Genomic DNA, 454,064 nt, shown 5'->3' on the forward strand with positions numbered 1-454,064 from the left:
GCTTGCACAGGCTCCGGTAGGTTGATCGGTGTCGCGCCCAGAACCCTTTGAGGGCGGCATGGTAATCGTCTGGCCAGGCTGCGTTGCTGATCCAGGTGAATACCTCGGATCCCGACAGCGGAGCATCGTCTGTGAGCGGTATATCGACGATTGTGCAGCGCTGCAGCCCGCTCAAGCGCCATGGGTCGAAGCACAGCTGCGCCACGTCGGTAAGCGAGAGCCGCAGATCGTAACGCTCGGTTCCGTCCTCATCCACCGACGGGTGATCCAGCGTAGTGAAGGTCAGGTGCAGCTGGTCCGGATCAAGCCTGGCCGGGTCCAGCGTTCGGCCGGACCGCTGTTGAAGCAGAATCGCAAGGCGTTCCCGGATGAAATCCCGTCGGCTGGGCGGAAGGTCCATATCCAGCTGGCAGGCCTTGAGCAGCAGCACCGATTCGGCGATCAGCGTGAAACCGGGACCGTTGCGCAGCGACCTGAGCCTGCGCTCGGTCTCAGGGTCAGGCTCAAATGGCTGCGAAGGTTCGTCGGCCAATGGAGGGAGACGTTCTTCGCCGCTTGAGTGTTCAAAGGGCGACCGCGAGAAACGCGCCGGCGGACTCAAAGTGTCCGTTTTCTCGTTCTGAGGCACTGGCGAAAGCAGGACAGAAGGCATTTCCAGTAAAACGGAGGACGGGGCAGGCACGCTGTCCCGAGGGAACGGGCTCCAGGTCTGATTCATGACGGTCTTTCGATATGAAGGGTCGGCCCACTATGTCGTAACGCGCCATTGCAAAAGACATAACTATGTATGTCTCGTCTGGCGGTTCCGCCAGACGCCCCCATGGCCGCAGCGAATGCAATGTTTTGTAGCATTTTCGTTCGCCGAGCGACGCGCCCCGCAAAGGCTCGGCCTAGCGGTCTCGCAGGCTTTTCCACGTTGGGATGCTGGAGCGTCTGGCGACGGACAGCTGGCACTGAAAAGGCGTTTTCCTGTCTTATCAATCGTCCGCAGCCGTTTTGCGGACGCCGACCAGCGTCGCTGGTTGCGCCCAATCGCGGTCCAGGAGGCCGCCATGTATAGAAAACCTTCGCTTATCCTTTTGCTGGCCCTTTTCCTCTCGGGTTGCTACGGCGGCTCGAGGTACTACGAATCCGAGGTCTATACGCAGCCAGCGGCTGTTGTCGGGGGCGGGTATGTCCATGAGAGCGCCTATCGCGGACCCTACTATCAGGAACAACGCATCTACGTTGCGCCTCAGCCGCGGTATTACAGTCAATCGCGCTACTACGGTCAGCCGCGTTATTACTCGCCACCGGCGCGCTATTACTCACCGCCGCCTGTGCCACGTTATTACCAACCGGGCCGTCCGCCCGGCCAGGCGTGGGGATCGCCCGGATTGCGCAACAGCGACGGCTACCGCCACCGTTCCAATTTCCGCGGCGATTATCGTGGCGATTATCGTGGCGGGCATTCATGGCGTGACCATCGCCACGATCGCGGCGGCCGGGATCGTGGAGGCTGGCAGCGAGGCGGCGGCGACTATCGCCGGGGTGGGAATCGCTAGCTGATCAGACGGACAGGCGGAGCGCCGCATGAGGCGCTCCTGCCGGTCATCGCAATCACGAGGTGAGTTCCAGGTCAGCCAGCGGATGGCGACCTTCCCAGGCCTTGGCAAAATGTGCTTCAACCACGGCCGCCGGGATTGAAGCCACGTCCGGCCAGTGCCAGCGTGGTTTGTGGTCCTTGTCGATGAGTCGCGCACGCACACCTTCACTCAGGTCCGGATGACGGCAGCAGTTGAGGCTCATCGCATATTCCAGTTGAAATACCTGGGCCAGCGACATGTGCCGGGCCCGTGCGATCTGTTCCCATACCAGCCAGGCCGTCATCGGGCAGCCAGCGGCGAGGTTTTTTGCAGCTGCTGCCAGCAGCGTGTCCTGATGGTGCTGCAATTGCGTGATGGCATTCCACGCGGCGGGCAGGTCACCCACATCCAGCAACTGATCGATCTGAACGCGCCGTGGCAACCACTGCGCAGCCGGGAGTTGTTCGACGGCCTCCTGCTGCAACGCCTTGAGCAGACTGTTTAGCTGCGCCGGAACGCGTTCCTGCCAGTTGAGCTGGAGCAGGCCTTCGATCAGATCGTCCTGTTGCTCGTCGCGCAGAAAACGGTCGGCCAGATTGAGATCAAGCGCATCGCGTCCGTTGATAGGCGACCCCGTCAGCCCCAGAAACAGTCCCAGCTTGCCTGGCAGGCGAGACAGGAACCAGCTGGCGCCAACATCCGGATAAAGACCGATACCGATCTCGGGCATTGCCAGTCGGCTGCTCGGCGTGACGATGCGAATGCTCGCGCCTTGCAGCAGCCCCATGCCACCGCCCAGCACATGACCGTGGCCCCAGCAGATCAGCGGCTTGGGATAGGTGTGCAGGCAATAATCCAGGCGGTATTCCGCTTCGAAGAAATGCGCCGCCAGCGCAGGCACGGTACCGGGCTGAGTGCGGCAGGCCTCGACCAGTGCGCGAACGTCGCCGCCCGCGCAAAAGGCCTTGGCACCGTTGCCGCGCAACAGCACGCAAACGATCTGGGAATTGCCTGCCCACGCGTCGAGCTGGTCTTGCAGCGCCAGAATCATCGGCAGCGACAGAGCGTTGAGAGATGCCTGGGCGTCCAGGCTGGCGATGCCAATGCGGGCGCCGTCCGGAGCGTGCAGCTCTTCGAAATGCAGGTTCATCGTGACCCCCTTCGAGTAAAGGCAGATAAAGTTGGTCTGCTCAGGGCAGAACTGACTCAGCCAGAGCAAGCTGTACCTGAGTGTAGGAAATCACCGGTTTTATGCGGGGCATTTGACATTGCCCTTGGGCTTTCCTAACGTCCGCCCATTGTTTTCACAGGTATAACCATGACAAGCGAAGACCGCATCAAGCTGGAACCGAGCTGGAAGGCCGCGTTGCGCGACGAGTTCGAGCAACCTTACATGCATCAGTTGCGCGAGTTTCTGCGTCAGGAGCACGAGGCGGGCAAAGAGATCTATCCCCCAGGTCCGCTGATCTTCAATGCGCTTAACTCGACGCCGCTGGACAACGTGAAAGTGGTGATTCTGGGTCAGGACCCTTACCACGGACCCGGCCAGGCCCATGGCCTGTGCTTCTCGGTGCAGCCAGGCGTCCCGGCGCCGCCGTCGCTGGTCAATATCTTCAAAGAGCTCAAACGGGACCTGAATATCGATATTCCCAACCATGGCTGCCTGCAGTCCTGGGCCGACCAGGGAGTACTGCTGCTCAACACGACCCTGACCGTCGAACGCGCCAACGCCGCCTCGCACGCAGGCAAGGGCTGGCAGCATTTCACAGACCGGATCATTCAAGTGGTAAGCGAGCATCAGCCACATCTGGTGTTTCTGCTCTGGGGCGCCCACGCGCAAAGCAAACAGAAGCTGGTGGACGCCACCAAGCATCTGGTGCTGACTTCCGTGCACCCGTCCCCGTTGTCGGCTTACAAGGGCTTTCTCGGCAACGGACATTTCGGACGTGCCAACAAGTACCTGGAACAGAACGGCATCGCACCTATCGACTGGCGCCTGCCGAATATCTGATAAACGCAGGGTCCGTCAGCTGGAAACCGGCCGGTTCCAGCGCCGGAACAGCGGCTCGGCCAGAAACAGCACGAACAGCAGGCGCATGACCTGCATCGCTGTCACCAGCGGCACTGACAATTGCAGCACCTCGGCGGTCAGGCTCATTTCCGCGATGCCACCGGGCATCATGCCCAGTGTCAGCGAGCGCAGGTCCAGATGCGTGAGCGCACTCAGTGCCCAGGCGGCGAGCGCAGCGATCATCATGGTGAGCGCCGTGCCCAGAAGGGTACGCGCCAGAAATGACGGCGCGCGTCTAAAGAATTCTCGATTGAAATGGCAGCCCAGACCGCTGCCAATCAATAATTGACCCAGTTCGCTGCCGCCCGACGGCAGGCCGATTCGCAGATTCCAGATCACGCTGACCACCGCGCTGAGCAACAACGGCCCGAACAACCATGGATTGGGCTGTTTCAGGCGTTGCCAGAGCCAGGCGAGGGCAGCGCCGGATGGCAGCAGAAACAGCAGCCACATCCAATCCACCTGCGTGGCATGCACCGCCGGTGTGCCATCGCCCAACAGGTATTTGAAGACAGCCGGCACGCAAAGCACCACGGCCAGAACGCGCAGGCTTTGCGCCGCGGCGACGCTGCTCAGGGTGGCGCCGTTGCGGGCCCCCAGGTTGACCATCTCGCCCGAGCCGCCCGGCATGCTGGAGAAGAACGCAGTGGGCCGGTCTTCGCCGGTGCGCAGCATCAGCCAGACTCCGACCATGCAAGACAGACTGGTTACCAGCGCACCAAATAAAATCAGGCCGAAATGCGCCAGCACCTGTTCAATGACCACCGGGCTGAAGTGCAACCCGATGCCGACGCCGATGATCAACTGGCCACCTTTGCGTCCGCCCGGTATCCGCGTCAGCTGCCAGCGCGTCAGACAACGCACCAGAATGATCGCCAGCAACGAGCCGACCATCCACGGCAACGGCCAGCCAACCTGGCTGGCGAGATACCCGCCAGCCAGACCGACCAGCGGCGTGCCCCACCAGCCACGCCAGCCGCTATCAGACATCGCCGAGTGCGGCACGTTGCCTTGCGCGCTTGCGCCAGATGCGGATCAGCGGGAACAGCAACATGAAAATGGTCAGCACCCAGATCCCCGAGGTGATAGAGCTGGACCAGAGAATGCCCAGTTCGCCGTTGGAGATCGACAGCGCGCGGCGCAGATTCTGTTCCATCAGGCCGCCCAGAATGAAGCCCAGCAGGATCGGCGACAGCGGGAAGTCCAGCTTGCGCAGGATATAACCGAAGATGCCGATGCCGACCATCAGGAACAGGTCGAAGGTCGTGGCATGCACGGCGTAGACGCCGATCCCGGTAATGATTGCGATAACCGGCACCAGTGCCCAGTTAGGCACGGCAAGGATGCGGGTGAAGACGCGGATCATCGGGATGTTCAGGACCACCAACATGATGTTGGCGATGAACAGCGAGGCGATCAGACCCCAGACAATGTCCGGCTGTTGCTGGAACAGCATCGGGCCGGGCGTGATGTTGTACAGCGACAGCGCGCCGATCATCACCGCCGTGGTGCCCGAGCCTGGAACCCCCAGAGTCAACATGGGCACTAGCGCTCCGCAGGCCGCCGCGCCGATTGCGGTTTCCGGCGCGGCCAGACCACGGGCGTCGCCTTTGCCGAATTGGCCTGTCGCTCCTGCGATGCGTTTCTCGGTCATGTAGGCCACAGCGCTGGCAAGCGTCGCCCCGGCGCCGGGAAGCACGCCCATGACGAAGCCCAACACGCCGCAGCGCAGGTTGACCAGGAACACCGAAGCCGCTTCCTTGACGTTGAACATCATGCGCCCGGTAGCCTTGACCGCTTCCTGGCCGTGGTGGGTTTTTTCCAGCAGCAACAGGATCTCGCTGATGGAAAACAGCCCGAGTACCAGCACCACGAATTGAATGCCGTCGGCCAGGTGGATGTTGTCGCCGGTGAAACGGTACACCCCGCTGTTGGCATCGATACCGACCGCCGACAGAAACAGTCCGATAAGCGCCGCGATGAACGTCTTGAGCGGCTTGTCCCCGGCCATGCCACCCAGACAGACGATGGCGAATACCATGAGTACGAAATACTCCGCAGGCCCGAAGGCGATTGCCCACTTGGCAAGCAAGGGCGCGAACAACACCATGCCGCACGTGGCGATCAGCGCGCCGATGAACGAGCTCCAGGCCGACAGCGACAGCGCAACCCCGGCCAGACCCTTACGGGCCATGGGGTAACCGTCGAGGGTAGTCATGACGGTCGAAGCTTCGCCTGGAATGTTCAGCAGGATCGAGCTGATACGGCCGCCGTATTCACAGCCCAGATACACCGCCGCCAACAGGATCAGCGCCGATTCCGGCGGCAGACCGAGGGCAAAGGCAATCGGGATCAGCAGCGCCACGCCGTTGATCGGCCCGAGCCCCGGCAACAGCCCGACGACCGTGCCGATCAGGGTGCCGGACAGTGCAGTGACAAGGTTGTAAGGAGTCAGGGCCACGCCGAAGCCCTGGCCCAGATAGCTGAATGTATCCACGTTAATTCTCCAGAACGCTGAGCAGACCCAGGGGCAACGGAACGTCCATGGCTTTATCGAACAGCAGGTAAAGGCCGACGCTCATGGCAGTCACAACCACGATGCTGGGCATCCAGCGGCCGCCATACAGGCGAGCCATGGGGATGCCGATCAGGATGCTGCTGAGGATGAAGCCCAGCGGTTCGAACAGGCCGGCGAACACCAGCAACAGCGCAATGCAGGTGCCGATCTTGATCAGCGTTTCGCGATCCAGCGGCGGCTCGTCTTCGCTGTGTACGATGGGCGTCGGACGAATCAGCAGATAAAGCAGGGCGATAGCCATCAGCCCGAGCAGCAGCAATGGAAAGGCCCTGGGCCCTACAGGCTCGTAGGAAAACGGCGCCTGATAAGGCCAGGCCATCAGGGTCAGGCCTGCGCATACCAGCAAGAGCACGGCAGCGAAAATACGTTGTATGACCATGGAAAGCTCCCAGGCCGCGCCCGTCTGACAGGCGCGGCCGATCAGTCAGTGGGGTTCGATCACTGAATCAGGCCGAATTCCTTGGCCAGCAACTTGTAGTCGGCGACCTGTTTCTTGACGTACGCATCAAGCTCCGCGCCGGTCATGGCAAACGGGAACAGCTCGCGCTGGTCACGCAGCTTGGCGAAGTCTTCCGAGGCCAGGACCTTGTCGAACGCGGCTTTCCACCAGTTGTAATCTTCATCGCTGACCTTCGGCCCCAGATAGAAGCCGCGAACCACCGGCCAGACGATGTCATAGCCTTGCTCTTTGGCGGTCGGGATGTTCTTCATTTCAGGCTCGTCGATGCGTTTGTCGGCGAAGACCGCCAGCAGGCGCATGTCACCGCTGAGGATGTGCGGCATGGAGTCGGAAATGTCGGTACTGCCGACCTGGATGTGGCCGCCCAGCAACGCAGTAGCGATTTCGCCGCCGCCTTCCAGCGCCACGTAGCGCAGAGCGCGCGGGTTGATGCCCGCCGCCTTGGCGATCAGCGCGGTTTGCATCCAGTCCTGGCTGCCGACGGTGCCGCCTGAGCCGATCACGACTTTGCTCGGGTCGGTCTTGAGGGCCTGCACCAGGTCATCGAGGTTCTTGTACGGCGAGTCGCTTTTCACCGCGATCGCGCCGTAGCTGGTGCCGACTGCTGCCAGCCAGCGCACCGCGTTCTCGTCGAACCGGCCGAACTTGCCTTGCGCAAGGTTCAGCAGCGAACCGCTGGACCAGGCCACGAGTGTTCCTGCGTCGGCAGGGCGCTGTGCAACCACTGCGTTATAGGCGACGGCGCCAACACCACCGGGCATGTAGGTCACGCGCATCGGAGAGGTCAGAATCTTTTCGTTGATCAGCGCGCTCTGTACCAGTTTGCAGGTCAGGTCGAAGCCGCCACCCGGTGACGCCGGGGCGATGCATTCAGGACGCTTGGGTTCGGCGGCGAACAATTGCGTGGCAACCAGCATGCAGCCGGCGGTCAGGGCCATATGACGCAGGGAAAGTCTCATTTTCAGTCTCCAGGGCATTCTTGTTTTTGGATGAGAGAAGCTGTCGAGCGGGTTTTCAGATGGGCGCGGACGGGCGATCCAGCGGACGCAAGGCGTGCTGGCCGGCAAAGGTCAGAATCGGGGAAGACGCAACGGACGGTCGAGCCACAAGGGGCATGGGCATGATTGACTCCGGTTTTTGTTTTTATTGTTCAGACGCATAGTGGCGTCTTGATCGTACCCGTTCTTGCGGGACGTACCGCGATGCTAAACGGTGAACCTTTCACAAAGCTTTCAATTTGTTTTCAGGTGGGCGCAATCTGGCATCCAGGTGTTTCGGTGCTTCACAGCCTGCCGCAGCTCTGTAAACTCCGGCTCCGCTGGCCTTGATAACTCACAAAGCAGGAGACGACGATGCGTGTTCTTCTCGTCGAAGACCATCTGCAACTGGCTGAAAGCGTCGCGCAAGCGCTCAAGGGCGCGGGCTTGAACGTGGACGTGCTGCACGATGGCGTTGCCGCCGATCTGGCCCTGAGCAGCGAAGAGTATGCCGTCGCCATCCTGGACGTCGGGCTGCCGCGCATGGACGGCTTTGAAGTGCTGGCGCGGCTGCGCGCGCGCAGCAAGAACCTGCCGGTGCTGATGCTGACCGCGCGCAGCGACGTCAAGGATCGGGTGCATGGCCTGAACCTGGGCGCCGACGATTATCTGGCCAAACCTTTCGAGCTCTCGGAGCTGGAAGCGCGGGTCAAGGCGCTGTTGCGCCGCAGCGTGCTGGGTGGCGAGCGACAGCAGCGCTGCGGTGTGCTCGCCTATGATCTGGACACTCGGCGCTTCACACTCGGCGGCGAACTGCTGGCGCTGACCTCACGTGAGCAGGCGGTTCTCGAAGCGCTGATTGCGCGGCCGGGCAGGGTGATGAGCAAGGAGCAGCTTGCGGCACAGGTGTTCGGCCTTGATGAAGAGGCCAGTCCCGACGCCATCGAGATCTACATCCATCGGCTGCGCAAAAAGCTCGACGGGCATTCGGTAGCCATCGTTACCTTTCGTGGCCTGGGTTACCTGCTGGAAAGCCGCGATGAATAACGACAGCCTGCGCTGGCGGCTGTTATGGAACCTTGCACTGCTGCTGGTCGTGCTGATGCTGGCCAGCGGCATGAGCGCCTACTGGAACGGGCGGGAAGTGGCGGATACGGCCTACGACCGTACCCTGCTGGCGTCCGCGCGCACCATCGCCGCCGGTCTCACGCAGCGTGACGGAACGTTGAGCGCCGACATTCCATATGTGGCGCTCGACACCTTCGCCTACGACAGCGAAGGGCGGATCTACTACCAGGTCAACGATATCAACAAGAAACTGATTTCCGGTTTCGAGAATCTGCCGTCACCGCCGCCTGGCACGTTGCGAACCGATGATTACCCGGCGCTCGCCAGTTTCTATAACGGCCGTTATCTGGGTCAGGATGTACGAGTGGTCAGCCTGCTCAAGCCAGTGAGCGAGCCGGGCATGAACGGGATCGCCGAAATTCGCGTCGCCGAAACGCAGGAAGCGCGCGTCGGCATGGCGCGCAGTCTGATGGCCGATACCCTGTTGCGGCTTGGCATGCTGGGTGGCGGTGCCTTGCTGTTGGTCTGGTTCACGGTCAGTGCCGCATTGCGGCCGCTGGAGCGCTTGCGCACTGCGGTGGAAGAGCGCCAGCCCGATGACTTGCGCGCATTGCCCATGGTGGAGGTCCAGCATGAACTGCGTCCGCTGGTGGGTGCGCTCAATCATTTCACCGAACGTTTGCGCGTGCAGTTCGAGCGTCAGGCACAGTTCATTGCCGACGCTGCCCACGAACTGCGCACGCCGCTGGCGGCATTGAAGGCGCGGGTCGAACTCGGGCTGCGTGAGCGGGACCCGACGCAATGGCGCACGACGCTTGAGTCTGCCGCACAGGGCACGGATCGGCTCACGCATCTGGCCAACCAGCTGCTGTCGCTGGCACGTATCGAAAACGGCGCCCGGGCGATCGCCGAGGGTGGCGCGCAACAGCTCGATCTCAGCCAGTTGGCGCGAGAGCTGGGCATGGCAATGGCGCCTCTGGCTCATGCACGCGGTGTAGCGCTGGCGCTGGAAGCCGAGCAGCCGGTCTGGTTGCGCGGCGAGCCGACCTTGCTCAACGAATTGCTCAGCAATCTGATCGACAACGCGCTGGCGCATACTCCCGCGGGCGGCAACGTGGTGCTGCGGGTCAGCGCGCCGGGTGTGCTGGAGGTCGAAGACGACGGGCCGGGCATTCCGCTCGCGGATCGGGACAGGGTTTTCGAGCGCTTCTACCGACGCAGTCCGCAGGGCAGTGGTTCAGGTCTGGGGCTGGCGATCGTCGGCGAGATCTGCCGCGCGCACCTGGCGCAGATCACCTTGCACGATGGCGCGGATGGCGGTTTGAAGGTTCGGGTCAGTTTTCCGGTGCATCAGTAAAGCATGGTCATCGCTTCGTCCATTTCCGCACTCAGCGCCCCGCCGGCCGGGTTGAGCCTCAATTGCTGAAAGGCGGGCAGGTCGACGATGTCGATCTGGCTGAACGGGTGCGAGGTATGCCGATGGATGTGGATGGTGGCGACCTGCACCAGATCGATGTAATCGGCGCTTTTCGAAACCCGGGTAAAGTCCTGAAAGCGCGCCGGTACTGAGGCCAGCGCGTCGGGGAAGTCCCATGAGCGCAGCAGACGCTCGCCGATGATCGGGTGGATATTGTCGATCACATGATTGAGGCTGATCGGGTCGGCGAGCAGTTCGTAATGGTCTTCGGCATAAGTCAGGATCGGCAGGATACCGATCAGATGTATCAGACCGGCCAGCGTGGCCTGGTCCGGCTTGAGCGACGTATAGCGCTGGCACAGGCTGTAACTGATGCCCGCCACTTGCAGACTCTGCTTCCAGATATCGCGCATCTTCTGTTCGATGACTTCAGACTTGGCGTGAAACATCTGCTCGACCACCAGCCCGATCGCCAGATTGCAGGTGTAATTGACGCCCAGCCGGCGGATCGCTGTGTTCACGTCACTGACTTCGAAGTTGGCGCGCAGCAGCGGGCTGTTCGCCACCTTGATCATGCGGGCCGACAACGCTGTGTCACTGCCGATCACCTTGCTCAGCGCCGCGATACTGATTTCAGTGTCCTCGGCGGCAAGGCGGATCTTCAGTGCTACTTCCGGCAGGGTCGGCAAAAACAAGGCATCTCTGTCGATGGCCTTGATCAAATTCCTCTGCACCTCGTCAGCCATCTTGCTCATGTTGCATCTCGCAGCTGTTGGGGGTGTCCGGGATCTTCCGGGCGCTGTCGACGCCCGGGTAACCGGATAGATTGAGTGACCGTTGTTTCAGCGTTGTATTTCGAGCTTGCTGTCCAGCAGATAGGGCAGTTCACACAGTTGCAGTGTCGGGCCGTCCGGAGAGCCGAGATGAACCTGCCCACCTTCGGCCGCGTCGGCCTGCAGTACCGCCAGCAGCTCGATGCCCTGATCGGCACGAGCCGCGATGACAACGTTGCCGGCAGAGCTCGTATTGACTGGAGAAAACAGCGCAGTGCCCGGTTCCGGGAGTTCGTCGCCTTCCGCCGTCAGGCGATAGAGCCTGCGCTTGAGCTTGCCAAGGTACTGCATGCGCGCAACGATTTCCTGGCCGGTGTAGCAACCTTTCTTGAAGCTGACACCGCCGACCGCCTGCAGGTTGATCATCTGCGGGATGAACTCTTCGCGAGTGCTGCCAAAAACCTGGCCGACGCCGGCGCGAATCTGGCCGAGCAGCCAGTCGTTCAGGGAAGCTTGAGCCAGTTGCGCGGCAAGATGCGACTGAACCGACGTTGATTCGCTGGCGGGCACCCAGAGCTCTGCGCGACCCGGCGAAACGCGCGTCGCTACCAGTGCATTGGCGCGGACAACGCTGTCGGTGTCCTGCGGCAGGTCCAGGCCAAGCCCGCTCAGCGCCTCATCGGCATTCTGCAATCCAAAGCGCACCCAGCTTTCGCTTTCATCGGTCAGCTTCGATTTGGAGAACACGGCGTATTTGCGCAGGTCGAGCAGTTGCGGCTCGATCAGCTCGCTGGCCATTGCCAAAAGGCAATCGGTGCCATCGAGCAGGATGCGAAAGCTGGACTGCATCCGGCCCTTTTGCGTGCAGCGGGCGCCAAGACCGGATTTTTCATCGCTCAGATAGTTGAGGTTGCAGGTCAATTGACCTTGCAGGAATTTGCCGGCGTCCACGCCGCGAACGGCAAGAACGCCTTCGTGGGAAAGCGTGCAGAAGAAAGCTGAGTGGGCCATGGTCATCGCAAGTGAAAATTGTCTGGGGCACATCATAGTGCCGTGTTGCGATTATGAATATGGGCACATGAAAACTGCTGCGACCATTGCACGATTCGCTCGGCCGGCTGGCGCCTGTATACTCGCCGCCTACTTTGAGGAGCGCTCCATGGTCGAAGACGTCGAACTCAACCGCCTTTACTGGCACAGCCGCCGCGGTATGCTTGAACTGGACGTGCTGTTGGTCCCTTTCGTGAAGGAAGTCTATCCAAACCTGAATGACGTGGATCGGGAGCTCTATCGGCGTCTGCTGACGTGCGAGGATCAGGATATGTTCGGCTGGTTCATGCAACGCGCCGAATCCGAAGATCCCGAATTGCAGCGCATGGTTCGCATGATTCTGGATCGTGTCCAGCCCGAGTAACCACTTCGAATGCCGTTGGCAGGCTTCACGGCTGCTGCTGACGGCCTATCTCGGCGCTCAGGCGCTGGCGCTTTTCTCGTTGTACTGCCTCGACATCTCCCCGTGGGCCGCAGGCCTGGGCGCGCTGTTGTGCCTGACGCACGCAATTCTGGTCCTGCCGCGGGCGATTGCGCTCGATCATGACACTGCCTACACCGGGCTCCGACGCGGTATCGATGGCTGGCAGATCTGGAGCAAGCGGGACGGTTGGCAGGATGTGCACGTTTGCAACGACAGCGTTGTGCTGCCGCTGGTCGTCGTCCTGCGCTTTCGGCTGGTTTGCAATGGGCGCTTGCAGGGTCGGGTCCGTAGCGCTTGTATTCCGTTTGATGCGGCGGCGCCGGATGTTCACCGGCGCCTGCGCGTGCGTCTGAAGTTCAGTCGGCGTGGTTCGGTGGAACCAGGATAGTGTCCAGCGCTTCAGGCAGCATGTCCGGATAGTCGAGGGTGTAATGCAGCCCGCGGCTTTCCTTGCGCTCCATCGCCGAGCGAATCATCAATTCGGCCACCTGCGCCAGATTCCTCAGCTCGATCAGGTCGCGACTGACCTTGTAGTTGCTGTAGAACTCATCGATCTCGTCGAGCAGCAACTGCACCCGGTGCCGGGCGCGTTGCAGGCGCTTGTTGGTGCGCACGATTCCCACGTAGTCCCACATGAAGCGCCGCAACTCGTCCCAGTTGTGGGCAATGATCACGTCTTCGTCGGAGTCGGTTACCTGGCTGGCGTCCCAAGCGGGCAAATTGGCTGGCATCGGGACGTCGGGCAGCAGTGCCTCGATGTGTCCTGCTGCGGAGCGCGCGTAGACGAAGCACTCCAGCAGAGAGTTGCTGGCCATCCGGTTGGCACCGTGCAGGCCAGTGAAGCTGGTCTCGCCAATTGCATACAGACCGGGCACGTCCGTACGTCCCTGGCTGTCGACCATCACACCGCCGCAGGTGTAATGCGCAGCGGGAACCACCGGGATCGGCTGGCGGGTGATATCGATGGAAAATTCCAGGCAGCGTTCATAGACGGTCGGGAAGTGCGTCTTGATGAAAGCTTCGGATTTGTGGGTGATGTCCAGAAACACGCAGTCGATGCCCAGGCGTTTCATCTCATGGTCGATGGCGCGAGCGACGATGTCCCTCGGCGCGAGTTCGGCGCGTTCATCGAAGCGTGGCATGAACCGCTCGCCGTTCGGCAATCTCAGGTACGCGCCTTCGCCACGCAGCGCCTCGGTAATGAGGAAGCTCTTGGCTTGCGGGTGATACAGACACGTCGGGTGAAACTGATTGAATTCCAGATTGGCCACCCGGCAGCCCGCACGCCAGGCCATGGCGATGCCATCACCGCAGGCGCCGTCGGGGTTGCTGGTGTACAGATAGACTTTGGCCGCGCCACCTGAAGCCAGAATCGTGAAGCGGGCGGCGAAGGTATCGACCTCGCCGCTGCGGCGATTGAGCACGTAAGCGCCAAGGCAGCGCTGGCCTTGGAGACCAAGGCGGCGTTCGGTGATCAGGTCAATGGCGGCGCACTGATCGAGCAACTGAATGTTCGGTCGCTGTCGTGCCTGCTCCAGCAGCGTCTTGAAAATTGCCGCGCCAGTGGCGTCTGCCGCGTGAATGATCCGCCTGTGGCTGTGTCCGCCTTCGCGGGTCAGGTGAAACTCGAAGCCGCTCTCATCGCTGTCCGATTGCTCGCCGCGCGTGAACGGCACGCCTTGATCGATCAGCCACTGGATGGCCTCTCGACTGTGCTCGACGGTGAAGCGAACCGCCTCTTCATTGCACAGTCCGCCACCGGCATTGAGCGTATCTTCAACATGAGATTGCACGGTGTCGGTGTCGTCGAGAACTGCCGCGACGCCGCCCTGGGCCCAGAAAGTCGAACCGTTCGACAGATCGCCCTTGCTCAGGACGGCGATTCGCAGGTGCGCGGGAAGGGTGAGCGCCAGGCTCAAGCCCGCGGCGCCGCTGCCTATCACCAGGACATCATGCTGAAAATGTTGGCTCATGAGTGAATATCGCCTTTAACGGCCACTAGTATAAGTAAGGGGGGATCGGCACAATAGCCGCGCCTCATGGCAATGTGAGACCACGGCGGGCATGGATTGTGCTCCAGTCCCTGGCGTCATGCACACCGTTTTTCGGTCGCTCGGGTTGGTGTCGTCTTCATTCCCGCTGATTATCGACGCGATGTGCGTTGCGGGTCTTGCGCCTGTACCGGATTTCCGGGAACTTTCCAGGTGCCCCGGGCTCAATAGCAGGTTGCCTTAAAGGGAACAGCGTCGGCTTCACGCAGGGTTCGATTGATCATCATCGACGGCGGATCGACGACAAGACTATTCACGCAGCCGGCCATGTCGAGCTGCGTTTTTCGTGCAGGCTTATGACCGCCCGCAGGAAACTTGCTTGAAGGGGGAGAACTTTTGCGTAAAGCCCGAGTCTATGTTTGCGAGCCTGAACATTATCAGTTGCGACGCTCCTTCAAGCTCAATGAGGAGTGTTCATGCTAACCCAGGAAGAGGATCAGCAGCTGGTCGAGCGCGTACAGCGCGGCGACACGCGAGCATTTGATCTGTTGGTGCTGAAATACCAGCACAAGATTCTAGGGTTGATCGTGCGATTCGTGCACGACACCCATGAGGCTCAGGATGTTGCACAGGAAGCCTTTATCAAGGCGTACCGTGCACTCGGCAATTTTCGCGGTGACAGTGCTTTCTATACATGGCTGTACCGTATCGCCATCAACACGGCGAAAAACTATCTGGTGTCACGCGGTCGCAGGCCGCCGGATAGCGATGTGAGGTCTGAAGACGCGGAGTTCTACGATGGCGATCACGGCCTCAAGGACATCGAGTCGCCGGAGCGTGCATTGTTGAGGGATGAAATCGAGGGCACTGTCCATCGAACCATCCAGCTTCTCCCGGAAGATTTGCGTACGGCTCTAACTTTACGTGAATTCGACGGTCTGAGTTACGAAGACATTGCGAGCGTCATGCAATGTCCTGTTGGTACCGTGCGCTCTCGGATCTTTCGCGCTCGGGAAGCCATCGATAAAGCCCTGCAGCCGTTGTTGCAGGAATCCTGAGACAGCGGCGATAGCCCAAGAGAGGAACCCGCCATGAGTCGTGAAGCCCTGCAGGAATCGCTGTCCGCAGTGATGGATAACGAAGCGGACGAATTGGAATTGCGTCGTGTGCTGAATGCCATCGACGATGCGGATACACGTGCCACATGGTCGCGTTATCAGATTGCCCGTGCAGCAATGCACAAAGAGCTGTTGATGCCACATCTGGATATCTCGGCAGCAGTTTCCGCCGCGATCGCCGATGAAGTCAGCCCGCTGAAGGCGGCTCGTGGTCCATGGCGCGCCCTGGGTCGTCTGGCCGTAGCAGCGTCGGTCACTGTCGCTGTTCTGGCAGGTGTTCGCCTGTACAACCAGGAGGATATCGCCGGTGCTCAGCTTGCTCAGCAAGGTCAGCAGCCAGCTACCCTGTCCATGCCACAGGTCAGGGGTCCGGCAGTTCTGGCCGGTTACACCGAGAGCAGCGAGCAGGCTCCGGGTCCTATGGCCAACGGTGTATTGCAAGGTCAGGCCGGTGAGGACGATAGCCGTCTGCCAGGTTACCTGCGTCAGCACGCTCAGGATGCTGCTGTGAAAGGTACTGAAACCGCGCTGCCTTACGCTCGTGCGGCCAGCCTGGAAAACCGTTAAGGAAGTGCATGCGAGCCGTCCGTCTTTGCTCTCTATTGTTTGGTGGATGGCTTGTCCTCCCGGTACATGCTGATGAAGCGCAGGATGCGCTGAGGCGTCTCGCGCAAGCGGACCAGCAGAGTTACCAGGGAACCTTCGTTTACGAACGCAACGGCAGCTTTTCGACTCATCGGATCTGGCATCGCGTGGGCGATGGCAAGATCCACGAGCGTTTGCTGCAGCTTGACGGTTCGGCACAAGAGGTCGTTCGAGTCGGGGGTTTGACCCAGTGCGTCAGCGGGACTCTGGTCCCGGGTGTCGCCAGCCCGCCCGAATCCTCCGCACACGTTCTCGATGCCAAGAAGCTTTCGGCCTGGTACGACCTCAAGATGGTCGGCGCATCCAGGGTCGCTGGTCGTGCGGCGTCGATTCTGGCGATTACACCCAAAGATCAACACCGTTATGGTGTAGAACTGCACATTGATAACGCCACTGGCCTGATCCTCAAGTCACTTCTATTGAGTGACAAGGGGCAATTGCTTGAGCGTTTTCAGTTCACCGATTTTGATACCACGATCCCGACGGACCAGATTCTGCAGCCAAGCGCGGAGTGCAAGCCGGTAACGGTAACCCGGGCGAAGCCGCAAGCCGTGATTTCCCCTGTGGAATGGCGCTCCGAATGGGTGCCGCCGGGTTTCGAAATCACCAGTAGCGGCGTGCGCAAGGACCCGGCTACGAATGCGCTGGTGACTTCACTGATGTATGGCGACGGACTGGCGCGTGTGTCTGTCTTCGTCGAGCGGGTGAGCGGCGCATCGTCTGCTGATATCCGCACCCAGCTGGGGCCTACGGTCGCTGTCTCTCGTCGCCTGACAACGCCGCAAGGTGACGCTATGGTGACGGTGGTCGGAGAGATCCCGATGGGCACCGCCGAGCGGATAGCGCTGTCGATGCGCAGCAATGAGCCGCAAGCCACCAAGTAGCACTCAAACAAGCAGCACCGAGCTGCAAAGCCCCGAGATGTAGAAGATTTCATCTCGGGCCGATACGCCGCCAGACCGCAGTCAAGCTGGCCCTGGGCTGAGTACTGAAATGTTTGGTGAGCTTTGCAGGTTGCAAAAACTCCCGTTTTTTTCTATAGGTCACAGCCTTGCCGCTCTGGCCTTTGTCGTTTGTGGGGCCGTGAAGCTGATCCGGGGCAGGCACCGGTTCTTTGCCGGGCTTTCGGATTGGTCGCTCTGTACTGCTTAACTTTGCTCGTTATGAACGGGAGCCGTATGTCGATACCACGCATGAAATCTTATCTGTCACTGTTCGCGGCCGTGCTGATGCTTGGCCAGGTCGCCACGGCTCAAGCCGAAGACCTGCCGGACTTCACCGGGCTGGTCGAGCAGGCATCGCCCGCCGTGGTGAACATCAGTACCCGCCAGAAGTTGCCGGACCGAGCCGTTGCGGGTCAGCAGATGCCTGATCTGGAAGGCCTGCCGCCTATGCTTCGGGAATTCCTTGAGCGCAGCATGCCGCCGGGATCTCGGCCGCCAGGAAAAGGCGACCGCCAGCGCGAGGCCCAGTCGCTGGGTTCGGGCTTCATCATTTCCGCCGATGGCTACGTGCTCACCAACAACCATGTGATCGACGGCGCCGACGAGATCCTCGTGCGGCTTTCGGATCGCAGCGAGTTGAAGGCCACACTGGTAGGCACCGACCCGCGCACGGACGTCGCGGTGCTCAAGATCGAAGGCAAAAACCTGCCGACCGCAAAGCTGGGTAACTCCAACAAGCTGAAAGTGGGCGAGTGGGTCCTGGCCATCGGTTCGCCTTTCGGTTTTGATCATTCGGTGACCAAGGGCATCGTGAGTGCGAAGGGCCGCAGTCTTCCGAACGATACCTACGTGCCGTTTATCCAGACTGACGTAGCGATCAACCCCGGTAACTCCGGCGGTCCGCTGTTCAACATGGCGGGCGAAGTGGTCGGGATCAACTCGCAGATCTTCACCCGTTCCGGTGGTTTCATGGGGCTGTCGTTCGCTATCCCGATTGACGTAGCCCTCGATGTCGCTAACCAGCTCAAGGCCAGCGGCAAGGTCAATCGCGGCTGGCTGGGTGTCGTGATCCAGGAGGTCAACAAGGACCTGGCCGAGTCGTTCGGTCTGGACAAGCCGGCCGGTGCGCTGGTGGCACAGGTGCTGGAGGACGGTCCGGCAGCCAAGGGCGGTCTGCAAGTGGGCGACGTGATCCTGAGCGCCAACGGTCAGCCGGTGATCATGTCAGCCGACCTGCCGCATCTGATCGGCAACCTCAAGGACGGCAGCAAGGCTGAACTTGAAGTGATTCGTGACGGCAAGCGTCAGACCATCACGGTAACCGTCGGCGCGTTGCCGGACGAAGGCCAGGAAATGGGTGGCACGCCGGGCACGGGCAGCGAGCGCAGCAGCAACCGTCTGGGCGTCTCGGTCATCGAACTGACAGCCGAGCAGAAGAAGAGCCTGGATCTCAAGGGTGGCGTTGTCATTAAGGACGTTCTAGGTGGCCCGGCGTCGCTGATCGGTCTGCAGCCTGGCGATGTCATCACCCATCTGAACAACCAGGCGATCAGTTCCGCCAAGCAGTTCACCGACGTCGCCAAAGGGCTGCCGAAGGACCGTTCGGTCTCGATGCGCGTACTGCGTCAGGGCCGGGCGACATTCATCACCTTCAAACTCTCCGAGTAACGGATCGGTTTGACGAAAAAGGGCGGCTTATACCGCCCTTTTTTGTGCCCGCCATTAAGGCGCCGGCCAGGGGAGTCGCCTGCATGCGTGACGCCCCTTGCTTCAATCAGGTACAATTCCCGGCTATTTTTCGGCGGGTAAACTGCCTGCAACCTTTTTGAGTGTTGATCCGTGAGTGATTTGAGTCATATCCGCAATTTCTCCATCATCGCCCACATTGACCATGGCAAGTCGACGCTGGCCGACCGCTTCATTCAAATGTGCGGTGGCCTGTCCGAGCGCGAAATGGAAGCGCAGGTTCTCGACTCCATGGATCTGGAGCGTGAGCGCGGCATCACCATCAAGGCGCACAGCGTTACCCTCTATTACAAGGCCAAAGACGGTATCACCTACCAGTTGAACTTCATCGACACCCCTGGGCACGTCGACTTCACCTATGAAGTCAGCCGTTCCCTGGCAGCGTGTGAAGGCGCTTTGCTGGTTGTGGATGCCGGCCAGGGCGTCGAGGCGCAATCGGTCGCCAACTGCTACACCGCTATCGAGCAGGGCCTTGAGGTCATGCCGGTGCTGAACAAGATGGACCTGCCGCAGGCCGATCCCGACCGCGTCAAGGAAGAGATCGAGAAGATCATCGGTATCGACGCTACCGACGCCGTGGCATGCAGTGCCAAGAGCGGCATGGGCGTGGACGAGGTGCTGGAGCGTCTGGTAGCCACTATTCCTGCCCCGACCGGCAATATCGAAGATCCGCTGCAAGCGTTGATCATCGACTCCTGGTTCGACAACTATCTGGGCGTCGTGTCCCTGGTGCGCGTGCGCCACGGCCGGGTCAAGAAGGGCGACAAGATCCTCGTCAAGTCGACCGGCAAGATCCATCTGGTCGACAGCGTGGGTGTGTTCAATCCCAAGCACACCGCGACCGTCGATCTGAAAGCCGGTGAAGTAGGCTTCATCATTGCAGGCATCAAGGACATCCACGGTGCCCCGGTCGGCGATACCCTGACGCTCAGCTCCACGCCGGACGTCGAAGTGCTGGCCGGCTTCAAGCGCATTCAGCCGCAGGTTTACGCCGGTCTGTTCCCGGTCAGCTCCGATGACTTCGAGGACTTCCGCGAAGCATTGCAGAAGCTGACCCTCAACGACTCGTCGCTGCAATACCTGCCGGAAAGCTCCGATGCCCTCGGCTTCGGTTTCCGTTGCGGCTTCCTGGGCATGCTGCACATGGAAATCATCCAGGAGCGCCTGGAGCGAGAGTACGACCTGGACCTGATCACCACCGCGCCGACCGTTATCTTCGAGCTGGTGCTCAAGACTGGTGAAACGATCTACGTCGACAACCCGTCCAAGCTGCCGGACGTGTCCGCCATCGAAGACATGCGCGAGCCGATCGTGCGGGCGAATATTCTTGTGCCTCAAGAGCACCTGGGTAACGTCATTACGCTGTGCATCGAGAAGCGCGGCGTACAGCGTGACATGCTGTTCCTTGGCACTCAGGTGCAAGTGAGCTACGACCTGCCGATGAACGAAGTGGTTCTGGACTTCTTCGACCGTCTCAAGTCGGTCAGCCGTGGCTACGCGTCGCTGGACTATCATTTCGATCGTTACCAGTCGGCCAATCTGGTCAAACTCGATGTGCTGATCAACGGCGAGAAGGTCGATGCCCTGGCGTTGATCGTGCACCGCGACAACGCTCACTTCAAAGGTCGTGCGTTGACGGAGAAGATGAAAGAGCTGATTCCGCGGCAGATGTTCGACGTTGCAATTCAGGCTGCCATCGGTGGTCAGATCGTGGCACGAACAACCGTCAAGGCGCTCAGAAAGAACGTACTGGCCAAGTGTTACGGTGGCGACGTTAGCCGTAAGCGCAAATTGCTGGAAAAGCAGAAGGCCGGTAAGAAACGCATGAAGCAGGTCGGCAACGTGGAAATTCCACAAGAAGCTTTCCTTGCAGTGCTCAGGTTGGAATAGTCAGGTCCTATGTCACTAAATTTCCCGCTGTTGTTGGTCATCGCCGTTTTTGTCTGTGGCTTGCTCGCACTGCTTGATCTGGTCATCCTGGCGCCTCGGCGCCGGGCGGCCATTTCGAACTATCAGGGCACGGTCGGTCAGCCGGACATGGCGGTCGTGGAGCGTTTGAACAAAGAACCCCTGCTGGTCGAATATGGCAAGTCGTTCTTCCCGGTACTGTTCATCGTTCTGGTGCTGCGTTCGTTTCTGGTGGAACCCTTCCAGATCCCTTCGGGCTCGATGAAGCCGACACTCGATGTGGGTGATTTCATCCTGGTGAACAAGTTCTCGTACGGTATCCGCCTGCCGGTGCTGGACCAGAAGATCATCGAGATCGGCGACCCGCAGCGTGGCGATGTCATGGTGTTTCGCTACCCAAGCGACCCGAGCGTCAACTACATCAAGCGGGTAGTCGGGCTGCCGGGCGACCATGTGCGCTACACCAGCGACAAGCGTCTGTTCGTCAACGGTGAACTGGTGGCCAAGAAGCTGATCGGCTCCGAGCCGGGAACGCTGGGCAGCGCGGAGCTGTATGAAGAGCAGCTGGGCGCGGTCGAACACCAGATCCGTCAGGAGATGAGCCGCTACCGTGCGCCGCCTGACAACGAATGGACAGTGCCGGCCGGTCACTATTTCATGATGGGCGACAACCGCGACAACTCCAACGACAGCCGTTACTGGGACGATCCGAACATTCCGAAGTCGGAGCTGGGCATGGTTCCGGACAAGAACATCGTGGGCAAGGCCTTCGCGGTGTGGATGAGTTGGCCTGAGCCCAAGCTCAGCCACTTCCCGAACTTTTCGCGCGTAGGGTTGATCAAGTAATCGAGGTGGCGCTGCTCAGACAGCGCCACCTGTCATTTCCGGCTGGCTCGAAGTCGCGGTTGATCGATTGATCCGTTCGATCACGCAGGCGGGCTATCCTTGAGGTCAGGTCGCACATGGCGTTTTCCGCTTCGCAAAAAGGGCTCTCATTCGTGGGCTGGCTGGTAATGCTGGCGCTGGTCGCTTTCGTGGCGAGCACGGCCTTCAAGCTGGTTCCTCACTATCTCGACTACCTATCGATGAAGAAGACCATCGAGGCGGTCGACAGCAATCAGACTCTGGACATCACCACGGTCGACGATTTTTACAGTTATGTCGGTAAAAGCATGCAGGTCAACAGTATTCGGGATGTGGATTTGAACAACGCGTTAAAGGTGACGGTGGCGAACAACAAGTTCAACGCCCATTTGAAATACGAACAGCGCGAGCCGTTGATCATGAACATTGACCTGGTCCTGAAGTTTGACCAGCAATTCAGCGTGGGCAGACCGTGAGCGTATCCTTGAGCCGCCTGGAGCGTCAGCTCGGCTATACCTTCAAGGATCAGGAACTGATGGTCCTTGCGTTGACTCACCGCAGTTTCGCCGGCCGCAACAATGAGCGGCTGGAGTTTCTCGGTGACGCGATCCTCAACTTCGTCGCGGGCGAAGCGCTGTTCGAGCGTTTCCCCCAGGCCCGTGAAGGCCAGCTGTCCCGCTTGCGTGCACGCCTGGTGAAAGGTGAGACCCTGGCGCTGCTGGCCCGCGGTTTCGATCTGGGCGAATACTTGCGGCTGGGTTCCGGCGAATTGAAGAGCGGCGGTTTTCGCCGTGAATCGATCCTGGCCGATGCACTCGAAGCGCTGATCGGTGCCATCTATCTGGACTCCGGCATGGAGGCGGCACGCGAGCGTGTGCTGGCCTGGCTGACCACCGAGTTCGACAGCCTGACGCTGGTCGATACCAATAAAGACCCGAAAACCCGGCTGCAGGAATTCCTCCAGTCCCGTGCCTGTGAATTGCCGCGATACGAAGTGGTGGATATCCAGGGCGAACCGCACTGCCGAACATTCTTCGTCGAGTGCGAGATCACCTTATTGAATGAAAAGAGTCGAGGCCAGGGTGTCAGCCGTCGGATTGCCGAACAGGTAGCCGCGGCCGCAGCACTCATTGCCCTGGGCGTGGAGAACGGTCATGACTGATACAACTGCAACACGCTGTGGCTATGTCGCCATCGTCGGCCGGCCCAACGTAGGCAAGTCGACGCTGCTCAACCACATCCTGGGTCAAAAGCTGGCGATCACTTCGCGCAAGCCGCAGACCACACGCCACAACATGCTGGGCATCAAGACCGAAGGCGCCGTGCAGGCGATCTACGTCGACACGCCGGGCATGCACAAGAACAGCGACAAAGCGCTCAACCGCTACATGAACAAGACCGCTTCGGCTGCGTTGAAGGACGTGGACGTGGTGATCTTCGTGGTGGATCGCACCCGTTGGACCGACGAAGACCAGATGGTGCTCGAACGCGTTCAGTATGTGCAGGGCCCGGTGATTCTGGCGATCAACAAGACCGACCGGATCGAGGACAAGGGCGAGCTGATGCCGCACCTGGAATGGCTGCAAGGCCAGCTGCCGAACGCGTCCATCGTGCCGATCTCCGCGCAACACGGGCATAACCTCGAAGCGCTGGAAGGGCTGATTGCCTCGCATCTGCCGGAAAACGATCACTTCTTCCCGGAAGACCAGATTACCGACCGCAGCAGCCGTTTTCTAGCCGCCGAGCTGGTTCGCGAGAAAATCATGCGCCAGCTGGGCGCCGAGCTTCCGTACCAGATCACGGTCGAGATCGAAGAATTCAAGCAGCAGGGCCGCACCCTGCACATCCACGCCTTGATCCTGGTCGAGCGCGATGGCCAGAAGAAGATCATCATTGGCGACAAGGGTGAGCGTATCAAGCGCATCGGCAGCGATGCCCGTCGCGACATGGAGTTGTTGTTCGATTCCAAGGTCATGCTCAACCTTTGGGTCAAGGTCAAAGGCGGCTGGTCCGATGACGAACGCGCCCTGCGTTCGTTGGGCTACGGCGACCTTTAAGCGCTCAAGTCACCCGGCCCTGTCGAACAGGGTCGGGAAATCCTCTCCAGCCGAGCCCGTCCGATGAGCACGCCAACCGGCCGACCTGCGTATGTGCTGCATAGCCGCCCGTATCGGGAGAACAGCGCGCTGGTGGACTTCCTTACCCCTCAAGGCCGTTTGCGAGCAGTGCTGCGCAGCGCCAAAGGCAAGGCCGGTTCGTTGGCCAGACCCTTCGTGCCGCTTGAGGTCGAATTCCGCGGGCGCGGCGAGCTGAAAAACGTCGGGCGCATGGAAAGTGCCGGCGTCGCCACTTGGATGACCGGCGATGCGCTGTTCAGCGGTATGTACCTCAACGAATTACTGATCCGCCTCCTGCCTGCCGAAGATCCTCATCCCTCGGTGTTCGATCATTACGCCGCGACCCTGATCGCATTGGCCGAAGGCCGACCGCTGGAGCCGTTGCTGCGTTCGTTCGAATGGCGTCTGCTGGACGACCTCGGTTACGGCTTTGCGCTGGATGTCGACATTAACGGCGAACCGCTGGCTGCCGATGGCATGTACCGCCTGCAGGTCGATGCCGGCCTGGAACGGGTGTACCTGTTGCAGCCGGGGCTGTTTCAGGGCGTCGAGTTGCTTGCCATGGCCGAAGCAGACTGGAGCGCGCCCGGAGCACTGGGCGCAGCCAAACGTCTGATGCGTCAGGCACTCGCGGTGCATCTTGGCGGGCGGCCACTGGTCAGTCGTGAACTGTTTCGCAAGCCTTGATCAAGCCTTATGCTTGCCGGCCTGCATCGCTTAATCATCAGGAGACACCCGTGACTCACAGCACCCGCATTCTTCTTGGCGTGAACATCGATCATGTGGCTACTTTGCGACAGGCCCGCGGCACGCGTTATCCGGATCCGGTCAAGGCCGCACTGGATGCCGAAGAGGCCGGTGCCGATGGCATCACCGTGCATTTGCGCGAGGACCGGCGTCACATTCAGGAGCGCGACGTGCTTCTGCTCAAAGATGTGCTTCAGACCCGCATGAATTTCGAGATGGGTGTGACTGAGGAAATGCTGGCGTTCGCCGAGCGGATTCGCCCGGCCCATGTCTGCCTGGTGCCTGAAACCCGCCAGGAGCTGACGACCGAAGGCGGTCTGGATGTGGCCGGGCAGGAAGCGCGAATCAGGGCGGCTGTGGAGCGCCTGGCGAAGATCGGCTGCGAGGTGTCGCTGTTCATTGATGCCGACGAGCAACAGATTGCCGCTTCAAAGCGCGTCGGCGCGCCTGCGATTGAATTGCATACCGGTCGCTATGCCGACGCGCAGACGCCCGCCGAAGTCGCTGACGAATTGCAGCGCATCGCCGACGGCGTGGCATTCGGTCTGTCCCAAGGCCTGATCGTCAACGCCGGCCATGGCCTGCATTACCATAACGTCGAAGCCGTGGCGGCGATCAAGGGCATCAATGAGCTGAACATCGGACATGCATTGGTGGCCCATGCGCTGTTCGTCGGGTTCAAAGCGGCGGTTGCCGAGATGAAAGCGCTGATCGTGGCGGCTGCGCGATAACTGCAGACGCTCCGCTCCCGCACAGATGTGCATTTTGCCTCAGGGCTTGCGCCCCACGATCACCGCTCGCATCGGTGCGGGCAGGCCTTCCACGGTCTTGCTGTGGTCGTCGGGGTCAAGGAAATTGCCCAGCGACTGGTAGCGCATCCACTCGGTACTGCGCTGCTCTTCAACCGTCGTGGTGCTGACGTCCACGCAGCGCACGTCAACGAACCCGGCGCGGCGCAGCCACAGCTCAAGCGCCGGCACGGACGGCAGGAACCACACGTTGCGCATCTGCGCGTAGCGATCTTCCGGAACCAGCACCTGCTGCACGTCGCCGGGAATCACCAGCGTTTCCATGACCAGCTCGCCGCCCTTGACCAGACAATCCTTCAGAGCCAGCAGATGGTCGATGGGCGACTTGCGGTGATAGAGCACGCCCATGGAAAACACCGTATCGAAACCTTCAAGGTTCGGCGGCAGGTCTTCGAGCGCGAACGGCAGGTGCCAGGCCGGCAGGTCGGGCAGGTAACGTTGCATCGCCTGGAACTGGCAGAAGAACAGCCAGTTGGGGTCGACGCCAATGACACTGTCCGCGCCGGCACCGAGCATCCGCCACTGGTAATAGCCGTTGCCGCAGCCGACATCGAGCACTCGTTTCCCCTTTAGGTCGAGATGCGGTGAAACCCGCGACCATTTCCAGTCCGAACGCCATTCGGTGTCGATGTGCACACCGAACACATTGAATGGCCCTTTGCGCCACGGTGACAGGCCCATCAGAGCGCTGCGCAGGCGGGTGCGCGTTTCGCCGTCGCACTCGGTTTCAAGGGTAAAGCTGTCGGCCAGCTCGATCCGGGTCGGCGTCAGCACGGGCAGGGCGTCCAGCGCACTCTGCCAGCGTTGCAGGTCGCCGTGACCCTTGGTCATCTTGGCGTCGAGTTGGGCTTGCAGCCCGTTGGCCCATTCGGCAAGGGGCGTTCCCGCCAGGCGGCGGGCCAGTGGTGCGAGATCGATCATGGCAGGGCAATCAACGAGGCGAAGTTAAGGCATTGGAACCATGGCACGACCTTGGTGAACCCGGCAGCCAGCAGGCGCTCGCGATGGTCTTCAAGGCTGTCGGGCTTCATGACGTTTTCGATGGCACTGCGTTTCTGGGCAATCTCCAGATCGCTGTAACCGTTGGCGCGCTTGAAAGCGATGTGCAGATCAGTCAGCAGCGTGTGCTCCTGCTGATCGTTGAAGCGCAGTTTCTCGGAAAGGATCAGCGCGCCACCCGGCACCAGCGACTGGCGTATGCGGGCCAGCAAGTCGAGACGCTCGCCCGGCGGAATGAACTGCAAAGTGAAGTTGAGGGCTACGACCGAAGCGGGCTTGAAACTCAGACCAAGGATGTCGCCTTCAATGACTTCGACTGGCAGCAGCTCCTGAAACATCGAATCCTGCGCATTGAGGTATTGGCGGCAGCGTTCGACCATCGCCGACGAATTGTCCACCGCAATCACCCGGCAGCCTTCGGCGCGGACATGGCGACGTAGCGCCTGAGTGACAGCGCCCAGCGAGCTGCCCAGATCGTAGAGCACGGTGTCGGGTATGGCGAATTGCGCGGCAAGCACGCCCAGATTCTCGACGATGGTCGGGTAGCCGGGCACCGAGCGCTTGATCATGTCCGGGAATACGCGCACGACGTCTTCGTTGAAGGCGAAATCGGGCACCTGGATCAATGGCTGGGCGAAAAGACGGTCGGGTTCTTTGCTCACGGCGGTTCCGGCTGGATATCTGAAAGGCCGGCATTCTAGCCAAGTTACGACTCCGATGCATGAATCAGATAGCGTTGGGCGCCGGGTCGCGGCCGCGTCAGTGCACCGTGATCGAGCAGTCGAACACAGCTTGCGGCGTCACTTCCGGCGCCCAGGGCTGCTGGTAGACCATCAGCAACTGGCCGGTTCCAGGAGCGGCTGCCTTGTAGCGCCACACCGACTTGCCCGCGCTGCCGACCATGTCCATCTGCTCGGCGCTGGAATACACCTCGGGGCCCAGGCTGTGCAGAACCGTCGAAGCGGGGTTACGGACCTGCCAGCGGAAACCGGTCGTCGGGTTGCTGGGCAGTTCAAGAATCAGCGTCTGTCCGGATGCCAGGTGCGCAGGGCAATCACTTTGCTCTTCAATCGAGACAATATTTTTCGCGGGCTGCGCGCAAGCGGTCAGCAGGGCAAGGCCCAGGGGGGCGATAAGACGAGCAGGGGTCATGGCAAGGTCCGGTTTTGCGTGACGACGCTTGAGGATAACCGATGAGGATCGGGGCGTCCTTTTTCGCGGACAAGTCCGCTCCTGCCGGCACATGTGCAGGAGCGGCCTGTCCGCGAAGAGACCGTCAGAACAACACCTTCGCCACATCCGCAAAGCGTTTGGCGAAGTGCACGGTCAGGCCTTCCTTCAGGTACTCGGGCAGCTCCTCGAAGTTACCCCGGTTGGCTTCCGGCAGGATCAGTTCGTTGATCTTCTGACGTCGGGCTGCAATGACCTTTTCACGCACGCCGCCGATGGGCAGCACGTGGCCGGTCAGCGTCAGCTCGCCGGTCATGGCGACGCCTTTTTTCGGTGGCTGATTGCGGGCCAGGGACAGCAAGGCGCTGGCCATGGTGACGCCGGCGCTCGGGCCGTCCTTCGGCGTCGCGCCTTCGGGCACATGGACGTGGACGAAGGCTTCGTCGAAGAACTTCGCATCGCCGCCAAACTTCGACAGATTGGAGCTGACGTAGCTGTAGGCGATTTCAGCCGACTCTTTCATCACATCACCCAATTGCCCGGTCAGCTTGAAGCCGCGGTTGAGCGTATGGATACGGGTCGCCTCGATCGGCAGGGTCGCGCCGCCCATGCTGGTCCATGCCAGACCGGTAATCACGCCGGTGCCGGACAACACTTGCTCACTGCGGAAAACCGGCATGCCAAGCGAAGCTTCCAGATCCTTGGGACCGATCTTGATCGCCGAGTCCGGCGCGTCCAGCAGCTTCACCACCGCCTTGCGCACCAGCTTGCCCAGCTGCTTCTCCAGCTGGCGGACGCCGGCTTCCCGGGCATAACCTTCGATCACGTTACGCAAGGCGGCGTCGCTGATCGACAGTCGTGCCTTCGCAACGCCCGCTTTCGCCAGTTGCTTGGGCCACAGGTGACGCTTGGCGATTGCCAGCTTTTCCTCAGTGATATAACCCGACAGGCGAATGATCTCCATTCGGTCGAGCAACGGTCCCGGAATGGAGTCGAGGGTGTTGGCGGTGCAGACGAACAGCACCTTGGACAAGTCCAGGCGCAGGTCGAGATAGTGGTCGAGGAATTCGACGTTCTGCTCCGGATCCAGCGTTTCCAGCAGCGCCGAAGCCGGATCACCCTGATAGCTCTGGCCCATCTTGTCGATTTCATCGAGCATGATGACCGGGTTCATGACTTCCACGTCCCGCAGCGCTTGCACCAGTTTGCCCGGCTGGGCGCCGATGTATGTGCGGCGATGGCCCTTGATCTCGGCTTCGTCGCGCATGCCGCCTACGCTCAAGCGGAAGAAAGGGCGGCCCAGCGATTCGGCGATGGAGCGCCCGACGCTGGTCTTGCCCACGCCCGGCGGGCCTACCAGCAGAACAATCGAGCCGCTGATTTCACCTTTATAGGCACCGACGGCCAGGAATTCGATGATTCGCGACTTGATGTCGTCCAGCCCGGCATGGTGCTGGTCGAGCACCTTGCGCGCGTGGCCGAGGTCGAGCTTGTCCTTGCCGTAGACGCCCCAGGGCAACGAACTGGCCCAGTCCAGATAATTGCGGGTAACGGCATATTCCGGCGAACCGGTTTCCAGCACCTTGAGCTTGTTGATTTCCTCATCGATTTTCTTGCGCGCCTGCGTCGGCAAGGTTTTGCCTTCAAGACGCTGCTCGAACTGCTCGATATCGGCGCTGCGGTCGTCCTTGCTCAGCCCCAGCTCCTGCTGGATGACCTTGAGCTGTTCCTTGAGGAAGAACTGCCGCTGGTGCTCACCGATCTTGCGATTGACCTCGGCGGAGATCTCTTTCTGCAAGCGCGCCACTTCAACTTCCTTGCGCAGCATCGGCAGCACTTTTTCCATGCGCTTGAGCATGGGCACGCAGTCGAGCACTTCCTGCAGTTCGACGCCGGTGGCGGACGTGAGCGCCGCCGCGAAGTCGGTCAGTGGCGAAGGGTCGTTGGGGCTGAAGCGGTTGAGGTAATTCTTCAGCTCTTCGCTGTACAGCGGGTTGAGCGGCAGCAGCTCCTTGATCGCATTGATCAGCGCCATGCCATAGGCCTTGACCTCATCGGTCGGCTCATTGGGCTGGTGCGGGTATTCGACTTCCACCAGATACGGCGGGCGATGATGTTTGAGCCAGGTGCGAATGCGCACCCGGCTCAGACCCTGCGCGACGAACTGCAGGCGACCGTTTTCACGGCTGGCGTGGTGGACCTTGACCAGCGTGCCGTACTCGGGGAGGGCGTCGGTGTTGAAGTGCCGCGGGTCCTCCTGCGGCGTGTCCATGAAAAACAGCGCCAGCGAATGATGGTCGGACTTGCTGACCAGCTCCAGCGTCTCGGCCCACGGCTCTTCGTTGACGATCACCGGCAAGACCTGCGCCGGAAAGAACGGACGGTTGTGGATCGGGATGATGTAGACCTTGTCCGGCAGGCTCTGGCCAGGCAAGGCCAGCGAGGTGCTGTGGGAACTCAGGGACACGTCAAGCTCGGCGGCATCATCTGGCAATTCTGGCGAGTCTGTCTGCTGGTCGCTCATGGGGCACCTGCGAAATTGAACATGGCCTTTAGATGGGGCGCGGGGCCTCAGGTTTCAATGGGAGCGGTCGATAGTCTTGATAGGGGATAAATGCCCCGTGAGGCTGAGACGGTTTTTGTCTCTGATCCTGTTCGACCGGCTGATGGCCCGGGCACGCGTTGGCGTGGCCGTATTGCGCGCTGGATCGAGCTCAAGACACATGCTGCCAGGGCCGGCTGGTGACTGACGGCTCTGCCATCGTGGACTCAATGAATATGATCAACCTGATTTTAAATCTGGCGCTGGCCAGCCTGCTCGCGGGCGCTTCGGCGGTGGCTTCGGCGGCTACCGTGACCGTGCAGGTCGCGGACCAGCACGGCTCGGCCTTGCCGGATGCAGTCGTGACCCTCTCGGGACCGGCCACAGCGCCGACGGGGCCGTTCAAGGCTGATATGGACCAGCGCGATCAGGAGTTTTCGCCTCGCGTTCTGGCCGTACACACCGGTACGCAGGTGAAATTTCCCAACAGCGACAACATTCGTCATCAGGTGTACTCCTTTTCACCGGCCAAGCGCTTCGAGCTGCGTCTTTACCAAGGCACGCCTTCTCAGCCGCTGCTCTTCGAAAAACCGGGCGTCGTGGTGCTCGGCTGCAACATCCATGACTGGATGGTCGGCTACATCTACGTAACCGACGAACCGCTGTTCGGCGTCACCGATGACAAAGGCGCGCTCAGGCTCGACCAGGTCCCGCCCGGTCGTTATCAGGCGACGTTGTGGCATCCGCGCTCCGAGGACATGCAACCGGTAGCAGGCGGCGCATTCGAAGTCCCGGCCAGCGGGCTGACCCAGCGCGTGACTCTCACGGTTCAGCCCGATCCCGAGGATAAGCCGGGCAAGCCGGCACCTGGTGGTTTTGGCGACGCCTTTCACAAGGCTGTGCATGAATGAACCTGCGAACCAGCTTTCAGGCGCGCATCGCCGGAGTGCTGATTGCGCTGCTGCTGATAGTGGTCGCCGCGGTATTTTTCGCCGTCAAGGTCGCCACCAGTGACGCCGTACACAAACAGGCCCAGGCCCAACTGAAAGTCGGCAGCCGCGTCTTCGAGCGACTGATCGATCAGCGTGGCCGGCAGCTGCGCGATGCGGTGCAGCTGCTGGCGGCGGACTTCGGCTTTCGCGACGCGGTGGCCAGCCAGGACTCGGCGACCATCCGGTCGGTGCTGCTCAACCATGGCAAGCGGATCAACGCCAGCGACATGTTCTTGCTGGGCATGGACGGCACTGTCGTCGCCAGCACCCAGCCGCTGGTCGCGGAAGGAACCGGGTTCATTTACGACAAGGCGCTGCGCACGGCCAGGCGCAGCCAGCAGTCCGTTCTGATCGTACCGGGCGGCGGCACCCCGCACCTGCTGGTCGAAAGCATCGTCTCGGCACCGCTGCCTCTTGGGCGAGTGGTCATGGGCTTTCCCATCGACAGCGATTTCGCCCAGGAACTGCGCTCGCTCAGTGGCCTGGAAGTATCGTTTCTGACAATCGAGAACGGCCGGCCGGGAACACTGGTAAGCACTCAGCCCGAAGGACTGCACGCCAGGCTCATCGAACTGATGCGCAATTCTTCCGGCGGGCAGACGAGCGTGACGGAACAGGCCAATCAGAATTTTCTGAGTCAGTCGTTGATGCTGGCCAATACCGGCGTTGCCAGCGACGGGCAGGTGGTCGCGTTGTTGCAAAGCCCGCTGGACAAGGCCCTGCAGGCGTTCGCTCCGCTGGACGAGAACATATTGTGGATTTCTCTGGCAGCTCTGGCCGCTTCGCTGGTCGGGACCCTGGCGCTGGCGCGCAGTGTGTCGCTGCCGGTCCGTGCGCTGGCGCTGGCCGCCAAACGTATCGGCGACGGCGATTACAAAACCCCGGTGGCCATGGATCGCAGTGATGAGCTGGGCCTGCTCGCCGCTGCGATCAACACCATGCAGCATGGCATTGCGGTCCGTGAGGGACAGCTGGCACATAACGCGCTGCACGATGCAATCACTGGGCTGCCTAATCGGGCGCTGGCGATGGAGCGACTGGGCAGCGCGATTGCCGCGCAGCGGCCCGTCGCCTTGATGTATCTGGGCATCGAGAACCTCGCCGCAATCAACGAAAGCTGTGGCGCGGAAGGTGTCGATCAGCTGTTGCGTCAGATCGGCCAGCGTTTGCAGGACACGCTGCGCTCGGGCGATACCGTCGCGCGGCTGACCGCCAACGAGTTTCTGCTGTTGCTCGACCATACCGGCAGCGACGGCGCAGTCGCGACCGGCGATGCCTTGCAGCGCCTGCTCGGCGAGCCTCAGCGGCTCGACAATCACGACATCACACTCGACTGCTGCATCGGCATTGCGGTGTATCCGGAAAACGGCGACTCCGCGCAGGAACTGGTCAACCGCGCAGCCATTGCCCGCAAGGACGCAGCAAACTTGCCCGGTCGGCTGCATATCTACCAGGACGGCCGCGACTTGGCGCACCAGCGCCAGATCAGCCTGATTCGCGATCTGCGCAAGGCGCCGCAAAGCGGCGAGCTACAGCTGCATTACCAGCCAAAGCTGGACATCCGTCAGAGCAGGGTCCGACAGGCCGAGGCTTTGCTGCGCTGGAATCATCCGCAGTTCGGCAGCGTCTCGCCCGCCGAATTCATCGTGCTGGCCGAGCGTACCGGCAGCATCCAGCTGTTGACCAACTGGGTGATCGAAGAAGCCATGCGCCAGCTGGCGGAATGGAACCGTCGCGGCCTGGTGCTGCAGCTGTCGGTCAATATTTCCGCGGACGACTTGCTGGGCGAAGATCTGGTGGGTTTCGTCTCCGGACTGCTGATGCATTACGCAGTGCCCGCCAGGCAACTGATCTTCGAGATTACCGAAAGCGCGGTGATGAGCGAGCCGGAGCGAGCGCTTGTTGTGCTCAATCGCTTGCGCGACTGCGGCATAAGTCTGTCGGTCGATGATTTCGGCACCGGCTACTCGTCTCTGGCGCACCTCAAACGCCTGCCTGTGCAGGAACTGAAGATCGACCAGTCGTTCGTGCGCAACCTCGATGAAACCAGCGAAGACGCGGTGATCGTGCGCTCGACCATCGAGATGAGCCATAACCTGGGGCTAAAGGTGGTCGCCGAAGGTGTGGAGTATCAACACAGCCTGGATCTGCTCAAGCGCTGGCACTGCGACACGGCCCAGGGCTATCTGATCAGCCGGCCGCTGTCGGCATCAGCCTTCGAAGCCTGGATCGCTCAATCCCTGAACTCACCCAGCCTGATGGTCAACTGAATCATGCGCTTCAAGTTAACGTGGTTATTGAGTTGTATCCTCGGCACTGCCGCTTTTGAGGCAGTGGCCGATAACGGGCGTCTGATCGCCACCGGCGGAGCCAGCAGTATCGAGGGCAGCGCGGGTGGCGGGATCACCCCTTGGGCGTTGATCGCCGGTTACGGCGAACAGGGCGAGTGGGGCGCGACCGCCTTTGCCACCCATGTCGATGTACCGGACTACGCACTCGACGTCGCAGGGCTGGCCATCGCTTACGACAACCGCATCGAATTTTCCTACGCGCATCAGCGCTTCGACATCAGCACTCTGCAGCATCGGCTGAGCCTGCCGGACGATAACCTCAGCCAGGACGTATTCGGCGTCAAGCTGCGGTTGTTCGGGGATTTCATCTACGACAGCCTGCCGCAAGTCTCGCTGGGCGTGCAGTACAAGCACCAGAACAACTTCCTGATCCCCAGCCTGGTCGGCGCGCAGCGCGATTCGGACGTCGAAGGCTATCTGACCGCGAGTCGTCTGTTCATGGGCGCGGCGTTTGGCTACAACCTTGTGGTCAACGGCGGCGTGCGTTACAGCCGTGCCAACGAAACCGGCCTGCTGGGTTTTGGCGGCGACCGGCGCGACGAACGCAGCCTGCTCAAGGAAGGTTCGGTAGCGGTACTGTTCAACCCGCGCTGGGCGGCAGGCGTGGAGTATCGGGAAAAACCGGACAACCTTTCGTTTGCCGGGGAAAGCGACTGGGCGGATATGTTCGTCGGGTATTTTCCGAACAAGCACCTGTCATTCGTTCTGGCCTACGCGCGGTTGGGCGAAATCGCCACGCTGGACAACCAGAGCGGCACCTACTTGTCCGTGCAGGGGAGTTTCTGATGTTTCGTCTACTTGCCGGCCTGATGCTGACTCTGTTGGTCGGGTGCGCCCAGCAGCCTGCTCGGGATGACAGCCTTTACCAGGCGCTTGGCGAGCGCGCCGGCATCCAGCGCATCGTCGAAGGCATGTTGTTGAATGTTGCCAAGGACCCTCGGATCGTCGAGCACTTTCGCAAGGTTGATATCGAGCGCCTGCGCGACAAGCTGGTTGAGCACCTTTGCGTCGATTCCGGCGGTCCCTGCCGTTACACCGGAGACAGCATGGCCGAAGCGCACAAGGGACAGAACCTGACCCGTAGCGATTTCAACGCGCTGGTGGAAAACCTGATCGCCGCCATGGACGCCGAGAAAATCCCCGTGCCCACCCAGAACCGCCTCATCGCCCGCCTGGCGCCGATGCGTGGCGAAGTGATCGAGAAAAAATAGCGTTTCTTATCGATTCGTCATCACCCGCTCTCGCCAGCAAGCTGGCTCCCACAATTCAGGAAGTGACTCGGTCTTGTAGGAGCCAGCTTGCTGGCGATGAGGCCAGGACAGCCGCAGCCGCTGTGTATATCTATGTCCTCGCCAGAAAGCTCCCACAATTCAGGAAGTGACTCGGTCTTGTAGGAGCCACCTTGCTGGCGATGAGGCTAGGACAGCCGCAGCCGCTGTGTCGTCTATATCTATGTCCTCGCCAGAAAGCTGGCTCCACCCAGACCAGATACGCGCCGCAACCCTGTAAGCCAGCACAAAAAAAGGCGGCTATCTTTCGATAACCGCCTTTCGCTTACCTCAGCAACACATCACTTCGGCAGTTTGAACGCCATCACGTAGTCACCTTGCTTGGTGCCCAGCGAGCCGTGACCGCCAGCGACAACCAGCACATATTGCTGGCCGTCCTTGCCGGTGTAGGTCATCGGAGTGGTCTGAGCGCCTGCTGGCAGGCGGCCTTCCCACAACTGCTTGCCGTTACGAACGTCGTAGGCGCGCAGGTACTGGTCAAGCGTACCGCTCAGGAATGCCAGGCCGCTGGCGGTGGTGAATGTACCGCCCAGGCTCGGAACGCCCATGCTCAACGGGATTGGAACCGGCGAGCTGTCGCGCACGGTGCCGTTCTTGTGCATCCAGATGGTCTTGTGGTTGGTCAGATCGACAGCGGCCACATAACCCCACGCCGGAGCTTGGCAAGGCAGACCCATCGGCGAGAGCAGCGCTTCGAGGATCACGCCATACGGCGCGCCTTTGTTCGGCTGTACGCCTTCGGTTTCGCTCTTGCGACCCGGACCGCTCGCAACTTCTTCAGCCGGCACCAGCTTGGAGCGGAAGGCCATGTAGCTTGGGTTGACGAACGCGATCTGGCGAACCGGATCGACAGAGATGCCGCCCCAGTCGAATACACCGAAGTTACCCGGATAAACAATCGAACCTTGCAGCGATGGCGGAGTGAACGGACCGTCATAGCGCAGCGACTTGAAGTCGATGCGGCACAGCATCTGGTCGAACGGTGTCACGCCCCACATGTCGCGTTCCTTGAGCGGAGGCGGCATGAAGTTCAGGTCGGACTTGGGCTGGGTCGGCGAAGTCCAGTCGCCTTCAACGGCGCCTTGTGGAACCGGCACTTCGTTGATCGGCACGATCGGCTGGCCATTGCTGCGGTCCAGCACGTAGATGCTGCCCTGCTTGGTCGACACCAGAACGGCAGGCTTCACGCCATCAGCGGTTTTCATGTCCATCAGCGACGGCTGACCACCAACGTCCATGTCCCACAGGTCGTGATGGGTAAGCTGACGATCCCAACGCACGCGACCGGTCGCGATGTCCAGCGCGACGATGCCAGCGGCGTACTTCTCGGATTCCGGAGTACGGTGACCGCCAAACTGGTCAGGCGTCTGGTTGCCCATCGGCAGGTAGATCATGCCCAGCTTTTCGTCGACGCTGAACATGGACCACATGTTCGGCGAGTTGCGGGTGTAGATGCCGTCCGCGGCGATAGGCGCCGTCGCTTCAGGATTGCCGCTGTCCCAGTTCCAGACCAGACGACCGGTGTGCACGTCATACGCGCGGATGACACCGGACGGTTCGTCCATCGAAACGTTATCGGTGACGTGGCCGCCAATGATCACCAGGTCTTTGGTTACAGCCGGTGGCGAAGTCGAGTAGTAGCCGCCCGGAGCGAAGGTGCCCATGTTGGCGGTCAGGTCGATAGCGCCCTTGTTGCCGAAGTCTTCACACATCTTGCCGGTGTCGGCGTTGAGCGCGATCAGACGGGTGTCGGCTGTCGGGATGAAGATGCGACGCGGGCATGCCGTGGCAGGCGCAGCGCTCGCAGTATCCGCCACTGGCGTGGCCGGGCTTTGCGCTGGAGCAGCTGCGGCGTAGGCGGCGTCATCGTGATACGTGACGCCACGGCAGGTCATGTGCGCCCAGCCTTTGAAGTTCTCGGCGTTCTGTGTGCTGATCTTCGGATCGAAACGCCAGATTTCCTTGCCCGAATCCGGATCAAGGGCAATCACCTGGCTGTGCGGCGTACATACGTACAGCATGCCGTTGACCTTGAGCGGCGTGTTTTCCGCGGTGGTCTCGCCTGGATCGTTCGGGCCGGGGATGTCGCCGGTGCGGTAGGTCCAGGCCGGCTCCAGCTTGTGCACGTTTTCCGGGGTGATCTGCGCCAGTGGCGAGTAGCGATCACCAAAAGCGGTGCGGCCATAAGACTGCCAGTCGCCATCAGGCATGGCTGGCGCCGTATTGGTAGTGCCTGCCGTTTCGCGGTCCAGCTGGCCTTCGATGCGGCCGGGGTTGGTGAACTGGCTCGCCAGTGCAGTCAGGCCCGCCAGCACGACGGCGACGCCCAGTGCGCCGGTGCCCATGCGCGCGGACTCGCCGCGCAGCAGCGGACGACGGAACCATGGCAGCAGAAGCACGATGCCCAGGGCAAACCACAGTGCCAGACGCGGCACTAACTGCCACCAGTCCAGGCCGACTTCCCACAAGGCCCAGACCGTGCTCGCGAACAGGAGGACGGCGTACAGACCCAGCGCCGCGCGCCGCCCGGTGATAAGCAGTACACCCGTCACGGAGAAACCGATACCTGCCAGCAGGTAATACAGGGAACCGTCCAGTTGCACCAACCTGACGCCGCCGGCCAGCAAGGCCAGCCCCATCAACAGGATCACCAGCCCGAGCAACGTCGGAAGCAGGCGATTTCTACTCAAAGCACCTTCAGTGCTCATAATGCGAATCTCCGTGAAGAGTGATTGATTGATGTCTCGTTTCCGTAAGAAATTTCTTACGTAATCTTGTGTGGCTGATTCTTGGAACGTATTACCGGCCACTCGATTCAACCGCTGGTCAGAACGAAAGCTGTACTTTCATGCCGGCGATCCATGCATCGTCGACTTCGTCGACGCCACCTGGATGACGGATGTACTGCAGGTTCGGGCGCACGGTCAGCCAGTTGGCCACGTGAACGCCGTAATAGAACTCGGCGTTGTATTCCGTGTCCTGAACAGGCGTGAATGACGGATCGTTGTAGTCGTAGGCCGCTATGGCCTGGTTTCGTGCATCGGCATTCTTGCGGTACGCCGGATTCACGTGGATACGCGAGAAACCGACCCCGATATCATCCTGAGTGCGGGCGTCGAACAGGCCTTTGTAGACCATGCCGACCGACACGTAGTTGTCGACCATGTTGGTCTTCTTGTCGTGCAGAGTGCCGTTGGCAAACAGGCTCAGGCCACGGCTCTGGTCGCTTGCCTGGCTGGTGACCTGCTGACGGAAGTTGAGCCACATGCCGTGTTTGCTCGACGCGCCACGGTAGGCGGTGCCGGTCAGTGCCGCCGGTCGGTCATTGGCATCCTTGTAGACGTCTTCGCTGTCGGCGCTGCTGTAGTAATACCCGGCGCGGTACTCGCCCGGCAGACCGCCGACTTTCGGCGTCCAGACCAGTTCCACCGGGACTACCGCGCCTTCGGTGCCGCTGCCGCTGAGCTTGAATGCGTTGTCGTTCTCAAGATTGGACGGGTTCTGCTCGAAGACGCCGATCTGCGCGAAGAGCTCCGGGTTGAGCTGATACTTGACGCGCATCGCCCACTGGCTGATCGGCCAGTTGTACCAGGTGTTGACGTAGTTGCCGACCTGCGAGCCGCACAGCGAAAGGTTCTGGAAGTCGCAGGGCATGGTGTTGAAGTCTTCACCCTCGTTGAACCGGCCGAGCTTGATGCTCAAAGCCTGGTCGAGAAACTTCTGCTGATACCAGAGCTGGGTCAGACGGGTGACGCTGCCGCGTCCCCAGACTTCCTGGGATGACGAAATAGTGCCGACCCGCGGGTCTCCGGTCCGATCATTGCCCAGGCTGTCGCCATTACGATTGTTCAGGGCCAACTGAAACTCGGCGTCTTGCCAGCCCAGCAATTTTTGCAGGTCCATATGAGCGCTAAGGGTGATCTGATCGCTGTAACGCGTTGCCTTGTCGTGGTCGTAGCCACCGTGCAGGTTGGCAGCGGTCTCGCTGGTGTAATCGAGCTTGAAATCAAAACCCTGGTCTGACAACTCGGTGCGCTTGCCGCCCCAGTCGCCAAGCATCCAGGGCGAATCGGAATCGAAGGCAGGCGCTGCCTGAGCCGTGGCGGCGAGGCCGAATGCCGCCAGCCCGAACAGGCCGACAGCGCGTTGAAGCGTTAGATAACTAGGCATGGGTAAAAGCATTCTTATGAGTTTTTCTTGGTGATTGAATCGCAGCTCGCCCGCAGGCTGCCGGAGCAGGCGGGTAACATATTGATAAGTCTGGAAAATCGATTCAGCTACAACGCTGGCAATGATAGGGCGCTAACGAGCTTACGAACAGTAACAATGTTGACATTGATCGTTGCGATTTTTGCAACAGTTGAAGCTGCGACCGATGCGCGCAGCCTGGCAGGCTCTGGATGGCGCTTGTGAGAGTGCCGAAAACCGTTTCGCGCGGTTCGTTGGCCAGCCGCTGCACAACCAGCTCTTCCCGATGCCGAAGAGCTCGGCTAAGGTGCGCACCTTCGGGCATCGACTCTCTGATCAGGCTTCAGGATTGACCATGACAACTCCCAATTCCGACCCGCTGCACGGCGTTACGCTGGAGCAGATCCTCAAGGCGCTGGTCGAGCATTACCAATGGTCCGGCCTTGCTGAACGCATCGACATCCGCTGTTTCAAGAGCGATCCGAGCATCAAGTCCAGCCTGACCTTCCTGCGCAAGACGCCTTGGGCGCGAGAAAAGGTCGAGTCCCTGTATGTAAAGCTGCATCGCAGCAAGGGCTGGTAGTGCCTGGTAGTTCGCAGCCTGACGTCGCGCCCGCCATGCAAGTTGGCTTTCAAGGATAAAAGACAGATGTTGAGCGAAGGTTCGCAGCGAGCGCACGGATGGCGCAGTTATACCCGAGTGGTTGCTTGTCTGGCATGGGCCGGCCTGGTGATTCAGCTATACCTGATTCTGGTCGCACGCTGGGCAGACGATGCCAGCCTGTTGGGCGGGCTGGTGCGGTTTTTCAGCTTTTTCACCGTGTTGAGCAACACGCTCGCGGCAGTCGCACTGACTTGTGCGCTCAGTGCCCGGCAGTCCGCCGGGCATCGATTCTTCCGCCATCCGGTCGTATGCGGCGCAATTGCCACCAGCATCGCGGTAGTGGGCATCGCCTACAACCTTCTGCTGCGCCATCTATGGCATCCACAGGGGCTGCAGTGGGTGGCCGACGAGCTGTTGCACGACGTGGTGCCCGTATTGTTCGTGCTCTACTGGTGGCTTTACGTACCCAAAGGCACACTGCGGCTGAAACATGTCGCACTGTGGATGCTGTACCCGATCATTTACTTTGGCTATGTGCTGCTGCGCGGCGATATGCTCGGCGACTATATGTATCCGTTCATCGACATCGGCACCATCGGCTACACCAAGGCCTTCATCAATGCAGGCGGTGTGCTCGCAGGGTTTGTGACGATTGCGCTGGCGGTACTGGGCCTCGACAAACTCGCGGCCCGTCGTCGGAGATGACTCTGACCGCGTCCGGCCCCCGCGTTACTCGTCGGCCGGGCCTTCCTTGCGCCAATATCCGGCTGCCTTGACGAACGCATCGTCCAGACCGAATTCGTCGAGCAGGATTCGCCGCAGCTTGCGCGACAGCCCGGACTCGGTGGCGACCCAGGCGTACAGCTTGCCTTCGGGCATTTCCAGGCGCCGAACCACGCTCTGCAGATCCTGCTCCCCGCGCACGATCCAGATCACGTCGACCTGAGCGGCGCTCTGGAAAACCTGTTGTTCCTGGGGCGTGGCAACCTCGATCACCGCCAATGCCGCGCGATTGGCTGGCAGTGACTCAAGACGACGAGCGATGGCAGGCAGGGCCGTTTCGTCGCCAATCAGCAGGTAGCTGTCAAAAATATCCGGCACCACCATCGAGCCGCGCGGCCCGGCGATATGCAGGAATTGCCCCGGCCGAGCCTGGGCAGCCCAGGTCGCGGCCGGGCCTTCGCCATGCAGGACAAAGTCGATATCCAGCTCGCCGGTCCGGGCGTCATAGCGCCGGGGCGTGTAATCGCGCATGGCCGGGCGCGGCCCGTCGCTTTCGCTCATCGGCACCCAGTTCTCCAGGGCAGCCTGCTCCTCGGGCGTGCTCGGAAAGAACAGTTTGACGTGATCGTCCGTGCCCAGGCTGATGAAGCCTTCCAGTTCCGGCCCGTGCAAGGTAATGCGGCGCATCAGCGGGGTGACCTCGGTCACGCGCAGCACTTCGAGCTTGCGGCGTTTGATCTCGTGCATGACGCGATGAATGGATTGCTTTGAACTCATGCGGACTTCCCCGGCTGATTTTGCGGACCATCGACAATGGCCTTGGCGGTGTTGTTGAGCAGGTCGCGAACCCGGAGGATTTCTTCCGGGCTCCAGCGGCCGTGATGCAGATGCAGGGCATGCCGCAGGTTATGGATTGCCTCGTGGATCTCGGCGGGACGGTCGTGTCCGCGCAGCGAACGTTTACTGACGTCGATGCGTGTCCGCACGCCGTCCAGCGCCACGGCCTGCTCCGACAAGGAGGCGGCGCCCGCGGTGGTGACGGTGTAGAGCTTCTTGCCGCCCTGGGCATCGCCGGTTATCAGTTCGCTTTCTTCGAGGAACGTCAGCGTGGGGTAGATCACGCCTGGGCTGGGGCTGTAAGCACCATCGAACATGCCTTCGATCTGGCGGATCAGGTCGTAGCCGTGGCACGGCTGTTCAGCGATCAGCGCCAGCAACAGCAGCTTGAGATCGCCCGGTGCGAAAACGCGCGGGCCCCGGCCGCCGCGTTCCCGGCCGGTACGTTTTTCGAAACCGTCTCCATATTCGCGAAGCGGAGGCGGGGTGTGGTGAGGGTCATCACGCATGGTCTTCATGTCTCATTACAAGTTAGATATACCTTAAGATATATCTTAACCAGCTTGCAAGAGTTAAAGACGAACGGTTCTCATCGGCGCAGTCAGCGCCCGACCATGCATTCAGATACCGGTGACGGTCCGCAGCCCATCTGGGCTGCACATAGCGCGTCCGCCGTTTTCCAGGTATGGCGTGATGATCGGGGCCATGCCTTTGAGCACCTGCACCGGTAACGCCGATGTGAACCGAAACCCTTCGGCGGCTCGGCCTGGAACGAAGGCGGTCAGCGTGCCGAAGTGATGGTCGCCGATGTAGAACACGAAGGTTGCCGTCCGGTTGATCGCCCTTGAGCTGATGATCCGACCGCCCGCGCCAACGCTTTCGATGCGGTTGTCACCTGTACCGGTTTTGCCGCCCATGGTCAGCACGTTGCCGTCCTGCAACTTGAATACGCCCTGGACGCGCTTGGCTGTGCCGCCTTCAACCACTTGCGACAAGGCTTCACGCAGCGCCGCGGCAACTTCCGAGGGCAACACCCGCTTGCCCAGGTCCGGGTTGGTTGTCAGCACGGTTTCGTAAGGTGTGCCGGCGGCGAAATGCAGCGTGTCGATACGGACGGCCGGCAACCGGACGCCGTCGTTCTGAATGATGCCGATCAGTTCAGCCAGCGCCGCCGGGCGATCCCCCGAGCTGCCGATGGCAGTCGCCAGCGACGGCACCAGGTGGTCGAACGGGTAGCCGACCCGTTGCCAGCGCTGCTCGATGTCCAGGAAGGCTTCCACTTCCATCATGGTACGAATGCGGCTGTCGCGAGCGCCCTTGTGGCGGCTTTTGAACAGCCAGCTGTAAACTTCCTGGCGCTCATGGCGGCTGGCGGTGACGGCATCCTTGAACTGCGCGTCGGGGTGCTGCAGCAGAAAGCCGACCAGCCATAGATCCAGTGGATGCACGCGTGCGACATAACCCTGATCAGGAAGGTCATAGGCGCCAGGACCGTAGCTTTGGTAAAGCTCGGCCAGGCGCTTGTCTGTCAGCTTCGGCAGCGCTTTGTTCTCGGCCATGTGCGTGCGGACGAACGCATTGAACTGCGCCTGCTGCGCGTCCGGCATCAGGTAGCGATGAACTGCCGCCAGCCGCGTCGCAGTGGGATTGATGCCATCGAGAAAGGTTTCAAGCCGCTCCTCCGTCGTTTTGTTCTTGTAGCGTTTCCAGAAGCGCAGAAGGAACACGCGGCCTTCACGGTCGGCGAACTCGCTAAGGTATTCCTGACGGCGCGGGTTGCTGTCGTCCTTGAGCAACGCTGCGCTATTGCTGGGAGCCTGATAAGTGCTGTAGCGCACCAAATCGCGCATCAGCCGGATGAACGGCAGGTTGATTGACTCGCGCAGGGATTCACGCAGGGTCGGGATGCGTTCGTTGTCTTCGCGACGGAAATTATTGAACCGGTGCAGGCCGCCGCCGGTGAAAAAGCTTTCGCCGGGGCTGGCTGAGTACTTTCGATCCAGGGCAGCCGACAGCATCTTCGTCAAATCGCGATCTTTGTTTTGCAGCAGATAATCCACGGCCCAGCGAGTCAGACGGTCCGGATCCTCGACCGGAGTTTTCCTCAGCTGAGCGTTGCTCAGCGCTGCATAACGCTCGTGCAGCTCGGCGATGATTTCCAGATAGGTTGTCAGCACGCGCAGCTTGGCGGTCGAGCCCAGTTCGAGTTTGCTGCCTTCGTTGATGTCGAATGGCTGGTCGGTGCTGTCCGTCTGCACGCGCACACGGGAACCATCCGCGCCACGCTCGAACAGCGTGAAGCTGTAGCGCACCTGAGCAGTACTGGCCGGCGTCAACAGCCGCTCACCCAGAAGGCCGATCTGCTCGGCGAACTCCGGCTTTGCCAGGTCGCGTAAATACTGACTGACGCTGTTTTGCAACTCGCCATGCAAGGTGCTGGTGGCCGACAGGTCGAGCCGGTCGAGATCGTAGAGTGGACGGTTCAGCAGAGCGGACAGGCGGCTGCGCGCCACGCTGATGCCCTTGGTGGTTTCGATCGGTTGCAGAGTCGGCTGTTGCACCCAGTCGCGGTAGGTCAGGGGGGCACCGAGCGCGGCGTCGGCCAGCGGTTGGTCGATGATACTGGCCTGAGCCAACAGCCGAATATGACTGTCGGTGAGGTCTGCCAGCTCCAGTCGGCCCTTGGACAGGTAATGCGACGGACGCCGTTGGGCGATCACCAGCGACAGCACTTCCCGCAGGGCCAGCCCCTTGGCGGCCAGTTCCCTGGGGGTGGTGGGCTCAGACGCCAGGATCTCGTTGGTCCGGGCGAAATCGGCGCCAAACCAGACTCGAAGCCCTTCGGCCAGCCCATGCACCTCGCCATGGCCCGGCACGGCGGACAGCGGCACGCTATTGAGATAATCGCGCACAACCTGCTGACGCACCTCCAGGGTTTCCGTCCCCGGCTGATAAGCCCGCACGCTGGCGGAGATCATCTGCCGCAGCTTCTCGGAGCCCGACTGCGTCATGCCGTCGGGAGAGTGCCGATACTTTTCCAGTTGGGTCGCCAGGGTGCTGCCACCTGCCGACTGACCGGGCAGGGCGAGCAACTTCGCCACCTGCGACAGCGCTGCCTTGGCAAAGCGCGGCCAGTCCACTGCCGGGTTGGCCAGTGGCTGATCAGGGTTCAGCAGGTCGCGGTTTTCAATGAACAACAGGCTGTGCACCACCACGGGCGGAACTGCCGCGAAGTCAGGGTAAAACTGTTGCGGGTAGCGGAACTCATACAATGGCGCGCCCCGGCAATCGGTGAGCGATAAACCTGCCTGGGTTTTTTCCTGATAAGGCACGAAGAAACCGCGCTGGCTATAGCGCATCAGCTCAGGAGAAAAGTGGGCCTGGCGACTGATCAGGTAGTCGCGCTTCAGCAGGCGCGGCAGAAACTCATCCAGCGAGGAATAGCCCAGGCGCTTGTCGAACGGACCGTCACCAGGATAGACCACCGCATCGCTCGGCCCCGGTTGCACCGAATAAGTCAGGCTCGCGGCAAACCTGCTGAGTTCCCTCGCTTGCAGCCAGGAACTGCGACTTTCAACCGCTACCGCGACGCCCAGCGCAACGCCACCAACTGCCACCACAACCCAGAACACCCGCCACCCATGACGCCGGCGACGGGAGCCTCGCGGCGCGTGCGGGTCGTCCGGATGTTCAGCGGAGATCGCATCTTGCTCGATATCGGAATGCCGTAATACGCCCATAGTCGATTGGCCCGGTCACCCTGTTAAACGCACCTGACACAAGCTTAGACGGTCGTTGCGATTGCAGAGAAAATTGTGCGGACTGGCTGCGGGCCTTTGCACAGGCCCGCAACCATGAATCAGGCATGCACGTCGACGATCGAATCCGGCTTCTTCTCTTCGATCTTCTCGGCATTGCGCTCCAGCTGATAGTTGAGTGTCTCTATGAAGCCCCCAATGGTGTTACGAGCGAACAACTGGCCGTAGTCGATGATCTTGCTGAAGTTTTCCAGATTGATCTTGTAGCGGTCCGGAAACCGCCCTCGGTCATGATCCACCTGCTGCATCAGCAGACGCGCATGATCTACCAGGGTGTCGCGAAACCCCGCGCGGTTGTTCAACTGCTCGGTCAGAAAAGCTACCTCTACTGGCGTCAGTACACCGTCTGGATCGGTGATCTTGACCTGCTGATCGAAGCCCAGGGTAAAACCGAAGTACTTCTTTGCCAATTCGGGGTCCGTGTAGGAAAGCTGGCTTTTGAGGCCGTAGTAGGAGTCGAACATTTTGCGTAGGCCTTCAGCAGCCTTCTCTTGGAGTTTGTTGAGATATTCGTCTCGAATTTCCCTGATTTGCTCTTCCGATAACCTTCTATAGAACGAATGGATTTCTCCAGTGGCCGTCTTGGCAAGCCAAGGGGTTTCTACGCGGCTGTAGAACTCGGCATTGGGGTCGCGTTGTTTTGGCGTGTCCGTTTTTTCCACCGGCTTGATAGGCGCTTCTTCAGACTCGACGATTTCGGGCTTTTTCGCGAGCGAGAGTTGCCAGGCGGGAATCTGCGTTGTGCCAATTTTCATTGGGTGTTCCTCTTTCAGTGAATACCGTAAACGCTAACGGCTGACATGGGAAAAACATTGCCTGAAAAGTGTGTAGGAATTTTCTGCTTTGGCTTTGATGTGTAGGATGTTTCTGTAAATATGATCTGCCTGTTGACGAGATTTTTAAACTTCTATTAGTTCCTCTCAAAGGCTGCAAGGGAGCAGCCTTAAAACGAAAGGGATTGATATGAAAAAATCTAAAAAATGGTTGTCCGCACAGTCGGTGGTTTTGGCCCTAAGTATGACAGGGCTGGGGTGGGCTCAAGATGTCAGTCAGACCACTGCTGGAGAAGAAAAAAGCAATCTTGTAAATGAGAATCGGCAAGAGTCAGCGCCGAATTATTCTCAAAGACCGGAATCCACGGTTCTGTTGGAAGAGTTTAGTTAACAAGGCCAAGCAGTGCATCAGCCTGAGGATGTAGTTCAACAGCAAAGCGATTTGCTTGCTAAGCCAGCTGATGTAGAAGAGGCCGCGCAGCCGCTGTTTACGGTCATTGAGGATGGGGTCCATCTCATAAAGAATGTCGTTAACGTGAAGTATCCGGTTCATTATTACGGCTTCGTAGTGCAGAGAGGGCAGGATGTTCTTATTGGCTTGCCCAATGGCGAGCCAGAAGCTGAGGCCTGGAAGGTGGAATACACTGTGAGTGGGGAGTGGGCGCCGCTTAATTTTCGGAATAAAGTGCTCAAGGATCTACAGGTGGGGGATAACGTAATTATTCGAGTTTCCCCAAGGCCTAATACGCTAGCTAACGAAATTCCATATACTGTCAGTTTTGGCTCCTATCCTGTAATGAAGAAATACGATCTGCTGGATGAGCCTGGGGTGCTGCGAATTCCATCCGGCTATACGGTGCCCGATTGGCTTGCCACACAGATCTATAAGGAGGCTGTCTTGAATGTGGAGTTCTCGGACACTAAAGGTGCTCCACTGAAAGGTGGGATAGCGGTGTTTGAGCTTAGCTTTGGCAAAAACGAAAAGTCAGAGACTCGAGTGCTAATAAGCGGCGCTGACGGTACTGCTTCAGAGCGTATCCATTTGGGAGCATGTTACGGTGGTTACGAAGCTAAAGAGTTCACAGATAAGAACAGAGGTTTCAATACGTGGAAAAGCTGGTATAGAGTGGGCGGATACCATGTGAGGAATATTCTGCTGGAGACCGCCCCCCCCTAATCCACATCGATTTTATCTCGGCCATATCTGCACGCAGAGGGTGCAGAAAACCGTGGCTCCGCGCGGCTAAAACCAAGGCTGCCAGGCAAGCGTATGCTGTCTGGCAGCCTCGTTACACCTCGGTAGCAATATATGTAGAGTCTGTACGGCTCGCGTAGCTGCTCACCTGCTGTACCCATTCCCCTTGCATGCCGTCAACGCCGTTAGTCAACACTTTGTGGTAATCGACGATCTCGTGAAAATTATGCAGCCCTATATCGCGGGTAGGACCGAACGTCTCATGATCATGTTGGGCAAGAATCATTACATTCTTTGCATGTGCCTGAATTCTTTCCTTCAGATCCTCGAACCCGTTCAGCAACTCGGTCACGGTAGAGCGTTCCGCTTCTGTCAATGTATTCGAATAATTGATTATCTTCAGGTTTGCATCGGGGCCGAGGGTAAAGCCAAACCCTTTTTTCGCAAGGTCCGGGTAGGTGCTTTCCAGGTGGTTTTGAAAACGATGGTAGGTGATTTGCACCAGTGCCAGTTCGATGTGATCCATTGACTTCTTTCGATCGATGTATTCTTCCAGACTCGCCACATCTTCGTAGCCCGGATCCGCTAGCCATGGTTCCTTCTGGTAGGTGTAAAAACTTTCGATCGGGGATAGGGAGGATCGTACCTGCTGCTGCGGCTCCAGGGCCGATCCCGATGCCGAGTCCGACTCGCGTAGCGGCAAGCGCGGATCAGGGATCCCCGGGATGCTGTTTGGCAGGCATGAAACATTCGAAATTTGCATGAAACGCCCTCTCTGATTGGTCCACTCCCTACCCGTAACGGCCGATGCCCCTAAACCTTGGCCTGATAACTGTGTGGGAAACTTCTGAGAAGGCGTTTCAGTGAGAAGGGGTTCTCAAGTCGGGACTGGTTGGGCGCTCTTTCCCGGCCTTTATTGCGCACGGTCAGTTGTGCCAAAGGGACGTATTACCCCGGTCGAAGTCTTTGGCAGCCATGGTGATTCCACCCGGCTGTAAAACTCGGCGTTTGGGTCGCGTTGCATTGCAACCGGAGGCTGTTCCGGAGGCAGCCCGTCGGCTTGGGGCTTAGCGGGCGAAAGATTCTTCAAGATTCCATACTGCCATTGGCCTGGTTGCGAAATTTCAATGTTCATTGGTCCATCCTCATCGGTGTTATGACATGAGGTTTAGCGGCAGGTAGACTTAGATCTTGTCCTGATAAACTTGTAGGAGTTTTTAGATTTTTGGATGAGTACTTTTTTTGTAGGATATTTCCGAAAGTTCATTCGCGGCGGCTGCTTTGGTGTTGGGTGGGGTTGACACCTGTTGAACAATTCGTTTACGTCCGTTTAACAGCCATCAGGCTGTTGCCAAAAAATAACATCAATAGGGACGTTGCGATATGGATACCAAGAAAAAGACTCGGATGTTGATGTGTGGGCTGCTTGTGGCTGTTGCAGGTTATTCATATGCCGAAACCCAGAGCGTAGCAGGGCTTCAAACTGCTTCGGTTCCGGCAATACAAGAATCTTATTCCACCGGGGAAACCGCAACCATTCTGCCTGATCGACTTAATCATATTATTCGCCGCCTAGAGGGCATGTCAGCGGTTCACCTGTATAGTTTTACCTCGATCAGAGGGCAAAACGTGTTGGTTGCGACCCCCCTTGCTCAGGGGCTCAATAGCGTTTGGAAAGTTGAGTATCGGCAGGATGGAGGGGAGTGGCGATTGAAAGCAAATCAGGGCGCCGAAGTATTCACCTCCTTGCAACCAGGGGCAAAGCTGGACATTCGTGTCTCCCGAGTGGCTGACAACGATCTTAGCAATACCGACTATCATATCGTGTTCGGATCAGCTCCCCGCATGAACTACGATTTACATCATGAGGATGGCCTCTTAAGGGTACCATATGGTCGGACCGAGCCTCCCATGCTGGCGACACAGGCGTTCAAGCAGTCGCTGCTTGAGGTCGAATTCACAGACAGCAAGGCTTATCCGTTGGAAGGGGGCGTTGCGTACTTTGAGCTCCGCCTTCAAGACCCTGAACGAAGTATCACTAAAACGCTGGTTTCAGATGCGTCAGGAAAAGCTCAGGAACTGCTGCAATTTGGTACATGTGAAGGAGGAAAAGCTGCCGAATATTTTGTCCATCGCCACAACGGGAGAAACACGTGGGCCACGCGCTACAAAGTTGGTAAGTATTTCGCTGCTAACCAGTTATTGGAACATTTGGCCGACAAACCGCATGTTTATGACTTCGGGCATATCTGTAAACGCACGTTGGTGAATTGGTCCAGGAACTGACGGTATGCGGCGTCCTGACAAGGTTTCGGTCAGGACGCCGTTCGGGCCACTTTATGCGTGCACATTGATCAGCGGCTTTTCCCGCAACTGGCCCTTCTCATGCATTTGGCTCATCCAGCTGTCGTTCAGTTCATGTTGATTTCTGCATGACATGACCGTCCCGTATTCAATCGTATTCGCAAAGTTCATCAGGTTCAAAACGTAGCGGTTGCCAAAGGATTCGATGTCATGGTCGACAAGCGTCATGATCTTCCGGGCATGGGATTGCACGGTATCCCGGAATCCCGGGAGTTTATTTAGCGAATCGGTTAGCCAGTCCAGTTGCTCCTCGCTGAAAACCCTGTCAGGGTCGAGGATCTTGATTTGGGCGTTGTCATCCAGGGTGTAGCTTATATTTTTATCGGCCAGATCAGGTCTTCTATCAATGAGGGTGTTTCTGAACTTGTCAAAGTTACCTTGCTGAATTTCTATATCTAATATAGACATTGTCTTCAAATGGTCCAGATACTCCGACTTCGTCATAGGTCGGGTCTTGTCCTCGTTACCCTCGGTATACTGGACCACCCCCTTTTTCCAAGGCTCTTCCTCACGCATATAAAACGCCTGCGCCCGTGCCTCCTTGTCGCTGAGAGGCGCTGCGACTTCGGCAGTGACCAGCTTGGGATTGGCAGGCTTTGCCGGCTGAATCGCTGGCGGTGTGGTTGACCCCGGTATAACACTACTAACGTTCATAAGCACTCCTTCTCAGAATAAATCTCTTCCCCTTCGCTAACGGCCACGTCCTGTAAAACTTGGCCTGATAACCCTGTGGGAAACTTCCGAGAAGGAGTTTTAATGCGACGCTGTTCTCACGTTGCCACGGCCTGAATCGGTTTACCCAGTGTCTTGTTCAGCTCAAGTCCGTTGGCCATCAATACCATCAGGCCCAGCCCTGCGAGGGCGGTGGTGACTTGCATCGGCCAGGTGTCGCCGGCCAGTGCGTTGGCCATGTCTGCCAACGGCGCGAGCAGCACGCCTAGGCAGAAGATCTCCAGTGAGTAACGTCCCATGCGGCAGGTTTGTCGGGCTGGCCAGTTATCAAGCCAACCATGATGTGACGGCAGCAGCCGGAAGGCCACGTAAACCAGCGCCAGAAAGTGCAGCAGGCGCGCCGGAGCGAGGTCGGTCTTGCTGATCGGATAAAGCAATTCCAGATGCAGCATGGACACCAGCGCCGCGTGCGCGCCCGGCCATTTTTCGCCGAAGGTGAGCAGTCCGGCGACCAGCAGGTACAAAGCCGCAGCCATGAACAGCGGCTGCTGGCGCAACGGTGGGGAGGGAGTCGCGACGGCTGTCTCGGCGCGCAATGCACAGGCGCCACCCAGTACGAAAAGCAATTGCCATGCAACCGGGTTGAAGTACCAGACGCCGCCCCCTTCGTAGGCACGCAGATTCCAGCCACACAGCGGCACCATCATATAAAGCGCGACCGACAAAGCGACTGCCACCTCCAGCCGGCGCAGCATCAGCGGCAGGATCAGCGGCAAGGCCAGCAGCAGGACAATGTAGAGCGGCAGCGGATCGGTAAGGTTGGGTTTGAAGCGCAGCAGCAGTTCATCGGCGAGCGCCTGCTGCGGGTTGCCAACGAAGTATTCAAGCCCCATCTGCTGGATCATGTCCCGCGTCTCGACGTGGTTGTTGGCTACGAAAACGATGCCCATCAGCAAGGTCAGCAGGAAGATGTGGACTACGTACAGCACCCAGGTTCGGCGCAGGATGCGTACGTTGGCCACCAGCAGGCCGTCGCGTCGGGCGATGCGGCCATAAGCGAGAATCGCCGCGTAACCGGCCAGAAACACGAAGATCTCTGCCGCGTCACTGAAGCCGAAATTGCGCACGGTCAGTTGTGCCAAAGGGTTGTCCGGTACGTGATCCCAGAAAATGAAGATCAGCGCCAGGCCTCTGAAGAAGTCGATACGGTGATCGCGTCCGTTTGTCATAACGGTGAGCTCTTGAAGGGCGTAAGTGAAAGAGATTGCTCGAAGCCAAACAAGGTTCCGGGCCGCTAGCCGGTGTCTTGCGGCGGGGCGGCAGGGTGGCGTTTCTGAACGATAAAAGCAAAGCGCGGCTATTACAGAATGTCTCTGGCCCGGGTATCCCGGATCAGGCTCAGGCATGGCGACCATCGCTGGTGTCGATGCCAGCGCATTGAAAGTTATGTTATGGTGTAACACTTATTCACGCAGTCATCTGGAGGCATCATGAAACCTGGTATCCATCCGGCTTACCGTACCGTCCTTTTTCACGACACCGCTGCCGATGTGTATTTCCTGATCGGCTCCACTGTCGACACCGATCGGACTCAACAGCATACCGATGGTCAGACCTACCCCTACGTTGCTCTGGACGTGTCCAGCGCTTCGCACCCGATGTACACCGGGCAGCAACGCAAGACTACGTCGGAAGGCCGGATCGCAGGCTTCAACAAACGCTTTGCGACGTTTGGCTCGGGTAGCAAGAAAGACAGCTCCACCGCGCAGTGAGTGCAGCAAACGCCCCGGTCGAATTCCTTTGGCTGGGGTTTTTTATTGTCATCACGGCCCTGCGACCACTCGCGCACTGGACTAACCTCGGCAATTGCTTTTATCTTCGCGGCCTGAAAAACAGGAGTACCCGCTTTGAAAAAATCAGTCGCCATCGTGTTCGGTGGGCAATCCAGCGAACATGAGGTTTCGTTGCAGTCGGCGCGCAACGTCATCAATGCCATCGACCGCGAAAGTTACGAGCTGACGCTTATCGGCATCGACAAGCTGGGCCGCTGGCTGCGGTTCGAAGAAAGCGATTACCTGCTCAACGCGGGCGACCCTGCAAAAATCAGCTTGAGCACCAGCGGCAAACCGCTCGCTTTGCTACCGGGCAGCGCCGAGGCTCAGTTCGTCGAGATCGAGTCAGGCAACCGGCTGGGCCGCATCGATGTGGTGTTCCCGCTGATTCACGGTGCTTACGGTGAAGACGGTTCGCTGCAAGGGTTGTTGCGTTTGCTGGCTATTCCTTTTGTCGGGCCGGACGTGCTTGCCTCGGCCGCCTGCATGGACAAGGACGTGACCAAACGTCTGCTGCGCGACGCTGGAATCGCCGTGGCACCTTTCGTTGTTCTGACTCGAGGTCAGACTGCCGCTTTTGGCGACCTGGCCATGCAGTTGGGGCTGCCGATGTTCGTGAAGCCTGCCAGCCAGGGTTCTTCTGTCGGCGTGAGCAAGGTCAGTGATGAGGCCGGTCTGATTGCGGCACTCGCACTCGCGTTCGAGTACGACCATAAAGTGCTGGTCGAGCAGGGCATCGTCGGCCGCGAAGTTGAATGCGCGGTGCTGGGCAATCGCGAACCGCGCGTGAGTGTGTGCGGCGAAGTGGTTGCCAATGACGAGTTCTATGCCTACGACACCAAATACCTGAACGACGGTCAGGCGCGTATCGCCATTCCCGCCGAGCTGGATTCCGATCTGAGCCAGCAGGTGCGTGACGTAGCGCTCAAGGCCTACAAGGTGCTCGGTTGCGCGGGTCTGTCGCGGGTCGACTTCTTTGTCACCGAGGCGCGCGACATCATCATCAATGAGATCAACACCATTCCAGGCTTTACCTCCATCAGCATGTACCCCAAGCTGTGGCAGGCCAGCGGGTTGTCCTATCCGGACCTCATTGATCGCCTGATCAACCTGGCGCTGGAGCGCGCGGACGAGTCGCGCCTGTTGAAGACGGAGATCTTTGCATGAATGTGATCCACATTGCCGCTGCACTTCTGATCGGCCCTGACAGCCGCACCCTGCTGGTTCGCAAGCGCGGCACCGAAGCGTTCATGCAACCGGGCGGCAAGATCGAGCCCGGTGAGCCGGCAGAGCAGGCGCTCGTCCGGGAACTGAAAGAAGAGCTGGGCCTGGATGTCGAGCCGGCGCTGCTTGCCTTCCTTGGCGAGTTCACGGCGCCTGCGGTTCACGAGCCTGAATTCGAAGTGATCTGTCAGCTGTTTCAGGTTCACAGCAGCGAGACCGTCGTGCCCGCGGCGGAAATCGAGGAGGTGATCTGGATCGGCGCCGACACTCATCCGGATCTGCCGCTCGCCCCGCTGACCCGCGACGTGATTCTGCCTCTGTATCGCCAGCGACTGGCCGAAACGATCTGACGCGGCAACGCGTTTTTGAGGCGGGAGCGGACCGGGCGGCGGTCCGCTCCCGCTGGTTCAGACAAAGCGCGCTCTCAACGCACCGCGCTTACGCCGTCCAGCGTTGAGAACGAGGTGTCTTTTGCGGTGAGCAGAAAGTCGCGCATGTAGGGCGCGTCGAGCATGTCAGCGCGAATCGCGGCATAGAGCGTCGCAAACAGGCCTTTCTCCCCCAGCCGTTTGCCCTTCACATAGCCCCGTGAACTGTATTCATGTAGCGCCCAATGCGGCATGCCGCATACGCCGCGCCCGCTTGCCACCAGCTGCATCATCATTACCGTCAGTTCGGACGTACGCACCTGCGCAGGCTCGATGTCGGCCGGTTCCAGGAACCGGGTGAAGATATCCAGTCGGTCGCGCTCCACCGGGTACGTGATCAAGGTTTCAGTCAGCAGGTCTTCCGGAACGATATAAGGTTTGCTGGCCAGCGAGTGCTGGTTGGCGACGGCAAGCATCGCTTCATAGGTGAACAGCGGCACATAAGTAAGGCCGGGCAGCTCCAGCGGGTCAGACGTCACTACCAGGTCCAGGTCACCGCGCGCCAGCGCAGGCAGCGGAGCGAAAGAAAAGCCTGAGGACAAGTCCAGCTCGACTTCCGGCCAGGCGTCACGAAACTGGTCGATGGTCGGCATCAACCATTGAAAACAACTGTGGCATTCGATCGCCATGTGCAGGCGCCCGGCGGTGCCGCCAGCCAGGCGGGCAATGTCACGTTCGGCGCCGCGCAGTTGCGGCAGCATCGAGTCTGCCAGTTGCAGCAGGCGCAAGCCGGCGCTGGTGAAACGCACAGGTTTGGTCTTGCGTACGAACAACGCCATGCCCAGCCGTTCTTCGAGTTCCTTGAACTGATGCGACAGGGCGGACTGCGTCAGATGCAGCCGTTCCGCGGCTTCCACAAGGCTGTCCGCTTCACGCAGCGCGTGCAGGGTTTTAAGGTGGCGTATTTCCAGCACCGTGGGCTCCATGAAATAAATTTGTGACCAACACGAAAACAATGAGTTTGTCTCACGTTCTCGTTACTGTCGACAATGGCGGCATCTTTTATGGAGGACGCCCAATGGCCCTGGCCCACAACCTTGGATTTCTGCACACCGGCGCAGATCGTGAATTGAAAGAAGCGGTGGATGCCTATTGCCATGGCGAGCTCGACCAGGGCGCTCTGCGTGAGGCCGCTCGTGGGCTGCGCGCCGCCCGTTGGCAATTGCAGAAAGACGCCGGCATTGAGTTGCTGCCGGTCGGCGACTTCGCCTGGCATGACCAGGTGCTGACTCACTCGCTGACCTTTGGCGTGATCCCCGAGGGCCTGACACCGACGACCGACGCATGTGGGCTGCCGACGCTGGACACGCTGTTCGCCGCGGGCGCCGATTGCGATCTGGCCCCGTGGTTCGACACAGGTTCTCGGTACGTGGTCCCGGAGTTTACCGAGGACCAACGCTTCCGGCTGAGCTGGGAACAACTGTTCGAAGAGGTCGATGAAGCGCACCGCCTGGGTCACAAGGTCAAGCCGGTGCTGATCGGGCCGCTGACTTATCTGTGGCTGGGCAAAGCCCGGGACGACGGTTTCGACAAACTCGATCTGCTGGAGCGACTGTTGCCGGTGTACGGCGAAATCCTTGGTCGACTGGCTGCGGTGGGCGTGGAATGGGTTCAGCTGGACGAGCCGATTCTGGCGCTGGATCTTCCGCAGGACTGGAAAACCGCGTTCGAGCGCGCCTATCACAGCCTGCAATATTCACCGCTCAAAAAATTGCTGGCGACTTACTTTGGTGGCCTGAAAGACAACCTGGGGCTGGTGGCTTGCCTGCCGGTAGCCGGGCTGCACATCGACGCCGTGGCCGCGCCGGAACAGTTGGCTGGCGTGCTTGACCGGTTGCCGACTTATAAGGTGCTGTCGCTGGGCGTGGTCAATGGCGGCGACGTTGCGCATGGCGACATGGACGCGGCGCTTGCGGCGTTGCGCCAGGCGCAGCTTCGTTTTGGCGATGACCTCTGGGTTGCGGGCTCCGGTCCGCTGCTGGCAACAGCCGAGCAACCTGGTTCCGACTCGACAGACCGGCTGGAGCTTGCCAGGCGCAAGTGCGGCGAGATCGCCTTTCTCGCTCAGGCCTTGAACCGCCCGACGACGCCTGAAATATATCTGGAAGGCTGGGCTTCGCAGTGTCATTCCCAGGCAGAGACTCAACTCGCCTGCCGTTGATTTTGCCTACCACTGATCCCCGTTCATCAAACTGTCACGCAACTGTGGCAGCGCGCTTTGAAAAACATCATCAGACTCGTTGCCTACTGGGGATCTGTTTTTTGGTGTTTTTCCATGCGGGTTTTAATTTTTCTGGCCGCACTTCTGTGCGGCTTGCCGTCTCTTGCGGCCTCTCGATGTAATGTCGATGTACCTACACAAATCGCCGAGCTCAAGGATGTGCGGATTGCCTATCAGAGCATTGGCGAGCCGTCGGATCCTGCCTTGCTGCTGGTCATGGGGCTGGGTGGCCAGCTGATTCACTGGCCGGATGAAGTGGTCGTTGCGCTGTGTCAGCAGGGCTATCGCGTGCTGCGCTACGACAATCGCGATGTCGGTCTGTCGAGCTGGGTGCGGCCGCCGGCCGACGCCAATCTCACTTATGAAGCACTGCGCTACAAGCTCGGGCTGCCTGTGTCGGCGCCTTATTCGCTGACCGACATGGCTGACGACGCGCTGGGCCTGATGGATGCTCTGCAAATTCGTCAGTTCCATGTGCTGGGCGCAAGCATGGGCGGGATGATCGCCCAGCACCTGGCGGACATCGCACCCCAGCGGGTCGAGAGCCTGACACTGATCATGACCAGCTCCGGCGCGCAGGGCCTGCCGATGCCCAACGCCGCACTGATGCAACTGCTGGCCCGGCGTGGCGCGCCCAATCGGGAAGTGGCCCTCGAACAACAAGCCGATCTGCTTGCTGCGTTGGGCAGCCCCCAGGTCAAGGACGATCGCGAGCAATTGCTGCATCAGGCCGCGCAGTCTTACGACCGAGCGTTCAACCCTGAAGGCGTGAAGCGACAGATCCTCGCGATCCTCGCCGAACCCAGCCGGGTCGAATTGCTCAATCGCCTGCGCTTGCCGGTATTGGTGGTCCACGGCACCGCCGACCCCTTGTTGCCTGTCATGCATGGCGTGCATGTGGCAGCGCATGTTCGCGGCAGTCAGCTGCGACTGATTCCAGGCCTGGCGCACCGGTTTCAGGAAGCCTTCAAGGCGCCGTTGCTTGGCGCGGTTCTGCCTTATCTGAAGGCGCAGCACGAGGACGGCCGCCACGTTGCGCAGTTGTAAGGTCGCCTGAGCGGTGTATCGTGGAGTCTTTGTTCACCGAGTGAGGACCCTATGACCACCCCGTTGAAGATTGATTTTGTTTCCGACGTTTCCTGTCCGTGGTGCGTGGTCGGGCTGCGCGCGCTGGACCAGGCGCTGGCAGCATTGGGCGACGAAGTGCGTGCGCAGATCCACTTTCAGCCGTTCGAGCTCAATCCCGACATGCCGGGCGAAGGGCAGGATATTGTCGAGCACATCGCTGAAAAGTACGGCTCCAGCCCGGAGCAGATCGCAGCCAACCAGCAGAACATCCGCGCCCGAGGCGCCGAGCTGGGGTTCACGTTTGCCGGTGGCGAGCGGCGCATCTACAACACCTTCGATGCTCATCGGCTGCTTCACTGGGGCGGGCTCGAAGGTCGTCAGCAGGCGCTGAAAGAGGCGCTGTTCGCCGCCTATTTCACCGACCTCAAGGACCCTTCCGATCACCGCACTCTGGCCGCCATCGCCCAGCGAGTCGGCCTGGACCGCATGCGCGCCGAGGAGATTCTGAACTCCAGCGATTTCGCCGTTGAAGTGCGCGCCGCTGAACAGCTATGGGTTTCGCGCGGTGTCACCTCGGTGCCGACGATCGTGTTCAACGACCAATACGCTGTATCGGGCGGCCAGCCGGTGGATGTGTTCATCGGCGCAATTCGGCAGATCATTGGCGAGAGTGCATGACCGCGCCGCCCAACAGGGCCTTCAGTGCCGGATCACAGATGATTCCTTCTGAAGGCCCGCTTTCTACAGTCCGTATTTCTTGACCTTGTCGAACAAAGTGGTCTTGGCCATGCCAAGTTCCTGACTGGCCTGACTGAGGTTGCCGCCGCTGCGTTGCAGGGCTTCGCTCAGCAGGTTCTTTTCGAATGCCTCGACCGCTTCAGCGAAGCCCAGGCTCTGACTTTCATGACTGGCAGCCGACTGTTTGAACGCCGGCAGCCCCAGCGCATAACGCTCGGCGACATTGCGCAGTTCGCGCACGTTGCCTGGCCAGTCGTGGCTCATAAGACCCGACTGGGTCTGGCGATCCAGCACCGGTGGCTCACGGTCGAAGCGCAGTGAAGACAGCTGCAGAAAGTGCTCGAACAATTGCAGAATGTCTTCGCGTCGCTCGCGCAGAGGTGGCAGCTCCAGCGTCACCACGTTGAGTCGGTAATACAGGTCGCTACGGAACTGGCTGGCCTTGCTCAACTGATTGAGGTCGGATTTGGTTGCCGCGATCACCCGACAATCCACCTCGACGCTTTGGTTTGACCCGAGTCGCTCAAGCGTCCGTTCCTGTAGAACCCGCAGCAGTTTGATCTGCAGGTTGATCGGCATGCTTTCCACTTCATCGAGGAATAGCGTGCCGTTGTGCGCGTGCTCGATCTTGCCGATCCGGCGTTTGCCTGCGCCTGTGAAGGCGTTGGCTTCATGGCCGAAGATCTCCGATTCGAACAGGCTTTCCGCCAGACCGCCACAGTTGAGCGCCACGAACGGATGACGCGCGCGCCGGCTGAAATCATGCAGGCAGCGGGCGACGAGCTCCTTGCCGGTTCCTGTCTCGCCTTCGATCAGCACGTTGGCCGAAGTGTCCGCGACGTTGGCGATCAGCGCGCGCAGATTCTGCATCGCGGGCGAGCGGCCGATGATCTTGCCTTCCAGGGAGTCGCGCTCGGCCAGCTGCTTGCGCAGCGCCCAGACTTCGCGCGCCAGACCGCGCTGCTCCAGAGCCCGGCGGGTGACGTCGACCAGACGTTCGGGCGAGAAAGGTTTTTCCATGAAGTCGTAAGCGCCGTCGCGCATCGCATTCACCGCCATGGAGATGTCGCCGTGGCCGGTGATCAGCACCACGGGCAGGGTCTTGTCTCGCGCCTTGAGACGGCTGAGCAGTTCCAGCCCGTCGATGCCGGGCAGGCGGATGTCGCTGATCACGATCCCGGCGAAGTTGTCGCCCACGCGCTTGAGTGCGTCTTCGGCGCTGGGCACGCCTTCACTGGCAATGTCTTCTAGCGCCAGCGCCTGCTGGCAACCGAGCAGGACATGCGGGTCGTCTTCGACGATCAGAACGGTCAGGTCACTGTTGATGCTCATGGAGAATGCCTCATGTCGGCTCGGCCTGACGGGGTGCGGAAGGGGAGCCCTGAACGAACGGCAGGCTCAGGACAAACACGCTGCCAACCCCGTGCGCAGGTTCGGCGCTCAAGCTGCCGCCTGCTGCCGCCGCGAGACTGGCGGACAGCGTAAGCCCCAGCCCCAGGCCTTGCTCGCCCGGTTTGGTGGTGAAGAATGGTTCGAACAGATGCTTGCGTGCCTCGCTGTCGATACCGTGGCCGTTGTCGCGGACGAGCAGCCGATAGCGGCCCTCGACAACTGCGCCTTCCAGATTCAGTTCGGGCTGCGGCTGGGCTTTCATGGCATCCAGCGCATTGCCGATCAGGTTGACCAGGATCTGCTCCAGCCGCGTCTGATCAATGCTCAACGTCGCCTCCGGCAAATCCTGACGAACCGTGACCGCCGATTGCTCCAGGCGCACCGCCAGCAACTGCAGCGCTGCGTCGACCGCCTTGCTCAGCTGCGCCTGGCCCTGGTCGTCGCCGCGCCGGGCAAAGGCGCGCAGGCTTGCGGTGATGCGGCCCATGCGATCCACCAGATCGTTGATGGTGCGCAGGTTGGTGCTCGCCACGTCCAGCGCGCCGCGTTCGATAAACCGGACGGTGTTGCCGGACAACGTGCGCAAGGCCGCCAGTGGCTGGTTGAGTTCATGAGCGATGCTGGTCGACATCTGGCCGATGGCGGCCAGTTTGCCGGCCTGGACCAATTCGTCCTGAGCCTTGCGCAGCGTGTCTTCCGCCTGACGGCGTTCGCGAATCTGCGCCTTGAGTCGTTCGTTGCTGGCGCGCAAGTGCTCGGTGCGCTCGGCGATCTTGCGCTCCAGCTCATCGTTGGCGGCCTGCAATGCTTCGCGCGCTGCCAGCCGGGTCGAGATCACCTTGCGTCGTTCATTCCAGGCGATCAGCAGAAACGCCACCAAGGCGAACGCAACGGCAGCCAGCATGCCCTGGCTTGCCGCCTCGCGCCGCAAGTCCTCCAGCGGAGTAAGCAATGTCAGGTGCCAGGGCGTGTCGCTCAACTGCCGCGTCTGGGCGAGGTAGCTGACCTGGGTATGTTCCAGATCCACGCTGACGTTGGCCGGGAACGTGAGCTTTTCGACGCCCTCTGCCAAGGTCTCGCGTGCCAGCGGCACCAGCTCGTTCAAGGGCCACCAGTAATATTGCAGGCTGCGCGCCAGGCGCTCCTTGATGTCGGGCGTGAGTGGACGTACCGACTTCAGGCGTCGCGCCGGATCGCTGGAAAGAATGATGATGCCGTTCTCGTCGCTGACAAAAGCTTCCAGGCGTGCCCGCTGCCAGCGTTCTTCGAGGGCTTCCAGGCGCACCTTGATGACTGCGACGCCAATGATCCGGCCTTTGTCTTCCAGGCCATGAGCCAGGTAATAGCCAGACTCGCCGGTCGTGGTGCCGATGCCGTAAAAGCGGCCGGGCATACCGCGCACGGCGTCCTGAAAATACGCGCGAAACGACAGGTCTTCGCCCTGATAGCTGTCGGCATCGCGCCAGTTGCTGGTGGCCAGCACGCGGCCCGTGCGGTCCAGTACGTAGATTGCGCGACTGCGGCTGCGGCGGTTGAGGCCTTCCAGATAACCGTTGACCCGCTGCTGCAGGTCCGGGGTCGGGTCATTCAGCAACTGCGAAACGCTGGACTCAAGTTCCAGAACGCTGGGCAGGTAAGTGTATTTGTTGATTTCGCTTTCGACGGTACGCGCGTGCAGCTCCAGCTGGCGTTCGCCGTTCTCGCTGAGGCTCCTGATGCCGTTACGTTCGCTGACCACGTAGGCGGCATAACCCAGGCCGATCATCAGCAGCAGGATCAGCGGCGGGAGGAACAGTTGACGTATCAGGCGGGGTTTCACGGCAAGTGATGGCGGCGCGGCGCGATAAAGGGAGGGGTCGCATTTCATCACAATCGTCCTGAAGCTGACAGCTACCCGCGTCCTGCAGGTAGCTGATGAATACCGCTTTAGTGCTGCAGGATCTTGGCCAGGAACTGCTGGGCACGTTCGGAACGAGCCGTGACGTCGCCAAAGAACTCTTCCTTTTCGCAGTCTTCGACGATGTGTCCCTGGTCCATGAAGATGACCCGGTTTGCCACTTTGCGGGCAAAGCCCATTTCGTGGGTCACGCACATCATGGTCATGCCTTCGTGAGCCAGCTGCACCATGACGTCGAGCACTTCGTTGACCATTTCAGGGTCAAGAGCCGAAGTCGGTTCGTCGAATAGCATGACAACCGGGTCCATCGCCAGCGCACGGGCAATCGCTACGCGCTGCTGCTGGCCGCCGGACAACTGACCGGGATGCTTGTTGGCGTGCGCCGACAGGCCGACGCGCTCCAGCAATTGAAGGCCTTTTTTGGTGGCTTCTTTCTTGCTGCGACCCAACACCTTGATTTGCGCGATGGTCAGGTTTTCAACGATGGTCAGGTGCGGAAACAGTTCGAAATGCTGGAATACCATGCCCACGCGCGAACGCAGCTTCGGCAGGTTGGTCTTGGAATCGGAGATCGATGTACCGTCGACCACGATGTCGCCCTTCTGGAAGGGCTCCAGCGCGTTCACGCATTTGATCAGCGTCGATTTGCCCGAGCCGGACGGCCCGCAGACCACCACCACTTCGCCCTTGCTGACCTCGGTGCTGCAATCGGTCAGTACCTGGAAGTCCCCATACCACTTGTTAACATTTTTGATGGAAATCATACGGCAAACCTTTTTTGCAGACGCTTCACCAGCAGCGAGGCGGCAAAGCTGATCGTGAAGTAGACCAGACCGGCGATGATCAGGAATTCGTTGGCGCGACCGATGATGTCGCCACTGGCGCGGGAGGCGTTGAGGAAGTCGACCAGCCCCACGGTGTAAACCAGGGAGGTGTCCTGGAACAGAATGATGCTCTGTTGCAGCAACAGCGGGGTCATCTTGCGGAACGCCTGGGGCAGGATGATCAGACGCATCATCTGCCCGTATGTCATGCCCAGTGCCTGGGCGGCGCCCATCTGGCCCTTGGAGATCGACTGCACACCGGCACGGACGATTTCGCAGAAATACGCAGCTTCGAACATCATGAACGCCACGACGCACGAGGTGAACGCGCCTACCGGCGTGTCTTCACCGGTAATCCAGCGCAGTACGAACGGTACCGCGAGGTAGAACCAGGTGATCACCAGCAGCAGCGGGATCGAACGAAAGTAGTTCACATAAGCGCCGGCCACATTGGACAGCAGCTTGTTCGACGACAGACGCATCAGTGCCAGGATGGTGCCGAGCGCCAGGCCGCCGACGACACCCATCGCCATCAGCTTGAGGGTCATGACCATGCCGTTCCACAAGCCGGGAATGGCGGGGACGATTCCAGTGAAGTCCATTATTTACCCCCCACGGAAATCAGGCCCGGCACTGCGACTTTCTTCTCGACCACGCGCATCAGCAACATCAGGCTCATGTTCAGGGTGAAGTAGATCAGCGTCGCCAGGGTGAAGGCTTCGAACAGGTTCGCGGAAAACTCGGCGGTCTGTTTGGTCTGGGCCAGCAGCTCCATCAGGCCGATCAACGACGCCACGGACGAGTTCTTGAACACGTTGAGGAATTCGGAGGTGAGCGGCGGAATGATGATCCGGTAGGCCTGCGGCAGCAGTACGTTCCAGTAGATCTGCGGCAGCTTGAAGCCCATGGCGCGAGCGGCCGATTCCTGGCCCTTGGGCAGCGCCTGAATACCAGTGCGCACCTGTTCGCAAACGCGGGCGGCGGTGAACAGGCCCAGGCACACCACAACGCTCAGAAACGCCGAAGTGGTCGGGTTGAGGTCTTGCTTGTACCACTCCTGCAGGTTTTCCGGCAGCAGATCGGGTACCAGGAAGTACCAGATAAACAGCTGCACCAGCAGTGGCACATTACGGAATACTTCCACGTAGGTCGTGGCGAGGCCCGCTACCAGACGATTCGGTACGGTACGCATGACACCGAGTATCGAGCCCAGTATCAGGGCAATGATCCAGGCGACGACCGCAATGGCGATGGTCCAGCCCAGACCGGAGATGAACCAGTCCAGATAGGTCTCGCTGCCGACGCCGGTGGACTTGAAGAACACGCCCCAGTCCCAGTTGTAATTCATCAGGGTCTCCCCCTCTTGTTATCGAAATGCGCGCACGGTCGGATGACAGTGGTGAGCCGATCCCGGACGGGCAGTGCCCATCCGGGAGCAATCAGTCCGGCTCGTCGAGCCGTCAGATTCAGGCTTTCTTGTCGGGAGCAGGCTTGTCGGTTGGTTCGGCGATCAGCTTCTTGAGTTCTTCGCTCATCGGGAACTGCAGGTTCAGGCCCTTTGGCGGGATAGGTGCCTGGAACCACTTGTTGTAGATAGTGTTGATTTCGCCGGACTTGTAGGTCGCCACGATGGCGTCGTCCACGGCTTTCTTGAACGGCTCGTCACCCTTGCGAACCATGCAACCGTAGATTTCGTAGGATTGCGCGGTACCGGTCACTGCCCAGTCTTCCGGCTTCTTGGCCTTGGCCATTTCGCCGGCCAGCAGTGCATCGTCCATCATGAAGGCGACTGCACGGCCCGATTCCAGCATCTGGAACGACTCGCCGTGGTCCTTGGCCGAGATCACGTTCATGCCCATCTGCTTCTCGGCGTTCATCGACTTGATGATGCGCTCGGACGTGGTGCCTGCGGTGGTCACGACGTTCTTGCCTTTCAGGTCGTCGAAGTCTTTGTAGCTCGACTCCTTCTTGGAGAGCAGACGGGTACCGATCTCGAAGATACCGACCGAGAAATCAACTTGCTGGCCGCGTTCGGCGTTATTGGTGGTCGAACCGCATTCCAGGTCGACGGTGCCGTTCTGCACCAGCGGGATACGGGTCTGGGAGGTCACCAGGTTGTAGCGGACATTCAGCTCGGGCATGTCCAGCTGTTTCTTGATGGCTTCGACGACTTTCAGCTGGATGTCGTGGGAGTAGCCGACCGGCTTGCCGGAAGCGTCAGCGATATACGAAAACGGGATGGAAGCGTCCCGATGGCCGAGGGTGATGGTGCCGGACTCTTTGATCTTCTTCAGTGTACCGGTCAATTCAGCAGCGAAAACTGGAGTGCTAACCAGAGCGGCAGCAATTGCTGCGCCCAACAACTGGGGAACGATGCGCATCGATGAATCCTCGATTTTCATTTTTATTTATCTGGCCGCCATCGGACGGACCACTTCTTAACGCTTCAACGGCGGCCTCACCAGACACACGCTGGAGTCGAAGCTGTCGACGCAAGTGTAGAGCAGAAGTCGTGCCAGGCTTTCAAAGATGCTCAGATCATTGAAATAGAAGGGTTTTTTCAGATACGTAGCAAGCTGGCAAAACGATGGCGTCCGGGAAGCCGAACCTTGGCTGGCAATCTGTTCGGAAAACCGAATGGCGGCGAACGGATTGTGAGAGGGGAGAATCGAGTAGACCAGTAATTCTAGAGCGCGGCTGTGGGAGCGGACTTGTCCGCGAAAGCTACTCCCAGGCCCCAATATTCCGGCGCTGCAAATACCGCCGTCGCGGGCAAGCGCGCTCCTACAGGCGAAAACGATCTCCGGGCCGCAATACTCCGGCCCGGAGCCATCGCTGTGGCGCGCAATTACGCCGCCTGAAAAGCCGCCTTGTTGCGCACCACGGTTTCCAGATAAGTCTGCACAGCCGCTTGCTCTTCCGGCGTCATGAACAGGCCCAGCTTGCTGCGACGCCACAGGATGTCTTCAGCCGCGGTAGCCCATTCGGTTTCACACAGGTAATCGACTTCTCGGGTGTACAGGCCGGCACCCAGATGTTGGCCTATGTCCTCCAGACTTTGCACACCATCAAGCAAGCGCCAGCTGCGGCTGCCATAGGTGATCGACCAGCGTTTGGCCAGTGGCGCAGGCAACCAGCCGAAGCGGCGGGTCAGCTCGTTGGCCAGCTCGGCCGGAGTGGTCATCTCTTCACCACCAGGCAGCGGCTTGGTGGCCGTCCAGCTCGGCTTCATCTGTTTGAAGAAGGGCGCAAGCTGCGCCATCGCCGATTCCGCCAGCTTGCGATAGGTGGTCAGCTTGCCGCCGAACACCGAAAGGATCGGCGCTTCATCGCCACCGCCGGACAACGACAAGGTGTAGTCGCGGGTAATCGCCGACGGATTGTCCGATTCGTCGTTACACAGCGGTCGTACACCGGAATAGGTATGAATCACATCGGCGCGGGTCAGCTGCTTCTTGAAGTGGTCGTTGGCAACTTTGAGCACATAGTCCATCTCGCCTTCGGTGATTTTCACTTTGGCAGGATCACCCTGGTACTCGCGGTCCGTGGTGCCAATGATGGTGAAGTGCTCAAGGTACGGAATCGTGAAGACAATGCGCTTGTCTTCGTTCTGCAGGATGAACGCGTTCTCACCGTCATACAGTTTCGGCACGATCAGATGGCTGCCCTGAATCAGGCGGATGCCGTACGGCGAATCCAGCTTCAGGTCTTCACGAATGAATTTGGCTACCCATGGCCCTGCTGCATTGACCAGCGCTTTGGCGTGCACCGAAAACAGGCTGCCGTCCGCACGCTCCATATGCAGGTGCCACATGCCTTTGACGCGACGGGCATTCAGGCAACGGGTGCGCGCGTGAATGTGCGCGCCGTTTTCCCGGGCGGCCATTGCGTTGAGCACCACAAGACGTGCGTCATCCACCCAGCAATCGGAATATTCGAAACCACGGCTGATCGACGCATTGAGCGGGCTGTTCGCACCGAACTTCACGGTTCGGGAAGCGGGAAGCTTTTCACGCTTGCCAAGGTGGTCATACAGGAACATGCCGGCACGGATCATCCAAGCCGGACGCAGATGCGGACGGTGCGGCAGGATAAAACGCATTGGTTTGACGATGTGCGGTGCCTTGGCGAGCAGCACCTCGCGTTCAGCCAGTGCTTCGCGCACCAGACGAAATTCGTAATGCTCAAGGTAGCGCAGGCCACCATGAATCAGCTTGCTACTGGCGGAAGAGGTGTGGCTGGCCAGATCGTCCTTTTCGCACAGGAACACCGACAAGCCGCGGCCGGATGCATCAGCGGCAATCCCGACACCATTGATACCGCCACCAATCACGGCAATGTCGTAGACCTCGGAAAGTGGTGGGTTTGGCACGGTAGCTTGGGGCATCGGTGGCCTCCTGAATTGTTCTTGAGCCTGGCTCGAAAGCGAAATTGAACATTAATGTTCATTTCCGAAAATCATAGCTCAATAAAAAACGGCTCGCCAGCCGATATTGATTGAAATTACTGATGAAGGAAGAAGAAAACAACAAAAGTGAACATTGTAGGGCTAGCGATGTCTTGCGCCGATGGTACGGGCGCGCGGCAGTCGCGGCGTGCGTGGAGTTGCAGCCGGTGCTCAAGTGCGCCGCGATCTGGTAGGAGCTAGCTTGCTGGCGGCCGCAGGCTCTAGGGAGTGGGCAGGGAGACTGTGATCGCGAGCAAGCTCCCCTAACAATAGCCGGCAACACCCTCGGCAATACGCCCGGCTTACACCACTTCGAGGCGAATCTTGTTCTGCGCCAGCAAGGCCTGCAATGCGGGCACCGGCGGTTGATCGGTTACCAGGCAGTCGATCAGCGTGATGGGGCCGAGGCGAACCATCGCGTTACGGCCAAATTTGCTGGAGTCCGCCGCCAGCAAGACCTGCCGGGCGTTGGCGATGATCGCCTGGGAAACGCGCACTTCCTGATAGTCGAAATCCAGCAGGCTGCCGTCTTCATCGATCCCGCTGATGCCCACCAGGGCAAAGTCCACCTTGAACTGGGTGATGAAATCGACGCTGGCCTGACCCACCACGCCGCCGTCACGACGGACGACACCGCCAGCCAGCAGCACCTCGAAATCATCCTTGGCGCTGAGGATCGAGGCCACGTGCAGGTTATTGGTGATGATCTTCAGGTTGTTGTGGTTGAGCAGGGCGCGGGCGATGGATTCGGTGGTGGTGCCGATATTGATGAACAACGAAGCATGGTCGGGGATCTGTGCGGCGATGGCCTCGGCGATGCGTTGTTTCTCGTCGCGCATCTGGTCCGCACGCATGGCGTAGGCGGTGTTTTCGATGCTGGAGTCATAGGCTGCGCCGCCGTGGTAGCGGCGCAGCAGATTCATTTCCGCGAGCTGGTTGATGTCTCGGCGGATCGTCTGGGGGGTCACGACGAACAGCGTCGCCATTTCCTCGATGCTGACATAACCGCGATCGCGGACCAGTTCGAGGATCTGTTGTTGGCGGGGAGGCAGGTTCATTGTTTTTCCTTGAGCGCCCTCTACAAAGGGCACCCATGATGCCGCAGGACCTGTTGCCTGTCAGCCCGAACCTGTTCCCGCCTTCAGTACCGCTTACTCTTCGCCTTCGTGCGGTTCCCAGTCACGGGTGCGCGCTACCGCTTTTTGCCAGCCGGCGTAGAGTTTTTCCTTCTCGGCATCTTCGCACTGCGGCTCGAAGACGCGCTCGATCACGGCCTTGTTGCGCAGTTCGTCGAGGCTGCTCCAGAAACCAATGGCCAGACCTGCCAGAAACGCCGCGCCAAGCGCAGTGGTTTCGCGCATCTGCGGACGCTCGACCTGGGTGCCAAGGATGTCCGCCTGGAACTGCATGAGGAAATTGTTGGCCACCGCGCCGCCGTCAACACGTAGAGATTTCAGGCGTTCGCCGGAGTCCTGCTGCATGGCGTCCAGCACGTCGCGGGTCTGGTAGGCGATCGATTCCAGCGCGGCACGGATAATGTGATCGACCTTCACACCGCGGGTCAGACCGAACAATGCGCCACGGGCGTACGGGTCCCAGTAAGGTGCGCCGAGACCGGTGAACGCCGGTACCAGGTAGACGCCGTTGCTGTTCTTCACTTTGGTGGCGAAGTATTCGGTGTCCAGCGCGTCATTGACGATTTTCAGCTCGTCGCGCAGCCACTGTACGGTCGAGCCGCCGTTGAATACCGCGCCTTCGAGCGCATAGGCCACTTCGCCACGCGGGCCGCAACCGATGGTGGTCAGCATGCCGTGTGCGGAAGTCACGGCTTTTTTGCCGGTGTTCATCAGCAGGAAGCAACCGGTGCCATAAGTGTTTTTCGCCTGGCCTGGCTCCACGCACATCTGACCAAACAACGCGGCCTGCTGGTCTCCGGCGATACCCGCAATCGGGATACCGCTCTTGCTGTGGCCGTAGACTTCCGAGGACGCTTTGACCTCCGGCAGGATTTCGCGAGGGATATCCAGCACGTCGAGCATGCGCTGGTCCCATTCCAGCGTGTGGATGTTGAACAGCATGGTGCGCGAGGCGTTGGTGTAGTCGGTTACGTGCACCTTGCCACCGGTGAATTTCCAGATCAGCCAGGTATCGATGGTGCCGAACATCAGCTCGCCTTTGCGTGCGCGTTCGCGACTGCCTTCGACGTTGTCCAGAATCCATTTGACCTTCGAGCCGGAGAAGTAAGGGTCGATTACCAGGCCGGTGGTTTCCTTGATGTACTGCTCGTGACCGTCACGCTTGAGCTGCTGGCAGATCTCGGTACTGCGGCGGCATTGCCAGACGATGGCGTTGTAGATCGGGCGGCCGGTTTCCCGCTCCCAGATCACGGTAGTTTCGCGCTGGTTAGTGATGCCGATCGCGGCGATCTGGTTGTGGTGCAAGTCTGCCTGCGCCAGCGCCTTGGTCATGCAGGCGGTCTGGGTGGCGAAAATTTCCATCGGGTCATGCTCGACCCAGCCGGCCTGCGGATAGTGCTGAACGAACTCGCTTTGTGCAGTGCTCACCACGTTGGCGTCACGATCAAAAATGATGGCTCGCGAACTGGTGGTGCCCTGATCGAGGGCAATGATGTAGTTCTTGTTCTGAGTGTCTGTCATGTCGATTGCCTTGCTCAATGAGAGTGGGATCAGGATGAGGCCGAAACTTTGCCGTTAGCCACGGTGGCGTCTTGTTCATTTTCAACGGTTACGGCGTTTGGCAGATGACGCGCGATCAACGCGCGATAGCCGGCTGCGCCGAGGCAGGCACCCAGGATGGGCGCAAAAATCGGAACCAGGAAATAGGGTATGTCACGACCGCCGGTGAACGCTACGTCACCCCAGCCTGCGATAAAGGTCATCATTTTCGGGCCGAAATCCCGCGCCGGATTCATGGCAAAGCCGGTCAGTGGGCCCATTGCGCTCCCGATGACGGCAACCAGCAGACCGATCAGCAACGGTGCCAGCGCACCGCGAGGCAGGCCATTGTTGTCGTCGCCCAAGGCCATGATCACGCCCATCAGAATCGTGGTGATCACTACTTCAACCAAGAAAGCCTGACCGACGGAAATGGCCGGGTTCGGATAAGTGGAAAACACCGACGCGAGTTCCAGGCTTTCCACGCTGCCGCGGATCATCTGGTGTGTATGTTCGAACTCGAAAAACAGGCTGATATACAGCAGGTAAACAAGCCCTGCGCCGCAGAATGCGCCTGCGATCTGCGCCGCGATATAGAAAGGAAGTTTTCTTTTTTCAAACCCTGAGAACAGACTCAGCGCGATGCTGACTGCGGGATTGAGGTGGGCTCCGGAAACGCCTGCGCTCAAATAGATACCCATGCTGACCGCGAAACCCCAGATGATGCAGATTTCCCAGAGACCAAACGAAGCACCCGCCACCTTGAGCGCGGCGACGCACCCGGTACCGAAAAAAATCATCAAAGCCGTGCCCAGAAACTCGGCCAGACATTGTCCACCCAACGTCGGTTGTTTTACTGCAATAGTCATGGAAACCTCATTTTTGTATTTTTTCTCGGCACCGAATGCAAATGCTGGCGCTCGTTATATCCCTGCCGGAAAAACCCCATTCCCGACCGGTACTCTGACCATTGCTGAATTTTTTGGTTTCAGCAGGATCTTCGCAAACGAAAAAATATAGACAAGAAAGAACCCTGTCAAAGGTCGAAACTGAACTGTCAGACATATTCTGACGATTAGCGTCGGATCAGTTCCGACATATCTGTAGGAAATGTCTTAGTCCGCAACGACGCTTGCGTGCTTGAAAGCGGCATGGCTCAACGCACCTGTCGCCGATTCGCTTAAAGTATGCGCCGCTTCGATTTCACTGGAGAGCTGCATGACACCGGCACTGGATCTGCTTAAAAAAGTTCGCGCCGAACACCGGATTCATAGTTACGAACATGATCCGAAAGCTGCGTCCTATGGGCTGGAAGCGTCAGAGAAGCTGGGACTGGATTCGGCGCGGGTTTTCAAGACGCTGCTGGCGGCGTCCGAAAAGGGTGAGCTTCTGGTGGCAGTGGTGCCGGTCGCTGGCAGTCTGGACCTCAAGGCGCTGGCGCACGCAGCCGCCGTCAAGAAAACTGAGATGGCCGATCCAGCGGCGGCCCAGCGGGCCACCGGTTACCTGCTGGGAGGCATCAGCCCACTGGGACAGAAGAAACGCCTGCGCACCTTCATCGACCAGAGCGCGCAGCAATTCGAAACGATTTTCGTCAGCGCCGGCAGAAGAGGGTTGGAGGTCGAGCTTTCGGCCGCCGTGCTGGCGGAGAACACCAAAGCGATTTTCGCGCCAATCGGTAGAGCCTGAAGCGCGCGTTGCCTCGTGTAGGAGCGCGCTTGCCCGCGATCTGCCGGGAACCGGCAGCAAAACCAGGCATGCGGTGTGCCTGAAGGAACACGATCATTCGGGTAAACGTAATCGCATCATCGCTTCGTCAAACATGCGAACTATGCGCTGCCACGCTCCCCGGCGCCGGGAACAGCACCAGATGATCAGCGGCAACGCGAATGCCTACCGCTTCACCCGCCATGTGATCGGCATGGCTGGGAAAGATGGCTTCCAGTTCGCTGCCGGTTGGCAGCTGCAAGCGATACAGCGTTGCCGCGCCCTGGAAGGTTCGCCCGATCACTCGCGCCTTGAGGTCGCTGTCCGGTGCATAAACGATGTCATCCGGGCGCAGCAGCACATCCACGGCGCTGCCGCGAACGCCGGGGTATGCGCGATTGCCGCGCAGCACACCCAGCTCGGTCTGCACCGACTCGGGGTCGATCAGTTGCCCGCGAATGAAATAGCCCTGGCCGACAAAACTGGCCACGAAAGGCGTAAGCGGTTCGTGGTACAGGTTGTATGGCGTGTCCCATTGTTCCAGTCGGCCTTCCTTGAACACACCGACATGGTCGCTCACCGCGAAGGCTTCTTCCTGATCGTGGGTCACCAGGATGGCACTGGTACCACGCTCTTTCAGAATGCCACGCACTTCGTGACTCAAACGCCTGCGCAGCTCTCCATCCAGGTTGGAGAACGGCTCGTCGAGCAGCAACAATTGCGGTTCCGGCGCCAGGGCGCGCGCAAGCGCTACCCGTTGCTGCTGCCCACCGGAAAGTTCGTGGGGAAAACGCTGGCCCAGGGAACCCAGGTTGACCAGCTCAAGAAGCTCGTCGGTCACCTGCTGGACACGGGGGTGTTTGCGGATCCCAAACGCAACGTTCTGCGCAACGCTCAAGTGCGGGAACAGCGCGTAATCCTGAAACACCATGCCGATGCGGCGCTTCTCCGGTGCCAGCGTGAAGCCCGGGCGCGAGATGACTTCCCCCGCCAGCGTAATGTCCCCGGCATGCACCGGTTCAAAGCCTGCGATGGCGCGCAGCGTCGTGGTCTTGCCGCATCCTGATGAACCCAGCAGGCAACCGATGTCGCCTGCGTTGAGATGCAGATTCAGATCCTGCACCACGCGTTGGCCTTCGTAGCCACAAGCCAGGTTTCGCAGATTCAGCAGCAGTGAATGGCTCATGCTGGCTGGCAGGACGGTGCGACGAGAAATTCCAGCAGGGCCTTCTGCGCATGCAGGCGGTTTTCGGCCTGATCCCATGCGACAGAGCGCGGGTCGTCCAGCAAGTCGGCACTGATTTCTTCACCACGATGTGCCGGCAGGCAATGCATGAACAGCACATCGTCGGCGGCCTGGTCGAGCAGGGCGCGTGTCACCTGGAAAGGCGCAAACAGAGCCATGCGCTTGGCGGTTTCTTCTTCCTGCCCCATGGACGTCCAGACGTCGGTGCTGACCAGATGCGCTCCGGCAACCGCAGCCTGCGGATCGCGCACTACAGTCACGCGGTCGCCCGCGAGTGCCATGAATTCCGGGTTCGGCTCATAGCCCGACGGGCAGGCAACACGCAGCTGGAAGTCGAACTGGATGGCGGCTTCTATATAGCTGTTGCACATGTTGTTGCCATCGCCGATCCAGGCGACTGTCTTGCCCTTGATCGAGCCACGGTGTTCCAGAAAGGTTTGCATGTCCGCGAGCAACTGGCACGGGTGCAGGTCGTCGGACAGGCCATTGATGACCGGCACTCGCGAATTGGCGGCGAACTCGGTGAGGTTGGCGTGCGCGTAGGTACGGATCATGACCGCGTCCAGCATGCGCGACATGACTTTCGCGCTGTCGGCGATGGGTTCGCCACGGCCCAGCTGCGTGTCGCGGTGGGACAGAAAGATCGCCTGACCGCCCAGCTGAATCATGCCGGCCTCGAACGAAAGACGAGTGCGAGTCGAGGATTTCTCGAAAATCATACCGAGCACGCGGTTCTTCAAGGGTTCAAAAAGCACGCCGCGATTTCGCAGGTCTTTGAGCTCTACGCCACGACGAATCAAGCCCAGCAGTTCGTCTGGGGTGTAATCCATCATCGAGAGAAAGTGCCTGGCGTTCATGATTAACTACCTTTTCTGCAACAGACCGCAGGTTCTGATAGCCGGTTTTCATAGAGAAACGGCATGACCTGCGGCGAAAGCCGCGCTATGCGACGAATAGGGAAGGCGCGATAGTATAAAAAAATGTCGCGTCTTACCAATATATGCTGATGTATTCGAGCATCGCGTTAGAGGGTCGAAAGCGCACCGGCCGGAATGCGCTAAATGACCACACCTGAAGCGGGTCAACCACCGGCCCCGCATCTGCCGAAGCCCCCATTTGTACACCGCGACCTCGACGGTTGGCAATTAGTGCCGATCCTGCAACAGTTTCCGACCTGCGGCGGCAGCTCTGCGACGCGCGTCACGCCGATGGCAGATTGCCCGTTTCTTTAATGGCGAGCGTGGGTTATAAAGCGTGACGGGAATTACTCAATCAAATGAGGGCTGGGGGAATGGATTCAAAAGAACGTCAGTTGACAGAGCTGCTCGGGCTGACTGCTCGCACCCTGACGCACCTTACCGCTTCGATTACCTCCATGTCCTTCGAGCTGCTGCGCAGTGAAGACGAAGTCACGCGCTCGGCCGGTCGGCGCATGATTGATCGCATGGCGACTATCAGCTCCGGGCTGGACGAGCACTGGCGCCTGATTGGCGACTTGACCGGCGTGCACGTCGCGCAGGAAGAAATCGAAACCGTCACCGAAATCCAGCTGCAGCGCAAAGTCGTTACGCCTATCGGCGGCTGACTCGGCCATCGGCGTCTGTGATGCGACGCAATTCACATGACGAACGTCCATAGCGCGCTTCCCGATCACGCACCATAGTTCTGGCTCCGCAATCTGTCTGATTGCCTGACCGGACGTGAGGCTGCGATGAACCGGACCGAGCACCACCGTGCCTGCCACTTGTGCGAGGCCATCTGTGGCCTGACCATCGAAACCGTTTTCTCCCCCGAAGTGGAGCGACAGATCGCCTCGATCAAGGGCGATCCGCTCGATCCGTTCAGTCACGGGCATATCTGCCCCAAAGCAGTGGCACTTCAAGACATCCAGAATGACCCGGATCGACTGCGAACCCCGATGCGCAGGGTCGGGACGCAATGGCAGGCGATTGATTGGCAGGAAGCGTTCGACCTGGTCGCCAGCCGGCTCTTCGATATCCAGCAACGGTACGGGCAAAACTCGGTTGCGGTGTATCAGGGCAATCCCAGCGTCCACAATTACGGGCTGATGACCCACAGCAATTATTTCCTCGGGCAGCTCAAGACACGGAACCGCTATTCCGCGACATCGGTCGATCAGCTGCCGCAACACCTGACGAGCTTTCTGATGTATGGCCACGGCATGCTGCTGCCGATTCCGGACATTGATCACACCGATTTCATGCTGATTCTGGGCGGCAACCCGCTCGCGTCCAACGGCAGCATCATGACGGTTCCCGATGTCGAGAAGCGTCTGAAGGCCATTCAGGCGCGTGGGGGCAAGGTGGTGGTCGTCGACCCACGGCGCAGCGAAACCGCCGCTATTGCGAGTCAGCACCTGTTCGTTCGGCCTGGCGGTGATGCCGCCTTGCTGTTTGGTCTGCTCAGCACGATCTGGGAGGAAGGGCTGGCGCGGGGCAGCCACTTGCCGGTCGTGGGGCTGGAGCAGGTCAGGCTGGCCATTGCACCGCTGACGGCCGAATCCATGAGTGCTCGCTGCGGTGTCCCGGCGACGCAGATCCGTGCATTGGCGCGAGAGTTCGCGGCTGCGGACAAGGCGGTCTGCTATGGACGAATGGGGATTTCCACACAGGCATTCGGTACGCTCTGCCATTGGCTGGTGCAACTGATCAATCTGGTTACCGGGAATCTGGATCGCACGGGTGGTGCGCTCTGTACAGAGCCTGCGGTCGATCTGGTCGCCTCGACGTCGGGCGGGCACTTCAACCTGTGGCAGAGCCGAGTCTCGGGCTTGCCTGAATACGGCGGTGAGCTGCCGGTAGCGGCGCTGGCCGAGGAAATGCTGACCGAGGGGGAGGGCCAGGTGCGTGCCCTGGTGACGGTTGCCGGCAACCCGGTACTGTCGACTCCTAACGGTCGGCAGTTGGAGCGAGCGCTCGAAGGCCTCGATTTCATGGTCAGCATTGACCTGTACATCAACGAAACCACGCGCTACGCCGATCTGATCCTGCCGTCGACGTCGGCACTGGAGAACGATCATTACGACACCACGTTCAACGCGCTGGCGGTGCGTAATGTCACGCGCTTCAATCGCGCTGTCTTCGACAAGCCGCAAGGTGCGCTGCACGACTGGGAAATCTTCGTCGGGCTGGCGCGTGCATTCGCAGCGCTGAGCGGCAAGGAGCTCAAACCCACTTTGCCGCCCTCGAAAATGATCGATTTCGGGCTGCGCAACGGTCCGTATGGCGAGAAGACCGACCACCGGCTTTCACTGGCAACGCTCGACGATTACCCGCATGGGCTGGATCTGGGCGCGTTGCGTCCCAGTCTGGCGGGGCGCTTGAAAACCGCCGACGCACACATCCAGGCGGCGCCCGAACCGATGATGGCGGACCTGGCCCGCTTCAACGCGGTCCCGCCACCCGCCGCGGACGAACTGACGCTGATCGGACGTCGCCATGTGCGCAGCAATAATTCCTGGATGCATAACTATCACCGTCTGGTCAAAGGCAAGCCGCGGCATCAACTGCTGATGCATCCGCAGGACATGACGGCGCGGGGGTTGGCCGATGGGCAGCAAGTCAGGATCCGCTCGCGAGTGGGAGAGGTGGAAGTGCAGGTCCTTGGCAGCCTGGACATGATGCCTGGCGTGGTCAGTCTGCCCCACGGCTGGGGGCATCAACGTACAGGCGTAAAGCTGGACATCGCTCAGGGGCAGCCCGGCGTCAGCGCCAATGACCTCACGGATGAGCGCCAACTGGACGCGGTGTCCGGCAACGCAGTGTTGAACGGCGTTCCGGTGCAGGTGGCAGCCTGCTGACAGGCAAGCTGAGCGTCACGCTCGGGATTCCGCTACAATGCGCCACCGAGCCGACTAACAAGTCGGATAGTTCAGCCGAGGTGTTCCATGGATATCATCGAAACGATCAAAGAGCAGATTGCCAACAACACCATTCTGCTTTACATGAAAGGCGCTCCGAACGCCCCGCAGTGCGGCTTTTCGGCCAAGGCCTCCCAGGCATTGATGGCATGTGGCGAAAAATTCGCATACGTCGACATCCTGCAGAACCCGGAAATCCGCGCCAACCTGCCCAAGTACGCCAACTGGCCGACCTTCCCGCAGCTTTGGGTGGCCGGTGAGCTGGTCGGCGGTAGCGATATCATCACCGAGATGATGGCTGACGGTTCCCTGCAGGAACTGGTCAAGTCGGCAGCCGCCAAGGCTCAGTAAGCGCGATCCTGACACAGCTATGAAAAAGCCCCGCTCTCGAAAGAGGCGGGGCTTTTTCATGGTCGTCAAACGGGCCGGATTACTCGCCCATTTGTGACTGCAGGTAGTTCTCGATGCCGATCTTGTCGATCAGGCCAAGCTGGGTTTCAAGCCAGTCGATGTGCTCTTCTTCGGATTCCAGAATGTCTTCCAGCAGCTCACGGCTACCGAAATCACCCACGGTTTCAAAATAGGCAATCGCGGCTTTCAGATCGGCGAGGCCTTTCTGTTCGATCTTGAGGTCGCACTCCAGCATTTCCTTGGTGTGCTCGCCGATCAGGATCTTGCCAAGGTCCTGCAGGTTCGGCAGGCCTTCCAGGAACAGAATGCGCTTGATGAGTTTGTCGGCGTGTTTCATCTCGTCGATGGACTCATGGTATTCATGAGCGCCGAGTTTTTTCAGGCCCCAATCCTCGTACATGCGTGCATGCAGAAAGTACTGATTGATCGCGACCAGCTCGTTTCCGAGGATCTTGTTGAGATGCTGGATGACTGTAATGTCGCCTTTCATGATCGGGGTCCTGCCAATGGCTTGTGTAGATGAAGAGCGAGTTTGAGCCGCCCTTAAAAGCCTGTCAAACCTAAGTTATTGAATAATAAGTGAAATTAAATAGGAATAAGAATGTTTGAGTTCCGCATCTTGACGCTAAGCGCTTGAATTACAGACATAAAAAAACCGGACACCAGGTCCGGTTCTTGAAAAAGGGCGCAATCAAGCCGCTGAAAATTCTGCTGGATAGGCCAGCGCCGCATGACTGCTCTGCAATTCGGTGAGCGTATCTCGCACCACTTCCTTGGCCAGGCAGGCACATTTCCCACATTTACTGGCTACACCCAACGTCTGACGAACTTCGCGATAACTGCAGCAGCCTTCCAGAATTGCATCCCGGATTTGACCGTCGGTAACACCTTGGCAGAGGCAAACATACATAGGTTGGGGACCGTCGCTGGTAGTTGCTTGGTGTCGGGGAGCTTAATGTTAATGAGAATGCTTGTCAAAACTGTTCTGGCTTCACTTTGGCAAGGTCCGATGAGCGGTCGGTGGCTCCGCTCGGCTGGCGGACAAAAAAAACCGGCACAAGGCCGGTTTCAGGACACGCGTGGGAATCAATCGTCGTAATCGTCCCAGCCACCCATTTCTTTCCAGCGGTTGACGATGCCGCAGAACAGTTCGGCGGTTTTTTCTGTGTCATAGCGCGCGGAGTGCGCCTCACGTCCGTCAAAGTCGATACCTGCCGCCTGGCACGCTTTGGCCAGCACGGTCTGGCCATAGGCAAGGCCGGCGAGGGTAGCGGTGTCGAAGCTGGAGAACGGATGAAACGGGTTGCGCTTCATGTCCATCCGCGCGACGGCGGCATTGAGGAAACCCAGGTCGAAACTGGCGTTGTGGCCCACCAGCACGGCGCGCTTGCAGCCATTGGCCTTGAGCGCCTTGCGGACACCACGGAAGATGTCGGTCAGGGCGGTTTCTTCGCTGACCGCCATGCGCAGAGGATGATCGAGCTTGATCCCGGTGAACTCCAGCGCGGCCGGCTCGACGTTGGCACCCTCGAACGGCTCGACCCGGAAGAAATAGGTGTGTTCAGGAAAGACGAAACCCTTCTCGTCCATGCCGATAGTCACTGCCGCGATTTCCAGCAGCGCGTCGGTCGCCGAGTTGAAACCACCTGTTTCTACATCGACGACCACTGGCAGGTAGCCGCGAAAGCGAGCGGCCATTGGATGGCGAGAGCCGCCACCACCCTGACCGTCCTGTTCGTCGTCGAAATGATCTTCACTCACGCGTGTTCCTCCAGCAGACGCCAGCGCAGTTTTTCACCGGCGCGCAGCGGGATTACGGTCAGCTCGCCAAAGGGCAGGCTGGCAGGGGCAGTCCATTCTTCACGAACCAGCGTGATACGGTCCTGATTGACCGGCAGGCCGTAGAACGCCGGGCCGTGCAGGCTGGCGAAACCCTCCAGTTTATCCAGCGCATTGCGTTGCTCGAACGCCTCGGCGTACAGCTCGATCGCCGCATAGGCGGTGTAGCAACCCGCGCAGCCGCAGGCGTTTTCCTTGGCGTGCTGAGCGTGTGGCGCCGAGTCGGTCCCCAGGAAGAACTTGCCGCTACCGCTGGTGGCGGCATCGAGCAGCGCAACTTGATGCGTGTTGCGCTTGAGAATCGGCAAGCAGTAGAAATGCGGACGAATTCCGCCAACCAGCATGTGGTTGCGGTTATAAAGCAGGTGGTGAGCAGTGATGGTCGCCGCGACGTTGGCGGAAGCTTCGTTGACGAACTGCACGGCCTCGCCGGTCGTGATGTGTTCGAACACCACCTTGAGCGTCGGAAAACGCTCGACTACGCGACGCAGATGCTCGTCGATGAAAACCTTCTCGCGGTCGAAGACATCGATTTCGCCGCGAGTGACTTCACCGTGCACCAGCAGCAGCATGCCGACTTCGGCCATGGCTTCAAGCGCCGGAAATATCTTGTCGATGCTGGTGACACCGGAATCGGAGTTGGTCGTGGCGCCGGCCGGGTACAACTTGGCCGCGTGCACGAAGCCGCTGGCTTTTGCAGTACGTATGTCGTCCGCAGTCGTCTGGTCGGTCAGGTAGAGCACCATCAGCGGCTCGAACCGGCTGCCTGCCGGTCGCGCGGCCAGGATGCGCTGGCGATAGGCATCGGCCTGCAGCGCGTTACGTACAGGCGGCACCAGGTTAGGCATGATAATGGCGCGGCCAAAGGTGCGCGCCACGTCGGCAACGGTATTGGCCAAGACAGCTCCATCACGGAGGTGAATGTGCCAGTCGTCGGGACGCAGAAGGGTCAGGCGGTCAGACATTGGGGATTCCAGGCGGGTCAAACTGCTGGGAATGCTACCGGAAAAGACTCTCTCAGGCACTCGCTATCAAGTTTTGTAGGAAGTAACCGATAGCTCCATGTAGGAAGCAACTTTTGTTTCGCCGTTCATTTTTCATTGGAGCCTCCCGTGCGCCAGCTATATATAGCCCTGCTCAGCGTGTTCGCCAGCCTTCCGGCCATGGCGATCAGTTTCCAGACCCGTCTGGAGAGCATTGAGTGGAAGGTCGAAGGGGATCAGTTCGAATGTCGGCTGTCGCAGCCAATCACCGACTTCGGCGCAGGCGAGTTCGTGCGCCGCGCGGGTGAGCAGGCGACGTTTCGGCTCAAGGCTTCCTACGCAACATTGGGCAGCGGTTCGGCGACGCTACTGGCGGCCGCTGCACCTTGGCAGCCGGGACGCGGCGATATCAACCTGGGTTCGGTTCGTGTCAGTAACGGGGATGTACCGTTCAATACTTCCCAGGCGCAGGCCGCAAGGTTGATCAATGGCCTGATGGAAGGTCGCAGCCCGCTCATCCGTCACTATTCCCGCGACGGCGGCACCATGGAAGTACGGTTGCTGCCGGTCAAATTCAGCAAGGCGCTGGCTGATTACCAGCTATGCACCGCCAAGCTGCTGCCGATGAATTTCGATCAGGTCAAACAGTCGGAGGTCGGCTTCCCCGGCGGCGGAATCGAGCTGGATGCCAAGGCCAAGGCCAGACTGGACACCATGATCGCGTATCTGAAGGCAGACCCGACGGTCAACCATATCGAGCTGGACGGCCATTCCGATAACAGCGGCAACAGGCTGACCAACCGTGACCTGTCGCGTCGTCGCGCTCTGGCGGTCATGGATTACTTCAAGGCCCAAGGCATCCCCGAGCAACAGATCACGCTGCGCTTTCACGGCGAGCGTTACCCGTTGGCACCCAATACCAACAATGCCAACCGCGCGCGCAACCGCCGCGTGAACGTGCACCTTGACCGCGTCGCACCTGAAGAGCGCCCTGTTCCGGTCGCTTCATCGGCAACTGCCGCCGCCACGTCCTGATTTCCTGGTACCGCGAGGCGTAGATTATTGTCGCCTCGTCGTCAGAAGCTGTCGCGCCCCTGTAAATTTACTGGTTTGAACGGTAGAATCGCTGGTTTTCCGTACAACCCGGTGGAGTGATGGCATGGCGGACGTAAACAAGGTAGTTCTCGCGTATTCCGGTGGCCTGGATACTTCGGTAATCCTCAAATGGCTGCAAGATACGTACAACTGCGAAGTAGTGACCTTTACCGCTGACCTGGGTCAGGGCGAAGAGGTCGAGCCGGCGCGTGCCAAGGCTCAGGCCATGGGCGTCAAGGAAATCTACATCGATGATCTGCGCGAAGAATTCGTGCGCGATTTCGTGTTTCCGATGTTCCGTGCCAACACCGTCTACGAAGGCGAGTACCTGCTGGGTACGTCCATCGCTCGTCCGCTGATCGCCAAGCGCCTGATCGAAATCGCCAACGAGACCGGCGCCGACGCCATCTCCCACGGCGCAACCGGCAAAGGTAACGACCAGGTTCGTTTCGAGCTCGGCGCCTATGCACTCAAGCCCGGCGTCAAAGTCATCGCGCCATGGCGTGAGTGGGACCTGCTGTCGCGCGAGAAACTGATGGATTACGCTGAAAAGCACGCGATCCCGATCGAGCGTCACGGCAAGAAGAAATCCCCGTACTCCATGGATGCCAACCTGCTGCACATCTCCTATGAAGGCGGCGTGCTGGAAGACACCTGGACCGAGCACGAGGAAGACATGTGGCGCTGGACCAAGTCCCCCGAGGACGCGCCCAACGTTCCTACTTACCTTGAGCTGACTTACCGTAACGGTGACATCGTCGCCCTGGACGGCGTAGAGATGACGCCAGCCACCGTGCTCGCGACGCTGAACCGTATTGGCGGCGAGAACGGTATCGGCCGTCTGGACATCGTGGAAAACCGTTACGTGGGCATGAAGTCCCGTGGCTGCTACGAAACCCCGGGTGGCACCATCATGTTGCGCGCCCACCGCGCCATCGAGTCGATCACCCTGGATCGCGAAGTCGCTCACCTCAAGGATGAGCTGATGGTCAAGTATGCCAGCCTCATCTACACCGGTTACTGGTGGAGCCCGGAGCGCCTGATGCTGCAGCAGATGATCGATGCTTCCCAGGTGCATGTGAACGGCGTCGTGCGCCTGAAGCTGTACAAGGGCAACGTGATCGTCACCGGTCGCAAGTCCGAAGAGTCGCTGTTCGATGCGAACATCGCGACCTTCGAAGAGGACGGCGGCGCTTACAACCAGGCGGATGCAGCCGGCTTTATCAAGCTCAACGCCTTGCGCATGCGCATCGCCGCGAACAAGGGCCGCAAATTCTTCTGATACAACCCGCGTGAGAATGCAGCCCTGTCGGGCTGCATTCGAATTCTCGGCAGAGCCTGCCGCTGTCGGTTCAACGCGGGACCTTCCTGCTCCTTCGCGCTTGCCGGCCAGACTTCCCGTAAAGCGGAGACCGTTCCTGCACGCGGAGGCCAGCGTGCTTCAGCGGCAAGTTCAGGAAGTCCACCAGATCGGCGATACCCATGCTGTAGCGTTTCATCAATGCACTGAGCTTTCGTTCGAATTCCAGATGTTTCGTAAGTTGTTCATTGCCCTCCAGAGCCTTCAGTCTTTCCTGATACGCCGCCAGGGCGCGTTCGATTTCGCGAAATTCCTTTAACTTGGACATGATCATTCCATTGGTTGGTCAGCGAGTCTTTGGTCTGTTGTGCAACACGGTAGCGATATACTTCCAGCATCATTTGCTCCTTGCGATTTTAACGGCTATGGAAATGTTAGTCCGGATTTCGCCAAGCGTGATGGTGCATTCTGGAATGCATAAATAACGCTGCAGAGTTACACGCCAATGTTTTCAATGGTTTATGCGGAAGTGTTGGGTTTCTTACCGTTCTGCTAGATTAATCCCAGTTGCTAGTCGCTACTTCCTACAATTTGTAAGGGCTGTTGCGGAGCGTCAGGCGTCTTTTTGCCCTGCAATGAAACTTCACAGGAGCAGATATCGCAAAGTTTCGGGTTGCGCGTGGCTTGCAGCTTGCGATCGCCAGTGGCTATAACGTGTTGCATGCTCGAACAATTTGACCGTCCATAAAGAGCTTTATGGTTGAAGTTCAATGTCAGGAAGAACATCAGCACCAGGGCCGAGGGAAAGGCGATGAGGAACCAGATATAGATCCGCCGGGTATCGGCATCCAGATAAGGCAGCACGCCTGTGGCCGATGCTTCCGAAAGGCCAGCAAATATGACGATCACGCTGATAGGGTTGATGGTACGAGGGAGGTATTTCATGCTGCTGTTTCCATGTGCGTGTGAGGCGAGCCTCGTAATGCCCTGGACGGTGACGCGACACAGCATCGCCGCGCAGGGCATGTGATCGGGGGTGCGAACTCAGGATTGATCCGGTTCCCTGTTCTGACGGAACTGGAAGCGGTATGCCTTGCCGATGTCCCATACCTGCCGGACGCTCAGGTCCATGACCTGCGCTATTTCCGGAACCGTGTAGCCCAGGGAGGAGTAATGCATGGCGTGCCCGGCGACGACGTCGTCTACATCACTGGTCTCGGGCAGTACCTGCTTGCGTATGATTTTGACGGGGCGGCTGTAGCTGATTTTTACCCCGTTGTCGGTCGCAAGCTGACGAATCTCCTTCTTGTTCATTCTCAGGGAATACTGGAGGGCGGATACGCCTGCGCCCTTGGCGACCAGTCCTTTCAGTAATTCCAGCTTGCTGGTTTTTTCGGCTTCAAGCTCTTGAGGGCTGGTTTCCTGTACGCCATACGGGGCAGGCATTTCCGCTGTGCCGCCTTGGGGGATTACGGAAATGACTCCTCCTTGAGAGACAAAATCTTCCACCGCCGCAGACAGATCGAAAGCAGTCGAGTCTTCGGATTTTGGATAAGATGACTTGTTGTTCATGGTATGTCCCTTTTTGAACATGGTTATACACATGGCCACTACCAGGGCGTAATCACAGCCCAAGTCAAACTGCGCTGAGGTGAACGTACGCGGTTGGCCATGTTCATGTTGTCCGAATCCTTTCGGATGTCTCGATAAAACGAGTCCCTATATTAAATATCGTTCGGCTCATGGAAATGCCATACAGAGGAAAGTTGTTTTTCTCTAGTTGTGCACTGTTAATTGGAAGGAACTAACGAGCCCTTCTCAAAAAAGTAACGACTGGTAATAGAATTTGCAAGTGAAAAAGTGGCTGGAAACATCAATTCGGATGGCTGAATTGGTGTCGTCTTACGTGGCTGTTTTCATCGTCTGTTAGTTCTGTAGTACTTTTCCTGTTTGCCCTGTCAGGTATGGATTCGAACCGTAATATCGTATTAGCTACAGGTCGAATGAGCTAAAAGTTAAATCAGAGGCTCTCAGGCCTTCTACGTGGAGGCTCCGATAGGCGTTCGCGTGAGGTCGTGGCGGAATACCGAGCTGTATATCCGGAAGCTGACAGCTCCGTCCTTTTGGAAGGAAATATTGGGTCGGGTGAGTCCGGGCATGCTGAGAATCTCGATTATTGTAAGAAATATCTGTTTGTTATGTAGGAAAGGTCCCTAAATACATATTTGTATGAATTTAATACTTGGGAATGTGTAGTTTTCAACGCGGGGGCGGCGTATTGCTGCGGGAGAGGCATCGATCCTCAGCAATAATTTATGTTCCTTGGGCAATGGCACATTTTTCGAATGCGCTTATTCTGGGGCATGGATCCACAGCCATTCCGCCTCGTCGATTCGGCCGGAGTCCTTGGTTTCCGGGCATGGCGTGCTCACAGCAGGAGGAGGGTCTGAGGCTGGCGGCGCAGCTGTTTCATTATAAGTTTTTGTATCTGACAGGCCGTGAACGGCCAGCTGGGAATGAATAAGGTAAGTGCCGGTCTCGGTGCAGTCGCTGTCTGACCCGTCGTGGTTTTCAAGTGCGCGAGGGTGGATGGCACAAACTTCAGCAGTATCCTAAAGGGAAGCTTGTGATAATCATGGAAAACAGTTCGTTCGTGTCTAGTTTTGTAGGAGATTTCTGCTCTGTTTGTGGGAACGGTCTTTGGCTGTGTGTCCGAAGGGGTGAGCGTCATGCAAAGCACTAAACGACTAAGTTATTGTGCCGACTCTGAAAATTCGAATATCGAAACTGGACTGCCCCATGAATAAAGTGCTGATCGTGGATGATCATCCCGTCATTCGCCTTGCTGTACGCATGCTGATGGAGCGTCATGGCTACGAAGTCATTGCGGAGACCGACAACGGTGTAGACGCTTTGCAACTTGCTCGTGAGCACTTGCCCGACATTGTCATTCTAGACATCGGCATTCCCAAACTCGATGGTCTGGAGGTCATCGCACGTCTGTCAGCCATGACGTTGCCGTTCAAGATCCTGATTCTGACGTCCCAGGCTCCCGGTCATTTTTCGATGCGCTGCATGCAGGCGGGAGCCGCCGGTTATGTTTGCAAGCAGCAGGACCTTACCGAGCTGTTGAGTGCGATCAAGGCGGTTCTGTCTGGCTACAGCTACTTCCCCAACCAGGCGCTGCACACTGTCCGTTCGAGCATGGGGAACGCCAGCGAAGCGGACATGGTGGACCGCCTGTCCGGCCGTGAAATGATGGTGCTGCAGCAGCTTGCCCGGGGCAAGACGAACAAGGAAATCGCGGATAGCATGTTTCTCAGCAACAAAACGGTCAGCACTTACAAAACCCGCCTCCTGCTCAAGCTTAACGCGCATTCCCTGGTGGACCTGATCGAGCTCGCCCAACGTAACGGACTTGTGTGAGCCCCGCGGGGTAGTTTTCAGGTTGGCAGGCGGCCAGGTCAAAGCCTCTCGGGCGGGGAGGCTTTCAAAACGCGGGGCGGACGTTGGCGGTCCTGGTGGGCTCCGAATCGCTAGAGGTCGAAGTCGTAGTCGGCCAGCTGTTTTTGCAGGCGACGCTCTTCAAGCAGATTGTCGATGGTGCGTCGCTTGCTGAGATTGGTCTTCGCAGGCTCGACAGCCACCTGCTCACTGTCGTCAGCTTCGACAGCGATAAACTCGTCATCAACGTCCAATTGCTCTTTGCCAGTGCTCATCAAGTCGACTCCAGGCTTGACTATCATTGGCGCACCTTATAGCGACATTCTCGGAGCGGGTAAAAAAGATTTTTTCAATCGATTCGCCCCGTAACGGCCTACCGATCAATCATCCGAAGTCTTGTGCTTGTACTCGCAAAGGTCTTCGATACGGCAGCTTCCGCAGCGAGGTTTGCGGGCCTGACATACGTAACGGCCATGAAGAATGAGCCAGTGATGCGCGTCCAACAGGTAGTCCTTGGGGACGAATTTCATCAATTGCCTTTCAACTTCGAGCACGTTTTTACCGGGCGCAATGTTGGTGCGATTGCTGACCCGAAAGATGTGGGTGTCGACGGCCATCGCTACCTGTCGGAACGCGGTGTTGAGAACGACATTGGCGGTTTTGCGTCCGACCCCCGGCAGAGCTTCCAACGCCTCGCGAGTCTGCGGGACTTCGCCGCCGTGCCGCTCCAGCAGCAGTCGACAGGTTTCGATCACGTTCTTCGCTTTGCTGTTGTACAGGCCGATGGTGCGGATGTACTCGGACAAGCCTTCGACGCCCAATTCGTAAATGGCTTGCGGCGTATTGGCGACCGGATACAGCCGAGCGGTGGCCTTGTTTACGCCGACATCTGTGGCCTGAGCGGAGAGAATCACGGCGATGAGCAGCTCGAACGGCGTCGTGTATGCCAGCTCGGTCTTGGGGTCGGGGTTGTCCTCGTGCAGCCTGCGAAAGATTTCCAGACGTTTGGCAGCGTTCATGAGTAAAGCGTGTCCTCGAATAGCTCGATGGTGGGGCACCAGCGGTGGCGGTTTCTAACTTTCCGCCTGTTGCAGAGCGCACTCTGCCTGATGCATGGCAGCGCGCAAAGCGTCTTGCTCGTCTGCCGATGACGGTGCCGCGCAGGCCTTGCTGTAGGCCGCGCGGGCCATGGCGAGCTGAATCTTTGCCCGTTTGACGGCACCGTTGTCGACCATTGGCGTGTCACGGAGCGGAGCGGTAGTTGTCGCTGCGGCGCACATGAGTCGTTCGAGTTCACGTTCCGTGGCTTCGAATGCCTTTTGCAGTTCCACCAGTTGTGCAGCCTGTTCCGCCACCGGAGGGTGACCGAATGCCTTCAGCGACTTGTGAAGCTGGGCGCGGCTCATGGCGACAGCAATGCGGGCCTTCTTCAGCGCCTCGTCACCTGCGGCTCTTTCGGTCGGCACGCCTGGCGTTGACGCGTTGCCAGGCATACCAGCACCGGCCTGCACGCCGGTGGGCTGACGTGTCGCCCTTGCGGACGTACGCTGCTCCAGCTCTCGCCGGAGCCTCACGGTGCGGGCCTCGAAGCGTTGGCGAGCGTGCTGGCGCTTTCGGGATCGAGCTCGATGTTGTTCGGCTGTGCTGGCCAGACCGCCTACGATCGGCGTGACCCCGGAACGAGGCAGCGGACGCATCTCTATGCAATCCACCGGGCAGGGCGCGACGCACAGGTCGCAGCCGGTGCATTCATCGATCAGAACGGTATGCATCAGCTTCGCCGCGCCGACTATGGCGTCGACCGGGCACGCCTGAATGCACTTGGTGCAGCCGATGCACTCGGCCTCGCGAATGTAGGCGATCTGCGCGGGCGCCGAACCACGTTCGGTGTCCAGAGGCAGAATCGGGGTACCAAGCAACTGCGCAAGTTGCACGATAGTTTCCTGGCCACCGGGTGGGCATCGACTGATCGGCTCGCCGGCAGCGATGCCCTGCGCGTAAGGCCGGCAGCCGGGATGGCCGCATTTTCCGCACTGGGTCTGCGGCAGCAGCGCATCGATACGCTCAATCAGGTCAGTAGGCGTGGCGCCAGGCAGAGTGTAGGGAGCAGCGTCAGTCATGGTCGTGTCGCAGGGCGAACAGGCGGGTGGTGCTCTGAATTCCTGAGTGAAGCGTAGACGCAGGAAGCGGCGGACGGACAAAGGCCCGCAAGCATCCTCAGGATGCTCCGGGCCTTGTCGTCATTACTTGATGCGTTGGCCAGGCTTAGCACCGCTGTCCGGGCTCAGGAGATAGATCTCCTCTCCGCCAGGGCCGGCGGCCATCACCATGCCTTCGGAGATGCCGAAACGCATCTTCCGTGGCTTGAGGTTGGCAATCATCATCGTCAGCCGGCCTTCCAGCGCCGCCGGGTCAGGGTAGGCGCTCTTGATGCCGGAGAACACGTTGCGCTGCTCATCTCCGATATCCAGAGTCAAACGCAGCAGCTTGTCCGCGCCCTCGACGTGTTCGGCCTTGAGAATCAGGGCGACACGCAGGTCGACCGCGGCAAAGGTGTCGAAGTCGATCTCCGCGCTGAGCGGGTCCTTGGTCAGTTCACCATTGCCCTTGGGCGCGGCCTCGGCGTTCGTGTCGACCAGGTCCTCTTTGGAAGCGGCGGTCATGGCTTCGACTTTCGCTGGATCAATGCGCGTCATCAGCGCCGAGAACGGATTCAGCGTGTGGTTGGTCAGCAGGGTCTTGTGGTCGTCCCACGTCAGAGGCGCGACGTTGAGGAATTTCTCGGCGTCGGCGGCGAGGGCGGGCAATACCGGCTTGAGGAAAATTACCAGTTGACGGAACAGGTTGACGCCCAGAGCGCAAACCGCCTGCACTTCGTCCTGCTTGCCCTCTTGCTTGGCCAGCGCCCACGGTGCCTTGTCAGCGATGAACGCATTTGCGCGATCAGCCAGCGCCATGGTTTCGCGCATGGCTCGTGAGAAGTCACGCGCTTCGTAGGCTTCGGCAATGCTCGGTGCGGCGGCCAGGAACGCGTCGGTCAGCTCCGGCGCGGCATTGGTGTCGACCATCACGCCGGCGTTGCCCTTGTGAATGAAACCGGCGCAACGGCTGGCGATATTCACGACCTTGCCGACCAGGTCAGAGTTGACCTTCTGCACGAAGTCTTCGAGGTTGAGATCCAGGTCGTCGACGCCGCGGCCCAGTTTCGAGGCATAGTAATAACGCAGGTATTCCGGCGACAGATGCTCAAGGTAGGTGCGCGCCTTGATGAAGGTGCCGCGCGACTTGGACATCTTCTGGCCGTTGACGGTGATATAGCCATGAACGTTGACGGCGGTAGGCTTGCGAAGCCCGGCGCCCTCAAGCATCGCCGGCCAGAACAGCGCGTGGAAATTCACGATGTCCTTGCCGATGAAGTGATACAGCTCGGTCGTCGAGTCTTTGGCCCAGTAGGCGTCAAAGTCCAGATCCGGGCGGCGCGCGCAGAGGTTCTTGAAGCTGGCCATGTAGCCGATGGGGGCGTCCAGCCAGACATAAAAGTACTTGCCCGGCTCGTCAGGGATCTCGAAACCGAAGTACGGCGCGTCGCGAGAGATGTCCCACTGCTGCAGGCCGGTGTCCAGCCACTCGGCAAGCTTGTTGGCGACCGCGTCCTGCAAGGCGCCGCTGCGGGTCCAGCTCTTGAGCATGGTGTCGAACGCGGGCAGGTCGAAGAAGAAATGCTTGGAATCCTTCAGGACCGGCGTTGCGCCGGAGATAGCCGACTTCGGATCCTTCAGATCGGTTGGCGCGTAGGTGGCGCCACATTTCTCACAGTTGTCGCCGTATTGATCCTCGGTGCCGCACTTCGGGCATGTGCCCTTGATGAAACGGTCGGCCAGGAACATTTTCTTTTCCGGGTCGAAGTACTGGGTGATCGAGCGGGTAGCAATATGCCCGGCATCGCGCAGCCGCTTGTAGATCATGCTCGACAGTTCGCGGTTTTCGTCCGAATGGGTCGAATGGAAATTGTCGAAGTCCACCAGGAAGTCCGCGAAGTCGGCGCTGTGCTCGGCCTTCACGTTGTCGATCAGTTGCTCGGGCGTGATGCCTTCGCGCTCGGCGCGCAGCATGATCGCCGAGCCGTGGGCATCGTCCGCGCAGACGTAGGTGCACTGGTTGCCGCGATGTTTCTGGTACCGCACCCACATGTCGGTCTGGATATACTCGAGCATGTGGCCAAGGTGGATGGAACCGTTGGCATAGGGAAGGGCGCTGGTAACGAGAATCTGACGTGGCTCGGACATGGGCTCGGCTACTTGAAGTGAAACGGAGGTCGGCCACTATAAAGGCCTGAGGAATTTTTTTCACCTTGCCGCGATGTGGGATTGGTCCGGAATGCGCGGCGAAAGCATGTCGCCGCCCGCCAGAACGGTTAGGATAGCCGCCTGTTTCAGTCAGTCTTTTCGGAGCCAGCCATGAGCGCAGTCAGTCGCGCAACGGTGGAGAATATTCTTCGCCAGTACACCGACCCCTATATGAATCAGGACCCGGTCAGCGCCGGTTGCGTGCGGGCCATCGATATTCAGGGCGGCCAGGTCCACGTACAGATCGAGCTTGGCTACGCCGCTGCGCTGTTCAAGAACGGTCTGGCCCAGGTGCTGAAAACGGCCATCGAAGGTCTGGATGGCGTGACGGCGGCGCGTGTCGACATCGCCACGGTGATTCAGGCGCACAAGGCTCAGGGGCAGATACCCGGGCTCGCCAATGTGAAGAACATCGTGGCGGTTGCCTCCGGCAAGGGCGGGGTGGGCAAGTCCACCACGGCGGCCAATCTGGCGCTGGCACTGTCGCGCGAAGGTGCGCGGGTCGGCATCCTCGATGCTGATATCTATGGCCCGAGTCAGGGCGTGATGTTTGGTATTGCCGAGGGGACGCGGCCGAAGATCAAGGATCAGAAGTGGTTCGTGCCAATCGAAGCGCATGGCATTGAGGTCATGTCCATGGCATTCCTCACCGACGACAACACGCCGATGGTCTGGCGCGGCCCGATGGTCTCAGGCGCGCTGTTGCAACTCGTGACGCAGACCGCGTGGAATGACCTGGATTATCTGGTCATTGATATGCCGCCTGGTACCGGCGATATTCAGCTGACGCTTGCGCAGAAGGTTCCGGTGGCAGGCGCGGTGATCGTCACGACTCCGCAGGACCTGGCGCTACTAGACGCGAAGAAAGGCGTCGAGATGTTCCGTAAGGTCAACATTCCGGTGCTGGGCGTGGTTGAGAACATGGCGGTTCACATCTGCTCCAACTGCGGGCATGCCGAGCATCTGTTCGGAGAGGGCGGGGGAGAAAAGCTGGCTTCGCAGTACGGCGTCGAGCTGCTGGCGTCGCTGCCGTTATCGATGCTGATCCGCGAACAGGCGGATGGTGGCCGGCCAACGGCCATTGCCGAGCCTGAAAGTCAGATCGCCATGGTGTATCAGGAACTGGCGCGCCATGTAGGCGCCCGGATCGTACTGCAGGAAGCTGCGAGCCAGCCGATGCCGACCATTTCGGTAAGTGACGACTGACCTGCGGCTCACCGTTGGGGGGCGGACCGGGCGGCGGTCCGCTTGTCCGCGAGGGCGTTGACGACTGCCACGCTGTGCAACGCCATGCCGGCGTCGTCGCGAGCGAGCTCTCTCCCACGGGGCTCAAGCAGTTTTTCGCAGGCAATAAAAAACCCCGCTTTTGAGGGCGGGGTCTTTCAAGCGATCAGTACAAGTTAGATAACTTGAACTTCCTCAGCCTGCATGCCTTTCTGACCGCGGGTAGCGATGAAAGAAACCTGCTGGCCTTCTTTCAGGCTCTTGAAGCCGTCGGACTGGATAGCTTTGAAGTGCACGAACAGGTCGTCACCGGATTGTGGAGTGATGAAGCCGAAGCCTTTTTCATCGTTGAACCACTTAACGGTACCAGTTTGGCGATTGGACATGATGTATCTCCTTGGACAAAGTTAACTGCGACTCAGGAAGAGCCCTGGCCGAGACTGAGTGCAAAGAGCTGGAAAATTCATGGAGATGGTTGGATCGAAATTCAACATCGTGTAGAGATTCTCAGTGACACAAGCAACACAGTGATGCCACCTTAACCCTTTTTGTTGAACGTGCCAATGGTCTTTAGATGATTATTTCCATACCCGTTGAATCTGTTGCTGATGGCACTGCGCTGGCACTGCGTGGCCTTTGAACCGGAGGCCACGGCCCGGTAAGATGCCGGTCATCTTTCTTCACCTCGCTATTCAGGACAACGCCATGAGCATCAAATCGGACAAGTGGATTCGCCGCATGGCGCAAGAGCACGGCATGATCGAGCCCTTCGTCGAGCGTCAGGTGCGTGGCGAAGGCGCCGACCGGGTGATCTCCTTCGGCGTCTCCAGCTACGGCTACGACGTACGGTGCGCCGACGAGTTCAAGGTGTTCACCAACATCAACTCCGCCACCGTCGATCCGAAAAATTTCGACGAAAAAAGCTTCGTCGATATCAAGAGCGACGTGTGCATCATTCCACCCAACTCCTTCGCCCTGGCACGGACGGTCGAGTATTTCCGGATCCCGCGCAATGTGCTGACCATTTGTCTGGGCAAGAGCACATACGCGCGGTGCGGAATCATCGTCAACGTCACTCCGCTGGAACCTGAGTGGGAAGGGCACGTGACGCTGGAGTTCTCCAATACCACGACGCTGCCGGCCAAGATCTACGCCAACGAAGGCGTTGCCCAGATGCTGTTTCTGGAGTCGGACGAAGAGTGCGAGGTCTCGTACAAGGACCGTGGCGGCAAGTATCAGGGCCAGCGCGGCGTCACTCTGCCACGTACCTGATTTGCGGTTTCATTCGGTCGCAAATTGAATTAATGCTCTTTTAAACACTCTATTGGTTGACATGTCCTCGCACACCTTCCGTGTGCGGGGCTGCTGATCGGGAGTGCCCTATGAAGACAGACTACAAAACATCTGACCGGGAATCGTCTCCTCCGCCCAATGAGATCGGACTGCTGGCGTGGTCATTGCTTGCCCACTCGCATTGGAATCCGCAGCTCAATATGGTCGGCGGTGGTATCCCGGGCCAGCCGGATCCAGACACCCCTTTCCAGCAGCCAACCGAACCGGGTGAGCCTACGATCCCCGACGAGCCGCCACCTTCGCCTGTCGCCTGAATTCACAGCCCGGTAGACGGCCCAATCCTGCCAGTTCACAGCATCCCCTTTGGGGGAGCTTGCTTGCGATGACTTCGACATGGCAACGCGTTAGTGCGTGCCTGACGCTTTTTCGCGAGCAAGCTCCTCCCACAGTCGCTTGCGGTGAACGTGGCCGGATGAAGCGTTTCAGCCTTGGCGATAATCCACTCAGCACACAGCCCATACAGCCCCGTCGCCTGTGACGAATATTCGGCTCTCTGGCTCAGGTCTGATTGCAAATCCGCCGGTGAATTCTCCGAATGCAGGCATTAGGCTGACCCGCTCGCCCAGATAGAAACACGCCAGCCGCAAGCTCTGTCTGCCGCGCCCCCGCAGCCGGTAGACCGGGTGAATGTGCCCCGCCAGCACGTGCAGCGAAGGATGAGCGTCTGGCTCGTGCTGCAGCGCAAAAGGCCCGATGATCAGTGGCTCTTCGACCACCTCGATGCCCAGATTCGCAGGCGGATCGCCTGCGCGTTTGTCATGGTTGCCGCGGATCAACGTGATGTGCAGCTGCGCATGCTTGGCGCGCCATTGCTCAAGCGCTTCCAGAGTAAGCCTGGCGTGGGACTCGGGTGCGTGGAGAAAATCGCCAAGAAAGATCAGCCGGTCGACGGGGTATTCAGCGAGCAACCGGTCCAGCCGCTGCAGATTGACCTGGGTCGTGCCGTGCGGCACCGGTTGGCCCAGTCTGCGATAAGCCGCCGCCTTGCCGAAGTGCGCATCGGCGATCAGCAATGCATGGTGTTCGGGATAGTAGATCGCCCTGTCGGCCAGTAGCCAGAGTTCGGTTCCCGCAAGCGTGACGGTCTGGTGGGGGCTCAATGCTCGACCTCCGGCCCGGCCGCTTTCTCCAGATCGCGGACCATGCGCGCGATCCGGTCGGCGAGTTTTTCCGAGCTCAGGCTCTCGCGGAAACGCTCGACCAGCAGAGGAAACGCCAGCGGCGTGGCGCGTTTGATGACATGCATATCCAGAGTCCGATTGTTGATCTGTTCAAGTGTGTATTCGAGGCGCACCAGGTCCAGTTCCTGGCGCAGCACTTCTTCTTCAGCCTGGGTCAGCAGCATATTGCCCGCGTCGTAACGCTTGAAGACCTCAAAGAAAAGCCCGCTGGATGCCTGGATCTGCCGATTGCTCTTGGAAGCGCCGGGATAGCCGGAAAACACCAGTCCGGAAATCCGGGCGATTTCCCTGAACCGTCGCAGGGCCAGTTCCCCGGCGTTGAGGCTGGCAATGATGTCTTGCATCAGATCCCCGGCGCTGAACAGCCCGGCATCCAACGCTTTCACCCAATCCACTTCGCTGGCGCTCAACAGTTCAAGACCGTAATCGTTGACCGCAATCGAGAACGTCAGCGGGGTGTCGCGGCTCAGCCGCCAGGCGAACAGGCTCGCCAGACCGAGATGGACGTGGCGGCCGGCGAAAGGGTACAGAAACAGATGCCAGCCCTCGCGGGACTTGAGGGTTTCCGCCAGCAGCGTGTCACGTCGAGGCAAACCGGACCAGTGTTGCTGCACTTCCAGCAAGGGCCGCACAGCCTGCATCTCGGGGCTTTTGAATTCCCCCCGCGCAGCAGCGTCGAATTTTTCCACTACGGCCTCGGCCAGCTCGCTGGATAACGGCATGCGTCCGCCATTCCAGCGCGGCACGGCGGCCTTCTTGCCCGTGGCACGCTTCACGTACGCGGTCATGTTTTCAACACGCACCAATTCAAGCACCCGACCCGCGAACAGAAATCCATCGCCGGGCCGCAGGCGTGCGATGAAGCCTTCTTCGACACTGCCCAGCGAGCCTCCGCCGCCGCCTTTCTTCCAGTATTTGAGATTGATGGTCGCATCGCTGACGATGGTGCCGACGCTCATCCGATGGCGTCGGGCCAGACGCGCATCGGGCACGCGCCACACGCCGTGCTCGTCCGGTTCGGCGCGGCGATAGTCGGGATAGGCGGTCAGCGAATGCCCGCCGTTGCGCACGAATGCCAGCGCCCATTGCCACTGCTCATCGGTGAGATCGCGATAGGCCCAGGCGGTCCGTACCTCAGCCAGCAGTTCGTCGGGCAGGAAGCCGCCGCCCAGTGCGACGCTCACCAGATGCTGCACCAGCACATCCAGTGGCTGGTAAGGCGATTCGCGCGGCTCGATCATCCGCGCCGCCACTGCCGTGCAGGCGGCAGCGGCTTCCACCAGTTCAAGGCTGTGAGTTGGCACCAGCGTCACACGGGAAGGCCGGCCCGGCGCATGGCCGGAGCGCCCCGCGCGTTGCATCAGGCGCGCGACGCCCTTGGGCGAGCCGATCTGCAGCACGCGCTCGACGGGCAGAAAGTCGACGCCCAGATCCAGGCTCGACGTGCACACCACGGCTTTGAGCTGGCCTTCCTTGAGCGCGCGCTCCACCCAGTCGCGCACCTCGCGGGCCAGCGAGCCGTGGTGCAGGGCGATGAGCCCAGCCCAGTCAGGCCGGGCTTCCAGCAGCGCCTGATACCAGATTTCCGATTGCGAGCGCGTATTGGTGAACACCAGGCAGCTTGCACTGCTGTCCACTTCGGCGACCACTTGAGGCAACATGCGCAGGCCCATGTGTCCGGCCCAGGGGAACCGCTCGATGGAAGGCGGTAACAGCGTGTCGACGGTCAGGTCCTTTATCACCTTGCCTTGTACGCTTACCCCGCTGTCGCCAAGCAGGACTTGCTGAGCATGTACCTGATTGCCCAGGGTTGCCGAGATGCCCCACACAATCAGTTCCGGATTCCAGCGTCTCAGTCGCGCCAGTGCCAATTGCAGCTGTACGCCACGCTTGTTGCCGATCAGCTCGTGCCACTCATCTACCACGACCACTCTCAATGTCGACAGGGCAGTCTCGGCGTCGGCTCGGGTCAGCAGCAGTGTCAGGCTCTCGGGCGTTGTAATCAGCGCCGAGGGCAGGCGGCGCCCTTGGCGAGCGCGCTCGCTGCTGCTCGTGTCGCCGGTGCGCAGACCGACCGTCCAGGGAATATCGAGATCAGTCAGCGGAGCTTCGAGGGCTCGGGCGGTATCTGCCGCCAAGGCGCGCATCGGCGTGATCCACATCACGGCCAGCGGCGCGGCGGGTGGTTTGCGTTTGCGCGGCTTTTCTTCGGTAACCGGCGCATTTGCGCGTGCAAAGCGGTTGAGCGCGGCGAACCACACGGCGTAAGTCTTGCCCGACCCGGTGCTGGCGTGCAGCAGGCCGGATTCTCCTTTCTTCACCGCCGCCCAGACTTCTTTCTGAAAAGGAAACGGCTTCCAGCCTTTAGCCAAAAACCATCGCTGAGCGAAATCGGTAGGTCTGCTCATGCAATTGAACGTGCTCTGAGGGGGTTAAATCAGAGACAGCGGTGAGCAGGAGTTAGTTTTAACGGATGTGGGCGCGGACTCCATGCGGTTATTTCAGATTGCCGCTGAGAAATTGCTGCAAACGCTCGCTCTTGGGGTTGTTGAGCACTTCGTCCGGGTGACCGCTTTCTTCGATCTGGCCTTTGTGCAAGAACACTACCTGATTGGCGACCTTGCGGGCGAAGCCCATTTCGTGGGTCACCAGAATCATGGTGCGACCTTCTTCCGCCAGCCCCTGAATGACCTTCAGCACTTCGCCGACCAGTTCGGGATCGAGCGCGGAGGTGGGTTCGTCGAACAGCATGATCTCCGGTTCCATCGCCAGCGCGCGGGCGATTGCCACTCGCTGTTGCTGGCCACCGGACAGAAATGCCGGGTATTGATCGGCGACACGTTCCGGCAGACCGACCTTGTCCAGATACTTGCGTGCCCGGGCTTCCGCTTCCGACCTGGATACGCCCAGCACCCGTCGCGGCGCCATGGTGATGTTTTCCAGAACCGTCATGTGCGCCCATAGATTGAAATGCTGGAACACCATCGCCAGCCGAGTGCGGATGCGCTGCAACTCATCGGCGTCCGCCACGCGCATGCCATCCTTGTCGCTGACCATGCGCACCTGCTGGCCATCCAGGCTCATCGCACCGTCGTTGGGTTGCTCCAGAAAGTTGATGCAACGCAAAAGCGTACTCTTGCCCGAGCCGCTGGCGCCGATCAGGCAGATCACATCGCCGCTGCTGGCCTTGAGCGACACGCCCTTGAGTACCTCATTGTCGCCATAGCTTTTATGCAGGCCGTCGATGGTCAGTTTGTACATGGCAGGTCCTCAAGGAGAAAGTAAGTAGCCGCTGCGGAAGGGCTCGGTGCCTGCGACATGGGCGACGGCCATGCCAGCAGTGGCCATCCGGCGTAGCGAGCGGGCGTAGAGCAGGCCGGCGTTGCGGGCATGCACAGGCGAGACCGCATCGCTGATCGGGTCGATGACCTCGGCGATCAGTTGCCCGGCCTCGACGTATTCGCCCGGCATGGCGCAGAACACCAGCAGCCCGCCGACTGGCGTGGTGACGGGTTCCACGCCGGCCAGCGGCGTTGCGGGATAAAGAAGTTCGGGCGCTGGCACGGACTCGCCTTCGATAACGCCGAAGTCGATCAGGTAGCTGATGATCGCCTGACAGTCGCGGCTGGCCAGTGCATGGTTGACGTCACCCTGACCGCGCAGCTCGACAGTGACCGAAAAGCTGCCCATCGGAATCGGGAAACGCTCGGCAAAGCGCTGCTGCAGCTGCCACCAGACCAGCGTGAAGCATTCGTCGAACGACTGGCCACCCGAATCTGTCGCCAGCAGACTCGCTTGCGCGCCCAGATAGCGCGACAGCAGTTCCACCTTCGGCCAGGCCTCGGGTGTGGTGTACAGGTGCTCGACCGATTCAAAGTCACAATGCAGGTCCAGCACCATGTCGGCGTCGCAGGCCAGCCTTTGCAGGGTCAGGCGCAGCGAGCGCAACTGGGTACTGGCGACCTGCGCATCGAGCGCGGCACGCAGGCGTTCGCGAATCAGGGTCTGATTGACCTCGGCGTCGGCACAAAGCTGTGGTTCGACTTCGTCGCCGACCTGGCGTGCGAGATCGACGAACCAGCGATTGAAGTTCTCTCCGCTTTCCAGGTCGTAACGACCCAGCGGAGTGTCCATCAGGATCTGTTCCAGGCCGATGGGGTTGGCCACCGGAACGACGACGATCTCGCCGCGCAAGCGGCCGGCGTTTTCGAGTTCGGCAAGCCGCTGCTTGAGATACCAGGCGACCAGCATGCCCGGCAGCTCATCGGCGTGCAGCGAGGCCTGGATGTAGACCTTGCGGGCGCCGTCGCTCGGGCCGTAATGAAAACTGTGGACCTGCCGCGCGGTGCCCGGCACCGGCGACAGCAGATCGTGGGTGTTGTGATGCATCGGGTCGTCCTTGGGCTAGTGAGCGGGGCCGAGAAAGGCCAGCCAGCGGCGCTCGGCCAGACGGAACAGGCCAACCAGAATAAAGGTTACGGCGAGGTACATCATGGCCGCGATACCGAACGACTGGAACGTCATGAACGTTGCCGAGTTGGCATCACGCGCGACCTTGAGGATGTCCGGCACCGTGGCCGTGAAAGCCACGGTTGTCGAGTGCAGCATCAGGATCACTTCGTTGCTGTAATAAGGCAGCGACCGACGCAGCACCGACGGCATGATCACGTAGGCATACAGTTTCCAGCCTGTCAGACCGTAGGCTTTGGCCGCCTCGACTTCCCCATGGGCCATGCTGCGGATCGAGCCGGCAAAGATTTCGGTGGTGTACGCGCAGGTATTGAGGGTGAACGCCAGGATGGTGCAGTTCATCGCGTCGCGAAAGAACGCATCGAGCATCGGCTGCTCGCGAACGGCCGCAATGCTGTAGATGCCGGTGTAACAGATCAGCAGCTGGATATAGAGCGGCGTGCCGCGAAACAGGTAGGTGTAGAACTGGACTGGCCAGCGCACCCATCGATTCTTCGACACCCTGGCGATGGACAGCGGGATCGACAGGCAGAAGCCAATCGCGATGGAAGCGCTGAGCAGCCACATCGTCATCGCCAGACCGGTGATATGGACCCCGTCGCTATAAAGGAAGGGCTTCCAGTATTCCTGCAGCAACTCGATCATCGTTGCGCCTCCCGACTGCCGGCGGCGTAATGCCGTTCAGCCCAGCGCAGCGCGAAATTCGAGGCACTGGTGATGACCAGATAGATCAAAGCCGCCAGGACCAGAAAATAGAACAGTTGGTAAGTGCTCTTGCCCGCATCCTGCGACGCCTTGACCAGATCGGCCAGACCGATGATCGATACCAGCGCCGTAGCCTTGAGCAGCACCTGCCAGTTATTGCCGATGCCCGGCAACGCGTAGCGCATCATCTGTGGAAACACCACATAGCGAAAACGCTGGCCGCGCTTGAGGCCGTAAGCTACAGCGGCTTCGACCTGACCGCGCGGCACCGACAGGATCGCGCCGCGGAAGGTCTCGGTGAAGTACGCGCCATAAATGAAGCCCAGGGTAATGACGCCCGCGCCGAACGGGTCGATTTCGATGTATTCCCATTCCATCGCGTCGGTCAGGCTGGTGAGCCAGGTTTGCAGGCTATAGAAGATCAGCAGCATCAGCACCAGATCCGGCACGCCGCGGATCAGTGTGGTGTAGAGCTGCGCGGGCACGCGCAGCAGCGCCGAGCCGGACAGTTTGGCGCTGGCGCCGATCAGCCCGAGCAGAATGCTCAGCAGCAGCGACAGTACCGATAATTTGATGGTCATCCAGGCGCCCTGCATCAGCAGCGGGCCAAAGCCCTTGAGGCTGAATGCCGAGAGTCCGAGGTTTTGCATGAGTGCATCGAGCATGGATAAAGCCTTGCGCGGTCAACAGACAGAAACGTCGATCGACCGCGGCAAGATTCGCCGCCCATCCAAGGAGCGGCGAATCGTCGCCGATGTCGATGGGCGTCGGGGTGTTATTTACCGCTATACAGGTTCAGATCGCCAAAATGTTTTTTCTGGATTTCAGCGTAGGTACCGTCGTCGTGTAACGCTTTGATACCTTTATCGAGCAGTGCCTTGAGGTCTTTGTTACCTTTCGCGATACCGATAGCGGTCTTGGAAGGCAGCAGAGGGCTGTCGACAGGCTCGCCCACTTCATAACCGGCACCGGCTGGTGACTTCAGAAAGCCCAGTTCGGCCTGCAGCATGTCCTGAATGGAAGCATCAAGACGGCCCGAAGTCAGGTCGGCGTACACCAGATCCTGATTCTGGTAAGCCTTGGTGGTTACGCCAGCCTTGTCCAGCACGGCTTTGGCGTAGGCTTCCTGAATGGTGCCTTGCTCGTAACCGACGGTTTTGCCTTTCAGGCTGGCCGGATCGGCGGTAAAGCCTGCACCTTTTTTGAACACCAGCGAGGTTGGGCCGGAGAACAGTTCGCTGGAGAAGTCGATGGCCTTCTCGCGTGCTGGAGTCACTGTCATCGAAGAGATCACGCCATCGAATTTCTTGGCTTTCAGGCCCGGAATCATGCCGTCGAAGTCGCTTTCAACCCACTTGCAGGTGACGTTCAGCTCTTTGCAGATTGCGTTGCCCAGATCGATATCGAAGCCCACCAGACTGCCGTCCGCGGCTTTGGATTCAAACGGCGCGTACGACGGATCGACGCCAAAGCGCAGTTCCTTGTATTCCTTGGCCATCGCGCTGCCAGCGGCGACGCACAGAGCCAGTGCGGAGAGGGTCAGCCATGCTTTCTTCATCGTTCAGTCCTTAAAACCTAATGGGGTATTGGGAGCACGCGAGACTTGCTACCGGCGGGTGCCAGACGCATGAAGTAGCAAGTTTTGAACCAACGATACAAACGCGCGTTTGAAGTGTACGTGCGTGTCGCAATTCTGAATTAATTGCTGGCGATTTGATAGCTGCCGCTTTGGCGGGAGCGACCGGGGCGATCCCACATTGGTGCGGGACTAAAGCCATGCGCCGCTTTGGTGCGTCAGCTCAGCAGATCCTGCAATGTCGCCAGGCTGTCCGCTTCCGCGACAGGTTTGTCATGGCGCCAGCGCAACATGCGAGGGAAGCGCACGGCGATTCCGCTCTTGTGGCGCTTGGACAGGGCGATCCCTTCGAAGCCCAGTTCAAATACCAGGCTGGGCGTCACGCTACGCACTGGTCCGAATTTTTCGACAGTTGTCTTGCGAATGATGGCGTCCACCTTGCGCATCTCTTCGTCGGTCAGGCCTGAATAGGCCTTGGCGAAAGGCACCAATGTTCGTTCGCTGGACTCGGGCGGGCCGTCCCAGACAGCAAACGTGTAGTCGCTGTACAGACTCGCGCGGCGACCATGGCCGCGTTGCGCATAGATAAGCACGGCGTCGACGCTGAACGGATCGATTTTCCACTTCCACCACACGCCCATGTCCTTGGTTCGGCCCACGCCGTACAGCGAATCGCGAGCCTTGAGCATCATGCCTTCGACGCCGAGACTGCGCGATGCTTCACGTTGCCTGGCCATGTCGATCCAGTCTTTGGCCTCAAGCACGGGGGAGGGCATGAGCACCGGGCTCCGACAGCTTTCAATCACGCTTTCGAGCTGGCTGCGCCGCTCATGTTGCGGGCGACTGCGCCAGTCATGGCCCTGCCACTCCAGCAAATCATAGGCCAGCACCACTACCGGCACATCGGCGAGGATCTTCTTGCCGAGCGTCTTGCGGCCGATTCGCTGTTGCAGCAGTGCGAATGGCTGAACCGAGGGCGCAGACTGTCTGTTTTCGTCGTTCAGCTCGAAGTCCGCCTCTGCGGAAGGTTCGGGGTCCGACGCTTTCCACACAACGATCTCGCCGTCGATCACCGTACCGTCCGGCAGACACTGAACGAGACTATGCAGCTCGGGGAAGCGATCGGTCACCAGCTCTTCGCCGCGCGACCAGATCCACAGCCGGCCGTCGCGCTTGACCAGCTGCGCGCGGATGCCGTCCCATTTCCACTCCACCTGCCATTGCTCGACCGGCCCCAATAGAGTCTCGAACTGATCGGCAGGCTGCTGCATGGAATGAGCGAGAAAGAACGGATAAGGCTGACCGCCGCGTTGCGCATGCTCGTCGTCGGACTCGGCGGCGATCAGCTTCAGATAACCTTCTGCGCTCGGTCGATGCGACAGGTCGGTATAACCCACCAGTCGCTGGGCCACGCGTTTGCTGTCCAGATCCGCCAGTGCGGCCAGCGCGCGGGTCACCAATAGTTTGGAAACACCGACCCGGAAACTGCCGGTGATCAGCTTGATGCAGACCATCAGGCTGGTGCGGTCCAGTTGCGCCCAGAACCCTGGCAGCCGCTCGGCCAGCTCTTCAGGCGGCAAGCCGCGCAGCGGCAAGAGTTTTTCTTCCATCCAGACGGCCAGACCTTCGTCATTGCTGTGCTCGGCCTGCGGCAACAGCAGCGAAAGGGTTTCCGCCAGGTCGCCCACCGCCTGGTAGCTTTCCTCGAACAGCCATTCCGGCAACCGCGCCAGGGTCATCGCCTGTTCGCGCAGCACTCGGGTCGGCACCAGCTGCCGAGGACGACCACCGGACAGAAAGTACACAGCCCAGGCCGCATCCTGCGGTGCAGCCTGGGCGAAGTATTCGCGCATCGCCGCCAGCTTGGCGTTGCTGGACGTTGTCGCATCAAGACGTGAATACAGCTCTGCGAAAGCCTTCATCGCTGTGCCTCTTCAGCCGGTTTGGCTTCCAGCTCCGAGCCCGCTGTTGCCATCTCGTCTTCATCACCGTATTCGGTAGTGAAGCCCTGAGCATCCAGCCCGATATCGCGCAGATAACGAACCAGCACCGCCACCGAGCCATGGGTCACCATCACCCGCTCGGCGCCGGTCTGCTCGATGGCCCATAGCAGTCCGGGCCAGTCGGCGTGATCGGACAGCACGAAGCCGCGGTCCACGCCACGCCGCCGTCGAGTGCCGCGCAGCATCATCCAGCCGCTGGCAAACGCATCGCTGTACTCGCCGAAGCGCTTCATCCATGTGCTGCCGCCGGCCGAAGGTGGAGCAAGAATCAGCGCCTGACGCAGCGCCGGATCAGTCTTCTTGAAATCTCCCGCGTATTGGGTCTCGGGGATACGGATCCCGCCTTCGCGATAGACCCGGTTCAGCGGTTCGACCGCGCCGTGGACCAGTATCGGACCGATCTCTGGATCGATCCCATGCAGGATTCGCTGGGCCTTGCCGAAGGAATAGGCGAACAGCACGCTGGCTTTGCCTTGCGCCGCGTTCTCCCGCCACCAGTCGTTGATACCGGAAAAGATCCGCGACTGTGGCTCCCAGCGGTAGATCGGCAGGCCAAATGTCGATTCGGTTATGAAGGTATGGCAGCGGACTGGCTCGAACGGTGCGCAAGTCCCGTCGGGCTCGACCTTGTAGTCGCCGGAGGCAACCCAGACCTCGCCCTGGTACTCCAGGCGAACCTGCGCCGAGCCCAGAACATGGCCCGCCGGATGCAGGCTCAGCTTGACCCCGTGGTGGGTGATGGTTTCGCCGTATTCCAGCGTTTGCAGGCGGATGTCCTGGCCCAGCCGCGAGCGAAGAATGCCTTCGCCGCTGGCGGCCGCCAGGTAATGCGTATTGCCCATCCGTGCGTGGTCGCCATGGCCGTGGGTAATGACCGAACGCTCCACTGGCTGCCACGGGTCGATGTAAAAATCACCGGGCGGGCAGTACAAACCTTCTGGACGAGCAATGACAAGATCCATGGGACAACCGTATGGATGGGCTTGTTAGCTATGAGCCGGGGTAGTACGGGAAGTTCGGGGATTCTCCGTTGGACCATGCGCGCCTGCCTGCAACACCGCTTTCGCCAGCAAGCTGGCTCCCACAGATTGTTGTGAGAGCGCCGCCCGGTCCGCTACAGGCCCGGCGCAGCTCACGCTTCTGTGGGAGCGACCTTGGTCGCGAGGACGTTGGCAAGCACGCCGCATGTATTTGCCTGTTCCGCCGCTTTCGCCAGCAAGCTCCCACAGATTGTTGTGAGAGCGCCGCCCGGTCCGCTACAGGCCCGGCGCAGCTCACGCTTCTGTGGGAGCGACCTTGGTCGCGAGGACGTTGGCAAGCACGCCGCATGTATTTTGCCTGTTCCGCCGCTTTCGCCAGCAAGCTGCCTCCCACAAAGACAGGTGTTCTCGGCGCCGGGCTTACTTGCCCGGCGTCAGTGTCAGGCGCTGTTTGCCGTAACCTTTCTCGTAGTTTTGCTGCTGCAGCGGGATCGACATGTATTGCGCCTTGAGCCAGGGTTCGACGCTGTTGGCGAAATACGGGCTGGCCGGGTTGCCCGACTGGCCGCTGCTGATCAGGCCCATCATCGGTTCCACCAGACTGAAGTCGACAATCATCCGCAGGCCGGGTGCGGTGCGGGCTTCCAGATTGTTGCCCCACGCGTAAGCCGACACGTTCAGCGTGCTGTGGTCGCCGCCGATTGCCGTGCGTGTAGCCTTGTCACGGTGCAGCGCGCCCCATTGCCACGACTTGTGATCGCCACCCAGCAGGCTGTCGCCCTGGGTAATCGCCGCCGCGAGACTGCGCGCGAGAATTGTCGGCTTGTCTTCTTGTGCCGGGGTTTTGATGTCGTCCCAGAAAGGGCTGTCATCGCGGCCAAGCAGATGATCGGCCTGCGCCGAATAAGAGGTGCTGGCATTGGCTACCAGCGCGACCCACGCCGGACCGTCCTGCGGGCCGAGTTCGTCGAGGAAAATCTGTCGTGCGCTCTCTTGAAGGAACAGTTCGTACAGCGCCGCATCGGCTGAGCCGGCACTGAGCTTGCCGTCGAACGCCATCAAGCGGGAATAAGCCTCGCGGGCCTTGCCGCGCTCGGCATCGGGCAGAGCGTCGATCGCCTGCTTGAGCGGCTTGGCCATGCCCGGTGCTTCGAACATGGTCTTGAGCCTGGCGGCAAAGGTGGTGGTCTGGTCGTACTGCATGGCGATAGTGCTGCGCGTGTCCTGCCTGGCGCCGTTGGCCAGCTCGGCGATCCGCTCCGCGCGTTCCGGGCCGGCCCAGGAGTTGGACAGCTGCATGCCGTAGCCTTTTGGGATGGTCCGCTGGTTGGCGGTGGCCAGCCAGCCTTGGCGCGGGTCCTGGTCATACGGATGCAGCATCGGATCGGCAAAACCATCCCAATCGTATTGCGCGTCCCAGCCCGGTGAAGGCACCAGGCCCTGGCCGTCGCGGCGATTGGGGAAGCGGCCGGTTACCTGCCAGCCGATATTGCTGGCGTCGGCGAAAACCATGTTCAATGTGATCGCGCGGATCTCGCGGCTGGTGTCGAAAGCTCGTTCTACCTTGGGTGCCCGGGACAGGTCGAAGAACGCATCCAGGCTCTTGTCATCCTTGAAATCCGGGCTTTGCAAGGCCAGCCCCAGGCCGTTGCCCAAGGCAGTGGCGCCGGTATTGAGCAACGCACCATGACGCGTGGCGTAAAACGTTTCGCGAACCGGGCGGCTGCCCCTGACCAGGAAGGTTTCTTCATGCGCCACGGCTGGCTGCCATTTGCCGTCTGCCATGTACATGACGCGATTGTTTTCGCGTTTGATCTTCTCCAGGAACAGATCCTGATTGTCGCCTTTGACGTTGCTCATGCTCCAGGCCAGCTTGCCGTTGAAGCCGCTGAGCACCAGTGGCAGACCTGCTATCGACACGCCGGAGACCTGATATTTGGGTGCGCGGATCTGAACGAAGCTCCATGCCGAAGCGTTGCCCGCCGGTAGCTGCATGTCGGTCGCCAGCAGGCTCTTGCCGCTGCGGCTGCGCTGCGGGGAGATAGCCCAGTTGCTCGACGCCGCGGCACCGAGCATGTTGAGGTCAGTCAGGTGCAAGGCGACTTTGTTCAGATCGCCCAGACCTGCCACCTGATTGTTGAGGTTCAGGCCCTTGAGTTTGTCTGACTCGGCGAACGGCAGCGCTTCGTCCGGATAGGTCGGCAGCAGCCAGGCGAGCCTGTCGGCCCCGACTTTCTGGGCGAGCACCAGCGAAGACAGCTCTTCCTGCAGGTTTACCGACAGACTGAAATTCAACAGGCTGAAGATCAGGGCCGAGTCTTCGGGTTTCCAGTATTCCGGGCGATAACCGGTGCTGGCCAAATCGGCCGGCAGCTTGTCGCGGTAGCGGAACAGATAGGCGTTGACGCCACGCGCATAGACTTCGAAAAAGCGCTTGAGGCGCGGCGAGGCGGCGTTATACAGCTCGCTGGCGTTCTGTTTGAGGTTGACCGAGCGCATCAGTCGGTCGACTTCCAGCGCGTCGGCTCCCGCCATTTCGGACAGTCGGCCCTGCGCCAGCAGGCGCATGCCGAGCATCTGCGTGATGCGGTCGCCAGCATGAACGTAGCCCAGCGTGAACAGGGCGTCGTGGTAGGTGCTGCTTTCAATCAAAGGCATGCCGAGCATGTTGCGGCGCACCGAGACATTCTGCGCCAACCCTTTGATGGGGACTGTGCCTGCGTTCGGCAGCAGCGTGTCGTTATCGCCACCGCCCAATTGACAGCCGGCAAGGCTCAGGAAACCCGCCACCGCAGCGGCGGCAACGCCAAATCGAGGGAGAAAATCTGGAAAGGCTGGCGAGGCCATGGGCAAGCTCCTGAAGGGATAGCGTACAAAAGTCGCTACGTTAGAGAGCAGCCCATCGCCACGCAAGATGGCGCTGATGTTTATTTCAGGGCGTTTCCGGAAATGCCCTGAAGTTTTGCGCCAGTTCCTTCATCAAGGCTTGGGCGGGTTGATCTTGTCTACCAACGCATATGCCCGCTTGGTCGCCTCGCGCTCGACAATGCTCTCGAACCAGCGCTTGAGATTCGGGAAATCGTTGAGATCCTGTTCCTGGTAAGTGTGCGGCACGATCCAGGGATAGATCGCCATGTCGGCAATGCTGTATTCGCTGCCTGCAACGAATTCGCGATCCGCCAGACGCTTGTTCAACACGCCGTACAGACGGGCGGTTTCGTTGACGTAGCGCTCGATGGCGTAAGGGATCTTTTCCTTGGCGAAGCGGTTGAAGTGATGGTTCTGGCCAGCCATCGGCCCCAAACCGCCCATTTGCCAGAACAGCCACTGCAGGGTTTCCTGGCGACCACGCAGGTCCTGTGGCAGGAACCGACCGGTTTTTTTTCCGCCAGATACTGCAGGATCGCGCCGGACTCGAACAGGCTCAGCGGCTCTCCGCCATCAGCCGGTTCATGATCGACAATGGCCGGTATGCGGTTGTTGGGCGCGATTTTCAGGAAGTCGGGTTTGAACTGCTCGTCCTTGCCTATGTTGACCGGGAAGATCTTGTACGGCAGCCCGGTTTCTTCGAGGAAGAGCGTGATCTTGTGGCCGTTCGGGGTGGTCCAGTAGTGAAGGTCGATCATCGAAAGCTCCATGTGGGTGACCAAAGCCCACTGTTTTACTCCCGATCCGGCGCCGGACACAAATGAAAACGGCCTGCGAGGCAGGCCGTTGGCGAAAGCGTCAGCGCATTAAGCGCCATGGCATTTCTTGAATTTCTTCTCGCTGCCGCACGGGCAAGGATCGTTGCGGCCAACGTCCTTCAAGGCGTTGCGCACCGGCTCCTGATGAGCGTGGCCGCAGTTCGGGCCGTGTACGTGGCCGTGTTGGTGGTCATGGTCATGGTCATGGTCATGATTGCAATCGGGGCCATGAACGTGGTCGTGCTGGTTCATCGGGGAGACTCCACAAATAAGATCGGCGCGCATTATCCCGCAAATACACGGCGAGCAGTATCTTCGGTTTTTTCAGGAAATCTTTCGTATTTTTAAGTATGCTTAGCTCGCAAGGCCAGGCTGTTGCCGGCTCCTTTTCAAGACCCTGTGATCCGCCATGAACAGACACGAACGTATCGCCAGAGCCATCGAAGCCAGCGGCAGAAAAAAAGGTGAAATAGCAGCCCTTTGCGGCGTCGCCAATTCCGCCGTCACCCAGTGGATTTCCGGCGAGAGCAAAAGCCTTCGGCCGGAGAACCTTTATGCTCTGGCCAGGGCTACGGGCTATCGCGCTGAATGGCTGGCAATCGGTGAGGGCCCGGAACGCGAGCCCGATGTAGACGCCAACGTCGCCGCCATCGACCAGCCTCGAATGTCCTTCCGGTATCCGGTCATCAGCTGGGTGTCGGCGGGGTCGTGGGAGGAGGCGGTCGAGCCTTATCCCGAAGGCTTCTCCGACCGCTATGAAATCTCCGATTACGACTCCAAGGGCCCGGCGTTCTGGCTGGAGGTGAAAGGCGATTCGATGACCGCCCCGTCAGGTCTGAGCGTGCCGGAAGGCATGATGATTCTGGTCGACACCGAAGCTGAGGTACAGCCTGGCAAGCTGGTCATTGCCAAGCTGCCGGCCAGCAACGAAGCCACTTTCAAGAAGCTGGTGGAAGACGGCGGAGTACGTTACCTCAAGCCATTGAACCCGGCCTACAAGATGATCGAGTGCGGCCCGGACTGCAGAATCATTGGTGTCGCGGTGCGAATGACCGCGCGGCTGTGAACCGGAGGCGCGTTGTCCGAGGGCATGACACTTAGTGTCTGACGCTGCGGGTTTCTTTTTTCCTACCGTCACCTTGCCGGAACTCTCTGTTTGGAATACTGTATCGATGTACAGTATTTTCATGCGGGAGTTAGCCATGATGAGTGACATCAGGGCCAAGGCAGGAGAACCGGCAGGCTACGAAATGATTGGTCGACGCATTCAACGTCTGGTCTCGGCGCCCAAGGTTCAGAAGGTCCAGTGGGTGGTGGTCAGTCGCCTCGAAGACGAACCGGTCGACGGCTGGGACAAGGTGCTGCAGGAGATCGAAGAAACCGACGGCATTCAGATCGAGAGGTTTGCGGACGGAGCTGTCCGAATAGGCTGGCAGCGCTATATCGACAATTGACCCCGGGCCCGCGCAACGCGGGCCTTTTGTTACGCCTCTACCAAACGCTGCTAAATTCAGCATACTTGACTATGAATTTAAGAATGCTTAAATTGATGTTGTGGTTGATCTCGCCGCTCTCTTCAGGAGTCCGTCGTACCAGTCAACCCCAACACGTTGGCAGCGCCCGCAGCATCTCGATGGCGAAGAAATGCTCCCGGCTCGCAACGGCCTTTGGTCTCGTTAACGGAGTCAGGCTCATGGAATGGTTAAGCGAGTTGCTGGAAAGAAGTGAATGGCTGATGGCCGGACTGCTGGGTGCCATCATCTCCGGCTGGTGGAACAAAACGGAACTGGTGGATTGGCGTGCGAGGGCGATCTTCGTGGCGACCGGTGCGTCCTGCTCGGTTTACCTCACCGGCATCGCCAGCAGTTACATGGGGATTGTCGATCCCAGAAATGTGGCGGGTGTGGGATTTTTGCTCGGGTCTTTTGGCGGGACCTCCATGGCGGCGATCAACCGCGCGCTGTTGGCGGCCGACATCTGGAAGTTCCTGACCGAGCTGGTGCGCAGCCGTTTCGATGGCCGCTGATCTTGCTGGTCAGTCGTCCCCCACCAGCGCGCCGGGCGTGATATCGCCGCTGCGGCCAATCTCTACGCTGTTTCTGAACAGAATACCGGTCTTGAGTTTGCCCTCCAGCTGGTAATGAATGGGCCGGTCGGACTGTTTGAGCATCTTCGCCAACGGTTTCAAGTGTTGCCAGAGATTGGTCCGGATCGGCACCACAAAGGTTTTCTGGCTGTGGGCGGGAACGAAGAACCAGTCGCTGGACTTGCCGTCGGCGAGCATTACCTCATTGAGGCGAATCTTGTAGCGCATACCGCGCACGAAAATGCGCGAGTCGTTGGGGTTCTCGACTTTGAAGAGCAGGTTGAAATCCTGCTGCACCAGCTTGGCCTTCACGACCTGGACCTTGAGCAGATGAATGTCCGGATTCCGGTAAGGCGCGGTCCCCCACAGCGAGCAGCCACTCAAACCCAGAGTCAGCACGGCAAGGCTTATGGTCTTTGTCAGGTATGCCTGAAGGTGCATGGTCGTGCTCCGTTTGGGGCTGAGTTTAGCAACTTGAAGGTCATGGGCAATCGGCTTGTAGGGTTTAGTGACGCTGCGCCATACTCCGGGCATCTGCAACATGGGTGCCTCGCATGCCTCTTTATGAAATTGTCTTCCTTGGCGAACTGGTCGACGGAGCCCAGCCCGAGCGGGTCAAGGCCAACCTGGGCAAGCTGTTCCAGGCTGATGCCCAACGGCTTGAGCTGCTGTTTTCAGGCCGACGGCTGGTACTCAAGAACAATCTGGATGCGCAAACCGCGGAAAAATATCGCGCCACGCTTGAGCGCGCCGGCGCAAAGGTTCACGTGCTGGCTACCGCTGAACAGCAGTCGCCCATGGAGGAGGTCGAGCTGGCGCCGCCGCCCGACGAGCCAAGCTGGATGCGCAAGGCTGCAGCGGACGGCACTGCTGCGCAGTCAGCGCCGCGAGATGTGTATGCGGCGGCCTTTGTCGACGTTGTGGCACCGGACTTTGGTCTGGCGCAGGTGGGCAGCGACATGCAGGAGCCCAAGCCCCGACCGGTTGCGCCGCCGCTTGACCTGTCGGGCTTCAGTGTCGCGCCTGTCGGCAGTGACATGGGGCAGACCAGAAAACCCGACGCCGGTCCTGCGCCTGATACCTCGCACTTGAAGCTGCTCTGACGGGTTGCTGGCATGCGAAACGTCCGTCGGTCGCGCGAGGACGTCCTGCCGAAAATTACCCGACGTAGCTCGCGCAACACTTCTTGAATTTCAGATCGCTGCCGCAAGGGCAGGCGTCGTTACGTCCGGCGTTCAGCGGCACAGTCGGGTCAATGAAGTACCAGCGGCCCTGATTCTGCACAAATCCTGAGCGCTCATGATGGGCATGTTCGCCGGTTCCATCGTGCCAGCGAGCGGTGAAGCTGACCAATGCATGCTCGGGTTTACCGCCGAACACTTCCGAGCCTTCAACCTCAAGACCCAGCCAGGTACTTTGTGCGCTCCACCGGGCCATGGATTCGCGGTCCAGACCGGCACGCTGTGCGGGCAGCGTCGTGTCCAGCAGATAGTCGATCAGGCCGAGCACGTAAGCGCTATAGCGCGAGCGCATCAACTTTTCGGCGCAAGGCGCGGGCAGGCCTGCATGATAATGACCGCAGCATGCCAACAGCAGATCCCCGCTGCCGCACGGGCATATAGCACTACTCATGAATCACCACCAATATTTGCCAAAGTTCTCCGGGTTGGCCCAAAACCTGGCGTTCAGCCAGTCAGGTACCTGTTTGTATTCATGCAGATCGTAGGTGAAAAGGGTAAGGACCTGTTCGTCACGGGCGAAGCGTTCACTGGCCTGCAACGCCAGAGAAAAGAAGTCGGTCTCCTGCCACTTGCAGGCCTGGAGATCGGCCAGTACGGCAATGCGGCTGGCGTTGAGGTTGCGGATGCCGCCGAGCAGCTCCAGCCCTGATCGTTTGGGAATGTGTTCCAGACAATCGACCACCAGAGCGAGATCGAAGCGCTGTGCGGCCAGGTCTGCCGGAAGCGCGCCGGGCGCGGCCTGCGCCAGCTCGGTCTCGGGGTGGGCGTCCTGAAACGCCTGCAATGCTGGAAATTCCTGCGCGCCGATCAGCAACAGGCGTTTGGGCGCGTAGCGGTCGAGCAGGGCGGCCAGCGCTTGCTGCGGAGTGCGGTTGGAAAAACCGGCTGTCATCGAAAATCCTCCAGGTGACCTGCAAGACTAGCCTGCCCGGCAAGTGCTGCAAAGCGCGTCGGCGGCTGGCGCCAGAACGCGTTCGATCTGGTGGGGTGAGCCCGTCCATGTTTTTCACATCTACTGCTGGCATATTCGCCGGGCACGACGTCTACTGTGCCGATAACAAACAAGGCAGCCGACAGGCGCGAATCTACGACCGGACCGGGGGCGGGCAATGAAGTTGTTTTGGGGAGCAGGCAAGATACTGATGGTGGCGTTCTGGTTGGTGGTGCTGACCGGTTCGGTCATCGATGTACCAAGGCCGTTCGGCATCATGATCAACCTGGCGGGCATCCTGATTCTGTTGACCCACCTGGTCGAACTGATTCTGTTCAACGGCAGCTTGCGAGGTCGCCGGCACCCATGGCGCGACCGGGGCAAGATCATTCTTTTCGGCGTTTTCCACATTCAGTCCATCGGCCGTCCGGCTGCGGAGCGTACTCATGCGTAGACTCTTGCTGCTGGCAGCTTTTTTCAGCCCTCTTGCCCTGGCTCAGACCATCATCGTCGAATCTCACTCGCTGATGCGACTGCCCGGTAACAACGACCATTTGCAGGCCGAGCGTCTGCAAGTCGCGGACTACGGAACCCTGTTGATACCCGGTGGCATCAGCGAGGTGCGGATCGATGATCTGGTGCTGGGCCATGAAGCACGGATCGCTATCGTTCCGAGCGCCCAGCCCATAAGCCTGGTCGTCAATCATGGGCGGTTCGGTACAGGCAGCCAGATCACTGCGCGTGGCGCGCCTGGCACGTTCGAAAAACCAGCCTTGCCGGGACGCAACCTGACGCTGCGCGTGCAGCGACTGAGCGCCGAGCAATTGTCGATCGATGCGCGCGGCGGTGCTGGCGGGCCGGGATACGTCGGACTGGACGGCGCCAACGGCGCTGCCCCCGGATGCACATGGGGGCAGGCCGGTCGCGGGCACGACGGCGACAGCGGCGGGGATGGCCATGACGGCGCGGCCGGAGGCCAGGTTCGTCTGGAACTGCCACAGAGTTTCGCCGCCGAGCGCATCAAGGTGAACGTCAACGGCGGCACCGCCGGACCGGGCGGCGCGGGCGGCCAGCCGGGCAAGGGCGGCGCGTCCAAGGGGTGCATCGTGTATCGGGCCGATGGCGCTAAAGCGGGCAACCCGGGTCAGGCCGGGCAACCGGGTGCCCCGGGACCTGCGGGCTCGGTCACCGTTCAGCGGTTCTAAGGCCAGGAGCGGTTGAGCAGTAGAAGCACGCTTGCCCGCGAGCGCGATCTTGAGTCATTGCCCCCGGTCCGCTGCCATGGATGCGCAAACGACCGGGGCAGCGCATCAGAAGCTCGGTCTGGCCGCGGCTATGGCAACTACCGAGAGACCGACGAGCAGGTTGATTCCGACCAGTCGTCGGATTCGTCCAAGCGCCGCCGCGCCTTCGGCCCACTGCGACCCATCGACGGCGCGGCGCAGTTCGGGCAACAGCAGTGAATGAATGCGCAGGAACAGCGCGACCATCACCACGTACAGCCCCATCATCACCTGCACATACCGCGGCGCGGTTTCGAAGCTTGTGAAGTGCAGCTGAATCATGCCGATACCCGTTACAGGCAGCACCACCACGGTGGCCCAGACCCAGACGAAGAACCTCGGAAACACCTCGACCCACAATTTCAGGCGCGACGGCCCTTCCAGTGCTGAAATGACAGCCGGGCGCAGGATCATCCAGGCGAAGAACATGCCGCCGACCCAGACCAGGGCAGCCAGAAGGTGCAGCGTGTAGACGGGGGCGAAGGCAGTCATCAGGTACTCCGTTCTGCGCAGATGGATTTAGCGCGGTATGATAGCGCCCACTCAGAACCACTGAAAATTTATCCAGCATTGTTCAGCCCCTTTTTAGCCGTGCCCCCGAACCGAAGCCAATGATCAGTACCGAACTCAAATCCCAGATCCAGGGCGCTTACTCGCGTTTTCTCGAAGCCAAAAGCCTCAAGCCACGCTATGGACAGCGTTTGATGATCGCCGAGGTCGCCAAGGTGCTGGGCGACATCGATACCGATGAAGAAGGCCGTCGGTCGGGCGACCCCGCTGTCGTCGCCGTCGAGGCGGGAACGGGTACTGGCAAGACCGTGGCTTATGCCATCGCGTCGATCCCCACGGCCAAGGCAGCCGGCAAGCGGCTCGTGATCGCCACCGCCACCGTCGCGCTGCAGGAGCAGATCGTCCACAAGGATCTGCCGGACCTGATGCGCAACAGCGGCCTCAATTTCACCTTCGCGCTGTCCAAGGGGCGAGGGCGCTACATGTGCCTGTCCAAGCTCGACATGCTCCTGCAGGAAAGCGACGCCACCAACGCCACGGCGCAGCTGTTCGAGGAAGAAGGTTTCAAGATCGAGGTCGACGAAGCCAGCCAGAAGCTGTTCACCAGCATGTTGCAGAAGCTCGCCGGCAACAAATGGGACGGCGACCGTGACAGCTGGCCCCAGGAATTGCCTGACCAGGACTGGGCGCGCCTGACCACCGATCACAGCCAGTGCACCAACCGCCACTGCCCCAATTTCCAGCAATGCGCTTTCTATAAGGCCCGTGAAGGAATGGGCAAGGTCGACGTCATCGTAACCAACCACGACATGGTGCTGGCGGATCTGGCGCTGGGCGGCGGCGCGGTTCTGCCCGACCCGCGCGAAACGCTTTACGTGTTCGACGAAGGGCATCACTTGCCTGACAAGGCCATCGGCCACTTCGCCCACTACACCCGGCTGCGTTCCACGGCCGACTGGCTGGAGCAGACCGCCAAGAACCTTACCAAGCTGCTGGCCCAGCATCCGCTGCCGGGTGACCTGGGCAAGCTGATCGAGCAGGTGCCGGAGCTGGCGCGCGAGATCAAGGGTCACCAGCAATTCATGTTCGGTGCCTGCGAGCAACTGGCCGACTTCCGCGCCGGCGAAGACATGCAGGGGCGCGAACGCCCGCGTCATCGTTTCGTGGGCGGGGTCATTCCCGAGCACATTCGCGAAATGGGGATCGAACTGAAAAAAGGCTTTGCCCGCCTGGACGACCTGTTCACGCGCCTGACCGATCTGCTCAAGGAAGGCATGGACGGCGAGGTCAACATCGGCATCGCCAGCCATCAGGCCGAAGAATGGTACCCACTGTTCGGCAGCCTGCTGGCCCGCGCCCACGGCAACTGGGAACTGTGGACCGCCTTCACCGCCGAAGACCCGGAGGACAACCCGCCCATGGCGCGCTGGCTGACGCTGGCCGACAGTGGCGCAATGTTCGATATCGAGGTCAACGCCAGCCCGATCCTGGCGGCGGAAATGCTGCGGCGCAACCTGTGGAACGTCGCCTATGGCGCGCTGGTGACCTCGGCCACGCTGACCGCCCTGGGCAAATTCGACCGATACCGGATGCGCGCCGGTCTTCCCAAGGGCGCGGTGACGGCGGTGGTGCCGAGCCCGTTCCATCACGCCGATGCGGGCGTGCTGCGGGTGCCCGATCTCAAGGCCGACCCGCGCGACGCCGTGGCGCATACGGCAGCGATCATCCGCGACCTGCCCGGTCTGGTGGAAGGCTCGCGCGGTACGCTGGTGCTGTTCTCCTCGCGCAAGCAGATGCAGGACGTGTTCGACGGTCTGGACCGGGACTGGCGCAAGCAGGTGTTCATTCAAGGCAACCTGTCCAAACAGGAAACCCTGAACAAGCACAAGGCGCGGGTCGACGGCGGCGATTCCAGCGTGCTGTTCGGCCTGGCCAGTTTCGCCGAAGGCGTCGACCTGCCGGGTGCCTATTGCGAGCACGTGGTAATCGCCAAGATCCCGTTTGCAGTGCCGGACGACCCGGTCGAAGCGGCCCTGGCCGAGTGGATCGAGGCCCGCGGCGGCAACCCGTTCATGGAAATCGCCGTGCCCGATGCCTCGCTGCGGCTGGTGCAGGCATGCGGCCGATTGCTGCGTACCGAAGAAGACCGCGGCACCATCACGCTGCTGGACCGACGCGTTGTGACCCAGCGCTACGGCAAGGCCATCCTCAACGCCTTGCCGCCGTTTCATCGGGAAATCTCCTGATCAGCACCTTGATAGCCTGATGTGCCTGGCTAAACGGTTGCTGCCGCGCAGCGGCAGATCGCCAGCAAGCTGGCTCCCACAGGGTACTGAAGTGCGCCGCGATCTCGTGGGAGCCAGCTTGCTGGCGATCTGGCGCGGGGCGCCAGCAAAATCCAGATCATCGGACTACTGCCTGCTGGCACAGCCCGCCAGTACAGTGTCTGTTCCCAAACCGCCCATTCGCTGAAACAATGCACGCCTTTTGATGAGCGGGCGAAGGAGGCAGCGAGTGCAGGTTCAGGGTCATTTCGAGCTTAAATTCGAAGCGGTGCGTGAAGCGTTTGCCGCGCTGTTCGATGATCCGCAGGAGCGGGGCGCGGCACTGTGCATTCAGGTTGGAGGCGAAACCGTCATCGATCTCTGGGCCGGCACGGCGGACAAGGACGGCACCGAAGCCTGGCACACAGACACAATCGCCAATCTGTTTTCCTGCACCAAACCGTTCGCTGCGGTCGCTGCGCTACAACTGGTCGATGAAGGCAAGCTGCATCTGGACGAGCCGGTCGCCAGACTTTGGCCTGAATTCGCTGCTGCCAACAAGGCTTCGATAACGCTGCGTCAGCTGCTTTGCCATCAGGCCGGTCTGCCGGCGTTGCGCGACATGCTGCCCGCCGAAGCGCTTTACGACTGGAACGCCATGACCGACGCCCTTGCCGCCGAGCAGCCCTGGTGGACACCCGGGCAGGGCCACGGGTATGCCGCGATCACTTATGGCTGGCTGGTGGGCGAGATGCTGCGCCGAGCCGATGGCCGTGGGCCGGGCGAGGCTATCGTAGCCCGTGTTGCGCGCCCGCTCGGGCTGGATTTCCACGTCGGCCTGGCCGATGACCAGTTCCATCGCGTTGCCCACATCGCGCGCGGCAAAGGCAATACCGGTGACGAAGCTGCTCAGCGCCTGTTGCAAGCGACCATGCGCGAGCCGACGTCGTTGACCGCACGTGCGTTTACCAATCCGCCTTCGATCATGACCAGCACCAACAAGCCGGAGTGGCGGCGCATGCAGCAACCTGCCGCCAATGGCCACGGCAATGCACGCAGCCTTGCCGGCTTCTACGCTGCTCTGCTGGACGGCAGCCTGCTGGAGGCAGAACTGCTCAACGAACTGACGCGAGAACACAGCCTCGGCCAAGACAAGACCCTGTTGACCTCCACGCGCTTCGGCCTGGGCTGCATGCTCGATCAGCCGACCGTGCCCAACGCGACCTATGGTCTGGGTTCCAAGGCATTCGGCCATCCAGGCGCTGGCGGGTCCGTCGGTTTTGCCGATCCGGATTACGAAGTGGCGTTCGGTTTCGTTACCAATACGCTGGGCCCTTATGTCCTGATGGATCCACGGGCGCAGACACTGGTCAGAACGCTGCTTGAGTGTTTGCAGTAAGTATTATCGGTAAGTACTTGTTTCATACCGACTGTCAGTTAATACGCTGTAACAGGAACCGTACGACGGTTTCCTTTTCCATCTGTATCTTCATGCGTGTTATACGGACGGGGCTTCGCGGACATAGCTTCGTCGGCGACGCTTCGTTCCCTTGTCCGAACAAACAGTTGTGGGTCATCCATGTCGTCCAATAAAAGCCTCATTCTAGCTCTGTGCCTGGCCGCTACCGGTTGCGCGCAAACCCCTCAATCCGATACAGCCGATACTGGCGGCCATTGGTGGCAGTTCGGCTCTGACAAGGTGGCCGACGGAGCTGTCAAGGCTCCGGCCGCCGCGCCTGAAAAGGCCCCGGCCCCGGTTGCCAAGGCTGAAACCCCGGCGCCGGACGCCAAGTCCGAGGGCGGCAGCCCTTGGTATTGGCCGTTCGGTTCCGACGACAAGGCTCAGGCCAGCCCGGATGCGGTTGCCGCCAAGGCAGCCGAAAAACCTGCGCCAGCGCCTGCCTTGATCGCCAAGTCCGAGACGGACAGCAAATGGTGGTGGCCATTCGGTTCCGACAAGAAGGAAGAGCCCAAGGCCGCGCCGATGCCGGACCCGAAAATCACCAAGGCCTGGCTGGACGAGTACGAGCCGCGCCTGCGCGCCGCGATCAAGGACAGCCCATTCGAGCTGGAGCGCCGCGAAGACCTGTTGGCCATCACCGCGCCGGTCGACAGTTCGTTCAACCCCGACCGCCCCGCGATGCTGCTGCCGGTGACACTCGGCCCGATTACCCGTCTTGCCAAGCTGGTCGAGAGCGACCAGAAAACCGCGGTTCTGGTACTCGGCCACGCCGACACCACCGGCGCTGCCGATGCCAACCAGAAGATCAGCCAGCAACGCGCGCAGTCCATCGCAGCGATTTTCCGTCTCAGTGGTCTTGAGCGTAATCGCCTCAGCCTGCGTGGCATGGGCGCGGTGATGCCGCGTGCCGCCAATGACAGCGCGCAGGGCCGCTCGCTCAACCGTCGGGTGGAAATCCTGATGACGCCGCAGGACACCATGGTCGCTCTCATGAGCCGATACGCCTTGCCGCCCGCGCCAACAATGGTAGCTACCGCGCAGGACGTGAAACCGGCCGTGCCAGCTGTTGCTCCAGCCAAAGCCGCGCCGGCCAAGAAGGAAGCGGCGAAGAAGGCTCCAGCCAAGAGCACCGCCAAAGCAAGCACTGCCAAAAAGGCGCCTGCCAAGGCCGCCGCAGCGAAAAAGCCAGCCGCGGCCAAGGCTCCGGCCAAGGCACCCGCGAAGAAAACCAGCGATCAAGCCAGCAACTGATCGAGCTGACCCGTTATCGCGAGCAGTCTTTGCTTGCTCGCGATAACGTTGCGCAGAACAATGTCGTTTTCACCCTGGACGGAGAAACGCCATGACTCAATCCCTGGCCGACATGCGCCGCGATTACACCCGCAACGGGCTGACTGAAGCGCAGGCGCCGGATGAGCCGTTCGCTCTCTTTCACACCTGGTTCGCCGAAGCGCGCGAAACCGAGCAGGCGCCGGTCGAAGCCAACGCAATGACTCTCGCGACCGTCGACGATCAGGGACGCCCGCATTGCCGGGTCCTGCTGCTCAAAGGCCTGGACAGCCAGGGTTTCACTTTCTTCACCAATTACGACAGCGCCAAAGGCCAGCAACTGGCCGCGCGTCCTTTCGCGGCCATGACTTTCTTCTGGCCCACCCTTGAACGTCAGGTGCGGATCGAAGGGCGAGTGGTGAAAGTCACCGCCGAGGAATCCGATGCATATTTCCAGGTTCGTCCGCTGGGCAGCCGTCTGGGAGCGTGGGCGTCGCCGCAAAGCCGCGTCATCGCCGACCGCGCGGAACTCGAAGGCCTGATCCAGCAAACAGAGCAACGCTTCCTCGATACCCAGCCGCATTGCCCGGAACACTGGGGCGGCTATCGGCTGCTGCCCGAGCGCATCGAGTTCTGGCAAGGTCGGTCCAGTCGGCTGCACGACCGTTTGAACTACCGTCTGGCGGATGGCGATTGGGTACGTGAGCGTCTGGCACCCTGATTGAATTATTGGCCCGCCGTGTCGTCTTAGACGTTACGCGGGCAGTCGCTGTATGACGCCTGAATGAACTCAAATTGCTGGTACAGGGGCCGTGACAGTACCGATGCCGGGACCGTTTAATGGCCCATGTTCCCTCTGGAGATACCCGCTATGCGCAAGTCTGCTTTTCTGGTCGCCTCGTTCACTGCCATGGCGCTGACGTTGGGCGGCTGTACTTCCAACCTTACTGGCGACTCTTACTCCCGCGATGAAGCCCGGACCGTGCAAACCGTCCGACTGGGCACGGTCGAGTCGCTGCGTCCGGTCAAGATCGAAGGAACCAAGACGCCAATCGGCGCGGGCGCCGGTGCGGTGGTCGGCGGCGTGGGCGGCAGCGCCATCGGCGGCGGTCGCGGCAGCGTGGTCGCGGCGGTGATCGGTGCGGTGGCAGGCGGTCTGCTGGGTTCGGCAACCGAAGAAGGTTTTACCCGTACGCAAGGCGTCGAAATTACTGTTCGTGAAGACGACGGCAGTATGCGTGCCTACGTGCAGCAGGTTCAGGAAAACGAGGTTTTCCGGGTCGGCGAACGCGTACGGATCATGACGGTCAACGGCACCAGCCGCGTTACGCACTGATCGTTTCCGGCGGCATGAGAACCCCGAGCCTGTGCTCGGGGTTTTTATTGGGCGTCGTTCAGAGCTGCCGACTCCGGGTAACACGGCAAGCGAGCGTCATTACCGCGTAACCGATCACGGCTGAAAGGATGGAGCCGGTCAGAATGCCCATGCGGTCCACGCCCGCGTAATCGCTGACGCCTGGCGCGAACGCCAGGGAGCCAACGAAAAGGCTCATGGTGAATCCGATACCGCACAATACCGAAACCCCGAGGACATGACCCCAGTTGGCCTGATGAGGAAGTGCCGCGAGCCTCAACCTGACCGCCAGCCAGGTCAGCCCGAAGACGCCCAGTGTCTTGCCGATCAGCAGGCCGGCCGCAATGCCAAGCGGGACGGGATGGCTGAAGCTGTCCAGTGTGACGCCGACCAGCGAGACTCCGGCATTGGCGAAGGCAAACAGCGGCAGAACGCCGTAGGCCACCCATGGGTGCAGGGAGTGTTCGAGAGTGAGTAACGGCGAGCGTTTCACATTGCGTGCGTGCAGCGGGATGCAGAACGCGAGTATCACACCGGCCAGCGTGGCGTGGACGCCACTCTTGAGAACACACACCCAGAGCACCAGCCCGACCAGCAGATAAGGCGCGAGCCGGGCGACACCCAGTCTGTTCATGGCAAGCAGGACGATGATGGCGACGCCCGCCAGCGTCAGGGAAATGGTCGAAAGCTCGCCCGAGTACACCAGTGCGATCACGAGGATTGCGCCCAGGTCATCAATGATCGCAAGCGTCATCAGGAACAGCTTGAGCGACACCGGCACCCGTTTCCCCAGCAAGGCCAGCACGCCCAGCGCAAACGCAATGTCGGTGGCCATCGGGATCGCCCAGCCGCCCAGCGCGGCAGAGTCGTCTCGGTTCAGCGCGATATAGATCAAGGCCGGAACGACCATACCGCCCATTGCAGCGGCGCTGGGCAGTATGACCTGTGACAGCCTGGAGAGATGTCCTTCGATGACCTCGCGTTTCACTTCGAGGCCGATGACCAGAAAGAACAGCGCCATCAGGCCATCGTTTATCCATAGCAGCAGTGGCTTGGCGATCTTCAGGGCACCGACCTGTGCAACGACCGGTGTTTCAAGAAAGGCATTGTACAGACCGGACAGCGGCGAGTTGTTGGTCAGCAGTGCCAGCGCGGCAGCGGCGATGAGCAGCAGACCGCCCGCCGCCTCAAGCTGGAAAAATCTAATGATGGTGTGTCGCATGAGGGCGGGTAATCTCCAGGTGATCGGCCGAGGAAGTCTACCGACTGTGCGCATTTATTAGCCGTAACTGTGCCTGTTTTACATGTAGGCAATTTCCTAAAATTCGGTGCCTTCATCCAGGTCTGCAACTTCCGACGCTCCTGAAGCCAAAGAGAAACCAATAATGACTGACAACCGCCCCTGGGCACTGGAAGCCGTACGTATCATTGAAGCGGACTTCCAGCGCAGCGCCGACACGCACCTGATTCCGTTGCCGCTGCCCGGCCTGCCCGGCGTGGAGTTGTACTTTAAGGATGAGTCCAGCCATCCGACCGGCAGCCTCAAACATCGTCTGGCGCGCTCGCTGTTCCTGTACGCGTTGTGCAACGGCTGGCTGAAAGCGGGAGCTCCGGTGATCGAAGCATCCAGCGGGTCAACGGCAATCTCCGAAGCGTACTTCGCCCGGCTGCTGGGGCTGCCGTTCGTGGCAGTGATGCCGGCCAGCACCTCGAAAGCCAAGATTGAACAGATCGCCTTTTATGGCGGCCAGAGTCATCTGGTGGAGGACCCGACCCTGATTTACGCCGAGTCGGAACGTCTTGCACGGGAAAGCGGCGGGCACTTCATGGATCAATTCACCTACGCCGAGCGCGCCACCGACTGGCGGGCCAACAACAATATCGCCGAGTCGATCTTCCAGCAGTTGCGGTTCGAGAAGCACCCGGAACCGAGCTGGCTGATCTCAAGCCCTGGCACCGGCGGCACTACCGCCACGCTTGGTCGCTACGTGCGCTATCGCCAGCATCGCACCCGTGTGTTGTGTGCCGATGCGCAGCAGTCAGTGTTCTTCGATTACTACCGCAGCGGCGATGCCAGTCTGCGTCTGGACTGCGGCTCGCGGATTGAAGGGATCGGGCGCCCGCGTGTCGAAGCGTCGTTCCTGCCGCAGGTCATCGACGCGATGGTCAAAGTGCCCGACGCGCTTTCGCTGGCGGCCATGCATTATCTGGCTCGGCGGCTGGGGCGCCGGGTCGGCGGATCGAGTGGCACCAATCTGGTCGGAGCTCTGCTGGCGGCGCGGCAGATGGTCCGGAGAGGAGAGAGTGGTTCGATCGTCGCCATCCTGTGCGACGGCGGCGAGCGCTATGCCAATACCTATTACGACGAAGACTGGCTGCAGTCACAGGGGTTCGCGCTGGAACCTTTAATCGAGCAGATTGCAGCCTGCGCGGAGAAAGGCGAAGCCTTGCCCGAAAGCGTGCTTCGCGAACGGATTTGATAGTGTCGATTGTGCTGGATTGACGGGGCCTGGGCTGCCTTTTCGCGAACAAGTCCGCTCCAATGGAATCCGCCGCAGCCTCGTGGGAGCGGACTTGTCCGCGAAGAGGCAGGTACAGCCGCAGCTGTTGTGTCGTCTGTTGTTATGTCCTCGCCAGCAAGCTCCCACAGTGTGGGAACTGGCACATCTATATGTAGGAGGGAGTTCGCTCACGACAGCGGGGTCAAGGCTGGTGGAGGCGCGGCGATTGTGACGGCCTCTTCGCCAGCAAGCTGGCTCCCACGCCCTTCGGGCAGAATCACAAGCGGCTTTGCGAGCACCCTAAGCTTCTGCCCGGAGGGCGTAGGACTGGCCGGGCGGCGCTCCGCTTGCCTGCGATCTGGCGCGAAGCGGCAGCAAATCGGGCGACCTTGTTTTTTCAGGTACGCCGCTTGAACCATCTTGCTGCCGGTTCCCGGCAGATCGCGGACAAGCGGATCGCCGCCCGGCCACCCCCACGCCCTTCGGGCAGAATCACAAGCGGCTTTGCGAGCACCCTGAGCTTCTGCCAGAGGGCGTTAGAGGGCTGCCCCTCAAACCTAGAATCTCCCACCGGGTGTAGCCTGGTGGGAAGGGCCTGTATGACTCAGCTGATGCCAAGCATGTCCCGCGCCAGCGCTTCGGCGATGCGGATGCCGTCAACGCCCGCCGAGAGAATACCGCCGGCATAACCCGCGCCTTCACCCGCCGGGTACAAACCTTTGGTGTTGAGACTTTGCATGTCCGGGCCGCGGGTGATGCGCAGCGGCGCGGAGGTGCGGGTTTCAATACCGGTCAGCACCGCGTCGTGCAGCGAGAAGCCTCTGATCTGTTTGTCGAACGCAGGCAAGGCTTCGCGAATCGCCTCGATGGCGTAAGCGGGCAGGGCGTCGGCCAGGTCAACCAGTTTCACGCCCGGCTTGTAGGATGGCTCGACACTGCCCAGCGCCGTCGACGCCTTGCCAGCGATGAAGTCGCCGACCAGTTGCGCCGGGGCCTCGTAGGTGCCGCCGCCCATGACAAAGGCGTGCGCCTCCAGGCGTTCCTGCAGCTCGATGCCGGCCAGCGGGCTGCCCGGATAATCCTGCTCCGGCGTAATGCCGACCACGATCCCGGAATTTGCGTTACGTTCGTTACGCGAATACTGGCTCATTCCGTTGGTGACCACGCGGTTGGGTTCGGAAGTCGCCGCCACCACCGTGCCGCCCGGACACATGCAGAAGCTGTAGACCGAACGACCGTTGCTGGCGTGATGCACCAGTTTGTAGTCCGCCGCGCCCAGTTTCGGGTGACCGGCATATTTGCCCAGTCGTGCACGGTCGATCAGTGATTGCGGGTGTTCGATACGGAAGCCCACCGAGAACGGCTTGGCCTCCATGAACACACCGCGGCCATGCAGCATTCGGAATGTGTCACGGGCGCTGTGACCCAGCGCCATGATCACGTGCCGGGAATCGATGCGCTCGCCGCTGTCCAGAACCACACCCTGCAGCTGGCCGTCTTCGATCATCAGATCGGTGACGCGCTGCTGGAAACGCACTTCGCCGCCCAGCGCCTCGATCTGCTGGCGCATGTTTTCCACCACGCCCGTCAGGCGGAAGGTGCCGATATGCGGCTTGCTGACGTAGAGAATTTCTTCCGGCGCACCGGCCTTGACGAACTCGTGCAGCACCTTGCGCCCGTGAAACAGCGGGTCCTTGATCTGGCTGTAGAGTTTGCCGTCCGAAAATGTGCCGGCACCGCCTTCACCGAACTGCACGTTGGACTCGGGGTTGAGCACGCTCTTGCGCCACAGGCCCCAGGTGTCTTTGGTGCGCTGGCGTACTTCCTTGCCGCGTTCGAGAATGATCGGCTTGAAGCCCATCTGCGCCAGCAGCAGCCCGGCGAAGATGCCGCACGGGCCGAAGCCGACCACCACCGGGCGCTCGCTCAGCCCTTCGGGAGCATGACCCACCACTTTGTAGCTGACATCCGGCGCGGGGCCGATGTTGCGGTCGTCGGCAAACTTGCGCAGCAGGGCCGCTTCGCCGCGAACCTCGAAGTCCAGGGTGTAGATGAAGCACAGCTCCGAAGACTTCTTGCGCGCGTCGTAACTGCGCTTGAACGGGGTGAAGCCCAGCAGGTCGCCGCTGTCGATGCCCAGCCGCAGCAGTAATGCGGCGCGCAGTTCCTCGTCCGGATGATCGATCGGCAGCTTGAGTTCGGTGATTCGTAACATTGAAGGGTCCAGTATTCGGGCCGCAGGTTCAGCCCGACAGCACTACAAACCGGCGATTATAAGCTGTGAACCCCTCGGGCGGCGAGGCCGGGTGCGCAGTGGCGCCCGGCGGTCACCGAAATGGCATTGCGAACGTCGATCAATCGTCCCGCGAACCGCCGTAATAACCGCAGCCACGCTGGCTTTGACCGTTGATACGCAGTTCGGCGCTCAGGTGTTGTACCGAACCGTTGACGCTGTCCACGCAACGCTGCGGCGCAACCCACAGCTCGATGCGCTGGTTGTCGGCTTCGGTACTGATACTGAAACGTCCATCGGGCATCTGCTCTTCGACATAGGGCAGCGCCAACGGCGGCTGACCGTCACGCTCGATCACCATGCCTTTGCCGCTGACGTTGACGTTCCAGGCCGGCGCGTTGCCGTTCACGTGCAGGGTAAGGCGCTTGAAGTTAAGGTCGTCGCAGGCCTGGGCCGGGCGCTCCACGCGGTACAGCTGATGCAGGTCGAGCTGACCGTCGCTGTTGGCCGCCTTGCTCGCGGCGAAGGTGCCGCGCAAATCCGCGAATACCTTACCTTGGGCGTCCGCGAGACTGGTGGCTTCCTGCAGAATGCCCGTGTTACCGCGATCCTTGACCACGTAGCGCCGCTGCTCGTTGCACGGCTGGAACAGCAACTGCCCGCCGGCACCGGTGAGGTTGCCCTGCATGCGCAGCATGCCCGCCGTGGACACCTTGGGCGTATCGGTGGCGGTGGCGGAATCCAGCAACTGGCAGCCGGCGAACAGGGGCAGAAGAGCGAATACAAAGGCGCATCGAGCAGCGGACATGAGCGGGTCTCCAGACAAGTGCCGCCACGTTACGCAGACTGCCGTCGCATCACAAGACCCGATAGGTCCGCCCGGTGTGCAGCCCTTCGACGCTCCGGGCGTAGGCCAGCGCAACGTCTGCCGCCGGAACCGGCTTGGAGCCACGGAAGTAGGGGGCGTATTTATCCATCGCTTCAGCCAGCACGTTGGCACTGACCGAATTGACGCGCATGCCCCGGGGCAATTCGATCGCCGCAGCCCGCACGAAAGCGTCAATGGCGCCGTTCACCAGGCTGGCCGATACGCCCGAGCGGATCGGTTCTTCGCTGAGGATCCCGGAGGTCAGGGTAAAAGAAGCGCCGTCGTTGGCGTATTGCTGGCCGATCAGTACCAGGTTCACCTGGCCCATGAGTTTGTCCTGCAAGCCCAGGGTCAGGTCATCTTCGCTCATGTTGGCGAGCGGCACGAAATTCACGTTGCCTGCTGCGCACACCAGAGCATCGAAGCTTCCTGCCCGTTCGAACATTGCGCGGATCGAAGCGCTGTCGCTGATATCGACGTGCTGGTCGCCACTGGCGCGTCCCATGCGCACGATGTCATGGCGGGATTCGAGCTCCCGTGCCACGGCCGACCCTACGGTGCCGCCAGCACCAATCAAGAGAATTCTCATTGCATCGCTCCACAGTGGGCAAGTTGAGCGCTGAGTCTAGTAAGCTGCCGATGGTGCGATAAAGGTGGCAATGGGAAACCTTTGGTTCTGAAAAGGAAACAGTAGGTGAGCGAGATTGAAGACCTGGCCGCGTTCGCGGTGCTGATCGAAGCGGGCAGTTTCACGGCTGGGGCGGCGCGCCTGGGTTGCAGCAAAGGCCGTTTGTCCAAGCGTATTTCAGCGCTGGAGAAAATCTACTCGGCTCAACTGCTGCACCGCACCACCCGCAGCCTGAGTCTGACGTCGGCTGGCGCGGCGTTGCTGCCACAGGCGCGGCTACTGCTGGTGCATGCGCAGCGGGCGCGGAGTATCGTGGCGTCGATGCGCGATGAGATGGTCGGCCAGATCCGCATCACAGTGCCGGTGTCACTGGGCGAGGCTTTCTGCGATGGGCTGCTGACCGGGTTTGCCGATCGTTACCCGCAAGTGCGAGTCGAGCTGGATCTGGAGAACGCCATGCGCGACCTGCGTCGCGAGGGGTTTGACCTGGCAATCCGTGGCCGGGTCGACACTGATGAGCGGCTGGTGGCCAAGCCACTGCTGGTGATGCAGGAGGTGACCTGCGCCAGCCCGGCCTACCTGGAACGGCACGGGTTGCCGCTTGGCCCTGCCGAACTGGCCGGGCACCGCTGCCTGCTCAACAGCCGTTCCAGCGAGCGCAACCAGTGGCTCTATCACCGGGGCCATGAGCTGACCCGCGTCGAGGTCGACGGCCCGTTCGCCAGCAACCATTACCACCTGCTGAAAAAGGCCGCATTGGCGGCAGCCGGCACCGCCCGCTTGCCGTCCTATATGGTGCACGACGAAATTGGTGACGGCCGCTTGAGTTGGTTGTTGCAGGATTACCGAACGAGCACTTCGCCGTTGTTTCTGGTGCATCCTTACGAAGGCGAAGTGCCCCGGCGGGTGCAGATGCTTGCGGATTATTTGATGGAGTGGTTCCAGAGAACCACACCGTTCAGGTAGGCGACAAAGGTCTTCAGCACTCTCTGATGAGCGGGCGGCCCCCACAGCGAGGGCGCAGGCGACGCAGAACGCGACGCCGAAAGCAGAGAACCATGCTCATAAAAAACCCCAGACGGTGGACTGGTGCCCAACATCTGGGGCGCAGCTCATCGTCCCTACAGATCAACCGCCGAGGTAAGCGTCCCGCACTTTCGGGTCGACCAGCAGTTCTTCGCCGGTGCCCTGCATCACCACCCGGCCGTTTTCCAGCACATAGGCCCGGTCGGCGATCTTCAGGGCCTGGTTGGCGTTCTGCTCGACCAGGAACACGGTCACGCCGTCACGCCGCAGCTGTTCAACGATCTCGAAGATCTGCTGGATGATGATCGGCGCGAGCCCCAGGGACGGTTCGTCCAGCAACAGCAGTTTGGGCTTGCTCATCAGCGCGCGACCGATGGCGAGCATTTGCTGCTCGCCGCCGGACATGGTGCCGCCGCGCTGGCTGAAACGCTCCTTGAGGCGTGGAAACAGTTCCAGGACCTTGTCCATCTGCTCCTGATAATCGCTCTTGTCGGTGAAGAACCCGCCCATTGCCAGATTCTCCTCGACCGTCAGGCGGGCGAACACGCGACGGCCTTCCGGCACGACCGCGATGCTCTTGCGCATGATCACCGAAGATTCCAGACCAACCAGTTCTTCGCCCATGTAACGGATGCTGCCGCTGTGGGCGCGGGGCGAGCCGCACAGCGTCATGAGCAGTGTGGATTTGCCCGCGCCGTTGGCGCCGATCAGGGTCACGATCTCACCCTGGCGCACGTCGACGTTGACGCTGTGCAGTGCCTGGATCTTGCCGTAGAAGGTAGAAACGTTTTCAAACTGCAGCATTTACGCTTCCCCCAGGTAGGCTTTGATGACCTCGGGGTTGTCGCGAATCTGCTCCGGGGTACCGTCGGCCAGGGGCGTGCCCTGATTGATCACCACGATGTGGTCGGAAATGCTCATTACCAGTTTCATGTCGTGCTCGATCAGCAGCACCGTGGCGTTGTGCTCGTTGCGCAGCACACCGATCAGTGCCTTGAGGTCATCGGTTTCCCGTGGGTTCAGGCCTGCGGCAGGCTCGTCGAGCATCAGGATGCGTGGGCGAGTCATCATGCAGCGGGCAATTTCCAGGCGGCGCTGCTGACCGTAGGCCAAAGTGCCAGCCGGGCGGTTGGCGAACTCCTTGAGGTTCACCGCTTCGAGCCAGTGGGCTGCGTACTCCATCGCCTCGCGTTCGCTGCGGCGAAACGCCGGGGTCTTGAGCAGGCCGGCCAGAAAGTTGGTGTTCAGGTGACGGTGCTGAGCGACCAGCAGGTTCTCGACCGCCGTCATCTCCTTGAACAGACGTACGTTCTGGAACGTGCGCACCACGCCCTTGCGAGCGATCTGGTGCCCGGCCAGGCCCTGGATTTCCTCGCCGTCCAGCACGATGGTGCCGCCGGTCGGCTTGTAGAAGCCTGTCAGGCAGTTGAACACCGTGGTCTTGCCGGCGCCGTTAGGCCCGATCATCGAAACGACCTGTTTCTCGTTGACCGTCAGGGCGACGCCGTTGACGGCCAGCAGACCGCCAAAGCGCATGCTCAGGCCGGTGGCTTGCAGAAGTGGGCGGCTCATTTGCGCAACTCCATGTGAGGGCGTTGCATCGGCAGGAAACCTTGAGGACGCCAGATCATCATCAGCACCATCAAGGCGCCGAACATCAACATGCGGTAGTCGCTGAATTCACGCATCAGCTCGGGCAGCAGGATCATCACGATCGCCGCGAGAATCACACCCAATTGCGAGCCCATGCCGCCAAGCACGACGATGGCGAGGATGATCGCCGATTCGATGAACGTGAACGACTCGGGAGTCACCAGCCCCTGGCGCGCGGCGAAGAAGCTGCCGGCGAAACCGGCAAAGGCGGCGCCCAGCGTAAACGCCGAGAGCTTGATCACGGTGGGGTTCAGACCCAGTGCGCGGCAGGCGATCTCATCCTCACGCAGCGCTTCCCACGCGCGGCCGATCGGCATGCGCAGCAGGCGATTAATCACGAACAACGCCAAAAGCGCCAGGAGCAAGGCGATCAGGTACAGGTAGATCACTTTGCTGACAGGGCTGTAGTCCAGGCCGAAGTACTGGTGGAACGTCTGCGCACCTTCAGCCGCACGCCGCTCGAAGCTCAGGCCGAAGAAGGTCGGCTTTTCGATGTTGCTGATGCCGTTCGGGCCGCCCGTGATCTCGGTCAGGTTACGCAGGAAGATCCGGATGATCTCGCCAAAGCCAAGGGTCACGATTGCCAGGTAGTCACCCCGCAGACGCAACACCGGGAAGCCCAGCAGGAAACCGAACAGTGCGGCCAGCAGGCCGGCCAGCGGCAGGCATTCCCAGAAGCTGAGGCCGAAATAGTGCGACAACAGCGCGTAGCCGTAGGCGCCGACGGCGTAAAAGCCGACGTAGCCCAGGTCGAGCAGCCCGGCCAGGCCGACCACGATGTTCAGGCCCAGGCCCAGCATCACGTAGATCAGGATCAGGGTCGCGATGTCCACAGCGCCGCGGGAGCCGAAGAACGGCCAGACGAAAGCCAGCACGATAAGCGCCGCCAGACCCCAGGCCTGGGTTTTCGGGCGGGTCAGGAAGTCGCTGGTTTTTTGCGAGACCAGCGGTTTGCCGGATTCACGACGCATGCCGCCGATCTGCTCGGCGAACAGCACCCGCAGGAACATCAGCACCGAACAGACAGCGATGATCAGCAGCGTAGTAGTGCTGGCGTTCTGCACTTGCAGGGTCACACCGGAAAACGCCAGTTTCAGGCCCAGTACCGGGTAGGCCACAGCCCACACCAGCGCGGCGCTGAACAGCGCCTGTTTGAGAGACTTGCTCATACTTTTTCAACCTCCGGACGGCCCAGAATGCCGGTCGGCCGGAACAGCAGGACCAGGACCAGCAGACCGAAGGCCACCACGTCCTTGTACTGATCACCAAAAATGTCGGCACCGAAGGCTTCGGCGACGCCTAGCACCAGACCGCCGAGCATCGCGCCCGGAATCGAACCGATGCCGCCCAGTACCGCTGCGGTAAAGGCTTTCAAGCCCACCAGGAAGCCGGCGCTGGGGTTGATCACGCCGTATTGCATGCTCAGCAGCATCGCCGCAACGGCTGCCAGTGCTGCACCGACGACGAAGGTCAGGGCGATGATGGTGTTTGTGTTGATGCCCAGCAGGTTGGCCATCTTCATGTCTTCGGCGCAGGCGCGGCATGCGCGGCCCATCCGCGAGCGAGAAATGAACAGCGTCAGGCCGGTCATTGCCAGCAGGGTGACCACGAACACCACAATCTGCATGTAGGAAATCAGAACTTCCTGCGAACCCCCTGGCCCGAACGACAGGCTGCCGGGCAGCAGGTTAGGGATGGCGAAGTTGCCGGACCCCTGGGAAAGCTGAACCGCGTTCTGCAGGAAGATCGACATGCCGATCGCGGAAATCAGTGGAATCAGACGATTGCTGTTGCGCAACGGACGGTAGGCGACTCGTTCGATGCTGTACCCATAGGCACTGGTCACGATGATCGACGCGGCGAAACCGGCAATCATCAACAGCGGCAGGCTGTGGATGCCCATCATGGCCAGACCGGCCAGGGCCATGAAAGCGACATAGGAACCGATCATGTACACCTCGCCGTGGGCGAAGTTGATCATTCCGATGATGCCGTACACCATCGTGTAGCCGATGGCGATCAATGCATACGTACTGCCAATGGTCAGGCCATTGACCAGTTGTTGCATGTAGTGGAAAAACTCGGGCATTTACCGCGCTCCTAAAAACCTGATCTGCATTTCTCTGGCCTGCGCCGGGTCGCATTCTGTCGATGCGTTTCCAGTGATGCCGCCAGCGAACCGCTGGTAACGGTTTTAAGATTTTCAGGGGGCCGCGCGTCCGGATCACGGAGCGGGGCCATCATTCGTAAAACAAAGCCCACTGCTGGTGCAGTGGGCTTCGATGGTCAACCGGTGCAGCTTACTTGGCGGCTTCGGTCTTCGGCTTGCCGAAGTGCCACTCGTAGACCACGAACTGGAAGTTCTTCAGATCGCCTTTCTCGTCGTAGCTCAGCTCGCCCATTGGAGTCTTGAAGGTGCCGGCGTGGATGGCGGCTGCCACTTTGTCGGTGTCTTCGGACTTGGCGGCAGCGATGCCGTCGGCAACGACCTGAACGGCCGAGTAGGCTGGGTACACGAACGGGCCGCTTGGGTCCTGATTCTTGTCCTTGAAGGCTTTGGTCAGTGCCTGGTTGGCCGGGTCCTGGTCGAAGGATTTGGGCAGGGTTACCAGCAGGCCTTCGGAAGCGTCGCCGGCGATCTGCGAGATGGAGTCGTTGCCGACGCCTTCCGGGCCCATGAAGCGGGCCTTGAGGCCTTTTTCCTTGGACTGGCGCAGGATCTGGCCCAGCTCTGGGTGGTAGCCGCCGTAGTAGACGAAGTCGACGTTGGCTTGCTTGAGCTTGGCGATCAGCGAGGAGAAGTCCTTGTCGCCAGGGTTGATGCCTTCGAACATGGCAACCTTGACGCCTTTGCTTTCCAGAGTGGTCTTGACGGCCGAAGCGATGCCTTCACCGTACTGCTGCTTGTCGTGAACGACCGCGACAATCTTCGGCTTGGCGACGTCGGCGATGTAATTGCCGGCGGCAGGGCCCTGGGCGCTGTCAAGGCCGATGGTGCGGAACACCAGCTTGTAACCGCGGTTGGTGATGTCCGGGCTGGTGGCAGCCGGGGTCACCATGATGATGCCTTCGTCTTCATAGACGTCAGAAGCGGGTTGCGCGGAGCTGGAGCACAGGTGACCGATAACGTACTTCACACCGTCGTTGACCACTTTGTTGGCCACTGCAACGGCCTGCTTGGGCTCGCAGACGTCATCGTATTCGACCGCTTCGAGCTTCTTGCCGTCGACGCCGCCCTTGGCGTTGATCTGCTCGATGGCCATCTTGGCGCCGTTGAACTGCATGGTGCCGTATTCGGCGACCGGGCCTGTCTTGGGGCCGGCGATGCCGATCTTGATGGTGTCAGCTGCAAACGAATGGCTGGCAACCCCGGCCATAACCAATGCGGCAAACAGCTTTGAAAGCGTCTTGGTACCCTTAGTCATGATGCTCCACTCTTGCTTTGTCGTTTTTATAATCCTGATGGCCAAGGCTCCAGGACCGGTTCGTCACCGGTCTCTCCCCGCCTTGCCAACTGTACCGGAACAGTTTAGAGCGCCGGTTGCTGGCTTGAATAGCTGGCTGCGAGAGAGTTCGCCGATGCGTGTCGCGTAATCGAAAGAAACTTACAGAATCCGTCCGGCGGGGTGTTGGCGAACCCGACGTCCGGCTGGCTTCGTTTCCTGCAATCAATCATTTGCTCCGGGTTTGTCCAGAACGGCGGCAGCGCTATCATTGCGCCGATTTTCTTTCTGGTGAAACCCATGACGCAAGAACCTAGCACCCTCTATGCCAAACTGCTTGGCGAAACCGCTTCGATCACCTGGAAAGAATTGCAACCATTCTTTGCCAGGGGTGCCCTGTTGTGGGTCGAGACGTCTCTGGATCTGATCGAAGTTGCCGAGGCAGTAGCTGAAAACGAGGCTTCCAAGGTGTCCGCGTGGCTGGCCAGCGGGCAGGTCGCCAAAGTCTCCGAGACCCGTGCCATGGACCTTGTCGAACGAGATCCGACGCTATGGGCGGTAGTAGTGGCACCTTGGGTGCTGGTCCAGGACAGGGCATCTGCCTGAGTGATGCACCATCCTGGTGCCATGCTGAGCGCCAAAATGGGTGGGACAGTAACCCTGCGGCTGGACAAGTAGCGAAAGGCTACAGTCCACCGCGGGTTCCCGCCATTCATTGGCGATCAGTAATCCGTCCTGCCGGTGTGCTGATTAAGTGAAATGACCCGGGTCTTGCCGATCCGGTGCCGGTAGATTTCCCGCAAGTATTTGATGGCTTTCTTTACGCTGTCGCGGGAGATGCGGATGTCGTTGATCGAGACGAACCTGGATTTGTCGTCGATCAGCTCCCGGTATTTCTTCTCGTACATCGGCTTGATCGCGTACCAGTTGGTATCGAGGATTTTTGCCGGGTTCTCGTATTCGTTCAGCAGGTCATCGATGGTGTCTTCGTCGAATTGCTCGCTCATGATGAAATCGATGATCGAGTTATCCAGCGTCTCGTCGAAGCGGAACGCGTTTTTGGCAAAGCAGCGTTTGATGAACGCCACGATCAGCGTCAGAAAATCGTCCGACAGGCAGGGGCTTTTGGCGATCAGGGTGGTCAGCGACAGGTTGGCCGACGCGCCGATCACCAACGCGTAGCGTTTGAGCGTGGTGTTTGGGAACAGGCTGTTGAGGTGTGTCTTGAGCCTGTTCAGGTCCATGTACGACAGCTTGTAGTCCTTCGGCAGCGAGACGATGGACACCACCGACGAACAATTCTTGAAGAAGTGCAGGTCGTGCAGCGCGGCGGCGTCATAGCCAGAGGTCTTGTACTGATCGAGCGCCGCGCGGTAACGGCGGGACTCGATGGGCAGCAGGCTGATGCCCTCAATCGCCTGGGTCATCTTGTTGAAGTGCGGCAGGTCGATGGAGCGGAAGAACAGGTCGTCGATGTTCAGGCGCGGCGCTTCCTTCTCGAACACCTTGAACTTGTCCGAACCAGGCGCGGGCGTTTCCGTCACCACCGATTCGGCGTAGGCAATCGCCACGGGGCCGGCCAGACTCATGAAAAGATCGTTGGCATCCAGACGAATGGTTTCGCCGATGTCGATGCCGGCGCGTCGGAAGTAGTTCTGATCGTAGTCGGTGGTTACCGCCTGGGCCGTCAGAATGTTGAATATCTGCTGCGAGATGTACTGGTTGGCATGACGCTCCATCGCATTGACGTCGATGTTGTCGATATTGCCGTCATCGCTCTCTTCGGCGTAGCGCATGATGTCGTTGGAGATCAGCATCATGGCGTTCCATGGGCGAATGCGGCCCATGACGCTGGCTTCGCTGCTGTCTTCATTCTCGAAGTTGTACGAAAAATCCCATTCCTCAGCCAGATACTTGCAAAGCAGCCGTCCGGCGTTGATGTGCAGGGCCTCGGACATTTCGCTGCGATGATCGGAAATATTCGGCAGCACGCAAATGCCGCTGGTGAAGATCGGCTCGAAGACGAATGAGCGGCCGCGCTTGCTGTCGTTCTCGGGGATCGGCCGGGTGTCGAACGTCTTGTTCATGTACGAGTACTGCTGGGCCAGACCGAACTCCGAAGCCATGCCCGAACCGGTACCGCCACCAGCGCTGAAGATATAGAAGTACAGGCGCGACTGGTTGGCCTTGATGCCGCAGGAGTCGATCAGATAAGAGTGGATCAGTTTCCAGTCGGGGCTGGAGAAATGGTTGGTGTCCTTGTTCAGGATGATCTTGGCCAGATACTGACCCAGGATCGGGGCGTTGCCCGCACCACCGGCATGGACTTCCGACAGGTCCATGATCTTCATCTTGCTGTAGTCGTTGATGAAGCCGTTCTTCTCGCCCTTGCGAGAAAACCGGATGCGACCTGCGATGTCCTTGTCGAGGTCGCCGAGCATCACCAAGGGTTCGACCAGGAACACCGGCTTGCTGGCCTTGCTCTGCACCAGACGCAGGTTATTACGGATCCACCGCGCCGGGCTGTAGCTCTTGTCGCTCGCCAGGCGGTCCTCGTTATTGAACTGATTGAGATAGAACTTGCGCGCGTTATAGACCAGCTCAGCCACATCCAGCGCGATGTTCGAGCCGCAGCGCCCAAGCCCGATCAGGCACACCGACGGAAACTGCTGGTCCCGGCGGATAGCGTTTTCTTCGAGGTGCGGCGAGGGCGGGAACACCATGTCGCGCAAGCCGTCGAGATTGTCGAGGATTCGGTCGGTGTCGGTTTCCGTGTAGTACATGTACTGCTGGGCGGGCGAAGCGGGGCTGCGATAGGTTCGGCTGCTGGCCGGTGGCTGGTCGATGGAGGAGGTTTGGACGGAATCGGTTGCCACATCGACAGTGCTGATTGTTTTGGTCATCGTGCGCCATTGCCTGAAGGACGGCTGTTCGATGTGCCCATCGCGCCATCACGGAAATAAAAATGACGGCTCGTGGCGCGCCATTAGCAGTAGCGATCAGGTACATCCCCGTGAAAGCCAGGGAGTTCCCGTGCTCTTTGCAGTGGATCGGCAAGTTGCCATCATTCTTTAATCCGACCAGCGGCTGCGTCTGCTGCGTAGGTTCTGGCGGCCAGGAAACAGCTTTGCGCGCCTCGGCAAGTGATGCTCTTTGCTTTGCTATAGAACCCTGATCAATTCCAAAGGATGGTTGGTGATTCCGGTTACGAATGTTTACAGACAATCCGGCGTTCGCCTTCTAGATTCATCCCACAACCAAAATAAAAGGGATGGACACCTTCATGCACAAGCCTCTGACGGATACTTCCACGCAAGCGGCCAATGCCTGGCGCGTTCTGTTCCTGCTGTTTCTGGCCAACCTGTTCAATTTCTTCGATCGCACCATTCCCGCAATCATCGTTGAGCCAATTCGGCTTGAGTGGCATCTCAGCGATTTTCAGTTGGGGCTGCTGGGCACGGCCTTTACGCTGGTATACGCCATCGCCGGCTTGCCGCTGGGGCGCATTGCCGATACCGGTTCGCGCAAGAAACTCATGGGCTGCGGACTGGCCGTATGGAGCGGGCTGACGGCGGTGAACGGCATGGTGGGCAGTTTCTGGACTTTTCTGCTGGTGCGCATGGGGGTTGGTATCGGAGAGGCCAGTTATGCGCCGGCGGCCAATTCCCTGATCGGTGACTTGTTTCCGGCGCACCGTCGGTCGCGGGCCATGGGCATCTTCATGCTCGGCTTGCCCTTGGGGTTGCTGCTGGCGTTTTTTACCATTGGCGCAATGGTCAAGGCGTTCGACAGCTGGCGGGCACCGTTTTTCATCGCGGCTGTGCCTGGGCTGATTCTGGCGGTCTTCATCTTTTTTATCCGCGAGCCTGAGCGCGGCGCGGCTGAAAGCGTGCGCATGTCTGAGCTGAAAATTGAAAGACCGATCAGCCGTGTGCTGTCCATCCCGACGTTCCGCTGGCTGGTACTAGGCGGCCTGACCTTCAACTTCGCCACTTATGCCTGTAATTCGTTCATGGTGCCTATGCTCCAGCGGTACTTTCTGCTGCCTTTGCAGGAAGCGGCGGTCGCGACAGGCGTTATTGTCGGCGTTACTGGATTGATTGGTCTGACACTGGGCGGAGTGATTGCCGATAAGCTGCATCAGCGTTCGGCCAATGGCCGTTTGTTGTTCGCTGCGTTCAGTATGTTGGTGGCAACGCTGGCGACCGGGTATGCCTTGCATGCGGGACGCGTGGAGATTGGCGTGTTCGTCGCGGTATTCAGTGTCGGCTGGCTGTTCGCGTACAACTTTTATACTTGCGTCTACACCGCGATTCAGGACGTGGTCGAGCCGCGCTTGCGTGCGACTGCGATGGCGCTGTTCTTCGCGGGTTTGTATCTGCTGGGTGGTGGGTTGGGGCCGGTCGTGGTCGGGCTGCTGTCCGACCATTTCGCCCAGGCGGCGATGGCAGTGGCAGGTGCCGAGCAGATGAACGAAAGCTTCAAGGCCATCGGCCTGCACGACGCGATGTACCTGATCCCTGCGGCCTTGCTACTGACACTGGCCTTCCTGTTCCAGGCCTCGCGCAGTTTCAGCCGCGACGCGCAGCGGATGACTGCGAGGATGGTGGCGGAAGAGCCCGTGGCGGCATAACGGACCCGTTGCCCGGACCAACGCCTCGCCAGCAAGCTGGCTCCCACGGGGCATTGCAGTCCTTGTAGGAGCCAGCTTGCTGGCGAGGCAATCTTTCAGCCAAAAAAGCAGGATCAGGCAGACCGCAGTCGCGAGCAAGCTCCCTCCCACTGGCCCAGCGCATGCGCATGCCACGGTCCTTGTAGGAGCCAGCTTGCTGGCGAGGCAATCTTTCAGCCAAAAAAGCAGGATCAGGCAGACCGCAGTCGCGACCAAGCTCCCTCCCACAGGCTCAGCGCGGACGCAGTCCTTGTGGGAGGAAGCTTGCTGGCGATGGGTTTAACCCGCTACCAGCACCCGGATCGCTTCCAGACGCAGCGCCGCTTTTTCAAGCATTGCCAGGCCCTGTTCACGCTGGTTGCGCAGGGCGACCAGTTCGCTGTCGCGAACGGTCGGGTTGACCGCTTGCAATGCGGTGAGGCGCGCCAGTTCTTCCTCGGTGTCGGCTGCCAGACGACGCTGCGCTTCGGCCACGCGTTCCGCGTGCTTTGGCGCGATCTTCTGTTCGCCGGCGTTGATCTTCGGCGTCAGGACATCGCGCTGAGCCTGGATGAACTTGTTGGCGCTGGCGCGCGGCACGCTTTCGAGCTGGTCGTTCAGCGTGTTGAACGAGACCCGGCTTGACAGATCATTGCCATTGGCGTCCAGCAGGCAGCGCAACGCGGCCGGGGGCAGGTAGCGACCCAGTTGCAGGGAGCGCGGCGCGACCACTTCGCTGACGTAAATCAGCTCCAGCAACACAGTGCCCGGCTTGAGCGCCTTGTTCTTGATGAGCGCCACCGAGGTGTTGCCCATCGAACCGGCCAGCACCAGATCCATGCCCCCCTGGACCATCGGGTGTTCCCAGGTAATGAACTGCATGTCCTCACGCGACAGCGCCTGATTGCGGTCGTAGGTGATGGTCACGCCTTCGTCGTCACCCAGCGGGAAGCTGGCGTCGAGCATTTTCTCGCTCGGCCTGAGGATTAGCGCGTTTTCCGAGTGGTCTTCGCTGTCGATACCGAACGCATCGAACAGGGTTTCCATATAGATCGGCAGCGAGAACTGGTCGTCCTGCTCCAGAATGGCCTCTACCAGCGCTTCGCCTTCGCCGGCGCCGCCGGAATTGAGCTCCAGCAGACGGTCGCGACCGGTATGCAGTTCGCTTTCCAAACGCTCGCGCTCGGCGCGGGCTTCGTCGATCAACTGCTGCCACTCATCGTCGTCGCCGCTTTCAAGCAGCGGCAGCAGGCGCGGGCCGAATTGATGCTGCAGCGCATTGCCGGTCGGGCAAGTGTTGAGAAACGCATTGAGCGCCTCGTGGTACCACTGAAACAGCCGCGCTTGCGGGCTTGGCTCCAGGAATGGCACGTGCAGTTCGATGGTGTGCTTCTGACCGATACGGTCGAGGCGACCGATGCGCTGTTCGAGCAGGTCAGGGTGCGACGGCAAATCGAACAACACCAGATGGTGAGCGAACTGGAAGTTGCGGCCTTCACTGCCGATTTCCGAACAGATCAGCACCTGCGCGCCGAATTCCTCGTCGGCAAAATAAGCCGCGGCACGGTCGCGCTCCAGAATGTTCATGCCCTCGTGGAACACCGTGGCCGGAATACCGGAGCGCACGCGCAGCGCGTCTTCAAGGTCCATGGCCGTTTCGGCATGGGCGCAGATGACCAGCACCTTGACGCGCTTGAGCATCTTCAGCGTGTCGATCAGCCAGTCAACGCGCGGGTCGAAGCGCCACCAGCGCTCTTCTTCATCCAGTTCGGATTGCGCCTGAAAGCTCACTTCCGGGTACAGATCGGGATGTTCACCCAGCGGCAGTTCCAGATACTGGTCAGGGCAGGGCAGCGGGTATTGATGCAGCTGGCGTTCCGGAAAACCCTGCACGGCGGCGCGGGTGTTGCGGAACAGCACGCGGCCGGTGCCGTGACGGTCCAGCAGCTCGCGGATCAGTCGAGCCTTGGCTTCCTCGTCGCCGGCATTCACAGCCGCGACCAGCGCTTCGCCCTCGGCGCCGAGGAAACCGTGGATAGTCTTGTTGGCTTGCGGCGAAAGCACGCCTTTGTCCAGCAGCTCCTGGACGGCTTCGGCCACCGGGCGATAGTTTTCGCTCTCGGCGCGGAAGGCCTTCAGATCATGGAAACGATTGGGGTCCAACAGGCGCAGGCGCGCGAAGTGGCTGTCCTGGCCAAGCTGTTCCGGGGTCGCGGTCAGCAACAGGACGCCGGGAATGACCTCGGCCAGTTGCTCGACCAGACCGTACTCAGGGCTGACCTTGTCTTCATGCCAGACCAGGTGATGCGCTTCGTCGACCACCATCAGGTCCCAGCCCGCCGCAAACAGCGCGTCCTGTGCCTTCTCGTCCTCGACCAGCCATTCCAGCGCGACCAGCGCCAGTTGGGTGTCTTCGAACGGGTTGCTGGCATCGCTTTCGATGAAACGCTCGGAGTCGAACAGCGCGACCTGCAGATTGAAGCGGCGGCGCATTTCCACCAGCCACTGGTGCTGGAGGTTTTCCGGAACCAGGATGAGGACACGATTGGCGCGACCCGACAGCAGCTGCCGGTGGATCACCAGACCGGCTTCGATGGTCTTGCCCAGGCCCACTTCGTCAGCCAGAAGAACCCGCGGCGCAATGCGGTCGGCGACTTCGCGGGCAATGTGCAGCTGATGCGCGATAGGCTGCGCACGCACTCCGCCCAAGCCCCAGAGCGAGGACTGCAACTGACGGCTGGTGTGCTCCAGCGTGTTGTAGCGCAGGGAAAACCAGGCCAGCGGGTCAATCTGCCCGGCGAACAGGCGATCAGTGGCGAGGCGGAACTGAATGAAGTTCGACAGCTGGGTTTCCGGCAGTGTCACCGCTTCGTTCTGCGCGTTCAGGCCGTGATAGACCAGCAGGCCGTCGACGTCGTCGACTTCACGCACGGTCATTTTCCAGTTCTCGAAGTGCGTGATCACGTCACCCGGCGAGAAACGCACGCGGGTCAGTGGCGCATTGCGCAACGCGTATTGGCGCGTGTCGCCAGTGGCCGGATAGAGTACGGTCAACAAGCGGCCGTCCTGTGCCAGAACGGTGCCCAAACCCAACTCGGCTTCGCTGTCGCTGATCCAGCGTTGCCCCGGTTGATACTGCTGCGCCATGCTGCCTGTCTCCCGCCTTGAAAAAGCCGACTATGTTAACGGAACGCGCCGGGAAGGCCAAAGGCGGAATCGAAAAACAGCCGTTACAAGCCCTCCATGCGGTAAATGCCTTTACCCAGGGCACCAAATGCCTCAAACATAGTCGAAAAGTTTCGCATCGCAGGCTCCAAGTCGACGAAACGGCTGCCGAAGGCCCGATAACAGGAGAACAGTTTCATGCTGCAACCAATGCTCCCTTTGAGTGTGGTGCCCATAACGGCCCAGATGGACCCGGCCAAGCGTGTGCCGGACATTCCGCCCGTGGCACCGGTGCAGCCCGGCACCGGCGAAAGCACCATCGATCTGCGCAGAGACGACGCAGAGCGCAGCGCATTGATGTTGCGCGAGGAGCAGCAGCGTCAGCAGCAACAGCGCTCGCACCACGAGCAGTCGGATGAATCGCCGGAAACGGTCGCGATGCAGGGTGAGTTTCTGAATGCCGATAACACTGTTCCAGTGGCGGCACTGATCGACGACGAGCCTCGCCAGGGGCTGTGGGTCGACATTCAGGTATGACCGCGGGCACGGCGCGGCATGCCTCGTCGCTGGTCAATGTCGTCGGGTTTGCGCATTATTGGCTTTGATCCCGTGTGTCGAGAGCTGCAAGCCATGAGCGAAGATGGAAAACTGATCGATCTGAGCGCTGAGCGCGCCAAGCGTATCCACGACCTGAATGACAAACGCCTGAACGAAGTGCGCAGCGCCTTCGAGCAGGCCATGCCGCTGGGTCGCAAGAAGAAGCCCAAGAGCAAGCCGAAAAAACGCTGAACCCTCCCGGTCCGTTGACCTGCGTCAGCCGTTCCCGCCCCGTTCCCGCACACTTATCAATCCGTGATCCAGGTCAATTGTCCTGCGCGTGGTTGCGGGTAGTCTCGCTCCATCGAACGGGAGCCTTGCAGGAGGCGACGATATGTTTCTGGACAATGTGGTGGTGGCAGGTGTCGTTACCGTTGGCCTGATGGTCGTCTTCTTCGCAGGCTTCGGGCTGTTCATCTGGAAGGACTCGCACAAACGCAAGTAAGGCTCACCCTTCCACAACAAGAGCACGCAAGGCATTTAGGGCAACTTCGGTTGCCCTTTTTTTGCCCGCCTGTGGGACCGGCGCACGCGAAGGCGTCGGCCAGGCGGCAGGCCTCAACCGAAGGTGATGGCCGGCAGTTCAGTCAGCTCGACGGTCTGCTGTTTGCGCGGGGCGAGGATTTCCGCTTCACCGTCGACAACCAGTTCATCATTCTGATTGAACACGCAGGTGGCGATTCGGACGCGGAATTTGGGCATCTTTTCCAGAATTTCCAGGCGCACGGTCAAGGTATCGCCCAGCTTTACAGGCTTCTGAAAGCTCATTTTCTGACCCAGGTAAATCGTGCCCGGCCCAGGCAGCTCACAGGCGACGGCAGCACTGATCAATGCACCGCTGAACATCCCATGGGCGATACGTTCCTTGAACATGGTCTTGGAGGCATATTCTTCGTCGAGGTGGACGGGGTTGAGGTCGCCGGACATGGCGGCGAACAGCTGAATATCGCGTTCCTGGACCGTCTTGCTGTAGCTGGCGGTCTGACCGACTTCAAGGGCTTCGTAAGGCGTGTTGGTGATCTGGGTCATGTCGCTGTCCTGAAATACAAAAAAATTAGGTTGCCTCGGGCTCATTCGGCCCGGGGCGGGCGGGGTTGTTCGAGGGCGTGATGCAGCCAGTCGATCAGGTCGCGGGTTACTTCCTCGCGGTTCAGTTCGTTGAACACTTCATGCCGCGCCTGGGGGTAAACCTTGAGTTGCAGCGCCCGGTGACCGGCTTGAGCCAATACATGGGCAAGACCCTTCAGACGCTTGCCATCGCTTACCGGATCACATTCGCCGCCAATTATCAGCAGCGGCAGGCCCGGATCGATCTGTGCCAGGTTGGAGGGCTTGCTGATTTTCTGCAGCCCGCCAAGCAGGTCCATCCAGAATTGATTGGTACATCTGAAGCCGCACAGCGGATCACTGATGTAGCGGTCCACCTCGTCCGGGTCGCGACTGAGCCAGTCGAAACGCGTGCGGTTGGGTCTGAACGCCTTGTTGAAAGACCCGAACGACAACCAGTCGATCAGCGCGCTGCGGCCGGTCTTGCCCTGTCGCAACGACTCCACACGCGCGATAAGCCTGGCGCTGCGGTACAACGAAGCCGGATTGTAATTCGAACCGCTGAGAATCGCCCCTTGCAGACTGGCGCCGTGGTGCATCAGCCAGGCCTGGGCGATGTAACTTCCCATGCTGTGACCCAGCAGGAACATCGGCAGCCCCGGATGCCTTTCGCCCACAGCCTGGGCAAGATTCGCCAGGTCATCCACTACCTTGTTCCAGCCATCGCTGTCCGCGAAATGCCCCGGCAGGCCTTGGGCAGCGGTCTTTCCGTGGCCTCGTTGGTCGTGCGCATACAACGCAAATCCGGCGCCGCACAGTGCCGTTGCCAGCCGGGCATACCGGCCGCTGTGTTCGGCCATGCCGTGGGACAACATGACCACCGCTTTGGGCGCGGCCACGGGCAACCAGGCATTGACGAACAACCGAGTGTGATCACTGGCGTCAAGCCAGAAGGCTTTATGTTTCATGGCATTTCCAATGTCCGGGGCGAAACGGGACGTTGTGCTCCCACAGTGTATAGCCCAAGGCAAATGACAGGCGGACTGCACGCAAGATTCACGACAATGATGACGCAATGCGGACTGTTTGCCTTCCTTGTGTTAGCTGCTAACGTCCGCAGATTCCGACTTGAAATGGTCCGGCACAATCAGGGAAGAGGACAACAACAATGCAACCCGATTTCTGGAATGACAAACGCCCGGCGGGCGTGAGCTGTGATCTTGATCTGCACTCTTACGCGTCGGTGATCGAAGTCTTCGAGCGCTGCTGCAAGAAGTTCGCGGATCGCCCTGCGTTCAGCAACATGGGCGTGACCTTGAGCTACGCCGAGCTGGAACGTCATTCCGCTGCTTTTGCCGCGTATCTGCAACAACACACCGAGCTGATGCCCGGCGACCGGATCGCCGTGCAGATGCCGAACCTGTTGCAGTACCCGATTGCTGTATTCGGCGCGATGCGCGCCGGTCTGATCGTGGTGAATACCAACCCGCTGTACACCGCGCGCGAGATGCGCCATCAGTTCAAGGATTCGGGCGCCAGGGCGCTGGTCTACCTGAACGTCTTTGGCAAGCACGTGCAGGAAGTGTTGCCCGACACCGATCTGCAATACCTGATCGAGGTGCGGATGGGCGACATGCAGCACGCGCTCAAGGGCTGGCTGATCAACACCATCGTCGCCAAGGTCAAGAAGATGGTGCCCGACTATCACCTGCCTCAGGCGGTGAGCTTCAAGAGCGTGCTGAAACTGGGCGCCGCGCATCAGCCAAGACCTGTGCCGCAGCAACTGGACGATATCGCCGTGCTTCAGTACACCGGCGGCACCACCGGTCTGGCCAAGGGTGCGATGCTGACCCACGGCAATCTGGTCGCCAACATGCAACAGGTTTACGCGTGCATGTTGCAGCATCGTCCCGAAGGCGGCGCCTGGTTCGAGGAAGGCAAGGAAGTGATGATCGCGCCGCTGCCGCTCTATCACATCTACGCATTCACGGCCAATTGCATGTGCATGATGATCAGCGGCAATCACAACGTGCTGATCACCAACCCGCGCGACATTGGCGGCTTCATTCAGGAGCTGCGTAAATGGCGCTTCTCGGCAATGATCGGGCTCAATACCCTGTTCGTGGCGCTGATGAACCACCCCGAATTCAAGACCCTGGATTTCTCCGGGCTCAAATCCACCAATTCCGGCGGTACCGCGCTGGTCAAGGCCACCGCCGAGCGCTGGCAGCAGATCACCGGCTGCCGAATCGTCGAAGGCTACGGTCTGACGGAAACCTCGCCGGTGGCCAGTGCCAATCCTTATGGTGAGCTGGCGCGCCTGGGGTCGGTGGGCATTCCTGTGCCGGGCACCGCGATGAAAGTCATCAGTGATGACGGCGCAGACCTGCCGCTGGGCGAGCGCGGCGAGCTGTGCGTGAAGGGGCCGCAGGTCATGAAAGGCTACTGGAATCGTCCCGAGGCCACAGCCGAAGCGCTGGATGCTGACGGCTGGTTCAAGACCGGCGATATTGCGGTGATTGATCCGGACGGGTTCGTTCGCATCGTTGACCGCAAGAAAGACCTGATCATCGTTTCGGGTTTCAACGTCTACCCCAACGAAATCGAAGACGTGGTCATGGGCCATCCCAAAGTTGCCAACTGCGCCTGCATCGGCGTGCCGGACGAGCGCTCCGGCGAAGCGGTCAAGCTGTTCGTGGTTCCCAGAGAAGCGGGCGTCACGGTCGAAGAGCTCAAGGCGTTCTGCAAAGAGAATTTCACCGGCTACAAAGTGCCCAAACACATCGTTCTGCGAGATTCGCTGCCGATGACGCCGGTGGGCAAGATTCTGCGCCGGGAGCTGAGAGACCATGCCTGAAGGCGCACGCCCCGATAGATAACTGCATTTCCATCCGGGGCCGGCGCTTCAGCGCTGGCCCGCAGGCCCCATGCTCAGCCGGTCTGGAGCAGCGTTTTCAGACGGATTGGCGACAAATAGATTGATTGCTCTAGCTGTGACCTGATGTTGTTCTTGAGTCATTAATGTGACTGGTGAGGGCTTGTTTGCCCCTAGGCGGCCTTTGGCAAAGCTGCTACTCTCGGCGCGCTTTTTGACCTGTCATCAAGCACAGAAGCGTCTACTGCACATTCCAAAAACACAAGAAATTCATCGCCTACAGCGGTGTGAAGAATTCGCTGTCGCTACGGAGCCGGCTTGCATGATCGAAAACTTCTGGAAGGATAAATACCCGTCCGGTATCGCTGTCGATATCAACCCCGATGAGTATCCCAACGTCCAGGCGGTATTGAAGCAGTCCTGCCAGCGTTTCGCCAATAAACCCGCTTTCAGCAATCTGGGCAAGACCATCACCTACGGTGAGCTGTACGAGCTGTCCGGCGCGTTCGCGGCCTGGATTCAGCAGCATACGGACCTGCAACCGGGCGACCGTATCGCGGTGCAACTTCCTAATGTCCTGCAGTACCCGGTCGCCGTGTTCGGTGCCATCCGCGCCGGTCTGATCGTGGTCAATACCAATCCGCTGTATACCGCGCGAGAAATGGAACACCAGTTCAAGGATTCAGGCGCCAAGGCGCTGGTCTGTCTGGCCAACATGGCGCACCTGGCCGAAAAGGTCGTGCCCAAGACCCAGGTCAAGCACGTCATCGTCACAGAAGTGGCCGATCTGCTGCCGCCACTCAAGCGCCTGTTGGTCAACAGTGTCATCAAGTACGTGAAGAAGATGGTGCCGGCCTATCATCTGCCCGCGGCCATCCGTTTCAATGACATTCTTGCCAAGGGCCGTGGACGTCCCGTCAACGAAGTATCGCCAGCCAGCGGCGACGTCGCGGTGTTGCAGTACACCGGCGGCACCACCGGCGTGGCCAAGGGTGCGATGCTGACCCATCGCAACCTGATTGCCAACATGCTGCAGTGCAAGGCGCTCATGGGTTCCAACCTCGATGAAGGTTGCGAAATCCTGATCACGCCGCTGCCGCTGTATCACATCTATGCTTTCACCTTTCATTGCATGGCGATGATGCTGATCGGCAACCACAACGTGCTGATCAGCAACCCGCGCGACCTGCCGGCCATGGTCAAGGAGCTTTCGAAGTGGAAGTTCAACGGGTTCGTCGGCCTCAACACGCTGTTCGTGGCGCTGTGCAATAACGAGGCGTTCCGCAACCTCGACTTCTCGGCGCTCAAAGTCACGTTGTCCGGCGGCATGGCGTTGCAACAAGCCGCGGCCGAACGCTGGAAGCAGGTGACCGGCTGCGCGATCTGCGAAGGCTACGGTATGACCGAGACCAGCCCGGTCGCGTCGGTCAATCCGAGCCAGAGCATACAGATGGGCACCATCGGTATTCCGGTGCCTTCGACCCTGTGCAAGGTCATCAACGATGCAGGCGAGGAATTGCCGTTCGGTGAAGTTGGCGAGCTGTGCATCAAGGGGCCGCAGGTCATGAAAGGTTACTGGGAACGCCAGGACGCCACCGATGAAATCCTCGATGTCGAGGGCTGGCTCAAGACCGGCGATATCGCGGTTATCCAGCCGGATGGCTACATGCGGATCGTCGACCGCAAGAAGGACATGATCCTGATTTCCGGCTTCAACGTTTACCCCAACGAACTGGAAGACGTACTGGCGACGCTGCCGGGCGTGCTGCAATGCGCGGCCATCGGCGTGCCGGATGAAAAATCAGGCGAAGCGATCAAGATCTTCGTGGTGCCCAAGCCTGGCGTCACGCTGACCAAGGAGCAGGTCATGGAGCACATGCGCGCCAACCTGACCGGCTACAAAGTGCCGCGCAGTGTCGAGTTCCGCGATACGCTGCCGACCACCAACGTTGGCAAGATCCTGCGCCGCGAGCTGCGCGATCAGGAGTTGAAAAAGCTCAAGCAGACGCAACAGGCTTGATGCTTTTTTCCGGTTAGCTTTCGCCAGCAAGCTGGCTCCCACAGGTGCATAAGCTGCGCCCCTGATGGTGGACTGGTGTCCAACATCTGGGGCGTAGCTCAGAGCACGTGCTGCGATCCCGTGGGAGCCAGCTTGCTGGCGAGGCGGAGTGACAGGCCCCGCATCTGCTCGCGGGTCGTTCTGTTTGCTGCAATCTGCGACAATCCGCGCCTGCCATTCAAAAAGACTCTGCGCACCCGATGACCGACGAATCGCCATCCATCGAACAACTCCTGAAAAATCTCGACCACGCGATGATCAGCGACCGGCATCGTCTGCGTCGCCAGTTGCATGAGCTGCGCAAGAAGCCCGACGAGGCCAGACTGGCGCAGTGGGTCGCGAAGGTCCAGGCGTCGTGCGCGCAGGTTGTATCCCGGCGCGACAGCGTGCCGACGGTTCGCTACGACGACAACCTGCCCATCGCCGCCAAGCGCGACGAGATCAAAGAGGCGCTCCTCAAGCATCAGGTGCTGGTCATCGCCGGTGAAACCGGTTCGGGCAAGACCACGCAGTTGCCGAAGATCTGCCTGGAAATCGGGCGCGGTCAGCATGGCTTGATCGGCCATACCCAGCCGCGCCGGATCGCTGCGCGCAGCGTCGCCAGCCGGGTCGCGGACGAACTGGCCACGCCATTGGGCGGGCTGGTCGGCTATCAGGTGCGCTTCGAAGACCAGAGCGACAGCAATACGCTCATCAAGCTGATGACCGACGGCATCCTGCTCGCCGAGACCCAGCACGACCGTTTTCTTGAACGCTATGACACGATCATCGTCGACGAAGCCCACGAACGCAGCCTGAACATCGACTTCCTGCTCGGCTACCTGAAAACACTGCTGCCACGTCGTCCCGACCTGAAGGTCATCATCACCTCGGCGACTATCGACCTGCAGCGGTTCTCCGAGCATTTCAACGATGCGCCGATCATCGAAGTGTCGGGCCGGACGTTCCCGGTGGACACCTGGTACCGGCCGTTGACCAGCGAGCAGGACGAAGAGGGCAACAGCGTCGAGGACGATCTGACCGTGGACCAGGCGATTCTGGCCACGCTCGACGAATTGGCGGCCTTCGAGCGCAGCGAGCGCAAGACGCCCGGTGACGTGCTGGTGTTCCTGCCAGGCGAGCGGGAAATTCGTGACGCTGCCGAAATGCTGCGCAAGGCGCAGCTCAAGCACACGGAAATCCTGCCACTCTACGCACGGCTGTCGCCAGCCGAACAGCAGCGGATCTTCCAGTCGCACCCGGGGCGCCGCGTTGTCCTGGCCACCAACGTGGCTGAAACCTCGCTGACTGTTCCGGGTATTCGCTACGTTATCGATACCGGCACCGCGCGCATCAGCCGATACAGCTATCGCGCCAAGGTTCAGCGCCTGCCGATCGAAGCGATTTCCCAGGCCAGCGCCAACCAGCGCAAGGGTCGATGCGGACGCGTCGAGCCGGGGCTTTGCGTGCGCCTGTACAGCGAAGAGGATTTTCTCAGCCGGCCTGAGTTCACCGATCCGGAGATCCTGCGCACCAACCTGGCGGCGGTGATCCTGCAAATGCTGCACTTGCGCCTGGGCGAGATCACCGACTTCCCGTTCATCGAGCCGCCGGACGGCAAGGCCATCAGCGATGGTTTCAACCTGCTGCAGGAACTGTCTGCGGTCAACCGCGAAAACCAGCTCACGCCGCTGGGCCGCCAGTTGGCCCGCTTGCCGGTGGACCCGCGCATCGGCCGCATGCTGCTGGAAGCCGCGAAACAGGGCAGCCTTCAGGAAGTGTTGATCGTGGCCAGCGCCATGTCCGTGCAGGACGTGCGCGAACGGCCGCCGGAGCGTCAGCAGGCCGCCGATCAGGCGCATGCGCAATGGAAGGACGCGGATTCCGATTTCGCCGGGCTGGTCAACTTGTGGCGCGGCTTCGAGGAACAGCGCCAGGCGCTGACGTCGAGCCCGCTGCGCAACTGGTGTCGTCGCAACTTCCTCAATTACCTGCGACTGCGCGAGTGGCGCGACTCGCACCGCCAGCTGAGCCTGATCTGTCGCGACCTGCAACTGGCGATAAACAAAGAGCCGGCTGACTATCCGAAGTTTCACAAGGCGATCCTCTCCGGCCTGCTCAGCCAGATCGGCCAGAAGACCGAAGAGGGCGATTACCTCGGCGCGCGGCAGCGACGCTTCTGGATTCATCCTTCGTCCGGGCTGGGCAAGAAACGCCCGCAGTGGCTGATGACCGCCGAGCTGGTCGAAACCACCAAGCTGTATGCGCGCATGGTCGCCAAGATCGATGCCGACTGGATCGAGCCGCTGGCCGGGCATTTGATCAAGAAGAATCACTTCGAGCCGCACTGGGAAAAGAAACGCGGCCAGGTGGTGGCCTTTGAACAGATCACACTGTTCGGCCTGATTGTGGTCGGGCGCCGGCCTGTGCACTTCGGCCCGATCGATCCGGTCGTGTCCCGCGAGCTGTTCATTCGCGAGGGGCTGGTGCGTGGCGACATTCAGTCTCGCGCCAGGTGCCTGAGCGCCAATACGCGGCTGCTCGAACAGCTGGACGAGCTGGAAGCCAAGGCTCGGCGCCGCGACATTCTGGCTGATGAAGACACGCTGTACAGTTTCTACGAAGCGCGCATCCCCGCAGAAATCTATCAGACCGCGACGTTCGACAGCTGGTACAAGACCGAAAGCCAGAAGAATCCGCAGTTGCTGATCATGCGCGAAGAGGACGTACTGGCCCGTGAAGCCAGCGAGGTGACTGCGGCGCAATACCCCGACACGCTGCGCCTGGGCGATCTCACTCTGGCGCTCACTTACCATTTCGAGCCCAACCACCCGCGTGACGGCGTGACCCTGCGGGTTCCGGCGCCGCTGTTGCTGTCGCTGCCCGCCGAGCGCCTGGAATGGCTGGTTCCGGGCCTGCTCGAAACCAAATGCATTGCCTTGGTCCGTAACCTGCCCAAGGCGATCCGCAAGAACTTCGTGCCCGTGCCGGATTTCGTCCGGGCCGCGCTGCAACGCATGACTTTCGGTGAAGGCTCGCTGTCGCAGGCGCTGGGACGTGAGCTGCTGCGCATGACCGGCGCGCGCGTGTCGGACGAAGCCTGGGCCGAAGCGGCTCAGCAGGTAGAGAGCCACCTGAAGATGAATCTGGAAATCGTCGATGGCAGCGGCAAATTCCTCGGCGAAGGGCGCGATCTGGCCGAACTGACGGCGCGCTTTGCCGAGGCCAGCCAGGCCGCGCTCGCCGTACCGCAGAGCGCGAAAAGCCAGCAGCCGGTGGAGGCCAAGGTGTTTGCCCCGGTCGCGCAAAAGACCCAACAGAACATTGCCGGCCTGTCCATGACGGTCTACCCGGCGTTGGTGGAAGAGGGCGGCGTCGTCAAGGAAGGGCGTTTTTCCACTCAGGCCGAAGCACAATTCCAGCATCGCCGCGCCTTGCAGCGTCTACTGTTGCAGCAACTCGCGGAGCCTGCCAAATTCCTGCGCGGCAAGCTGCCGGGCCAGACCGAGCTGGCTTTGCTGTACCGCGAGTTGGGACGGATAGACGCGCTCATCGAAGACATTCTGCTCGCCAGCCTCGATAGCTGCGTGCTGGAAGGCGAGACCGAATTGCCACGTGACGGTGCGGGTCTCTTGTCGCTCGCCGAGCGCAAGCGCGGCGACTGGGCCGAGCACGCCGAGCGTCTGGCCAGACTGACTCTGGAAATTCTCAAGCTGTGGCACGGCCTGCAAAAACGCTTCAAGGGCAAGATCGACCTGGCACAGGCTGTGGCCCTGAACGACATAAAAGCTCAGCTGAGCAAGCTCGTATACCCGGGTTTCGTCCGCGAGACCCCGGCGCAGTGGCTCAAGGAACTGCCGCGCTACCTGAAATCCATCGAGATGCGTCTTGAGAAATTACCCGGCCAGCTGCAGAAGGACCGCGTCTGGAGCATAGAACTAAGCGGGCTGTGGGCGCAGTATCAGGCGCGCGCCGACAAGCATGCGCAGGAAGGCAAGCGCGACCCGGAACTGGCGGCGTATCGCTGGTGGCTGGAGGAGTACCGCGTGTCGCTGTTCGCCCAGCAACTGGGGACGCGCATGCCGGTGTCCGACAAGCGGCTGGCCAAGCAATGGAGCCTGGTCGAAAGCTGATGACTAAGCTCCATTGAATCGGGCAGCGTCGATAGCGCCAAAACCGGGCGGTATGGCACACTTCGCGCTCGCACCTGCAATCGTCAGAAAGGTTTGAAATCGCCCTTCGGGGCCGTTTTTTTCACGCGCCTCGGTAGTCTGCTCCCAACTTGCCGGGGCAGCCATTTACCGTGTCCGGACAAGCCTTCATCGGCATCGACCAATAAGAGAGGAACGACCGTGTACAACGTCGTCATCAGCGGCACAGGCCTGTTTACTCCGGCCAACAGCATCTCCAACGAAGAGCTGGTGGAGTCTTTCAATACCTATGTCGCTCAGTTCAATGACGACAACGCCGCAGCCATCGAGCGCGGCGAGGTCGAAGCGCTCAGCGAGTCCAGTGCCGCCTTCATCGAGAAAGCTTCCGGGATCAAGAGCCGCTTCGTCATGGACAAGGCCGGCATCCTCGACCCACAGCGCATGAAGCCGAACCTGCCGGAACGCAGCAACGACCAGTGGTCCATCCTCTGCGAAATGGGCGTGACCGCCGCGCGTCAGGCCTTGCAGCGCGCCGGCAAGACGGCCGCCGACATCGACGGTGTGATCGTCGCCTGCTCAAACCTGCAACGCGCTTACCCGGCCATCTCCATCGAAATCCAGGAAGCGCTCGGTGTGCAGGGTTACGGTTTCGATATGAACGTGGCCTGCTCCTCGGCAACCTTCGGTATCCAGGCCGCCTGCAACAGCGTGCAACTGGGTCAGGCCCGGGCCGTTCTGGTCATCAGCCCGGAAATCTGCACCGCGCACCTCAACTTCCGCGACCGTGACAGCCATTTCATTTTCGGCGACGGCGCAACTGCTGTTGTCGTGGAACGCGCCGAGCTGGCGACTTCCGCCAACCAGTTCGATGTGCTGGGTACCAAGCTGTTGACGCAGTTCTCCAACAACATCCGCAACAACTTCGGCTTTCTGAATCGCACGTCGGATGACGGCCAGGATGCACCGGACAAACTGTTCGTCCAGGAAGGCCGCAAAGTCTTCCGGGAAGTCTGCCCGATGGTCGCCGAGCTGATCGCAGCGCACTTGCAAGAGGCGGGGCTGAATGTCAGCGACATTCAGCGCTTCTGGCTGCACCAGGCCAACCTGAGCATGAACCATCTGATCGTGAAGAAACTGCTGGGGCGCGAAGCGACGGTCGAAGAAGCACCGGTGATTCTCGACCGCTATGCCAATACCAGCTCGGCGGGCTCGGTGATCGCATTCCACAGCTACCAGGATGACTTGCCCAGCGGCGCGCTAGGTGTGCTGAGCTCGTTCGGCGCGGGCTATTCGATTGGCAGCGTGATCCTGCGCAAACGCTGATGCCGGAAGGTTTCGCCCTGTAGGAGCGCGCTTGCCCGCGACAGGCATATCCCGGTTTCATCAGGCAAACCGCGTCATCGTTGGTCGCGGGCAAGCGCGCTCCTACAAGCGAAACTTGCAGCGCGATCAACAAAAAAGCCCGGCGCTGACCTGTCGAACGGATGATGGGGATCCGACAGGTCAACGCCGAGCCTGGTTGCTCTGCAGCGGTGTTGCTTAGAATTTCACTTCTGCATCCAGTTGCAGGATGTCTACGTCGGCGTCGGTGCGAGTACGGCTGGCATAGTCGGATTCGGCCATCAGGTAGGTAGCGCCCAGCGAGAAGTTCTTGTCGATTTCATAACCGACCTTGAACTTGTGACCGCGCGAACCGGTGTTGCCGTTGGCGAAGTCGGAGTCGGTGAAGGCACCCACCACGGCGTTACGCTGCACGTCGCGATAGTTGTAGTCCAGAGCGAAGCCGAACACCTTGGTCTTCAAGCCGGCAAGCCAGGCGGTATCGTGACCGTCGGTGGATTCGTCGTTGACCACGTATTGACCGTAGAACGCCAGCGGCAATGGCAGGCCGCTGATGTCGACCTGGCCGAAGCCTTCGTACAGGCGGAACTCTTCAGTGCTGTTGCCGTTGACCGCCAAGGCGCAAGGCGTGGTGGTCGCGGTGCCGCACGCGCTGTCCGTATCGTTGTCATAACCGTACACGCTACCGCCGAGCGTGACTTTCAGGTCATCGACCGGCGCGAACTTGATGCCCAGTTGGCCTGCGTACAGACGCAGGTCGTTCTTGAATTCCACGCCGTTGCCGTCAACGTTGTCTTTCAAGGTGTAGTGGCCGGCGCTACCGAACAGTTCGGTCTTGCCTGCCAGCGGCAGCTTGTAGGTCAGGGCCAGACCTTCGGGGTTGATGTCGCCATCCCAGATCACGTCGCCCATGCTTACCCACGGCTGGTTCATCTTGCCGCCGATGATGTGCAGGTTGTCGATCGCGTCAGGGTGGTAGTCAATGTAGGCCTGGTCCAGCCAAATCGATTTCTTGCTGAAATAGCCGTCCAGATCCTGATTGGTGGAGCGGGCATCGTTGCCGCCACCTGTAGCGATACGGATGCCGCTGTCTACCTGCGGGTTGATCTCGGTGTAGGCACCGAGGCGTGCGCGGATACGCTGACGATCCTTGTCGCGACCGCCGTTGTCGGCTTCGCCGGCGATGTCGATGTTTTCCTGACGAAGGCGAACGTCACCCTTGAGCTGAGTCTTGGCAGCCCAGGCAACTTTCTTCTCGAAATCGCTCATGGTCTGGGATTTGGCGGTTTGCGCGGCTGCGGCAGCCTGCTGATCTTTCGCCAGCTCGACTTGCAATTCAGCGTACTGAGCCTGGTTGATGGAGCCATTGGCACGCAGCATCTCCAACAGTTTTGCGTCGACTGCGGCGTTGGCCGGAAGACTCATGGCCAGGACCAGGCCACCACACAGGGCGGCTGCGGTCCGGGCTGCAGTACGGTTGTAAACAGGACGCATATCAATCTCCACTACATGAGCGGGCGGCTTCTCGCCACCCGGCAAATCTGTCCTTCATCAGGACACCCCATCAGAGGCCAAAAGGCCCCCGGTTCAAAAACAGGCGCCAGTATTGCGGCCCGTCATGACAGCGAAGTGGCAAAGTAATGTCATGACCATGACAATGTTGCCGAGCTGAAATACTTGACCTAGAGCGGTTGGGGCGTTATTCGGTGAACTATTGCGGTCAATGAGTGATACTCGGCGTACTGCCTGCCAACCCTGGGAAATCACATGCCCGTCCAGATCGTCGACAGCCTGAGCACCATTGCAGCCACCGACTGGGATGCATTGGTCACCGATGGCCAGCCATTTTTGCGCCACGCATTTCTCGGTTCCCTTGAAGACAGCGGCAGCCTAGGCCCGCGTTCCGGTTGGCGTGCCGAGCATGTTGTTCACTACGAAGGCGATCAGCTGGTTGCCGCGTTGCCTGCGTATCGCAAATGGCATTCCTATGGCGAATACGTGTTCGATCACGCCTGGGCCGATGCCTGCCGTCGCGCCGGTATCGCTTACTACCCCAAGTTGCTGGTTGCAGTACCGTTCAGCCCCGTCAGTGGCGCACGTGTGTTGTCCGCGACACCCGAGCGCGGCATGCAAATGCTTGAAGGTCTGCCGGGCTATCTGCACAGCGAGGGCCTGTCCAGCGCCCACATGAACTTCACCGATCCGGCCGCCGATGCGCTGATGGAGAGCCAGCCGGGCTGGTTACAGCGCATTGGCTGTCAGTTTCACTGGCACAACCGCGGCTATCGGGATTTTCAGGATTTTCTCGACGCCTTGAGTTCGCGCAAGCGCAAGCAGATGCGCAAGGAACGCGAGCAGGTGGCGGGCCAGGGGATTGAGTTTGAGTGGCTGCAAGGGCAGCAGATGAGCGAGGCGTTATGGGACTTCGTCTACGCCTGCTATTCCAATACCTACGAAGTCCGCGGCCAGGCGCCTTACCTGACGCGTGAGTTCTTCAGCCTGCTGGGCGAACGCATGCCCGAATCCATTCGCGTGGTGCTGGCTCGTCAACGCGCGCGGCCCGTGGCGATGGCGTTCAGCCTGGTGGGCGGCGGCAGCTTTTACGGACGCTACTGGGGATGTCTGGCGGAATTCGACCGGCTGCACTTCGAGACCTGCTTCTATCAGGGCATGGACTACGCCATCGCCCAGGGTCTGCAGCGCTTCGATGCTGGTGCTCAGGGCGAGCACAAACTGATACGCGGCTTCGAACCGCAGATTACCCGCTCATGGCACTACCTGACGCACCCAGGCTTGAAAAACGCCGTGAGTGACTTTCTTGAGCAGGAACGAGTGGGCGTTCTGGCCTATGCCGAAGAGGCACGAGCGGCGTTGCCGTATCGGCATGTAACGGAGTAGGAGCGCGCTTGCCCGCGACCGAGCGCGCAGCGTTCGCAGACAATACGACTGCTACGCAGCCGCTCGCGGGCAAGCGCGCTCCTACCGAGGGTGTCGGGGTTCAATCCACCCCCACAAACCCGCCGGTCTGGTGCTGCCATAACCTTGCATACAACCCGCCATGCGCGAGCAGTTCGGCATGGGTGCCCATTTCCGCGATGCGACCTTTTTCCAGCACCACCAGACGATCCATCCTGGCGATGGTCGAGAGGCGGTGGGCGATGGCGATGACCGTCTTGCCCTGCATCAACGTTTCCAGGCTTTCCTGAATCGCAGCCTCGACTTCCGAGTCCAGCGCCGAGGTCGCTTCGTCCATGATCAGGATCGGCGCATCCTTGAGCAGCACCCGAGTGATCGCGATGCGCTGGCGCTGGCCGCCGGACAGTTTCACGCCGCGCTCACCCACATGGGCATCGAAACCGGTGCGGCCTTCGGAGTCCGACAGTAGCGGTATGAACTCATCCGCACGCGCTTTGCGCACGGCCTCCCACAACTGCTCATCGGTCGCGCCAGGATTGCCGTACAACAGATTGTCGCGGATCGAGCGATGCAGCAACGACGTGTCCTGAGTGATCATGCCGATCTGCGCGCGCAGGCTTTCCTGGGTCACCTCGGAAATATCCTGTCCGTCGATGAGAATCCGCCCGGCCGGCACGTCGTACATGCGCAACAGCAGATTGACCAGCGTCGATTTGCCTGCCCCGGAAGGGCCGATCAAACCGATCTTCTCGCCTGGCCGGATGTCCAGGTTCAGGTTGTGAATGATTCCACTGCCGTTGTCGTAGCCGAAATCGACAGCATCGAAGCGCACGCCGCCCTTGTCGATCTTCAACGGTGGCGCGTTGGGCTTGTCGGTAATGCTGACTGGCTGGGCGATACTTTCCAGGCCGTCCTGCACGGTGCCGATATTCTCGAAGATGCCGTTGACCACCCACATGATCCAGCCCGACATGTTGACGATGCGCACCGCCAGACCGGTTGCCAGGGCGATGGCGCCCAGCGAAATCAGCGATTCGGTCCAAAGCCACAGCGCAAGCCCGGTGGTGCTGACGATCAGCACGCCGTTCATGGAAGTGATGACCGTGTCCATCGACGTCACTACGCGGCCTGCAAGCTGGCTTTTCACGGTGCTGTCGTGCATGGCTTCCCGAGCGTATTTCTGCTCGTAGTCGGTGTGAGCGAACAGCTTGAGCGTGGTGATGTTGGTGTAGCCGTCGACGATGCGGCCCATCAGTTTGGAACGCGCATCCGACGAGACCACCGAGCGCTGTTTGACCCTGGGCACGAAGTAAACGAGCGACAGGATGTAAGCGACGATCCAGATACCCAGAGGGATCATCAGTCGCCAGTCCGCCTCGGCGAACAGCACCATGGCGCTGATCGAATAAATCAGCACGTGCCAGAGCGCGTCCACCGCCTGGACCGCCGAGTCGCGCAGCGAGTTGCCGGTCTGCATGATGCGCTGGGCGATACGGCCGGCGAAGTCGTTCTGAAAGAAGTTGATGCTCTGCTTGAGCACGTAGTTATGGTTCTGCCAGCGAATCAGGTTGGTCATGCCGGGGCTGATGGTCTGGTGGACCAGCAGGTCGTGCAGGCCTACGAAAATTGGCCGCAGCACTACCGTGACGACCACCATCCACGTCAGTTCGCCGGCGTGGACGCTGAAGAAATCCTTGGCCGGCGTGGTTTGCGTGAGATCGATGATGCGGCTCAGGTAGCTGAACAGCGCGACTTCAATCAGCGAAGCGATCAGGCCGACGACCAGCAAGGCGGTGAAACTCGGCCAGACCTGGCGCAGGTAGTAGAGGTAGAACGCGAAGACGGTATTGGGAGGGGAGGCGGTTGGCGCTTCTCGGAAAGTATCAATCAGCTGTTCAAAACGACGATAAAGCATTGGCTGTGACGCCCACGGCAGCGGGCTCTCCTTGATGGGTGAGGCTCTCCCGACCAGCGTGCATCAGGCCGCCGGGCCCCATGCACGCCGCAGAATCGATCAGTCGATGCGCTTGGCCGACTTGATCAGGATCGGGTCGATGGGCACGTTCTGCATGCCTTTCTGGTTGCTGGTCTGGGCGTTGACGATCTGGTCCACCACGTCCATGCCCTTGACCACTTTGCCGAACACCGCGTAACCGTAGTCACGCACGCCGTTGTCGAGCATGGCGTTGTCGTTGGTGTTGATGAAGAACTGGCTGGTGGCCGAATTGACGTCCGAGGTGCGGGCCATGGCGATGGTGCCGCGAACGTTGTGCAGGCCGTTCTGCGCTTCGTTCTTGATCGGGTCCTTGGTGGGCTTCTGCACCAGATACTGGGTAAAACCGCCGCCCTGCACCATGAAGCCCGGGATCACGCGGTGAAAGATGGTGTTGTTGTAGAAACCGCTGTCGACGTAGCCCAGGAAATTCTGGGTGCTGACCGGTGCCTTGGCGTCCGCGAGTTCGAGCTCGATCTCACCGAAACTGGTGTTGATCAGCACATGAGTGGCCTTGTCCGGCGCGGCCATCAGGTTGGCGGCAAAGAGCACGGTGCAGGCGGCAAGGGCGATTTTTTTCAACATGGGGCATCAGGTCCTTCAGTGGTGATATCGACTGTAGCTGGCAAGGAAACCACGTTTGGCTTTCTTTGCCCAGCATGATCGAGCGGTGCCCGGTGCTGCATGAGAAACAGACTGCATGCGGGTTTCAGACCGCCGTGCTGTCGATGAATTCCAGCAGAGTGCGGTTGAATTCTTCTGGCTGGTCCAGCGGCGTGGCGTGTCGCGAGTCCTTGATTACCACCAGTCGGGCGTTGCGCATGAGCCTGACGTAGGCCTGTTTGAGCGCTACCGGCGTGTAGTCGTGGTCAGCGCTGATGATCAGCGTCGGGCAGATGATGCGGCGGATCTTGTGCAGCACGCCCCAGCCGATGATGGCATCCATGCTCGCCAGATACGCCTGCTTGTCGTTCTTCGCCCAGCGCTCGCTGACCTTGCGGCGCAGCTCGGCCTGCTCGGGTTTGGGGAACAGCATCTTGCCCAAACCGATTCCGACGGTGCGCATGCTCAGAAAACGCGCCAGCGTCCAGCGCCGCGTCAGCTGGTAGAGATCGCTGATGCCCCTGACCTTGACCTGTGGCGCGCTGTTGACGATACACAGGCTCTTGAGCAAATGCGGCTGGTCGACCGCCAGCTGGAAACCGATCATCCCGCCCATCGACAGACCGACCACATGGATCGGGCCCAGGCGCAAATGCTCGATCAGCGCTTCAACGTCGGCGCTGAACCCCGCGATGCTGTACGCCTCGCGGGGTTTGTCGGAACGCCCATGACCGCGCATATCCATCGCGATCACCCGGTGACGGGCGGACAGCGCCGGGATTTGATATTCCCAGTCCAGACAACTGGACCCAAGGCCGTGCAACAGCAGTATCGGCTCGCCCTTGCCGTATTCTTCATAGTGCAGTGAACAGTCGTCATGCTCGAAGAACGCCATTGGCCCACTCCTGTCAGGCTTGAGGTGGCGCCGCGAACGCCGGGGCGGGGCTGGCGACGTCGAAAGCGCGGATCAGCTCCACCAGAATCTGGGTTGCCGGGCCGAGCGGTTTGTCTTTGCTGGAGTAAAGATAGAACGCTGGATTGCGACTGCCACCTTTATCGAGCGGAAGAACCTTGAGCACGCCCTCTTCGAGTTCGCGCTCGATCATGTGGCGCGGCAGCCAGGCGAAGCCCAGACCATTGCGCACGAAGGTGGTCGCGGTCCCCAGACTGCCCACCGTCCAGCGCTGCTCGGCGCCCAGCCAGCCTACGTCGCGAGGCTGCTGGCGCCCGGAGTCACGGATCACGACCTGCAGCTGGCCTTCGAGGTCCTGGAACGTCAGCTCGCGGTTGGCCTGATGCAACGCGTGCTGAGGATGGGCAACGGCCACGAATTCGACTGTGTTCATCTCCGTTCCCAGGTAACCGGGAATGCTGAAGCCACTGATCGCCAGGTCGGCCACGCCTTCCAGCAGTACTTCTTCGACGCCTGACAGCACCTCCTCGCGCAAACGCACCCGACAGCCGCGGCTCTGCGGCATGAAGGCTGTCAGCGCGCGGACCAGGCGCGCGGTGGGGTAGGCGGCGTCTACCACCAGGCGCACCTCCGCCTCCCAGCCCTGCTCCATGTGATGCGCCAGGTCTTCGAGCTGGCTGGCCTGTTTGACCAGCTGACGCGATCGGCGCAGCAAGACGCCACCGGCTTCGGTCAGCACGGCCTTGCGGCCATCGATGCGCAACAAGGGCACACCCAGCTGATCCTGCATGCGGGCCACGGTATAGCTGACCGACGATTGCGAACGGTGCAGGGCCTCTGCCGCCTGGGCAAAGCCGCCATGGTCGACCACGGCCTGCAGCGTGCGCCATTGATCGAGGGTCACGCGGGGCGCTTTCATTGTGTCTTTCCTCTTTTCTTTCTTGTTTACTGTACCGATCTGACATCCGACCGGAGTTTCACGATGAAGCCTCTGTGCTGCGCGCTGCTGACATTACTGCCATTGACGGCAATCGCTTATCCCATCGAAGTGGAAAAGCAGTTCGACGGCGTCAAGGTCGACTACACGGCGCACGACGTCTTTCACGACATCGGGTCGATCACCGTCAACAACTACGGCGATGTCGACGCGAAGTGCTCGGTGATATTTCGCAACGGCCCTGAAGCGCCGCGTACCCGCCGGGTCCAGATCGCCGCTGGCAAGAGCGTCGACGTCACTTCGAAATTCAATCGCAGCATCATCAAACTGCGTATCACGCTCAGTTGCCAACCGGCATGAACGCGGCACTGGTGCTTTCTGGAGAGTAAAACGCCGGATCGGATAAAACAAATTATTAGATGAATCAAAGCAGATATTTGCGCTTTTTTATCGATTCGTTCGTCTCTATTCTTCACTCCATCGACTTACCCCACTTATCCGATGGAGATCACAACATGTCCCGCGTACTGGTCATCGAAAGCAGCGCCCGCCAACAGGATTCGGTTTCACGTCAGCTGACTCAAGAGTTCATCAGCCAGTGGAAGACTGCGCACCCTGCCGACGAAATCACCGTGCGCGATCTGGCTGTGAACCCTGTGCCTCACCTGGATGCTACCTTGCTGGGCGGCTGGATGAAGCCTGTCGAGCAGCGCAGCGAAACCGAACAGGCGGCGCTTGAGCGCTCCAACCTGCTGACCGACGAACTGGTTGCCGCCGACGTCGTAGTGCTCGCAGCACCCATGTACAACTTCGCCATCCCCAGCACCCTGAAGGCCTGGTTCGACCACGTGCTGCGTGCCGGCGTAACGTTCAAGTATGGCGAAACCGGTCCGCAGGGCCTGCTGGTCGGCAAGCGCGCGTTCGTGCTCACCGCTCGCGGCGGCATCTACACGGGTAGCAGCCTCGACCACCAGGAACCGTACCTGCGTCAGGTGCTGGGTTTTGTCGGCATCCATGATGTGAACTTCATCCATGCCGAAGGCCTGAACATGGGCGGCGATTTTGTCGACAAAGGTCTGACCCAGGCTCGCGCTCTGCTGGCACAGGTTGCCTGAACACGCTGAACCGCTTTCCCTTTCGCACCTCCCGCTCCTGGGTGCATGACCCGATCGACCCCGGCTGGCGCCTGCCAGCCGACGGTCATCGGGTTTTTTCATGTGCAGCGATCCGTCACTGTTTTCGAATGGACACACCCGCGCCTGACCGTTATGGTCGCGCCCTTCAACAAAGGGGCAAGCATGGGCTATCTATTATTCGTTACGCTGATACAGGCGTTTTCCTTCAGCCTGATTGGCGTTTACCTGGCCGGTCACGTCGACAGCTATTTCGCGGTGCTGATTCGCGTCGTGCTGGCCGGGCTGGTGTTCATCCCGTTGACACGCTGGCGTCAGGTCGAGCCGAGTTTCATGCGCGGGATGTTGGTGATCGGTGCCTTGCAGTTCGGCATTACCTACGTGTGCCTGTACCTGAGCTTCCGGGTGCTGACCGTGCCGGAAGTGCTGTTGTTCACCATTCTCACGCCGCTGCATGTGACGCTTATCGAAGACGCGTTGAACCGGCGTTTCAATCCATGGGCGCTGCTGGCGGCACTGGTCGCGGTGCTGGGCGCCGGTTTCATCCGCTATGACGGGCTGGACGGTGATTTCCTCGGCGGCTTCCTGCTGCTGCAACTGGCGAACTTCACGTACGCGGCGGGGCAGGTGCTGTACAAGCATCTGGTGGCGCGTCATCCCAGCGACCTGCCGCATTACCGGCGCTTCGGCTATTTCTACCTGGGCGCGCTGATCGTGGTGCTGCCGGCATTTCTGATGTTCGGCAATGCCCAACGTCTGCCGGAAGATTCGTTGCAATGGAGTGTGTTGCTGTTTCTGGGCCTGTGTTCCACAGCGCTGGGCATGTACTGGTGGAACAAGGGGGCGTGCATGGTGAACGGCGGCACCCTGGCCGTCATGAACAACCTGCATGTTCCGCTTGGGTTGCTGGTTAATCTGCTGATCTGGAATGAGCACGAAGACTTCACCCGCTTGTTCGTTGGTGGCGGCATCATCGTGGCTTCGGTGTGGATCAGTCGGCGTGGTGTTGTTCGCGAGGCCAGGCTGGTGCGTTGATCACATAAGCCAGGAAAAATCGAAGCGCGGCGCCCGCAAGGGGTGCCGCGCTGTCACAGCAGGTTGGGTCAGCTGCCGCCGCCGGAACCGCCACCGCCATCCGAGCCGCCGCCACCGCCCGCGCCGCCTGCGGCACCCGAGCCACCGGCGCCACTTCCGGCACCGCCGGTCCCACCGTTGCCACCACCTGCGCCGCCATGGCTGGAGCCCCCTGCGCCGGGGGCGCCACCCGGCCCTGCCTTGCCTGGATTTGCGGTACCGGTATCGGCACCACCACCCGTGCCGCCGGTCCCGGTGTCAGAACCTGTGCTGGTGCCGGTACCACCCGAATTGCCGCCTGCACCGCCACTCTGCGTCCCGCCGGGCGTAACCGTCGACCCCGCACCCTGACCGGGTGGAAGCGCCGTTGCGGTATTCAAGTCACTGGCTGCAAAACTCAAAGGCGTCATTGCCCCGAGGCATAACGCAAGTGCAAGTTGATGAGGGCGAATCATTTTCATGATGGAACTCCTTTTTGGGACTACCAATGATTCGGCTCCTGCACGGCGACACCGTGCCATCCGGGCGACGGATGGTCGGTGGCAAACACAGGTTCCTGCTGGCGGGTGCCCATCCGACTCCGTTTTGCCAAGGGCTGAGAGGCTTTCGACGACTAACGCTCAGCCAACCCCACCCGCATATCCGCCCCACTTGGCTGTTGATACAGACTCAGCCCGAATTCGGGCATTACCGCCAGCAGGTAGTCGAAGATATCGCCCTGGATGCGCTCGTAATCGGCCCAGACGGTGGTGCGGGTGAAGCAGTAGATTTCCAGCGGGATGCCCTGCGAGGTGGTCTGCAGTTGGCGGACCATGCAGGTCATGTCCGGATGGACGCCAGGATGGCTTTTCAGATAGGCGAGGGCGTAGGCGCGGAAGGTGCCGATATTGGTCATGCGTCGGCGGTTGGCCGACATTTCCGCAACGTTGCCCTGCGCCTGGTTCCATGCCAGCAGTTCAGCCTGTTTGCGGCCGATGTAGTCGGTCAGCAGGTGAATCTGGCTGAGGCGCGCTTCTTCATCGTCGCGTACGAAGCGCACTCCGCTGGCATCAATGAACAGGCTGCGTTTGATGCGACGTCCGCCCGATTGCTGCATGCCGCGCCAGTTGCGGAAGGACTCGGACATCAGGCGCCAGGTCGGGATGGAGACGATGGTTTTGTCGAAGTTCTGCACCTTGACCGTGTGCAGTGTGATGTCCACCACATCGCCATCGGCGCCAACCTGCGGCATTTCGATCCAGTCGCCAACGCGCAACATGTCGTTGCTGGTCAGTTGCACGCTGGCAACGAAGGACAGCAGCGTGTCCTTGTAGACCAGCAGGATAACGGCCGACATGGCGCCCAGACCGGACAGCAGCAACAGCGGCGAGCGGTCGATCAGTGTGGCGACAATGATGATCGCCGCAAAAATGTAGAGGATCATTTTCGCCAGTTGCACGTAGCCCTTGATCGAGCGCGTCCGGGCGTGGGTGGTGCGGGCATAGATATCGAGCAGGGCGTTGAGCAGAGCGCCGATGGCCAGGGTCATGAACAGGATGGTGAACGCCATGGCGATGTTGCCGATCACCGTCTTGCTGGCATTGTTGAGTACCGGGATCAGGCTCAGGCCGAACTGGATGACCAGCGACGGTGTCATCTGCGCCAAGCGATGAAATACCTTGTTGTGGCGCAGGTCGTTGAGCCAGTGCAGCGCGGGCTGGCGACCGAGCATTTTGGTGGTGTGCAGAATCACGAAGCGCGACAGACGTCCCACCGCCAGCGCGGTGAGCAGCAGCAGGCCGAGTGCCAGCCCGGCGTGCAGCACCGGGTGTCGGTCGAGCATGTCCCAGAGTTCCTGAGCGCGGCGCCAAAGCGATTGAATATCCATGAAACGTGATGAGTCCGTGTGAAAAAATGCGGGGCGCGATTAGAGCATTACCGTCGCGGCTATGGCAGCGATGGTAAATCGAGTAACAAAAAAAGGCTCCAAGTGGTAAAGAAACTCGGCCCCGGCGCTCGAAACCGTTAGGCTATGCAGCTGTATCTATGTTTTTCGTCGAGGTAACACCCGTGTTTTCCGAATTCGCCCTGCATGAACGTCTGCTGAAAGCCGTGGCCGAGCTTAAATTTGTCGAGCCTACGCCTGTGCAGGCCGCCGCCATTCCGTTGGCATTGCAAGGGCGTGACCTGCGGGTGACGGCTCAGACCGGCAGCGGCAAGACTGCCGCGTTTGTGTTACCGATCCTCAATCGCCTGATCGGCCCGGCCCGCGTGCGTGTTGATATCCGCGCCGTGATCCTGTTGCCGACCCGCGAACTGGCTCAGCAGACGCTCAAGGAAGTGGAGCGTTTCTCGCAGTTCACTTTCGTTAAATCCGGCCTGATCACAGGTGGCGAAGACTTCAAAGTCCAGGCCGCCATGTTGCGCAAGGTGCCGGACATTCTGATCGGTACGCCGGGTCGCCTGCTGGAACACCTCAACGCGGGCAATCTGGATCTCAAGCACGTTGAAGTGCTGGTGCTCGACGAAGCCGACCGCATGCTAGACATGGGCTTCTCCGAAGACGTCGAGCGTCTGGCGGGCGAATGCGCCGACCGCGAGCAGACCATGCTGTTCTCGGCCACCACCGGCGGAGCGGGCCTGCGCGAGATGATCCGCAAGGTGCTCAAGGACCCTCAGCATCTGCAGCTCAACAACGTCAGCGAGCTGGCTTCCGGCACCCGCCACCAGATCATCACGGCCGACCACAACGTCCACAAGGAACAGGTGCTGAACTGGCTGTTGGCCAACGAGAAGTATCAGAAGGCGATCATCTTCACCAACACCAAAGCCATGGCGGATCGGTTGTATGGTCGTCTGGTCGCTCAGGAATACAAAGCGTTCGTGCTGCACGGCGACAAGGACCAAAAGGACCGCAAGGCGGCCATCGACCGCCTCAAGCAGGGCGGCGCCAAGGTAATGGTCGCCACCGACGTGGCGGCGCGCGGGCTGGACGTTGAAGGCCTGGATCTGGTGATCAACTTCGACATGCCTCGCAGTGGTGACGATTACGTGCACCGCGTGGGCCGTACCGGCCGTGCAGGCAGCGAAGGTCTGGCGATCTCCCTCATTTGCCATGGCGACTGGAACCTGATGTCCAGCATCGAGCGCTACCTGAAGCAGAGCTTCGAGCGTCGCACGATCAAGGAAGTGAAGGGCACCTATGGCGGGCCGAAGAAGGTCAAGGCTTCAGGCAAGGCTGTCGGTGTGAAGAAGAAAAAGACCGATGCGAAGGGCGACAAGAAAAAGACCGCCGCCAAAGGCCCGACCAAGCGCAAGACCGTGAACCGGCCCAAGTCCGATCTGGTCAGCCAGGACGGCATGGCACCGCTGAAGAAGCGCAGCACGCCGGCACCAGCGGCGGAGTAAGCGCTGCAGGAGCAGCGTCGTACTGTGGGAGCGGACTTGTCCGCGAAGCATTAGTACAAGCACCACATATCCGTCGCCTGTGCCGGCCTCTTCGCGAACAAGTTCGCTCCCACAAATTACCTCATGTCCTGTGGGAGCGGACTTGTCCGCGAAGCATTAGTACAAGCGCCACATATCCGTCGCCTGTGCCGGCCTCTTCGCGAACAAGTTCGCTCCTACAAAATCACCTTATGTGCTGTGGGAGCGGACTTGTCCGCCAAGCATTAGTACAAGCGCCACATATCCGTCGTCTGTGCCGGCCTTTTCGCTAACAAGTTCGCTCCCACAAAATCGGCTCACACTGCATCGCTCAAATCACCCATCCGCCTTCTGCGCGGCGGTATCCAGCTCTTTCATTCGCTGATCGATCAGCTGGCATTTGTCCGGCTGATCTTTCGCAGCGGTTTCAAGTGGCATGTCTTCCAGTTCCTGATTGATCTCTTTGGCCTTTTGCGGATTCTGCTGGGTCAGTGTCCTGACCTTCTCGGCCAGTTGTTCTCGCTTGAGCGTGGCTTCTTCCGGGGTGCAGGCCCAGGCCGGTGCGGTGCAGAGCAGGCTGATGGCAACGACGATGCTGGCGGCGATCTTCATGGCGACCTCTTCTTTGCGGTGGTGGCTGCTGCGGTTGAGCGGCCAACGGCGGCACTAGTTCAGAGCAGCCGCCCGGCGCCACTGCTGAACCGCCGTTTCAGGTCAGGGTCACAACCATGAGTCGCAAGCCCGTGACCGGACGTCATGGGCCATTCATCCATGCTGGACGGAGGCTGAACACCATGACTTATGACTGGGACCTTATTGAACGACTGCTCCACGAAGTGCAAAACAGCGCGGGTTCATCCTTCGCGCCGCGCAAGTACGCCGAAGACCATGCCGCAGCCAAGGCGGCCGAGGGCGAGGCGCCAGGTAACCTGGACCATCTCAAACAGCAGGCGGCTGATCTGGAAGCAGTGCTGGTCAAGCACCACTACATCGAACCGCGCCCAACGGAAGAGGGCGGCACTGGTTCCAATTTCGTGCTGACGCCACGAGGCTCAAGCCTGCTGGCGATGATCGACAGCAGCATTCCCGGTAATGACCATCCACGCCAGGTGCTGGATGAGCAGGACGATGCACTCGACCCTGTAACCTTCGATGAAGTAGCGTCCAAGGCACAGGTTGCCTGATCCTTTGAGTCAGGTGGCGCGACGGCTTCAACCGGCCGCGCGCGCTGCCTTCAGGCAATTGAGATCAGTAAAGTCATTGCGCATGTCGGCAATCCTGCCAAGCAGACGAGTACGTTGATCCGGCGTACTTTTCGCGAAAACCTCCGCCAACAGTTCAATCGCTGCCTTTTCGGTGCGGTCATAGGCTTCACGATATTCGGGCGTCCAGAAGGTTTCGCGGTCCTGCAGCAATGCGGTGATACGCTGCGGGAATTCGCCGGACTGGCGTTCCTGAACCGCCTTCAGGAACAGGCCTTGCCAGCGAACGCGATTCTCGACCCATGCACGGTTCTGCTCACCAAGCGACGCCGACCAGCTCTGAATCGCGTCTTTCTGTGCCGGGGTGAGTTTTCCAAGCCAGGCGCTCAGGCGCTTGTCCATCCGATCGGCACGCTCGGCGATCTGGCGCTCCAGCGGCTCATTGACGTAACGGTTCTCGCGCTTGCGCTGGTCTTTGACGAAAGCGGCTTCGAGTTCCTGAACCTGCTTGTCATCGACGCGCGACAGCAGTTCGATTGCCGACGGCGTGATCTGGCGGGAGATCTGGCCGATGGCCTCCTTGGCTTCTTCGGTGCGGGCTTCCAGGCCGGTAACCGTAACCTGATCGTTCTTGACCATCTCTTCCAGACGGTCCAGCCACGTCAGATAGCTCGGCAGCTGGGTGCTGCAATGCCAGCTCAGATGTTGCTTGAGACGTTCGTCCAGCCAGCTTTTCTGCTCGGTGTTCATGTCCAGATAGTCGTTGAGCGACCACGGAATGATGACGTCGAGATTGCGGTAAGCCAGGCCTACCTGGTTGCAACCCATGAGCAGTGACGCGACTATCGACCAGCTAATGAAAGTTCTAAGCAGCAACCGCATGACAACTCCTCAGCGTGCAGACGTACAGTAGAGAAGCTTAGGGCCTGGCAGTTCAACCGCTAGAAGAATGAGCGGACGGCTTTGAGGGTAAAAGTCTGTTCGCAGCGTGGGTTGTGTCCGGCGTACACATTACAGTCGCCGCCACTGAGACTTGAATCGCTATAGATCAGGTTCATGTCGATCCCCAGCCATGGGCGCGTGAGGTTCAGGGACCAGTCGTTGAAGCCGCTGACCAGCGCGCCATCCGAGCCGACCTGCGGCGTGTCGAACTGGTGGGTCGCATACTGCATGCGCACGCCCAGCCCCAATCGCTCGATGGCGCCCAGATCGATGAACACTGTGCTGTCGCGGCGGCCCACGTCGTTGCTGAAAGCGGCACCTACCCGACTGTCGAGCACCCGCAGTCCGGCGTAGAACTCATGACTGTCGATCTGATCGGTATCGGGGTAGCTGTAACGGATCATCCCCAGTTCGTAGCCCAGGGTGCTATCGAATGGCTTCTTGAAGCCCATGTAGGAGTCCACTTCAAGATTGCTGTCCTCAACGACGCCCATGTTCGGCGACCATTGCCCGACGTAAAACCCGCTGTCGTGAGTCAGGTCCAGCCCGCCGTGGAACGAGCCCGAGCCGCCATTGGGCGTCACCAGGCCCTGCGCCATGCTGCGCGTCGGAGTCGTACCCAGTTTGAGGGCGAAGTCACCCAGTTCCCGCTCCATGACCTGGGCGGCAAGGGGTTGGCAAATGAACAGCGCGCCCAAGGTCAGCGCAGGTAGTCGAAGATTGAGCATGGCTCACTCCCTGGTGTGTCGAGGAGTGGTGGTCAGATTGGCGTATCGAAAGCGGCATGGAAGCCCGACACAAGCCGCGAGCTAGAGCCTTGCAAGCATAACGGTGAAAAGAGCCTGACGCGGACCGTTCGTCGATCCGCGGAGCGTCAATTGGCCGCAGTGGCGTCGGTGGCAGGGATGATCAGGCGACGAATCACGACCAGCGCCTGTTCGAAGGACGGGTAGCCGCTCTTGGCCACGTCCAGTTCGGCGTACCTGGCCCGGTAGTGTTCGGCCTGTTTTGGATCGCTGATGGTCAGCTGCTGAGACAGCAATGCAATCGCCAGCGGATGCTCGTGGCTGGCAGCGTTATGAAGCAGGTCGATAATTTGTTCCTGATCACCCTGTTCACGGATCATCAGCACTGCCTGATAGAAATCGGCTTCGCCCGAGGTGTCGTCGGCGGTGGCGCGACGCAGCAGGGCGTGGGCGAGCTCGTAGTTCTCACGGTCGGCCTGACTGATCAGCAGCTTGGCCTGCAACATGTCGTTCTGATACAGCAGATGCTCCGCGCGACAGGAGCGGTCGCTGAGCGGGCTGTCGCCTACTCCGTCGTCACAAGGCTGCGACGCACAGCCGCCCAGACACATCAGAGCGCCGAAAAGCATCCAGTTCTTCATTCGTGAATTCCGCAAATGAGACAACATACCGGGCGAATTCCTACCGGACTGGTTGAAGGATCTGACGAAAAGATCTGAAGAGAGAGTAGCAGCGTGGCCGGAAGAATTTCCAGCGCGAGGCAGGCAATCTAGCGCCCCGGTGCAGGGCGCATAGAGATCGACAGCGGGGATTACTTTTTGCCGAGGTTGATCTGCTTGGTCGGTGTGAAGGTCTGGCCGCTCACGCCTTTGGCGATCTGCTGGATTTCACCGCCGGACTTCAGGAAAGCTGCGATCTGGGCGTTGATCGAATCGCTCGTTTCAACGGCTGGAGCGGGCTTCGCTTTGGAGTGAGATGCTTTGATACGCATGGCTGCCATTTACCTTCATAAACGTAGTACGGCCAGCCACCTTACAGCAAACGCTCGCCTCCCGCTTGGGTATATAGCCTCCGCGTAACGCGAACCATTGCCCGGCTGCATTGATGAACCGCTGCGGAGCAATCGATAACAGCCTGTTTTCGCTGGAGTCTTTTGCGATCCGTCAGTCGTTTTATCTGACCGGCGGCATCGTCCGAAAACTGACGAGTGGACGATTGCTCCGGGCGTATCCGGCACCGGGAATAGCGGCCCAAACTCAGGTAGAATGCCGGCCACGCAAAGAGGGTATCTGCACATGGCTTTAATCGGGCGCTACAACAGCTTGCAAATCGTCAAGCACACAAATTTCGGGCTGTATCTGGATGGCGCCCAGGACGGCGAAATTCTGCTGCCCAATCGTTACATCCCCAAGGACGTTCCTACCGAAGATGAAGACTGGCTCAACGTCTTTGTCTATCTGGACAGCGAAGACAAGCTGCTCGCCACCACCGAAAAGCCCAAGGTTCAGGTCGGCGAGTTCGCCAGCCTCAAGGTGGTCGAAGTCAACAGCATCGGCGTGTTTCTCGATTGGGGCCTGCCCAAGGACCTGCTGCTGCCTTACTCGGAAGAGAAGCGCACCCTGCAGGCTGGCGATTACTGCGTGGTCCACGTTTATCTCGACAAACACACCCGCCGCATCACCGCCACCGCGCGCCTGGATCGCTACCTCGACAAGACGCCGGCCAATTACCGCGTCGGTCAGGAAGTCGACTTGCTGGTAGCCGAAGCAACCGACATGGGCTTCAAGGCAATCATCAACAACAAGCATTGGGGCCTGATTCACAAGAACGAGGTGTTCAAGTTCCTGCGTCCAGGCAAGCAAGAGAAAGGTTTCATCAAGGAAATCCGTGCTGACGGCAATATTTCCCTGAGCCTGCAGCCTGTAGGGGTCGAGGCGGCCAGCAGCCTCAATGCCAAGATTCTGGCCAAGCTGCGCGAGAACGGCGGCACGCTGCCAGTCAGCGACAAGAGCGATCCGCAGGTGATCAGCGGGCTGTTCGGCGTCAGCAAGGGTAACTTCAAGAAAGCGATTGGCGGTTTGTACAAGGATGGCCAGATCGTGATTCACGCGGATCGCATCGAGCTGGCCTGACCGTGGCAGAAGCCGAGGCTCTCTGAGCCTCGGGCTTCAATGCGAAAGCTGTTCGATTTCCTGCCTGAAACGCTCGAAGGGCAGGGTGCCGTTAAACACCTTGGCCTGTTCCAGCGGCTGCTCGGCGTGCCGCAGCAGCAGAACAGGCACCGCCCGCAAACCCAGCCGCTCCGCTAATTGCTCATCCGCCGAGACTTGCTCTGCGTACAGGTTGTCGCTTAGCGCCCGTTGCAGATCGTCGAGGTCAAGTCCGGTCGGGCCTGCCATGTCAAGCAAAGTAGGCGTGTGGCCGATGTCCTGGCCGAATTCGAAAAACGCCTTGAAAGCGTGTCGATTGAACGCGTCGAAACGGCCGGCCTTGCGCGCAAAAGCCGCCGCTTCCAGCAGCTTGCGACTGCGCGGCTGCACGGTCGGCAGGTTCATGACCACATTACGTTTGCCCGCCAGCGGCAGCACGGAGCGCGACCAGTTGGCGCGCAGGTAATCGGCATCCGGGTCGAGCTGGGCTACCGACTCGGGCCGAAGCTCGAAGGCGTGCCAGTTGAGCTCCACGCGGGCACCGTATGTCTCTTGGATTTGATCGAGCACCGACAACTGCAGATAGCAAAACGGGCAGACGTAATCACTCCAGACGTCGATTTTGAAAGGTCCATCAGTGTTCATTTGCAAAACTCCATAACCGCTAATTAACACTGACTCGTGGAAGCCTCCAAAAGTGCTACCCAATATGAAAACAGTGTTTTCTGGCGGACGTACGGAGTGTGCCGCAGCGTCGCGCTGGAAGGCGCTTGCCTGCGACGACGCAGCGATGATTACTTCTGCACAAACCCCGCAAAACTCAGGTTGCTGCCCTTGGGGCGCATGTCCTTGAGGAAGGAGTCCTTGTCGGCGCTCAACTCCAGGCTGATGGTAGGTTTGCGTTTGCCGGCGTTGCGTACTTCCAGGCCTTCGATGTGATCGCGCAGGAACACCGTGGTGACCTTCAGATGTAGCAGTTGGTCGCTGGCCGGTGTGTGCAGCAGCAGATGCATCCATTCGTACTGGCCGACCTGGATACGGGTCAGGGGCAAGTCGAACCACCAGATGTTGCGTTTGGTATCCAGCAACGCGAAATGGGTGTTGTTGACGCCGAGCACGGCACCGCCCAATTCCTGATTTCTGCGTGCGATGGCGAGCTTTTTATCGAGTTTCATAATGTTCCTGCGAATCGGTCTGTTCGGCGTGTCCGGCGCTGCCTGACGAGCGCGCGGCGCATTCTCGCATGTGCGCGCCTGTCGAGGGGACGAACGACACCCGCCAGCGAAAAAAACTTGAAACTCTTGGAGACGAGCCCGTGTCCATCCTTATGTCAGGCTTATAACGAGCCCTTGCAACGCGGTCTTCAAACCGCAGGAGAACCACATGAGCAGCACGACCGATAAAGTCAAAGGCGTAGCCAACGAAGCGGTAGGCAACATCAAGCAAGGCGTGGGCGAAGCTACGGGTAATTCCAGACTCAAAGGCGAAGGCAAGGCTCAGGAAGTCAAGGGCGAAGGCCAGCAAGTCAAAGGCGACGTGAAAGACGCTGTGAAAAGTGGTGTCGATAAGACCTGACGCTGGTGACCCGACGAACGTTTCGGGAATGATGTACAGCTGACGGTCATCCCAGGATGGCCGTTATGCTATCTGCTTTCAGACTGAAACCTTTTATGGCCCGTTCAGTCCATTTGGCACCGGCAAAATGACTGTTCGTCATACACGCCGCACCTGTCTACGGCGTGGTCGGGTCTGATGTTCAAAGGTTTGGCAGTTATGGAGCGAAAGGAGCCGCCATGATATTCCCCACATTGCGTAAACTGCCAATGGGCAAAGTGATGGTACGTACCGTCACCGAATTCATCGACGACGAGATGTCCACCTATGCTTCGGCATTGGCTTATCAGATGCTGTTCTCGTTGTTCCCGTTCCTGCTGTTCCTGATCGCCTTGATCGGTTTCCTGCACCTCCCCGATTTCTTCTCCTGGCTGCGTCTGCAATCGGAGCTGGTCCTGCCGCCCGAAGCGCTGGATCAGGTCAATCCTGTTATCGATCAGCTTCAGCAATCGACCGGCGGCCTGTTGTCCATCGGTATCTTCATCGCGCTCTGGACCGCTTCGGCGGGTGTGCGTCTGATGATGAGCGCCATGAACGCCGCCTACGATGTGGTTGAAGGGCGTCCGGCCTGGAAACGTCTGCCGCTGTCGGTGCTGTATACCGTGGGAATCGCCGGCATGCTGTTGGCCGCCGCCGCGCTCATGGTGCTCGGGCCGCAGGTCATGACCTGGATTGCCGCGCAGGTTGGCCTGGAGGACTTTATTGTTACTCTGTGGACGGTTCTGCGCTGGCCAGTGATCATTCTGCTGCTGATGGTCGCCGTAGCGTTGATGTATTACGTCATGCCGGACGTGAAGCAGGACTTCCGTTTCATTACCCCAGGTTCGGTGCTGGCTGTGGTGGTATGGATCGTCGCTTCGCTGGGCTTTGCCTATTACGTCCGCACGTTCGCGGACTACAACGCGATGTACGGAAGTATTGGTGCGATCATCGTTCTGCTTTTGTACTTCTATATTTCCGCCGCGGTGCTGCTGTTGGGCGCGGAAATGAATGCGGTGATCGAGCACATGTCCGACGAAGGCAAGGACAAGGGCGAGAAGGATGCCGGTGACGGCACCGGCGAAGAGTCAGAAAATGCCAAGCGTCACGTGTCCGGTCTGGGCCGCGATCACTCCAAACCCAGTGTTCTGAAATCCGACGAAAGCTGACCTGTTGTGGCAGGATGAGGTTTTCAGTTACCGGGACGGCCAGGATCATGATCCGCGAAATTCTGAAGATGGGCGACGAGCGACTCCTCAGGGTCGCTCCTCCCGTGCCGCAGGAAATGTTCGGCAGCGATGAGCTCAAGGCGCTTATCGGGGATATGTTCCGGACCATGGAAAGTGTAGGCGGCGTCGGCCTTGCGGCGCCGCAGATCGGCGTCGACCTGCAACTGGTCATCTTCGGTTTCGACCGCAGCGAACGCTACCCGGATGCCGAGGCGGTGCCGCGCACCATTCTGCTCAATCCGGTGATCACTCCGTTGTACCCGGCCGTGGAAGCGGGCTGGGAAGGCTGCCTGTCAGTCCCCGGCTTGCGTGGCATGGTCAACCGCTTCCAGAGTATTCGTTACGAAGGCGTGGATCCGGACGGCCAGTTGATCGACCGACTCGCCCATGGTTTCCACGCTCGGGTCGTGCAGCACGAGTGCGACCATCTGGTCGGCCGACTCTACCCATCACGCATCACCGACTTCAGCACGTTTGGCTTTACCGAGGTCCTGTTTCCCGGCATGGATCCGAACGCCGACGATTGACTGGCAATTGGCGCGCTATTGCGGCTCTCGGCACAAGGCCAGCAGCGCCTTGCTGCGGCTGTAACGCATGAAGCGTTCGCCCAGTGCAGCGGGCAGGCGCTTTGCCTCGGCGAAACCCAGCGCTTGATAGAACGACAGCAAGTCCGGATGGCAGAACAGCCAGACCGGACCCTGTGTTCCCGTTAACGCGGCTTCGATCAGGCGCCCGGCCACGCCCTGGCCGCGCCATTGTGGCGCCACGAACAGACCCGTCAGCCATTGCCCGTCGTTCACCGCTGTAAGGCATAACGCTCCGACCAGCTCCTGCTGTTGTGCAATCCAGACTTGGCCCTTGTTGGCGGCGCGCATCGATGACTGATGCTCACGATAGAACTTGTTCAGCAAAGGGCGGCGTTCTTCGGGCAGTAGGCCAAAATGTAGGTCGGGCATGGCAGCGCAGGTCTTGGGCCGGGAAAGAGCGCGCCATCATACAGCCTCACAAAGTGGCCCGGCAGAGACAACTAACGGGCCATGGACGCTGTCGATAGGATTCAGATATTTCCGCCTCCTTATGCCAACACGAGGTCTTGATGAAACTCATAACAACACTGCTGGGTTCTTCGTTACTGGCGCTGGGGCTCCTCAGCCAGCCGGTCAGCGCGGCTGACACCGCCAAGCCGATCATTTTCGGCGACCTGACCTGGGAAAGCGGCAGCCTGATCACCGAAGTCCTGCGCATCATCGTCGAGAAAGGTTATGGCCATCCCACCGATACCTTGCCCGGCAGTACGGTGAGTCTGGAGACCGCGCTTGCCAAAAACGACATTCAGGTTATCGGCGAAGAGTGGACCGGACGCAGCCCCGTGTGGATCAAGGCGGAAGCCGATGGCAAAGTGTTCGGCCTGGGTGACATCGTCAAAGGCGCGACCGAAGGCTGGTGGGTGCCCGAGTACGTGATCAAGGGCGACGCCGCCAAAGGCATCAAGCCACTGGCGCCCGAGTTGAAATCGGTCGCTGATCTGAGCCGCTACAAAGACGTGTTCAAAGACCCCGAATCTCCCGACAAGGGCCGTTTCCTCAATAGCCCCAGCGGCTGGACGTCGGAAGTCGTCAACACCCAGAAGCTCAAGGCTTACGGGCTGAACGACAGTTTCGTGAATTTCCGTACCGGCTCCGGCGCGGCGCTGGATGCGGAAATCGATTCGGCGATCCGGCGTGGAAAACCGGTACTGTTTTACTACTGGTCACCGACACCCCTGCTGGGTCGCCACAAGCTGATCCGGCTTGAAGAGCCACCCTTCGACGCCGAAGCCTGGAAGACCCTGACCGACACCAGCAACCCCAATCCGCGTGGCACCTCGTCGCTGGCCGCGAACCTGTCGATCGGAGTATCGGCACCGTTCAACGAGCAATATCCGGAATTGGTGACCTTCTTCAAAAAGGTCGATCTGCCTATCGATATGCTCAACCAGACGCTCGGGCAAATGAGCGAGAAGCGCCAGGACCCCAAAGTAGTCGCGCGCGCACTGCTCAAGGAGCATCCGGAAGTCTGGAAAAGCTGGGTTCCGGCTGAGGTGGCGAGCAAGGTCAGCAGCAGTTTGTAAAGCAACCGTTCACTTGCGCTCTCCAGATGGGGTTCGAGTGCCCTCATCTGGAGGTGTATTTATCGTACGAATGCGGGCCAGTGGGCAGCGCGCGTTGCTGATAACGGCAGAAACTGGCCGTAATGCGACCCTGTTTGTGGCAAAGCCCTCATTTGCTGGTAAGTTCTGACGACATTGCTCGACCTCTGGAGGAGCCATGCCTGACAGCAAAACGACACAGCTCGCCGTTCTCAAGACCGGGCTGACGTTTATCGCTTGTCTGATGATGAGCATGCCGGCCTCCGCGCAGGCTGACGAAGTAGATGATACGGCGTTGACGCTGGTACGCGAGCGCCACCTGGGCGACAGTCTTGGCTGGCTGGGTTATCAGGTCGCGTCCAAAACCGTGACGTTCGCCACGCTGGTGGAGACGCTGGGCAAGACCGAGGCGCAGGCGCTCGTGCAGCGCGAACTGCAACGTCTGCAGCCTGACTTCCAGACCCAGTGGGACCGCAACCTGGCGGCGGCTTATGCGCATGCCTTTACGGTGCAGGAGTTGCACTCGCTCAATCAGGGCGGCGGTTCGCCCGAGCTGGCCAACAAATTCAAGGCCAAGAACGGCGAAGTAGGTGCCGACATGAAAGCGCGCTCCGCCGAACTGTTGGGCAACTTCGTTTCCCAGGCATTGGGTAACGCGCAGAAGTCGCTGACCCCCTGACAGCTCAACCATCCATCAGCCATTCAAAGCATCAGTCATTCAAAAGGAAGCACTATGGACCCATTCATGCAGGCCGCCATCGACGAAGCGCAACGCGGGCTGGAGGAGGGCGGGATACCGATCGGCTCCGTCATCGTCCACGACGGCCGGATCATCGGCCGCGGGCATAACCGCCGCGTGCAGGAAGGCAGTGCCATCAAGCACGGCGAAATGGACGCCCTCGAAAACGCAGGTCGCCAGCCGGCCAGCGTGTACCGCGACTCCGTGCTTTACACAACGCTTTCGCCTTGCGCCATGTGCAGTGGAGCGATCCTGCTTTATGGAATCCGCAGAGTTATCGTCGGTGAAAACCAGACGTTCATGGGCGAGGAGGCGTTGTTGCGGTCACGCGGCGTGCAGGTGGAAGTGCTGCAAGACAGCGTGTGCGAACACATGATGCGCAGCTTCATCGCCAGCAAGCCTGAGCTGTGGAATGAAGACATCGGCGAATAGGTGGACGCAGGGCTGCTGCACCCGAACGAATAGAGCCATGCTTTTGAGTGACGTTTTTTCGCTGTTAGCAGTCATCTGCGTGTGTTCTTGCGTGAGAAAGCAAAAAACGGCGGTTTGGTAACGCAAGCGACGTTGCCGCTCGCTAGAATGATGCCTCACTCAATTCAGGTTCGAGACCCGTCCGCATGCGGCAATCAATTACCAACGATGTAGCCACCATCGGACGGATCTCCGCAGTCCCCGCCATTCTGCAGGTCATTGTCGAATCCACCGGGCTGGGCTTCGCGGCGGTCGCGCGGGTGACCGAAACGACCTGGACGGCCTGCGCCGTGCTGGACACCCTGGATTTCGGTCTCAAGCCCGGGGGCGATCTGGAGCTGACCAGCACCATTTGCCACGAAATACGCTCCTCGCACCAGGCAGTGATCATTGATCATGTCGCCGAGGACCCGCGCTTTTGTGACCATCACACGCCCAAGATATACAAATTCCAGAGCTATATTTCGGTACCGGTCATCCTCTCTGACGGTTCGTTCTTTGGCACCATCTGCGCTCTGGACCCCAAGCCTGCGAAGCTCATCGGCACCCAGATCGAGGCGATGATGATGTCGTTTGCCCGATTGCTCGCGCTGCAGATCGAGGCAGAACAGACGATGCTTGAAGTGCAGGCCGATCTGCTCGCCGAGCGTAAGGTCGCGGAACTGCGCGAACAGTTCATCGCCGTGCTCGGCCACGATCTGCGCAATCCGCTGTTCGCCATCAACGCAGGTGCCGAGCTGCTGTTGCGCAAGCCGCTGGACGACAAGGCGCAAAAGATCGTCCAGCACATCCTGACGTCAGGCAAGCGCGCGACACAGCTGGTCGACGACGTATTGGATTTCGCCCGTGGGCGACTCGGCAACGGCATTCCGCTGAATCTGCACGACTGCGACGGCCTGGACGCAACGCTCGAACACGTGGTGTCCGAGGTGCAGCGGGTGCATCCATGGCGCTTGATCAATTCGCACATCGGTGCACTGGTGCGGTTGCGCTGTGATCATGAACGTATTGCCCAGTTGCTTTCGAACCTCGTGATCAATGCCATCAACCATGGCGACCCAAGCGGGCCGGTCGACGTACGCGCCGAGGTCGTGGGCGACCGATTTCTGCTGAGTGTGACCAATCAGGGAAAGCCGATGACCGAGCATGTATTGTCCCGGCTGTTCATGCCTTACTCGCGCCCGGCCACCGACAAGCCCCAGGCCGGGTTGGGGCTGGGGTTGTATATCGCCAGCCAGATCGCCCTGGCCCACGAAGGCCGCATCGACGTGAACTCCACGCTGGAACAGGGCACAACCTTTACCTTCAGCATGCCGGTGTAAGCCAGGTTGCGAGGACCGCTGTGGGAGCGGACTTGTCCGCGAAGACGTCGGGCGTATCGCTGCAGCTGTGGCGTCCGTACCGGCCCTTTCGCGAGCAAGCTCGCTCCCACAGGATTGCGCTGCACATGTAGGGGCGTGCTTGCCCGCGAAGACGTCGGCTCGGTCCCGGCAGAGGCTGCGGCCGTCCAGGAGTGAGACGGCGCCGGCCTCTGGCTGACCATCCTTGTTACAAGTTCTCCCGCCCCTTTGCTTGCTCATCCGCACGACTGCACCGAACCTGATGCTGCAACGGCCATCAAAGGCGTGTGACTTCACCGTTCCTGGGCAGGTGTTTGATGAATAGTTTCGTAAGAAAATTCGCGCTGCTGCTGCTTGCTGCACTGCCGTTCATGAACACGGCGCAGGCGCAAACGTTGCCAGGCAGTACGCCGCGCAGTAGCGCGAGCGACACTTACAGCAGCCCGCTTCATCGCGCCAACCCCAACAGCCGCCAGGGCACTCAGCCTGTCACGCCGCCCGGACGCCCGCCGGTCACGCCACCGACGCTGCGCAAGCCGACGCTGGAAAACGGCGGCATCGGCAACGGTTACCCCACTCGCCAGATGCCCCGGGCTCCCGTTCCGAGCGCGCCGCCTTCGCGCAGCAACTGACTGCCCGCCGCACCCCTTTCGCTCTCTCACTTCCCATGCATAAGGAAACGCCCATGTTGAGAAAAACCCTGATCGCAACACTCTGTGCCTCTGCCGCCCTGAGCGCATCGCTCACGGCTGGCGCAGCGACGGAACGCTACAAAACCGAACTGGGCACGGTCAGTGTCAGCGAGGTCGCCGAAGGCCTGAACCATCCATGGGCGCTGGCGTTCCTGCCGAACAATCAGGGGATTCTGGTAACCGAGCGTTCGGGCGATCTGCGCCTGGTGTCGGCGGATGGAAAACTGTCCGGGCCGATCTCCGGTGTGCCGCAGGTCTGGGCCAAAGGGCAGGGCGGTCTGCTCGATGTGGTGCTGTCCCCGGATTTCGCCAAGGACCGCATGGTTTACCTGACCTATTCCGAAGGCAGCGGTAAAAACCCTGCCGAAGGAGAAACCGCAGGCACCGCAGCGGGGCGCGGTCGTCTGTCCGCCGACATGACGCGGCTGGAAGACTTCACCGTGATCTTCCGTCAGCAGCCTAAGTTGTCGGTGGGCAACCACTTCGGTTCGCGGATGGTCTTCGACCGCGACGGCTATCTGTTCATCGCGCTTGGGGAAAACAACAACCGGCCGACCGCACAGGACCTCGACAAGCTCCAGGGCAAAGTGGTGCGGATCTACCCGGATGGCAACGTTCCCAAAGACAACCCCTTCGTCGGCCAGAAAAATGTGCGGCCAGAGATCTGGTCCTATGGCCATCGCAACCAGCAAGGCGCGGCGCTCAATCCCTGGTCAGGAACCCTGTGGACTAACGAGCATGGGGCGAAAGGCGGTGATGAGGTCAATATCATCGAGCGCGGGCAGAACTATGGCTGGCCACTGGCAACTCACGGCATCAATTATTCCGGTCAGCCAATCCCGGAAGCGAAGGGCAAGTTTGTCGAAGGCACCAAAGTACCGTTTCATGTATGGGACAAGTCACCCGGCATCAGCGGCATGACCTTTTACGATGACGGACGTTTCAAAGCGTGGGATCACAACTTGTTCATTGGCGGGCTGGCCAGCGAAGATATGATTCGTCTGCAGTTCGACGGCGACCGGATCGTTCACGAAGAACGACTGTTGGGCGAGCGGAAACAGCGCATCCGTGATGTACGGCAAGGCCCGGATGGTTTCTTGTATGTTCTGACCGACGACGACAAAGGCCAACTTCTAAAAGTTGGCCTGGATCAGTAAGCCGAGCAATTGTTGCCTGCCGGTCTGGTTACCGGCGGGCAACGGCCAAGGCTCTGGGACGAGGAATCAACGGTCCTCTGCGTCACGCAGGACTTCACCGGTCTTGGCGTCGACGTGGTATTCCCACTCGACATTCTTGGTGTCCTTAAGCTCGATCTGATAGACATAACGACCGGCTTCTTTCTCAAGTTCGGTGTCATTAATCTGGAAGCCGGGGTGTTTGGCCAGCGCTTGCTTGTTGAACTGCTCGAAGTCACCCACGGTGCCGGCTTTTTGCAGACGAACCACTTCGTCAGGGCCAATATCAGCTTGTGCGACGCCAGCGGCGGCGGTCAGGGCGATGGCAGCAAAGAAAGTAGAAGCAAGTTTCATGGTTTATTCCTTCTCACAGGTTTGTTGTAAAGGTATTAACTGGGATATTTCGACAGCTGTTTGGTTCAGCTATCTTGTTGAAGCCAGATTAACCACGCTTACTTAATTCAGGCTTAATGTTCGCAACTTTGCCGGAGCCGGGAGTTTCCCTGGGCTTTGTCGGGCTTGAATCCGGCTTCCCCGGTTGCTCCTGCATCAGCTCTGACGCGGCCTCTGACAAAGGTTGTAAAAACCACTCGGTGAACGTAAAAGGTGGCCCCGTCCGCCCGAACCTGTTCTTCCTGGAGTGCAACCCATGCCCAAGCCACACCGACCCGCTGCGCGCCTTTCCTGGTGCCTGTTGCCGCTGGGCATGGGGGTCGTTACGCCGTTGCTGGCCGCCGATCCGGTGAAACTGGATGCGGTGAACGTCTCGGGCGCGGCCGAACAGAGTTCAACACCCGACTATCAAGCGACACGTGCCTCGGTCGGCGGCTTCAACGACGCGCCGTTGATCGACACGCCGGCCTCGGTTTCGGTGTTCACCGACGCGCTGCTCAAGGACCGCCAGGCCAAGCTGCTCAGCGAAGTGCTGCGCAATGACGCCTCGGTCGGTGACGCCTACGCGCCGGTCGGCTATTACGAAAACTTCGTGGTACGCGGCTTCTCCCTCAATGCCGCCAACAGCTATCGCATCAACGGCCGCACCATTACCGGCGAGCAGAACGTGGCGCTGGAAAACAAACAGCAGGTCGAACTGCTCAAGGGGCTTTCAGGTTTGCAGAGCGGTGTGGCGGCGCCGGGCGGGCTGATTAATTACCAGACCAAGCGCGCCGCAGATGTACGGTCGGTTACGGTGTCGACCAACGAACACGGTGAGCGCTACCTGGCGACCGATGTCGGCGGATGGTTCGGCGCCGAGCAGCAGTTCGGGCTGCGCGTGAACCTGGCCCACGAGGACATTCGTTCTTACGTCGAGCATGCCGACGGGCAGCGTGATTTCGCCTCGCTGGCTTTCGACTGGAACATCAGCGACCGCGCGCTGCTGCGACTGGATGTCGAGTACCAGACCAAAGAGCAGCGCTCGGTCCCTGGCTATCAGTTGCTGGGCGGCACGACGCTGCCGCACGACGCCTCGCCGCGCAAGCTGCTGGGCCGCCAGAGCTGGTCCAATCCGGTCGGTATCGATTCGCTGAACATGAACGGCCGTTTCGAATACCAGTTCACCGACGACTGGAAAGCCAGCCTGAGTGCGTCGCGCAGCCGGGTGGTGATCGACGACTACAGCGCCTTCGCCTGGGGTTGCTATGGGTCGGCCAGCTGCGCGAACGAAGCGGTGCCCAACCATTTCAGCGCCGAAGGCGGCTACGACATCTACGACTTCCGCAGCCCCGACGACACGCGCCGTAACGACGAAGTGGAAGCAGCCATGACCGGGCGCTTCGCTACCGGCTCGCTCGAACACGAGCTGACCTTCGGCACCAGCGCGTTTCGCCGCACTGTGGACAGCCGTGGCACCTTCAACGAGTTCGTCGGCTCGGGCAACATCAACGAGACGCCCGACGCCATCGCGCCGTCCGATTTGCCCTTGCCGCACACCGAACGGCGTCTGGACAGCCGCCAGTACGGGCTGTTCGTCACGGATCGCATCAGTTTCAACGAACACTGGCAGACCGTGCTTGGGGGGCGTCAGGTGCGTCTCGACGAGCGGGCCTATGCCGAGGATGGCAGTGATGCGCGCCATACCCAGCGTTCGTTGTTCTTGCCCAACGTCGCGCTTATCTACAAACCGGTGCAGAACCTGTCGCTTTACACCAGTTACAGCAAAGGACTGTCTCTCGGCGGAACGGCGGCCTGGTTCACCAGCAATGCCAGCGAAATTCTGGCACCGACCGTGTCCCGGCAGCTTGAGGCCGGCGTGAAGTACGACTGGCGACGGATGAGCTTCACCGCCGCGCTGTTCCAGGCGCGTCAGGCGTACCAGTATTCCCGACCTGAAGAGGACGGCACGTTCACCTATGTGCAGCAGGGACAGCAAAAAAACACTGGCCTGGAGCTGGGCGCCAACGGTTGGGTGAGCGAGCGCCTGCAATTGTCCGCCAGCGTTGCGGCGATCAGGTCGCGGGTCGAAGACAGCGGCACCGCTGCCTATGACGATCACCAGGCGCTGAACGTGCCGCGTTATCGGGCCAGCCTCCAGACCGATTACAGCTTGCCGATTCCGGGCCTGGCGTTGCTGGGCGGCGTGCAGTACAGCGCCAGCAAGTATGCGGACCGCGCGGGTTCGGTGCAGGTCAATGATTACGCGCTGTTCAACATCGGAAGCCGCTACAGCACCCGGCTCGGCGACTATGACACTATCCTGCGCCTGACCATCGATAACCTGTTCGACAAGCGCTACTGGCGCGATGCGGGTGAATACATGGGCGACGACTACCTGTTCATGGGCGCCCCGCGTACCGCGCGGTTGTCGGCCTCGGTCAATTTCTGATTCGCTACACTGCGGCCAATTCCACATCCCCTGCATGTTGTGAGCGGGGTTTGTGGAAAACACTCTCGCCAGCAAGACGGATCGCCGCCCGCTGGCTCCCACAAGAACCGCAGCGCTGCACGAACTGTAGGAGCTGGCTTGCCTGCGATCTGCCGGGAACCGGCAGCAAGAGGGTTCATGCAGTATAAACAAGGTCGCCAGGATTACTGCCGCTACGCGCCAGATCGTCGGATTGCCGCCCAGAGCAAGCGGATCGCCGCCCGGTCACTCCCACGCCCTGCGGGCAGAATCAAAAGCGGATTCGCGGGCACCAGGAGTTTCTGCCCAAGGGCGGTTTAGGGGTACCCCCCAAACATAGAATCTCCCACAGAGACAGCACCGCTTTTGTGGGAACCAGCTGTCTTCAACCCACATCCCGACGCTCCGGGAACGCACCCGCCGCCAACCTTTGCTATTCTTCGCGCCCTGCGTCCGCTGCCTGCGGCAACGCGTCTCTTGCCAAGCCAACATCCGGGTTCCTTATGACGGCCATTGCTCGACCACGACCCCAGCCTTTTTCCCGGGCTGACTACAAGACCCTGAGCCTTGCGGCCTTGGGTGGGGCGCTGGAAATCTATGACTTCATCATTTTCGTGTTCTTCGCGCTGACCCTCAGCCAGCTGTTCTTTCCGCCGGAAATGCCCGAGTGGCTGCGCTTGCTGCAAAGTTTCGGGATTTTCGTGACCGGCTATCTGGCGCGGCCGCTGGGCGGCATCCTGATGGCGCACTTCGCCGACCGTCTGGGCCGCAAGCGGGTGTTCAGCCTGAGCATCCTGATGATGGCCCTGCCGTGCCTGTTGATCGGCGTGATGCCGACCTACGCGGACATCGGCTACTGGGCGCCTTTGGTGTTGCTGGCGCTGCGCATTCTGCAAGGTGCCGCAGTCGGCGGCGAGGTGCCCAGCGCCTGGGTTTTCGTCGCCGAACATGCGCCTGCCGGTCATCGCGGCTATGCGCTCGGTGTGCTCCAGGCCGGTCTGACGTTCGGCTATCTGCTGGGAGCTCTGACTGCCACCTGGCTGGCCAGGGTCTTCACTCCGGCTGAAATTCTCGATTACGCCTGGCGTATTCCGTTTCTGCTGGGCGGCGTGTTCGGGGTGGTCGGCGTCTGGCTGCGTCGCTGGTTGAGCGAGACGCCGGTGTTCATGGCGCTGCACGCCCAGCGCGAAAGCATGCAAGGCCTGCCGCTTGGACAGGTGCTGCGTGAGCACCGCCAATCTTTGCTGCCGGCGGCGTTGTTGACCTTTGTGCTGACGTCCGCCGTGGTGGTGCTGGTGGTCATTACTCCAACCGTCATGCAACAGCGCTTTGGCATGTCCGCCAGCCACACCTTTGCGCTGAGCGCCATGGGTATCGTGTTCCTCAATGTGGGCTGCGTGCTGGCCGGGATGCTGGTCGACCGGATCGGCGCATGGCGTGCCGTGATGATTTACAGTCTGTTGCTGCCGGTCGGCATCGCCGTTCTGTACGCCAGCCTTATCCAGCAATGGCTGGCGCCGGGCGTTGCGTACGCTGTCGCCGGTCTGGCATGCGGCATCGTCGGCGTGGTGCCGTCGGTGATGGTGGGGTTGTTCCCGGCGAATATCCGCGTCTCCGGGATCTCCTTTACCTACAACATTGCCTACGCCGCCTGGGCCAGTTTCACGCCGCTGATGCTGATCGCGCTGATGCCGGTCACGCCTTGGGTCTGCGTGGTCTTCTGTGCGGTGATGGGCGTCGTGGGTCTGATGACCGCCATGGTTTTCGGCTTGCGCCGCGGCGTGGTGGTCGATGATCCAGCGCTGGAAGGCGCCGGCTGACGTCCGACAGCTCATGGCGCGTCGAGCGGCTAAGCTTTCTCGACTCACCATGAGACTTGGGCATGAATTCCCGGGCTGAAGAACATCACGACACCGCGCTTTCGCTGACCTGTGAAATCGAAGGCATCTACCTCCAGCAGTCCCGCCGGGTGCTGGCCACGCTGATCCGGCTGCTCGGCAGTTTCGAGCTGGCCGAAGAAGCGATGCAGGAGGCCTTCATTGCCGCGGTCGAACAGTGGCCGCAGGCCGGTCTGCCGGATAACCCGCGAGCCTGGCTGGTCTCAGTCGGGCGCTTCAAGGCCATCGACAGCCTGCGCCGCCGCGCACGGTTCGACGCATCGCTCAGTCTGCTGGCCGAGCGACTGGAAGATCGCATTCAGGCCAGTGAACCGGATTCCGACAGCGTCGAGGACGACCGTCTGAGACTGATCTTCACCTGCTGCCACCCCGCGCTGACTGAAGACGCACAAGTGGCGCTGACCCTGCGCGAAGTGTGCGACCTCACTACCGAAGAGATCGCCCGCGCTTTCCTGATCAAACCTTCGTCGGTTGCCCAGCGCATCGTGCGCGCCAAGACCAAGATCCGCGACGCGCGCATTCCGTACGAGGTGCCGGCATTCGCCGAGCTGGCTCCGCGACTGGAGAGCGTGCTTCGGGTGGTGTATCTGGTCTTCAACGAAGGCTACTTCGCTTCCTCGGGCGAGAAACTGACCCGCCAGGAACTGTCCACCGAAGCGCTGCGCCTGGGTCGTCTGCTGCTGGATCTGCTTCCCGAGCCGGAAGTGGCGGGGCTGCTGGCGTTGATGCTGCTGACCGAGTCGCGGCGTCCGGCGCGGCTGTCCGAGGCTGGCGAGCCGATCCCGCTCGACGTACAGGACCGCGGCCTCTGGCGTCGAGAGCTGATTGATGAAGGTCAGCACCTTGTCGAGTTTGCGCTGCGTTCCGGGCGTTTCGGAGCGTATAGCGTGCAGGCCGCAATCGCGGCAGTGCATGCCGAGGCGCCGACAGCGGCCGAGACAGACTGGGCGGAAATCGTTGGCCTCTACGACATATTGCTGGAGCTGGCCGACACGGCGGTGGTCGAGCTCAACCGCGCGGTGGCCGTCGGCATGTATCGCGGACCCCAGGCCGGCATCGCGCTGATTGACGCGCTGCTGGAGACCGGCGAGTTGAGCGACTATCACCTCATCTGGACGGCCAAAGCCGATCTCTGCCGTCGCGCAGGGCGCATCCACGACGCGCGCGCCGCTTATTCCCTCGCGCTGCAACGCACCGAGCAGGTGGCGGAGCGCCGATATCTGCAACGCTGCCTGAACGAGCTGGGGGCCTTGAGCTGATCGAAAGCCCGTTCGTCGGCCAGAAACATTCCGCTTGCCCCTGCGTCGATTCCGCTCGCGCCAGAACGACTAGTTCATGTCTACGGCAGACCCGCAAGGAGCATACGCATGAAATACCTATGCCTGATCTACAGCAACGAGCAGACCCTGCATTCACATCCCGACAGCCCAAGGGACGATGAATGTTTCGATTACGCCCAGTCGATTGAAAGCAGCGGCCGGATGATGGCAGCCGAGCCGCTGGAGTCGGTGCAGACGGCCACGACCGTGCGCATGCGCAACGGCAAAGTGACGATCACTGACGGGCCGTTCGCTGAAACCAAGGAGCAACTGACCGGCTTCTACCTGATTCAGGCAAGGGACCTGAACGAAGCCTTGCAGGTAGCGGCGCACATTCCCGCAGCCCGTGTTGGCTGCGTCGAGGTTCGCCCGGTCCGCAAGCTCGACCTGCAAGCCCAACGCCATGCGGCCAGCCGCTGACTCTCCCGCGTCAGCTACAACAATCGACCCACTTCAGGAGCCTGACCATGAGCACCCATTTCGAGTACGCCACCACCGCCCAGTCCGATGCCGAGACCCTGATCCGGGACGCCTTGCAGCGATGGTCATTAGCGGTTCGGGACAAGGACCTTTCGGCGATCGCCGACTATTACCACCCCGACGTGGTCGCCTACGACGCCATCGTGCAGTTGCAATTCAAGGGGCTGGAAGCCTATCGCGCGCATTGGGCTTATTGCCTGGGTCTGTGCGAAGGCCCGATGTTGTTCGAGCAACGCGAGCTGGTAGTGCACGCGGCGGGTGAGGTGGCATTTGCCCACTGGCTGAACCACTGCGGCGCGGCGGATGAGAACGGCGAGATGAAAGGCTCATGGATGCGCGGCAGCGCCGGCTACCTGCTGACCGCCGACGGATGGAAAGCGGTTCATGAGCATTTTTCCGCGCCGTTCGACATGCAAAGCGGCAAGGCCCTGTTCGACCTCAAACCCTGAGCCACCCGGCTCGCCACCAGGAGACAAGGCAATGACAGTAAAGGCCATTCCAGAGGGCTATCACAGCCTGACGGTTTATCTGAGCGTCACTGGCGCTTCTGAAGCCATCGAGTTCTACAAGAAAGCCTTCAACGCCATCGAAGAGTTTCGCCTGGACGGCCCCGACGGCAAGGTCGGCCATGCCGAACTCTCGATCGGCGATACCCGGATGATGATCTCCGAACCCTGCGCGGCTGGCGCGCTTGGCGCTCTGGAACCAGGGACAAAGCCTTCCTTCGGCCTGCATCTGTATGTGGAAAAGGTCGATGCCCGGTATCAGCAGGCTATCGACGCCGGCGGTGAGGTGGTGACGCCGGTCAGCGACCAGTTCTACGGCGACCGGATGGGCACGCTCAAGGATCCGTTCGGCAACCTGTGGTTCATCGCCACGCACATCGAAGACCTTACCCACGAACAGATCAGCGCCCGCGCCGGGGAAATGTTCGCCCAACACTAAAACCAGTGCCTGAATTATCCCGCTCGTGGCGAAGGGCGGGAGTCGGCCGCATTTGTAACAACTGATTGTAATTATTGGATTGCAAGTTTATCTTTCGCCCCTCTATACATTCCGTTCAAAACTATTAAGGCGCGATGCTGAAACGTTATTGTGGCAATGAATTATGGATCAATAGAATAATAAGTTAGGAAGGGTCTGTGGGGTATGTAGGAATGTTCTGCAAAGGTAATTTTTTGGCTATAGTTTTGGTTCCAGGTGCCGATGTTTCATCAAGCCTGATCAGGATGTTCAAGAGCGCCATGGGGAGATCCGACAGGATCATGGCCAACTCTGTTAATGCTGATGTTATGGATGACAGGCGTAAGACACGTCCTACACGTTCACCGGTGAGCACAAGTGATGACGAGAGAAAACAATATGTGGGCGACGTTCAGGGAGCAGGAGGTATTGGGGCTGCTGCTACAGGGGTGCACCAACAAGGAAATCGCGCAGCAGCTCTGCATCAGCGGCTATACAGTGAGGGATCACGTGTCTTCACTGCTTCGCAAGAACCACGTCAAGACCCGCGCCGAACTCATGGCGCGTTGTGTATCCCGACTGTTGGCGGGCACTAAGCCGCCACCCCCTACATCTGTCGGATTGCGTACGGAAAACAGTCGGCCATAATGAGTGGCCAGTGCAGCAATAGTGGGCGCTGGAGTAGAAGTTCTTGTTCTTGATGTCGCACTTGATACTAGTGGTAAAAGGTGATTGTTATGCCGGCCTGTGCCGGGATAATTCATCGCTGAGTTGAAAGGCGCAGTGCAACAGCATTGTCGCGGCGGCGGAGAGTTTGTAGCTATACAAACCTCCGCCATTCTAATGTCTGGCCGTTCATGGTTGCGGTGTACAGGGCGATCAAGATCCTGGCCGATTTATTTGCGTAAACCTGAACAATAAAAAGGAGCAACTTATGACTGCTTGTTTGAGTCGCGAGGATATTCAATCCGATCAGTCATTGTGGCAGGAACCACACCCGGCCGATTTCAGCGTAATGGCGGATTTCAATCGGCTGGCGATACGGCAGACTGCCCTCTCGATGGAGCAGCTGTGCGAAATGCAGTCGCGCTGGATGGGACCGACAGGTGTATTTTCCAGGCTCGCCCGACAAGTCCGCGAGCAGGGGCGACAGGCTCCGGCGTTGGGAGATCTTGCCGGGCTTGAGGACACGCGCCGTCAGGTAATGGCCGAAAAGTCCTTGCAGTACGCGCTCGGCGTGCATTGGCGTCGGGAGTCGGTGAACAACCCGTTCACCGGTATGCGGCGCGAGTACCTGTGCTGCGTAGTGTTCGACGATCTGGCGCCCTACACCCTGGTCGAGCGTTATGCCGCGAGCGCTGCATTGCGTCAGCATGACGGCGACTACTTCAGCAAGCTCATCGCCACGACGCGCAATTCGCTTGAAAGGCGGATTGTCTTTCATGGTCTGCTCGAACATTACGACAGCCTGCTGCCAGTGGAGCAGAGCGTTTACCCAATCAACTATCGCGCGGCGCAGCAAGCCCATCTCGACGGCGAAGAAGCTGCCTACGGCAAGCTGGCGCTGGACCGTCCCGTGCGCGAACTGCTTGAGCGCCACACGCCCAAATGGGTGTTGACCAACTACGGCCTCAAAAGCGACGCGCAGCGAGAGACGGAGGACGTCTGATCGTCTGCGGGGTCAGGCTGGGGCAAGTTGTGTAGAAGCCGTCTGAGCGCTGATCACCTGATTACGGCCGTTCTGCTTGGCGACATAAAGCGCTTTGTCCGCTTCGTGAAGCCACATATCGGCGTCGGTAAAATGCGACATACGCGTGGCAAGGCCGATGCTCAGGCTGAGCTTGAGGCCGGGATGCTCGTGATGTTCAAGCTCGTCCACCGCCACGCGCAGGCGTTCCAGAATCTGCTCGGCCTGGGCATGCCCGGTGTCGGGAAAGATGACGCCGAACTCATCACCCCCGTAGCGCCCGGCCAGGTCGGTAGGGCGCAGATTGGCGGTGAGGATCCTGCTGATGTCCCGCAGAACCCTGTCGCCCACCATGTGGCCGTAGGTGTCGTTGATGGATTTGAAGTGATCGATATCGATCAGGGCAATGGTGCTTGAGCAGCGCATGTTCTGGCTGATGATGAATGTCATCGCCAGTTGGTCTTTCCAGGCACCGTGATTGGTCAGTCCGGTCAGGCTGTCGGTGCGGCTCATGGTGCTGAGGATATTGCGGTGCTCCCGCAACTTGAGCGTGACCTGATGGCTCATCCAGCCAATGAAGATCGGGTAGAGGACCAGCACCGGAATACAGGCGTAAATCTGCGCGGGGCTGTTGTCGAAGTTGATTCTGGGCGCGAGCACCAGCCACGCCGACGCGATGCCGAACGCTTGCGCGATGAAACCCTGAAACATCAGACGCGGACCGCCGGCAGCGATGTTGTGCATTGCCATCATCGCGACGACGGTAATGCTTGGCATCGCACTGAAACCCATCGCGGTCATCCAGACCCCGCCGGCCAGAGAATCGATCAGCAGGTTGCGCCATTCGGCGTGGTTAGGGTGTTTCGCGCGGCTGGCCAATTGATAGGCGACGTGAGGCCATAGCAACGCATTGAAAATTGCCAGTGGCCACAACCAGCCAGCAGCCTTGACCTCATACAACGAGACGGCAACCGTGAAAAAGCCAAGACTCACTCCAACGGTGCGTGGTGCATAGATCCGCTTGGCAAACGACCGGCCTTTGCCGAGTGATGAGTTCATAGCGATTACCGGATTGGAGGCTTCAACCGGTCAGACATCCTCCAGCTTGACCGAAAGGCGTGATTTTTACCCGCCAGTCATGACAATGGGAAGAGCATTTTGCCATTAATCGCTGATCGCTCTACGCCGGGCCTTCTCAAGCGTTATCTGCTGCTCGCAAAAACGGGCAGTCCCTGACTGGGAAACTGCCCGTTTCATTGGTTGCCGGCTCACCGACAGGTCAAATCAGGCCTGCACTTTGCGACCTTGCACCATCGTCAGCCACGCTACCGCGATCGAGAGCACCGCGACGGCGGCGGCGACATAACCGACGGCGCCCAGGCCCAGTTGTTCGATGGTGACACCACCGATGATCGAGCCCAGCCCGATACCCGCATTGGCCGCCGACACGTTGAGCGTGCCCGCCAGTGCCTGAGCGTGGGGCGCGGCTTTCATCACGCGGATCTGGCAGATCGGGAACAAGGCGGTGTGCGCGATGCCCCAGACCGTCAGCACCACGATCAGCAGCGGCAGCGAGCCGGCCGCCGGCACGCTTGCGGTCATGCCCAGCGCCAGCATCAGCGCGAAGACAATCGTCGAGCCCAGCGGGCTGCGGTCGACATAGCGTCCGCCCAGACCGTTACCGATCAGGCCGACTGCGCCGAAGCCCATCAGCCACCAGCCGACGTGAGCAGACTCGACGCCAGCGATGCGCTCCAGTGTGTCGGCCAGATAGGTGTAAGCGGCGAACATGGCGGTGAACAGCAGGATCGACAGCAGCAGGTTGGCGAGGAAATGCGGGTCGCGGAGAATTCGCGCCTGCTGCGCCAGACCGACTTTCTCGGTGGGTTTGAGGTGCGGCATGGAAATCGCCAGCAACAGCGCCATGACCCCGCATAGAGCGGTCAGCGCCCAGAATGCGCCACGCCAGCCGACCGCGTCGGCAAACACCGTGCCCAGCGGAATGCCGAACAGCATGGCCGCCGAAATACCCAGGTAAACCTGCGCCACCGCCTTGCCCGCCTGCTTGGGACCGGCCAGCAGGCTGGCGGTCTCGCTCGCGGTGCCCCAGAACACCGGCAATGCCAGCGCGGGAATGAAGCGCGCCAGCGCCAGCACCCAGATATTGCTCGACACGGCTGCCAGAGCGTTGGACGCCGCGAAGATCAGCAGGATGATGATGAACGTGCGCTTGCGGTCCAGGTGCGACAGCATCGCCGTCAGCGGTGGCCCGAACAGCATCACGGTAAAAGCGAAAAGCGTGACCAGCAGACCGGCGCTGGAGATCGAAATGCCGAGATCCCGGGCCATGGCCGGCAGCAGGCCGATGATCAGGAATTCGGTGGTCACGATCACGAAACCGGCAAACGCCAGGATCGCAATCGCCAGGCCCGCGCCTGTCGAGCGTTCGCCAAGAGCGGCGGTTGAAGCGGAAGTTTCCAGAGACGACATGACACCAAACTCATAAAAAAACAGGTCGCCACTTTATTGCAGAAATCCGTTCTTATCCTTGGCGATTTTTCCGGGCATTATGGAATTAATTTCACCAGTGAGAATGTCGATGCTGTCTTCCGAGCGCCTCAAGGGCATCGCTACCTTTGTGGCGGTAGCCAATGCTGGCAGCTTTACCGCCGCGGCCGAACGTCTGAACCTCACCAATTCAGCGGTCAGCAAAAGCGTGGCGCGCCTTGAAGGTCGGCTGGGCATGCGTTTGTTCGAGCGCACCACGCGCAGCCTCGCGCTGACCGAGGAGGGCAAGGCGTACCACGCGGTGTGCACGCGCATCCTCGGTGACCTGGAAGACGCCGAAACCGCTCTCGCGGCGCAACGTTCCGAACCTGCCGGCCAATTGCGCGTCGACTTGCCGGCTACGTTCGGGCGCCTGCATGTGTTGCCGTTGATTTTGAAGTTCGCCGAACAGCATCCGAAGCTGCGCCCGCGCGTGACCTTCACAGACCGCTTTGTCGATATTCTTGAAGAAGGCATTGACCTGGCGGTGCGCATCGGCGGCGCGCAGGTCTGGCCCGCTGGCCTTGCCCATCGCTACCTGGGCACCGAGCGCGTGGTGTTTTGTGCGTCGCCCGCTTACCTGGCGCGCCACGGCACGCCACAGAGTTTCGAAGACCTCGCCGATCACGCCTGCATTTTGTACGGCAGAGGCGACGGCAGCATCAGCCCCTGGCTGTTCGTCGACCAGAACGGCGAGCCGGAAACCCGCATGGTCGAGCCACGTCTGGTAATCGGTAATGGTGAAGGGCAGATCGCTGCAGTCACCGGCGGAGGCGGCATCGCCCAGTTGGCGACCTGGCTGATCAAGGATCAGTTGGCGAGCGGCGCGCTGGTGCAGATCCTGCCGCAGCTGACGACGCAAGGGCTGGCGCTGCATCTGGCCTGGCCCCGCAGCCGCGAGGCGTTGCCCAAGGTGCATAAACTGGTCGAGCTGTTGTCCGGGGCTCTGCGCGTGGAGTGATCCGAACCGTCACTGCCCGATGACAGTCTTGACCATCGCGGCATGTTCTTTCGGATTGGCTGCGCGCGAGACCACGTTCAGGATCGCCGAGCGCTTGCCCGAGGCGGCGACGATGGTAGTGCTCAGCACCTTGGCACCGCTCATGGTCACCGACGTGTCGAGCTGGCCGACGCCAAGGCCGTTCTTCTTGATGATCTTCTTCTCGCTCAGCTTCTTGAAGTCGTTGTAGCTGCCGCTCTGATGCGCCTGCTGGCCGACCAGCAGACCGTCCAGCACTTCCGCGTCGTTGTCCTCGGCCTCGATGCCCATCGGAATGGGCATCTCAGTAATGATCAACACGCGCTTGTCCGCCTGATGGGTATAGAGGGAGCCGGTCACGCCTTGTGCAATGGCCTTGGCGTCGATTTCCGGCATTTCGCCTTTCACGTAACCGGCAGGCAGATTGAACACCAGCTTGCCGCCGAGCAGAGAGACCTTTTCAACGACCGCTGCCTGTTTTGTCGGCTGCGGTTTGGTCTGAGCCTGAGCCTCCAGGCCTATCACGCCGCCAGACAGCGCAATGCAGGCCACGATGGCTGTGAGATTGAATCTGAACATCAGGTTTCCTCTGTTAGTGCTTCACGCATCTGTGGAATCAAGCTCGCTCGCAATAGCGCCACAATCCACACATCTTCATTGCCTGATCAAACGCTATCGCCAGCAAGCTGGCTCCCACACGCACAGCGCCGCGCACGCTTTTGTAGGAGCCAGCTTGCTGGCGAGGGAGCCGTTTCTGCAGGAGCCCGCTTGCTCACCATGAGACCGCTTTTGTAGGAGCCAGCTTGCTGGCGAGGGGCGAGTGCAGGCCCGTCCGGCCTGGAAACCGTCTTCGCAAACAAGCGCGACACCATCAACGAATTAACAGCTTTCATCTGGGCCCGGCCGCCACACGAATGATCGGCCGAATTCCCCGACATTTCGGGTACTCGGCACAGCCCCAAAAGTCGCCCGGATTACGCCCAGTGCGTGCGGTCTTGATCACCATGGGTTTACGGCAGTGCGGGCACTTCGGCACGGCCGGTTCAACTGGCGGTGGCGGCGCGGCGACCTTGGGCTTGCGGGCGGCGGCCTTGCGTTTGCGCACCGGCGCTTCGACCGGCTTGCTCGGCTCCGTCGGAGGCGGCAGAGCCACAGGCTCGCGTTGCCGCAGCATCGCCTTTATAGCGCCGCGCAAGGTGCGGGCCCAGCGGGTCAGGGCTTGCGTGAGTGAACGGGTGTTGCGAACCATGAGCGGACCTTTTACGACAAGTGCGCCATGGTGCAGAGGTCGACGGGCCAAAGTAAAGACGATTGCAGCTGCACGTCAGCGGGTGAGCACGACTAGGTAGCACGCGGGCGCATCTTTCTTCCCCTCGGCAGCCTCAGAACCGAGCTGCTTCTGGCTGCCGGTCATGACTGTTGGTCGGGCCGCGTTCAAGGCATGACCTTCGGCGTCGATACAGCAGACACCCGCAGCTTGTGTTGTGTGTTGGCCATGCTGTGCTACACCTTCAAGGCGACCCGGGATATTTTGTGTTTATCAGGGAGAGGTCTTGTCAATGCGTGTGAATTTGCCGGTAACCCAGACAGAAAGAACCTTCCCGGCTTCTGAACGTTTAATTTCCACCACTGACCTCAACAGTCGCATCACCTACTGCAACGATGCCTTCGTTTCGCTCAGCGGCTTTACCCGCGAAGAGCTGCTCGGCCAACCGCACAACCTTGTCCGCCATCCTGACATGCCAGCCTCGGTGTTTGCCCACATGTGGGAAACCATCAAGCTGGGCAAACCGTGGATGGGCGTGGTCAAGAACCGCTCCAAGCAGGGCGACTACTACTGGGTGAGCGCTTACGTCACCGCCGTTTATGAAAACGGCCGCATCGTCGGTTACGAGTCCGTGCGCTCGCTTCCCACCCGCGACCAGGTACGTCGCGCCGAAGCGCTGTATGCCCGCTTGCGTGCCGGTAAATCGGCCGTGTCACCAGCCAGTACCGCCGCCTACCACCTGATTCGCCAGCTGCCGATGATCATCTGTGCGCTGCTTCTGGCTGCCAGCGATTTCCTGCTCGACGACAAAACCTCGTTTGTTGCGACTCTGGTGGCGCTGCTGGCGCTGGGTGCATTCCTGGAAATGCGTCAACGCAGCACCATCCGCAAGACGCTCGACGAACATCCCAAGGCGTTTACCAGCGAGCTGGTCGCTCTGACCTACAGCGACAACCGCGGGCCACAGGCGCAACTGGACCTGGCGATGCTCAGCGAAGAAGCGCGCCTGCAAACCGCGCTCACCCGTCTTGTGGACACCGGCGAGAGCGTTCGGCAGCACGCCGGGCAATCGGCGCAATTGTCGCATCGTCAGGCCCAGTCGCTCGATCAACAGCGCAGCGAGACCGACCAGTCGGCGACCGCCATCAACCAGATGGCCGCGACCATTCAGGAAGTCACCCACAACGTACAGAGCACCGCGCACGCAGCTGAAGAGGCGGACAAGCTGGCACAGCAAGGTCGCGGCCTGGCCGATGACAGCCTGTTCGCGATTCGGCACATGGCCAACAGCGTGTCCGAAATCGGCAAGGCCGTCGGCGAACTGGCTGGCGCGACTCAGTCGATCGGCAGCGTGGTCGAGGTGATCACCTCCATCGCCCAACAAACCAACCTGCTGGCGCTCAACGCCGCCATCGAAGCCGCCCGCGCGGGTGAACAGGGCCGTGGCTTTGCCGTGGTCGCCGACGAAGTCCGCTCGCTGGCCTCGCGTACCCAGGCCTCTACCGAACAAATCCAGCAGATCATCACCTCCCTGCGCGACGGCGCCGACCGCGCAGTCGCCACCGCGAACAAGGGCGAGGAAATTTCCCAGGAGAGCGTCGCCAGCGTTGAAGCCGTACAAAAGGCGCTGGATGGCATCAGTCAGGCCGTCACCCGCATCACCGGCATGAGCCAGCAAATGGCCTCCGCGTCGGAAGAACAAACCCACGTGGCCGAAAACATCAGCCAACAAATCACCCGCATCGCCCAACTCTGCGACCAGAGCGCCGACCAGGCACAACAAGGTTCGACGATCAGCAAAGAACTGGAAGAAATGGCGGAATACCTGCACAGCCTGGCGGAGCGGTTCAGCCGCTAAAACCGGGTTGCAGGCAAAACAAAAACACCACCGTAAAGGTGGTGTTTTTGTTTATAGAGACTGAATGGACTCGCCCTGCACCAAGCACCGGAGCGCACACGTGGTATCAGAGATCCACAAAGGTGAGGGCGAGGCCAAGTACCAAAGGTAGCGCATGAACTTCGAGACTGGCATGCCGTTCATCGGCGATGCGAGTGCCGTAGGAGCGCGCTTGCCCGCGACGGTTTTGATGGGGATGTCGCTTGGTTCTAAATTTCCAAGGACCTCAATGGCGACGCGGAGAAGCCCCATCTTTCGGGTGCGTAGCTTTCTAAGATTTTTATTTGTATTCACGAATTCTAGGATCGAACTTGCGTCGAAGGAACCATCGAGCTGGTTGCCACGGTACGGAAAAACAAAATGCGTGGGCATACATCATGGGTACCGAAAGCCATTTCAGAGATGAACCTTCTACATTTCCGTAGAAGATTATGTCACCCGTGACCGAAAAATATCGGTAGAAAAAAACAAAAAAAAGATTAAGGATGATTGATGCTAAGGCCTTTAACTCGGAATAGTATGCACCAGATGTTATATAGCGAAACCAACGTGCAAGTGAAAAGAAAGTTCCGGCGAAGATAATAAAAGCTAGATGCTCGAAAAAAGTTATCATACCGAACTCACTTCAAGCATTCCCATTGATCAACCACGTTGACGGCCGTGAAAAGGTCTGTGGGTCTGTCTACAGCGTGAAATATAGGGTGCGTAGTTTTGTAAGCCCTGATGTAGTCATTAGGGAGGTGCCTGAATAGCCGCCACGCTTCGGGCTTTGTCACGAATTTCGTCAATCCATAAGCAGACATCCCCAAATCAACGCTCCCATAAAGTATGCTGCCTGCACACGTCTGTTTCCCGCTAAGCTCGGCCAAAGCCTGATAACCCTTTCTCACCGGACCTTCAACATCCGAGCGACCCTCATAAAGGTTTCGTCCGTTTTCATAAATATTGTTAGTTCCGTGAGCTATCATCGCGACACCTAGGGTGAAGCAAAGCGTGCCGACAGACACGTAACACACCCCCACGCCACTTGTGACTTGCAAGGCTCCAGCTCCCAAGCCGAACGCCTTAGTGGTCACGTCGAACGATTGCTCTGTAAGGCTTTTCTGTTCTGCCCTTATAACTTTCAATCCTTCCGAAGCAGTCTTTCGCCCTTCCTCCACGTCCTTGATTATTTCCCGAGCGTAATAAGATACGGCCCGGTTGAACAGCAGTCTGCGTGTCCCATCCTGTATATGCCGCGCCGCAAATGTGCAAGCCTGCCCTTGCAGAAACGTCGCAGCTTCATGAACCTCACGGAAATTTCGTCCCGCCAGCCTATCCTCGGCGTTCGCCGATGTTATTGATCTGTTATCCACGAGACGGCCTCCGTGGTGCTGCCTGGATGGTGCGTCCAATAAATGTCCTGGTAGCGCAGAGCTACAACCTCCTGAAGGCTGCTTTCAATCTGCAGATCCGCATGCGGGACATCCAGAGTAATCGATTCGATAATGGTTTCTTTCAGTCGAATGGTATAAAGCAATTCCTGCTTGCCATTATCAGATGTGCGGTAGTAATTAATCTCACAAGTCAGCACTTCTTTATTGTTTAAGGCTTTAGCCAATAGTGGCGACGACTTGTCGAGATATTTGGTGATGAACACCGGCCAATGCGTTGCGTATTTGCTGTTGCCAACATTGGCCATGTTATGAGTGAGCGACAATACCGTAATTTCATCAGGATGGTTTGTCTGGCATTTGCTGCCGACCGATTCCTTCCCTGAACAACCGGCAGAAATAAGGCCCATCGTTTTACCGACGATAGTCATGTAACCGTAGCTAGCCATCCGTAATCATCCTGAAAAATGGACAGCCAGTTTATTTTTGGGTCCAGCAGGATGATGTAGGACGCGTCCGAAATCATTCAAGAATCCATCGATGCCTACTCCGGAAATTGCCCGTCTCCCTACAACTCGGCGCGAAACGGCAGTCGCTGTGGCAAGCGAAGTGCCTACAACCGGGCCGGCGGACACGCACCGCTCTACTTAAAAGAAGACGTCACCCAAGAAATGATCAGCGGATACCGAGCGCGCTCGAAGGCCTGACAGCCACCGCCGCGCTGTCAGCCAGGCACTTACCTGTAGGAGTGAGCTTGCTCGCGAGAGGCCGGTACAGGCGCCGCATTAGTAGCAAATGTTGATACTGCACGCTGCCAGAAAATCCCTACAAGCGTGCCAAACATGGCTGACATTAAAACCTGGCTCCCAATGAATTCCCCGCGCCATTCCTCGTTCATATAGTTGCCCTGCACGCGCCATCGCGTCCCAGCAATCCGAGAACTATATGAGTAACGAAGTAGAGACCTACCTGCAAATCACCGCCAACATTGAACACGCCTACAAAACCGCCGTCGGGGAAAGCCGTGCGCAGCGCAGATCCAGCCGCGCACCTCGCATCGACAAGAACGTCTTCTGGTTCGGCATCATTGGCCCATCCATCCTGGCCGTATTACTGGCGCCCGCCGGCCTGATCGACTCCATGAGATGGATATTCACGGTGTCATGGACATTGATCGCCATTTCTTACCTGACACTGTTCATCTATCCGCTTGTTCGCCTATGGCTGTCCCGGCACGAACTGAAGAGGCTGGTATCCGCACCTTTCATCAGTCAGATAGAGGCAAACGTCAAAACCGTGATGCAAGTCGACGCCCACTACTTGCCGCAAATGGTAGCGCTCTCCACCGAGACCTTGAAATTGGGCATCGTGGAACTGAAAAACGAACGCAGCGGCCTGGAAAAACGTACCCACCTTGTAACCGGCGCGCTGGAAAAACTCGGCATCTTCCCCGGTATTCTCGCCTTGTTCGCCGGCCTGACCGCTATCCATAAATTCCTCACCGACGCCGGTATTACCACCTCGCTCTGGCACTGGGGGTTTATCGTGGCGGCCGCCGGTATTTTCTATCTCATGTGCGGCCAGTCCCAAATGACGCTGGTGCGCTACGACCGCATGATCGCCCTCACCGAACTGGCGATAGAACGCAAAAAGGACCAACCCGAAACCGCCCCGACGCCAACCCCTTAGCCCGATACCGATGGCCGCCACCCAAGCGGCCACCGCAAAGCATTCAACCCAACCGCAACCCGTCCCAGGCCACCCGCCACCAAGGCCTGCCAACCCGCCGCGACTCCGACTCAACCTGCATCCGCGGATGCGGCAGCATCATCGGCATATCCCGCAACCTGATCCACGGCTCGCTCCGCCAATGCAGCAAACTCACCGACAACCCCGGCCACTGCAACAGGCTCAGATTCGGCGAACGATCGTCAAACGGCAAAGCCTAACCCCGGAGCACCGGCACCACCTCATTGGTGACCCACTGCCGCAACCCACGATTCTCCGCGTGATAGTGATGCACCAACAGCGCATACAGGCCCGACTCGCTGACCATCAACTCGGATTCCGGGCCGGTGGAGTAGTCGAGGGTGACGAGGCGGTGCTGGTCGGCGTCGAGCTTGCGTAGCGTGCGCTCGTTCAAGGGCCAGCCGATTAGACGTCCTAGATCGCGGGCGCAGAACCAGGGTTGGTTTTCGAGGAGGAGGGCGTGGAGGGGGCGGTTGTGGCGGTGGAAGAGGGTGGGGGTAACCGGGATTGCATTGTTGTTCATACGACCCTCTACGTATCGAAATGGCTGATGCTCAGGGCCAACGTAGAGGTGCGGAAGAACCCCAACCACAGTGTCCGAGGCGGACATTCATCAGATAGGGGAATGACGCACATCGGTTCGACTGCTCCACGTTGGGTGTTTCTTAGGCACCGGCGGCGAAGGATACGCTTCGTTTAGGCCTGTGGAATCAGCCCTCGGTAGACGAGAACCGTGGGAAATATCTGAGTCTCAAGGCTCCACGACAAGGCGCTTAACTCTTTCGTACAGCGATTTGCTGAACGCTTCCTTATCGCTTGAGTGATGGCACCGGCGATGACAATTCGGACAGAGCGCTACGGCATTCGTAACCAAGTCGGACCCCCCGTGTGCTAGATGTTTGACGTGGTGCACCTCCAGGAATGGCAAGCCGTTTTTCTCAAACGGTGCATCCTTCCCGCATCCTTCGCAGACACCGAGGGCCTGCTGCCGGACCCAGGCTCGCACCTCGGGGTCTCTTATATAGGTTTTTCCCGTGTCTGCAACGATCTGGGGTTTCAAGATTCCTTTTGGAGTCTGAGTTAGCTTGTACCCTTCCAGCTTGGCTGCCCGCCGCTCAAGAATCCGTTCATCTGCGGTTGGATGATGATCTTCTGGGGTAGGAGCTCCCTGTACCTCCAGCGCGCTGAGGATTTTTTTCTTCACGTTGGCGCCCACGTTCTTGGCTGGCGGGTAGCCTTTGATCCAGGGTCGTTCAAGATCGGCGAGAACAGCTGAAATATTCTGCATGCGAAACTCGATTGAGCTTTGGGTGCGGGAGGCCAGGGCCTGCTCGCGCAGCATCCTGTTCTCGTGAGCTTTGTTGATTTTGATGCCGAGCTGCTCACGTTGAAGCATCTGCGTGTAGCTATTTACAGCTGCTTGAATCTCTGCATCGCTCCAATCGATTTTGCTTTTTGTAGGTTCCATGTCTGCGCCGAGCCGAAATGAGGCTGCGACGATACTGGCAAAGTCGTACCTTGGTCCAGGAAAAGTCCTACGTATGAGCGAGCGATAGCTCTGTGCGGAGCGACCAGTGCATCTAAGGGCAGAGGTGAGAACAGGCGATAAGGAGAGTTTTTGAGTGGGGCTGGTCATTGGGACACTTAGCCATAGCAGCGATAAATATCTTAAGCCTGATCCTGGACTTCGAGGACGGTGCATTACAGCCGCTTCGGGGTGCAGCGCTGTAGCTGATGACCAATTTTCCACCTGTTCTGGTGAAAAAGTCGGCCTGGTTCCTATGGCAGAAAGGTAGGCGTTCTAGATCGAGATATTTACGTTAAGCAAAGAAACCTGGGTGTAGGTTCCGCGTAGCGGCGCGCAAAAAAAGAGAATTTTAGCGGTCGGTATGCGGACAGTTTGCTTTTAAGATGGCACACCCCAAAAGCTCCCACGAAACACCAAATATTTAGCGGTTAAAGATAAGAGATGAGTGAGGATTTACATGTCATACATTATGGAGCTGAGAGAGTTTTCATCTTTCCAGGTTCAGCGGGAGGATTACATTAAGTGGGGTGCCCCGTAGCTTTGAGTAAAAACTACCGCGCTGTCAATTTGCTGGCCGGGAGAAGCTGAAAAATTCGTAGGCTCACGTTGCTTACTCGCCAACGCGTAGAGATAAACGGCATCGACTTACAAGACAATCATGTCGGCGATCTGATAGCCTAGGTTCGTGATCTCAAAAACATCTCCCTTGTAACCTCGGGCAGCTAAAAGTCCTTCGACTTGGAGCTGCTCAAGAGCCGCTTCCCATTTGGCCATCTCACGTCGCTCATGTGAAGACGCCAAATTTTTTCCGTTCGTTTGTATTGAACTGCCGCCAATATATCGAGCGTAAATGACCGTTCCGTGGGAGTCCTGACTCATTTCTTTGAGCAACACCCGCGCTTCTGGGGAGAGGGGCGGAAGCGGTGTGTGAGAGCTGAGGATCTCCTCGCTTGTCTCTTGCAGAGGTAATGTCTGAAACAACGAGTTCTGGTTTACCTTCAGTTGCAGCTGACGATAGAATTTTTCTTTGAAGTCACTATGGCTGTCGTAGCTTTGATACAGACCACTGCTTTGGCAAGACTCTTTGAATTTTTTTAGCCTTTGGACCTGATCTAGATCTACCGTATCCATAACCACCGGCTGGCTTGAGAAGTACAGCATGGTCGGTTTTCCTGCAGAGATATGCTCCTCAATTTCTTCGACCGTTCCACTGGGGTGCTTTTCGGTCGGAGTGCCTATTCTGGTCCAAAAGACACCTACCAATAGATCGCATGTTGAGAGAATCTGCTTGTTTAGAATCGCCTGTGCCGGTTCACCCATTTCGGGAGACGAATGTGTTTCCCAGCCAATTGGTAACAGCACAATTTTCCGGGCATTTGAGTGCACGGCATTCCACTCGTAAATGACATCGCGAATGATCGCCCTCTCGGACGCTACATCCCCTGGTGATGCGATCATAACGTTAAAGGCAGTAGCTTGGTAACTCACTCGCAAATCTCCATAACTGCATAACGACTCAGTCGGGCTGAGGTCTGGCAATGCACATCTGATGCGCGTTCATGCGCCTTGCGAAGCGTCTCTCCTGTGCTCGCTGGATTCTAGAATTCCCTAATGCCATCTGCAACCCCACTCTCCGAGTTTTAACAGTAAGCGGTATCGCGCTTCCAAATTCCCGCATGCGCCTATGCGCGTCCGGTACCGGTAAGGGTAAGGCAGTGTGAAGATGTCTCGCCAAACTGGAAGGCGCGCTCCTATCCGAATTCCATATCCGTTATTCCATAGGCAATGTTCAGATTTGACGTAGACGCGCCTCTCAAATTTCTGAAAAGCATTTCATGCACTCCGGGTCTTAAGCTGTCAGATGTTCGGGGGTTAAGCGCGAATCCGGGAGTCGTCAGGGCGCGAAGCGGTGCTCCTGGCCTATGATTGTGCTCTAGGCGCTCTGAGGTTCGTTCCGAACCTTCATAAGCTTGAAAGATATATCCAGCTTTCAATCTTCAGGATCCTGGAGCGACCACATAAATAGCTGGTATGACAGTCATCTCCTTCTCCCAATCCTTGCCATCGCGGACAGCGCGCATTCTATAAACTCACACCCACAAAAAAGCCAGGCCGCTTTCGCGCCTGGCTTTCTCATTACCGTTGGTTAGTCGAGCCAATCAATCCCAGCTCAGCGCCCCACCAGTCTGATACTCGATAACCCGAGTCTCGAAGAAGTTTTTCTCTTTCTTCAAGTCCATGATTTCGCTCATCCATGGGAACGGGTTAGTCGTACCTGGGTACTCTTCCTTCAAGCCGATCTGCGACAGGCGACGGTTGGCGATGAATTTGAGGTAGTCCTCCATCATCGCGGCGTTCATGCCCAGTACGCCGCGTGGCATGGTGTCGCGGGCGTATTCGATTTCCAGCTGGGTGCCTTGCAGGATCATCTGCGAGGCTTCTTCCTTCATTTCGGCGTCCCACAGGTGCGGGTTTTCGATCTTGATCTGGTTGATCACGTCGATGCCGAAGTTCAGGTGCATGGATTCGTCGCGCAGGATGTACTGGAACTGCTCGGCGACGCCGGTCATCTTGTTGCGGCGACCCATGGACAGGATCTGGGTGAAGCCGCAGTAGAAGAAGATGCCTTCCAGAACGCAGTAGTAGGCGATCAGGTTGCGCAGCAGTTCCTTGTCGGTTTCGACGGTGCCGGTTTCGAACTTCGGATCGGAGATCGAGCGGGTGTACTTCAGGCCCCAGGCTGCCTTTTTAGCGACCGATGGGATCTCGTGGTACATGTTGAAGATCTCGCCTTCATCCATGGCCAGCGATTCGATGCAGTACTGGTAAGCGTGGGTGTGGATCGCCTCTTCGAACGCCTGGCGCAGAATGTACTGGCGGCACTCGGGGTTGGTGATCAGGCGGTACACAGCCAGTACCAGGTTGTTGGCAACCAGGGAGTCGGCGGTGGAGAAGAAGCCCAGGTTGCGCATCACGATGCGGCGCTCGTCGTCGGTCAGGCCTTCCGGGTTTTTCCAGAGGGCGATGTCGGCGGTCATGTTGACTTCTTGCGGCATCCAGTGGTTTGCGCAGCCGTCCAGATACTTCTGCCAGGCCCAGTCGTACTTGAAAGGCACCAGCTGGTTGAGGTCAGCGCGGCAGTTGATCATGCGCTTTTCATCGACCGCGACACGGGCCGACGCGCCTTCCAGTTCAGCCAGACCTTCGGCGACGTCCAGAGCGTCCAGCGCTTTCTTGGCGCGGATCAGGGCTTCGGAGTCGGCGGCGGTCACAGCCCGCGCTTCTTGAGCGGCGGCACCGCCGGCGCTGTCGAGGCGGTCCATGGTCGCTTCGTGGGCTTGTGCTGCCTGATTGGGTTTGGCGGCGGTGACTTCGCCGTCTTCCTTATCGAATTCGTCCCAGCTCAGCATGGTTACGTCTCCTGCTTGAGAGGCCGCCGGGGCGACCGTTTGAATTTTAAAAGTGAGCGTTGCCCGCGTTGCAATTCGTGCTTGCCGGCAACGTATGTCTGGTTGAAGCGGATTTTAATGTGGCGGGGCTAGCCAAGAGGTTGCGAATACCTCTGGCTGCACACCGGCCGAATCGCGCATGAATGCCTTTCGATTGGCGCTGTGCACGTTGTTTGTCAGGCGTAACCGTATCGCGGCAGTGATGCTCATACCCAGTACCCTGAACAGGCGCGAGAGTATACCGAATTCACCTTCCGCTGGCCTGTCTTGCGCACGGTAGATGAGCATTTTTTTCTCGTCAAAACGCAAGTTAGCGCTTGACTCCGAGTGCATTTCAAGAAACCGAAACCCCTTCATTTAGTGCTATTGGTTGCCCATGAACACAAGATGTAGATATTAGGCCGGTCGACAGGTCGTCGCAACCGCCATGATCCTGACACTGGAAGTCGTTGAGCGTTCTGACCCTGATCAGTCTTTCGACACGTCTTGTCTGACGGGCGCTGTCGCGGATATCAGGGGCTATGGAAGGTGGGGTTGGCGAGTGATTATCGCGACGAGCGGTAGACGCAACTGCGCGGACATCCAGTGGTTTACTCGGTGATTTGTTCGCCGATACACCTTTCAAATATTCGCTGCAAAGCGGTGTAGTCGCATACCACGGCGTCGATATTTGCTTGGGTCCACTCTTTCATTTCAACCTCCCACCAACTGAGGCTGAATCCAGCGTTTACGATGATGTGCTCGAACAGAATCCGCTGGGCTCGCCCATTTCCTTCGCGAAACGGATGGACAACGTTCAGGTCTCCAAACAGTTCGGCGACTGATGTGACGAGCGATGCTCGGTCGAGCTCTTGAAACCAATTGGCATTGGCCAAGGCGGTGAATAATTTCCTGGCTTCCGGCTCAATGCGTCCGACAATGCAAAAGTGAGTATCGTCCTTGGATATATCCACTGTGCGCAGTTCACCTGCCCAGTCGTAGAGGTCGGCGAAAAGCGCACGATGAATGTCTGGCAGGTAGGGCAGATCGTAAGGAGGCGCGGAGAACTCGATGGCGTTTGCCGCGTTCTCCGAAAGCGCGCGCTCGGCTTGAGCAAGAATATGACTGTCCTGGATGTTGAGCAGGTTACGAAGCTGCGTCGTTCCTGGGTAGCAATAGGGGTCTTGGCCGACCCCGTACTTATCCAGCATCAGGCTTTCTTGTTCCGATAGCTGTCGAGAATCTCTTCGCGCGTGCGCAGCGGGCGCTCGATATCGCTCGGGCTGCTGTCGAATCCTTCCAGGCGCAGGCTTGCCGCATAGTTGGATTTTCGGGTTTTGGCGCAATAGGCTTTTTTGGCGTGGAGAGAGAGGGTTGGCATAGGGCTGCCTCTAACGTTTGGAAGGCGTCAGTGTAGCCAAAAAAGGCTCGGGAGAGGAGGGGGCGGGCTGTATCGACTGACTTGTTGGATCTATGGGGTTGTTGCTTGCGTTACGTTTGCTGCACGCAAAAAACATGAATGTTCGGGGCTCTGTGGCCCTGGTGAATCTTTGGAGCGAGGGGCAGGGTGTTGGCCCTGCCGGCCTCTTCGCGAGCAAGCTCGCTCCTACGGTTCTACGCGTTGCCCTGTGGAAGCGGACCGGGCGGCGCTCCGCTTGTCCGCGAAAGGGACGGTACAGACATTGTCGTGTGTACTGGCCTCTTCGCGAGCAAGCTCGCTCCTACAGTTATGCGCGTAGCACTGTAGGAGCGAGCGGTCAGCTTACTGACAAGCCTCGCAATCCGGCTCGTCAATCGCGCAAGCCTTTGGCACTGGCGCAGGACCGGCCGGGGCTGCTTCGCTTGGGCGTGGGGCGGTGAGCGCGGAGTCATCCGGGCCGTGGCCGCCGCTCGATACTGCGTTGAGCTTGCCGGTGTTGATGGTCGACTTCTCGGTGCTGGTCGCGGCCAGGGCACGGAGGTAGTAGGTGGTCTTCAGACCACGGAACCACGCCATGCGGTAGGTCACGTCCAGCTTCTTGCCCGAGGCGCCAGCGATGTACAGGTTCAGCGACTGAGCCTGGTCGATCCACTTCTGACGGCGGCTGGCCGCGTCGACGATCCACTTGGTTTCCACTTCGAACGCGGTGGCGTACAGGTCTTTGAGTTCCTGCGGGATGCGCTCGATCTGCTGCACCGAACCGTCGTAGTACTTCAGGTCGTTGATCATGACCGAGTCCCACAGGTCGCGGGCCTTGAGGTCGCGAACCAGGTACGGGTTGATCACGGTGAATTCGCCCGACAGGTTCGATTTCACATACAGGTTCTGGTAGGTCGGTTCGATCGACTGCGATACGCCAGTGATGTTGGCGATGGTGGCGGTCGGTGCGATGGCCATGATGTTCGAGTTACGGATGCCTTTCTGAACGCGGGCACGTACCGGCGCCCAGTCCAGGGTTTCCTTCAGGTCGACATCGATGTACTTCTGGCCGCGCTGCTCGATCAGGATCTGTTGCGAGTCCAGCGGCAGGATGCCCTTGGACCACAGCGAACCCTGGAACGTCTCGTACGCACCGCGCTCATCAGCCAGGTCGCAGGACGCCTGGATCGCGTAGTAGCTGACTGCTTCCATGGAAGTGTCGGCGAACTGCACGGCGGCATCCGAACCGTACGGGATGTGCTGCAGATACAGCGCGTCCTGGAAGCCCATGATACCCAGGCCGACCGGACGGTGGCGCAGGTTGGAGTTCTTGGCCTGCGGCACGGAGTAGTAGTTGATGTCGATCACGTTGTCGAGCATGCGAACGGCCACGTCGACAGTGCGCTTGAGCTTGTCGGTGTCCAGTTTGCCGTTGACGATGTGGTTCGGCAGGTTGATCGAGCCCAGGTTGCAGACCGCGATTTCGTCCTTGTTGGTGTTCAGGGTGATTTCGGTGCACAGGTTCGAACTGTGGACCACGCCAACGTGCTGCTGCGGGCTGCGCAGGTTGCACGGGTCCTTGAAGGTCAGCCACGGGTGGCCGGTCTCGAACAGCATCGACAGCATCTTGCGCCACAGATCCTTGGCCTGGATGGTCTTGAACAGCTTGATCTTGCCCGGGTACTCGGTCAGCGCTTCGTAGTACTCGTAACGCTCTTCGAAGGCCTTGCCGGTCAGGTCGTGCAGGTCCGGTACTTCGGATGGCGAGAACAGGGTCCACTGGCCGTCGTCGAAGACACGCTTCATGAACAGGTCAGGGATCCAGTTGGCGGTGTTCATGTCGTGGGTACGACGGCGGTCATCACCAGTGTTCTTGCGCAGCTCGATGAACTCTTCGATGTCCATGTGCCAGGTTTCCAGGTAGGCACAGACAGCGCCCTTGCGCTTGCCGCCCTGGTTGACCGCAACGGCGGTGTCGTTGACCACTTTGAGGAACGGCACGACGCCTTGCGACTTGCCGTTGGTGCCCTTGATGTACGAACCCAGCGCACGGACCGGGGTCCAGTCGTTGCCCAGGCCACCAGCGAATTTGGACAACATGGCGTTGTCGTGGATGGCGTGGTAGATGCCCGACAGGTCATCCGGAACGGTGGTCAGGTAGCAGCTCGACAGCTGTGGACGCAGGGTACCGGCGTTGAACAGTGTCGGCGTCGAAGCCATGTAGTCGAAGGACGACAGCAGGTTGTAGAACTCGATGGCACGGTCTTCGCGGGCTTTTTCTTCGATCGCCAGGCCCATGGCCACGCGCATGAAGAAGATCTGCGGCAGTTCGAAACGCACGCCATCCTTGTGGATGAAGTAACGGTCATAAAGAGTCTGCAGGCCCAGGTAAGTGAACTGCTGGTCGCGCTCGTGGTTGATCGCCTTGCCCAGTTTCTCAAGGTCGAATTCAGCCAGCACAGGGTTGAGCAGCTCGTACTTGATACCGGTGGCGACGTAAGCAGGCAGCGCCTTGGCGTACAGGTCGGCCATTTCGTGGTGAGTAGCGCTTTCGGCTACTTGCAGAAAGCCCAGGCCTTCGGCGCGCAGGGTGTCCATCAGCAGGCGGGCGGTGACGAACGAGTAGTTCGGCTCACGCTCGACCAGGGTACGAGCGGTCATTACCAGCGCGGTGTTGACGTCTTTCAGCGCAACGCCGTCGTACAGGTTCTTCAGGGTTTCGCTCTGGATCAGGTTGGCGTCGACTTCAGCCAGACCTTCGCACGCTTCGGTGACGATGGTGTTCAGGCGGCCCATGTCCAGTGGCGCGAAGCTGCCGTCGGCCAGAGTGATGCGGATCGACGGGTGAGCCTGGACTTCCTGACCTTCGGAAGCACGACCGGCACGCTCGCGGGCGCGCGAGTCGCGGTAGATCACGTAGTCGCGAGCGACTTTCTGCTCGCCGGCACGCATCAGCGCCAGTTCCACCTGATCCTGAATCTCTTCGATATGGATGGTGCCGCCCGAAGGCATGCGACGCTTGAAGGTGGCGGTGACTTGTTCGGTCAGGCGGGCAACGGTGTCGTGGATACGCGACGAAGCAGCGGCGGTGCCGCCTTCAACTGCGAGAAACGCCTTGGTGATAGCGACAGTGATCTTGTCATCGGTGTAAGGCACGACGGTGCCGTTACGCTTGATCACTCGCAGTTGACCGGGCGCGGTGGCGGACAGGTCCTGAGCGGCCTGGCCTGCCTGCGGCGCGGCAGTCGGCGAATTCTCGCGAGTTGTGTCGGTTTGCATGGGGGACTCCACGTTCTATAAGTTGTTCGGGCATTGCTGCCCACCGTTCCGTCATGACGCGCCTGCGTCGCAAGCAACTGCAAGGGCTTCAAAACGGATAAGGGAGTGCGCATGGGAATGGCACCCCCGGGCTCTGAAACCTCGGGCTTTTAAACCCTGGGGACTGTGGCCAATGGCCGGCCCCCGAAAACTGCTGAATTCTGTGTTACCGATGTTGCAAAACATGTACCGCTCGGGCTGGCTCTGGCGCGAGTGATCTGGCCTGTGATTCGGCCTCATGCTCAGCGCACAAACTCGATAAAAAAGGCTTGAAATCCTCGTTTGAGTTGTGCTGGCTTTTGCGCGGAAAACCCTACATGTAGGGTGTCGCTGCAAGCCGGGCTACAAGATAATGCGTTTTGGACACCAATTGCAACGCACGACCTGTGGATAAACTTGTGTGTAGTTTGTGTATGAATGAACCCTCGCGCTTGTAGGCCGCATAACTACTGGAGCCGACCGCTTGTCACGGATTTTTACAAGGCTGCTGTAGGCCTTGGCTATTTTTGCGGGCGCGCACCCTATCACAAAAAATGCAGCTCGCAAGGCCTGTCTGGCATGTCGTGTGCCTGGCCCGCGGTTGCTACACTCCATCGGCATTTATCACCTGCTCCCCGACTCGAAGCCTGCCTTTTAACAAGAACAATGGAGGTCGTTTGTGGAACTGGATAACTGGCAGGTCCTGATCGTGGAAGACGACCAGCGACTCGCCGAACTGACGGGCGAATACCTGGAGGCCAATGGCCTGACCGTCAGTATCGAAGGCGATGGCCGGCTGGCCGCCGCGCGGATCATCGACGAGCGGCCGGACCTGGTGGTGCTCGACCTTATGCTGCCCGGCGAAGACGGCTTGAGCATCTGCCGTGCAGTGCGCAGCCGCTACGACGGCCCGATCCTGATGCTCACCGCGCGCACCGACGACACCGATCACATTCAGGGGCTGGACACCGGTGCCGACGATTTCGTCTGCAAGCCCGTTCATCCGCGTGTCCTGCTGGCGCGCATTCATGCGCTGTTACGCCGCAGTGAAGCGCCTCAGGTGCAGGCCGCGCGGCTGCGTCGTCTGGTGTTCGGGCCGCTGGTGGTAGACAACGCCTTGCGCGAGGCCTGGCTGGGCGGCCAGGGCATCGAACTGACCGGCGCCGAGTTCGATCTGCTGTGGCTGCTGGTGGCCAACGCCGGCCGCACGCTGTCCCGCGAAGAGATCTTCACCGCGTTGCGCGGCGTGGGCTACGACGGTCAGGACCGCTCCATTGATGTGCGGATTTCGCGAATTCGCCCCAAGATAGGCGACGACCCCATTCACCCGCGGCTGATCAAGACCGTGCGCAGCAAAGGCTATCTGTTCGTGCCCGAAGCCGCGCAGGCGATGAACGGCTACGCCTTCAGCGGTTGAGCCATGAATTCCATTTTCCTGCGTATTTACGGCGGCATGCTGGGCGTGCTGGTCGCGGTCGCCTTGTTGGGCGCGCTGGCGCTGTACCAGCTCAATCTGGAACGCGGCGCGCAATACCGCGAGCGTCTCGCGCACGGCACCTTCACGGTGATGGCGGATAATCTGGTGCCGCTCAATAACGTCGAGCGCCAGCGGGCGCTGGCGGTGTGGGAGCGGCTGCTGGGCATTCCGCTCAAGTTGCAGAGCGCCGAGCAGGCGCAGCTGGACGGCAGTGCGCAAAGTCGCCTGCAGCGCGGGCAGGTGGTGGTCGAGCAGTTCGGCCCGCATGCCGCGCGGGTTTATCGCCAGCTCAGCGACAAAGAGCCCTTGCTGCTCACCGGCGAGGTGCAGCAGATCACCGAGCAGTTGGTGCGCGCGACGCTTTACCTGCTGATCGATGAGCTGGTGCGATTTCCCGTCAATGAACAACCGGCGCGCTTGCAGGCGTTGCGGGTGGACAAGGGCTTCGGCTTCGACCTGCAACTGATCGCTCTGGATCAGGCGGACCTTGACGACGACCAGCGCCGCCGCGTGTATGAAGGCGACACGGTGATGGCGCTGGGCAAGGGTGGCGACTCGATCCGCGTGCTGGCAGGCATTGTCGACACCAACTGGGTGCTGGAAATCGGCCCGCTTTATCAGATGAATCCTTATCCGCTGCACTGGCTGGTGCTGATCGCGCTGCTGGGTTTGTGCCTGATCGGGTTGCTGGTGTATCTGCTGGTACGCCGTCTGGAGCGCAGGCTTCAGGCGCTGGAGGCTGCCGCGACGCTGATCGCCCAGGGCAGCTTGCAGACCCGCGTGCCCACCGAGGGCTCGGATTCGGTCGGGCGTCTCGCTTCGGCGTTCAACAGCATGGCCGAGCACCTGCAGCGCTCGCTGATGATCCAGCGCGAACTGGTCCGCGCGGTGTCCCATGAGCTGCGCACGCCGGTGGCGCGGCTGCGCTTCGGCCTGGAAATGGTCAGCGATGCCGCCACGCCGCAGGCGCGTGACAAATATCTGCAGGGCATGGATCACGACATTCAGGACCTCGACAAGCTGGTGGACGAGATGCTGACTTACGCGCGGCTGGAACAGGGCGCGCCGACCCTGAACTTCCAGCGCGTTGATCTGGACACGTTGATCGATCAGGTGATCGCCGAGCTGGCGCCGCTGCGCGCGCATGTGCGGGTCGAGCGGGGCGAATCGACCACCGCCGCCGAAGGCGAACCCGCCTGGGTCGAGGCCGAGCCGCGTTACCTGCATCGCGCGGTGCAGAATCTGGTCAGCAACGCGATGCGGCATGCGGAATCCCACGTACGCATCAGCTATCGCCTGGACGCGCAACGCTGTCATCTGTCAGTCGAGGATGATGGCCCGGGCGTGCCGGAAAACGCCTGGGAGCAGATTTTCACGCCTTTCATGCGTCTGGATGACAGTCGCACGCGGGCTTCCGGCGGCCATGGTCTGGGCTTGTCGATCGTGCGGCGGATCATCAACTGGCACGAAGGCCGCGCCGTGATCGGCCGCAGCCATCACCTCGGCGGCGCGTGCTTCAGCCTTGCGTGGCCGCGCTTGCAGACGCCGCGATGCTGACCAGCGTCAATACTTGCGCGTCGTGCAGGCCGAACTGGCCATCCAGCTCCTTGCCGCTGTGCCATTCGGCGGACAGGTCGGTCAACAGCCGCAGGCGCACACTGCCGTCGTCGCGCCATTCCACCAGTTGCGCATCTTCGAAATAGAAGCGCTTTTGCACGATGGGGTAGAGCGCCTTGAACAGCGCTTCCTTGATCGAGAACGTCAGCGTTACCCGAAGCGCGACCTGGTCTTCAGGGCCCGTGGTCATGTCCGCGAGTTCCTCGGCAGTCAGAATCTCGCCGGCCAGCCGCGTGGCGCGTTCGTGATTGAGCAGGTTTTCGGTATCGAGCCCCAGCCCGCGCCACTGGGCCTTGCGCCCGACGATGGCCGCGGCCCAGCCGGTGCTGTGGGTGATCGAGCCGCAAAGATCAACAGGCCAGACCGGTGCTCGGTCCTCGCCGATCAGCGGCACATGCAACCGGCCGTCCAGCCGACGCAATGCCTCGCGTGCGCACAGGCGTCCGGCGAGAAATTCTGTCTGCCGCTTGGCCACCGAGCGATTGATGCTGGCGGGTGGCTCGATCAGACACCGCTGAAAGTCGCCTTCGGCGAGCTTTTGCGGATCGAAATACCCGCTCACCAACACCGCCCCCGGCACCGCAAACGGCAAGGGCCAATGGTGAGTAAGCGCAGGGCAACAGGCAGGGAGTAAAGGCATCGTCATGCGCGGCATTGTGCCGGGGGATGGGCGGGGAGGGAAGGTGATGGTCGTTATGTTCGAGGCCAGAGGGTGGTTGTCGCGGATTGGTGCCCACACCATGCTTGTGACAACAGCATTCTGCTCGCCCGAAACACCCGGCCAATTATCAATGGCCCACTAGGCGTCTTCCGGCAGTAGATTTGTTGGCTTCTGTAATCCGAGGGCAACGGAATGTCCAAAAACGAAAACTCTCATCGCCTGCGCACGGGCCGTTTTTCCGGAGCTGGGCAAATTTATCTGGTGACCGCTACGACGCAAGGCAGGGCGCCGGTGTTCGCTGACTGGGTTTTGGGGCGCCTGTTGGTCAGGGAAATGAAGGGGTGTGAAGAGCAAAACCTTGCATGTTCACTTGCCCGGGTCGTGATGCCTGATCATTTCCACTGGCTTTTCAAACTGGGAGACGGAGCCTTGTCGTCGCTGATACAGAGGGTTAAATCAAAGAGCGCAATCGCGGTTAACAAAGCAACAGGCTGCGAAGGGCGACTTTGGCAGCGCGGTTATCACGACAAGGCTATTCGCAAGGAAGAAGACGTACTCGGCTTTGCTCGCTATATCGTCGCCAATCCCCTGCGGGCAGGTCTGGTAAACAGTATTGGGCAGTATCCGCTTTGGGATGCTGTCTGGCTGTGAGTGCCTTTAACTCCTTCTCGCCAGCAAGCTGGCTCCCACAAGGATTGAAGGCAACTCGGTTCCTGTGGGAGCCAGCTTGCTGGCGAGAAGGCGATGGGTTCGGATCCAGATCACCCGAATATCTTCTTGAAAAACGCCTGCATGTCGGCCCATGAGCTCTGGTCGGCGGTTTTGCTGTAGCCGATGTCGGGGCCGCCGTGTTCGCCGTGGCTCAGGCGGTCGGCGTCGGGGTTGGTGAAGCCGTGTTTGGCGCCGTCGAGGCTGACGAATTTGTAATCGGCGCCGGCCTTGTCCATCTCGGCCTTGAAGGCGGCGACGTGTTCGGGGGTGACCATGCTGTCCTTTGCGCCATGCTCAACCAGCATCGGCACCTTGATGCCGGGCTGCGCCGGAGTAGTGGTAACCAGCGCGCCGTGGAAACTGACCACGCCGGCCAGCGGCTCGCCGCGGCGGGCGGCGTCGAGGACGATCTTGCCGCCAAAGCAGTAACCGATGGCGGCAATTTTCGCCGGATTGGTCTGCGGCTGTTTCTTGAGCTGTTCGAGGCCGGCATCGAAGCGCTTGTCGGCCGCGCTGCTGTCCTTGAGCGTTGCCTGCATGAAAGCCATGGCGTCTTTCGGGTGCTCGGTGTTTTTGCCCTCGCCGTACATGTCGATGGCCATTGCGCTGTAGCCAAGCGCCGCCAGATCGCGGGCGCGGCGCTTGGCGTAGTCGTTCAACCCCCACCATTCGTGGACCACCAGCACGCCGGGCCGCTGGCCTTTGACCGCGTCGTCGTAGGCGTAATAGCCGACCAGTTTGGTACCGTCGGCACTCTGGTAATTAACCTGCTCGGTCTTGATCGCCGCCTGGGCGAACCCGGCGACGGCCATCATGATCAGTCCAGTCCACAAACGCATGTTCGACTCCTTGTTCATCTGGGGGATTGGTTAAGAGCGGCGAGGCAGGGCAAAGCCTAGTCGATTTCACGGTCTGATGCAGGTTCAGCCCAGGTTCAGAGCGCGTTCAGTCGCAGTTCAGCACGTCACCCTTACTGTAAGCCCGTACCTTCATCATATTGCCAAGCGCAGGAGCGTCCCGTGTCCGACCTCAACAGCTGTTTCTGGCGTTGGCGGCCTAGGCGCTATGATGTAAAACGGACCGCGCCCACAGACGCTGCGTTGCTGACGCCGGTCCAATCTTTGTCTTGAGGCTGATCGTGCCTGGGAGAGCTGCATGAAGTTGTTGGTGGTGGAGGACGAGGCGCTGTTGCGTCATCACTTGCGCACCCGTCTGACCGAAGCGGGCCATGTGGTCGAGTCCGTGGCCAACGCCGAAGAGGCGCTCTATCAGGTCGGCCAGTTCAATCATGATCTGGCGGTGATCGACCTGGGCTTGCCAGGCCTCGGCGGTCTGGACCTCATTCGCCAGCTGCGCACACTGGGCAAGGCGTTTCCGATCCTGATCCTGACTGCTCGCGGTAACTGGCAGGACAAGGTCGAAGGGCTCGCTGCGGGTGCTGACGACTACGTGGTCAAGCCGTTCCAGTTCGAGGAGCTAGAAGCCCGCCTCAATGCTCTGTTGCGGCGTTCCAGCGGCTTCATCCAGTCGACCATCACCGCCGGGCCTTTGCAGGTGGACCTCAATCGCAAACAGGCCACCCTGACCGATCAGCCCCTTGCGCTGACCGCCTATGAATACCGGATTCTCGAATACCTGATGCTGCATCATCAGCAGGTGGTCCCCAAGGAGCGCCTGATGGAGCAGTTGTATCCCGACGATGACGAGCGCGATCCGAACGTGATTGAGGTGCTGGTGGGCCGTCTGCGTCGCAAACTTGAAGGCGACGTGGCGTTCAAGCCCATCGATACCGTGCGCGGCATGGGCTATCTGTTCACCGAGCGCTGTACATGATCCGTTCGTTGCGCCTGCGCCTGATGCTGGGCGCTGCGACACTTGCGGTGATCTTCATGCTGCTGATGCTGCCCGCGCTCCAGGGTGCGTTCAGCCTGGCGCTGCGCGGCGCCATCGAACAGCGTCTGGCGTCGGACGTGACCACCATGATTTCCGCCGCACGGGTCGAGGAAGGGCACCTGATGATGCCGTCGCTGTTGCCCGGCGAGCAGTTCAATCTGCCGGGCAGCCGCCTGCTCGGCTACATCTATAACCGCCAGGGCCAACTGGTATGGCGCTCGCTGGCGACTGAAGATCAGAACATTCAATACCACCCGCACTATGACGGCATGGGCAGCCAGTTCGCGCGAATCCGCGAGACCAATGGCGAGGAGTATTTCGTCTACGACGTCGAAATCAAACTGCTCGGCGGGCGCAATGCGGCGTTCAGTATCGTCGCGTTGCAACCCTTGCGCGGCTATCAACAGACTATCGATGACCTGCGCAAGAAACTGTATCTGGGCTTCGGCGCGGCATTGCTGGTTCTGCTCGGGCTGTTATGGATGGGCCTGACCTGGGGCCTGCGCGCATTGCGTGGCATCAGTCATGAACTGGATCAGGTCGAAGCGGGTGCCCGTGACAGCCTCAGCGAAAAGCACCCCAGCGAGCTGTTGCGCCTGACCGACTCCCTCAACCGCCTGCTGCGCAGCGAGCGTGAGCAGCGCATTCGTTATCGCGATTCACTCGACGATCTGGCCCACAGCCTGAAAACCCCGCTGGCAGTGTTGCAGGGCGTCAGCGAAAACATCGCCAAGCGTCCCGAAGACGTCGAGCAGGCGCGGGTCCTGCAGTCGCAGATCGAGCGCATGAGCCAGCAGATCGGCTATCAATTGCAGCGCGCCAGCCTGCGCAAGAGCGGGCTGGTGCGTCATCACGTCAATTTGCGGCCGGTGGTGGAGAGCCTGTGCAACACGCTGGAAAAGGTCTATCGCGATAAACAGGTGAAAGCGACGCTGGACCTGCCCGAGCATTGCCAGGTGGCAATGGAAGAGGGCGCGCTGCTGGAGATGCTCGGTAACCTGCTGGAAAACGCTTACCGGCTGTGCCTCGGCGAGGTGAAGGTCAGTTTCGTGGAGTCGGCGCTTGGCGATGAGTTGTGCGTCGAGGACGACGGGCCGGGCGTGCCGCAGTATCAGCGCGCGCGGGTGCTGGAACGTGGCGAACGGCTGGATCGGCAGAATCCCGGTCAGGGTATCGGGCTGGCGGTGGTCAAGGACATCATCGAAAGCTACTCGGCACGCCTGACCCTGGACGATTCGCCGCTGGGTGGCGCGGCGTTCCGGATTCACTTCCCCGCGCACTGATCTGTGCCGCTCCTGAGCAGACAATTCGGCGGCGGATACCCGCCACTGTCTGCGGATTTTTCCTTCCATTCGGCGGATTTCCGCCACCTCGGCGGGCCCTCGAAGTCTATTGTTATAGCTGTGCTCCCGGCGGGGCGCGGCTTCATTGATGCCTGCAGTTCGTGGCACGCCTATTGCTAAATGTTTGAGAGGCCTGCTTCGTGCAGCTCGACACAACAAATCCCTCCAGTGCAGGAGGGTTAGCGCTTTATAGGCTCGCGTGCATCAGGTGAGATGCCGACGACGCCCTTGAGGATAACTGCAATGACGACTCGTCAGCCCTTCTACAAAACACTGTACTTCCAGGTCATCGTCGCAATCGTGATCGGTATCCTGATCGGCCACTTCTACCCAGACACCGGTAAGGCCCTGAAGCCGCTGGGTGACGGGTTCATCAAGCTGATCAAGATGGTCATCGCCCCCATCATCTTCTGTACGGTAGTCAGCGGCATCGCCGGCATGCAGAACATGAAATCGGTCGGCAAGACCGGTGGCTACGCGTTGCTCTACTTCGAAATCGTCTCGACCATCGCTCTGCTGATCGGTCTGATCGTGGTCAACGTCGTGCAGCCAGGCGCTGGCATGAACATCGACGTGAGCACCCTCGACGCATCGAAGATTGCGGCCTACGTCACGGCCAGTAAGGACCAGAGCGTCGTCGGATTTATCCTCAACGTAATTCCGAACACCATCGTCGGCGCCTTCGCCAACGGCGACATCCTGCAAGTGCTGATGTTCTCGGTGATCTTCGGCTTCGCCCTGCATCGCCTGGGCGCCTACGGTCGTCCGGTTCTGGACTTCATCGATCGCTTCGCTCACGTGATGTTCAACATCATCAACATGATCATGAAGCTGGCGCCCATCGGTGCGTTCGGTGCCATGGCCTTCACCATCGGTGCCTACGGCGTTAGCTCGCTGGTGCAGCTGGGCCAGTTGATGATCTGCTTCTACATCACCTGCGTGCTGTTCGTGGTTCTGATCCTGGGCGCAATCTGCCGCGCACACGGCTTCAGCATCTTCAAACTGGTTCGCTACATCCGTGAAGAGCTGCTGATCGTTCTGGGTACTTCCTCCTCGGAATCGGCCCTGCCGCGCATGCTGATCAAGATGGAGCGTCTGGGTGCCCAGAAGTCCGTCGTCGGTCTGGTAATCCCGACCGGCTACTCGTTCAACCTGGACGGTACTTCGATCTACCTGACCATGGCGGCCGTGTTCATCGCTCAGGCGACCAATACCCACATGGACATCACCCACCAGATCACGCTGCTGCTGGTTCTGCTGCTGTCCTCCAAGGGCGCGGCGGGCGTGACCGGTTCCGGCTTCATCGTTCTGGCTGCAACCCTGTCGGCCGTTGGCCACCTGCCGGTTGCCGGTCTGGCGCTGATCCTGGGTATCGACCGCTTCATGTCCGAAGCCCGCGCACTGACCAACCTGGTAGGTAACGCCGTTGCTACCGTAGTGGTTGCCAAGTGGGTCGGCGAGCTGGATACCGACAAGCTGCAGACCGAGTTGGCTTCCGGTGGTAGCGCCATCGTTGAAACCCGTCACGAAGACGACCTCGGCGTTGCCGAAGGCCCGGCTCCGGTGAGCACTGGCAAGTCCGTCTGATAAACGACAGGCAATAAAAAACCCATCTTCGGATGGGTTTTTTTATGCCCGCAAATTATTCGACGCGCGTCTCGCCGCTGAACACCAGCGTCTGGCGGCAGCTCCTGCACAGGTAGCGCCGACCCTTGCGGACCATGTTGTGGCGTTGAGGCGAAAACGGAAAATCGCTGCCGGCGCAAGGGCAGCGGTAAATGTAGCGGGTCACGGAGCGACGCTTGACCTCGTAGCTGTGGCAGCGGTTGGGCGGCAGCTCGTAGACACCGCGCATGATCAGCTGCCATTCCTCGCCATGAGGCTGAATGTTGCCGCCGAACAGCTGGTGGGCCACCAGATGGGCGACTTCATGGGGCACGGTCTGACGCAGGAAATCTTCGGTGTTTTCGCGGTACAGCTGCGGGTTGAAGCGCAACAGATTCTCATGCAGATGCGCGACCCCGGCTTTCTGACCGCGCAGCTTGAAGCTGACGACCGGTCGCTTGAAAGGGCGTTTGAAGAAGGCTTCGGCTTGTTGGTAACAGGTTTCGACGCGGGAATTGAGTTGCTCGGGCATGCTTCGTGGGTCTCCAGGTGTGCCCAGTATGCCGTAATGCGCACGCTGGCTGAAAACCCCGGCCGCCAAGTGGTCGTCTGTAAACGCGGGCCGCCTTGTGGCGCGGCCCGGTCGCCACGGGTCAGTTGGTGTATTCCGGGCCTACGCCGATACCCCACAGCACCACGGTGAACGCCATGATCGCCACCAGCACGACCAGCCCTACGGCAAGCACCGAACTGGAAAACATGAAGCCTTCTTCGGAAGGAATGCTCATGAAAGTCGGCAGGCCGACGTACAGCAGGTAAACGGTGTAGCACACGGCCGCCGTGCCAATCAGCATCCCCAGCCACAGGTGCGGATACAGCGCCGCCAGTCCGCCGATGAACAACGGCGTGGCGGTGTAGGTGGCAAAGGCTATGCACTGCGCCAGCGTGGGGCTGGCGTCGTAGGTACGCGCCATCCAGTGGATGAAACTGCCCATGACCGCCACGCCCGCCAGCATCGATATGTACGACATCAGTGTCATCCACAGCGCGCTGCCGTGGGTGAGCATCACCGGCGCACGCTCACCGATCACCCAGCCGACCTGAGTAGTCCCGAGGTAGGCCGAAACAGCCGGGACGGCCGCCAGGATCAGCGTGTGCGTGAAGTACATATGGCGGATGGTTTCTTCTTCGCCACGTATCTGTTTCCACTCTCGGTCGGGATGGGTGAACAGTCCCCAAACGTGATGGATCATGCGTCTACTCCTTCAACTCGTGGATGCCAGGGCGTCCGGACATGCCGGAGGGCGGAAGGCCACAAGCCTGAAATCGTCTGACGGGTGCGACCTCATCAAGCAGTATAGGAAGCACAGACCGGGTCAAGCCTCGGGCCTTAGAGCGTTTGGCGATTGGCGACCGCCTGTTAATAGCCTGGGCTATGGCATTGCCGCCGGGCGGGATGTTCACCGGGCGGCGGGTTATGCGTAAAATAGCGGCCTTTTCAGACCGTGTGAGAACGCCGAGCGCAGCAGCTTTCACACCGCCTGTTTCCCGCAGTCATCGTCAACGGATACCACCAGCATCATGGGCACCCTCTCAGTCAATCAGAACAAACTGCAAAAACGCCTGCGTCGTCTGGCCGGCGAAGCGGTGGCCGACTTCAACATGATCGAAGATGGTGACAAGGTAATGGTGTGCCTCTCCGGCGGCAAGGACAGCTACACCATGCTCGATGTGCTGATGCACCTGCAGAAGGTGGCGCCGATCAAGTTCGAGATCGTGGCGGTGAACATGGACCAGAAACAGCCGGGCTTTCCCGAGCATGTGCTGCCGGCATATCTGAAAACCCTGGGCATCGAGTATCACATCGTCGAGAAGGACACCTACTCGGTAGTCAAGGAGCTGGTTCCCGAGGGCAAGACCACTTGTTCGCTGTGCTCGCGCCTGCGCCGCGGCACGCTGTACACCTTCGCCGACGAAATCGGCGCGACCAAGATGGCGCTTGGTCACCACCGCGACGACATCGTCGAAACCTTCTTCCTCAACATGTTCTTCAACGGTTCGCTGAAGGCCATGCCGCCCAAGCTTCGCGCCGACGACGGTCGCAACGTGGTCATCCGTCCGCTGGCGTACTGCCATGAGAAGGACATTCAGGCCTATTCGGATTTCAAGGGTTTTCCGATCATTCCGTGCAACCTGTGCGGCTCGCAGGAAAACCTGCAGCGTCAGGTGGTCAAGGAAATGCTCCACGAGTGGGAGCGCAAGACGCCGGGCCGCACCGAGAGCATCTTCCGCGCCCTGCAGAACGTGCAGCCCTCGCAACTGGCCGACCGCAACCTGTTCGACTTCACCAACCTGCGCATCGACGAAACCGCAGCTTCGCGGTTCGTCAATGTGGTGAATATCTGACGCAGAGCCTCAGTGATTGACCGTGAACGCCAGCATCGCCGACAGCTGACACAACGGTCGACCACTCTGAGCCTGCCACTCGTTGAACACGCCCTGCACGATGGCCTGATCGCGTTTGCTGGTTGGCACGCGGTCGACGATGTTCTGCGCATTGAGCGCCGCCACCACGTCCCAGGTCGGAATGAACGTGTCCTTGCCGACCATGCGCAGAAAGCGCGGCGCGGACAGCCCACCCATCTGGTTGCCGTGTTTGGCCAGGTACTGCCATAGGCCGGTAATGTCATCCACCGGCCAGTTGGCGATGAACTGCCCGAAGCTGCCGTGCTCGTGCTCGATGTCCAGGATCAACTGGGCGTTGCGCGGCACGCTCTTGAGTTTGCCGAGGTGGCGGATGATGCGGGTGTCCTGCATCAGGCGCTCCAGATGGTCGGCTCCCATCAGCACCACTTTCTCCGGATCGAAACGGAAGAATACTTCCTCGAACGACGGCCATTTGGCGTCCACAAGACTGTGCTTGAGCCCGGCGCGAAACACGCGCAGCGCCAGCGTCGACAGGTAACGGTCGGCGCTGATTGCGCGTAGCTGCTCGGGGGTTTTCGGGGTTGGGAGGCGGGCTTCCAAAGCTTGGGCAGAGCCGAAACGATTGAGGCAATACTCGTTCAGCCATTTGTAGTCGTGCATCGGGTCTCCGTAGGTTCAGGCCGCCAGCGGGCAGTGTGCAGGCTTCAGACCTGCGCGACCTGTACAAGTTTGTTATCCAGCTGCGCGCGCCAGCGCACATACAGCAAGGCGCTGATGAAGACGGCGACGCTGGCGAGCATTTCCAGCACGCCGAACAACCAGCGGTTCGGATCGAAGGCCGCCAGAGCGCCTTTTATGAAGTACAGGTTGATCATGAAACAGACCCAGGAAAGCCCGCGCGGATGGCCCCGGATCACTCCTGGGGTCAGCAACAGCAGCGGCAGCAGCTCGATCGCGAGGATGACGCCCGGACGGGCGCCATGCAGATCGGCAATCGCCAGGTAATACACTGACAGCAGCGTGATCGTGCCGAAAAAACACACCAGACTCGCAGCGCGGCTGATGCGCACCCGCGGTTCAAGCCACTCCCTTGGCGGCAACGCTTTGGGCTTCCTAGCCACGCTCGGGCTCCAGCTTCAATGCGGTCCTGGCCAGGCGCTGGCCGAGCGCGCGACACAGTTCGGTTTCATGCCGGTCCAGTGGCCGCTTGCCATCGGCACCGGCGTGGTGGCTGGCGCCGTAGGGCGTGCCGCCACCAGTGGTTTCAAGCAGTGCGCCTTCGCTGTATGGCAGGCCCATGATCAGCATGCCGTGGTGCAGCAGCGGCAACAGCATCGACATCAGCGTGGTTTCCTGGCCGCCATGCAGGCTGGCGGTAGAAGTGAAGACGCTGGCGGGCTTGCCGACCAGAGCGCCGGTCAGCCACAGGTTGCTGGTGCCATCGAGGAAATACTTGAGCGGCGCGGCCATGTTGCCGAAGCGCGTCGGGCTGCCCAGCGCCAGACCGGAGCAGTTCTTCAAGTCGTCGAGGCTGGCGTACAGCGCGCCGTCCTCGGGGATGCCTGGCGCGGTGGCTTCACAGTCGGCGGAAATCGCCGGTACGGTGCGCAGTTTCGCTTCCATGCCGCCCATTTCGATGCCGCGGGCGATCTGCCGGGCCATCTCGGAGGTCGAGCCGTTGCGGCTGTAATACAGAACCAGAATGTAAGGTGTGCTCACGGCAATAACTCCAGAACGTTTTCCGGTGGACGACCGATGACGGCTTTATCGCCTGCCACCAGAATCGGGCGCTCGATCAGCTTGGGATGAGCGACCATCGCAGCGATCAATTGCTCGTCGGTGAGGCTCTGATCGGCAAGGTTCAGCTGCTTGTAGGCATCTTCCCCAGTGCGCAACAGTTGCCGCGCACCCATGCCGAGTTTACTCAGCACATCACGCAGCTGTGCGGCGTCGGGCGGCGTTTCCAGGTAAAGAACCACTTCGGGAGCCAGGCCGCGAGCCTGCAGCAGTTCCAGCGCGCTACGAGACTTGGAGCAGCGCGGGTTGTGATAAAGCATCAGATCGGACATTTGCTGGTCGCTCTTGCCTAGGGTGGCGCGTATTCTACCTGCGCGGTGGCACCATTCGACATATAGGGTGGTCATTAGTCGCAGCAAGGGTCATAAGTAACCGGACAAAAAGGTCGATGAAGGAAGCACACATGGTGAGGCGAATGGCAGCGGCAGCGGCGCTTATCGGCAGTCTGTTGCTCAGCGGGTGTGGCGTGGATCTGGGCGTTGATCAGAACGGCCAGAAGGTTGCCGCCGAACGTATCGACGGCCACTGGCTGGTCGTCAACTACTGGGCCGAATGGTGCGGCCCGTGCCGGGTCGAGATCCCGCAATTCAACACGCTGGCCGAGCAGCTCAAGGACAAGAAGGTCACGGTGCTGGGCGTCAACTTCGACAACCTGCAGGGCGACGAGCTGAAGAACGCCGCCAATGCGCTGGGCATCAAGTTCACCGTGCTGGCCCAGGACCCCGCCGAGCATTACAGCCTGCCGCCATCGGAAGCGCTGCCGGTGACCTACATCATCGACGACAAGGGCAAGGTGCGCGAGCAACTGCTCGGCGAACAGACCATCGAAAGCGTGACGGCCAAGCTTGAGGCGTTGCGCGGGAAGGGGTAATGGTCGCCCCCCTCGCCAGCAAGCTGGCTCCTACAGTAAGCCGCACCGCGACCGTGTGGGAGCCAGCTTGCTGGCGAGGGGGGCTGAACTACCTTTTGCGAATGTACCGACCCGGGCTGTCAGTTTTCTTCCGGCCAGAAACGCAGCGGCTTGCCTTCGGCCGGCCAGAGGCGTAGCTGCTCGATAGGGGAAATGTCCCAGCGCTGCACGGTCGGCAGTGCCAGCAGGAAGCGTTGTTCCTGCTCCATCAGCGCCGGAGCGCACAGCTTGCGTGTCTTGCCGACGGGGCCGAAGCTGATGGCATTGCCTTCCAGGGAATACGGCGCAAACCAGTGATTGCAGCCCGCATTGCCGTAGGCGCGACCATCGGCGCCCAGTGTCATGCTCAGGTGGCTGCTGTCGATCAGCGGACGCTCGCCAATCCATTCCAGCACGTAGCCTTGATCCTGTTTCAGAGCCATCGGCTCTGTCGCACAGCCGGTCAGCAGCGCTACCGCTGCCAGACCGGATAAAGCCCGGTATTTCATGCCGCTTGCCCCTGGCACTTCTTGCAGAAGTGCTTCTCGCCTTCGGTTTTCCAGCCCAGTTCGGCAATGCGCGCGGTGGCTGCCGGTTTCTGAGCCTTGACGCCCAGCTTGCTCTCGACCATGAACTCGAAGTTCAGCTCGGCCGCGCAGCTGTCGCAATGCACTTGCCACTGATGGATGGCCAGCTCGTCGAACACCGGTCCCCTGGCCACGGCGACCCACTGGCCGGTCGGGTTGATCAAGTGGCGGACCTTTTCCACATGCAGACGCATGTACAGGCTTTTGCTGCCCTTGATGGTGACCAGCAACTGGTCATCGTTATGGATCGAGCCACCGTTGCCGGTGACCTGGTAACGACCCGGTCCGAGCGTACGGCACTCGATCAGAGTGTGTTGCGGGTTGAGCATGCTGTAGCGAAAATCGTGTTCGACCATGGGTCCTCCAGAATTGCGCGCATCCTATCATGCAGTGCAGCTCCCGATGCAGGGCCCTTGAGGTCAGCCGTCGACCCGATTCTGTGGCGTACCCGCCGCCCAGGCGACGATGTTGTCCAGCGTGGTCTGGGCAATCGCGCCCAGCGCTTCGCGGGTCAGGAACGCCTGGTGAGCGGTGATGACCACGTTGGGAAAGGTCAGCAGACGCGCGAGCACGTCGTCCTGCAGGGGCAAGTCCGAACGGTCGGCAAAGAACAGCTGCGCTTCTTCTTCATAGACATCCAGACCCAGATAGCCGAGCTGCCCGCTTTTCAGGGCGTCGATCAGCGCCGGGGTTTCAACCAGCGCGCCACGTCCGGTGTTGATCAGCATTGCGCCCGGTTGCAGGGTCGCCAGCGACTGGCGGTTGATCATGTAACGGGTCTGCTCGGTCAGCGGGCAATGCAGGCTGATGATCTGCGCCTGCGACAGCACGTCGGGCAAGCTGAGGTACTGCGCGCCGAGCGCCTGCACTTCAGGGTTGGGAAAGGGATCGTAGGCCAGCAGCTTGCAGCCGAATCCGGCCATGATTTTCGCGAAGGTAGCGCCGATCTGCCCGGTGCCGATCACGCCGACAGTCTTGCCCACCAAATCGAAACCGGTCAGGCCGTGCAGGCTGAAGTCACCGTCGCGGGTGCGGTTGTACGCTCGATGCAGGTGGCGGTTGAGCGCCATAATCAGCGCCACGGCGTGCTCGGCCACGGCGTGCGGCGAATACGCCGGAACCCGCACCACGCTCAGCCCCAGCCGCAGGGCGGCGGGCATGTCGACGTGATTGAAACCCGCCGAACGCAGCGCGATCAGTCGGGTGCCGCCTTCTGCCAGCCGCTCCAGCACCGGCGCGCTGAGGTCGTCGTTGATGAACGCGCAGACGACAGGGAATCCTTCCGCCAGCGCGACGGTGTCCAGCGCCAGCCGGGCAGGCTGGAAATGCAGCTCCACGTCAGCGGGAAGACGCGCGGCGAGGAAACTGTCGCGGTCGTAGGTCTGGCTGCTGAAGATCAGGGTTCGCATGGGTGGGTCCTTTAGTAGGGCGTCCGTGGGAGGGGATAGCCTGCCTGTTTTACTGCCGCTTCGCGCCAGATCGCCAGCAAGCTAGCTCCTACAATATCAAGGCGCAGTTCAATATCTTGTGGAGTTCTGAGCGCTCCTACAGTGTTATCAAGCGGTCACGCCGTCACCCGCGCTTCGGCGGCGAGGCGGGTGATGGCTTTGTCGAGGTCCTCCAACGCGTCGTCGGTCCCGGCGGCGTCCTGTTTGAGCAGGGTTTCGGCGCGTTGACAGGCCGCGCGCAGCTGCGGAACGCCGCAGTATCGCGTCGCGCCATGCAGCCGGTGGACGCGTTCGAGCAAGGCTTGTTTGTCCTGGGCGGCGCGGGCCGTGCGAATCGCTTCGCGGTCGGCGTCCAGCGAGGCGAGCAACATCGCCAGCATGTCAGTCGCCAGGTCTGGCTTGCCGGCCGCCAGCCGCAAGCCTTCTTCGTGATCGAGCACCAGCGGGCCAATCCGATTGCCCGCGACTTCACTCGGGCGTTCCGGCGTCGGTGCGCGCAGCGCCAGGCCGGTCCATTTCAGTACCACCTGGGCCAGCTGCCGTTCACTGATCGGCTTGGTCAGGTAGTCGTCCATGCCGCTTTGCAACAGAGAGCGTTTTTCGTTGGCCATGGCATGGGCGGTAAGGGCGACGATGGGCAGCGGCGTGCTGTGGCGGCGATCCTCCCAGATACGGATCGCCTCGGTGGCCTGTCGACCGTCCATCCCCGGCATCTGCACATCCATCAGCACCAGATCGAACACCTGATGCTGCACGGCGAGCACGGCGGACTGTCCGCCATCGACCGCGACCACTTCGGCGCCCATGTCTTCGAGCAGGGTCTGGACCAGCAGCAGGTTGGCCGGGTTGTCGTCGACGCACAACACGCGAGGCGGGCGGCTCGACAACGGCAGGCTGACGTCGCTGCGCACCGACTTGGGGGCGATCAGTTCGGTCAGCGCGGCATGCAGTTTGCGGGTGCAGGCCGGCTTGGCGTGGAGCTGGCTGTAGACGTTCGGCACCGACAACTGAAACAGCGCCTGCTCGGTGGTCGGACACAGCACCAGCACCTTGCAGTCGAGGTTTTCCAGATCCCAGATGTGCTGGCGTAAACGCTCCGGCGGAATTTCGCTGGCCGTGACGCCCAGCACCGCCAGCTGGATGGCGGTCGGCGTCTGATGCGCTGCCGTCACGCCATTGAGCAAATTCTCCAGATTGTTGAACACCAGGGTTTCCAGCCCGCAGTCTTCCAACTGATGCTCAAGCGCCTGGCGTGCCAGATCATGGTGTTCGAGCACGGCGGCGCGCAGGCCTTCGAGCGGCAGATTAGGCACATCGTCGCGTTCATCGTGAGCCTTGGGCAGGTTCAGGCTGATCCAGAACTCGGAACCCTGACCCGGCGCGCTCTCGACACCGATCTCGCCGCCCATCTGCTCGACCAGACGTTTGGAAATCACCAGCCCAAGCCCCGTGCCGCCGGGCTGGCGTGACAGTGAATTGTCCGCCTGGCTGAAGGCCTGGAACAGCGCCCGAACGTCCTGATTCGACAAGCCGATGCCGGTATCCTGCACGCTGATGCGCAGCTGGGCGTAATCCTTGGTTTCGTCTTCGAGCATGGCCCGCGCGACGATGGTGCCCTCGCGGGTGAACTTGATGGCGTTACTGATGAGGTTGGTCAGAATCTGCTTGAGGCGCAGCGGGTCGCCGGTCAGCGCCAGAGGCGTGTCGCGATAGACCAGGCTGACCAGCTCCAGCTGTTTGGCGTGCGCGGCGGGCGCAAGAATGGTCAGCGTGTCCTGCAACAGGTCGCGCAGGTTGAACGGGATGTTATCGAGCACCAGCTTGCCGGCCTCGATCTTAGAGAAGTCGAGGATTTCGTTGATGATGCTCAGCAGGCTGTCGGCGGATTTCTCGATGGTGCCCAGATAATCAAGCTGGCGCGGGGAAAGCTCGCTTTTCTGTAACAGGTGGGTGAAACCCAGGATGCCGTTGAGCGGTGTGCGAATTTCATGGCTCATGTTGGCAAGAAATTCGGACTTGATGCGGCTGGCTTCAAGCGCTTCCTTGCGGGCCATGTCCAGCTCGATGTTCTGGATTTCGATGGTCTCCAGATTCTGGCGCACGTCTTCGGTCGCCTGCTCGATGCTGTGCTGCAATTCTTCCTGGGCGTTCTGCAACGACGCGGCCATGCGATTGATGCCCGACGCCAGTTGGTCCAGCTCGCGGCTGCCCAGCGGAGGCAAGCGGGTTTCGAGGTTGCCGTCCTTGAGCTGCGACACCGCTTGCCGAATGAGGCTCAACGGTTCGTTGATCGTGCGGCCCATGCGCACCGCCAGTATCGCGGTAAAAGCCAGGCCGGTGGCGATCAGCAGCAGGCTGGCGAACAGCGTGCGGTAGCCGCGCAGCAAAGTGCCGTTGTGGGAAATTTCCAGATCGACCCAGCCCAGCAGCGTATTGGCTTCGTCAGGCATGATCGGGCCGGTCAAGTGGCGCTGATGGCCGAATACCGGAAGCAGGTAACGTGTCGCATCGTTGCCGGAGCTGCTGAGCAGCTGTGAACCGCTGCCGATGGGCGAGGGGCTGACCATGCTCGGCCCGGCGTGGGCAAGGACGCTGCGGTCGGTATCGAGAAAGGCCACCGCGCGCACGTCCGCCTGTTCCAGCGTCTGCGCGGCAATTCGGCTGAGCAGGATCTTGTTCTTGCCGCCCAGCGCCGAAGCTGAAAGTGGCGCCAGCTCCTGGGCAATCATCTCGCCACGCTGCAACAGCTGGCCTTGCAGTTCGGACAGCTGCGTCCAGGTGAAATAGCTGCCCAGCACAAGAGCCATGAGGCTGGCCGGCAAAATAGTCAGCAACAGCACACGGCCTTTGATTCCCAGCTTGTCGAGCACGCTTCGTTCTCCTGCAACCCCGTGGCTCATTCATCCGCGTCAGGCTGAATGCGGGCCTGACCGTCGATGAGGATAGGGCGCAGTGTAGCCATTCCGGCTCACAAAGGGGCAGATCACCGGCTTATGCACTTTGGGCATAAGCTGCGCACTTTGCGTGATATGGGCTTGGGGCGTTTGCCGGTATGATAGGCGCCCCCGCAGACTGGACCGCGAATAACGCCATGACCCTGCAGTATCCGACTATTGCCGATTGCATCGGCAACACCCCGCTCGTGCGCCTGCAGCGCATGGGGGGAAATACCAGCAATACTCTCCTGCTCAAGCTCGAAGGTAACAATCCGGCCGGCTCGGTGAAAGACCGCCCGGCGCTGTCGATGATCACCCGCGCGGAACTGCGCGGCCAGATCCATCCCGGCGATACGCTGATTGAAGCCACATCCGGCAACACCGGTATCGCGCTGGCCATGGCGGCTGCAATCAAGGGGTATCGCATGATCCTGATCATGCCTGACAACTCCAGCGCCGAGCGCAAGGCGGCGATGACCGCCTATGGCGCCGAGCTGATTCTGGTCAGCAAGGAAGAGGGCATGGAAGGCGCGCGTGATCTGGCCGAGCGCATGCAGAGCGAAGGTCGCGGCAAGGTGCTCGATCAGTTCGCCAATGGCGACAATCCGGAGGCGCATTACACCTCCACCGGTCCTGAAATCTGGCGGCAGACCCAGGGCACCGTCACCCATTTCGTCAGCTCGATGGGCACCACCGGCACCATCATGGGCACTTCGCGTTATTTGAAGGAGCAGAACCCCGACGTGCAGATCGTCGGTCTGCAACCGATGGAAGGTGCGTCGATCCCCGGCATTCGCCGTTGGCCGATCGAATACCTGCCGCGCATCTATCAGGCCGACCGTGTCGATCGCGTGCTTGATATGGGCCAGACCGAAGCCGAAGACACCATGCGCCGCCTTGCCCGTGAAGAGGGTATTTTCTGCGGCGTGTCCTCGGGTGGTTCGGTGGCGGGCATGCTGCGTCTGTCCCGCGAAGTCGAGAACGCCGTGATCGTCGCCATCATTTGTGACCGAGGCGACCGTTACCTGTCGACCGGCGTCTACGACGCACCCAACTGATGGCCAAGCATGAACGAGGGCTGCGCTTTCAGCCCGCCGGTGGCGTCAAGACGGCACAGATCCCGACCGGCAAGAAGCAACGCCTGACCATCGAGCGTTTGTCCAATGATGGCCGTGGTATTGCCTTCTTTGAGGGAAAGACCTGGTTCGTGACCGGTGCTCTGGCGGGCGAGGAAGTCGAGGCTCGCGTGCTCAACGCGCGCGGCAAGGTCGTGGAAGCCCGCACCGAACGCGTCCTGCAGGCCAGCGCCATGCGCCGCCCGCCGGCGTGCGTGCATTTCGGCAGCTGCGGCGGTTGCAGCGTGCAGCACATGCCCCATGACGAACAGCTTGCCCTTAAACAGCGCATGCTCGCCGAGCAGTTGCAGCGTGTGGCCAGTGTCGAGCCCGAGCAATGGGCCGCGCCGCTGACCGGTCCCGAACTGGGCTACCGCCGCCGCGCGCGGGTCGCCGTGCGCTGGGACGTCAAGGCCAAGCGGCTGGACGTCGGTTTCCGGGCGATTGCCAGTCAGGACATCATCGCCATCGAACAATGCCCTGTGCTGGTACAGGCCTTGCAGCCGATTATGACGGCGCTGCCCGGAATGCTGAAAAACTTCAGCAAACCGCAGGTGCTCGGTCATGTGGAGCTGTTCAGCGGGACCTCGACCGCCGTGCTGCTGCGCCATGTGGCGCCGCTCGCGGAGGCGGACCTGGCGCTGCTTCAGGACTTCTGCGCCGCTCATGACGCGCAACTCTGGCTGCATGGCGAAGGCGAGCCCCGGCCGGCAGATCCGGACCGGACGCTGGGCTATCGCCTGGCGCCGTGGAATCTGGAGCTGGCCTGGCGGCCGGGAGATTTCATTCAGGTCAACGCGGCGGTCAACGACGCGATGATCGAACAGGCGCTGCAATGGCTGGCGCCGACAGCCGAGGAGCGGGTCATGGACCTGTTCTGCGGTCTGGGTAATTTTGCCCTGCCGTTGGCCCGGTTGGCCCGCGAAGTGGTGGCGGTGGAAGGTGTTGCGACCATGGTCGAGCGTGCCACGGCCAACGCAATGAGCAATGATCTTCATAACGTGCGGTTTTTTCAGGCGGACCTGTCCCAGCCGTTGACGCAAGCGGACTGGGCCGCCGAAGGGTTTAGTGCGGTACTCTTGGACCCGCCGCGTGACGGGGCTCTGGAAGTGGTTCGCCAGATCGGGAAGTCAGGCGCCAGACGGCTGCTTTATGTTTCATGCAACCCGGCAACTTTGGCTCGTGACACGGTCGAATTGGTCAATCAGGGCTACCGATTAAAACGTGCCGGAATTCTCGATATGTTTCCTCAGACGGCGCATGTCGAGGCGATGGCTTTATTTGAAATGAGTAAGTGAGCAGCGCTTCATTGGATCGAATCCGCCGCTGACAAGGAGTCTCATTTAATCCGACTGGCCCGCGAATGCCGGTCCTTGCTGGCCCGGCAAGTGGCATTCGCTAGGCTCGTACGGAATGTTTTCGCGCGATGGCCAGACAAGGCGAAATGGGGCGAGGAAGCGGAGTGTACTGGGGTACATGAGCATTCCGAGCCCGATTCAACGCAGTATGGGCGAGCGAGACGACATTTCGTACAGAGCCTGAGAAGGCCGGCGACTGATGGCGCTATTCATCGCGCCTTAGGGAAGGTAAGCAACATGGTACAGGTGAGAGCACACCAGCCGATAAACACAGACGGCAGTATCAACCTCGACGCGTGGCTTGATCACATAGTCAGCGTCGACCTGGTCCTGGACCGGGAGGCCATGAAAGAGGCCTGCGAATTCGCCCGGCAAGCCGAACAGACGGACAACGCCGGCAAGAGTCATTGGGCGGAGGGGACGTCCAGCTTCCAGACCGGTCTGGAAATCGCGGAAATCCTCGCTGACCTCAAGCTGGACCAGGACTCGCTGGTCGCGGCCGTCATCTACCGTGGCGTGCGCGAAGGGCGCATTGCCCTGGCGGATGTCGAGCAGCGCTTCGGCGCCACCGTTGCCAAGCTGATCGACGGCGTGCTGCGCATGGCCGCCATCAGCGCCAGCCTCAGCCCGCGCCAGTCACTGGTGCTGGGCAGTCAGGCGCAGGTGGAAAACCTGCGCAAGATGCTGGTGGCGATGGTCGACGACGTGCGCGTGGCGCTGATCAAGCTGGCGGAGCGGACCTGCGCGATTCGGGCGGTGAAGAATGCCCACGATGAAAAGCGCAATCGCGTGGCGCGGGAAGTCTTCGATATCTACGCGCCGTTGGCTCACCGCCTTGGCATCGGGCATATCAAGTGGGAGCTGGAGGACCTGTCCTTCCGCTATCTGGAGCCCGATCAATACAAGCAGATCGCCAAGTTGCTGCATGAGCGTCGCCTCGACCGCGAGCGTTTCATCAGTGACGTGATGTCTCAGCTGGACCATGAGCTGCAGGCCACGGGCGTCAAGGCCGACATCAGCGGCCGGGCCAAACACATCTATTCCATCTGGCGCAAAATGCAGCGCAAGGGTCTGGCGTTCAGTCAGATCTATGACGTGCGCGCGGTCCGTGTACTGGTCCCGGAAATGCGCGATTGCTACACCGCGCTCGGCATCGTCCACACCCTGTGGCGGCATATTCCCAAGGAGTTTGACGACTACATCGCCAACCCCAAGGAAAACGGCTATCGCTCGCTGCATACCGCTGTCATCGGGCCGGAAGGCAAGGTGCTGGAAGTCCAGATCCGCACCCATGCCATGCATGAGGAAGCCGAGCTGGGCGTCTGTGCGCACTGGCGCTACAAGGGCACCGACGTCAAATCCGGCTCCAATCATTACGAAGAGAAGATTTCCTGGCTGCGGCAGGTGCTGGAATGGCACGAAGAGCTGGGTGATATCGGCGGTCTGGCCGAGCAGCTGCGGGTCGATATCGAACCGGACCGGGTCTACGTGTTCACGCCCGACGGTCATGCCATCGATCTGCCCAAAGGCGCCACACCGCTGGACTTCGCTTATCGGGTTCACACCGAGATCGGCCACAACTGCCGGGGCGCGAAGATCAACGGCCGGATTGTGCCGCTCAACTACAGCCTGCAGACCGGCGAGCAGGTCGAGATCATCACCAGCAAGCACGGCACGCCGAGCCGCGACTGGTTGAACTCCAACCTGGGATACATCACCACTTCCAGGGCACGGGCCAAGATCGTTCACTGGTTCAAGCTGCAGGCCCGCGATCAGAACGTCGCAGCCGGCAAAAGCCTGCTCGAACGCGAACTGGCACGGGTCGCGCTGCCGCAGGTCGACTTCGAGAAGCTGGCCGACAAGGCCAACTACAAGACGGCTGAAGACCTGTTCGCCGCGCTGGGCGCAGGCGACCTGCGCCTGACGCAACTGGTGAATCTGGCCCAGCAGCAAGTCGAGCCGGACCGCCTTAACGAGGTCGAGCTGATCCCGCGCAAGGCGACCGGCTACAAGCCGGGCAAGCGCGGCGATATCCAGATCCAGGGCGTGGGCAACCTCATGACCCAGATCGCCGGCTGCTGCCAGCCGCTGCCGGGTGACGCGATTGTCGGCTATATCACGCAAGGGCGCGGGGTGACCATCCACCGCCAGGACTGCGCGTCGGTGTTGCAGTTGGGCGGGCGCGAGCCGGAGCGGATCATCCAGGTCAGCTGGGGGCCGGCGCCGGTGCTCACTTACCCGGTGGACATCATCATCCGTGCCTACGACCGTTCCGGGCTGTTGCGTGACGTCACCCAGGTACTGCTCAACGAGCGGATCAACGTTCTGGCGGTCAACACCCGCTCGAACAAGGAAGACAACACCGCACTCATGTCGCTGACCATCGAGATCCCGGGCCTTGATGCGCTGGGCCGGTTGCTGGGCCGTATCTCCCAGTTGCCGAACATCATCGAAACGCGGCGTAACAGAACGCCTTGAGAGCGACTTTGTAGGAGCGGACTTGTCCGCGAAGACGTCTGTCCATACGACGCATTTGTACTGGATGTACCGGCCTCTTCGCGGACAAGTCCGCTCCCACAGATGAAGGGCGAGGATGGAATGAACATGTACAAGCTCGACGACCTGCTGCATCTCATGGCCCGGCTGCGTGATCCGCAGTCCGGCTGCCCTTGGGATCTGAAGCAGACCTACGCGACCATCGTGCCGCACACGCTGGAAGAAGCCTATGAAGTGGCCGACGCCATCGAGCGCGGCGATCTCGATCACCTTCAGGGTGAGTTGGGTGATCTGCTGTTCCAGGTGGTGTTCTACGCTCAGATCGCCAGAGAAGAAGGGCGCTTCGAGTTCGATGGCGTGGTCGACGGCATTACCCGCAAGCTGCTGCGCCGTCATCCGCATGTGTTTCCTACCGGCGAGCTGTACGCGCCGGCGGGGACCCCGCGCCTGACCGATGATGAGGTCAACCGGCGCTGGGACGAGATCAAGGCCGAAGAACGTGCCGAGAAAGCAGACGCGCCGGAGCAGTTGTCGCTGCTCGACGACGTGCCCGCCGCACTGCCGGCGTTGAGCCGGGCGGCCAAGCTGCAGAAGCGTGCCGCGCAGGTCGGCTTCGACTGGCCCGAGGCCCTGCCGGTGGTCGACAAAGTGCGCGAAGAACTCGATGAAGTGCTCGAAGCCATGTCGGAGAACGACGCCGACGCGGTGGCCGAAGAGATCGGCGATCTGTTGTTTGTGGTGGTTAATCTGGCGCGACACCTTAAAGTCGACCCGGAAACTGCGTTACGCTCCGCCAACAGCAAATTCGACAGACGCTTCCGATTCATTGAACAGGCTTTGCGCCACACCCAGCGCCCCATTCAAGAGTGTACGCTCGAAGAAATGGACGCTTTGTGGGGCGAAGCCAAACGCCAGGAAAAGAACGCGCCCAGCTGTGGCTGAGTGCGCTGTACGGAATAAGTGAGTAAACAGATGAGCCTTTCCCTTCGCGACCAATTGCTCAAGGCAGGTCTGGTCAACCAAAAGCAGGCCAAGCAGGTCAGCAAAGAAAAGCAGAAAGAACAGCGCCTGGTACATAAGGGGCAGGCGCAGGCCGACGATTCGCAGAAGCGCGCCGCTCAGGAAGCGATGGCGGAAAAGGCCCGGCGCGACCAGGAACTCAATCGCCAGCAGCAGGAGAAGGTCGAGCAGAAGGCCCGTGCCGCGCAGGTCAAGCAGTTGATCGAGGTGTCGCGCCTGCCCAAGCTGACCACCGAGGATTACTACAACTTCGTCGATGACAAAAAGGTCAAGCGCATCTCGGTCAACGCGCTGATGCGCAACAAGCTGAGCAGCGGCTCGCTGGCCATCGTCCACCACGGTGGGGGTTACGAAATCATCCCGCGTGAAGCGGCCTTGAAAATCCAGGAACGCGATCCGCGCCGTGTCGTGTTGCTCAATACCCCGACCGAAGCGCCGGACGCGGATGATCCGTACGCGGCATATCAGGTGCCTGACGACCTGATGTGGTAGATCCCACTGCGGGGCGCGCGCCTGTCGTGGGAGCGCGCTTGCCCGCGATGGGCTGCAAGGCAGCCCCCACTGCTACCGCGTTCACTGACCCCGCTGACTCTCCAAAGCTTCCAACTCTTCCTTATATCGATGCGCATCGGACTGGTCGTGGAACATCCCGACCAGTTGGTCCTGCTGATACACATCCCAGACGTGAATACCGTGGCCAACGGTTTCATGGGAAAGATGAGCGTCGTCTCGTTCAGTCACTTTTACGGTCATATCGATAGGCTCCTGACTCTGCAAGCTGCGACGATCTGCCGCAGGTCTCTTTTATAGGTTTGCATAGCTTGCTAAGTAAATAGTCGGTTCAGGAGCGCGCGCTTACGCGGCGTTGAGGGAAGTCTGGAATCCTTGTGATTCGGGGCCTGTAGCGAAAGCGGGCGAATATGAAGCTTTCTTCATGTGGCGATGGCGCTTGTAAATCCGCCTTCGCCAGCAAGCTGGCTCCTACAGATGTGTGAGCGCTGCGGAGGTCTGTAGGAGCCAGCTCGCTGGCGATCTGGCGCGCAGCGGCAGCAGTTCTGGAAATCAAAAGCCCCGCTATAAAGCGGGGCTCTTGATGATGCAGGGTCTGGGTATCAGCTGCCTTTGACAGCCTTGCCGTTAACCGTGCCGTCGAGCAGCATGATGTTGTATTCCTTGCCGTCGGTTTCAACCTGTTGCAGGCGAACCAGCAGGTAATCCCAGTCCTTGGCGAACCAGAGCACGGTGATGCGCTTGCTTTGTGTCGGGTCGCGAACGCGTTCTACCTTGATAGCCTCGATCTGGCCGGCCTTGGTGTCGACTTTCTCCGAGCCAAGTACGCGGAAGTCGTAGGTGTCCACTTCGTCCCCGTCGACCACCTGGTAGCTCATGCTCTTCTTGCCGGCGGCTACGTCGTGTTGCAGGGCCAGTTGATAGGTCGATTTGTCGAGCACGCCACGGTTGAGCGGCAGCTTGACCGCATCGCCACGGTCGGTGCCGGTGACGAACTTGTTGCCCCAGTCGAACGACAGGTCGACTTTCTTGGATTTACCCAGGCCGCTGCGCTCGAAGCTGTAGGTCTGCGGCAACATGGTGTCCTTGTCGACTTTCAGCGTGCTGACCTCGGTCAGGCTGGCAATCATCATGGAAGCCTTGAAATTCAGGGTCCAGACACCGTTGGCGCCGGCTTCGAGGCTGCGCTCGGCGGTGCCGCTCATCGGCAGCTGTTTCCAGTCGGCGGTGTAGCTGGCGGAGAAGGGTTGAAGGTCTGCCGCATGTGCCACTGGCAGGGCGAGCAGAGCGAAAGCGAAGAGCAAAGCGCGTCGCATGGTATCTCCTAGTTTCGAATCAAGTGGCCGCTGGCCGGGAGTGGCTGGCCATCCATCAATGCACCTTGCTCGCCAAGGCGCAACCGGCCTTCGGCAAACCAGCGAATCGCCAGCGGATAAATGCGGTGCTCCTGAAGATGTACCCGCTGCGCGAGGGATGCGGGCGAGTCCTGCAACTGTACCGAAATAACTGCCTGTACGACCAGAGGGCCGCCATCGAGTTCCTCGGTGACAAAGTGCACGCTGCAGCCGTGTTCCGCATCCCCGGCTTCCAGTACGCGTTGATGCGTGTGCAGGCCTTTATAGCGTGGGAGCAGCGACGGATGGATGTTCAGCAGACGACCGTGGTAGTGGCGCACGAAATCGGCGCTGAGGATGCGCATGAATCCGGCGAGGGCCACCAGCTGCGGATTGAAGGTGTCGATCAGTTCGATCAGTGCTGCGTCGAAGGCCTCGCGACCTTCGTACGCCTTGTGATCAAGAACGCAGGCTTCGATGCCTGCGTCTCTGGCGCGCTGCAGACCGAAGGCATCGGCCCGGTTGGAGATGACCGCGCGGATCCGGACGGGAGAAGTCCCGTCCTTGAAGCTGTCGATCATGGCCTGCAGGTTGCCGCCGGTGCCGGAGAGCAGCACCACGACATCACAGGTGGCTGACATCAATGAGCCTTGATGTTTTTCAGCTCGACCTGCGCGGCGCCTTCCGGAGCGGTGGCGATCTGGCCGATCACCCAAGGCTGTTCGCCGGCTTCACGCAGCACGTTCAAGGCTGCTTCGACGTGTTCCTGAGCAACGCAGATGACCATGCCGACGCCGCAGTTCAGAACGCGGTGCATTTCGTGTTCGTCGACGTTGCCTTGCTGCTGCAACCAGTCGAACACGGCCGGGCGCTGCCAGCTGGCAACGTCGACCACGGCCTGAGCGCCCTGCGGCAGAACGCGTGGAATGTTGTCGAGCAGACCGCCGCCGGTGATGTGGGCCATCGCCTTGACCGCGCCGGTTTCCTTGATGAGCTTGAGCAGTTGCTTGACGTAGATGCGGGTCGGAGCCATCAGCAGGTCGGTCAATGGCTTGCCGTCCAGCTGGATGTTCTCGATATCGGCACCGGCGACTTCGATGATCTTGCGGATCAGCGAGTAGCCATTGGAGTGCGGGCCGGAAGACGGCAGGGCGAGCAGGGCGTCGCCGGCAGCCACTTTGGAGCCGTCGATGATCTCGGCTTTCTCGACCACACCGACGCAGAAGCCGGCCAGATCGTAGTCTTCGCCTTCGTACATGCCGGGCATTTCAGCGGTCTCGCCGCCGACCAGCGAGCAGCCGGCCAGTTCGCAGCCCGCGCCGATGCCGGTCACTACCTGAGCGGCGGTGTCGACGTTGAGCTTGCCGGTTGCATAGTAGTCGAGGAAGAACAACGGCTCCGCGCCGCAGACCACCAGATCGTTGACGCACATGGCGACCAGGTCGATGCCGATGCTGTCGTGCTTGTTCAGGTTCAGCGCCAGACGCAGTTTGGTGCCGACGCCGTCGGTGCCCGATACCAGCACCGGCTGCTTGTAACCGGCCGGGATTTCGCAGAGGGCGCCGAAACCTCCCAGGCCGCCCATGACTTCAGGACGCTTGGTGCGCTTGGCAACGCTCTTGATGCGTTCGACCAATGCTTCACCGGCGTCGATGTCCACACCGGCGTCTTTGTAGCTCAGGGAGGGTTGCTTGCTCATAAAAATCCAGGCCTTTAGGGGGGATTCGAGGGTATCGACCGTAGCGGCGGGGCCTGGCGCAGCGCTTGCGCGCAAGCTGTCCGGGGCCGCCACCATCGCCAGTCTGCGAAGGCGCGCGATTTTATCAGGCTTGCATCGCAGGGGCCATCCTTGGGCCGATAACAGGGGAGCGGCGGCGCAAAATAAAACGCTTCGAGAACAGGCGCGAGTTCGACTGAAGCCGTTTAAGGTGTACTTTAGAGCGAATGTTTCGAGATGGTGAATGATTCGGGGCTGTTCGCTGTCCTAGCCTCGCCACTCCTCCTGAAGCCGCATCGAGTCGGCGTTTTTCTTTCCGTTCGGGATCTGTCCATGCGTTTTACCAAATTCCTTTTCGTCGGCTGTCTGTCGCTGTTCAGCCTGCCCGGTCTTGCCGAAACGGTCAGCAATCTCTATCAGGTCCGCGAACCGGTCAGCGGCCAATCGCCGGAGGAGCGCAACCGCGCCACACAGGCTGCGCTGGAAACCCTGGTACTGCGTCTGACCGGCGACACCAAGGCGGCACAAGGCTCGGCACTTGCCGCATTGCGCAAGGACCCTCAGCAAGTCATCAGCCAGTACGGCTTCGAAGCCGGGCCGCCGGAAACCCTGCTAGTGGATTTCGATCCGGCGACCACCGACCGCGCGCTGCGCCAGGCCGGATTGCCGATCTGGGGCAGCAACCGTCCTTCCATTCTGGGTTGGTGGCTCAACGATTCTGTCGAAGGCTCCAATCTGGTCGGTGACGGTCAAGGCTCTGCCGAACCGCTGCGTCGCGCTGCCCAGCATCGTGGCTTGCCGCTGCGCCTGCCGCTGGCCGATCTCAGCGAACAGAGCGTTGGCACCGCGCAGACGCTGGAAGGCACTGATGCCGGCGCGCTCAGGGAAGCGTCCGAGCGCTACGGCGCGGATGCGATCCTGGCGGTGCACGCCAAGGAAGAGGGCGGGCAGTGGCAGGGCAAATGGCGGCTCTGGCTGGGCGAGCAACGCGAGCAGGGCACGGCCAGCGGCGCCAGTTCCGACGCTTTGGCGGACGCGGTGCTGCTTGCGGTAAGCCAGCGCCTTGCCCCGCGTTTCGTGGCCAAGCCCGGTGCTTCCACCGGTCTGGTGCTGCAGGTGCAGGGCATGACCCTGGAACGTTACGCCGAACTGCTGCGTCTGCTCGAACCTTTCGGCGGCAGGCTCAAGGCGGTGGAAGCGGATCGCGTCGATTTCGAAGTTGCAGGTAATGCCGAGCAAGTCCGGGCGCAGCTGGCGCTGGGCAAATTGCAGGAAGTCCCGGCGGCTGAAGCGGCGGCCGCTGCGCAGAGCACCGCCGCGCCGGCGCAGCCCGCGCCGGTCGATGCGGCAGCGCAGCCTTCGGCGCCTTCGCCCGCGCCGATGATCGTGCCCGCGACCGCACCACAAATGTATTTCCGCTGGTGACCTGCCAGCTTGCAGGCATGCGGTTCAATCTGATGAGAGACATTGATGACTGATACACGGCGCTGGTTCTGGCTAGGCGGGATTGTCCTGCTGATAGCCTTTATATTTCTGCTGCACCCGATACTCATGCCGTTTCTGGTGGCGCTGCTGCTGGCGTACATGGGCGATCCGCTGGTGGACCGCCTGGAAAAACTTGGCCTGTCACGAACGCTCAGTGTCGTGGCGGTGTTCGGTCTGTTCACGCTGATCCTCATGGCGTTGCTGCTGGTACTGGTGCCGATGCTCGCCAAGCAGTTGATGCGCTTGTATGAACTCGCGCCGCAGATGCTCGACTGGCTGCAACACACCGCGATGCCCTGGGTTCAGGCCAAGTTCGGGCTGTCGGACGGGTTCTGGCGCTTCGATCGGGTCAAGGCGGCGATTTCCGAGCACATGGGGCAGGCGGGCGATATCGTCGGCATCGTGCTGTCGCGTGCCACGGCCTCAAGTCTGGCGCTGATTGGCTGGCTGACCAATCTGGTGCTGATCCCGGTGGTCTGCTTCTATCTGCTGCGCGACTGGGACCTGATGATGGGCAAGGTTCGCAACCTGCTGCCGCGTCAGCGGGAAGGCCAGATCGTCAAGCTTGCGGGTGAGTGCCACGAGGTACTGGGCGCGTTCATTCGCGGCCAGCTGCTGGTAATGGTCGGCCTGGGTGTGATCTATGCCGCCGGCCTGATGCTGATCGGGCTGGAGCTGGGTCTGTTGATTGGTGTGATCGCCGGTCTGGCTGCCATCGTGCCTTATATGGGTTTTGTGATCGGTATCGGCGCTGCGCTGGTCGCCGGCCTGTTCCAGTTTGGCGGTGACCTGTACCCGATGCTCGGGATCGTGGCGGTGTTCATGATCGGGCAGGCGTTGGAAGGCATGGTGCTGACGCCGCTGTTGGTGGGCGACCGCATCGGCCTGCATCCAGTGGCGGTGATTTTCGCGATCCTGGCCGGCGGCGAGCTGTTCGGTTTCACCGGAATCCTGCTGGCGCTGCCGGTAGCCGCGGTGATCATGGTGCTGGTGCGCCATGCGCACGACCTGTACAAAGACTCAGAGATCTACGGCGGTACGGAAGACCCGGATCTGTAAAGCTGATCACCCTGAGGCCATTTACCCGGTCGACCACGCCCGATGCCGGCCGGTGTGGCGAGTCGGCCGGATTATCCACCTGAAGCACGCAAACCTTTGATTTTTCAGGCGCATTGTGCAGCCTGTCACACGGGTATAAACTTTGCGCACTTTACACAGAGGCCATTGACGGTTCGCTTGAACCGTTCAGTCAGCATGAAACCGATTCAGCTGCCCCTGAGTGTGCGTCTGCGTGATGACGCCACTTTCGTCAATTACTACCCAGGCGCCAATGCCGCTGCACTCGGCTATGTCGAGCGGCTGTGCGAAGCCGACGCCGGGTGGACGGAAAGCCTCATCTATCTGTGGGGCAAAGACGGGGTAGGGCGCACCCATCTGTTGCAGGCCGCGTGCTTGCGCTTCGAGCAGATGGGCGAGCCTGCGGTGTACCTGCCGCTGGCGGAAGTAATCGACGAAGGTGTCGAACTCTTCGACCATCTGGAGCAGTACGAGCTGGTCTGCCTCGACGACCTGCAGGCTGTGGTGGGCAAGCCTGACTGGGAAGAGGCGCTGTTTCATCTGTTCAACCGGCTGCGCGACAGCGGTCGTCGGCTGCTGATCGCTGCCTCCAAGTCGCCCCGTGAACTGCCAGTCAAACTGCCCGACCTCAAATCGCGGCTGACCATGGCCCTGGTGTTCCAGATGCGCGGCCTGTCGGATGAAGACAAACTGCGCGCCTTGCAGCTGCGCGCTTCACGTCGCGGCCTGCACCTTACAGACGAAGTCGGACATTTCATTCTCACCCGCGGCACCCGCAGCATGAGCGCACTGTTCGAACTGCTTGAGCGTCTGGATCAGGCGTCGCTTCAGGAGAAGCGCAAGCTGACCATTCCGTTCCTCAAGGAAACCCTGGGGTGGTAGATCAGGCCCTGTTGATGCAGACGGCCGCAGCGCTGCGCCATGCGCGGCGGATTCTCATCATCACCGGTGCCGGGCTGTCGGCCGATTCCGGCCTGCCGACCTATCGCGGCGTAGGCGGGCTTTATAACGGCATGACCGATGATGGCCTGCCTATCGAAATGGCCTTGTCCGGGCCGATGCTTCGGCGTGATCCGGCACTGTGCTGGAAATACCTCGCCGAGCTGGGCAAGGCGTGTCTGGGTAGCCAGCCCAATGAAGCGCATTACGCCATCGCCCAGTTGCAGCGTCTCAAGCCCGAGTGCTGGGTGCTGACCCAGAACGTCGACGGCTATCACCGCGCGGCTGGCAGTCCGCCGGAGCGGCTAATCGAGATCCATGGGCAGATATCCCCATTGTTCTGCCAGTCATGCGGCGCTGAAGACCCTGAGCTGAGCGAACATCTGCAGCGTCCGTTGCCGCCGCTCTGCCGGATCTGTAGTGGCGTTCTGCGACCGTCCGTCGTCTTGTTCGAGGAAATGCTTCCTGAACTCGCCCTCAAAACACTGCACGACGAACTGGCCAAAGGCTTCGATGCAGTGCTGAGCATCGGCACCACCGCAAGCTTTGCCTACATCCACGAGCCCGTCCTGCGCACCCGTATCTGCGGGGGTTTTACCGCCGAGATCAATCCTCAGGCCACCGATCACAGCGCGCAAATGGACGTATTTCTCAAGGCGCGAGCGGTACATGTCATGGCACTTCTTGTAAGTCACATTTAGTTCGATTGAATTTGCAAATCACTTTGATAGCGGGCATAGTCTCGCCTTCTTTACAGTTCAGCCACGGTCGTGCCCATGCAAGTTGTTCGCTTCGCACCCCTCGTGCCTCTCGCACTCGTTACATTGCTGTTCGGTTGCTCAGCCAATCTACCGGTTTCTCAACAAGAGCCCGCACCGCAAAAAGCGCATTACCAGACATCGAATAACGTTCAGTCTCCCGCCGCCCGCGCCGATGTCGCGGACCTGCAGGACGAACTGGCCACGCAGGACGAGCTTGCCCGTTTTGCTGACAACAAGCCTTACCAGCTGCCGGTGCTGGCCGACAGCATTCTGGAACGTGGCAAGTCGCTGATCGGCACTCGCTACCGTTTCGGCGGAAGCTCTACCACTTCGGGTTTCGATTGCAGCGGCTTCATCGGTTATCTGTTCCGCGAAGAAGCGGGCATGACCCTGCCGCGTTCGACACGCGACATGATCAACGTGGACGCTCCGCTGGTCGCGCGTAACAACCTCAAGCCTGGCGATCTGCTGTTCTTCAGCACGCGTGGCCGTGGTCGTGTCAGTCACGCAGCGATCTACCTGGGCGATGACCAGTTCATCCACTCCAGCAGCCGCCGCAGCGGTGGCGTGCGCATCGACAGCCTCGATGATGCGTACTGGAGCAAGACCTTCATCGAAGCCAAGCGAGCGCTGGCCATGGCCCCCGATGCCGGTGTGAAAACCCGGCCAGCGGTACAGACGACCGCGATGACCTCGACTAAAGTCAAGACCGCAGTCAAACGCCGTAAATAATGCAACGCGCAGACAGGCCTCGGGCCTGTCTGCGTTTTAAAGCTTTTCGGCAGCGTAAGCCGCATCCGGATCAGGACGTTGTGGGTTATGTCGATTACGTTACGCCTGACAGTGGTTGTTCTGGCCGTGTTGCTCAGCGCTTGCAGCAGTGCGCCCCCTTCCAGACCTGAGGTGGTTTACCGCCCGGTGGTCACCGCTCCCCCTCAAGTTCTTTCCCAGGCCGCGGAAGACGTGCTGTTTCGCGCGCTCGGGCTGGTCGGCACGCCTTATCGCTGGGGCGGCAATACCCCCGATTCCGGTTTTGATTGCAGTGGTCTGATCGGTTATGTCTATCGTGACGCGGCGGGCATCAGCCTGCCACGCTCAACGCGCGACATGATCGTGATCAGGGCGCCGGACGTCGCGCTGGACCAACTGCAATCCGGCGACCTGGTGTTCTTTGCCACATCGGGTGGTTCGCAGGTGTCCCATGCCGGGATTTATGTGGGTGAAGGCCGCTTTGTCCACGCTCCGGCTACAGGCGGCACCGTGAAACTCGACAGCCTCAACAAGCCGTATTGGCAAAAGGCCTACCTCAACGCCAAGCGCGTGATCCAGGCGTCCGACCTGGCGCAGAACGCGCACTGACAACAGTGGCCACCATTCTCTGATGAGCAGGCGCCGCCAACGATCTGTGGGAGATTCTATGTTCGGGCGGTAGCCCTAAACCGCCCTTGGGCAGAAACTCCTGGTGCCCGCGAATCCGCTTTTGATTCTGCCCGCAGGGCGTGGGAGTGACCGGGCGGCGATCCGCTTGCTCTGGGCGGCAATCCGACGATCTGGCGCGTAGCGGCAGTAATCCTGGCGACCCTGTTTATACCGCATGAACCCTCTTGCTGCCGGTTCCCGGCAGATCGCAGGCAAGCCAGCTCCTACAGTTCGTGCAGCGCTGCGGTTCTTGTGGGAGCGACCAAGGTCGCTCCCACAAAAAGCGTACATGAGCTGCGCCCCGAGCCTACTTCGCCGAAGTCACGCGCCAGATCTTGTTGCCCACGTCATCAGCCACCAGCAGGCCGCCGCGCTGGTCGTTGACCACGCCCACCGGGCGGCCCATCGCTTCTTCGTCGTCATTCAGGAATCCGGTCAGTACGTCCACCGGCGCGCCGTGGGGTTTGCCGGCGTTGAACGGGATGAAAACCACTTTGTAACCGCTATGCGGTTTGCGGTTCCAGGAGCCGTGCTGGCCGATGAACAGCCCTTCGTTGAACGGCCCGGCCAGGGTCTTGCCGTCGGCAAACACCAGGCCCAGCGACGCGGTGTGTGGGCCGACTGCGTAATCGGGCACGATAGCCTTGGCGACCAGATCGGGTTTCTGCGGTTTGACGCGCTCGTCCACATGCTGGCCGTAATAGCTGTAAGGCCAGCCGTAGAAACCGCCATCCTGCACTGAGGTCACGTAATCCGGCACCAGGTCGCTGCCGATCTCGTCGCGCTCGTTGACCGCAGTCCATAGCTTGCCGCTGACCGGTTCCCAGTCCATGCCGTTGGGGTTGCGCAGGCCGGAAGCGAAGATGCGGTGGCTGCCGGTGGCTGCGTCGACTTCCCAGATAGCCGCGCGACCTTCCTCCTGGTCCATGCCGTTCTCGCCGACGTTGCTATTGGAGCCGACGGTGACGTACAGCTTGCTGCCGTCCTTGCTGGCGATGACGTTCTTGGTCCAGTGATGATTGAGCGTGCCACCGGGCAGGTCGACCACCTTGGTGGGCTGCGCGTTGATAGATGTCTGGCCGGGCTCATACGGAAAGCTGATCAGGCGATCGGTGTCGGCGACGTACAGCTTGTTGCCCACCAGTGTCATGCCGAATGGCGAGTTGAGATTCTCCAGAAACACGGTGCGGGTCTCCGCCACGCCGTCATGGTTGGTGTCGCGCAGCAGCGTGATCCGGTTGGCGCTCGGTACGCCGGCGCCGGCACGGCCCATGACTTTCTTCATTACCCAGCCGCGAATGCCTTTTTCATCGTCCGGCTTGGCGGGCGCGTTGGTTTCGGCCACCAGCACGTCCCCGTTGGGCAGTACGTATAGCCAGCGCGGGTGGTCGAGCCCTTCAGCGAAAGCCGCGACCCGGGTGCCCGGCGCGGCCACGGGCCCGGCGCCTTTTTCCCAGCCCACCGCTGGCGCGATGTTGACCGTCGGAATCAGCGTCTTGTTGGGTGCCGGTAGCTTGGGGGCAGGCCCGGTACCATCCGAAACCTGAAGGGTCGAGGACTCTCCGCAGGCCGCGAGGCCGCCGGCGACCAGCAGCAATACCGCAAAATGAGGTCTGAATATGAACATGGCAATCTCCAGAAAAGCATGGGCCGGTCACCCTGAGGCTGGTAACTGCGATGCCGGTCACACCGATAGAGCCAGCCTGGCGCCTGAGGTTCCGCGATCTGCGGCGCCCGGCGCCCATGTTGATTGACGCTCACCCCCCAACCCTCTACCCTTCGCGGCTTGTTTCAGGTGCTCCGCAATCGCCGATTGGCGGAGTGAAACAGGGAAGCCGGTAAGCATCGACAGATTCGATCCCGGCGCTGCCCCCGCAACGGTAGATGAGTCAAGGCTGCGCAACACGCCACTGTGCTCCGCACGGGAAGGCGCGCCGCCGGGGAAACCGCTCATGAGCCCGGAGACCGGCCTGATTCACTCAATGGCATCACGGAGGGTGATGCTCTGCGCAGGGCGTTCGCCGTGCTGTCCAGTGCTGTCCTTCCGTCTGCTGTCGCGTGCCTTCCAGCGGAGAGCTTAGATGAACGAATCCCCCGAACGTGACGAACGCCATCTGGCACGCATGCTGCGCAAAAAAGCCGTGATGGACGAGCGTATCGCCAACTCGCCTAACGAATGCGGCCTGCTGCTGGTGCTGACCGGCAACGGCAAGGGCAAGAGCAGCTCGGCGTTCGGCATGCTGGCGCGGGCCATGGGCCACGACATGCAGTGCGGCGTGGTGCAGTTCATCAAGGGTCGCAACAGCACCGGCGAAGAACTGTTCTTCCGCCGCTTCCCCGAGCAGGTGCGTTACCACGTGATGGGCGAAGGCTTCACCTGGGAAACCCAGGACCGTCAGCGCGACATCGCCGCCGCCGAAGCCGCCTGGGAAGTGTCCCGCGAAATGCTGCGCGATCCTTCCATCGGCCTGGTGATTCTCGACGAGCTGAACATCGCCCTCAAGCATGGCTATCTCGATCTGGATCAGGTGCTGGCGGATTTGCAGGCTCGGCCGCCGATGCAGCATGTGGTGGTGACCGGTCGTGGCGCGAAGCCTGAATTGATCGACCTTGCCGACACCGTTTCCGAGATCGGCGTGGTCAAGCACGCTTTCCAGGCGGGCATCCGTGCGCAGAAGGGCATCGAGCTGTGAGTGACTTTTCATGAGGGCGCCACGTGAGTGCCCGGCCGTATTGATCGCCGCGCCTGCCTCGGGGCAGGGCAAGACCACCGTCACCGCGGCACTGGCCCGGTTGCACCGCAATCAGGGGCGCAAGGTCCGGGTCTTCAAGTGCGGACCGGACTTTCTCGACCCGATGATTCTCGAACGGGCCAGTGGCGCGCCGGTCTATCAGCTGGACCTGTGGATGGTCGGCGCCGATGAAAGCCGTCGCCTTTTGTGGGAAGCGGCCGGCGAAGCCGATCTGATCCTGATCGAAGGCGTGATGGGGCTGTTCGATGGCACGCCCTCCAGCGCCGATCTGGCGCGCCATTTTGGCGTGCCGGTGCTGGGCGTGATCGATGGCACCGCCATGGCTCAGACCTTTGGCGCGCTGGCGCTCGGGCTTGCGCGCTATCAGCCGGACCTGCCATTTGCCGGAGTGCTGGCCAATCGCGTAGGCACCGTGCGCCATGCGCAACTGCTCGAAGGCAGCCTCACCGAAGGCCTGCGCTGGTATGGCGCGCTGTCGCGTGAAACCGGCATCGAACTGCCGAGCCGGCACCTCGGGCTGGTCCAGGCCAGCGAGCTGAACGATCTGGATCTGCGTCTGGATGCGGCCGCCGAAGCTCTGGCCAGCACCTGCCAGGTAGCATTGCCACCCGCCGTGACCTTTACCGCGCCCGACCCACTGGCCATCGCGCCTTTGCTGGCCGGTGTACGAATTGCCATTGCCCATGACGAAGCCTTTGCCTTTACTTACGGCGCCAGCCTGGACCTGCTGCGGGCGATGGGGGCTGAGCTGTGCTTCTTCTCGCCGATCCGCGACACCGCGTTGCCGGATGCCGACAGCCTTTATCTGCCCGGCGGCTATCCTGAACTGCACCATTGCACGCTGGCCGGGAATACTCCGATGCTCAACGCCATCCGCGCGCACCATCAGGCCGGCAAGCCCATTCTCGCGGAGTGCGGCGGCATGCTTTATCTGCTCGATGCGTTGACAGACGTCGATGGCCAACGCGCGGAACTGGTCGGTCTGCTGGCCGGTGAAGCGGTCATGCAAAAGCGCCTGGCGGCGCTCGCGTTGCAGTCCGTCGAGCTGGCTGAAGGGGTGCTGCGCGGCCACACTTACCACCATTCGTTGACCAGCACCCAGCTGCAGCCGGTCGCCCGAGGCGTCAGCCCCAATGGCGGGCGCGGCGCGGAAGCGGTTTACCGCGACGGGCGACTGACCGCTTCCTACGTGCACTTCTATTTCCCTTCCAACCCTGAAGCGATTGCGGCGCTGTTGCGACCATGAGCGATCACGCTTTCAGCCCCGACGAGCGGGCGGCGGTCTACCGGGCAATTGCCGAGCGTCGCGATATGCGCCACTTCAGCGGCGGCAGCGTCGCGCCTGAGCTTCTGGCGCGCCTGCTTGAAGCGGCGCATCAGGCACCCAGTGTCGGCCTGATGCAGCCCTGGCGTTTCATTCGCATCAGCGACCCGGCCCTGCGAGCGCGTATCCAGGAGCAGGTGGAGCAAGAGCGAATCCGCACCGCCGAGGCGTTGGGCGAGCGTTCCGACGATTTCATGAAGCTTAAGGTCGAGGGCATCAGCGATTGCGCCGAGGTGTTGGTCGCTGCGCTCATGGAGGGCCGTGAACAGCATGTTTTCGGCCGCCGCACCTTGCCGGAAATGGACATGGCTTCGTTGTCCTGCGCCATCCAGAACCTGTGGCTGGCCTCGCGCGCCGAAGGCCTGGGCATGGGCTGGGTGTCGCTGTTCGAACCGCAGGCGCTGGCGCAACTGCTGGAAATGCCGGATGGCGCCAAGCCGGTGGCAATCCTTTGCCTTGGGCCGGTGAAGGAGTTTTATCCGGCGCCGATGCTGGTGCTGGAAGGCTGGGCGCAAGCGCGGCCGCTGCATCAATTGCTGTATGAAAACCGATGGGGAGTGAGTCAATGAGTGTGGCGCTGTTGAGCGTCGCCGGGGTTGCGCTGGATGCGCTGCTCGGTGAGCCGAAACGCAGTCATCCGCTGGTAGCGTTCGGGCGGCTGGCGAACCGGATCGAGCAGCGTTTCAATTCCGGCGGGCGTGGCTGGCGCAGCCATGGCGTGACCGCCTGGGTGCTGGCGGTAGTGCCGTTGACCCTGCTGGCGACCGCCTTGAGCTGGCTTCCTTATATTGGCTGGATCGTGGAGATCCTCGCACTCTATTGTGCGCTGGGCCTGCGCAGCCTGGGCGAGCATGTCGAGCCGGTGGCTCAAGCGTTGCGCAGCGACGATCTGGACGAAGCGCGCCTGCGCGTCGGCTATCTGGTGAGCCGCCAGACGTCGGAGCTGGACCCGACCGAAGTTGCCCGTGCCGCCACAGAATCGGTGCTGGAGAACGGCAGTGACGCAGTATTTGCGGCGCTGTTCTGGTTCGTCGTGGCGGGAGCGCCCGGCGTGGTGTTATATCGCCTGAGTAATACGCTGGACGCCATGTGGGGCTATCGCAATGAGCGCTTCGAACGTTTCGGCTGGGCCGCGGCAAGAATCGACGACCTGCTCAATTACATTCCCGCGCGTCTGGTAGCTTTAACCTACGCCCTGTTGGGCAAGACGCGTCTGGCGTTGCGCTGCTGGCGCACTCAGGGGCCGACCTGGGACAGCCCCAATGCCGGCCCGGTAATGGCGGCCGGTGCCGGTGCGCTAGGCGTTGAACTGGGCGGCGCTGCGATCTATCACGGCGAGCTGCATCAGCGTCCGCAATTGGGCGAGGGCGTACCGGCGGATGCCAGCTCCATCGACCGCGGCTGGCAACTGGTGCAGCGCGGCGTCTGGCTATGGCTGCTGGTGCTGTGCGTGGGGGCCGAGTTCTATGCTTGAGCATGGCGGACGGCTGCGCGCAGCCGCGCAACATTACGGGATCGATCGGTCCGAGTGGCTCGACCTGTCCACCGGCATCGCGCCCTGGTCGTGGCCGATACCGGATATTCCCGAGCATGCCTGGGCGCGGCTGCCCGAAACCGAGGATGGTCTCGAAGCGGCCGCTCGCGGCTATTACGGTGCACCGCAGTTGTTGCCGGTGCCCGGCTCGCAGGCGGCGATTCAGGCGCTGCCGCGTATCCGCAGTGGCGGCAAGGTCGGCGTATTGTCGCCGTGCTATGCCGAGCACGCCCACGCGTGGCGCAAGAGCGGGTTCGTGGTGCGCGAGGTGCGAGAGGATGAAGTCGATTACTTCCTCGATACGCTCGACGTGCTCGTGGTGGTCAACCCGAACAACCCGACCGGCCTGCACCTGAGCCGCGAACGGCTGCTGGAATGGCACGCTCGTCTTTCCGAGCGTGGCGGATGGCTGGTGGTAGATGAAGCGTTCATGGATAACACACCCGGGTTGAGCCTGGCCGCGCAAACCTCGCGCACCGGGCTGATCGTGCTGCGGTCGTTCGGCAAGTTCTTCGGCCTTGCCGGGGTGCGGCTCGGCTTCGTGCTGGCCGAGCCGATAGTGCTCAAGGCGCTGGCCCAGGAGATCGGTCCCTGGGCGGTCAGCGGACCGACGCGGATCATCGGCCAGGCTTGCCTTGCCGATCTGGCCGGACATGCGCGGCAACGCGAGCGCACCGAGCAGGCGCGGGACCGGCTGGTCAGGCTGCTTGGTGAGCAGGGTCTGGAGCCCCAGGGCGGCTGCGCGCTGTTTCAGTGGCTGGTCACGCCCAAAGCCCATTCGTTGCATGAGTTCTGCGCGCAACGTGGCGTACTGCTGCGGTTGTTTGCCGGCGACAGCCCGGAATCGGGCAGCCTGCGTTTCGGCTTGCCCCGCGAAGAATCGGAATGGCTGCGTCTGGAGCAGGTCCTGAGCGATTACAACCGCCAAGTCGGCAAGGAGCACGCATGACGACGCTGATGGTGCAGGGCACCACGTCCGATGCCGGCAAAAGTACGCTGGTCACCGCGCTGTGCCGCTGGCTCAAGCGCCATGGCGTAGGCGTTGTACCTTTCAAGCCGCAGAACATGGCACTCAACAGCGCGGTGACGGCCGACGGCGGCGAGATCGGCCGGGCCCAGGCGGTGCAGGCGCAGGCCTGCGGGCTGGAACCGCATACCGACATGAATCCGGTCTTGCTCAAGCCCAACAGTGATACCGGTGCTCAGGTCATCATTCATGGCCGCGCGGTCACCACGATGAACGCCGTTGCCTACCACGGCTACAAGCAGATCGCGATGCAGGCCGTGCTGGCCTCGCATGCGCGGCTCGGCGAGCAATACCCGGTGATCATGGTGGAAGGCGCGGGTTCGCCCGCGGAAATCAATCTGCGCGCCAACGACATCGCCAACATGGGGTTTGCCGAAGCCGTCGATTGCCCGGTACTGCTGGTGGCCGATATCAATCGCGGCGGGGTGTTCGCCCATCTGGTCGGCACCCTGGAGTTGCTGTCGCCCAGCGAGCAGGCGCGGGTCAAGGGTTTCGTCATCAACCGTTTTCGCGGCGACATCGCGTTGCTCAAGCCGGGGCTCGACTGGCTGGAAGCCCGCACCGGCAAACCGGTGGTGGGCGTGCTGCCCTATGTCATGGACCTGCATCTGGAAGCCGAAGACGGGCTCGATCAGCGCCAGACCGACAAGGCCGAGCAAGTGCTCAACGTGGTCGTGCCGATCCTGCCGCGCATCAGCAATCACACGGATTTCGACCCGCTGCGCCTGCACCCGCAAGTCAACCTACAGTTCATTGCGGCTGGCCAGACGATTCCACCCGCCGACCTGATCATTCTGCCGGGCTCGAAAAGCGTGCGCGGCGACCTGGCGCACTTGCGCGCCAATGGCTGGGACACGGCTATCGAGCGGCATCTGCGTTACGGCGGCAAGGTGCTCGGGATTTGCGGCGGGCTGCAGATGCTGGGCCAGCAGTTGCACGACCCGTTGGGCCTTGAGGGTGCGGCGGGTTCCAGCCCCGGCCTGGGCCTGCTGGAAATGAGCACGGTACTGGAAGCTGAAAAGCAGTTGCGCAACGTGCGCGGGCATCTGGCGCTGGAAGACGCAGAAGTAACCGGCTACGAGATTCACGCAGGCGTGACCACCGGCGCAGCGCTGTCGCGCGCCGCGGTGCGTCTGGACGAAGGCCGGTTCGACGGCGCTTGCAGCCTCGACGGGCAGATTCTCGGCACTTATCTGCATGGCTTGTTCGAGTCACCCCAAGCCTGTAGCGCTTTGCTGCGCTGGGCGGGGCTGAAGAATGTCGAACAGGTCGACTATCACGCCCTGCGCGAGCGGGACATCGAGCGCCTCGCCGATCTGGTGGAGAACCACCTCGACGTCCGGCTACTGCGCGAACTGTGCGGACTGGAGGTCGGTTGAAATGTTGCAGTTGATCCTCGGCGGTGCCCGTTCCGGCAAGAGCCGGCTGGCCGAAAGACTGGCGGCCGATTCCGGGCTGCAGGTCACTTATATCGCCACCAGTCAGCCGGTGGACGGTGAAATGAATCAGCGCGTTGCCAGCCATCGGCAACGCCGCCCGGATAGCTGGGGGCTGGTCGAAGAACCGCTGGCACTGGCTGACGTGCTGCGCGAGCGAGCCGCGCCTGATCAGTGCCTGCTGATCGATTGCCTGACGTTGTGGCTCACCAATCTGTTGCTGCTGGACGACCCCGAGCGGCTGCGGCACGAGCGTGACGCGCTGCTCGACATCGTGCCGCAGCTCCCCGGCGAAATTCTGTTTGTCAGTAACGAGACCGGCCTGGGCGTGGTGCCCATGGGCGAGCTGACCCGCCGCTATGTCGACGAAGCCGGTCTGTTGCATCAGGCACTGGCCGAGCGCTGCGAGCGCGTGGTCCTGACCGTCGCCGGCCTGCCCCTGATTTTGAAAGGAACCGCACTATGAACAACTCCTGGTGGCTGCAGCCCGCTCAGGCGATGAACGTCCCGATGCGCGAAGCAGCGCTGGCTCGCCAGCAGCAACTGACCAAGCCAGCCGGCTCGCTGGCCCAGCTTGAGCGTCTTGCCGTACAGCTCGCCGGTTTGCAGGGGCGCGAGAAGCCTTGCGTCAATCAACTATGGATCGCGATATTCGCCGGCGATCACGGCGTGGTGGCTGAAGGCGTATCGGCTTATCCGCAGGAAGTAACCGGGCAGATGCTGCACAACTTCGTCAACGGTGGCGCGGCGATCAGTGTGCTTGCCCGTCAGCTTGGCGCGAAGCTGGACGTGGTCGACCTGGGGACCGTGTCGCCAGTCGATTTCCCCGGCGTGCGCCACCTGCGCATCGGCGCCGGAACAGCCAACTTCATGCAAGGCCCGGCCATGTCGGCAGAGCAGGGCTTCGCAGCGCTTCAGGCTGGTCGTGACAGCGTAATGCGCGCCAAAGCCGAGGGCACCGAGCTGTTCATTGGCGGCGAGATGGGAATCGGCAATACCACAGCGGCCAGTGCCGTGGCGTGCTCGCTGCTGGAGTGTCCGGTGCAGTTGCTGGTCGGGCCGGGCACGGGGCTGAACGCGGAAGGAATCGAGCACAAGATTCAGGTGATCGAACGCGCGCTGATCGTTCATGGTGAACATGGCGGCGATCCGCTCCATAGCCTGTTCAGCCTGGGCGGTTTCGAGATCGCGGCGTTGGTCGGTGCCTACCTTGCGTGCGCACAGGAAGGCATCGCGGTGCTCGTCGACGGTTTCATCTGTAGCGTGGCGGCCCTGGTGGCGGTCCGCTTGAACCCGTCCTGCCGGGAATGGCTGCTGTTCGGCCATCGCGGCGCCGAGCCCGGTCATCGTCATCTGCTGGAAACGCTGCACGCCGAACCATTGCTGGATCTGGGCCTGCGCCTGGGCGAAGGCAGTGGCGCGGCGCTGGCGGTGCCGCTGGTGCGCCTCGCCTGTGAGTTGCACAACGGCATGGCGACCTTTGCAGAAGCAGCCGTGGCGGACCGCCCGGCATGACGCAGGACCTTGATTTGCACCTGGACCTGCTGCGCCATGGCGAGACGGAGCTGGGCGGCGGCCTGCGCGGCAGCCTCGACGACGCACTGACCTCGGCGGGTTGGGAGCAGATGCGCGCAGCCGTGGCCGAAGCCGGCCCGTGGCAGCGAATCGTCAGCTCACCGCTGCAGCGTTGCGCGCGGTTCTCCGAGGAGCTTGCCGCTCGTCTCGGCTTGCCGCTGCATATCGAGGCGGATTTTCAAGAGCTGCACTTTGGAGACTGGGAAGGGCACACCGCCGCGCAGATCATGGAAACCGACGCTGCCGGTCTGGGCGCATTCTGGAACGATCCGTACGCGTTCACTCCGCCCAACGGCGAGCCGGTAACCGATTTTGCGGCGCGAGTGCTGGATGCTGTGCAGCGGCTGCACGCGTTATACGCCGGACAACGGGTCTTGCTGGTCAGCCATGGTGGCGTCATGCGTCTGCTGCTGGCGCAGGCGCGCGGGCTGCCTCGCGAGCAGCTGTTGCAGGTCGTGGTTGGCCACGGCGCGCTGCTTGCTGTTCAAGTCGCCATCGATGGTGGTCTGACGGAGCCCTGACATGCTGCCTTTCTGGATTGCCTTGCAGTTCCTCAGCAGCCTGCCCGTTCGGCTGCCCGGCATGCCTGAGCCGGCCGAGATGGGCCGGTCGCTGCTGTTCTATCCCGCCGTCGGGGCGCTGTTCGGCCTGTTGCTGATGGGTCTGAACATGCTGCTCGACGGCACTGCGCCGCTGTTGCATGCCGCGCTGCTGCTCAGTGCCTGGGTGCTGCTCAGCGGCGCGTTGCACCTCGACGGGCTGGCAGACAGCGCCGACGCCTGGCTTGGCGGGTTTGGCGACCGCGAGCGCACCTTGAAGATCATGAAGGATCCGCGCAGCGGTCCTGTTGCGGTGGTGACGCTGGTGCTGGTGTTGCTGCTCAAATTCACTGCGATCCTGGCGCTGCTCGATCATCACCTGGCAATCGGTTTGCTGCTCGCGCCGCTGCTGGCACGCACCGCCATGCTGGGGCTTTTTCTCAACACGCCGTACGTCCGCGCGGGCGGCCTGGGGCAGGCACTCGCTGATCACCTGCCGCGTCGAGCGGCGCAGCGGGTTCTGTTGACCAGTGCCGTTGTGTGCCTGTTTCTCGGCGGCGTGGCCGGGCTGTGGACGGTGATTATTTCCGTCGTCTGCTTCTTCTGGCTGCGTCACTTGATGGTACGTCGGCTTGGCGGCACTACCGGTGACACGGCAGGCGCGATGCTCGAATTGCTGGAACTGGCGGTGTTGCTGACCCTGGCATTGCTCTGAGTCCAGACATTCAGCATTGACGGCCAATTGACACGCTCGCCGGGGCACGCGTAGTTTCGCGGGAATAATCGACGCTCACGGGAGCACAACAATAATGACATCGGTCTGGCGTACCAGCGGTTGGATCCTGCTGGGCAGTGCTCTGATACTCGCGTTGTCACTGGGTGTCCGGCATGGCTTCGGCCTGTTTCTGGCGCCGATGAGTGCCGACTTCGGGTGGGGCAGGGAAGTGTTCGCCTTTGCCATCGCGCTGCAGAACCTGTTGTGGGGCCTGGCCCAGCCGTTTGCCGGAGCGCTGGCGGATCGCTATGGCGCGGCCCGAGTCGTGTTCATTGGCGGCCTGCTGTACGCAGTCGGTCTCGCAATGATGAGTCTGGCGGACTCGCCATTGAGCCTGTCGCTGAGCGCCGGCCTGCTGATCGGCATCGGCCTTTCCGGCACCTCGTTCTCGGTCATCCTGGGTGTCGTCGGGCGAGCCTTGCCCGCCGAAAAACGCAGCATGGGAATGGGCATCGCCAGTGCCGCCGGGTCATTCGGTCAGTTCGCCATGCTGCCTGGTTCGCTGGGCCTGATCAGTTGGCTGGGCTGGTCCGGCGCGTTGCTGGTGCTGGCGGTGCTGGTGGCGTTGATCCTGCCGCTGGTCGGCATGCTCAAGGATGTCCCGGCACCCGTCCTCGGCGGCGAGCAGACACTCGGCGAGGCTCTGCGCGAAGCCTGTTCGCACTCTGGATTCTGGTTGCTGGCGCTGGGGTTTTTCGTCTGCGGGTTTCAGGTGGTGTTCATCGGCGTGCACCTGCCGGCCTATCTGGTTGATCAACATCTGCCCGCCAAGGTCGGGACGACCGTGCTGGCGCTGGTTGGTCTGTTCAATATCTTCGGCACCTACACGGCCGGCTGGCTGGGCGGGAAAATGTCCAAGCCGCGCTTGTTGACTGCGCTTTATCTGCTGCGCGCCGTGGTGATCGTGCTGTTTCTCTGGGTGCCGTTGAGCCAGACCACGGCGTATCTGTTCGGCGTGGCGATGGGCTTGTTGTGGCTTTCGACGGTGCCACTGACCAACGGTACCGTGGCGACGCTGTTTGGTGTGCGCAACCTGTCGATGCTCGGTGGTATCGTGTTTCTCTTCCACCAACTGGGCGCTTTTCTCGGCGGCTGGCTGGGCGGCCTCGTGTATGACCACACCGGGAGCTACGACCTCATATGGCAAGTGTCGATCCTGCTCAGCCTGCTGGCGGCGGCCTTGAACTGGCCGGTGCGCGAGCGTCCGGTCGCCCGGCTGCAACCTCAGGCGCGCGTCGCGTGAACCACGCCTGGCCCTGGGTCGCTGCAATCACCACTGGCAGCGCAGTACTTGCCTTGATCTGGTGGGCGTGGCAGCAGGTCGGTCTTGCCGCGTTGCAACTGGGCATGGGTGCCTGCTAGGCATAACCGGTTGCGTGGGCTAGCGTTTGTGCAGAGAACAACATTGCCAGGTACGTTTCGATGAAAGCTCGCTTGACCCTGATCCCGATTCTGCTGCTTGCCCTGAACGGCGTGGCGCTGGCCGCCGACTGTCCGTCCTTGCTGGAAGGTGAGCTGCCCAAACTGCGCGCCAAGGAAACCATCGATCTGTGCAAGCGCTTTGCAGGCAAGCCACTGGTGGTGGTCAACACGGCCAGCTTCTGTGGCTTTGCCCCGCAGTTCAAAGGTCTTGAAGCGCTCAATCAGCGCTACAAGAGCGAAGGGCTTGAGGTGCTCGGCGTACCGTCCAACGATTTCAAGCAGGAGTCGGGCGATGGAGAGGAAACCGCCAAGGTGTGCTACGTGAACTACGGCGTGACATTCACCATGACCGAACCGCAGGTGGTTCGGGGGGACTACGCAACGCATCTGTTCAAGGAACTGGCCGAGCAGAGCAGCCCGCCGCGCTGGAATTTCTATAAGTACGTGGTGAACCGCAAAGGCAAGGTCATCGCCAGCTTTTCCAGCATGACCAAGCCCGACGATCCCGATTTCATCGAAGCCGTCGAAAGGGCGATAGCGTCCGAACCGGAGAAGTCGGAAGAGGAAAAAAAGAAAGAAAAAACCCGCTTCTATTGATGGAAGCGGGTTCGGTCATCAGGCTGGCTCTGCGGCCAGCCCACCTTCAGGTATCAGAAACGATAGGTAATTGAAGTACCGATACCATGTGCGGTGTTGCGGAAGTCAGCGCTGTACGCACCTTTTGTAGCGCTTACATTGCGGATCTTGGCTTCTTCTTCACGCAGATAGGAGTACGCGACGTCGATGGTCATATCGTCGGTCGGGCTCCAGCCAGCGCCAAAGCTGAGGATCTGGCGATCGCCGGTCGGGATGCGTGGCGAACGATTTTCGTTGTTGGCCGGCGACTGGTCCACGGTGAAACCGGTGCGCAGCGTCCATTCCTTGTTGACCTTGTACGAAGCACCGATGGCATGCGCCCAGGTGTCGTGCCAGTTCTGCTCTTCGGCAATCGTGCCAATAGCGCCTGCCGAGCCGCCCAGCGCGGCCGGAACCCCTGCGTTGTTTACGGTGATGTCTTCCAGACGGCTCCAGCGCGTCCAGGTGCTGCCGGCGTAGACGGTCCAGTTTTCGTCCAGCACATGAGTAACGGAGAAATCCACCGATTCAGGCGTGGAGATGTCCAGAGAAGCGTCGAACTTGCGACCACTCAGCGGACCGAAACCCGCGCCTTGGATCTTGGTCTTGCCCTCAAGCTTGTAATCGACCTTGGAGTGATAGGTCAGGCCCAGACGAGTAGCGTCGGTAGCCTGGACCAGAATACCGGCGTTGAAGCCCAGAGCGGTGTCGTCGCCTTCGATCTTCACCTTGCCATCGTTGCTACCGCGTGGTGCGCCATTCGGTACCGCAGAAGTCAGTTCGCCGTCGATCCGGTTGATGGTCGGACCGAAACCGATGGAAATCTTGTCGTTGAAGGCGTAGCTGATGGTCGGCTGAAAGGTCACGACCTGAACGTAGCTCTTGTCGCCCCAGTAACGGCCGGCAAAGCCGCTTTCGTAGTCGGTAACCAGACCGAAAGGTGCGTAGACACCCACGCCGAATGCCCAGTGATCGTCGATCGGCTTGACGTAGTAGCCCATGGGTACGCCGACGAGCGGTACCATATCGCCATCATTGCTGCCGCCAAAAGTACCGCGACCATTGTCGATATCGGTCTTGGCGATGACCGCTGCCGCGCCGAAGCTGATCTCTTCGCGCTTGAGCTTGGACATGCCGGCAGGGTTGCCGAAAACGGTGCTCGCATCATCGGCCGAAGAGGACCGCCCGGCGAAGCCGGTGCCCATGCCGCTGACGCTCTGTTCGTTGAGTGCAAAGCCCGAAGCCAGCACTTGGGAAGATGCCAATCCAATAGCCAGACCGAGGGTGGTCCTGTGCATTACTTTTGTCATTATTTTCATTATTGGAACTCCTTGTGGTCACCGCGCGGAAATTACCAACATTTTCGTTGGCGCGCTATAGGCTGAATGGCCCGATCTAGAGCTATTCTTGTAGGACAATCCAGTCAGTGTGCAGAGAAATTTCCTGATCGTGCTCGCTGGCGGGATGACTCATGCCGGTAAATAAAGAGGGGCGACGCTGGAGTTCCAGACGGTGATGAAGTCTTCGAGGCGACCCTGGGGCTGAAAAACCATTCTCCAGATTCTGGCCATCGCCAGCGGATCGTCCTCGGTGGGCAGCGACGGAGTCTGGGCTTCGATCATCAGCCAGGCGATGGCTGTGGAGTAGCGCAGGTTCACGGTCAGTTCCAGATGCGGTGAACTGAGAAATGCATGTTGACTGGCCAGCCCGCGAACGCGACTTGCCAGGTCCGGATCCAGCGCCAGATAACTGTCCCATAAATGGCGATGAAGCAGTTCCGGAATGCTGTACAGGCCGTGACCCCGCGGGCTGTCGAGCTCGGCTCCCAGCGCTGACTGGCTGGCGGCGATGCCCAGCAGCAACGACTCGGCGCAGGTGCTCTGGCGGTCCAGATAAAGCAGGGTAGGGCGAATGACGTGGCGGCATAATTCGATTGCGGCAATGCCCATGATGACTGTCTACTCGCAAGAAGTGGCCGGTGGGCCCTGCGCACGTCAGTGTTAGTCAGCAGGGCCCGCCGAAAGCGACTAGGATCGCTCAAGTTGAAGTGTAGTCTCATCTATATGTTGTAAAGGGCTGTTATTACATCGATTTCGGTTATGCAGCTTTTTCTATAGATCAGTTGGCGATTAACTGGCGTGAATTCGCACATTCGCGCAGGCGAAAAAAAGCCCCGCAACAAGGCGGGGCTTTCGAAACGGCTCGCGGTCGTCTTCAGGCAACAAGTGCCTGGCGAGTGCGGTCGATCACGGCCTGCAGCGGTTCCGCGCTGGCGTACTGATCGGGGTAAAGGCGTTCGGTGTGACGGGCGATGCCATGTTCGTTGACGACGGTGAAGCTGAAGCAGCCTTTGCGGGCAGCCATGATCAGACAGTTCATGGGCGCAAAAGCGTTGGTGAGGGTGCGGATAGCATCCTGGGTCTGGATTTGAGTAGTCATGTAGGTGTTTCCTGAAACGACACGGAACAATACCGTGCATCAATAATGGTTCCAGTGAACGCGGGCGGGCGTCGAATATCGAGGCCTGTCTGGGCGAAGAACCTGACTGGAACAAGGCAGTCAGTTGAAGCGCGCTTTATCGTATGGCGCTCGGGCTGACAGGTAGGTACTTAGGAGGGCAGGCAGCACAACAGGAGCAAAGGTTCGACGCTCCGGGTGAAGATCCTGATCAATTGCAGGCTGGTTGAGGCAGATCATGATTGCCGTCACTGCACTGTCGCCAACTGCGGCGCATCAATGCGGAGGTTCATGCCTGGAAACCATCGAGGTGGTCGATCCCTTGTTGCCAACATCGCGAACTCATGGAAAGCGTTGTCGGGGGACTTTACGACCGGAATTGACTTTCAGCTTGGTACTAACGGCGGCAATGCTAACGGAAAATAAAATGGATTGAAAGAGGCATGACGAAAAATATTTACAGTCGACCTGCAAGTCGATAGACCAGCACTGTCACGCACGCAACCATCGAACAGCCCAGCAGGTACGCTGCAACGGTGAGTCTGACGGGGCGTTTTTCTTCCATGGCGAGCATGATTTCGCCCACCGAACTTATTCGACCTTCACCCAGTGCGTCGCAGACAATGAGTGTCACGACGATGGCCGAAAGCAGGATGGTGTAGGCGAACACGCCGCCGTCGGGGGCGGGCAGCACGATGCTGGCGGCAATCGCGACGCCGCTTATGCCGATCAGCACCGCAACAAGCTTCAGAATGTCGTTCATTGCTGTCCGGGATGTCCTCTGGCTGACGCGCCAGGTGATAGCGAGGCGCGCAATGATCGCACAGTCTGCCGAACGCTGATATTGCTGATGGCCCGATCACTCGTCGATCTGGATAAGACAGGCGAGCATCACCGTCTTCAAAGCCTGTTGTAAAGCCCTTGAAACAGCGTGTAAACCGCCTGAAAAAGGCTTTTGCACATTAGCGACACAATCTGCCACATCACTGTCACATAGGCTTCTAAGGGTTTGATTTACCGTGGTGAATTATTAAGTCAATGAAAAACATCATTTTTTTTGGCTGGTGAAAAAATCGTCAGTTTGAACGCAGGCCCCATTCCATCTACGTTTGCGAGGGTTAAAGGGGGGTTGTCCACTGAGTTATCCACAGCTTCTGTGGATTGTCCCAACACATTTTGCTGGCACATTCATCGTGATCCCGGCCCGGAAACCGAGTAGAGTAATGACCCCCCGATTTTCCCTCCTGTTCCTCATGCCTGGTTTGAGTCACGCTTGCCGCCAAGACGTTTTTATCGTCCTGTCGAGCGACGCGGTCGTCGGCACTGAACCGGTTGCCCTGGAGTCGTTATGGCCTTTGAACTGAACAGCCTGTTGATCGGCCTTGGCCTCGCCGCGCTGCCACTGCTGGCACTGGTGTGGCATCTGCAACGTCGGCTGGCGGGCGCGCAGGCGCAGGTCGGGCTGCTCGACGAGCGATTGAGCATGGCGCAGATGGCTCAGGACGGCCTCAATGCTCAGCTCGATGCCGGCCGGGACGAGATCAGCGACCTGAGCCAGGCCAATTCGGCACGTCTTGCCGAGCTGGCGGCGGTGCGCCGGGAAGTCGAACTGTTGCGTCAGGAATGCGATAACGGCCGGGACGCGGCGCTGGGCTGGAGCATGGAGCGGGCCAGCAAAGAGGCTGAGCTGCGTCGGCTCGACGCGCAATGTGCCGCCCAGAGCGCAGAGCTGCGCGAACAGCAGGAAAGCCACCAGCAGCGGCTCAACGATCTACAGAGATCGCGAGACGAGTTGCGAGCGCAGTTCGCGGAGCTGGCGGGCAAGATATTCGACGAGCGTGAGCAGCGATTTGCCGAGACCAGTCAGCAGCAGCTCGGCCAGTTGCTCAATCCGCTCAAGGAGCGCATTCAGTCGTTTGAAAAGCGGGTTGAAGAAAGCTACCAGAACGAAGCGCGCGAACGGTTTTCGCTCGCCAGGGAGCTTGAGCGTCTGCAGCAATTGAACCTGCGGTTGAGCGACGAGGCGACGAACCTTACCCGCGCATTGAAGGGCCAGAAAACCCAGGGCAACTGGGGCGAGCTGATTCTTGAGCGCGTGCTGGAACACGCGGGGCTTGAGAAGGGGCGTGAGTACCAGACTCAGGTCAGCCTCAAAGGCCCGGATGGCGAGCGGTTCCAGCCGGACGTGCTGATCATGTTGCCCGGCGACAAGCAGGTGGTGGTGGATGCCAAGGTCAGCCTGACCGCGTATCAGCAATATGTCTCGGCCGATGATGACGTCATCGGTCAGGCCGCGCTCAAACAACATGTGCAATCGTTGCGCAACCATGTCAAAGGCTTGTCGGGCAAGGATTACAAGCGTCTGGAAGGTCTCCACAGCCTGGATTTCGTGCTGCTGTTCGTGCCGATCGAGGCTGCTTTTTCCGCCGCGTTGCAGGCCGAGCCGAATCTGTTCCAGGACGCATTCGACCGCAGCATCGTGATCGTCAGCCCGACCACTTTGCTGGCCACCTTGCGGGTGATCGACAGCCTCTGGAAGCAGGAACGTCAGAGCCAGAACGCTCGGGAGATCGCCGAGCGGGCCGGCTGGCTGTATGACAAGTTCGTGCTGTTCATTCAGGACCTGGACGAAGTCGGCAGTCGCCTGCAGCAACTGGACAAGGCCTACTCGGCCGCACGCAACAAACTGACGGAAGGGCGGGGCAACCTGATCAGCCGCAGCGAACAACTCAAGCTGCTTGGCGCTCGCGCCAGCAAGCAGCTGCCAGCCGACCTGCTGGAGCGTGCAATGACCGATGAAGACGGGCTCATGCGTTTGCCCGACTAGCCGATATCCTGACTGAGCGGCCAGCTATTCGTCCGCCTGTCGCGTGGACTGGCCGTCAGGTTCAGTAGATGTCACATTGCCGCGACAGGAAAATGTTTTCCGTGACCCTCGGCTAAGCTGCAACTTGGTTCTATGATCTCTATATGAGTGATCAGCATCAGTTGGTTGCCGTGTTTTTCCCTCAAGGGGGCTTTTATGAACAGCAAACTGCAAGAATGGCTCCATGACGTCGGCGTTGCCCTGGGCCTGATCGAACGACCCAAGCCCCTGCCCATTCCCGTGCGCACTGATGACGACCGGCGCCGCCCGCGTCGCTGAAGACGTTCGCAACGCCTGTTAGCCAGGCTGCAGGCGAGCATGCGTATCTGACGGGACGCATCAAGCGTCCCTTTCCAGTAACGGCTCTCAGATACCGGGGTTGCCGGCGGTTCGCGATCCTGAACCCGTCTGGCTGTCCGCGCCCGATTCCTGCTGCATCAGCAGAATGAGGTCGACCACCATCGGCAAGGACAGATGCTGGGGTTTGTGTACGGCTCGTTGTTTGATGAATTCCGGAAACTCGAAGCCGAACTCGGTTCCAAGTGTATTGAACAGCTCATCGACATCCTCGTCGTCCAGTACCAGGTCCTGGAATGTGGCATCTTCCCGAATGGCATCCTTGTCGATCAGAATCACGCCCAACGCATCCAGTACCCTTTGTTTGATCTCCTCGCGATTCATTGTGAACCCCTGGTTCAGATCCTGTGGATTCATCAGGGGGTCTACATGGCGCCAGCCCTGTTTATTCAGGCTAGCTCAAAAATAAACGTCAGCTGCGCAAAGCGGCTCGGCGGATGCGAGAATAATCGGCCTGCGTCGGCGACCCCGCGCCGCCCACCTTTCATGAGAAACCTTCGATGTCCCGCCCGCGTTGCGAACGCTGTCTGCGTCCGGTCCCGCACTGCCTGTGCCCGCTGATCCCGCGACTGAACAGCCGCACACGGGTGCTGCTGCTTCAGCATCCGAGCGAGGCCAATCACGCCCTCAACACGGCGCGTCTTGCCGCCCTGGGGCTGGTGAACGCGCAATTGGTGGTGGGCGAGGTGTTCGATAATCTGCAAGAGCTACTTGACCAGCCAGGCTACACCGCGCGCCTGTTGTTCCCAGGTGACGATGCACGACCCCTGGTGGTTGACAGCGCCGGTGCGACCGCGACGCTACTGGTGGTGCCCGACGGTACGTGGCGCAAGGCGCGCAAGTTGCTGCACCTCAATCCGTTGCTGGCGGCGCTGCCGCGAGTGACGCTGAATGACGCTCCCGCATCTCGCTATCGCCTGCGCAAGGCGCCCGCGGCGGACGCGTTGTCCACCCTTGAAGCGGTGGTCCATGCCTTGCGGACGCTGGAAGCTCCGGCATCGTTCGACGCGCTGTTGCGTCCCTTCGATGCGCTGATCGAAGGTCAGATTCAAGCAATGGGCGACGAAACCTACCGGCGCAATCACGACCGTGGCTGACGCCAGGCGCGTTGCGGTTGTCAGCGGCGGCCGAGTTGCTGGGCCTTGTGCAGCCACTGCTGGCGCTGTTCCTCGGTCGACGTCTGCACGGGTGCGAATTCGGTGAGGCGTTTGACCTTGATGCCGCAGAATGCAAGCACGCTGCGGGTCATCTGCCGATGCGCGGGCGCGCCGTACACCCAGCGGAAATAGCGCGGCGAGGTATCCAGCGTGGCCAGCAGTTCGGCGGTTCGGCCTTTGAGCAGTTCATTTGCGGCATGTCTACGCCCGTGAACCTTGAAGGCGAAGCCCGGCATCAGCACCCGGTCCAGAAACCCGCTGAGCAACGCTGGCACGCCGCCCCACCAGACCGGATAGACCAGCACAAGATGCTCGGCCCAGTGGATTTGCCGCTGGGCTTCGAGCAGGTCATGTTCGAGGTTCTGGCTCTGTTCATAGCCGTGGTGCAGCACCGGATCGAATTCCAGCTCGCCCAGTTTCAACGTTCGCACCACATGGCCTTCGCCTCGCGCGCCTTGTGCGTACGCGTCTGCCAATGCGTGACAGAAACTGACGGCCTTGGGCGTGCCATAGACCATCAGGATGCGTTTGCCGCTGCCTTCAAGTGGCGTGGCGCCACTTACGGAATCAGCCATTGCTGCCCGCCTCAAGCATTTTTTCCGGGCGAACCCAGGCGTCGAACTGTTCGTCGGTCAGGTGACCCAGCGCCAGCGCCGCTTCGCGCAGCGTCAGGCCTTCGGTATAGGCCTTCTTGGCGATCTGCGCAGCCTTGTCGTAGCCGATGTGCGGGTTGAGCGCGGTCACCAGCATCAAGCCGCGCTCCAGATGCTCGGCCATCTTCTCGGCATCGGGCTCCATGCCGGCAACGCAATGTTCGTTGAAGTTACGGCAGCCGTCGGCCAGCAGCCGGATCGATTGCAGAATGTTATGGATGATTACCGGCTTGTACACGTTCAGCTGCAGATGACCCTGACTGGCGGCGAAACCGACGGTCACGTCGTTGCCCAGCACCTGGCAGGCCAGCATCGACAGGGCTTCGCACTGGGTCGGGTTGACCTTGCCGGGCATGATCGAACTGCCAGGTTCGTTGGCGGGCAGACGGACTTCCGCCAGCCCGGCTCGTGGTCCCGAACCCAGCAAGCGCAGGTCGTTGGCAATTTTCATCAGCGCCACGGCCAGCGTCTTGAGCGCACCGGACAGCGCGGTCAGCGGCTCATGCCCGGCCAGTGCGGCGAATTTGTTGGGCGCTGTCACGAACGGCAGGCCGGACAACGCGGCCAGTTCCGCGGCAATTGCCTCGGCGAAGCCATTGGGCGAGTTCAGACCGGTACCCACCGCGGTGCCACCCTGGGCGAGTTCAAACACTGCGGGAAGGGCCGCGCGGATCGCCTTTTCGGCATAATCCAGCTGCGCGACAAACCCCGAGAGCTCCTGGCCGAAGGTGATTGGCGTGGCATCCATCATGTGGGTGCGGCCAGTCTTGACCAGTTGCATGTGGCGCGCCGACTGCTCGGCCAGCCCGTTGGACAGCTCGGCAATCGCCGGCAGCAGTTGCTCCTTGACCGCCTGCGCCGTGGCGATATGCATGGCGGTAGGGAAGCAGTCGTTGGAACTCTGCGAGCGATTGACATGGTCGTTGGGATGCACCGGTGTCTTGCCGCCGCGCCCTTGGCCGGCCAGCTCGTTGGCCCGCCCGGCAATCACTTCGTTGACGTTCATGTTGCTCTGGGTGCCGCTGCCGGTCTGCCAGACGACCAGCGGAAACTGTGTGTCGTGCTGACCATCCAGGACTTCGTCAGCCGCCTGTTCAATCAGGCGCGCGACGTCTGCCGGCAGGTCGCCGTTACGGTTATTGACCCTGGCAGCCGCTTTCTTGATGAGCGTCAGGGCATGCAGAACCGGCAGCGGCATATGCTGGTCGCCGATTGCGAAGTTGATCAGTGAGCGCTGGGTCTGGGCACCCCAATACGCGTCTTCCGGGACTTCGATTGGGCCAATGCTGTCGGTTTCTGTGCGAGTCACTGTACTTACTCCTTTAAGGTCATTGCGTGGGGCAGAGAAAGTTTAGGTGCCCTTGGTCGGGCAGGGTTCCCGCCGATTGGTTTTTAACCGCTGGGCGACCGGGGGGTTGAGCCTGTGGCAATCATGGGCGCAGAATGGTCGGCCCAGAGGTAATGCCTCGCCAGCTAGATAAGGAAACTCGATGACCCGTCTTCGTGCCATCTGTACAGCGGTCGCACTGGTTTGCGCCAGTGGTCAGGTTCTTGCCGACACCGCCAGTCACAATGCGAGTGCCGAAACCTTCCTCAAGCTTGCCAATGCCGACCGGCTGGGCGCTCCAGTCTACGCGCAAGTCCAGCAGATGTTCGCTCAGCGTTTCGCTGAAACCAAGGCGCCTGCTTCGAAGAAGGCGTTGCTGGAAACCTATCAGGCCAAGGCCAACACCGCGCTCGACCAAGCCATTGGCTGGAACAAGCTCAAGCCGGACATGGTCAAGCTCTACACCGCCAACTTTACTGAAAGCGAGTTGAAAGATCTGGTCGTGTTCTACCAGTCTCCACTGGGCAAGAAAGTCATGACTAAAATGCCCGAACTGGCTCAACAGTCGGCCCAGCTGACCCAGGGCAAACTGGAAAGCGCCGTTCCGGTCGTCAACAAGCTGCTGGCCGATATGACTGCCGAGCTTGAACCTGGCAAGCCTGCCGCCGCGGCGCCAGCCAAAAAGCCTTGATACAAGAAGCCTTGATATGAGCATGCAACAACGAATCGAGTCGGCGCTTGCGCTGCTTCAGCCTGAACATCTGGAAGTGCTCGATGAGAGCCACATGCACAGCCGTGGCGAGCAGACGCACTACAAGGCCATCCTTGTCAGCGCGCAGTTCGAAGGGCTCAACTCGGTCAAGCGCCACCAGAAGGTCTACGGCATTCTGGGCGGTCTGATGGGTGAGTTCCACGCGCTGGCTCTTCACACCTACACCCCTGAGGAATGGGCCAGAACCGGCGCGGCGCCTGCCTCGCCGACCTGCGCGGGCGGCCACTGAGGCCTGCCTTCGCCCTGGCACAAGCCTGCGCTCCGGCCTGTGCCAGGGCGCCATGTCTTTCGATTGATCCAGATCAGCATCCGGCACTGCGTCCGCACTGCCTGCAAGACTCCGGTTTTTGCTAGAATCCGCACCGCGCCGCCTGGCCGGTGCGTTTTTCATCAAGAATTTTTAGTCCGGTAGGCCCTTTGCGAGGGTCGCCACCTGGAGAGATACATGACTCAAACGTCGATGACTCAGCCGATCGTCGTGGCTGCGCTATACAAGTTCGTCACCCTCAGCGATTACGTGGAACTGCGTGAACCGCTGTTGCAGGCCATGATCGCCAACGGCATCAAGGGCACTCTGCTGATCGCCGAAGAAGGCATCAACGGGACCGTTTCGGGCAGCCGCGAAGGCATCGACGGGCTATTGGCCTGGCTGCGCAACGATCCGCGAATGATCGACATCGATCACAAGGAATCGTATTGCGACGAGCAGCCGTTCTACCGCACCAAGGTCAAGCTCAAGAAAGAGATCGTTACCCTGGGCGTCGACGGCGTGGACCCGAACAAGAACGTCGGCACCTACATCGAGCCCAAGGACTGGAACGACCTGATCGCTGATCCGGAAGTCCTGTTGATCGACACCCGTAACGATTACGAAGTGTCCATCGGCACCTTCGAAGGCGCCATCGATCCCAAGACCACGAGCTTTCGCGAATTCCCCGAGTACATCAAGAGCCACTTCGACCCTGCCGTACACAAGAAGGTCGCGATGTTCTGCACCGGCGGCATCCGTTGTGAGAAAGCCTCAAGCTACATGCTGGGCGAGGGCTTCGAAGAGGTCTATCACCTCAAGGGCGGCATTCTCAAATACCTGGAAGAAGTGCCTCAGGAACAAAGCCGCTGGAAGGGCGAATGCTTTGTTTTCGATAACCGCGTTACCGTGCGCCACGACCTGACCGAAGGCGACTACGATCAATGTCATGCCTGTCGCACCCCGATCAGCGCCGACGACCGCGCCAGCGAACACTACACGCCTGGCATCAGTTGCCCGCACTGCTGGGATTCGCTGAGCGAGAAGACTCGCCGCAGCGCCATCGACCGGCAGAAGCAGATCGAACTGGCCAAGGCCCGCAATCAGCCGCACCCGATCGGTCGTAACTACCGTCTGCCGTCCGAGGCCTGAGCCATGTCATCCCGCCTGATCTATGTAATGGACCCGATGTGCTCGTGGTGCTGGGGCTTTGCGCCGGTCGCCGACGCGCTGGTTCAACAGGCTCGGGCGGTTGACGTTCGGTTGCATCTGGTAATGGGCGGGCTGCGCTCCGGTAGCGCGGCGCTGGAGCCGGCCACACGCGGCTACATACTCGATCACTGGCAGGCGGTCGAAGAGGCCACCGGTCAGCCGTTTCGTTTTGACGGCGCGTTGCCCAACGGTTTCGTCTACGACACCACGCCTGCCTGTCTGGCGGTGGCCTGCGCGCGGCATCTGGACCCCGATTGCGCATGGGAGTTGGTGAAGCTGATTCAGCGCGGCTTCTATTGCGACGGTCTGGACGTCACATGCCCTGCGGTGCTGGCGGAACTGGCCGTGCAGGTCGGCCTGAACCGCGCCGAGTTTGCCCGGGCGTTCGAGAGCACCGAGCAGCAAGCGGCGACCGCCGCCGATTTCAGCTGGGCACGGGGTCTGGGAATTGCCGGCTTTCCCACCTTGCTGGCCGAGCGGAACGGGCAGCTGGCGCTGCTGACCAACGGCTACCAGCCCCTGAGTGCGCTTTCACCGCTGCTCGGCCGCTGGCTGGAGCGCGGCGCCAGTGCGTAATGAAGCCAACGGTGCCCGGCAGTCATCACCCCGAGCGCGCGCCGACGCTCTGAGCTGGGCTGAAATCCGCAGGCTTGCATTGCGCCACAAGAAGTCGCTGTGGATCGCCAATGGCGTGGCGGTACTGGCGACCTTCTGCAGCGTTCCCATCCCGTTGCTGCTGCCGCTTCTGGTCGACGAAGTACTGCTGGGTCGTGGCGATGCGGCGCTCAGGATCATGAACAATTTCCTGCCGGGCGCCTGGCAGCAGGCGGCAGGCTATATCGGCCTGATGCTGTTCCTGACCCTGGTGCTGCGCGCCGCGGCGCTGCTGTTCAACGTCTTGCAGGCGCGGTTGTTCGCGCGACTGGCCAAGGACATCGTCTACCGGATCCGTCTGCGTCTGATCGAGCGTCTGAAACGGATTTCTCTGGGCGAATACGAAAGCCTGGGCAGCGGAATGGTCACGACCCACCTGGTCACTGATCTGGAGACGCTGGACAAGTTCGTCGGGGAAACCCTCAGCCGCTTTCTGGTCGCCACCCTGACCATCGCCGGTACGGCAGGGGTGCTGATGTGGATGCACTGGAAGCTCGCGCTGCTAATCATGCTCTTCAACCCGCTGGTGATCTTTGCCACCGTGAAGCTCGGCAAGCGGGTCAAGCACCTCAAGAAGCTTGAGAACGACAGCACGTCGCGTTTCACGCAGGCGCTGAGTGAAACACTGGAGGCCATCCAGGAAGTACGGGCGAGCAATCGCCAGGGTTATTTCCTGGGCAGACTCGGGTTGCGGGCCCGTGAAGTGCGGGACTACTCCGTCAACTCGCAGTGGAAAAGCGACGCCTCGGGACGCGCCAGCGGATTGCTCTTTCAGTTCGGCATCGACATTTTTCGCGCGGCGGCCATGCTCACCGTGTTGTTCTCGGACCTCAGCATCGGTCAGATGCTGGCTGTGTTCAGTTACCTCTGGTTCATGATGGCGCCGGTGGAAACCCTGCTTAATCTGCAATACGCCTATTACGCGGCCGGCGGTGCACTCACGCGCATCAACGAATTGCTGGCCCGCGACGACGAGCCGCAATACCCCGGGACGGTCGATCCGTTCCAGGGCCGGGACACGGTCGGCATCGAGGTGCGAGGTCTGACCTTCGGCTACGGCGAGGATCTGGTGCTCGATCAGTTGAATCTGTCCATCGCGCCGGGCGAAAAAGTGGCCATCGTTGGTGCGAGCGGCGGCGGCAAAAGTACGCTGGTGCAGCTGTTGCTGGGGCTGTACACCGCCCGCACCGGTGTCATCCGTTTTGGCGGTGCCAGCTTGCAGGACATCGGTCTTGAGCGGGTGCGCGAGCATGTTGCGGTGGTGCTGCAGCATCCCGCGCTGTTCAACGACAGCGTGCGGGCCAACCTCACCATGGGCCGTGACTGCAGCGATGAAGCCTGCTGGGCCGCTCTGGAAGTTGCCCAGCTCGAACAGACCATTCGCGAGCTGCCTGATGGGCTGGACAGCGTCGTCGGGCGTTCCGGTGTGCGGTTGTCGGGTGGGCAGCGTCAGCGGCTCGCTATCGCGCGCATGGTCCTGGCCGATCCAAAGGTAGTGATTCTCGACGAGGCAACTTCGGCGCTCGACGCCGCCACCGAGTACAACCTGCATCAGGCGCTGGCTCGATTCCTGCGCAGCCGGACCACCCTGATCATTGCCCATCGCCTGTCCGCGGTTAAGCAGGCTGATCGGGTGCTGGTCTTCGACGGCGGAAGCATCGCCGAAGACGGCGACCATCAGCAGTTGATCGCCGAAGGTGGCCTGTACGCCAAACTGTACGGGCATTTGCAGCAGATCTGAACGGCGTTGCACGCCCTGTTCGCGGGCGTTTGTATCAAATACGAGAAAATCACCCGCCGTCTTCGATGGATTTAGCCTAGTCTCTCGTCAGGGACGACCATTCAGGCAGGTGGTGATCTGAATCCATGAAGCACCCGCGGACTCTTCCGAAGCGCCGGTTGATGGGCATCGTATGGCCTTTCATCGTGGTCGCACTTTTCCAGGCCCTGCTGGGGTGCATGAGTTTGTACACGCTCTCGGTCGTGCGCAGCTACGTGGCCGGCGAGAGCCTCTGGTCCAAAGGGCAGAAGGACGCTATCCATTATCTGAACCGCTACGCGCTCGATCGTGACGAGGAAGATTACTTCAAGTATCAGCAGGCGCTGGCAATCCCCAAGAGCGGGCACGTGGTACGCGAAGCGCTGGATCGTGCCCAGCCCGCTGTGGCCGACGCACGCAACGCGATCCTTCAAGGCGGCACCCACCCGGACGACGTGTCCGGAATCATCTGGATGTACCGTAACTTTCGCGACTTCAGCTACATGCGCAAAGCGATCTACTGGTGGACTGTCGGCGACGGATACCTGGATCAGCTCGACCGGCTCGCCGCACATATCCATCAGCGAATAGGCGAGGGTGGCGGCAACGCCACGGAAACCCAGCAATGGCGACAACGTATCAACGCCATCAACGAGGCAGTCACCCCCGCGGCCCGCGCCTTCAGTGAAGCGCTTGGCGAAGGTTCGAGATTCATTCTGCGCCTGCTGATCATCGTCAACCTGCTGACGGCGGTGGTGCTCATCCTGCTGGCCATTTTGCGGGTCCACATGCTACTCGCCCAGCGACGTGTTTACGCCCGCGCCCTGCAGGTGGAGCGCGAAAGGGCGCAGATCACGCTTGAATCCATCGGCGACGGCGTTATCACCACCGATGTCGAAGGCACCATCGTCTACATGAACCCCGCAGCCGAAAGCCTGACCCACTGGAAGTCCGGTCAGGCCAGCGGCTTGCCCCTTGCGGCACTCTTCAACCTGCTCGACGAAAACGACCGGCGCGACAGCTCGGCGTTGATCGAGCACATTCTGGCTGGTCGGCTCAGGCGTGGAAGTGCCGACAACAAGCTGATCCAGCGCCTCGACGGGAGTACGGTGTCGGTCCATCTGGTGGGCACGCCGATCTATTCCGATGGAGCGATATGTGGCGCGGTGCTCGTGCTGCATGACATGACCCAGGAACGCCAATACCTTGCCAGTCTGTCCTGGCAGGCTGCCCATGACCCGCTGACCGGTCTGGTCAACCGCAGCGAATTCGAGTCGCGCCTGGAGCAAGTGCTCAATACCAGTGCGTCCGAGCCTGGACAGCACTGTCTGATGTTTCTCGATATTGATCAGTTCAAACTGGTTAACGACACCAGCGGTCATGGCGCGGGCGATGAGCTGCTGCGCCACTTGTGCACTGTGCTGCCGGCAAACTTGCGAGAAGGGGACACCCTGGCGCGTCTGGGAGGTGACGAGTTCGGCATTCTGCTGGTGGATTGTCCCGCCACCGAAGCTCATGCCATAGCCGAAACGTTGCGGCAGCTGGTGCAGGATCTGCATTTTGTGTGGAAAGGACGGCCTTTCGTGACTACCGTCAGTATCGGCCTGGTGCATCTGGGGGCTGCGGCGCTCACGCTCGAAGCCTCATTGCGCGCCGCCGACATGGCCTGCTACATGGCCAAGGAAAAGGGACGCAACCGGATTCAGGTCTACCATGCCGACGATTCGGAACTCTCCACGCGTTCCGACGAGATGGCCTGGATCCAGCGTCTGCACGTGGCCCTGGACGAAAATCGCTTCTGTCTGTACGCACAGGAAATCGCGGCATTGAATCAGGATGAAGACGACGGAATGCGACACATCGAGATTCTTCTGCGGTTGCGGGATGAATCAGGGCGGATGATCTCGCCCGACAGTTTCATACCCGCCGCCGAGCGCTATGGGCTGATGACCACGCTTGACCGTTGGGTAGTCAGGAACGTCTTTAAACTCATCGGACAATGCGCCGCCGGAGCGCGCCGGGGCCGGCCACAGGCGCTTTGCGCCATCAACCTGTCCGGGTCGAGCATCGGCGATGACGCGTTTCTCGAGTACCTGAAGCTTCAGTTCCGCACGTTCGACGTTGCGCCCTCCATGATCTGTTTTGAAATCACCGAGACCAGCGCCATTGCCGATCTGAGCAGCGCCATTCGCTTCATCGAGGAGCTCAAGGCGTTGGGCTGCTGGTTTTCCCTGGATGACTTCTGTTCGGGCATGTCTTCCTTCGCTTATCTGAAACACTTGCCGGTCGACTTTCTCAAGATCGATGGCAGCTTCGTCAAGGACATGCTCGATAACCCGGTCAACCGCGCCATGGTTCAGGTCATCAATAACATCGGGCACGTCATGGGCAAGCGCACCATCGCCGAATTCGTGGAAACCGAACAGATTGAAGTCGAACTCAAGGAAATCGGCGTGGATTACGCCCAGGGTTACCTGATCGGGCGCCCGGAAATGCTGACCTGCGAGAGCCTTTACACACCGCCCGTCCGTGCGCGCGCTGCTGGCGAGCGCATCGGGAACAACCCTGTAATCGATACCACCTCATAAGGAGCCGCACAGTGATCGACACTTTCGAGAGAACCGGTCCGCTCATGGAGGCCGGGAGTTACCCGGCCTGGGCGCAACAGCTGATCAAGGATTGCAGCGCCGCGAAGGCACGAGTGGTCGAACACGAGCTTTATCAGAACATGCGTGATGCACGGCTGAGCCCGAAGATCATGCGTCATTATCTGATTGGTGGCTGGCCCGTAGTCGAACAGTTCGCGGTGTATATGGCCAAGAACCTGACCAAGACCCGCTTCGGGCGCCATCCGGGCGAAGACATGGCGCGCCGCTGGCTGATGCGCAACATCCGTGTCGAGCTCAATCATGCCGACTACTGGCTGAACTGGTGCGAAGCCCACGGGGTGACGCTTGAGGACTTGCAGGCCCAGCACGTCGCGCCGGAGCTGCACGCGCTCAGCCACTGGTGCTGGCAGACCAGTTCCAGCGACTCGCTGGCCGTGGCAATGGCCGCCACCAACTATGCGATAGAAGGAGCGACCGGAGAATGGGCGGCGCTGGTGTGTTCGACGGGCGTCTATGCCGAGGCATTTGGGGAAGAGAACCGCAAGCGTGCGATGAAGTGGCTCAAGATGCATGCGCAGTATGACGATGCTCACCCTTGGGAAGCGCTGGAAATCATCTGCACGCTGGTCGGCAACAACCCTGACGCTCACTTGCAGGCCGAGCTGCGCCAGGCCATCACCAAGAGCTACGACTACATGTATCTGTTTCTGGAACGCTGTCTGCAACTGGATAAGGCCAAACCGGCCCGCGAGCGCATCGCGGAAACCGCGAGCTGATCAAGTCTCGCGGGCCAGTACCAGCCGATTGCGTCCTTCGCGTTTAGCGACGTAAAGGGCGCTGTCCGCGCGCTGCACCAGACTGTCCGCGGTTTCACCTGCCATCAGCGTCGAACAGCCCAGACTGATGGACATGGTCAGAGACGGCGCGAGGTGCGGGAAGGCGAGCCCCAGAACGGTCGAGCGCAGGCGCTCGCCGATCTGAACCGCGGTCTCGCGATCGGTGTCGGTCAACAGCACCACGAACTCTTCACCGCCGTAGCGGAACACCCGGTCGATATTGCGCAACTGGCTCTTCAGGCCCTGAGCAATGGCTTTGAGCACCTCGTCCCCGGTGTAATGGCCGTAGTCATCGTTGACGTGCTTGAAGTGGTCAACGTCGACCATCAGCACCGAAAGCGGCGCCTTGTTGCGACGTGTGACGGCGATCTCGCGAGCCAGACTCTGATCCATGGCGATCCGGTTACCGGTTCCGGTCAGCGGATCGCGCAGCGCGCTTTGGGTCGCAACGCGGTACAGCAGGGCATTGCGCAGCGGGTACAACAGGCAGGCCAGCAGCGTTTCCAGTTTGCCCAGCTCCAGAGCGTCGAAAGGTTCGTCTCGCTCGAACTGCAGTTCGCCGATGCTCTCGCCTTCGTGGCGCAGCTGAAAACTGGTGCGTTCCAAGGCGCTCTGGCCCATGCGCAACAGCAGGTCGCTGTCGACATGCCAGTACACCAGCCCGCTCAGCGGCAGCAGCCGCTGAACACCCTGAAAGAAGATTTCCAGGATGCGATCGGCTTCCAGACTGGTCTGCAATTGCAGACCAAGTTGCTGGGCGAGCTGCGGCAACGTCATGGGCTGCAGCGCGACGTTGGGCCGATTCTGAAAGCCCAGGTGCTGCAACTTGGCGGTGTCGAAATCTATGGCCTGGGTATGGGTCGGAGAACTCATCACTTCGCTCCTCAGCAGTTCATTGCTGACATGGCAGGGTTAGAGCGGAGCACAGTCATTCGGTTCATTCGTGCAGCGAGATTAAACATCAACGAGTAGAGCCAGGGTCTGGCGCTGGCTGTTCGAAATGCCCTTGCCACCGTCGCTCGCGCTCGGATGGCAGGGCTGTTGCGGGGCTTACTGCGCGTTGAGCGCCTGGCCGTTTACGCCTTGGCTGTCCGGGCCCATCAGGTACAGGTACACCGGCATGATCTCTTCGGGAGCCGGGTTATCCAGCGGGTTTTCGGCGGGGTAAGCCTGGGCGCGCATGCTGGTGCGGGTGCCGCCGGGGTTGATGCTGTTGGAGCGCACAGTCGAGACGTCCTTCATCTCGTCCGCCAGCGTCTGCATCAGGCCTTCGGTGGCAAATTTCGAGACACCGTATGCGCCCCAATAAGCGCGGCCCTTGCGGCCGACGCTGCTGGAGGTGAACACCACCGAAGCGTCCTGCGACTGCTTCAGCAGCGGCAGCAGCGCCTGGGTGAGCATGAACATCGCATTGACGTTCACGTGCATCACGCGCATGAAACTCTCGCCGGTCAGCTGTTCCAGCGGGGTACGCGGGCCGATGATCGACGCGTTGTGCAGCAGGCCGTCCAGGCGACCGAACTCGTTCTCGATCAGCGCCGCCAGTTCGTCGTACTGATGAGGCTGCGCAGTTTCCAGATTGAACGGAATGACCACGGGCTGCGGATGGCCGGCTGCTTCGATCTCGTCGTAGACCTCGGTCAGATTGGCTTCGGTCTTGCCCAGCAGCAGTACGGTTGCGCCGTGGGCCGCGTAGGTTTTCGCGGCCGCCGCGCCGATGCCGCGACCGGCGCCGGTAACCAGAATGATCCGGCCTTCGAGCAGGTCGGGGCGAGCGGTGTAATCAAACATGTGTGACCTCGATCCGTAAAAGGCTCAGCAGCTGCAAAGCGCGTTATCCAGCACTTTGCGCAACTCCAGCGGATGGTCGACGACCACGTCCGCGCCCCAGTGCTCGGGGTTGTCGTTGGGATGGATGTAGCCGTAGCGCACCGCGGCGGTCTTGGTCCCGGCGTCGCGGCCGGACTCGATGTCACGCAGGTCGTCGCCTACGAACAGCACGCTGGCCGGGTCCAGCTTCAACATGTTGCAGGCCAGGATCAGCGGCTCGGGGTCCGGTTTGCTGCGGGTAACGTGATCAGGACAGATCAACAGCGCCGAGCGTTCTGCCAGGCCCAGCTGCTCCATGATCGGCTGGGCAAAGCGCACCGGCTTGTTGGTCACCACGCCCCAGATCAGCCCGGCCTTTTCGATGTCGGCCAAGAGGGCTTCCATGCCATCGAACAGGCGGCTGTGGACGGCGCAGCCTTGTTGATAACGTTCAAGGAATTCCAGCCGCAGCGCCTCGAACTCCGGTTCTGTCGGTGACATGGCGAAGGCCGCCGAGACCATCGCCCTGGCGCCGCCGGAAATTTCATCCCGGATCAGCTTGTCGGCAACGGCCGGAAAGCCGCGGTCGGCGAGCATTGCCTGGGCAATGGCGATGAAGTCCGGCGCGGTATCGAGCAGAGTGCCGTCCATATCGAATAAAACCGCTCTCAAACGCATGGGTTACGCCTCTCGCAGGGTCTGAATCATGTAGTTGACGTCGACATCCGTGGCCAGTTTGTAATGCTTGGTCAGCGGGTTGTAGGTCAGACCGATGATGTCCTTGACCTGCAGGCCCGCTTCACGGCTCCAGGCGCCCAGCTCGGAAGGGCGGATGAATTTCTTGAAGTCGTGCGTGCCGCGCGGCAGCAATCCGAGGATGTACTCGGCGCCGACGATGGCAAACATGTAGGCCTTGGGGTTGCGGTTGATGGTCGAGAAAAACACCTGGCCGCCAGGTTTGACCATGCGGTAGCAGGCGCGAATCACCGACGATGGATCCGGGACGTGTTCGAGCATTTCGAGGCAAGTGACCACGTCGAACCGGGCGGGCATTTCCTCGGCCATGTCCTCGGCGGTGATCTGCCGATATTCGACGCTTACGCCCGATTCCAGCTGATGCAGCTGCGCCACGGCAAGCGGAGCCTCGCCCATGTCGATGCCGGTCACGGTCGCGCCGCGAAGCGCCATGGCCTCACTGAGGATGCCGCCACCGCAGCCGACATCGAGCACCGTCTTGCCGGCAAGGCTGACGCGCTCATCGATCCAGTTGACGCGCAGCGGATTGATCTCGTGCAAGGGTTTGAATTCGCTTTCCCGGTCCCACCAACGGTGAGCCAGTGCCTCGAATTTGGCGATTTCTGCGCGATCGACGTTGCTCATGGGTTTCCCTCTTAACTCAAAATTCGCTGTGGTCGGCCTGGCTACGACAAGCCAGGCCGTCAAGTATTCGGTTTATTGCGTATTGCGCGGCTCATCGGCGATCTTCCGGCCCCAGGCGATTGCGGTATCGCGCAGGGCGTGCTCGTCCATGCAGGTCAGGCGGCGATCGTCGAGCAGTTGCTTGCCCGCCACCCAGACATGGCGGACGCAGTCGCGGCCGGTGGCGTATATAAGCTGGGACACAGGGTCGTAGATGGGTTGCTGGGCCAGCCCGGACAGGTCGAATGCAACCATGTCCGCAGCCTTGCCGACTTCCAGCGACCCGGTGGTCGCCTGGATGCCCAGCGCGCGTGCGCCGTTGAGGGTCGCCATGCGCAACGCCCGGTGCGCGTCCAGCGCCGCGGCCGATCCGGCGACCGCCTTGGCCAGCAACGCTGCGGTGCGGGTTTCGCCGAGCAGGTCCAGATCGTTGTTGCTGGCCGCGCCGTCGGTGCCCACCGCCACGTTCACGCCGGCCTGCCACAAGCGTTCGACCGGGCAGAAGCCGCTGGCCAGCTTGAGGTTGGATTCCGGGCAATGGATCACACTGGAGTTGCTTTCTACCAACAGCGTCAGGTCTTCATCGCTGATCTGGGTCATGTGCACAGCCTGGAAGCGTGGGCCGAGCATGCCGAGGCGGTGCAGACGAGCCAGAGGCCTTTCCCGCAACTGCTCCACGGATTGCTCCACCTCGGACGCCGTTTCATGCACATGCATCTGGATCATGGCGTCCAGCTCGTCGGCGATCACGCGCACCCGCTCCAGGTTTTCGTCGCTGACCGTGTAGGGCGCGTGGGGACCGAATGCGACGGTGATGCGCGGGTGATGGAGCAGGTCGTTGAACAGCTCGACGCCGTTATGCAGCGCTTCATCGGTATTGCGCGCGCCGGGGATCGGGAAGTCGAGCACCGGCACGCTGATCTGTGCGCGCATCCCGCTGCTGTGAACCCGGTCCGCGGCGACCTTGGGGTAAAAGTACATGTCCGAAAAACAGGTAATGCCGCCCTTGAGTTGCTCGGCGATGGCCAGGTCCGTGCCGTCGCGCACGAAGTCCTCGTTGACCCATTGGCTCTCGGCCGGCCAGATATGCTTGTGCAGCCAGGTCATCAGCGGGAGGTCGTCCGCCAGGCCGCGAAACAGGCTCATGGCGGCGTGACCGTGCGCGTTGATCAGGCCAGGGCTGAGCAGCATGCCCGGCAGTTCCTGTACCTGGCGTGCGTCTTGCTTGAGAGCCTCGGCCCTGGGGCCGATATAAACGATGCAGCCGTCGCGAATGCCCAGGCCGTGATCCTTGAGAACGACGCCTGCGGGCTCGACCGGCACCAGCCAGCCGGGCAGGAGCAGAAGATCAAGCGGAGCGGTGGCGTTCGGCATGTGGCAGCATCCAGGGCTTGGTACGGTGATGGCGAAGTATACCCGAGCGTCTTGACGGTCGGCTCGCTATAATCTGCCGCTTTTGATCCCGGGCTTGGATTTTGAGTATGGAGTGGGCGATGCGCGATCGACTGTTGGCTGCGGAAAAAGTGAAGGCCATCGATTGGCGGGATGACGCTCTCTATCTACTGGATCAACGTGTACTGCCCTTCGAGGAGATCTGGCAACCCTATACCAGCGCGGCCGGTGTGGCTGAAGCGATTCGCACAATGGTCGTGCGCGGCGCGCCGGCCATCGGCATCAGCGCGGCCTACGGCCTGGTGCTCGGCGCGCGAGCCCGGATCGCGGCGGGCGGTGACTGGCGCGCTGCGCTCGACAAGGATTTCGCCGTACTGGCCGCTGCGCGTCCGACCGGCGTCAACCTGTCATGGGCGCTCAATCGCATGCGTGACCGGCTGCAGCGTCTCAAGCAGGGCGAAGACCCGTTGCAGGCGCTGCAGGCCGAGGCCGCCGCGATTCACCTGAGCGACCGGGAAGCCAATCTGACCATGGCTCAGCTCGGCGCGGATCTGATCCGCAAGCATCAGGGCAATCTGCAGATCATCCTGACGCACTGCAATACCGGCGCGCTGGCCACCGGCGGTTTCGGCACGGCACTGGGCGTGATTCGTGCCGCTCACCTTGAAGGCATGATCGAGCGTGTCTACGCCGATGAAACCCGTCCCTGGCTGCAGGGTTCGCGTCTGACCGCATGGGAACTGGCCAGCGAAGGCGTACCGGTGACCGTCAATGCCGATTCAGCCGCCGCGCACCTGATGCGCACCAAGGGCGTCAGCTGGGTGATCGTCGGTGCCGACCGGATTACCGCCAACGGCGATGTGGCCAACAAGATCGGCACGTATCAACTGGCGGTCGCGGCCATGCATCACGGCGTGCGCTTCATGGTCGTGGCGCCGAGTTCAACCATCGATATGGAAACCGCCACTGGCGATGACATCGTTCTCGAAGAGCGTGACGGTCGCGAGCTGCTCGATATTGATGGTCAGAGCGTGGGCGCTGGCGTGGATGCCTTCAATCCGGTGTTCGACGTGACGCCGGCTGACCTGATCGACGCCATCGTTACCGAAAAGGGCATCGTCGAGCGGCCCGACAGCGCCAAAATGGCTCAGTTGATGAGTCGCAAGCACCTTCATTGATCGACCACTGACCGGCGTGCGCACCGGCTGGTCCGCAAGGCTCATGCAGCTGCGCGGGCCTGTGAGCCCGTATCAGACGAGTTGTGCGTACCCGGCTCGTTTTCAGCGCTTGCAAAGGATGTGAGCGTGTCGGCGATTGTGGTAACATCCGGCGGTTTCCAGGGACGCTATCTGTAGCCGCCCTTACTGCGCAGATCCGTGCCTTAACTCGTTGATTTGTCGTAAGTCGTTGCCTGGCCTCCGCCGGCATCGACGAGCCTCGCCCATCCCGAATGGATGCACGAGGTTTCACCAGAAAAAGGAATCAGGCTTCTCATGGGCGAACTGGCCAAAGAAATCCTCCCGGTCAATATCGAAGACGAGCTGAAGCAGTCCTATCTCGACTACGCGATGAGCGTGATCGTCGGGCGAGCGCTGCCGGATGCGCGCGATGGCTTGAAGCCCGTGCATCGGCGCGTGTTGTATGCGATGAGCGAGCTGGGCAACGACTGGAACAAGCCGTACAAGAAATCCGCCCGTGTGGTTGGTGACGTGATCGGTAAGTATCACCCGCACGGCGACACCGCGGTCTACGACACGATCGTGCGTATGGCCCAGCCATTCTCGCTGCGCTATCTGCTGGTCGACGGTCAGGGCAACTTCGGTTCGGTCGACGGCGACAATGCCGCGGCCATGCGATACACCGAAGTGCGCATGACCAAGCTGGCCCACGAGCTGCTGGCAGACCTGCACAAGGAAACCGTGGACTGGGTGCCGAACTACGACGGCACCGAGATGATCCCCGGCGTCATGCCGACCCGTATCCCCAATCTGCTCGTCAACGGCTCCAGCGGTATCGCCGTGGGCATGGCGACCAACATTCCGCCGCACAACCTGGGCGAAGTCATCGACGGCTGTCTGGCGCTGATCGACAACCCGGAGCTGTCGGTCGATGAGCTGATGCAATACATTCCCGGCCCTGATTTCCCGACCGCCGCCATCATCAACGGTCGTGCCGGCATCATCGAGGCTTACCGGACCGGTCGCGGCCGCATCTATATGCGTGCGCGTTCCATCGTCGAAGACATCGACAAGGTCGGCGGTCGTCAGCAGATCGTCATCACCGAACTGCCTTACCAGTTGAACAAGGCGCGTCTGATCGAAAAGATCGCCGAGCTGGTGAAAGAGAAGAAGCTCGAAGGCATCACCGAGCTGCGTGACGAGTCCGACAAGGACGGCATGCGCGTGGTCATCGAGTTGCGTCGCGGCGAAGTTCCGGAGGTCATTCTCAACAACCTCTATGCCCAGACCCAGCTGCAGAGCGTCTTCGGCATCAACATCGTTGCGCTGATCGACGGCCGTCCGCGGATTCTCAATCTCAAGGATCTGCTCGAAGCCTTCGTCCGCCACCGTCGTGAAGTTGTCACCCGCCGTACCGTGTTCGAGCTGCGCAAGGCCCGCGAGCGTGGCCATATCCTCGAAGGTCAGGCTGTCGCGCTGTCGAACATCGATCCGGTCATCGCGCTGATCAAGGCGTCGCCGACTCCTGCCGAGGCCAAAGAAGGCCTGATCAAGACACCATGGGAATCAAGCGCCGTGGTGGAGATGGTCGAGCGTGCCGGCGCCGATTCCTGCCGCCCGGAAAACCTCGACCCGCAATACGGGCTGCGTGACGGCAAGTATTTCCTGTCGCCGGAACAGGCTCAGGCCATTCTGGAACTGCGTCTGCACCGTCTGACCGGCCTTGAGCACGAGAAGCTGCTGGGCGAATACCAGGAAATCCTGACCCAGATCGGCGAGCTGATCCGCATCCTCAACAGCGCCACGCGCCTGATGGAAGTGATTCGCGAAGAGCTGGAGCTGATTCGCGCCGAATACGGCGATCCGCGTCGCACCGAGATTCTCGATGCGCGTCTGGACCTGACCCTCGGCGATCTGATCACCGAAGAAGAGCGGGTAGTGACCATTTCCCATGGTGGCTATGCCAAGACCCAGCCGCTGGCGGTTTACCAGGCTCAGCGCCGTGGCGGTAAAGGCAAGTCCGCCACTGGCGTCAAGGATGAGGATTACATCGCTCACCTGCTGGTCGCCAACAGCCACACCACGCTGCTGATGTTCTCCAGCAAGGGCAAGGTGTACTGGCTCAAGACTTATGAAATCCCCGAAGCCTCGCGCGCCGCTCGTGGTCGTCCGCTGGTCAACCTGCTGCCGCTGAGCGAAGGTGAGTACATCACCACCATGCTGCCGGTCGACCTCGAAGCCATGAAGCGTCAGGCCGAGGAAGAAGATGTCGACGCCATCGACATCGACGACGCTAACAGCGACGAAAGCGAAGAAGAGCGCAAGGCCCGTATCAAGGCTGCGGACAAGAAGAAGGCGCCGTTCATCTTCATGTCGACCGCCAACGGTACGGTCAAGAAAACTCCGCTGGCGGCCTTCAGTCGTCAACGCAGCGTAGGCCTGATCGCGCTGGAGCTGGACGAAGGCGACATCCTGATTTCCGCTGCGATCACCGATGGCGAACAGGAAATCATGCTGTTCTCCGACGGCGGCAAGGTCACGCGCTTCAAGGAATCCGATGTGCGTGCGATGGGCCGTACGGCCCGTGGCGTGCGCGGCATGCGTCTGCCGGAAGGGCAGAAGCTGATTTCCATGCTGATTCCGGAAGAAGGCAGCCAGATCCTCACCGCATCGGAACGTGGTTATGGCAAGCGCACCGCCATTTCCGAATTCCCTGAGTACAAGCGTGGCGGCCAGGGCGTTATCGCCATGGTCAGCAACGAGCGTAACGGTCGTCTGGTCGGCGCTGTTCAGGTGCTCGACGGTGAGGAAATCATGCTGATTTCCGACCAAGGCACACTGGTTCGTACCCGTGTCGACGAGGTGTCGAGCCTGGGCCGTAACACTCAGGGCGTAACCCTCATCAAGCTGGCCGCCGACGAGAAGCTGGTTGGTCTGGAGCGTGTTCAGGAGCCGTCCGAAGTGGAAGGCGAGTTGCTCGACGGCGAAGCTCTGGAAGGCGAAGAGCCTCTGGACGGTGAAGAGGCGCTGGACGACGCCGCTTCCGCTGACGATGCGACCGACGATCTGCAGGCCGACGCCGCGCCGAACGACGACGAATCGCAGGGCTGAGCAATAACGTAAACCGGGTAAGGGCTGGCTCGTTTGAAAGTGCATACATGGCTTTCGAGCGGGTGCAGCCCTTGCGACATTCGGCCGGTTGCACGCCGAATCCAGATTGACGAGGTTGTCCTGGGCTGCGTATGACGCAAGCCCGCTCAGGCCGGCCCCGATGAACGCAGCGCGTACAGACCCAACGCAATTGAAGAGAGTGGATATGAGCAAGCGAGCCTTTAACTTCTGCGCAGGTCCTGCTGCGCTCCCTGAAGCTGTTCTGCTGCGCGCCCAGGCGGAGCTGCTGGACTGGCATGGCAAAGGTCTGTCGGTCATGGAGATGAGCCATCGCAGCGACGAGTTCGTTTCGATTGCCACCAAGGCCGAGCAGGATTTCCGCGATCTGCTTTCCATTCCCTCGAATTACAAAGTGCTGTTCCTGCAAGGCGGCGCGAGCCAGCAGTTCGCCCAGATTCCTCTGAACCTGCTGCCTGAAAACGGCAAGGCCGACTACATCGACACCGGCATCTGGTCGCAGAAGGCAATCGAAGAAGCTTCCCGTTATGGCGCCATCAACGTGGCTGCCAGCGCCAAGCCTTACGATTATTTTGCAATTCCCGGTCAGAATGAGTGGAAGCTGAGCCAGGACGCCGCCTACGTTCACTACGCACCAAACGAAACAATTGGCGGTCTGGAATTCAACTGGATTCCGGAAACCGGCGACGTGCCGCTGGTCGCGGACATGTCTTCGGACATCCTGTCGCGTCCTGTCGATATCTCGCGGTTCGGGATGATCTACGCCGGCGCGCAGAAGAACATCGGCCCCAGCGGCGTTGTGGTGGTGATTATCCGCGAGGATCTGCTGGGCCGTGCGCGTTCGCTGTGTCCGACGATGCTCAACTACAAGGTCGCCGCCGACAACGGTTCGATGTACAACACGCCGCCGACCCTGGCCTGGTACCTGTCCGGTCTGGTCTTCGAATGGCTCAAGGAACAGGGCGGTGTCGAGGCCATCGGCAAGCGTAACGAAATCAAGCAGCGCACGCTGTATGACTACATCGACGCCAGCGGCCTGTACAGCAACCCCATCAACAAATCAGACCGTTCGTGGATGAACGTCCCGTTCCGTCTGGCCGATGACCGCCTGGACAAGCCGTTCCTGGCCGGTGCCGACGCCAATGGTCTGCTCAACCTTAAAGGCCATCGTTCCGTCGGCGGCATGCGCGCTTCCATCTACAATGCCGTCGACCTCGGCGCGGTCAATGCGCTGGTTGCCTACATGAAAGACTTCGAGAAGGAGCACGGCTGATGTCCGAGCAGGAACTCAAGGCGCTACGCGTCCGTATCGACAGCCTGGATGAAAAGGTTCTGGAGCTGATCAGTGAGCGCGCCCGCTGCGCGCAGGAAGTGGCGCGCGTGAAAATGGCGTCGCTGGCGGAAGGCGAAGTGCCTGTGTTCTATCGTCCGGAGCGTGAAGCCCAGGTGCTCAAGCGCGTGATGGAGCGCAACCGCGGCCCTTTGAGCAACGAGGAAATGGCGCGGTTGTTCCGCGAAATCATGTCGTCGTGCCTGGCTCTCGAACAGCCCCTGAAAGTGGCCTATCTGGGCCCCGAGGGGACCTTCACCCAGGCGGCGGCCATGAAACACTTCGGCAATGCGGTGATCAGTCTGCCCATGGCGGCCATCGATGAGGTGTTCCGTGAAGTGGTGGCCGGTGCGGTGAATTTCGGCGTGGTCCCGGTGGAGAACTCCACCGAAGGCGCGGTAAACCATACGCTCGACAGCTTCCTTGAGCACGACATGGTCATCTGCGGCGAGGTGGAGCTGCGCATTCACCACCATTTGCTGGTCGGTGAAAACACCAAGACGCAAAGCATCAGTCGCATTTATTCCCACGCTCAGTCGCTCGCGCAATGCCGCAAGTGGCTGGACGCTCATTACCCGAACGTCGAACGCATCGCGGTCGCCAGCAACGCCGAGGCGGCCAAGCGCGTCAAGGGCGAGTGGAACTCCGCCGCCATCGCCGGTGACATGGCGGCCGGTCTCTACGGTCTGACGCGTCTGGCGGAAAAGATCGAGGATCGCCCGGACAACTCCACACGGTTCCTGATCATTGGTAACCAGGAGGTTCCACCGACTGGCGACGACAAGACTTCGATCATCGTGTCCATGAGCAACAAGCCGGGCGCGCTGCACGAACTGCTGGTGCCGTTCCACGAAAACGGTCTGGACCTCACGCGTATCGAGACCCGTCCTTCGCGTAGCGGCAAATGGACCTACGTATTCTTCATCGACTTCGTAGGGCACCACCGCGATCCGCTGGTCAAGGCCGTGCTGGAGAAAATCAGCCAGGAAGCGGTAGCGCTCAAGGTGCTGGGTTCCTACCCTAAAGCGGTTCTCTGAAGAGGCGACACATGAGCAGCGATTTTCTCGCCCTGGCGCTGCCGGGCGTGCAAAAACTCTCGCCTTACGTTCCGGGAAAGCCTGTGGACGAACTGGCGCGAGAGTTTGATCTGGACCCGGCAAGCATCATCAAGCTTGCCAGTAACGAAAACCCGCTGGGTGCCAGCCCCAGGGCGCTGGCCGCCATACGCCAGGAGCTGGCCGAGCTGACGCGGTATCCGGACGGCAACGGTTTCGCCCTCAAGCAGCGGCTTGCCGAGCGCTGCCGCGTGCAGCCGGACCAGGTGACATTGGGCAACGGTTCCAACGACATTCTCGAACTGGTGGCCCGAGCCTGGCTCGCCCCCGGCTTGAATGCGGTGTTCAGTGAGTTCGCATTCGCTATCTACCCGATCGTCACCCAGGCCGTGGGTGCGCAAGCCCGCGTTACGCCCGCCCGGGAATGGGGCCACGATCTGCCGGCAATGCTGCGGGCAATCGACAGCCAGACCCGCGTGGTATTCATCGCCAACCCGAACAATCCGACCGGGACCTGGTTCGGGCCGCAAGCACTGGCCGAGTTTCTCGCCGCGGTGCCCGAGCACGTTCTGGTCGTGCTGGATGAAGCCTATATCGAATACGCCGAGGGCGAGGAACTGCCTGATGGCCTGGATTACCTGGCCGCCTACCCGAACCTGCTGGTATCGCGGACTTTCTCCAAGGCTTATGGCCTGGCGTCGCTGCGCGTGGGCTACGGTCTGTCGTCGCCGGCGGTTGCGGACGTACTCAATCGGGTTCGTCAGCCGTTCAACGTCAACAGCCTCGCGCTGGCGGCAGCGTGCGCTGCGCTGGACGATGTGGACTATGTCGAGCAGAGCCGTCGGCTGAACGAGGCGGGCATGCAGCAGCTGGAAACCGGCCTGCGCGAGCTGGGGCTGAGCTGGATTCCGTCCAGAGCCAACTTCCTCGCGGTCGATGTGGGACGCAACGCGGCTCCGGTCTACGAAGGGTTGTTGCGTGAAGGTGTGATCGTACGCCCGGTCGGTGGCTACGGCATGCCCGACCACCTGCGTGTCAGCATTGGTCAGCCTCAGGAAAACAGTCGTTTTCTGGAAGCATTGAGCCGGGTTCTGGCTCGTGGTTGATGTCATGGCAGTGCAATCAGTCGAACCGATCATGGGGCGCCTTGTGGTCGTGGGGCTCGGCCTTATTGGCGGATCGTTCGCCAAAGGTGTTCGAGAAAGCGGACTGTGCCGCGAAGTGGTCGGTGTCGATCTGGACGCTCGGTCTCGCCAGCTGGCGGTCGAGCTGGGTGTTGTGGATCGCTGTGAAGAGGATCTGGCCGTGGCCTGCCAGGGTGCCGATGTCATACAGCTGGCCGTGCCGATTCTGGCGATGGAGCGCATGCTCGCGCTGCTGGCCCGGCTGGACCTCGGCGATGCCGTGCTGACTGATGTCGGTAGCGCCAAGGGCAATGTGGTACGGGCAGCGCGACAGGCGTTCGGTCGCATGCCGCCGCGCTTCGTGCCCGGGCATCCGATTGCCGGTTCCGAACAAAGTGGCGTGGAGGCGTCCAATGCCGGCCTGTTCCGCCGCCACAAAGTGATCCTGACACCGGTGGAAGAAACCGATCCGGCGGCTCTGCTGCTGGTCAATCGCCTGTGGTCTGCGCTGGGGGCGGATGTGGAGCACATGCAGGTCGAACGGCATGACGAAGTGCTCGCCGCGACCAGCCATCTGCCGCATTTGCTGGCATTCGGGCTGGTGGATTCTCTGGCCAAGCGTAACGAAAACCTGGAAATCTTCAGGTATGCGGCGGGCGGTTTTCGCGATTTCACCCGCATCGCCGGCAGCGATCCGGTGATGTGGCATGACATCTTCCTTGCCAATCGCGAGGCGGTGTTGCGCACGCTCGACACCTACCGCAGCGATCTCGATGCGCTGCGCGACGCTGTAGACGCGGGCGATGGTCACCAGTTGCTGGGTGTGTTTACCCGTGCGCGAATGGCGCGCGAACATTTTGGCAAGATCCTGGCGCGTCGTGCCTATGTGGAGACGAAGGACGTCGAGCGCATGACTTTCGAGGCCGGACCCGGTGGCAGCGTCAGCGGTAGCATTCGCGTGCCGGGTGACAAATCCATCTCGCACCGCTCGGTCATGCTTGGCTCTCTGGCCGAGGGCACCACCGAAATCGAAGGTTTTCTGGAAGGCGAGGACGCGCTGGCGACCTTGCAGGCTTTCCGCGACATGGGTGTCGTCATCGAAGGGCCTCATCATGGGCGAGTGACCATTCATGGCGTGGGTCTGCGTGGGCTCAAGTCCGCGCCCGGCCCGATCTATCTGGGAAATTCCGGCACGACCATGCGGTTGCTGGCAGGCCTGCTGGCCGGGCAGAACTTCGACAGCACCCTGACCGGTAGCGCGTCGCTGTCCCGTCGTTCGATGGAGCGGGTAGTCGAGCCGTTGCGCCAGATGGGCGCGGTGATCGAAACCGGCGCTGAAGGGCATCCACCTCTGGTGATTCGCGGTGGAAAACGGTTGAAAGGCGCGGCGCATGTCATTCCGATGGCCAGTGCGCAGGTGAAGTCCGCCCTGCTGCTGGCCGGGTTGTATGCCCAAGGCCAGACCACGGTGACCGAACCCGCCATGACTCGTGATCATACCGAGCGCATGCTGCACGGCTTCGGCTATCCGCTGGCGACCCATGGCAATTGCGTGGCCATCGAGGCCGGGCATCCGCTTGTCGCGACCCGCATTCAGGTGCCGGCGGATATTTCTTCGGCGGCCTTCTTCATGGTGGCGGCGTCCATCACTGAAGGCTCCGAGCTGCTGCTCGAACATGTCGGAGTGAACCCCACGCGTACCGGTGTTATCGATATTCTGCGTCTCATGGGCGCCGATATTGTCCAGCTGAACGTGCGCGAAGTTGGCGGCGAGCCGGTTGCCGATCTGCGCGTGAGTCATGCACCACTCGAAGGCATCGAGATTCCGCCGCACCTGGTGCCATTGGCGATCGATGAATTTCCGGTGCTCTTTATTGCTGCGGCCTGTGCCAGTGGGCGTACCATTGTGCATGGCGCCCAGGAGCTGCGGGTCAAGGACCTGGACCGTGTCCAGGCCATGGCGGAAGGTCTGCGATCCCTGGGCATCAAGGTTGAACCCACCGCGGACGGCATCATTATTGAAGGTGGTTCCCTTGGCGGTGGTGAACTAGACGCTCGCGGCGATCATCGTATTGCCATGGCTTTCAGTGTTGCGTCCCTGCGGGCGTCGGCACCGATTCGCATCCACGATTGCGCGAATGTCGCCACATCGTTCCCTAATTTCCTGGCGCTGTGCGCTCAAGTCGGCATGCGTGTAGCGCAAGAGGTTCAAAAGTGAAAATCAAAGCACCCGTTATCACCATCGACGGACCAAGCGGTTCAGGCAAAGGCACCGTCGCCGGTCTGTTGGCTGTCCACCTGGGCTGGTGCCTGCTCGACTCCGGCGCCCTTTACCGCCTGCTGGCCTTCGCCGCGAGCAATCACGGCGTGGACCTGACCAATGAAGAAGCGCTCAAGCTGCTGGCCGCGCATCTCGACGTCCAGTTCGAGGCGGCGTCGGCGGGGCAAGGGCAACGCATCATCCTCGAAGGCGAGGATGTGACCAACGCCATCCGCAACGAGAAGGTTGGCAGCGGCGCTTCCCAGGTGGCTTCATTGCCCGCGGTACGTGATGCCCTGCTGCAGCGCCAGCGGGCTTTTCAGGAAGAACCGGGGCTGGTGGCCGACGGTCGCGACATGGGCACCGTGGTATTCCCGGATGCACCATTGAAGATCTTTCTGACCGCCAGCGCCGAGGAACGTGCACGCCGCCGTTACTTGCAGTTGAAGGCCAAGGGCGATGATGTTAGTCTGTCGAGTCTGCTAGATGAGATAAGTGCACGCGATGAGCGTGACACCCAGCGAGCGGTAGCTCCGCTCAAGCCGGCGCACGACGCCATACAGCTGGATTCCACGGAATTGTCCATCGAGCAGGTGTTGCAACGCATCCTGAGCGAAGTCGCGCTACGCGATATTGCCGGATGATCAGGAAGCGTGCGGGAGACCAGACATAGTCCCGCAGGCTTCCTTTCATATGAACGAAACCCACGTTGTCTGGAGCGTGGCAGATGGGCGTATTCTTCGCCCTTATCAACAGGAATTAAAATGAGCGAAAGCTTTGCTGAACTTTTCGAAGAAAGCCTAAAGACCCTTAACCTTCAGGCTGGTTCGATCATCACCGCGATCATCGTCGATATCGATTACCAGGCTGGTTGGGTCACCGTTCACGCTGGTCTGAAGTCTGAAGGCCTCATCCCGCTGGAACAGTTCCACAACGATGCTGGCGAACTGACCATCAAGATTGGCGATGAAGTCCACGTTGCGCTGGACGCGGTCGAAGACGGCTTTGGCGAAACCAAGCTGTCCCGCGAAAAAGCCAAGCGTGCAGAGTGCTGGATCGTTCTGGAAGCGGCTTTCGCAGCTGAAGAAGTGGTCAAGGGCGTTATCAACGGTAAGGTTAAAGGCGGCTTCACTGTCGACGTTAACGGCATCCGTGCGTTCCTGCCTGGTTCTCTGGTTGACGTCCGCCCTGTGCGTGACACTACTCACCTGGAAGGCAAAGAGCTCGAATTCAAGGTCATCAAGCTGGACCAGAAGCGCAACAACGTTGTCGTTTCCCGTCGCAGTGTCCTGGAAGCCGAGAACAGTGCCGAGCGCGAAGCTCTGCTGGAATCCCTGCAGGAAGGCCAACAGGTCAAGGGTATCGTCAAGAACCTCACCGATTACGGCGCATTCGTCGATCTGGGTGGCGTCGATGGCCTGCTGCACATCACCGACATGGCCTGGAAGCGCATCAAGCATCCATCGGAAATCGTCAATGTTGGCGATGAGATCGATGTGAAGGTCCTGAAGTACGATCGCGAGCGCAATCGTGTTTCTCTGGGTCTGAAGCAACTGGGCGAAGACCCATGGGTTGCTATCAAGGCTCGTTACCCGGAAGGCACTCGCGTAACCGCGCGCGTCACCAACCTGACCGACTACGGCTGCTTCGCAGAGCTGGAAGAAGGCGTGGAAGGCCTGGTACACGTTTCCGAAATGGACTGGACCAACAAGAACATCCACCCTTCGAAAGTCGTTCAGGTTGGCGACGAAGTGGAAGTCATGGTTCTGGATATCGACGAAGAGCGTCGTCGTATCTCCCTGGGCATCAAGCAGTGCAAGTCGAACCCGTGGGAAGACTTCTCCGGTCAGTTCAACAAGGGCGACAAGATCTCCGGCACCATCAAGTCGATCACCGATTTCGGTATCTTCATTGGTCTGGACGGCGGCATCGACGGTCTGGTTCACCTGTCCGACATCTCCTGGAACGAAGTGGGCGAAGAAGCCGTACGTCGTTTCAAGAAGGGCGACGAGCTTGACACCGTGATCCTGTCTGTTGATCCAGAGCGTGAGCGTATCTCGCTGGGTATCAAGCAGCTGGAAAGCGATCCGTTCTCCGAGTACGTCACTGTCAATGACAAAGGCGCTATCGTTCGCGGTACCGTCAAGGAAGTTGATGCCAAGGGCGCTATCATCACCCTGGCCGACGACATCGAAGCGACCCTCAAGGCTTCCGAAATCAGCCGTGACCGCGTTGAAGACGCGCGTAACGTTCTGAAGGAAGGCGAAGAGATCGAAGCCAAGATCATCAGCGTTGACCGCAAGAGCCGCGTAATCAGCCTGTCCATCAAGTCGAAAGACGTTGAAGACGAGAAAGAAGCTATCCAGAGCCTGCGTAGCAAGCCTGAAGCTGCTGAAAGCACTGGTCCAACCACCATTGGTGACCTGCTGCGTGCGCAAATGGAAAAACAGAACTAAGTTCTGCTTTCCACTGAAAAAGGGCGACTTCGGTCGCCCTTTTTTGTGCCTGCAATTCCGCTCAAGAGCAGGCGACGTCAGCGCGACCTCCATAGGCGGCATTGGCTGCGTTGCAGCTCAGCGGCTCGTCAGGGCCTTTGAGAACGGGGTTAAAAACTCCAGCGGACAGGTAGTGGTGGCGCGGCCAGTCTGCCGTCATGAATTCGAGTCCGGTTGCCATCACTTCACATAAGTCAATAGATGGGCTGTTCAAAATCTTCCGGTCATGCTACAACCTTCGAAGCGCTGACCTAGCTGCTTGAAAAAGAAGGGAAAAATATGACGAAGTCGGAGTTGATCGAACGAATTGTCACCCATCAAGGGCTGCTCTCATCCAAGGATGTCGAGTTGGCCATCAAGACCATGCTTGAACAAATGTCTCAGTGTCTGGCAACAGGCGACCGTATAGAAATACGGGGCTTTGGCAGCTTTTCCCTGCACTACCGTGCACCACGTGTCGGGCGTAACCCTAAAACCGGTCAATCGGTCAGCCTGGACGGTAAATTCGTTCCGCACTTCAAGCCTGGCAAGGAACTGCGGGACCGGGTCAACGAAGAAGAAGAGGGCATGTGAGCCGCTTCCAAGGACGTATAAATGCGCATTCTTAAACGCATCCTGCTGGTCGTCGTGGCGATGGTTGTCGTCATCCTGACCGCGGCATTCATGCTGGAGAACCGGCAGCCCGTCGCCTTGACCTTCCTTGGTTGGTCAGCGCCCGAAATGTCTGTAGCCGTACCGGTCGTTGTTGCACTATTGGTCGGAATGTTGATCGGCCCGGTGTTTGCGTGGATCGCAAGCCAGCGCAAAAAACGTGTAAAAGGCGTCGTCCGTACGGTCTGATCATCCGACAGGTAATGCCACGTGTTACCAACCTGGATGGAGCGGGTTTGAAGCGTGCCTGACGCACAGCCTGTCACGTGTCCGACGCTAGGAAAAAGCGTGGGCAAGCGTACGAATATACTTCCCGCTAGTTATTCTTTTGCTAACGCTTCTGTAGGAAAAGTCGACGCATAGAGTTGGACTTTGCTGCCACTGCTGTAAGTCTAAATTCTGCTTCCAAGGAAAGCCTTGATTTGCGCGGCTCTCTCGATATTCGCGGAAATAGATAATCTTTCAGATCCCGTTCATCCCTTTATTCCCTCGCTTGAAAGTTTCGCCAGTCGATGCAGAATGCCCGCGCTCGTGTGATTGGCAATAAACACCGAGCGCCAAAGTATTTGCGGTCGTAGCGCTGGTAAAGGAATGAACTGGATGTCGTACCCTGAAATAATCCACCACGGAGCAGTGAAGAGCGTTACAGGCTCTTGTCACCAACTGCGCATGGAAGCTTCAAACAGTCTGTTGGTCGATTGCGGTTCCAGGCAGGACAGCGCCGGTACTCGTCAGGTGGAGGGCCTGGGCTTCGATCCCGGCGAGATCAGGGCTGTCATTCTGACCCATGTTCACAACGACCATGCCGGACGCCTGCCCGCGTTGCTGGCCAGCGGCTATAAAGGCCCGATCCTGTGCAGTGAGCCGTCGGCTCATCTGTTACCTCTTGTCATCGAAGACGCGCTGAAGTTCGAGTTCGGCCACGATCCACGACGCGTCGCCGACGATCTGCACGCCATCCGGAACAGGGTGATTGCCCTGCCATTCGATCACTGGTTCAGTCTCGTTACCACCGAGACGCTGACCTGCAAAGTACGTCTGCAGCGGGCAGGTCACATTCTGGGCTCCGCGTATGTCGAGTGCCATCTTGAATATCCGACTGAAGGGCGCAGTGAACGCATTGTCTTCTCGGGAGATCTGGGGGCCGGTCATACGCCGATGCTTCCCAATCCCAAGCCACCTGAGCGGGCCGACATCCTGGTGCTGGAGAGCACGTACGGGGACCGCGTTCACTACGACCGTAAGTCCCGGCATCTGCGGCTGGAACAGGCCATCGACAGGGCACTTGAAGACAACGGCACGGTACTGATTCCGGCATTCAGTATCGGGCGGACGCAAGAGCTGCTGTACGAACTGGAAGATATTCTCCAGCGCAAGGCAATGCTGAATGCGCCAGACAGCCTGGAGCCGGCCCGGGCGCCGAGCGGCGATGCGCCTGTTGACTGGCCGCAGCTTCCCATCATTCTTGATTCACCGTTGGCCGCCCGGTTCACCAGCACCTATCAATCGTTCGCCGACTACTGGGATGTCGAGGCGCGAAAGCGGATCGACGCCGGGCGCAAGCCTCTGGATTTCAGGCAGTTGATCACAATCGACAGCCATGATCAGCATCTGCGCACAGTCAATTACCTGTCCAGCACCCTGCGTCCGGCCGTGGTCATTGCAGGCAACGGCATGTGCGCCGGCGGGCGGATCGTCAACTACCTCAAGGCCATGCTCGGCGATGCGCGTCATAACGTATTATTCGTAGGCTATCAGGCGAAAGGCACGCCCGGTGCCGCCATACAGGCGCATGGCCCTACAGGCGGATATGTCGAACTCGATCGGCAGCGCTATGAGATCCGGGCGGGGGTCGAGACAGTATCAGGTTATTCGGCGCACGCCGATCAGGAAGGGCTGGTCAACTTCGTTACCCGTATGGCCGAATGGCCCCGGCAAATCAGACTTGTACATGGCGAGACCCAGGCAAAAAAGATATTGGGGCAAGTATTGCAGCGCAAGTATTCGCTGGCGCGCTTTGATCTGGAATTGATAATTCCCTGACTGTGATGATCGGACCTGTGCTCGCGGTTTAACGGACATTTTTCGGGATCATGAGCATTGCTTCATGTAAGCCTGATTTAACAAACCGCCGAGAATTCAGTTGATAAAAAATGTTGCTCACGTACTATTTCCGATCTTTGGGCAGGATGTCCGGGCATGAGCAGCCAGGTTGCATTGATAGGAATAACGGGTGCAACGGGATTTGTTGGTGACGCTGTTGTGCGCCATTTGCTCGATACGACTGGCTCCGCATTACGTCTTGCTGTCCGTAACAACTATGAGGCACCCCAAGGGCGGGTGGAGGTAGTCACCGTCGGGGCGCTGACGCCCGACACCCAATGGGGTGCATTCACAAACGGGCTGGACGTTATCATTCACGCCGCAGCGCGCGTTCATGTCTTGAACGAATCAGCCAGCGATCCTGCGTTCGAGTACCAGCAGGCCAATGTTCTGGGCACCCTTCGCCTTGCCGAACAAGCGGCGGCCGCTGGTGTAAAGCGTTTCATATTCATCAGCTCCATCAAGGTGAACGGCGAAGGTACGGCGCCGGGCAGCGCTTATACCGCTGACGCACCTGCCCAGCCGCAAGACCCATACGGGGTATCGAAGCTCAGGGCCGAAGAGGGGCTACGCCAGTTGGCAATTGGCACGGGCATGGAGGTGGTCATTATCCGCCCCGTGCTGGTGTACGGACCCGGGGTCAAGGCTAACTTCCTGAACATGATGCGCTGGCTTGAGAAAGGCGTTCCGCTGCCACTCGGGGCTATCGATAATCGCCGCAGCCTGGTGGCGCTCGACAACCTTGTGGACCTGATCGCGACGTGCCTGGCTCACCCGGCAGCGGCGAATCAGACTTTTCTGGTGAGCGATGGTCGAGACGTCTCGACCACCGAACTCCTGAGGCTCATGGCTGCGGCGCTGGGCAAGCCGGCTCGTTTGCTGCCTGTCCCCATGTGGGCATTGAATGGCGCGGCAGCTTTGCTCGGCAGGAAAAACGTTTCTCGGCGACTGTGCGGCTCATTGCAGGTCGATATCTCCAAGACCCGTACATTGCTCGGCTGGACTCCACCCGTCAGCGTCGAAGAGGCCATGGAAAAAACCGCGCGGCATTATCTGGACCATAAAACCCATGCTTGAAGGTTTGTCGATCATTGCCGTGGCGGTTCTGTCGCTCGTGCTGACTGGCGGTATTCGCAAATATGCATTGGCCAAAAGCCTGATGGATATTCCCAATGCGCGCAGCTCGCACTCCGTACCAACGCCTCGTGGCGGCGGCGTTGCCATCGTGGTCGCTTTTCTCCTCGCAATGCTTGCCCTGGCGAGCGCTGGCAAGCTCTCCGCTTCCGCGCTCGCCGCCTTGGTCGGAACGGGCGGGTTGGTCGCGTTGATTGGTTTCATGGACGACCATGGACACATCGCCGCGCGGTGGCGACTGTTGGGGCATTTTGTAGCTGCCGCCTGGGCGCTGGGCTGGCTTGGCGGGCTGGCGCCGCTCTCGATGTTCGGCCACAGCATCGATCCGGGAATTCTGGGCCACGTGCTCGCGGCGTTCTATCTGGTATGGATGCTCAATCTTTATAACTTCATGGACGGCATCGACGGGATCGCGGGCGTCGAAGCCGTGACGGTCTGTGCCGGCATCAGCATCATCTATTTCATCGGCGGTCACGATGATCTGCTCTGGAGCCCGGTATTCCTCGCTGCGGCAGCGTCCGGATTCCTGTTCTGGAATTTCCCGCCTGCGCGGATATTCATGGGCGACGCCGGCAGCGGGTTTCTGGGCGTCGTGCTGGGTGTGCTGTCGATGCAGGCGGCGTGGGTGTCTTCTCAGCTGCTCTGGGCCTGGCTCATCCTGCTGGGAGTGTTCGTGGTGGATGCGACATTCACGCTGATCCGCAGGCTGTTGCGTGGCGACAAGGTCTACGAGGCTCATCGCAGCCACGCTTATCAGTTCGCATCGCGCCGTTTCGGCAGCCATTTGCCGGTAACACTGGCAGTGGGCGCGATCAACATTTTCTGGCTGTTTCCGCTTGCCCTGTGGGTTTCGCTGTGGGGCGGGGACGGTTTGACGGGCGTTCTTGTGGCCTATTTGCCGCTGACGGTGCTGGCGTTCCGGTTCGATGCCGGTCAGTTGGAACGCAATTGACTGCGCGAGTCCACGAGTTTTCATATAAATTGAGACTTTGTATGTGTTTTGCGCGAATGACGCGGATCGGACGTACCCGGAACAGTGGGCCGGTAGAGGAGCTTTTACCGAGTGATGAGTAAGCTACGAACCGCGTTGCTGGCGTTGCCACGTCGGCAGAAGCGAATACTGCAAGTGGCGGCCGACGTCGTCCTCGTCTGGGTTGCACTGTGGATGGCATTCGTCGTGCGGCTGGGTATAGAAGAGCTGGTCAACCCGCTTGAAAAGCACACCTGGCTGTTCATCTGTGCGCCGATTGCCGCCATACCCTTGTTCATCCGTTTCGGCATGTATCGTGCGGTCATGCGCTACTTCGGCAACGATGCTCTTATCGCCATCATCAAAGCGGTGACCATTTCCGCGCTGATTCTGGGCTGCATGGTTTACGCGTACAGCAACCACCAGCAGCTTGTTCCCCGTTCCATCATGTTCAATTACTGGTGGCTCAGCCTGGTCATGATCGGCGGGCTGCGTCTGGCGATGCGGCAGTATTTTCTGGGGGACTGGTTCACCGCTGCCCGGCACGTGCCCTTTGCCAACCGTGACGATGGTCTGCCCAAGGTGGCGATATACGGCGCCGGTGCTGCCGGCAACCAGCTGGTAGCGGCCCTGCGAATGGGGCGGCTGATGCGTCCGGTAGCCTTCATCGATGATGATGAGTCGATTTCCAACCGGGTTATATCCGGCCTGCAAGTCTACAAGCCCAAACATATCCAGCAGATGATCGACGTAACCGGTGCTCAGGAGATTCTTCTGGCGATCCCGTCATCATCGCGAGGACGGCGTCGAGAAATCCTTGGCTTCCTCGAAGGCTTTCCGTTGCATGTACGCAGCGTGCCCGGCTTCATGGATCTGGCGGCCGGACGGGTTAAGGTCGACGATCTGCAGGAAGTCGACATCGCCGACCTTCTGGGGCGCGATTCCGTGCCCGCTCGCGAGAACCTGCTGGAGCATTGCATCAAAGGCCAGACGGTTCTGGTGACGGGCGCTGGCGGCTCCATCGGCTCGGAGCTGTGTCGCCAGATATTGCTGCTCAAGCCCACTCAGTTGCTGTTGTTCGATCACAGCGAATTCAATCTCTACAGCATCCTGTCCGAACTCGAACATCGCGCCGCTCGCGAAGCGCTTTCGGTCAAGCTGCTGCCCATTCTCGGTTCGGTGCGTAATCATCCGAAGCTGCTGGCGATCATGAAGACCTGGAAGGTCGACACTGTCTACCACGCCGCCGCTTACAAACATGTGCCCATGGTTGAGCACAATATTGCCGAAGGCGTGATCAACAACGTGGTCGGCACCCTGAACACCGCTCAGGCGGCGCTGCAGGCAGGTGTTTCCAACTTCGTGTTGATTTCCACCGACAAGGCGGTCAGGCCGACCAATGTCATGGGCAGTACCAAACGTCTGGCCGAACTCATCCTGCAGGCGTTGAGTCGCGAAACAGCGCCAGTGATTTTCGGCGACAAGGCCAACGTTTATCAGGTCAACAAGACCCGCTTCATCATGGTCCGCTTCGGCAACGTGCTGGGTTCGTCCGGCTCGGTGATCCCGCTCTTCCACAAGCAGATTCAGTCCGGCGGGCCGTTGACGGTCACGCACCCGAAGATCACCCGATACTTCATGACCATACCCGAAGCCGCGCAACTGGTTATCCAGGCCGGCTCGATGGGGCAGGGTGGGGATGTGTTCGTGCTCGATATGGGCGAGCCGGTCAGGATTGTTGAGCTTGCGGAGAAGATGATTCACCTGTCAGGGCTCAGCATCCGCTCGGAAAAGAACCCCCACGGCGATATCTCGATTGAATTCACCGGCCTGCGGCCCGGCGAAAAACTCTACGAAGAGCTGCTGATCGGCGACAACGTGGTGGCGACAGAGCATCCGATGATCATGAGTGCCCACGAAGATTTCCTCCAGTGGGAAGACTTGAAAATCTGCCTGAGCCGGCTGCTGGAGGCCGTTGAACGGGACGATTACAACGGCGTTCGTCAATTGCTTCGGGAAACGGTGAATGGTTATTCGCCGGAAGGCGATATTGTCGACTGGATGTATCAGGAGCGGCGGCGTGAACCCTGATTCGGGCAACCGTCCGGTTACACTCGTTCACACTATCGTGCTCATGAAGTTACATGCCGATATAAGTTTTCGACGGGACATAAGTCGATACGCTCTGCTTCGTTGACAGTTCGCTTCGCTGAGTTAGTTTTGTAAGGACGGCACTCGGAGTGCTGCTTATTAAACTGCTATGGAGCTTCATGTATGCGAACTACGTTTTTCTCCTCCCTGTTGTTTGCCCTGCTCACCAGTACTTCCGTGGCCGTGACCGCGGCGCCCGTGGACAAGCCTGTAGCGGCGGCGCCTATAGCTGGCGCCGCACTGCCGAACGGTGCCATGAGCTCCACGACTCTCGAAAACGGGATGGGCAAAGTCAATCTCAATACGGCGGATGCAATGACCCTGCAAAAGGAATTGACCGGGATCGGAAAGAACAAGGCAGACGCTATTGTGGCGTATCGCGAGAACAATGGTCAGTTCACTTCCATCGACGAACTGATTGAAGTAAAAGGAATTGGTAAAGCCATTCTCGACAAGAATCGCGAGAAACTTTCACTGGAATAACCGCACGTCGAGCCACTGAAAAAAGACCGATCATGATCGGTCTTTTTCATTTGGGAATGAACGTCAGGATTCTCGTTGATCGCTGAAACTTCCCGGCAGCGTCAACCGCAATGCGCCCCATGGCAGGTCAGGCTGCGTGTCATGCGCGGTGCCTGCCGGTCTGATATCCCTTTGATTTCCTTGCTCAATCCCGGACAATTGCGCCCCTGTTTTTGGGAGGGCGCTGAACTGCCGAGATTCTCGACGCGCCGCTCCTTTCTTGAAGTAACCCGGCACGGAGACCAGACCGGATGAATGATCAGGCCAATGGCGTCGTAGAACGTCTGGATGCAGCTCCCGCGAGCCTCGACTCGTGGAATCGTAATGACACAACCTGGATGCTCGGGCTATTCGGCACTGCAATCGGTGCCGGCACGTTGTTCTTGCCGATCAATGCCGGCATCGGTGGCTTCTGGCCATTGCTGGCCCTGGCCTTGCTCGCATTTCCCATGACGTTCTATGCGCACCGCGGGCTGACCCGGTTCGTTCTGTCGGGACGCGACGGCGGGGACATTACCGAGGTGGTCGAGGAGCATTTCGGCAAAGGCGCCGGCGCCATGATCACGTTGCTGTACTTCTTCGCGATCTTTCCAATTCTGCTGATCTACAGCGTGGCGCTGACCAACACGGTGACCAGCTTTCTTGAGCATCAGCTGCACGTTGCCGCGCCGCCACGTGCCCTGTTGGCATTCGGGCTGATCTTCGGTCTGCTGGTCGTGGTAAGTCTCGGTGAGCGACTGATCGTCAAGGCGATGAGCCTGATGGTTTATCCCTTTATCGTCGCGCTGCTGTTTCTGGCGCTGTTCCTTGTTCCGCACTGGACCGGCGGCATTCTGGCGACCGCGACAACCCTGCCGGAGCCTTCGTCGTTTCTGCCGACCTTGTGGCTGGCGATCCCGGTCATGGTGTTCTCTTTCAACCATACCCCGATCATTTCCGCATTCGCGGTCGATCAGAAGCGCTTGTATGGCCGCAACGCAGAGGTCCGCAGCTCGCAGATTCTGGCGCGGGCTCATGGCCTGATGGTCGTGATGGTGCTGTTCTTCGTGTTCAGCTGCGTACTGACCTTATCGCCAGAGCAACTGGCTGAAGCCAAGGCGCAGAACGTCTCGGTTCTGTCTTACCTGGCCAACCACTTCAATAACCCGACCATCGCGTTCGTGGCGCCGTTGATCGCCTTCGTCGCGATTGCCAAGTCATTCCTGGGCCATTACATCGGCGCCAGCGAAGGTCTGAAAGGGCTTGTCATCAAAACGGGTCGACGCCCCGGGCAACGCTCGCTGAACATCATGACCTCGGCATTCATGCTGATCGTCTGCTGGATCGTGGCGACGCTCAACCCGAGCATCCTCGGGATGATCGAGACGCTGGGCGGCCCGGTAATTTCGGCGCTGTTGTTCCTGATGCCGATGTACGCCATCCGCAAGGTGCCCGCCATGCGTCAATACGCAGGCCAGTGGTCGAACGTCTTTGTGGTAATGGCCGGGCTGGTGGCGATTTCCGCTCTGGTGTATTCGTTGACGCGCTAAGCCCCTGCATAAGCCTCTGCAAATGAAAGGCCGGCGTATCTACGCCGGCCTTTCTGTCTGGATGGACCGGCGGGTTCAATCCACCGGGTCCGGATGGAGCGGACGAGACAGGTGCATGATGTTCGCGTAATCGTAGACGTACTGACGCCCGGCATGGCTGGTGGAACGCAGCTGGTCGATCAGCTGACGCTCTTTCTTGTTCAGATACCTCAACGCCGGATCTCCACTGGACTTCAGGCGATCACGTTCATGGGCGTCAGGAAAAGCGATGACGTTTGTCATGAAATATCTCCTTGGGTTGAGTCCTTGCGTAATACGATGCAGCCCCGGTTGCAGTGTAGAAGTGACGGGCCACCTTACCCACAAAAACCGTGGACGATCAACCCTGGAGACAACAGACGCTCACAGGACGTGCGCCACTTCAAAAGGCTGTCGGGTACCGTTGACCAGGATATCCACGACGTCGCCCTCCAACTTCCCGGCCAGGCTTTGCCCCAGGGGTGCCCGCGTGGTGATGACGGTGATGGGCGTTTCGTCGCACTCTACCTTCAGACCCGCCGCGTCGGGGCCCAGAAAAAAGCATTGCGTGGTGCCCGCTACGGATTCCAGGAAAACCAGATCACCGGTCTGGATACCTCGTGAGTCGTCGAACGCTTTAAGCGACCACTTGCGATAAAGCGCCAGTGACTGTCGAATCTCTTCGACGCGACGGGCCTGGCCGGCTGCCAGATACGAGGCTTCAAGGCCCAGCGTGTCGTATTTGTTCTCGGCAATGTTTTCCTCGTGGGTGGCCGCTTCATAGGCGGTACGTGCCGCGCGCTCGGCGATATCCAGGTCAGTTTCGAGCCTGGCGACGATCAGTTTCAGAATGTCCGGCTTGTTCATATCAACCACAGTACTCATTGATGCTGGCCCGGCTCTTTTCACTGGGGGCGGTGCGGTCCTGCTGCATCCAGAAATCGCATTTCGACCGGCTGTAATTGCGTTGCTGCTGTTCCTGCGCCTGCTCACGGGCCTGACGCGCCTCGCTTTCGCGCAGGCTCTGTTCGTATTTGCGGAACATTGCACCTTCGGGTTCCTCGGCAGCCGCAGGCGCCGGGGGCGTGCTCAGCCGAGCGGCAGCATTTTCCAGCACCTGAGTCTGCGCCGACGGCAGGTTCTTGAAGATCAGCATGCCCGTCAGCGTGACCGCGACCGCGCCCAGCCAGATGCCCAGCGCAATGCACAAGATCAGTCTCAGAGACACATAGAGTTCGCGGCGGCGTTCGGTGGAGGACATGGCTGGGTTCCTGACGAGGGCGAATGCTGCGATTGTGCCATGGCTGGCCGTCGCTACGTAGCTTTGGCCGTGAGCACCGTCACAGAGCGCCACACTGGTGGAAACAGCTGCTTCTGACGGACAATCAGCGCTTTGCCTATCCAGACTCGGGAAGTGGGAATGACAAGCGCCGGGACGAACCGCTCTTGGGACATCTTTTGCAGCGTCGTGGACAATTACGGCGACGTCGGCGTCACCTGGCGTCTGGCCCGCCAACTGGTCGCCGAGCACCAGCTCAACGTGCGTCTGTGGATTGATGATCTGTCAGCCTTCGTGCGCCTGTGTCCTGGCGCGGATTCCAGCGCCGCGCAGCAATGGCATGCGGGAGTGGAGGTGTGTTCATGGCCCGCGGTATGGCAAGAGACGCGCTTGCCCGATGTGGTCCTGGAGGCTTTTGCCTGCAGGCTGCCTGCCGCGTACACGGACGCCATGCTGCACTGCTCGCCGCGACCTGTGTGGCTTAACCTCGATTACCTGAGCGCCGAAGACTGGGTCACGGGCTGTCATGGTTTGCCGTCGATGCAATCCAGCGGCCTCAAGAAAATCTTCTTCTTCCCGGGTTTCCAGCCCGGGACTGGCGGCCTGTTACGCGAACAAGGCCTGATCGAACAGCGCGAACGCTTCGATCAGGACAAGTCGGCGCGTCTCAAAGCGCTGGAAGAGTTGGGGGTGCGCGCTGTGGAAGGCGCGCGACTGATTTCGCTGTTCGCTTATGAAAACGCCGGGCTTGGCAGTTGGCTGGATGCACTCGCCACAGGCCCTCAGCCAGCCCATCTGCTGGTACCTGAAGGCCGCGTGCTCGGCGACGTTCAAGCCTGGCTGGGCGCGGACCCGCTGGCCGTGGGCGCACCGCAAAGACGTGGGGCATTGACGGTGCAGCTGCTGCCGTTCGTCGGTCAACAGGACTACGACCGCCTGCTCTGGAGTTGCGACTTCAACGTGGTGCGTGGCGAGGATTCATTCGTTCGAGCGCAGTGGGCCGCGCGGCCGATGCTCTGGCACATCTACCAGCAGGAAGACGATGCGCATTTGCCGAAGCTCGACGCCTTTCTGCATCTGTATCTGGCTGGGCTGTCGCCTGCGGCGGTCGAAGATCTGAACCGGTTCTGGCAGGCCTGGAACGCGCAAGAGCCACTGGGCACAAGCTGGCAGGCGCTGAACGTTCACTGGCCCGAACTCGACCGTCATGCCCGGGACTGGTGTCAGCGACTGGCCTTGCAAACCGATCTCGCGACGGCGCTGGTACAGTTTTGCCGAAATTAGCTATGATACGCGGCCTTGATGTAAGGCTCTGTACGAAAAGTGCCTGTGCAGGCTATTTCTCGTACAGAGCCTTTGGTTAATTCCATCCAAATTCGGATATATGCAATGAAAACTGGTAAAGAGCTGAAACCCGGTACCGTGATCCGTATCGACAACGACCCTTGGTTGGTTCAAAAGGCTGAATTCACCAAGTCGGGCCGTAACAGCGCGATCATGAAGACCAAGCTGAAGAACCTGCTGACCGGTTACAAGACTGAAACCGTGTACAGCGCTGACGACAAGCTGGACGACGTGATCCTGGATCGCAAGGAAGCCACCCTGTCTTTCATCAGCGGCGATTCCTACACGTTCATGGATACCACTGACTACACCATGTACGAGCTGAACGCTGAAGACATCGAGTCGGTTCTGCCATTCGTTGAAGAAGGCATGACTGACGTCTGCGAAGCCGTGTTCTTCGAAGGCCGTCTGGTTTCCGTAGAGCTGCCGACCACCATCGTGCGTCAGGTCGACTACACCGAAGGCTCCGCTCGTGGCGACACGTCGGGCAAGGTCATGAAGCCTGCAAAACTGAAGAACGGCACCGAGCTGAGCGTTGCTGACTTCATCGAAATCGGCGACATGATCGAAATCGACACTCGTGAAGGCGGTTCCTACAAAGGCCGTGCTAAATAAGCATGGTCCTGTAACCCCGTTACGCAAAAAGCCCGCATCGCTGCGGGCTTTTTTGTGCCTGTAGGAGCGCGCTTGCCCGCGACACATACGATGCGCTGTGTCAGGCACACCGCGTAAGGCTGTACGCGGGCAAGCGGGCTTCTACCAATTGATCTGGCGTTTCGGCTCAGACGGTCACGTGCAGGCGTACGTCGACGTTGCCGCGAGTGGCGTTCGAGTACGGGCAGACCTTATGCGCGGCGTCGACCAGTTGCTGCGCGTCGGCTTGTTCCAGGCCGGGCAGATTGATGTGCAGGTCGATGTCGAGACCGAAGCCGCCGGGGATCTGGCCGATGCCGACATGAGCGGTGATCGAGGCGTCCGCCGGAATGCTGCGTTTGCTCTGACCGGCAACGAACTTCAAAGCGCCAATGAAGCAGGCCGAGTAACCAGCGGCAAACAGCTGCTCAGGGTTGGTCGCTTCACCACCTGCGCCGCCCAGTTCTTTGGGAGTCGCCAGTTTGACGTCGAGAATCTTGTCGCTGGACACGGCGCGACCATCACGGCCACCGGTAGCGGTTGCAACTGCGGTATAGAGCGTATTCATGATGCCATCCTCTTCGTAGTGATTTGTCGCGCTAAATGTTTGCGCGCTAAGTAAGTACGAAGCAAAGGTAGCTCAGAGATAGTTTGCGCGCAAGCTAATTCTTGAAAAACTTTTCGAGGGCTTAAGCGGCGTGTGCGCAGGCCTTACAGATGGTCGTGAAGATTGCTGCGCAGCTCTGTCAGCTGGCCTTGCAGCTCGCGCAGTTTCTCCAGATCCAGGCCGCTGGCCGAGAGGATGCAGCCAGGCACGCTTCGGGCCTTGCGTTGCAAAGCGCGGCCCTGTTCGGTGAGATGGAGCAGAACCACGCGTTCGTCGTCCTTGCTGCGGGTACGGCTGATGAAGCCTTCGCCTTCCAGACGCTTGAGCAGCGGCGTCAACGAACCTGGATCGGTCAGCAGGCGCGTGCTGACTTCCCCGACGGTCAGACCATCTCGCTCCCAGAGCACCATCATCGCCAGATACTGAGGATAAGTCAGCCCCAATGCCTGAAGCAGCGGCTTGTAGACCTTGGTCATCATCAGCGAGGTCGAGTACAGCGCGAAGCACAGCTGGTTATCCAGCAGCAGCGCATCGCAGTCCGCGGAAGCGTCGGAAGTCGAGCGGTCATCGGAGTTCAATGGCGAGGGCCTCAGGCGAGAAGAAAGGTGGCTAATTTAGTGCTCGGATCTTTAATGCGCCAGATAATTCCGCCCGCCTGGCAGGCAGGACGGCCCACCTGGCAACGACAAGCGTGCGCATAGCGCGGAGCAGTGAGCCGCCTGCGCGACAGCTTGGTGCCTGACACTTCAAGTAACAGTTTGCCTTGTGCGCAAGACTGCGTAGCATTTGGCCATTCGTTGATTGGGGGCGTGGTGTGATTGAAGTCGTGATGTTCGTGTTGCTGGGCGCTGCCATGGGTACTCTGGGTGGGCTGTTCGGGATTGGTGGCGGGCTGGTAGCGATTCCTGCGCTCGGGGTGTTGTTCGGCCTCGACCAACAGTTGGCGCAGGGCACGGCTTTGCTGATGGTGCTGCCCAACGTGTTGCTGGCGTTGTGGCGCTACAACCAGCGTAATCGGGTGCTGCTGCGCAATGCGTTGATGTTGATCGTGCCCAGTTTCTTTTTCGCCTGGCTGACTTCACTGTGGGCGGTGCGCCTGGACCCGCAAGGCATGCGTCTGGGGTTCGTGGGCTTCTTGGTCTTGCTGACCCTGTTCAACATTGCGCAGATGTACTTGCGCAAAGAGCCGGCCAGCAGCGAGCTGCGCCACGCCAATTGGCTGTGGCTGCTGGGCGTGGGCTCGGGCATCACCGGCGGAATGTTCGGGGTCGGCGGCGGCGTGGTGGCCACTCCGATCCTGACCAGCGTGTTTGGCGCCACGCAGGTGGTGGCCCAGGGTCTGGCGCTTGCGCTTGCCGCTCCGAGTACCGGAATCACACTGTTCACCTACGCGCTGCACGATCACGTCAACTGGTCGATGGGGATTCCGCTTGCGGTCGGCGGGCTGGCCAGTATCAGCTGGGGCGTGCGGCTGGCGCACTCGATGCGCGAGCGCACCTTGCGCGGCTGGTTCTGCGTGTTCCTGATCATTTGCGCGACGATTCTGGCGCTCAAGGTCTGACTCAGACCTTGAAGCCTTCGGTGATGTAGTCGGCCATGCATTCGGTGATGGGCGACGGCGTTTTCGGATTACGCAGCAAAACGATGCTGGCCGTTGGCAGCTGCGGCAGGCGCTCGGCTTCACCGAGCACCCGCAGGTCCGGCGTTATGAGGCTTTGCAGCTGCGCCGTCACCGCCAGCCCGGCGCTGACCACTGCCATGATCGCCGCCATGCTGGCGCTGCTATAGGCAATACGGTAATCGCGTTCCATCGCGTCCAGCGCATTGCACGCCCACTCCCTGCAGAAGCACTGAGTGTTGAACATCGCCAGCGGTAGTGGCGTCTGGTCATGGGGCGCGAAGCCGATGGCCTCGGTCCAGACCAATCGCTCCTGGCGCAGCAGCTGACCGATCTCGGTTCCGGGCTTGCGGGTGACGATGGTCAGGTCCAGGTCCTGACGCAGCAGCAATTGTTCGGACGGTTCGCAATGCACCTCCACTTGAATCAGCGGGTAGGCGCGGGCGAATTGCGAAAGAATGCCGGGCAGAAAACGCATCACATAGTCATCCGGCGAACCAATCTTCACCACCCCGACCATGTGCGGCTCGCGCAGCGTATTGAACACCTCGCTGTGCAGCTTGAGGATGCGCCGGGCGTAGCCGAGCAGCACCTGGCCCTCGGCGGTAAGATTGAGAATGCGCCCGTCGCGCTGGAACAGCTGGCGCTGGACCACATCCTCCTCAAGACGCTTCATCTGCATGCTGACCGCTGACTGAGTGCGGTTTACCACTTCACCGGCGCGGGTGAAACCGCCGTGATCGGCAATGGCGACGAAGGTGCGCAACAGCTCGGTATCGATACTCGGATAGTTCGCCAATCCATCAATCTCCCAGATGCACCGCATAAGAAACATTCGTTGGATTGATCCTACCCCCGGAGCGAGACTCTAGTCATCCCCACTTGGAGGGCGAGATGATGAAAGGTCAAAAAGGGTATGTACTCGCTGGCCAACCGGCCGCCGTGACGTTACCGACTGGCGTCTGGGCCAGCCTGAAAAACCGCTTGTTTCGTTGGATGGAACTGCACCGTCAACGCCGGTTGCTGGCGCAATTGAGCGACGAAGCGCTGCATGATCTGGGCTTGAGCCGGGCCGACATACTGGGGGAATCCGAGCGGCCATTCTGGGACGATCCGCTCAAGCATTGAGTTTGCAAAGAGCATCACCTGACAACCGCCCGGTAATCGGCTAGCGTGACGGTCTCGCGCCGGGAGGCTGGTTTCAATGGAACTGTCCGTCAAACAAGCACGTCGTCTGGCGCTGGCCGCCCAGGGTTTCCGGGGTCGCCAGCCGCCTGCGCTGGTCAAGTCCAGCCATGTCATTCGTTTGATCGAACGCCTCGGCGTATTGCAGATCGATTCGGTCAACGCGCTGGTCCGTTCGCATTACCTGCCGCTGTTTTCCCGCCTGGGCAACTACCCACAGACTCTGCTTGATCAGGCGGCCTGGAGCCAGGGTCGCCATCGCCGGTTGTTCGAATACTGGGGCCATGAAGCGTCTCTGCTGCCCATCGCCTTGTACCCGCTGATGGTCTGGCGGATGCGGCGCGCGGCCCAGGGCGAGGGCATTTATCAGGGGCTGGCGAAGTTCGGTCGTGAACAACGGCCGGTGATCGAGCGAGTGCTGCAGGCGGTTCGCGAGCAGGGCGCGCTGGGCGCGGGCAGTCTCAGCACCCGTGCGGAGCGCGCCGGGCCCTGGTGGGACTGGAGCGCGGAAAAGCTTGCGCTGGAATGGCTGTTTGCCGCTGGCGAAGTCACAGTGGCCGGACGGCGAGGGTTTGAACGGCTCTACGATTTGCCTGAGCGGGTACTGCCGATCGAGGTGCTCAACCATCCGGCTGTCAGCGAAGCCGATGCGCAGCGCGAGTTGCTGTTGCATGCCGCCAACGCGCTGGGTGTCGGCACCGAAAAGGACTTGCGTGATTATTTCCGTCAGGACCCGCTGCCCAGCCGTATCGCACTGGCCGAACTGGTCGAGGCCGGGCAGCTGCAACGTGCACAGGTCAAGGGCTGGAAGCATCCTGCGTTCTGCATTCCGGGCAGCGCACCGCCAGGCAAGGTATCGGCCAGCGCATTGCTGTCACCCTTCGACTCGCTGATCTGGGAGCGGGCGCGCACCGAGCGGCTGTTCGACTTCCGCTATCGGCTGGAGATCTACACCCCTCAGCACAAACGGGTGTACGGCTACTACGTACTGCCGTTTCTGCATCATGAACGCATCGCCGCGAGAGTCGATCTGCGCGCCGAACGAGCCGCCGGCCGGCTGGCGGTGCATGCCGTGCATGAAGAGGAGCAGGGGCTCGACGACGAAGGTATCCAGGCATTGGCGCGCAACCTGCGCCAACTGGCCGGTTGGCTCGGGTTGGCGGAGATCCGGATCAACTGCCAGCGCGCCAGCGCGACGCGGGTGATGGGCGCGCTGGCCGGTTCAGACTAGCGTTTCACCTGCTTGAGGGTTTCGGCGATCAGGAACGCCAGCTCCAGCGACTGGTCGGCGTTCATTCTCGGGTCACAGTGAGTGTGATAGCGATCCGACAGGCCGTCTTCGGTAATCGGCCTGGCTCCGCCGATGCATTCGGTAACGTTCTGCCCGGTCATTTCGATATGAATGCCGCCGGCGTAAGTGCCTTCTGCCTGATGCACCTGGAAGAACTGCTTCACTTCGCCAAGTATCTGCGCGAAGTCGCGGGTCTTGTAACCGCTGCTGGCCTTGATGGTATTGCCATGCATCGGGTCGGAGCTCCACAGCACCTGGCGACCTTCGCGTTCAACCGCGCGAATCAGCTGCGGCAGGTGGTCGCCGACCTTATTGGCACCCATACGCGCGATCAGGTTCAAGCGGCCGGGATCGTTATCCGGATTGAGAATGTCGATCAGGCGAATCAGGTCGTCGGTGTTCATGCTCGGCCCGACCTTGACGCCAATCGGGTTGTTCACGCCGCGCAGGAACTCAACGTGCGCGCCGTCCAGCTGACGGGTCCGGTCGCCGATCCAAAGCATGTGCGCCGAGCAGTCGTAATAGTCGTTGGTCAGGCTGTCGCGCCGCACGAAGGCTTCTTCGTAGTCGAGCAGTAGCGCTTCATGGGCGGTGAAGAAATTGGTTTCACGCAACTGAGGCGAGCTATCCATCCCGCACGCGCGCATGAACGCCAGGGTTTCGTCGATGCGGCTGGCCAGCTGGCTGTACTTTTCCCCGAGCGCCGAGTTGGCGATGAAGTCCAGGTTCCACTGATGAACCTGATGCAGGTCGGCGAACCCGCCCTGGGCAAAGGCACGCAGCAGGTTAAGGGTAGCGGTGGACTGGTGGTAAGCCTGCAACAGACGCTCGGGGTCCGGCACGCGGCTCTTCTCATCGAAGCCGATGCCGTTGACGATGTCGCCGCGGTAAGCGGGCAGCGTCACGCCGTCGATGGTTTCATCATTGGATGAGCGGGGTTTGGCGAACTGACCAGCCATGCGCCCGACCTTCACCACCGGGCAACCCGCCGCGAAGGTCATGACCACGGCCATCTGCAGCAGCACCTTGAAGGTGTCGCGGATTTTCGCTGCCGAAAACTCCATGAAGCTTTCCGCACAGTCCCCGCCTTGCAGCAGGAACGCGCGGCCCTGAGTCACCTCGGCAAACTGACGGCGCAGCTCTCGTGCTTCGCCGGCAAATACCAGCGGCGGATAGCTGGCCAGTGTCCGTTGCACCTTGGACAGGTGTTCAGCGTCGGGGTATTGCGGCTGCTGCTGAATCGGCAAAGTCCGCCAGCTGTCGGGGCTCCAGGGTTGGCTCATTATTGGCTCTTGGCTTCGGGCAAATCGGACCGGCATGTTAGCAGTTCGTCGGCTGCCTGCCAGCGGGCAAAGACAGTCGGCGGATTTCGTATCTCACGGCCTCATGAAAGTCTGGCGAAAGCCGATGGCTATATGCCTGCAACGAATAATTAATGCGAGCATAAAACAAAACTGACAACCCGACGGGCGCTGTGAGTGGCACATCGATTTCATGATATCGCAATGACATATAGAGCGCCGTCTCTGCCCATTCGTGAGCCAAATGCCAACCCTTATGTCACTTCTGGCATAAAGGAGACGTGCTTGCCATGGCTATTTCGAGGCCCGCAAAAAATCACACCTCACCCGAGAAACCCCGTTTTTATCCAGGGCGCCGCTCGACGGATGTGACAAAGCAGCGTGCTTGGCTGACAATCCGCTTTTTGCGCTCAGCGCAGGTGCGACCAGGAACGGTGATGACGGAAGAGCGTGAGCGCGTGGAACGGATCCTCGCTGAGGTACATGACGACTTCGGCATGATCCGCGTGCTGGAGGTGGACGATTACCGCTTTCTGGAATTCGGCGACGCCATCGAGCAGAGTTGCACGTTTACCGCCGACCCTAGCTGGCTGGAGTACGACTATACCCGGGCCATGCTGATCGGTGCGTTGTGCCACGAGCTGCCCGAAAGCGCGCTGTTCCTCGGCCTGGGCGCCGGCACGCTGACCCAGGCATGCATGAAGTTCCTGCCGCTGGACGATGTCGAGGTCATCGAGCTACGCCCGGACGTCCCGCGCCTGGCCATGGAATACCTCGGCCTTGAGGATGACCCGCGACTCTATATACGCATCGGTGACGCGCTGGAGTTGCTGGACAGCGCCGAGCCCGCCGACCTGATCTTCGTCGACCTGTATACCGACGTCGGCCCTGGTGTCGGGCATCTGGCGTGGAATTTCCTGCAGGGCTGCCAACAACGGCTGAACCCCGGCGGCTGGCTGATCATCAATCAGTGGGCGTCGGACGATGGCAAGCCGCTGGGCGCAGCTCTGCTGCGCGGGCTCTACCACCGGCACTACTGGGAACTGCCGGTGAAGGAGGGCAACGTGATTCTGCTGGTCCCGGCGGATCTGGACCAGACCTTGTCGATCAAAGCCGTTTCCGAGCGGGCCCGGGCGCTCGCGCCGCCGCTGGGCTATTCGTTGCAGAGCCTGATCAACGACATTCGTCCTGCAAGCTGAATCCGTGGTCTGCGACCGAAGATCCAAAATCCTGAGTGAGACATTTCGCCGCACCGGGTAAGCCCGTTCGCCGAGCGCTGCGGGAACAAGTGAAACGTTTAAGCCGAGACCCCGGATACACAGGCTCGCCGCCATTCCCGATCCCATTCGCTCGGCGTACAGCTACCGGAACACGCGGCACCGAGCCACATGCTTTCGTAAAAAAAAGACTCACTTTCACGCGTAATTCCGGTATAGTGCGCGCCGGCCTTAACAGGGCCCTCGTCCAGGATTGCAATTCCCCGAAGCCAGCTTCGGCTGCTCGTTCGCACTGCGGACTATCCTTGGCGATCCATTCATCAAACGTTTTCGCAAATCCCCGCCGACAAAGCAGCCAGGGTGACCTCAAGGTCGTACACGGCACGCGCAGCTTTGAAGCATGGGTCTTTGCGGATGCACTAGAGGCAGACCCATGACCCAGGAAATCGGCGGCTTCGCCGCTCTCGAACTTCATCCCAATATCGTTGCAGCTGTCGTCGCCACCGGCTACGAAGAGCCTTCGGCTATCCAGCAGCAATCGATCCCGATCATCCTCGCCGGTCACGACATGATCGGCCAGGCGCAGACCGGTACCGGCAAGACTGCCGCATTCGCTCTGCCGATCCTGCACCTGATCGACCCGAGCAAGCGCGAGCCGCAAGCCCTTATTCTGGCCCCGACCCGTGAGCTGGCGCTGCAAGTCGCCACCGCGTTCGAGACCTACGCCAAACAAATGCCGGGTGTGACCGTTGTCGCGGTCTACGGCGGTGCGCCAATGGGCCCGCAGCTCAAGGCCATCCGCAACGGCGCCCAGATCGTCGTCGCCACTCCGGGTCGTCTGTGCGACCACCTGCGTCGTGACGAAAAAGTCCTGGCCACCGTGAACCACCTGGTTCTGGACGAAGCGGACGAAATGCTGAAGCTCGGCTTCATGGACGACCTCGAAGTCATCTTCAAGGCCATGCCTGAAACCCGCCAGACCGTTCTGTTCTCGGCCACGCTGCCACAGTCGATCCGTGCCATCGCCGAACGCCATCTGCGCGATCCGAAGCACGTCAAGATCCAGACCAAGACTCAGACCGTCACCAAGATCGAGCAGGCTCACCTGCTGGTTCATGCTGACCAGAAGACCTCGGCTGTTCTGAGCCTGCTGGAAGTCGAAGACTTCGACGCCCTGATCATGTTCGTCCGCACCAAGCAGGCGACCCTCGATCTGGCCAGCGCGCTGGAAGCTCGTGGCTACAAGGCTGCCGCACTGAACGGCGACATCGCTCAGAACCAGCGTGAACGCGTGATCGACTCCCTCAAGGACGGTCGCCTGGACATCGTGGTTGCGACCGACGTCGCAGCCCGTGGTCTGGACGTGCCGCGTATCACTCACGTGTTCAACGTCGACATGCCGTACGATCCTGAGTCCTACGTTCACCGTATCGGCCGTACCGGTCGTGCCGGTCGCGAAGGTCGCGCACTGCTGCTGGTCACCCCGCGTGAACGCCGCATGCTGCAGGTCATCGAGCGCGTTACTGGCCAGAAGGTTGCGGAAGTCCGCCTGCCGGATGCCCAGGCCGTGCTGGACGCCCGCATCAAGAAACTGACCAACAGCCTCGCGCCGCTGGTTGCCGACGCCGAGTCGACCCACGGCGACCTGCTGGATCGTCTGACCGCAGACATCGGTTGCACGCCGCGTGCCCTGGCTGCCGCTCTGCTGCGCAAAGCTACCAACGGTCAGGCTCTGACCCTGGCAGCCATCGAGCGCGAGCGTCCGCTGGTTCCGAACAACGCCCCGCGTGGCGACCGTCCGGATCGCGGCGATCGTCCAGAGCGCGAGCGTCGTGCTCCGGTTCCACTGGCCGAAGGTCGTGCTCGCTGCCGTACCGCGCTGGGTGCGCGTGACGGTATCGCCGCCAAGAACCTGCTGGGCGCTATCCTCAACGAAGGCGGCCTGGCCCGCGAAGCTATCGGCCGCATCCAGGTGCGTGACAGCTTCAGCCTGGTCGAACTGCCGGAAGATGGCCTTGAGCGTCTGCTGACCAAACTCAAGGACACCCGCGTTGCAGGCAAGCAGCTGAAACTGCGTCGCTATCGCGAAGACTGATCAGCGCTTGAGTTGATCGTCTGAACGAAAAAATCCCCGACTGGTTCGGGGATTTTTTTTGCTCGGTATAACCGATTTCGCCCACCTCGTTGTCCTTTACCGTGGCCGTCACGGCGTAGGAGCGCGCTTGCCCGCGATGTATACGACGCGTTGTGTCAGGCACACCGCGTCGTATGTGTCGCGGGCAAGCGCGCTTCTACTAGCTAAAACACAGCGCTATCGGAAAAGCCCGATGCTGTAGACCAGGTCGTCAGGTCAGTCTCACCGGGAAGAATGTCTGTCAGCTGCGCGCAATCCATTGCGGCGAGCGCTGTTCACGCAACGTTGCAGGTGAGCTGAAAAACATGATCGCTGTCGTAAAACTGTCTGTTCGCTAGTACCTCCAAAGCCGCGATTTGAGTGGCATCAAGGTCATAGCCCTCGTCGCCACGCTGAGGTGCGGGCCACCCCATGATCTGGGCAAGTTGAGCGTCGCAACCATCGGGCAGGCTCACTTCAAAAGCCAGAAATTCAGTTTGTTTGTCAAAGGCTTCAACTGTGTAGATCAACGGCTGCTTTCTCATTACGGCCGAACACCGATGAACAGGTCCAGATCTCGCGGCAGCCGTTCATTGATAACCGATGATATTTCCTCCACTTGAGCCGCTGTCAGTTGAAGGTCGCCAACAATCTCGGCTTCCAAGCTTTCCCAGCCCAAAACATCCATTACGCGCTGCTCCAACTCTTGAGTGACGACGAGTGAGCGTTTAATCAGGTCGTCTTCGTGGTTTGGGGGGGAGGAATCCTGTGATTTCCAAGAGCATCATTTTCTCTAGACCTCCACCCCAATGAACAACCGCAGATGCTCCGGGAGGGGCTGGCCTATGAGCTCCGATAGGGTTCTTGCCTGCTCAGGTTGTAGGAGCGCGCTTGCCCGCGACACATACGACGCGTTGTGTCAGGCGCTCCGCGTAAGGCTGCTCGCGGGCAAGCGCGCTCCTACCGGCCGAAATAGAGCTCTATCTGAAAAGCCCGATGCTGTAGACCAGGTCGTCTCTGACTACATCCCCAAGCGCCTTTATTACAACGCCAGCTTGATCCTTTGTAAGGTCGGTCTCGCCGGGAGGAACGTCTCTCAGTTCCGCCCAATCCATTGCGGCGAGCACTTGTCTCTCCAGCTCATGCGGCACGGTTCTTTCGTAATGAAGCGAGTTGTCAGGATTAGGCTCGGGATAAAAACCGCTGACTATGATCACCATAGTCGCTGCTTCCTGTTTGCAGGTTTGGGTAGAGCGTCGTCGCTTGCCGCTTACGACACAGTCCGCCAGCGAGCTTGGCGGCAGGCGGCTCTTCGGTCAATTCGAGTCGGTAACCTGAAGTTTCGCGCTATAGAGGGCAATGCCTTGTCGGGAACTGCGTCTCCTGGGTGAGTACAGTCCCCTTAGCCAAACCGGTAAATATCCATTCCCAGCGCGCCCAAAGTGAAGCCCTGATGTTCGATCGCAAAGTCGCCGCCGGCGCCTCGGGCAAAGTACAGGGGTAACAGGTGCTCATCGCTTGGGTGATTGCGCTCCGCATCGGGGGCGAGGCGGCGGTATTCGTGCAGGGCAGGGGTGTCGTTGGTTTGCAGCTTTTCGATCATCCAGTCGCGGAATGTTCTTGCCCAGGGCTCGACGCGCTCGGGGCCGGCATGCCAGTCCAGTTCGCGCAGATTGTGGGTGATGCTGCCGGAACCGATGATCAGCACGCCCTGATCGCGCAACACGGCGAGCGTCTGGCCGACGCGGGTCTGAAATGCCGGGCCCTGGTGGCTGGGCAGCGAGACTTGAACGACGGGTATGTCAGCCTGCGGATACATCAGTGACAGCGGCACCCACACGCCATGGTCGAACGGGCGTTTGCTGTCGATGCGCGCGGGTAGGTCACTGGCTGCCAGCAGCTCGGCCACCTCCCGGCTCAGGTCCGGGTTGCCGGGCGCGGGGTATTGCACGGCAAACAGCTCGGCAGGAAAACCACCGAAGTCATGCCAAGTTCCCGGTTGTGGGTTGCCGTTGACCAACAGCTCTTTGGTTTCCCAATGTGCGGAGACAATCACGATAGCGCGAGGCGTGGGCAGTTCGCTGGCCAGACGGCGCAGTGCCGCGCCGCTTTCACCCGGCTCCAGTGCCAGCATGGGCGAGCCATGAGAGATAAAGAGGCTGGGCAGCATGGGATGCTCCTGAGGTTAAGATGGCTCATCTTCAGCCAGATCATCGATCTGAATCTAATATAAGTTTTCACGGTTTTTGATCGAATTTTCAGGAGGTTTCATGCAGGCGGAGTTCTGGCAACAACGTTGGGAAGCGGGGCAGATAGGATTCAATCAGGCGACGCCCAACACTTTTCTGCAACGGTTCTGGCCCGCCCTGGGCCTGGCCGAGGGCGCTCGGGTGCTGGTGCCCTTGTGTGGCAAGAGTCTGGACATGACTTGGCTAGCGGCGCAGGGGCTCTCCGTGGTGGGCGTGGAGCTGTCGGAAAAGGCCGTGGAAAATTACTTCGCTGAGCTTTCGCTGGAGCCAGGAGTTGCCCAGCGTGGCAGCTTCAAGGTGTACAGCGCTGAGAGTGTCGAGATCTGGTGCGGTGATTTCTTCGCGCTGACGGCTGAGGATATTGGCCGATGCGACGCTCTGTACGACAGGGCAGCACTGATCGCACTGCCTGAAGCGATGCGCGAACGTTATGTGCTCCACCTCGACTCGCTGATGCCCGCGGACACCGTCGGCTTGCTGATTACGCTGGATTACGAACAGGAATTGATGGACGGCCCGCCGTTCTCCGTGCCGCCGCAATGGGTGAACCAGTATTTGTCACAGGGGTGGGAGGTCAGGGAGCTGGCCGCGGAAGACGCGTTGCCAGGCACCCCCAGGGCGCAGGCGATGGGATTGACCCGGGTGGATGAACGAGTTTATCGCCTGACGCGCAAGGGTCCTGTCTGTAACTGATCTGTAGGAGCGCGCTTGCCCGCGACATCGATAGTTTCAACGACAGAAGGGCATCGTCAGAAACTCAGTGTCGCGGGCAAGCCTGGTCTTGCAAAGGGCATCAGCCGCGGTTGCGCAGCGCCTCGATACGTACTTCCAGCGGCGGATGGCTCATGAACAGCCCGGCAAGGCCGTGCTTCAGACCACCGTTAATGCCGAACGCCTTGAGGCTGTCGGGCGTCTGGATGGGCAGTGCCTGCTCGGAACGCAGGCGTTGCAGTGCGCCGATCATTGCGTTGGTGCCCGCCAGGCGCGCGCCGGCTTCGTCAGCCCGGAATTCGCGCTTGCGGGAGAACCACATCACGATGGCGCTGGCCAGGAAGCCCAATACCAGTTCGGCAAAGATGGTCGTGATGTAGTAAGCGACACCCTGACCGTTCTCTGTCTTGAAGATCACCTTGTCGACGAAATTGCCGATGATCCGCGCAAAGAACATCACGAAGGTGTTCACCACGCCTTGAATCAACGCCAGTGTCACCATGTCGCCATTGGCGACGTGGCCGATCTCGTGAGCCAGCACCGCCTTGACTTCATCGGGCGAGAAACGCTCCAGCAGACCCTGGCTTACTGCAACCAGTGCATCGTTCTTGTTCCAGCCGGTGGCGAAAGCGTTGGCCTCGTAGGCCGGGAAGATACCGACTTCCGGCATCTTGATGCCCGCTTCGCGAGACAGCTGTTCAACGGTCTGCAGCAACCACTGTTCATGGCGGGTGCGTGGCTGGGTGATGATCTGGGTACCGGTGCTCATCTTCGCCATCCACTTGGAGATGAACAGCGAAAACAGCGAACCCGCGAAACCGAACACGGCGCAGAAAACCAGCAGCTGATTGAGGTTGAGATCAACCCCATTGGCCGCCATGAACCCATTGAAGCCAAAAAGGCTCAGGGTAATGCTGGCAATCAGCACGACCGCAAGGTTAGTGGCCAAAAACAGCAAAATGCGCATCATGGTCGAATCGTTCTCCTCAGGGGTAAATATGTAACTGGATGCGGGGTATATAAGGTGCTGCCCGCCGCTATTCAACCGGGGGACTATTTCAAACTATGTCGCTTGCTCGCCTGTGATCGTAAACCGCGTCAGCTGAACGCCACCTGAGCCAGCGCAGCGTTCGTTTCCTCATGTTATGGCTTGCTCCGGCGAGACCGGCAGGGCCCGAAAATAAAAGGCCCCGAACATGTCGGGGCCGCAGACCAGGGTGCCGGGTGGCGCTGGATTACTGGCGATAACCTTTGACGAAATTGCCGATGCGGCCGATGGCCTGTTCCAGATCGTCGACGCGCGGCAGGGTCACGACGCGGAAATGGTCCGGCCACGGCCAGTTGAACGCCGTGCCTTGCACGACCAGCAGTTTCTCGGACAGCAGCAGATCCAGAACGAATTTTTCGTCGTTGTGGATCGGGCAGATCTTCGGATCGATTCGCGGGAACGCGTAAAGCGCGCCCATTGGCTTGACGCAGCTGACGCCCGGAATGTCATTGAGCAATTCCCAGGTCCGGTTGCGCTGTTCCAGCAGGCGACCCTGCGGCAGAACCAGATCGTTGATGCTCTGGTAACCGCCCAATGCAGTCTGGATCGCGTGCTGGCTAGGCACGTTGGCGCACAGACGCATGTTGGCCAGGATGTCGATGCCTTCGATGTAGCTCTGGGCGTTGTGCTTGGGCCCGGAGATGGCGACCCAGCCGGAGCGGAAGCCCGCGACCCGGTAGGATTTGGACAGGCCGTTGAAAGTCAGGCAGAGCAGGTCCGGTGCGAGCGACGCGGTACTGATATGCACGGCTTCGTCATAGAGGATCTTGTCGTAGATCTCGTCGGAGAACACCACCAGATTGTGCTGGCGAGCCAGCTCCAGCATGCCCAGCAGCACTTCCTTGGAGTACACCGCGCCGGTCGGGTTGTTGGGGTTGATGATGACCATCGCCTTGGTGTTTGGCGTGATCTTGGCTTTGATGTCCTGCAGATCCGGCCACCAGTTGGCCTGCTCGTCGCACAGGTAATGCACCGGGTTGCCGCCCGCCAGGCTCACTGCTGCAGTCCACAATGGATAATCGGGTGCCGGGATCAGTACTTCGTCGCCATTGTTGAGCAGCGCCTGCATCGACATCACAATCAGCTCGGAAACACCGTTGCCCAGGTAGATGTCTTCGATGCCGATACCGTCGACTTGCTTGTGCTGGTAGTACTGCATCACAGCCTTGCGCGCGCTGAACAGACCTTTGGAATCGCTGTAGCCCTGAGCGGTGGGCAGGTTGCGGATCACGTCCTGCAGGATCTCGTCCGGCGCCTCGAAACCAAACGGCGCCGGGTTGCCGATGTTCAGCTTGAGGATGCGATGGCCTTCCTCTTCCAGGCGTTTGGCGTGCTTGAGCACTGGCCCGCGAATGTCATAGCAGACGTTTGCGAGCTTGTTCGATTTGCTGAACTGCATGGTGATTGATCCCGAAGATGGACGAGCTGTTGCTGGCTTGCAATGAAGGTCGCAGCGCTTAACGCCAGGAAAATGGGTTTGTGTGCGACTGACGCGGGTGCCAGACTGGTGCCTGACAAAGGCGCAATCATACGTGCCACCTGTTCTGTGGAAAAGACACAGATCAGCCTTTTTAAAATCCGGAGGTGTACCTGTGGACAAGTTGCACAAGACGCTCGAAGAGTGGAAGCAGATGCTCGACCCAGAGCAATACAACGTCTGTCGGCTGAAGGCGACCGAACGTCCTTTCACCGGCGAGTACAACACCACCAAAACGCCAGGCGTCTACCATTGCGTATGCTGTGACGAACCGTTGTTCGATTCAGAGACCAAGTTCGATTCGGGTTGCGGCTGGCCCAGCTTCTATGCGCCCATCGAAGGCAGCGCGGTGGTCGAAGTGCGCGACGTCAGTCACGGCATGATCCGCACCGAAGTGGTGTGCGCCCGGTGCGACGCCCACCTGGGGCATGTCTTTCCGGACGGTCCCAGGCCGACCGGCCTGCGGTACTGCATCAATTCGGTGTGCCTGAACCTGGTCCCTCGCGACGCGGCCTGACGTCATCGTTCACTTCTTCGAGATTGCTGCCATGAGCGACAACCTGCTGGGTATTGCCTGTACCACCATAAAAGGTGAGCAGAAAACGCTGGCCGACTACGCCGGCAAGGCCTTGCTGGTGGTGAATACCGCCAGCAAGTGCGGGTTCACGCCTCAGTACAAAGGGCTGGAAGAACTCTGGCAGTCCTACAAGGATCGTGGCCTGGTGGTGCTGGGGTTTCCCTGTAACCAGTTTGGCAAGCAGGAGCCGGGTAGCGAGGGCAGCATCGCCGAGTTCTGTGAACTGAACTATGGCGTGTCATTCCCGCTGTTCAAGAAGATCGACGTCAACGGCAGTGATGCACACCCGCTGTTCGTGCAGCTCAAAAAGCAGGCTCCCGGCCTGCTGGGTTCGGAGCGGATCAAGTGGAATTTCACCAAGTTCCTGATCGGCAGGGATGGCGCGCTGGTCAAGCGGTTTTCGCCCTTGACCAAGCCGCAGGAGCTCAACGGCGAGATCGAGGCCCTGCTGGGTTGACGGCCGGGCAACCACTCAGCTTTCCTGAGTGACCGGAATCCACTGGTCAAGCACTCCCATCAACTCGGCGAGCCGGAACGGTTTGGCCAGATAATCGCTCATGCCTGCCGCCCGACAGCGTTCGCGCTCCTCCGGCATGGCGTTGGCGGTCAGCGCGACGATGGGCAGATGCGGCCAGCGTCCACTGCTGCGGATCTGGCGGCTGGCTTCGTAGCCATCCATCACTGGCATGTTGCAATCCATCAATACCAGTTCGAAATGACCGCGCTCCAGTTGCTCAAGGGCTTCGCCGCCATGGCTGCTGATGGTGACGTCGCAACCCAGCTTGCTGAGCATGCCTTTGGCGACCAGCTGGTTGACCGGGTTGTCTTCCACCAGCAGGATGCGCGCCGGTCGCTGCCCGCCGAGGTCTTCGTATTCCAGTGGGGTAGCGCCCGGATCTTCCTGATGCAGCGTACGGCGCAAGGTCTGATACAACGCGCTACGCGCCAGCGGCCGGGCCTGTTGTTGAAGCGGAGCAAGGGCGCTGACCTGTTCGCCCGGCATGAAGTTGCCATAGGCAGTGACCAGCAGGATCGGTACCGGCGTAGCGGGGCGGATGCCGAACAGGCATTCCGGGCAATCAGTGATCACCAGATCGGCGTCTGCGCCCGCGCCGAGCGTGATGATCTTCTCATCAGTGCCCAGTCGCTTGAAGGTGATACCCCAGGCCGGAAGCAGGCTGCCCAACAATTCCACCAGACCGCTGCCGGCAGTGCTGACGACAGTGACCCGGCCCTTGAGCGCGCCGGGAATAATCGCCGGCACATGCACCGGCAGTGGCAGCTCGGCGGTGAACGAACTGCCGAAACCCGATTGCGACTGGATGCTGAGCCGGCCATTCATGGCTTCACACAGGTTATGGGTCAGCGCCAGGCCCAGGCCCGTGCCGCCGAACTGGCGGGTGATGCCTGCTTCGGCCTGGGTAAACGGCTGGAATATCTTTGCCTGGGCATCCTGAGCAATGCCGATACCGGTGTCGCGCACTTCGATCCTGATCCGGCTCTCGCGGGTCTGGGTATCGCGAAAGCTGCTCAGACGCACGTCCACCCGCCCGAAGCGCGTGAACTTCAGGGCGTTGGATAACAGGTTGCTGACGATCTGCCGAACCCTGGTCGGGTCGCCGATGACCATCGCGGGGAAATCCGGCGGGATCAGGCAGGTCAGCTCCACGCTGGGCGCGGCGTTCTGGGACAAGAGGTTGGCGGTGTCCTCGACCAGCGTGCCCAGATCGAACGGAATGCGCTCGATTTCCAGATGCCCTGCGTTGAATTTCGAAAGGTCGAGGATATCGTTGAGCAGCTCGACCAGAACCTTGCCCGAATCGTGAGCGATCATCAGCTGTTGACGCTGTTCGGCACTGAGCGGGCCGTCCAGCGACAAAGCGAGCATGCCCAGCAGGCCATTGAGCGGCGTCCGGATTTCGTGGCTCATGTTGGCCAGAAAGGCCGAGCGTGCCTGGGCCATGTCCAGCGCGGTGCTGCGCGCCAGCTGCAACTCTTCGTTGGACTGGCTGAGCCGCTGGTTGCTGGCCTTGAGCTCATTGGTGCGCGCCGAAACAATGTTTTCCAGTTGGCTCAGGTGCTCGGTGAGCCGATTTTCGGCCTCCAGGCGGCGGGAGAATTCGGAGGACATGGATTCGATCTGCCGGTTGAACGCTTCGACCAGCACACCGATTTCATCCTGCTCGTGATTGGGCGGGCAGGTGATCCTTTCCGAATCCGGGCGGCGCGGGTCATGGCGGGTCAGGTCGCGTATCACACCAACCAGCGGCTTGGTCAGAGTGGTGTAGAACAGGATGGTAAGAATGCCGGCGAGAGCGAGACTGCGGACAAAACCATTGAGCAGGGTGATTTCCGCGCGCTGCAGGAAATGGCTGCCGAAGGCGAAGGTGTCGACCTCCAGATACAGCGTGCCGATGGTTTCGCTGGGTAAGTTATCGAGATGCAGAGCCTCCTGAAAGCGACGGCTTTCACCAAACAACCAGTCGCTGAGCATGCGATAACGCCCGTTCGCCGAAGCGCGTTCGACGCTGGAAAGCACCACATTGTTGTTGTCGGTCAGACGCGCGCCGATCACGGCGGGGGAGCGCAGCAGCCCCAGGGTCAGTTCCTGAGCCAGTTCGGCATCGATGTTGTAGGCGATGCGTGCGGCGGGATTGTGGGTGATTTCCAGCAGGGAGTTAATTTCACGATCGATCGAGGCATCTTCGCTGGCATAATCGAGGGCGATCTGTAGCAGGCTAAGCAAAGTTCCCAGAACGAAGCCGATGGAAACAGCCAGTCGCGCCTGCTTGAACGACAGCCGGTTGGTGAGCGATATGTCCATGAATGCCTACTGCCATGTCGATTGCCCGATGCCGGCAAGCATAGCCGATCGTGCCTTACGATTTACCAGCTAAATAAGAGGAGAGACCGTGGATTCTCGCTTGAACGCTTTTTTGCAGCGAGCCGACGCCGTGCTGGCCCGCCTGGAACCATTGCTTCCGGCGCTGCGCGAGCCGGTGGACTGGTCGCATGCGCTGGCCGCGCGCTGGGTGCGTGAAGGGCGCAGCGGTTATCTGCTGCCGCTGGATGTCAGCCTCGACATGCGCCTGAGCGACCTGATCGGCGTCGATATGCAGCGCGATCAGTTGGGCCGCAACACACGCCAGTTTCTTGATGGCCTGCCCGCCAACCATGCGCTGCTGTGGGGCTCGCGCGGCACCGGCAAGTCTTCTCTGGTTCGCGCGCTGCTCGCCGAATATGCAGACGCCGGTCTGCGCCTGATCGAAATCGAGCGTGACCATCTGGGCGACCTGCCTCGGGTGGTCGAGCAACTTCAGAAACTGCCGCAGCGTTTCGTGCTGTTCTGCGATGACCTGTCCTTCGAGTCGGGGGAAGGCGATTACCGCGTGCTCAAAAGTGTGCTCGATGGTTCGCTGGAACAGGCTCCAGACAATGTGTTGCTGTACGCCACCTCGAACCGTCGCCATCTGGTGCCGGAAAAGGAAAGCGACAACGCCAACTGGCAGAACGTCGACGGCGAGCTGCACCCAAGCGAAGCGGTCGAGGACAAGATTGCGTTGTCCGACCGTTTTGGGCTCTGGCTGTCGTTCTATCCCTTCACCCAGGACCACTACCTGAACGTGGTGGAACACTGGATCACGCAGCTGGCGACAAAGGCCGGGCTCGGTTGGCAACGCGACGAAGAGCTGGAAAAGGCCGCGGTGCGCTGGGCCACCGGTCGCGGCAATCGCAACGGTCGCTGTGCTTATCAATTTGCCCGTTATTGGGTAGGTCTCAAACTGCTGGAGCAACACCCATGATCGATCTGCAACAGGCTGGTTCCGGACTGGACGGCTACTCGCTGCTGGCGGCACAACTCGAAGCGTTGCTGGCTGACGAGCGCGATTTCATCGCCAATGCCGCGCAGTTTTCGGCGTTTCTTTACACGCAGCTGGACGACCTCAACTGGGCTGGCTTCTACCTCAACCGTAACGAAGAGCTGGTGCTCGGGCCGTTCCAAGGCCAGATCGCCTGTGTGCGGATTCCGTTCGGGCGGGGCGTATGCGGTACGGCGGCACAGAGCCGCGAAACCCAGCGCGTGGAAGATGTGCACGCGTTTCCCGGACACATCGCCTGCGACAGCGCATCCAACAGCGAGCTGGTCGTGCCGCTGGTCAAGGATGGACGTCTGATTGGCGTGCTGGACCTGGACAGTCCGAAGCTTGGGCGTTTTGCGGAGGTGGATCAGGCGGGGATCGAGCGTCTGGCGCAGATCTTTCTGGCGGCTACCGACTGTTGAGCCGGTGAGTCCGCCGCTGCGCAGGGCTTGCCTGGCGCAGCGGCGGGGCGGGTCATCAGTCGTAGATGACCTTCTTCTTCCATTCCGATTCGCTGTTGTCCGCCTTCAGACCTTCGGTCAGGGCGTTGTCGTCGTCATCGCTTGGCGCGATGTTGGTCAGGACCATCGAGTTGGCGCGAGCCAGCTGTTTTTCCATGGCCAGAAGCTGCTGCTGATAGGTGACCGGATCGGGCTGGTTACGCAGATAGTGCACGCCGCGCTCGAATGCCAGACGCGCCTGCCCGGGTTGTTCTTGAGCCAGCGCCATCTGGCCCAGGTTGTTGAAGAACTCGATGTGCAGCGAAACGAGGATGGTGCGGATCTCGCGGATCCAGTGCTTGGCTTCGCTGGTCTGCAGAAAGCCGTCGTGCGCGGCGCGTGTCACCTGGCCGTGCAGTGCTTCAAGCAGAAAGCGTACATCCTTGGCCTTGGCCTCGGTCTGGATCGGCGTTTCCGGGTTGGTGACCTGAATGCGGTCTCCTTGCGCGACCAGCTCTTCCAGCTCGGCGATACGTTGCTTGAGCTGGGCGTTGGTCTTATCCAGCGCGAGCATGCGCTGCACCACATTCAGCTCCAGGCGGGTCAGTAGCAGCTTGAGCGCTGGCGACATGAGCTGGCCGGGGAAGGTTTCGTTGATCTCGGCGCAGCGACGCAACCGGTCGCTCAGTTCAACCTTGGTACGTGCTTTGTCGAGTTTGCTGTTTTCAGCGACGTGATTGAGGTAACCGATCGCGATTAGCAGCGCAATGCCGGCTACTACCATCAGCGTGATCATGAGTGGTGTCACTGCGCAAACCTCGTTTATTCAAGACAATTCACGCGAGTGTAGTGGCTAAGCACTACTGCGCATAGATGTTCTCGTCGGACTTGGCAAAACATTCTTTCCTTAATAGACAACTAGTTGACTGGGAGCCGGCGGTCGGATCGCTTCAGAAGGGTGAAGTCATTGATTTCAATAAATTTTCACAAGGGGGTTGACGACCTTCCAAACCATCCATAGAATGCGCGCCACTTGCAGCGTAAAGCACACAGCGAAGCGCAGCAGGGAGTGAATGTTGTACGTGTGTCCCCTTCGTCTAGTGGCCTAGGACACCGCCCTTTCACGGCGGTAACAGGGGTTCGAGTCCCCTAGGGGACGCCATATTGCGGGAATAGCTCAGTTGGTAGAGCACGACCTTGCCAAGGTCGGGGTCGCGAGTTCGAGTCTCGTTTCCCGCTCCAGTTTTAAGCAGCTTTGCTCCAGGGCGTACCTGAGCAGGGTTGAGTAAAACCAGAACAGCATCCAAGGATGTGGTTCTGGAACTGAAACGCACACACCAATGGTGTTTCAGGCAGTGTCCCCTTCGTCTAGTGGCCTAGGACACCGCCCTTTCACGGCGGTAACAGGGGTTCGAGTCCCCTAGGGGACGCCATTTGCGGGAATAGCTCAGTTGGTAGAGCACGACCTTGCCAAGGTCGGGGTCGCGAGTTCGAGTCTCGTTTCCCGCTCCAATTCATACAAAAACGCCGCTCATTCGAGCGGCGTTTTTGTTTGTGCGCCATTCGCCTGAAGCGACCCAGGGCCTCAGGCGAATGAGGCCTGCGCCTTGTGCGAACTCAGGATGCGAGCATCACCCGGTCGCGACCCGCCTGCTTTCCTTGATACAGCGCCTGATCAGCGCGGTTCAGAGCGTGCTCGAAGCTTTCGTCGCCGCCGATCTGGCTGACCGCGAAAGTGGCAGTGACCTCGACAGGCGGCTGCTCAAGCTGCCCGGCCCATTCCCGAATACGCTGGCGGATTCGCTCCGCCACGGCCTGTGCGTCCTGCGCCGGCGTGTCAGGCATCAGCACCAGAAACTCTTCGCCGCCCCAGCGCGACGCCACATCCGTCGCGCGTACATGACTGCCGATAGCTTCAGCTACGCGTTGCAGAATCACGTCGCCACGCTCATGCCCCAGTCGGTCATTGATCTGTTTGAAGTGATCGATGTCCAGCATGATGATCGAAGCCGTGGACGTGCCGGTCAGTTGATGGACCCTGCGCATCACCCGCCGACGTGTATAGAGATTGGTAAGGCTATCGAGGTTGGCGATATGAAACAGGCCCAGTTGCATGGAGCGGGTGAAGCGAACGGAGAGGGCGGTGCCGTGAAGCAACAGACCGGTCGCAGCCAGGACGTTAACCACACCGAAAATTTCCAGCAGGCCCGGGGCCACCCCGGAATGTGTGCCCATCGCCTTGCGCATTGCGAACATGCCGACCGCCACCATGACAATCGCCAGATTCAGTAATATCCGGCGCCTTGGCGCGTGCTGAAAACTGAAGGCAACAATCGGCACCAGGCAATACAGATAGAAGTGGAAATTGCTGTCCCAGCCCAGTACCCACGTCGCCAGAATCGCATGCAGAATAATCTCCACGCTCATCAGCATGCCGGCAAAGCTCAGATGGCCCCTGCGTATTGCTTTGAGGCAGACGATGTAGGTCACGATGCTCAGCCCGTTGCCGAGAGCAAGCAAGGGTAATTGCAACCCGGCGAACAGCAGGAACAACAGCACATGGATGGCGAAGGCAATCCGTACAACAGGAATGATGTGCTGCCAGAACTGCACGGTCGCTTCGCGCACCAGATGCGCGCGGTCACTGGCCGATAGGGTTTTCATCAAGCGGCCTCGGAAACGGCGCGCAGCGGCGCCGAATACAGCGAAATCAAGGGAAGTTTCATGGTCAGGCTATCGGCCGAAACGGCGCAGCCTTGATGGCAGGGTGAGGGGTAAACCAATGCGCGGGGCGAGATGCAGACCGGGATCGAGGCTACGCACAGTACCACCTCGACCCGGTTTGCCTGATCTGATCCTCCAGTATTTCAGCGGCCTTTAACCACGCAGCGTTGAGTGACCAGCACTTGCTCAAGATGGCCCCCGTTTACCAGGTCAAGCGAAGCCAGCTCCCTTGCCTGTTGCCAGTCCAGTTCGGGGTCCAGCCAATGGATGGCGCTTTCACCGGTGAACGCCAAAAGCTGTAATGGCCCGGCTGCACCGCCCCCGCCCTGGGTCACCAACACCAGACCGTTGCATCCGCTGGGCGGCTCGCTGATTTGTGCCAGCGCAGCGAGAAACATTGGCTGCTTGGAACGCGGCCGCATATAGGTGAATCGGTTACGGCCGGTCGCCGCGTGGTCGACCGCTGCGTCGAACCAGCCGTCGACCGCAACCAGAGCACGACCACTGTTCCTCATCCGCGTGAACACTTTCGAGCGCATGACGATTTCCAGTGGCAGATGGGTCAGAGGCGGGCGCGTGCCCATGCTCCAGATAGGCGACCAGCCCCAGCGAATTTGTCGGGTTTGCAGTTCCCCTTGCAGGTTCATGACAGCAGTCAGGGGATGATTAGGCCGAATGATATGGTTTCGGTTATGCAGGTCCGGGATAAAATTTTCATCCATTTGGCGAGTTGCGTTAGTTGAAAACTCCTCGTTTGGAAAGTTAAGCGGCATCAGTGGCCTGCCGAGGCTGGCAAGATAAGATTGGGCAGAATTGAATTGAGCAATTAATTCACACATTTCGACACCTGGCAGTAGAAGTCATACCGTACTTGGCGCCTATCCAATGACGAAGGTAAGGGCCGATCATAAAACGCGATAAATTCATGAACCTCTTGAATAGCAGGCTTACTCAGAATCGAGTCGTACCTGTTACAGGCGTTCGATATAACGGCAAACTGACCGATGAGCGGGATATTCCCGACTTTACTTTCCGTTAGTCGCCTGACGAACCCTGGTTACCGCGGCGTCAATCGAAGCCGCCTTGCCTCTTGAATTGTTCAGTCGCTTCGATAAGCGCGCTGACGAGACCCGGCTCCGACGGCGAGTGTCCAGCGTCCTCGACGACAACCAGCACGGAGCCCGGCCAGGCCTTGTGCAAGCGGAACGCCGAATTGGGGGTCGCGATCATGTCATGCCCGCCCTGAATGATTTTGCAGGGCAGGTGCTGGATTGCACTGATGTTTTGAATCAGTTGGTCCTCTTCCAGAAAAAGCCGGTTCTTGAAATACCAGGCATCCAGTCGTCCCATACCGATGGTGACCTGATCGTCGGCCGCCTGCTCTTCGACGCCTTCGGGGTTATGCCGCAACAGCGCGCAACTGGCTGTATAGCGCACCCAGCTGCGGGCCGCTTCCATATATACCGCGGGGTCGGCGTCGGTCAGCCGGCGCAGATACGCCTCCAGCACATCGGAGCGCTCCTGCTCTGGAATGTAGTTGACGAAGTCCTCGTGGGCGCGCGGAAAGAAACGCCGCATGCCGTGCATGAACCAGTCAATCTCATCCTCAGTACCCAGAAAAATCCCACGCAGCAGGAAGCCCAGGCAGCGTTGCGGATGCGCTTCCCCGTAGGCCAGTGCCAGCGTGGTTCCCCAGGATCCTCCTGTGATCAGCCAACGGTCGATGCCCAGATGCTCACGCAGCTTTTCGATGTCCTGCACGAGTGCCTGGGTGGTGTTGTCGCGTAACTCGGCAAGCGGCGTCGAGCGCAGTGAACCACGCTGATCGAACAGTACGATGCGGTAATATTCCGGATCCCAGAAACTGCGTTTGGACGGCGGTGCGCCTTCGCCCGGGCCGCCGTGCAGATAAACCACTGGCACACCATCCGGATTGCCATTTTCTTCCCAGTAAAGTTGATGTAAGTCGCTGACCGCTAACATGCCGCTGCGCCGTGGCGCTTCGATAGGGTCAAATAAGCTGTAAGTGATTTCACAGGGAGCGTCCATCTGCGTTTCCTCTTCGCGCCACGGTTGATCAAGAACTAAATACGGCGCGTATAAACGCTCGGAGATAAGGCTGTTAAAGGAGGTTCACGCAACATGCAGAAGGTGCCGACAAACGGTGATGATCGTTACTATTTATTGCTAAAGTAAATACAGGCTGCCGTTGGTCGTGCGAATAGGCTCTTTTTTATTTCTCTCATGTCACTGTCAAATGCTGATGACGAGGAAGTAAGCCATGTCTGCAGAAGCCCAAGAATATGCTGAACTGTTCGACCAGCCTGAATCCGCTTCGGTAGAGGCCGGGCATGTGGATCTCGATTGCCTGATCATCGGTGCAGGCCCTGCGGGGCTGACCACAGCGATCTACCTGAGCCGTTTTCACCGTCACGTATTGGTCGCCGACGGCGGCAATAGCCGCGCCGGCCTCATCCCGGTTTCGCACAACTACCCGGGCTTTCCACCCGGGATATCGGGCGAGAACCTGCTTGCGCGATTGCGCGAACAGGCCGCCGGTTACGGCGCGCGCATCGAATCGGGTCGCGTCGAGGCGCTGCGCAAGGATCGCACAGGGTTCGTGGCGCAGCTCAACGGCCGTGCCATACGGGCGCGGCGAGTGGTACTGGCCACCGGCATGATCGACGCGATGCCGGATATCGAAGGGGCAGCGGACGCCATTGCCCGGCGTATTGTGCGTCTGTGCCCGATCTGCGACGGCTACGAAGTGAACGGCGATAACGTCGCCGTGTATGGCGAGGCGCACTGCGCGATCAGCCACGCCTTGTTCCTGCGCAATTTCACCGACAGAGTGACGGTCTTCGCCCATGGAGACGAACTGGCCTGCGATGACGCCATCGCGGCGGCCAGACATGCAGGGATTCTGATAGTCAATGACCGGATCGAACGCATCGAGGTGAAGGGTGACGCGCAGATCGAACTGACCACCTGCAATGGCAAAAGGTATTGCTTCGACATTTTCTACTCGTCACTTGGTTCGCGCATGAGTTCGGAGCTGGCGGTAGAGCTGGGCGCAGAAGTGGATGAGGAGGGCGCGCTGCTTGTCGATGCGCATAAATGCACCTCTGTCCCGGGCTTGTACGCGGTCGGTGATGTGGTCAATTCGCTGAAGCAGATCAGCGTTGCCACCGGAGACGCGGCGATATGCGCGACCGCTGTACACAACAGCCTTGAGATACGCCTGTGGCAGCGAGCTCGGGATCAGATCGCGGTGTGAGTTCGCCGATCGCATGTTGCTGTACGAATGCGTCTGTTCGCATACGGATCAAGAATGTGCTGACAGAAGAACAGGGAGCCGCATCGAGCGGCCCCCTGAAGTGGTCAGGAAACCTTGATCACCACTTTTCCGAATGCGCCTTTCGCGAGGTGCTCATAGGCCTGTTTCGCCTCTTCGAATGGATAGACCTTATCGATCACCGGGCGGATCTGGTTCTCGTCCAGGAACGCGTTCATCCGGTCAAAAGACGAACGTGGCGCAACGGCGATACCGCGTATGGTCGTCTGGCGGAAGATCAGCGGCATCAGGCCAAGCTCAGTGGTCTGCCCGGTCAGGAAACCGATCTGGGCAATTTTGCCGGCGGCTTTGGTCGCGGCAATCGACTGGTTCAGGCCGTTGCCTCCGGCGACGTCCAGCAGCAGATCCACACCTTCGTTGTTGGTAAGTTTCTGGACTTCTTCTTCCCACTTCGCGTGGGTCCGGTAGTTAACCCCGGCCACTGCGCCAAGTTTCATGGCCGCTTGCAGATTTTCGTCCCGACTCGACGTAACGATAACTCTGGCACCCAGCGCGGTTGCCAACTGCACCGCGAATATCGATACGCCTCCGGTGCCCTGCACCAGCACTGTTTCTCCGGGCTTTATCTGCCCGTAATCGACCAGTGAGTACCACGCCGTAAGCGCAGCGATGGGCAACGTCGAGGCTTCTTCATCCGACATATTATGAGGGGCACGAACGGCGCTCTGTTCGTGGATGATCATGTATTCGGCCAAGCCGCCTGGAAGAGGCGAGCCGAAGCAGTAGTCAGGCTCATGCGGGCCTGGCGCGCCGTCCAGCCAGCGCGAATACAAGTGCGAGTTCACCCGGTCGCCGATCTTGAAACGGGTAACGCCGGCACCGACCGCCACTACCGTTCCCGCTGCGTCACTCACCGGGATCAACGGTTTGGGCACCATGTGCGGTTCGTAGATACCGTCGACGATTGCTTTGTCGCGAAAGTTGAGCGATACCGCCCCTACCTTGATCAGCAGTTCGCCGCTCTTGGGCTCAGGCGTTGCTGTTTCACCAAGCACCAGGTTATCGAGGCCAAAATCTTTCAGAAGCCAGGCTTTCATTTCAGTTATTCCGCAAGAGGCACCAGGGGTCTGGTGAAGTGCGGCCATTGTTCTCTTGGAACCGTCAGTGATAAATGCGCGGTTTCCGACATGACTGTTACTCTTGGCGGCAACAATCGCCATTGTTCGAGAGCTGGCGAAGGTAATAAATCCGCAGGTCGAGGGCGTCATGGAGTTGCTTCAGTCGATGCAGGTATTCGCGCGAGTCGCAGAGCTCGGCAGTTTCACCAGGGCCGCAGATGCCATCCCGCTTGGCCGGCCGCAGGTCACCCGAGCCATTCAGGAGCTGGAAGCCGTAATCGGCGTAAGGCTCTTTCAGCGCACGACGCGGCAGGTCAGGCTCACCACTGAAGGTGAGCAATTCTATGATCGGGTTAAAGACATTCTCGGCAACGTCGCCGAGGCGACCACCATGTTCGGCACCAGCGGGGCCGCTCTGCGAGGAAGGCTGCGCGTAGATATTCCGACGGCCTTTTCCCAACCGGCATTCATTGCGTGCCTGCGCGAGTTCACCTGCGACCACCCGCAGATCGAGATGGCGCTGGGGGTCACCGACCGGACCGTGGACCTGGTGGCGGAGGGCGTGGACTGCGTGCTTCGCATTGGCGACTTGCCGGATTCCAGTCTGGTTGCGCGACGCATCGGTATGGCCACGATGGTGACCTGCGCGGCGCCCGCGTACCTGCAAACGTTCGGGACGCCGGAAACCCTGGAATCGCTCCGGACTCACCGGGGAGTCAGTTTTCTATCGGGCCAGAACCACCGCCCGCTGCCCTGGCAGTTCTCGCAGGACGGCACAGACCAGAGCTATGTCAATCGACAGGGCATCATCGTCAATGAGTCCAATGCCTATGTGCAATGCGGAGTAGCCGGTTTCGGAATTCTGCAGGCGCCCGGGATCACGCTGGACAAGTACCTGGCTGACGGGTCTCTGGTGGAAGTGCTGAAACGATATCGGCCAAGACCCCGTCCGGTGTCGGTCTTGTATCCAAGCAGAACGCACCTTGCCCCTCAGGTGAATGCCTTTGTCGACTGGCTGAGCCAGGTTTTTCCGAAGCTGTATCGGGACTGGCTGGAGTAGCAACGCACCTTGCAACGGTAGCCGCCGCGACAACGCGGAGTTAGCGCTGCGAAAGAATGCTCTGGAGCAAACCGGGAAAGCGGCCATCCAGCTCCTCGCTGCGCAGCGAGTTCATGTGCGTGGTGCCCACATTGCGGGTGTGCACCAGGCCTGCGTCGCGCAGCACGCGAAAATGATGGGACATGCTGGACTTCGGGCGACCGCCATCGAGCTCGCCACAGGTGGCTTCGGTTACATCCGCCAGCGTGCGTACGATCTGCATGCGCACAGGATCGCTCAGGGCGTAGAGCAGGCGCTCCAGGACCAAGTCTTCGGGATTGGGATGTTGATAGGCTCGCATAGCGCACATGATAACGGGGCTTTCATAGAACGCCATAGTTCGATTATGATCGAACTATCGTAAATCAACCCATCCCCGGAGCTTGCGAATGTCTGCATTATTCGAACCCTACACCCTCAAAGACGTCACGCTGCGTAATCGCATCGCCATTCCGCCCATGTGCCAGTACATGGCCGAAGAGGGTGTGGTCAACGATTGGCACCATGTTCACCTCGCCGGTCTGGCGCGTGGTGGCGCAGGCTTGCTGGTCGTCGAGGCCACAGCTGTCGCTCCCGAGGGGCGTATCACTCCAGGCTGCGCAGGCATCTGGACCGACGAACAGGCCCAGGCGTTCGTTCCGATGGTGAAAGCCATCAAGGCTGCAGGTTCAGTGCCCGGCATCCAGATCGCTCACGCTGGCCGCAAAGCCAGCGCCAACCGTCCGTGGGAAGGCGATGACCACATCGCCGATAACGATCCGCGCGGCTGGGAAACCATTGCCCCGTCGGCCATCGCTTTCGGTGCCAACCTGCCCAAGGTGCCACGGGCAATGACTCTGGAAGACATCGCCCGCGTTCGCCAGAACTTCGTCGACGCGGCCCGTCGCGCTCGCGACGCCGGCTTTGAATGGATCGAGCTGCACTTTGCTCACGGTTACCTTGGTCAGAGTTTCTTCTCCGAGCACTCCAACCAGCGCACCGACGCCTACGGCGGCAGCTTCGAAAACCGCAGCCGCTTCCTGCTCGAAACCCTCGCCGCCGTTCGTGAAGTCTGGCCTGAGCATCTGCCACTCACCGCTCGTTTCGGCGTGGTTGAGTACGACGGTCGCGACGAACAGACGCTGACCGAATCCATCGAACTGGCGCGCCGCTTCAAGGCCGGTGGTCTGGATCTGTTGAGCGTCAGCGTCGGCTTCACCATCCCCGAGACCAACATCCCATGGGGCCCGGCATTCCTCGGTTCGATTGCCGAACGCGTACGTCGTGAAGCCGATCTGCCTGTGACCTCCGCCTGGGGTTTCGGCACTGCGCAATTGGCTGAAGCCGCAGTCAAGAATGGCCAGCTCGATCTGGTATCGGTAGGCCGCGCGCACCTGGCGGATCCGCACTGGGCTTACGCCGCCGCCAAGGAACTGAGCGTCGACAAGGCTTCCTGGACCCTGCCGGCACCTTACGCACACTGGCTTGAGCGCTATCGCTAAACAGCGATTCGTTCTGTCAGACGGCGTCTGTTTCGGACGTCAGCTCGCTGTGCCCGCTCGACGATCCTGTCGAGCGGGCACAGCGGCATTCAGCCTCGCGCCAAATCATTCTCGTCAGTCCCAATTCGCTCCCCTCTCTGAAGCCTGACGCGCGGTGTAACGGCCGCTGCTATAGATCCAGTATCTTGAATGCAGGTCAGACGGCGGGATGAGGTTCCGGGGGGCAATACATGCGCACAATCGTTCGCTGGTGCAACTGGAGCGGGGAGGGGCTGGATTACTGCTCGCTCGTTGAAGGCGACAAGTCCTCGGTCATCGAAGGGCTGGTTATCGGCACTCCTGCGGAAAACTACGCTGCGCATTACACAGTGCGTACCGATCGCGCTTTTCGCACCCGGGGAGTGCGCGTCGACTTCGTCGGCGGGCCGCGCTTACATCTGGCGGCTGATGGCGAGGGGAACTGGCGCGATCTGATCCGCGACGAGCCTGTGCCGCTTTTAACGGGCTGCCTGGACGTCGACATCGCTATCACGCCTGCAACCAACACACTTGCGATCAAGCGCCTGAAGCTCAAACAGCAAGAGAGCCGAGAGATAGCCGTGGCGTATGTACCTGAACCCGCCGCGGGTACTGACGACTTTTCGGTTCAGCGTATGACGCAACGCTACACCTGCCTGATCGCCGATCATCGTTACCGATACGAAGGTGCTCTTCAGCGAGTCACTGGCCAAGGAATCATTGATCACGGATTTACGGCTGAACTCCAGATCGATGAGTACGGCCTGGTACTCGATTACCCCGAGATATTTCGACGGATTCAGAGCTGAGGCAGGGTTGAAAAGCGCAGCCTTTCAAACGTGACACTTTTGTTCGTTGGCACTCAGGATCATCCGGTCTCATGGCAAGCTTCAAACGCCCGGCTTGCGAGCCCAGGCCCCGAACATCACGTCGCCGATGTAGATTCCTTCTGACTGCATGCGCTCCTCGTCCAGCCGCTGTTGCAGGGTTTCGATGTCGATTTCGTCTGCCGTTGCCACGCCCAGCGCGATGATGCGTGGCAAGCACGCGCGTACGATGTAGCCAAGGCCGTAGGCTTTGTCAGGCGTCTGTACCAGACATTCCGCGCGCACACTTTCAACAGCCAGCCCGGCTCTGGTGAGAATCCCATGCAGGTTGAAGCCGATATGCAGATCGGCGCCTTCGCGGGCGATCATCTGCTGTAGCCAGCCTTGCGCTTTCCTGTGCAGGGTAAAGGCATCGACGCTGGCCGGTGCCATCGTCGTGTCATGCTCCTGAAAAACCATCACCCCTCCGGGACGCAAATGCCTGGCCAATGCCGTTGCCGCTGCAACAGTGTCGGCCTGATACATGAGCACCCGCCGACCGACGACGGCGTCGAAGGTGCCAAGTGATTCAGGGAGGTCGAGAAGCCCGCTCTGGAGGAAGGAGGGCAGAGGTTGCGGATATGCACTTGCCCGATTGCGCGCTGCGACCAGCGCATCGGCGTCGTGATCAATGCCGACGACTTCTCCGGTCTCGCCAACCAGTCCGCTGAGCAGAAAGCTGACTTCACCGGATCCGCAGCCGACGTCCAGCACTCGCATGCCGCCGCAAATGCCTGCATCGATTAGAAGTTGAGTAGTGAAGTCGGGTCTGGCAATCGTCATGCAACTGGCTCCGGGAATTTTGCCCGGAGTCTGATGCACGCATGCCACCAGGCGCAATGATCACCTGTGTCCTGGAAGGGAGAGAATCAGTATTGCCGGGGCTATGGGCAGCTTGCCCGTAGCCCCGGCTTACGGAGTCAGTATCTGTAAACGGCTGCGGCCCCGGTTTCAGTTGGCATTGAGCGCTCCGGAGGCACCACCACAACCTCTCCACCGCAGCGCAGGACGGCCAGAATCAGTTCTTCCAGCACGTCCTCGGAGCCTGGGCCTCGCTCGGCATGAATCGAAAGATCGCCGTTGGCTGGATCGAGCTTTCCGTCAATCTTGCGCTCGGCCTCGACAAGCAGCAGCGCAACCCGCCCTTCGGCTGCGGCGTGGGCGATCTCGGACAGGTCACTGGCTGACAGCTTCTGGCCAACCGCCACACCGAAACGATCGAAGGCCTCTTGCAGCTTCTCGTCCTGCCAGGAGTGCAGCAGCTCGCCGCAGGCGCTGGCAAGCTGAGCTGGTGTCAGCGTAGCCGGGTCCTTGTCGATACCCGTCGGCAACAGTAACCGGTTACGACTGACTGCTCTGAAGACTGCCTGGTTTTCGGGTAAAGCCACCAGCACCAACGGCAGGCCGGAAACCCGCGAACAGTGCTCGGTAAAAGTTCTGTCGACAACCCGGAAGAAACGCTCCCGGTCCAGATTGATTTCGTCTTGCTTACCGCCACCGCCGGACTCATGCATCATCGGATCGCCGCGCTCACTTGCTCCGCTGAACCCATCGGGGTGGCCCTGTTGATCGCGGGATGTCAGTTCGTCACCCAGAGCCTCGTTCTGGCTGGTCGGAACTGCATCGGGGAGTTCGATTTCCTGCAGACCTTGCGAGGAACCTTCGTACACACAAACGCTGTCCCGCGACAGGCAGAGCACCTGGCAACGTTGGGTAGTGGGTGCGAGACGCAACAACGGTTTGAGATACGGGTGACTATTAACGACCGTCGCTTCCTGCACCGTTTGATTCAGGCCGACCACCATGAAATGTTCCAGCCCTCCAAAAATGGCAATCGCATCGGGGCAGGTGTTCCAGAACGCGTGATCGTCGACCAGTGCCTGAAACGGAGCCATCAATGCCTGCTTCATTTCCGGATACTGCTGCTCGACCATGCCATCGAGGTCTCTGATCAGGTTTTTCAGCCGGATCGGATCTTGCGTGCGTTCCGGAAAGGTTCGATGTGTAGGCATGTAGACGCTCAGGCTGGGCTGGTCTGACAAGGCCATGAGCGTGGTCAGCGTCTGCTGTGTGAAGGATTGAATTCGGGTCATGATGTGCTCCTACTCTTTTCCCAAATCAGCCTGCTTGGCCAGAAAGTCATCTTCGAGCATCGCGTCGATCTCGGCGACTGACTCTTCATGTTCAGGGGGTGCTGTCAGGTGCCCGGTCGACTCGACCTTGGGAGACAGGCGTCCCACTAGATGTTCGAGCGCGTGGTTCATCTTTCTGGCCGCGCCAGCCACGGCCAGATCCAGACTTTCCGCGTTATGAGTAACAGAGATCGACGTGTGTCCCTTGGGACGCGCTTCGATCTGACACCGCTTGTCCTGAGCGCCTCCCTTCTGCGCATTTACGTCGCCGACATGAATCTCCACACGCGTCAGCAAATCCGTGTAGCGCTCCAGTTCATCGACAACGGTACTGCCTACCCACTCCTGCAGAGCGGCACTGCCTTCTATATGGTTGCTGTCCACCTGAACTTGCATTTCGTAGTCCTCCGACATCGACGCGCCAATGCGTCTCCTGCCGGTAGAGGAGCTGTCTTTCCATCAGTTCCTGAGAATGGATAACTGGCATTTTCGATATGCATTTGCAGAGAACGAAGACGGACGCATCCCGGATGAACATCCGGAACACCTTGTTCAAAGCGTTGCCAGGGCTAACCGGTTACCGCGTGGAGCTGAGGCTCAGCTGCCGCGAACATCTTGGTGGACGGGCATTTCCGGGATTCCACTCTGCGTGGCGCCCCCTACCGAATCCTGGGTATTGCTCCCAGGCGGTTGAATTTCTGCCTCAAGCTGGACGCGGGCTTGCCGCCAGTGGTCTTGAGCCTCGCCTTCAGGCTTTCCGGCCAGCTCCCACAACTCGTAGGCTCGCTCACGGATCTTTTCTTCATCGATCATCTGGCGGTTCCTCTTGCGTGTGCAGTGTCGGCGCCGCAGCGGCTTTTGCCTGAAAGCCGCTGACGGCTGTGGTGACATTCACCCAGAACGCTGCTGGGTTATCGGGGCGGGTTTCCGAGCGGGCGGCGGAGTACCGTACGCCGGGGCTTTGTTGAACAACATGGCAGTAAAGAGCGTCACGCTTTTCTTGACGCCGTTCTGTACATAATGAAATTCGAAATGCTCTGGAATGCTCATGATGCGTCTCGACCGCTTGATGTTTTGGATGCCTCTATGGGGAGACCCGTGTCGTTCTCCAAAAATCTGCCCGGGCGACAAGCGGTTCGCGCTGACAATAACTTCGCTTGACTTAGAGTGCGCTCGAAGTCCTAACGTGTGCAGTGCCAAGACGAGAAGGCAGGTATGAAGATAGGTGAACTGGCCAGGCGTTCGGGGCTTTCAGCTCATACGATCCGCTATTACGAACGGATCGGGCTGCTCCCGTTTGCTGAGCGTGACGGATCGAGCCATCGGGACTACGACGCGTCGATTCTGGTCTGGATTGAATTTCTTGGCCGGCTGAAAACAACCGGAATGCCGATCCGGGACATGCTGCGTTATGCGAGCCTGCGCGAACGTGGGGTCGAAACGGAAGCCGAGCGCTGTGAAATGCTCGAACATCATCGTGAGGCTGTACGTGCCCAAGTGGCCGAACTCCAGGCCTGTCTTCTCGTCCTCGATACCAAGATCGCCGGTTATGGCGATCACGCACAGAGGATCAATAGCCATGACACAGCATCGCCCCGACGCAGATGAAAGCAGGCTGGAACGAGGTAAGCGCGCACTCGCTGAAATCGACGGCGAAGCCGGGCACAAGGTTGTCGCCGCACTCGCCGACATCGCCCCCGACTTTGCAACGTATCTGTTCGAGTTCCCGTTTGGCGACATCTATTCGCGACCCGGCCTGAGTCTGCGGGATCGGGAAATCGCCACAGTCGCAGCGCTGGCCGCGATGGGCACCGCCACCCCACAGCTGAAAGTGCATATCGAGGCGGCTCTGAACGTCGGGCTATCGCAAGCGGAAATCACCGAAATCCTCATGCAGATGGCGGTGTATGCAGGTTTCCCCGCTGCGCTGAATGGCCTGTTTGCTGCCAAAGAGGTATTCGCCAGTCGCACCGGCTAACCCTCGACTCCGCATGCGCTTGCCGCTCGCTGAGCGCTCCACATCGCCCAGCGGGAGGCAGCTGTCTTTCATCGCCTTTGAATGGTCTCCTCGCCAGCAGGCTGGCTCCCACGGATGCTTGATTCCAGCGAATATCGGCCTGCGCCGCGCAGCGAAAGGTAAACGCAGAGGAACAACATCAGCACCGGATATTCGATCCCGCGGTCGATCCACGGCCAGGTCGGTCCAAGGATGTAGGCAATGGCTGCCATCTGAATCGCCATTGCGGCAGCGATCAAGCGAGTGCCTAGCCCCAGGGCCAACAACAAGCCTCCGACAGCTTCCAGCAAGGCCACCATCATCGCGAAGTATTCAGGAAACGGCAGATGGAGCACCGTCTCAATAAGCCGCGCGGACCCCGCCATCGGGTCGGCCATGGAACCGTGAGAGGTGCGCATCAGTTTGGGCAACCCGTGGGTGATCATGATGATGCCGAAGCATATGCGCAGTAGAGCAAAGGCAAGTGGCTCGCCGCGCAGGGACAAGCGGGCCAGCCCGGGAAATAAAGCCTTCGCAGAGTTCGGGGAGACAGCGGCTTGTTGTTTCATATCGGCAGTTCCTCTTGTTTCAATCAAGGCTGCAAGCGCCGGACAACGTCAGGTAGCGAAGGACTTCAACGCCTCCGTCTGAGTTCTCATAGGCCATCTTTGCCTCGACAACCTCGCACTGGGTTGAGTGAGGTACGTCAGTGGAAAGCACTTTTGCAATGTCCAGCTGCATGCCGTACTGATATGCACGAGCACCAGCAGCTTGAGGCGCCGGGCTCGCAAAAGAACTGCCTGCTACACCTAGTGCGCATGCAATGAAAATCGCTTTGCTTGTATTCATTTCGTTCTCTCCTGTCATCCGCAACGGGTCGCTCGGATCACGCAAGGCCCGTGCTGATTCGCCGGTGAGAGGCTGAGCCTTGAGTTCGAGTGAAGTGTGTGTGCGTTACGGGGCTGGATAAATCCCTGGGGGCTGGTAACACTGTGCAGCTTCAGAAAACAATCGGCGCCGGTCATGGATAAGCTTGATTCGCTGCAACTGTTCATCCGCATCGTCGAACTCGGAAGCTTCACCCGAGCGGCGAATGCACTGGATATCCCACGCGCGACGGCAACGCTGGCAGTCAAGGATCTGGAAGCACGACTGGGTGCGCGGCTGCTGGAACGCACCACCAGGCAAGTGCGTCCTACGCTCGACGGGCAGGCTTTCTACGACCGTTGCAAACGGATTCTCGGTGATCTGGAAGAGGCCGAATCAGCGCTCAGCATGGTTGCCGCGAATCCTCGTGGGACGTTGCGGCTGGACTTGCATGGCTCCCATGCCACCCGGATCATTCTTCCGCGCATCACTGACTTCCGTGACCGTTATCCGGACATCAAGCTGGTAATCAGCAGCGGTGACCGTCTGGTGGATCTGATCGACGAAGGCATCGATTGCGTTGTTCGCGCCGGCACTCCGCGAGATTCGACGCTGGTCATCAAGCGCCTCGCGCTGATGCCGGAAGTGGTGTGTGCAAGCCCGGCTTATCTGGATCGCCATGGTATTCCGACCTTTCCCGATCAGATCAAAGACCATCAGGCGGTCGGCTTTTTTGCCGGTAGTCAGGACGTTCGTTACCCGTTCGGTTTTCGGGTCGACGGGCAGGATGTCGAGTATCAGCCGCAGGGGTGGATCTCGGTCAGTGATGCGGCGCTTTATCGATCCTGCGCGCTGAGCGGATGTGGCCTTATTCAGGTCCCGCGTTTTGGCGTCGAGAAGTATCTGGCGAGCGGAGAACTGGTTGAAGTGCTGGGAGACTGGGCGAGCCCCGGCATGCCCGTCTCTGTTCTCTACCCCTTTCACCGCCAGCTGTCGCCGCGGGTCAAGGTGTTCGTCGACTGGATCGCCAGGCTGTATGCGGACCAGTTCGGCCCGTTGGCGTGAGGCTCCAGCCTGATACCCTGATCTCCCGATTTCGGTGAACCAGGGCGAAATTCGCGGCATCAGCGCACGCGCCTGGTCAATCGACTTGAACATCTGCTTCGACAAAGTCTCTGACAAGAATGCGGCGCGACCCGTGCTGCCCTCTATCGCTAGGAGACCAGGCTCGCATGAAAATTCTCATGGTACTTACTTCCCACGACCAGCTCGGCGACACCGGCAAAAAAACCGGCTTCTGGCTGGAAGAATTCGCAGCACCGTACTACGCGTTCATTGATGCGAAGGCTCGGGTTACCCTGGCTTCACCCAAGGGCGGACAGCCACCGCTGGACCCCAAGAGCGACGAACCCGACGCGCAGACCGATGCCACCCGGCGCTTTGGCAGCGATAGCGACGCACAAGCCGCGTTGGCCAATACCCTGCCACTGGGCGAGGTCGACCCTTACAATTTCGACGCCGTGTTCTACCCTGGCGGCCACGGCCCACTGTGGGACCTGGCCGAGGACACGGACTCCAAGACCATCATCGAAGCCTTCTACGCGGCCAACAAGCCGATTGCCGCGGTTTGCCACGCGCCCGGCGTATTCAAGAACGTCAACGCACCCGATGGTCACCCCGTGGTGCAGGGCAAAAAAGTTACCGGCTTCACCAACTCAGAGGAAGAAGCGGTCGGCCTGACCCAGGTCGTGCCCTTTCTCGTTGAAGACATGCTCAAGGCCAAAGGTGGCAATTACTCCAAGGCCGCGGACTGGGCCAGCTACGTGGTGGAGGACGGCCACCTGATCACAGGGCAGAACCCCGCTTCGTCAGAGGCCGCAGCCAAGGCATTGCTCAAACGAATGGAGCAGGAACAGACGGTCTAGCGCAGGGCTCGGTCTTTGTGGGAGCCAGCTTGCTGGCGATAGCGGTCAATCAGTCGAAAATGCAGGCTCATGCAGATTGCAATCGCGAGCAAGCTCCCTCCCACTGGCTCGGCGCAGGACGCGGTTCTGTAGGAGCCAGCTTGCTGGCGATAGCGGTCAGTCAGTCGAAAATGCAGGCTCAGGCAGATTGCAATCGCGAGCAAGCTCCCTCCCACTGGTTCAGCGCAGGACTCGGTCTTTGTGGGAACCAGCTTGCTGGCGATAGCGGTCTTTCAGTAGAAAATGCAGGCTCAGGCAGATTGCAGTCGCGAGCAAGCTCCCTCCGACTGGCTCGGCGCAGGGCGTTGTTTCTGTAGGAGCCAGCTTGCTGGCGATAGCGGTCTTTCACTAGAAAATGCAGGCTCAGGCAGATCGCAGTCGCGAGCAAGCTCCCTCCCACTGGCCCGGCGCATCCATTCCTGCACTCAACTGTCCAAACCCATTCCAAGACAAAACATTTTCCGATAGTCAGAGGGCGACGTACCCAGATGAGCGCCGAAATGTTGCCTCAAGGAAAGGGATGTCCCAAAGCCCACTTCACCCGCGATGCACTCGATAGGCAAATCCGTCGTCTCCAGCAACTCCTGCGCTCTGACAACCCTCTCTGCATTCAACCATTTGGAGACGGTAGTGCCGGTGTATTCCTTGAACCGACGAGTGAAGGTGCGCCTGCTCATTTTCGCCATGTCTGCCAGGCTGTCGAGCGACAGATCAGCGGCCAGATTCGTTCGAGCCCATGCCAGAACATCGGACAGATGAGTCTCGCTAGACAGTTGCGGCACCGGACGCTCGACGTATTGAGCCTGGCCGCCCTGTCTGTGCGGCGGGGTTACCAGCATCTTCGCGGTGCGATTGGCTACATCGGCGCCGAGTCGCTGGCGTATCAGATGCAGGCAACAATCGATGGCCGCTACGGTTCCCGCGGACGTCATGATGTTGCCGGCGGTGACATAGAGAACCTCCGGCCGGAAGCGAACCTTGGGGAAGCGTCGTGCGAATTCGTCGCGGGCGGCCCAGTGGGTGGTTGCTTCCTTTCCATCGAGCAGCCCGGCGTCGCCGAGCACAAATGCGCCTAAACATAACCCCACTATGAGTTTGCCTTGGGTATTGGCGCGCTGGAGCGCTGTCACTAGTTGTGCGGATGCGACGATCGAATGATCGCCCCACGCGGGAATGACGATGACGTCGGATGCCTCCATCAGCTCCAGGCCATGGCTCACCGATAGCCCGATGCCCTGGCCGGTGCTTACCATTCCGGGGAGCTCCGCGCAGTAACTGACCTCATATCGAGGCTCGCCGGCTCCGGCCTGAGCTGTTCCCAGTACGATCCCTGGCACCGAGAGGTGGAAAAGACTGACGCCGTCGAAGGCCAGAACAGCAACACGTATAGGGGGCATCAGGCAGCCTCGTATTCATCTTCCATGCTTGATAAGTCGACTTTCAGAGTGTTTCCACGCCACGTCGATCGATCTGGCCCGATTATATCGAATAATGTCATTCAGGCCACTGTTGAGTGCCGATGCGTTCGGCAAGAATGGATTCCTCATCGTATCGACAGGAGCAGTCCATGAAACTCAGCATTCTTTCTCTCGGCCTCGGCATCGCTTGTGGCGCCGCCACGTCAGCGTTCGCCGGTTCAAGTGTCCCGAAGGCGTCTGATGCCGCTCACAAGGTCGGTTTGCAGCAAGTTCGTAACGCAACCGTAAAAATCTCCTACGGCGATACGACCTTCCTGGTAGATCCCATGCTGGCCGAAAAAGGGGCGTACCCAGGATTTGAAAACACCTACCGCAGCCACCTCCGCAACCCTTTGGTTGATTTGACCGAGTCGCCGGCTGAAGTCATCTCCGGAGTGGACGCAGTAATCGTCACTCACACGCATCTGGACCACTGGGATGACGCTGCACAAAAAGCGCTGCCTAAAGACATTCCGTTGTTCACCCAGCATGAGGAAGATGCACAGCTGATTCGTTCCCAGGGTTTCAATAATGTGCGCGTACTGACGGATGAAGCGCAATTCGGCGGGGTGACGATTACCAAAACCGGCGGCCAGCATGGCACCGATGAAATGTATGCAGTTCCAGCGCTCGCCAAACCTCTGGGCGAGGCAATGGGCGTGGTATTTCAAGCACCAGGCTATAAGACGCTTTACCTCGCTGGCGACACTATCTGGCGCACCGAGGTAGACCAGACCATCGAGAAATACCGCCCGGAAGTCATCGTGCTCAACGCCGGGAAAGCAAAAATGCAGGGCTTTGAAGGCTCGATCATCATGGGCGAGGAGGACGTCCTGCGCGCTTCACAGGCCGCGAAAAACGCAAGAATCGTTGCCGTGCATATGGATGCAATCAACCATATGTCGCTGAGCCGGGAAGAACTGCGCTCTTATATCAAGCAGCAGGGTATTGAGAGTCGGGTGAATATCCCTGAGGATGGCGCTTCGTTGGCGTTTTGACACGACGCACATGCCAAGCGATGCGGCTTGGCATGTGCGGGGTTGGTTCATAGCGCAATGCTGCTCACGCTGGACCGGTTTCGAGAACCGAGGTGATTACTTGAGAAAGCCAGTTGACGGCATGGCGACGGGAATCATGGTATCGCTGTGCCTGGTGTGGGGTGCGCAACAGGTGGCAATGAAGGCCATTGTCGATGACGTCGCGCCTATGATGCAGGTTGCGCTGCGCTCTGGCGTTGCGGCATTGCTGGTATGGCTCGTCGGCCGGTGGATACTGCGCGAAGCCTGGCTGACAGGCGTCTGGCGACGTTCCGGTATGGTCGTGGCCACCCTGTTTGCCGCCGAGTTCCTCTTTATCGCCGAAGGCTTGCGCTGGACCAGTGCGTCGCACATGGCTGTATTTCTGTACACCGCACCGCTATTCGCCGCTATCGGTCTGCATATACGGCTGCCGGAAGAACGCTTGAGCCTGGTCCAATGGTTGGGCATGGGGATGGCTTTCGTCGGCATCGCGGTGACATTTCTCACACCACGGGAAGACGCAGCAGGGCCGGCCATGACTGAAGGTCTGTTTGGCGATTTTCTCGGCCTGTGCGCCGGCCTTTGCTGGGGACTGACGACGGTTGCCGTTCGCACCAGCAGACTGGCTGAGGCACCGCCTACGCAGACGCTCTATTACCAGTTGGCCGGCGCCTTCGTGCTGCTCCTCCCGTTGGCATTGATGACCGGGCAGAACGCTCTGACCCTTACTGCTCAGGCGTGGGCCAGCCTCGCATTCCAGACGCTGGCGGTATCCTTCGCCAGTTACCTGATCTGGTTCTGGATGCTGCGCCGCTACCTGGCCGCACGCCTCGGCGTGATGGCCTTCATGACTCCACTGTTTGGCGTGGTGATGGGATACCTCTGGCTGGACGAGCATACGACGCTGGGTTTCCTGCTGGGTGCGGCACTGACTGTGGCAGGCCTGCTCGTGGTCAATCTGAGCAAGGGAACCTTATCCGCGAGGGAGCGCGCCCGACAATCGTAATCGGCTCAAGCGTTGCCAGGGAAAACACCAAAGAAGCTCTCTGATGAGCATGATCCGAGACCTGGGTAACGTTGGCTAAACGCTGGCGACGCCAATTGTTCATGGAAACTGAATAGTGAAGGCGAATTCGGCTTATTTATCCGGCCTCGCCGGCTATGGGAGTCTGTTGTCACTCCCATAGCCGACAGGCAGGCAAAGAAAATCATGGACAGTTTCCATAGCAAAGTAGCAATCGTCACTGGCGCCTCTCGCGGTATCGGCAACGAAATTGCCAGGCGCCTTTCCCGAGACGGTTTTGCAGTTGTAGTCAATTACGCCAACAGCGCGGCAGAAGCGGACAGGCTAGTCGCCGCCATTCAGGCACAGGGCGGCCAGGCGATGGCGGTCAAAGCGAACGTTGCAAGCGCCCATGACGTGCGGCGGCTTTTCGAGGCAACGGAGGATCAGTTCGGGGGCGTCGACGTGCTCGTCAACAACGCCGGAATCATGGCCCTCGCGACCATCGCCGAGACGGACGACGACAGCATCGAGCGGCAGATCGACGTCAATTTCAAGGGCACTTTCAACACCCTCAGGGAAGCGGCAGAGCGCATTCGCGACGGCGGCAGAGTGATCAACTTCTCCTCAAGCGTGGTCGCCATGCTGCAACCCACCTACGGTGTTTATGCCGGCACCAAAGCCGCCGTAGAGGCGATGACCAGCGTGTTCGCCAAAGAGATGCGCGGCCGCAATATTACGGTCAATGCCGTAGCTCCCGGGCCGACCGCAACCGATCTTTTCCTGAATGGCAAGCCACAGGAGGTCGTTGATCGACTTTCCAGATTGGCGCCTCTGGAACGTCTAGGTCAGCCGCAAGACATCGCTGCCACTGTCGCCTTCCTGGCCGGTCCCGACGGAGCCTGGATCAATGGGCAGATCCTGCGTGCCAACGGCGGAATCATCTGAATCCGCTCCGTCGAATTCTTCTGCACCTGGAGAAGCCCATGAGCACATACGACGCACTACCTCAACCAGCCGGATCGCAGGAGTGTCACCAATGACTACCGTTAATAAAACCCTGGCCACACCTGCTTCTCGACTGAAGTCGCTCTTCAAGTTCAACGCCATCACGGCTGTCGCCGCAGTTACCGCCGCCGCGGCAGCAGCGGCAAGCCTCACCGCTGGCTTGCCGGTCTGGGCAATGTTCGTCGGTTGGGTCGCCTTTTTTTCTCGTGGACATGGCCTGCGTGACGGCTTGATCAACTACGGCAGCGTATTGGCAGGTATCGTCTTCGGCATGCTGGCGGCCACGGCGATTGCTGCGCTCAGCCCGTCACTGGGTAAAACGGCCTTGCCTGTAGTGGTTTTCCTTGTGGCGATGGGCGTGGTCTCGCTCAGAGCGGTGCCGGTGATGAACAACCTTCTGGCTTACTTCCTCGGCCTTATCGCGTTCTTCGCCGCCCACCTGGAGCCTTCGCTCGATGCTCTGCTGCGGCTGGGCAGTGCGTCCGCGATTGGCAGCACCGCGGCCTGGGTTTCGCTCAAAGTGCAGCAACGCTTGGCAGCCTGATCGCTATCGCCGGTGTGCTCGTTACGGCGCCGGCGCGGTTTCGAAAGCGCTTCAGAGTTACCCCCGAACCGAACGAGCCTCAACTTCGCCGCGCAACCGCCCGGCGTCTCTGGCCGGTGGAAGGCCAAACATGCGCAGGTAATGGCGGCTGAATTGCGAGGGGCTTTCGTACCCGACGCGGTATCCCGCATCCGCGGCATCGGCCGCTTCGGCCACCATCAGGCGGCGGGCTTCCTGCAGTCTCAGCTGGTCACGAAACTCCAGCGGGCTCATCGAGGTGACCGCCTTGAAATGGCTATGGAACGTGGAGCGGCTCATACCGGCGATGGCAGCGATCTCGTCGATCCGGCAGGCTTCTTTATAGTGGGTGCGAATCCAGCTTATGGCTTTGGCGATCTGGTTCAGCCGACTGTCGGCCCTGGCCATCTGGCGAAGGGTCCCGTTGCCGCTACCGGTCAGCAGGCGATAAAGAATTTCTCGCACCACCAGCGGTGCGAGCGCGTCGATATCGTTCGGCGAGTCCAGTAACCCGGCGAGTCGCACCGCCGCATCCAGCAGTTCAGCGCTGGTGTCGTTCAGCGCGATGCCCGTCGAGGGCATGCCCTGAAACTCATCGTCAGCCGGGTAGCGCAACGCCAGCTCACTCAGCGTGGGCATGTCCAGATTGAGCACCAGACACAGATAAGGCGCAGCCTCGCTGGCCTCGATTACCGATCCCATCACTGGCAGGTCCACGGACGCCACCAGATATCGGGTGGCGTCATAGACGTAAGCCGTGGTCCCCAGCATCGCTTGCTTGCGCCCTTGGGCAACGAGACAAAGCGTCGGCTCGTAGACGACCGGCATGGGCATCGTCGGCGAGCCCGAGCGAACTAGGCTGACACCCGGAATAGGGGAGGGATGTATGCCGTCTGCCGGGACGTGCCGATTGAGGATATCGACCAGCTTTGCCATAGGGTCCATGCCTGCTCCAGGATCCGCGTAAGTAGGAACATCAAAAGTTGTCCGCCCGGATGATCGTACAAGGACACGGGACAATTCTGCTACGGGTCTGTTTGCTGGTGAAGGCAGACTCATGCCATCGAACTAGGAGCCTTGATCATGCGTTCATCAATCTTTCGTCCTGTCCGTTCACTCGCGCTCGCGAGCTGCATGCTGGTGAACGTCGTTCTGTTTCCCGGCGTGGCTGGCGCAACATCGGAGACCGATGTCGAAGCGCGTAACGCACAGATCGTCACCCAAGCGTTCGATCGCTGGGCGGCCGGTGGCAACACCTTTTTCAACGATATCGTGGCGTCGGACGTCAGTTGGACAATCAAAGGCTCCGGCCCCAGTGCCGGGACATTCAAAGGCCGTGATGTATTCATCGAGCAGGCCGTACGACCCTTCGTGTCCCGTTTGTCCACGCCGATCCGACCCGTGAGCAAGCAAGTGTGGGCCGACGGCGATCACGTGGTCATCCACTGGGACGGCGCCGGAGTCGCCCGCGACGGGAAACCCTACACCAACAGCTACGCCTGGATTTTCAAAATGCAGAACGGCAAGGCCGTCGACGTCACCGCGTTTCTCGACCTTGCGCCGTACGATGATGTGTTGCGGCGTATACCTACGCCTGTGAGCGAATAACTGAATCCTCTGATCAACAGCGGCGGCGGTCCGAAAACCGCCGCCGCATTCGATCAGGCCATCACGCTGGGCTGTGTGGGTGTGGCCTTTTCCGCAGGCTCCTGCTGACCGTCCACGGTGGTGGAGGCCGGACGGTCTTCGCCGGGGGCGGGGCGGTTGGGCAGGGGTGGCAGCGCCTTGGCCTTTTCGATATCGACGCCTACGCCCTGCGCGAGGCGCTGGCCGTAGTCCTGATCGCAATGCCAGAAATGCCAGATCATTCGCAGCTGGATATTTTCCGGGCATTGTTTGAGATCAGCGACGATATTGGCGATGAGGTCATCACGCTCCCAGTCCTCGAAGCTGCGATAGCGGTCGCCGGTCTGCTGATAGTCCGCTGCCGTTTTGGTGGTCTGATAACGACCGATGTGGCCTTCGACCCATTGCTTGTAGTCCGGGCCGCTGCGTTGCGCCTCGCGCAGACCGCCTTGCGAACTTGGCTCGTAATTGACGTGCGGATTTTCGCCGGCACCGTCGACCTTGTAGGTCATCTGGCCATCGCGCTGGTTGGTCGCGTAAGGGCATTTTGGCGCGTTGATCGGCAGCTGCAGGTAGTTGGGGCCTACGCGATAGCGCTGAGTATCGGAGTAGGAAAGGGTCCGGCCCTGGAGCATCTTGTCGTCGGAAAAGTCGATGCCGTCCACCAGCACGCCAGTGCCGAACGCCGATTGTTCGGTTTCCGCGAAAAAGTTGCTCGGGTTGCGATCCAGCACCACGCGTCCCACCGGTAGCAGGGGAAACTGGTCTTCCGGCCAGCGTTTGGTGTCGTCCAGTGGATCGAACGGCAGTTCGTCGTGGGCGTCGTCCGACATGACTTGCACGCACATTTCCCACTCGGGGAAATTGCCGCTGTCGATGGCTTCGTACAGATCCTTGGTGGCATGGCCGACTTCGTGTTTCTGGATTTCGGCCGCCTGTTCGCTGGTGAGATTACGCACGCCTTGCTTGGGCTCGAAGGAAAACTTGCAGAGCACGGCCACGCCGTCTTCGTTGACCAGCTTGTAGGTGTTGACGCTGGAGCCTTGCATCTCCCGATAGCTGGCGGGAATGCCCCACGGGCTTTTCACCCAGGTGACCATGTGCAGCGCTTCGGGATGGTGTTGAACAAAATCATAGAATCGCCAGGGTTCCTGGCGGTTGGTCACCGGGTCGGGCTTGAACGCGTGGATCATGTCCGGGAACTTGATCGCATCGCGAATGAAGAACACCTTCAGGTTGTTGCCGACCAGATCCCAGTTGCCGTCCTCGGTGTAGAACTTGATGGCAAAGCCGCGTGGGTCGCGGGCGGTTTCCGGTGACTCCTTGCTGCCGATCACGGTGGAGAAGCGGATGAACACCGGGGTCTTCACGCCGGCCTTGGTCAGCACCTTGGCGCGGGTGTATTTGCTGGCCGGTTCATCGCCAATCGTGCCATAGGGTTCGAAATAGCCGTGGGCGGCGGTGCCGCGCGCATGCACTACGCGTTCCGGGATACGCTCGCGGTCAAAGTGGGTAATTTTTTCTATGAATTGATAGTTTTCCAGGGTGCCAGGGCCACGTTCGCCCACGCTGCGCAGGCTCTGGTTGTCAGTGACTGGATGCCCTTGGCGGGTAGTCAGCGTGTCGTGTTTCTCAGCCATCTTTTATCTCCTTGCATCAGGGTCGCATCAAATCAAAATCACGGTCCTCTGGTTTTGGGTGGCATGTCGCCCGATGGTTTCCAGTGGCGGACGAATGGTCAAGCGGGTCGCCAGGGCACTGCCGCTCAGGCTGAAAGAGTGGACAAAGCCGACAGGTCGCGGTCTGTGTTGATTCATTGTCAGCGAACATGAATGGAGACTGCACATGTCTGAAAAGCACGTACTCATCGCAGGCGCCAGTGGTGTCATCGGCAAGGCGGTACTGAACAGTTTCGCCGACGTCGGTTGGCAGATCACCACAGTCGGCAGGTCCGACAAAGCGCCCAGCGATTTTCCGCATGTGGTTGCCGACCTGCTCGACGCCGCGAGCCTGGCTTCGGCCAAGGCCGCGTTCAAGGGTGTCACTCACTTGTTCTACAGCGCACTCAAACCCAACCCTGATCCAGGCGTGGAGGCGGATGAAAACGCCGCGATGTTCGAGAACCTGGTCGAGGCGGTGCGCGACGCCGGCGCCAGTCTGGAACGCATTACCTTTGTGCAGGGCGGCAAGGTGTATGGCGCGCAACTGGGTGTATACAAAACACCCGCGCGCGAGGACGACAGCCGTCACTTTCCGCCCAACCTGTATTTCCGCCACGAAGACTACGCCCGCTCGCTTGAGGCTGAAGGCGTGAAATGGACGGCGTTACGCCCCGACATCGTCATCGGCCATTCGCTGGGCTCGGCCATGAACCTGGGTAACCTGATCGGTCTGTATGGCGCGCTCTGCCGGGAAACCGGGACGGCCATGCAGTTTCCCGGTCCGGAACAGGCTTACCGCAATGCCGTGGTCAACGTTACCTCTGCCGAATTGATCGGTGAAGCAGCGGTGTGGGCCGCGCAGACCAACGCCGACGGCTCATTCAATCTCACCAATGGCGATGTGTTCCGCTGGAGCCACGTCTGGCCAAAACTTGCCGAATGGTTTGGTCTGGAAGTCGGTGAACCGCAGCCGATCTCCCTGGCGCAGCGGCTCAAAGCCTTGCAGCCGGTGTGGAAAGGGCTGGCGCAGCGAGAAGGCCTGGCCGAGGAAGATCCGGATCGCATCGCGCTGGGTTCTTTCGGAGACTTCATCTTCCATGTCGAAAAAGACGCGTTCTTCGACGTCACCAAGGCACGTCAGGCTGGCTTCAACGCGATGACGCTGCGCTCGGACGAAGTGTTGCTGGCGCACCTTGAAGACATGCGAGCCCGCAAGCTGATCCCCTGAATCAAGAGCTGCTGATCAGAGCAACACGCCATCGCGCGGTTGCAAGGGAGCGGGTGCCGGTTCATCGAGCAGTTCCAGCACGGCGATCTCGATGTTGCGGCACATCGCTTCCAGCGGCAGGTCATTGGGCAGCGTGTCGAACGGGTCGGCGATCTGGTCGCCCAGCGCGTCCAGTCCGAAGAAGGTATAGGCCAGCACGCACACCGCGAACGGCGTGAACCAGCCAATGGTGTCGACCAGGCAGAAGGGCAGCAGGAAGCAGTAAACGTGGACCACCCGGTGCAGCATCAAGATGTACGGGTAGGGAATCGGCGTGCCTTTGATGCGCTCGCATCCCCCGAGCACGTAGGACAGCCGCGACAGCTGACGGTCAATGTTGAGCTGCGCCGCGGTGCCGCCTTCGGCGCTGGTTATCGCCTCACCATACCGACGACCCAGTGCGCCAAGCACGGCGCTGGGCAGGTTGTGCTTGGGTTGGGCGACCTTGCCCAGCCAGCTTTCAGCGCGTTCATCCCGCGGCTCGTTACGCAAATGCGCCTTGAGCGCATAGGCAAACGCAACGAGCCCTTCGGCCAGCAAGCGCCTTTGTTCCGCCGGCAGGCGAGGCAGTAGGCTCAGGCTCTGACGTGTCAGGTTGCGGCTGACGATCAACAACTCGCCCCACAAGGTGCGGGCTTCCCAGAAGCGCTGATAAGCCACGGTGTTGCGAAAGCCCAGGAAGATCGCGAGCGTCAGGCCCCAGAGCGTGAAAGGCGTGGCGGTCAGCACTACCTTGAAATGAAACACCGTGCCGTGCATCGCCACCACCGCCGAACTCACCAGCACGGTAAACAGCACCTTGCGCCAGATGGCCGGGATGATGGAGCCCTTGAGGGAGAACATCAGGGTCAGGGCAGACGGATCTTGAGGACGAATGATCAATGGGGAGCATCCTTCAACGACGAAGCCGGTGTCGATACCCTGACACCGGCTCGCGAGAAACACCAGCCTGGGTCAAAGCTCCTTTTTCAGGTGCTTTTCGATCTGCTCAAGCGACTTGCCTTTGGTTTCCGGCAGGCACAGGAACACAAACAGCAGCGACCCGATATTGATCGCGGCGAATATGAAGAACGTCGGGTTGCCGATGGCGTCCACGGCAATCGGGAAGGCAAACGCCACCGAGGCGTTGAACAGCCACTGCATCGAAACCGCAACGCCAGTCAGCAAGCCGCGGACTTGCATCGGGAACAGTTCCGACATCAGCAGCCAGTACACCGGCGAAACACACGCCTGCATGAACAGCAGGAACACTAGAATGCATGCCAGCGCGGTGTAGCTCTGGGTCAGGTTCTGCGGCATGAACTGCAGCACACAGCCCAGCGCCGCCTGCATCAGGATGACCATCACCAGACCGGTCATCAGCAGATGCCGACGGCCATAACGCCCGATCGCCCAAATGCCGATCAGCGCCGCCAGCACGGAAACCACGCCATTGCCAATGGTGGCGGTCAATGCAGCGTTGGTACCCATGCCCGTCGTCTTGAGGATGATCGGGGTGTAGTACATGAACGCGTTGACGCCGGTGAACTGCGCGGTGAAGCCCAGGCCGATACCGATCAACAGCAGTTTGATCACCCAGCCCTGACGCAGCAGGTCTTTGACCTTCGGGCGGTGACGCGCCTGCTCGTCCTGCGCCTTCATTTCGTCGATTTCGCGCTGCGCCTCGGCCTTGGAGTCGCGCAGTTGTTCAAGCACCTCCTGCGCTTCGTCGAAACGGCGCTTGGACGCCAGCCAGCGCGGGGAGGCCGGCACGAAGAACGTGCCGATCAGCAGCAGCACGCCAGGCACCATGGCAATCGCCAGCATGTAGCGCCAGATGCCCGGGGTATGAAACAGCGCGGCCATTACGGCGCTCAGCACATAGGCGAGCAGCTGGCCGGTGACGATCATCAGCTCGTTACGACTGACCAGTCGGGCACGACGCGACGGCCCGGCGATTTCGGCGATGAACACCGGTACGGTTGCCGAGCCGCCACCAACGGCGATACCCAGCACGAAGCGCGCGGCGATCATCAGCGAGATGTCCGGTGCCATGGCCGTGCCCAGCGCGCCGGCAATGAACAGCAGCGAAAGAATCCGCAGGGTCAGGCGCCGCCCGAACCGGTCCGAGATGTAGCCGCTGGCAAGCGATCCGAAGGCCGCGCCGACGATCAATGAAGCGGTGACCAGCCCCTCGGTGAACGCATTCAGTCCCAGGCCGCCTTGGTCGACTGGCAGCGTCATGAACGGCAACGCGCCAGCGATGATCCCGGTGTCGTAGCCGAACGCGAGTGCGCCCATGGTCGCGACAAGCACTGAAATGAATACAAGCCGACGTGCTGACGAGCGTTGCTCGTGATGATCGACTCTGGACGAGGTAATGCTGGAAGACATGGAATCTACAACCCTAAACTTGAACCCGCGTCGTGCCGGTCCGTCGATGTGAGGGTTAGGGGGGTGTCTGCCGCGCTAGTTCCCTTGCGCACAAACAAATCGAGACAAGAGGCCACTGCAAACACTGCCCGGTCATGCCGCAGGGCAAACGGTGTGGCGCCGGACAAGGCAAATGGTTAAAGATGCAGCTTCAACCCGCATCGATCTGAAGGAACCAGCATGTCTATCCGACGTTCACCCATCGCCGCTGCAGTTGCCCTCTCGTTCCTGTCGTTTTCTGCATTGGCCGCAGATCTGGCACCCGACCAGCTGCTGAAAAAAGCCGAAGCCGAACAGAAATCCTACCTCGCCACCGTCAAGCAGCTGGTGGACGTCGACACCGGCACCGGTCAGGAGCCGGGTCTGAAAACCGTCAGCGCCGTGCTGGTTGAACGGCTCAAGGCGCTGGGTGCTGAAGTCACGACGAGCCCGGCCAGCCCCTCGGCGGGCGACAACATCGTCGGCACTCTCAAGGGTGACGGCAGCAAGTCCTTTCTGCTGATGGTCCACTACGACACGGTGTTCCTGCCGGGGACTGCCGCCAAGCGGCCGTTCAAAGTCGAGGGCGAGCGCGCCTACGGGCCTGGCGTAGCGGATGCCAAAGGCGGCGTGGCGATGATCCTTCACTCGCTGAAGCTGTTGCAGGATCAGAAGTTCAAGGACTTCGGCACGCTGACCGTGCTGTTCAATCCGGATGAAGAAACCGGCTCCAGTGGCTCGAAAAAAATCATCGCCGAACTCGCTCGCCAGCACGACTACGTGTTCTCTTACGAGCCGCCGGACAAGGACGCAGTGACAGTCGCCACCAACGGCATCAATGGCGTGTTTCTCGATGTGAAGGGTAAATCTTCGCACGCAGGTTCCGCCCCGGAAGCCGGGCGCAACGCGGCCATGGAGCTGGCGCACCAGATGCTGCAGCTCAAGGACCTCGGTGATCCGGCCAAAGGCACCACGGTCAACTGGACGCTGCTCAAGGCTGGCGATAAACGCAACATCATTCCTTCCAGCGCCTCGGCCGAGGCCGATATGCGTTACTCGGACCTGAGCGAAAGCGACCGCGTGCTGGCCGACGGGCAACGCATCGTGCAGAAGAAGCTCATCGACGGAACCGAAGTCACCTTGCGCCTCGACAAGGGCCGCCCACCGCTGGCGAAAAATCCGGGCTCCGATCAGTTGGCGAAAACCGCTCAGGCGCTTTACGGAAAGATCGGCCGCAATATCGAACCCATCGCCATGCGCTTCGGCACCGACGCGGGCTACGCCTACGTGCCGGGCAGCGCAAAGCCAGCGGTGCTGGAAACCATGGGTGTGGTAGGCGCAGGCCTGCATGCCGACGACGAATACATCGAACTGTCGAGCATTGCCCCAAGGCTTTACCTGACCGTGGCACTGATCCAGCAATTGTCCGACGCCGCGCAGTAAGTCTTTCCGTCCCTTTCGCGGGCAAGCGCGCTCCTACAGCGAATCGGTAGGAACGCGCCTGCCCGCGACACAGGCGCCGCCGTCTTTCAGGACTAATGCGTCATCGTTCTTCGCGAGCTGCGCTCACTCCCGCGATTCATATCGTGCCAACTGCGCACTTCTGAAACATTTTCACATGATTTTCTTTGCGTTCGCCGCGATAATCCCGCGCGATTCATTCAGTGCCCGTGCGGGCGTTCTCTTGCCCATCGAATAACAGGAATAAAAGATGATTTTAAGAGCGACAAGTATCGTGATGGCGATACTGGCTATTGCTTTGCTGTACATGGGGGCGCAGCTGGTGGCTGCCGGTGGTTCACCCGCCTACTCGATCATTGCATTGGTGGTACTGGCGACCGCGGTGCTGCTGTTTCGCAAAAGCAGATCAGCCCTGACCCTATATGCGCTGCTGATGTGGGGCATTCTGCTGTGGATCATTGCCGAAGTCGGTTTCGACAAGTGGCAATGGATTCCTCGGGGTGACGTGTTCGCCCTGGTCGGTCTCTGGCTGGCATTGCCGTGGGTTGTTCGTCCTCTCTACGAGGCGAACCCGGTGGCCGGCCGCCGTCGCTTCCATCCGTTTCTGGGCGGCACGGTCGCCGTGATGATGGTGATCGTGCTGGCAGTGATGTTCTACGATCCGATCCCGGTCAAAGGCAAGATCGAAAACCCGGTCACGACACGAAGCGCCGATGTGGCCGGGAACGAGTGGGTCGCTTATGGCGGCACTACCAACGGACAGCGCTTCTCCAGCCTTGACCAGATCAACCCGGGCACTATCAAAAAACTGTCGGTTGCCTGGGAATATCACACCGGTGACTTGCGCGATCCCGCCAAGGATGCGGGTGAGTACACCTTTGAAGCCACGCCGCTGAAGGTCAACAACCGGGTCTACGTGTGTACCGCGCATAACGAAGTGCACGCCTTGAATCCGGAAACCGGGAAGCTGGACTGGAAGTACGCGCCTGAAAAGGATCGCTCGTACCTTCAGCAGCATCAGACCTGCCGAGGCGTCAGCTACTATTCGCCAGCTGCTTCGGGCACTGCTGCCGCTACTGCAACCGGCACGCCGGCCCAGTGTGCGAAACGCATCATCACCGCCACTGCGGACGCGCGGCTGGTAGCGCTGGATGCAGACACCGGCAAGCTGTGCAGCGATTTCGGTCAGAACGGCGTCGTTGACCTCAAGGCCAACATGGGCGAAGTCCGTCCGCACGCCTTGATGCAGACCGCTGCTCCGCTGGTTGCGGGCGATCTGGTGATCGTCGGCGGTTCGGTAATGGACAACGGTTTCAAGGCCGGCAACCCGTCGGGTGTAATCCGTGCCTACAACGCCGTAACCGGTGCGCTGGTGTGGAACTTCGATCCGGCCAATCCGGACAACACCCAGCCACTGGCAGCCGGTCAGAATTACCCGCAAGACACCCCGATTGCCTGGGCAACGCTCAGTGCTGACCTGAACAACGGTCTGGTCTACGTTCCTTTCGGCAACACTTCGCCGGACGAGCTGGGCACTGACCGCGATCCGAACAGCAACGTCGAAAAATTCCGCGACACCGTCGTTGCGCTGGATTTGAAGACCGGTGCGTTCAAATGGAAATTCCAGACCTCCAGCAACGACCTGTGGGACCGCGATAACCCTTCGCAGCCGACGCTCATGGACGTAGGCAAAGAGGGCAGCAAGCAACCGGCACTGGTGCTGCCGACCAAAGTCGGCAACATCTTCGTGCTCAATCGTTTGACCGGCGAACCGATCGTTCCCGTGGACCAGGTCAAGGTCAGGACTGATGGCGGCGTACCAGGGGAGCACTTTGCGGCGACCCAGCCGGTATCGCGGATCAACTTCATTCCCGAAGCGCTGACTGAAAAATCCATGTGGGGCCTGACGCCGTTCGATCAGATGTCCTGCCGTATCAGCTACAACAAGCTGCGTTACGACGGTAATCCGTGGACGCCAAGCACCGAAACGGGTTCGTTGATCTTCCCGGGCAACATCGGTGCGTTCAACTGGGGTTCGGTGGCTGTCGATCCTGACCGCCAGATTCTCATCGCAGCGCCTGTGCGCCTGGCCTACACCTACAACCTGATCAAGCGCACGCCGGAAACGGCCGACAAGCGTCTGTTCTCCGAGGAAGGCACGCCTTACTGGAACGAGAACTTCAAGGGCGACTATGCCATCCGCATCAAGCAGTTCGCATCCGGTCTGGGTGTGCCTTGCATCGCCCCACCGTGGGGCCGGATGGTCGGTGTCGACCTCAACACCGGCAAGACCGAATGGCTGCGCCGCACCGGCACCAGCAAGAACCTGAAGACCAGCTTCCTGCCGGGCCGCTTCCCGATCGGTTTCCCGATGGGCATGGTCGCTCACGGCGGACCGCTGGTGACGGCGGGCGGCCTGGTGTTCCACGGCGCGACCGCGGACAACTTCCTGCGTGCCTACGACATCAATACCGGTGAAGTACTCTGGCAAACCGAACTGCCTGCCGGTGGACAAGCGACGCCATCAACCTACATGGGCAGCGACGGCAAGCAGTACGTGGTCATCTCGGCCGGCGGCCACGGTTCGCTCGGCACCACCCTGGGCGACAGCGTCATCGCATTCCGCCTGGACTGATTACCCGTAAAAACCGCTCCTGCCGCAACGGCAGGAGCTTCCTATGTCTGGTAGTCAGCCATCGCCAGCAAGTGTGTGAGCGCCGCAAGGTTGTAGGAGCGCGCTTGCCCGCGACGACCTGTTTCCAGGCAACGCACATGTAACGACTGTCCCGGCTCCTCCCGCGCAGCGGCAGCGATGCATTTTTCTGAAAAGCCGGCTGAACCCCCGCGACACGGCGGTTTCTGATTTTATTGCGTCAGGGGCAGTGAACGAGTAAAAGTCCCGCCGGAAGAATTCAACGTGTGATTGGGGGCCGTTCTGAAATACCTGACTCGAGAGGAACTTGAGGCCGAGGTCGCGTACCTGCGCGCGGCCCTCGACGACACCCGTGTCGATGCGCGGCGCTTGGGCATCTGCCCGGACGGTGGGCAGATGACCGCCTCGCGACACATGGTTGCGGAGCTGGAAGCCAGTCGTGAGGCGCTGCGCCAGAGCGAGGAGCGTTTCAGAACGATTCTGGAAACCATTGAAGCGGCGTTCGCTATCGTCCAGGTCAAATTCGATGCTGACGATCATCCGGTGGATTACCGTTTCGTCGAGGCCAACCCGGCGTTCGAGCGTCAGGCCGGTGTCAACCTGCGGGGCAAGTGGGTCACCGAGTTTGCGCCCAATCTGGAAAGTTTCTGGTTCGAAACCTACGGCCATGTCGCCAAGACAGGCGAGCCGGCCAGCTTTGAAAATTACGCCAATACGTTCGAGCGCTGGTTCGATGTGCGTGCGGTGCGCGTCGGTGACCCTGCCGAGCGCCAGATTGCGATTATCTTCAGCGATGTGACCGAGCGGCGAAATGCGCAGGAACGGCTGCGTGCCAGCGAGGCGGTTGCGCGGGAAAACATCGAGCGCGTGCAGCTGGCGCTGGCGGCGGGCGCGATCATCGGCACCTGGCACTGGGACGTGCCCACCGATCATTTCACGGTCGACCAGGCCTTCGCCCGCGCGTTCGGCCTGGACCCCGCGCTCGGGCTCGACGGCCTGGCCCTCGATCAGGTGACCGCCTCTGTCCATCCCGAAGACCGTGACGGCCTGAAGGCCGCGATCGACGAGGCGATCAGTCGTGGCGGAGCCTATGCGCACCAATACCGCGTCAAGCGCGCGGACGGTAAATACTATTGGCTGGAAGCGAACGGTCGCGTTGACCTTGCCGAAGACGGCACGCCGCTGAGCCTGCCCGGCGTGCTCATTGACGTTGAAGGACGCCGCGCCGTCGAGGCCGAGCGCGACCGCGCGACCGCTGCGTTGCGGGCACTCAATGACACCCTCGAACAGCGTGTTGCAATGCGCACCGCAGAGCTGATGCAGGCAGAGGAAAAGCTGCGCCAGTCACAAAAGATGGAGGCGGTCGGCCAGTTGACCGGCGGCCTTGCGCACGACTTCAACAACCTGCTGGCCGGTATCTCGGGCGCGCTTGAACTGATGAATACCAGAATCGCCCAAGGCCGCCTGCAGGAAGTCGACAAGTACATGGCGGCCGCCCAGGGTGCGGCCAAACGTGCCGCAGCGCTGACGCATCGGCTTCTGGCGTTCTCCCGTCGGCAGACGCTCGACCCGCGGCCCACCAACGTGAACCTGCTGATGGAAGGCATGACCGACCTGATCCAGCGCACTGTGGGCCCCAGCATCACGGTCGAGAGAATCGGCGCGCCCGGACTCTGGCCGGCGCTCGTCGACGCGAGCCAGCTTGAGAACGCGCTGCTCAATCTGTGCATCAACGCGCGCGATGCGATGCCGGACGGCGGACGGATCACCATCGAAACAGCCAATCGCGAGATGGATGCGGCAGCGGCGCGCACCCACGACATGCCTGAAGGTCAGTACCTGTCGCTGTCCGTCACCGACACCGGGACCGGCATGACGCCCGACGTGATTGCCAAGGCCTTCGATCCATTTTTCACCACCAAGCCGCTGGGGCATGGCACGGGTCTGGGCCTGTCTATGATCTACGGTTTTGCCCAGCAGTCCGGCGGTCAGGTGCGTATCTATTCGGAAGTCGGGCAGGGCACCACGATGTGCATTTACCTGCCGCGTTACATCGGCGACGAGATCAGGGATGAAGGGCACGCCGACAAAGCGCCGGCGCCGCTGGCCGAAGCGGGCGAGACGATTCTGATCGTGGACGACGAGCCGACCGTGCGCATGCTGCTGACGGACGTGCTCGGCGAACTGGGCTATACCCTGATCGAGGCCGCTGACAGCATCGCCGGGCTCAAAGTGCTGCGCTCGGACGTCCATATTGACCTGCTGATCACCGACGTCGGTCTGCCTGGCGGTATGAATGGCCGGCAAATGGCCGATGCCGGCCGCGAAGTCCGCCCGCACCTCAAGACACTGTTCATCACCGGATACGCGGAAAATGCCGCCGTCGGCAATGGCGACCTGGGGCCCGGCATGCAGGTCCTGACCAAACCTTTTGCGGTCGATACGCTCACTGCCCGCGTTCGTGACTTGATGGCGCCGTAGCAATACTGCCGCTTGCGGCAAACTGTGCAGACAAAAAAACGCCGCTCATTCGAGCGGCGTTTCTGTTCGGGCATCCCTGCACCAGGCATCAAGGCATTTCTGGCAGTTCATGCGGGCGCAGATCAAAGACCAGCACTTCCGCATCCGCGCCTTCGCTCAGCTGCAAGCGTTGTTCGTCGCGCACCCGCACGCCGTCGCCTTCGCCCAGACGTTCGCCGTTGAGCACTACGCTACCGCGCGCCACGTGAACATAGGCGTAGCGGTCGGCGGCCAGTTCCAGTGTGGCGGTTTCAGCCCCGTCGAACAGGCCCGCATAGACACGCGCATCCTGGCGCACGCTCAGCGAACCGTCGGCGCCGTCGGGCGAGATGATCAGCTGCAGCCGGCCGCGTTTTTGTTCGGCGCTGAAATGCTCCTGTTGATAGCGCGGTGTCGCGCCGCTGACGTCAGGCACGATCCATATCTGCAGAAAGTGCACCGGCTCGCTGGCTGAATGGTTGTACTCGCTGTGCGCCACGCCTCGACCGGCGCTCATCAACTGCACGTCGCCCGGGCGAATTACCGAGCCGGTGCCCAGCGTGTCTTTATGTTCCAGCGCGCCTTCGAGCACGTAGGAGAAAATCTCCATATCGCGATGCGGGTGCTGACCGAAGCCCTTGGCCGCCGCAACGCGGTCATCGTTGATTACCAGCAGGTCGGAAAAGCCCTGCTCACGTGGATTGCGGTAACCGGCGAAGGAAAAAGTGTGGAAGGATTTCAACCAGCCATGATCGGCTGCGCCGCGTTCGGAAGCTTTGCGAAGAGTCAGCATGATTCGTTCTCCATCAGGTTGTCGACGCTGCTCATTCAGGCATCGACTCGATGGACTCAGATTACTGTTTATCTGACATTGCAATAAGTAGGTGAAAACCGAATCACTGTCCCCTCAGGGTGGACAGTGATTGTCTCCCACTGACAGGTACACCGCGTGGATCATCTTGCTGACGGTTCCCGGCAGATCGCGGACAAGCGGATCACCGCCCGGTCACTCCCACGCCCTTCGGGCAGAAACACAAGCGGCTTTGCCAGCACCGGAGCTTCTGCCCGGAGGGCGTGGGAGTGACCGGGCGGTGATCTGGCGCGAAGCGGCAGTAAACCGGGCGACCTTGTTTTTTCAGGTCAGCGACTCTGCAGCCAGCTGAGGAAACCGTTTTTCTTGACCTGCGGTGGTCGCGCCAACAGCGCGGTATGGCTGCTCTTCTGACGCACCGCCTGCAATTTATGCAGTGCGCGGTCGACCTGATTGCATTGCTGCATGCAGGCGCGGGCGACTGACTTGTCGATGCGATAGATGATGCTGGAAGTCAGCGCGGTAAAGCACGCCTCGGATGGCGTATCGCCGATGATGCTCTGTTCGCCCATGACCTCACTCGGCCCCATGCGCCCGGCTTCGATGCGCCGCTCGCCGTCCGGCACCACGGCACTGACCACGCCTGTGGCAATCACGAACAGACAATCCGGCACCTCATTGAGATCAAGCACCACTTGCCCGGCCGCATACTGCTGCGCGGTCATGTTCTGCGCCAGCCGGTCGCGCTCCTCGGCACTCAGCGAGCGGAACACCTTCACTTCTTCGAGCAACGCGCGAGCACGGGAAGTCGGTTCGCCGCCGCCGTCCTGCTGGCGAACGATGCCCGCCGCTTCCAGATGCCGATGCGCCAGATCGAACAGCTGATTGCGGACTTCGCCTTTTTTGCCAAGCTCGGTGATGAACCCGCTGGCAACATATTCGGAGGTCGTTTCCCCGGCCTCCTTGAGGATGGCCTTGGGCGGCGGGTTGAGCAGCAGGCTGCTGCTGCCTTGCAGCGTCCGGTCGAGCGCGTCCAGGACCCGGCGCGGACGGATATGGTTGGGCACATGAATGCTGATCGACACGCCGTGCATGTTGACCGGGCGACTGAGGTTGACGATCTTGGCCTTGGCCGCCACCGAGTTTGGCACCACGGCAGTGGTCCCTGCGCTAGTCAACAGGTGCGTCGCGCGCCAGTCGATGTCCGTCACCTTGCCTTCGACGCCATCGATCGAAACCCAGTCGTCCACCTGATACGGCTTGGTGGTGTTGAGCACGATCCCGGAGAACACATCGCTCAAGGTGCTCTGCAGCGCCAGACCGACGATGATCGCCACCGCACCGGAAGTCGCCAGCAGCCCTTTGACCGGCAGTTCCAGTACATAACCGGCCGCCGCAACCACCGCGATCAGGAACACCAGCGCGCCGATCACATCCTGCAGCAGCCGCCCGCTGTGACCGATACGGTGCATCAGGGCCAGGCCGATCAGAACGGTCAGCACCCGTGCGGCGTAGATCCACCAGAGGATTGCCAGTGCCGTCGCGCTCAATTGCATCACGCTGTCATCCGGCCAGCTGGGCGCCAACAGCGGGCTGATGCCAGCGTTGATGATCAGAGAGCTGAAGGCCAGGAACAGCGCCAGGCGTGTCGCAACCTTGAGCACTCGATGCTGGAACGCCGCAATGTGCCAGATCAGCACGTCGGCCAGCAGAAACAGTGCGCTCCACAGCAGGGGATGGCTCAACAGAAAGGTCATGGCAGGCTCCGGATCCGAAAATGCAAGAACCTGCCGGAGCAGGTTCTTGGGGTTGGGTTGACCTTAGTTGAGGTGAGCCTTGAGTTCGCCGGCGGCCTGACGCATTGCGGCGCGGACCTCAGGAACCTGGTTCAGCGGGTTGAGCAGACCATAATCATGGATCATCCCGTTGTAGCGCACCGCAGTCACTGGCACGCCGGCGGCATCCAGCTTGCGGGCATACGCCTCGCCTTCGTCGCGCAGCACGTCGAACTCGGCGGTCTGCACCAGCGCCGCAGGCAAGCCGCGCAACTGCTCGGTCGTGGCGCGCAGTGGCGATGCGTGAATCTGCGCCCGCTGTCCGGCGTCGGTGGTGTAGTTGTCCCAGAACCACTTCATCATGTTGCGGGTCAGGAAGTGGCCCTCGGCGAATTGCTGATAGGAACCATCGTCGAAGCTTGCGTCGGTCACCGGCCACAGCAGCAACTGGAAGCGCAGCGCCGGGGCTTTCTGCTCCTTGGCCATCAGCGCGACCACTGCCGCCATGTTGCCACCTACGCTGTTGCCCGCTACCGCCAAGCGACTGCCGTCGACACCGATCTGCTTGCCGTTCTCCGCGACCCAGCGGGTTGCCGCGTAAGCCTGGTTGATGGCGGTCGGGTATTGGGCTTCCGGCGACGGCGTGTAATCGACATATACCGCAACCGCGCCGGAGCCGACCACCAGGTCGCGAATCAGACGCTGGTGAGTCGGGAAGTCGCCCAGTACCCAGCCGCCACCGTGGAAGAACATGAACACAGGCAGATCACCCTTGACCTTGGCCGGACGCACGATTTTCAGGGCTACCTTCTGGCCACCGACATCAATCGAGCGCTCGCTGATTTCAACACCGGACAGATCAACCTTGACCGAAGCCTGTGCGCCGGTCAGCACGGCACGCGCATCCTTGGGGCTCAGCTGCTCAAGCGGCTTGCCACCACCGGCGGCCAGGGCTTCGAGGAATGCCTGGGTGTTGTGCTCGACGCCAGGGCTGCCAGCCGCGAAAGCGCTGTTGACGGAGAGGGCGAGCAGGCTGGCGGTCAGGGCTTTCTGAAAAGTGTTCATGCGATAAATCCTTTTTGATGAGTACAGCGTCAGGGGTGGTGTGCATTCCGGGCTTCAGGCCTCAGCTGCACCGTGGACACAGATTAATAGGGTGTTGGAAAGCGAAAAAGCAGGTATAAAGCGTTTAACTGTCAACCAGGTTGCGACAATGAACCCTTTTGAAGATATGCGCATTTTTTGCCAGGTCATGGAATCGGGCAGTTTCACGGCGGCCTCGGACAAGCTGGGCTTGTCCAAACAGTTCGTCAGCCGACGCCTGATGCAGCTCGAAGAGCGTCTGGGCGTGCGCTTGCTTAACCGCTCGACCCGGCGCCTGGATGTGACCCCGCTGGGCCAGAGCTATTACGAGTCGGCGCTGCGCTTGCTGAACGAAGTCGAACAGGTTGAACAGGGCATCACCGGCCAGAACAGCGAGCCGCGCGGAACGATTCGCCTCAGCGCGCCGCTGTCGTTCGCGGTGGCGCATCTGGGGTGTCTGCTGCCGCTGTTCCTGCAGCGGTATCAGGACGTGACGGTGGAAGTCGACCTGAGCGACCGGCCGGTGGACTTGCTCAGCGAGGGTTACGATCTGGTACTGCGCATCGGCGTGCTGGAAGATTCCAGCCTGATCGCACGACGCATCGCAACCATCGACCGAGTGTACTGCGCCAGCCCTGGCTACCTCGCCGAGCGCGGCACGCCGGGCAAGCCGGAAGATCTGCACAGCCACGACTGCCTGCCGTATGGCCACGGTCGCCAGGTGCAGTGGCGCTTTCAGGGCAGCGGCAAGCCAGTCAGCCTCAGCGTCAGCGGGCGCATGCGGGTCAACAACGGTGAATTGCTGCGCGACGCCGCCGTGGCCGGGCTCGGCATCACCTACTTGCCGACATTCATCGTCGGCGGCGCGCTGCGAGACGGCCGGCTGGTGAGGGTATTGGACGACCTGCGCCCCGAGCCATTGACCTTGTCGGCGGTCTATCCCCAGCATCGCCAGGGCTCGCGGCCGGTGCAGGCGTTCATCGAGTTCTTGCGCGAACGGCTGAGCCCGGACGTCGATCTGGACGACCGCCAAGGCTGACCGGTACATGCGCGGCTGGCTCATCGACCGGCGCGCATGATGTCGAACGGGTATTCGACCACGATGTACAACCGGTCGATGTCGTTGTTGCCCTGGGCCGCATTGCCGCGATGGCTTACGTGGGAAAGGTTCAGGCTCAGGTCTTTGGCCGGGCCGGAGGGCACGGTGTAGGCCAGGGTGACGTCACGTTCCCAGTGCCGGCCGCCTTTGTCCTGACTGGGGACGTAGCGCTGCAGCGATTCATCGAAAGGGTCGTACCCGCCGCCCGCCGGCGCGCGGCTGCCATCGATGCCGCTGCCGCGCACGTAGCGGGTCATGAAGGTGAAGCCGGGCAGCACCTGCGTCAGGTCCAGGTCGTAGCGCAGCTGCCAGGATTGTTCGTTGGCCCCGTTGAAGTCGCTGTATTTGATCGAATTGGCCAGATAGATCGAATCGCCGCCGACGAAATCGAACGGCGTATCGCCATGAATCTTCTGATAGCCCAGGCTGAACGTCTGAGGGCCAGTCTTCAGGCGGCTCATCAGGCTCGATGCAGTGGTGGCGATTGCACCGGCCTGCGCGCTGCCGGTATCCAGCGTACGGTACAGGTTGGCGTCCCAGAACAGGTTCGTGTCCGCAGCCAGATCCTGGCGCAGGTTCAGGTTGCCGTAGTACTGGCGCCAGGTATCGCTCAGCTGCGAGGTATACAACGCGCCGCCGACCGGCCCGTTGCCGGGGGTCTCTACGCCCGCCAGGCTGATGCTGCGACCCTCGGTGGTCGCGCCGTAGCCTTCGAAATCGTCATGGGCGGAGCTGTGGTCCTGGTTTTTGAACGCCGTGAAATGCCCGGCCATCCATTTGACGCCCGGCATGGCCTGGCTTTCCAGCAGCAGGCCGGTGGCGTACTCAGGTTGCAGGCGTTTGTCGGCGGTATCGAAGACTGGCGTCTCGACCTCCATCTCACCGACCTTCAGCACGCTGTCGGCGGCCCGCACTTTGAGCGCCGCGCCCGCGCTGGAATATTCAGGCTCAGTCCGCCCGTTGCTGTCCAGCGGCAACAGGCCGGTGCCGGACGTGCCGCGGCCGCTGTCCAGACGAATGCCAAGGAAGCCGTGAGCATCCACCCCCACGCCAAGCGTGCCGGGGGTAAAACCGGAACTGAAGTGCCCGATAAAGCCCTGGGCCCATTCCTGCTGGTAGTTCTTGTCGCGCACGTCGTCGTGCCGGTAATCGTTGTGCAGAAAGTAATTGCGCGACAGAACGTCGGCGGTCGAGTCGCGCCACAGCGATTCATCGGCGCGGGCGACCGGGGCCACGACAGACAACAGTGAAAACGGAATCAAGGGCAACCACGGAAAAAGGCGCATGAATCGGACCGCAAGCTAAACCCTGACTATGGGACTGCCGGGCCTGCGTGGCTTGTAGGATTGTGCTGTGACGAATTTCGACGCGCGTATGATGAGCACTTTTCCCTTCAGAGGATGGGGTTCATGTCCGCCGCCAAAGCCGAAGTCATCATTACTTATTGCACCCAATGTCAGTGGCTGCTGCGCGCCGCCTGGCTGGCTCAGGAACTGCTGAACACCTTCGGCGATGATCTGGGCAAAGTTTCGCTGGAGCCTGGCACCGGCGGCGTGTTCCGGATCACCTGCGACGGCACGCAGATCTGGGAGCGCAAGGCCGACGGTGGCTTCCCGGAAGCCAAGGTCCTCAAACAGCGCGTCCGCGACCGCATCGACCCCCTGCGTGATCTGGGCCACAATGACAAACCCTCGACTCACTGACCGGCATCTGCTGCGCCGCCCGCTCCGCTCCCACAGAGCCGCATGTTTTTCGTGGGAGCGGACTTGTCCGCGAAGACGTACTCACAAGCGATACATCTGCTGCGCCTGCACTGGCCCTTCGCGGACAAGTCCGCTCCTGCCGGAAGCACTTTGCTTCCAGTTGGAGCAGACCGGGGCGGACGATGTCATCACCGCGCCATCAACGTGTCACATTGAATTAACCGGCGTATCGCATTCTCTTCAAAACCCTGCCGGAGGTTGTGCCATGACCAGCGCTCAGCATGCCAAACCCAGCCGTAAGCAACGTGTGCGGACTTTGTGGATCTCTGATGTGCATCTGGGCACCCGGGATTGTCAGGCCGAGCACTTGTCGGCCTTTCTGAAAGGCTATCAGGCGGACAAGGTTTATCTGGTGGGCGACATCATTGATGGCTGGAAGATGCGCAGCGGCGCTTACTGGCCGCAGGCGCACACCAATGTGATCCGTCGTCTGCTGACCATGAGCAAGCGCGGCACCGAGGTGACCTACATCACCGGCAACCATGACGAATTTCTGCGGCGTTACTCGAAGCTGATTCTGGGCAATATCCAGTTGGTGGACGAAGCCGTGCACCTGACGGTCGATGGCCGTCGCCTGCTGGTGATCCATGGCGACCAGTTCGACGTCATTACCCGCTACCATCGCTGGCTCGCGTTTCTGGGGGACTCGGCCTACGAATTCACTCTGACCCTCAACCGCTGGCTCAACCACTGGCGCGCCAAGTACGACCTGGGCTACTGGTCGCTGTCGGCGTACCTCAAGCACAAGGTCAAGACTGCGGTGAGCTTCATCAGCGACTTCGAGCAGGCCATCGCCCACGAGTGCGTCAATCGCGGGCTGGACGGCGTAGTCTGCGGGCACATTCATCACGCCGAGATCCGCGAGGTAGGCGGCGTCCAATACCTCAACTGCGGCGACTGGGTCGAATCCTGTACCGCATTGATCGAGCATCTGGACGGCACTATTGAGCTGTACCGTCTGGCCGATGCCCATCTCAAGACAGTTCCGGCTGCGACCGAGCCCGCGCCGGTCAGCGAACCGGTTGTCTGATCAGAACGGTATCCGGCCCAACAGCATGTCGCGGTACATCACGAAGTCGCCCAGCAGGCTGTAAAGCGGATGCTTGAAGGTCGCCGGGCGATTCTTTTCAAAAAAGAAATGCCCGACCCAGGCAAAGCCGTAGCCGGCCAGCGGCACCAGCCACAACAACCCCCAGCGACCGCTGCCCAGGGCGAACGCCAGCAGGAAAATCACCAGACTGGTGCCCACAAAATGCAGGCGTCGGCTGGTGCTGCTGCGGTGTTCGTTCAGGTAAAACGGGTAGAACTCGGCAAAGCGGGTGAAGCGTTTGACCTGTTCCATGACGGGATCCTCGCGTAGACCTTTTCCAGTCTAGCCAATCAATGCCGCCAGAACGCCGGCATGCACAGCACCAGAATGGTGATGATCTCCAGCCGCCCCAGCAACATGCCGCCGGACAGAATCCACTTGGCCGCGTCAGGCAGGGTCGAGAAATTGCCGGCAGGCCCGATGACCTCGCCCAGACCCGGTCCGACCCCTGAAACCGTACTGGCGGCACCGGTCAGCGCGGTCATCCAGTCCAGGCCCAGCAGCGACAGCATCAGCGCGATGATGCAGATGGTGATGGTGAAGAAGAACGAGAAGGTCAGGATCGAGCGCACGATTTCATCGTCCAGGCGATGGCCGTTGTAGCGCTGCTTGATCACTGCGCGCGGATGAATCAGCTGATTGAGGTTGGCCTTGAGCAGGATGTAGGCGACCTGAAAACGGAAGATCTTCACCCCACCGGCCGTGGAGCCGGAACAGCCGCCGATGAAGCCCAGATAGAAGAACAGCATCAGCGAGAAATTGCCCCAGAGGCTGTAGTCGCCGAGGGCAAAACCTGTAGTGGTGACCACCGAAGTGACGTTCAGCGCCACATGCAGCAGCGCCTCGCTCCAGGGCAGGTCGGTGGTGTTGGCGTACCAGATGGTCATCACGAGCCAGGTCACAAGCAGCAGGCCGATCAGGCCCTGAACCTGTTCGTCCTTGAGCAGCGCCATACGGTGTCCACGCATGGTCGCTACGTAAAGGGTGAACGGCAGGCTGCCCAGGATCATGACCACGATCGCCACCCAGTGCACGGCCGGCTGTTTCCACTTGGCCAGCGACAGGTCGGAGGTGGAAAAACCGCCAGTGGAGATCGCCGACATTGCATGGTTGATCGCATCGAACAGGCTCATGCCCGCCAGCCAGAACGCCAGGCTGCCCAGCGCGGTAAAGCCGACGTACGCGAGCACGATGAACTTTGCCACCATGTGCGAGCGGGGCATCACCTTTTCCGAGCGGTCCGAGGATTCGGTCTGGAACAGCCGCATGCCACCGATGCGCAGCAGCGGCAGAATCGCGACCGCCATGCCGATGAAACCGATGCCGCCCAGCCAGTGCAGCATCGATCGCCAGATCAGGATGCCCGGCGACATGCTGTCCAGATTGCTCAATACCGTCGAGCCGGTAGCGGTGATGCCCGACATACTCTCGAAAAACGAGTCGGTGTAGCTGATGTGCTGGGTCAACAGGAACGGCAGGGCGGCGAAAATACACACCACGATCCAGCTGGACACCGTCAGCATGTACATGTCGCGCGGCCGCAGGTGAACCTGGGCCGGCCGACCCGGCGCCAGCAGTGCCAGACCGGCGATGAACGTGATCGCGCTGGCCCAGAGGAACGAGCGCAGGTCTTCGAAGCGGTCGTAGATCACCAGCGTGACCATGGGCACGATCATGGCGACTGCCAGAGTGATCAGGAAGATGCCGATAATGAAACCGATGATGCGCAGGGTCGGCAACGCCATGAAATGCTCTGACTTTAGGAAGGAAAGTGCGCCATTTTACGCGTGGCCCCCGGCAAGTAAACCGCCAAGCGCGGCCAGTGTTGCCGACAGCAAGAGTAAGTAAATGCCCGGCCTGCTCGTTATTGGGTAGCGACAGGCTCTAGAATGCCCCAACATTTTTTCAAGGAGGTGGCCCATGGAGGCGCTCGACGTATTGCTCAATCGGGTATCGGTACCACGATTGGTCGACCCGGCACCGGATGCCGCGCAACGTGAAATCCTCTTCGGCGCAGCCCTGCGCTCACCGGATCACGGCCAGTTGCGGCCTTATCGGTTTCTGACCGTCGAAGGCACGGCCCGCGAGCGGATGGGGCAATTGCTGGTCAAGGCGCTGGAGCAGGACGGTGCCCAAGTGACGCCCCAGGCTCTGGACAAGGCTCGTCTGGGTCCGCTGCGCGCTCCGCTGGTCGTGGTGGTGGTCGCCAGATTGCAGGACCATTTCAAAGTGCCGCGCAAGGAACAACTGATCACCGCTGGCTGCGCGGCGCACGGCATATTGCTGGCGGCTTATGCGCTGGGTGTCGGCGCCGTCTGGCGCACCGGTGAACTGTGCTATTCGCCGGTCGTGGCCGAAGGCTTCGGGCTGGCGGCGAACGAAGAAGTCATCGGGTTTCTTTACCTGGGCACCCCGCAAAACCCGCCTCGCGAAGCGCCGAAAGTCAACGCCGGCGAGTGGGTTCAGGCGTGGCAGGGCTAGTGTAACGGGGCCGCTGTCGGGACTACCGGTTCCAGCGGCAGGTCCAGCACCGCGAGAAACCCTCCGTCCGGATGATTGCCCAGGCTCAGGCTGCCGCCGTGACGTTCGGCGGCGCGCCTGGCAATCGCCAGCCCCAGGCCGTGTCCCGGAGCGGTCTGGCCGGGCGCGCGGTAAAAAGGTTCGCCAAGCTGCGCCAGGTGTTCCGGCGCGACACCGGGGCCGTGGTCCCGGACGCTCAATTGCACATGGTCATTTACCCGCTGCGCCTGCACATCGATGGTCTGGCCCTCGGGATTGAAGCGCAGCGCGTTGCGCAGCAGGTTATCCACAGCCCGCTCGATCATGTCAGGCCAGCCATTCATCTGCAGGTCGTCCTCGACGCTGACGTGAATCGTCTGGCGGGATTCGTCGAGCTGGGTGTCGTTCTTCAGGCGGTACAACAGCTCTGTGAGTTGCACAGGCTCAGGGCTGCCGAAGTCCGCGTCCAGCCGCGCCAGCGCCAGAATCTCACTGATCAATGCTTCGAGACGGTCACATTCGCGGCTCAGGCGCGGCCAGAGTTTTTCCCGCTCCGGAGGCTCTGCGCGCTCGGCCAGGGCCAGCGCGATGCGCAGCCGGGCGAGAGGCGAGCGCAGTTCGTGGGAAACGTCGCGCAGCAGCTGACGCTGGCTGCCGATCAGGCTTTGCAGGCGCGACCCCATGCGGTTGAAGTCGGTGGCCAGCACGCCGAACTCGTCACGCCGGTTGGCCAACTGCGCCAGGCTGTGCTGTTGATAACTGGTTTGCCCCAGATCATGCACGGCACCACGCAAGCGACTGAGCGGACGGGTGATCGAGAGCGTCACCAGCAGGCTGAATAATGTCAGCACCACCAGCGCGATACCCAGTGCGCTCAACGGCCACAACAGGCTTTCGCGATGCCAGTCGTCCAGTTCCGGGTGCGGGATGCGGAAAATCAGCAGGTAGGTGTTGCCGCTGTGTTCGCTGGTGTATTCGGTGGTCAGACGACGCCATGGCAGCTGCCTGGGATCGCCGTCCCGTTGGCGTGCTTCGAATGCGGCGGCACGCGGCGGAAAGGTGCCGCGCACCACCGGCTCGCCGTTGTCGTTGAGCACCTGAACGTCGATGCGGTGGTGGCGCTTCACGTCCTGCAGAAAGTCTTGGGCACGTTCCTCACCCTGTTCTTCGTAGAGTCTGGACCACTCCTGCGGCAGCTCCTTGAGCACCGGATGCCGGCTGAGGATCCAGGTGTCCTGGTTGAGCATGTGACCAAGCAGGATCGACAGACCCGCGACCAGGGCTATCGCGAGCCAGAAACTTGCCAGAATTCGCCAGAACAGTGAGCGCACACGCGTTCCTCAATGGAGAAACCCGACATGCTGGGCATGCCGGGTTCGGGTGATGGATCGAACGACCGGGCGGTGATTATTGCGCCTTTTTGTCCTTCTCCGCTTTCCAGACCTTGAACTCGGCCCATTCGGCGCGACGTTCTTCCTGCTTTTTCTTCATGTCGTCGAACTGCTTCTGCTGTTCAGGCTTGAGCAGGCCGCGGATTTCGCTGTCGGTCTTGGCCTTTTTGGCAGCGATTTCGTCTTTCATGGCTTTCTGATCCGCCGCCGACAGCTTGGCCAGGTAGCGCTGAGTGATGTCGCGGCGTTCGTGCATCTGTTCGCCCATCAGCTTGCCGATCTGCTGGCGCTGTTCACGGGTCAGGTCCAGTTTTTCCAGCGGACCTTGGCCGCGGTGCATGCCCGGGCCACGATGATCGCGATCCATATGCATGCCGGGTGCGTCGAAGTCCGGGCCCGCGCCGCCGGCAGGTGCGGCCATGGCGACGGTAGGCAGGGCGGCTGCGAACATCAAAGCGATCAGGGTCTTGCGCATGGTGAATCTCCTTGTCTCTAGTCCGGCTCGTTTGCCGTTGGAGCCCAGTTTAGGGAGATCAAGGTCAAGCGCGGTCAGGGGAGGGTAAAGGCTTTGTAAATACAGACAGGGATTTGGGTTACGTCGCGAACCCCTGTGGGAGGGAGCTTGCTCGCGACTGCGCCAGACCGGGCACTGTCGAAGCGACTGAACCATTGCTGTCGCCAGCAAGCTGCCTCCCACAACAGCGCCATGGGCAGGCTTTGCTTCAGAGGCTGTAGAAATACCCACGGCTGCGCAGCGCGACGATGCGTGGCCGGCCGTCCGGGTGAGGGCCGATCTTTCTGCGCAGGTTGCTGACGTGCATGTCCAGGCTGCGGTCGTACAGCGTCAGCTTGCGGCCCAGCGCCAGTTGCGCCAGTTCCTGTTTGTCCAGCGGCTCGCCGGGCTGGCGCAGCAGGGCTTCGAGCAGACGGCTTTCGGAGACTGTCAGCGTCAGCTCCTTTTCATCGATACTCACCACGCCGCGCATCGGGCTGAAGGCCAGGTCGCCCAGTTCCAGTTGAGTCGCAGACGCCACGGGGTGGCTGCGGCGCAGAACGGCGCGCAACCGCGCGGTCAGTTCGCGGGGGTCGCAGGGTTTGGCCAGATAATCATCGGCGCCCAGTTCCAGACCCAGAATGCGGTCCAGCGGTTCGCCACGTGCCGACAGCATCACCACCGGCAGATCAGGATGTTCGCTACGCAGCTGCTTGAGCAATTCAAGACCGCTGCCATCGGGCAGCATCACATCCAGAACCACGGCCGCGGGTGCCATTTGCGCCAGGGCGCTGCGGGCGCTGTTGCCATCATGGCAGGCCCGTACCTGAAACCCTTCCTGGCTCAGCCAACTGACCAGCAGCTCGCACAGCTCCTGGTCGTCATCAATTAATAACAGCTCGCTCATGACTCACTCAATTTAGCCATTGCCGACGTTGCCTACGCCAACCGCTGGCAAATATACCGCACAACAGGGCGATCATCGCAACGCCGCCACCGGCGACGAACCATTGTTGCTGTTCCGTGAGCACGCGTTGTGGCGCAGCGGCCTGCGCTTCCTTGAGCTGCAGCTTGAGACGCTGGTTGTCCTGGCGCAAACGGGCGAGTTGAGCGCTTTCCCGTTCCGTATCGGCACTTTGCGCCTGGCGCAGCAATTCTTCGCGCTGGCGCTCACTCTCTTTCAGCCGCTGCTGGAGGTCGGCGATCTGGCTGGCCGGGCTGGGCAGATGCAGCGGCTGCACGCCGCCTGAACCATTCGTTTCTTCGGCATGGACCGTACCGCCCAATGCCAGCACCACTATCAACAGACATGACGAGCCTGAACGCATCTGAATTCCCTTGTACAGATTAGCGATTATTCAAATAGTGAGCAGGTTGTCGGCAGGCTGTTGAGAATGATTAGCGGAAGGACAGTGGCGGGGCATGACCCTGCGCCATAGGTGCAGGGCTACGAGACAAGGAGGGTTAAGGCAGGACGTGCTTGAACGGCTTGACCACGACATTGGCGTAGACGCCGGCCGCGACGAAGGGATCGGCCTCGGCCCAGCTTTTAGCCGCGCTCAGCGATTCGAACTCGGCAACGATCAGGCTGCCAGTGAAACCCGCGGGGCCCGGGTCGTTGCTGTCCACGGCTGGATTCGGGCCAGCCAGCACCAGGCGACCGGCATCCTTCAGAGCGTTGAGGCGCTCCAGATGGGCGGGACGAACGCTCAGGCGTTTTTCCAGAGAATTTTCGACGTCGGTGGCAACGATGGCGTAGAGCATGTCAGTCCTCGGTTTTTGTCGTGGAAGAGGGTGCGGGGTCATGCATATGTCGGGTCAGGTAGATGCCCTGGCCGACCAGAAACACCAGGGTCATGCCCAGGCTGCCGAATACCTTGAAGTCGACCCAGAAGTCCTGATAGGTAAAGGCCACGTACAGGTTGGCCGCGCCGCAGAACAGGAAAAACAGGATCCAGGCGATATTAAGACGGACCCAGATCGCCGGAGGCAGTGTCAGAGCATGGCCCATGACGCGCTGGATCAGCGGGCGGTCGCCGATGAAATGGCTGCCGGCGAAGGCCAGCGCGAATAGCCAGTTGACCACCGGAGCTTTCCACTTGAGAAACGTCTCGCTGTGAAACGCCAGGGTCAGGCTGCCGAATACTAGGCAGGCGACGAGGGTCAGCCACTGGCTTTTCTCCAGCTTGCGCTGTTTGACATACAGAATGCCGTAGACGACCACCGAGCTGATGATAAGCATTGCCGTCGCGCTGAAGATGCCGCCCAGCATATAGGTGTTGCCGAGGATATCGACGGCGCGAGGTTCGGTTTTATAGACAATGAAAAACAGGAGCAGCGGGATGAAGTCGATGAATTGTTTCACAATGGCAGCCAGAAGCAGGATGTGGCGGCATAATAACAAACATCAATGACCGCGAAAGCACCACTATGAATGTTGACCTGCATTGCCACAGCACCGCTTCCGATGGCGCGCTCGCGCCCGCCGCGCTGGTCGCCCGTGCTTATGAAAACGGCGTGCGCGTACTTTCCCTGACCGATCACGACACCCTCGAAGGCCTTGACGAGGCCCGTACCGCAGCGCATGCGCTGGGTATGCAGCTGGTCAACGGGGTCGAGTTGTCCTGCACCTGGGGCGGGGCGACCATCCATATTCTGGGTTACGCGTTCGACACCCAGGCCCCTGCGCTGACCGAAGCGATCGCCCGTTTGCATGAAGGACGCTGGCTGCGCGCCGAAGAGATCAGTCGCAAATTGGCGACCAAAGGTATGCCGGGCGCGCTCGAAGGTGCCCGCGCCATCCAGCAGGAACTGGGCGACAGCGGCAACGCGCCGGCCCGACCGCATTTTGCGGACTTTCTGGTGCGCTCCGGTTTCGTCAAGGACCGCGCCGAAGCGTTTCGCAAATGGCTGGGCGCCGGCAAGCTCGGCGACGTCAAGCAGCACTGGCCGACGCTTGAAGCCACGGTTGCCACATTGCGTGCATCAGGGGCATGGGTGAGCCTGGCGCATCCGTCACACTATGACTTCACGCGCAGCAAACGGCGTAAACTGGTCGCCGACTTTCTCCAGGCCGGTGGCCATGCCATCGAAGTGGTGAACGGCATGCAGCCAGCCGATCAGGTGGGTACCTTGTCTATCCTGGCGCGCGAGTTCGGCCTGCTGGTTACAGCCGGCAGCGACTTCCATGGCCCTGGCAACTGGTCGGAAATCGGTATATACCGCCCCGTGCCTGACGATTTGCCGCCTCTGTGGTGCAGATTCAAACATGAACAGCCTACTGCCGACGTCTGAACAGGAACGTACCGTGAGTCAATTTTTCCAGGTCCACCCGGAGAACCCGCAGCCGCGTCTGATTAAACAAGCGGCGGAAATCATCAAGGCCGGCGGGCTGGTGGTCTATCCCACTGATTCGTCCTACGCACTGGGCTGCCAGATCGGCGACAAGAGCGCCATCGAGCGCATCCGCCGCCTGCGTCAGCTGGACGACAAACACAATTTCACCCTGATGTGCTGCGATCTGTCTCAGCTCGGTCTGTTCGCCAAGGTCGACACCGGCGCTTTCCGCGCGCTCAAAGCGCATACGCCGGGGCCGTACACCTTCATCCTCAACGCCACTCGCGAAGTGCCGCGGCTGGTGCTGCATCCCAAGCGCCGGACCATCGGCCTGCGCGTGCCGAGCCATCCCATTGCCCAGGCATTGCTGGAACAGCTGGGCGAGCCATTGATGAGCGTCAGTCTGATCATGCCGGGCGACGAGGTGCCCTTGAGCGACCCCTACGAGATGCGGGAACTCCTCGAACATCAGGTCGACCTGATCATCGACGCCGGCATGGGCGGCATTTCCGCTTCAACGGTCATCAACCTGGCCGAAGGCGAGCCGCAGATCATCCGTGTCGGCTGCGGCGACCCGACGCCGTTCGGTGAACAAGCGTAATGACAGTCGTGGAAACCATGGACTCTCAGGCCGACGCTCAGCAAGAGCTGCCGTTTGCCGTCGTCTATGGACAGGCGGTCATGCAGATGCCGCTGGACCTGTACATTCCGCCGGACGCGCTGGAGGTGTTTCTCGAAGCCTTCGAGGGGCCGCTCGACCTGCTGCTGTACCTGATCCGCAAACAGAACATCGACATCCTCGACATCCCGGTGGCGGAAATCACTCGCCAGTACATGGGATACGTCGAGCTGATGAAGACCGTGCGCCTTGAGCTGGCCGCCGAATATCTGGTGATGGCCGCGATGCTGGCCGAGATCAAATCGCGCATGCTGCTGCCCCGTTCGACGGAAATCGAAGAGGAGGAGGGCGATCCACGCGCCGAGCTGATCCGTCGCTTGCAGGAATACGAGCGATTCAAGGCTGCGGCAGAAGGCATCGATGGTCTCAAGCGGGTCGGTCGTGACGTGCTGGTGCCCAGGCTCGATGCGCCGGAAGCACGGGCGCGCAAGCTGTTGCCGGACGTCAGCCTGGAAGAAGTGCTGATGTCCATGGCCGAGGTGTTGCGTCGCGGCGATATGTTCGAAAGCCATCAGGTCAGTCGCGAAGCGCTATCGACCCGCGAGCGCATGAGCGATGTTCTGGAGCGCCTCAAGGGCGGCGGTTTTGTGCCGTTCGCCGAGCTGTTCACGGCTGATGAAGGTCGCTTGGGCGTGGTGGTGACCTTCATGGCTGTCCTGGAACTGGTCAAGGAATCCTTGGTCGAGCTGGTCCAAAACGAGCCGTTCGCGGCGATTCATGTCCGGGCGCGAGCCGAGTAGAGCATTCATCGAATCATGAACCTGAACGAACCCCGCGATCTGGCCCCGCTGCTCGAAGCCTTTCTGCTTGCTTCCGGCAAGCCGCAAACTCTGGAGCGCCTGTACGAGCTGTTCGAAGAAGGCGAACGGCCGGGGCCGCAGGTGTTCAAGAAAGCGCTGGAAGTGCTGCGCAAATCCTGCGAGGGCCGGGCTTTCGAACTCAAGGAAGTCGCCTCTGGCTACCGGCTGCAGATTCGTGAACGCTATTCGCCGTGGGTCGGCCGTCTGTGGGAAGAGCGTCCGCAGCGTTATTCGCGGGCGATGCTCGAAACGCTGGCGCTGATCGCCTACCGCCAGCCGATTACCCGCGGCGAGATCGAGGATGTGCGCGGCGTCGCGGTCAACAGCCACATCGTCAAGACCCTGCTGGAGCGCGAATGGATCCGGGTCGTCGGCTACCGTGATGTGCCCGGTAAACCCGCGATGTTCGCCACCACCAAGGGTTTTCTCGACCACTTCAACCTGAAAAGCCTAGACGAACTGCCTCCGCTGGCCGAGCTGCGCGAGATGGAGACCGAGCCGGAACTGGATTTCGAAGACGCACCGGTGCCCGCGCACCTCCAGGCCCTGGCCGACGCCAGCCTGGATGAAGACGAAGAGCCCGAACCGCCCAAAGACGAAACCAGTTTCCGCAGTCTGCTGGTCGAACTGGATTCGATGGAGCAAGGTCTCAAGACCGACTTCGACGATTTGCTGCGGGTCGAGCCTGAAGCTGAAGACGAGGTTTGAGCGCGCGGTTGTAGGAGCGCGCTTGCCCGCGACGGCGCTGTTACGGCCGATGCGAATGTTGCGGCTGCTCCGGCCTCTCGCGGGCAAGCGCGCTCCTACAGTGATCGCAACCGCCGCAAGCTCATGATTGCGCGCCACAAAGAGAACTCCTACCCATGAGCTCCACCAAAAACCCCTGCATCAGCCTGTGCAAATTCGATGACGATATCTGTCTTGGCTGTGGCCGCAGCAAGCGGGAGATCAAGGCCTGGAAGAAACTCGACAAGGATGACAAGCGCTCGGTGCTGGCCGAATCGGCGCTGCGCCTGAAGCAGCTCAAGACCGCCGGTCGCAAAAAGAAGAAGTGATCCTGGCAATTTCAGCTAGCCTTGGATGCGCATCACGCCGCATGAGCGTATGATTCGCGACCCTTCGGCGATCAGCCTCGCCGGGGCTTTCAAGTATTTCGCCCTGCGGCGCTACGCGCGACGCATGGCAGCAGGTCTGGCCGGTTCTCGGCCCGCCCTGATTCGACACACCGGGAGGTGCCCAGATGAGTGAAAAAGACACGAAAGACAGCCAGGAAATCGGACCTGCAGGCGAAAAGCTGCAGAAGGTACTGGCACGCATCGGCGTCGGCTCGCGCCGTGACGTCGAAGCCTGGATCAGCCAGGGCCGCATCAAGGTCAATGGCAAGGACGCGACCCTCGGGCAACGCGTCGACATGCACGACGCCATCAGTGTCGATGGTCGCGTGATCAAGCGCGAAGAGGCGGCCGAAACGGTTCGCCGCGTCATCATGTACAACAAGCCGGACGGCGAGATCTGCACCCGTGACGACCCGGAAGGCCGTCCGACCGTGTTCGACCGCCTGCCGCGTCCGAAAGAAGGCCGCTGGATCAACATCGGCCGCCTGGACATCAACACCACTGGTCTGCTGATGTTCACCACTGACGGCGAACTGGCCAACCGGCTGATGCACCCGTCGTTCGAGATGGACCGCGAATACGCAGTGCGCGTACGTGGCGAAGTCGATGACGACATGCTGCTGCGCCTCAAGAACGGCGTGATCCTCGAAGACGGTCCGGCACGTTTCACCGACATTCAGCAGGCACCGGGCGGCGAAGGTTTCAACCACTGGTATCACTGCGTGGTGATGGAAGGTCGTAACCGCGAAGTACGCCGTCTGTGGGAATCCCAGGGGCTGGTGGTCAGCCGTCTGAAGCGCGTGCGTTACGGGCCGGTGTTCCTCAACTCCGACCTGCCGATGGGCCGCTGGCGCGAAATGAGTCAGCAGGAAGTCGACATCCTGTCCGCCGAAGTAGGCCTGACGCCTGTGGCCCAGCCACAGATGAACGCCAAGACCAAGGACAAGCTGGAGCGTTTGCAGCGTCAGTCTTCGCGCCCGCTGGGCAAAGGCGAGCGCGTGCGTACCGTGCGCCCGGCCGCGGATGCTCCGGCCCCCGCCAGTCGCACGCCGCGCCAGCCACAGGTGACCGGCAGTGATCGTGATCGTCCGCGCGGCGACTCGACCCAGCGTCCTTCGCCGCGCAAGGACTCCGGCAAGCCGGGTTCGCGCTCGCCGCGTCCTGCCGAAGGCGGCCGTGGCACGCCAGTGGCGGAGCGTCCGAGCGAGATGAACAAGCGTCCGGCCAAACCGTCGCCCAAGCGCGCCGGCATCAAACTGGTCGACGACGACGCGCCGTCGGGCAAGCGTCGCGGTCCTCCGGCGGGCTCCGGCCAGCGTCCGGGTTTCGGACGTCGCAAGCCGCAGTGATGGCTTGATTGAACGAAACGCCAGTCGAGAGACTGGCGTTTTCGTTTGTGTCGCAAGCGCGTCGGCCTCGCTTACAACTTCAGGCGAGGCACGGGTGTACAATGCGGCGCTTTTTTCGCGTTACCGCTTCGGGCTTTGCAGTTCTGAAGCGCAGCAGTTCGTTCCTGCATGGAGCGAGAATAATCAGGTGGCTATTTCCATGAGTGAACAAATCTCACCGTCGGGTGAGCTGAAACGCGGTCTGAAGAACCGGCACATCCAGCTGATCGCTCTGGGTGGCGCAATCGGCACCGGCCTGTTCCTGGGTTCGGCGGGCGTTCTCAAATCGGCCGGTCCATCGATGATTCTGGGCTATGCGATCTGCGGCTTCGTCGCCTTCATGATCATGCGCCAGCTCGGCGAAATGATCGTCGAGGAACCGGTCGCCGGTTCATTCAGCCATTTCGCGCACAATTACTGGGGCGGTTTCGCAGGTTTCCTGTCGGGCTGGAACTGCTGGCTGCTGTATATCCTTGTCGGCATGTCGGAACTGACGGCAGTCGGAAAATACGTGCATTACTGGCTGCCGGACATCCCGAGCTGGGCGTCGGCGGCTTTTTTCTTCGTGATGATCAACGCGATCAACCTGACCAACGTCAAAGTCTTCGGCGAGGCCGAGTTCTGGTTCGCGATCATCAAGGTGGTGGCCATCATTGGCATGATTGCCCTGGGCAGCTACATGCTGGTCAGTGGCAGCGGTGGGCCACAGGCTTCGGTAAGCAACCTCTGGGAACACGGCGGGTTCTTCCCCAATGGCGCAGGCGGGCTGGTCATGGCCCTGGCGATCATCATGTTCTCGTTCGGCGGTCTGGAAATGCTCGGCTTTACCGCAGCCGAAGCGGAGCATCCCAGGACCGTCATCCCCAAGGCCATCAATCAGGTCATCTATCGCATTCTGATTTTCTATATTGGTGCGCTGGTGGTCCTGCTATCGCTTACGCCATGGGACGCCTTGCTCGGCACGCTCAACGCTTCGGGCGACAGCTACAGCGGCAGCCCCTTTGTGCAGGTGTTTTCGATGCTCGGCAGCGACACGGCGGCGCATATCCTCAACTTCGTGGTGCTGACGGCCGCGCTGTCGGTCTATAACAGCGGAACCTACTGCAACAGCCGGATGCTGGTGGGCATGGCCGAGCAGGGCGATGCGCCCAAAGCGCTGGCGCAAGTGGACCGCCGCGGCGTGCCGGTCAAGGCTGTCTTCGTGTCGGCCGGCGTGACCCTGGTAGCGGTGCTGCTCAACTACTTCATGCCCAATCAGGCGCTGGAGTTGCTGATGTCGCTGGTGGTGGCGACCCTGGTCATCAACTGGGCGATGATCAGCTATTCGCACCTCAAGTTTCGCCAGCACCTGAACCGCACGCGTCAGGTCCCGACGTTCAAGGCGCTGTGGTATCCGTACGGCAACTACCTGTGCCTGGCGTTCGTGGTGTTCATCCTCGGCATCATGCTGATGATTCCGGGTATCCGGGTGTCGGTTTACGCGATTCCGGTCTGGCTGCTGGTGATGTGGGCGTGTTATCTGCTCAAGACCAGGCGTGGTTCAGCGCTGGCTGAACCCGGCAAGTGATGGGTGGGGCTTCGTCGGTGGCAGGAGCGCGTTTGCCCGATACGGGCTGCATCGCAGCCCCACATGGGAGGAATTCTCCATGCTGGTGATCTCCAACAACGTCCAGCTGCCGGACAACGAGATCGAGTTGACAGCCATCCGCGCCCAGGGCGCTGGAGGGCAGAACGTCAACAAGGTGTCCAGTGCGGTGCATCTGCGTTTCGACATCAACGCATCATCCCTGCCGCCGTTCTACAAGGAACGGCTGCTGGCCCTGCGCGACAGCCGGATTACCAGTGATGGCGTGATCGTGATCAAGGCTCAGCAATATCGCACCCAGGAGCAGAACCGCGCCGATGCGTTGCTGCGTCTGAGCGAGCTGATCGTCAACGCCGCCAAGGTCGAAAAAAAACGCCGCCCGACCAAACCCACGCTGGGCTCCAAAACCCGGCGGCTGGAATCCAAGAGCAAACGCGGCTCGATCAAGGCCGGGCGCGGGAAGGTGGATTTCTAACGCTGTACCTGCCGATACGTCGGTCCTCTGTGGGAGGCAACATATTCATCGCCCAAGCCTCAGTCTTCGCGGACAAGTCCGCTCCCACAGGATCGCGCCGCTCACAAGGCTTGCCCGAGATCCGTGGGAGGCAGCTTGCTGGCGATCTGCTGCGCAGCGGCAGCAGAACCGGTTCCCCGGATACGTCAGGCGAGTGGGGTGCTGCGTATCGAGAGACGGTTGTTGCCGCTACGCGCCAGATCGTCGGATTGCCGCCCAAAACAAGCTGACTCCCACAGAAACCGCCCGGTCCGACGTCGCCTGACTCCGCTGCACCAGAGTTTGATGCTACTGCTCGCGCAGTGCTTGGGCCTGCTTGTAGAGGTAGACGCTGAGCGCGAGCCCGCTCAGCGATGCCAGCGCCGCAAACAGGAAGATCGAGACAAAGCCGAAACCGGCGGCGATTGCCCCGGCCAGCGGGCCGGTGATGCCCAGCGACAGGTCGATGAACAGCGAGTAAGCGCCCACTGCCGCGCCGCGGCTGGAGGCTGGCACCAGGTTGACCGCTTCCACACCCAGCGCCGGGAACACCAGCGAGAAGCCGAAGCCGGTCAGCGCCGCGCCCGCCAGCGCCAGTCCCGGTGTCGGCGCCATCCACAGCAGCAGAAGGCCCAGTGTCTCCACCGACAGACAGACAATCGCCACCCGGAAACCGCCCAGACGGTTGATGAGGTTGCCAAACAGCAGCCGGGCGGCGATAAAGCTGGCACCGAACAGGCTCAGGCACAGAGCCGCATCAGGCCAATGATTGCTGGCGTAGTAAAGGGTAATGAACGTTGCAATGGTGCCGAAGCCGATACCGCCTAGCGCCAGGCCCATGCCGTGCGGGAACACCCGGCCCAGCACATGCAAAAACGGCAGGCGCTCGCCATGCACGATAGGCGCCGCCGGTTTATGCCAGGTCAGTGCAAAGCCTGCGGCGCACAACAGGATAATGCTCACGCCCATGGTCCATAGACCGAACGACTTGACCAGCCAGACTCCCAGTGGCGCGCCGATTGCCAGCGCGCCGTAGCTGGCGATGCCGTTCCAGGAAATCACCTTGGCGGTGTTCTGCGCTCCGACCCGACCGATCCCCCAGCCGATGGAGCCCGAACCCACCAGACTTTCGGCGCTGCCCAGAACGACGCGGCCGACGAACAGAATGCTCAGGCTCAGCACCGGCCAGTCTCGCAGCAAAACGGCGATAAGCATGAAAACGCCGCTCAGACCACAGCCCGCCAGCCCGAACTGCACGGCTTTCTTGCTGCCGAGGTTATCGATAATGCGGCTGGCCCATGGTCGGCTGACCAGTGTCGCCAGGTACTGAACGCTGATCACCAGCCCAGCCATGACAGCGCCGAAACCGAGGTCGGTGTGGACAAAGCCCGGCAGCACGGCAAGGGGAATGCCGATGTTCAGGTAACCGATGAACGTAAACAGAACGATGGAAACGACCAGCAGCGTGACCGCCATCGGGTCCTGCGGGGGAACAACTTTTGGATCAGACATGGGAGGAACGACCATTCGGGCAGCGGATCAGACGAGACGTTCGAGCATCAGGCGGCGAAACCCTTAGCAAGCTTTCGAAGTGGTCATGATAACGGCGAGTGGGGCTACGCAGGTGAAGAGGTCGAAATAAAATACACGGGCGGGCGTTCGGGCCGGGTCCGTCAGTCTTCTTGCGGCGCGACCAGTCGCGTGGTTATCAGTGCCGCCAAGGCGTTTTCCTGGGTACCGAACCGGGCGAGCAGGGCTTGCTGCTTTTCCGGGCTCAGACGGTTCCAGATCTCGATCATCTTCTCGGCGGCGTCGATCAGGGCGTGGGCCTGGGGTTCATCAAAATCGGACATGGCGGGGAGTCTTTCGAATTGAGTATTCCAGGCGTATTGAAATTCGGCCGGACCGGATTTCGATACGCCTGAAAACAGGAGCCTTAGGTACAGCTCAAGGCTTGGTGGCCAGTTTTTCCTTGGCCGGTGCTGCTGCTTTCATTGCGACAGGTTGACCCAGTTCTTGTTGCGCCAGGGTCGACTGCTGCGGTTCCTTTTGGCTTGGGGGGAAGTTTGGGATTTCGTGCATCGTCGTCGCTCCTCGCAAGGGGTTGCAGATAGAACCGTGCTTTAAAAAGCCCGGGCAGGATACCCCAGTAAAAATGACAAACCGGATTTTTTTTGGTCCGTTGGTCATTTCGCGCAAACAGAAACTGCTTTCCACTGTCTGCGCGAGGCCGTCGAGCGTCTGTCAGCCGTTGCACACCGCCGCAATGGCGCTGGCCAGTTGGTCGAGGCGACTGGCATCGATCCCGGCAATGTTGGCTCGACCCGCATTGACCATGTACACGCTGTGCTCATGACGCAGGCGCGCAACCTGCTCGTCGCTGATTCCAGTGTAGGAAAACATACCGCGCTGCTGCGCAACGTGCGCAAACCGCTCGCCCAGTCCCAGTGGCGTCAACGCTTCCACCAGACCGACCCGCAATTGGGCGATGCGCTGGCGCATTTCTTCGACTTCTTCGGCCCACAGGCTTTTCAGTTTGGGATCGCCGAGAATTTCCGCCACCACGGCGGCGCCATGATCCGGCGGGTTCGACCACAGGTTGCGTGCGATGTTGGCCAGTTGGCTGCGCACATCCAGCAGCTTCTGCGGGTTGTCGGCGGTGACGATCAGCGCGCCGGTGCGCTCACGGTACAGGCCGAAGTTCTTCGAGCATGAGCTGGTGATCAGCAGCTCGGGCAGTGCTTCGGCAAAGAGCCGAACCGCCCAGGCGTCTTCTTCCAGACCATCGCCGAAACCCTGATAAGCAAAGTCGATCAACGGCAGCAGATTGCGGGCGCGCACGATGTCCAGCACCTGTTGCCATTGATCGTGGGACAGGTCGAAACCGGTCGGGTTGTGGCAGCACGCATGCAGCAACACCACATCGCCTTCGGGAACCCGGCGCAGCGTATCGAGCATGCCTTCGATGTTCAGCCGGTTGTCCGCGCCCACGTAAGGGTAATGGCTGACCTTGAGGCCGACCTTGTTGAAGATCGATTCGTGGATCGGCCAGGTCGGGTCGCTCAGCCAGATTCCCTTGCCCGGCAGACACTGCGCGATAAACTCGCCGACCAGGCGCAACGCGCCGGTGCCGCCGGGCGACTGCGTCGCGCCGACCCGTCCGGCCGCCAGCAGCGGCGATTCATTACCCAGTACCAGCTCACTGATCAGTGCACCGAAACGCGGCTCGCCGTGGCCGCCGATGTACGTCTTGGTCAGCTGCGATTCAGCCAGTCGTTGCTCGGCCAGTTTGACGGCGCGAGGAATGGTGGTCAGGCCCTGCGCATCCTTGTAGACGCCGACGCCGAGGTCGAACTTGTTCGGGTTGGTGTCGTTGGCGTACGCCTCGATCAGACCCAGGATCGGGTCACCCGGCACACGCTGGATATCCTTGAAATGCATTACTTGCGGCCCTCGGCGGTCCTGGCCACGTCGTCGGTTCGGGCGGCCATGATGAAATCGTTGCGGTGCAGCCCCTTGATCGAGTGGCTCCACCAGGTCACGGTCACCTTGCCCCATTCGGTCAGCAGACCAGGGTGATGACCTTCGGCCTCCGCAATTTCGCCGACCGCGTTGGTAAACGCCAGCGCAAATTTGAAATTCTTGAACGCAAAGACCTTTTCCAGCTGCATGACGTTGTCGCGTACCTCGATATTCCAGTCAGGTATCTGACGCAGCAACTCCGGCAGTTCGGCTTCGCTGACTTGAGGCGCGTCGGCACGGCAGGCTTCGCAGCTGGCTTGATTGAGTGGTGTCATGGACGAGGTCTTCCTTTCAGGTCGTATCAGGCCGTTGCTTTGGCTGACGGTCTTGGCTCGAATTTCGGAGCGTGCAGGCCCAGCAGCATACCCTGCCGGACCAGCCCCATGATGTCTTCATGGGCGAGGTCGAACAGGCGCTTGAGATTGGGCAGCACGAAGTAAAGCGGTTGCAGGATGTCGATGCGGTAGGGCGTGCGCATGGCTTCCAGCGGATCGAACGGTTGGTGTTCCGGCTGGTTTGACAGGCTGTACACCGTTTCCTTGGGAGACGACAGAATGCCGCCTCCGTAGATGCGTCGCCCCTCGGGCGTGTCCACCAGGCCAAACTCGATGGTCATCCAGTAAAGCCGCGCCAGATACACGCGTTGTTCCTTGGTTGCACTCAGGCCGAGCTTGCCATAGGTGTGGGTAAATTCGGCGAACCACGGATTGGTCAGCAGCGGGCAATGGCCGAAGATCTCATGAAAGATGTCCGGCTCCTGCAGGTAATCCAGCTCCTGCTCGCTGCGAATAAAGGTCGCGACCGGAAAGCGCTTGCTGGCGAGCAGCTCGAAGAAGGTCTGGAAAGGGATCAGCGCCGGTACACGCTCCACCTGCCAGCCGGTTGTGGCACCCAGTACCCGGTTGATATCCCCCAGTTGCGGGATACGTTCGCGGGGCAGATCGAGCTGTTCGAGGCCGTCGAGATATTCCTGGCAGGCGCGGCCTTCGATCACCTTCAGCTGCCGGTTGATCAAGGTGTGCCACACCGCGTGTTCGGCTTGCGGATAGTCGATGAAACCCTGAGCGTCGGGCTCGCGGGCCACGTAATGCGTCTGGGTCATGTCGATCTCCTTCACTGGAGTTATTGTCCTGCAAGCGTAGTGCACTGACGCGCGCGAGTCAGTCGGTTTTTTTGCATATCAGTTATGGGGAAATAATTGGGGCGTATAAAAACGCGCGGATTTGATGATTAACCTGCGGTAGAAAATTTGAATCGAATGTTCAGTTAATAATTATTTAGTTGCTGATGCCCACACAAGCACGCCTCACGGGAAATTCCCTGAGGCGTTGGCTTGGGTATTTTTCGTGGCGACTGGAACAGAGCTTATCAGCCACCGATCAATCAACCGTTACTGCAACCGTTGCCCATCACTTGATAACTCATGGTATGCCGTTTGCCATGCGAGTCTTCGTAGACCATGCGCGCCGGAACCACTTCACAGACGCTCGGAATGGGATCGATAGACAGCACGCGGGCGATGTCGGGGTGAGAGTCGTAGGTGTATTGCTCGACACGCGCCTGTTGAGCCGCAACTTTGGTTTCCGACTCTTCAGCCACAACCAGTGTGCTGAAACCACACAGTGCGAGGACCAATAACGAAACTTTCATTTTCAATGACCTTCTTTGAGTTTGCTTTTTCGAGCCGAGTGAATACGTAACCCGATTGTCGGGTTATGCATTGTCAGGTTATGAGTGTTTGAAAAGCCTTCGTGGGGGCTGTCAATCGTTGCCATGTTGGCGAAGGGAATTCTAGGCCGCTTGCAGCGCGATATATACAACGCGTCCTGATAATGCTCTTTAGCGAAATTGCAACAATCGCCCGGCAATGGCGTGAGAGTGAAGCGCCCGGCGCGCGTCAGCGCATCCCGCGCCGGTAAGACCATCGTCGAATGGCCCGGCGCAAGGTGGCGGGATACAACGGAGTCATAAAACAACAACTATCCACCGAGGTAACCAAGATGAGTGCAGCTTCCCTGTACCCCGTCCGCCCAGAAGTCGCAGCGACTACGCTGACGGATGAGGCCACCTACAAGGCGATGTACCAACAGTCGGTGGTCAACCCCGACGGTTTCTGGCGTGAGCAAGCCAAGCGCCTCGACTGGATAAAACCTTTCTCCCACGTCAAGCAGACGTCCTTTGACGACCATCGTGTCGATATCAAATGGTTTGCCGACGGCACCCTGAACGTTGCCTACAACTGTCTCGATCGCCACCTCGAAGAGCGCGGCGACACGATCGCGATCATCTGGGAAGGCGACGACCCTTCCGAACACCGTGAAATCACTTACCGCGAACTGCACGCCGAAGTCTGCAAGTTCGCCAACGCCCTGCGTGGTCAGGATGTGCACCGCGGTGACGTGGTCACCATCTACATGCCGATGATTCCCGAGGCGGTAGTCGCCATGCTGGCGTGCGCGCGGATCGGTGCGATTCACTCGGTGGTTTTCGGCGGTTTCTCGCCCGAGGCGCTGGCCGGCCGCATCATCGATTGCAGTTCCAAGGTGGTGATCACCGCGGACGAAGGTCTGCGTGGCGGCAAGAAGACGCCGCTCAAGGCCAACGTCGACCGCGCCCTGACTAACCCGGAAACCAGCAGCGTGCAGAAAGTCATCGTCTGCAAGCGCACCGGCGGCGACATCGAATGGAACCGCCATCGCGACATCTGGTACCACGCCTTGCTGGAAGTGGCGTCGAGCACCTGCGCACCCAAGGAGATGGGCGCCGAGGAGTCGTTGTTCATTCTTTACACCTCCGGTTCCACCGGCAAGCCCAAGGGCGTGCTGCACACCAGTGCCGGCTACCTGCTGTACGCCGCGCTGACCCATGAGCGGGTGTTCGACTACAAGCCAGGCGAGGTTTACTGGTGTACCGCCGACGTGGGCTGGGTCACCGGCCACAGCTACATCGTCTACGGCCCGTTGGCCAACGGCGCGACCACCTTGCTGTTCGAAGGCGTGCCGAACTATCCGGATATCACTCGCGTGTCGAAGATCATCGACAAGCACAAGGTCAATATCCTCTATACCGCTCCAACCGCGATCCGCGCCATGATGGCCGAGGGCACCAGATCGGTGGAGGGTGCCGACGGTTCGAGCCTGCGATTGCTCGGTTCGGTCGGTGAGCCGATCAACCCTGAAGCCTGGGGCTGGTACTACGATACAGTCGGCAAGCAGAAGTGCCCGATCGTCGATACCTGGTGGCAGACCGAAACCGGCGGCATCCTGATCAGCCCGCTGCCGGGTGCTACCGCGCTCAAGCCAGGTTCGGCGACCCGTCCGTTTTTCGGCGTGATTCCGGCGCTGGTGGACAACCTTGGCAACCTGATCGAAGGCGCCGCCGAGGGCAATCTGGTGATTCTCGATTCCTGGCCGGGTCAGTCGCGCTCGCTGTATGGCGACCATGACCGTTTCGTCGACACTTATTTCAAGACCTTCCGGGGCATGTACTTCACGGGCGACGGCGCGCGCCGCGATGAAGATGGCTACTACTGGATCACCGGTCGCGTGGATGACGTGCTCAACGTCTCCGGGCACCGCATGGGTACCGCGGAGATCGAGAGCGCAATGGTGGCGCATCCGAAAGTCGCCGAGGCAGCGGTGGTGGGCGTACCTCATGATCTGAAAGGGCAGGGGATTTACGTCTACGTCACGCTCAATGCGGGCGAGGTGCCGGACGAGGCTCTGCGCATCGAGCTGCGCAACTGGGTGCGCAAGGAAATCGGGCCGATCGCCTCGCCGGACTTCATTCAGTGGGCGCCGGGTCTGCCCAAGACCCGCTCGGGCAAGATCATGCGCCGCATTCTGCGCAAGATCGCCACCGCCGAATACGATTCGCTGGGCGACATTTCGACCTTGGCCGATCCTGGCGTGGTGCAGCACCTGATCGACACGCACAGGACCATGAGCGCGGCCTGATCCGCCGCAGCTGGACCAACACGGCTAAACCTGCATAGCTGAACAAGCGCCTCTCGCGGTCAATGCCGCGCGGGGCGTTTCGGTTTCAGCACGACTATATTCCACTCGCGCGGCAGAACACTTCAAGACTGTTACCGACTCACCCAGGCGGGCCGCAATTGTGCTCCTTTGTCGGACACATCCATTTACAGGGGTCGGATACCAGCTCGTCCTTTTGTAGAAAACCAGCCAATCCGCATGCTGGGCTTGCCGGATCAAAAGGGTGCGCCAATAATGGGCGCGTTTTTTGCTGCTTCTACCGGTTGTATTATTTTTGCGTAATCATATAATCCGCTCGGCGTCAAGCTGGCTTCGATGCTTTGCTGATGCATCTGTAACTAGTTGTCGCATTGAAGAAATATCGACATCGGGCCTGTCGCTAAAATGCCCTTCACTCGCTCAAGGCCCACCGGCAAGATCTTCGACAGCCGGTGCCTGGCGGCGCTTTCTTTAGATGTCCTTCGCATATTGGGCTTTCGCTCACTCTGCCATTTGTCGTGCTTCACCGATGGAGTCCTAAATGAAAAAGCTCATGCTTCTTGGCGCGCTGGCGTTGTCCGTGCTCGCGCAGCCGACCTTCGCAGAAGAAAAGCCCCTGAAAATCGGTATCGAGGCTGCTTACCCTCCGTTCGCTTCCAAGGCGCCGGACGGCAGCATCGTGGGTTTCGACTACGACATCGGCAATGCCCTCTGTGAAGAGATGAAGGCCAAGTGCACATGGGTCGAGCAGGAGTTCGATGGCCTGATCCCGGCGCTGAAAGTGCGCAAGATCGACGCGATCCTGTCCTCGATGTCCATCACCGAAGACCGCAAGAAGTCGGTCGATTTCACCGGCAAGTACTACAATTCCCCGGCGCGCCTGGTCATGAAGGAAGGCACCGTGGTCAGCGACAGCCTGGCCGAGCTCAAGGGCAAGAAGGTCGGCGTGCAGCGCGGTTCGATTCACGAACGCTTCGCGCGTGAAGTGCTGGCGCCGCTGGGCGCGGTCGTCACGCCGTACGGCTCGCAGAACGAGATCTATCTGGATATCGGCGCTGGCCGTCTGGACGGCACCGTTGCCGACGCCACGCTGTTGCAGGACGGTTTCCTGAAAACCGATTCCGGTAAAGGCTACGCCTTCGTCGGCCCGGCATTCGCTGATCCGAAATACTTCGGTGACGGCATCGGCATCGCCGTTCGCAAGGGCGACAAGGCCAATCTGGAGCGCATCAACGCTGCTATCGCCGCGATCCGTGCCAACGGCAAATACAAGGCAATCCAGGACAAGTACTTCGATTTCGACATTTACGGCAAGTAAATCGTCGGTACTGATCCAGATGGCGCAAGCAGGGCAGCCTGGTTTGCGCCATTTTTATTACACGCTTGAGGACCGCACAACATGTTGAAAGGCTACGGGGCTGTGATCCTCGAAGGGGCCGGGCTGACCTTGCAGCTGGCACTGTCTTCGATGGCCCTGGCAATCGTCCTCGGTCTGATCGGCGTGGCGCTGCGTCTGTCGCCGGTGCGCTGGCTCGCCTGGCTGGGCGACCTGTATTCCACGGTCGTGCGTGGCATTCCCGATCTGGTACTGATCCTGCTGATCTTCTACGGCGGCCAGGATCTGCTCAATCGCGTGGCGCCGATGGTCGGGGTCGACGAGTACATCGATCTCAATCCACTGCTGGCCGGTATCGGCACGCTGGGCTTCATCTTCGGTGCTTATCTGTCGGAAACCTTTCGCGGTGCGTTCATGGCTATTCCCAAAGGTCAGGCCGAGGCCGGCCTGTCCTACGGCATGAGCGGGTTCAAGGTGTTCTTCCGGATTCTGGTCCCGCAGATGATCCGTCTTGCGATTCCCGGCTTCACCAACAACTGGCTGGTTCTGACCAAGGCCACCGCGCTGATTTCCGTGGTAGGTCTGCAGGACATGATGTTCAAGGCCAAGCAGGCGGCTGATGCCACCCGCGAACCTTTCACCTTCTTTCTGGCGGTTGCGGCCATGTACCTGGTCATCACCAGCGTCTCGCTGCTCGTCTTGCGGTTTCTGGAAAAGCGCTACTCCGTAGGCGTAAAGGCGGCTGACCTATGATTTTCGACTACAACGTCGTCTGGGAAAGCCTGCCGCTGTACTTCGGCGGGCTGCTGGTAACGCTCAAGTTGCTGGGCATCTCGCTGGCGGTCGGCTTGCTCGCCGCATTGCCGCTGGGCCTGATGCGCGTATCGAAGCGTCGCTGGGTCAACCTCCCGGCCTGGCTCTATACCTATGTGATTCGCGGCACGCCGATGCTCGTGCAGCTGTTCCTGATCTACTACGGGCTGGCCCAGTTCGAAGCGGTGCGCGAAAGCTTCCTGTGGCCGTGGCTGTCGAGTGCGACGTTCTGTGCCTGTCTGGCGTTCGCCATCAACACCAGTGCCTACACCGCCGAGATCATTGCCGGCAGCCTCAAGGCCACGCCGCCCGGCGAAATCGAGGCCGCGCGAGCGGTCGGCATGTCGCCGATGAAAATGTATCGCCGTATTCTGCTGCCTTCGGCCTTGCGCCGTGCGTTGCCGCAGTACAGCAATGAAGTGATCATGATGTTGCAGACCACCAGTCTGGCCTCGATCGTGACGCTGATCGACATCACCGGCGCGGCGCGCACGGTCAACGCTCAGTTCTATCTGCCCTTCGAGGCGTACATCACCGCAGGCGTCTTTTATCTGTGCCTGACTTTCATTCTCGTGCGGTTGTTCAAGCTTGCCGAGCGCCGCTGGCTGGGCTACCTGGCCCCACGGAAGGTCTGACATGCAACGAATCGATCACCTACTGCCCTGGGGCAGCCTGGGCACCCAGCGCCAACTGAGCGTTTTCCGTTTCGGCAGCGGCGAGCGCAAGGCCTACATCCAGGCCAGCCTGCACGCTGACGAACTGCCGGGCATGCGCACCGCATGGGAGCTGAAAAAGCGCCTGCTGGAGCTGGAAAGCAGCGGCGCACTCAAAGGCGTCATCGAGCTGGTGCCGGTGGCCAATCCTCTGGGTCTGGGCCAACTGCTGCAAGGTGCCCATCAAGGGCGCTTCGAGTTCGGCAGCGGCAAGAATTTCAACCGCGATTTCACCGAGCTGAGCGAGCCGGTCGCCCAGTTGCTGGAAGGTCAGCTGGGTGACGATCCGCGCGCGAACGTCGTTCTGATTCGTCAGGCAATGACCCGGGCGCTGGAGGATCTCCCGCCTGCTCAAAGCGAGCTGCAGGGCTTGCAGCGCCTGCTGATCGGTCACGCCTGCACCGCCGACGTGGTGCTGGACCTGCACTGCGATGCCGATGCCGCGTTGCATATGTACGCCTTGCCGCAACACTGGCCGCAGTGGCGTTCGCTGACGGCGCACCTGGATGTGCAGGTCGCATTGCTGGCCGAGGACTCGGGCGGTAGTTCGTTCGATGAAGCCTGTTCGTTGCCCTGGCTGCGCCTGTCGCGGATCTTCCCGGATGCGCAGATTCCGCTGGCCTGTCTGGCGACGACCATTGAACTGGGCGGTCAGGCCGACACCGGCAAGGCCGAGGCCGAGGCGCACGCCGAAGGCATCCTCGCGTTCCTGGCCGAACAGGGTTTCATCAGTGGCGACTGGCCGCAGCCAGGCCGCGAGCCCTGCGAAGGCATGCCTTTCGAAGGCACTGAATTGCTCTACGCGCCGCATCCTGGCGTGGTGACCTTCCTGCGCGCCGCGGGTGACCGCGTGGAAGTCGGCGACCCGTTGTTCGAAGTCATCGACCCGCTGTCCGACCAGGTCAGCACCATTTGTGCGGGGACCGCCGGGGTGTTGTTCGCCATCGAGCGGCTGCGTTACGCCCAACCGGGTTTCTGGCTGGCCAAAGTGGCGGGCCGCACTGCGCTGCGCCAAGGGCGTCTGCTCAGTGATTGACTGTTTTGTGAGAACCGAAAGCATGAACAAACTGGAAGTCCAGGACCTGCACAAGCGTTACGGCAGCCATGAAGTGATCAAGGGCGTGTCCCTGACGGCCAAGGCGGGCGACGTGATCAGCATCATCGGCTCCAGCGGCTCGGGCAAAAGCACCTTTCTGCGCTGCATCAATCTGCTTGAGCAGCCACACGCCGGCAAGATCCTGCTCAACAACGAAGAGCTCAAGCTGGTGCCGAACAAGCTGGGCGGTCTCAAGGCGGCGGATCCGAAGCAGTTGCAACGCATGCGCTCGCGACTGTCGATGGTGTTTCAGCACTTCAATTTGTGGTCGCACATGACTGCGCTGCAGAACGTGATCGAAGCCCCGGTACATGTGCTCGGCGTCTCGAAAAAGGAAGCGCTGGAAAAGGCCGAGCATTATCTGGCCAAGGTGGGGGTCGCGCACCGCAAGGACGCTTATCCGGGCCACATGTCCGGCGGCGAGCAGCAGCGCGTGGCGATTGCCCGTGCGCTGGCGGTCGAGCCCGAAGTGATGCTCTTCGACGAGCCGACCTCGGCGCTCGACCCGGAGCTGGTCGGCGACGTGCTCAAGGTCATGCAGGGGCTGGCGCTGGAAGGCCGCACCATGGTTGTGGTCACCCACGAAATGGGCTTTGCCCGCGAGGTGTCGAACCAGCTGATTTTCCTCCATCAGGGTGTGGTGCTGGAGCGCGGCAACCCGCGCGAAGTGCTGGTCAATCCCCAGTCCGAGCGCCTGCAACAGTTCCTGTCCGGCAGCCTCAAGTGATGGTCGGCACCGCATCGGCGGTGCCTTTTACGACAGAACAGGGCATGCTGCGCGGCACGCGGCCCGTTCCGGATGTTTCAGACCTGACCTGTTGAGGTCCGGTTTTTTGCGGTGATAAGTATTCGGATGCCCCAATGACTGCCCATCGAATAGGTTTCCTTGTCTGGCCCGGCACCAAGGCGCTGACCCTGGCATTGGCCGAGGAAGCCTTGCGTGTTGCCCAGAGCGTTCACCCTGAAGTCGTTTACGAGCTGACCTTCCTGCAGGCCGAAGCCGGGGCTGCTGACCCGGCGGCCGTCGAAGGTACGTGGCGTCTGCCGGGCCAGCCCTGGGCCGGGCGTCTGGAAGGCTTTCAGAAGCTGTTTTTGCTGGCCGACGAGCCGCCGGCCCCCATGAGCTCGACACTTGCTACCGCGCTCAAGCAACTGGTGCGTGCCGGATGCTGCATTGGCGGTTTGTCGGCAGGGGTTTATCCGCTGGCGCAACTGGGCCTGCTGGATGGCTACCGCGCTGCCGTGCATTGGCGCTGGCAGGACGATTTCAATGAGCGTTTCCCGAAAGTGATCGCGACCAGCCACCTGTTCGACTGGGATCGGGATCGACTCACTGCCTGTGGCGGCATGTCGGTGCTCGACCTGTTGTTGGCGGTGCTGTCCCGCGACCATGGCGCGGAGCTCGCCGGTGCGGTGTCCGAGGAACTGGTGGTCGAGCGCATCCGCGAAGGTGGCGAGCGCCAGCGCATTCCGTTGCAGAACCGTCTGGGGTCCAGTCACCCCAAACTCACCCAGGCCGTGCTGTTGATGGAAGCCAACATCGAGGAACCGCTGACCACTGACGAAATCGCTCAGCACGTCTGCGTCTCGCGCCGGCAACTGGAGCGAATCTTCAAGCAGTACCTCAATCGTGTACCCAGTCAGTATTACCTGGAGCTGCGCCTGAACAAGGCGCGTCAGATGCTGATGCAGACCAGCAAATCGATCATTCAGATCGGCCTGTCGTGTGGCTTCTCGTCCGGGCCGCATTTTTCCAGCGCCTACCGCAATTTCTTCGGCGCCACGCCCCGCGAAGACCGCAACCAGCGGCGCAGCAGCAGCCCGTTCGAATTATCGTCGGTGCCTGCGGAAAGGGGCTGATCCAACCGGTAGGAGCGCGCTTGCCCGCGACGGCGCTTGGCCGCCCGACATGTGCCTTGAAAATACGGACGCCGTCGCGGGCAAGCGCGTTCCTGCGACGGACCGGAACGGTTTAAACTGCGCCTTTGTGACGGAATATGTCGCATTGCCGAAAGCCTTGAAAAAACACGGTTTTGCGCTGTAACAAGTTGTCGCCTGGCGGCAAGGTCGAACCCGAGGCAGTCCTTACAATCCTTCAATCGCTCGCCAGTTTCAGGCAGGCGTTCCTCTTCAGGAGACTCCGATGTCCGTTGAGCATGCTGCGGTGCAACGCGCCGATTTCGACCAGCTAATGGTCCCCAACTACGCGCCGGCCGGGTTCATCCCCGTACGTGGCGCGGGCTCCCGCGTCTGGGACCAGGCGGGTCGTGAGCTGGTGGATTTCTCGGGCGGTATCGCCGTCAACGTGTTGGGCCATTGCCATCCGGCGCTGGTCGGCGCCCTGACTGAACAGGCCAACAACCTGTGGCATGTGTCGAACGTTTTCACCAACGAGCCGGCCCTGCGTCTGGCGAAGAAGCTGGTGGACGCGACCTTTGCCGACCGCGTGTTCTTCTGCAACTCCGGAGCCGAAGCCAACGAGGCCGCTTTCAAGCTGGCGCGCCGCGTCGCCCACGATCTGTACGGCCCGGAAAAATACGAAATCGTCGCCGCGCTCAACAGCTTCCATGGCCGCACCCTGTTTACCGTCAGCGTGGGCGGTCAGCCCAAATACTCCGACGGCTTCGGCCCGAAGATCACGGGTATCCGCCATGTGCCGTACAACGACCCGGATGCGCTGAAAGCGGCGGTATCCGACAAGACCTGCGCGGTCGTGCTCGAACCGATTCAGGGTGAAGGCGGCGTACTGCCGGCCGAGCTGGAGTACTTGCAGGGCGCGCGTCAGTTGTGCGACGAGCACAATGCGCTACTGGTGTTCGACGAAGTGCAGAGTGGCATGGGCCGCAGCGGCCATCTGTTCGCTTACATGCACTACGGCGTGACACCGGACATTCTGTCCAGCGCCAAGAGCATCGGCGGCGGCTTCCCGCTGGCGGCGATGCTGACCACTGAAAAACTCGCGAAGCATCTGGCGGTCGGCGTTCACGGCACGACGTATGGCGGCAACCCGTTGGCCTGCGCGGTCGGCGAAGCGGTCATCGATATCGTCAACACGCCGCAAGTGCTGAGCGGCGTGCAGGACAAGCATCAGCGGTTCAAGACGCGGCTTGAGAAGATCGGCCAGCAGTACGGCGTATTCACTGAAGTGCGTGGCCTGGGCCTGTTGATCGGTTGTGTGCTGTCGGACGCCTGGAAAGGCAAAGCCAAGGACATTTTCAATGCGGCCGAGCGGCAGGACCTGATGATTCTTCAGGCAGGCCCGGACGTAGTCCGTTTTGCGCCAAGCCTGGTCATTGAAGACGCTGATATCGACGAAGGCCTGGATCGCTTCGAGCGCGCCATCGCTCAGCTCACGGCCTGATCGACGCGGTACTTCCCGGCGTCCGCCGAGCGCGGATGCCGGGCATTTTTCCTGTGCCGGGCGCCCTGTCGCGCGGTACGCATTTTTTCGTAACGGGCATTGCTGCCTGTGGATCGGGTTAAGGAGTGGCACCATGCTGGTGATGCGCCCTGCGCAAATGGCTGATCTGGCCGAGGTTAAACGCCTCGCCGCCGACAGCCCGATTGGTGTCACTTCCTTGCCTGACGATGAAGGCCGGCTGAGCGACAAGATTGGCGCTTCCGAAGCGTCCTTTGCGGCTGAGGTGAGTTTCAATGGCGAGGAGACCTATTTCTTCGTCCTTGAAGACACGGACAGCGGTCAGCTGGTCGGGTGTTCCGGCATCGTTGCGTCAGCTGGTTATTCGGAGCCGTTCTACAGCTTTCGTAACGAGACCTTTGTTCACGCCTCCCGCGAACTGAAAATCCACAACAAGATTCACGTGTTGTCGCAATGCCACGACCTGACCGGCAACAGCCTGCTGACCAGCTTCTATGTGGTGCCGGAACTGGTAGGCACCCCCTGGTCGGAACTCAATTCCCGTGGCCGTCTGTTATTTGTTGCCTGTCATCCCGAGCGTTTCGCCGATTCGGTCGTGACCGAGATCGTCGGCTACAGCGACGAGAACGGCGACTCGCCGTTCTGGGACGCGATCGGTCGCAACTTCTTCGACCTTAATTACGCCGAAGCCGAGCGTCTGTGCGGCTTGAAAAGCCGGACCTTTCTGGCCGAGCTGATGCCGCATTATCCGATCTACGTGCCGCTGCTCCCGGACGCTGCTCAGGAAGCGATGGGCCAGGTACACCCGCGTGCACAGATCACCTTCGACATTCTGATGCGCGAAGGCTTCGAGACAGACCACTACATCGACATTTTCGACGGCGGCCCGACCCTGCATGCGCGGGTGTCGGGTATCCGCTCCATCGCCCAGAGTCGCCTTGTGCCGGTCAAAGTCGAAACCGGGCAGGGCGGCGATGTCGGCAAGGGCGGTCGGCTGTATCTGGTCGCCAACGGCCTGCTGCAGGATTATCGCGCTGCCTTGCTGGAGCTGGACTGGGCGCCGGGCCGGCCGGTGGTGCTGAGTCTGGAAGCTGCCGAAGCCCTGGGTGTCGGTGAAGGTGCCAGCGTGCGGATCGTGGCGGTCTGACCGCGCATCGCGGCTGATTAGTGGTTTCTTGGGCTCAAGGCGAGCCCGATGAGGAGAAGAGATGATCGTTCGTCCCGTACGCAGCAGTGATCTGCCAGCGCTGATCGAGCTGGCGCGCAGCACTGGCGCCGGTCTGACAACCCTGCCCGCCAACGAGAAGCGCCTGGCGCATCGGGTGGACTGGGCGGAGAAGACCTTCCGCGGCGAGGCGGAGCGTGCCGATGCGGACTACCTGTTCGTGCTCGAAAACGACGAAGGGCAAGTGGTCGGGATTTCCGCCATCGCCGGGGCTGTCGGGCTGCGCGAGCCCTGGTACAACTATCGGGTCGGACTGACGGTCAGCGCATCGCAGGAGCTGAGCATCTATCGCGAGATCCCGACGCTGTTTCTGGCCAACGACCTGACCGGTAACTCGGAACTGTGCTCGCTGTTCCTGCGCAGCGATGCGCGCACCGGGCTCAACGGCCGCTTGCTGTCCAAGGCGCGGATGCTGTTCATCGGCGAATTTCCGCGGCTGTTCGGCAGCAAGATCATCGCCGAGATGCGCGGCATGTCCGATATCAACGGGCGTTCGCCATTCTGGGAAAGCCTGGGACGGCATTTCTTCAAGATGGAATTCAGCCAGGCCGATTACCTGACTGGCGTCGGCAACAAGGCTTTCATTGCCGAGCTGATGCCCAAGTTTCCGTTGTACAGCTGTTTCCTCTCCGAGGACGCGCGCGCCGTGATCGGGCGGGTTCACACCGACACCGAGCCGGCGCTGACGATGCTCAAGGCCGAAGGCTTCACCTATCAGGGCTACGTAGACATCTTCGATGCCGGGCCCGCCATCGAGTGCGAGACCACCAAGATCCGCGCGGTACGTGACAGCCAGACGCTGGTGCTGGCCATCGGTACGCCGGGCGAAGACGCGCCACAGTTTCTGATCTATAACCGCAAGCGTGAGGATTGCCGAATCACCGTCGGCCCGGCGCGCTTCGCGGCCGGCACGCTGGTGGTCGACCCGATGACCGCCAAGCGCCTGCGCATGAGCCCGGGCGACAACGTGCGCGCCGTTCCTCTGTCCCCAGTCAGGGAGATTGTCTGATGAACACGCTCTATATCGCAGGTCAGTGGCAGGCGGGGCAGGGCGAAGCATTCGATTCGCTGAACCCGGTGACCCAAGCGGTGCTGTGGTCCGGCAAGGGTGCTTCGGCTTCGCAAGTCGATGACGCTGTGCGTGCCGCGCGCCAGGCCTTTGTTGCCTGGGCCAGCCGTCCGCTCGAAGAGCGTATCGGTGTGCTCGAAGCCTTCGCCGCCAGCCTGAAGCAGCATGCCGATGAGCTGGCCCGCTGCATCGGTGAAGAAACCGGCAAGCCGCTGTGGGAATCGGCGACTGAAGTGACCAGCATGATCAACAAGGTCGCTATTTCGATCCAGAGCTACCGCGAACGGACCGGCGAAAAGAGCAGCGTGCTGGGCGATGCGAACGCAGTGCTGCGACACAAACCGCACGGCGTGGTCGCAGTGTTCGGCCCTTACAACTTTCCCGGCCATTTGCCCAACGGGCACATTGTCCCGGCGTTGCTGGCCGGCAACACCGTGCTGTTCAAACCCAGCGAACTGACGCCCAGGGTGGCGCAGCTGACGGTTGAGTGCTGGATCGAAGCCGGGCTGCCCGCCGGCGTCTTGAATCTGTTGCAGGGCGGACGCGAAACGGGCATCGCTTTGGCTGCCAACCCTGGCATCGACGGGCTGTTCTTCACTGGGTCGAGCCGTACCGGCAACGCGCTGCACCAGCAATTCGCCGGGCGACCGGACAAGATTCTCGCGCTGGAGATGGGCGGCAACAACCCGCTGATCGTCGAGGAGGTGCAGGATGTGGACGCCGCGGTGTACACCGTTATTCAGTCAGCGTTCATTTCGGCCGGGCAGCGCTGTACCTGTGCGCGTCGGCTGCTGGTGCCACAAGGACGCTGGGGCGATGCATTTCTCCAGCGACTGGTAGAGGTGACAGCAGCCATAGAGGTCGGGGCATTCGACCGACAGCCGGCTCCGTTCATGGGCTCTGTGATCTCGCTGCAGGCCGCAACCGCACTGCTGGATGCGCAGCGCCAACTGCTCGCCAATGGCGCCGTCGCGCTGCTGGCGATGACCCAGCCTGAATCCGGCGCCGCCTTGCTGACGCCGGGGATTCTGGATGTGACCGCAGTACAGGACCGGCCGGACGAAGAGCTGTTCGGGCCGTTGCTGCAAGTGGTGCGCTACGCCGATTTCGACACCGCGATAGCCGAGGCCAACGACACGCAATACGGGCTGGCGGCGGGGCTGTTGTCAGATTCGCAAGCGCGTTACCAGCAGTTCTGGCTGCAAAGCCGGGCCGGCATCGTCAACTGGAACAAACAGCTGACCGGCGCTGCCAGCAGCGCGCCTTTCGGCGGCGTCGGGGCGTCGGGCAACCACCGGGCCAGCGCCTACTACGCGGCGGACTATTGCGCCTATCCGGTGGCGTCGCTGGAAACCGGCCGCCTGACGCTGCCCGCGACGCTCACCCCAGGCGTCAAGCTGACTTGAAACCGATACGCGCAAGACTGCCTATGAAAACCAGATCCACGGAGCCACGCCGATGAAATCCTGCGAAGTCAACTTTGACGGGCTGGTCGGGCCGACCCACAACTACGGCGGGTTGTCCTACGGGAACGTTGCGTCCCAGAACAACAGTCAGCAGTCCGCCAATCCTCGTGAGGCCGCGCTGCAAGGGCTGGCGAAGATGAAGGCGCTGATGGACATGGGGTTTACCCAGGGTGTCCTCGCGCCTCAGGAACGCCCCGATGTGGCCGCTCTGCGCAGGCTGGGTTTTGCCGGAAATGATGCCCAGGTGATCGAACAGGCCGCTCGCCAGGCAATGCCGCTGCTGGTCGCCAGCTGCTCGGCGTCGAGCATGTGGGTAGCCAACGCAGCGACTGTCAGCCCAGGCGCCGATACCGCGGACGGGCGCGTGCACTTCACCGCCGCCAACCTGAACTGCAAATACCATCGCAGCATCGAGCACCCGACTACCAGCCGCATCCTGGGGGCCATGTTCGCCGACGCCGGACACTTCGCCCATCACCCGGCCTTGCCGCCAGTGGCGCAATTCGGCGATGAAGGCGCGGCCAACCACACGCGCTTCTGTCGCGACTACGGGCAGGCCGGTGTCGAGTTCTTCGTCTTCGGGCGTAGCGCCTTCGATACCCGCTACCCGGCACCGCAGAAATACCCTGCCCGCCAGACCCTTGAAGCATCGCGGGCCGTGGCGCGTCTGCATGGTCTGAACGACCAGGGCGTGGTCTACGCCCAGCAGAACCCGGCGGTGATCGACCAGGGCGTGTTTCACAACGACGTGATTGCCGTAGGCAACGGCGAAGTGCTGTTCTATCACGAGGATGCGTTTCTCGACAGCGAGCGGGTGCTCACCGAGCTGCGGGACAAGCTGGCCGCCGCGGGGGGGCAGTTCCAGCCCATTTGCGTACCTCGCGCCGAAGTCTCGGTAGATGACGCCGTGCGTTCCTACCTGTTCAACAGCCAGCTGCTGAGCCGCGCTGACAGCTCGATGTTGCTGATCGTCCCGCAGGAATGCCAGGCTAATGAGCAGGTCTGGCGGTATCTTCAGTCGCTGACTGCCGGTGCCGGGCCGATCAATGAGGTGAAAGTCTTCGACCTGAAGCAAAGCATGCGTAACGGCGGCGGCCCCGCATGCCTGCGGCTGCGCGTGGCGTTGAATGAAACCGAACTGGCGGCGGTCAACCCCGGCGTGATCCTGACCGCACCGCTCTACGACACCCTGACCCAATGGGTCGACCGCCACTATCGTGACCGCATGAGCGAAAGCGATCTGGCCGATCCGCAATTGCTCAACGAATGCCGTACGGCACTGGATGAATTGACGCAAATCCTTAAACTGGGCGCCGTTTATCCTTTTCAGGCGGGCTGATTTTCACTGAAGCCCGGCTGACAACCTGCGCGCCGGACGTGGCGCGCAACTTTTCACTCTTTACAGAGAATTTCGAACATGAGCGACGCCCTGCAGTTAATCCTTGAAGACACCGATGGCACCCAGCTGGAAACCTCCTGCACACGCGTAGCCGTCATCTGGCAGGGCAAAGAGTTGTGGATCCAGCAGGATGGCCGCGGCCAGTTGCTGATCGGCGTCGACGTTGAAGAAGACGATGCCGAATACGCCAACCTGCTGCTGCGCCCGTTGGCGACCAATCTGGTCAGCCTGCAACTGGAGATGGAGCCGGCCGATCTGGGCGCGGATGAAGACGGTCATGTCCATGGCCCGGACTGCAACCACTAAGTCGCAAGGAGCGGGTCCATGCTTGCCCTCGGTAAACTGCTTGAGCTGACGCTGGCCGGACGCGAGCCGGCGCAAAAGACGCAAATGACCGTGGGCGGTGTGCGCCTGCGCTGGCTCGGGGAAGGGGCCCTGGAGGTCCGACCACCCGAGAGCTGCGACAACGGCAGCGATGTCTTGCTGTCGGCAGGCATTCACGGCAACGAGACTGCGCCCATCGAGCTGCTCGACGAGCTGATCCGCGCCATTGCACGTGGCGACCTGAAGCCGCGTGCGCGGGTGTTGTTTCTGTTCGGCAACCCGGAGGCCATGCGTCGTGGCGTTCGGTATGTCGAGGAGGACGTCAATCGCCTGTTCAACGGGCGTCACGAGCTGGGTGGCGGTCCTGAAGCGCTGCGCGCCTGTGAGCTTGAGCGTCTGGCCGCGGCGTTCTTCAGCCTGCCGGACCGTTACCGTCTGCATTACGACCTGCATACCGCGATCCGTGGTTCGCGGATCGAGCAGTTTGCGCTCTATCCGTACAAGGAAGGCCGTGCACACTCCCGCACCGAACTGGCCCGCCTGCGTGCCGCAGGCATCAGCGCCGTCTTGCTGCAGAACAAGCCCTCGATTGTGTTCAGCGCCTATACCTACGACCAGCTCGGTGCCGAAGCCTTCACGCTGGAGCTGGGCAAGGCGCGGCCGTTCGGCCAGAACCAGCAGGTCAACCTCACAGCACTGCATACGCGGCTGGAGCAGTTGATCGAAGGTAGTGAACCCGAAACGCCGTCGGATCTTGAGGGTGTGCAACTGTTCAGCGTGGCGCGGGAAATCATCAAGCGCACCGATGCCTTCAGCTTCAAGCTGGCGGACGATGTGGAAAATTTTTCACCACTGGAACAAGGCTACGTGATTGCCGAAGATGCAGGCGACGCACGCTGGGTGGTGGAAGAAGAGGGTGCGCGAATCATCTTTCCCAACCCGAAGGTCAAGGCCGGGTTGCGCGCGGGGATTCTGATCGTCCCGGCCAAAGAAGACACGCTGTCGTAGGAGCGGACTTGTCCGCGAAGAGGCCAGTCCAGCCGCCCCATTTGCATCGACCAGAACCCCGTCCGCTCCCACGCAGATCGAGCGTCAGCTAGCGGCTTTCTGCTGCGCTTCCATGCGACGCAATGCGCGGATCTTGTTGAGGGTGTCGACACAAGTCTTCGCGGCTTCTTCGCCCTTGTGAACGAAATGGTCGAAGAAGAACGTGTGATGTTCTTGACCCGCGTGGAAATGGTGCGGGGTCAGGCTGACCGAGAACACCGGCACTTCGGTTTCCAACTGGACCTGCATCAATGCGCTGACGACTGCCTGCGCCACGAACTCGTGCCGATAAATGCCGCCGTCCACGACCAGTGCGGCACCAACGATCCCCGCATAGCGACCGGACTTAGCCAACAGTTTGGCATGCAGCGGGATTTCGAATGCGCCGCCTACTTCGAAGAAGTCGATGTCGGTTTCGGCGTAGCCCTGCCTGGCCATCTCGGCAACGAAGCCTTTGCGGCTCTGATCCACGATATCTTTGTGCCAGGAAGCCTGGATGAACGCGACGCGTTCGTTGGGGTGGTGTTTGCTCTTGCTGTCGATTGCGGTGGGTTGCACGTGTTCTGACTCCTGTTTATGAAAAAACAGGGCGTTTGGATCGAAAGGGATTCAAGCTCCGTAGGAAAACGTCTCAAACGGCGTAGCTGTTCAAGATGTTTACAAACGGATCCGTAGACGCTGATCCCGCTCTCTCTTCATCCGGACTATGACCGTCGGCCCCGGAATCACACCGGGTCTGCTGACCTTGCAGGCGCGGCCTAAGCCGCCACCCTCAAGCGCTCGCGGGCTGGACGCTGAATGCGTCATCACCGCCGGTGGGGAATCGCACCCCGCCCTGAGAACGTTGTCGAGCGAGCCAAGTCGCCGACGCCGGGATTTTTAACACAGATCTTTCGAGCCTGCATGGACACTTTCGTACGGTGTTCCTACCTTTTTCGCATAAGCCCGTGCAGTATCGAGGCCTGCGTGCGTCGATTATCATGTCCGGCGTGCCCGCAATGCCTTGTTGCAACGGCAATGTTGCATCCACCACCGACCTTTGAATTTTCAGGGAGTTTAGCCGTGACCGTCATCGATCTGCGTAGCGATACAGTGACCAAACCCACGGAAGGCATGCTCGACGCGATGGCGCATGCGCCTGTCGGCGACGATGTATACGGCGAAGATCCCACGGTAAACCGGCTGGAGGCCACCCTGGCCCTGCGACTGGGGTTTGCTTCGGCGCTGTTCGTGCCCACCGGCACCATGAGTAATCTGCTGGCGCTCATGGCACATTGTGAGCGCGGCGAGGAGTACATCGTCGGCCAGCAGGCTCATACCTATAAATATGAAGGCGGTGGCGCCGCAGTGCTCGGATCGATTCAGCCGCAGCCGCTTGAAGTTCAGGCCGATGGCACGCTGGACCTCGCTCAGGTCGGCGAAACCATCAAGCCGGACGATTTCCACTTTGCCCGCACACGCCTGCTGGCGCTGGAAAACACCATGCAGGGCAAGGTGCTGCCGCTGTCCTATCTGGCGGCGGCTCGCGCGCTGACCCGGGAAAAAGGCCTGGCGCTGCATCTGGACGGCGCTCGCGTGTTCAACGCAGCGGTCAGGCTGGGCGTGGATGTGCGGGAGATCGCCGGGCACTTCGATTCGGTATCGGTCTGCCTGTCAAAAGGGCTGGGTGCGCCGGTCGGTTCGGTGCTGTGCGGCTCGACCGAGCTGATCAGCAAGGCCCGCAGGCTGCGCAAGATGGTCGGCGGCGGCATGCGTCAGGCCGGGATTCTGGCGGCGGCGGGGCTGTATGCGCTAGAGCATCATGTCCAGCGACTAGCTGACGATCATGCCAACGCCGCCTTCCTTGCTCAGGGGTTGAGCGAGCTGGGCTACAGCGTCGAGCCGGTACAGACCAACATGGTTTACGTGCGCGTCGACGAGCACGCCGCTGCCCTCAAGGGATTCTGCGCCGAGCGCGGCATCCGGCTCAGCGCCGCGCCGCGGTTGCGCATGGTGACCCATATGGATGTGTCGCGGGACCAGATCGAACAGGTGATCGCGACGTTTGCCGACTTCGGCCGCACATAGAACACCAGTAATCCAGTAACTTGTCTCTATCGTACAAACACACTGTACCGAGGACGCAACGCCTATATAATGCGGCCCTTTGCCGTCGCTACGTCATCTGACGTTTTGCACTTGCCTCTGGCCGCTGTCTCCGTGGAAGAACCTATGAAAAGCGCAGAAATCCGTGAAGCCTTCCTTGGCTTCTTCGAAGAGCAAGGTCACACCCGTGTCTCTTCCAGTTCCTTGATTCCGGGCAACGACCCGACCCTGCTGTTCACCAACGCAGGCATGAACCAGTTCAAGGATTGCTTCCTGGGCCAGGAAAAACGTGCCTACACCCGAGCGGTTTCTAGCCAGAAATGCGTGCGCGCCGGTGGCAAGCACAACGACCTGGAAAACGTCGGCTATACCGCGCGTCACCACACCTTCTTCGAGATGCTGGGCAACTTCAGCTTCGGCGACTATTTCAAGCGCGATGCGATTACCTACGCCTGGACGTTCCTGACGTCCGAAAAGTGGCTGAACCTGCCCAAGGAAAAGCTCTGGGTCACCGTCTACGCCACCGACGACGAAGCCTACGATATCTGGACCAAGGACATCGGCGTGCCGCCCGAGCGCATGGTGCGCATCGGTGACAACAAAGGCGCGCCGTACGCTTCGGACAACTTCTGGACCATGGGCGATACCGGCCCGTGCGGTCCCTGCACCGAGATCTTCTTCGACCACGGCCCGGAAATCTGGGGCGGCCCACCCGGCTCGCCAGAAGAAGACGGCGACCGCTACATCGAAATCTGGAACAACGTGTTCATGCAGTTCAACCGCACGGCTGACGGCGTGCTTCACCCGCTGCCGGCTCCTTCGGTGGATACCGGCATGGGCCTGGAACGCGTAAGCGCCGTGCTGCAACACGTGCATTCCAACTACGAAATCGACCTGTTCCAGAGCCTGCTGGCCGCATCTGCCAAAGCCATTGGTTGCACCAATGACAATCAGGCATCGCTCAAGGTCGTGGCCGACCACATCCGCTCGTGCAGTTTCCTGATTGCCGACGGCGTGCTGCCGTCCAACGAAGGTCGCGGCTATGTACTGCGCCGCATCATCCGCCGCGCGTGCCGTCACGGTAACAAGCTGGGTGCCAAGGGCAGCTTCTTCTACCAGATCGTAGCTGCGCTGATTACCGAAATGGGCGCTGCGTTCCCCGAACTGGTTCAGCAGCAGGCGCATATCGAACGCGTGCTCAAGGCTGAAGAGGAGCAGTTCGCCAAGACCCTGGAGCAGGGCCTGAAGATCCTCGAACAGGACCTGGCTGAGCTCAAAGGTTCGGTCGTGCCGGGCGAAGTGGTGTTCAAGCTGTACGACACCTACGGTTTCCCGATGGACCTGACCGGCGACATTGCCCGTGAGCGCAACCTGACACTGGATGAAGAAGGTTTCGAGCGCGAGATGGAAGCCCAGCGCGTGCGTGCCCGTTCGGCCAGCTCGTTCGGCATGGACTACAACAGCCTGGTCAAAGTCGACGTGGCAACCACCTTCACCGGTTACGCCGCCACCAGCGGCAACGCTTCGGTGATCGCTCTGTACAAGGGCGGCCATTCGGTCGAGCACCTGAACGAAGGCGACGAGGGCGTCGTCATCCTCGACACCACGCCGTTCTACGCTGAATCGGGCGGCCAGATCGGCGATTGCGGTTTCCTGCAGGCCGGTGACGTGCGTTTCGACGTGCGCGATACCACCAAGACCGGTGGCGCGTTCCTGCATCACGGTGTGGTTGCCTCGGGCAGCCTGAAGGTCGGTGCCGCGGTCGAGACCCAGGTAACAGCCGACGTACGGCTGGCCACGGGCCTCAATCACTCGGCGACGCACCTGCTGCACGCTGCCTTGCGTCAGGTACTGGGCGATCACGTTCAGCAGAAGGGTTCTCTGGTCGACAGCCAGCGCCTGCGTTTCGACTTCAGTCATTTCGAAGCCATCAAGCCAGAACAGCTGCGTGAGCTGGAAGATATCGTCAACGCCGAAGTGCGCAAGAACACGCCGGTGGTAACCGAAGAAACCGACATCGAAAGCGCTCGCAAGCGCGGTGCCATGGCGCTGTTCGGCGAGAAGTACGGCGACACCGTGCGCGTGCTGAGCATGGGTGGTGATTTCTCGGTCGAGCTGTGCGGTGGTATCCACGCCAGCCATACCGGTGACATCGCACTGTTCAAGATCATCAGCGAAAGCGGTGTCGCCGCTGGCGTGCGTCGTATTGAAGCGGTGACCGGCGCTGCCGCGCTGGCCTGGCTGAACTCGGCTGAAGATCAGCTCAAGGAAGCCGCGACCCTGATCAAGGGCAATCGCGACAACCTGCTGGACAAGCTGTCGGCTGTGCTCGAACGCAATCGCCAGCTGGAAAAACAACTGGAGCAACTGCAGGCCAAGGCCGCCAGTGCCGCTGGCGACGATCTGTCCGCTGCTGCGCTGGACGTCAAAGGCGTCAAGGTTCTGGCCACGCGCCTGGATGGTCAGGACGGCAAGGCGCTGCTGGCGCTTGTCGATCAGTTGAAGAACAAGCTCGGCCGCGCAGTGATCCTGCTCGGCAGTGTGCATGAAGACAAGGTCGTCTTGGTTGCAGGCGTGACCAAGGACCTGACTGGCCAACTCAAAGCCGGTGATTTGATGAAGCAAGCGGCTGCCGCTGTAGGCGGTAAAGGCGGCGGTCGCCCAGACATGGCTCAGGGCGGCGGTGTCGATGCAGGCGCGCTGGATGCCGCGCTGGCACTGACTGTTCCTTTCGTGGAGCAGGGTATCTGAATCGGGCTTCCCGGCCCGCCGCTCAACGGCGGGCCAGGTTCGAATGTTTATGGGTGCCCTTAACGGGTTTTGAGGCGGCTTTGAGATGGCTTTGATCGTACAGAAATTTGGAGGCACCTCCGTGGGCTCCGTGGAGCGCATCGAGCAGGTTGCCGACAAGGTTAAGAAATTCCGCGAAGCGGGCGATGACCTGGTGGTGGTGCTGTCGGCCATGAGCGGGGAAACCAACCGCCTGATTGACCTGGCCCGGCAGATCAGCGATCAGCCTGTTCCTCGCGAACTGGACGTGATCGTCTCGACCGGTGAGCAGGTGACCATCGCGCTGCTGGCGATGGCCTTGATGAAGCGCGGCGTGCCGGCGGTGTCCTACACCGGCAACCAGGTGCGCATCCTCACCGACAGCGCGCACAACAAGGCACGCATTCTGCAGATCGATGACCAGAAGATCCGCTCCGACCTCAAGGCCGGTCGGGTCGTGGTAGTCGCCGGTTTCCAGGGCGTCGACGAAAACGGCAACATCACCACTCTGGGTCGTGGCGGTTCCGACACCACGGGCGTGGCACTGGCGGCGGCGCTCAAGGCCGATGAATGCCAGATCTACACCGATGTGGACGGCGTCTACACCACCGACCCACGCGTGGTTTCGCAGGCTCAGCGCCTGGACAAGATCACCTTCGAAGAGATGCTGGAAATGGCCAGCCTCGGTTCCAAGGTGTTGCAGATCCGCGCGGTCGAGTTCGCCGGTAAATACAATGTCCCGCTGCGCGTCCTGCACAGCTTCAAGGAGGGCCCGGGCACCCTCATTACCATCGATGAAGAGGAATCCATGGAACAGCCGATCATTTCTGGCATCGCTTTCAACCGCGATGAAGCCAAGCTGACTATCCGTGGCGTGCCGGACACCCCGGGTGTCGCCTTCAAGATTCTCGGCCCGATCAGCGCCGCGAACATCGAGGTCGACATGATCGTGCAGAACGTCGCGCACGATAACACCACCGATTTCACCTTCACGATTCATCGCAACGACTACCAGTCGGCCTTGCAGGTGCTTGAAACCACGGCGCGTGAAATCGGCGCGCGTGAAGTTTCCGGTGACACCAAGATCGCCAAGGTGTCCATCGTAGGGGTGGGTATGCGTTCCCATGCAGGCGTTGCGAGTCGCATGTTCGAGGCGCTGGCCAAGGAGAGCATCAATATCCAGATGATCTCCACCTCCGAGATCAAGGTCTCTGTAGTGATCGAAGAGAAGTATCTGGAGCTGGCGGTACGTGCGCTGCACACCGCTTTCGAACTGGACGCGCCTCGCCAGGGCGATTGATCCATCCTGTGAAGGCGTACTTTGCGTACGCCTTCACGTATCACCGCGCAGGGCCTGTGTTTTCCCGGCGCCGGTCGATACTCTGTTCAGGCGTGTGGCGATTTCGCTGCGGGCTTGTGCCTGCTGGTTTGCAGACTGTTGTCCCTGAAGAATGCGTAAGGAGAAAGGTATGCTGATTCTGACTCGTCGGTGCGCAGAGAGCCTGATCATTGGTGATGGCGAGATCACCGTGACAGTGCTCGGCGTCAAGGGTAATCAAGTACGCATTGGTGTCAACGCGCCCAAGGAAGTCGCGGTTCACCGCGAAGAGATCTATCTGCGTATCAAGAAAGAGAAGGACCAGGAACCAAGCCATTAATTTTATTTGAATTTTTGGTTTGCAAACGGGGAAAAGGGTGGTTATTATACGCCCCGTGTTGCGGAGAGCTGGCCGAGTGGCCGAAGGCGCTCCCCTGCTAAGGGAGTACACCTCAAAAGGGTGTCGGGGGTTCGAATCCCCCGTTCTCCGCCATTATTCTTGTAGTGCGTTAGATGTGGCTTGATCGGTAAGTTGTTGAATTTACTAGAAAAAGTGCTTGACCAAACAAATTAACGACCTATAATGCGCGGCACCAACACAATGCACTCGTAGCTCAGCTGGATAGAGTACTCGGCTACGAACCGAGCGGTCACAGGTTCGAATCCTGTCGAGTGCACCATTTAAAGGTTGGTTACAGCGAAGTAGCATTACAGAGCTGTAGTTAACTGGCTTCAACCAGAGGTGATCTGGTCTAAAAACACCAATGCACTCGTAGCTCAGCTGGATAGAGTACTCGGCTACGAACCGAGCGGTCACAGGTTCGAATCCTGTCGAGTGCACCATACACCAAAAAGCCCACATCACATGATGTGGGCTTTTTGCTTTCTAGCGTTTCCCTTTCACGCAGCCTTCGGCATCGAATGTCACGGTGTTGGTACGGCCCTTCTTTTCCTTGTAAACATAACGCAGTTCGCCGTTGCGATTGACGACCTTGTCGGGGCGCCCGAGCAGGCTCTCGACGTCTCGCCGAGTCATGCCCGGTGGTGTGCGTTGATTGATGATTGCCTGCCGGCGTTGCTCGGCGGTCAGGCGGTTGCCGCAGCCATCATCACGCTGACCCACAATCACTACCTCCTCGCCGACGCTGTCCCGGCTGCCGCGCTGGGTTGTCTGTGCCTGCGGCAGCAGTGGGGCAACGCTGCCTGGCGGCGGGCTCGACACTTTGCGCGTTTCGCTGCTGTGATCCGCCGGGCAGCCAAGCGTGGTGAAGGTGATGTTGCCAGCGTTGTCTTCGCAACGCTGAACGGAGCTGGCGGTGGCCAGTGTGGAAAAAACCATCACTGCGCAGCCTAGCGAAAAAGGGTAGGGTGGTGGCATGTGCGTCCTCCTTGACGAGCGAGTCAGCAGGCTACCTCTGGGCCGGATGTCTTCGCGAGCGTGTTTTGTTCGCTGAATGTGACGTCGAACTCTCGTTGGCTAGCAAGACAATCAACTGTGCCTCGCAAGCGCCTGTTCTAGACTGCATTTTCTCAGGTGCGCTTCGCCCAAAGCGGTGTATGATTGCGCCCGTCAGCCCCGCCGGGGCTTGTGGAATACCTCCATGGACTTACCCAGTAGTTACTCAATCATACGTTTAAACAATCATGATTTAACTGATTGATCTCCCCGGCGTGCTCCGCTGCTGGGAGTGGAGTTCGCCTATGACCGAAAGAGAAGTAAAGAAAACGCAGGAAAGCTTGCAGGATCGTCTGGCTCAAGTTATCGAGCTCCTGCAGCGCCAGCGTGTTGTTGAAGACCTGACCCATCGTCAGGAAGGCCTGCATCAGGATCGTGTAGAGAACCTGGTTCATCGCCAGAATCTGGTCGAGCTTCAGCGCAAGCTCGACGATCTCCATTCGGCAGACGTTGCGTACATTCTCGAAGCCCTTCCTCTGGAAGACCGTCTTACGGTCTGGCAGTTGGTCAAGGCCGAGCGCGACGGTGACATTCTTCTCGAAGTATCCGATTCGGTTCGTGAAACGCTGATCGCCGACATGGACGATCATGAGCTGCTGGCGGCTGCCCGTGAGATGGACGCCGACGAACTGGCGGACCTGGCACCCGAACTGCCGCGCGACGTCGTTCACGAGCTGATGGAAGCGCTGGACGTGCAGCAGCGCGAGCGGGTTCGCTCCGCGCTCTCCTATGATGAGGATCAGGTCGGCGCACTCATGGACTTCGAGATGGTGACGATCCGCGAGGACGTCAGCCTGGAAGTCGTTTTGCGCTACCTTCGCCGGCTCAAGGAGTTGCCAAGCCACACCGACAAATTGTTCGTGGTCGACTACGGCGGCACCCTGAAAGGCGTCTTGCCGATCAAGCGCCTGCTGGTCAATGATCCGGAAAAGCAGGTCGGCGAAGTAATGGCCAATGATCCGGTCACCTTTCACCCGGAAGACAACGCCTACGACGCTGCCCAGGCTTTCGAGCGTTATGACCTGATTTCCACGCCCGTCGTGGACAAGAGCGGCAAGTTGATCGGCCGTCTGACCATCGATGAAATGGTCGACCTGATTCGTGAGGAAAGCGAAAGCGAAGTCCTCAATATGGCGGGTCTGCGGGAGGAAGAAGATATCTTCGCCTCGGTCTGGCGTTCTCTGCGCAACCGTTGGGCCTGGCTCGCAGTCAATCTGATCACGGCGTTTCTGGCTTCGCGGGTCATCGGCCTGTTCGAGGGTTCCATCGAGAAGCTGGTAGCACTGGCGGCGCTTATGCCGATAGTGGCCGGTATCGGCGGTAACTCCGGGAACCAGACGATCACCATGATCGTGCGCGCCATGGCGCTGGACCAGGTCAACACTGGCAATACCTCACGGTTGTTGCGCAAGGAGTTGGCGGTTGGCTTGATCAACGGTCTGATCTGGGGTGGGGTGATCGGTGTGGTGGCCTACCTGCTCTATGGCAGCTGGTCATTGGGCGTGGTAATGACAGCGGCCATGACACTGAACCTGTTACTGGCGGCGCTCATGGGAGTATCAATTCCTATGACGCTTGCGCGCCTGGGGCGAGACCCGGCGATGGGTGCCAGTGTCATGATTACAGCGATGACCGACAGTGGCGGATTCTTTATTTTTCTGGGCCTGGCAACCATTTTTCTGCTCTAACAACCGTTTGAAAAAGACCGCCTTAAAGGCGGTTTTTTTTATATCTGAAAATCAATTAACGATATTTCCTACAACTAAGGTCGATAAAGTCCACACGAAAAAAAAGGCCAGCTTAACGCTGGCCTTTGGTGTTTCTGCTACTGCTCAGGACTCTTCAGAAGCGAGTTCAGTATCGTGAGCAATCAGCGATACCAGTGCATTCTGCTGACGGTGCGACAATTGCCGAAAACGTTGCAGCAGCTCGCGTTCGTGCAAGGACAGCTCAGGACTGTCCAGGCGCAGGCTTGGCTCATCGCCAAGAGCCCCTTCCTGAATCAAGCTCTGTTCAAGGCGAGCGATGATTTCCGAATTCATGCTGCGGTGATGATTCTTGGCTACCTCTTGCACGCGATTGCGCATGCCGTCTGGTAGGCGAACAACGAACTTGTCAGCCGTGCGGCTGGAATAAGTAGCCTGTTTCATAGGGCTCATATATTTAACCGGTTAGTTCAGGGGAAGCGGTTCTGGCAAGTGGCCGCAAGATTGTCACAGTCTGACAGTCATTTTGGACAAATGTTCAACCGTGTTATCAAGAGGGTCGGCATCATGACCCATTCCGTCGAATCCTTGGCGTCAAATCTGTGACAAATATTGACTCAGATAAAGGCGTTTGGCCAGCACCAATTATCAGAATTGCGAGCGGATTTGCAAAGCTGAGGTTTTCCGCTCATCCGGCACCGGATAAACACCTGACTGCTTTTTGCCATGATGGCTATCTGTCTTCAGCGTAGATGGTAATGCGATGGAATACGAATGCCTCCGACGGACGTAGCAGCCGTGGCGGAAAATCTCGAAAAAGGGGAGGGGAAATCGGGAGCGGAGACGGGACGTGGCCAGTGAGAAGGTACTGCAAGCCTTCCCGACCAAATGGTTATGAGTTAATGCTTTTACTGCTCAGCGCAGGACCGGATCGAATTTGAAACGGCGTCCCAGGAAAAGCGCGACCACGAACAGGCTGGCAAATACGCCGGCGGCAATTTTCGAAGCGCTGCTCAGTGCTGGCGCGTGTTCAGGCAGGAGAAGATCAACGGCAACAGCCATCAGTGCCAGGATCATGAACGACAAAGCGGATTTTGACATGGCGTCTCTCTCTTGAAGGTCAACGGTTAGAGGCTAAGGTTGAAAGACTGTTCGACGCTCAGAAAACCCAGCGCTCTTCACTGCGAGGAATCTGCAGGCTCTCTTCCGCATCGTTGGTCAGCATAGCCGCATTCGCGCGCTTGTCAGTCATCACCGCCAGTTGAGGGGCTTGGCGGACTGAATGATGTGGCTGAACAGGTTGTGCGCTCGCCTGTTGGTTGACGCCAGAATCCTGGAAATGAAACGCGATCAGTGCTACCAGTGCTGCCGCATTCAACGCTGTGAGGGTCATGTTCATTTTCCAGTACCTTAGCCGAACTGAATGGTAGGTTAATTGTCGGTACTGATAATGCAGTCTGCATGCCAAACGCGTTTATGTAAAAAAACTAATAAAATCAGTCACTTATATTGAGTTAGCGTAGGTTGACCGTTGCGTTTTGCAATGATGGCTTTTTGCGGTAATGCATTTTGCATGATGCGAATAATCCGGCGACGATTTCTGACATTCTGCCTACAGGTTTGAAGGGCAATGACGACATGACAAAACCCCGTCAGGTCGTTAACATGCACGCCGTTCTCGCTGGCGCCACTCGGTGCGTCGGCACACGGGTCTCAGTAGCTCAATTGGATAGAGCATCCCCCTCCTAAGGGGAAGGTTGGCAGTTCGAACCTGCCCTGGGACACCATCGAAACACCCTTTCTGCCAACGCCTGCCGCCCTTGATCATCCGCTTAGAAGACCAGCTGTCGGCCCGCCTGTGTATCCGCATCAACTTCCCCACGAGCGCCCGGTCACGATAAAGGTACCCTCAATTTCCGGGAGTCCCCATGACCTTTCGTGCCTGGCCGTTGCTGTTTCTGATTCCAGCTGCATTTATGCTGCTTTCCGGTTGTGCGACGAGCGAGCTCGGTAGCGCCGACCGGGCGAAGCTCGCTGGCAAGACCTTTATCGTGACAGGCGCGTCCAGCGGCATTGGCCGGGGCGTGGCGCTGGAGCTGGGTCGCGCCGGCGCCAACGTCATCGTGGTGGCGCGGCGTACCGCTGCGCTCGAAACGCTCGCCGGCGAGATCCGTGCTTTGGGCGGCCATCCTGTCGTGGTAACGGCAGACGTCACCGACACTGCCCAGATGCGCCAGCTTGCCATCCAGACAGCTGCACGTTTCGGTCGTATCGACGGCTGGATCAATAGCGCCGGAGTCGTCGTGATCGGGCAATTCGAAGAAATCCCGCTGGAGGATCATCAGCGACTGCTGGACGTTAACCTCAAGGGCATCGTCACCAACAGTTACCTCGCGTTGCGTCAGTTCCGCGCTCAGGGCAATGGCGTGCTGATCAACGTTGCGTCTATCGACGGCGAAGTTCCGCACGCCTTCCATGCCTCCTATTCGGCATCCAAGGCCGGCGTGATCGCCTTGGGTCGGGTACTCAACGAAGAGTTGAATCTCGCCGGGCGAGACGACATACACGTGGTCACGGTACTGCCGTGGGCCATCGATACTCCGCTTTGGGACCACGCTGGAAATTACACAGGCCGGACCGCGCAGCTGCCTACTCTGGATGGACCGGAGAAAGTGGTGAATGTGATTGTCCGGGCTACGCTGCACCCCAAGGATGAAATCAAGGTCGGATACAAGGCCAGACTGGCTTACTGGTCACATCGCCTTGCCCCCGACCTGACCGCGCGCTTCTCCGCTCACGCCATCAAGGCGGCGGAAGTCGAAATGAACCCTCCCGCCGCCCGAGGTCCTGGCAATCTTCACCAGCCGATGGAGCATGGCCAAGGCGTCTCCGGGGGTATTCGCGAACGCATGGAGCATGAGACCGAGCCGGCGCGTTGATTCCTTCAACCAAACAGCAACAGGAGAGCTGACATGATTGATGATTCGAAAATCCGCGAAAAAGCCTATGAGCTGTGGGAACAGGCTGGCGCGCAGGAAGACTCGCCGGAAACCTATTGGCACCAGGCACGGGCTTTACTTGAAGCCGAAGAGGGGGCGTCGGACGCAGGGTCCGGTGGCGCGGAGTCTGGCGATTTGCAGAGCTCCGATCCGCAAAACGGCAGCCTGGAGAGCGGCGCCGACACGATTGACCGACCAGGTCTGGGTACTCTCGTCGACGATTCGGAGGATAAGTCTGCGACTTGAATCGGCCACGACAAAAGCCTTGACCGTCTGTCTTGCAGCGTGACGAAACATGCAAACCTGCCAAAGGAGCTGGGTCAGATGTGTTACTCCCATGTGGGAGTAACGCAGGCGAATTACTTAGAGGAAGAGAATTATGGCTAACACCGGAAACTCCAATCCTGGAAACTTTGCCAATGATCGGCAGAAAGCGTCCGAAGCGGGCAAGAAAGGTGGTCAGGCATCGGGTGGCAACTTTGCCAATGACCGCGAAAAAGCGTCGGAGGCAGGCAAGAAAGGCGGACAAAGCAGCCACGGCAAACGTAGCTGAGTCCCGCCTGTGACGAGTGCCTTCCACCCTCCAGGCACTCGTCGTTTCGTCCAGCCCGGCCCTTTTCAGGGCCGGTCTGGTTATTAAGCAGATGAAGAAAGGGCAGTGCGGTCGGGGATTTGCGCAGCGAACAACCATCTGGCCGCGCGAGCTGAATCAATCGATCTGATCCGTCAGGTTAGTCCTGACCAGCGCGCGAATGGTCGCCAGATGTTCCGCTTCTTGCTCCAGCGCCTGCTCGAAACTGCTGGCGATGTTCGGGTGTCCGGCCTCACGGGTCAACTCGATCAGCATTTCCCACGCGTCGTTGTCCTCCAGTTCGATGGTCAGAATGGCATTCAGGCATTGCGACACGCTGGTGCGTGGATCAGTCAGTACCTGCAGAACACCCAGCGATTTGACGCCGACAACGTCAGCGCAGGGCGTCATCGCAGTGGGATCGGCACCCAGCGTTTCAATGGCATCCCGGACCTTCAGCATATGGGCGTGTTCGTCCTGCTGAATCTTTCGCAAGGTATCCGCCAGCTCAGGGTCGCCGCCGGGCGCAGTGGACGCCTTGACCAGCATGGCTTCGTACAACCGCACGCCGGTGCGCTCGAACGCCAGCCGTTCGCCCAGTTTGTCGATCAGCACCTCCGGATTCTTGCCGCGCAGCTTGTCGATTGAACTCTTGATCATGCCTTTCACCGAGCCCGGAATGGGGACGGAACCCACCAGGTCGGCATCGAGCACCGCCTCCTGGCGCTCCTCGCTCAGTTGCGCGACGTCGCCTGGCACATCGGCCGGAAAGAGACGCGTGGCTTCGACCATGCGTTCAGTGTCTTCCGGCGACATCTGGGCACCGGTGCGGTTGAGACCGAGTTTCACTTCAGGACTGTTCATGATGATCTCCTCAGGCTTTGACGTTCAGTTCGGTACCGGGGCGCCAGACGTAACCGGCGGATGTGGCCATTGCCGGTACGCCTTCAGCGTTGAGCCCGGCCCTGTATTCAAGGGAGGCGGCGCTCTCTTGAGCCTTGTCCACATAATCAACGCCGTTGGCGCGCAGATCGACTTCCTTCGCCAGGGTTTCGCGGACGAAGTCGCGCTGGCTTTTGAACGCGATCATCTTGGGCAGCGGGCCGCCGAGGATCTCCACCGGGTCCCGGCGCTCGAACTGCTTGAACAACTCGCACGCCAGGTTCAGATGACCCAGTTCATAGTCGACGAAGCGTTCCCACATCGCCTTGATACGCGGGTTCTCTTCCTGCTCCGCGCAACTGGCGTAGGCATACACTTCCATGGCTTCGTGTATCAGCCATTTCTCCATGAAGCTTTCATCAGGGTCCTGCAGCGAGCCGTATTGAGTGACGTGCTGTTCTTCCACCGAGGCAATCTCGGCATAAAGCGCTCGGGCAACAGGGTCGGCGAAGAGCGGGCCCACGTTCATGTAATAGTCGTGAGTCTGGTATTCGGCACCGGTAATCAATGCAGCGTGGATCTTGGTAATCAGCGCCGCGTTGTCCTTCTGATAGCACTCGCGCAGGTCATCTTCCGGGGCTCGGTGATGCTCGCTGGTAGGCCGGCCCGGCACCAGGTCGGTATAGCCTTGCAGGATATTGTTGGGATCTTTGCCTTCAAGACGATCAAGCATGGCCGAGTAGCGGTACAGGTGGTCGAAATCTTCCAGCAGCCCGAATCGGTAAGTCTGCGCCTGATAGGGATCGGGCTCGTTCTGAGCGACGGCGGCAGTAACTTCGATGGCCGTCTGCTCATAGGCGATGGTGGTTTCCAGTGGTGAATGGTCGGCGGACAGCAGCCAGTTCACCATGGTCATTTGATGCTGCTCGGCGCGTCTGATCTGCGCCAGCGGTGCCTGAAGCGCTCGGTTGAAGCGCGATCCGAAATGCTTCAGGCGCAGCGCGTCCGATTCCACGCCATTCATGAGAATGACGCGGACGCGGGTAAACGCATCGTCATCGAGTTTGGAGATCGGCTTGCCGGCCATCTCCTTCCATGTGAATCGTTGTTTGTCGAGTGGGGTGCCCTTGTTATCGAGCAGATTGGACAGGCTCGTCATGGTCTTCTCCGTCATCGTGGCTGGTCGGGTGCATCAGGTTGTCCAATAGCGACTTCACAGCCGGGCCGAGGATTTCAGGCACCTGACGAATGGCCGCTTGCTCGCCCGGACGGCTGACGAGTGGTCGCAACCCTGACAGCGTCGACCAGCCAGCCCGACCCCGCCGGTTGCCTGACGTCTTGAACTTTCCGCAGCGGTTTTTTTCCCATGGTTGATGACCCCGGATCGCATGCGGTACCGCCGCGACCGACGAGGGCGGGCGGTATCTTTGAACAGGGAAACAGTGCAATGAACGTCTCAGCGAAAAAGCCGAAGAACACGTTGCGGCGCGCGGTGACCGGGCCGATGTTATTTCTCTTCATTCTGGGCGACGTGCTGGGAGCCGGCGTTTACGCGCTCGCGGGCACGATTGCCGGAGAGGTTGGCGGCGCAATCTGGGTGCCGTTGTTAATCGCGCTGTTTTTTGCCCTGCTTACTGCGGGGTCATATGCCGAGCTGGTGACAAAATACCCGCACGCGGGTGCCGCTGCGGTTTACGCCGGCAAGGCGTTCAAGTCGCCGCTGATCTCGTTTCTGGTCGGGTTCTGCATGCTGGCTGCCGGCGTAACCAGTGCCGCGGGCCTGTCGCTGGCGTTCGCCGGTGACTATCTGGCGGCTTTCGTCGATGTTCCGGCGCATGTGGCCGCACTGGCGTTTCTGGTGGTCATCGGGCTGCTCAACGCCAGAGGTATCAAGGAATCGCTGGGTGCGAATCTGGTGATGACGGTCATCGAGCTGACCGGTCTGGTTCTGGTAGTGATTGCCGCGGCGTGGTTTTTTGGAAGTGGGGAAGCCAGCCTTGCCCGCGCCCTGGAGTTCAAACCCGGCGTGAGTCCGGTAATCGCCGTGCTCGGCGCGGCGCTGATCGCCTTTTACTCGTTCGTAGGCTTTGAGACCTCCGCCAACCTGGCCGAAGAAATCCGTGACGTGCGCAAGGTCTATCCACGCGCGCTGTTCGGTGCGCTGCTTGTGGCAGGGGTCATCTACATGGCGGTGGGCGTCGCGGCGGCATCCGTGCTGCCGGTCGACAGTCTGGTTGCCTCCAGCGCACCGCTACTGGAAGTGGTTCGCGCCTCGGGCCTGGGAATTTCGCCACGCGTGTTTGCGTTCATTGCGTTGATTGCAGTGGCCAACGGCGCGCTGCTCACCATGATCATGGCCAGCCGTCTGACTTATGGGATGGCCTGCAAAGGCCTGCTCCCGGATGTTTTCAGTCACGTATTGCCCGGTCGCCGCACACCGTGGGTGGCGATTGTCGGCACGACTCTGGTCGCCATCGCGCTGACCCTGACCGGCACTCTTGCTGTACTGGCCGAAACCGTAGTGCTGTTGCTGCTGTTCGTATTTATCAGCACCAACCTGGCGGTGCTGGTGCTGCGCCGCGATCACGTCGAGGAGAAACACTTCCGCGTTCCGACCTGGGTGCCGGTGCTGGCGATCGTGTCATGCTTGATTCTGCTCAGTCAGCAGAGCCTGGAAACCTGGTTGCGCGCCGGTGCGCTGATTGCCGTTGGCGCGGTGCTGTATGGCTGTACGCGCCTGGGTAAGCCGGTTCCGGCTGTGCAGAGTTGATGCTGCTCAAGGTAAGAATGGCGAGTGAATGGTAGGGGCACAGCTGGCGGACGGCGCTGTGCTTGTTCATGAAGCCGTGTTCTCAAGCAGTGATTCCGCGTCGCCCGTCAACTAGCGGCGACGCGGTGTTCGACTCATCCTTTACTGTGATCCGGCGAGGTGGGCGCTTCTGCAACCCCGCGTGGACCGGCGATGCCCCAGATAACGGCGCCGACTATAGGCAAGGCCAGAATCAGTATTGCCCAGCCGGTCTTGGTGCCAGTGGTCTTGGTTGAACGCCAGACGCTGTTTATCAACCACACGTCCAGTGCCAGGATGATGATCGCCGCAGCGATCCAGAACCAGTTTGACGCTTCCATCGTTCACCTCCGTTTATATCAAACCGCCGGAATACCGCCGACCGGTTCGGTTACAGGCAGCGGGATAGAACTGCTGCCGGGCGTCAGGATGACCTTGCGGCAATCCTCTTCCTTCTTGTCGAAGAGCTTGTAGCCGGTCACCGCATCTTCCAGTGACAGCCGGTGCGTGATGATCGCTTCCGGCTCAAGGCGGCCAGCTTCGATGTGTTCAAGCAATTCGGGCAGGAAGCGGTGAACGTGGGTCTGGCCCATCTTGAAGGTCAGGCCTTTATCGAATGCATCACCAAACATGAAACCGTGGATGAAGCCGGCATATACGCCCGGCACACTCACCACGCCGCCACGGCGCACAGCCGCGATGCACTGGCGCAACGCTTTGCCGCTGCTGCCTTCGAGCTTGAGCGTGGCGAGAATGGTTTCGGTGGTGCTGCCCTTGGCTTCGAAGCCTACCGCGTCCACCACGCCATCCACGCCCCGCATGCCGGGTGTCTGGCGGATGATGGTATCGGCCGGGTCGTCATCCTCATCGAAGTTGATCGGGATCACGCCGTAGGTGCGTTGCGCGTAGGCCAGCCGGTAGGGATGATGGTCGACCATGAAAATACGTTCGGCGCCCAGCATTTTGGCGCAGGCGGCGCTCATCAGACCGACCGGCCCGGCGCCATAGATTGCAATGCTCGAACCTTTGCCGATGCCGGCATTGGTCACCGCTTGCCAGGCGGTCGGCAGGATATCAGTGAGAAACAGCACCTTCTCGTCCGCCAGCGTGCCTGGCACCTTGAACGGGCCGACGTTGGCTTTCGGGACGCGAACGTATTCAGCCTGACCACCCGGCACACCGCCGTACAAGTGGCTGAACCCGAACAACGCGGCGCCCGGCGGAATCGACTTTTTGTTCATGATCGCGCCACGACCGGTGTTGGTCGTTTCGCAGGCGGCATACAGATCCGCCTGGCAGAAGAAGCAACTGCCGCAGGCGATCACGAAGGGAATCACGACCCGGTCGCCGGGTTTGACTGCGGTCACCGCCGAACCTGCTTCTTCAACGATGCCCATGAACTCGTGGCCGAAAATGTCGCCATGTTCGACGGTCGGGATCTTGCCTCGATAGAGGTGCAAGTCCGAGCCGCAGATAGCGGTTGCGGTCACTCGCAGAATGATGTCGTCGGCTTCCTGAATCTCGGGGTCCGGCACGGTGTCGACTTTGACGTTATGCGCCCCGTGATAGGTCAGTGCTCTCATGTCCACTCCTCAGCCTTGCCAGATGTCTGGCCTGTCATCAGATGAACGATGCAAAAGCCGTAGGTTCAGCGATTTTTCAGACCGGTGGACTAACGGTCGCACGTTTTCTGAGGCCGCCGGGTCTGGCGCAGAGCCATGCACGCTGTTCGTCGGTTTCCCGAAGGCCGCTTTGAACGGTCGCCAGGCGGCCCAGTCGATCCACTACGGGTGAGCGGTCGGGCTGTACGCCCGCATTCGAATTACAACCCACTCTGAATGAGGTTTCCGATGAGCAAGAAATCAGGCAGAACGACCATAGACGACCTGTTCATTCATGAGCTTTCCGATATCTACAGCGCTGAAAAACAACTGACCAAAGCGCTTCCGCGCATGGCAAGAGCGTCGACCAATCCGGTGCTGGCCGAAGCGTTCGAGTTCCACGCCGAAGAAACCCGCGGCCAGATCGAGCGCATCGACGAGCTGGTCGAGCAGTCCGAGCTCAAGCTCAAGAGGATGAAGTGCATTGCAATGGAAGGCCTGATCGAGGAGTTCAAGGAGCTACTCGAAGAAATCGAGAAAGGTCCGGTACTGGACGCCGGTCTGATCGCGGCGTGTCAGAAGATCGAGCATTATGAAATCGCCGGGTACGGCACGTTGGTGGCCATGGCCAAGCACTTGGGGATGGACGATGCGGCTGGCCTGCTGGCCGAAACCCTGGCGGAAGAAAAGACGGCTGATGAAAAACTTACCACCATCGCGGAGCAGGGTGGCAATCAGGCCGCGACCATGATCGACGAAGACGAGCAATAGGCAATAGGCAATAGATCAAGAGGAATAGACCGAGCAACGGAAAATCGGGCAGTAACCCGATACTCAGGCGTGAGCCGTATGGCAGTCGGTTCGCGCCCGACCGGTCTCAACTTTTGAACGCTGCCATGTCCTGTAGCAGCATGCTCATCAATCGATTGGCGCCCACGCTCAACTGACGACCCAGGCGGCTGATTAGGTGCGTCTGCGGGGTGCTGAACACCTCGCTCTTCAAGGGTAACGCCAGCAGTTTTCCCGCCTTGAGCTCTTCTTCCACCACGAAAGTCGGCAACAGCGTGATGCCGCCCTGCATGGCGAAATGCTTGAGCATGGCAAAGGTGCTGCAGGTCAGCACAGGCCTGACCGAGATGCCTGCCTGATGCTCGGCCTCCAGCAGAATCTGCCTGATGCCATAGGACACCGCTGGCAGGGCCAGTTGATAGCGATCCAGATTTCCGAGCTCGACAGGTCCTGGCTCTTTTGCCAGCGGATGGTCCGGGCCGGTCACCACGCACACCGGCTGGCGCTGATGGGCGTGGGAGCGGATCTTCGGATCGGCCGCCGGATTGAACACCAGCCCGATATGCGCCTCGTCCTCAACGACCTGACGAATCACTTCGTTGCTGCCGCAGACATTCACCGTCAATTCGATCCGTGGATACAACATGGAGAATCTGGCGAGCGGCTGGGCAAGGCTTTCAAGAAACCCTTCGCCGGAAACCAGGGTTACCGAGCCGCTGTGCAAGCCGCGCAACGACTGGATCGAATCGAGCAAAACCTCTTGCTGAGCAAGCCGCTGGCGGTAGTACGCCAGCACCTTGTCGCCCGCCTCAGTGGGCTTCACCCCGCGCCGATGTCGCTCCAGCAGCGGCGAGCCGAGTTCCTGTTCCAGCTGCGCGATCTGCCGGCTCACCGCCGACGGCGCCACGTTCAGAAAGTCCGCCGCAGCGCGCACGCTGCCCAGGCGCACTGCCTCGTAGAAATAGAGAATGCGACGATCTTGTACCAGGCTCATGGCTGTCCTGTGTTGCGATAAAGGCAACGGAAATTCAATTTTCGGATTATTGCTGAGGGGGGAGAGCGCTGTCCATACTCGGTCCAACAGCCTGAGGCAGGCGTGTCACAGACCTTTGACCGGAATACACAAGATGAATCTGAAAGTAGGCGTGATCGGATTGGGCAACATGGGCGGCGGCATGGCGGCGACCCTGGCGGGCAAGGGCTTTGACGTCAGCGGCTTTGACCTTTCCGAAGCGGCGCTGACCCAGGCGCAAAGCAAGGGCGTCAAACCTGTCGCCGACCGTGCGCAGTTGATCCAGAGCGTCGACCTGCTGATTCTCTCGCTGCCCAAGGCTGAACACGTCGAAGCCGTGTGCCTGGGCGAAGGCGGCATCAGCGATCTGGGCCGCAAAGGCCTGGTGGTGATCGACACCACGACCTCAACCCCGGAAATGAGCCGCCTGGTCGCGGCGCAGCTGCTCAAGACCGGCGTCGCGTTCATCGACGCGCCGGTCTCCGGTGGCCCGAAAGGCGCGGCAACCGGCACCATGTCGATGGTGATCGGCGCCGAAGATGCAGACCTTGCATGCGTCATGCCCGTTCTCGAAGCCATGAGTGGCACCCGCGTGCATGTCGGTCGCTGCGGTGCCGGCAACGTCGCCAAGATCGCCAACAATATGCTCGCCGCCTGCCACCTGATCAGTACCGCCGAAGCGGTCGCCATGGCTGCAAAGGCCGGTGTCGATCCGGCAAAACTCCTGGAAGGGCTCAACGCCGGTTCCGGTCGTAGCGGCGCCACTCAAGTGATGTTTCCGACCTGGGTGCTGAATAAAGCCTACGACTCGGGCTTCACCATGGGCCTGATGCGCAAGGACGTCGGTCTGGCCAGCGACCTTGCGGACAGTCTGGACATGGACCTGCCGCTGTCGCGCGTCGTGGCCCAGTTGTGGCAAGCCAGCGCCCACACCCTGGGTGACAACGAAGACTTCTGCGCAATCGTGCAGCGCACCGATGCCAGCCTTTACGGCCGTGGAGAATAAGCGATGAGCACCGCAAACATTCTTGAACTGATGCGCCCTTACTGGGGCGACCGCAATGTGGTTGCCAGCTACATCGGCGGCGAATTCGTCGAAGGCCACGGCGCGCCGGTGGAAGTGCGCAACGCCCATGACGACACTGTGCTGCTGAGCTACCCCGATGCCGACGACTCGCTTGTGGAACTGGCCGACCATGCCGCCAGGACCGCACAACGCCAGTGGTGGGCTCTGACCGCTCAGGCTCGTGGCCGCGCCATGTATCAGGTGGGCAGCCTGATTCGCGAAGAACTGGAGAACCTGGCGCAGATCGAATCGCTGACCGCCAACAAACCGATTCGCGACGCGCGGGTAGAAGTGCTCAAGGTCGCGGAAATGTTCGAGTACTACGCCGGCTGGGCGGACAAGCTGCACGGCGAGATCATTCCGGTGCCGACCAGTCATCTGAACTACGTCACGTACGAACCGCTCGGCACTGTGCTGCAGATCACGCCGTGGAACGCACCGATCTTTACCTGCGGCTGGCAGATTGCGCCGGCCATCGCGGCGGGTAATGCGGTGATCCTCAAGCCTTCCGAGCTGACGCCGCTCAGTTCGCTGATGGTCGGCGTACTGATCGAGCGGGCCGGTATTCCCAAGGGCCTGGTGAACGTGGTCGCCGGTTTCGGCCGCAGCATTGGTCAGGCCTTTATCGCTAGAGCCGACATCCGCAAAGTGGTGTTCGTCGGCTCGCCCGCGACCGGGCGGCATATCGCCGTCGCCGCGGCGCAGCGCTGCATTCCGGCGGTGCTGGAGCTGGGCGGCAAGTCGGCCAACATCGTGTTCGAGGACGCGGATCTAGAGGTCGCACTGCGCGGCGCTCAGGCTGCAATCTTTTCCGGTTCGGGCCAGAGCTGCGTATCCGGCTCGCGGCTGCTGGTACAGGAATCGATCTTCGAAAAATTCACCAAGGCGCTGGCGGCTGCCGCGACCCGGTTCAAGGTCGGCAACCCGAGCGACCCGGAAACCCAGATCGGCCCGATCAACAACGCCAAGCAGTACAACCATGTGAAAACCATGGTCGAAGGCGCATTGAAGGAGGGCGCGAAACTGGTGGGCGAACACGCCGAGCCGATCCCGAACACGTCAGGTTACTACGTCAACCCGACCGTGCTGGCTGGCCACAACGCACTTTACTGCGCTCAGGAAGAAATCTTCGGGCCGGTGGTGGTGGCGATTCCATTCAGAGACGAAGAAGACGCGATCCGCATCGCCAACGACAGCCGTTTCGGTCTGGCCGGTGGGGTCTGGACCCGTGACGTCGGTCGCGCCCATCGCGTGGCGAAACAGGTGCGGGCCGGGACTTTCTGGGTCAACGGCTACAAGACCATCCACGTCAGCTCGCCATTTGGCGGTTACGGCGAGAGCGGCTATGGTCGTTCCTCGGGCCTCGACGCGTTGCGCGAATACAGCGAGGTGAAAAGCGTCTGGGTAGAAACCGCCGCCAAGCCGGCAGCCAGTTTTGGCTACGGCGCGAGCCTGGAGTAAGCGACATGACGATTTCCCATACATTGATCGAAGACGCCACCTGCTGGCGCCGCACGCTTCATGCGGCGCCGGAGCTGGGGTTTCAGGAACAGCAGACGTCCGAAAAAGTGGCCAGGCTGCTGGAAAGCTTCGGTATCGAAGTCCATCGCGGCCTTGGCGGCACCGGAGTGGTGGGCACGCTACGCACCGGCGACGGCCCGGTGATCGGCATTCGCGCGGATATGGACGCCTTGCCGATCCAGGAGCTGGGCGACAGCCCGCACAAATCCGCGCACAAGGGCTGCATGCATGCCTGCGGGCATGACGGCCATACGGCGATTCTGCTGGCTACCGCTCGGCACCTGGCCGAGACGCGGCGCTTTCTCGGCACGGTGCATTTCGTCTTTCAGCCTGCCGAGGAAAACCTCGGTGGCGCGCAGCGGATGATCGAAGACGGTCTGTTCAAGCTGTTCCCGATGGAGGCGATCTACGGCCTGCATAACTGGCCGGGCGTCCCGGCCGGGCAGGTGGTGATCAATCCGGGGCCAATGATGGCCTCGCTGGACACTTTCGAGATCACCTTGACCGGCAAGGGCAGCCACGCCGCCATGCCGGACCGGGGCTTCGACCCGATTGTCGCGGGTGCCGAGCTGGTGCTGGGCCTGCAGACCATTGTCTCGCGGCGTCTCTCCCCGCTGGATTCGGCGGTGGTCAGCGTCACCCAGTTCAATGCCGGGGAGGCCATCAATGTGCTCCCGGAAACGGCCGTGTTGCGCGGCACCGTGCGTTGCCTGCAAACGCCGGTGCGGGCCAGGGTGCAGCAACTGATTGGCGAGTTTGTCGAGCGTCTGCCGACGGCGTTCGCTGTGCGTGGTGAGTTGGTCTATAACGTGGGCTACCCAGTCACCGAAAACCACGTCGAGGCGGCTGGCACCATTCGCCGTGCCGCGGTCGCGGCGGTTGGCGAGGCCAATGTGCAATGGGGCTGCAACCCGTCGATGGCGTCCGAAGATTTCGCCTTCATGCTGCATGCCTGTCCGGGCGCCTACATCTGGATGGGCGTCGACGGCGAAAACCCCTCGGCCCCGCTGCACAACCCGTACTACGACTTCAACGACCAGGTGATCGAACCTGGCGTCAAAGTGTGGACGTCATTGGTGGAGCAGTGTCTGCCATTGGCGTGACGGGGCGGCGCTTGTTTCAACTGTAGGAGCGCGCTTGCCCGCGACGGCGTAGTGCCGGTGGACAGATCTGTTGCTGACGAAATGCACTCGCGGGCAAGCGCGCTCCTACGAACGAAGGGGCGCAATATCAACATTCGATGAATTTCACCGCCAGCCCACCCCGTGACGTCTCCTTGTACTTGTCGTGCATATCCGCGCCGGTGTCGCGCATGGTGCGGATGGCGTGGTCCAGAGAAATGAAGTGCTCGCCGTCGCCGCGCAGTGCCATCTGGGCGGCATTGATCGCTTTAACGGCGGCAATCGCGTTGCGCTCGATGCACGGCACTTGAACCAGCCCGCCCACGGGGTCGCAGGTCAGGCCGAGGTTGTGTTCCAGACCGATTTCCGCTGCGTTCTCCACCTGCTCGGGCGTGGCACCGAGAATTTCCGCGAGGCCCGCCGCCGCCATGGCACAGGCCGAGCCGACTTCACCCTGACAGCCGACTTCCGCGCCGGAAATCGACGCATTCTTCTTGCACAGGATGCCCACCGCCGCCGCACTCAAAAAGAACCGCACCACGTCGTCGTCATTGGCCGCCGGGTTGAATTTCATGAAGTAATGCAACACCGCCGGCACGATGCCCGCCGCGCCGTTGGTGGGCGCGGTGACCATGCGGCCACCGGCGGCGTTTTCTTCGTTGACGGCCAGAGCAAACAGGTTGACCCACTCCATCGCGCTCAGCGTCGAACCAATGACGTTGGGGTTGTCGAGGTTCTGCAGGCTCTGATGCAGACGGTAGGCCCGACGGCGCACGTTCAGCCCGCCCGGCAAGATGCCGGTTTCAGTCAGGCCCTTGGCAACGCAGGCGCGCATGGCTTCCCAGATCACCAGAATCTTCTCGCGGATTTCCGCTTCGCTGCGCCAGGCCTTTTCGTTGGCCATCATCAGTTTGGAAATGCTCAACCCATGGGCCTTGCACAGTCGCAGCAATTGAGCGCCGCTGGAAAATTCGTACGGCAACACGGTGGCGTCATTGTCCAGTACACCGCTGGCGGCCTGGGCGGCGTCAACTACGAAACCGCCGCCGACCGAATAATAGGTCTGTTCGAAAAGCTCGCCGGATTGGCCATAGGCGCACAGCGTCATGCCGTTGGGGTGCCAGGGCAGGCTCTCGTTGAGTAAGCACATGTCCCGGTCCCAGACGAAATTGATCGCATGCTCACCGCCCAGCATCAGGCGACCGTCAGCCAGCAACGCGTCGATGCGCGGGTTCACTTGAGCGGGGTCGATCCGGTCCGGCCATTCGCCCATCAGGCCCATGACGGTCGCCCGGTCGCTGCCGTGGCCGATGCCGGTCGCCGAAAGAGAACCGTACAATCGCACCTCGATCCGTTCTACGCTATGCAACCGGTTCCGGTCGCGCAGCTCGGCCACGAACAGCACGCCGGCCCGCATCGGTCCGACGGTATGTGAACTGGACGGCCCGATGCCGATTTTGAACATGTCGAAGACGCTGATGGCCATCACGGAGGTCCTTCAAGTGAGATGATGCAGGGGAGCTGTAACTCCTTCTTTCTGGCCCTAATATTTGGCTCGCGCCAGGCAAACGACAAACGATTGTTCCTATGCAACGCTTTAGCGGAACTCCTCAATGAGCAGAATCTTCAACGCCCAGATGCATGCCTGGCTTCAGGTATTCGCCTGCGCGGCCCGACATTTGTCCTTCACCCGATGCGCCGAAGAGCTGCATGTCACGCCCGGTGCCATCAGCCAGCAGATGCGCCAGCTGGAAGAGCGCCTGGGGTTCGCGCTGTTTCACCGGGTCGGGCGCGGGCTTGAGCTCACCGCCGAAGGCCAGCGGCTGGCGCTGGTCGCCAATGAAGTGCAAAGCCGCATCAGTGACGAACTGCGTCTGCTGTATTCAGGCCGGATCGGCGGCGTGTTCAAGCTGCGCTGCATTCCGTCGTTCCTCGGCAAGTGGCTGATGCCACGCCTGCCGCGTTTGCAGGAAGCGTTTCCGGATATCCAGCTGCGCATCATTGCCGAGGACAGCAGCGGCTCGTTGCGCGATGACGACTTCGATCTGGCTATTGACCTGAACGATGGCAGTTATCCGGGGCTGATGACCACCTCGCTGCTGGAGGAAGAGCTGTTCCCGGTCTGCTCGCCACGCTTGCTGGAAGGTCGGCCGCCGCTGGATACGCCGAGTCAGCTGGTGCATTTTCCGTTGCTGCACGACATCACCGCCTGGCGTGGCAGCTACGAGTACGCGGAGTGGGAGTTTTACCTGGCCGCTATCGGTGCTGCCGGCATCGACGTGCGCCGGGGACACACCTTCAATCGCAACCATCTGACCATCGACGCGGCGCGCATGGGCATGGGCGTCGCCATTGCCCGCAAGGCGCTGATCACCGACGAGCTTGAGCAAGGCTCGCTGATCGTGCCGTTCGGCTACCCGATCAAGGCCAAGAAGAAGTACGTGCTGGCGTATCGTGAAGGTGCACTGAGCACGCCTTCAAGGCGCGCCGTGCATGACTGGCTGGTGATCATGGCGCAGGAGGGCGCTTGACCAGCGACGTTGCTGCCGCTACGCGCCAGATCGCCAGCAAGCTGGCTCCTACAATACCGCGGCGCACTGCAGTACTCTGTAGGAGCCAGCTTGCTGTGGGCGGCAATCCGACGATCTGGCGCAGAGCGGCAGCAAAACCTCAAAACCCCGTCCCTGCCTTAGTGAAACGCCTCGGCAATCAGCACCGCGCCAATGAACGTCCCCAGGTTCGCCAGGAATGACACCAGCACAATCCGCCAGCCCAGGCGGCGGAAGGCCGGAAGGTCCTTGGCGATGGACAGGCCGGCGAATGCCAGCATCGGGGTGATGACCGCCAGCATGTTGATCGAATTGGTCAGCCGGGTGATTTCCGCTGCGAACGGGCAGGCGGGCGAGGTCAGGAACATCGCCACCAGCGAGACCATGCACACGGCGGGAATCTTGCGACGCAGCAGGGTACACAGCGCTTCACCGGCAAACGCGCAGAAGATCATGATTGCCATGCCGGTAAAGGCATCCGCCGACAGGGTCTTGTAACCGACATAGTTGGCGATCAGCGCCAGGGCGCCCGCCGCGATCCAGGCGCTGGCCTTGCCCGCCCAGCCGAGTTCCGGCACTTCAAGGGAAACGTCCTTGTGGCTGATTTCCTCGGTGCCTATCGACGCCTTGGTCGTGCGGCCGATCAGCGGCTCCAGCACGCGATATCCCCAGACCGCCAGCGGCAGCGAGATGAACAATGTGAAGTAGGTACCGATGGTGGTGGTGATCAGGTTCGAAGCGGCGGCCAGGGTCATGACTTCCTTGGCGACCTCCGGCGTCTGCTGTGCGGCAATGGCACCTGCGGCCGCGGCCATCATGCTGCCCGAACCAATGCCCGAACCCATCGCCAGCGAGTTGGGATGGAAGATACCCAGGCTGGTGATGAAGCCGGCGACGATGGCAATGAACAAGGCGCCAAACAGCGTGCCTGTCAGGTATTCGGCCAACACGCCGCGGCCTTCGGGAGAATCCATGCCGTAGCGCTCGCCGATGATCGCCAGGCTCGGTTCGCGTCCGACCGAGAAGGTGGCGCCGATGGCTTCACGCTTGATGCCCAGCATCAAGGCAACCGGCAAGCCGAGAATCACGGTGCCCACAAAATGCCCGAACTCTTGGAACATCAGCGCCCAGCCGGAAGCGAACACCACCGGCAACGAACCACCGACCACCAGCCCGAGCTTGGCGATGAAGATCAACAGCGCGGGCTGCAGAATCGATGCCGAGCGTAATTGAGTGCGCTGGTCGATGCCGATGGCGCCTGGCAGACGCTTGCTGGCAATGCCTATCATCGCACCCAGCAGCAATGCCCAGACCATGGGCAGCAGCACCACTTTGCCCGGCCCCAGCGGAATGCTGATCGCGCCTATCATTTCCGCGAGGATCAGAATGACCGCCGCCCAGATGTACAGTTTTACGGTCGAAGAGACCGCTCGTGTATCGCCTGCCACGGTCGCGGGTGAGTAGTGCATGTCGATCCCCTTGCCTGCTGAATGACCTTTCGGTCTGTTCAATCGTTGTTGTGTTTTTCAGGTGAGCGCGATGAAGCACTCAGGGCAGCTTGGATGTGTTGGCTGTGTTGTTTTTATCGGCGTGTGAATGTCTTCGCCAAGGCTGCTTCGAGCCTTTTCGGCGAACGTTAAAGGCCTGTATTCACGGGCTTGGCCCAGGAAAAACAGCCTGTCCGGATTTCACGTGCAATCGCAGTATGCATACCGGCAGGTCGCACACCAATATTGCGAATTTTGTTTATCGTTGCGTTTTTGAGAACACAGAAAGGGCCGTTGACGGGATGTGTACAGACAATTTCTTTGGGCATAACGGGCTAAATGTGGGAGGCAGCTTGCTGGCGACGAGGTTAACGGCGATATAGCGGATGTGCCTGTACTGACGTCGTCGCCAGCAAGCTGCCTCCCACAATGCTCCCTCCCACAAAGTGCTCCCTACAGCAAAGGCGAACCCAACCCCAGCGCCCTGGCGCACTCGACAACGGAGCGTTGCTGAGTTTCGGCATATAGCCCCAGCTCATTGATGGTCGACCGACCGAGGGCGCGCTCGAAGTCCTGCTGATTCGATTGGACCGCGTACTGCGACTGCGCATCATCGCCCAGGTTGGACTGGAAGATCCCCGCCGCGCTGACCGGCAGAAAGTCCTCATAAACCAGCGGCTCGACCCGCACGTGTCCGGCTTCGATCAGTTGTTCCAGATTCGCGCTCAGTCGTCCGCGCGCCGCCAGGCCTTGTTCGGTGGCGAAATAGCGGAAGAACGCCAGACCTTGCCGACGCATTTGGTCATGGCTGTCGGGGAACGCCTGGAACGCCTGCTCCAGCAACTGTGCGTAACGGACCGCGTTGGCTTCATTGGGGAATTCCCCCAGCGCATCGCGGGCACTGTTCAGCAGTTGGTCATAGAGCTCGCGACCCTTGGCCGTCAGCGCGGCGCCACGCTGCTCGATCTCACCGAAACGTGCCGAGTGACTCCCGGACTGGTGACCGGACTGGTGACCGGACTCGCCAATAAAGGTGATCGGCTCCTGCAGCGCCTTGAAACTGGTCTGACGCAGCAGGATCGCGCAGTTGCGCCGCGGCGGGCCTTCGACCACTGCCTTGGGTGTGATGCCCCTGTCGGGCATTTGCGCCTGAACCTGGTCGATGTCCAGCGTTCGTGGCGTCAGGTGGTTGATGTGCGGGCCTTTGAACGCCACCACATCGGCGATCAGTCGATGCTGAGCGCTGAGCTGTTGGTACTCGTCCAGCGAGACGGTCGCCGTGCTGTGCCAGCGAAAGGTTTCCAGCGCCTGCTCGATGAAGTCGGTGGCATCGGCCTGGTCAAGGCCGCCGTCGGCTTCATGCTTTTCAATCAGCTCAATGGCACGTGGGGTGAAAATCGTGCGCTTGTTCAATACCCAGGCGGCGAACTCGCGCAGGCTGTCGCTTTCGATCAATTCAAGACGCAGCAGCGAGGTGAAGACCCGAAACGGGCTGACTTGCAGTGACTGCTCATGCACAGCGCGAAAGGCTGTCGAATGTACCGGCACGCCGGCAGGCGTCAGGTCGTAATAACCGACCGGCTCCATGCCCATGACTGCGAACAGGCGGGCGAGGGTGGCCAGCTCCAACGCGGTCCCGACCCGGATCGCGCCGTGGCGCTCCATGTCCAGGCGCTGGATCTCCCCGGTCCGGGTGAGGCTATCGCGCATCTGATCGTCATGGGTCATGACGCTGTCATTGACCTCGGCCACCAGCTCCATCAGCGTTCCGTAGAGCGGCACTTCCTGTTGATACATTTGTGACATGGCGCGGGAGAATCCGGCGCGTATTTCGTCTCGGTCGGCGAATCGTTCTGCATTCATCTGGATGTTTCTCCGCACAGATTCCGGTCGGTTCGGTTGGCTTCGGGTTCAGTTCAGCGTTGCCAGGCAGCGCTCGAAGATATCCAGCCCTTCGTTGAGGATTTCCGGTTCGATGGTCAATGGAATCAGCAGACGCACGATGTGCCGCGATTTGCCGCTGGGCATCAGCAGCAAGCCGGCATCACGCGCCGAGGCCAGCAACCGGGCAAGCTGCTGTGGGGCAGGCCTGCCTTGCGGATCGGCCAGCTCGATGCCACGCATGCAGCCAACGCCGGTCAACCTGCCCAGCCAGGGCGAGAGTCCGCTCTGCTTCCAGCGGTGGTAGCGCGAGACGATGGCGTTTTCCTGCAGCTCGCTCCACGACGACAGGTTTGCATCCGTCATCTGTGCCAGCGAGGCCTGCCCTGCCGCACAGGCGATTGGATTGCCCGAATACGTCCCTCCCAATCCGCCCTTGGGCAAGGTGTCGAGCAGCGCCTTGCGCCCGACCACCGCGCCCAGTGGAATACCGCCGGCGATGCTCTTGCCGAGCAGAATCAGATCCGGTTCGATGCCCAGGCGGCTGAACGCAAAGCGTGCGCCGCTGCGTCCGAAGCCGGACTGGATTTCATCCGCGACCAGCACGATGCCGTGCGTATCGCAGAACGCCCTCAAGGCTTCGGCGAAATCGGGTTCCATGGCAAGAAACCCACCCTCGCCTTGGATGGGCTCGAAGATGATGCACGCCACGTCATTGACATCGATCTCCACGCTGAACAGCCGTTCGAGGGCATCGAGCGCCTGTTCAGTGGTGACGCCGGTGTCCGGGGCCGGGTAGGGGATGTGGAAGACCGGGCCGGGCAGCACGCCGACTTTGTGCTTGTAAGGCGCGACCTTGCCGTTGAGGCTTAGCGTCGCCAGCGTCCGCCCGTGGAAGCCGCCATCGAAAGCGATCACGCCGGTGCGCCCGGTGGCGGCACGAACGATTTTCAACGCGTTTTCCGCGGCCTCGGCACCGCAGTTGGTCAGCATACCGCTCACCGGATAGCTGACCGGGATAAAACGCGCCAACTGTTCCATGAACTGAATGTAAGGTGCGTGCGGCGTGGCGTTGAAACAGTAGTGGGTCAATTTCCCGGCCTGTTCACGGATCGCCTCGACGATCTGCGGGTTGCAGTGGCCAAGGTTCAGAACCCCGATCCCGCCGACGAAATCGATGTAGCGTTTGCCATCGGTGTCCCAGACTTCAGCATTGCTGCCGTGGGACAAGGTGATCGGATGCACGCTTGAGATGGACTCGCTGATCGCCTCCCGATTCATCGGCAACTCTCCGGCAACCTGACGCGGCGCGGCATGGACGTTGGGTACTCGATGTAGGAAGGCATGGCTCACCCTGCGGGTTGGACGTTTCCATTATCTAAGCGAACAACGAAGACACCCCGCAAACGAAATAAAATCGTCGAGTCATTCCAATAAGTCGGGATGTCGGTCTAGCGCCGGGCCTGCACCCGTTGCGTGATCCAGTCCACGAATGCCCGCACCTTTGGCACCTGCGCGGCGTGTTCGGCGTAGGCGAGGAAGTGCGAACCATCGCTCTGCATCGGGTGATCCCAGGCAATCGTCAATTTGCCTTCGGCCAGTTCGTCACTGACCAGATAGCGCGGCACCAGCGCGATGCCGCAGCCGGCCTGCGCCGCGCGGATGCACATGTAGAACGTGTCGAAGCGTGGGCCGTGATAGCTGTGCTGCGAATGCAGGTCCTGTTCCAGAAACCACTCATGCCAGGCTTCCGGCCGCGAGGTGCACTGCAGCAGCGTGTAGCGGGTCAGCGCCTCGGCACTGGTGATCTGATCGCCGTCCAGCAAGTCCGGGGCGCAGACCGGCACCACTTCTTCCTTGAACAGCTCGATGCAGGTTGCGCCGGGCCAGGTCGCCTGGCCGAAAAAGAACGCCACGTCGGCCTTGGCCCGCACCAGGTCGAAGGGTTCCAGCTCGCTGCGGATATCCAGGTGAATGCCTGGATGTCGCTTGCCGAAGCCTTTCAGATTGGGCACTAGCCAGCGGTCTCCGAAGGTCGGCTGGGTGGCGATTTTCAGCACTTCGGTTTCGCCGCCGTAAGTCAGAATGTAGCGGCTCGACATGTCGACCTGAATCAGGATCTTGTTGACCTCGGCCATATACAGCTCGCCCGCCGGAGTCAGGTGCAGACGTCGGCGTACGCGCTGGAACAGCGGATGGCAGAGCATTTCTTCGAGCTGGGCGACCTGCTTGCTGACCGCGCTCTGGGTCAGGTGCAGTTCCTGTGCCGCGCGCGTGAAGCTCAGGTGCCGCGCTGCTGCTTCGAAGCACTGCAGAGCGGTCGTCGAGGGCATCAAACGCTTGGACATTACGGTTTACCTGGTGCGGACAAGTGAGTTCATTCCATAACGGAATCATGTTTTTCTAAATGGTCGTTTGTGACGAGAACTGTCACGGATCAATACTGACCCACATCATTGATTTCAACCAGTGCAATACGCAGGAGAATCGACATGGTTGCCGAGTTGCTAGCAAGCCTGGGCGTGACGAAAAGCGCTTACGCAGACGGGACCCATCCGGTCCATACGCCCATCGATGGCAGCCAGATTGCGTCCGTTTCGCTGCAAGACAAATCGCAAGTCGGCGCGCGTATCGACAGCGCTCATGCAGCCTTTCTGAAATGGCGCAGCGTGCCGGCACCACGCCGTGGCGAACTGGTGCGTATCTTTGGCGAGGTACTGCGCGAACACAAAGCCGCGCTTGGCGAGCTGGTATCTATCGAGGCGGGCAAGATCACTCAAGAGGGCTTGGGCGAAGTCCAGGAAATGATCGACATCTGCGATTTCGCCGTCGGCCTGTCCCGCCAGCTCTATGGTCTGACCATTGCCTCGGAACGCCCTGGCCACCATATGCGTGAAACCTGGCATCCGCTGGGCGTGGTCGGCGTGATCAGCGCCTTCAACTTCCCGGTCGCGGTCTGGGCCTGGAACACCACGCTGGCACTGGTCTGCGGCAACCCGGTGATCTGGAAACCTTCGGAGAAAACGCCGCTGACCGCGCTGGCCAGCCAGGCGTTGCTGGACAAGGCGCTGAAGATCTTCGGCGATGCGCCCGAGGGGCTGGCGCAGTTGGTCATCGGCGATCGCGACGCCGGCCAGGCGCTGGTCGACGATCCGCGCGTGGCACTGGTCAGCGCCACCGGCAGCACCCGCATGGGTCGCGAGGTCGGTCCGCGGGTCGCGGCCCGGTTCGGACGCAGCATTCTGGAGCTGGGCGGCAACAACGCGATGATTTTGGCACCAAGTGCCGATCTGGATATGGCCGTTCGCGGCATTCTGTTCAGCGCTGTCGGCACCGCGGGGCAGCGTTGCACGACGTTGCGTCGCCTGATCGTGCATCGTTCGATCAAGAATGAAGTGCTGGCGCGGCTCAAGGCTGCCTATGGCAAGGTTCGCGTAGGCGACCCGCGCGAAGGCAACCTGATCGGTCCGCTGATCGACAGGCAGGCGTTTGCAGCGATGCAGGACGCGCTGGCACAGGCGCGCGACGAAGGCGGTGAAGTGTTCGGCGGCGAGCGTCAGTTGCAGGAGCAATACCCCAACGGCTATTACGTCACACCCGCTATTGTCGAGATGCCGGCCCAGAGCGATGTGGTCCGCCACGAAACCTTCGCGCCGATTCTTTATGTGCTGGCCTACGATGACTTCGAAGAAGCGTTGCGCCTGAACAATGAAGTGCCGCAAGGTCTGTCTTCGTGCATTTTCACCACTGACCTTCGCGAAGCCGAAGCCTTCCAGAGCGCGGCGGGCAGCGACTGCGGCATCGCCAACGTCAACATCGGCACCAGCGGCGCGGAGATCGGCGGGGCTTTCGGTGGCGAGAAAGAAACCGGCGGCGGTCGCGAATCCGGTTCCGATGCCTGGAAAGCGTACATGCGTCGGCAGACCAACACCGTCAATTATTCACGCGAACTGCCGCTGGCCCAGGGCATTGTGTTCGACTGAAGCGTCCACCCGTTATCGGACAGGCTTGATCTGGAGTTTCTTGAATGGCGCAGCTTGGTCACGGGTGTCTCTGGGAGCAGTTGACGCCGCAACGTCCGGTCAGCCAAAAGCTCAGCGGTGAGCGTTCGGCGGACGTGTGCATCATCGGCGGCGGCTTTACCGGGCTTTCGGCGGCACTGCGTCTGCTCGAAGGTGGCAAGTCGGTGTGCATCGTCGAGGCCCATCAGGTAGGGCATGGTGGGTCCGGGCGCAATGTCGGGCTGGTCAATGCGGGCACCTGGGTGGCGCCGGACGATCTGGAAAAGACTCTGGGCAAGGTCGAGGCGGACCGTCTGAACACAGCATTGGGTGGCGCGCCTGCGCTGGTGTTCGCCACTATCGATAAATACGGTATCCAGTGCCAGGACACTCGCACCGGCAACCTGCACATGGCGCACAACGCCACCGGCGTGGCGGACCTGCGCAGCCGCGCCGAGCAATGGCAACGCCGTGGTGCCAGCCTTGAACTGCTCACCGGCAAGGCGTGCGAGGACGCGTGCGGCACGGACAAGGTCGCCGCCGCGTTGCTCGACCATCGCGCCGGAACCCTCAACCCGATGGCCTACGTGTCGGGCATGGCGCTCAATGTGACGGCGCGGGGCGGTGAGCTGTTCGGCGATTCGCCGGTGACCGGGCTGCAGCGTGTGGATGACGGCTGGAAAGTGTCCACAGACGACGGCAGCGTGTGCGCCGAGAAGGTGATCATCGCGTCCAATGCTTACACCGAAGGTGAATGGACCGACGTCAAGGACCACATTTTCGCAGGCTATTACTATCAGGTAGCTTCCGTGCCGCTCAGCGGAGCGGAGCAACAGGCCATCCTGCGGGGCGGCCAAGGTTCATGGGACACCCGCACGGTACTCAGCAGCATTCGTCGTGACGCGCACGGCCGGCTGCTGCTCGGCAGCCTGGGCAACGCCGGCAATTACCCGCTGTGGTTCGTGCGGCAATGGGCGGACCGGATCCAGCAGCATTACTTTCCGCAACTGGGCAAAGTGCAGTGGGAAAGCACCTGGACCGGCCGGATCGGCTTCACGCCGGACCATCTGCTGCGCCTCTTCGAACCGGCTCCCGGTCTGCTCGCCGCGACCGGCTTCAACGGTCGAGGCGTGACCACCGGCACTCTGGTCGGCAAATGTTTCGCGGACTATCTGCTGACCGGCGACACAGAAGCGTTGCCAGTCAATTTCGCCACCGGGCGCAAGGTCAGCGGCAGCGCATTGCGCACACTGGCCTACGACGCAGGCTTTACGCTGTATCACGCGGGGCAGTGCCTGCGCGTGGTGCTATGAGGGGCGCGCGGGCACCAGCCTGAAACAAAGCTGTCACAGTACCCCCCGCCAGGCCTTCTTTTACCCGACGTTCATGGGGCTGATGCGAAATTAGCCGACAGCGAGCGTAAAGTTTGCTTGCCATGGGTTTTCAAGCAGGCAACTTTCTGTATGATCGGGCGCTTTGGAACAGTCCGCAGGTTTTCGCTTTCCAACTGTATTGTGGTTTCGCCATTGTTCGCTTGGACGCGCTTTCTGAAGACTTTTCCCTGAGAGCCTTACTGGATGCCGGCAACGTTCCCCCTTGATGCACCGCCCCATATGCTCGAAGCGTTGCGAGACGCAACGCGCGACCTGCATGCCCGGCTCGAAAAGCGTCTGCCGTTCTTCTCTGCGCGGCTGGATGCAGCGCTCTACCGTCGCCTGCTTCAGGCGTATTACGGTTTTTACCAGCCCTTGGAAGACGCCCTTGCCGCCAGCGCACAAGTGCCCGACGAACTCGTGCCGCATGAACGGGTCAAGATCCCTGCGCTTGTCAGGGATCTGCATGTGCTTGGCCTGACCGATACGGACATCGCCCGACTTCCTCTCTGCCCTGATCTGCCCGCGATCGACTCGCCCGGCACCTGCCTCGGCGTGATGTACGTGCTGGAAGGCGCGACCTTGGGCGGTCAGTTGCTGCGTCGTGAAGTTCACGCGCGGCTCGGTCTGGATGAACACAGCGGCGCTGCGTTTCTTGACGTATACGGCGCTGCCACCGGCCCGCGCTGGAAAGCTTTCCTCAATCATCTGAACGGCGCGTCCCGGGACCCGGGGCTCGTCCAGGCCGCGGCTGACGCAGCCCATTCCACATTCGCCACATTCGAGCACTGGCTCGACGGTCAAGAGGTACTGTTATGAGCCAACTCGACAAGGACGCTTTCGAGGTCCTGCTGGACAACTGCGCCGACGAGCCTATCCAGTTTCCCGGCGCGATCCAGCCTCACGGGTTGCTGTTCACCCTGTCCGAACCGGACTGGGCAGTGCTTCAGGTCAGTGCCAACGTCCAGACTCTGCTGGGGCTGTCGCCGGAGCAGGTCGTTGGCCAGCCGCTGCATCGTGTGCTGGGCGAAGAGCGGGTGCAGGCCATTCGCGCAGTGAGCACCAGCGAGTCGCTGACCGATGCGCAGCAACTGCTCCTGACCCTTGAAGGCGTCGAATTCGAAGTCATGGTGCACCGACATCAAGGGGTTCTGGTGCTGGAACTGGAAATCCAGGACCCGCACGCCATGGCCCGCGACCAGCGCAGCCCGACGAACATGGGGCGGATGCTGCGTCAGCTGCAGGGCGCTACGGACCTGCAGTCACTGTACGAAATCAGCGTGCGTGAGATTCAGAAAATGACCGGTTATGACCGGGTCCTGATCTATCGCTTCGAAGAAGAAGGGCACGGTCAGGTCATTGCCGAAGCATCCGCGCCGGCCATGGAACTGTTCAACGGCTTGTTCTTCCCGGCCTCGGACATTCCCGAGCAGGCCCGCGAACTGTATCGCCGCAACTGGTTGCGGATCATCCCCGATGCAGCCTATACCCCGGTGCCGCTGGTGCCCCAGCTGCGTCCCGATAATGGCCAGCCGCTGGACCTCAGTTTCTCGACGCTGCGCAGCGTCTCGCCGATTCATTGCCAGTACATGAAAAACATGGGTGTGCTGTCTTCGATGAGCGTTTCGCTGCTGCAGGGCGACAAACTCTGGGGCCTTATCAGCTGCGGGCATCGCACGCCGCTGTATGTTTCCCACGAATTGCGAAGCGCCTGCCAGGCATTGGGCCAGGTGCTGTCGCTGCAGATCAGCGCCATGGAGGCTCTCGAAGTCAGCCGCCAGCGCGAGGCCAAGGTCCAGGCTCTGGCGCAACTCAACCAGGCGATGGTCCAGGCCGAAGCCAACGTCTTCGATGGCCTGGCTGCCCAGCCGCAACTGTTGATGGACCTGACCGGCGCGCACGGCGTGGCGATCATTGAAGGTCAGACCTTGCACCGTTTCGGCAAATGCCCGCAGCCCAGTGAAGTCCGTGAGCTGCACCGCTGGTTGACCGAGCGCGGTGATCAGGTGTTCTCCAGCCATCATCTCTCCAGCATTTTTCCGCCGGCGCAGGCGTACCAACAGGTGGCCAGCGGCGTGCTGGCCCTGAGTCTGCCCAAGCCGGTGGACAACGGCGTGCTGTGGTTCCGCCCCGAGGTCAAGGAAACCGTTCAGTGGAGCGGTGACCCGAACAAGCCACTGGATATCGACGAATCCGATGCGGGCATGCGCCTGCGGCCACGGACTTCATTTGAAATCTGGAAAGTCGAAATGGCCGGCATCGCCGCCAAGTGGAGCCATGGCGACATCTTCGCCGCCAACGATCTGCGTCGTTCGGCCCTGGAAAATGACCTCGCGCGCCAGGTTCGTCGCGAACAGCAGGCAGTGCGTGCCCGCGATGATCTGGTTGCGGTCGTCTCCCACGATCTGCGTAACCCGATGACGGTGATCTCGATGCTGTGCGGCATGATGCAGAAGTCATTCAGCTCGGATGGCCCTCACACTTCACGCCGCATCGCGACGGCCATCGACACCATGCAGCAGGCCGCCAGCCGCATGAACGTGCTGCTCGAAGATCTGCTCGATACCTCGAAGATCGAGGCTGGCCGGTACACCATCACGCCGCAGCCGCTGGACGTCAGCCAGATTTTCGAAGAGGCCTACTCCCTTCTGCTGCCGCTGGCAATGGACAAGTCCATCAAGATTTCCTTCAACGCCGAGCCGGACCTCAAGGTCAATGCCGATCCGGAGCGCCTGTTTCAGGTGTTGTCCAACCTGATCGGCAACGCCATCAAGTTCACGCCCAAACAAGGCACTATCGGTGTGGCAGCCATGTCGCGTGGCGAGGAGGTCGTGTTCACTGTGCGCGACTCCGGCGAAGGCATCCCGCCGGAACAGTTGCCGCACATCTTCGAGCGCTACTGGACCGTCAAGGAAGGCAACCCTACCGGTACCGGTCTGGGCCTGTACATTTCCCAAGGCATCATCAAGGCCCACGGCGGCGTGTTGGCAGCGGAGAGCCAGGTGGGCAAGGGCAGCGAGTTCCGCTTCACCGTTCCAGTGGCGGGCTGATCCAGACAGGCCGTGGTCCCGCAAAGTCCACGGCCGTTAACTCAGATCAGCGACATGTCCCACTTCTTTTCGGTGAACTGCGCAGTGGGCGGCAACACGCTGCGCAGGAAAGCCAGATATTGCTCGAACAACGCATCATCCGGCAGGCGCGCTTCGAAACCCAGGGTCGTGTCGGTAATGTGCGTCACGACGACCCGCCGTTTACGGTCAACGGTGACGAAGTTGTATTCATCCCAGGGCCCGCTCCACTCACGTTTGATCGGGTTCTTCCAGGTGAGAAGTCTCATGGCAGCCATGAAGGCCATGGCGCCGACGCCGGTCAGAAACAGCAGAGAGCCGGCCATGAGGGCCATTAATATCAAAAGAAAAATTCCCACAAACGCAAAGCCTTTGAAGAAAGCACTCGTATGCATGGGAGGTTGCAATTGATATTCAAGCTCCCCATGAGTTGAATGGATATTGTATTGATAAAGCGTTTTTGTTCGTATTGCCATAATGTAAAGCGCGGCTTGGATGCTTAGTAACGCTGTTATTGATACTAAAAAGACAGGCTCGTCCATCAAAATGCTCCAAAGTATGAAATATGCATACGTTAGCGTAATGATATGCGCGGATATAGTAATTAGCTGTAACCAGAATACGTCTCTGGGTGATCCACTTATGGACTTTATCGACCACTGCATCTCGATTTTCGCCGGTTTTGCAGCGCAATCTTTATTTGGAAGTTGGTATCTATCCTGTTTTAAGGTCTTCTCTTCCTGCTCCTTCATGCTGGTTGTCATTCCGGGGTCTCGATTTTTGAGGCGCCTGTTCGCGTAAGGCTCTTAACTTCTAGTTGAACAGGGAGTAGGCCGTCAACAGACTGTTCGCCTTTGTGATCTGGCGAGATCTGATAAAGGTAACCTGTGTCTTCCGCAGCAGGGACTACAATGTCTCTGGGATACCAGATTTGAAGCTCAATGAAGTCAGCCTCTTTCCTCAGCGGCACCCAGGTTTGCCATACAACGTCTTCTTCCTCGGGTGGGACCGGCGGAAAATATAAATCATTGTTTTTTTCGGGAGGCCGTTGGTTGTTAACGGAGCCAAAGGACGCGGCAGCAGTGAACCAGCCATTATCAAGAAAATCATTTACGATCGGTTTGTCGCTCTTCTTCACCGACAGGGAGTCCCAGGAGCGTTCGCTAATGATGACATTAAACTCGATCGACCGTCCACGCAGACTGTTCGACAGCAGGATCTGTATCCATGCGCCGTCCTGTACTTTTACCCGGACGGTTCCATCCTTGCCAGCCCACTGGTTTTCATAATGAAAAGTCTGCTTGACCAACACGGCAGGACTAAGCACCAGTTCCTGAAAATGGCGCTGTTCCTCAGCGATACCCTCTGGCGTTTCGGGGTAGCGGTTCTCGCTGGAGAATGACCAACAGCACCTGCGCAGCCAGAGGCCTACGCTGTCTTGTTTTAGATGGTTGAGCAGCATAGTGATCAACAGATAAATTGATCCTATTAGAAGTAGTAAGAAAACTGCCAGTGGACCTAACGCTGCGGCAGGCAAAATGCCTGCTGGAAGAGCTCCTGCCAACAACGCGGTTAAGCCGCCGGCCCCCATAAGCAGTACGGTAGTCATCTTGATTTTCAGCAGGTTTTTTTCGATTTTCGTCCTTGCGCTTTCATGATCCTGAAGAAGATCAATCAACTCCAACACTGCTCCCGCCACCCCGAAGGCCCCCATCGCCACCATTCCCGCCCGAAACCCGCGAACCGCATTGGCCCACTGCGGATTCCCGCGCGAAGCCCAATACGAAGCAGAGCGCTGCAGGATGCTGACCATCTTCCTTTCGATCAGCACCGGCTGTGCTGCCCGGACAATGGCCCAGGGCGCGGCGACGTAGACGCCCATCAGCAGGTTGCCGGTATAGGCAAGTCCGTAACTGATCTTGAGGATGTCCCGATCATTGAAGTCCCCGTCGCGGGTCAGGTCGGCGTAGAGAAAAGCGGTGCTGATGAAATTGAACATGATGACGCCCCACGTTATTCCCGCGACCCCATTGGAAAGCTGCCGCAAGAGCCAGTCTTTGGCCATGTTCTGCCAGTGCTCGAATGGCAGACCTGACTGGAGGAAACGTCTGGCCTCGTTGTCTATCAGCTGAGCGTACTGCCGATCCTGAAAATCCAGCAGGCGCGGGATCTGCAGATGGTGGAGCTGAATGGTGTCCTTGAGTTTCTGCAACTGGCGCGACAGGTTTCTACGATCGGGTCCGCTGGTGGTCGGGTATCGCCAGTTGCGCTGCAGGTCGAGGAGCTTTTTGTCGAGCACGCGTTTTTCGAGCTTCCAGGTTTTGAGCCGGTTGCCGATTTCGGCATCGATGGCGAGGCGGTGCGGCGAGTTGGCCAGTACCTGGCCGATCATCATGGTGCGAAGCAGCGCGGTCAGATTCTGGTGGGCGCCCCTGACTCGTCGGCTATCCATGGGCATCCAGCTGGTGAGAATCGTCTCGGCAAGTGATTTGCCTTCACCAGCGGCCAGTTCGCTCAGCGCACTGAACGTCTCGCGCACTGACTGCTTGAGCAGGTTCATCCAGGTCGAGCTGGCAACGGCGGGGTGGTTGAGCAGTGAGTTAAGCTCGCCGACCCGGGTGGCGAGATTGGCGTAGTCGCTCAGGCCATTGAGCAACTGGTCGGCGTCTTTGTGCAGCGCATCCTTGAGCCCGGCGGAAAAGCCGTAGCGCATCGTGCCGAACAGGCTGGTGGCGGTGTCTTCCTGCGCGATCAGCCAGTCGTGGACCTCCACGCTCTGAGCGAAAATCACCAGCAACTCGCTCATGATGCTCTGCAGATACAACAGGCTGCCCGGATGGGCGGTGTCGATGAACAGTGCACGCGGCTCAACGCCGACGTGCTCCGCCCACAGGATGAAATCGGCCTGGGTGTCGCGGACAGCGCGCAACAATTGATCGCCCGTGGGCTTGTGCTGAGCGATGTAGGCTCGTGCTCCTTCGAGATCCACTTCGCGCTGCCATTTGGCTCGGGCTTTCCACGACGCGTAATCTTCGGTGGACGGCACCTTGCCGTATTTGGTCTGAAGTGCCTCTTTCAGACCCTGGCTTGGTGGCCTGCCGGACGTTACGAGCGCATCGCCTCGTATCGAACTGGCCATGTATTCGTTTTCTTCCATGAGCAGACTTTCAAGGTAAGCGTCCACATCGCTCAGGTAACGCTGGGTTCGCACCACGTCATTTTTGACCGCAGCGGGCAGACCGTCAGGGTCGTCGCTGCTCGCACAAAGGTTGGTGACGGCGCTGGCCATACTGGCTTTGTGTTGATGTTGCTCCTGCCAGACACGCAGTGCTGCCTGGTCGGTCGCCAGTTGCAGGCCCAGGTCGGTGAACACGGCCAGCGGATCGTCCAGCGCAACGAGCAACGCGCTGTCCTTGTCGGGGACGCTGCCAAGCCAGTACACGTCGGCGCCCACAGGCGAACAGCGCGCTTCGCCATGCTCGCCTGGCTGCTGCGGGTCTGATGCTGGTGCTTGCGTCGGGGACGATGAGTCAGCGAAGCGATCGTCCTGTGCAACCCGTTGCGGATCGATGTCGGCCACCGCCTCAGCGAGCTTCCCCAGCGGCAGGGTGCCGGGCTCGGCCATGCTGATGCAGTAACGCTGCAGGTCCAGCGGCTTCATCCACCGCGCACGGCGGTCAGCGTTGGAGCGCATGTGTTCGCACACCCGCCAACTCCATTGCCTGGGGGAGAAACCAAGATGTAGCCGATGGGTGCGTGGATAAAGCAGATAGGGCCTGGGATTGTCCGCGCCGCTGCGTATGTCCTGGCCCAGATGCGCCTCGGTCCAGACTATGCGTGCCAGCGTCGCGTCGCTGGCGTCTACGGCGTACTCATGAAAGGTGCCCGCCGTCTCGTCGAACACATACACATAGCCGTCATACAGCTGCCGCAGCGTATAGCCGCGGGTTTTCAAAGCGGGAAGGTAGGCCCATGTGCCGGCGGCCGGCAACGGCTTGAGCGTTGTGCAGTCGGTATCGTGACGGGAGCGATCCAGCGCATAGCGCAGCGGAACGATAGCGACGTCGGCGCCTTTGAACGGGCACAGGCTGGTGCCGGTCGCTGGCGTCCTGTCGAATAAGGTTGCGCGATGCTGCTGGGTGGTTCCGTTCTTGTGACTCATGCCAGGCCTCCTTGGCGGCGGATGCTGCCGCTTTACCGAGAAGAGCCTTTAACAAAAAATATGCCATTTAGATCAATTAGTTTTAAATCAATGACTTAATAAATTATTCGGCTGGTTTTGGGCGCTGAAAACCCGAAAAACTGCGCAAGATCCTGCGTGCCTGTGCAAGTTCTTGCGCAGCGCATCGGGAGGCGTTGATTGGAGAGGGATGCAGGCCAGGTGAGAGGCGATTTTGCGCGTGGCGCTGCGCAATTTTCTGCGCACTGGCCGACAGGTCAGGTGTAGGCCAACAATCGTCCGCACAGGATCACGGCGATCCATAGCAGCATCGATAACACCGCCTGGAATTTTGCCACTCCAGGCGTTGTTGCGTTCACGTCCCAGCCTGCGACCGAGCGATACACGCCCAAGTGAAACAGCGCGGCGTTGGCACCGGCTATCGTAATCAGGCAAAGCTTGAGAATGAACACTGGGTTGTTGGCGAAATCCTTGGGTTGCGCCGCGAACATCATCACCCCGGCCGGGACTATCAGCAGTAGCGCGGCGACTGCCCAGCGCAGCAGATGATCGGCCAGGGCGCTCACCGGCAGGTTTCTGGCGTAGCCGAACAGCCGCAGGTCGAACAGCGTCACCGCACCGACCAGTACCGCGAACCCCACGATGTGTACCACTTCGATGACCGGGTACAGCCAGACTTCGTTGCGCATCGCCTCGCCAAGAGACGAATCGTGAAGCCAGTCCAGCCAGCCCGCCATCAGCGCAGCTCGACAGTCTTGCCAGCGATGCTGATGCGTTCGGCGCGCAATTCATCGGGCTTGTTGCGATTCGGATACCCGGTGACCTGCGCCTGCGTGCCCACGGTCAGCATTTCTCGGGTGAGCCCGCGGTTTTCCATGCGCGACGGGGGCGCCAGGACGACGGTCCAGGTTTTGTCGACAGTCTTGAGGCGCACATGGCCGTGGGGATTGGAGTAACTGACTTGTTCGATCGTGCCGCTGAGTTCGAGCACCTCGTCGGCCTCGTACTCGCTCCAGCCGTGGTGGGCGAAGGCAGCGGACGCGACCAGCAGTGACGACAGACCGATACAGCGGAGCATGGCTTTCATGGCGCAGAATCTCCTGTTGTGGGGGATCGGACCCTGAGTGTAGCCGGGGAGACCGCCGCCCGGTTGTGCCGGTCAGGCGATCTGCGTGCGCTTCTGCCCGAAGGGCGTAGGAGTTGGCTTGCCTGCGATCTGGCGCGCAGCGGCAGCAGTCTGGTTCACCGGACAGGTCAGGTTGGCGCGGTGTTGCCTGGTTTGCTGCCGCTACGCGCCAGATCGTCGGATTGCCGCCCACAACAAGCTGGCTCCCACACGTATAGCGCCGCTTTGGTGGGAACGGACAGTCTTCAATCTCAGGCTGCGGCCACGCGCGGCGGGGACCGGCGGCTGACGCGCAGCGCCACCAGGCTGCCGACGATGGTCAGTGCCGCCAGCGAGTACAGCGCCATGGTCGTGGAGCCGGTCTGGTCCTTGATCCAGCCCACCAGGTAAGGGCTGAGAAAACCGGCCATCTGCCCGATGGAGTTGATTAGCGCCAGCCCGCCCGCTGCGACGCTGGCGCTCAGCAGGGCGGTTGGCAGCGGCCAGAACATCGGCAGGCCGGTCAACGCGCCCATGGTCGCGATACTCAGGCCGAAAATCGCAATCAGCGGCACGCTGGCAAAGTTGGCGGCAATGATCAGGCCTGTCGCGCCCATCAGCATCGGCACCACCAGGTGCCAGCGACGTTCGTTGCGCAGGTCGGCGGAACGGCCCACCAGCAGCATGAAAACGCCTGCCAGCAGGTAAGGAACCGCGCTGATCCAGCCGATCACCAGCGCGTCGCTGAAGCCCAGGTTCTTGATGATCGACGGCAGCCAGAAGTTGATCGCGTACACGCCGCTCTGAATGCAAAAGTAAATGAAGCCCAGCACCCAGATGATGGGCATGGTCAACACCGAGGCCACCGAGCTCTTGCCCTGGACCGGGCGACTCAGTTCGTCATTGGTGATGTCGGCCTTGACCCGCTGACGTTGCTGCGGCGTCAGCCAGCGTGCGTCCTCGACTTTGTCGCAGAGCAGCACGAATGCCAGCACGCCGAGCGCCACGGTTGGCAGACCCTGAATCAGGAACATCCACTGCCAGCCCGCCATGCCGCCTTGCCCGGCTGCGAAATGGTTGAGAATCCAGCCAGAGAACGGGCCGCCCAAAAGGCCGGACACCGGAATCGCCGACATGAACAGCGCCATGATGCGTCCCCGACGCTGATCGGGATACCAGCGCGACAGATAAAGCACGATGCCAGGGAAGAAGCCGGCTTCGGCCATGCCGGTCAGAAAGCGCAGTACGTAGAACTCGATCGGCGTGGTGACGAACAGCAGGCAGGTGGAAAACGTCCCCCAGGTAATCATCATCAACCCGATCCAGCGCCGCGGCCCGAAACGGTTGAGCGCCAGATTGCTGGGCAGCCCGCACAGCACGTAACCGATGAAGAAGATCCCGGCACCCAGACCGTAGACTGTCTCGCTGAAGTTCAGGGCGTCGAGCATCTGCAACTTGGCGAAGCCGACGTTGACCCGGTCCAGATAATTGAACAGGTAACAGATGAAAATGAAGGGGATCAGGCGCAGGGTAATGCGACGGTAGACGTGATTGCCTTCAGCGTCGCCCACCTCGCGAATCGGAGTGTCGGACATGGCGGTGATTCCTCGGAAGCTTGTTATTTTTATGCAACTTGCCAGGTGCCCGCCGATCCTATCGACCCCATATTGAAAACGCTTTGGGGGTCTGCACGGCTGAGCGCTCATGGCGTTGTGTTATTGCACAAAGCGTAATCGCACAACCCCCGCGTACCGCCGCTTGGCGGTCACTCGATGGCTTCGTAGGGCAGGCCGACGTAATTTTCTGCAATGGTCTGGCGTGCGGCGGCAGAACCGACATGGTAGTCCAGTTCAGTCTGCTGAATCCGTCGGCTGAACGCGTCGGTATCGGGAAAGGTGTGCAGGATCGATGTCATCCACCAGGAAAAGCGCTCCGCTTTCCACACCCGCCGCAGGCAGATCTGCGAGTAGCGCTCCAGCAGGTCGGTGCGACCTTCGCGATAGACCTTGAGCAGAATCCGGTACAGCGTGCTGACGTCGCTGGCCGCCAGATTCAGGCCCTTGGCACCGGTGGGCGGGACGATGTGTGCCGCGTCGCCGAGCAGGAACAGCCGTCCGTACTGCATGGGCTCAACCACGAAGCTGCGCAGCGGTGCGATGCTCTTTTCGATGGATGGCCCGGTCACCAGCCGTTCTGCCAGATGGGCGGGCAAGCGCATTTTGAGTTCATCCCAGAAGCGTTGGTCCGACCAGTCCTCGACTTTCTCGTCGGCGCTGACCTGCACGTAATAGCGCGTGCGCACCGCCGAGCGCATGCTGCACAGGGCAAAACCACGGGGATGGCTGGCGTAGACCAGTTCTTCGTTGACCGGTGGCGTATCGGCAAGCACGCCGAGCCAGCCGAACGGGTACACGCGCTCGAAGGTCTTCAGGCACTCGTCTGGAATCGACTGCCGCGATACGCCATGAAACCCGTCGCAGCCGGCGATGTAATCGCATTCCACGCGCAGCGTTTCACCGTTGTGCCGGAACGTCACGTACGGCCGGTCGGTTTTCAGGTCGTGGGGCTGGACGTCTTCGGCGTTATAGAAGGTTTGCGCACCGGAAGCGCTACGGGCCTGCATCAGATCGCGGGTGACTTCTGTCTGGCCATAGACCATTACCGTCTTGCCGCCACTGAGGGACTTGAGATCGATGCGTTCGCAGCGGCCGTCGAACGCCAGTTCGAACCCGTCATGCACCAAGCCTTCTGCGTCCATGCGCTCACTGACGCCAGCCTCTCGCAACAGATCAACCATGCCTTGTTCCAGCACGCCGGCACGGATGCGCGAGAGGATGTAATTGGGGTCTTTGCGTTCGATGATGATGTTGGCGATGCCGGCACGTTGCAGCAGTTGGCCGAGCAGCAGCCCGGACGGGCCGGAGCCGATGATTGCGACTTGGGTTTTCATTGTTGTTGTCCTGTCATGGTCCCTGCCGACCGTGGCCTGGCGGGACGTCTTTGTTTTTGTCTCCTGCATTTTTAATGGATGGCTGAAGGATAAGAAGGCAATATCCGGTGCATTATCTGGACTTTTCGAGGATGCCCGCGCCGGGCGACAGCCATGTCCAAAACCCACATCGCAGCCATACCGGTGTTCAAGCTCTACGGAGAAACCGCGGCGTGGCCGACGCCTGACCTGATTCACTGCGAGTCGATCCCCGAGCGCAGCAGCCGTCATGACTGGGAGATCAAGCCGCACCGCCACAGCGACCTGGTGCAATTGCTGTACGTGCAGTCTGGGCGTGCCGTGTTGAAAGTCGAGGACCGTATCCATCAGGTGGAACGGCCGACGCTACAGGTGGTGCCGGCGCTGAGCGTTCACACCTTCCGGTTTTCCGAGGATATCCAGGGCCATATTCTCAGCCTGGCCCGGCCTCTGGTCGAACGGCTGGAAACGGCTCTCGACAGCGCACCCTTGAGCGATGCGCGGTGCTATGGGCTGGGCGACGATGGCGATTATTTGCAGACGCTGTTCGGTGCCATTGCCACCGAGTACCGCCAGCGGCGGCCGGGCAGGGAATTGATGCTGCATTCACTGATCAACCTGTTGATGGTCTGGCTCAGCCGTCGAAGCAGCGAACACGTTCGCGACGATCCTTTGCAGCAGGACCGTGGCCGCGAGCATCTGCAAGCGTTTCTGCATCAATTGGAGACCAGCTTTGATCAGCACTGGTCCATCGAGCAGCATGCCCGACAGCTGGGTATCAGCGCGGCGCACCTCAATGCCTTGTGTCGGCGATTGAGCGACCAGTCGGCGCTGCAGATCATCAACCAGCGCTTGCTGCTGGAAGCCAAGCGCAACCTGATCTACACCGCCATGACCGTCAACCAGGTGTCCGATAGCCTGGGGTTTTCCGAACCGGGGTATTTCTCACGCTTCTTCAAGCGCGCCACCGGGCAGTCGCCGCGTCAGTTCCGCAGTCAGCGCTGATCGTTGCTCAAGAAAAAGGGCGCTGTACGAGCGCCCTTGTGTGGATCAGGTCACGACCTGATAGCACGGTACATAGGCCGCGCCGCCCGGCAGTTTCATCCGATGCTGCTCGACGAATGCCTGCAGCAGTTTGTCGAGCGGGCGCATGATCGCCGGGTCGCCATGGATCTGGTACGGACCGTGTTCCTCGATCACGCGAATGCCCTTGTCTTTCACGTTGCCGGCAACGATGCCGGAAAACGCGCGACGCAGGTTGGCGGCCAGCTCATGAGGTGGCACGTCGTGACTGAGTTGCAGCCTGGCCATGTTTTCATGGGTCGGATCGAAAGGATGCTGGAAGCCTTCTTCGATCTTCAGCAGCCAGTTGAAGTGGAACGCGTCGTTACGCTCGCGACGGAACTGTTTTACGTCCTTCAGGCCCTGCGTCATGTAGCGCGCCACTTCGGCAGGGTTGTCGATGATGATTTCGTAATGTTGCTGTGCAGCCTCACCCAGCGTTGCGCCGACGAAAGCGTGCAGCTGTTGCAGGTACGGTTCGGTGCTTTTCGGACCGGTCAGGACCACCGGGAAGGGCACGTCCTTGTTGTCCGGGTGCATCAGGATGCCCAGCAGGTACAGGAACTCTTCGGCCGTGCCGGCGCCGCCCGGGAAAATGATGATGCCGTGGCCAACGCGCACAAAGGCTTCCAGACGCTTTTCGATGTCCGGCAGGATCACCAGTTCGTTGACGATCGGATTGGGCGCTTCCGCCGCGATGATGCCAGGCTCGGTTAGCCCCAGGTATCGGCCGCCGTTAATGCGCTGCTTGGCGTGGGCGATGGTTGCGCCTTTCATCGGGCCTTTCATCACGCCTGGCCCGCAGCCGGTGCAGATGTCCAGGCTGCGCAGCCCCAGTTCATGCCCGACTTTCTTGGTGTATTTATACTCTTCGGTATTGATCGAGTGACCGCCCCAGCACACCACCATCTTCGGCTCCACGCCAGCGCGCAGCGTGCGAGCATTGCGCAGCAGGTGGAACACGTAGTCGGTGATGCCCTGGGAATTGCTCAGATCGATGCGCTGGCTGTCCAGCTCGCTCTCGGTGTAAACGATGTCGCGCAGGGCGCTGAACAGCATCTCGCGGGTGCTGGCGATCATCTCGCCATCGACGAAGGCATCCGCTGGAGCGTTAAGCAGCTCCAGCCGCACGCCGCGGTCCTGCTGGTGAATGCGGACTTCAAAGCTCTCGTAGGCTTCGAGGATGGTCTTGGCGTTGTCGACATGGGCGCCGGTATTGAGGATGGCCAGGGCGCACTGGCGGAAAAGGCTGTAGACGCTGCCGGAACCCGCGGCGCTGAGCTGCTGGACTTCACGTTGCGAAAGGGTTTCGAGGCTGCCTTTTGGGCTGACCGAGGCGTTAATCACTTGTCTTGGGATCATTCTATTTTCCATTAGAGCGATACAGCGGCGCGGGGCGTCGGCTGCATCCGGATGGTGAGCATCGAGGACGTTCACGCCTGGCTGGTATTTTCTACAGCACTTGGACGGGAAAGCAAACGTCGCGCCTCGCGGCGTCTGGAGCTACTGCGTCTAGAATAGTCGCAGGGCTCAATCCTTTGCGCAGTGGAAGCCCGATGGCAGGGCGCCACGCGGCTGAATTTTGACGCTGACGCGGGCCGATAGTGAACCTGACCCCGATCACAGGGTCTGTTAGCTGATGGACCGACAAGACAGCCTTTGAGGCGTTCCATCAGGATTGCTGCACTGCTTTCCAATGGCAGACCTTCTGCCCGGACGTGAGTTGCAAAAAACTGCAGATCATTCGCAGATCCGACGTTAGCCGGCCCGGTCATCGGGGCCTTTTTTCATTCCAGATAAAGACAATCATTGCCATGCCTTCTCATCTTTGTGCACTTCTTTCTCGTGCTCCCGGTCTTCTCGTAGCGCCACGTCGCGCGTTCGGTGCCGGCCTTCTGAGCGTCATGCTCGCCGTCCTGGCACCGGTTCAGGCGCAGGCCGCGGAAGCTGATCGCTGGGTCAGCGACAGCCTCACCACTTATGTCCGCAGCGGCCCGACCGACGGGCACCGCATCGTTGGCACCCTGAAATCAGGACAGAAGGTCGAGCTGCTGTCCTCGTCGGGCAGTTACAGCCAGGTGCGCGGTGAAAACGGCAGCACCGTATGGATTCCCACCAGCGATCTGCAGGACGTGCCCGGCCAGGCCGAACGCGTCCCGCAGCTCACCCAGCAGGTGGCGGACCTGACCGCCCAACTGTCGAACATCGACAACACCTGGAAGACGCGCGTTCAGGGCATGCAGGAAACGCTGGATGCCCGCAAGACGCTGGTCGACGAACTGGAAACGCGGGCCAAGGCGCTCAACGCCGAACTCGCCAATACTCAGGCCGAGCTGCGCACTACTCAGGCACGGCTGGGCGATGAGAACAAACAGGTCATGATGCGTTACATGGTGTACGGCGGCAGCATTGCCGGGGCCGGGCTGCTGGTGGGCCTGATCCTGCCGGCGCTGACCAGTCGTCGCAAGAAGAACGACGGCTGGGTGTGACGCGCGCGCTCCTGGGCTCGCGTCCGGGAGCTGCCGTCCAGGCGTTTCCGGCTCCTCGCATTGACGTATCCACGCATTGCCGCGCTCGGGTAGTGCGCGGCTGCGCATTCGATTCATGTCACACAATGTCCACCGCGCACTAAGCGGACATCCCGCCCCATTGATCTTTCGCTCTATAGTTTCTTTGACTGCGGTCGAAAAACTTGGTGTTCCCGGCAACTTGTGAACGCGCGCGCGGCCTCGATCCCGTGCAAAGCTATTTAGTAGCATGTTGCCATTAGTTAATATGCGCGCCCTTTAAAACGGGCCGCGGCATCGGGCCTGAATGATTTCCGGCACCGCTGCCCGATATTTCACCCTCTCCTGTAGGACTCTGGATGCTGGCGTACAACCAAAAAAGCTTTCTTATCGTTGATGATTTTTCCGATTTCCGCAGCTCGGTCAGGTCGATGCTGCGCGAATTGGGCGTCAAGGAAGTGGATACCGCCGACACCGGTGAACAGGCGCTGCGCATGTGCTCGCAGAAGCGCTATGACTTCGTGCTGCACGACTTCAATCTGGGTGACGGCCGCAAGAACGGCCAGCAAGTGCTCGAAGACCTGATGGTTGAACGGCTGCTGAGCTACGAAAGTGTATTTATCATGGTCACCGCCGAGAACAGCCAAGCGATGGTCATGAGCGCCCTTGAGTGGGAGCCGGATGGTTATCTGACCAAGCCGTTCAACCGCGCGGGACTGGCGCAGCGGCTGGAAAAACTGGTGCAGCGCAAGAACCTGCTCAAGCCGATCCTCCAGGCGCTGGACCGTCGCAAGCCCGCCGAAGTGCTGGCAGCCTGCAACAAGCTGATCCAGCAGGACCCACGCTTCGCGCCGCTGTGCCTGCGTTACAAGGCTGACGCGTTGCGGGATTTGAATCAGAACGAGCCGCTCGAAGCCTTCCTCAAGGAAATCCTTGCCGACCGCGCCACGCCCTGGGCGTACGGCGCGTTGGGCAGCCTGCTGCTCAAGCGGGGCAAGACCACCGAAGCTCAGGCGGTCTACGAACAGGCGATCAAGGCGTTTCCAACCATGCCGGCGCTGTTCGACGGTCTGGCGGATGTGCTGGTGGCGCGCGGCGAAACCAAGCGGGCGCAGAGCGTGCTGGAAAGCGCCGTGCGTCTGTCGCCGCTGGCGGTTCGCCGCCAGAAGCTGCTGGGCAAGCTGGCGCTGGGCAACGAGGACTTCGAAGCCTCCTCCAAGGCATTCCGCCAAGCGGTATCGCAAGGTCAGCACTCGCGATTCAAAGACCCGGAAACCAATCTGGGCCTGGCTCACGCGCTGATTAGCAAGGGCGGCGAGCAAGGCCTGGATGCGCGGACCCGTGTCGAAATCAACAACGCCCTGGGCGACGTTGCCAAGGAGCACACCAATGACGAGGGCCTGCAGGTCCGGACGCGCCTGATGAAGGCGGCGAGCCTGCAACACTCCGATCCCGAAGCGGCCGCCAAACTGACCGAACAGGCCGTCGCGCGCATGGAGACCATGGACAAGTTTCTCGGTGCCGAGGCTGCACTGGTGGTCGCGGCCCAGCTCAAGCAGCTCGGTCAGGAAGACGCTGGCGCTGGCGTGTTGAAAAACTGCGCCGAAATCTACGGCGATGATCCGTCGGTCATGAAAAGCGTTGCCAGCATGACCGACGATCCGGCCATTCTCGGCGCCAACAAGGCCGCCATCGACTTCAACCTGCAGGGCGTGCGCAGCTACAAGGCCGGCAAACTGACTGAAGCGCAGGATTTCTTCCGTCGCGCATTGGCGTTGCAGCCCAAGAACATCAGTATTGCGCTGAACATGGCGCAGTCGCTGCTGCACCCTGGACAGAATCTGGGTGAAGCGGGTCTGGAAGAATGCCGCGCCAGCCTCAAGTCGGTGGGCAAGATTCCCGACAGCGACCCGCGATTCGAGCGTTACCGCAAACTCAAGGAAAAGGCGTTTGGCGCATGAGTGATACCGAGCAGGGACTGGACTTCTCCATGGTGATCGCCTCCACCGTGCATGACATGAAGAACTCGCTGGCGACCCTCACCCAGGCGCATACCCAGTGGTTGTCGAGGCTGTCCGCCGAGCAGCGCGACACGCCCGAACACGGCGTGATCGACTACGAGTTCGCCAGCCTCAACGGCATGCTGGTGCAACTGCTGGGCCTGTACAAGCTGGGCGTCAACCAGTTGCCGCTGCGCCCCGACTATCACGAGCTCGACGACTTCATCGAAGGCCAGCTGGCTCACCATCAGGAAGTGCTCGGCAGCCGCGGCATTGCCGCCAGCTACGAAGTCGACGATCTGAGCCCGCTGGGCTTTTTCGACCGTGAGCTGATCGGCTCGGTGGTGGGCAATATCATCGTCAACGCCATCCGCTTCGCCCGGCAGAAAATCCTTGTCACGCTGGGCGATGCAGAAGGCCAGCTGAAGATCTCGATCAACGACGACGGCCCCGGTTACCCGGCGCACATGATCGAGCGCCAGACCGCTTACGTTCAGGGCATCAACCAGGGCAGCGGCAGCACCGGTCTGGGCCTGTACTTCGCTGCGCACATCGCCCGGCTGCACGTACGCAACGGCGTGCAGGGCCGAATTGAGATCGCCAACGGTGGCGCATTGGGCGGGGGGCTGTTCAGTATTTATCTGCCGTGAGGCGCTCCGTTTCCAGCGATTGTTTTTTGACACGGCGCGCTGCATCTCCACTGAATGGTGGCTGTGCAGCGCGCCGTTTTTTTGTCTGACCCACATATCCGCTTCAGCCATTCCGGCCCGAGGCCCGGTATGACGGGGTTGTCCGCAGGCATGGGCGGCTTGGTTCGATTATTGCTATCTCCCGGTATGCGCGTGTCTGCAACCGTACGCGCCTATCCAATATCCGGCAGTGAGAGCAGCAGCGATGGAAGACAAGGTACTGAGACTGATAGAAGAAGCCATGGAAGCCGACGAGGGTAGCCTGAACAAGGGCCAGAACCTGGACTGGGACTCCATCGCAGTGGTGAGCTTCATGTCGCTGGTCGACGAGCACTTTGGCAAAAGCATTTCTGCCAATCGTTTGAGCAACTGTCAGACCGTCGATGACGTGATTGATCTGGTCGCCAACTGATCACGATTCGCCGGCCGTTTGCATAGGTGCCGGTTTCTGTTAGTGCTGATTCTGTTGATGAGAGAACCCAACGAGTGGACATTAATCCCTTCGCGCTGAACGGCAAGTCGATCATGGTGACCGGCGCTTCTTCAGGCATCGGTCGTCAGGTCGCGATCTGGCTCAGCAGGCAAGGGGCGCGCATTACGCTGGTGGCGCGCAATGAAGAGCGCTTGCAGCAGACCTTCACCCAGCTGCACGGCGATGGCCACAGCATTGCCGTTTTTGATTTTCTGAGTGACGAGGACGTCCCCGCCTGGATGAAAGGTCTGGTCAAAGCCAGCGCGGTTCCGTTCGACGGTCTGGTCCATGCAGCGGGCGTTCTGACGCCTGCGCCCATCCGCGCCGTGAGCCTCGCTCAGTGGGAAAGGCTCATGACGACCAACGTGACCTCGGGTTTTTCACTGATCAAGGGATTCAGGCAGAAGAACGTTTTCAATCCCGGCGCGAGCATCGTGCTGGTGTCGTCGGTGATGGGCCGTGTTGCCGAACCGGCGCTGATGGCCTATTGCGCCAGCAAAGGCGCAGTAGACGCGATGGCCAGGGCGGCGGCACTGGAGCTGGCCCGTGAAGGCATTCGGGTCAACACGGTTGCACCCGGTGTGGTTCACAGTGAAATGACTGAGGATCCGGATTCGGGCGTTGGCGAAAACGCCATGCATGAGCATGCGCAAAAGCACGTGTTGGGCATCGGCGAAGCGCTGGACGTGGCTTACGCGGTGAATTATCTGTTGTCACCGGCGGCCCGTTGGGTCACCGGTACGTCGTTGGTTGTCGATGGGGGGTATCTGGCGCAGTGAATATCAAGACGTTGCTCATTGTCGGGGCAGGCGGTTTCGGGCGTGAAGTCCATGCATGGCTGGTCGACTGGATCGAGCAGAACGAGGGCTGGCGCATCGGCGGGTTCATCAACGACGGTCCCGGTTCGGTCGCCCGGTTCGGTCATTATCCCGACGTCGTGTCTTCGGTCGATGACTACCGACCACAGCCCGACGAGTACCTGGTGTGCGCCATTGGCAAACCGTCCGACCGTCGCTTGGTGGTGGAAAAACTGCTCGCCAGAGGCGCCGAGTTTTTCACCCTGATTCACCCGACGGCGGTGATCGGGGAGAACGTGTCGATCGGGCGTGGCTCGGTGATCTGCCCGACATGCGTGCTGTCCGCGGACATCGAGATCGGCGCGTTCGTGAATATCAATATCGGCTGCGTGGTAGGCCACGATGCGACGCTTGGCGACTTCTGCACGCTCAGCGCGCATTGCGTCATCACCGGTGCCTGCGTGCTGGAAGAAGAAGTCTTCATGGGCACTCATGCCAGCCTGATTCCAAAAGTGCGAGCCGGAAAGCAATCGGTGATTGGTTCAGCCAGTGTCGCTGTACGCAATGTCGCTGCCGGTACGACCGTCTTCGGCGTACCTGCCAAACGTATATCGGGGTAAATATCAATGACAGCTCACGCCCGGATTCTGGATATCGAATACGAACTGCCGGCTCGCTCGCTGGATAACGAAACGCTTGCCAGGGAGTTTCCCGAATGGGATGTCGACAAGATTTTCGCCAAGACCGGGATCGGTGAGCGACGTATCGTCGACGAGTCTGAAACAGCCTCGGACCTTGCCTTTCGGGCCTGCGAAAAGCTGTTACTCAAGGGCAATGTGCAGCGCAGCGACATCGATGCGCTGATCTATTGCACCCAGAGCCCTGATTACATGTTGCCGGCCACCGCCTGCATTCTGCAGCACCGCTTGCAGTTGCCAACCCACTGCGC

At 60.4% G+C, this 454,064-nt stretch carries 435 protein-coding genes, 8 tRNA genes, 4 pseudogenes and 2 riboswitches (2 of these 449 cut by a window edge); of the genes and pseudogenes, 240 read left to right on the plus strand and 207 right to left on the minus strand.

Annotated elements, in window-relative coordinates; translation table 11 throughout:
- Nucleotides 1–718 carry the start of a dermonecrotic toxin domain-containing protein gene (locus J3P77_RS04960; RefSeq protein WP_434680012.1) on the minus strand. Its footprint begins 2,657 nt before the window's first position, so 718 of the gene's 3,375 nt are visible here — the first part of the coding sequence; it begins with the start codon at nt 716–718; the stop codon falls past the left edge of the window.
- A 334-nt stretch (nt 719–1,052) separates the two neighbouring features.
- On the opposite strand from J3P77_RS04960, the gene J3P77_RS04965 reads away from it, so the two are divergent.
- On the plus strand, nt 1,053–1,544 hold the full coding sequence (locus J3P77_RS04965; protein ID WP_434680014.1) for a hypothetical protein: 492 nt from the start codon (nt 1,053–1,055) through the stop codon (nt 1,542–1,544).
- A 55-nt stretch (nt 1,545–1,599) separates the two neighbouring features.
- Here the strand turns inward: J3P77_RS04965 and J3P77_RS04970 are convergent, their stop codons facing one another.
- Nucleotides 1,600–2,715, minus strand: a complete 1,116-nt coding sequence (locus J3P77_RS04970; protein ID WP_434680016.1) for an enoyl-CoA hydratase/isomerase family protein — start codon at nt 2,713–2,715, stop codon at nt 1,600–1,602.
- Between the two features lie 168 nt (nt 2,716–2,883).
- On the opposite strand from J3P77_RS04970, the gene ung reads away from it, so the two are divergent.
- Nucleotides 2,884–3,576, plus strand: coding sequence for a uracil-DNA glycosylase (gene ung / locus J3P77_RS04975; RefSeq protein WP_434680017.1), 693 nt, complete (start codon nt 2,884–2,886; stop codon nt 3,574–3,576).
- A gap of 15 nt (nt 3,577–3,591) precedes the next feature.
- On the opposite strand, the gene J3P77_RS04980 is transcribed toward ung, so the two are convergent.
- Genes J3P77_RS04980 through J3P77_RS04995 form a run of 4 tightly spaced genes read right to left on the minus strand, consistent with a single transcriptional unit; the run spans nt 3,592 to nt 7,639 of the window.
- Nucleotides 3,592–4,626: an AbrB family transcriptional regulator gene (locus J3P77_RS04980; protein ID WP_434680018.1), complete on the minus strand. Its 1,035-nt coding sequence runs from the start codon at nt 4,624–4,626 to the stop codon at nt 3,592–3,594.
- Nucleotides 4,619–6,133: a tripartite tricarboxylate transporter permease gene (locus J3P77_RS04985; protein WP_434680019.1), complete on the minus strand. Its 1,515-nt coding sequence runs from the start codon at nt 6,131–6,133 to the stop codon at nt 4,619–4,621. The genes J3P77_RS04980 and J3P77_RS04985 overlap by 8 nt, the downstream gene beginning before the upstream one ends.
- A 1-nt stretch (nt 6,134) precedes the next feature.
- Entirely contained in the window at nt 6,135–6,593 is a 459-nt protein-coding gene (locus J3P77_RS04990; RefSeq protein WP_434680020.1) for a tripartite tricarboxylate transporter TctB family protein, read from the minus strand.
- A 59-nt stretch (nt 6,594–6,652) separates the two neighbouring features.
- Nucleotides 6,653–7,639: a Bug family tripartite tricarboxylate transporter substrate binding protein gene (locus J3P77_RS04995; RefSeq protein ID WP_434681892.1), complete on the minus strand. Its 987-nt coding sequence runs from the start codon at nt 7,637–7,639 to the stop codon at nt 6,653–6,655.
- A 387-nt stretch (nt 7,640–8,026) separates the two neighbouring features.
- Here J3P77_RS04995 and J3P77_RS05000 point away from each other — a divergent pair, with 387 nt between their 5' ends.
- Nucleotides 8,027–8,698 carry a response regulator gene (locus tag J3P77_RS05000; RefSeq protein ID WP_434680021.1) on the plus strand — a complete coding sequence of 224 codons (672 nt, stop codon included), beginning with the start codon at nt 8,027–8,029 and terminating at the stop codon, nt 8,696–8,698.
- A complete protein-coding gene (locus tag J3P77_RS05005; RefSeq protein ID WP_434680022.1) occupies nt 8,691–10,076 on the plus strand; it encodes a sensor histidine kinase in 1,386 nt (461 codons plus the stop codon). The genes J3P77_RS05000 and J3P77_RS05005 overlap by 8 nt, the downstream gene beginning before the upstream one ends.
- Here the strand turns inward: J3P77_RS05005 and J3P77_RS05010 are convergent.
- Both J3P77_RS05010 and J3P77_RS05015 read right to left on the minus strand, forming a co-directional pair.
- Nucleotides 10,070–10,891: an HDOD domain-containing protein gene (locus J3P77_RS05010; protein ID WP_434680024.1), complete on the minus strand. Its 822-nt coding sequence runs from the start codon at nt 10,889–10,891 to the stop codon at nt 10,070–10,072. The genes J3P77_RS05005 and J3P77_RS05010 overlap by 7 nt on opposite strands.
- A gap of 87 nt (nt 10,892–10,978) precedes the next feature.
- Entirely contained in the window at nt 10,979–11,920 is a 942-nt protein-coding gene (locus J3P77_RS05015) for a YgfZ/GcvT domain-containing protein (protein WP_434680026.1), read from the minus strand.
- Between the two features lie 148 nt (nt 11,921–12,068).
- Between J3P77_RS05015 and J3P77_RS05020 the strand changes: the two genes are divergently transcribed.
- Nucleotides 12,069–12,323: a succinate dehydrogenase assembly factor 2 gene (locus tag J3P77_RS05020; protein WP_434680029.1), complete on the plus strand. Its 255-nt coding sequence runs from the start codon at nt 12,069–12,071 to the stop codon at nt 12,321–12,323.
- A complete protein-coding gene (locus tag J3P77_RS05025) occupies nt 12,307–12,771 on the plus strand; it encodes a protein YgfX (RefSeq protein ID WP_434680030.1) in 465 nt (154 codons plus the stop codon). The genes J3P77_RS05020 and J3P77_RS05025 overlap by 17 nt, the downstream gene beginning before the upstream one ends.
- Here J3P77_RS05025 and nadB read toward each other — a convergent pair.
- Nucleotides 12,740–14,356, minus strand: a complete 1,617-nt coding sequence (gene nadB, locus J3P77_RS05030) for an L-aspartate oxidase (protein WP_434680032.1) — start codon at nt 14,354–14,356, stop codon at nt 12,740–12,742. The two genes, J3P77_RS05025 and nadB, sit on opposite strands and share 32 nt — an antisense overlap.
- Before the next feature lie 494 nt (nt 14,357–14,850).
- Between nadB and rpoE the strand changes: the two genes are divergently transcribed.
- From rpoE to pdxJ, 11 genes are all read left to right on the plus strand, one after another.
- Nucleotides 14,851–15,432, plus strand: coding sequence for an RNA polymerase sigma factor RpoE (gene rpoE / locus J3P77_RS05035; RefSeq protein WP_002554912.1), 582 nt, complete (start codon nt 14,851–14,853; stop codon nt 15,430–15,432).
- 33 nt (nt 15,433–15,465) lie between these two features.
- On the plus strand, nt 15,466–16,059 hold the full coding sequence (locus J3P77_RS05040) for an RseA family anti-sigma factor (RefSeq protein ID WP_434680034.1): 594 nt from the start codon (nt 15,466–15,468) through the stop codon (nt 16,057–16,059).
- A gap of 8 nt (nt 16,060–16,067) precedes the next feature.
- Complete coding sequence (locus J3P77_RS05045) at nt 16,068–17,021, plus strand: MucB/RseB C-terminal domain-containing protein (RefSeq protein WP_434680036.1); 954 nt, start codon at nt 16,068–16,070, stop codon at nt 17,019–17,021.
- A 309-nt stretch (nt 17,022–17,330) separates the two neighbouring features.
- Nucleotides 17,331–18,749 (plus strand): DegQ family serine endoprotease, encoded by a 1,419-nt coding sequence (locus J3P77_RS05050; protein WP_434680037.1) that lies wholly within the window; start codon nt 17,331–17,333, stop codon nt 18,747–18,749.
- Between the two features lie 171 nt (nt 18,750–18,920).
- Nucleotides 18,921–20,717 carry a translation elongation factor 4 gene (gene lepA / locus J3P77_RS05055; RefSeq protein WP_434680038.1) on the plus strand — a complete coding sequence of 599 codons (1,797 nt, stop codon included), beginning with the start codon at nt 18,921–18,923 and terminating at the stop codon, nt 20,715–20,717.
- A 9-nt stretch (nt 20,718–20,726) separates the two neighbouring features.
- A complete protein-coding gene (gene lepB / locus J3P77_RS05060; RefSeq protein ID WP_434680041.1) occupies nt 20,727–21,581 on the plus strand; it encodes a signal peptidase I in 855 nt (284 codons plus the stop codon).
- 116 nt (nt 21,582–21,697) lie between these two features.
- A complete protein-coding gene (locus tag J3P77_RS05065; protein WP_434680042.1) occupies nt 21,698–22,075 on the plus strand; it encodes a DUF4845 domain-containing protein in 378 nt (125 codons plus the stop codon).
- Nucleotides 22,072–22,761 (plus strand): ribonuclease III, encoded by a 690-nt coding sequence (rnc, locus tag J3P77_RS05070; RefSeq protein ID WP_434680044.1) that lies wholly within the window; start codon nt 22,072–22,074, stop codon nt 22,759–22,761. The genes J3P77_RS05065 and rnc overlap by 4 nt, the downstream gene beginning before the upstream one ends.
- Nucleotides 22,754–23,656: a GTPase Era gene (gene era / locus J3P77_RS05075; protein ID WP_434680046.1), complete on the plus strand. Its 903-nt coding sequence runs from the start codon at nt 22,754–22,756 to the stop codon at nt 23,654–23,656. The genes rnc and era overlap by 8 nt, the downstream gene beginning before the upstream one ends.
- Before the next feature lie 63 nt (nt 23,657–23,719).
- Nucleotides 23,720–24,403, plus strand: coding sequence for a DNA repair protein RecO (gene recO / locus J3P77_RS05080; protein ID WP_434680049.1), 684 nt, complete (start codon nt 23,720–23,722; stop codon nt 24,401–24,403).
- Between the two features lie 50 nt (nt 24,404–24,453).
- Nucleotides 24,454–25,194, plus strand: coding sequence for a pyridoxine 5'-phosphate synthase (gene pdxJ / locus J3P77_RS05085; RefSeq protein WP_434680052.1), 741 nt, complete (start codon nt 24,454–24,456; stop codon nt 25,192–25,194).
- 39 nt (nt 25,195–25,233) lie between these two features.
- Here the strand turns inward: pdxJ and cmoB are convergent, their stop codons facing one another.
- The 4 genes from cmoB to lon all read right to left on the minus strand — a co-directional run bounded on the left by cmoB (nt 25,234) and on the right by lon (nt 29,965).
- Nucleotides 25,234–26,193 carry a tRNA 5-methoxyuridine(34)/uridine 5-oxyacetic acid(34) synthase CmoB gene (gene cmoB / locus J3P77_RS05090; RefSeq protein WP_434680054.1) on the minus strand — a complete coding sequence of 320 codons (960 nt, stop codon included), beginning with the start codon at nt 26,191–26,193 and terminating at the stop codon, nt 25,234–25,236.
- A complete protein-coding gene (cmoA, locus tag J3P77_RS05095) occupies nt 26,190–26,933 on the minus strand; it encodes a carboxy-S-adenosyl-L-methionine synthase CmoA (protein ID WP_434680056.1) in 744 nt (247 codons plus the stop codon). Before cmoA ends, cmoB begins: the two co-directional genes overlap by 4 nt.
- Before the next feature lie 97 nt (nt 26,934–27,030).
- Entirely contained in the window at nt 27,031–27,423 is a 393-nt protein-coding gene (locus tag J3P77_RS05100; RefSeq protein WP_434680057.1) for a protease inhibitor I42 family protein, read from the minus strand.
- Between the two features lie 124 nt (nt 27,424–27,547).
- Nucleotides 27,548–29,965: an endopeptidase La gene (gene lon / locus J3P77_RS05105; protein WP_434680059.1), complete on the minus strand. Its 2,418-nt coding sequence runs from the start codon at nt 29,963–29,965 to the stop codon at nt 27,548–27,550.
- Between the two features lie 254 nt (nt 29,966–30,219).
- Here lon and J3P77_RS05110 point away from each other — a divergent pair, with 254 nt between their 5' ends.
- Genes J3P77_RS05110 through J3P77_RS05125 form a run of 4 tightly spaced genes read left to right on the plus strand, consistent with a single transcriptional unit; the run spans nt 30,220 to nt 34,537 of the window.
- Nucleotides 30,220–30,894 (plus strand): methylamine utilization protein, encoded by a 675-nt coding sequence (locus J3P77_RS05110; RefSeq protein ID WP_434681893.1) that lies wholly within the window; start codon nt 30,220–30,222, stop codon nt 30,892–30,894.
- Nucleotides 30,891–33,245 carry an EAL domain-containing protein gene (locus tag J3P77_RS05115; protein WP_434680060.1) on the plus strand — a complete coding sequence of 785 codons (2,355 nt, stop codon included), beginning with the start codon at nt 30,891–30,893 and terminating at the stop codon, nt 33,243–33,245. The genes J3P77_RS05110 and J3P77_RS05115 overlap by 4 nt, the downstream gene beginning before the upstream one ends.
- 3 nt (nt 33,246–33,248) lie before the next feature.
- A complete protein-coding gene (locus tag J3P77_RS05120) occupies nt 33,249–34,112 on the plus strand; it encodes a DUF3034 family protein (protein WP_434680062.1) in 864 nt (287 codons plus the stop codon).
- Nucleotides 34,112–34,537, plus strand: coding sequence for a group I truncated hemoglobin (locus tag J3P77_RS05125; RefSeq protein WP_434680063.1), 426 nt, complete (start codon nt 34,112–34,114; stop codon nt 34,535–34,537). The genes J3P77_RS05120 and J3P77_RS05125 overlap by 1 nt, the downstream gene beginning before the upstream one ends.
- Before the next feature lie 359 nt (nt 34,538–34,896).
- On the opposite strand, the gene J3P77_RS05130 is transcribed toward J3P77_RS05125, so the two are convergent.
- Both J3P77_RS05130 and J3P77_RS05135 read right to left on the minus strand, forming a co-directional pair.
- The gene (locus J3P77_RS05130; RefSeq protein ID WP_434680065.1) at nt 34,897–37,323 is read right to left on the minus strand and encodes a glucose/quinate/shikimate family membrane-bound PQQ-dependent dehydrogenase; all 2,427 of its coding nucleotides are present in this window, start codon (nt 37,321–37,323) and stop codon (nt 34,897–34,899) included.
- A gap of 118 nt (nt 37,324–37,441) precedes the next feature.
- Entirely contained in the window at nt 37,442–38,785 is a 1,344-nt protein-coding gene (locus tag J3P77_RS05135) for a carbohydrate porin (RefSeq protein ID WP_434680067.1), read from the minus strand.
- Nucleotides 38,786–39,158: 373 nt separating this feature from the next.
- On the opposite strand from J3P77_RS05135, the gene J3P77_RS05140 reads away from it, so the two are divergent.
- Together J3P77_RS05140 and J3P77_RS05145 are read left to right on the plus strand one after the other, a co-directional pair.
- Nucleotides 39,159–39,386, plus strand: a complete 228-nt coding sequence (locus tag J3P77_RS05140; protein WP_434680068.1) for a VF530 family DNA-binding protein — start codon at nt 39,159–39,161, stop codon at nt 39,384–39,386.
- A gap of 66 nt (nt 39,387–39,452) precedes the next feature.
- Complete coding sequence (locus tag J3P77_RS05145; RefSeq protein ID WP_434680069.1) at nt 39,453–40,112, plus strand: Pr6Pr family membrane protein; 660 nt, start codon at nt 39,453–39,455, stop codon at nt 40,110–40,112.
- Nucleotides 40,113–40,136: 24 nt separating this feature from the next.
- Here the strand turns inward: J3P77_RS05145 and J3P77_RS05150 are convergent, their stop codons facing one another.
- From J3P77_RS05150 to J3P77_RS05165, 4 genes are all read right to left on the minus strand, one after another.
- Complete coding sequence (locus tag J3P77_RS05150; protein WP_434680070.1) at nt 40,137–40,907, minus strand: siderophore-interacting protein; 771 nt, start codon at nt 40,905–40,907, stop codon at nt 40,137–40,139.
- Nucleotides 40,904–41,485 (minus strand): PadR family transcriptional regulator, encoded by a 582-nt coding sequence (locus tag J3P77_RS05155; protein ID WP_434680071.1) that lies wholly within the window; start codon nt 41,483–41,485, stop codon nt 40,904–40,906. Before J3P77_RS05155 ends, J3P77_RS05150 begins: the two co-directional genes overlap by 4 nt.
- Nucleotides 41,486–41,587: 102 nt before the next feature.
- Nucleotides 41,588–44,707 carry a transglycosylase domain-containing protein gene (locus J3P77_RS05160; RefSeq protein WP_434680072.1) on the minus strand — a complete coding sequence of 1,040 codons (3,120 nt, stop codon included), beginning with the start codon at nt 44,705–44,707 and terminating at the stop codon, nt 41,588–41,590.
- A gap of 119 nt (nt 44,708–44,826) precedes the next feature.
- Nucleotides 44,827–45,540 carry a hypothetical protein gene (locus J3P77_RS05165; RefSeq protein WP_434680073.1) on the minus strand — a complete coding sequence of 238 codons (714 nt, stop codon included), beginning with the start codon at nt 45,538–45,540 and terminating at the stop codon, nt 44,827–44,829.
- 208 nt (nt 45,541–45,748) lie between these two features.
- On the opposite strand from J3P77_RS05165, the gene J3P77_RS05170 reads away from it, so the two are divergent.
- Both J3P77_RS05170 and J3P77_RS05175 read left to right on the plus strand, forming a co-directional pair.
- Nucleotides 45,749–45,949: a hypothetical protein gene (locus tag J3P77_RS05170; protein WP_434680075.1), complete on the plus strand. Its 201-nt coding sequence runs from the start codon at nt 45,749–45,751 to the stop codon at nt 45,947–45,949.
- Between the two features lie 12 nt (nt 45,950–45,961).
- Nucleotides 45,962–46,735, plus strand: coding sequence for a hypothetical protein (locus tag J3P77_RS05175; protein WP_434680076.1), 774 nt, complete (start codon nt 45,962–45,964; stop codon nt 46,733–46,735).
- A 112-nt stretch (nt 46,736–46,847) separates the two neighbouring features.
- On the opposite strand, the gene J3P77_RS05180 is transcribed toward J3P77_RS05175, so the two are convergent.
- The gene (locus J3P77_RS05180; RefSeq protein WP_434680078.1) at nt 46,848–47,516 is read right to left on the minus strand and encodes a hypothetical protein; all 669 of its coding nucleotides are present in this window, start codon (nt 47,514–47,516) and stop codon (nt 46,848–46,850) included.
- Nucleotides 47,517–48,136: 620 nt separating this feature from the next.
- On the opposite strand from J3P77_RS05180, the gene J3P77_RS05185 reads away from it, so the two are divergent.
- The gene (locus tag J3P77_RS05185; RefSeq protein WP_434680081.1) at nt 48,137–49,039 is read left to right on the plus strand and encodes a hypothetical protein; all 903 of its coding nucleotides are present in this window, start codon (nt 48,137–48,139) and stop codon (nt 49,037–49,039) included.
- Between the two features lie 51 nt (nt 49,040–49,090).
- On the opposite strand, the gene J3P77_RS05190 is transcribed toward J3P77_RS05185, so the two are convergent.
- Both J3P77_RS05190 and J3P77_RS05195 read right to left on the minus strand, forming a co-directional pair.
- Nucleotides 49,091–49,771 (minus strand): hypothetical protein, encoded by a 681-nt coding sequence (locus tag J3P77_RS05190; protein ID WP_434680083.1) that lies wholly within the window; start codon nt 49,769–49,771, stop codon nt 49,091–49,093.
- A 116-nt stretch (nt 49,772–49,887) separates the two neighbouring features.
- Nucleotides 49,888–51,018 carry an OpgC domain-containing protein gene (locus J3P77_RS05195; RefSeq protein ID WP_434680084.1) on the minus strand — a complete coding sequence of 377 codons (1,131 nt, stop codon included), beginning with the start codon at nt 51,016–51,018 and terminating at the stop codon, nt 49,888–49,890.
- 261 nt (nt 51,019–51,279) lie between these two features.
- Between J3P77_RS05195 and J3P77_RS05200 the strand changes: the two genes are divergently transcribed.
- The 3 genes from J3P77_RS05200 to J3P77_RS05210 all read left to right on the plus strand — a co-directional run bounded on the left by J3P77_RS05200 (nt 51,280) and on the right by J3P77_RS05210 (nt 53,195).
- Nucleotides 51,280–51,561 carry a type B 50S ribosomal protein L31 gene (locus J3P77_RS05200; protein WP_434680087.1) on the plus strand — a complete coding sequence of 94 codons (282 nt, stop codon included), beginning with the start codon at nt 51,280–51,282 and terminating at the stop codon, nt 51,559–51,561.
- 135 nt (nt 51,562–51,696) lie between these two features.
- Nucleotides 51,697–52,788, plus strand: a complete 1,092-nt coding sequence (gene ddlA, locus J3P77_RS05205) for a D-alanine--D-alanine ligase (protein WP_434680089.1) — start codon at nt 51,697–51,699, stop codon at nt 52,786–52,788.
- Nucleotides 52,785–53,195, plus strand: coding sequence for an NUDIX hydrolase (locus J3P77_RS05210; protein ID WP_434680091.1), 411 nt, complete (start codon nt 52,785–52,787; stop codon nt 53,193–53,195). The genes ddlA and J3P77_RS05210 overlap by 4 nt, the downstream gene beginning before the upstream one ends.
- 74 nt (nt 53,196–53,269) lie before the next feature.
- Here J3P77_RS05210 and metR read toward each other — a convergent pair whose 3' ends face one another.
- Nucleotides 53,270–54,187: a transcriptional regulator MetR gene (metR, locus tag J3P77_RS05215; RefSeq protein WP_434680092.1), complete on the minus strand. Its 918-nt coding sequence runs from the start codon at nt 54,185–54,187 to the stop codon at nt 53,270–53,272.
- A 104-nt stretch (nt 54,188–54,291) separates the two neighbouring features.
- Here metR and J3P77_RS05220 point away from each other — a divergent pair.
- The 3 genes and pseudogenes from J3P77_RS05220 to J3P77_RS05230 form a co-directional block, all read left to right on the plus strand.
- A pseudogene (locus J3P77_RS05220) lies at nt 54,292–55,431 on the plus strand (5-methyltetrahydropteroyltriglutamate--homocysteine S-methyltransferase); the annotation flags it as partial.
- Between the two features lie 117 nt (nt 55,432–55,548).
- On the plus strand, nt 55,549–56,541 hold the full coding sequence (locus J3P77_RS05225) for an alpha/beta fold hydrolase (protein WP_434680094.1): 993 nt from the start codon (nt 55,549–55,551) through the stop codon (nt 56,539–56,541).
- A 51-nt stretch (nt 56,542–56,592) separates the two neighbouring features.
- Nucleotides 56,593–57,240 (plus strand): DsbA family oxidoreductase, encoded by a 648-nt coding sequence (locus J3P77_RS05230; protein WP_434680095.1) that lies wholly within the window; start codon nt 56,593–56,595, stop codon nt 57,238–57,240.
- A 63-nt stretch (nt 57,241–57,303) separates the two neighbouring features.
- On the opposite strand, the gene J3P77_RS05235 is transcribed toward J3P77_RS05230, so the two are convergent.
- From J3P77_RS05235 to J3P77_RS05280, 10 genes are all read right to left on the minus strand, one after another.
- A complete protein-coding gene (locus J3P77_RS05235) occupies nt 57,304–58,578 on the minus strand; it encodes a sigma-54-dependent transcriptional regulator (RefSeq protein ID WP_434681895.1) in 1,275 nt (424 codons plus the stop codon).
- A gap of 64 nt (nt 58,579–58,642) precedes the next feature.
- Nucleotides 58,643–60,559 carry a sensor histidine kinase gene (locus tag J3P77_RS05240; RefSeq protein ID WP_434680097.1) on the minus strand — a complete coding sequence of 639 codons (1,917 nt, stop codon included), beginning with the start codon at nt 60,557–60,559 and terminating at the stop codon, nt 58,643–58,645.
- A 59-nt stretch (nt 60,560–60,618) separates the two neighbouring features.
- On the minus strand, nt 60,619–61,353 hold the full coding sequence (locus J3P77_RS05245) for an amino acid ABC transporter ATP-binding protein (RefSeq protein WP_434680099.1): 735 nt from the start codon (nt 61,351–61,353) through the stop codon (nt 60,619–60,621).
- A complete protein-coding gene (locus J3P77_RS05250; protein ID WP_434681896.1) occupies nt 61,350–62,018 on the minus strand; it encodes an amino acid ABC transporter permease in 669 nt (222 codons plus the stop codon). The genes J3P77_RS05245 and J3P77_RS05250 overlap by 4 nt, the downstream gene beginning before the upstream one ends.
- Complete coding sequence (locus J3P77_RS05255) at nt 62,015–62,761, minus strand: amino acid ABC transporter permease (protein WP_434680100.1); 747 nt, start codon at nt 62,759–62,761, stop codon at nt 62,015–62,017. Before J3P77_RS05255 ends, J3P77_RS05250 begins: the two co-directional genes overlap by 4 nt.
- A gap of 118 nt (nt 62,762–62,879) precedes the next feature.
- Nucleotides 62,880–63,794 (minus strand): glutamate/aspartate ABC transporter substrate-binding protein, encoded by a 915-nt coding sequence (locus J3P77_RS05260; RefSeq protein ID WP_434680102.1) that lies wholly within the window; start codon nt 63,792–63,794, stop codon nt 62,880–62,882.
- A 467-nt stretch (nt 63,795–64,261) separates the two neighbouring features.
- On the minus strand, nt 64,262–65,800 hold the full coding sequence (gene glpD / locus J3P77_RS05265; protein ID WP_434680103.1) for a glycerol-3-phosphate dehydrogenase: 1,539 nt from the start codon (nt 65,798–65,800) through the stop codon (nt 64,262–64,264).
- A gap of 362 nt (nt 65,801–66,162) precedes the next feature.
- The gene (locus tag J3P77_RS05270) at nt 66,163–66,918 is read right to left on the minus strand and encodes a DeoR/GlpR family transcriptional regulator (RefSeq protein ID WP_434680104.1); all 756 of its coding nucleotides are present in this window, start codon (nt 66,916–66,918) and stop codon (nt 66,163–66,165) included.
- Between the two features lie 93 nt (nt 66,919–67,011).
- Nucleotides 67,012–68,517, minus strand: a complete 1,506-nt coding sequence (gene glpK, locus J3P77_RS05275; protein ID WP_434680106.1) for a glycerol kinase GlpK — start codon at nt 68,515–68,517, stop codon at nt 67,012–67,014.
- Between the two features lie 29 nt (nt 68,518–68,546).
- Nucleotides 68,547–69,404: an MIP/aquaporin family protein gene (locus J3P77_RS05280; protein WP_434680108.1), complete on the minus strand. Its 858-nt coding sequence runs from the start codon at nt 69,402–69,404 to the stop codon at nt 68,547–68,549.
- Nucleotides 69,405–69,753: 349 nt separating this feature from the next.
- Between J3P77_RS05280 and ybaK the strand changes: the two genes are divergently transcribed.
- Nucleotides 69,754–70,224, plus strand: a complete 471-nt coding sequence (gene ybaK / locus J3P77_RS05285) for a Cys-tRNA(Pro) deacylase (protein WP_434680109.1) — start codon at nt 69,754–69,756, stop codon at nt 70,222–70,224.
- A gap of 127 nt (nt 70,225–70,351) precedes the next feature.
- On the opposite strand, the gene J3P77_RS05290 is transcribed toward ybaK, so the two are convergent.
- Together J3P77_RS05290 and argF are read right to left on the minus strand one after the other, a co-directional pair.
- Nucleotides 70,352–71,428 (minus strand): ABC transporter ATP-binding protein, encoded by a 1,077-nt coding sequence (locus J3P77_RS05290; RefSeq protein WP_434680110.1) that lies wholly within the window; start codon nt 71,426–71,428, stop codon nt 70,352–70,354.
- Nucleotides 71,425–72,345 (minus strand): ornithine carbamoyltransferase, encoded by a 921-nt coding sequence (gene argF / locus J3P77_RS05295; RefSeq protein ID WP_434680112.1) that lies wholly within the window; start codon nt 72,343–72,345, stop codon nt 71,425–71,427. Before argF ends, J3P77_RS05290 begins: the two co-directional genes overlap by 4 nt.
- 204 nt (nt 72,346–72,549) lie before the next feature.
- On the opposite strand from argF, the gene J3P77_RS05300 reads away from it, so the two are divergent.
- From J3P77_RS05300 to grxD, 4 genes are all read left to right on the plus strand, one after another.
- Nucleotides 72,550–72,720 (plus strand): hypothetical protein, encoded by a 171-nt coding sequence (locus tag J3P77_RS05300; protein ID WP_434680114.1) that lies wholly within the window; start codon nt 72,550–72,552, stop codon nt 72,718–72,720.
- A 59-nt stretch (nt 72,721–72,779) separates the two neighbouring features.
- A complete protein-coding gene (locus J3P77_RS05305; RefSeq protein ID WP_434680115.1) occupies nt 72,780–73,073 on the plus strand; it encodes a hypothetical protein in 294 nt (97 codons plus the stop codon).
- 126 nt (nt 73,074–73,199) lie between these two features.
- Nucleotides 73,200–75,308 carry a molybdopterin oxidoreductase family protein gene (locus tag J3P77_RS05310; RefSeq protein ID WP_434680117.1) on the plus strand — a complete coding sequence of 703 codons (2,109 nt, stop codon included), beginning with the start codon at nt 73,200–73,202 and terminating at the stop codon, nt 75,306–75,308.
- 87 nt (nt 75,309–75,395) lie between these two features.
- Nucleotides 75,396–75,719: a Grx4 family monothiol glutaredoxin gene (grxD, locus tag J3P77_RS05315; RefSeq protein WP_434680118.1), complete on the plus strand. Its 324-nt coding sequence runs from the start codon at nt 75,396–75,398 to the stop codon at nt 75,717–75,719.
- A gap of 79 nt (nt 75,720–75,798) precedes the next feature.
- On the opposite strand, the gene bfr is transcribed toward grxD, so the two are convergent.
- The 4 genes from bfr to pyrC all read right to left on the minus strand — a co-directional run bounded on the left by bfr (nt 75,799) and on the right by pyrC (nt 78,583).
- Nucleotides 75,799–76,269 (minus strand): bacterioferritin, encoded by a 471-nt coding sequence (gene bfr, locus J3P77_RS05320; RefSeq protein ID WP_434680119.1) that lies wholly within the window; start codon nt 76,267–76,269, stop codon nt 75,799–75,801.
- A 201-nt stretch (nt 76,270–76,470) separates the two neighbouring features.
- Nucleotides 76,471–76,689 (minus strand): bacterioferritin-associated ferredoxin, encoded by a 219-nt coding sequence (locus J3P77_RS05325; RefSeq protein ID WP_434680121.1) that lies wholly within the window; start codon nt 76,687–76,689, stop codon nt 76,471–76,473.
- A 176-nt stretch (nt 76,690–76,865) separates the two neighbouring features.
- A complete protein-coding gene (rnt, locus tag J3P77_RS05330; RefSeq protein WP_434680123.1) occupies nt 76,866–77,540 on the minus strand; it encodes a ribonuclease T in 675 nt (224 codons plus the stop codon).
- Nucleotides 77,537–78,583 carry a dihydroorotase gene (gene pyrC / locus J3P77_RS05335; RefSeq protein ID WP_434680124.1) on the minus strand — a complete coding sequence of 349 codons (1,047 nt, stop codon included), beginning with the start codon at nt 78,581–78,583 and terminating at the stop codon, nt 77,537–77,539. Before pyrC ends, rnt begins: the two co-directional genes overlap by 4 nt.
- Before the next feature lie 147 nt (nt 78,584–78,730).
- On the opposite strand from pyrC, the gene J3P77_RS05340 reads away from it, so the two are divergent.
- Together J3P77_RS05340 and J3P77_RS05345 are read left to right on the plus strand one after the other, a co-directional pair.
- Entirely contained in the window at nt 78,731–79,636 is a 906-nt protein-coding gene (locus J3P77_RS05340; RefSeq protein ID WP_434680126.1) for a flagellar protein MotY, read from the plus strand.
- Between the two features lie 124 nt (nt 79,637–79,760).
- Nucleotides 79,761–80,978: an argininosuccinate synthase gene (locus J3P77_RS05345; RefSeq protein WP_125831271.1), complete on the plus strand. Its 1,218-nt coding sequence runs from the start codon at nt 79,761–79,763 to the stop codon at nt 80,976–80,978.
- Nucleotides 80,979–81,048: 70 nt separating this feature from the next.
- On the opposite strand, the gene J3P77_RS05350 is transcribed toward J3P77_RS05345, so the two are convergent.
- From J3P77_RS05350 to J3P77_RS05360, 3 genes are all read right to left on the minus strand, one after another.
- Nucleotides 81,049–81,324, minus strand: coding sequence for a hypothetical protein (locus J3P77_RS05350; RefSeq protein WP_434680127.1), 276 nt, complete (start codon nt 81,322–81,324; stop codon nt 81,049–81,051).
- Between the two features lie 242 nt (nt 81,325–81,566).
- Entirely contained in the window at nt 81,567–81,941 is a 375-nt protein-coding gene (locus tag J3P77_RS05355; protein ID WP_434680129.1) for a hypothetical protein, read from the minus strand.
- A gap of 99 nt (nt 81,942–82,040) precedes the next feature.
- Entirely contained in the window at nt 82,041–82,568 is a 528-nt protein-coding gene (locus tag J3P77_RS05360; protein ID WP_434680130.1) for a hypothetical protein, read from the minus strand.
- Nucleotides 82,569–83,795: 1,227 nt separating this feature from the next.
- On the opposite strand from J3P77_RS05360, the gene J3P77_RS05365 reads away from it, so the two are divergent.
- Nucleotides 83,796–84,422, plus strand: a complete 627-nt coding sequence (locus J3P77_RS05365; RefSeq protein ID WP_125831275.1) for a response regulator transcription factor — start codon at nt 83,796–83,798, stop codon at nt 84,420–84,422.
- A 110-nt stretch (nt 84,423–84,532) separates the two neighbouring features.
- Here J3P77_RS05365 and J3P77_RS05370 read toward each other — a convergent pair whose 3' ends face one another.
- The 4 genes from J3P77_RS05370 to metG form a co-directional block, all read right to left on the minus strand.
- On the minus strand, nt 84,533–84,715 hold the full coding sequence (locus J3P77_RS05370) for a PA3496 family putative envelope integrity protein (protein WP_434680132.1): 183 nt from the start codon (nt 84,713–84,715) through the stop codon (nt 84,533–84,535).
- Nucleotides 84,716–84,820: 105 nt separating this feature from the next.
- Complete coding sequence (gene nth, locus J3P77_RS05375) at nt 84,821–85,459, minus strand: endonuclease III (RefSeq protein ID WP_434680133.1); 639 nt, start codon at nt 85,457–85,459, stop codon at nt 84,821–84,823.
- A 54-nt stretch (nt 85,460–85,513) separates the two neighbouring features.
- The gene (gene rsxB / locus J3P77_RS05380; protein WP_434680135.1) at nt 85,514–86,560 is read right to left on the minus strand and encodes an electron transport complex subunit RsxB; all 1,047 of its coding nucleotides are present in this window, start codon (nt 86,558–86,560) and stop codon (nt 85,514–85,516) included.
- A gap of 123 nt (nt 86,561–86,683) precedes the next feature.
- Nucleotides 86,684–88,726 carry a methionine--tRNA ligase gene (gene metG / locus J3P77_RS05385; RefSeq protein ID WP_434680136.1) on the minus strand — a complete coding sequence of 681 codons (2,043 nt, stop codon included), beginning with the start codon at nt 88,724–88,726 and terminating at the stop codon, nt 86,684–86,686.
- A gap of 171 nt (nt 88,727–88,897) precedes the next feature.
- On the opposite strand from metG, the gene apbC reads away from it, so the two are divergent.
- Nucleotides 88,898–89,992, plus strand: a complete 1,095-nt coding sequence (apbC, locus tag J3P77_RS05390; RefSeq protein WP_434680137.1) for an iron-sulfur cluster carrier protein ApbC — start codon at nt 88,898–88,900, stop codon at nt 89,990–89,992.
- Between the two features lie 194 nt (nt 89,993–90,186).
- Here the strand turns inward: apbC and J3P77_RS05395 are convergent, their stop codons facing one another.
- Nucleotides 90,187–90,396 (minus strand): cold-shock protein, encoded by a 210-nt coding sequence (locus J3P77_RS05395; RefSeq protein ID WP_002554837.1) that lies wholly within the window; start codon nt 90,394–90,396, stop codon nt 90,187–90,189.
- Between the two features lie 319 nt (nt 90,397–90,715).
- On the opposite strand from J3P77_RS05395, the gene dcd reads away from it, so the two are divergent.
- Together dcd and J3P77_RS05405 are read left to right on the plus strand one after the other, a co-directional pair.
- Complete coding sequence (gene dcd, locus J3P77_RS05400; RefSeq protein WP_002554836.1) at nt 90,716–91,282, plus strand: dCTP deaminase; 567 nt, start codon at nt 90,716–90,718, stop codon at nt 91,280–91,282.
- 110 nt (nt 91,283–91,392) lie between these two features.
- Complete coding sequence (locus tag J3P77_RS05405; RefSeq protein ID WP_434680139.1) at nt 91,393–91,617, plus strand: hypothetical protein; 225 nt, start codon at nt 91,393–91,395, stop codon at nt 91,615–91,617.
- Between the two features lie 189 nt (nt 91,618–91,806).
- Here J3P77_RS05405 and pdeM read toward each other — a convergent pair whose 3' ends face one another.
- The 12 genes and pseudogenes from pdeM to J3P77_RS05465 form a co-directional block, all read right to left on the minus strand.
- Nucleotides 91,807–92,463, minus strand: a complete 657-nt coding sequence (gene pdeM / locus J3P77_RS05410; RefSeq protein WP_434680141.1) for a ligase-associated DNA damage response endonuclease PdeM — start codon at nt 92,461–92,463, stop codon at nt 91,807–91,809.
- Complete coding sequence (locus tag J3P77_RS05415) at nt 92,460–94,952, minus strand: ligase-associated DNA damage response DEXH box helicase (RefSeq protein WP_434680143.1); 2,493 nt, start codon at nt 94,950–94,952, stop codon at nt 92,460–92,462. The genes pdeM and J3P77_RS05415 overlap by 4 nt, the downstream gene beginning before the upstream one ends.
- Before the next feature lie 88 nt (nt 94,953–95,040).
- Nucleotides 95,041–95,805, minus strand: coding sequence for an ABC transporter ATP-binding protein (locus J3P77_RS05420; RefSeq protein ID WP_434680145.1), 765 nt, complete (start codon nt 95,803–95,805; stop codon nt 95,041–95,043).
- A gap of 9 nt (nt 95,806–95,814) precedes the next feature.
- Nucleotides 95,815–96,933, minus strand: a complete 1,119-nt coding sequence (locus J3P77_RS05425; protein ID WP_434680146.1) for a succinylglutamate desuccinylase/aspartoacylase family protein — start codon at nt 96,931–96,933, stop codon at nt 95,815–95,817.
- 15 nt (nt 96,934–96,948) lie between these two features.
- Entirely contained in the window at nt 96,949–97,659 is a 711-nt protein-coding gene (locus J3P77_RS05430) for an ABC transporter permease (protein WP_434680148.1), read from the minus strand.
- Nucleotides 97,656–98,384: an ABC transporter permease gene (locus tag J3P77_RS05435; RefSeq protein WP_434680150.1), complete on the minus strand. Its 729-nt coding sequence runs from the start codon at nt 98,382–98,384 to the stop codon at nt 97,656–97,658. The genes J3P77_RS05430 and J3P77_RS05435 overlap by 4 nt, the downstream gene beginning before the upstream one ends.
- A 110-nt stretch (nt 98,385–98,494) precedes the next feature.
- Nucleotides 98,495–99,277 (minus strand): transporter substrate-binding domain-containing protein, encoded by a 783-nt coding sequence (locus tag J3P77_RS05440; protein WP_434680152.1) that lies wholly within the window; start codon nt 99,275–99,277, stop codon nt 98,495–98,497.
- Nucleotides 99,278–99,513: 236 nt separating this feature from the next.
- Nucleotides 99,514–101,217 carry an ATP-dependent DNA ligase gene (locus J3P77_RS05445; protein ID WP_434680154.1) on the minus strand — a complete coding sequence of 568 codons (1,704 nt, stop codon included), beginning with the start codon at nt 101,215–101,217 and terminating at the stop codon, nt 99,514–99,516.
- A complete protein-coding gene (locus tag J3P77_RS05450) occupies nt 101,214–102,260 on the minus strand; it encodes a ligase-associated DNA damage response exonuclease (RefSeq protein WP_434680155.1) in 1,047 nt (348 codons plus the stop codon). Before J3P77_RS05450 ends, J3P77_RS05445 begins: the two co-directional genes overlap by 4 nt.
- Before the next feature lie 438 nt (nt 102,261–102,698).
- Entirely contained in the window at nt 102,699–105,125 is a 2,427-nt protein-coding gene (locus J3P77_RS05455) for a penicillin acylase family protein (protein ID WP_434680156.1), read from the minus strand.
- 132 nt (nt 105,126–105,257) lie between these two features.
- Nucleotides 105,258–105,904, minus strand: a pseudogene (locus tag J3P77_RS05460) (glutathione binding-like protein).
- 108 nt (nt 105,905–106,012) lie between these two features.
- Entirely contained in the window at nt 106,013–106,216 is a 204-nt protein-coding gene (locus J3P77_RS05465; protein WP_434680157.1) for an SEC-C metal-binding domain-containing protein, read from the minus strand.
- A gap of 157 nt (nt 106,217–106,373) precedes the next feature.
- Here J3P77_RS05465 and J3P77_RS05470 point away from each other — a divergent pair, with 157 nt between their 5' ends.
- The 3 genes from J3P77_RS05470 to J3P77_RS05480 all read left to right on the plus strand — a co-directional run bounded on the left by J3P77_RS05470 (nt 106,374) and on the right by J3P77_RS05480 (nt 107,990).
- On the plus strand, nt 106,374–107,030 hold the full coding sequence (locus J3P77_RS05470; protein WP_434680158.1) for a LexA family protein: 657 nt from the start codon (nt 106,374–106,376) through the stop codon (nt 107,028–107,030).
- 139 nt (nt 107,031–107,169) lie between these two features.
- Entirely contained in the window at nt 107,170–107,418 is a 249-nt protein-coding gene (locus J3P77_RS05475) for a DUF1654 domain-containing protein (protein WP_434681898.1), read from the plus strand.
- Between the two features lie 239 nt (nt 107,419–107,657).
- The gene (locus J3P77_RS05480) at nt 107,658–107,990 is read left to right on the plus strand and encodes an MFS transporter (protein WP_434681900.1); all 333 of its coding nucleotides are present in this window, start codon (nt 107,658–107,660) and stop codon (nt 107,988–107,990) included.
- A 9-nt stretch (nt 107,991–107,999) separates the two neighbouring features.
- Here J3P77_RS05480 and J3P77_RS05485 read toward each other — a convergent pair whose 3' ends face one another.
- A complete protein-coding gene (locus J3P77_RS05485; protein WP_434680159.1) occupies nt 108,000–108,491 on the minus strand; it encodes an LEA type 2 family protein in 492 nt (163 codons plus the stop codon).
- Nucleotides 108,492–108,604: 113 nt separating this feature from the next.
- On the opposite strand from J3P77_RS05485, the gene J3P77_RS05490 reads away from it, so the two are divergent.
- Nucleotides 108,605–109,153 (plus strand): hypothetical protein, encoded by a 549-nt coding sequence (locus J3P77_RS05490; RefSeq protein ID WP_434680161.1) that lies wholly within the window; start codon nt 108,605–108,607, stop codon nt 109,151–109,153.
- A gap of 55 nt (nt 109,154–109,208) precedes the next feature.
- Here the strand turns inward: J3P77_RS05490 and J3P77_RS05495 are convergent, their stop codons facing one another.
- Together J3P77_RS05495 and J3P77_RS05500 are read right to left on the minus strand one after the other, a co-directional pair.
- Entirely contained in the window at nt 109,209–109,682 is a 474-nt protein-coding gene (locus J3P77_RS05495; RefSeq protein ID WP_434680163.1) for a YchJ family protein, read from the minus strand.
- Nucleotides 109,683–109,685: 3 nt separating this feature from the next.
- On the minus strand, nt 109,686–110,183 hold the full coding sequence (locus J3P77_RS05500) for a DUF6231 family protein (RefSeq protein ID WP_434680165.1): 498 nt from the start codon (nt 110,181–110,183) through the stop codon (nt 109,686–109,688).
- Between the two features lie 217 nt (nt 110,184–110,400).
- Between J3P77_RS05500 and J3P77_RS05505 the strand changes: the two genes are divergently transcribed.
- Both J3P77_RS05505 and J3P77_RS05510 read left to right on the plus strand, forming a co-directional pair.
- Entirely contained in the window at nt 110,401–110,676 is a 276-nt protein-coding gene (locus J3P77_RS05505; RefSeq protein ID WP_434680166.1) for a DUF1145 domain-containing protein, read from the plus strand.
- Nucleotides 110,669–111,427 carry a collagen-like protein gene (locus tag J3P77_RS05510; protein WP_434680167.1) on the plus strand — a complete coding sequence of 253 codons (759 nt, stop codon included), beginning with the start codon at nt 110,669–110,671 and terminating at the stop codon, nt 111,425–111,427. Before J3P77_RS05505 ends, J3P77_RS05510 begins: the two co-directional genes overlap by 8 nt.
- A gap of 105 nt (nt 111,428–111,532) precedes the next feature.
- Here J3P77_RS05510 and J3P77_RS05515 read toward each other — a convergent pair whose 3' ends face one another.
- Nucleotides 111,533–111,997: a CopD family protein gene (locus J3P77_RS05515; protein WP_434680168.1), complete on the minus strand. Its 465-nt coding sequence runs from the start codon at nt 111,995–111,997 to the stop codon at nt 111,533–111,535.
- A 119-nt stretch (nt 111,998–112,116) separates the two neighbouring features.
- Here J3P77_RS05515 and dinG point away from each other — a divergent pair, with 119 nt between their 5' ends.
- From dinG to J3P77_RS05540, 5 genes are all read left to right on the plus strand, one after another.
- A complete protein-coding gene (gene dinG, locus J3P77_RS05520) occupies nt 112,117–114,261 on the plus strand; it encodes an ATP-dependent DNA helicase DinG (RefSeq protein WP_434680169.1) in 2,145 nt (714 codons plus the stop codon).
- A gap of 268 nt (nt 114,262–114,529) precedes the next feature.
- A complete protein-coding gene (locus J3P77_RS05525; protein ID WP_434680171.1) occupies nt 114,530–115,678 on the plus strand; it encodes a serine hydrolase domain-containing protein in 1,149 nt (382 codons plus the stop codon).
- Between the two features lie 180 nt (nt 115,679–115,858).
- Entirely contained in the window at nt 115,859–116,992 is a 1,134-nt protein-coding gene (locus J3P77_RS05530) for an OmpA family protein (protein WP_434680172.1), read from the plus strand.
- A gap of 91 nt (nt 116,993–117,083) precedes the next feature.
- Nucleotides 117,084–117,731: a pyridoxamine 5'-phosphate oxidase gene (gene pdxH / locus J3P77_RS05535; protein WP_434680174.1), complete on the plus strand. Its 648-nt coding sequence runs from the start codon at nt 117,084–117,086 to the stop codon at nt 117,729–117,731.
- Between the two features lie 150 nt (nt 117,732–117,881).
- Entirely contained in the window at nt 117,882–118,346 is a 465-nt protein-coding gene (locus tag J3P77_RS05540) for a glycine zipper 2TM domain-containing protein (protein WP_434680175.1), read from the plus strand.
- A gap of 58 nt (nt 118,347–118,404) precedes the next feature.
- Here J3P77_RS05540 and nhaA read toward each other — a convergent pair whose 3' ends face one another.
- Entirely contained in the window at nt 118,405–119,586 is a 1,182-nt protein-coding gene (nhaA, locus tag J3P77_RS05545) for a Na+/H+ antiporter NhaA (protein ID WP_434680177.1), read from the minus strand.
- Nucleotides 119,587–119,749: 163 nt separating this feature from the next.
- Between nhaA and J3P77_RS05550 the strand changes: the two genes are divergently transcribed.
- Nucleotides 119,750–120,844, plus strand: a complete 1,095-nt coding sequence (locus J3P77_RS05550; protein WP_434680178.1) for a PLP-dependent cysteine synthase family protein — start codon at nt 119,750–119,752, stop codon at nt 120,842–120,844.
- Nucleotides 120,845–121,469: 625 nt separating this feature from the next.
- Here the strand turns inward: J3P77_RS05550 and J3P77_RS05555 are convergent.
- The 3 genes from J3P77_RS05555 to J3P77_RS05565 all read right to left on the minus strand — a co-directional run bounded on the left by J3P77_RS05555 (nt 121,470) and on the right by J3P77_RS05565 (nt 124,555).
- A complete protein-coding gene (locus tag J3P77_RS05555) occupies nt 121,470–123,080 on the minus strand; it encodes an NAD(P)/FAD-dependent oxidoreductase (RefSeq protein WP_434680180.1) in 1,611 nt (536 codons plus the stop codon).
- A gap of 139 nt (nt 123,081–123,219) precedes the next feature.
- Nucleotides 123,220–123,906, minus strand: a complete 687-nt coding sequence (locus tag J3P77_RS05560; RefSeq protein ID WP_434680182.1) for a COG3650 family protein — start codon at nt 123,904–123,906, stop codon at nt 123,220–123,222.
- A gap of 49 nt (nt 123,907–123,955) precedes the next feature.
- A complete protein-coding gene (locus J3P77_RS05565; RefSeq protein WP_434680183.1) occupies nt 123,956–124,555 on the minus strand; it encodes a short chain dehydrogenase in 600 nt (199 codons plus the stop codon).
- 105 nt (nt 124,556–124,660) lie between these two features.
- Here J3P77_RS05565 and J3P77_RS05570 point away from each other — a divergent pair, with 105 nt between their 5' ends.
- Nucleotides 124,661–125,560 (plus strand): LysR substrate-binding domain-containing protein, encoded by a 900-nt coding sequence (locus tag J3P77_RS05570; protein WP_434680185.1) that lies wholly within the window; start codon nt 124,661–124,663, stop codon nt 125,558–125,560.
- 162 nt (nt 125,561–125,722) lie between these two features.
- Here J3P77_RS05570 and J3P77_RS05575 read toward each other — a convergent pair whose 3' ends face one another.
- From J3P77_RS05575 to J3P77_RS05595, 5 genes are all read right to left on the minus strand, one after another.
- Nucleotides 125,723–126,424 (minus strand): ABC transporter ATP-binding protein, encoded by a 702-nt coding sequence (locus tag J3P77_RS05575; RefSeq protein ID WP_434680187.1) that lies wholly within the window; start codon nt 126,422–126,424, stop codon nt 125,723–125,725.
- Nucleotides 126,425–127,192, minus strand: coding sequence for a high-affinity branched-chain amino acid ABC transporter ATP-binding protein LivG (gene livG / locus J3P77_RS05580; RefSeq protein ID WP_434680188.1), 768 nt, complete (start codon nt 127,190–127,192; stop codon nt 126,425–126,427).
- Nucleotides 127,189–128,442 (minus strand): high-affinity branched-chain amino acid ABC transporter permease LivM, encoded by a 1,254-nt coding sequence (locus tag J3P77_RS05585; protein WP_434680190.1) that lies wholly within the window; start codon nt 128,440–128,442, stop codon nt 127,189–127,191. The genes livG and J3P77_RS05585 overlap by 4 nt, the downstream gene beginning before the upstream one ends.
- Nucleotides 128,439–129,362 carry a high-affinity branched-chain amino acid ABC transporter permease LivH gene (gene livH, locus J3P77_RS05590; RefSeq protein ID WP_434680192.1) on the minus strand — a complete coding sequence of 308 codons (924 nt, stop codon included), beginning with the start codon at nt 129,360–129,362 and terminating at the stop codon, nt 128,439–128,441. The genes J3P77_RS05585 and livH overlap by 4 nt, the downstream gene beginning before the upstream one ends.
- 211 nt (nt 129,363–129,573) lie before the next feature.
- Nucleotides 129,574–130,698 carry a branched-chain amino acid ABC transporter substrate-binding protein gene (locus tag J3P77_RS05595; RefSeq protein ID WP_434680194.1) on the minus strand — a complete coding sequence of 375 codons (1,125 nt, stop codon included), beginning with the start codon at nt 130,696–130,698 and terminating at the stop codon, nt 129,574–129,576.
- A gap of 318 nt (nt 130,699–131,016) precedes the next feature.
- Between J3P77_RS05595 and J3P77_RS05600 the strand changes: the two genes are divergently transcribed.
- On the plus strand, nt 131,017–131,322 hold the full coding sequence (locus J3P77_RS05600; RefSeq protein ID WP_434680195.1) for a DUF2288 domain-containing protein: 306 nt from the start codon (nt 131,017–131,019) through the stop codon (nt 131,320–131,322).
- A 116-nt stretch (nt 131,323–131,438) separates the two neighbouring features.
- Here J3P77_RS05600 and J3P77_RS05605 read toward each other — a convergent pair whose 3' ends face one another.
- Nucleotides 131,439–133,499 (minus strand): hypothetical protein, encoded by a 2,061-nt coding sequence (locus J3P77_RS05605; protein ID WP_434681901.1) that lies wholly within the window; start codon nt 133,497–133,499, stop codon nt 131,439–131,441.
- A gap of 500 nt (nt 133,500–133,999) precedes the next feature.
- On the opposite strand from J3P77_RS05605, the gene J3P77_RS05610 reads away from it, so the two are divergent.
- Complete coding sequence (locus J3P77_RS05610) at nt 134,000–135,349, plus strand: spinster family MFS transporter (protein ID WP_434680196.1); 1,350 nt, start codon at nt 134,000–134,002, stop codon at nt 135,347–135,349.
- Between the two features lie 318 nt (nt 135,350–135,667).
- Here J3P77_RS05610 and rapA read toward each other — a convergent pair whose 3' ends face one another.
- Complete coding sequence (gene rapA, locus J3P77_RS05615; RefSeq protein ID WP_434680197.1) at nt 135,668–138,514, minus strand: RNA polymerase-associated protein RapA; 2,847 nt, start codon at nt 138,512–138,514, stop codon at nt 135,668–135,670.
- Between the two features lie 216 nt (nt 138,515–138,730).
- On the opposite strand from rapA, the gene J3P77_RS05620 reads away from it, so the two are divergent.
- The 3 genes from J3P77_RS05620 to ccoM all read left to right on the plus strand — a co-directional run bounded on the left by J3P77_RS05620 (nt 138,731) and on the right by ccoM (nt 139,574).
- Nucleotides 138,731–139,069, plus strand: coding sequence for an aspartate-semialdehyde dehydrogenase (locus J3P77_RS05620; protein ID WP_434680198.1), 339 nt, complete (start codon nt 138,731–138,733; stop codon nt 139,067–139,069).
- A gap of 93 nt (nt 139,070–139,162) precedes the next feature.
- Nucleotides 139,163–139,321 carry a hypothetical protein gene (locus J3P77_RS05625; protein ID WP_434680200.1) on the plus strand — a complete coding sequence of 53 codons (159 nt, stop codon included), beginning with the start codon at nt 139,163–139,165 and terminating at the stop codon, nt 139,319–139,321.
- Nucleotides 139,322–139,463: 142 nt separating this feature from the next.
- Nucleotides 139,464–139,574, plus strand: coding sequence for a cytochrome c oxidase subunit CcoM (gene ccoM, locus J3P77_RS05630; RefSeq protein ID WP_306085281.1), 111 nt, complete (start codon nt 139,464–139,466; stop codon nt 139,572–139,574).
- Between the two features lie 113 nt (nt 139,575–139,687).
- On the opposite strand, the gene J3P77_RS05635 is transcribed toward ccoM, so the two are convergent.
- Nucleotides 139,688–140,158, minus strand: coding sequence for a MaoC family dehydratase (locus J3P77_RS05635; protein WP_434680202.1), 471 nt, complete (start codon nt 140,156–140,158; stop codon nt 139,688–139,690).
- Between the two features lie 41 nt (nt 140,159–140,199).
- A complete protein-coding gene (locus J3P77_RS05640; protein WP_434680204.1) occupies nt 140,200–141,144 on the minus strand; it encodes a lysophospholipase in 945 nt (314 codons plus the stop codon).
- Nucleotides 141,145–141,344: 200 nt separating this feature from the next.
- Between J3P77_RS05640 and fadD2 the strand changes: the two genes are divergently transcribed.
- The 4 genes from fadD2 (at nt 141,345) to J3P77_RS05660 (ending at nt 150,563) form a co-directional block, all read left to right on the plus strand.
- Complete coding sequence (fadD2, locus tag J3P77_RS05645) at nt 141,345–143,033, plus strand: long-chain-fatty-acid--CoA ligase FadD2 (protein ID WP_434680207.1); 1,689 nt, start codon at nt 141,345–141,347, stop codon at nt 143,031–143,033.
- Nucleotides 143,034–143,373: 340 nt separating this feature from the next.
- Nucleotides 143,374–145,071 (plus strand): long-chain-fatty-acid--CoA ligase FadD1, encoded by a 1,698-nt coding sequence (fadD1, locus tag J3P77_RS05650; RefSeq protein WP_434680208.1) that lies wholly within the window; start codon nt 143,374–143,376, stop codon nt 145,069–145,071.
- Between the two features lie 239 nt (nt 145,072–145,310).
- Entirely contained in the window at nt 145,311–149,222 is a 3,912-nt protein-coding gene (gene hrpA / locus J3P77_RS05655) for an ATP-dependent RNA helicase HrpA (protein ID WP_434680209.1), read from the plus strand.
- Between the two features lie 219 nt (nt 149,223–149,441).
- Nucleotides 149,442–150,563, plus strand: coding sequence for a beta-ketoacyl-ACP synthase III (locus J3P77_RS05660; RefSeq protein ID WP_434680211.1), 1,122 nt, complete (start codon nt 149,442–149,444; stop codon nt 150,561–150,563).
- 216 nt (nt 150,564–150,779) lie between these two features.
- On the opposite strand, the gene J3P77_RS05665 is transcribed toward J3P77_RS05660, so the two are convergent.
- On the minus strand, nt 150,780–152,075 hold the full coding sequence (locus tag J3P77_RS05665) for a putative porin (protein WP_434680212.1): 1,296 nt from the start codon (nt 152,073–152,075) through the stop codon (nt 150,780–150,782).
- A gap of 273 nt (nt 152,076–152,348) precedes the next feature.
- Between J3P77_RS05665 and J3P77_RS05670 the strand changes: the two genes are divergently transcribed.
- Nucleotides 152,349–153,479, plus strand: coding sequence for a GNAT family N-acetyltransferase (locus J3P77_RS05670; RefSeq protein ID WP_434680213.1), 1,131 nt, complete (start codon nt 152,349–152,351; stop codon nt 153,477–153,479).
- 100 nt (nt 153,480–153,579) lie between these two features.
- Here the strand turns inward: J3P77_RS05670 and J3P77_RS05675 are convergent, their stop codons facing one another.
- The 4 genes from J3P77_RS05675 to J3P77_RS05690 all read right to left on the minus strand — a co-directional run bounded on the left by J3P77_RS05675 (nt 153,580) and on the right by J3P77_RS05690 (nt 157,925).
- Nucleotides 153,580–155,412, minus strand: coding sequence for an ABC transporter ATP-binding protein (locus J3P77_RS05675; protein ID WP_434680214.1), 1,833 nt, complete (start codon nt 155,410–155,412; stop codon nt 153,580–153,582).
- Nucleotides 155,413–155,511: 99 nt separating this feature from the next.
- Entirely contained in the window at nt 155,512–156,075 is a 564-nt protein-coding gene (locus J3P77_RS05680) for a peptidylprolyl isomerase (protein ID WP_434680216.1), read from the minus strand.
- Between the two features lie 124 nt (nt 156,076–156,199).
- The gene (locus J3P77_RS05685) at nt 156,200–156,988 is read right to left on the minus strand and encodes an alpha/beta fold hydrolase (RefSeq protein WP_434680217.1); all 789 of its coding nucleotides are present in this window, start codon (nt 156,986–156,988) and stop codon (nt 156,200–156,202) included.
- A gap of 13 nt (nt 156,989–157,001) precedes the next feature.
- Nucleotides 157,002–157,925: a LysR family transcriptional regulator gene (locus J3P77_RS05690; protein ID WP_434680219.1), complete on the minus strand. Its 924-nt coding sequence runs from the start codon at nt 157,923–157,925 to the stop codon at nt 157,002–157,004.
- 63 nt (nt 157,926–157,988) lie between these two features.
- On the opposite strand from J3P77_RS05690, the gene J3P77_RS05695 reads away from it, so the two are divergent.
- The 3 genes from J3P77_RS05695 to J3P77_RS05705 all read left to right on the plus strand — a co-directional run bounded on the left by J3P77_RS05695 (nt 157,989) and on the right by J3P77_RS05705 (nt 160,111).
- Nucleotides 157,989–158,303: a 3-phosphoglycerate kinase gene (locus tag J3P77_RS05695; RefSeq protein WP_434680221.1), complete on the plus strand. Its 315-nt coding sequence runs from the start codon at nt 157,989–157,991 to the stop codon at nt 158,301–158,303.
- A 155-nt stretch (nt 158,304–158,458) separates the two neighbouring features.
- The gene (locus J3P77_RS05700) at nt 158,459–159,058 is read left to right on the plus strand and encodes an FMN-dependent NADH-azoreductase (RefSeq protein WP_434680223.1); all 600 of its coding nucleotides are present in this window, start codon (nt 158,459–158,461) and stop codon (nt 159,056–159,058) included.
- A gap of 183 nt (nt 159,059–159,241) precedes the next feature.
- The gene (locus J3P77_RS05705) at nt 159,242–160,111 is read left to right on the plus strand and encodes a carboxylate/amino acid/amine transporter (RefSeq protein WP_434680225.1); all 870 of its coding nucleotides are present in this window, start codon (nt 159,242–159,244) and stop codon (nt 160,109–160,111) included.
- Between the two features lie 68 nt (nt 160,112–160,179).
- Here J3P77_RS05705 and J3P77_RS05710 read toward each other — a convergent pair whose 3' ends face one another.
- Nucleotides 160,180–160,611, minus strand: a complete 432-nt coding sequence (locus J3P77_RS05710; RefSeq protein WP_434680227.1) for a hypothetical protein — start codon at nt 160,609–160,611, stop codon at nt 160,180–160,182.
- Between the two features lie 152 nt (nt 160,612–160,763).
- Complete coding sequence (locus J3P77_RS05715; RefSeq protein WP_434680228.1) at nt 160,764–162,017, minus strand: mechanosensitive ion channel family protein; 1,254 nt, start codon at nt 162,015–162,017, stop codon at nt 160,764–160,766.
- Between the two features lie 182 nt (nt 162,018–162,199).
- Between J3P77_RS05715 and J3P77_RS05720 the strand changes: the two genes are divergently transcribed.
- Nucleotides 162,200–163,537 (plus strand): DEAD/DEAH box helicase, encoded by a 1,338-nt coding sequence (locus J3P77_RS05720; protein WP_434680230.1) that lies wholly within the window; start codon nt 162,200–162,202, stop codon nt 163,535–163,537.
- A gap of 354 nt (nt 163,538–163,891) precedes the next feature.
- Here the strand turns inward: J3P77_RS05720 and J3P77_RS05725 are convergent, their stop codons facing one another.
- Complete coding sequence (locus J3P77_RS05725; RefSeq protein ID WP_434680232.1) at nt 163,892–164,167, minus strand: hypothetical protein; 276 nt, start codon at nt 164,165–164,167, stop codon at nt 163,892–163,894.
- Nucleotides 164,168–164,349: 182 nt separating this feature from the next.
- Here J3P77_RS05725 and J3P77_RS05730 point away from each other — a divergent pair, with 182 nt between their 5' ends.
- Complete coding sequence (locus J3P77_RS05730; protein WP_434680234.1) at nt 164,350–164,739, plus strand: transcriptional regulator; 390 nt, start codon at nt 164,350–164,352, stop codon at nt 164,737–164,739.
- Between the two features lie 27 nt (nt 164,740–164,766).
- On the opposite strand, the gene J3P77_RS05735 is transcribed toward J3P77_RS05730, so the two are convergent.
- The 4 genes from J3P77_RS05735 to J3P77_RS05750 form a co-directional block, all read right to left on the minus strand.
- A complete protein-coding gene (locus J3P77_RS05735) occupies nt 164,767–165,639 on the minus strand; it encodes a DUF6279 family lipoprotein (protein WP_434680235.1) in 873 nt (290 codons plus the stop codon).
- Between the two features lie 59 nt (nt 165,640–165,698).
- On the minus strand, nt 165,699–166,427 hold the full coding sequence (locus tag J3P77_RS05740) for a TorF family putative porin (protein ID WP_434680236.1): 729 nt from the start codon (nt 166,425–166,427) through the stop codon (nt 165,699–165,701).
- Nucleotides 166,428–166,573: 146 nt separating this feature from the next.
- Nucleotides 166,574–167,086, minus strand: a complete 513-nt coding sequence (locus J3P77_RS05745; protein WP_434680238.1) for a hypothetical protein — start codon at nt 167,084–167,086, stop codon at nt 166,574–166,576.
- Between the two features lie 170 nt (nt 167,087–167,256).
- Nucleotides 167,257–167,445, minus strand: a complete 189-nt coding sequence (locus J3P77_RS05750; protein ID WP_434680240.1) for a hypothetical protein — start codon at nt 167,443–167,445, stop codon at nt 167,257–167,259.
- A gap of 295 nt (nt 167,446–167,740) precedes the next feature.
- Between J3P77_RS05750 and J3P77_RS05755 the strand changes: the two genes are divergently transcribed.
- On the plus strand, nt 167,741–168,577 hold the full coding sequence (locus J3P77_RS05755; RefSeq protein WP_434680241.1) for a CvfB family protein: 837 nt from the start codon (nt 167,741–167,743) through the stop codon (nt 168,575–168,577).
- Nucleotides 168,578–168,613: 36 nt separating this feature from the next.
- Here the strand turns inward: J3P77_RS05755 and J3P77_RS05760 are convergent, their stop codons facing one another.
- Together J3P77_RS05760 and J3P77_RS05765 are read right to left on the minus strand one after the other, a co-directional pair.
- Complete coding sequence (locus J3P77_RS05760) at nt 168,614–169,240, minus strand: DsbA family oxidoreductase (protein WP_434680242.1); 627 nt, start codon at nt 169,238–169,240, stop codon at nt 168,614–168,616.
- 149 nt (nt 169,241–169,389) lie between these two features.
- The gene (locus tag J3P77_RS05765; protein WP_434680243.1) at nt 169,390–169,770 is read right to left on the minus strand and encodes a hypothetical protein; all 381 of its coding nucleotides are present in this window, start codon (nt 169,768–169,770) and stop codon (nt 169,390–169,392) included.
- A 208-nt stretch (nt 169,771–169,978) separates the two neighbouring features.
- Between J3P77_RS05765 and J3P77_RS05770 the strand changes: the two genes are divergently transcribed.
- From J3P77_RS05770 to def, 3 genes are all read left to right on the plus strand, one after another.
- A complete protein-coding gene (locus J3P77_RS05770) occupies nt 169,979–170,170 on the plus strand; it encodes a CsbD family protein (RefSeq protein WP_434680245.1) in 192 nt (63 codons plus the stop codon).
- A gap of 218 nt (nt 170,171–170,388) precedes the next feature.
- Complete coding sequence (locus tag J3P77_RS05775; protein WP_434680246.1) at nt 170,389–171,357, plus strand: YihY/virulence factor BrkB family protein; 969 nt, start codon at nt 170,389–170,391, stop codon at nt 171,355–171,357.
- Between the two features lie 47 nt (nt 171,358–171,404).
- Nucleotides 171,405–171,944, plus strand: coding sequence for a peptide deformylase (def, locus tag J3P77_RS05780; protein WP_434680248.1), 540 nt, complete (start codon nt 171,405–171,407; stop codon nt 171,942–171,944).
- A 15-nt stretch (nt 171,945–171,959) separates the two neighbouring features.
- On the opposite strand, the gene J3P77_RS05785 is transcribed toward def, so the two are convergent.
- Complete coding sequence (locus J3P77_RS05785) at nt 171,960–172,373, minus strand: GNAT family N-acetyltransferase (protein WP_434680249.1); 414 nt, start codon at nt 172,371–172,373, stop codon at nt 171,960–171,962.
- 140 nt (nt 172,374–172,513) lie between these two features.
- Between J3P77_RS05785 and J3P77_RS05790 the strand changes: the two genes are divergently transcribed.
- From J3P77_RS05790 to J3P77_RS05815, 6 genes are all read left to right on the plus strand, one after another.
- On the plus strand, nt 172,514–173,527 hold the full coding sequence (locus tag J3P77_RS05790; RefSeq protein ID WP_434680250.1) for an ABC transporter substrate-binding protein: 1,014 nt from the start codon (nt 172,514–172,516) through the stop codon (nt 173,525–173,527).
- 196 nt (nt 173,528–173,723) lie between these two features.
- The gene (locus J3P77_RS05795; protein ID WP_434680252.1) at nt 173,724–174,224 is read left to right on the plus strand and encodes a hypothetical protein; all 501 of its coding nucleotides are present in this window, start codon (nt 173,724–173,726) and stop codon (nt 174,222–174,224) included.
- Nucleotides 174,225–174,278: 54 nt separating this feature from the next.
- A complete protein-coding gene (locus tag J3P77_RS05800; RefSeq protein WP_434680254.1) occupies nt 174,279–174,716 on the plus strand; it encodes a nucleoside deaminase in 438 nt (145 codons plus the stop codon).
- Nucleotides 174,717–174,901: 185 nt separating this feature from the next.
- Entirely contained in the window at nt 174,902–176,077 is a 1,176-nt protein-coding gene (locus J3P77_RS05805) for a GAF domain-containing sensor histidine kinase (protein WP_434680255.1), read from the plus strand.
- Nucleotides 176,078–176,412: 335 nt separating this feature from the next.
- Nucleotides 176,413–176,727, plus strand: coding sequence for a hypothetical protein (locus tag J3P77_RS05810; protein ID WP_434680257.1), 315 nt, complete (start codon nt 176,413–176,415; stop codon nt 176,725–176,727).
- A gap of 53 nt (nt 176,728–176,780) precedes the next feature.
- Nucleotides 176,781–177,944 carry a PQQ-dependent sugar dehydrogenase gene (locus tag J3P77_RS05815; RefSeq protein ID WP_434680258.1) on the plus strand — a complete coding sequence of 388 codons (1,164 nt, stop codon included), beginning with the start codon at nt 176,781–176,783 and terminating at the stop codon, nt 177,942–177,944.
- Between the two features lie 66 nt (nt 177,945–178,010).
- Here the strand turns inward: J3P77_RS05815 and J3P77_RS05820 are convergent, their stop codons facing one another.
- A complete protein-coding gene (locus J3P77_RS05820) occupies nt 178,011–178,316 on the minus strand; it encodes a PepSY domain-containing protein (RefSeq protein ID WP_434680259.1) in 306 nt (101 codons plus the stop codon).
- 295 nt (nt 178,317–178,611) lie between these two features.
- Between J3P77_RS05820 and J3P77_RS05825 the strand changes: the two genes are divergently transcribed.
- The 8 genes from J3P77_RS05825 to J3P77_RS05860 all read left to right on the plus strand — a co-directional run bounded on the left by J3P77_RS05825 (nt 178,612) and on the right by J3P77_RS05860 (nt 187,133).
- A complete protein-coding gene (locus tag J3P77_RS05825; protein ID WP_434680260.1) occupies nt 178,612–180,786 on the plus strand; it encodes a TonB-dependent siderophore receptor in 2,175 nt (724 codons plus the stop codon).
- Nucleotides 180,787–181,307: 521 nt separating this feature from the next.
- Nucleotides 181,308–182,624 (plus strand): MFS transporter, encoded by a 1,317-nt coding sequence (locus J3P77_RS05830; protein ID WP_434680261.1) that lies wholly within the window; start codon nt 181,308–181,310, stop codon nt 182,622–182,624.
- 62 nt (nt 182,625–182,686) lie between these two features.
- Nucleotides 182,687–183,961, plus strand: a complete 1,275-nt coding sequence (locus tag J3P77_RS05835) for an RNA polymerase sigma factor (protein WP_434680262.1) — start codon at nt 182,687–182,689, stop codon at nt 183,959–183,961.
- 108 nt (nt 183,962–184,069) lie between these two features.
- Complete coding sequence (locus J3P77_RS05840) at nt 184,070–184,441, plus strand: YciI family protein (protein WP_434680264.1); 372 nt, start codon at nt 184,070–184,072, stop codon at nt 184,439–184,441.
- Between the two features lie 47 nt (nt 184,442–184,488).
- Complete coding sequence (locus J3P77_RS05845) at nt 184,489–184,950, plus strand: YybH family protein (RefSeq protein WP_434680266.1); 462 nt, start codon at nt 184,489–184,491, stop codon at nt 184,948–184,950.
- Between the two features lie 31 nt (nt 184,951–184,981).
- A complete protein-coding gene (locus J3P77_RS05850) occupies nt 184,982–185,446 on the plus strand; it encodes a VOC family protein (RefSeq protein WP_434680268.1) in 465 nt (154 codons plus the stop codon).
- A 417-nt stretch (nt 185,447–185,863) separates the two neighbouring features.
- A complete protein-coding gene (locus J3P77_RS05855; protein WP_434681904.1) occupies nt 185,864–186,112 on the plus strand; it encodes a helix-turn-helix domain-containing protein in 249 nt (82 codons plus the stop codon).
- Nucleotides 186,113–186,398: 286 nt separating this feature from the next.
- A complete protein-coding gene (locus J3P77_RS05860; protein WP_434680269.1) occupies nt 186,399–187,133 on the plus strand; it encodes a hypothetical protein in 735 nt (244 codons plus the stop codon).
- Between the two features lie 12 nt (nt 187,134–187,145).
- Here the strand turns inward: J3P77_RS05860 and J3P77_RS05865 are convergent, their stop codons facing one another.
- Entirely contained in the window at nt 187,146–188,210 is a 1,065-nt protein-coding gene (locus J3P77_RS05865; RefSeq protein WP_434680271.1) for a diguanylate cyclase, read from the minus strand.
- A gap of 225 nt (nt 188,211–188,435) precedes the next feature.
- Nucleotides 188,436–189,641 carry an MFS transporter gene (locus J3P77_RS05870; protein ID WP_434680273.1) on the minus strand — a complete coding sequence of 402 codons (1,206 nt, stop codon included), beginning with the start codon at nt 189,639–189,641 and terminating at the stop codon, nt 188,436–188,438.
- Nucleotides 189,642–189,750: 109 nt separating this feature from the next.
- Here J3P77_RS05870 and J3P77_RS05875 point away from each other — a divergent pair, with 109 nt between their 5' ends.
- Complete coding sequence (locus J3P77_RS05875) at nt 189,751–190,659, plus strand: LysR substrate-binding domain-containing protein (RefSeq protein WP_434680275.1); 909 nt, start codon at nt 189,751–189,753, stop codon at nt 190,657–190,659.
- Nucleotides 190,660–190,668: 9 nt separating this feature from the next.
- Here the strand turns inward: J3P77_RS05875 and J3P77_RS05880 are convergent, their stop codons facing one another.
- Nucleotides 190,669–191,256 carry a polyribonucleotide nucleotidyltransferase gene (locus tag J3P77_RS05880; protein WP_434680277.1) on the minus strand — a complete coding sequence of 196 codons (588 nt, stop codon included), beginning with the start codon at nt 191,254–191,256 and terminating at the stop codon, nt 190,669–190,671.
- Between the two features lie 310 nt (nt 191,257–191,566).
- Nucleotides 191,567–191,926 carry a topoisomerase DNA-binding C4 zinc finger domain-containing protein gene (locus tag J3P77_RS05885; RefSeq protein ID WP_434680280.1) on the minus strand — a complete coding sequence of 120 codons (360 nt, stop codon included), beginning with the start codon at nt 191,924–191,926 and terminating at the stop codon, nt 191,567–191,569.
- Between the two features lie 310 nt (nt 191,927–192,236).
- Between J3P77_RS05885 and J3P77_RS05890 the strand changes: the two genes are divergently transcribed.
- Complete coding sequence (locus J3P77_RS05890) at nt 192,237–193,802, plus strand: methyl-accepting chemotaxis protein (RefSeq protein WP_434680282.1); 1,566 nt, start codon at nt 192,237–192,239, stop codon at nt 193,800–193,802.
- A gap of 659 nt (nt 193,803–194,461) precedes the next feature.
- Here J3P77_RS05890 and J3P77_RS05895 read toward each other — a convergent pair.
- Both J3P77_RS05895 and J3P77_RS05900 read right to left on the minus strand, forming a co-directional pair.
- On the minus strand, nt 194,462–195,196 hold the full coding sequence (locus J3P77_RS05895; RefSeq protein WP_434680284.1) for a DUF4225 domain-containing protein: 735 nt from the start codon (nt 195,194–195,196) through the stop codon (nt 194,462–194,464).
- A complete protein-coding gene (locus J3P77_RS05900) occupies nt 195,178–195,663 on the minus strand; it encodes an Hcp family type VI secretion system effector (protein ID WP_434680285.1) in 486 nt (161 codons plus the stop codon). Before J3P77_RS05900 ends, J3P77_RS05895 begins: the two co-directional genes overlap by 19 nt.
- A 72-nt stretch (nt 195,664–195,735) precedes the next feature.
- On the opposite strand from J3P77_RS05900, the pseudogene J3P77_RS05905 reads away from it, so the two are divergent.
- Nucleotides 195,736–195,921: pseudogene (locus J3P77_RS05905) on the plus strand (hypothetical protein); the annotation flags it as partial.
- A 238-nt stretch (nt 195,922–196,159) separates the two neighbouring features.
- The gene (locus J3P77_RS05910) at nt 196,160–196,903 is read left to right on the plus strand and encodes a hypothetical protein (protein ID WP_434680286.1); all 744 of its coding nucleotides are present in this window, start codon (nt 196,160–196,162) and stop codon (nt 196,901–196,903) included.
- 43 nt (nt 196,904–196,946) lie between these two features.
- On the opposite strand, the pseudogene J3P77_RS05915 reads toward J3P77_RS05910, so the two are convergent.
- From J3P77_RS05915 to J3P77_RS05945, 7 genes and pseudogenes are all read right to left on the minus strand, one after another.
- A pseudogene (locus J3P77_RS05915) lies at nt 196,947–197,486 on the minus strand (BRO-N domain-containing protein).
- 228 nt (nt 197,487–197,714) lie between these two features.
- The gene (locus J3P77_RS05920) at nt 197,715–198,431 is read right to left on the minus strand and encodes an HNH endonuclease (protein ID WP_434680287.1); all 717 of its coding nucleotides are present in this window, start codon (nt 198,429–198,431) and stop codon (nt 197,715–197,717) included.
- Nucleotides 198,432–199,136: 705 nt separating this feature from the next.
- Complete coding sequence (locus J3P77_RS05925) at nt 199,137–199,979, minus strand: DUF4062 domain-containing protein (RefSeq protein ID WP_434680289.1); 843 nt, start codon at nt 199,977–199,979, stop codon at nt 199,137–199,139.
- 671 nt (nt 199,980–200,650) lie between these two features.
- Nucleotides 200,651–201,901, minus strand: a complete 1,251-nt coding sequence (locus tag J3P77_RS05930) for a ribonucleotide-diphosphate reductase subunit beta (protein WP_434680290.1) — start codon at nt 201,899–201,901, stop codon at nt 200,651–200,653.
- Nucleotides 201,902–202,530: 629 nt separating this feature from the next.
- On the minus strand, nt 202,531–203,130 hold the full coding sequence (locus J3P77_RS05935) for a putative adenosine monophosphate-protein transferase Fic (protein WP_434680292.1): 600 nt from the start codon (nt 203,128–203,130) through the stop codon (nt 202,531–202,533).
- Nucleotides 203,130–203,300 (minus strand): YhfG family protein, encoded by a 171-nt coding sequence (locus tag J3P77_RS05940; RefSeq protein WP_434680293.1) that lies wholly within the window; start codon nt 203,298–203,300, stop codon nt 203,130–203,132. The genes J3P77_RS05935 and J3P77_RS05940 overlap by 1 nt, the downstream gene beginning before the upstream one ends.
- Before the next feature lie 381 nt (nt 203,301–203,681).
- Nucleotides 203,682–206,597, minus strand: a complete 2,916-nt coding sequence (locus J3P77_RS05945; protein ID WP_434680295.1) for a ribonucleoside-diphosphate reductase subunit alpha — start codon at nt 206,595–206,597, stop codon at nt 203,682–203,684.
- A gap of 697 nt (nt 206,598–207,294) precedes the next feature.
- Here J3P77_RS05945 and J3P77_RS05950 point away from each other — a divergent pair.
- Nucleotides 207,295–208,032: a response regulator gene (locus J3P77_RS05950; RefSeq protein ID WP_434680297.1), complete on the plus strand. Its 738-nt coding sequence runs from the start codon at nt 207,295–207,297 to the stop codon at nt 208,030–208,032.
- Nucleotides 208,033–208,035: 3 nt separating this feature from the next.
- Nucleotides 208,036–209,649: an ATP-binding protein gene (locus tag J3P77_RS05955; RefSeq protein ID WP_434680298.1), complete on the plus strand. Its 1,614-nt coding sequence runs from the start codon at nt 208,036–208,038 to the stop codon at nt 209,647–209,649.
- Here the strand turns inward: J3P77_RS05955 and J3P77_RS05960 are convergent.
- Nucleotides 209,609–210,349, minus strand: a complete 741-nt coding sequence (locus J3P77_RS05960; protein ID WP_434680301.1) for a 4'-phosphopantetheinyl transferase family protein — start codon at nt 210,347–210,349, stop codon at nt 209,609–209,611. The two genes, J3P77_RS05955 and J3P77_RS05960, sit on opposite strands and share 41 nt — an antisense overlap.
- Before the next feature lie 213 nt (nt 210,350–210,562).
- On the opposite strand from J3P77_RS05960, the gene J3P77_RS05965 reads away from it, so the two are divergent.
- A complete protein-coding gene (locus tag J3P77_RS05965; RefSeq protein WP_434680304.1) occupies nt 210,563–211,021 on the plus strand; it encodes an REP-associated tyrosine transposase in 459 nt (152 codons plus the stop codon).
- Between the two features lie 110 nt (nt 211,022–211,131).
- Here the strand turns inward: J3P77_RS05965 and J3P77_RS05970 are convergent, their stop codons facing one another.
- The gene (locus J3P77_RS05970; protein ID WP_434680305.1) at nt 211,132–211,920 is read right to left on the minus strand and encodes a dienelactone hydrolase family protein; all 789 of its coding nucleotides are present in this window, start codon (nt 211,918–211,920) and stop codon (nt 211,132–211,134) included.
- Nucleotides 211,921–212,236: 316 nt separating this feature from the next.
- On the opposite strand from J3P77_RS05970, the gene J3P77_RS05975 reads away from it, so the two are divergent.
- The 3 genes from J3P77_RS05975 to J3P77_RS05985 all read left to right on the plus strand — a co-directional run bounded on the left by J3P77_RS05975 (nt 212,237) and on the right by J3P77_RS05985 (nt 215,904).
- Nucleotides 212,237–212,914, plus strand: coding sequence for a response regulator (locus tag J3P77_RS05975; protein WP_434680308.1), 678 nt, complete (start codon nt 212,237–212,239; stop codon nt 212,912–212,914).
- On the plus strand, nt 212,911–214,257 hold the full coding sequence (locus J3P77_RS05980; RefSeq protein ID WP_434680309.1) for an ATP-binding protein: 1,347 nt from the start codon (nt 212,911–212,913) through the stop codon (nt 214,255–214,257). Before J3P77_RS05975 ends, J3P77_RS05980 begins: the two co-directional genes overlap by 4 nt.
- A gap of 303 nt (nt 214,258–214,560) precedes the next feature.
- On the plus strand, nt 214,561–215,904 hold the full coding sequence (locus tag J3P77_RS05985; RefSeq protein WP_434680311.1) for a dicarboxylate/amino acid:cation symporter: 1,344 nt from the start codon (nt 214,561–214,563) through the stop codon (nt 215,902–215,904).
- A 55-nt stretch (nt 215,905–215,959) separates the two neighbouring features.
- Here the strand turns inward: J3P77_RS05985 and J3P77_RS05990 are convergent, their stop codons facing one another.
- Nucleotides 215,960–216,454 carry a SprT family zinc-dependent metalloprotease gene (locus J3P77_RS05990; RefSeq protein WP_434680313.1) on the minus strand — a complete coding sequence of 165 codons (495 nt, stop codon included), beginning with the start codon at nt 216,452–216,454 and terminating at the stop codon, nt 215,960–215,962.
- A gap of 121 nt (nt 216,455–216,575) precedes the next feature.
- The gene (locus J3P77_RS05995) at nt 216,576–217,175 is read right to left on the minus strand and encodes a Yip1 family protein (RefSeq protein WP_434680315.1); all 600 of its coding nucleotides are present in this window, start codon (nt 217,173–217,175) and stop codon (nt 216,576–216,578) included.
- A gap of 328 nt (nt 217,176–217,503) precedes the next feature.
- Here J3P77_RS05995 and ttcA point away from each other — a divergent pair, with 328 nt between their 5' ends.
- Nucleotides 217,504–218,328: a tRNA 2-thiocytidine(32) synthetase TtcA gene (ttcA, locus tag J3P77_RS06000; protein WP_434680317.1), complete on the plus strand. Its 825-nt coding sequence runs from the start codon at nt 217,504–217,506 to the stop codon at nt 218,326–218,328.
- A 9-nt stretch (nt 218,329–218,337) separates the two neighbouring features.
- Here ttcA and J3P77_RS06005 read toward each other — a convergent pair whose 3' ends face one another.
- The 4 genes from J3P77_RS06005 to arsC are packed head-to-tail and all read right to left on the minus strand — an operon-like array spanning nt 218,338 to nt 220,418.
- Nucleotides 218,338–219,009 carry a DNA-3-methyladenine glycosylase I gene (locus tag J3P77_RS06005; RefSeq protein ID WP_434680320.1) on the minus strand — a complete coding sequence of 224 codons (672 nt, stop codon included), beginning with the start codon at nt 219,007–219,009 and terminating at the stop codon, nt 218,338–218,340.
- A 44-nt stretch (nt 219,010–219,053) separates the two neighbouring features.
- Nucleotides 219,054–219,470 (minus strand): DUF2069 domain-containing protein, encoded by a 417-nt coding sequence (locus tag J3P77_RS06010; protein WP_434680322.1) that lies wholly within the window; start codon nt 219,468–219,470, stop codon nt 219,054–219,056.
- Complete coding sequence (gene wrbA, locus J3P77_RS06015; RefSeq protein ID WP_434680324.1) at nt 219,463–220,068, minus strand: NAD(P)H:quinone oxidoreductase; 606 nt, start codon at nt 220,066–220,068, stop codon at nt 219,463–219,465. The genes J3P77_RS06010 and wrbA overlap by 8 nt, the downstream gene beginning before the upstream one ends.
- The gene (arsC, locus tag J3P77_RS06020; protein ID WP_434680327.1) at nt 220,065–220,418 is read right to left on the minus strand and encodes an arsenate reductase (glutaredoxin); all 354 of its coding nucleotides are present in this window, start codon (nt 220,416–220,418) and stop codon (nt 220,065–220,067) included. The genes wrbA and arsC overlap by 4 nt, the downstream gene beginning before the upstream one ends.
- A 131-nt stretch (nt 220,419–220,549) precedes the next feature.
- Here arsC and J3P77_RS06025 point away from each other — a divergent pair, with 131 nt between their 5' ends.
- Nucleotides 220,550–221,017, plus strand: a complete 468-nt coding sequence (locus J3P77_RS06025; RefSeq protein ID WP_434680330.1) for a TlpA family protein disulfide reductase — start codon at nt 220,550–220,552, stop codon at nt 221,015–221,017.
- A 119-nt stretch (nt 221,018–221,136) separates the two neighbouring features.
- On the opposite strand, the gene J3P77_RS06030 is transcribed toward J3P77_RS06025, so the two are convergent.
- The 4 genes from J3P77_RS06030 to J3P77_RS06045 all read right to left on the minus strand — a co-directional run bounded on the left by J3P77_RS06030 (nt 221,137) and on the right by J3P77_RS06045 (nt 225,940).
- Nucleotides 221,137–221,544 carry an META domain-containing protein gene (locus J3P77_RS06030; RefSeq protein ID WP_434680332.1) on the minus strand — a complete coding sequence of 136 codons (408 nt, stop codon included), beginning with the start codon at nt 221,542–221,544 and terminating at the stop codon, nt 221,137–221,139.
- On the minus strand, nt 221,541–221,978 hold the full coding sequence (locus J3P77_RS06035) for a hypothetical protein (RefSeq protein WP_434680334.1): 438 nt from the start codon (nt 221,976–221,978) through the stop codon (nt 221,541–221,543). The genes J3P77_RS06030 and J3P77_RS06035 overlap by 4 nt, the downstream gene beginning before the upstream one ends.
- 63 nt (nt 221,979–222,041) lie before the next feature.
- Nucleotides 222,042–223,031, minus strand: coding sequence for a 2-hydroxyacid dehydrogenase (locus J3P77_RS06040; RefSeq protein WP_434680336.1), 990 nt, complete (start codon nt 223,029–223,031; stop codon nt 222,042–222,044).
- A 155-nt stretch (nt 223,032–223,186) separates the two neighbouring features.
- Nucleotides 223,187–225,940: an ATP-binding protein gene (locus J3P77_RS06045; protein ID WP_434680339.1), complete on the minus strand. Its 2,754-nt coding sequence runs from the start codon at nt 225,938–225,940 to the stop codon at nt 223,187–223,189.
- A gap of 221 nt (nt 225,941–226,161) precedes the next feature.
- Between J3P77_RS06045 and cysM the strand changes: the two genes are divergently transcribed.
- From cysM to J3P77_RS06070, 5 genes are all read left to right on the plus strand, one after another.
- Nucleotides 226,162–227,064, plus strand: a complete 903-nt coding sequence (gene cysM / locus J3P77_RS06050; protein WP_434680342.1) for a cysteine synthase CysM — start codon at nt 226,162–226,164, stop codon at nt 227,062–227,064.
- A complete protein-coding gene (gene rlmD / locus J3P77_RS06055) occupies nt 227,064–228,419 on the plus strand; it encodes a 23S rRNA (uracil(1939)-C(5))-methyltransferase RlmD (RefSeq protein WP_434680344.1) in 1,356 nt (451 codons plus the stop codon). Before cysM ends, rlmD begins: the two co-directional genes overlap by 1 nt.
- A gap of 297 nt (nt 228,420–228,716) precedes the next feature.
- Nucleotides 228,717–230,957 (plus strand): GTP diphosphokinase, encoded by a 2,241-nt coding sequence (gene relA, locus J3P77_RS06060; protein WP_434680346.1) that lies wholly within the window; start codon nt 228,717–228,719, stop codon nt 230,955–230,957.
- A gap of 126 nt (nt 230,958–231,083) precedes the next feature.
- A complete protein-coding gene (gene mazG / locus J3P77_RS06065) occupies nt 231,084–231,917 on the plus strand; it encodes a nucleoside triphosphate pyrophosphohydrolase (RefSeq protein WP_434680348.1) in 834 nt (277 codons plus the stop codon).
- Between the two features lie 30 nt (nt 231,918–231,947).
- Nucleotides 231,948–232,487 carry a DUF2058 domain-containing protein gene (locus J3P77_RS06070; protein WP_434680350.1) on the plus strand — a complete coding sequence of 180 codons (540 nt, stop codon included), beginning with the start codon at nt 231,948–231,950 and terminating at the stop codon, nt 232,485–232,487.
- Nucleotides 232,488–232,568: 81 nt separating this feature from the next.
- Here J3P77_RS06070 and J3P77_RS06075 read toward each other — a convergent pair whose 3' ends face one another.
- The 4 genes from J3P77_RS06075 to purM all read right to left on the minus strand — a co-directional run bounded on the left by J3P77_RS06075 (nt 232,569) and on the right by purM (nt 235,538).
- Entirely contained in the window at nt 232,569–232,748 is a 180-nt protein-coding gene (locus tag J3P77_RS06075; protein WP_434680352.1) for a hypothetical protein, read from the minus strand.
- A 359-nt stretch (nt 232,749–233,107) separates the two neighbouring features.
- Complete coding sequence (locus J3P77_RS06080) at nt 233,108–233,821, minus strand: DUF3108 domain-containing protein (RefSeq protein WP_434680354.1); 714 nt, start codon at nt 233,819–233,821, stop codon at nt 233,108–233,110.
- An 8-nt stretch (nt 233,822–233,829) separates the two neighbouring features.
- The gene (gene purN, locus J3P77_RS06085; RefSeq protein WP_434680355.1) at nt 233,830–234,480 is read right to left on the minus strand and encodes a phosphoribosylglycinamide formyltransferase; all 651 of its coding nucleotides are present in this window, start codon (nt 234,478–234,480) and stop codon (nt 233,830–233,832) included.
- Nucleotides 234,480–235,538, minus strand: coding sequence for a phosphoribosylformylglycinamidine cyclo-ligase (gene purM / locus J3P77_RS06090; RefSeq protein ID WP_434680356.1), 1,059 nt, complete (start codon nt 235,536–235,538; stop codon nt 234,480–234,482). The genes purN and purM overlap by 1 nt, the downstream gene beginning before the upstream one ends.
- A 351-nt stretch (nt 235,539–235,889) precedes the next feature.
- On the opposite strand from purM, the gene J3P77_RS06095 reads away from it, so the two are divergent.
- From J3P77_RS06095 to J3P77_RS06120, 6 genes are all read left to right on the plus strand, one after another.
- Nucleotides 235,890–236,981: a DUF2066 domain-containing protein gene (locus tag J3P77_RS06095; protein ID WP_434680357.1), complete on the plus strand. Its 1,092-nt coding sequence runs from the start codon at nt 235,890–235,892 to the stop codon at nt 236,979–236,981.
- 45 nt (nt 236,982–237,026) lie between these two features.
- Entirely contained in the window at nt 237,027–238,100 is a 1,074-nt protein-coding gene (locus J3P77_RS06100; RefSeq protein WP_434680359.1) for an AI-2E family transporter, read from the plus strand.
- Between the two features lie 195 nt (nt 238,101–238,295).
- Nucleotides 238,296–239,000 (plus strand): DnaA regulatory inactivator Hda, encoded by a 705-nt coding sequence (hda, locus tag J3P77_RS06105; RefSeq protein WP_330726815.1) that lies wholly within the window; start codon nt 238,296–238,298, stop codon nt 238,998–239,000.
- Entirely contained in the window at nt 238,994–239,758 is a 765-nt protein-coding gene (locus J3P77_RS06110; protein WP_434680361.1) for an NAD-dependent deacylase, read from the plus strand. The genes hda and J3P77_RS06110 overlap by 7 nt, the downstream gene beginning before the upstream one ends.
- Before the next feature lie 75 nt (nt 239,759–239,833).
- Nucleotides 239,834–240,550 (plus strand): C40 family peptidase, encoded by a 717-nt coding sequence (locus tag J3P77_RS06115; protein ID WP_434680362.1) that lies wholly within the window; start codon nt 239,834–239,836, stop codon nt 240,548–240,550.
- Nucleotides 240,551–240,637: 87 nt separating this feature from the next.
- Complete coding sequence (locus J3P77_RS06120) at nt 240,638–241,177, plus strand: C40 family peptidase (RefSeq protein ID WP_434680364.1); 540 nt, start codon at nt 240,638–240,640, stop codon at nt 241,175–241,177.
- 367 nt (nt 241,178–241,544) lie between these two features.
- On the opposite strand, the gene J3P77_RS06125 is transcribed toward J3P77_RS06120, so the two are convergent.
- Nucleotides 241,545–242,864, minus strand: coding sequence for a PQQ-dependent sugar dehydrogenase (locus J3P77_RS06125; RefSeq protein WP_434680365.1), 1,320 nt, complete (start codon nt 242,862–242,864; stop codon nt 241,545–241,547).
- A 149-nt stretch (nt 242,865–243,013) separates the two neighbouring features.
- Nucleotides 243,014–243,225, plus strand: a riboswitch (cobalamin riboswitch).
- A gap of 93 nt (nt 243,226–243,318) precedes the next feature.
- Between J3P77_RS06125 and cobO the strand changes: the two genes are divergently transcribed.
- The 13 genes from cobO (at nt 243,319) to J3P77_RS06190 (ending at nt 254,219) form a co-directional block, all read left to right on the plus strand.
- On the plus strand, nt 243,319–243,930 hold the full coding sequence (gene cobO, locus J3P77_RS06130) for a cob(I)yrinic acid a,c-diamide adenosyltransferase (RefSeq protein WP_434680367.1): 612 nt from the start codon (nt 243,319–243,321) through the stop codon (nt 243,928–243,930).
- Nucleotides 243,931–243,940: 10 nt separating this feature from the next.
- Nucleotides 243,941–245,236: a cobyrinate a,c-diamide synthase gene (locus tag J3P77_RS06135; RefSeq protein WP_434680369.1), complete on the plus strand. Its 1,296-nt coding sequence runs from the start codon at nt 243,941–243,943 to the stop codon at nt 245,234–245,236.
- On the plus strand, nt 245,233–245,883 hold the full coding sequence (bluB, locus tag J3P77_RS06140; protein WP_434680371.1) for a 5,6-dimethylbenzimidazole synthase: 651 nt from the start codon (nt 245,233–245,235) through the stop codon (nt 245,881–245,883). The genes J3P77_RS06135 and bluB overlap by 4 nt, the downstream gene beginning before the upstream one ends.
- Nucleotides 245,880–246,788 (plus strand): adenosylcobinamide-phosphate synthase CbiB, encoded by a 909-nt coding sequence (cbiB, locus tag J3P77_RS06145; protein WP_434680373.1) that lies wholly within the window; start codon nt 245,880–245,882, stop codon nt 246,786–246,788. The genes bluB and cbiB overlap by 4 nt, the downstream gene beginning before the upstream one ends.
- A complete protein-coding gene (cobD, locus tag J3P77_RS06150) occupies nt 246,781–247,797 on the plus strand; it encodes a threonine-phosphate decarboxylase CobD (RefSeq protein WP_434680377.1) in 1,017 nt (338 codons plus the stop codon). Before cbiB ends, cobD begins: the two co-directional genes overlap by 8 nt.
- Nucleotides 247,794–249,254 carry a cobyric acid synthase gene (locus J3P77_RS06155; protein ID WP_434680379.1) on the plus strand — a complete coding sequence of 487 codons (1,461 nt, stop codon included), beginning with the start codon at nt 247,794–247,796 and terminating at the stop codon, nt 249,252–249,254. Before cobD ends, J3P77_RS06155 begins: the two co-directional genes overlap by 4 nt.
- Nucleotide 249,255: 1 nt before the next feature.
- Entirely contained in the window at nt 249,256–249,777 is a 522-nt protein-coding gene (gene cobU / locus J3P77_RS06160) for a bifunctional adenosylcobinamide kinase/adenosylcobinamide-phosphate guanylyltransferase (RefSeq protein ID WP_434680380.1), read from the plus strand.
- Nucleotides 249,774–250,826, plus strand: a complete 1,053-nt coding sequence (gene cobT / locus J3P77_RS06165) for a nicotinate-nucleotide--dimethylbenzimidazole phosphoribosyltransferase (RefSeq protein ID WP_434680382.1) — start codon at nt 249,774–249,776, stop codon at nt 250,824–250,826. Before cobU ends, cobT begins: the two co-directional genes overlap by 4 nt.
- Nucleotides 250,823–251,407: an alpha-ribazole phosphatase family protein gene (cobC, locus tag J3P77_RS06170; protein ID WP_434680384.1), complete on the plus strand. Its 585-nt coding sequence runs from the start codon at nt 250,823–250,825 to the stop codon at nt 251,405–251,407. The genes cobT and cobC overlap by 4 nt, the downstream gene beginning before the upstream one ends.
- A gap of 1 nt (nt 251,408) precedes the next feature.
- A complete protein-coding gene (locus tag J3P77_RS06175; RefSeq protein ID WP_434680386.1) occupies nt 251,409–252,140 on the plus strand; it encodes an adenosylcobinamide-GDP ribazoletransferase in 732 nt (243 codons plus the stop codon).
- Between the two features lie 94 nt (nt 252,141–252,234).
- On the plus strand, nt 252,235–253,443 hold the full coding sequence (locus J3P77_RS06180) for an MFS transporter (protein ID WP_434680388.1): 1,209 nt from the start codon (nt 252,235–252,237) through the stop codon (nt 253,441–253,443).
- Nucleotides 253,440–253,562: a hypothetical protein gene (locus J3P77_RS06185; RefSeq protein WP_434680390.1), complete on the plus strand. Its 123-nt coding sequence runs from the start codon at nt 253,440–253,442 to the stop codon at nt 253,560–253,562. The genes J3P77_RS06180 and J3P77_RS06185 overlap by 4 nt, the downstream gene beginning before the upstream one ends.
- A 60-nt stretch (nt 253,563–253,622) precedes the next feature.
- On the plus strand, nt 253,623–254,219 hold the full coding sequence (locus J3P77_RS06190; protein ID WP_434680392.1) for a glutathione peroxidase: 597 nt from the start codon (nt 253,623–253,625) through the stop codon (nt 254,217–254,219).
- A 53-nt stretch (nt 254,220–254,272) separates the two neighbouring features.
- Here the strand turns inward: J3P77_RS06190 and J3P77_RS06195 are convergent, their stop codons facing one another.
- The 4 genes from J3P77_RS06195 to J3P77_RS06210 all read right to left on the minus strand — a co-directional run bounded on the left by J3P77_RS06195 (nt 254,273) and on the right by J3P77_RS06210 (nt 257,457).
- Entirely contained in the window at nt 254,273–255,547 is a 1,275-nt protein-coding gene (locus J3P77_RS06195) for an OmpP1/FadL family transporter (RefSeq protein ID WP_434681906.1), read from the minus strand.
- Nucleotides 255,548–255,706: 159 nt separating this feature from the next.
- Complete coding sequence (locus J3P77_RS06200; protein ID WP_434680394.1) at nt 255,707–256,186, minus strand: hypothetical protein; 480 nt, start codon at nt 256,184–256,186, stop codon at nt 255,707–255,709.
- A 265-nt stretch (nt 256,187–256,451) separates the two neighbouring features.
- The gene (locus J3P77_RS06205) at nt 256,452–256,676 is read right to left on the minus strand and encodes a hypothetical protein (protein ID WP_434680396.1); all 225 of its coding nucleotides are present in this window, start codon (nt 256,674–256,676) and stop codon (nt 256,452–256,454) included.
- A 475-nt stretch (nt 256,677–257,151) separates the two neighbouring features.
- Complete coding sequence (locus tag J3P77_RS06210; protein WP_434680398.1) at nt 257,152–257,457, minus strand: hypothetical protein; 306 nt, start codon at nt 257,455–257,457, stop codon at nt 257,152–257,154.
- Nucleotides 257,458–258,156: 699 nt separating this feature from the next.
- On the opposite strand from J3P77_RS06210, the gene rmuC reads away from it, so the two are divergent.
- Together rmuC and J3P77_RS06220 are read left to right on the plus strand one after the other, a co-directional pair.
- On the plus strand, nt 258,157–259,521 hold the full coding sequence (rmuC, locus tag J3P77_RS06215; protein ID WP_434681908.1) for a DNA recombination protein RmuC: 1,365 nt from the start codon (nt 258,157–258,159) through the stop codon (nt 259,519–259,521).
- 195 nt (nt 259,522–259,716) lie between these two features.
- A complete protein-coding gene (locus tag J3P77_RS06220) occupies nt 259,717–259,839 on the plus strand; it encodes a PA1414 family protein (RefSeq protein WP_434680400.1) in 123 nt (40 codons plus the stop codon).
- 87 nt (nt 259,840–259,926) lie between these two features.
- Here J3P77_RS06220 and J3P77_RS06225 read toward each other — a convergent pair whose 3' ends face one another.
- A complete protein-coding gene (locus J3P77_RS06225; RefSeq protein WP_434680402.1) occupies nt 259,927–260,241 on the minus strand; it encodes a hypothetical protein in 315 nt (104 codons plus the stop codon).
- Nucleotides 260,242–260,417: 176 nt separating this feature from the next.
- Here J3P77_RS06225 and J3P77_RS06230 point away from each other — a divergent pair, with 176 nt between their 5' ends.
- Nucleotides 260,418–261,014: a tRNA-uridine aminocarboxypropyltransferase gene (locus tag J3P77_RS06230; RefSeq protein ID WP_434680404.1), complete on the plus strand. Its 597-nt coding sequence runs from the start codon at nt 260,418–260,420 to the stop codon at nt 261,012–261,014.
- 20 nt (nt 261,015–261,034) lie between these two features.
- Here J3P77_RS06230 and J3P77_RS06235 read toward each other — a convergent pair whose 3' ends face one another.
- Complete coding sequence (locus J3P77_RS06235; RefSeq protein ID WP_434680406.1) at nt 261,035–261,649, minus strand: NAD(P)H-dependent oxidoreductase; 615 nt, start codon at nt 261,647–261,649, stop codon at nt 261,035–261,037.
- Complete coding sequence (locus J3P77_RS06240) at nt 261,642–263,036, minus strand: class II fumarate hydratase (RefSeq protein WP_434680408.1); 1,395 nt, start codon at nt 263,034–263,036, stop codon at nt 261,642–261,644. Before J3P77_RS06240 ends, J3P77_RS06235 begins: the two co-directional genes overlap by 8 nt.
- Nucleotides 263,037–263,217: 181 nt before the next feature.
- Here J3P77_RS06240 and J3P77_RS06245 point away from each other — a divergent pair, with 181 nt between their 5' ends.
- The 7 genes from J3P77_RS06245 (at nt 263,218) to J3P77_RS06275 (ending at nt 271,083) form a co-directional block, all read left to right on the plus strand.
- Entirely contained in the window at nt 263,218–263,745 is a 528-nt protein-coding gene (locus J3P77_RS06245; protein WP_434680410.1) for a DUF2059 domain-containing protein, read from the plus strand.
- A 16-nt stretch (nt 263,746–263,761) separates the two neighbouring features.
- Complete coding sequence (locus J3P77_RS06250; protein ID WP_434680412.1) at nt 263,762–264,055, plus strand: BolA family protein; 294 nt, start codon at nt 263,762–263,764, stop codon at nt 264,053–264,055.
- Nucleotides 264,056–264,271: 216 nt separating this feature from the next.
- Complete coding sequence (locus tag J3P77_RS06255; RefSeq protein ID WP_434680414.1) at nt 264,272–265,225, plus strand: rhodanese-related sulfurtransferase; 954 nt, start codon at nt 264,272–264,274, stop codon at nt 265,223–265,225.
- 3 nt (nt 265,226–265,228) lie between these two features.
- Nucleotides 265,229–265,861: a DsbA family protein gene (locus J3P77_RS06260; protein ID WP_434680416.1), complete on the plus strand. Its 633-nt coding sequence runs from the start codon at nt 265,229–265,231 to the stop codon at nt 265,859–265,861.
- Nucleotides 265,854–267,680, plus strand: a complete 1,827-nt coding sequence (locus J3P77_RS06265) for an ABC transporter ATP-binding protein (RefSeq protein ID WP_434680418.1) — start codon at nt 265,854–265,856, stop codon at nt 267,678–267,680. Before J3P77_RS06260 ends, J3P77_RS06265 begins: the two co-directional genes overlap by 8 nt.
- Nucleotides 267,681–267,805: 125 nt before the next feature.
- On the plus strand, nt 267,806–270,286 hold the full coding sequence (locus J3P77_RS06270) for an EAL domain-containing protein (protein ID WP_434680419.1): 2,481 nt from the start codon (nt 267,806–267,808) through the stop codon (nt 270,284–270,286).
- A 44-nt stretch (nt 270,287–270,330) separates the two neighbouring features.
- Entirely contained in the window at nt 270,331–271,083 is a 753-nt protein-coding gene (locus J3P77_RS06275) for a TenA family transcriptional regulator (RefSeq protein WP_434681909.1), read from the plus strand.
- Here the strand turns inward: J3P77_RS06275 and J3P77_RS06280 are convergent, their stop codons facing one another.
- The 5 genes from J3P77_RS06280 to J3P77_RS06300 form a co-directional block, all read right to left on the minus strand.
- A complete protein-coding gene (locus J3P77_RS06280) occupies nt 271,084–272,016 on the minus strand; it encodes a GGDEF domain-containing protein (RefSeq protein ID WP_434680421.1) in 933 nt (310 codons plus the stop codon).
- A gap of 177 nt (nt 272,017–272,193) precedes the next feature.
- Nucleotides 272,194–272,934: a YciK family oxidoreductase gene (locus tag J3P77_RS06285; RefSeq protein WP_434680422.1), complete on the minus strand. Its 741-nt coding sequence runs from the start codon at nt 272,932–272,934 to the stop codon at nt 272,194–272,196.
- Between the two features lie 24 nt (nt 272,935–272,958).
- Nucleotides 272,959–273,630 carry an N-acetylmuramic acid 6-phosphate phosphatase MupP gene (mupP, locus tag J3P77_RS06290; protein WP_434680424.1) on the minus strand — a complete coding sequence of 224 codons (672 nt, stop codon included), beginning with the start codon at nt 273,628–273,630 and terminating at the stop codon, nt 272,959–272,961.
- Between the two features lie 3 nt (nt 273,631–273,633).
- Nucleotides 273,634–274,332, minus strand: coding sequence for a bifunctional 2-polyprenyl-6-hydroxyphenol methylase/3-demethylubiquinol 3-O-methyltransferase UbiG (gene ubiG / locus J3P77_RS06295; protein WP_434680425.1), 699 nt, complete (start codon nt 274,330–274,332; stop codon nt 273,634–273,636).
- A 72-nt stretch (nt 274,333–274,404) separates the two neighbouring features.
- Complete coding sequence (locus tag J3P77_RS06300; protein ID WP_434680426.1) at nt 274,405–275,745, minus strand: TRZ/ATZ family hydrolase; 1,341 nt, start codon at nt 275,743–275,745, stop codon at nt 274,405–274,407.
- Nucleotides 275,746–275,864: 119 nt separating this feature from the next.
- Here J3P77_RS06300 and mtnA point away from each other — a divergent pair, with 119 nt between their 5' ends.
- The 16 genes from mtnA to J3P77_RS06380 all read left to right on the plus strand — a co-directional run bounded on the left by mtnA (nt 275,865) and on the right by J3P77_RS06380 (nt 297,394).
- Nucleotides 275,865–276,941 carry an S-methyl-5-thioribose-1-phosphate isomerase gene (gene mtnA, locus J3P77_RS06305; RefSeq protein WP_434680428.1) on the plus strand — a complete coding sequence of 359 codons (1,077 nt, stop codon included), beginning with the start codon at nt 275,865–275,867 and terminating at the stop codon, nt 276,939–276,941.
- Nucleotides 276,942–277,256: 315 nt separating this feature from the next.
- Nucleotides 277,257–280,052, plus strand: coding sequence for a DNA gyrase subunit A (gene gyrA / locus J3P77_RS06310; RefSeq protein WP_434680429.1), 2,796 nt, complete (start codon nt 277,257–277,259; stop codon nt 280,050–280,052).
- Between the two features lie 205 nt (nt 280,053–280,257).
- The gene (gene serC, locus J3P77_RS06315; RefSeq protein WP_434680431.1) at nt 280,258–281,343 is read left to right on the plus strand and encodes a 3-phosphoserine/phosphohydroxythreonine transaminase; all 1,086 of its coding nucleotides are present in this window, start codon (nt 280,258–280,260) and stop codon (nt 281,341–281,343) included.
- Nucleotides 281,343–282,437 carry a prephenate dehydratase gene (gene pheA / locus J3P77_RS06320; RefSeq protein WP_434680432.1) on the plus strand — a complete coding sequence of 365 codons (1,095 nt, stop codon included), beginning with the start codon at nt 281,343–281,345 and terminating at the stop codon, nt 282,435–282,437. Before serC ends, pheA begins: the two co-directional genes overlap by 1 nt.
- A gap of 11 nt (nt 282,438–282,448) precedes the next feature.
- The gene (gene hisC / locus J3P77_RS06325; RefSeq protein ID WP_434680434.1) at nt 282,449–283,561 is read left to right on the plus strand and encodes a histidinol-phosphate transaminase; all 1,113 of its coding nucleotides are present in this window, start codon (nt 282,449–282,451) and stop codon (nt 283,559–283,561) included.
- Between the two features lie 28 nt (nt 283,562–283,589).
- Complete coding sequence (locus J3P77_RS06330; protein ID WP_434681910.1) at nt 283,590–285,797, plus strand: bifunctional prephenate dehydrogenase/3-phosphoshikimate 1-carboxyvinyltransferase; 2,208 nt, start codon at nt 283,590–283,592, stop codon at nt 285,795–285,797.
- Entirely contained in the window at nt 285,794–286,483 is a 690-nt protein-coding gene (gene cmk, locus J3P77_RS06335) for a (d)CMP kinase (protein WP_434680435.1), read from the plus strand. The genes J3P77_RS06330 and cmk overlap by 4 nt, the downstream gene beginning before the upstream one ends.
- Before the next feature lie 120 nt (nt 286,484–286,603).
- The gene (gene rpsA / locus J3P77_RS06340) at nt 286,604–288,295 is read left to right on the plus strand and encodes a 30S ribosomal protein S1 (RefSeq protein ID WP_434680436.1); all 1,692 of its coding nucleotides are present in this window, start codon (nt 286,604–286,606) and stop codon (nt 288,293–288,295) included.
- A gap of 318 nt (nt 288,296–288,613) precedes the next feature.
- Nucleotides 288,614–288,907 carry an integration host factor subunit beta gene (gene ihfB / locus J3P77_RS06345; RefSeq protein WP_434680437.1) on the plus strand — a complete coding sequence of 98 codons (294 nt, stop codon included), beginning with the start codon at nt 288,614–288,616 and terminating at the stop codon, nt 288,905–288,907.
- Nucleotides 288,908–288,928: 21 nt separating this feature from the next.
- A complete protein-coding gene (locus tag J3P77_RS06350; protein ID WP_434680439.1) occupies nt 288,929–289,174 on the plus strand; it encodes a lipopolysaccharide assembly protein LapA domain-containing protein in 246 nt (81 codons plus the stop codon).
- A 411-nt stretch (nt 289,175–289,585) separates the two neighbouring features.
- Nucleotides 289,586–291,028, plus strand: coding sequence for an MBL fold metallo-hydrolase (locus J3P77_RS06355; protein ID WP_434680440.1), 1,443 nt, complete (start codon nt 289,586–289,588; stop codon nt 291,026–291,028).
- A gap of 156 nt (nt 291,029–291,184) precedes the next feature.
- Nucleotides 291,185–292,165, plus strand: a complete 981-nt coding sequence (locus tag J3P77_RS06360; protein ID WP_434680441.1) for a UDP-glucose 4-epimerase family protein — start codon at nt 291,185–291,187, stop codon at nt 292,163–292,165.
- On the plus strand, nt 292,158–293,174 hold the full coding sequence (locus tag J3P77_RS06365; protein WP_434680442.1) for an MraY family glycosyltransferase: 1,017 nt from the start codon (nt 292,158–292,160) through the stop codon (nt 293,172–293,174). The genes J3P77_RS06360 and J3P77_RS06365 overlap by 8 nt, the downstream gene beginning before the upstream one ends.
- A 114-nt stretch (nt 293,175–293,288) precedes the next feature.
- On the plus strand, nt 293,289–295,283 hold the full coding sequence (locus tag J3P77_RS06370) for a polysaccharide biosynthesis protein (protein WP_434680444.1): 1,995 nt from the start codon (nt 293,289–293,291) through the stop codon (nt 295,281–295,283).
- A gap of 183 nt (nt 295,284–295,466) precedes the next feature.
- Nucleotides 295,467–295,826, plus strand: coding sequence for a ComEA family DNA-binding protein (locus tag J3P77_RS06375; protein ID WP_434680445.1), 360 nt, complete (start codon nt 295,467–295,469; stop codon nt 295,824–295,826).
- 290 nt (nt 295,827–296,116) lie between these two features.
- Entirely contained in the window at nt 296,117–297,394 is a 1,278-nt protein-coding gene (locus J3P77_RS06380) for an aromatic amino acid transport family protein (RefSeq protein ID WP_434680446.1), read from the plus strand.
- Nucleotides 297,395–297,469: 75 nt separating this feature from the next.
- Here J3P77_RS06380 and J3P77_RS06385 read toward each other — a convergent pair whose 3' ends face one another.
- From J3P77_RS06385 to J3P77_RS06395, 3 genes are all read right to left on the minus strand, one after another.
- Nucleotides 297,470–297,676, minus strand: a complete 207-nt coding sequence (locus tag J3P77_RS06385; protein WP_434680447.1) for a hypothetical protein — start codon at nt 297,674–297,676, stop codon at nt 297,470–297,472.
- Between the two features lie 120 nt (nt 297,677–297,796).
- Entirely contained in the window at nt 297,797–298,279 is a 483-nt protein-coding gene (locus J3P77_RS06390) for a GreA/GreB family elongation factor (protein ID WP_434681911.1), read from the minus strand.
- 1 nt (nt 298,280) lies between these two features.
- On the minus strand, nt 298,281–298,673 hold the full coding sequence (locus J3P77_RS06395) for a hypothetical protein (RefSeq protein WP_434680449.1): 393 nt from the start codon (nt 298,671–298,673) through the stop codon (nt 298,281–298,283).
- Between the two features lie 159 nt (nt 298,674–298,832).
- On the opposite strand from J3P77_RS06395, the gene earP reads away from it, so the two are divergent.
- Nucleotides 298,833–299,975 (plus strand): elongation factor P maturation arginine rhamnosyltransferase EarP, encoded by a 1,143-nt coding sequence (gene earP / locus J3P77_RS06400; protein ID WP_434680450.1) that lies wholly within the window; start codon nt 298,833–298,835, stop codon nt 299,973–299,975.
- A gap of 105 nt (nt 299,976–300,080) precedes the next feature.
- Nucleotides 300,081–300,650 carry an elongation factor P gene (locus J3P77_RS06405; protein WP_027977430.1) on the plus strand — a complete coding sequence of 190 codons (570 nt, stop codon included), beginning with the start codon at nt 300,081–300,083 and terminating at the stop codon, nt 300,648–300,650.
- Between the two features lie 166 nt (nt 300,651–300,816).
- On the opposite strand, the gene J3P77_RS06410 is transcribed toward J3P77_RS06405, so the two are convergent.
- On the minus strand, nt 300,817–301,236 hold the full coding sequence (locus J3P77_RS06410) for an organic hydroperoxide resistance protein (protein WP_434680451.1): 420 nt from the start codon (nt 301,234–301,236) through the stop codon (nt 300,817–300,819).
- Nucleotides 301,237–301,379: 143 nt separating this feature from the next.
- The gene (locus J3P77_RS06415; protein WP_434680452.1) at nt 301,380–301,853 is read right to left on the minus strand and encodes a MarR family winged helix-turn-helix transcriptional regulator; all 474 of its coding nucleotides are present in this window, start codon (nt 301,851–301,853) and stop codon (nt 301,380–301,382) included.
- A 236-nt stretch (nt 301,854–302,089) separates the two neighbouring features.
- Here J3P77_RS06415 and J3P77_RS06420 point away from each other — a divergent pair, with 236 nt between their 5' ends.
- A complete protein-coding gene (locus J3P77_RS06420; RefSeq protein WP_434680454.1) occupies nt 302,090–302,836 on the plus strand; it encodes a sulfite exporter TauE/SafE family protein in 747 nt (248 codons plus the stop codon).
- A 1-nt stretch (nt 302,837) separates the two neighbouring features.
- On the opposite strand, the gene J3P77_RS06425 is transcribed toward J3P77_RS06420, so the two are convergent.
- Complete coding sequence (locus J3P77_RS06425) at nt 302,838–303,719, minus strand: LysR substrate-binding domain-containing protein (RefSeq protein ID WP_434680455.1); 882 nt, start codon at nt 303,717–303,719, stop codon at nt 302,838–302,840.
- A gap of 68 nt (nt 303,720–303,787) precedes the next feature.
- On the opposite strand from J3P77_RS06425, the gene J3P77_RS06430 reads away from it, so the two are divergent.
- Both J3P77_RS06430 and J3P77_RS06435 read left to right on the plus strand, forming a co-directional pair.
- The gene (locus tag J3P77_RS06430; protein WP_434680456.1) at nt 303,788–304,021 is read left to right on the plus strand and encodes a DUF1127 domain-containing protein; all 234 of its coding nucleotides are present in this window, start codon (nt 303,788–303,790) and stop codon (nt 304,019–304,021) included.
- 76 nt (nt 304,022–304,097) lie between these two features.
- Nucleotides 304,098–305,309 (plus strand): winged helix-turn-helix domain-containing protein, encoded by a 1,212-nt coding sequence (locus J3P77_RS06435; protein ID WP_434680458.1) that lies wholly within the window; start codon nt 304,098–304,100, stop codon nt 305,307–305,309.
- Here the strand turns inward: J3P77_RS06435 and J3P77_RS06440 are convergent.
- Nucleotides 305,306–306,652: a class II 3-deoxy-7-phosphoheptulonate synthase gene (locus J3P77_RS06440; RefSeq protein ID WP_434680459.1), complete on the minus strand. Its 1,347-nt coding sequence runs from the start codon at nt 306,650–306,652 to the stop codon at nt 305,306–305,308. The genes J3P77_RS06435 and J3P77_RS06440 overlap by 4 nt on opposite strands.
- Before the next feature lie 455 nt (nt 306,653–307,107).
- On the opposite strand from J3P77_RS06440, the gene J3P77_RS06445 reads away from it, so the two are divergent.
- Together J3P77_RS06445 and J3P77_RS06450 are read left to right on the plus strand one after the other, a co-directional pair.
- Nucleotides 307,108–307,869 (plus strand): spermidine synthase, encoded by a 762-nt coding sequence (locus tag J3P77_RS06445; protein WP_434680461.1) that lies wholly within the window; start codon nt 307,108–307,110, stop codon nt 307,867–307,869.
- Between the two features lie 418 nt (nt 307,870–308,287).
- Nucleotides 308,288–309,982 carry a DEAD/DEAH box helicase gene (locus J3P77_RS06450; RefSeq protein ID WP_434680462.1) on the plus strand — a complete coding sequence of 565 codons (1,695 nt, stop codon included), beginning with the start codon at nt 308,288–308,290 and terminating at the stop codon, nt 309,980–309,982.
- Between the two features lie 314 nt (nt 309,983–310,296).
- On the opposite strand, the gene J3P77_RS06455 is transcribed toward J3P77_RS06450, so the two are convergent.
- The 5 genes from J3P77_RS06455 to J3P77_RS06475 all read right to left on the minus strand — a co-directional run bounded on the left by J3P77_RS06455 (nt 310,297) and on the right by J3P77_RS06475 (nt 312,170).
- Nucleotides 310,297–310,545, minus strand: coding sequence for a DUF7683 domain-containing protein (locus tag J3P77_RS06455; RefSeq protein ID WP_434680463.1), 249 nt, complete (start codon nt 310,543–310,545; stop codon nt 310,297–310,299).
- A complete protein-coding gene (locus J3P77_RS06460; RefSeq protein ID WP_434680465.1) occupies nt 310,545–310,703 on the minus strand; it encodes a pyocin S6 family toxin immunity protein in 159 nt (52 codons plus the stop codon). Before J3P77_RS06460 ends, J3P77_RS06455 begins: the two co-directional genes overlap by 1 nt.
- A gap of 90 nt (nt 310,704–310,793) precedes the next feature.
- Entirely contained in the window at nt 310,794–310,904 is a 111-nt protein-coding gene (locus J3P77_RS06465; protein WP_434680467.1) for a pyocin S6 family toxin immunity protein, read from the minus strand.
- Nucleotides 310,905–310,980: 76 nt separating this feature from the next.
- Entirely contained in the window at nt 310,981–311,220 is a 240-nt protein-coding gene (locus tag J3P77_RS06470) for a pyocin S6 family toxin immunity protein (protein ID WP_434680469.1), read from the minus strand.
- 182 nt (nt 311,221–311,402) lie between these two features.
- On the minus strand, nt 311,403–312,170 hold the full coding sequence (locus J3P77_RS06475) for a DODA-type extradiol aromatic ring-opening family dioxygenase (RefSeq protein ID WP_434680471.1): 768 nt from the start codon (nt 312,168–312,170) through the stop codon (nt 311,403–311,405).
- Between the two features lie 100 nt (nt 312,171–312,270).
- On the opposite strand from J3P77_RS06475, the gene J3P77_RS06480 reads away from it, so the two are divergent.
- Complete coding sequence (locus tag J3P77_RS06480) at nt 312,271–312,942, plus strand: thiopurine S-methyltransferase (RefSeq protein ID WP_434680473.1); 672 nt, start codon at nt 312,271–312,273, stop codon at nt 312,940–312,942.
- Nucleotides 312,943–313,042: 100 nt separating this feature from the next.
- Here J3P77_RS06480 and htpX read toward each other — a convergent pair whose 3' ends face one another.
- A complete protein-coding gene (gene htpX, locus J3P77_RS06485; protein WP_434680475.1) occupies nt 313,043–313,930 on the minus strand; it encodes a protease HtpX in 888 nt (295 codons plus the stop codon).
- Between the two features lie 265 nt (nt 313,931–314,195).
- Nucleotides 314,196–315,407, minus strand: coding sequence for a pyridoxal phosphate-dependent aminotransferase (locus J3P77_RS06490; RefSeq protein WP_434680477.1), 1,212 nt, complete (start codon nt 315,405–315,407; stop codon nt 314,196–314,198).
- A 193-nt stretch (nt 315,408–315,600) separates the two neighbouring features.
- Between J3P77_RS06490 and msrB the strand changes: the two genes are divergently transcribed.
- Together msrB and J3P77_RS06500 are read left to right on the plus strand one after the other, a co-directional pair.
- Nucleotides 315,601–316,002, plus strand: a complete 402-nt coding sequence (gene msrB, locus J3P77_RS06495) for a peptide-methionine (R)-S-oxide reductase MsrB (RefSeq protein ID WP_434680479.1) — start codon at nt 315,601–315,603, stop codon at nt 316,000–316,002.
- A 31-nt stretch (nt 316,003–316,033) separates the two neighbouring features.
- A complete protein-coding gene (locus tag J3P77_RS06500) occupies nt 316,034–316,519 on the plus strand; it encodes a glutathione peroxidase (RefSeq protein WP_434680481.1) in 486 nt (161 codons plus the stop codon).
- A 15-nt stretch (nt 316,520–316,534) separates the two neighbouring features.
- On the opposite strand, the gene J3P77_RS06505 is transcribed toward J3P77_RS06500, so the two are convergent.
- Nucleotides 316,535–318,886: an ATP-binding protein gene (locus J3P77_RS06505; RefSeq protein WP_434680483.1), complete on the minus strand. Its 2,352-nt coding sequence runs from the start codon at nt 318,884–318,886 to the stop codon at nt 316,535–316,537.
- 88 nt (nt 318,887–318,974) lie between these two features.
- Here J3P77_RS06505 and J3P77_RS06510 point away from each other — a divergent pair, with 88 nt between their 5' ends.
- Nucleotides 318,975–319,865, plus strand: coding sequence for an ATP-binding protein (locus J3P77_RS06510; RefSeq protein ID WP_434680485.1), 891 nt, complete (start codon nt 318,975–318,977; stop codon nt 319,863–319,865).
- The gene (locus tag J3P77_RS06515) at nt 319,862–320,344 is read left to right on the plus strand and encodes a GAF domain-containing protein (protein WP_434680487.1); all 483 of its coding nucleotides are present in this window, start codon (nt 319,862–319,864) and stop codon (nt 320,342–320,344) included. The genes J3P77_RS06510 and J3P77_RS06515 overlap by 4 nt, the downstream gene beginning before the upstream one ends.
- 55 nt (nt 320,345–320,399) lie before the next feature.
- Here the strand turns inward: J3P77_RS06515 and J3P77_RS06520 are convergent, their stop codons facing one another.
- The gene (locus J3P77_RS06520; protein WP_434680490.1) at nt 320,400–321,158 is read right to left on the minus strand and encodes a hypothetical protein; all 759 of its coding nucleotides are present in this window, start codon (nt 321,156–321,158) and stop codon (nt 320,400–320,402) included.
- Nucleotides 321,159–321,448: 290 nt separating this feature from the next.
- Here J3P77_RS06520 and J3P77_RS06525 point away from each other — a divergent pair.
- The 4 genes from J3P77_RS06525 (at nt 321,449) to J3P77_RS06540 (ending at nt 321,874) form a co-directional block, all read left to right on the plus strand.
- A tRNA-Glu gene (locus tag J3P77_RS06525) sits at nt 321,449–321,524 on the plus strand.
- Between the two features lie 4 nt (nt 321,525–321,528).
- Nucleotides 321,529–321,604 (plus strand) — tRNA-Gly (locus J3P77_RS06530).
- Nucleotides 321,605–321,719: 115 nt separating this feature from the next.
- A tRNA-Glu gene (locus J3P77_RS06535) sits at nt 321,720–321,795 on the plus strand.
- A 3-nt stretch (nt 321,796–321,798) separates the two neighbouring features.
- Nucleotides 321,799–321,874 (plus strand) — tRNA-Gly (locus J3P77_RS06540).
- 105 nt (nt 321,875–321,979) lie between these two features.
- Here the strand turns inward: J3P77_RS06540 and J3P77_RS06545 are convergent.
- The 3 genes from J3P77_RS06545 to pip all read right to left on the minus strand — a co-directional run bounded on the left by J3P77_RS06545 (nt 321,980) and on the right by pip (nt 325,135).
- The gene (locus tag J3P77_RS06545) at nt 321,980–323,026 is read right to left on the minus strand and encodes a diguanylate cyclase (RefSeq protein WP_434680493.1); all 1,047 of its coding nucleotides are present in this window, start codon (nt 323,024–323,026) and stop codon (nt 321,980–321,982) included.
- A 203-nt stretch (nt 323,027–323,229) separates the two neighbouring features.
- On the minus strand, nt 323,230–323,925 hold the full coding sequence (locus tag J3P77_RS06550; protein ID WP_434680496.1) for an SOS response-associated peptidase family protein: 696 nt from the start codon (nt 323,923–323,925) through the stop codon (nt 323,230–323,232).
- A gap of 229 nt (nt 323,926–324,154) precedes the next feature.
- Nucleotides 324,155–325,135, minus strand: a complete 981-nt coding sequence (gene pip / locus J3P77_RS06555) for a prolyl aminopeptidase (RefSeq protein ID WP_434680498.1) — start codon at nt 325,133–325,135, stop codon at nt 324,155–324,157.
- Between the two features lie 232 nt (nt 325,136–325,367).
- Here pip and J3P77_RS06560 point away from each other — a divergent pair, with 232 nt between their 5' ends.
- Nucleotides 325,368–326,363 carry an NAD(P)/FAD-dependent oxidoreductase gene (locus tag J3P77_RS06560; RefSeq protein ID WP_434680501.1) on the plus strand — a complete coding sequence of 332 codons (996 nt, stop codon included), beginning with the start codon at nt 325,368–325,370 and terminating at the stop codon, nt 326,361–326,363.
- Nucleotides 326,364–326,467: 104 nt separating this feature from the next.
- On the opposite strand, the gene J3P77_RS06565 is transcribed toward J3P77_RS06560, so the two are convergent.
- Nucleotides 326,468–327,478 (minus strand): zinc-dependent alcohol dehydrogenase family protein, encoded by a 1,011-nt coding sequence (locus J3P77_RS06565; RefSeq protein WP_434680503.1) that lies wholly within the window; start codon nt 327,476–327,478, stop codon nt 326,468–326,470.
- A 169-nt stretch (nt 327,479–327,647) separates the two neighbouring features.
- On the opposite strand from J3P77_RS06565, the gene J3P77_RS06570 reads away from it, so the two are divergent.
- Nucleotides 327,648–328,559, plus strand: coding sequence for a LysR family transcriptional regulator (locus J3P77_RS06570; RefSeq protein WP_434680504.1), 912 nt, complete (start codon nt 327,648–327,650; stop codon nt 328,557–328,559).
- 40 nt (nt 328,560–328,599) lie between these two features.
- Here the strand turns inward: J3P77_RS06570 and J3P77_RS06575 are convergent, their stop codons facing one another.
- Complete coding sequence (locus J3P77_RS06575) at nt 328,600–328,935, minus strand: ArsR/SmtB family transcription factor (RefSeq protein WP_434680505.1); 336 nt, start codon at nt 328,933–328,935, stop codon at nt 328,600–328,602.
- A 52-nt stretch (nt 328,936–328,987) separates the two neighbouring features.
- Here J3P77_RS06575 and J3P77_RS06580 point away from each other — a divergent pair, with 52 nt between their 5' ends.
- Nucleotides 328,988–330,079, plus strand: coding sequence for an NADH:flavin oxidoreductase/NADH oxidase (locus tag J3P77_RS06580; protein ID WP_434680506.1), 1,092 nt, complete (start codon nt 328,988–328,990; stop codon nt 330,077–330,079).
- A 230-nt stretch (nt 330,080–330,309) separates the two neighbouring features.
- Entirely contained in the window at nt 330,310–330,906 is a 597-nt protein-coding gene (locus tag J3P77_RS06585) for a putative glycolipid-binding domain-containing protein (protein ID WP_434680507.1), read from the plus strand.
- A gap of 81 nt (nt 330,907–330,987) precedes the next feature.
- On the opposite strand, the gene J3P77_RS06590 is transcribed toward J3P77_RS06585, so the two are convergent.
- The 4 genes from J3P77_RS06590 to J3P77_RS06605 all read right to left on the minus strand — a co-directional run bounded on the left by J3P77_RS06590 (nt 330,988) and on the right by J3P77_RS06605 (nt 333,908).
- Entirely contained in the window at nt 330,988–331,746 is a 759-nt protein-coding gene (locus J3P77_RS06590) for a methyltransferase domain-containing protein (protein ID WP_434680508.1), read from the minus strand.
- A 137-nt stretch (nt 331,747–331,883) separates the two neighbouring features.
- Nucleotides 331,884–333,056 (minus strand): hypothetical protein, encoded by a 1,173-nt coding sequence (locus tag J3P77_RS06595; protein WP_434680509.1) that lies wholly within the window; start codon nt 333,054–333,056, stop codon nt 331,884–331,886.
- Between the two features lie 9 nt (nt 333,057–333,065).
- Nucleotides 333,066–333,491 carry an HPF/RaiA family ribosome-associated protein gene (locus tag J3P77_RS06600; RefSeq protein WP_434680510.1) on the minus strand — a complete coding sequence of 142 codons (426 nt, stop codon included), beginning with the start codon at nt 333,489–333,491 and terminating at the stop codon, nt 333,066–333,068.
- Between the two features lie 201 nt (nt 333,492–333,692).
- Nucleotides 333,693–333,908: a DUF2934 domain-containing protein gene (locus J3P77_RS06605; RefSeq protein WP_434680511.1), complete on the minus strand. Its 216-nt coding sequence runs from the start codon at nt 333,906–333,908 to the stop codon at nt 333,693–333,695.
- A gap of 402 nt (nt 333,909–334,310) precedes the next feature.
- Here J3P77_RS06605 and J3P77_RS06610 point away from each other — a divergent pair, with 402 nt between their 5' ends.
- The gene (locus J3P77_RS06610) at nt 334,311–334,703 is read left to right on the plus strand and encodes a MerR family transcriptional regulator (RefSeq protein WP_434680513.1); all 393 of its coding nucleotides are present in this window, start codon (nt 334,311–334,313) and stop codon (nt 334,701–334,703) included.
- Entirely contained in the window at nt 334,675–335,073 is a 399-nt protein-coding gene (locus tag J3P77_RS06615; protein WP_434680514.1) for a carboxymuconolactone decarboxylase family protein, read from the plus strand. The genes J3P77_RS06610 and J3P77_RS06615 overlap by 29 nt, the downstream gene beginning before the upstream one ends.
- A 68-nt stretch (nt 335,074–335,141) precedes the next feature.
- Here J3P77_RS06615 and J3P77_RS06620 read toward each other — a convergent pair whose 3' ends face one another.
- Together J3P77_RS06620 and J3P77_RS06625 are read right to left on the minus strand one after the other, a co-directional pair.
- The gene (locus J3P77_RS06620; protein WP_434680515.1) at nt 335,142–335,660 is read right to left on the minus strand and encodes a DoxX family protein; all 519 of its coding nucleotides are present in this window, start codon (nt 335,658–335,660) and stop codon (nt 335,142–335,144) included.
- Between the two features lie 19 nt (nt 335,661–335,679).
- The gene (locus J3P77_RS06625) at nt 335,680–335,940 is read right to left on the minus strand and encodes a DUF2790 domain-containing protein (RefSeq protein WP_434680516.1); all 261 of its coding nucleotides are present in this window, start codon (nt 335,938–335,940) and stop codon (nt 335,680–335,682) included.
- Nucleotides 335,941–336,114: 174 nt separating this feature from the next.
- Here J3P77_RS06625 and J3P77_RS06630 point away from each other — a divergent pair, with 174 nt between their 5' ends.
- Nucleotides 336,115–337,023 (plus strand): LysR substrate-binding domain-containing protein, encoded by a 909-nt coding sequence (locus J3P77_RS06630; protein ID WP_434680517.1) that lies wholly within the window; start codon nt 336,115–336,117, stop codon nt 337,021–337,023.
- A 167-nt stretch (nt 337,024–337,190) separates the two neighbouring features.
- The gene (locus J3P77_RS06635) at nt 337,191–337,883 is read left to right on the plus strand and encodes a type 1 glutamine amidotransferase domain-containing protein (protein WP_434680518.1); all 693 of its coding nucleotides are present in this window, start codon (nt 337,191–337,193) and stop codon (nt 337,881–337,883) included.
- 464 nt (nt 337,884–338,347) lie between these two features.
- Here J3P77_RS06635 and J3P77_RS06640 read toward each other — a convergent pair whose 3' ends face one another.
- A complete protein-coding gene (locus tag J3P77_RS06640) occupies nt 338,348–339,319 on the minus strand; it encodes a GlxA family transcriptional regulator (RefSeq protein ID WP_434680520.1) in 972 nt (323 codons plus the stop codon).
- 170 nt (nt 339,320–339,489) lie between these two features.
- On the opposite strand from J3P77_RS06640, the gene J3P77_RS06645 reads away from it, so the two are divergent.
- From J3P77_RS06645 to J3P77_RS06660, 4 genes are all read left to right on the plus strand, one after another.
- Nucleotides 339,490–340,377: an MBL fold metallo-hydrolase gene (locus tag J3P77_RS06645; RefSeq protein WP_434680521.1), complete on the plus strand. Its 888-nt coding sequence runs from the start codon at nt 339,490–339,492 to the stop codon at nt 340,375–340,377.
- A gap of 121 nt (nt 340,378–340,498) precedes the next feature.
- Nucleotides 340,499–341,404 carry a DMT family transporter gene (locus J3P77_RS06650; protein ID WP_434681913.1) on the plus strand — a complete coding sequence of 302 codons (906 nt, stop codon included), beginning with the start codon at nt 340,499–340,501 and terminating at the stop codon, nt 341,402–341,404.
- Nucleotides 341,405–341,608: 204 nt separating this feature from the next.
- Nucleotides 341,609–342,349, plus strand: a complete 741-nt coding sequence (locus J3P77_RS06655) for an SDR family oxidoreductase (protein ID WP_434680523.1) — start codon at nt 341,609–341,611, stop codon at nt 342,347–342,349.
- 91 nt (nt 342,350–342,440) lie between these two features.
- Nucleotides 342,441–342,953: a DUF1097 domain-containing protein gene (locus J3P77_RS06660; RefSeq protein ID WP_434680524.1), complete on the plus strand. Its 513-nt coding sequence runs from the start codon at nt 342,441–342,443 to the stop codon at nt 342,951–342,953.
- Nucleotides 342,954–343,010: 57 nt separating this feature from the next.
- Here the strand turns inward: J3P77_RS06660 and J3P77_RS06665 are convergent, their stop codons facing one another.
- On the minus strand, nt 343,011–343,916 hold the full coding sequence (locus J3P77_RS06665) for an AraC family transcriptional regulator N-terminal domain-containing protein (protein WP_434680525.1): 906 nt from the start codon (nt 343,914–343,916) through the stop codon (nt 343,011–343,013).
- 138 nt (nt 343,917–344,054) lie between these two features.
- Between J3P77_RS06665 and J3P77_RS06670 the strand changes: the two genes are divergently transcribed.
- Entirely contained in the window at nt 344,055–344,579 is a 525-nt protein-coding gene (locus J3P77_RS06670) for a nuclear transport factor 2 family protein (RefSeq protein ID WP_434680526.1), read from the plus strand.
- 53 nt (nt 344,580–344,632) lie between these two features.
- On the opposite strand, the gene J3P77_RS06675 is transcribed toward J3P77_RS06670, so the two are convergent.
- Nucleotides 344,633–346,237 carry a catalase gene (locus J3P77_RS06675; protein WP_434680528.1) on the minus strand — a complete coding sequence of 535 codons (1,605 nt, stop codon included), beginning with the start codon at nt 346,235–346,237 and terminating at the stop codon, nt 344,633–344,635.
- Nucleotides 346,238–346,442: 205 nt separating this feature from the next.
- Between J3P77_RS06675 and J3P77_RS06680 the strand changes: the two genes are divergently transcribed.
- Nucleotides 346,443–347,486, plus strand: coding sequence for an SDR family oxidoreductase (locus J3P77_RS06680; RefSeq protein WP_434680529.1), 1,044 nt, complete (start codon nt 346,443–346,445; stop codon nt 347,484–347,486).
- Between the two features lie 15 nt (nt 347,487–347,501).
- Here the strand turns inward: J3P77_RS06680 and J3P77_RS06685 are convergent, their stop codons facing one another.
- Nucleotides 347,502–348,407: a bestrophin family protein gene (locus tag J3P77_RS06685; RefSeq protein ID WP_434680530.1), complete on the minus strand. Its 906-nt coding sequence runs from the start codon at nt 348,405–348,407 to the stop codon at nt 347,502–347,504.
- Between the two features lie 72 nt (nt 348,408–348,479).
- A complete protein-coding gene (locus J3P77_RS06690; RefSeq protein ID WP_434680532.1) occupies nt 348,480–349,898 on the minus strand; it encodes a sugar porter family MFS transporter in 1,419 nt (472 codons plus the stop codon).
- Nucleotides 349,899–350,117: 219 nt separating this feature from the next.
- Between J3P77_RS06690 and J3P77_RS06695 the strand changes: the two genes are divergently transcribed.
- From J3P77_RS06695 to J3P77_RS06705, 3 genes are all read left to right on the plus strand, one after another.
- On the plus strand, nt 350,118–351,359 hold the full coding sequence (locus tag J3P77_RS06695; RefSeq protein ID WP_434680534.1) for a M20/M25/M40 family metallo-hydrolase: 1,242 nt from the start codon (nt 350,118–350,120) through the stop codon (nt 351,357–351,359).
- A 268-nt stretch (nt 351,360–351,627) separates the two neighbouring features.
- Nucleotides 351,628–354,012 (plus strand): membrane-bound PQQ-dependent dehydrogenase, glucose/quinate/shikimate family, encoded by a 2,385-nt coding sequence (locus tag J3P77_RS06700; protein ID WP_434680536.1) that lies wholly within the window; start codon nt 351,628–351,630, stop codon nt 354,010–354,012.
- A gap of 288 nt (nt 354,013–354,300) precedes the next feature.
- The gene (locus J3P77_RS06705; RefSeq protein WP_434680537.1) at nt 354,301–356,511 is read left to right on the plus strand and encodes an ATP-binding protein; all 2,211 of its coding nucleotides are present in this window, start codon (nt 354,301–354,303) and stop codon (nt 356,509–356,511) included.
- An 88-nt stretch (nt 356,512–356,599) separates the two neighbouring features.
- Here the strand turns inward: J3P77_RS06705 and J3P77_RS06710 are convergent, their stop codons facing one another.
- The 3 genes from J3P77_RS06710 to J3P77_RS06720 all read right to left on the minus strand — a co-directional run bounded on the left by J3P77_RS06710 (nt 356,600) and on the right by J3P77_RS06720 (nt 360,180).
- Entirely contained in the window at nt 356,600–357,322 is a 723-nt protein-coding gene (locus J3P77_RS06710) for a pirin family protein (RefSeq protein WP_434680538.1), read from the minus strand.
- Between the two features lie 347 nt (nt 357,323–357,669).
- Nucleotides 357,670–359,097 carry a mechanosensitive ion channel domain-containing protein gene (locus J3P77_RS06715; protein WP_434680540.1) on the minus strand — a complete coding sequence of 476 codons (1,428 nt, stop codon included), beginning with the start codon at nt 359,095–359,097 and terminating at the stop codon, nt 357,670–357,672.
- 63 nt (nt 359,098–359,160) lie between these two features.
- Nucleotides 359,161–360,180 carry an alpha/beta hydrolase gene (locus tag J3P77_RS06720; RefSeq protein ID WP_434680543.1) on the minus strand — a complete coding sequence of 340 codons (1,020 nt, stop codon included), beginning with the start codon at nt 360,178–360,180 and terminating at the stop codon, nt 359,161–359,163.
- Between the two features lie 148 nt (nt 360,181–360,328).
- On the opposite strand from J3P77_RS06720, the gene J3P77_RS06725 reads away from it, so the two are divergent.
- Nucleotides 360,329–361,237, plus strand: a complete 909-nt coding sequence (locus J3P77_RS06725; RefSeq protein WP_434680546.1) for a LysR family transcriptional regulator — start codon at nt 360,329–360,331, stop codon at nt 361,235–361,237.
- 20 nt (nt 361,238–361,257) lie between these two features.
- Here the strand turns inward: J3P77_RS06725 and J3P77_RS06730 are convergent, their stop codons facing one another.
- Nucleotides 361,258–362,583, minus strand: coding sequence for an OprD family porin (locus tag J3P77_RS06730; RefSeq protein ID WP_434680548.1), 1,326 nt, complete (start codon nt 362,581–362,583; stop codon nt 361,258–361,260).
- A 123-nt stretch (nt 362,584–362,706) separates the two neighbouring features.
- Between J3P77_RS06730 and J3P77_RS06735 the strand changes: the two genes are divergently transcribed.
- Together J3P77_RS06735 and J3P77_RS06740 are read left to right on the plus strand one after the other, a co-directional pair.
- Complete coding sequence (locus J3P77_RS06735) at nt 362,707–363,000, plus strand: SelT/SelW/SelH family protein (RefSeq protein WP_434680550.1); 294 nt, start codon at nt 362,707–362,709, stop codon at nt 362,998–363,000.
- Nucleotides 363,001–363,265: 265 nt separating this feature from the next.
- Nucleotides 363,266–364,090 carry a UDP-2,3-diacylglucosamine diphosphatase gene (locus J3P77_RS06740; protein ID WP_434680552.1) on the plus strand — a complete coding sequence of 275 codons (825 nt, stop codon included), beginning with the start codon at nt 363,266–363,268 and terminating at the stop codon, nt 364,088–364,090.
- Here the strand turns inward: J3P77_RS06740 and J3P77_RS06745 are convergent, their stop codons facing one another.
- The gene (locus J3P77_RS06745; protein WP_434680554.1) at nt 364,091–364,402 is read right to left on the minus strand and encodes an Mpo1-like protein; all 312 of its coding nucleotides are present in this window, start codon (nt 364,400–364,402) and stop codon (nt 364,091–364,093) included.
- A gap of 38 nt (nt 364,403–364,440) precedes the next feature.
- Nucleotides 364,441–365,895, minus strand: coding sequence for a TrkH family potassium uptake protein (locus J3P77_RS06750; RefSeq protein ID WP_434680557.1), 1,455 nt, complete (start codon nt 365,893–365,895; stop codon nt 364,441–364,443).
- A 175-nt stretch (nt 365,896–366,070) separates the two neighbouring features.
- On the opposite strand from J3P77_RS06750, the gene J3P77_RS06755 reads away from it, so the two are divergent.
- Nucleotides 366,071–366,631, plus strand: a complete 561-nt coding sequence (locus tag J3P77_RS06755) for a nitroreductase family protein (RefSeq protein WP_434680560.1) — start codon at nt 366,071–366,073, stop codon at nt 366,629–366,631.
- On the opposite strand, the gene J3P77_RS06760 is transcribed toward J3P77_RS06755, so the two are convergent.
- The 6 genes from J3P77_RS06760 to J3P77_RS06785 all read right to left on the minus strand — a co-directional run bounded on the left by J3P77_RS06760 (nt 366,628) and on the right by J3P77_RS06785 (nt 370,898).
- Nucleotides 366,628–367,980, minus strand: coding sequence for an ATP-binding protein (locus tag J3P77_RS06760; RefSeq protein ID WP_434680562.1), 1,353 nt, complete (start codon nt 367,978–367,980; stop codon nt 366,628–366,630). The two genes, J3P77_RS06755 and J3P77_RS06760, sit on opposite strands and share 4 nt — an antisense overlap.
- Before the next feature lie 76 nt (nt 367,981–368,056).
- Nucleotides 368,057–368,515, minus strand: a complete 459-nt coding sequence (locus J3P77_RS06765; protein WP_434680563.1) for an LTXXQ domain-containing protein — start codon at nt 368,513–368,515, stop codon at nt 368,057–368,059.
- Nucleotides 368,516–368,762: 247 nt separating this feature from the next.
- Nucleotides 368,763–369,440, minus strand: a complete 678-nt coding sequence (locus tag J3P77_RS06770; protein WP_434680565.1) for a response regulator transcription factor — start codon at nt 369,438–369,440, stop codon at nt 368,763–368,765.
- 7 nt (nt 369,441–369,447) lie between these two features.
- On the minus strand, nt 369,448–369,861 hold the full coding sequence (locus tag J3P77_RS06775) for a translation initiation factor 2 (RefSeq protein ID WP_434680566.1): 414 nt from the start codon (nt 369,859–369,861) through the stop codon (nt 369,448–369,450).
- Nucleotides 369,862–369,997: 136 nt separating this feature from the next.
- Nucleotides 369,998–370,297: a YciI family protein gene (locus tag J3P77_RS06780; protein WP_434680567.1), complete on the minus strand. Its 300-nt coding sequence runs from the start codon at nt 370,295–370,297 to the stop codon at nt 369,998–370,000.
- Between the two features lies 1 nt (nt 370,298).
- Nucleotides 370,299–370,898 carry a septation protein A gene (locus J3P77_RS06785; RefSeq protein WP_434680570.1) on the minus strand — a complete coding sequence of 200 codons (600 nt, stop codon included), beginning with the start codon at nt 370,896–370,898 and terminating at the stop codon, nt 370,299–370,301.
- Nucleotides 370,899–370,963: 65 nt separating this feature from the next.
- On the opposite strand from J3P77_RS06785, the gene J3P77_RS06790 reads away from it, so the two are divergent.
- From J3P77_RS06790 to arfB, 8 genes are all read left to right on the plus strand, one after another.
- Complete coding sequence (locus tag J3P77_RS06790; protein WP_434680571.1) at nt 370,964–371,827, plus strand: PHP domain-containing protein; 864 nt, start codon at nt 370,964–370,966, stop codon at nt 371,825–371,827.
- Nucleotides 371,828–371,840: 13 nt separating this feature from the next.
- On the plus strand, nt 371,841–372,470 hold the full coding sequence (locus J3P77_RS06795; protein WP_434680572.1) for an L-threonylcarbamoyladenylate synthase: 630 nt from the start codon (nt 371,841–371,843) through the stop codon (nt 372,468–372,470).
- A gap of 119 nt (nt 372,471–372,589) precedes the next feature.
- The gene (locus tag J3P77_RS06800) at nt 372,590–373,288 is read left to right on the plus strand and encodes a segregation and condensation protein A (RefSeq protein WP_434681914.1); all 699 of its coding nucleotides are present in this window, start codon (nt 372,590–372,592) and stop codon (nt 373,286–373,288) included.
- A gap of 15 nt (nt 373,289–373,303) precedes the next feature.
- Entirely contained in the window at nt 373,304–374,056 is a 753-nt protein-coding gene (gene scpB / locus J3P77_RS06805) for an SMC-Scp complex subunit ScpB (RefSeq protein WP_434680574.1), read from the plus strand.
- 155 nt (nt 374,057–374,211) lie between these two features.
- Nucleotides 374,212–374,403, plus strand: coding sequence for a DUF1289 domain-containing protein (locus J3P77_RS06810; RefSeq protein ID WP_434680576.1), 192 nt, complete (start codon nt 374,212–374,214; stop codon nt 374,401–374,403).
- 185 nt (nt 374,404–374,588) lie between these two features.
- Complete coding sequence (gene rluB, locus J3P77_RS06815; RefSeq protein WP_434680577.1) at nt 374,589–375,812, plus strand: 23S rRNA pseudouridine(2605) synthase RluB; 1,224 nt, start codon at nt 374,589–374,591, stop codon at nt 375,810–375,812.
- 199 nt (nt 375,813–376,011) lie between these two features.
- On the plus strand, nt 376,012–377,418 hold the full coding sequence (locus J3P77_RS06820; protein ID WP_434680578.1) for an amino acid permease: 1,407 nt from the start codon (nt 376,012–376,014) through the stop codon (nt 377,416–377,418).
- A 79-nt stretch (nt 377,419–377,497) separates the two neighbouring features.
- Nucleotides 377,498–377,911: an alternative ribosome rescue aminoacyl-tRNA hydrolase ArfB gene (arfB, locus tag J3P77_RS06825; RefSeq protein ID WP_434680579.1), complete on the plus strand. Its 414-nt coding sequence runs from the start codon at nt 377,498–377,500 to the stop codon at nt 377,909–377,911.
- A gap of 327 nt (nt 377,912–378,238) precedes the next feature.
- Here the strand turns inward: arfB and J3P77_RS06830 are convergent, their stop codons facing one another.
- From J3P77_RS06830 to J3P77_RS06860, 7 genes are all read right to left on the minus strand, one after another.
- Nucleotides 378,239–379,441: an MFS transporter gene (locus J3P77_RS06830; RefSeq protein WP_434680580.1), complete on the minus strand. Its 1,203-nt coding sequence runs from the start codon at nt 379,439–379,441 to the stop codon at nt 378,239–378,241.
- A gap of 161 nt (nt 379,442–379,602) precedes the next feature.
- Nucleotides 379,603–379,782 (minus strand): hypothetical protein, encoded by a 180-nt coding sequence (locus tag J3P77_RS06835; protein WP_434680582.1) that lies wholly within the window; start codon nt 379,780–379,782, stop codon nt 379,603–379,605.
- Between the two features lie 94 nt (nt 379,783–379,876).
- Nucleotides 379,877–380,128 carry a hypothetical protein gene (locus tag J3P77_RS06840; RefSeq protein ID WP_434680583.1) on the minus strand — a complete coding sequence of 84 codons (252 nt, stop codon included), beginning with the start codon at nt 380,126–380,128 and terminating at the stop codon, nt 379,877–379,879.
- 45 nt (nt 380,129–380,173) lie between these two features.
- Complete coding sequence (locus J3P77_RS06845) at nt 380,174–381,370, minus strand: amino acid aminotransferase (RefSeq protein ID WP_434680586.1); 1,197 nt, start codon at nt 381,368–381,370, stop codon at nt 380,174–380,176.
- Nucleotides 381,370–381,726, minus strand: a complete 357-nt coding sequence (locus J3P77_RS06850; RefSeq protein WP_434680587.1) for a 4a-hydroxytetrahydrobiopterin dehydratase — start codon at nt 381,724–381,726, stop codon at nt 381,370–381,372. Before J3P77_RS06850 ends, J3P77_RS06845 begins: the two co-directional genes overlap by 1 nt.
- Nucleotides 381,727–381,752: 26 nt before the next feature.
- Nucleotides 381,753–382,553, minus strand: coding sequence for a phenylalanine 4-monooxygenase (gene phhA, locus J3P77_RS06855; protein WP_434680588.1), 801 nt, complete (start codon nt 382,551–382,553; stop codon nt 381,753–381,755).
- Nucleotides 382,554–382,834: 281 nt separating this feature from the next.
- Entirely contained in the window at nt 382,835–383,101 is a 267-nt protein-coding gene (locus tag J3P77_RS06860) for a DUF2790 domain-containing protein (protein ID WP_434680589.1), read from the minus strand.
- A gap of 350 nt (nt 383,102–383,451) precedes the next feature.
- Here J3P77_RS06860 and acs point away from each other — a divergent pair, with 350 nt between their 5' ends.
- The 14 genes from acs to astE all read left to right on the plus strand — a co-directional run bounded on the left by acs (nt 383,452) and on the right by astE (nt 399,253).
- Entirely contained in the window at nt 383,452–385,407 is a 1,956-nt protein-coding gene (gene acs, locus J3P77_RS06865; RefSeq protein ID WP_434680590.1) for an acetate--CoA ligase, read from the plus strand.
- Between the two features lie 559 nt (nt 385,408–385,966).
- On the plus strand, nt 385,967–386,743 hold the full coding sequence (locus J3P77_RS06870) for an ABC transporter substrate-binding protein (RefSeq protein ID WP_434680591.1): 777 nt from the start codon (nt 385,967–385,969) through the stop codon (nt 386,741–386,743).
- An 81-nt stretch (nt 386,744–386,824) separates the two neighbouring features.
- A complete protein-coding gene (locus J3P77_RS06875; protein WP_434680592.1) occupies nt 386,825–387,514 on the plus strand; it encodes an ABC transporter permease in 690 nt (229 codons plus the stop codon).
- Nucleotides 387,511–388,209 (plus strand): ABC transporter permease, encoded by a 699-nt coding sequence (locus J3P77_RS06880; protein WP_434680594.1) that lies wholly within the window; start codon nt 387,511–387,513, stop codon nt 388,207–388,209. The genes J3P77_RS06875 and J3P77_RS06880 overlap by 4 nt, the downstream gene beginning before the upstream one ends.
- A gap of 1 nt (nt 388,210) precedes the next feature.
- Nucleotides 388,211–389,323, plus strand: a complete 1,113-nt coding sequence (locus J3P77_RS06885) for a succinylglutamate desuccinylase/aspartoacylase family protein (RefSeq protein ID WP_434680595.1) — start codon at nt 388,211–388,213, stop codon at nt 389,321–389,323.
- 22 nt (nt 389,324–389,345) lie between these two features.
- Nucleotides 389,346–390,110: an ABC transporter ATP-binding protein gene (locus tag J3P77_RS06890; protein WP_434680596.1), complete on the plus strand. Its 765-nt coding sequence runs from the start codon at nt 389,346–389,348 to the stop codon at nt 390,108–390,110.
- Between the two features lie 134 nt (nt 390,111–390,244).
- Complete coding sequence (gene argR / locus J3P77_RS06895; RefSeq protein ID WP_434680597.1) at nt 390,245–391,243, plus strand: transcriptional regulator ArgR; 999 nt, start codon at nt 390,245–390,247, stop codon at nt 391,241–391,243.
- Between the two features lie 283 nt (nt 391,244–391,526).
- Entirely contained in the window at nt 391,527–392,744 is a 1,218-nt protein-coding gene (locus J3P77_RS06900; RefSeq protein ID WP_434680598.1) for an aspartate aminotransferase family protein, read from the plus strand.
- Between the two features lie 133 nt (nt 392,745–392,877).
- Nucleotides 392,878–393,909: an arginine/ornithine succinyltransferase subunit alpha gene (gene aruF, locus J3P77_RS06905; RefSeq protein ID WP_434680599.1), complete on the plus strand. Its 1,032-nt coding sequence runs from the start codon at nt 392,878–392,880 to the stop codon at nt 393,907–393,909.
- Between the two features lie 61 nt (nt 393,910–393,970).
- Nucleotides 393,971–394,996 (plus strand): arginine N-succinyltransferase, encoded by a 1,026-nt coding sequence (astA, locus tag J3P77_RS06910; protein WP_434680600.1) that lies wholly within the window; start codon nt 393,971–393,973, stop codon nt 394,994–394,996.
- Nucleotides 394,993–396,462: a succinylglutamate-semialdehyde dehydrogenase gene (gene astD, locus J3P77_RS06915; protein ID WP_434681915.1), complete on the plus strand. Its 1,470-nt coding sequence runs from the start codon at nt 394,993–394,995 to the stop codon at nt 396,460–396,462. Before astA ends, astD begins: the two co-directional genes overlap by 4 nt.
- A 52-nt stretch (nt 396,463–396,514) precedes the next feature.
- Nucleotides 396,515–397,861 (plus strand): N-succinylarginine dihydrolase, encoded by a 1,347-nt coding sequence (astB, locus tag J3P77_RS06920; protein WP_434680601.1) that lies wholly within the window; start codon nt 396,515–396,517, stop codon nt 397,859–397,861.
- 78 nt (nt 397,862–397,939) lie between these two features.
- Nucleotides 397,940–398,227, plus strand: a complete 288-nt coding sequence (locus J3P77_RS06925; protein ID WP_434680602.1) for a topoisomerase II — start codon at nt 397,940–397,942, stop codon at nt 398,225–398,227.
- Nucleotides 398,228–398,245: 18 nt separating this feature from the next.
- The gene (gene astE / locus J3P77_RS06930) at nt 398,246–399,253 is read left to right on the plus strand and encodes a succinylglutamate desuccinylase (RefSeq protein WP_434680603.1); all 1,008 of its coding nucleotides are present in this window, start codon (nt 398,246–398,248) and stop codon (nt 399,251–399,253) included.
- Nucleotides 399,254–399,337: 84 nt separating this feature from the next.
- Here the strand turns inward: astE and J3P77_RS06935 are convergent, their stop codons facing one another.
- Nucleotides 399,338–399,850 (minus strand): 6,7-dimethyl-8-ribityllumazine synthase, encoded by a 513-nt coding sequence (locus J3P77_RS06935; protein ID WP_434680604.1) that lies wholly within the window; start codon nt 399,848–399,850, stop codon nt 399,338–399,340.
- Nucleotides 399,851–399,974: 124 nt separating this feature from the next.
- Nucleotides 399,975–400,139, minus strand: a riboswitch (FMN riboswitch).
- A gap of 215 nt (nt 400,140–400,354) precedes the next feature.
- Here J3P77_RS06935 and ltaE point away from each other — a divergent pair.
- The 7 genes from ltaE to J3P77_RS06970 all read left to right on the plus strand — a co-directional run bounded on the left by ltaE (nt 400,355) and on the right by J3P77_RS06970 (nt 406,307).
- Nucleotides 400,355–401,359 carry a low-specificity L-threonine aldolase gene (ltaE, locus tag J3P77_RS06940; protein WP_434680606.1) on the plus strand — a complete coding sequence of 335 codons (1,005 nt, stop codon included), beginning with the start codon at nt 400,355–400,357 and terminating at the stop codon, nt 401,357–401,359.
- Between the two features lie 144 nt (nt 401,360–401,503).
- Nucleotides 401,504–404,128: an alanine--tRNA ligase gene (gene alaS, locus J3P77_RS06945; protein ID WP_434680607.1), complete on the plus strand. Its 2,625-nt coding sequence runs from the start codon at nt 401,504–401,506 to the stop codon at nt 404,126–404,128.
- Between the two features lie 85 nt (nt 404,129–404,213).
- On the plus strand, nt 404,214–405,446 hold the full coding sequence (locus J3P77_RS06950) for an aspartate kinase (protein WP_434680609.1): 1,233 nt from the start codon (nt 404,214–404,216) through the stop codon (nt 405,444–405,446).
- Nucleotides 405,447–405,615: 169 nt separating this feature from the next.
- Complete coding sequence (gene csrA, locus J3P77_RS06955) at nt 405,616–405,804, plus strand: carbon storage regulator CsrA (protein WP_020290522.1); 189 nt, start codon at nt 405,616–405,618, stop codon at nt 405,802–405,804.
- Between the two features lie 62 nt (nt 405,805–405,866).
- Nucleotides 405,867–405,957, plus strand: a tRNA-Ser gene (locus tag J3P77_RS06960).
- 110 nt (nt 405,958–406,067) lie between these two features.
- Nucleotides 406,068–406,144, plus strand: a tRNA-Arg gene (locus J3P77_RS06965).
- A gap of 86 nt (nt 406,145–406,230) precedes the next feature.
- Nucleotides 406,231–406,307, plus strand: a tRNA-Arg gene (locus tag J3P77_RS06970).
- Nucleotides 406,308–406,350: 43 nt separating this feature from the next.
- On the opposite strand, the gene bamE is transcribed toward J3P77_RS06970, so the two are convergent.
- Nucleotides 406,351–406,842, minus strand: a complete 492-nt coding sequence (gene bamE, locus J3P77_RS06975; RefSeq protein WP_434680610.1) for an outer membrane protein assembly factor BamE domain-containing protein — start codon at nt 406,840–406,842, stop codon at nt 406,351–406,353.
- Nucleotides 406,843–407,165: 323 nt separating this feature from the next.
- On the opposite strand from bamE, the gene mgtE reads away from it, so the two are divergent.
- Entirely contained in the window at nt 407,166–408,608 is a 1,443-nt protein-coding gene (gene mgtE, locus J3P77_RS06980; RefSeq protein WP_434680613.1) for a magnesium transporter, read from the plus strand.
- A gap of 144 nt (nt 408,609–408,752) precedes the next feature.
- Here the strand turns inward: mgtE and J3P77_RS06985 are convergent, their stop codons facing one another.
- From J3P77_RS06985 to J3P77_RS06995, 3 genes are all read right to left on the minus strand, one after another.
- The gene (locus J3P77_RS06985) at nt 408,753–409,079 is read right to left on the minus strand and encodes an Arc family DNA-binding protein (RefSeq protein WP_002554423.1); all 327 of its coding nucleotides are present in this window, start codon (nt 409,077–409,079) and stop codon (nt 408,753–408,755) included.
- 462 nt (nt 409,080–409,541) lie between these two features.
- Nucleotides 409,542–409,727 (minus strand): PA3371 family protein, encoded by a 186-nt coding sequence (locus J3P77_RS06990; RefSeq protein ID WP_434680616.1) that lies wholly within the window; start codon nt 409,725–409,727, stop codon nt 409,542–409,544.
- A 58-nt stretch (nt 409,728–409,785) separates the two neighbouring features.
- Nucleotides 409,786–410,025, minus strand: coding sequence for a hypothetical protein (locus J3P77_RS06995; RefSeq protein ID WP_434680617.1), 240 nt, complete (start codon nt 410,023–410,025; stop codon nt 409,786–409,788).
- A gap of 311 nt (nt 410,026–410,336) precedes the next feature.
- Between J3P77_RS06995 and J3P77_RS07000 the strand changes: the two genes are divergently transcribed.
- The 4 genes from J3P77_RS07000 to J3P77_RS07015 all read left to right on the plus strand — a co-directional run bounded on the left by J3P77_RS07000 (nt 410,337) and on the right by J3P77_RS07015 (nt 412,178).
- Nucleotides 410,337–410,413 (plus strand) — tRNA-Arg (locus J3P77_RS07000).
- A gap of 141 nt (nt 410,414–410,554) precedes the next feature.
- On the plus strand, nt 410,555–411,565 hold the full coding sequence (locus J3P77_RS07005) for an SDR family NAD(P)-dependent oxidoreductase (protein ID WP_434680620.1): 1,011 nt from the start codon (nt 410,555–410,557) through the stop codon (nt 411,563–411,565).
- A gap of 33 nt (nt 411,566–411,598) precedes the next feature.
- Nucleotides 411,599–411,871, plus strand: coding sequence for a DUF2934 domain-containing protein (locus J3P77_RS07010; RefSeq protein ID WP_434680621.1), 273 nt, complete (start codon nt 411,599–411,601; stop codon nt 411,869–411,871).
- A 133-nt stretch (nt 411,872–412,004) separates the two neighbouring features.
- On the plus strand, nt 412,005–412,178 hold the full coding sequence (locus tag J3P77_RS07015; protein ID WP_434680623.1) for a general stress protein: 174 nt from the start codon (nt 412,005–412,007) through the stop codon (nt 412,176–412,178).
- Between the two features lie 156 nt (nt 412,179–412,334).
- Here J3P77_RS07015 and J3P77_RS07020 read toward each other — a convergent pair whose 3' ends face one another.
- Both J3P77_RS07020 and J3P77_RS07025 read right to left on the minus strand, forming a co-directional pair.
- Nucleotides 412,335–413,060 (minus strand): ferritin-like domain-containing protein, encoded by a 726-nt coding sequence (locus tag J3P77_RS07020; protein ID WP_434680625.1) that lies wholly within the window; start codon nt 413,058–413,060, stop codon nt 412,335–412,337.
- Nucleotides 413,061–413,070: 10 nt separating this feature from the next.
- Nucleotides 413,071–414,237 (minus strand): hypothetical protein, encoded by a 1,167-nt coding sequence (locus J3P77_RS07025; RefSeq protein ID WP_434680627.1) that lies wholly within the window; start codon nt 414,235–414,237, stop codon nt 413,071–413,073.
- Nucleotides 414,238–414,525: 288 nt separating this feature from the next.
- Between J3P77_RS07025 and J3P77_RS07030 the strand changes: the two genes are divergently transcribed.
- Nucleotides 414,526–415,848, plus strand: a complete 1,323-nt coding sequence (locus tag J3P77_RS07030; RefSeq protein WP_434680628.1) for an APC family permease — start codon at nt 414,526–414,528, stop codon at nt 415,846–415,848.
- Between the two features lie 134 nt (nt 415,849–415,982).
- Here the strand turns inward: J3P77_RS07030 and J3P77_RS07035 are convergent, their stop codons facing one another.
- Together J3P77_RS07035 and J3P77_RS07040 are read right to left on the minus strand one after the other, a co-directional pair.
- Nucleotides 415,983–416,207, minus strand: a complete 225-nt coding sequence (locus J3P77_RS07035; RefSeq protein WP_434680630.1) for a hypothetical protein — start codon at nt 416,205–416,207, stop codon at nt 415,983–415,985.
- Nucleotides 416,208–416,225: 18 nt separating this feature from the next.
- Complete coding sequence (locus J3P77_RS07040; RefSeq protein ID WP_434680632.1) at nt 416,226–417,449, minus strand: zinc-dependent alcohol dehydrogenase; 1,224 nt, start codon at nt 417,447–417,449, stop codon at nt 416,226–416,228.
- Between the two features lie 267 nt (nt 417,450–417,716).
- Between J3P77_RS07040 and J3P77_RS07045 the strand changes: the two genes are divergently transcribed.
- Nucleotides 417,717–418,238, plus strand: a complete 522-nt coding sequence (locus tag J3P77_RS07045; RefSeq protein WP_434680634.1) for a ferritin-like domain-containing protein — start codon at nt 417,717–417,719, stop codon at nt 418,236–418,238.
- Nucleotides 418,239–418,344: 106 nt separating this feature from the next.
- Here J3P77_RS07045 and J3P77_RS07050 read toward each other — a convergent pair whose 3' ends face one another.
- The gene (locus tag J3P77_RS07050) at nt 418,345–419,250 is read right to left on the minus strand and encodes a LysR family transcriptional regulator (protein WP_434680635.1); all 906 of its coding nucleotides are present in this window, start codon (nt 419,248–419,250) and stop codon (nt 418,345–418,347) included.
- Between the two features lie 133 nt (nt 419,251–419,383).
- Between J3P77_RS07050 and J3P77_RS07055 the strand changes: the two genes are divergently transcribed.
- The 3 genes from J3P77_RS07055 to J3P77_RS07065 are packed head-to-tail and all read left to right on the plus strand — an operon-like array spanning nt 419,384 to nt 422,958.
- Nucleotides 419,384–420,274, plus strand: coding sequence for an NAD(P)-dependent oxidoreductase (locus J3P77_RS07055; protein ID WP_434680636.1), 891 nt, complete (start codon nt 419,384–419,386; stop codon nt 420,272–420,274).
- Nucleotides 420,275–420,277: 3 nt separating this feature from the next.
- Complete coding sequence (locus tag J3P77_RS07060) at nt 420,278–421,795, plus strand: aldehyde dehydrogenase family protein (protein ID WP_434680639.1); 1,518 nt, start codon at nt 420,278–420,280, stop codon at nt 421,793–421,795.
- A 5-nt stretch (nt 421,796–421,800) separates the two neighbouring features.
- Entirely contained in the window at nt 421,801–422,958 is a 1,158-nt protein-coding gene (locus J3P77_RS07065) for a M20 aminoacylase family protein (RefSeq protein WP_434680640.1), read from the plus strand.
- 127 nt (nt 422,959–423,085) lie between these two features.
- Here the strand turns inward: J3P77_RS07065 and J3P77_RS07070 are convergent, their stop codons facing one another.
- Nucleotides 423,086–424,462: an L-serine ammonia-lyase gene (locus J3P77_RS07070; protein ID WP_434680641.1), complete on the minus strand. Its 1,377-nt coding sequence runs from the start codon at nt 424,460–424,462 to the stop codon at nt 423,086–423,088.
- Between the two features lie 127 nt (nt 424,463–424,589).
- Between J3P77_RS07070 and J3P77_RS07075 the strand changes: the two genes are divergently transcribed.
- A complete protein-coding gene (locus J3P77_RS07075; RefSeq protein WP_434680643.1) occupies nt 424,590–425,507 on the plus strand; it encodes a LysR substrate-binding domain-containing protein in 918 nt (305 codons plus the stop codon).
- Nucleotides 425,508–425,665: 158 nt separating this feature from the next.
- Here J3P77_RS07075 and J3P77_RS07080 read toward each other — a convergent pair whose 3' ends face one another.
- The 4 genes from J3P77_RS07080 to J3P77_RS07095 form a co-directional block, all read right to left on the minus strand.
- Nucleotides 425,666–426,994, minus strand: coding sequence for a DUF3100 domain-containing protein (locus J3P77_RS07080; protein ID WP_434680644.1), 1,329 nt, complete (start codon nt 426,992–426,994; stop codon nt 425,666–425,668).
- Nucleotides 426,995–427,465: 471 nt separating this feature from the next.
- A complete protein-coding gene (hglS, locus tag J3P77_RS07085; RefSeq protein ID WP_434680646.1) occupies nt 427,466–428,875 on the minus strand; it encodes a 2-oxoadipate dioxygenase/decarboxylase HglS in 1,410 nt (469 codons plus the stop codon).
- A gap of 48 nt (nt 428,876–428,923) precedes the next feature.
- Complete coding sequence (locus J3P77_RS07090) at nt 428,924–430,174, minus strand: 2-aminoadipate transaminase (protein ID WP_434680648.1); 1,251 nt, start codon at nt 430,172–430,174, stop codon at nt 428,924–428,926.
- Nucleotides 430,175–430,344: 170 nt separating this feature from the next.
- Nucleotides 430,345–431,241: a LysR substrate-binding domain-containing protein gene (locus J3P77_RS07095; RefSeq protein WP_434680650.1), complete on the minus strand. Its 897-nt coding sequence runs from the start codon at nt 431,239–431,241 to the stop codon at nt 430,345–430,347.
- Between the two features lie 144 nt (nt 431,242–431,385).
- Between J3P77_RS07095 and amaB the strand changes: the two genes are divergently transcribed.
- The 4 genes from amaB to J3P77_RS07115 all read left to right on the plus strand — a co-directional run bounded on the left by amaB (nt 431,386) and on the right by J3P77_RS07115 (nt 437,317).
- A complete protein-coding gene (gene amaB / locus J3P77_RS07100) occupies nt 431,386–432,876 on the plus strand; it encodes an L-piperidine-6-carboxylate dehydrogenase (RefSeq protein ID WP_434680652.1) in 1,491 nt (496 codons plus the stop codon).
- A 44-nt stretch (nt 432,877–432,920) separates the two neighbouring features.
- Nucleotides 432,921–434,207 (plus strand): L-pipecolate oxidase, encoded by a 1,287-nt coding sequence (gene amaA / locus J3P77_RS07105; RefSeq protein WP_434680654.1) that lies wholly within the window; start codon nt 432,921–432,923, stop codon nt 434,205–434,207.
- Between the two features lie 264 nt (nt 434,208–434,471).
- Nucleotides 434,472–435,086 carry a biliverdin-producing heme oxygenase gene (locus J3P77_RS07110; RefSeq protein WP_434680656.1) on the plus strand — a complete coding sequence of 205 codons (615 nt, stop codon included), beginning with the start codon at nt 434,472–434,474 and terminating at the stop codon, nt 435,084–435,086.
- Complete coding sequence (locus J3P77_RS07115; protein ID WP_434680658.1) at nt 435,083–437,317, plus strand: ATP-binding protein; 2,235 nt, start codon at nt 435,083–435,085, stop codon at nt 437,315–437,317. Before J3P77_RS07110 ends, J3P77_RS07115 begins: the two co-directional genes overlap by 4 nt.
- Nucleotides 437,318–437,358: 41 nt before the next feature.
- Here J3P77_RS07115 and J3P77_RS07120 read toward each other — a convergent pair whose 3' ends face one another.
- The 6 genes from J3P77_RS07120 to pobA form a co-directional block, all read right to left on the minus strand.
- The gene (locus tag J3P77_RS07120; RefSeq protein ID WP_434680660.1) at nt 437,359–438,087 is read right to left on the minus strand and encodes a permease; all 729 of its coding nucleotides are present in this window, start codon (nt 438,085–438,087) and stop codon (nt 437,359–437,361) included.
- 8 nt (nt 438,088–438,095) lie between these two features.
- The gene (locus J3P77_RS07125) at nt 438,096–441,497 is read right to left on the minus strand and encodes a T6SS effector BTH_I2691 family protein (protein WP_434680662.1); all 3,402 of its coding nucleotides are present in this window, start codon (nt 441,495–441,497) and stop codon (nt 438,096–438,098) included.
- Between the two features lie 275 nt (nt 441,498–441,772).
- A complete protein-coding gene (locus J3P77_RS07130) occupies nt 441,773–442,252 on the minus strand; it encodes a DUF6644 family protein (RefSeq protein ID WP_434680664.1) in 480 nt (159 codons plus the stop codon).
- On the minus strand, nt 442,252–442,602 hold the full coding sequence (locus J3P77_RS07135; protein WP_434680667.1) for a DUF6152 family protein: 351 nt from the start codon (nt 442,600–442,602) through the stop codon (nt 442,252–442,254). The genes J3P77_RS07130 and J3P77_RS07135 overlap by 1 nt, the downstream gene beginning before the upstream one ends.
- 290 nt (nt 442,603–442,892) lie before the next feature.
- Complete coding sequence (locus tag J3P77_RS07140; protein WP_434680669.1) at nt 442,893–444,215, minus strand: MFS transporter; 1,323 nt, start codon at nt 444,213–444,215, stop codon at nt 442,893–442,895.
- A 170-nt stretch (nt 444,216–444,385) separates the two neighbouring features.
- Nucleotides 444,386–445,570, minus strand: coding sequence for a 4-hydroxybenzoate 3-monooxygenase (gene pobA, locus J3P77_RS07145; protein ID WP_434680671.1), 1,185 nt, complete (start codon nt 445,568–445,570; stop codon nt 444,386–444,388).
- 153 nt (nt 445,571–445,723) lie between these two features.
- Between pobA and J3P77_RS07150 the strand changes: the two genes are divergently transcribed.
- A complete protein-coding gene (locus J3P77_RS07150; RefSeq protein ID WP_434680673.1) occupies nt 445,724–446,593 on the plus strand; it encodes a helix-turn-helix domain-containing protein in 870 nt (289 codons plus the stop codon).
- Between the two features lie 45 nt (nt 446,594–446,638).
- Here J3P77_RS07150 and ppnN read toward each other — a convergent pair whose 3' ends face one another.
- The gene (ppnN, locus tag J3P77_RS07155) at nt 446,639–448,012 is read right to left on the minus strand and encodes a nucleotide 5'-monophosphate nucleosidase PpnN (protein ID WP_434680675.1); all 1,374 of its coding nucleotides are present in this window, start codon (nt 448,010–448,012) and stop codon (nt 446,639–446,641) included.
- A 452-nt stretch (nt 448,013–448,464) separates the two neighbouring features.
- Between ppnN and J3P77_RS07160 the strand changes: the two genes are divergently transcribed.
- From J3P77_RS07160 to J3P77_RS07190, 7 genes are all read left to right on the plus strand, one after another.
- Entirely contained in the window at nt 448,465–449,139 is a 675-nt protein-coding gene (locus tag J3P77_RS07160) for a TIGR04211 family SH3 domain-containing protein (RefSeq protein WP_434680677.1), read from the plus strand.
- A 377-nt stretch (nt 449,140–449,516) separates the two neighbouring features.
- Complete coding sequence (locus tag J3P77_RS07165; protein ID WP_434680678.1) at nt 449,517–451,118, plus strand: response regulator; 1,602 nt, start codon at nt 449,517–449,519, stop codon at nt 451,116–451,118.
- The gene (locus J3P77_RS07170) at nt 451,115–451,807 is read left to right on the plus strand and encodes a sensor histidine kinase (RefSeq protein ID WP_434680679.1); all 693 of its coding nucleotides are present in this window, start codon (nt 451,115–451,117) and stop codon (nt 451,805–451,807) included. The genes J3P77_RS07165 and J3P77_RS07170 overlap by 4 nt, the downstream gene beginning before the upstream one ends.
- Nucleotides 451,808–452,051: 244 nt before the next feature.
- The gene (locus tag J3P77_RS07175) at nt 452,052–452,258 is read left to right on the plus strand and encodes an acyl carrier protein (protein ID WP_434680680.1); all 207 of its coding nucleotides are present in this window, start codon (nt 452,052–452,054) and stop codon (nt 452,256–452,258) included.
- 74 nt (nt 452,259–452,332) lie between these two features.
- Entirely contained in the window at nt 452,333–453,097 is a 765-nt protein-coding gene (locus J3P77_RS07180; RefSeq protein WP_434680681.1) for an SDR family NAD(P)-dependent oxidoreductase, read from the plus strand.
- Nucleotides 453,094–453,735, plus strand: coding sequence for an acetyltransferase (locus tag J3P77_RS07185; RefSeq protein WP_434680682.1), 642 nt, complete (start codon nt 453,094–453,096; stop codon nt 453,733–453,735). Before J3P77_RS07180 ends, J3P77_RS07185 begins: the two co-directional genes overlap by 4 nt.
- Nucleotides 453,736–453,741: 6 nt before the next feature.
- On the plus strand, nt 453,742–454,064 hold the 5' end (the start) of the coding sequence (locus tag J3P77_RS07190) for a ketoacyl-ACP synthase III (protein ID WP_434680684.1). It continues 694 nt past the right edge of the window; only the first 323 of its 1,017 coding nucleotides appear in the window; its start codon is at nt 453,742–453,744; the stop codon falls past the right edge of the window.

It is taken from the genome of Pseudomonas sp. R1-18, from assembly GCF_051132095.1.
GTDB lineage: Bacteria > Pseudomonadota > Gammaproteobacteria > Pseudomonadales > Pseudomonadaceae > Aquipseudomonas.

Coding starts and splice junctions, on each gene's coding strand:
- J3P77_RS04965 (WP_434680014.1), top strand. CDS start 1,053: ATGTATAGAAAACCTTCGCTTATCCTTTTGCTGGCCCTTTTCCTCTCG.
- J3P77_RS04970 (WP_434680016.1), bottom strand. CDS start 2,715: ATGAACCTGCATTTCGAAGAGCTGCACGCTCCGGACGGCGCCCGCATT.
- ung (WP_434680017.1), top strand. CDS start 2,884: ATGACAAGCGAAGACCGCATCAAGCTGGAACCGAGCTGGAAGGCCGCG.
- J3P77_RS04980 (WP_434680018.1), bottom strand. CDS start 4,626: ATGTCTGATAGCGGCTGGCGTGGCTGGTGGGGCACGCCGCTGGTCGGT.
- J3P77_RS04990 (WP_434680020.1), bottom strand. CDS start 6,593: ATGGTCATACAACGTATTTTCGCTGCCGTGCTCTTGCTGGTATGCGCA.
- J3P77_RS05000 (WP_434680021.1), top strand. CDS start 8,027: ATGCGTGTTCTTCTCGTCGAAGACCATCTGCAACTGGCTGAAAGCGTC.
- J3P77_RS05005 (WP_434680022.1), top strand. CDS start 8,691: ATGAATAACGACAGCCTGCGCTGGCGGCTGTTATGGAACCTTGCACTG.
- J3P77_RS05010 (WP_434680024.1), bottom strand. CDS start 10,891: ATGAGCAAGATGGCTGACGAGGTGCAGAGGAATTTGATCAAGGCCATC.
- J3P77_RS05015 (WP_434680026.1), bottom strand. CDS start 11,920: ATGGCCCACTCAGCTTTCTTCTGCACGCTTTCCCACGAAGGCGTTCTT.
- J3P77_RS05020 (WP_434680029.1), top strand. CDS start 12,069: ATGGTCGAAGACGTCGAACTCAACCGCCTTTACTGGCACAGCCGCCGC.
- nadB (WP_434680032.1), bottom strand. CDS start 14,356: ATGAGCCAACATTTTCAGCATGATGTCCTGGTGATAGGCAGCGGCGCC.
- rpoE (WP_002554912.1), top strand. CDS start 14,851: ATGCTAACCCAGGAAGAGGATCAGCAGCTGGTCGAGCGCGTACAGCGC.
- J3P77_RS05040 (WP_434680034.1), top strand. CDS start 15,466: ATGAGTCGTGAAGCCCTGCAGGAATCGCTGTCCGCAGTGATGGATAAC.
- J3P77_RS05045 (WP_434680036.1), top strand. CDS start 16,068: ATGCGAGCCGTCCGTCTTTGCTCTCTATTGTTTGGTGGATGGCTTGTC.
- J3P77_RS05050 (WP_434680037.1), top strand. CDS start 17,331: ATGAAATCTTATCTGTCACTGTTCGCGGCCGTGCTGATGCTTGGCCAG.
- lepB (WP_434680041.1), top strand. CDS start 20,727: ATGTCACTAAATTTCCCGCTGTTGTTGGTCATCGCCGTTTTTGTCTGT.
- J3P77_RS05065 (WP_434680042.1), top strand. CDS start 21,698: ATGGCGTTTTCCGCTTCGCAAAAAGGGCTCTCATTCGTGGGCTGGCTG.
- era (WP_434680046.1), top strand. CDS start 22,754: ATGACTGATACAACTGCAACACGCTGTGGCTATGTCGCCATCGTCGGC.
- recO (WP_434680049.1), top strand. CDS start 23,720: ATGAGCACGCCAACCGGCCGACCTGCGTATGTGCTGCATAGCCGCCCG.
- cmoB (WP_434680054.1), bottom strand. CDS start 26,193: ATGATCGATCTCGCACCACTGGCCCGCCGCCTGGCGGGAACGCCCCTT.
- J3P77_RS05100 (WP_434680057.1), bottom strand. CDS start 27,423: ATGACCCCTGCTCGTCTTATCGCCCCCCTGGGCCTTGCCCTGCTGACC.
- lon (WP_434680059.1), bottom strand. CDS start 29,965: ATGAGCGACCAGCAGACAGACTCGCCAGAATTGCCAGATGATGCCGCC.
- J3P77_RS05110 (WP_434681893.1), top strand. CDS start 30,220: ATGATCAACCTGATTTTAAATCTGGCGCTGGCCAGCCTGCTCGCGGGC.
- J3P77_RS05115 (WP_434680060.1), top strand. CDS start 30,891: ATGAACCTGCGAACCAGCTTTCAGGCGCGCATCGCCGGAGTGCTGATT.
- J3P77_RS05120 (WP_434680062.1), top strand. CDS start 33,249: ATGCGCTTCAAGTTAACGTGGTTATTGAGTTGTATCCTCGGCACTGCC.
- J3P77_RS05125 (WP_434680063.1), top strand. CDS start 34,112: ATGTTTCGTCTACTTGCCGGCCTGATGCTGACTCTGTTGGTCGGGTGC.
- J3P77_RS05130 (WP_434680065.1), bottom strand. CDS start 37,323: ATGAGCACTGAAGGTGCTTTGAGTAGAAATCGCCTGCTTCCGACGTTG.
- J3P77_RS05135 (WP_434680067.1), bottom strand. CDS start 38,785: ATGCCTAGTTATCTAACGCTTCAACGCGCTGTCGGCCTGTTCGGGCTG.
- J3P77_RS05140 (WP_434680068.1), top strand. CDS start 39,159: ATGACAACTCCCAATTCCGACCCGCTGCACGGCGTTACGCTGGAGCAG.
- J3P77_RS05145 (WP_434680069.1), top strand. CDS start 39,453: ATGTTGAGCGAAGGTTCGCAGCGAGCGCACGGATGGCGCAGTTATACC.
- J3P77_RS05150 (WP_434680070.1), bottom strand. CDS start 40,907: ATGAGTTCAAAGCAATCCATTCATCGCGTCATGCACGAGATCAAACGC.
- J3P77_RS05155 (WP_434680071.1), bottom strand. CDS start 41,485: ATGAAGACCATGCGTGATGACCCTCACCACACCCCGCCTCCGCTTCGC.
- J3P77_RS05160 (WP_434680072.1), bottom strand. CDS start 44,707: ATGGGCGTATTACGGCATTCCGATATCGAGCAAGATGCGATCTCCGCT.
- J3P77_RS05165 (WP_434680073.1), bottom strand. CDS start 45,540: ATGAAAATTGGCACAACGCAGATTCCCGCCTGGCAACTCTCGCTCGCG.
- J3P77_RS05170 (WP_434680075.1), top strand. CDS start 45,749: ATGAAAAAATCTAAAAAATGGTTGTCCGCACAGTCGGTGGTTTTGGCC.
- J3P77_RS05180 (WP_434680078.1), bottom strand. CDS start 47,516: ATGCAAATTTCGAATGTTTCATGCCTGCCAAACAGCATCCCGGGGATC.
- J3P77_RS05185 (WP_434680081.1), top strand. CDS start 48,137: ATGGATACCAAGAAAAAGACTCGGATGTTGATGTGTGGGCTGCTTGTG.
- J3P77_RS05190 (WP_434680083.1), bottom strand. CDS start 49,771: ATGAACGTTAGTAGTGTTATACCGGGGTCAACCACACCGCCAGCGATT.
- J3P77_RS05195 (WP_434680084.1), bottom strand. CDS start 51,018: ATGACAAACGGACGCGATCACCGTATCGACTTCTTCAGAGGCCTGGCG.
- J3P77_RS05200 (WP_434680087.1), top strand. CDS start 51,280: ATGAAACCTGGTATCCATCCGGCTTACCGTACCGTCCTTTTTCACGAC.
- J3P77_RS05210 (WP_434680091.1), top strand. CDS start 52,785: ATGAATGTGATCCACATTGCCGCTGCACTTCTGATCGGCCCTGACAGC.
- J3P77_RS05225 (WP_434680094.1), top strand. CDS start 55,549: ATGCGGGTTTTAATTTTTCTGGCCGCACTTCTGTGCGGCTTGCCGTCT.
- J3P77_RS05230 (WP_434680095.1), top strand. CDS start 56,593: ATGACCACCCCGTTGAAGATTGATTTTGTTTCCGACGTTTCCTGTCCG.
- J3P77_RS05240 (WP_434680097.1), bottom strand. CDS start 60,559: ATGAAATGCGACCCCTCCCTTTATCGCGCCGCGCCGCCATCACTTGCC.
- J3P77_RS05245 (WP_434680099.1), bottom strand. CDS start 61,353: ATGATTTCCATCAAAAATGTTAACAAGTGGTATGGGGACTTCCAGGTA.
- J3P77_RS05255 (WP_434680100.1), bottom strand. CDS start 62,761: ATGAATTACAACTGGGACTGGGGCGTGTTCTTCAAGTCCACCGGCGTC.
- J3P77_RS05260 (WP_434680102.1), bottom strand. CDS start 63,794: ATGCGCATCGTTCCCCAGTTGTTGGGCGCAGCAATTGCTGCCGCTCTG.
- glpD (WP_434680103.1), bottom strand. CDS start 65,800: ATGCCCCAAGCTACCGTGCCAAACCCACCACTTTCCGAGGTCTACGAC.
- J3P77_RS05270 (WP_434680104.1), bottom strand. CDS start 66,918: ATGAACCTGCCTCCCCGCCAACAACAGATCCTCGAACTGGTCCGCGAT.
- glpK (WP_434680106.1), bottom strand. CDS start 68,517: ATGACAGACACTCAGAACAAGAACTACATCATTGCCCTCGATCAGGGC.
- J3P77_RS05280 (WP_434680108.1), bottom strand. CDS start 69,404: ATGACTATTGCAGTAAAACAACCGACGTTGGGTGGACAATGTCTGGCC.
- ybaK (WP_434680109.1), top strand. CDS start 69,754: ATGACACCGGCACTGGATCTGCTTAAAAAAGTTCGCGCCGAACACCGG.
- J3P77_RS05290 (WP_434680110.1), bottom strand. CDS start 71,428: ATGAGCCATTCACTGCTGCTGAATCTGCGAAACCTGGCTTGTGGCTAC.
- argF (WP_434680112.1), bottom strand. CDS start 72,345: ATGAACGCCAGGCACTTTCTCTCGATGATGGATTACACCCCAGACGAA.
- J3P77_RS05300 (WP_434680114.1), top strand. CDS start 72,550: ATGACCACACCTGAAGCGGGTCAACCACCGGCCCCGCATCTGCCGAAG.
- J3P77_RS05305 (WP_434680115.1), top strand. CDS start 72,780: ATGGATTCAAAAGAACGTCAGTTGACAGAGCTGCTCGGGCTGACTGCT.
- J3P77_RS05310 (WP_434680117.1), top strand. CDS start 73,200: ATGAACCGGACCGAGCACCACCGTGCCTGCCACTTGTGCGAGGCCATC.
- grxD (WP_434680118.1), top strand. CDS start 75,396: ATGGATATCATCGAAACGATCAAAGAGCAGATTGCCAACAACACCATT.
- bfr (WP_434680119.1), bottom strand. CDS start 76,269: ATGAAAGGCGACATTACAGTCATCCAGCATCTCAACAAGATCCTCGGA.
- J3P77_RS05325 (WP_434680121.1), bottom strand. CDS start 76,689: ATGTATGTTTGCCTCTGCCAAGGTGTTACCGACGGTCAAATCCGGGAT.
- pyrC (WP_434680124.1), bottom strand. CDS start 78,583: ATGTCTGACCGCCTGACCCTTCTGCGTCCCGACGACTGGCACATTCAC.
- J3P77_RS05345 (WP_125831271.1), top strand. CDS start 79,761: ATGGCGGACGTAAACAAGGTAGTTCTCGCGTATTCCGGTGGCCTGGAT.
- J3P77_RS05350 (WP_434680127.1), bottom strand. CDS start 81,324: ATGTCCAAGTTAAAGGAATTTCGCGAAATCGAACGCGCCCTGGCGGCG.
- J3P77_RS05355 (WP_434680129.1), bottom strand. CDS start 81,941: ATGAAATACCTCCCTCGTACCATCAACCCTATCAGCGTGATCGTCATA.
- J3P77_RS05360 (WP_434680130.1), bottom strand. CDS start 82,568: ATGAACAACAAGTCATCTTATCCAAAATCCGAAGACTCGACTGCTTTC.
- J3P77_RS05365 (WP_125831275.1), top strand. CDS start 83,796: ATGAATAAAGTGCTGATCGTGGATGATCATCCCGTCATTCGCCTTGCT.
- J3P77_RS05370 (WP_434680132.1), bottom strand. CDS start 84,715: ATGAGCACTGGCAAAGAGCAATTGGACGTTGATGACGAGTTTATCGCT.
- nth (WP_434680133.1), bottom strand. CDS start 85,459: ATGAACGCTGCCAAACGTCTGGAAATCTTTCGCAGGCTGCACGAGGAC.
- rsxB (WP_434680135.1), bottom strand. CDS start 86,560: ATGACTGACGCTGCTCCCTACACTCTGCCTGGCGCCACGCCTACTGAC.
- metG (WP_434680136.1), bottom strand. CDS start 88,726: ATGTCCGAGCCACGTCAGATTCTCGTTACCAGCGCCCTTCCCTATGCC.
- apbC (WP_434680137.1), top strand. CDS start 88,898: ATGAGCGCAGTCAGTCGCGCAACGGTGGAGAATATTCTTCGCCAGTAC.
- J3P77_RS05395 (WP_002554837.1), bottom strand. CDS start 90,396: ATGTCCAATCGCCAAACTGGTACCGTTAAGTGGTTCAACGATGAAAAA.
- dcd (WP_002554836.1), top strand. CDS start 90,716: ATGAGCATCAAATCGGACAAGTGGATTCGCCGCATGGCGCAAGAGCAC.
- J3P77_RS05405 (WP_434680139.1), top strand. CDS start 91,393: ATGAAGACAGACTACAAAACATCTGACCGGGAATCGTCTCCTCCGCCC.
- J3P77_RS05415 (WP_434680143.1), bottom strand. CDS start 94,952: ATGAGCAGACCTACCGATTTCGCTCAGCGATGGTTTTTGGCTAAAGGC.
- J3P77_RS05420 (WP_434680145.1), bottom strand. CDS start 95,805: ATGTACAAACTGACCATCGACGGCCTGCATAAAAGCTATGGCGACAAT.
- J3P77_RS05425 (WP_434680146.1), bottom strand. CDS start 96,933: ATGCATCACAACACCCACGATCTGCTGTCGCCGGTGCCGGGCACCGCG.
- J3P77_RS05430 (WP_434680148.1), bottom strand. CDS start 97,659: ATGATCGAGTTGCTGCAGGAATACTGGAAGCCCTTCCTTTATAGCGAC.
- J3P77_RS05435 (WP_434680150.1), bottom strand. CDS start 98,384: ATGCTCGATGCACTCATGCAAAACCTCGGACTCTCGGCATTCAGCCTC.
- J3P77_RS05440 (WP_434680152.1), bottom strand. CDS start 99,277: ATGAAGAAAGCATGGCTGACCCTCTCCGCACTGGCTCTGTGCGTCGCC.
- J3P77_RS05445 (WP_434680154.1), bottom strand. CDS start 101,217: ATGAAGGCTTTCGCAGAGCTGTATTCACGTCTTGATGCGACAACGTCC.
- J3P77_RS05450 (WP_434680155.1), bottom strand. CDS start 102,260: ATGGATCTTGTCATTGCTCGTCCAGAAGGTTTGTACTGCCCGCCCGGT.
- J3P77_RS05455 (WP_434680156.1), bottom strand. CDS start 105,125: ATGGCCTCGCCAGCCTTTCCAGATTTTCTCCCTCGATTTGGCGTTGCC.
- J3P77_RS05465 (WP_434680157.1), bottom strand. CDS start 106,216: ATGAACCAGCACGACCACGTTCATGGCCCCGATTGCAATCATGACCAT.
- J3P77_RS05470 (WP_434680158.1), top strand. CDS start 106,374: ATGAACAGACACGAACGTATCGCCAGAGCCATCGAAGCCAGCGGCAGA.
- J3P77_RS05475 (WP_434681898.1), top strand. CDS start 107,170: ATGAGTGACATCAGGGCCAAGGCAGGAGAACCGGCAGGCTACGAAATG.
- J3P77_RS05480 (WP_434681900.1), top strand. CDS start 107,658: ATGGAATGGTTAAGCGAGTTGCTGGAAAGAAGTGAATGGCTGATGGCC.
- J3P77_RS05485 (WP_434680159.1), bottom strand. CDS start 108,491: ATGCACCTTCAGGCATACCTGACAAAGACCATAAGCCTTGCCGTGCTG.
- J3P77_RS05490 (WP_434680161.1), top strand. CDS start 108,605: ATGCCTCTTTATGAAATTGTCTTCCTTGGCGAACTGGTCGACGGAGCC.
- J3P77_RS05495 (WP_434680163.1), bottom strand. CDS start 109,682: ATGAGTAGTGCTATATGCCCGTGCGGCAGCGGGGATCTGCTGTTGGCA.
- J3P77_RS05500 (WP_434680165.1), bottom strand. CDS start 110,183: ATGACAGCCGGTTTTTCCAACCGCACTCCGCAGCAAGCGCTGGCCGCC.
- J3P77_RS05505 (WP_434680166.1), top strand. CDS start 110,401: ATGAAGTTGTTTTGGGGAGCAGGCAAGATACTGATGGTGGCGTTCTGG.
- J3P77_RS05510 (WP_434680167.1), top strand. CDS start 110,669: ATGCGTAGACTCTTGCTGCTGGCAGCTTTTTTCAGCCCTCTTGCCCTG.
- J3P77_RS05515 (WP_434680168.1), bottom strand. CDS start 111,997: ATGACTGCCTTCGCCCCCGTCTACACGCTGCACCTTCTGGCTGCCCTG.
- dinG (WP_434680169.1), top strand. CDS start 112,117: ATGATCAGTACCGAACTCAAATCCCAGATCCAGGGCGCTTACTCGCGT.
- J3P77_RS05530 (WP_434680172.1), top strand. CDS start 115,859: ATGTCGTCCAATAAAAGCCTCATTCTAGCTCTGTGCCTGGCCGCTACC.
- pdxH (WP_434680174.1), top strand. CDS start 117,084: ATGACTCAATCCCTGGCCGACATGCGCCGCGATTACACCCGCAACGGG.
- J3P77_RS05540 (WP_434680175.1), top strand. CDS start 117,882: ATGCGCAAGTCTGCTTTTCTGGTCGCCTCGTTCACTGCCATGGCGCTG.
- nhaA (WP_434680177.1), bottom strand. CDS start 119,586: ATGCGACACACCATCATTAGATTTTTCCAGCTTGAGGCGGCGGGCGGT.
- J3P77_RS05550 (WP_434680178.1), top strand. CDS start 119,750: ATGACTGACAACCGCCCCTGGGCACTGGAAGCCGTACGTATCATTGAA.
- J3P77_RS05555 (WP_434680180.1), bottom strand. CDS start 123,080: ATGTTACGAATCACCGAACTCAAGCTGCCGATCGATCATCCGGACGAG.
- J3P77_RS05560 (WP_434680182.1), bottom strand. CDS start 123,906: ATGTCCGCTGCTCGATGCGCCTTTGTATTCGCTCTTCTGCCCCTGTTC.
- J3P77_RS05565 (WP_434680183.1), bottom strand. CDS start 124,555: ATGAGAATTCTCTTGATTGGTGCTGGCGGCACCGTAGGGTCGGCCGTG.
- J3P77_RS05575 (WP_434680187.1), bottom strand. CDS start 126,424: ATGCTGCAGTTTGAAAACGTTTCTACCTTCTACGGCAAGATCCAGGCA.
- livG (WP_434680188.1), bottom strand. CDS start 127,192: ATGAGCCGCCCACTTCTGCAAGCCACCGGCCTGAGCATGCGCTTTGGC.
- J3P77_RS05585 (WP_434680190.1), bottom strand. CDS start 128,442: ATGAGCAAGTCTCTCAAACAGGCGCTGTTCAGCGCCGCGCTGGTGTGG.
- livH (WP_434680192.1), bottom strand. CDS start 129,362: ATGCCCGAGTTTTTCCACTACATGCAACAACTGGTCAATGGCCTGACC.
- J3P77_RS05595 (WP_434680194.1), bottom strand. CDS start 130,698: ATGACTAAGGGTACCAAGACGCTTTCAAAGCTGTTTGCCGCATTGGTT.
- J3P77_RS05600 (WP_434680195.1), top strand. CDS start 131,017: ATGACGCAAGAACCTAGCACCCTCTATGCCAAACTGCTTGGCGAAACC.
- J3P77_RS05605 (WP_434681901.1), bottom strand. CDS start 133,499: ATGTACTACACGGAAACCGACACCGACCGAATCCTCGACAATCTCGAC.
- J3P77_RS05610 (WP_434680196.1), top strand. CDS start 134,000: ATGCACAAGCCTCTGACGGATACTTCCACGCAAGCGGCCAATGCCTGG.
- rapA (WP_434680197.1), bottom strand. CDS start 138,514: ATGGCGCAGCAGTATCAACCGGGGCAACGCTGGATCAGCGACAGCGAA.
- J3P77_RS05620 (WP_434680198.1), top strand. CDS start 138,731: ATGCTGCAACCAATGCTCCCTTTGAGTGTGGTGCCCATAACGGCCCAG.
- J3P77_RS05625 (WP_434680200.1), top strand. CDS start 139,163: ATGAGCGAAGATGGAAAACTGATCGATCTGAGCGCTGAGCGCGCCAAG.
- ccoM (WP_306085281.1), top strand. CDS start 139,464: ATGTTTCTGGACAATGTGGTGGTGGCAGGTGTCGTTACCGTTGGCCTG.
- J3P77_RS05635 (WP_434680202.1), bottom strand. CDS start 140,158: ATGACCCAGATCACCAACACGCCTTACGAAGCCCTTGAAGTCGGTCAG.
- J3P77_RS05640 (WP_434680204.1), bottom strand. CDS start 141,144: ATGAAACATAAAGCCTTCTGGCTTGACGCCAGTGATCACACTCGGTTG.
- fadD2 (WP_434680207.1), top strand. CDS start 141,345: ATGCAACCCGATTTCTGGAATGACAAACGCCCGGCGGGCGTGAGCTGT.
- fadD1 (WP_434680208.1), top strand. CDS start 143,374: ATGATCGAAAACTTCTGGAAGGATAAATACCCGTCCGGTATCGCTGTC.
- hrpA (WP_434680209.1), top strand. CDS start 145,311: ATGACCGACGAATCGCCATCCATCGAACAACTCCTGAAAAATCTCGAC.
- J3P77_RS05665 (WP_434680212.1), bottom strand. CDS start 152,075: ATGCGTCCTGTTTACAACCGTACTGCAGCCCGGACCGCAGCCGCCCTG.
- J3P77_RS05670 (WP_434680213.1), top strand. CDS start 152,349: ATGCCCGTCCAGATCGTCGACAGCCTGAGCACCATTGCAGCCACCGAC.
- J3P77_RS05675 (WP_434680214.1), bottom strand. CDS start 155,412: ATGCTTTATCGTCGTTTTGAACAGCTGATTGATACTTTCCGAGAAGCG.
- J3P77_RS05680 (WP_434680216.1), bottom strand. CDS start 156,075: ATGTTGAAAAAAATCGCCCTTGCCGCCTGCACCGTGCTCTTTGCCGCC.
- J3P77_RS05685 (WP_434680217.1), bottom strand. CDS start 156,988: ATGGCGTTCTTCGAGCATGACGACTGTTCACTGCACTATGAAGAATAC.
- J3P77_RS05690 (WP_434680219.1), bottom strand. CDS start 157,925: ATGAAAGCGCCCCGCGTGACCCTCGATCAATGGCGCACGCTGCAGGCC.
- J3P77_RS05695 (WP_434680221.1), top strand. CDS start 157,989: ATGAAGCCTCTGTGCTGCGCGCTGCTGACATTACTGCCATTGACGGCA.
- J3P77_RS05700 (WP_434680223.1), top strand. CDS start 158,459: ATGTCCCGCGTACTGGTCATCGAAAGCAGCGCCCGCCAACAGGATTCG.
- J3P77_RS05705 (WP_434680225.1), top strand. CDS start 159,242: ATGGGCTATCTATTATTCGTTACGCTGATACAGGCGTTTTCCTTCAGC.
- J3P77_RS05710 (WP_434680227.1), bottom strand. CDS start 160,611: ATGAAAATGATTCGCCCTCATCAACTTGCACTTGCGTTATGCCTCGGG.
- J3P77_RS05715 (WP_434680228.1), bottom strand. CDS start 162,017: ATGGATATTCAATCGCTTTGGCGCCGCGCTCAGGAACTCTGGGACATG.
- J3P77_RS05725 (WP_434680232.1), bottom strand. CDS start 164,167: ATGAAGATCGCCGCCAGCATCGTCGTTGCCATCAGCCTGCTCTGCACC.
- J3P77_RS05730 (WP_434680234.1), top strand. CDS start 164,350: ATGACTTATGACTGGGACCTTATTGAACGACTGCTCCACGAAGTGCAA.
- J3P77_RS05735 (WP_434680235.1), bottom strand. CDS start 165,639: ATGCGGTTGCTGCTTAGAACTTTCATTAGCTGGTCGATAGTCGCGTCA.
- J3P77_RS05740 (WP_434680236.1), bottom strand. CDS start 166,427: ATGCTCAATCTTCGACTACCTGCGCTGACCTTGGGCGCGCTGTTCATT.
- J3P77_RS05745 (WP_434680238.1), bottom strand. CDS start 167,086: ATGAAGAACTGGATGCTTTTCGGCGCTCTGATGTGTCTGGGCGGCTGT.
- J3P77_RS05750 (WP_434680240.1), bottom strand. CDS start 167,445: ATGGCAGCCATGCGTATCAAAGCATCTCACTCCAAAGCGAAGCCCGCT.
- J3P77_RS05755 (WP_434680241.1), top strand. CDS start 167,741: ATGGCTTTAATCGGGCGCTACAACAGCTTGCAAATCGTCAAGCACACA.
- J3P77_RS05760 (WP_434680242.1), bottom strand. CDS start 169,240: ATGAACACTGATGGACCTTTCAAAATCGACGTCTGGAGTGATTACGTC.
- J3P77_RS05765 (WP_434680243.1), bottom strand. CDS start 169,770: ATGAAACTCGATAAAAAGCTCGCCATCGCACGCAGAAATCAGGAATTG.
- J3P77_RS05770 (WP_434680245.1), top strand. CDS start 169,979: ATGAGCAGCACGACCGATAAAGTCAAAGGCGTAGCCAACGAAGCGGTA.
- J3P77_RS05775 (WP_434680246.1), top strand. CDS start 170,389: ATGATATTCCCCACATTGCGTAAACTGCCAATGGGCAAAGTGATGGTA.
- def (WP_434680248.1), top strand. CDS start 171,405: ATGATCCGCGAAATTCTGAAGATGGGCGACGAGCGACTCCTCAGGGTC.
- J3P77_RS05785 (WP_434680249.1), bottom strand. CDS start 172,373: ATGCCCGACCTACATTTTGGCCTACTGCCCGAAGAACGCCGCCCTTTG.
- J3P77_RS05790 (WP_434680250.1), top strand. CDS start 172,514: ATGAAACTCATAACAACACTGCTGGGTTCTTCGTTACTGGCGCTGGGG.
- J3P77_RS05795 (WP_434680252.1), top strand. CDS start 173,724: ATGCCTGACAGCAAAACGACACAGCTCGCCGTTCTCAAGACCGGGCTG.
- J3P77_RS05800 (WP_434680254.1), top strand. CDS start 174,279: ATGGACCCATTCATGCAGGCCGCCATCGACGAAGCGCAACGCGGGCTG.
- J3P77_RS05805 (WP_434680255.1), top strand. CDS start 174,902: ATGCGGCAATCAATTACCAACGATGTAGCCACCATCGGACGGATCTCC.
- J3P77_RS05810 (WP_434680257.1), top strand. CDS start 176,413: ATGAATAGTTTCGTAAGAAAATTCGCGCTGCTGCTGCTTGCTGCACTG.
- J3P77_RS05815 (WP_434680258.1), top strand. CDS start 176,781: ATGTTGAGAAAAACCCTGATCGCAACACTCTGTGCCTCTGCCGCCCTG.
- J3P77_RS05820 (WP_434680259.1), bottom strand. CDS start 178,316: ATGAAACTTGCTTCTACTTTCTTTGCTGCCATCGCCCTGACCGCCGCC.
- J3P77_RS05825 (WP_434680260.1), top strand. CDS start 178,612: ATGCCCAAGCCACACCGACCCGCTGCGCGCCTTTCCTGGTGCCTGTTG.
- J3P77_RS05830 (WP_434680261.1), top strand. CDS start 181,308: ATGACGGCCATTGCTCGACCACGACCCCAGCCTTTTTCCCGGGCTGAC.
- J3P77_RS05835 (WP_434680262.1), top strand. CDS start 182,687: ATGAATTCCCGGGCTGAAGAACATCACGACACCGCGCTTTCGCTGACC.
- J3P77_RS05840 (WP_434680264.1), top strand. CDS start 184,070: ATGAAATACCTATGCCTGATCTACAGCAACGAGCAGACCCTGCATTCA.
- J3P77_RS05845 (WP_434680266.1), top strand. CDS start 184,489: ATGAGCACCCATTTCGAGTACGCCACCACCGCCCAGTCCGATGCCGAG.
- J3P77_RS05850 (WP_434680268.1), top strand. CDS start 184,982: ATGACAGTAAAGGCCATTCCAGAGGGCTATCACAGCCTGACGGTTTAT.
- J3P77_RS05855 (WP_434681904.1), top strand. CDS start 185,864: ATGTGGGCGACGTTCAGGGAGCAGGAGGTATTGGGGCTGCTGCTACAG.
- J3P77_RS05860 (WP_434680269.1), top strand. CDS start 186,399: ATGACTGCTTGTTTGAGTCGCGAGGATATTCAATCCGATCAGTCATTG.
- J3P77_RS05865 (WP_434680271.1), bottom strand. CDS start 188,210: ATGAACTCATCACTCGGCAAAGGCCGGTCGTTTGCCAAGCGGATCTAT.
- J3P77_RS05870 (WP_434680273.1), bottom strand. CDS start 189,641: ATGTCGTCTCTGGAAACTTCCGCTTCAACCGCCGCTCTTGGCGAACGC.
- J3P77_RS05875 (WP_434680275.1), top strand. CDS start 189,751: ATGCTGTCTTCCGAGCGCCTCAAGGGCATCGCTACCTTTGTGGCGGTA.
- J3P77_RS05880 (WP_434680277.1), bottom strand. CDS start 191,256: ATGTTCAGATTCAATCTCACAGCCATCGTGGCCTGCATTGCGCTGTCT.
- J3P77_RS05885 (WP_434680280.1), bottom strand. CDS start 191,926: ATGGTTCGCAACACCCGTTCACTCACGCAAGCCCTGACCCGCTGGGCC.
- J3P77_RS05890 (WP_434680282.1), top strand. CDS start 192,237: ATGCGTGTGAATTTGCCGGTAACCCAGACAGAAAGAACCTTCCCGGCT.
- J3P77_RS05900 (WP_434680285.1), bottom strand. CDS start 195,663: ATGGCTAGCTACGGTTACATGACTATCGTCGGTAAAACGATGGGCCTT.
- J3P77_RS05910 (WP_434680286.1), top strand. CDS start 196,160: ATGAGTAACGAAGTAGAGACCTACCTGCAAATCACCGCCAACATTGAA.
- J3P77_RS05920 (WP_434680287.1), bottom strand. CDS start 198,431: ATGGAACCTACAAAAAGCAAAATCGATTGGAGCGATGCAGAGATTCAA.
- J3P77_RS05930 (WP_434680290.1), bottom strand. CDS start 201,901: ATGCTGAGCTGGGACGAATTCGATAAGGAAGACGGCGAAGTCACCGCC.
- J3P77_RS05935 (WP_434680292.1), bottom strand. CDS start 203,130: ATGCTGGATAAGTACGGGGTCGGCCAAGACCCCTATTGCTACCCAGGA.
- J3P77_RS05940 (WP_434680293.1), bottom strand. CDS start 203,300: ATGCCAACCCTCTCTCTCCACGCCAAAAAAGCCTATTGCGCCAAAACC.
- J3P77_RS05945 (WP_434680295.1), bottom strand. CDS start 206,597: ATGCAAACCGACACAACTCGCGAGAATTCGCCGACTGCCGCGCCGCAG.
- J3P77_RS05955 (WP_434680298.1), top strand. CDS start 208,036: ATGAATTCCATTTTCCTGCGTATTTACGGCGGCATGCTGGGCGTGCTG.
- J3P77_RS05960 (WP_434680301.1), bottom strand. CDS start 210,349: ATGCCTTTACTCCCTGCCTGTTGCCCTGCGCTTACTCACCATTGGCCC.
- J3P77_RS05965 (WP_434680304.1), top strand. CDS start 210,563: ATGTCCAAAAACGAAAACTCTCATCGCCTGCGCACGGGCCGTTTTTCC.
- J3P77_RS05970 (WP_434680305.1), bottom strand. CDS start 211,920: ATGCGTTTGTGGACTGGACTGATCATGATGGCCGTCGCCGGGTTCGCC.
- J3P77_RS05975 (WP_434680308.1), top strand. CDS start 212,237: ATGAAGTTGTTGGTGGTGGAGGACGAGGCGCTGTTGCGTCATCACTTG.
- J3P77_RS05980 (WP_434680309.1), top strand. CDS start 212,911: ATGATCCGTTCGTTGCGCCTGCGCCTGATGCTGGGCGCTGCGACACTT.
- J3P77_RS05985 (WP_434680311.1), top strand. CDS start 214,561: ATGACGACTCGTCAGCCCTTCTACAAAACACTGTACTTCCAGGTCATC.
- J3P77_RS05990 (WP_434680313.1), bottom strand. CDS start 216,454: ATGCCCGAGCAACTCAATTCCCGCGTCGAAACCTGTTACCAACAAGCC.
- J3P77_RS05995 (WP_434680315.1), bottom strand. CDS start 217,175: ATGATCCATCACGTTTGGGGACTGTTCACCCATCCCGACCGAGAGTGG.
- ttcA (WP_434680317.1), top strand. CDS start 217,504: ATGGGCACCCTCTCAGTCAATCAGAACAAACTGCAAAAACGCCTGCGT.
- J3P77_RS06005 (WP_434680320.1), bottom strand. CDS start 219,009: ATGCACGACTACAAATGGCTGAACGAGTATTGCCTCAATCGTTTCGGC.
- arsC (WP_434680327.1), bottom strand. CDS start 220,418: ATGTCCGATCTGATGCTTTATCACAACCCGCGCTGCTCCAAGTCTCGT.
- J3P77_RS06025 (WP_434680330.1), top strand. CDS start 220,550: ATGGTGAGGCGAATGGCAGCGGCAGCGGCGCTTATCGGCAGTCTGTTG.
- J3P77_RS06030 (WP_434680332.1), bottom strand. CDS start 221,544: ATGAAATACCGGGCTTTATCCGGTCTGGCAGCGGTAGCGCTGCTGACC.
- J3P77_RS06035 (WP_434680334.1), bottom strand. CDS start 221,978: ATGGTCGAACACGATTTTCGCTACAGCATGCTCAACCCGCAACACACT.
- J3P77_RS06040 (WP_434680336.1), bottom strand. CDS start 223,031: ATGCGAACCCTGATCTTCAGCAGCCAGACCTACGACCGCGACAGTTTC.
- cysM (WP_434680342.1), top strand. CDS start 226,162: ATGACCCTGCAGTATCCGACTATTGCCGATTGCATCGGCAACACCCCG.
- rlmD (WP_434680344.1), top strand. CDS start 227,064: ATGGCCAAGCATGAACGAGGGCTGCGCTTTCAGCCCGCCGGTGGCGTC.
- relA (WP_434680346.1), top strand. CDS start 228,717: ATGGTACAGGTGAGAGCACACCAGCCGATAAACACAGACGGCAGTATC.
- mazG (WP_434680348.1), top strand. CDS start 231,084: ATGTACAAGCTCGACGACCTGCTGCATCTCATGGCCCGGCTGCGTGAT.
- J3P77_RS06070 (WP_434680350.1), top strand. CDS start 231,948: ATGAGCCTTTCCCTTCGCGACCAATTGCTCAAGGCAGGTCTGGTCAAC.
- J3P77_RS06075 (WP_434680352.1), bottom strand. CDS start 232,748: ATGACCGTAAAAGTGACTGAACGAGACGACGCTCATCTTTCCCATGAA.
- J3P77_RS06080 (WP_434680354.1), bottom strand. CDS start 233,821: ATGCGACGCGCTTTGCTCTTCGCTTTCGCTCTGCTCGCCCTGCCAGTG.
- purN (WP_434680355.1), bottom strand. CDS start 234,480: ATGTCAGCCACCTGTGATGTCGTGGTGCTGCTCTCCGGCACCGGCGGC.
- purM (WP_434680356.1), bottom strand. CDS start 235,538: ATGAGCAAGCAACCCTCCCTGAGCTACAAAGACGCCGGTGTGGACATC.
- J3P77_RS06095 (WP_434680357.1), top strand. CDS start 235,890: ATGCGTTTTACCAAATTCCTTTTCGTCGGCTGTCTGTCGCTGTTCAGC.
- J3P77_RS06100 (WP_434680359.1), top strand. CDS start 237,027: ATGACTGATACACGGCGCTGGTTCTGGCTAGGCGGGATTGTCCTGCTG.
- hda (WP_330726815.1), top strand. CDS start 238,296: ATGAAACCGATTCAGCTGCCCCTGAGTGTGCGTCTGCGTGATGACGCC.
- J3P77_RS06115 (WP_434680362.1), top strand. CDS start 239,834: ATGCAAGTTGTTCGCTTCGCACCCCTCGTGCCTCTCGCACTCGTTACA.
- J3P77_RS06120 (WP_434680364.1), top strand. CDS start 240,638: ATGTCGATTACGTTACGCCTGACAGTGGTTGTTCTGGCCGTGTTGCTC.
- J3P77_RS06125 (WP_434680365.1), bottom strand. CDS start 242,864: ATGTTCATATTCAGACCTCATTTTGCGGTATTGCTGCTGGTCGCCGGC.
- cobO (WP_434680367.1), top strand. CDS start 243,319: ATGAACGAATCCCCCGAACGTGACGAACGCCATCTGGCACGCATGCTG.
- J3P77_RS06135 (WP_434680369.1), top strand. CDS start 243,941: ATGAGGGCGCCACGTGAGTGCCCGGCCGTATTGATCGCCGCGCCTGCC.
- bluB (WP_434680371.1), top strand. CDS start 245,233: ATGAGCGATCACGCTTTCAGCCCCGACGAGCGGGCGGCGGTCTACCGG.
- cbiB (WP_434680373.1), top strand. CDS start 245,880: ATGAGTGTGGCGCTGTTGAGCGTCGCCGGGGTTGCGCTGGATGCGCTG.
- cobD (WP_434680377.1), top strand. CDS start 246,781: ATGCTTGAGCATGGCGGACGGCTGCGCGCAGCCGCGCAACATTACGGG.
- J3P77_RS06155 (WP_434680379.1), top strand. CDS start 247,794: ATGACGACGCTGATGGTGCAGGGCACCACGTCCGATGCCGGCAAAAGT.
- cobU (WP_434680380.1), top strand. CDS start 249,256: ATGTTGCAGTTGATCCTCGGCGGTGCCCGTTCCGGCAAGAGCCGGCTG.
- cobT (WP_434680382.1), top strand. CDS start 249,774: ATGAACAACTCCTGGTGGCTGCAGCCCGCTCAGGCGATGAACGTCCCG.
- cobC (WP_434680384.1), top strand. CDS start 250,823: ATGACGCAGGACCTTGATTTGCACCTGGACCTGCTGCGCCATGGCGAG.
- J3P77_RS06175 (WP_434680386.1), top strand. CDS start 251,409: ATGCTGCCTTTCTGGATTGCCTTGCAGTTCCTCAGCAGCCTGCCCGTT.
- J3P77_RS06180 (WP_434680388.1), top strand. CDS start 252,235: ATGACATCGGTCTGGCGTACCAGCGGTTGGATCCTGCTGGGCAGTGCT.
- J3P77_RS06190 (WP_434680392.1), top strand. CDS start 253,623: ATGAAAGCTCGCTTGACCCTGATCCCGATTCTGCTGCTTGCCCTGAAC.
- J3P77_RS06195 (WP_434681906.1), bottom strand. CDS start 255,547: ATGACAAAAGTAATGCACAGGACCACCCTCGGTCTGGCTATTGGATTG.
- J3P77_RS06200 (WP_434680394.1), bottom strand. CDS start 256,186: ATGGGCATTGCCGCAATCGAATTATGCCGCCACGTCATTCGCCCTACC.
- J3P77_RS06205 (WP_434680396.1), bottom strand. CDS start 256,676: ATGACTACTCAAATCCAGACCCAGGATGCTATCCGCACCCTCACCAAC.
- J3P77_RS06210 (WP_434680398.1), bottom strand. CDS start 257,457: ATGAACGACATTCTGAAGCTTGTTGCGGTGCTGATCGGCATAAGCGGC.
- J3P77_RS06220 (WP_434680400.1), top strand. CDS start 259,717: ATGAACAGCAAACTGCAAGAATGGCTCCATGACGTCGGCGTTGCCCTG.
- J3P77_RS06225 (WP_434680402.1), bottom strand. CDS start 260,241: ATGAATCGCGAGGAGATCAAACAAAGGGTACTGGATGCGTTGGGCGTG.
- J3P77_RS06230 (WP_434680404.1), top strand. CDS start 260,418: ATGTCCCGCCCGCGTTGCGAACGCTGTCTGCGTCCGGTCCCGCACTGC.
- J3P77_RS06235 (WP_434680406.1), bottom strand. CDS start 261,649: ATGGCTGATTCCGTAAGTGGCGCCACGCCACTTGAAGGCAGCGGCAAA.
- J3P77_RS06245 (WP_434680410.1), top strand. CDS start 263,218: ATGACCCGTCTTCGTGCCATCTGTACAGCGGTCGCACTGGTTTGCGCC.
- J3P77_RS06250 (WP_434680412.1), top strand. CDS start 263,762: ATGAGCATGCAACAACGAATCGAGTCGGCGCTTGCGCTGCTTCAGCCT.
- J3P77_RS06255 (WP_434680414.1), top strand. CDS start 264,272: ATGACTCAAACGTCGATGACTCAGCCGATCGTCGTGGCTGCGCTATAC.
- J3P77_RS06260 (WP_434680416.1), top strand. CDS start 265,229: ATGTCATCCCGCCTGATCTATGTAATGGACCCGATGTGCTCGTGGTGC.
- J3P77_RS06270 (WP_434680419.1), top strand. CDS start 267,806: ATGAAGCACCCGCGGACTCTTCCGAAGCGCCGGTTGATGGGCATCGTA.
- J3P77_RS06275 (WP_434681909.1), top strand. CDS start 270,331: ATGGAGGCCGGGAGTTACCCGGCCTGGGCGCAACAGCTGATCAAGGAT.
- J3P77_RS06280 (WP_434680421.1), bottom strand. CDS start 272,016: ATGAGTTCTCCGACCCATACCCAGGCCATAGATTTCGACACCGCCAAG.
- J3P77_RS06285 (WP_434680422.1), bottom strand. CDS start 272,934: ATGTTTGATTACACCGCTCGCCCCGACCTGCTCGAAGGCCGGATCATT.
- mupP (WP_434680424.1), bottom strand. CDS start 273,630: ATGCGTTTGAGAGCGGTTTTATTCGATATGGACGGCACTCTGCTCGAT.
- ubiG (WP_434680425.1), bottom strand. CDS start 274,332: ATGAGCAACGTCGATCGCGCAGAAATCGCCAAATTCGAGGCACTGGCT.
- J3P77_RS06300 (WP_434680426.1), bottom strand. CDS start 275,745: ATGCCGAACGCCACCGCTCCGCTTGATCTTCTGCTCCTGCCCGGCTGG.
- mtnA (WP_434680428.1), top strand. CDS start 275,865: ATGCGCGATCGACTGTTGGCTGCGGAAAAAGTGAAGGCCATCGATTGG.
- gyrA (WP_434680429.1), top strand. CDS start 277,257: ATGGGCGAACTGGCCAAAGAAATCCTCCCGGTCAATATCGAAGACGAG.
- serC (WP_434680431.1), top strand. CDS start 280,258: ATGAGCAAGCGAGCCTTTAACTTCTGCGCAGGTCCTGCTGCGCTCCCT.
- pheA (WP_434680432.1), top strand. CDS start 281,343: ATGTCCGAGCAGGAACTCAAGGCGCTACGCGTCCGTATCGACAGCCTG.
- hisC (WP_434680434.1), top strand. CDS start 282,449: ATGAGCAGCGATTTTCTCGCCCTGGCGCTGCCGGGCGTGCAAAAACTC.
- rpsA (WP_434680436.1), top strand. CDS start 286,604: ATGAGCGAAAGCTTTGCTGAACTTTTCGAAGAAAGCCTAAAGACCCTT.
- ihfB (WP_434680437.1), top strand. CDS start 288,614: ATGACGAAGTCGGAGTTGATCGAACGAATTGTCACCCATCAAGGGCTG.
- J3P77_RS06350 (WP_434680439.1), top strand. CDS start 288,929: ATGCGCATTCTTAAACGCATCCTGCTGGTCGTCGTGGCGATGGTTGTC.
- J3P77_RS06355 (WP_434680440.1), top strand. CDS start 289,586: ATGTCGTACCCTGAAATAATCCACCACGGAGCAGTGAAGAGCGTTACA.
- J3P77_RS06360 (WP_434680441.1), top strand. CDS start 291,185: ATGAGCAGCCAGGTTGCATTGATAGGAATAACGGGTGCAACGGGATTT.
- J3P77_RS06365 (WP_434680442.1), top strand. CDS start 292,158: ATGCTTGAAGGTTTGTCGATCATTGCCGTGGCGGTTCTGTCGCTCGTG.
- J3P77_RS06370 (WP_434680444.1), top strand. CDS start 293,289: ATGAGTAAGCTACGAACCGCGTTGCTGGCGTTGCCACGTCGGCAGAAG.
- J3P77_RS06375 (WP_434680445.1), top strand. CDS start 295,467: ATGCGAACTACGTTTTTCTCCTCCCTGTTGTTTGCCCTGCTCACCAGT.
- J3P77_RS06380 (WP_434680446.1), top strand. CDS start 296,117: ATGAATGATCAGGCCAATGGCGTCGTAGAACGTCTGGATGCAGCTCCC.
- J3P77_RS06385 (WP_434680447.1), bottom strand. CDS start 297,676: ATGACAAACGTCATCGCTTTTCCTGACGCCCATGAACGTGATCGCCTG.
- J3P77_RS06390 (WP_434681911.1), bottom strand. CDS start 298,279: ATGAACAAGCCGGACATTCTGAAACTGATCGTCGCCAGGCTCGAAACT.
- J3P77_RS06395 (WP_434680449.1), bottom strand. CDS start 298,673: ATGTCCTCCACCGAACGCCGCCGCGAACTCTATGTGTCTCTGAGACTG.
- earP (WP_434680450.1), top strand. CDS start 298,833: ATGACAAGCGCCGGGACGAACCGCTCTTGGGACATCTTTTGCAGCGTC.
- J3P77_RS06405 (WP_027977430.1), top strand. CDS start 300,081: ATGAAAACTGGTAAAGAGCTGAAACCCGGTACCGTGATCCGTATCGAC.
- J3P77_RS06410 (WP_434680451.1), bottom strand. CDS start 301,236: ATGAATACGCTCTATACCGCAGTTGCAACCGCTACCGGTGGCCGTGAT.
- J3P77_RS06425 (WP_434680455.1), bottom strand. CDS start 303,719: ATGCGGTGCATCTGGGAGATTGATGGATTGGCGAACTATCCGAGTATC.
- J3P77_RS06430 (WP_434680456.1), top strand. CDS start 303,788: ATGATGAAAGGTCAAAAAGGGTATGTACTCGCTGGCCAACCGGCCGCC.
- J3P77_RS06435 (WP_434680458.1), top strand. CDS start 304,098: ATGGAACTGTCCGTCAAACAAGCACGTCGTCTGGCGCTGGCCGCCCAG.
- J3P77_RS06440 (WP_434680459.1), bottom strand. CDS start 306,652: ATGAGCCAACCCTGGAGCCCCGACAGCTGGCGGACTTTGCCGATTCAG.
- J3P77_RS06445 (WP_434680461.1), top strand. CDS start 307,108: ATGACGGAAGAGCGTGAGCGCGTGGAACGGATCCTCGCTGAGGTACAT.
- J3P77_RS06450 (WP_434680462.1), top strand. CDS start 308,288: ATGGGTCTTTGCGGATGCACTAGAGGCAGACCCATGACCCAGGAAATC.
- J3P77_RS06455 (WP_434680463.1), bottom strand. CDS start 310,545: ATGAGAAAGCAGCCGTTGATCTACACAGTTGAAGCCTTTGACAAACAA.
- J3P77_RS06470 (WP_434680469.1), bottom strand. CDS start 311,220: ATGGTGATCATAGTCAGCGGTTTTTATCCCGAGCCTAATCCTGACAAC.
- J3P77_RS06475 (WP_434680471.1), bottom strand. CDS start 312,170: ATGCTGCCCAGCCTCTTTATCTCTCATGGCTCGCCCATGCTGGCACTG.
- J3P77_RS06480 (WP_434680473.1), top strand. CDS start 312,271: ATGCAGGCGGAGTTCTGGCAACAACGTTGGGAAGCGGGGCAGATAGGA.
- htpX (WP_434680475.1), bottom strand. CDS start 313,930: ATGATGCGCATTTTGCTGTTTTTGGCCACTAACCTTGCGGTCGTGCTG.
- J3P77_RS06490 (WP_434680477.1), bottom strand. CDS start 315,407: ATGCAGTTCAGCAAATCGAACAAGCTCGCAAACGTCTGCTATGACATT.
- J3P77_RS06500 (WP_434680481.1), top strand. CDS start 316,034: ATGAGCGACAACCTGCTGGGTATTGCCTGTACCACCATAAAAGGTGAG.
- J3P77_RS06505 (WP_434680483.1), bottom strand. CDS start 318,886: ATGGACATATCGCTCACCAACCGGCTGTCGTTCAAGCAGGCGCGACTG.
- J3P77_RS06515 (WP_434680487.1), top strand. CDS start 319,862: ATGATCGATCTGCAACAGGCTGGTTCCGGACTGGACGGCTACTCGCTG.
- J3P77_RS06520 (WP_434680490.1), bottom strand. CDS start 321,158: ATGATCACGCTGATGGTAGTAGCCGGCATTGCGCTGCTAATCGCGATC.
- J3P77_RS06545 (WP_434680493.1), bottom strand. CDS start 323,026: ATGAAAACCCTATCGGCCAGTGACCGCGCGCATCTGGTGCGCGAAGCG.
- J3P77_RS06550 (WP_434680496.1), bottom strand. CDS start 323,925: ATGTGTGAATTAATTGCTCAATTCAATTCTGCCCAATCTTATCTTGCC.
- pip (WP_434680498.1), bottom strand. CDS start 325,135: ATGGACGCTCCCTGTGAAATCACTTACAGCTTATTTGACCCTATCGAA.
- J3P77_RS06560 (WP_434680501.1), top strand. CDS start 325,368: ATGTCTGCAGAAGCCCAAGAATATGCTGAACTGTTCGACCAGCCTGAA.
- J3P77_RS06565 (WP_434680503.1), bottom strand. CDS start 327,478: ATGAAAGCCTGGCTTCTGAAAGATTTTGGCCTCGATAACCTGGTGCTT.
- J3P77_RS06570 (WP_434680504.1), top strand. CDS start 327,648: ATGGAGTTGCTTCAGTCGATGCAGGTATTCGCGCGAGTCGCAGAGCTC.
- J3P77_RS06575 (WP_434680505.1), bottom strand. CDS start 328,935: ATGGCGTTCTATGAAAGCCCCGTTATCATGTGCGCTATGCGAGCCTAT.
- J3P77_RS06580 (WP_434680506.1), top strand. CDS start 328,988: ATGTCTGCATTATTCGAACCCTACACCCTCAAAGACGTCACGCTGCGT.
- J3P77_RS06585 (WP_434680507.1), top strand. CDS start 330,310: ATGCGCACAATCGTTCGCTGGTGCAACTGGAGCGGGGAGGGGCTGGAT.
- J3P77_RS06590 (WP_434680508.1), bottom strand. CDS start 331,746: ATGACGATTGCCAGACCCGACTTCACTACTCAACTTCTAATCGATGCA.
- J3P77_RS06595 (WP_434680509.1), bottom strand. CDS start 333,056: ATGACCCGAATTCAATCCTTCACACAGCAGACGCTGACCACGCTCATG.
- J3P77_RS06600 (WP_434680510.1), bottom strand. CDS start 333,491: ATGCAAGTTCAGGTGGACAGCAACCATATAGAAGGCAGTGCCGCTCTG.
- J3P77_RS06605 (WP_434680511.1), bottom strand. CDS start 333,908: ATGATCGATGAAGAAAAGATCCGTGAGCGAGCCTACGAGTTGTGGGAG.
- J3P77_RS06610 (WP_434680513.1), top strand. CDS start 334,311: ATGAAGATAGGTGAACTGGCCAGGCGTTCGGGGCTTTCAGCTCATACG.
- J3P77_RS06615 (WP_434680514.1), top strand. CDS start 334,675: ATGACACAGCATCGCCCCGACGCAGATGAAAGCAGGCTGGAACGAGGT.
- J3P77_RS06620 (WP_434680515.1), bottom strand. CDS start 335,660: ATGAAACAACAAGCCGCTGTCTCCCCGAACTCTGCGAAGGCTTTATTT.
- J3P77_RS06625 (WP_434680516.1), bottom strand. CDS start 335,940: ATGAATACAAGCAAAGCGATTTTCATTGCATGCGCACTAGGTGTAGCA.
- J3P77_RS06630 (WP_434680517.1), top strand. CDS start 336,115: ATGGATAAGCTTGATTCGCTGCAACTGTTCATCCGCATCGTCGAACTC.
- J3P77_RS06635 (WP_434680518.1), top strand. CDS start 337,191: ATGAAAATTCTCATGGTACTTACTTCCCACGACCAGCTCGGCGACACC.
- J3P77_RS06640 (WP_434680520.1), bottom strand. CDS start 339,319: ATGCCCCCTATACGTGTTGCTGTTCTGGCCTTCGACGGCGTCAGTCTT.
- J3P77_RS06645 (WP_434680521.1), top strand. CDS start 339,490: ATGAAACTCAGCATTCTTTCTCTCGGCCTCGGCATCGCTTGTGGCGCC.
- J3P77_RS06650 (WP_434681913.1), top strand. CDS start 340,499: ATGGCGACGGGAATCATGGTATCGCTGTGCCTGGTGTGGGGTGCGCAA.
- J3P77_RS06655 (WP_434680523.1), top strand. CDS start 341,609: ATGGACAGTTTCCATAGCAAAGTAGCAATCGTCACTGGCGCCTCTCGC.
- J3P77_RS06660 (WP_434680524.1), top strand. CDS start 342,441: ATGACTACCGTTAATAAAACCCTGGCCACACCTGCTTCTCGACTGAAG.
- J3P77_RS06665 (WP_434680525.1), bottom strand. CDS start 343,916: ATGGACCCTATGGCAAAGCTGGTCGATATCCTCAATCGGCACGTCCCG.
- J3P77_RS06670 (WP_434680526.1), top strand. CDS start 344,055: ATGCGTTCATCAATCTTTCGTCCTGTCCGTTCACTCGCGCTCGCGAGC.
- J3P77_RS06675 (WP_434680528.1), bottom strand. CDS start 346,237: ATGGCTGAGAAACACGACACGCTGACTACCCGCCAAGGGCATCCAGTC.
- J3P77_RS06680 (WP_434680529.1), top strand. CDS start 346,443: ATGTCTGAAAAGCACGTACTCATCGCAGGCGCCAGTGGTGTCATCGGC.
- J3P77_RS06690 (WP_434680532.1), bottom strand. CDS start 349,898: ATGTCTTCCAGCATTACCTCGTCCAGAGTCGATCATCACGAGCAACGC.
- J3P77_RS06695 (WP_434680534.1), top strand. CDS start 350,118: ATGTCTATCCGACGTTCACCCATCGCCGCTGCAGTTGCCCTCTCGTTC.
- J3P77_RS06700 (WP_434680536.1), top strand. CDS start 351,628: ATGATTTTAAGAGCGACAAGTATCGTGATGGCGATACTGGCTATTGCT.
- J3P77_RS06710 (WP_434680538.1), bottom strand. CDS start 357,322: ATGCTGACTCTTCGCAAAGCTTCCGAACGCGGCGCAGCCGATCATGGC.
- J3P77_RS06715 (WP_434680540.1), bottom strand. CDS start 359,097: ATGACCTTTCTGTTGAGCCATCCCCTGCTGTGGAGCGCACTGTTTCTG.
- J3P77_RS06720 (WP_434680543.1), bottom strand. CDS start 360,180: ATGAACACTTTTCAGAAAGCCCTGACCGCCAGCCTGCTCGCCCTCTCC.
- J3P77_RS06725 (WP_434680546.1), top strand. CDS start 360,329: ATGAACCCTTTTGAAGATATGCGCATTTTTTGCCAGGTCATGGAATCG.
- J3P77_RS06730 (WP_434680548.1), bottom strand. CDS start 362,583: ATGCGCCTTTTTCCGTGGTTGCCCTTGATTCCGTTTTCACTGTTGTCT.
- J3P77_RS06735 (WP_434680550.1), top strand. CDS start 362,707: ATGTCCGCCGCCAAAGCCGAAGTCATCATTACTTATTGCACCCAATGT.
- J3P77_RS06740 (WP_434680552.1), top strand. CDS start 363,266: ATGACCAGCGCTCAGCATGCCAAACCCAGCCGTAAGCAACGTGTGCGG.
- J3P77_RS06745 (WP_434680554.1), bottom strand. CDS start 364,402: ATGGAACAGGTCAAACGCTTCACCCGCTTTGCCGAGTTCTACCCGTTT.
- J3P77_RS06750 (WP_434680557.1), bottom strand. CDS start 365,895: ATGGCGTTGCCGACCCTGCGCATCATCGGTTTCATTATCGGCATCTTC.
- J3P77_RS06755 (WP_434680560.1), top strand. CDS start 366,071: ATGGAGGCGCTCGACGTATTGCTCAATCGGGTATCGGTACCACGATTG.
- J3P77_RS06765 (WP_434680563.1), bottom strand. CDS start 368,515: ATGCGCAAGACCCTGATCGCTTTGATGTTCGCAGCCGCCCTGCCTACC.
- J3P77_RS06770 (WP_434680565.1), bottom strand. CDS start 369,440: ATGAGCGAGCTGTTATTAATTGATGACGACCAGGAGCTGTGCGAGCTG.
- J3P77_RS06775 (WP_434680566.1), bottom strand. CDS start 369,861: ATGCGTTCAGGCTCGTCATGTCTGTTGATAGTGGTGCTGGCATTGGGC.
- J3P77_RS06780 (WP_434680567.1), bottom strand. CDS start 370,297: ATGCTCTACGCCATCGTTGCCACCGACGTCGAAAATTCTCTGGAAAAA.
- J3P77_RS06790 (WP_434680571.1), top strand. CDS start 370,964: ATGAATGTTGACCTGCATTGCCACAGCACCGCTTCCGATGGCGCGCTC.
- scpB (WP_434680574.1), top strand. CDS start 373,304: ATGAACCTGAACGAACCCCGCGATCTGGCCCCGCTGCTCGAAGCCTTT.
- J3P77_RS06810 (WP_434680576.1), top strand. CDS start 374,212: ATGAGCTCCACCAAAAACCCCTGCATCAGCCTGTGCAAATTCGATGAC.
- rluB (WP_434680577.1), top strand. CDS start 374,589: ATGAGTGAAAAAGACACGAAAGACAGCCAGGAAATCGGACCTGCAGGC.
- J3P77_RS06820 (WP_434680578.1), top strand. CDS start 376,012: ATGAGTGAACAAATCTCACCGTCGGGTGAGCTGAAACGCGGTCTGAAG.
- arfB (WP_434680579.1), top strand. CDS start 377,498: ATGCTGGTGATCTCCAACAACGTCCAGCTGCCGGACAACGAGATCGAG.
- J3P77_RS06830 (WP_434680580.1), bottom strand. CDS start 379,441: ATGTCTGATCCAAAAGTTGTTCCCCCGCAGGACCCGATGGCGGTCACG.
- J3P77_RS06835 (WP_434680582.1), bottom strand. CDS start 379,782: ATGTCCGATTTTGATGAACCCCAGGCCCACGCCCTGATCGACGCCGCC.
- J3P77_RS06845 (WP_434680586.1), bottom strand. CDS start 381,370: ATGCATTTCAAGGATATCCAGCGTGTGCCGGGTGACCCGATCCTGGGT.
- J3P77_RS06850 (WP_434680587.1), bottom strand. CDS start 381,726: ATGACACCACTCAATCAAGCCAGCTGCGAAGCCTGCCGTGCCGACGCG.
- phhA (WP_434680588.1), bottom strand. CDS start 382,553: ATGACCCAGACGCATTACGTGGCCCGCGAGCCCGACGCTCAGGGTTTC.
- J3P77_RS06860 (WP_434680589.1), bottom strand. CDS start 383,101: ATGAAAGTTTCGTTATTGGTCCTCGCACTGTGTGGTTTCAGCACACTG.
- acs (WP_434680590.1), top strand. CDS start 383,452: ATGAGTGCAGCTTCCCTGTACCCCGTCCGCCCAGAAGTCGCAGCGACT.
- J3P77_RS06870 (WP_434680591.1), top strand. CDS start 385,967: ATGAAAAAGCTCATGCTTCTTGGCGCGCTGGCGTTGTCCGTGCTCGCG.
- J3P77_RS06875 (WP_434680592.1), top strand. CDS start 386,825: ATGTTGAAAGGCTACGGGGCTGTGATCCTCGAAGGGGCCGGGCTGACC.
- J3P77_RS06880 (WP_434680594.1), top strand. CDS start 387,511: ATGATTTTCGACTACAACGTCGTCTGGGAAAGCCTGCCGCTGTACTTC.
- J3P77_RS06885 (WP_434680595.1), top strand. CDS start 388,211: ATGCAACGAATCGATCACCTACTGCCCTGGGGCAGCCTGGGCACCCAG.
- J3P77_RS06890 (WP_434680596.1), top strand. CDS start 389,346: ATGAACAAACTGGAAGTCCAGGACCTGCACAAGCGTTACGGCAGCCAT.
- argR (WP_434680597.1), top strand. CDS start 390,245: ATGACTGCCCATCGAATAGGTTTCCTTGTCTGGCCCGGCACCAAGGCG.
- J3P77_RS06900 (WP_434680598.1), top strand. CDS start 391,527: ATGTCCGTTGAGCATGCTGCGGTGCAACGCGCCGATTTCGACCAGCTA.
- aruF (WP_434680599.1), top strand. CDS start 392,878: ATGCTGGTGATGCGCCCTGCGCAAATGGCTGATCTGGCCGAGGTTAAA.
- astA (WP_434680600.1), top strand. CDS start 393,971: ATGATCGTTCGTCCCGTACGCAGCAGTGATCTGCCAGCGCTGATCGAG.
- astB (WP_434680601.1), top strand. CDS start 396,515: ATGAAATCCTGCGAAGTCAACTTTGACGGGCTGGTCGGGCCGACCCAC.
- J3P77_RS06925 (WP_434680602.1), top strand. CDS start 397,940: ATGAGCGACGCCCTGCAGTTAATCCTTGAAGACACCGATGGCACCCAG.
- astE (WP_434680603.1), top strand. CDS start 398,246: ATGCTTGCCCTCGGTAAACTGCTTGAGCTGACGCTGGCCGGACGCGAG.
- alaS (WP_434680607.1), top strand. CDS start 401,504: ATGAAAAGCGCAGAAATCCGTGAAGCCTTCCTTGGCTTCTTCGAAGAG.
- J3P77_RS06950 (WP_434680609.1), top strand. CDS start 404,214: ATGGCTTTGATCGTACAGAAATTTGGAGGCACCTCCGTGGGCTCCGTG.
- csrA (WP_020290522.1), top strand. CDS start 405,616: ATGCTGATTCTGACTCGTCGGTGCGCAGAGAGCCTGATCATTGGTGAT.
- bamE (WP_434680610.1), bottom strand. CDS start 406,842: ATGCCACCACCCTACCCTTTTTCGCTAGGCTGCGCAGTGATGGTTTTT.
- mgtE (WP_434680613.1), top strand. CDS start 407,166: ATGACCGAAAGAGAAGTAAAGAAAACGCAGGAAAGCTTGCAGGATCGT.
- J3P77_RS06985 (WP_002554423.1), bottom strand. CDS start 409,079: ATGAGCCCTATGAAACAGGCTACTTATTCCAGCCGCACGGCTGACAAG.
- J3P77_RS06990 (WP_434680616.1), bottom strand. CDS start 409,727: ATGTCAAAATCCGCTTTGTCGTTCATGATCCTGGCACTGATGGCTGTT.
- J3P77_RS06995 (WP_434680617.1), bottom strand. CDS start 410,025: ATGAACATGACCCTCACAGCGTTGAATGCGGCAGCACTGGTAGCACTG.
- J3P77_RS07005 (WP_434680620.1), top strand. CDS start 410,555: ATGACCTTTCGTGCCTGGCCGTTGCTGTTTCTGATTCCAGCTGCATTT.
- J3P77_RS07010 (WP_434680621.1), top strand. CDS start 411,599: ATGATTGATGATTCGAAAATCCGCGAAAAAGCCTATGAGCTGTGGGAA.
- J3P77_RS07015 (WP_434680623.1), top strand. CDS start 412,005: ATGGCTAACACCGGAAACTCCAATCCTGGAAACTTTGCCAATGATCGG.
- J3P77_RS07020 (WP_434680625.1), bottom strand. CDS start 413,060: ATGAACAGTCCTGAAGTGAAACTCGGTCTCAACCGCACCGGTGCCCAG.
- J3P77_RS07025 (WP_434680627.1), bottom strand. CDS start 414,237: ATGACGAGCCTGTCCAATCTGCTCGATAACAAGGGCACCCCACTCGAC.
- J3P77_RS07030 (WP_434680628.1), top strand. CDS start 414,526: ATGAACGTCTCAGCGAAAAAGCCGAAGAACACGTTGCGGCGCGCGGTG.
- J3P77_RS07035 (WP_434680630.1), bottom strand. CDS start 416,207: ATGGAAGCGTCAAACTGGTTCTGGATCGCTGCGGCGATCATCATCCTG.
- J3P77_RS07040 (WP_434680632.1), bottom strand. CDS start 417,449: ATGAGAGCACTGACCTATCACGGGGCGCATAACGTCAAAGTCGACACC.
- J3P77_RS07045 (WP_434680634.1), top strand. CDS start 417,717: ATGAGCAAGAAATCAGGCAGAACGACCATAGACGACCTGTTCATTCAT.
- J3P77_RS07050 (WP_434680635.1), bottom strand. CDS start 419,250: ATGAGCCTGGTACAAGATCGTCGCATTCTCTATTTCTACGAGGCAGTG.
- J3P77_RS07055 (WP_434680636.1), top strand. CDS start 419,384: ATGAATCTGAAAGTAGGCGTGATCGGATTGGGCAACATGGGCGGCGGC.
- J3P77_RS07060 (WP_434680639.1), top strand. CDS start 420,278: ATGAGCACCGCAAACATTCTTGAACTGATGCGCCCTTACTGGGGCGAC.
- J3P77_RS07065 (WP_434680640.1), top strand. CDS start 421,801: ATGACGATTTCCCATACATTGATCGAAGACGCCACCTGCTGGCGCCGC.
- J3P77_RS07070 (WP_434680641.1), bottom strand. CDS start 424,462: ATGGCCATCAGCGTCTTCGACATGTTCAAAATCGGCATCGGGCCGTCC.
- J3P77_RS07075 (WP_434680643.1), top strand. CDS start 424,590: ATGAGCAGAATCTTCAACGCCCAGATGCATGCCTGGCTTCAGGTATTC.
- J3P77_RS07080 (WP_434680644.1), bottom strand. CDS start 426,994: ATGCACTACTCACCCGCGACCGTGGCAGGCGATACACGAGCGGTCTCT.
- hglS (WP_434680646.1), bottom strand. CDS start 428,875: ATGAATGCAGAACGATTCGCCGACCGAGACGAAATACGCGCCGGATTC.
- J3P77_RS07090 (WP_434680648.1), bottom strand. CDS start 430,174: ATGAATCGGGAGGCGATCAGCGAGTCCATCTCAAGCGTGCATCCGATC.
- J3P77_RS07095 (WP_434680650.1), bottom strand. CDS start 431,241: ATGTCCAAGCGTTTGATGCCCTCGACGACCGCTCTGCAGTGCTTCGAA.
- amaB (WP_434680652.1), top strand. CDS start 431,386: ATGGTTGCCGAGTTGCTAGCAAGCCTGGGCGTGACGAAAAGCGCTTAC.
- amaA (WP_434680654.1), top strand. CDS start 432,921: ATGGCGCAGCTTGGTCACGGGTGTCTCTGGGAGCAGTTGACGCCGCAA.
- J3P77_RS07110 (WP_434680656.1), top strand. CDS start 434,472: ATGCCGGCAACGTTCCCCCTTGATGCACCGCCCCATATGCTCGAAGCG.
- J3P77_RS07115 (WP_434680658.1), top strand. CDS start 435,083: ATGAGCCAACTCGACAAGGACGCTTTCGAGGTCCTGCTGGACAACTGC.
- J3P77_RS07120 (WP_434680660.1), bottom strand. CDS start 438,087: ATGAAGGAGCAGGAAGAGAAGACCTTAAAACAGGATAGATACCAACTT.
- J3P77_RS07125 (WP_434680662.1), bottom strand. CDS start 441,497: ATGAGTCACAAGAACGGAACCACCCAGCAGCATCGCGCAACCTTATTC.
- J3P77_RS07130 (WP_434680664.1), bottom strand. CDS start 442,252: ATGGCGGGCTGGCTGGACTGGCTTCACGATTCGTCTCTTGGCGAGGCG.
- J3P77_RS07135 (WP_434680667.1), bottom strand. CDS start 442,602: ATGAAAGCCATGCTCCGCTGTATCGGTCTGTCGTCACTGCTGGTCGCG.
- J3P77_RS07140 (WP_434680669.1), bottom strand. CDS start 444,215: ATGTCCGACACTCCGATTCGCGAGGTGGGCGACGCTGAAGGCAATCAC.
- pobA (WP_434680671.1), bottom strand. CDS start 445,570: ATGAAAACCCAAGTCGCAATCATCGGCTCCGGCCCGTCCGGGCTGCTG.
- J3P77_RS07150 (WP_434680673.1), top strand. CDS start 445,724: ATGTCCAAAACCCACATCGCAGCCATACCGGTGTTCAAGCTCTACGGA.
- ppnN (WP_434680675.1), bottom strand. CDS start 448,012: ATGATCCCAAGACAAGTGATTAACGCCTCGGTCAGCCCAAAAGGCAGC.
- J3P77_RS07160 (WP_434680677.1), top strand. CDS start 448,465: ATGCCTTCTCATCTTTGTGCACTTCTTTCTCGTGCTCCCGGTCTTCTC.
- J3P77_RS07165 (WP_434680678.1), top strand. CDS start 449,517: ATGCTGGCGTACAACCAAAAAAGCTTTCTTATCGTTGATGATTTTTCC.
- J3P77_RS07170 (WP_434680679.1), top strand. CDS start 451,115: ATGAGTGATACCGAGCAGGGACTGGACTTCTCCATGGTGATCGCCTCC.
- J3P77_RS07175 (WP_434680680.1), top strand. CDS start 452,052: ATGGAAGACAAGGTACTGAGACTGATAGAAGAAGCCATGGAAGCCGAC.